At 36.0% G+C, this 461,373-nt stretch carries 362 protein-coding genes (1 of these 362 cut by a window edge); 181 read left to right on the top strand and 181 right to left on the bottom strand.

Going from position 1 to position 461,373, the window contains the following annotated elements:
* Positions 1-152 precede the first annotated feature (152 nt).
* From IWB64_RS15575 to IWB64_RS15555, 5 genes are read left to right on the top strand one after another with little or no spacing between them, the layout of a single operon-like run.
* Entirely contained in the window at positions 153-731 is a 579-nt protein-coding gene (locus IWB64_RS15575) for a TetR/AcrR family transcriptional regulator (RefSeq protein WP_194534883.1), read from the top strand.
* A 28-nt stretch (positions 732-759) separates the two neighbouring features.
* Positions 760-1,392 carry a nitroreductase family protein gene (locus IWB64_RS15570; protein ID WP_194534882.1) on the top strand — a complete coding sequence of 211 codons (633 nt, stop codon included), beginning with the start codon at positions 760-762 and terminating at the stop codon, positions 1,390-1,392.
* 19 nt (positions 1,393-1,411) lie between these two features.
* Positions 1,412-2,407, top strand: a complete 996-nt coding sequence (locus tag IWB64_RS15565) for an NADP-dependent oxidoreductase (protein WP_194534881.1) — start codon at positions 1,412-1,414, stop codon at positions 2,405-2,407.
* A gap of 31 nt (positions 2,408-2,438) precedes the next feature.
* Complete coding sequence (locus IWB64_RS15560) at positions 2,439-3,599, top strand: iron-containing alcohol dehydrogenase (protein WP_194534880.1); 1,161 nt, start codon at positions 2,439-2,441, stop codon at positions 3,597-3,599.
* Positions 3,600-3,623: 24 nt separating this feature from the next.
* On the top strand, positions 3,624-4,301 hold the full coding sequence (locus IWB64_RS15555) for a type 1 glutamine amidotransferase domain-containing protein (RefSeq protein WP_194534879.1): 678 nt from the start codon (positions 3,624-3,626) through the stop codon (positions 4,299-4,301).
* Between the two features lie 87 nt (positions 4,302-4,388).
* On the opposite strand, the gene IWB64_RS15550 is transcribed toward IWB64_RS15555, so the two are convergent.
* Both IWB64_RS15550 and IWB64_RS15545 read right to left on the bottom strand, forming a co-directional pair.
* Positions 4,389-4,778, bottom strand: a complete 390-nt coding sequence (locus tag IWB64_RS15550; protein ID WP_194534878.1) for a RidA family protein — start codon at positions 4,776-4,778, stop codon at positions 4,389-4,391.
* Positions 4,779-5,050: 272 nt separating this feature from the next.
* The gene (locus tag IWB64_RS15545; protein WP_194534877.1) at positions 5,051-5,608 is read right to left on the bottom strand and encodes a Crp/Fnr family transcriptional regulator; all 558 of its coding nucleotides are present in this window, start codon (positions 5,606-5,608) and stop codon (positions 5,051-5,053) included.
* A 318-nt stretch (positions 5,609-5,926) separates the two neighbouring features.
* Between IWB64_RS15545 and IWB64_RS15540 the strand changes: the two genes are divergently transcribed.
* The gene (locus IWB64_RS15540; RefSeq protein ID WP_226975911.1) at positions 5,927-6,925 is read left to right on the top strand and encodes a hypothetical protein; all 999 of its coding nucleotides are present in this window, start codon (positions 5,927-5,929) and stop codon (positions 6,923-6,925) included.
* Between the two features lie 149 nt (positions 6,926-7,074).
* Here the strand turns inward: IWB64_RS15540 and IWB64_RS15535 are convergent, their stop codons facing one another.
* From IWB64_RS15535 to IWB64_RS15475, 14 genes are all read right to left on the bottom strand, one after another.
* The gene (locus tag IWB64_RS15535; protein ID WP_194534876.1) at positions 7,075-7,959 is read right to left on the bottom strand and encodes a PhzF family phenazine biosynthesis protein; all 885 of its coding nucleotides are present in this window, start codon (positions 7,957-7,959) and stop codon (positions 7,075-7,077) included.
* Between the two features lie 56 nt (positions 7,960-8,015).
* Entirely contained in the window at positions 8,016-8,552 is a 537-nt protein-coding gene (locus tag IWB64_RS15530; RefSeq protein WP_194534875.1) for a sigma-70 family RNA polymerase sigma factor, read from the bottom strand.
* 87 nt (positions 8,553-8,639) lie between these two features.
* Complete coding sequence (locus IWB64_RS15525; protein WP_194534874.1) at positions 8,640-8,885, bottom strand: YgjV family protein; 246 nt, start codon at positions 8,883-8,885, stop codon at positions 8,640-8,642.
* Entirely contained in the window at positions 8,882-9,364 is a 483-nt protein-coding gene (locus IWB64_RS15520; RefSeq protein WP_194534873.1) for a MarR family winged helix-turn-helix transcriptional regulator, read from the bottom strand. Before IWB64_RS15520 ends, IWB64_RS15525 begins: the two co-directional genes overlap by 4 nt.
* Positions 9,365-9,577: 213 nt before the next feature.
* Positions 9,578-10,771, bottom strand: a complete 1,194-nt coding sequence (locus tag IWB64_RS15515) for an Nramp family divalent metal transporter (protein WP_194534872.1) — start codon at positions 10,769-10,771, stop codon at positions 9,578-9,580.
* A gap of 207 nt (positions 10,772-10,978) precedes the next feature.
* Entirely contained in the window at positions 10,979-11,710 is a 732-nt protein-coding gene (locus tag IWB64_RS15510) for a peroxiredoxin (RefSeq protein WP_194534871.1), read from the bottom strand.
* Positions 11,711-11,865: 155 nt separating this feature from the next.
* On the bottom strand, positions 11,866-12,402 hold the full coding sequence (locus IWB64_RS15505; protein WP_194534870.1) for a GNAT family N-acetyltransferase: 537 nt from the start codon (positions 12,400-12,402) through the stop codon (positions 11,866-11,868).
* Between the two features lie 205 nt (positions 12,403-12,607).
* Positions 12,608-13,408: an alpha/beta fold hydrolase gene (locus IWB64_RS15500; RefSeq protein ID WP_194534869.1), complete on the bottom strand. Its 801-nt coding sequence runs from the start codon at positions 13,406-13,408 to the stop codon at positions 12,608-12,610.
* Positions 13,409-13,444: 36 nt separating this feature from the next.
* Complete coding sequence (locus IWB64_RS20600) at positions 13,445-13,753, bottom strand: GNAT family N-acetyltransferase (protein ID WP_317172001.1); 309 nt, start codon at positions 13,751-13,753, stop codon at positions 13,445-13,447.
* The gene (locus IWB64_RS20595) at positions 13,754-13,969 is read right to left on the bottom strand and encodes a hypothetical protein (protein ID WP_317171985.1); all 216 of its coding nucleotides are present in this window, start codon (positions 13,967-13,969) and stop codon (positions 13,754-13,756) included.
* A gap of 84 nt (positions 13,970-14,053) precedes the next feature.
* Positions 14,054-14,488, bottom strand: a complete 435-nt coding sequence (locus IWB64_RS15490; protein WP_194534868.1) for a YdbT family protein — start codon at positions 14,486-14,488, stop codon at positions 14,054-14,056.
* Between the two features lie 122 nt (positions 14,489-14,610).
* Positions 14,611-15,813: a PQQ-dependent sugar dehydrogenase gene (locus tag IWB64_RS15485; RefSeq protein ID WP_194534867.1), complete on the bottom strand. Its 1,203-nt coding sequence runs from the start codon at positions 15,811-15,813 to the stop codon at positions 14,611-14,613.
* Between the two features lie 12 nt (positions 15,814-15,825).
* The gene (locus IWB64_RS15480; protein ID WP_194534866.1) at positions 15,826-16,719 is read right to left on the bottom strand and encodes a sugar phosphate isomerase/epimerase family protein; all 894 of its coding nucleotides are present in this window, start codon (positions 16,717-16,719) and stop codon (positions 15,826-15,828) included.
* 102 nt (positions 16,720-16,821) lie between these two features.
* Positions 16,822-17,451, bottom strand: a complete 630-nt coding sequence (locus tag IWB64_RS15475; protein WP_194534865.1) for an SDR family oxidoreductase — start codon at positions 17,449-17,451, stop codon at positions 16,822-16,824.
* Positions 17,452-17,616: 165 nt separating this feature from the next.
* On the opposite strand from IWB64_RS15475, the gene IWB64_RS15470 reads away from it, so the two are divergent.
* Positions 17,617-18,213: a pseudouridine synthase gene (locus IWB64_RS15470; RefSeq protein ID WP_194534864.1), complete on the top strand. Its 597-nt coding sequence runs from the start codon at positions 17,617-17,619 to the stop codon at positions 18,211-18,213.
* Between the two features lie 11 nt (positions 18,214-18,224).
* On the opposite strand, the gene IWB64_RS15465 is transcribed toward IWB64_RS15470, so the two are convergent.
* Positions 18,225-18,908, bottom strand: coding sequence for a 3-keto-disaccharide hydrolase (locus tag IWB64_RS15465; RefSeq protein ID WP_194534863.1), 684 nt, complete (start codon positions 18,906-18,908; stop codon positions 18,225-18,227).
* A 74-nt stretch (positions 18,909-18,982) separates the two neighbouring features.
* Positions 18,983-19,438 carry a cold-shock protein gene (locus IWB64_RS15460; protein WP_194534862.1) on the bottom strand — a complete coding sequence of 152 codons (456 nt, stop codon included), beginning with the start codon at positions 19,436-19,438 and terminating at the stop codon, positions 18,983-18,985.
* Positions 19,439-19,848: 410 nt separating this feature from the next.
* Between IWB64_RS15460 and IWB64_RS15455 the strand changes: the two genes are divergently transcribed.
* On the top strand, positions 19,849-21,315 hold the full coding sequence (locus IWB64_RS15455; protein WP_194534861.1) for a c-type cytochrome: 1,467 nt from the start codon (positions 19,849-19,851) through the stop codon (positions 21,313-21,315).
* 85 nt (positions 21,316-21,400) lie between these two features.
* Here the strand turns inward: IWB64_RS15455 and IWB64_RS15450 are convergent, their stop codons facing one another.
* A complete protein-coding gene (locus IWB64_RS15450) occupies positions 21,401-22,237 on the bottom strand; it encodes a hypothetical protein (RefSeq protein WP_194534860.1) in 837 nt (278 codons plus the stop codon).
* 207 nt (positions 22,238-22,444) lie between these two features.
* Between IWB64_RS15450 and IWB64_RS15445 the strand changes: the two genes are divergently transcribed.
* The gene (locus tag IWB64_RS15445; protein WP_226975910.1) at positions 22,445-23,071 is read left to right on the top strand and encodes a GntR family transcriptional regulator; all 627 of its coding nucleotides are present in this window, start codon (positions 22,445-22,447) and stop codon (positions 23,069-23,071) included.
* A 270-nt stretch (positions 23,072-23,341) separates the two neighbouring features.
* Positions 23,342-23,485: a hypothetical protein gene (locus tag IWB64_RS15440; RefSeq protein ID WP_194534858.1), complete on the top strand. Its 144-nt coding sequence runs from the start codon at positions 23,342-23,344 to the stop codon at positions 23,483-23,485.
* On the opposite strand, the gene IWB64_RS15435 is transcribed toward IWB64_RS15440, so the two are convergent.
* The 8 genes from IWB64_RS15435 to IWB64_RS15400 all read right to left on the bottom strand — a co-directional run bounded on the left by IWB64_RS15435 (position 23,482) and on the right by IWB64_RS15400 (position 31,055).
* Positions 23,482-24,153: a haloacid dehalogenase type II gene (locus tag IWB64_RS15435; protein WP_194534857.1), complete on the bottom strand. Its 672-nt coding sequence runs from the start codon at positions 24,151-24,153 to the stop codon at positions 23,482-23,484. The genes IWB64_RS15440 and IWB64_RS15435 overlap by 4 nt on opposite strands.
* A 24-nt stretch (positions 24,154-24,177) precedes the next feature.
* Positions 24,178-24,444 (bottom strand): hypothetical protein, encoded by a 267-nt coding sequence (locus IWB64_RS15430; RefSeq protein ID WP_194534856.1) that lies wholly within the window; start codon positions 24,442-24,444, stop codon positions 24,178-24,180.
* A complete protein-coding gene (locus IWB64_RS15425; protein ID WP_226975909.1) occupies positions 24,444-25,391 on the bottom strand; it encodes a M4 family metallopeptidase in 948 nt (315 codons plus the stop codon). The genes IWB64_RS15430 and IWB64_RS15425 overlap by 1 nt, the downstream gene beginning before the upstream one ends.
* Positions 25,392-25,565: 174 nt before the next feature.
* On the bottom strand, positions 25,566-26,651 hold the full coding sequence (locus tag IWB64_RS15420) for an amidohydrolase family protein (protein WP_194534854.1): 1,086 nt from the start codon (positions 26,649-26,651) through the stop codon (positions 25,566-25,568).
* Complete coding sequence (locus tag IWB64_RS15415) at positions 26,635-27,240, bottom strand: nucleotidyltransferase family protein (protein ID WP_194534853.1); 606 nt, start codon at positions 27,238-27,240, stop codon at positions 26,635-26,637. Before IWB64_RS15415 ends, IWB64_RS15420 begins: the two co-directional genes overlap by 17 nt.
* Before the next feature lie 8 nt (positions 27,241-27,248).
* Positions 27,249-28,259, bottom strand: a complete 1,011-nt coding sequence (locus tag IWB64_RS15410) for an XdhC family protein (RefSeq protein WP_194534852.1) — start codon at positions 28,257-28,259, stop codon at positions 27,249-27,251.
* 48 nt (positions 28,260-28,307) lie between these two features.
* The gene (locus IWB64_RS15405) at positions 28,308-30,536 is read right to left on the bottom strand and encodes a xanthine dehydrogenase family protein molybdopterin-binding subunit (protein WP_194534851.1); all 2,229 of its coding nucleotides are present in this window, start codon (positions 30,534-30,536) and stop codon (positions 28,308-28,310) included.
* A 57-nt stretch (positions 30,537-30,593) separates the two neighbouring features.
* Positions 30,594-31,055 carry a (2Fe-2S)-binding protein gene (locus IWB64_RS15400; protein WP_194534850.1) on the bottom strand — a complete coding sequence of 154 codons (462 nt, stop codon included), beginning with the start codon at positions 31,053-31,055 and terminating at the stop codon, positions 30,594-30,596.
* A gap of 329 nt (positions 31,056-31,384) precedes the next feature.
* On the opposite strand from IWB64_RS15400, the gene IWB64_RS15395 reads away from it, so the two are divergent.
* The 3 genes from IWB64_RS15395 (at position 31,385) to IWB64_RS15385 (ending at position 33,906) form a co-directional block, all read left to right on the top strand.
* A complete protein-coding gene (locus tag IWB64_RS15395; protein ID WP_194534849.1) occupies positions 31,385-32,470 on the top strand; it encodes a vWA domain-containing protein in 1,086 nt (361 codons plus the stop codon).
* A 221-nt stretch (positions 32,471-32,691) separates the two neighbouring features.
* Positions 32,692-33,519 (top strand): OmpA/MotB family protein, encoded by an 828-nt coding sequence (locus tag IWB64_RS15390; RefSeq protein WP_194534848.1) that lies wholly within the window; start codon positions 32,692-32,694, stop codon positions 33,517-33,519.
* Between the two features lie 210 nt (positions 33,520-33,729).
* Positions 33,730-33,906, top strand: a complete 177-nt coding sequence (locus tag IWB64_RS15385; protein ID WP_194534847.1) for a hypothetical protein — start codon at positions 33,730-33,732, stop codon at positions 33,904-33,906.
* A gap of 14 nt (positions 33,907-33,920) precedes the next feature.
* Here the strand turns inward: IWB64_RS15385 and IWB64_RS15380 are convergent, their stop codons facing one another.
* The 4 genes from IWB64_RS15380 to IWB64_RS15365 are packed head-to-tail and all read right to left on the bottom strand — an operon-like array spanning position 33,921 to position 37,488.
* Positions 33,921-35,387, bottom strand: a complete 1,467-nt coding sequence (locus tag IWB64_RS15380) for a M14 family zinc carboxypeptidase (protein WP_194534846.1) — start codon at positions 35,385-35,387, stop codon at positions 33,921-33,923.
* Entirely contained in the window at positions 35,384-36,082 is a 699-nt protein-coding gene (locus IWB64_RS15375; protein ID WP_194534845.1) for a peptidoglycan recognition protein family protein, read from the bottom strand. Before IWB64_RS15375 ends, IWB64_RS15380 begins: the two co-directional genes overlap by 4 nt.
* Positions 36,079-36,495 carry a 3D domain-containing protein gene (locus tag IWB64_RS15370; RefSeq protein ID WP_194534844.1) on the bottom strand — a complete coding sequence of 139 codons (417 nt, stop codon included), beginning with the start codon at positions 36,493-36,495 and terminating at the stop codon, positions 36,079-36,081. The genes IWB64_RS15375 and IWB64_RS15370 overlap by 4 nt, the downstream gene beginning before the upstream one ends.
* A gap of 33 nt (positions 36,496-36,528) precedes the next feature.
* Positions 36,529-37,488, bottom strand: a complete 960-nt coding sequence (locus tag IWB64_RS15365; RefSeq protein WP_194534843.1) for a 2-hydroxyacid dehydrogenase — start codon at positions 37,486-37,488, stop codon at positions 36,529-36,531.
* A gap of 100 nt (positions 37,489-37,588) precedes the next feature.
* Here IWB64_RS15365 and IWB64_RS15360 point away from each other — a divergent pair, with 100 nt between their 5' ends.
* Positions 37,589-38,917: a serine hydrolase domain-containing protein gene (locus IWB64_RS15360; protein ID WP_194534842.1), complete on the top strand. Its 1,329-nt coding sequence runs from the start codon at positions 37,589-37,591 to the stop codon at positions 38,915-38,917.
* Positions 38,918-39,197: 280 nt separating this feature from the next.
* On the opposite strand, the gene IWB64_RS15355 is transcribed toward IWB64_RS15360, so the two are convergent.
* A complete protein-coding gene (locus IWB64_RS15355) occupies positions 39,198-40,040 on the bottom strand; it encodes a 1,4-dihydroxy-2-naphthoyl-CoA synthase (RefSeq protein ID WP_194534841.1) in 843 nt (280 codons plus the stop codon).
* 363 nt (positions 40,041-40,403) lie between these two features.
* On the opposite strand from IWB64_RS15355, the gene IWB64_RS15350 reads away from it, so the two are divergent.
* The 4 genes from IWB64_RS15350 (at position 40,404) to IWB64_RS15335 (ending at position 46,148) form a co-directional block, all read left to right on the top strand.
* Entirely contained in the window at positions 40,404-43,019 is a 2,616-nt protein-coding gene (locus IWB64_RS15350; RefSeq protein WP_194534840.1) for a PAS domain-containing sensor histidine kinase, read from the top strand.
* A gap of 6 nt (positions 43,020-43,025) precedes the next feature.
* Positions 43,026-43,433, top strand: coding sequence for a response regulator (locus tag IWB64_RS15345; RefSeq protein ID WP_194534839.1), 408 nt, complete (start codon positions 43,026-43,028; stop codon positions 43,431-43,433).
* 63 nt (positions 43,434-43,496) lie between these two features.
* Entirely contained in the window at positions 43,497-45,734 is a 2,238-nt protein-coding gene (locus IWB64_RS15340) for a PAS domain-containing sensor histidine kinase (RefSeq protein ID WP_194534838.1), read from the top strand.
* Positions 45,735-45,740: 6 nt separating this feature from the next.
* The gene (locus tag IWB64_RS15335) at positions 45,741-46,148 is read left to right on the top strand and encodes a response regulator (RefSeq protein WP_194534837.1); all 408 of its coding nucleotides are present in this window, start codon (positions 45,741-45,743) and stop codon (positions 46,146-46,148) included.
* Between the two features lie 22 nt (positions 46,149-46,170).
* Here IWB64_RS15335 and IWB64_RS15330 read toward each other — a convergent pair whose 3' ends face one another.
* The 4 genes from IWB64_RS15330 to IWB64_RS15315 form a co-directional block, all read right to left on the bottom strand.
* Positions 46,171-47,415 (bottom strand): glycosyltransferase, encoded by a 1,245-nt coding sequence (locus IWB64_RS15330; RefSeq protein WP_317171984.1) that lies wholly within the window; start codon positions 47,413-47,415, stop codon positions 46,171-46,173.
* Between the two features lie 68 nt (positions 47,416-47,483).
* The gene (locus IWB64_RS15325) at positions 47,484-48,995 is read right to left on the bottom strand and encodes a DEAD/DEAH box helicase (RefSeq protein WP_194534836.1); all 1,512 of its coding nucleotides are present in this window, start codon (positions 48,993-48,995) and stop codon (positions 47,484-47,486) included.
* Positions 48,996-49,192: 197 nt separating this feature from the next.
* Positions 49,193-50,122: a 2-hydroxyacid dehydrogenase gene (locus IWB64_RS15320; RefSeq protein WP_194534835.1), complete on the bottom strand. Its 930-nt coding sequence runs from the start codon at positions 50,120-50,122 to the stop codon at positions 49,193-49,195.
* A 2-nt stretch (positions 50,123-50,124) separates the two neighbouring features.
* Positions 50,125-50,634 carry a DUF6155 family protein gene (locus IWB64_RS15315; protein ID WP_194534834.1) on the bottom strand — a complete coding sequence of 170 codons (510 nt, stop codon included), beginning with the start codon at positions 50,632-50,634 and terminating at the stop codon, positions 50,125-50,127.
* Positions 50,635-50,804: 170 nt separating this feature from the next.
* Between IWB64_RS15315 and IWB64_RS15310 the strand changes: the two genes are divergently transcribed.
* Both IWB64_RS15310 and IWB64_RS15305 read left to right on the top strand, forming a co-directional pair.
* A complete protein-coding gene (locus IWB64_RS15310) occupies positions 50,805-51,668 on the top strand; it encodes a sigma-70 family RNA polymerase sigma factor (protein ID WP_155596529.1) in 864 nt (287 codons plus the stop codon).
* Positions 51,669-52,532: 864 nt separating this feature from the next.
* A complete protein-coding gene (locus IWB64_RS15305; RefSeq protein WP_194534833.1) occupies positions 52,533-53,831 on the top strand; it encodes a hypothetical protein in 1,299 nt (432 codons plus the stop codon).
* A 10-nt stretch (positions 53,832-53,841) separates the two neighbouring features.
* On the opposite strand, the gene IWB64_RS15300 is transcribed toward IWB64_RS15305, so the two are convergent.
* Genes IWB64_RS15300 through IWB64_RS15275 form a run of 6 tightly spaced genes read right to left on the bottom strand, consistent with a single transcriptional unit; the run spans position 53,842 to position 63,029 of the window.
* Positions 53,842-55,167 (bottom strand): YaiO family outer membrane beta-barrel protein, encoded by a 1,326-nt coding sequence (locus IWB64_RS15300; RefSeq protein WP_194534832.1) that lies wholly within the window; start codon positions 55,165-55,167, stop codon positions 53,842-53,844.
* A complete protein-coding gene (locus IWB64_RS15295) occupies positions 55,164-57,551 on the bottom strand; it encodes an LTA synthase family protein (protein WP_194534831.1) in 2,388 nt (795 codons plus the stop codon). Before IWB64_RS15295 ends, IWB64_RS15300 begins: the two co-directional genes overlap by 4 nt.
* 8 nt (positions 57,552-57,559) lie before the next feature.
* The gene (locus IWB64_RS15290) at positions 57,560-58,990 is read right to left on the bottom strand and encodes a glycosyltransferase family 2 protein (RefSeq protein WP_194534830.1); all 1,431 of its coding nucleotides are present in this window, start codon (positions 58,988-58,990) and stop codon (positions 57,560-57,562) included.
* Complete coding sequence (locus IWB64_RS15285) at positions 58,983-61,910, bottom strand: HEAT repeat domain-containing protein (protein WP_194534829.1); 2,928 nt, start codon at positions 61,908-61,910, stop codon at positions 58,983-58,985. The genes IWB64_RS15290 and IWB64_RS15285 overlap by 8 nt, the downstream gene beginning before the upstream one ends.
* Before the next feature lies 1 nt (position 61,911).
* Positions 61,912-62,283: a response regulator gene (locus IWB64_RS15280; RefSeq protein ID WP_194534828.1), complete on the bottom strand. Its 372-nt coding sequence runs from the start codon at positions 62,281-62,283 to the stop codon at positions 61,912-61,914.
* 11 nt (positions 62,284-62,294) lie between these two features.
* On the bottom strand, positions 62,295-63,029 hold the full coding sequence (locus tag IWB64_RS15275; protein WP_194534827.1) for an Hpt domain-containing protein: 735 nt from the start codon (positions 63,027-63,029) through the stop codon (positions 62,295-62,297).
* A gap of 194 nt (positions 63,030-63,223) precedes the next feature.
* On the opposite strand from IWB64_RS15275, the gene IWB64_RS15270 reads away from it, so the two are divergent.
* Positions 63,224-64,525: a dipeptidase gene (locus tag IWB64_RS15270; protein WP_194534826.1), complete on the top strand. Its 1,302-nt coding sequence runs from the start codon at positions 63,224-63,226 to the stop codon at positions 64,523-64,525.
* Here the strand turns inward: IWB64_RS15270 and IWB64_RS15265 are convergent.
* The 4 genes from IWB64_RS15265 to IWB64_RS15250 form a co-directional block, all read right to left on the bottom strand.
* Positions 64,522-64,917: an acyl-CoA thioesterase gene (locus IWB64_RS15265; protein ID WP_194534825.1), complete on the bottom strand. Its 396-nt coding sequence runs from the start codon at positions 64,915-64,917 to the stop codon at positions 64,522-64,524. The genes IWB64_RS15270 and IWB64_RS15265 overlap by 4 nt on opposite strands.
* 56 nt (positions 64,918-64,973) lie before the next feature.
* Entirely contained in the window at positions 64,974-65,870 is an 897-nt protein-coding gene (locus IWB64_RS15260; protein WP_194534824.1) for a DUF72 domain-containing protein, read from the bottom strand.
* A gap of 111 nt (positions 65,871-65,981) precedes the next feature.
* Positions 65,982-66,581 carry a hypothetical protein gene (locus IWB64_RS15255; RefSeq protein WP_194534823.1) on the bottom strand — a complete coding sequence of 200 codons (600 nt, stop codon included), beginning with the start codon at positions 66,579-66,581 and terminating at the stop codon, positions 65,982-65,984.
* A 195-nt stretch (positions 66,582-66,776) separates the two neighbouring features.
* A complete protein-coding gene (locus tag IWB64_RS15250) occupies positions 66,777-68,132 on the bottom strand; it encodes an NAD-dependent succinate-semialdehyde dehydrogenase (RefSeq protein ID WP_194534822.1) in 1,356 nt (451 codons plus the stop codon).
* A gap of 162 nt (positions 68,133-68,294) precedes the next feature.
* Here IWB64_RS15250 and IWB64_RS15245 point away from each other — a divergent pair, with 162 nt between their 5' ends.
* Positions 68,295-68,702 carry a glyoxalase gene (locus IWB64_RS15245; protein WP_194534821.1) on the top strand — a complete coding sequence of 136 codons (408 nt, stop codon included), beginning with the start codon at positions 68,295-68,297 and terminating at the stop codon, positions 68,700-68,702.
* Here the strand turns inward: IWB64_RS15245 and IWB64_RS15240 are convergent.
* Positions 68,694-69,374 carry a DUF2461 domain-containing protein gene (locus tag IWB64_RS15240; RefSeq protein WP_194534820.1) on the bottom strand — a complete coding sequence of 227 codons (681 nt, stop codon included), beginning with the start codon at positions 69,372-69,374 and terminating at the stop codon, positions 68,694-68,696. The two genes, IWB64_RS15245 and IWB64_RS15240, sit on opposite strands and share 9 nt — an antisense overlap.
* A gap of 93 nt (positions 69,375-69,467) precedes the next feature.
* On the opposite strand from IWB64_RS15240, the gene epsC reads away from it, so the two are divergent.
* On the top strand, positions 69,468-70,262 hold the full coding sequence (gene epsC / locus IWB64_RS15235) for a serine O-acetyltransferase EpsC (RefSeq protein WP_194534819.1): 795 nt from the start codon (positions 69,468-69,470) through the stop codon (positions 70,260-70,262).
* Entirely contained in the window at positions 70,252-71,136 is an 885-nt protein-coding gene (gene cysM / locus IWB64_RS15230; RefSeq protein ID WP_194534818.1) for a cysteine synthase CysM, read from the top strand. Before epsC ends, cysM begins: the two co-directional genes overlap by 11 nt.
* 34 nt (positions 71,137-71,170) lie before the next feature.
* On the opposite strand, the gene IWB64_RS15225 is transcribed toward cysM, so the two are convergent.
* The 3 genes from IWB64_RS15225 to truA form a co-directional block, all read right to left on the bottom strand.
* Positions 71,171-71,968, bottom strand: a complete 798-nt coding sequence (locus tag IWB64_RS15225) for an alpha/beta hydrolase (protein ID WP_194534817.1) — start codon at positions 71,966-71,968, stop codon at positions 71,171-71,173.
* Positions 71,969-72,038: 70 nt separating this feature from the next.
* Positions 72,039-73,130 (bottom strand): magnesium/cobalt transporter CorA, encoded by a 1,092-nt coding sequence (gene corA, locus IWB64_RS15220; protein WP_194534816.1) that lies wholly within the window; start codon positions 73,128-73,130, stop codon positions 72,039-72,041.
* A 40-nt stretch (positions 73,131-73,170) separates the two neighbouring features.
* On the bottom strand, positions 73,171-73,968 hold the full coding sequence (truA, locus tag IWB64_RS15215) for a tRNA pseudouridine(38-40) synthase TruA (protein WP_194534815.1): 798 nt from the start codon (positions 73,966-73,968) through the stop codon (positions 73,171-73,173).
* Positions 73,969-74,042: 74 nt separating this feature from the next.
* On the opposite strand from truA, the gene IWB64_RS15210 reads away from it, so the two are divergent.
* Together IWB64_RS15210 and IWB64_RS15205 are read left to right on the top strand one after the other, a co-directional pair.
* Complete coding sequence (locus tag IWB64_RS15210) at positions 74,043-74,480, top strand: hypothetical protein (RefSeq protein ID WP_194534814.1); 438 nt, start codon at positions 74,043-74,045, stop codon at positions 74,478-74,480.
* A gap of 195 nt (positions 74,481-74,675) precedes the next feature.
* Positions 74,676-75,158: a hypothetical protein gene (locus IWB64_RS15205; RefSeq protein WP_194534813.1), complete on the top strand. Its 483-nt coding sequence runs from the start codon at positions 74,676-74,678 to the stop codon at positions 75,156-75,158.
* A gap of 102 nt (positions 75,159-75,260) precedes the next feature.
* On the opposite strand, the gene IWB64_RS15200 is transcribed toward IWB64_RS15205, so the two are convergent.
* Positions 75,261-77,624 (bottom strand): T9SS type A sorting domain-containing protein, encoded by a 2,364-nt coding sequence (locus tag IWB64_RS15200; protein WP_194534812.1) that lies wholly within the window; start codon positions 77,622-77,624, stop codon positions 75,261-75,263.
* 238 nt (positions 77,625-77,862) lie between these two features.
* Here IWB64_RS15200 and IWB64_RS15195 point away from each other — a divergent pair, with 238 nt between their 5' ends.
* Both IWB64_RS15195 and IWB64_RS15190 read left to right on the top strand, forming a co-directional pair.
* Entirely contained in the window at positions 77,863-78,561 is a 699-nt protein-coding gene (locus IWB64_RS15195; protein WP_194534811.1) for a response regulator transcription factor, read from the top strand.
* Positions 78,558-80,051, top strand: coding sequence for a sensor histidine kinase (locus IWB64_RS15190; protein ID WP_194534810.1), 1,494 nt, complete (start codon positions 78,558-78,560; stop codon positions 80,049-80,051). The genes IWB64_RS15195 and IWB64_RS15190 overlap by 4 nt, the downstream gene beginning before the upstream one ends.
* A 95-nt stretch (positions 80,052-80,146) precedes the next feature.
* Here the strand turns inward: IWB64_RS15190 and IWB64_RS15185 are convergent, their stop codons facing one another.
* From IWB64_RS15185 to IWB64_RS15175, 3 genes are all read right to left on the bottom strand, one after another.
* Positions 80,147-82,474 (bottom strand): chondroitinase-B domain-containing protein, encoded by a 2,328-nt coding sequence (locus tag IWB64_RS15185; RefSeq protein ID WP_194534809.1) that lies wholly within the window; start codon positions 82,472-82,474, stop codon positions 80,147-80,149.
* Between the two features lie 223 nt (positions 82,475-82,697).
* Entirely contained in the window at positions 82,698-83,756 is a 1,059-nt protein-coding gene (locus IWB64_RS15180) for a polysaccharide lyase family 7 protein (protein ID WP_194534808.1), read from the bottom strand.
* Between the two features lie 122 nt (positions 83,757-83,878).
* Positions 83,879-86,197, bottom strand: coding sequence for a chondroitinase-B domain-containing protein (locus IWB64_RS15175; RefSeq protein WP_226975908.1), 2,319 nt, complete (start codon positions 86,195-86,197; stop codon positions 83,879-83,881).
* Between the two features lie 336 nt (positions 86,198-86,533).
* On the opposite strand from IWB64_RS15175, the gene IWB64_RS15170 reads away from it, so the two are divergent.
* Positions 86,534-87,895 carry a Kelch repeat-containing protein gene (locus IWB64_RS15170; RefSeq protein WP_194534807.1) on the top strand — a complete coding sequence of 454 codons (1,362 nt, stop codon included), beginning with the start codon at positions 86,534-86,536 and terminating at the stop codon, positions 87,893-87,895.
* Between the two features lie 71 nt (positions 87,896-87,966).
* Here IWB64_RS15170 and IWB64_RS15165 read toward each other — a convergent pair whose 3' ends face one another.
* The 3 genes from IWB64_RS15165 to IWB64_RS15155 all read right to left on the bottom strand — a co-directional run bounded on the left by IWB64_RS15165 (position 87,967) and on the right by IWB64_RS15155 (position 92,189).
* Entirely contained in the window at positions 87,967-89,436 is a 1,470-nt protein-coding gene (locus IWB64_RS15165) for a magnesium chelatase (RefSeq protein ID WP_194534806.1), read from the bottom strand.
* Between the two features lie 78 nt (positions 89,437-89,514).
* A complete protein-coding gene (locus tag IWB64_RS15160) occupies positions 89,515-90,672 on the bottom strand; it encodes a vWA domain-containing protein (protein WP_194534805.1) in 1,158 nt (385 codons plus the stop codon).
* 119 nt (positions 90,673-90,791) lie between these two features.
* Positions 90,792-92,189: a Gfo/Idh/MocA family protein gene (locus IWB64_RS15155; protein ID WP_194534804.1), complete on the bottom strand. Its 1,398-nt coding sequence runs from the start codon at positions 92,187-92,189 to the stop codon at positions 90,792-90,794.
* A 152-nt stretch (positions 92,190-92,341) separates the two neighbouring features.
* Here IWB64_RS15155 and IWB64_RS15150 point away from each other — a divergent pair, with 152 nt between their 5' ends.
* On the top strand, positions 92,342-93,148 hold the full coding sequence (locus tag IWB64_RS15150; RefSeq protein WP_194534803.1) for a DUF1853 family protein: 807 nt from the start codon (positions 92,342-92,344) through the stop codon (positions 93,146-93,148).
* A 194-nt stretch (positions 93,149-93,342) separates the two neighbouring features.
* Here the strand turns inward: IWB64_RS15150 and IWB64_RS15145 are convergent, their stop codons facing one another.
* Together IWB64_RS15145 and IWB64_RS15140 are read right to left on the bottom strand one after the other, a co-directional pair.
* Positions 93,343-94,188, bottom strand: coding sequence for a DUF4249 family protein (locus IWB64_RS15145; protein WP_194534802.1), 846 nt, complete (start codon positions 94,186-94,188; stop codon positions 93,343-93,345).
* Positions 94,189-94,192: 4 nt separating this feature from the next.
* Positions 94,193-96,601, bottom strand: a complete 2,409-nt coding sequence (locus tag IWB64_RS15140; protein ID WP_194534801.1) for a TonB-dependent receptor — start codon at positions 96,599-96,601, stop codon at positions 94,193-94,195.
* Positions 96,602-96,839: 238 nt separating this feature from the next.
* Here IWB64_RS15140 and IWB64_RS15135 point away from each other — a divergent pair, with 238 nt between their 5' ends.
* The 6 genes from IWB64_RS15135 to IWB64_RS15110 all read left to right on the top strand — a co-directional run bounded on the left by IWB64_RS15135 (position 96,840) and on the right by IWB64_RS15110 (position 100,883).
* Complete coding sequence (locus IWB64_RS15135; protein ID WP_226975907.1) at positions 96,840-97,382, top strand: RNA polymerase sigma factor; 543 nt, start codon at positions 96,840-96,842, stop codon at positions 97,380-97,382.
* Positions 97,382-97,921 (top strand): hypothetical protein, encoded by a 540-nt coding sequence (locus IWB64_RS15130; RefSeq protein WP_194534800.1) that lies wholly within the window; start codon positions 97,382-97,384, stop codon positions 97,919-97,921. Before IWB64_RS15135 ends, IWB64_RS15130 begins: the two co-directional genes overlap by 1 nt.
* The gene (locus tag IWB64_RS15125) at positions 97,905-98,993 is read left to right on the top strand and encodes a DUF4097 family beta strand repeat-containing protein (protein WP_194534799.1); all 1,089 of its coding nucleotides are present in this window, start codon (positions 97,905-97,907) and stop codon (positions 98,991-98,993) included. Before IWB64_RS15130 ends, IWB64_RS15125 begins: the two co-directional genes overlap by 17 nt.
* Before the next feature lie 256 nt (positions 98,994-99,249).
* Positions 99,250-99,915, top strand: coding sequence for a hypothetical protein (locus tag IWB64_RS15120; protein ID WP_194534798.1), 666 nt, complete (start codon positions 99,250-99,252; stop codon positions 99,913-99,915).
* Complete coding sequence (locus IWB64_RS15115; RefSeq protein ID WP_194534797.1) at positions 99,912-100,106, top strand: hypothetical protein; 195 nt, start codon at positions 99,912-99,914, stop codon at positions 100,104-100,106. Before IWB64_RS15120 ends, IWB64_RS15115 begins: the two co-directional genes overlap by 4 nt.
* A 54-nt stretch (positions 100,107-100,160) precedes the next feature.
* Complete coding sequence (locus IWB64_RS15110) at positions 100,161-100,883, top strand: head GIN domain-containing protein (protein WP_194534796.1); 723 nt, start codon at positions 100,161-100,163, stop codon at positions 100,881-100,883.
* Positions 100,884-100,891: 8 nt separating this feature from the next.
* On the opposite strand, the gene hisIE is transcribed toward IWB64_RS15110, so the two are convergent.
* The 21 genes from hisIE to IWB64_RS15005 form a co-directional block, all read right to left on the bottom strand.
* Positions 100,892-101,491 (bottom strand): bifunctional phosphoribosyl-AMP cyclohydrolase/phosphoribosyl-ATP diphosphatase HisIE, encoded by a 600-nt coding sequence (hisIE, locus tag IWB64_RS15105; RefSeq protein ID WP_194534795.1) that lies wholly within the window; start codon positions 101,489-101,491, stop codon positions 100,892-100,894.
* A gap of 10 nt (positions 101,492-101,501) precedes the next feature.
* Positions 101,502-102,194 (bottom strand): aspartate/glutamate racemase family protein, encoded by a 693-nt coding sequence (locus tag IWB64_RS15100; protein ID WP_194534794.1) that lies wholly within the window; start codon positions 102,192-102,194, stop codon positions 101,502-101,504.
* 35 nt (positions 102,195-102,229) lie between these two features.
* Positions 102,230-102,985 carry an imidazole glycerol phosphate synthase subunit HisF gene (hisF, locus tag IWB64_RS15095; RefSeq protein ID WP_194534793.1) on the bottom strand — a complete coding sequence of 252 codons (756 nt, stop codon included), beginning with the start codon at positions 102,983-102,985 and terminating at the stop codon, positions 102,230-102,232.
* A gap of 21 nt (positions 102,986-103,006) precedes the next feature.
* Positions 103,007-103,522: a DinB family protein gene (locus tag IWB64_RS15090; RefSeq protein ID WP_194534792.1), complete on the bottom strand. Its 516-nt coding sequence runs from the start codon at positions 103,520-103,522 to the stop codon at positions 103,007-103,009.
* Between the two features lie 2 nt (positions 103,523-103,524).
* On the bottom strand, positions 103,525-104,286 hold the full coding sequence (gene hisA, locus IWB64_RS15085) for a 1-(5-phosphoribosyl)-5-[(5-phosphoribosylamino)methylideneamino]imidazole-4-carboxamide isomerase (protein ID WP_194534791.1): 762 nt from the start codon (positions 104,284-104,286) through the stop codon (positions 103,525-103,527).
* 163 nt (positions 104,287-104,449) lie between these two features.
* Complete coding sequence (gene hisH, locus IWB64_RS15080; RefSeq protein ID WP_194534790.1) at positions 104,450-105,037, bottom strand: imidazole glycerol phosphate synthase subunit HisH; 588 nt, start codon at positions 105,035-105,037, stop codon at positions 104,450-104,452.
* A gap of 82 nt (positions 105,038-105,119) precedes the next feature.
* The gene (gene hisB / locus IWB64_RS15075) at positions 105,120-106,256 is read right to left on the bottom strand and encodes a bifunctional histidinol-phosphatase/imidazoleglycerol-phosphate dehydratase HisB (protein ID WP_194534789.1); all 1,137 of its coding nucleotides are present in this window, start codon (positions 106,254-106,256) and stop codon (positions 105,120-105,122) included.
* 24 nt (positions 106,257-106,280) lie between these two features.
* Positions 106,281-107,330 (bottom strand): histidinol-phosphate transaminase, encoded by a 1,050-nt coding sequence (gene hisC, locus IWB64_RS15070; RefSeq protein WP_194534788.1) that lies wholly within the window; start codon positions 107,328-107,330, stop codon positions 106,281-106,283.
* Positions 107,323-108,612 (bottom strand): histidinol dehydrogenase, encoded by a 1,290-nt coding sequence (hisD, locus tag IWB64_RS15065; RefSeq protein WP_194534787.1) that lies wholly within the window; start codon positions 108,610-108,612, stop codon positions 107,323-107,325. The genes hisC and hisD overlap by 8 nt, the downstream gene beginning before the upstream one ends.
* Positions 108,613-108,617: 5 nt before the next feature.
* Entirely contained in the window at positions 108,618-109,055 is a 438-nt protein-coding gene (locus IWB64_RS15060) for a GNAT family N-acetyltransferase (protein ID WP_194534786.1), read from the bottom strand.
* A 9-nt stretch (positions 109,056-109,064) separates the two neighbouring features.
* Positions 109,065-109,922, bottom strand: coding sequence for an ATP phosphoribosyltransferase (gene hisG, locus IWB64_RS15055; protein ID WP_194534785.1), 858 nt, complete (start codon positions 109,920-109,922; stop codon positions 109,065-109,067).
* 248 nt (positions 109,923-110,170) lie between these two features.
* Positions 110,171-110,986, bottom strand: coding sequence for a prohibitin family protein (locus tag IWB64_RS15050; protein ID WP_194534784.1), 816 nt, complete (start codon positions 110,984-110,986; stop codon positions 110,171-110,173).
* Positions 110,987-110,996: 10 nt separating this feature from the next.
* On the bottom strand, positions 110,997-113,024 hold the full coding sequence (locus IWB64_RS15045) for a vWA domain-containing protein (protein WP_194534783.1): 2,028 nt from the start codon (positions 113,022-113,024) through the stop codon (positions 110,997-110,999).
* 66 nt (positions 113,025-113,090) lie between these two features.
* Positions 113,091-113,837, bottom strand: coding sequence for a 3-oxoacyl-[acyl-carrier-protein] reductase (gene fabG / locus IWB64_RS15040; RefSeq protein ID WP_194534782.1), 747 nt, complete (start codon positions 113,835-113,837; stop codon positions 113,091-113,093).
* Between the two features lie 116 nt (positions 113,838-113,953).
* Entirely contained in the window at positions 113,954-114,826 is an 873-nt protein-coding gene (sucD, locus tag IWB64_RS15035; protein WP_194534781.1) for a succinate--CoA ligase subunit alpha, read from the bottom strand.
* A 70-nt stretch (positions 114,827-114,896) separates the two neighbouring features.
* Positions 114,897-115,829 (bottom strand): UDP-3-O-(3-hydroxymyristoyl)glucosamine N-acyltransferase, encoded by a 933-nt coding sequence (locus IWB64_RS15030; protein WP_194534780.1) that lies wholly within the window; start codon positions 115,827-115,829, stop codon positions 114,897-114,899.
* 65 nt (positions 115,830-115,894) lie between these two features.
* A complete protein-coding gene (gene efp, locus IWB64_RS15025) occupies positions 115,895-116,461 on the bottom strand; it encodes an elongation factor P (RefSeq protein ID WP_194534779.1) in 567 nt (188 codons plus the stop codon).
* A gap of 82 nt (positions 116,462-116,543) precedes the next feature.
* Complete coding sequence (gene lpxA / locus IWB64_RS15020) at positions 116,544-117,329, bottom strand: acyl-ACP--UDP-N-acetylglucosamine O-acyltransferase (RefSeq protein ID WP_194534778.1); 786 nt, start codon at positions 117,327-117,329, stop codon at positions 116,544-116,546.
* Position 117,330: 1 nt separating this feature from the next.
* Positions 117,331-118,716, bottom strand: a complete 1,386-nt coding sequence (locus IWB64_RS15015) for a bifunctional UDP-3-O-[3-hydroxymyristoyl] N-acetylglucosamine deacetylase/3-hydroxyacyl-ACP dehydratase (RefSeq protein ID WP_194534777.1) — start codon at positions 118,714-118,716, stop codon at positions 117,331-117,333.
* The gene (gene lpxD / locus IWB64_RS15010; protein WP_194534776.1) at positions 118,697-119,746 is read right to left on the bottom strand and encodes a UDP-3-O-(3-hydroxymyristoyl)glucosamine N-acyltransferase; all 1,050 of its coding nucleotides are present in this window, start codon (positions 119,744-119,746) and stop codon (positions 118,697-118,699) included. Before lpxD (IWB64_RS15010) ends, IWB64_RS15015 begins: the two co-directional genes overlap by 20 nt.
* Positions 119,747-119,769: 23 nt before the next feature.
* Complete coding sequence (locus tag IWB64_RS15005; RefSeq protein WP_194534775.1) at positions 119,770-120,999, bottom strand: HD domain-containing protein; 1,230 nt, start codon at positions 120,997-120,999, stop codon at positions 119,770-119,772.
* A gap of 145 nt (positions 121,000-121,144) precedes the next feature.
* On the opposite strand from IWB64_RS15005, the gene porX reads away from it, so the two are divergent.
* The 6 genes from porX to IWB64_RS14975 all read left to right on the top strand — a co-directional run bounded on the left by porX (position 121,145) and on the right by IWB64_RS14975 (position 126,035).
* Entirely contained in the window at positions 121,145-122,686 is a 1,542-nt protein-coding gene (gene porX / locus IWB64_RS15000; protein ID WP_194534774.1) for a T9SS response regulator signal transducer PorX, read from the top strand.
* Positions 122,687-122,699: 13 nt separating this feature from the next.
* Positions 122,700-123,110: a tRNA (adenosine(37)-N6)-threonylcarbamoyltransferase complex ATPase subunit type 1 TsaE gene (gene tsaE, locus IWB64_RS14995; protein WP_194534773.1), complete on the top strand. Its 411-nt coding sequence runs from the start codon at positions 122,700-122,702 to the stop codon at positions 123,108-123,110.
* A 191-nt stretch (positions 123,111-123,301) separates the two neighbouring features.
* A complete protein-coding gene (locus IWB64_RS14990) occupies positions 123,302-123,448 on the top strand; it encodes a peptidase m28 (RefSeq protein ID WP_194534772.1) in 147 nt (48 codons plus the stop codon).
* 77 nt (positions 123,449-123,525) lie between these two features.
* A complete protein-coding gene (locus IWB64_RS14985) occupies positions 123,526-124,200 on the top strand; it encodes a hypothetical protein (RefSeq protein ID WP_194534771.1) in 675 nt (224 codons plus the stop codon).
* 108 nt (positions 124,201-124,308) lie between these two features.
* Entirely contained in the window at positions 124,309-125,508 is a 1,200-nt protein-coding gene (locus IWB64_RS14980; RefSeq protein WP_155596594.1) for an alanine dehydrogenase, read from the top strand.
* 146 nt (positions 125,509-125,654) lie between these two features.
* Entirely contained in the window at positions 125,655-126,035 is a 381-nt protein-coding gene (locus IWB64_RS14975) for a DUF4258 domain-containing protein (RefSeq protein ID WP_194534770.1), read from the top strand.
* A 37-nt stretch (positions 126,036-126,072) separates the two neighbouring features.
* Here the strand turns inward: IWB64_RS14975 and IWB64_RS14970 are convergent, their stop codons facing one another.
* Entirely contained in the window at positions 126,073-127,239 is a 1,167-nt protein-coding gene (locus tag IWB64_RS14970) for a proline dehydrogenase family protein (RefSeq protein WP_194534769.1), read from the bottom strand.
* Between the two features lie 126 nt (positions 127,240-127,365).
* Between IWB64_RS14970 and aroB the strand changes: the two genes are divergently transcribed.
* Together aroB and IWB64_RS14960 are read left to right on the top strand one after the other, a co-directional pair.
* Positions 127,366-128,430, top strand: coding sequence for a 3-dehydroquinate synthase (gene aroB / locus IWB64_RS14965; protein ID WP_194534768.1), 1,065 nt, complete (start codon positions 127,366-127,368; stop codon positions 128,428-128,430).
* A gap of 131 nt (positions 128,431-128,561) precedes the next feature.
* Positions 128,562-128,882, top strand: a complete 321-nt coding sequence (locus IWB64_RS14960) for a hypothetical protein (protein ID WP_194534767.1) — start codon at positions 128,562-128,564, stop codon at positions 128,880-128,882.
* Positions 128,883-128,901: 19 nt separating this feature from the next.
* Here IWB64_RS14960 and IWB64_RS14955 read toward each other — a convergent pair whose 3' ends face one another.
* From IWB64_RS14955 to IWB64_RS14945, 3 genes are all read right to left on the bottom strand, one after another.
* Entirely contained in the window at positions 128,902-129,420 is a 519-nt protein-coding gene (locus tag IWB64_RS14955) for a DinB family protein (RefSeq protein ID WP_194534766.1), read from the bottom strand.
* Positions 129,421-129,489: 69 nt separating this feature from the next.
* The gene (locus IWB64_RS14950; protein WP_013995861.1) at positions 129,490-129,969 is read right to left on the bottom strand and encodes an Lrp/AsnC family transcriptional regulator; all 480 of its coding nucleotides are present in this window, start codon (positions 129,967-129,969) and stop codon (positions 129,490-129,492) included.
* Positions 129,970-130,083: 114 nt separating this feature from the next.
* The gene (locus tag IWB64_RS14945; protein WP_194534765.1) at positions 130,084-131,193 is read right to left on the bottom strand and encodes a M14 family metallopeptidase; all 1,110 of its coding nucleotides are present in this window, start codon (positions 131,191-131,193) and stop codon (positions 130,084-130,086) included.
* Between the two features lie 290 nt (positions 131,194-131,483).
* Here IWB64_RS14945 and IWB64_RS14940 point away from each other — a divergent pair, with 290 nt between their 5' ends.
* Both IWB64_RS14940 and IWB64_RS14935 read left to right on the top strand, forming a co-directional pair.
* Complete coding sequence (locus tag IWB64_RS14940; protein ID WP_194534764.1) at positions 131,484-131,864, top strand: helix-turn-helix domain-containing protein; 381 nt, start codon at positions 131,484-131,486, stop codon at positions 131,862-131,864.
* 28 nt (positions 131,865-131,892) lie between these two features.
* Entirely contained in the window at positions 131,893-132,270 is a 378-nt protein-coding gene (locus tag IWB64_RS14935; protein WP_194534763.1) for a DNA topoisomerase IV, read from the top strand.
* Between the two features lie 238 nt (positions 132,271-132,508).
* On the opposite strand, the gene IWB64_RS14930 is transcribed toward IWB64_RS14935, so the two are convergent.
* The 4 genes from IWB64_RS14930 to IWB64_RS14915 all read right to left on the bottom strand — a co-directional run bounded on the left by IWB64_RS14930 (position 132,509) and on the right by IWB64_RS14915 (position 138,604).
* Positions 132,509-133,465 carry a sterol desaturase family protein gene (locus IWB64_RS14930; RefSeq protein ID WP_194534762.1) on the bottom strand — a complete coding sequence of 319 codons (957 nt, stop codon included), beginning with the start codon at positions 133,463-133,465 and terminating at the stop codon, positions 132,509-132,511.
* 112 nt (positions 133,466-133,577) lie between these two features.
* Positions 133,578-134,009, bottom strand: coding sequence for a large conductance mechanosensitive channel protein MscL (gene mscL / locus IWB64_RS14925; RefSeq protein WP_194534761.1), 432 nt, complete (start codon positions 134,007-134,009; stop codon positions 133,578-133,580).
* Between the two features lie 15 nt (positions 134,010-134,024).
* Positions 134,025-136,715: a DNA gyrase/topoisomerase IV subunit A gene (locus IWB64_RS14920; RefSeq protein ID WP_194534760.1), complete on the bottom strand. Its 2,691-nt coding sequence runs from the start codon at positions 136,713-136,715 to the stop codon at positions 134,025-134,027.
* Between the two features lie 26 nt (positions 136,716-136,741).
* On the bottom strand, positions 136,742-138,604 hold the full coding sequence (locus IWB64_RS14915) for a DNA topoisomerase IV subunit B (RefSeq protein WP_194534759.1): 1,863 nt from the start codon (positions 138,602-138,604) through the stop codon (positions 136,742-136,744).
* A 259-nt stretch (positions 138,605-138,863) separates the two neighbouring features.
* On the opposite strand from IWB64_RS14915, the gene IWB64_RS14910 reads away from it, so the two are divergent.
* The 4 genes from IWB64_RS14910 (at position 138,864) to IWB64_RS14895 (ending at position 143,200) form a co-directional block, all read left to right on the top strand.
* Complete coding sequence (locus IWB64_RS14910; protein WP_194534758.1) at positions 138,864-140,138, top strand: amidohydrolase; 1,275 nt, start codon at positions 138,864-138,866, stop codon at positions 140,136-140,138.
* A 53-nt stretch (positions 140,139-140,191) separates the two neighbouring features.
* Positions 140,192-141,760 (top strand): FMN-binding glutamate synthase family protein, encoded by a 1,569-nt coding sequence (locus IWB64_RS14905; protein WP_194534757.1) that lies wholly within the window; start codon positions 140,192-140,194, stop codon positions 141,758-141,760.
* A gap of 71 nt (positions 141,761-141,831) precedes the next feature.
* Positions 141,832-142,602: an OmpA family protein gene (locus IWB64_RS14900; protein ID WP_194534756.1), complete on the top strand. Its 771-nt coding sequence runs from the start codon at positions 141,832-141,834 to the stop codon at positions 142,600-142,602.
* Between the two features lie 76 nt (positions 142,603-142,678).
* A complete protein-coding gene (locus IWB64_RS14895) occupies positions 142,679-143,200 on the top strand; it encodes a DUF7935 family protein (RefSeq protein WP_194534755.1) in 522 nt (173 codons plus the stop codon).
* Positions 143,201-143,278: 78 nt separating this feature from the next.
* Here the strand turns inward: IWB64_RS14895 and IWB64_RS14890 are convergent, their stop codons facing one another.
* Positions 143,279-144,199 (bottom strand): patatin-like phospholipase family protein, encoded by a 921-nt coding sequence (locus IWB64_RS14890; protein WP_194534754.1) that lies wholly within the window; start codon positions 144,197-144,199, stop codon positions 143,279-143,281.
* A 2-nt stretch (positions 144,200-144,201) separates the two neighbouring features.
* Positions 144,202-146,262, bottom strand: coding sequence for a M1 family metallopeptidase (locus IWB64_RS14885; protein ID WP_194534753.1), 2,061 nt, complete (start codon positions 146,260-146,262; stop codon positions 144,202-144,204).
* 78 nt (positions 146,263-146,340) lie between these two features.
* On the opposite strand from IWB64_RS14885, the gene recG reads away from it, so the two are divergent.
* From recG to leuB, 6 genes are all read left to right on the top strand, one after another.
* Positions 146,341-148,446: an ATP-dependent DNA helicase RecG gene (gene recG, locus IWB64_RS14880; RefSeq protein WP_194534752.1), complete on the top strand. Its 2,106-nt coding sequence runs from the start codon at positions 146,341-146,343 to the stop codon at positions 148,444-148,446.
* A gap of 78 nt (positions 148,447-148,524) precedes the next feature.
* Positions 148,525-149,940, top strand: a complete 1,416-nt coding sequence (leuC, locus tag IWB64_RS14875; RefSeq protein ID WP_194534751.1) for a 3-isopropylmalate dehydratase large subunit — start codon at positions 148,525-148,527, stop codon at positions 149,938-149,940.
* Positions 149,941-149,978: 38 nt separating this feature from the next.
* Positions 149,979-150,575, top strand: coding sequence for a 3-isopropylmalate dehydratase small subunit (gene leuD / locus IWB64_RS14870; RefSeq protein WP_194534750.1), 597 nt, complete (start codon positions 149,979-149,981; stop codon positions 150,573-150,575).
* 128 nt (positions 150,576-150,703) lie between these two features.
* Positions 150,704-152,218 carry an alpha-isopropylmalate synthase regulatory domain-containing protein gene (locus tag IWB64_RS14865; RefSeq protein ID WP_194534749.1) on the top strand — a complete coding sequence of 505 codons (1,515 nt, stop codon included), beginning with the start codon at positions 150,704-150,706 and terminating at the stop codon, positions 152,216-152,218.
* Positions 152,219-152,275: 57 nt separating this feature from the next.
* On the top strand, positions 152,276-152,623 hold the full coding sequence (locus IWB64_RS14860) for a four helix bundle protein (RefSeq protein ID WP_194534748.1): 348 nt from the start codon (positions 152,276-152,278) through the stop codon (positions 152,621-152,623).
* 68 nt (positions 152,624-152,691) lie between these two features.
* A complete protein-coding gene (gene leuB / locus IWB64_RS14855; RefSeq protein ID WP_194534747.1) occupies positions 152,692-153,750 on the top strand; it encodes a 3-isopropylmalate dehydrogenase in 1,059 nt (352 codons plus the stop codon).
* 108 nt (positions 153,751-153,858) lie between these two features.
* Here leuB and IWB64_RS14850 read toward each other — a convergent pair whose 3' ends face one another.
* From IWB64_RS14850 to pxpA, 11 genes are all read right to left on the bottom strand, one after another.
* Positions 153,859-155,058, bottom strand: coding sequence for an MFS transporter (locus IWB64_RS14850; protein WP_194534746.1), 1,200 nt, complete (start codon positions 155,056-155,058; stop codon positions 153,859-153,861).
* A 276-nt stretch (positions 155,059-155,334) separates the two neighbouring features.
* A complete protein-coding gene (locus IWB64_RS14845) occupies positions 155,335-156,915 on the bottom strand; it encodes an NADP-dependent glyceraldehyde-3-phosphate dehydrogenase (RefSeq protein ID WP_194534745.1) in 1,581 nt (526 codons plus the stop codon).
* Between the two features lie 147 nt (positions 156,916-157,062).
* On the bottom strand, positions 157,063-158,313 hold the full coding sequence (gene ilvA / locus IWB64_RS14840) for a threonine ammonia-lyase (RefSeq protein ID WP_194534744.1): 1,251 nt from the start codon (positions 158,311-158,313) through the stop codon (positions 157,063-157,065).
* Between the two features lie 78 nt (positions 158,314-158,391).
* The gene (ilvC, locus tag IWB64_RS14835; RefSeq protein WP_194534743.1) at positions 158,392-159,867 is read right to left on the bottom strand and encodes a ketol-acid reductoisomerase; all 1,476 of its coding nucleotides are present in this window, start codon (positions 159,865-159,867) and stop codon (positions 158,392-158,394) included.
* Between the two features lie 91 nt (positions 159,868-159,958).
* Positions 159,959-160,489 (bottom strand): acetolactate synthase small subunit, encoded by a 531-nt coding sequence (gene ilvN, locus IWB64_RS14830; protein WP_194534742.1) that lies wholly within the window; start codon positions 160,487-160,489, stop codon positions 159,959-159,961.
* Between the two features lie 143 nt (positions 160,490-160,632).
* Positions 160,633-161,214 carry an O-methyltransferase gene (locus IWB64_RS14825; protein ID WP_194534741.1) on the bottom strand — a complete coding sequence of 194 codons (582 nt, stop codon included), beginning with the start codon at positions 161,212-161,214 and terminating at the stop codon, positions 160,633-160,635.
* Positions 161,215-161,260: 46 nt separating this feature from the next.
* Positions 161,261-162,994: a biosynthetic-type acetolactate synthase large subunit gene (gene ilvB, locus IWB64_RS14820; RefSeq protein WP_194534740.1), complete on the bottom strand. Its 1,734-nt coding sequence runs from the start codon at positions 162,992-162,994 to the stop codon at positions 161,261-161,263.
* A gap of 87 nt (positions 162,995-163,081) precedes the next feature.
* Positions 163,082-164,758 (bottom strand): dihydroxy-acid dehydratase, encoded by a 1,677-nt coding sequence (gene ilvD / locus IWB64_RS14815; protein WP_194534739.1) that lies wholly within the window; start codon positions 164,756-164,758, stop codon positions 163,082-163,084.
* A 440-nt stretch (positions 164,759-165,198) separates the two neighbouring features.
* Positions 165,199-166,038, bottom strand: coding sequence for a 5-oxoprolinase subunit C family protein (locus IWB64_RS14810; protein ID WP_194534738.1), 840 nt, complete (start codon positions 166,036-166,038; stop codon positions 165,199-165,201).
* On the bottom strand, positions 166,031-166,768 hold the full coding sequence (gene pxpB / locus IWB64_RS14805) for a 5-oxoprolinase subunit PxpB (RefSeq protein ID WP_194534737.1): 738 nt from the start codon (positions 166,766-166,768) through the stop codon (positions 166,031-166,033). Before pxpB ends, IWB64_RS14810 begins: the two co-directional genes overlap by 8 nt.
* Complete coding sequence (gene pxpA / locus IWB64_RS14800) at positions 166,765-167,538, bottom strand: 5-oxoprolinase subunit PxpA (protein ID WP_226975906.1); 774 nt, start codon at positions 167,536-167,538, stop codon at positions 166,765-166,767. The genes pxpB and pxpA overlap by 4 nt, the downstream gene beginning before the upstream one ends.
* A gap of 251 nt (positions 167,539-167,789) precedes the next feature.
* Between pxpA and IWB64_RS14795 the strand changes: the two genes are divergently transcribed.
* Positions 167,790-168,233: a hypothetical protein gene (locus IWB64_RS14795; protein ID WP_194534736.1), complete on the top strand. Its 444-nt coding sequence runs from the start codon at positions 167,790-167,792 to the stop codon at positions 168,231-168,233.
* An 18-nt stretch (positions 168,234-168,251) separates the two neighbouring features.
* Positions 168,252-168,815, top strand: a complete 564-nt coding sequence (locus IWB64_RS14790) for a hypothetical protein (RefSeq protein WP_194534735.1) — start codon at positions 168,252-168,254, stop codon at positions 168,813-168,815.
* Positions 168,816-169,691: 876 nt separating this feature from the next.
* Here IWB64_RS14790 and IWB64_RS14785 read toward each other — a convergent pair.
* Complete coding sequence (locus IWB64_RS14785; protein ID WP_194534734.1) at positions 169,692-171,227, bottom strand: YifB family Mg chelatase-like AAA ATPase; 1,536 nt, start codon at positions 171,225-171,227, stop codon at positions 169,692-169,694.
* A gap of 73 nt (positions 171,228-171,300) precedes the next feature.
* The gene (locus IWB64_RS14780) at positions 171,301-173,694 is read right to left on the bottom strand and encodes a penicillin acylase family protein (protein WP_194534733.1); all 2,394 of its coding nucleotides are present in this window, start codon (positions 173,692-173,694) and stop codon (positions 171,301-171,303) included.
* A 275-nt stretch (positions 173,695-173,969) separates the two neighbouring features.
* Between IWB64_RS14780 and IWB64_RS14775 the strand changes: the two genes are divergently transcribed.
* On the top strand, positions 173,970-175,127 hold the full coding sequence (locus tag IWB64_RS14775) for a neutral zinc metallopeptidase (RefSeq protein WP_194534732.1): 1,158 nt from the start codon (positions 173,970-173,972) through the stop codon (positions 175,125-175,127).
* Positions 175,128-175,209: 82 nt separating this feature from the next.
* Here IWB64_RS14775 and IWB64_RS14770 read toward each other — a convergent pair whose 3' ends face one another.
* Genes IWB64_RS14770 through IWB64_RS14755 form a run of 4 tightly spaced genes read right to left on the bottom strand, consistent with a single transcriptional unit; the run spans position 175,210 to position 180,386 of the window.
* Positions 175,210-177,177 carry a protein-disulfide reductase DsbD family protein gene (locus IWB64_RS14770; RefSeq protein ID WP_194534731.1) on the bottom strand — a complete coding sequence of 656 codons (1,968 nt, stop codon included), beginning with the start codon at positions 177,175-177,177 and terminating at the stop codon, positions 175,210-175,212.
* Entirely contained in the window at positions 177,177-178,481 is a 1,305-nt protein-coding gene (tilS, locus tag IWB64_RS20590) for a tRNA lysidine(34) synthetase TilS (protein WP_194534730.1), read from the bottom strand. The genes IWB64_RS14770 and tilS overlap by 1 nt, the downstream gene beginning before the upstream one ends.
* A gap of 60 nt (positions 178,482-178,541) precedes the next feature.
* Complete coding sequence (locus tag IWB64_RS14760) at positions 178,542-179,840, bottom strand: anthranilate synthase component I family protein (protein WP_194534729.1); 1,299 nt, start codon at positions 179,838-179,840, stop codon at positions 178,542-178,544.
* 12 nt (positions 179,841-179,852) lie between these two features.
* Entirely contained in the window at positions 179,853-180,386 is a 534-nt protein-coding gene (locus IWB64_RS14755; protein WP_194534728.1) for an NADPH-dependent FMN reductase, read from the bottom strand.
* Positions 180,387-180,599: 213 nt separating this feature from the next.
* Here IWB64_RS14755 and IWB64_RS14750 point away from each other — a divergent pair, with 213 nt between their 5' ends.
* The gene (locus IWB64_RS14750) at positions 180,600-181,784 is read left to right on the top strand and encodes an acyltransferase family protein (RefSeq protein ID WP_194534727.1); all 1,185 of its coding nucleotides are present in this window, start codon (positions 180,600-180,602) and stop codon (positions 181,782-181,784) included.
* 266 nt (positions 181,785-182,050) lie between these two features.
* Entirely contained in the window at positions 182,051-182,281 is a 231-nt protein-coding gene (locus tag IWB64_RS14745) for a CDGSH iron-sulfur domain-containing protein (protein ID WP_194534726.1), read from the top strand.
* 58 nt (positions 182,282-182,339) lie between these two features.
* Here the strand turns inward: IWB64_RS14745 and lpdA are convergent, their stop codons facing one another.
* Positions 182,340-183,746, bottom strand: coding sequence for a dihydrolipoyl dehydrogenase (lpdA, locus tag IWB64_RS14740; RefSeq protein ID WP_194534725.1), 1,407 nt, complete (start codon positions 183,744-183,746; stop codon positions 182,340-182,342).
* 132 nt (positions 183,747-183,878) lie between these two features.
* Between lpdA and nhaC the strand changes: the two genes are divergently transcribed.
* The 11 genes from nhaC (at position 183,879) to ribB (ending at position 195,873) form a co-directional block, all read left to right on the top strand.
* Positions 183,879-185,381: a Na+/H+ antiporter NhaC gene (gene nhaC, locus IWB64_RS14735; protein ID WP_194534724.1), complete on the top strand. Its 1,503-nt coding sequence runs from the start codon at positions 183,879-183,881 to the stop codon at positions 185,379-185,381.
* Positions 185,382-185,612: 231 nt separating this feature from the next.
* Entirely contained in the window at positions 185,613-186,257 is a 645-nt protein-coding gene (locus IWB64_RS14730) for a peroxiredoxin (protein WP_194534723.1), read from the top strand.
* Positions 186,258-186,364: 107 nt separating this feature from the next.
* Positions 186,365-186,679 (top strand): thioredoxin family protein, encoded by a 315-nt coding sequence (locus IWB64_RS14725; protein ID WP_194534722.1) that lies wholly within the window; start codon positions 186,365-186,367, stop codon positions 186,677-186,679.
* On the top strand, positions 186,660-186,917 hold the full coding sequence (locus tag IWB64_RS14720) for a DUF6952 family protein (protein ID WP_194534721.1): 258 nt from the start codon (positions 186,660-186,662) through the stop codon (positions 186,915-186,917). Before IWB64_RS14725 ends, IWB64_RS14720 begins: the two co-directional genes overlap by 20 nt.
* A 188-nt stretch (positions 186,918-187,105) precedes the next feature.
* Positions 187,106-187,612 (top strand): thiol peroxidase, encoded by a 507-nt coding sequence (gene tpx / locus IWB64_RS14715; protein WP_194534720.1) that lies wholly within the window; start codon positions 187,106-187,108, stop codon positions 187,610-187,612.
* Positions 187,605-187,973 (top strand): diacylglycerol kinase, encoded by a 369-nt coding sequence (locus tag IWB64_RS14710; protein WP_194534719.1) that lies wholly within the window; start codon positions 187,605-187,607, stop codon positions 187,971-187,973. The genes tpx and IWB64_RS14710 overlap by 8 nt, the downstream gene beginning before the upstream one ends.
* Before the next feature lie 59 nt (positions 187,974-188,032).
* Positions 188,033-189,985: an LTA synthase family protein gene (locus IWB64_RS14705; protein ID WP_226975905.1), complete on the top strand. Its 1,953-nt coding sequence runs from the start codon at positions 188,033-188,035 to the stop codon at positions 189,983-189,985.
* A gap of 105 nt (positions 189,986-190,090) precedes the next feature.
* Positions 190,091-192,481, top strand: a complete 2,391-nt coding sequence (locus IWB64_RS14700; RefSeq protein ID WP_194534718.1) for an FtsK/SpoIIIE family DNA translocase — start codon at positions 190,091-190,093, stop codon at positions 192,479-192,481.
* 26 nt (positions 192,482-192,507) lie between these two features.
* Complete coding sequence (locus IWB64_RS14695) at positions 192,508-193,152, top strand: LolA family protein (RefSeq protein WP_194534717.1); 645 nt, start codon at positions 192,508-192,510, stop codon at positions 193,150-193,152.
* Positions 193,153-193,162: 10 nt separating this feature from the next.
* Positions 193,163-194,734: an LptF/LptG family permease gene (locus tag IWB64_RS14690; RefSeq protein ID WP_194534716.1), complete on the top strand. Its 1,572-nt coding sequence runs from the start codon at positions 193,163-193,165 to the stop codon at positions 194,732-194,734.
* Complete coding sequence (gene ribB / locus IWB64_RS14685; RefSeq protein WP_194534715.1) at positions 194,731-195,873, top strand: 3,4-dihydroxy-2-butanone-4-phosphate synthase; 1,143 nt, start codon at positions 194,731-194,733, stop codon at positions 195,871-195,873. The genes IWB64_RS14690 and ribB overlap by 4 nt, the downstream gene beginning before the upstream one ends.
* A 21-nt stretch (positions 195,874-195,894) precedes the next feature.
* Here ribB and IWB64_RS14680 read toward each other — a convergent pair whose 3' ends face one another.
* From IWB64_RS14680 to IWB64_RS14640, 9 genes are all read right to left on the bottom strand, one after another.
* A complete protein-coding gene (locus tag IWB64_RS14680; RefSeq protein ID WP_317171983.1) occupies positions 195,895-199,941 on the bottom strand; it encodes a two-component regulator propeller domain-containing protein in 4,047 nt (1,348 codons plus the stop codon).
* Positions 199,942-200,000: 59 nt separating this feature from the next.
* On the bottom strand, positions 200,001-202,298 hold the full coding sequence (locus IWB64_RS14675) for a GH92 family glycosyl hydrolase (protein ID WP_194534713.1): 2,298 nt from the start codon (positions 202,296-202,298) through the stop codon (positions 200,001-200,003).
* Between the two features lie 13 nt (positions 202,299-202,311).
* Positions 202,312-204,366, bottom strand: coding sequence for a glycosyl hydrolase 115 family protein (locus tag IWB64_RS14670; RefSeq protein ID WP_194534712.1), 2,055 nt, complete (start codon positions 204,364-204,366; stop codon positions 202,312-202,314).
* A 108-nt stretch (positions 204,367-204,474) separates the two neighbouring features.
* Positions 204,475-206,124, bottom strand: coding sequence for a RagB/SusD family nutrient uptake outer membrane protein (locus IWB64_RS14665; protein ID WP_194534711.1), 1,650 nt, complete (start codon positions 206,122-206,124; stop codon positions 204,475-204,477).
* A gap of 17 nt (positions 206,125-206,141) precedes the next feature.
* On the bottom strand, positions 206,142-209,186 hold the full coding sequence (locus tag IWB64_RS14660; RefSeq protein WP_194534710.1) for a SusC/RagA family TonB-linked outer membrane protein: 3,045 nt from the start codon (positions 209,184-209,186) through the stop codon (positions 206,142-206,144).
* 392 nt (positions 209,187-209,578) lie between these two features.
* Positions 209,579-210,364: a 3-keto-disaccharide hydrolase gene (locus tag IWB64_RS14655; RefSeq protein ID WP_194534709.1), complete on the bottom strand. Its 786-nt coding sequence runs from the start codon at positions 210,362-210,364 to the stop codon at positions 209,579-209,581.
* Positions 210,365-210,486: 122 nt separating this feature from the next.
* On the bottom strand, positions 210,487-211,677 hold the full coding sequence (locus IWB64_RS14650; protein ID WP_194534708.1) for a DegT/DnrJ/EryC1/StrS family aminotransferase: 1,191 nt from the start codon (positions 211,675-211,677) through the stop codon (positions 210,487-210,489).
* A gap of 35 nt (positions 211,678-211,712) precedes the next feature.
* The gene (locus IWB64_RS14645; RefSeq protein WP_194534707.1) at positions 211,713-212,345 is read right to left on the bottom strand and encodes a nitroreductase family protein; all 633 of its coding nucleotides are present in this window, start codon (positions 212,343-212,345) and stop codon (positions 211,713-211,715) included.
* Between the two features lie 334 nt (positions 212,346-212,679).
* The gene (locus IWB64_RS14640) at positions 212,680-213,978 is read right to left on the bottom strand and encodes a DUF2254 domain-containing protein (protein ID WP_194534706.1); all 1,299 of its coding nucleotides are present in this window, start codon (positions 213,976-213,978) and stop codon (positions 212,680-212,682) included.
* 506 nt (positions 213,979-214,484) lie between these two features.
* On the opposite strand from IWB64_RS14640, the gene rlmF reads away from it, so the two are divergent.
* On the top strand, positions 214,485-215,441 hold the full coding sequence (gene rlmF, locus IWB64_RS14635) for a 23S rRNA (adenine(1618)-N(6))-methyltransferase RlmF (protein ID WP_194534705.1): 957 nt from the start codon (positions 214,485-214,487) through the stop codon (positions 215,439-215,441).
* Between the two features lie 338 nt (positions 215,442-215,779).
* A complete protein-coding gene (gene lpxD / locus IWB64_RS14630; protein WP_194534704.1) occupies positions 215,780-216,775 on the top strand; it encodes a UDP-3-O-(3-hydroxymyristoyl)glucosamine N-acyltransferase in 996 nt (331 codons plus the stop codon).
* A gap of 138 nt (positions 216,776-216,913) precedes the next feature.
* Here lpxD (IWB64_RS14630) and IWB64_RS14625 read toward each other — a convergent pair whose 3' ends face one another.
* The 3 genes from IWB64_RS14625 to IWB64_RS14615 all read right to left on the bottom strand — a co-directional run bounded on the left by IWB64_RS14625 (position 216,914) and on the right by IWB64_RS14615 (position 221,574).
* Positions 216,914-217,555 carry a response regulator transcription factor gene (locus IWB64_RS14625; protein ID WP_194534703.1) on the bottom strand — a complete coding sequence of 214 codons (642 nt, stop codon included), beginning with the start codon at positions 217,553-217,555 and terminating at the stop codon, positions 216,914-216,916.
* 722 nt (positions 217,556-218,277) lie between these two features.
* Positions 218,278-220,140 (bottom strand): PorP/SprF family type IX secretion system membrane protein, encoded by a 1,863-nt coding sequence (locus tag IWB64_RS14620; RefSeq protein WP_194534702.1) that lies wholly within the window; start codon positions 220,138-220,140, stop codon positions 218,278-218,280.
* A 174-nt stretch (positions 220,141-220,314) separates the two neighbouring features.
* Positions 220,315-221,574, bottom strand: a complete 1,260-nt coding sequence (locus IWB64_RS14615) for a TolB-like translocation protein (RefSeq protein ID WP_194534701.1) — start codon at positions 221,572-221,574, stop codon at positions 220,315-220,317.
* 319 nt (positions 221,575-221,893) lie between these two features.
* Here IWB64_RS14615 and IWB64_RS14610 point away from each other — a divergent pair, with 319 nt between their 5' ends.
* The 4 genes from IWB64_RS14610 (at position 221,894) to IWB64_RS14595 (ending at position 225,679) form a co-directional block, all read left to right on the top strand.
* Positions 221,894-222,457: a TetR/AcrR family transcriptional regulator gene (locus IWB64_RS14610; RefSeq protein ID WP_226975904.1), complete on the top strand. Its 564-nt coding sequence runs from the start codon at positions 221,894-221,896 to the stop codon at positions 222,455-222,457.
* Between the two features lie 45 nt (positions 222,458-222,502).
* Entirely contained in the window at positions 222,503-222,937 is a 435-nt protein-coding gene (locus IWB64_RS14605; RefSeq protein ID WP_194534700.1) for a DUF1348 family protein, read from the top strand.
* Positions 222,938-223,461: 524 nt separating this feature from the next.
* The gene (gene gap, locus IWB64_RS14600) at positions 223,462-224,451 is read left to right on the top strand and encodes a type I glyceraldehyde-3-phosphate dehydrogenase (protein ID WP_194534699.1); all 990 of its coding nucleotides are present in this window, start codon (positions 223,462-223,464) and stop codon (positions 224,449-224,451) included.
* 133 nt (positions 224,452-224,584) lie between these two features.
* A complete protein-coding gene (locus tag IWB64_RS14595; RefSeq protein WP_194534698.1) occupies positions 224,585-225,679 on the top strand; it encodes an aldose epimerase family protein in 1,095 nt (364 codons plus the stop codon).
* 93 nt (positions 225,680-225,772) lie between these two features.
* Here IWB64_RS14595 and IWB64_RS14590 read toward each other — a convergent pair whose 3' ends face one another.
* The 3 genes from IWB64_RS14590 to IWB64_RS14580 all read right to left on the bottom strand — a co-directional run bounded on the left by IWB64_RS14590 (position 225,773) and on the right by IWB64_RS14580 (position 230,472).
* On the bottom strand, positions 225,773-226,891 hold the full coding sequence (locus IWB64_RS14590) for a fasciclin domain-containing protein (RefSeq protein ID WP_194534697.1): 1,119 nt from the start codon (positions 226,889-226,891) through the stop codon (positions 225,773-225,775).
* Positions 226,892-227,004: 113 nt separating this feature from the next.
* Positions 227,005-228,846 (bottom strand): cytochrome-c peroxidase, encoded by a 1,842-nt coding sequence (locus IWB64_RS14585; RefSeq protein WP_194534696.1) that lies wholly within the window; start codon positions 228,844-228,846, stop codon positions 227,005-227,007.
* 87 nt (positions 228,847-228,933) lie between these two features.
* Complete coding sequence (locus IWB64_RS14580) at positions 228,934-230,472, bottom strand: PhoX family protein (RefSeq protein WP_194534695.1); 1,539 nt, start codon at positions 230,470-230,472, stop codon at positions 228,934-228,936.
* 513 nt (positions 230,473-230,985) lie between these two features.
* On the opposite strand from IWB64_RS14580, the gene IWB64_RS14575 reads away from it, so the two are divergent.
* The 28 genes from IWB64_RS14575 (at position 230,986) to IWB64_RS14440 (ending at position 259,368) form a co-directional block, all read left to right on the top strand.
* Positions 230,986-231,519, top strand: a complete 534-nt coding sequence (locus tag IWB64_RS14575; RefSeq protein ID WP_194534694.1) for a hypothetical protein — start codon at positions 230,986-230,988, stop codon at positions 231,517-231,519.
* Positions 231,520-231,743: 224 nt separating this feature from the next.
* Positions 231,744-232,292 (top strand): hypothetical protein, encoded by a 549-nt coding sequence (locus tag IWB64_RS14570; protein ID WP_194534693.1) that lies wholly within the window; start codon positions 231,744-231,746, stop codon positions 232,290-232,292.
* A 4-nt stretch (positions 232,293-232,296) separates the two neighbouring features.
* Positions 232,297-232,683: a hypothetical protein gene (locus IWB64_RS14565; protein ID WP_194534692.1), complete on the top strand. Its 387-nt coding sequence runs from the start codon at positions 232,297-232,299 to the stop codon at positions 232,681-232,683.
* A gap of 357 nt (positions 232,684-233,040) precedes the next feature.
* Complete coding sequence (locus IWB64_RS14560) at positions 233,041-233,178, top strand: hypothetical protein (RefSeq protein WP_194534691.1); 138 nt, start codon at positions 233,041-233,043, stop codon at positions 233,176-233,178.
* 10 nt (positions 233,179-233,188) lie between these two features.
* Positions 233,189-233,539, top strand: a complete 351-nt coding sequence (locus IWB64_RS14555; RefSeq protein ID WP_194534690.1) for a hypothetical protein — start codon at positions 233,189-233,191, stop codon at positions 233,537-233,539.
* 426 nt (positions 233,540-233,965) lie between these two features.
* A complete protein-coding gene (locus IWB64_RS14550) occupies positions 233,966-234,397 on the top strand; it encodes a hypothetical protein (RefSeq protein ID WP_194534689.1) in 432 nt (143 codons plus the stop codon).
* A 239-nt stretch (positions 234,398-234,636) separates the two neighbouring features.
* Entirely contained in the window at positions 234,637-235,752 is a 1,116-nt protein-coding gene (tcmP, locus tag IWB64_RS14545) for a three-Cys-motif partner protein TcmP (protein WP_194534688.1), read from the top strand.
* Entirely contained in the window at positions 235,752-236,477 is a 726-nt protein-coding gene (locus IWB64_RS14540; protein ID WP_194534687.1) for a DUF5131 family protein, read from the top strand. The genes tcmP and IWB64_RS14540 overlap by 1 nt, the downstream gene beginning before the upstream one ends.
* Positions 236,478-236,690: 213 nt before the next feature.
* Positions 236,691-237,299, top strand: a complete 609-nt coding sequence (locus tag IWB64_RS14535) for an SMI1/KNR4 family protein (RefSeq protein ID WP_194534686.1) — start codon at positions 236,691-236,693, stop codon at positions 237,297-237,299.
* A gap of 231 nt (positions 237,300-237,530) precedes the next feature.
* Positions 237,531-238,058, top strand: a complete 528-nt coding sequence (locus tag IWB64_RS14530) for a DUF3592 domain-containing protein (protein WP_194534685.1) — start codon at positions 237,531-237,533, stop codon at positions 238,056-238,058.
* Complete coding sequence (locus IWB64_RS14525) at positions 238,055-238,564, top strand: DUF3592 domain-containing protein (RefSeq protein WP_194534684.1); 510 nt, start codon at positions 238,055-238,057, stop codon at positions 238,562-238,564. The genes IWB64_RS14530 and IWB64_RS14525 overlap by 4 nt, the downstream gene beginning before the upstream one ends.
* 324 nt (positions 238,565-238,888) lie before the next feature.
* On the top strand, positions 238,889-239,413 hold the full coding sequence (locus IWB64_RS14520; protein ID WP_194534683.1) for a hypothetical protein: 525 nt from the start codon (positions 238,889-238,891) through the stop codon (positions 239,411-239,413).
* 394 nt (positions 239,414-239,807) lie between these two features.
* The gene (locus tag IWB64_RS20585) at positions 239,808-240,389 is read left to right on the top strand and encodes an NADAR family protein (RefSeq protein ID WP_317171982.1); all 582 of its coding nucleotides are present in this window, start codon (positions 239,808-239,810) and stop codon (positions 240,387-240,389) included.
* A 482-nt stretch (positions 240,390-240,871) separates the two neighbouring features.
* On the top strand, positions 240,872-242,017 hold the full coding sequence (locus tag IWB64_RS14510) for a hypothetical protein (protein ID WP_194534682.1): 1,146 nt from the start codon (positions 240,872-240,874) through the stop codon (positions 242,015-242,017).
* A gap of 271 nt (positions 242,018-242,288) precedes the next feature.
* Complete coding sequence (locus tag IWB64_RS14505; protein WP_194534681.1) at positions 242,289-242,852, top strand: TetR/AcrR family transcriptional regulator; 564 nt, start codon at positions 242,289-242,291, stop codon at positions 242,850-242,852.
* A gap of 56 nt (positions 242,853-242,908) precedes the next feature.
* On the top strand, positions 242,909-243,892 hold the full coding sequence (locus tag IWB64_RS14500) for an alpha/beta fold hydrolase (RefSeq protein ID WP_194534680.1): 984 nt from the start codon (positions 242,909-242,911) through the stop codon (positions 243,890-243,892).
* Positions 243,893-243,899: 7 nt separating this feature from the next.
* On the top strand, positions 243,900-244,229 hold the full coding sequence (locus IWB64_RS14495) for a TfoX/Sxy family protein (protein WP_194534679.1): 330 nt from the start codon (positions 243,900-243,902) through the stop codon (positions 244,227-244,229).
* Positions 244,226-244,630 (top strand): hypothetical protein, encoded by a 405-nt coding sequence (locus IWB64_RS14490; protein WP_194534678.1) that lies wholly within the window; start codon positions 244,226-244,228, stop codon positions 244,628-244,630. Before IWB64_RS14495 ends, IWB64_RS14490 begins: the two co-directional genes overlap by 4 nt.
* A gap of 409 nt (positions 244,631-245,039) precedes the next feature.
* Positions 245,040-245,690: a hypothetical protein gene (locus IWB64_RS14485; protein ID WP_194534677.1), complete on the top strand. Its 651-nt coding sequence runs from the start codon at positions 245,040-245,042 to the stop codon at positions 245,688-245,690.
* A 1,073-nt stretch (positions 245,691-246,763) separates the two neighbouring features.
* A complete protein-coding gene (locus IWB64_RS14480) occupies positions 246,764-247,093 on the top strand; it encodes a hypothetical protein (protein ID WP_194534676.1) in 330 nt (109 codons plus the stop codon).
* A 470-nt stretch (positions 247,094-247,563) separates the two neighbouring features.
* Positions 247,564-248,154, top strand: a complete 591-nt coding sequence (locus IWB64_RS14475; protein WP_194534675.1) for a hypothetical protein — start codon at positions 247,564-247,566, stop codon at positions 248,152-248,154.
* A gap of 595 nt (positions 248,155-248,749) precedes the next feature.
* A complete protein-coding gene (locus IWB64_RS14470; protein ID WP_194534674.1) occupies positions 248,750-249,559 on the top strand; it encodes a class I SAM-dependent methyltransferase in 810 nt (269 codons plus the stop codon).
* 193 nt (positions 249,560-249,752) lie between these two features.
* The gene (locus tag IWB64_RS14465) at positions 249,753-250,298 is read left to right on the top strand and encodes a hypothetical protein (RefSeq protein ID WP_194534673.1); all 546 of its coding nucleotides are present in this window, start codon (positions 249,753-249,755) and stop codon (positions 250,296-250,298) included.
* Positions 250,299-250,587: 289 nt separating this feature from the next.
* Positions 250,588-251,193 carry a hypothetical protein gene (locus tag IWB64_RS14460; protein ID WP_194534672.1) on the top strand — a complete coding sequence of 202 codons (606 nt, stop codon included), beginning with the start codon at positions 250,588-250,590 and terminating at the stop codon, positions 251,191-251,193.
* 246 nt (positions 251,194-251,439) lie between these two features.
* Complete coding sequence (locus tag IWB64_RS14455; protein WP_194534671.1) at positions 251,440-251,838, top strand: SMI1/KNR4 family protein; 399 nt, start codon at positions 251,440-251,442, stop codon at positions 251,836-251,838.
* An 894-nt stretch (positions 251,839-252,732) separates the two neighbouring features.
* Positions 252,733-254,892, top strand: a complete 2,160-nt coding sequence (locus tag IWB64_RS14450) for a beta-glucosidase family protein (RefSeq protein ID WP_194534670.1) — start codon at positions 252,733-252,735, stop codon at positions 254,890-254,892.
* Positions 254,893-255,172: 280 nt separating this feature from the next.
* On the top strand, positions 255,173-257,125 hold the full coding sequence (locus IWB64_RS14445; RefSeq protein ID WP_194534669.1) for a YgiQ family radical SAM protein: 1,953 nt from the start codon (positions 255,173-255,175) through the stop codon (positions 257,123-257,125).
* Positions 257,126-257,181: 56 nt separating this feature from the next.
* On the top strand, positions 257,182-259,368 hold the full coding sequence (locus IWB64_RS14440; protein WP_194534668.1) for a B12-binding domain-containing radical SAM protein: 2,187 nt from the start codon (positions 257,182-257,184) through the stop codon (positions 259,366-259,368).
* A gap of 127 nt (positions 259,369-259,495) precedes the next feature.
* Here IWB64_RS14440 and IWB64_RS14435 read toward each other — a convergent pair whose 3' ends face one another.
* From IWB64_RS14435 to IWB64_RS14405, 7 genes are all read right to left on the bottom strand, one after another.
* Positions 259,496-260,239 carry a succinate dehydrogenase/fumarate reductase iron-sulfur subunit gene (locus IWB64_RS14435; protein WP_194534667.1) on the bottom strand — a complete coding sequence of 248 codons (744 nt, stop codon included), beginning with the start codon at positions 260,237-260,239 and terminating at the stop codon, positions 259,496-259,498.
* 6 nt (positions 260,240-260,245) lie between these two features.
* Positions 260,246-262,168, bottom strand: coding sequence for a fumarate reductase/succinate dehydrogenase flavoprotein subunit (locus IWB64_RS14430; protein ID WP_194534666.1), 1,923 nt, complete (start codon positions 262,166-262,168; stop codon positions 260,246-260,248).
* Between the two features lie 4 nt (positions 262,169-262,172).
* The gene (locus IWB64_RS14425) at positions 262,173-262,838 is read right to left on the bottom strand and encodes a succinate dehydrogenase cytochrome b subunit (RefSeq protein WP_194534665.1); all 666 of its coding nucleotides are present in this window, start codon (positions 262,836-262,838) and stop codon (positions 262,173-262,175) included.
* A 465-nt stretch (positions 262,839-263,303) separates the two neighbouring features.
* Positions 263,304-263,780: a Dps family protein gene (locus IWB64_RS14420; RefSeq protein ID WP_194534664.1), complete on the bottom strand. Its 477-nt coding sequence runs from the start codon at positions 263,778-263,780 to the stop codon at positions 263,304-263,306.
* Between the two features lie 159 nt (positions 263,781-263,939).
* Positions 263,940-265,061, bottom strand: coding sequence for a glycoside hydrolase family 16 protein (locus tag IWB64_RS14415; protein WP_194534663.1), 1,122 nt, complete (start codon positions 265,059-265,061; stop codon positions 263,940-263,942).
* A gap of 160 nt (positions 265,062-265,221) precedes the next feature.
* Positions 265,222-265,926, bottom strand: a complete 705-nt coding sequence (locus IWB64_RS14410; protein ID WP_194534662.1) for a fibronectin type III domain-containing protein — start codon at positions 265,924-265,926, stop codon at positions 265,222-265,224.
* A gap of 8 nt (positions 265,927-265,934) precedes the next feature.
* Entirely contained in the window at positions 265,935-272,633 is a 6,699-nt protein-coding gene (locus IWB64_RS14405; RefSeq protein WP_194534661.1) for a T9SS type A sorting domain-containing protein, read from the bottom strand.
* Positions 272,634-272,995: 362 nt separating this feature from the next.
* On the opposite strand from IWB64_RS14405, the gene IWB64_RS14400 reads away from it, so the two are divergent.
* Positions 272,996-274,237, top strand: a complete 1,242-nt coding sequence (locus IWB64_RS14400; RefSeq protein WP_194534660.1) for a TlpA family protein disulfide reductase — start codon at positions 272,996-272,998, stop codon at positions 274,235-274,237.
* Positions 274,238-274,298: 61 nt separating this feature from the next.
* Here the strand turns inward: IWB64_RS14400 and IWB64_RS14395 are convergent, their stop codons facing one another.
* The 7 genes from IWB64_RS14395 to IWB64_RS14365 form a co-directional block, all read right to left on the bottom strand.
* On the bottom strand, positions 274,299-275,303 hold the full coding sequence (locus IWB64_RS14395; protein ID WP_194534659.1) for a sugar kinase: 1,005 nt from the start codon (positions 275,301-275,303) through the stop codon (positions 274,299-274,301).
* 224 nt (positions 275,304-275,527) lie between these two features.
* Entirely contained in the window at positions 275,528-275,881 is a 354-nt protein-coding gene (locus tag IWB64_RS14390; RefSeq protein WP_194534658.1) for a TerB family tellurite resistance protein, read from the bottom strand.
* A gap of 18 nt (positions 275,882-275,899) precedes the next feature.
* A complete protein-coding gene (locus IWB64_RS14385; protein WP_194534657.1) occupies positions 275,900-276,253 on the bottom strand; it encodes a TerB family tellurite resistance protein in 354 nt (117 codons plus the stop codon).
* Between the two features lie 343 nt (positions 276,254-276,596).
* Positions 276,597-277,193, bottom strand: a complete 597-nt coding sequence (locus IWB64_RS14380; RefSeq protein ID WP_194534656.1) for a porin family protein — start codon at positions 277,191-277,193, stop codon at positions 276,597-276,599.
* 359 nt (positions 277,194-277,552) lie between these two features.
* Positions 277,553-278,254, bottom strand: a complete 702-nt coding sequence (locus IWB64_RS14375) for a hypothetical protein (RefSeq protein ID WP_194534655.1) — start codon at positions 278,252-278,254, stop codon at positions 277,553-277,555.
* Positions 278,251-282,189, bottom strand: a complete 3,939-nt coding sequence (locus tag IWB64_RS14370) for a M4 family metallopeptidase (RefSeq protein ID WP_194534654.1) — start codon at positions 282,187-282,189, stop codon at positions 278,251-278,253. The genes IWB64_RS14375 and IWB64_RS14370 overlap by 4 nt, the downstream gene beginning before the upstream one ends.
* Before the next feature lie 6 nt (positions 282,190-282,195).
* Positions 282,196-282,618, bottom strand: a complete 423-nt coding sequence (locus tag IWB64_RS14365) for a hypothetical protein (RefSeq protein ID WP_194534653.1) — start codon at positions 282,616-282,618, stop codon at positions 282,196-282,198.
* A 244-nt stretch (positions 282,619-282,862) separates the two neighbouring features.
* Between IWB64_RS14365 and IWB64_RS14360 the strand changes: the two genes are divergently transcribed.
* From IWB64_RS14360 to IWB64_RS14350, 3 genes are all read left to right on the top strand, one after another.
* Positions 282,863-284,866: a tetratricopeptide repeat-containing sensor histidine kinase gene (locus IWB64_RS14360; RefSeq protein WP_194534652.1), complete on the top strand. Its 2,004-nt coding sequence runs from the start codon at positions 282,863-282,865 to the stop codon at positions 284,864-284,866.
* A complete protein-coding gene (locus IWB64_RS14355) occupies positions 284,856-285,491 on the top strand; it encodes a response regulator (protein ID WP_194534651.1) in 636 nt (211 codons plus the stop codon). Before IWB64_RS14360 ends, IWB64_RS14355 begins: the two co-directional genes overlap by 11 nt.
* A gap of 273 nt (positions 285,492-285,764) precedes the next feature.
* Entirely contained in the window at positions 285,765-286,160 is a 396-nt protein-coding gene (locus tag IWB64_RS14350) for a response regulator (protein WP_194534650.1), read from the top strand.
* 15 nt (positions 286,161-286,175) lie between these two features.
* Here IWB64_RS14350 and IWB64_RS14345 read toward each other — a convergent pair whose 3' ends face one another.
* On the bottom strand, positions 286,176-288,410 hold the full coding sequence (locus tag IWB64_RS14345; RefSeq protein WP_226975903.1) for an FUSC family protein: 2,235 nt from the start codon (positions 288,408-288,410) through the stop codon (positions 286,176-286,178).
* Between the two features lie 187 nt (positions 288,411-288,597).
* Here IWB64_RS14345 and IWB64_RS14340 point away from each other — a divergent pair, with 187 nt between their 5' ends.
* Positions 288,598-290,523, top strand: coding sequence for a DUF294 nucleotidyltransferase-like domain-containing protein (locus IWB64_RS14340; RefSeq protein WP_194534648.1), 1,926 nt, complete (start codon positions 288,598-288,600; stop codon positions 290,521-290,523).
* On the top strand, positions 290,523-291,182 hold the full coding sequence (locus IWB64_RS14335) for a 3'-5' exonuclease (RefSeq protein ID WP_194534647.1): 660 nt from the start codon (positions 290,523-290,525) through the stop codon (positions 291,180-291,182). Before IWB64_RS14340 ends, IWB64_RS14335 begins: the two co-directional genes overlap by 1 nt.
* 5 nt (positions 291,183-291,187) lie before the next feature.
* On the opposite strand, the gene IWB64_RS14330 is transcribed toward IWB64_RS14335, so the two are convergent.
* On the bottom strand, positions 291,188-292,138 hold the full coding sequence (locus tag IWB64_RS14330; protein ID WP_194534646.1) for a phosphoribosylaminoimidazolesuccinocarboxamide synthase: 951 nt from the start codon (positions 292,136-292,138) through the stop codon (positions 291,188-291,190).
* A gap of 41 nt (positions 292,139-292,179) precedes the next feature.
* Positions 292,180-293,133: a PhoH family protein gene (locus tag IWB64_RS14325; RefSeq protein ID WP_194534645.1), complete on the bottom strand. Its 954-nt coding sequence runs from the start codon at positions 293,131-293,133 to the stop codon at positions 292,180-292,182.
* Positions 293,134-293,423: 290 nt separating this feature from the next.
* On the opposite strand from IWB64_RS14325, the gene IWB64_RS14320 reads away from it, so the two are divergent.
* Both IWB64_RS14320 and dnaN read left to right on the top strand, forming a co-directional pair.
* Positions 293,424-294,257, top strand: coding sequence for an SAM hydrolase/SAM-dependent halogenase family protein (locus IWB64_RS14320; RefSeq protein WP_194534644.1), 834 nt, complete (start codon positions 293,424-293,426; stop codon positions 294,255-294,257).
* Positions 294,258-294,950: 693 nt separating this feature from the next.
* Positions 294,951-296,069, top strand: a complete 1,119-nt coding sequence (gene dnaN, locus IWB64_RS14315; RefSeq protein WP_194534643.1) for a DNA polymerase III subunit beta — start codon at positions 294,951-294,953, stop codon at positions 296,067-296,069.
* 78 nt (positions 296,070-296,147) lie between these two features.
* On the opposite strand, the gene IWB64_RS14310 is transcribed toward dnaN, so the two are convergent.
* Together IWB64_RS14310 and IWB64_RS14305 are read right to left on the bottom strand one after the other, a co-directional pair.
* Positions 296,148-296,513: a DUF4870 domain-containing protein gene (locus IWB64_RS14310; protein WP_194534642.1), complete on the bottom strand. Its 366-nt coding sequence runs from the start codon at positions 296,511-296,513 to the stop codon at positions 296,148-296,150.
* A 137-nt stretch (positions 296,514-296,650) separates the two neighbouring features.
* Positions 296,651-297,130: a hypothetical protein gene (locus IWB64_RS14305; RefSeq protein WP_194534641.1), complete on the bottom strand. Its 480-nt coding sequence runs from the start codon at positions 297,128-297,130 to the stop codon at positions 296,651-296,653.
* A gap of 139 nt (positions 297,131-297,269) precedes the next feature.
* Between IWB64_RS14305 and mnmE the strand changes: the two genes are divergently transcribed.
* Positions 297,270-298,667 carry a tRNA uridine-5-carboxymethylaminomethyl(34) synthesis GTPase MnmE gene (gene mnmE / locus IWB64_RS14300; protein ID WP_194534640.1) on the top strand — a complete coding sequence of 466 codons (1,398 nt, stop codon included), beginning with the start codon at positions 297,270-297,272 and terminating at the stop codon, positions 298,665-298,667.
* Between the two features lie 89 nt (positions 298,668-298,756).
* Here the strand turns inward: mnmE and IWB64_RS14295 are convergent, their stop codons facing one another.
* The 3 genes from IWB64_RS14295 to IWB64_RS14285 all read right to left on the bottom strand — a co-directional run bounded on the left by IWB64_RS14295 (position 298,757) and on the right by IWB64_RS14285 (position 303,748).
* Entirely contained in the window at positions 298,757-301,165 is a 2,409-nt protein-coding gene (locus IWB64_RS14295; RefSeq protein WP_194534639.1) for an Lcl domain-containing protein, read from the bottom strand.
* A 682-nt stretch (positions 301,166-301,847) separates the two neighbouring features.
* A complete protein-coding gene (locus tag IWB64_RS14290; RefSeq protein ID WP_194534638.1) occupies positions 301,848-302,420 on the bottom strand; it encodes a 3-keto-disaccharide hydrolase in 573 nt (190 codons plus the stop codon).
* 74 nt (positions 302,421-302,494) lie between these two features.
* On the bottom strand, positions 302,495-303,748 hold the full coding sequence (locus IWB64_RS14285) for an NRAMP family divalent metal transporter (protein WP_194534637.1): 1,254 nt from the start codon (positions 303,746-303,748) through the stop codon (positions 302,495-302,497).
* A 652-nt stretch (positions 303,749-304,400) separates the two neighbouring features.
* Between IWB64_RS14285 and IWB64_RS14280 the strand changes: the two genes are divergently transcribed.
* The 7 genes from IWB64_RS14280 to IWB64_RS14250 all read left to right on the top strand — a co-directional run bounded on the left by IWB64_RS14280 (position 304,401) and on the right by IWB64_RS14250 (position 313,763).
* Positions 304,401-305,108: an NADase-type glycan-binding domain-containing protein gene (locus tag IWB64_RS14280; protein WP_194534636.1), complete on the top strand. Its 708-nt coding sequence runs from the start codon at positions 304,401-304,403 to the stop codon at positions 305,106-305,108.
* Between the two features lie 10 nt (positions 305,109-305,118).
* Entirely contained in the window at positions 305,119-306,306 is a 1,188-nt protein-coding gene (locus IWB64_RS14275) for a WD40/YVTN/BNR-like repeat-containing protein (RefSeq protein WP_194534635.1), read from the top strand.
* Between the two features lie 104 nt (positions 306,307-306,410).
* Positions 306,411-306,674 (top strand): hypothetical protein, encoded by a 264-nt coding sequence (locus IWB64_RS14270; RefSeq protein WP_194534634.1) that lies wholly within the window; start codon positions 306,411-306,413, stop codon positions 306,672-306,674.
* A gap of 109 nt (positions 306,675-306,783) precedes the next feature.
* Entirely contained in the window at positions 306,784-307,410 is a 627-nt protein-coding gene (locus IWB64_RS14265) for a DKNYY domain-containing protein (RefSeq protein ID WP_194534633.1), read from the top strand.
* The gene (locus IWB64_RS14260; RefSeq protein ID WP_194534632.1) at positions 307,410-308,183 is read left to right on the top strand and encodes a DKNYY domain-containing protein; all 774 of its coding nucleotides are present in this window, start codon (positions 307,410-307,412) and stop codon (positions 308,181-308,183) included. Before IWB64_RS14265 ends, IWB64_RS14260 begins: the two co-directional genes overlap by 1 nt.
* Entirely contained in the window at positions 308,173-311,022 is a 2,850-nt protein-coding gene (locus IWB64_RS14255) for a toxin-antitoxin system YwqK family antitoxin (protein ID WP_194534631.1), read from the top strand. Before IWB64_RS14260 ends, IWB64_RS14255 begins: the two co-directional genes overlap by 11 nt.
* A 5-nt stretch (positions 311,023-311,027) precedes the next feature.
* The gene (locus tag IWB64_RS14250; protein ID WP_194534630.1) at positions 311,028-313,763 is read left to right on the top strand and encodes a toxin-antitoxin system YwqK family antitoxin; all 2,736 of its coding nucleotides are present in this window, start codon (positions 311,028-311,030) and stop codon (positions 313,761-313,763) included.
* Between the two features lie 538 nt (positions 313,764-314,301).
* Here IWB64_RS14250 and IWB64_RS14245 read toward each other — a convergent pair.
* Complete coding sequence (locus tag IWB64_RS14245) at positions 314,302-315,417, bottom strand: BspA family leucine-rich repeat surface protein (protein WP_194534629.1); 1,116 nt, start codon at positions 315,415-315,417, stop codon at positions 314,302-314,304.
* Between the two features lie 212 nt (positions 315,418-315,629).
* The gene (miaE, locus tag IWB64_RS14240; protein ID WP_194534628.1) at positions 315,630-316,211 is read right to left on the bottom strand and encodes a tRNA-(ms[2]io[6]A)-hydroxylase; all 582 of its coding nucleotides are present in this window, start codon (positions 316,209-316,211) and stop codon (positions 315,630-315,632) included.
* 358 nt (positions 316,212-316,569) lie between these two features.
* Here miaE and IWB64_RS14235 point away from each other — a divergent pair, with 358 nt between their 5' ends.
* From IWB64_RS14235 to acs, 7 genes are all read left to right on the top strand, one after another.
* Positions 316,570-316,989 (top strand): transposase-like zinc-binding domain-containing protein, encoded by a 420-nt coding sequence (locus IWB64_RS14235; protein ID WP_194534627.1) that lies wholly within the window; start codon positions 316,570-316,572, stop codon positions 316,987-316,989.
* A 108-nt stretch (positions 316,990-317,097) separates the two neighbouring features.
* Positions 317,098-318,345 carry a hypothetical protein gene (locus tag IWB64_RS14230; RefSeq protein ID WP_194534626.1) on the top strand — a complete coding sequence of 416 codons (1,248 nt, stop codon included), beginning with the start codon at positions 317,098-317,100 and terminating at the stop codon, positions 318,343-318,345.
* A gap of 10 nt (positions 318,346-318,355) precedes the next feature.
* The gene (locus IWB64_RS14225) at positions 318,356-318,616 is read left to right on the top strand and encodes a DUF4212 domain-containing protein (protein ID WP_194534625.1); all 261 of its coding nucleotides are present in this window, start codon (positions 318,356-318,358) and stop codon (positions 318,614-318,616) included.
* Between the two features lie 27 nt (positions 318,617-318,643).
* Entirely contained in the window at positions 318,644-320,410 is a 1,767-nt protein-coding gene (locus IWB64_RS14220; RefSeq protein WP_194534624.1) for a sodium:solute symporter family protein, read from the top strand.
* 361 nt (positions 320,411-320,771) lie between these two features.
* Positions 320,772-323,471, top strand: a complete 2,700-nt coding sequence (locus IWB64_RS14215) for a sensor histidine kinase (RefSeq protein ID WP_194534623.1) — start codon at positions 320,772-320,774, stop codon at positions 323,469-323,471.
* Positions 323,472-323,480: 9 nt separating this feature from the next.
* Positions 323,481-323,843, top strand: coding sequence for a response regulator transcription factor (locus tag IWB64_RS14210; RefSeq protein WP_194534622.1), 363 nt, complete (start codon positions 323,481-323,483; stop codon positions 323,841-323,843).
* Positions 323,844-324,553: 710 nt separating this feature from the next.
* Positions 324,554-326,461, top strand: a complete 1,908-nt coding sequence (acs, locus tag IWB64_RS14205; protein WP_194534621.1) for an acetate--CoA ligase — start codon at positions 324,554-324,556, stop codon at positions 326,459-326,461.
* A gap of 155 nt (positions 326,462-326,616) precedes the next feature.
* On the opposite strand, the gene IWB64_RS14200 is transcribed toward acs, so the two are convergent.
* Positions 326,617-329,244 (bottom strand): glycoside hydrolase family 2 protein, encoded by a 2,628-nt coding sequence (locus IWB64_RS14200; RefSeq protein WP_194534620.1) that lies wholly within the window; start codon positions 329,242-329,244, stop codon positions 326,617-326,619.
* A gap of 147 nt (positions 329,245-329,391) precedes the next feature.
* The gene (locus IWB64_RS14195; protein WP_194534619.1) at positions 329,392-330,501 is read right to left on the bottom strand and encodes a glycoside hydrolase family 10 protein; all 1,110 of its coding nucleotides are present in this window, start codon (positions 330,499-330,501) and stop codon (positions 329,392-329,394) included.
* 552 nt (positions 330,502-331,053) lie between these two features.
* Here IWB64_RS14195 and IWB64_RS14190 point away from each other — a divergent pair.
* From IWB64_RS14190 to IWB64_RS14180, 3 genes are all read left to right on the top strand, one after another.
* Positions 331,054-332,868 (top strand): hypothetical protein, encoded by a 1,815-nt coding sequence (locus tag IWB64_RS14190; RefSeq protein ID WP_194534618.1) that lies wholly within the window; start codon positions 331,054-331,056, stop codon positions 332,866-332,868.
* A 576-nt stretch (positions 332,869-333,444) separates the two neighbouring features.
* Complete coding sequence (locus IWB64_RS14185) at positions 333,445-334,785, top strand: hypothetical protein (protein WP_194534617.1); 1,341 nt, start codon at positions 333,445-333,447, stop codon at positions 334,783-334,785.
* 136 nt (positions 334,786-334,921) lie between these two features.
* The gene (locus IWB64_RS14180; RefSeq protein WP_194534616.1) at positions 334,922-335,281 is read left to right on the top strand and encodes a hypothetical protein; all 360 of its coding nucleotides are present in this window, start codon (positions 334,922-334,924) and stop codon (positions 335,279-335,281) included.
* 2 nt (positions 335,282-335,283) lie between these two features.
* On the opposite strand, the gene IWB64_RS14175 is transcribed toward IWB64_RS14180, so the two are convergent.
* The 8 genes from IWB64_RS14175 to IWB64_RS14140 all read right to left on the bottom strand — a co-directional run bounded on the left by IWB64_RS14175 (position 335,284) and on the right by IWB64_RS14140 (position 346,657).
* The gene (locus IWB64_RS14175; protein ID WP_194534615.1) at positions 335,284-335,922 is read right to left on the bottom strand and encodes a Pycsar system effector family protein; all 639 of its coding nucleotides are present in this window, start codon (positions 335,920-335,922) and stop codon (positions 335,284-335,286) included.
* A gap of 12 nt (positions 335,923-335,934) precedes the next feature.
* Complete coding sequence (locus IWB64_RS14170) at positions 335,935-337,173, bottom strand: cation:proton antiporter (RefSeq protein ID WP_194534614.1); 1,239 nt, start codon at positions 337,171-337,173, stop codon at positions 335,935-335,937.
* A gap of 10 nt (positions 337,174-337,183) precedes the next feature.
* Positions 337,184-339,133 (bottom strand): thiamine pyrophosphate-dependent enzyme, encoded by a 1,950-nt coding sequence (locus tag IWB64_RS14165; RefSeq protein ID WP_194534613.1) that lies wholly within the window; start codon positions 339,131-339,133, stop codon positions 337,184-337,186.
* Between the two features lie 18 nt (positions 339,134-339,151).
* Positions 339,152-339,808: an NAD(P)H-hydrate epimerase gene (locus IWB64_RS14160; protein WP_194534612.1), complete on the bottom strand. Its 657-nt coding sequence runs from the start codon at positions 339,806-339,808 to the stop codon at positions 339,152-339,154.
* A gap of 2 nt (positions 339,809-339,810) precedes the next feature.
* Positions 339,811-340,545, bottom strand: a complete 735-nt coding sequence (locus IWB64_RS14155) for a hypothetical protein (RefSeq protein ID WP_194534611.1) — start codon at positions 340,543-340,545, stop codon at positions 339,811-339,813.
* A gap of 14 nt (positions 340,546-340,559) precedes the next feature.
* Positions 340,560-342,173 carry a glutamate synthase-related protein gene (locus IWB64_RS14150; protein ID WP_194534610.1) on the bottom strand — a complete coding sequence of 538 codons (1,614 nt, stop codon included), beginning with the start codon at positions 342,171-342,173 and terminating at the stop codon, positions 340,560-340,562.
* A 274-nt stretch (positions 342,174-342,447) separates the two neighbouring features.
* The gene (locus IWB64_RS14145; protein ID WP_194534609.1) at positions 342,448-345,954 is read right to left on the bottom strand and encodes a BamA/TamA family outer membrane protein; all 3,507 of its coding nucleotides are present in this window, start codon (positions 345,952-345,954) and stop codon (positions 342,448-342,450) included.
* A 34-nt stretch (positions 345,955-345,988) separates the two neighbouring features.
* Positions 345,989-346,657 carry a Crp/Fnr family transcriptional regulator gene (locus IWB64_RS14140; RefSeq protein ID WP_194534608.1) on the bottom strand — a complete coding sequence of 223 codons (669 nt, stop codon included), beginning with the start codon at positions 346,655-346,657 and terminating at the stop codon, positions 345,989-345,991.
* Positions 346,658-346,986: 329 nt separating this feature from the next.
* Here IWB64_RS14140 and IWB64_RS14135 point away from each other — a divergent pair, with 329 nt between their 5' ends.
* Entirely contained in the window at positions 346,987-347,460 is a 474-nt protein-coding gene (locus tag IWB64_RS14135; RefSeq protein ID WP_394370092.1) for a nucleoside deaminase, read from the top strand.
* Between the two features lie 149 nt (positions 347,461-347,609).
* Here IWB64_RS14135 and IWB64_RS20445 read toward each other — a convergent pair whose 3' ends face one another.
* Positions 347,610-350,564, bottom strand: a complete 2,955-nt coding sequence (locus IWB64_RS20445; protein WP_226975902.1) for a DUF5060 domain-containing protein — start codon at positions 350,562-350,564, stop codon at positions 347,610-347,612.
* A gap of 452 nt (positions 350,565-351,016) precedes the next feature.
* On the opposite strand from IWB64_RS20445, the gene IWB64_RS14125 reads away from it, so the two are divergent.
* The 3 genes from IWB64_RS14125 to IWB64_RS14115 are packed head-to-tail and all read left to right on the top strand — an operon-like array spanning position 351,017 to position 353,534.
* Complete coding sequence (locus IWB64_RS14125) at positions 351,017-351,997, top strand: FAD:protein FMN transferase (protein WP_226975901.1); 981 nt, start codon at positions 351,017-351,019, stop codon at positions 351,995-351,997.
* Entirely contained in the window at positions 351,994-352,206 is a 213-nt protein-coding gene (locus tag IWB64_RS14120; RefSeq protein ID WP_155596817.1) for a DUF4266 domain-containing protein, read from the top strand. The genes IWB64_RS14125 and IWB64_RS14120 overlap by 4 nt, the downstream gene beginning before the upstream one ends.
* Positions 352,207-352,259: 53 nt before the next feature.
* On the top strand, positions 352,260-353,534 hold the full coding sequence (locus IWB64_RS14115) for a DUF3570 domain-containing protein (protein WP_226975900.1): 1,275 nt from the start codon (positions 352,260-352,262) through the stop codon (positions 353,532-353,534).
* 65 nt (positions 353,535-353,599) lie between these two features.
* Here IWB64_RS14115 and IWB64_RS14110 read toward each other — a convergent pair whose 3' ends face one another.
* From IWB64_RS14110 to IWB64_RS14100, 3 genes are read right to left on the bottom strand one after another with little or no spacing between them, the layout of a single operon-like run.
* Positions 353,600-354,298, bottom strand: a complete 699-nt coding sequence (locus IWB64_RS14110; RefSeq protein WP_194534605.1) for a 4'-phosphopantetheinyl transferase family protein — start codon at positions 354,296-354,298, stop codon at positions 353,600-353,602.
* A gap of 10 nt (positions 354,299-354,308) precedes the next feature.
* Complete coding sequence (locus IWB64_RS14105; RefSeq protein WP_194534604.1) at positions 354,309-358,337, bottom strand: non-ribosomal peptide synthetase; 4,029 nt, start codon at positions 358,335-358,337, stop codon at positions 354,309-354,311.
* Between the two features lie 21 nt (positions 358,338-358,358).
* Positions 358,359-359,618: a HupE/UreJ family protein gene (locus IWB64_RS14100; protein WP_194534603.1), complete on the bottom strand. Its 1,260-nt coding sequence runs from the start codon at positions 359,616-359,618 to the stop codon at positions 358,359-358,361.
* Positions 359,619-360,010: 392 nt separating this feature from the next.
* Here IWB64_RS14100 and IWB64_RS14095 point away from each other — a divergent pair, with 392 nt between their 5' ends.
* The 6 genes from IWB64_RS14095 (at position 360,011) to IWB64_RS14070 (ending at position 369,787) form a co-directional block, all read left to right on the top strand.
* On the top strand, positions 360,011-361,603 hold the full coding sequence (locus IWB64_RS14095) for an amino acid adenylation domain-containing protein (RefSeq protein ID WP_194534602.1): 1,593 nt from the start codon (positions 360,011-360,013) through the stop codon (positions 361,601-361,603).
* Entirely contained in the window at positions 361,585-361,815 is a 231-nt protein-coding gene (locus IWB64_RS14090) for an acyl carrier protein (RefSeq protein WP_194534601.1), read from the top strand. Before IWB64_RS14095 ends, IWB64_RS14090 begins: the two co-directional genes overlap by 19 nt.
* 26 nt (positions 361,816-361,841) lie before the next feature.
* Positions 361,842-365,984, top strand: a complete 4,143-nt coding sequence (locus tag IWB64_RS14085) for a non-ribosomal peptide synthetase (protein ID WP_194534600.1) — start codon at positions 361,842-361,844, stop codon at positions 365,982-365,984.
* A gap of 35 nt (positions 365,985-366,019) precedes the next feature.
* On the top strand, positions 366,020-366,505 hold the full coding sequence (locus IWB64_RS14080) for a hypothetical protein (protein WP_194534599.1): 486 nt from the start codon (positions 366,020-366,022) through the stop codon (positions 366,503-366,505).
* A 109-nt stretch (positions 366,506-366,614) separates the two neighbouring features.
* Positions 366,615-368,846: a TonB-dependent receptor gene (locus IWB64_RS14075; protein ID WP_194534598.1), complete on the top strand. Its 2,232-nt coding sequence runs from the start codon at positions 366,615-366,617 to the stop codon at positions 368,844-368,846.
* A gap of 200 nt (positions 368,847-369,046) precedes the next feature.
* The gene (locus IWB64_RS14070; RefSeq protein ID WP_194534597.1) at positions 369,047-369,787 is read left to right on the top strand and encodes a tyrosine-protein phosphatase; all 741 of its coding nucleotides are present in this window, start codon (positions 369,047-369,049) and stop codon (positions 369,785-369,787) included.
* A 92-nt stretch (positions 369,788-369,879) separates the two neighbouring features.
* Here IWB64_RS14070 and IWB64_RS14065 read toward each other — a convergent pair whose 3' ends face one another.
* The 6 genes from IWB64_RS14065 to IWB64_RS14040 form a co-directional block, all read right to left on the bottom strand.
* On the bottom strand, positions 369,880-375,996 hold the full coding sequence (locus IWB64_RS14065) for a malectin domain-containing carbohydrate-binding protein (protein WP_194534596.1): 6,117 nt from the start codon (positions 375,994-375,996) through the stop codon (positions 369,880-369,882).
* Between the two features lie 380 nt (positions 375,997-376,376).
* Entirely contained in the window at positions 376,377-378,761 is a 2,385-nt protein-coding gene (locus tag IWB64_RS14060) for a GumC family protein (protein WP_194534595.1), read from the bottom strand.
* A gap of 36 nt (positions 378,762-378,797) precedes the next feature.
* Positions 378,798-379,601 carry a polysaccharide biosynthesis/export family protein gene (locus IWB64_RS14055; protein WP_194534594.1) on the bottom strand — a complete coding sequence of 268 codons (804 nt, stop codon included), beginning with the start codon at positions 379,599-379,601 and terminating at the stop codon, positions 378,798-378,800.
* Positions 379,602-379,641: 40 nt separating this feature from the next.
* Positions 379,642-381,573: a polysaccharide biosynthesis protein gene (locus tag IWB64_RS14050; protein ID WP_194534593.1), complete on the bottom strand. Its 1,932-nt coding sequence runs from the start codon at positions 381,571-381,573 to the stop codon at positions 379,642-379,644.
* A 4-nt stretch (positions 381,574-381,577) separates the two neighbouring features.
* A complete protein-coding gene (locus IWB64_RS14045; protein WP_194535906.1) occupies positions 381,578-382,663 on the bottom strand; it encodes a DegT/DnrJ/EryC1/StrS family aminotransferase in 1,086 nt (361 codons plus the stop codon).
* A 434-nt stretch (positions 382,664-383,097) separates the two neighbouring features.
* Positions 383,098-384,084 carry a UDP-glucuronic acid decarboxylase family protein gene (locus IWB64_RS14040; protein WP_194534592.1) on the bottom strand — a complete coding sequence of 329 codons (987 nt, stop codon included), beginning with the start codon at positions 384,082-384,084 and terminating at the stop codon, positions 383,098-383,100.
* A 398-nt stretch (positions 384,085-384,482) separates the two neighbouring features.
* Here IWB64_RS14040 and IWB64_RS14035 point away from each other — a divergent pair, with 398 nt between their 5' ends.
* The 27 genes from IWB64_RS14035 to IWB64_RS13905 all read left to right on the top strand — a co-directional run bounded on the left by IWB64_RS14035 (position 384,483) and on the right by IWB64_RS13905 (position 421,602).
* Positions 384,483-385,880 (top strand): nucleotide sugar dehydrogenase, encoded by a 1,398-nt coding sequence (locus IWB64_RS14035; RefSeq protein ID WP_194534591.1) that lies wholly within the window; start codon positions 384,483-384,485, stop codon positions 385,878-385,880.
* Positions 385,877-386,893 carry an NAD-dependent epimerase gene (locus IWB64_RS14030; protein ID WP_194534590.1) on the top strand — a complete coding sequence of 339 codons (1,017 nt, stop codon included), beginning with the start codon at positions 385,877-385,879 and terminating at the stop codon, positions 386,891-386,893. The genes IWB64_RS14035 and IWB64_RS14030 overlap by 4 nt, the downstream gene beginning before the upstream one ends.
* An 87-nt stretch (positions 386,894-386,980) precedes the next feature.
* Positions 386,981-388,423: an MBOAT family O-acyltransferase gene (locus IWB64_RS14025; RefSeq protein WP_194534589.1), complete on the top strand. Its 1,443-nt coding sequence runs from the start codon at positions 386,981-386,983 to the stop codon at positions 388,421-388,423.
* Between the two features lie 4 nt (positions 388,424-388,427).
* Complete coding sequence (locus IWB64_RS14020) at positions 388,428-389,348, top strand: hypothetical protein (RefSeq protein ID WP_194534588.1); 921 nt, start codon at positions 388,428-388,430, stop codon at positions 389,346-389,348.
* 178 nt (positions 389,349-389,526) lie between these two features.
* Positions 389,527-390,525, top strand: a complete 999-nt coding sequence (locus IWB64_RS14015) for an SDR family oxidoreductase (protein WP_194534587.1) — start codon at positions 389,527-389,529, stop codon at positions 390,523-390,525.
* Positions 390,526-390,528: 3 nt separating this feature from the next.
* Positions 390,529-391,809: a nucleotide sugar dehydrogenase gene (locus tag IWB64_RS14010; protein ID WP_194534586.1), complete on the top strand. Its 1,281-nt coding sequence runs from the start codon at positions 390,529-390,531 to the stop codon at positions 391,807-391,809.
* 573 nt (positions 391,810-392,382) lie between these two features.
* Positions 392,383-396,387 (top strand): PKD domain-containing protein, encoded by a 4,005-nt coding sequence (locus IWB64_RS14005; protein WP_194534585.1) that lies wholly within the window; start codon positions 392,383-392,385, stop codon positions 396,385-396,387.
* A gap of 507 nt (positions 396,388-396,894) precedes the next feature.
* Entirely contained in the window at positions 396,895-398,787 is a 1,893-nt protein-coding gene (locus IWB64_RS14000) for an Ig-like domain-containing protein (RefSeq protein WP_194534584.1), read from the top strand.
* Between the two features lie 553 nt (positions 398,788-399,340).
* Entirely contained in the window at positions 399,341-400,534 is a 1,194-nt protein-coding gene (locus IWB64_RS13995; protein WP_226975899.1) for a hypothetical protein, read from the top strand.
* Complete coding sequence (locus IWB64_RS13990) at positions 400,534-401,760, top strand: oligosaccharide flippase family protein (protein WP_194534582.1); 1,227 nt, start codon at positions 400,534-400,536, stop codon at positions 401,758-401,760. Before IWB64_RS13995 ends, IWB64_RS13990 begins: the two co-directional genes overlap by 1 nt.
* A gap of 104 nt (positions 401,761-401,864) precedes the next feature.
* Complete coding sequence (locus tag IWB64_RS13985; protein WP_194534581.1) at positions 401,865-403,067, top strand: glycosyltransferase; 1,203 nt, start codon at positions 401,865-401,867, stop codon at positions 403,065-403,067.
* 302 nt (positions 403,068-403,369) lie between these two features.
* The gene (locus IWB64_RS13980) at positions 403,370-404,374 is read left to right on the top strand and encodes a polysaccharide biosynthesis protein (RefSeq protein ID WP_194534580.1); all 1,005 of its coding nucleotides are present in this window, start codon (positions 403,370-403,372) and stop codon (positions 404,372-404,374) included.
* Complete coding sequence (locus IWB64_RS13975) at positions 404,375-404,803, top strand: hypothetical protein (protein ID WP_194534579.1); 429 nt, start codon at positions 404,375-404,377, stop codon at positions 404,801-404,803.
* 74 nt (positions 404,804-404,877) lie between these two features.
* A complete protein-coding gene (locus tag IWB64_RS13970; RefSeq protein ID WP_194534578.1) occupies positions 404,878-406,011 on the top strand; it encodes a polysaccharide biosynthesis C-terminal domain-containing protein in 1,134 nt (377 codons plus the stop codon).
* Positions 406,012-406,037: 26 nt separating this feature from the next.
* On the top strand, positions 406,038-407,174 hold the full coding sequence (gene wecB, locus IWB64_RS13965) for a non-hydrolyzing UDP-N-acetylglucosamine 2-epimerase (RefSeq protein ID WP_194534577.1): 1,137 nt from the start codon (positions 406,038-406,040) through the stop codon (positions 407,172-407,174).
* A gap of 169 nt (positions 407,175-407,343) precedes the next feature.
* A complete protein-coding gene (locus IWB64_RS13960) occupies positions 407,344-408,363 on the top strand; it encodes a glycosyltransferase (RefSeq protein ID WP_194534576.1) in 1,020 nt (339 codons plus the stop codon).
* A 22-nt stretch (positions 408,364-408,385) separates the two neighbouring features.
* A complete protein-coding gene (locus IWB64_RS13955; protein ID WP_194534575.1) occupies positions 408,386-409,528 on the top strand; it encodes a glycosyltransferase family 4 protein in 1,143 nt (380 codons plus the stop codon).
* A gap of 154 nt (positions 409,529-409,682) precedes the next feature.
* Positions 409,683-410,294, top strand: a complete 612-nt coding sequence (locus IWB64_RS13950) for a sugar transferase (protein ID WP_194534574.1) — start codon at positions 409,683-409,685, stop codon at positions 410,292-410,294.
* Positions 410,291-411,310, top strand: a complete 1,020-nt coding sequence (locus IWB64_RS13945; protein ID WP_226975898.1) for a glycosyltransferase — start codon at positions 410,291-410,293, stop codon at positions 411,308-411,310. Before IWB64_RS13950 ends, IWB64_RS13945 begins: the two co-directional genes overlap by 4 nt.
* Positions 411,307-412,275: an ATP-grasp domain-containing protein gene (locus IWB64_RS13940; protein ID WP_194534572.1), complete on the top strand. Its 969-nt coding sequence runs from the start codon at positions 411,307-411,309 to the stop codon at positions 412,273-412,275. The genes IWB64_RS13945 and IWB64_RS13940 overlap by 4 nt, the downstream gene beginning before the upstream one ends.
* Positions 412,259-412,915: an HAD family hydrolase gene (locus IWB64_RS13935; RefSeq protein WP_194534571.1), complete on the top strand. Its 657-nt coding sequence runs from the start codon at positions 412,259-412,261 to the stop codon at positions 412,913-412,915. Before IWB64_RS13940 ends, IWB64_RS13935 begins: the two co-directional genes overlap by 17 nt.
* Before the next feature lie 295 nt (positions 412,916-413,210).
* Positions 413,211-414,260 (top strand): GNAT family N-acetyltransferase, encoded by a 1,050-nt coding sequence (locus tag IWB64_RS13930; protein WP_194534570.1) that lies wholly within the window; start codon positions 413,211-413,213, stop codon positions 414,258-414,260.
* A gap of 12 nt (positions 414,261-414,272) precedes the next feature.
* Positions 414,273-415,520 carry a GNAT family N-acetyltransferase gene (locus IWB64_RS13925; RefSeq protein ID WP_194534569.1) on the top strand — a complete coding sequence of 416 codons (1,248 nt, stop codon included), beginning with the start codon at positions 414,273-414,275 and terminating at the stop codon, positions 415,518-415,520.
* 140 nt (positions 415,521-415,660) lie between these two features.
* Positions 415,661-417,037, top strand: a complete 1,377-nt coding sequence (locus IWB64_RS13920; protein WP_317171981.1) for an MBOAT family O-acyltransferase — start codon at positions 415,661-415,663, stop codon at positions 417,035-417,037.
* Between the two features lie 5 nt (positions 417,038-417,042).
* On the top strand, positions 417,043-418,008 hold the full coding sequence (locus IWB64_RS13915; protein WP_194534567.1) for a hypothetical protein: 966 nt from the start codon (positions 417,043-417,045) through the stop codon (positions 418,006-418,008).
* Between the two features lie 118 nt (positions 418,009-418,126).
* Complete coding sequence (locus IWB64_RS13910; protein ID WP_226975897.1) at positions 418,127-419,242, top strand: GNAT family N-acetyltransferase; 1,116 nt, start codon at positions 418,127-418,129, stop codon at positions 419,240-419,242.
* A 308-nt stretch (positions 419,243-419,550) separates the two neighbouring features.
* Positions 419,551-421,602, top strand: coding sequence for an HAD family hydrolase (locus IWB64_RS13905; protein WP_194534565.1), 2,052 nt, complete (start codon positions 419,551-419,553; stop codon positions 421,600-421,602).
* Positions 421,603-421,606: 4 nt separating this feature from the next.
* Here the strand turns inward: IWB64_RS13905 and IWB64_RS13900 are convergent, their stop codons facing one another.
* The 9 genes from IWB64_RS13900 to IWB64_RS13860 all read right to left on the bottom strand — a co-directional run bounded on the left by IWB64_RS13900 (position 421,607) and on the right by IWB64_RS13860 (position 432,768).
* Entirely contained in the window at positions 421,607-422,785 is a 1,179-nt protein-coding gene (locus IWB64_RS13900) for an OmpA family protein (protein ID WP_194534564.1), read from the bottom strand.
* Between the two features lie 121 nt (positions 422,786-422,906).
* A complete protein-coding gene (locus IWB64_RS13895) occupies positions 422,907-423,350 on the bottom strand; it encodes a hypothetical protein (protein ID WP_194534563.1) in 444 nt (147 codons plus the stop codon).
* A 1-nt stretch (position 423,351) separates the two neighbouring features.
* Positions 423,352-424,497, bottom strand: coding sequence for an N-acetyl-alpha-D-glucosaminyl L-malate synthase BshA (gene bshA / locus IWB64_RS13890; protein WP_194534562.1), 1,146 nt, complete (start codon positions 424,495-424,497; stop codon positions 423,352-423,354).
* 137 nt (positions 424,498-424,634) lie between these two features.
* Positions 424,635-427,547: a glycoside hydrolase family 3 N-terminal domain-containing protein gene (locus IWB64_RS13885; RefSeq protein WP_194534561.1), complete on the bottom strand. Its 2,913-nt coding sequence runs from the start codon at positions 427,545-427,547 to the stop codon at positions 424,635-424,637.
* 105 nt (positions 427,548-427,652) lie between these two features.
* Complete coding sequence (locus IWB64_RS13880; RefSeq protein WP_194534560.1) at positions 427,653-428,135, bottom strand: ABC transporter ATPase; 483 nt, start codon at positions 428,133-428,135, stop codon at positions 427,653-427,655.
* A 38-nt stretch (positions 428,136-428,173) separates the two neighbouring features.
* Positions 428,174-428,965: a (Fe-S)-binding protein gene (locus IWB64_RS13875; protein WP_194534559.1), complete on the bottom strand. Its 792-nt coding sequence runs from the start codon at positions 428,963-428,965 to the stop codon at positions 428,174-428,176.
* A gap of 52 nt (positions 428,966-429,017) precedes the next feature.
* On the bottom strand, positions 429,018-430,343 hold the full coding sequence (locus IWB64_RS13870) for a (Fe-S)-binding protein (RefSeq protein ID WP_194534558.1): 1,326 nt from the start codon (positions 430,341-430,343) through the stop codon (positions 429,018-429,020).
* Positions 430,344-431,315 carry an MlaD family protein gene (locus tag IWB64_RS13865; RefSeq protein ID WP_194534557.1) on the bottom strand — a complete coding sequence of 324 codons (972 nt, stop codon included), beginning with the start codon at positions 431,313-431,315 and terminating at the stop codon, positions 430,344-430,346.
* 100 nt (positions 431,316-431,415) lie between these two features.
* Positions 431,416-432,768 carry an N-acetylmuramoyl-L-alanine amidase family protein gene (locus IWB64_RS13860; protein WP_226975896.1) on the bottom strand — a complete coding sequence of 451 codons (1,353 nt, stop codon included), beginning with the start codon at positions 432,766-432,768 and terminating at the stop codon, positions 431,416-431,418.
* Between the two features lie 105 nt (positions 432,769-432,873).
* Between IWB64_RS13860 and IWB64_RS13855 the strand changes: the two genes are divergently transcribed.
* Both IWB64_RS13855 and IWB64_RS13850 read left to right on the top strand, forming a co-directional pair.
* Positions 432,874-435,621 (top strand): putative LPS assembly protein LptD, encoded by a 2,748-nt coding sequence (locus IWB64_RS13855; RefSeq protein WP_194534556.1) that lies wholly within the window; start codon positions 432,874-432,876, stop codon positions 435,619-435,621.
* A gap of 95 nt (positions 435,622-435,716) precedes the next feature.
* Positions 435,717-436,097, top strand: coding sequence for a RidA family protein (locus IWB64_RS13850; protein WP_194534555.1), 381 nt, complete (start codon positions 435,717-435,719; stop codon positions 436,095-436,097).
* Between the two features lie 61 nt (positions 436,098-436,158).
* Here IWB64_RS13850 and IWB64_RS13845 read toward each other — a convergent pair whose 3' ends face one another.
* From IWB64_RS13845 to IWB64_RS13830, 4 genes are all read right to left on the bottom strand, one after another.
* Complete coding sequence (locus tag IWB64_RS13845; RefSeq protein ID WP_194534554.1) at positions 436,159-437,010, bottom strand: N-acetylglucosamine kinase; 852 nt, start codon at positions 437,008-437,010, stop codon at positions 436,159-436,161.
* An 82-nt stretch (positions 437,011-437,092) separates the two neighbouring features.
* Positions 437,093-438,094 carry a type I glyceraldehyde-3-phosphate dehydrogenase gene (gap, locus tag IWB64_RS13840; protein ID WP_194534553.1) on the bottom strand — a complete coding sequence of 334 codons (1,002 nt, stop codon included), beginning with the start codon at positions 438,092-438,094 and terminating at the stop codon, positions 437,093-437,095.
* Positions 438,095-438,115: 21 nt separating this feature from the next.
* Positions 438,116-439,102, bottom strand: coding sequence for a 6-phosphofructokinase (pfkA, locus tag IWB64_RS13835; protein ID WP_155596870.1), 987 nt, complete (start codon positions 439,100-439,102; stop codon positions 438,116-438,118).
* A 273-nt stretch (positions 439,103-439,375) separates the two neighbouring features.
* Positions 439,376-443,806 (bottom strand): translocation/assembly module TamB domain-containing protein, encoded by a 4,431-nt coding sequence (locus IWB64_RS13830; RefSeq protein WP_194534552.1) that lies wholly within the window; start codon positions 443,804-443,806, stop codon positions 439,376-439,378.
* Positions 443,807-443,887: 81 nt separating this feature from the next.
* Between IWB64_RS13830 and tsaD the strand changes: the two genes are divergently transcribed.
* Both tsaD and IWB64_RS13820 read left to right on the top strand, forming a co-directional pair.
* Positions 443,888-444,919, top strand: a complete 1,032-nt coding sequence (gene tsaD, locus IWB64_RS13825; protein ID WP_194534551.1) for a tRNA (adenosine(37)-N6)-threonylcarbamoyltransferase complex transferase subunit TsaD — start codon at positions 443,888-443,890, stop codon at positions 444,917-444,919.
* Positions 444,920-444,992: 73 nt separating this feature from the next.
* Positions 444,993-445,700, top strand: coding sequence for a 16S rRNA (uracil(1498)-N(3))-methyltransferase (locus IWB64_RS13820; RefSeq protein ID WP_194534550.1), 708 nt, complete (start codon positions 444,993-444,995; stop codon positions 445,698-445,700).
* Between the two features lie 12 nt (positions 445,701-445,712).
* On the opposite strand, the gene IWB64_RS13815 is transcribed toward IWB64_RS13820, so the two are convergent.
* Complete coding sequence (locus IWB64_RS13815) at positions 445,713-446,438, bottom strand: DUF1223 domain-containing protein (protein ID WP_194534549.1); 726 nt, start codon at positions 446,436-446,438, stop codon at positions 445,713-445,715.
* 95 nt (positions 446,439-446,533) lie between these two features.
* On the opposite strand from IWB64_RS13815, the gene IWB64_RS13810 reads away from it, so the two are divergent.
* The 8 genes from IWB64_RS13810 to IWB64_RS13775 form a co-directional block, all read left to right on the top strand.
* The gene (locus IWB64_RS13810; RefSeq protein WP_194534548.1) at positions 446,534-447,181 is read left to right on the top strand and encodes a DUF4159 domain-containing protein; all 648 of its coding nucleotides are present in this window, start codon (positions 446,534-446,536) and stop codon (positions 447,179-447,181) included.
* 25 nt (positions 447,182-447,206) lie between these two features.
* Positions 447,207-448,307 (top strand): AI-2E family transporter, encoded by a 1,101-nt coding sequence (locus IWB64_RS13805; RefSeq protein WP_194534547.1) that lies wholly within the window; start codon positions 447,207-447,209, stop codon positions 448,305-448,307.
* 73 nt (positions 448,308-448,380) lie between these two features.
* Positions 448,381-449,493 carry a THUMP-like domain-containing protein gene (locus IWB64_RS13800; protein ID WP_317171980.1) on the top strand — a complete coding sequence of 371 codons (1,113 nt, stop codon included), beginning with the start codon at positions 448,381-448,383 and terminating at the stop codon, positions 449,491-449,493.
* 331 nt (positions 449,494-449,824) lie between these two features.
* Positions 449,825-453,040, top strand: coding sequence for a SusC/RagA family TonB-linked outer membrane protein (locus IWB64_RS13795; RefSeq protein ID WP_226975894.1), 3,216 nt, complete (start codon positions 449,825-449,827; stop codon positions 453,038-453,040).
* A 2-nt stretch (positions 453,041-453,042) separates the two neighbouring features.
* On the top strand, positions 453,043-454,749 hold the full coding sequence (locus IWB64_RS13790) for a RagB/SusD family nutrient uptake outer membrane protein (RefSeq protein WP_194534545.1): 1,707 nt from the start codon (positions 453,043-453,045) through the stop codon (positions 454,747-454,749).
* Positions 454,750-454,788: 39 nt separating this feature from the next.
* Entirely contained in the window at positions 454,789-456,402 is a 1,614-nt protein-coding gene (locus IWB64_RS13785) for a fasciclin domain-containing protein (protein WP_194534544.1), read from the top strand.
* A 234-nt stretch (positions 456,403-456,636) separates the two neighbouring features.
* Positions 456,637-459,969: a VCBS repeat-containing protein gene (locus tag IWB64_RS13780; RefSeq protein WP_194534543.1), complete on the top strand. Its 3,333-nt coding sequence runs from the start codon at positions 456,637-456,639 to the stop codon at positions 459,967-459,969.
* A gap of 66 nt (positions 459,970-460,035) precedes the next feature.
* Positions 460,036-461,373 carry the 5' portion of an FG-GAP-like repeat-containing protein gene (locus tag IWB64_RS13775; RefSeq protein WP_194534542.1) on the top strand. It continues 189 nt past the right edge of the window, so only the first 1,338 of its 1,527 coding nucleotides appear in the window; its start codon is at positions 460,036-460,038; its stop codon lies off the right edge, out of view.

Raw genomic sequence — 461,373 nt, 5'->3', positions numbered from 1 at the left:
AAAACTTCCATATTTTACAGCAGTCTTTACCTACAAATTTACTAAAGTAAATCGTAGATAGTCCTTCCCTATTAAAATTGAAAAACTAAACATTTGTTAAAAAAGAATGAACGTTCATTTTTGTTTTTATCTTTGTACCAGAATTAGAAATCATGGCAGAATTAACAAAGAGCGAAATTAAAAGAAATGCATTGGTGAAAGCCACAATAGAGCTAGTAAACAATAGCGGGTTCCATGCAGCGCCTATGTCTAAGATTGCCAAAATGGCTAATGTGTCTCCTGCCACTATATATCTCTATTTTGAGAACAAGCAGGATTTGGTTAACCAAGTATATATAGAAGTAAAAGCTGCTTTCACCGAATATGCGTTTGCCACCTTTAATCCTAAAATGGGAGTTGAAGAAGGTTTTGAAATTATATGGAAGCGTATTGCAGACTTTAAATTAAAAGAATGCGAAGAGGCCATGTTTCTTGCACAGTGTGACAACACACCTATGATAGACGAACCCAGCAGACAAGAAGGCATTAAACACTTACAACCTTTATTGGATTTATGGGAACGTGGTAAAAAAGAAGGCATTATCAAACCCTTATCAGATTACATATTATATGCCTATGCAATTAACCCACTGTCGTTTTTAATGATAGCACAAAAGAGAGGCGGCTTTCAATTAAATGAAAGCCACTTAGAAGAAGCTTACCAGTCTGCATGGAGCAGTATAAAAAAATAAATACGATCATCTTAAATATAAAATAGAAATGGAATTACTTGATAAATTAAAATGGAGATACGCTACTAAAGCAATGAACGGTAAAACTGTACCACAAGAAAAAGTGGACATTATTTTAGAAGCCGCTCGCCTTGCTCCTACTTCTAGCGGATTACAGCCTTTTGAAATTATGGTTGTCACCAATCAAGAATTAAAGGAGAAAATTAAGCCTGTAGCTTGGAACCAATCTGTAGTAACAGATTGTTCTCACTTATTGGTTTTCGCTGCTTGGGATAATTATACTGAAGAGCGTATTAATAAAATGTTTGACCTAACTAATGAAATCCGTGGTTTTAAAAATGAAGGTTGGGAAAACTACAGACAACAATTATTGGGTATGTACCCACAGCGTGATCCAGAGGTAAACTATCAACATGCCGCTAGACAGGCATATATTGCCTTTGCAGAAGCCCTTACCGCTGCTGCTTTTGAAGGCGTAGATTCAACACCAATGGAAGGGTTTGATCCAGATGCTGTAGATGAAATTCTTGGTCTAAGAGCAAAAGGTTTACGTAGCTGTGTATTGTTGCCAATCGGCTACAGAAAAACAGATGAAGATTGGTTGGCAAATTTGGTTAAGGTGAGAAAAAGCACTGAAGACTTGGTAACCGTAATGGACTAATTACAAAAAGAATACTACTATGAAAACTATATTATTAAAAAACAGACCTAAGGGAAAACCTTCGGTCTCTGATTTCGAATTTGTAGAAAATGATTCGCCTTTAGATATTAAAGATGGTGAGTTGCTTTTAGAGACGACTTACGTTTCTGTAGACCCTTATTTGAGAGGAAGAATGAGCGATGCTAAGTCGTACGTGCCTCCTTTTGAATTGAACAAACCTGTTCATTCAGGTGTAGTGGCAAAAGTTATTGCATCTAAGCACAAGGAATTTAACAACGGCGACTACCTTGCCGGAATGCTTAATTGGAGTACCCAACAGGTTTCCAATGGTGAAGGTCTTACAAAAGTTGATGGTAAAAAAGCTCCCTTAAGTACTTATTTGGGGATTTTAGGAATGACCGGTTTAACCGCTTATTTAGGTCTTACTGAAATTGGTAAGCCTAAAAAAGGAGAAACTCTTGTGGTTTCTGGAGCGGCTGGTGCCGTAGGTAGTGTGGTTGGCCAAATAGGTAAAATATTGGGTCTTCGTGTTATTGGTATAGCGGGCAGCGATGAAAAAGTAGATATGCTAAAATCAAAATTCGGTTTTGATGAAGGCATTAATTACAATACTACGGAAGACATGACGGCCGCTATTGCAAAAGCAGCGCCAAACGGAGTTGATGTTTATTTTGATAACGTTGGCGGTCCTATTTCGGACGCGGTGTTGTTCAACATCAATCACTTTGCAAGGATGATTATCTGTGGCGCTATCTCTGTATACAACAATACAGAACTTCCTAAAAGTGTTAGCGTACAACCATTTTTGGTTAAGAATAGCGCGCTAATGCAAGGATTTATTGTTTCAAACTATAGCGAAAAATTTCCTGAAGCTATGAAACATTTATCCACTTGGTTGGCTGAAGGCAAATTAACCTATAGCGAAACCGTCGTTGAAGGATTTGAAAATATCCCTCAAGCTTTTATCGATTTATTCGATGGAAAAAACAAAGGAAAAATGATCGTTAAAATATAACGACCGAAGTAAAAATTAAAGAAAAGGAACTATGACGAATTTTGAATTTAAGAATCCTACCAAAATTATATTTGGGAAAAATACAATCAAAAAAATAACTGAAGAGATACCTTCTGACGCTAAGGTATTAATGCTTTACGGTGGTGGAAGTATTAAAAAAAATGGTGTATACGACCAAGTAAAGGCGGCTTTGGCCAATGCCAATGTGGTTGAGTTTGGTGGCATACCTGCCAACCCGGAATACGCTGTTCTTATGGATGCCCTAAAGGTAATTAAGGAAGAGAATATTACATATCTATTAGCTGTTGGTGGTGGTTCGGTCATTGACGGAACTAAATTCTTATCTGCTGCTGCAGTTTATGAAGGTGATGAACCATGGGACTTCGTGCAAAAAAGAGAGCCAATTAAAAAAGGAATGCCTTTTGGAACGGTTTTAACTTTACCTGCAACAGGTTCTGAAATGAACTCGGGAACGGTTATCTCTAGAAAAGAAACTCAAGAGAAGTTAGCTTTTGGAGGTCCTGCCCTATTCCCACAATTTTCGGTATTGGATCCACAGGTAATTACCTCTATTCCAGAAAGACAGTTAGTAAATGGAATTACGGATGCGTTTACACACGTTCTTGAACAATATATAACGTACCCAGCAGGCGGACTTTTACAAGACCGTTTTGCGGAAGGTATTCTACAGACCCTTATAGAAATTGCTCCTAGAGTAATTAAAGACCCTAGTGATTATGAGGCTGCAGCCAACTTTATGTGGAGCTGTACTATGGCACTAAACGGACTTATTCAACAAGGTGTTCCTGGAGACTGGGCTGTACATATGATGGGCCACGAGCTTACGGCAATGTACGGAATTGATCACGCAAGAACTTTGGCAGTAGTGGCTCCAAGTCATTACAAATATAACTTTGAGGCGAAGAAAGAAAAATTGGCTCAATACGGAGAGCGTGTTTGGAACATTACCGAAGGAAGTGTTGATGATAAAGCGTATGCTGCTATTGAAAAAACGGAAGCTTTCTTTAAAGAGTTAGGTATTGACACCAAATTGTCTGACTACACTTCTAAGTATGAAGGTACCGCTGAGAAAATTGCACAACGTTTTACCGATCGTGGTTGGAAAGGTCTTGGCGAACGCCAAGCTTTAACACCTCAGGATGCTGAGAAGATTGTAAAAATGGCATATTAATAATAATTGAAAAACTTAAAAAAGATGAAAATATTATTCGTTTTAACCTCTCATGATAAATTGGGAGACACAGGTAAAAAAACTGGATTTTGGGTAGAAGAATTCGCAAATCCATATTATACATTATTGGACAAAGGTGCTGATATTACTTTAGCTACACCAAAAGGTGGCGCTGCACCAATTGACCCTAGTAGTAATACTCCAGATGCAAGTACTGCAGATACAGAGCGTTTTGAAAAAGACGCTGTAGCTCAGGAAAAAATCAAAAATACCAAAGTATTGGCTGATATGAACGCCGATGATTTTGATGCGGTTTTCTATCCTGGTGGTCACGGACCTTTATGGGATTTGGCGAACGATGCTAATTCTATAGCATTGATTGAAAAGTTCAACGAACAGAAAAAACCTATTGCTTTTGTATGTCACGCGCCTGCTGCTTTAAAAAGCGTAAAAGGACAAGACGGAGAATTCTTGGTGAAAGGTAAAAAAGTAACCGGATTCACAAATACAGAAGAAGATGCAGTTCAACTTACGGATGTAGTTCCTTTCTTAGTAGAGAATGCATTGAAAGAAAATGGAGGTATCTACTCCAAAGGTGAGGATTGGGCTGCCTACGCTTTACAAGATGGCAACTTAATTACAGGACAAAATCCTGCATCATCTGAGTTAGTAGCCGAGAAACTTTTGGCTAGTTTAAACTAATTGCATATCCCCCAATTAGTAAGAAAGCTTACCGGTATCCGGTAAGCTTTTTTTGTTTTATATATTTCTCTTGGAGTTATTGCAACCCTACTTAACTATGGTCGCTTCCAATTCAATTTTTAGAGTTTCAAATAAGCCTTTCACTTCAATGACCGTACTTGCCTGTTGCACGTTATTCTCCTTTGTCCAATTTTGAAACACATCAAAGCATCTAAAAAACTCTTCGGTAGATGTCGTGTAAACGTTTAACCTAACTATATTTCTACATTCATAACCGGCTTCTTCTATAACCTTTTCTAGATTTTCAATTGCCTTTATCAACTGCGGCTTCATATCCTCCGTGCTAGATTTTCCATCTGCATCAATTGCAGTCTGGCCAGATATATGGAGTGTTCCTTGTGTATTGGTCACTTCAACAGCTTGTACATAACTCCTTTCATTTTGCCATTTCCATGGATTAACTATTCTTTTTTTCATTTGATCTTGATGTTGTGCGGAAACCGACGTAACGGTCACTAACGCGAATACTAAAATTCCTTTTTTATTGGTCACCTATTTAATTATTAGGTGCTTTACAAAGATTTAAACTTCGGTACTCACTATGGTGTGACAAACATCACAATTATGAAAAAAAAAATTAGAAACCTCGAGGTAAGTCCACGAGACATAAAAAGAAATACACTTTGATTATGAGGCAAGCCTTTAAGCATTTAATCTCGATTATTGAGTAAAATGTTTAATGGGATAGTCTATAGTCTACTGAGTGTTTCGCGGGATACGCCCAAGTAGGAAGCCAAAAGCATTTTAGGAACTCGTTGAAATAGTATTGGATATTGTTCCAACAGTTGTTCATACCTTTCCTTGGCACTTGAAATTAAAAAAGATAAAATTCTTCTTTGGGAAGCTATATGACCTGCATTGGATTTCTTCAAAAAGAAATATTCCATTTTAGGAAAGTCCGCGGCCAGTTTGTTATAATTATTTAAACTAATGCTTAGCACATGAGTTTCCTCAATACATTGCAATGACATCTGAGCCTTTGTTTGGGTAAAAAAAGCGGCAAAATCACTTTCCCACCAATTTTCCATAGCAAAAGATACAATATGTTGTTTTCCATCTAGACCATTATAAACCAATTTTAAAAGTCCGGATATAACAAAATAGCAATGGTTTACGGTTTCTCCTTGCTGAATAATAAAATCATTCTTGCCATAGGCTTCTTTTGAGAAATGAGACAGGACAAAGGCATATTCGTCATCACTTAAAGGAACTACTTCCTCAATATGTTTTCTAAGCCGATCACCCATTTTGAATAACGTTTTGTTTTATGCTTCTTTTGAACTGAAAATTTACGAACTTTTATAAATAGATTTCCGAAAAATCAGAACGCCAAAAAATATGAGGTCTCTAGAAGTTCTATTCAATACTGCACAACTATATTTTACTAACTCTATTTTTTTTAAACCATACAACAATAATGAATAAGGAAAGAAGTTTTCAACTAACGTCATCACCAGTAATAATCAAGGAGCAAGACTTTTAGCTAACAAAATCGTTTTTACATCTTACGTTGCCATATTATAAAAAACTACTCCATCAAACCGTACCAAAAAAAATCTATAATTATGAAATATTTGCTTAACCTAAAATGTCTTTTAATTGTACCAATGGTAATACTTGCTACTTCTTGTTCATCGGAGTCAGATACAATTCTAATTGATGATAGTGAATCAAATGAGCTATCTAATAGATCAGTTGAACTATCTAGTGCAGAGAACATTCAGATTTTTCCATCAAATCATCCATTAAATAAAGAGGTTACCAATAGCCCTGTAGACCCACATTCAGATATCATACTAGAAAATATAGGTTTAAATTCTGGGCTTTTTCCTGATTTTGGTAGTGGTTTGTACAATGATGCTCCAATTGGCATACCTTATGTTGTAGTTGATGGTAGCCAAGAAAATGTGCCTATTTCTTTTAGTGAAAACGGTTATCCTTCAGAAAGCGATAAGGGGCCTTTTCCTATTCCCCTAGATGCTCCAATTGAAGGTAATGGAAAAGGAGATAGTCATGTTATTTCTGTAGATATAGAAAATGGTATGTTGTATGAATTATTTTATTCAAAACAAGTTGGTACTGGTTTTGAAGTGGCAAGTGCTGCTGTCTTTGATTTAAATGCAAACACCTTTAGGCCAGATGGATGGACATCAGCAGATGCGGCAGGTTTACCAATTTTCCCATTACTAGTTAGGTATAGTGAAATTGAAAAAGGAGAAATAGACCACCCCATTAGGCTCACCATTCCTAGATCTAAAATCTATGAGGGGTATATACATCCGGCACGTCATTTAGTTTCTGGCAATACAAACGATGAATTATTACCTTTTGGTGCTGTTTTAAGACTAAAATCGACATTTGATACCAGTGATTTTTCTGAAACAAATAAAATAATTCTTCAAGCCATGAAAAAATACGGGTTGATACTAGCAGATGTTGGGTCAAATATGTTCATATCCGGTGCACCAGATGAAAACTGGGATAATGACGACCTTAGAGCGTTAAAACAAGTTACCCTAAACAATTTTGAAGTCATCCAAATGGGCGAAATAACAACGAAGTAAACTACCTCGGGACAAGTCCATGAAGCATTAAAAAGGATACATTTTGATTTCGAGACAAGCCTCGGAGCATTTAATCTCGATTATCGAGTAAAACTTTGGAGTGTTCACAACTAAACCACCTTACATTTCTAGTGTAAGGTGGTTTATTATTAAATATCAATCTCTATTTCACGTTGAAGCAACCCTACTCCTCCAGCCATCAAGCCCATTATCTCATCTTTTTCAATCTGTAGATTTACTACAATTAAGCTAGGCGAAGGTACTTTCATATATTTTCCTTGTTGGATTTTAAAACTGCTCTGCTCTATTTTCAAAACGTCAAACAGATAACTGGCAAGCGGCCCGGCAGCCATTCCTGTTCCTGCTTCTTCTTCAATTCCATAACTGGGTGCGAACATTCTTGAAGTAGCATCATATGCTGTACTTTCCATATCCGTGGAAAATACATAATAGCCTATCAAATCAAATTCCTTACTGACTTCAGTTATTAGTTTTAAATCTGGAACTATGCTTTTTAGTATCTCTTTGCTCTTTACCGGAATTAGTATAAATGAGTTTCCCGTGTTCACTAATTGGATTGGAGCATTCAGTACAAGGTCAGTCTTGCTTAACCCCAAGGATTTTAGAATATCACTTTCTTTATGACTAACATCTAAATATTTTGGAGCCAATTGTTCCATAAAAGCCAAGTCTCCTATCATCTTAATTTTCCGGCTTCCATCAATGGTTTCTTTGGAAGATCTATCGCTTTTTAAGGCCCCTATTTGTTTTAAATATGAAAACGTAGCTACGGTGGCGTGGCCACAATGGGCTATTTGTTTGTTAGGCGTAAAGAAGTCCAACTTAAAATCTTCTGTCTTGGATTTCGAAACGAATGAGGTTTCAGAAAAACCTACTTTTCTAGCTATTTCTAATTTGTTTTTTGCAGTGAGTTCATCTGCATTGAGCACTACTCCTGCGGGGTTTCCTCCTTTTCCGTTTTCGGCAAAGGCATTAAGAATCTGTACTGTTACTTTCTTTTTTGAAGTGTTCATTGTATCTATGTATTGGGTTACAACTTATAGACGGAATGAAAAGGAAAAAGACGTAGCTAATCTTCATTCTTTTCAAAATCGATTATTTTTCCAGAACTATCGGAGACAACATTAGGGCAGTCCAATATATTATCTTTCAAAATTTCTCGGGCTTTTTGAACTCTTGATTTTGTTCCGGAATAAGAGATTTTTAGATGTTTAGCGAGTTCCTTTTGAGAATAGTTTTTAAAGGATGTTAAAACAATTGCTTCCTTATGTTCTGCGGAAAGACTATCTATTTTTGAATTGATGCAATTGGATAAATTCGCATATTCAAAATTGTCGCGTGCTGTTTCCGGAATATCCAAATCACCTATGGCTATGTTTTGATTCTTCGCTTTGCGGAAGTAATCAATAATGGTGTTCCTAGTAATTGTATACACCCAAGAAGTAATTTTTGAAGAATGTTTTAGTTGATAAATCTTAGTTTCAATCTTTAAGAAAACTTCTTGATGAATATCTTTAGCCGTTTGTTCATCTTTAACCTTACCCAAAATAAACTTGTACAGTTCTTCATTTAGGTCAATCCATATGGCTTGTGTATCTAGCTTCAAACTAAAAAGATTTGAACAGGACTTTTGATTTTTAAATCAATAGTCCCGCAATTTCACCTAAAAATAAGAAATCTAATTACATCTGCCCTATTGTGTCTTCTGAGGTTTATTGATTTGATTGCCTTTCATCTTATACAAGTGATACACGTGAATAATACAGAAGACCACTCCTGCAATAATCAATGGTGCGGATTCTAAGAAAAACCCATAAATAATATAGAAAAAACTAGAAATTAGGTGCCATATTCTAAATGCCCCCATTTCTTTTTTTGTAGCTGCGAAGAAGCCCGTCGCAATTGCAATATATCCTAGTATTTCAGCAAACAGATTCATTTCAAATTTAAATGTTTTAAGGTTCTTTCTTTATAACTTTTTTCGCTTATTCGTAATTCTATCTCTTTTAACTCTTCAATAAAATGAGGACTATTTTCCATCAAATCTTCGGTGGTCTTTGCGCCCGCATTCCAATGTTCCCGAAAAACGGGAAGCTGTTTTAATGATTTTTCGGACAACTCCAATAATTGTTTGCGTAAATCATTATCATCCGTTCTAGAATTCACGTACCCCTTCTTCTTCATTTTATTTATGATTTTCACACAAGCGGGATGCGACATTCTTAATTCTTTTGATATGTCCGTTATGGTCATAGACTCATATTTCTCTAACAACAGAAAAATTAAGTGCCAATTGGGTTCAATATCCAATCCCATGGTCTTATAGTAATCTCTGGTACTATATAGTATCTCATCACTCAACCGTTTTATTCTACTGTTTAATCCTGCAAATTCAATCTCTGTTAAAAAATCATTCATTCCATTATACGTAACTGGTTACGTAAATATAATAATTTAATTGTAACTGGTTACGTAAACGTGAAAAATCGATACTTTGCACTACCGATATATTTTGGAGTCAACTTGTAAGCAAAAAAGATTAAAAATTAAGTTGCAATGAAATTAACACTAAATTACATTTATACCCTATAGCTAAGGATTGTACTGACTTTATAAGAATAGACAGCGCTGCTAAAAAATGCCAATCACCTTAAAAATACTTTTAGCTCCTAATAGTATAGCGAGAATAATAATACCACTTCCCAAAATATTCTGTAGCACCGTATTCTTGTAGTTACCCATAACAGCCACTCTATTCACCACCCAAAGCAAAAAAATTGCAATTACTGGTAACAGGATGCCATTCGCTATTTGAGCAAATTTTATAATTTCTATGGGTTTAATACCTAAGGACATAAAAACAACTCCGATGACTACAATAACCATCCAAACCATTTTAAATTTAATATGATTCATTCCAACATTCCAACCAAAACAACTATTTGCTACATAGGCTGCTGCCAATGGGGCTGTAATAGACGAGGTTATTCCAGCCGCAAAAAGCCCAATCCCCATAAAATATTTAGCAGCATTGCCATAAAGCGGCTCCAAACCCTTGGCTAAATCCATCACGCTTTTTACTTCACCGCTTTGAATTGTTGTTGCGGCAATGATAATGGACATAGATACTAATCCTCCAACTGCAATTGATATGTAGGTATCTTTTTTAACTGCTTTTAAATCATTGGGCGATTTCCATTTTTCACTTACCAAAGAAGCGTGTAAAAACAAGTTGTAAGGAACTACAGTGGTACCCACCAAAGCTATAATCGTTAATATACTTTCCTTAGGAACAGATGGCACAAACACTCCTTTTAATACAGCTAAAATATCGGGCTTAGTGATTATGGCCGTAAGTAAAAAAGAAAGACTCATAACAAGTACTAAAGAAACCAATACTTTTTCTAGCACTTTATAATCCCCTATATAGAGTAAAACAAATGCAGAAAAGCCAACTACCCAAGGATAAAAAGGTATGAACCGCTCTCCAAAAATGGCTTCCAGTCCTAATGATGCCCCTCCTATATTACCGGCTTCATAAGCAGTATTACCAATAACGATGGCACTTAGAACAATGGTGATGACCGTATTTCTTACCCAAGGCGTCTTTAATTCTTGCTTAATAACAGCTGCCAAGCCTTTTTGGGTGACGATGCCCAAACGAGCCGACATTTCTTGCAAAATAATGGTGGAGATTACGGAAAGAAGCATAGCCCACAAAAGTGCATAGCCAAACTCAACTCCAGCCAACGTGCAGGCGGTAACCGTGCCCGGACCTATAAATGCTGCCGCTACCAATACCCCTGGACCTACTTTTTTAAACATAGTTTTTTATTACGGTCTTACGCTATACCCTTCTGTAATTCTAAAAAATACAGATTAATTTAAAATGATGTTTTTTTTATACAAAAATTTAAATATAAGGATATTTACTATCAAGCAAACGTACAAGCACTACGCTTCTATATAACTAAAAAAAGAGGGTGTTGGTTTTGAAACCAGCACCCTCTTTTTTTAAGTACAAATTTTAAGCTATACTTCCGCTACTAACTTCTTTTTCAATATTCTATTCAGCACCATATCTTTATCTAATTTCTTGGTACAGAAAAACCAATCCTTACAATCAATATCATCATCTTGCATTCTATCTTGAGCTGTACCACAAGAACCTGCGGGACCAACAATAACATCGTCGCCAGGGCGCCAATCAGCAGGAGTTGCCACATCAAATTCATCGGCTGCCTGTAAAGCAATTATTACCCTGTATAATTCGTCAAAATTTCTTCCTAAACTTAAAGGATAGTAAATCATAGTTCTAATAATTCCTTTAGGGTCTATGAAAAATACTGCCCTTACTGCCTTTGTGGTATCTTCATTGGGCTGTATCATACCGTACTTCTTAGCTACATTCATGCTAATGTCCTCAATCAAAGGAAAGGTAACTTCAATATTTTTCATTCCCTTGTACTCTATTTTTTCCTTTATAGTACGTAGCCACGCTATATGGCTGTACAAACCGTCTATAGAAAGTCCTACAAGCTTACAATTTGCCTCATTAAATTTATCTTCCATGGAGGCGAAAGTCATAAATTCAGAAGTGCAAACCGGTGTAAAGTCGGCAGGGTGGCTAAAAAGAATAACCCAACTCCCTTTATAATCCGCAGGAAAATTGATATCTCCTTGTGTTGTTACCGCTTTAAATTCTGGTGCAGCATCTCCTATTCTTGGCATGCTGATGGTCTCATATTCTTGATTTTGTTCCATTACGTTTATGTTTATAATTAATAATGGTACGAAGGTATTTCACAATCAAAGTCTCCACAGTTACCTTGGTTACAAAGAGTGATTTAATTTTCTTGCGGAAGTATACTAATAGCATGGAACTAATTTTTTACTTCTCTATTGAGGAAGTAAAATTCTCAAATTTCTTTAGCCATTCGGTACATGCCCCTCATAGATTCATACATATATTCCGAATCAAAACTAAAACTACTCACCTTCTTAAAACCTAACTTCTCATAAAACCGAAGTGCCTGATGTTGTGTATCCATAACTTCTAGCCATAAAATTGATTTCTCCGTGTTTCTGTATACCTGCTCAATCCAAAGGATAAGCGTTTTGCCAATACCTTTACCTTGCAGAGACTGGCCTAAATAAATACGTTGTAGTTTGGTTCCATTAACAGTATGGGCAGTAGGCAAAGATTCATTTAAAAGTACTTTTAAAATTCCCGCTTTTTCATTTTTATAGGTGATGAAAAAATATTCGGAATTTAGCTGACCAAGCTCCCTACCTAAATTCTCTTTAGCGTATATACTGCTTATATACGAAGCTCCCTTGTCCGGCCACAAATGTGCATAAGCAGGCGGATATATTTTACACATTAAATCATATAGCTCTTGATATTCAGCTATGGTGATAGGCTCCAAATATAGATCTGTTGTTAACTTATGCATTTGAATAGTCCTGTTCTAGGTTGCTAAACGCCCTTGTATTAAATCTTTTTTGCGCTAGCGTAAGCATCTTGGTTTTGCCGAATAACCCTCTTAATTTTTTGATGTTTTACCCAAAATAAACTTATACAGTTCTTCATTGAGGTCTTACCAAATTATATTGATTTCAGTTTTCGTTTTTTAATCCGAACGCAAGTATCAACACTCGTTATTCCGTATAATTTATACTTTTCAAAATAAAGTCTACAATAGGCTTAGGGTCCTTCAAACTATGAGGATGGTGACCAACTCCTTCTTTTTTGATGAGTTTCATGGTGCCTCCTGCTTTTTCAAAATTCTCTTTGAGCAATGCCGTATTTTCTTCAAAAGGAACAACAACATCCGCATCTCCATAAACGTGAATTACAGGAATACCTGCTTTTGCAACATTTATGCCCGTATGAATAGGAATACCCTCAAAACTTTTAACCGAAACCGAGTCCAGTCCGTACGCAGCCAAACAAAGTTTCCACGCTTTAGGATTTCCCTCGCCGCTGAACATTCCTCCTGGCCAACTTTTAATATCACATACGGGTGCATCTGCATAAATACTGAAAATCTTATCCGTGTTTTGTGACGCCCAATTATAAATAATTAAACCTCCACGGCTCAATCCTTCTAATACCACTTTCTGATTAAGTCCGTATTCCGAAACACAAAATTTATAAAAGTCATTCCATAATTGCACTGCTTCATCGTTCCCGAATAAGTTGGCAACGTCTACATACAACACATGAAATCCTTTTTCCAAAAGAGCTTTATCTACTTGTGGCTCAGCACCCCAAAAGCGTGCTCTCCAAATCCAATAATTATTTGAGTTCGCTTTGTTCGGAAAAACTACCTTGGCATCATGTCCTTGAAATAAAAATTCTTTTACCTCGTATTCCGGAAAAACGGAATCCTGTGCAAAGGCAGAAATAGAAATAAAAAGGGTTAACAAAATAAGAATGTGGTTTGTACTTTGTTTCATTTGGTTTAGTTTGATGGATAAATCTACTGGTGTGTATTACTCTTTTGTTTTATTTAAATTGATTTCAAAAAAGCAAACATCTGCGTTATGATAGTGAGATGGTAAATCTGAAGTATTATTTAATTTCTTCATGCCCAAGAAATCAAAACCACAACTTTTATAATGATTGATCAGTTTATCGTTCTTGCCACAAGTATCCATTCTAATGTATTGTTTGTTTTCCTTTGCGGTAAAGTCTTTCGACCAAGCTACAATGGCTTGTACAAAATTCTTTCCTCTATACTCAGGATTGGTGGCTATACGATGAATAAAGACAGATGAGCCATTATCTTTCTCTTCCCAGATTTATGGATCACCATAGGTTATGGCCCAAACACAAGCTATGTTATCGTCAATTAAGAGCTTAAATTGTCGGTTTTCAACAACTTCTGTTGTTATAGAGTCTTTTTCAAATTCAGGCCACTGGTTATCGGGGAATTTTACTTTTTGAAAATCCGTAGCCAATTTATACAGCCTAAATATTTCTGGAATATCATTGAGAGTGCTTGTGGTTATTTTCATATTTGAATGGAATTTTGGCTTACAGGATGTATGAAGATGTTAACTTTTAGCAGTGAGTCTTTCCTTATTATTTCAAACCATTTTCTAAACATTTTTTTCCCTTAACTTTCTTAGTTTTCTCTTAGTTCTATTGTCACAATTGAGCCTAACAGTTACTCCAGAATTTTCTAGAGAAAATAATATTTTTGAAATTTCCATAAAACTATTATCCAGAAGCACGTTGTATTTTTTTCCAGAATTGGTGAAGATTTTCATACTAGTCAACAGCTTACGCCCTTGTAAAAAGTCAACTTCTCTTATTTCTCCATAATTAATTCTCCTTCGACTATTTTTATTCTGTCCAAAAGGTTTGCTGATTTCAACAATATTTTCGTAGAGTATTAGCTCCCATGAAAATATACGTTGTAAAAAGTGGAAGACAACTACAACCAATGGGATTCCAATAAAAATAAACTTGATCACAAGAGGTACCTCCAACTCATAAGTGAGTATTATAAATCCAAATATAATAGCTGCCATAAAAACCAGTAACCCAATGGGAAACAATAAATTTTGCTTTACTATATGTTTTGGATTACTTCTCAAATCGATTAGAATTGTTGAGCTATATTAGCACGTACAATAAACTTTTAATTAACCATCTACTCTAAACTAGCCACTTGGCTTTCCCCATCATCATAACTCAAACGATAAATAGCATCACCAAAATCATCGGAAATTAAAAGCGAACCATCTTTAAGTAGCAGTATGTCTACTGGTCTACCAAAAGCTTCTTGGCTTTCCTGATCTAACCAACCTTCTATAAAAGTTTCATAAGACACGGCTTCGTTATTCTCTATTTTCACCAAAGAAATTTTATACCCAGACTTTTTAGAACGGTTCCATGAACCATGCTCCGCAATAAAGGCATACTGCTTATATTTTTCCGGAAACATATCTCCTGTATAAAACTTCATTCCCAAAGGAGCCACATGCGCATCTAAGGTTTGAACAGGCGCTACAAAATCCGAACATGGGCGTTGGCTACCAAATTCAGGATCCGGAATAGTCCCACCATGGCAAAATGGAAAGCCAAAATGTTGGCCAGCTTCCGTAACTCGGTTTAACTCACAAGGAGGAATATCATCACCCATCATATCTCTACCGTTATCCGTAAAATACATTTCTTTGGTCTCTGGGTGCCAATCAAAACCTACGGTATTACGAACTCCCCTTGCATAAACCTCACGATTGCTTCCGTCTGGGTCCATACGGGAAATCGTAGCAAAACGCTCATCTACTGCAGTAGAATCGCAAATATTACAAGGTGCACCTACGGGTACATATAATTTATCATCAGGACCAAAAGCTATGTACTTCCACCCATGATGAAACGGCTCTGGAAAATCATTATAAATTACTGTTCGCTCTGGTACGCTATCTAAATTCGCTTCAATATTATCATATCTAAAAAGCTTGCTTACATCTGCCACATAAAGTGATCCATTTCTAAAAGCTAAACCGTTAGGCGACTCTAATGTGGTATCAAGTTCAATTACTCTATCCGCTTTAAAATCTTTATCGCGATCCTGAATGGCATAAATTTTCTTTTCATTTCTTGTTCCCACGAACAAAGTACCATCATCCCCCATGGCCATGGAACGAGCGCCATCAATACTATCCGCAAAAACCTCAATTTTAAATCCGTTTGGTAATTTCAATCGGTCTATGGGCAATTTAGATTCTGGTTCATCATAGGTAACCATCGGTTCCTTTTCTTCAACCTTTTGCTTCTTTTCATTACAGGCGGTAAAACCCACAAATGTCATAACAATCAAAAATGTCTTTAATGTAAAATTTTTCATCTGTTTATTTTGTTAGAGATATTGTTTTAAATTTTTCTTGAAGAATTCTGCACTGTCCGCTATACTTTTCATAGAATTTTGGGCAAAGTTGCTTCCTTGTTCTATATAATAATACTGTAAAGCGTCTTGATCTATATTGGATAACATGGCGGCATAGTTAATAGACCCGTTACCCAACTCCGTATAATCTTGGGTAACTTTATCCATATCTTTTATATGCCACATCACGTAGCGCCCAGGCTGTTCCGTTATAAGTTCCTGTGGTGTTTTTTTTGAGGAGTGCATTACCCAATACATATCCATCTGTAGTTTTACCAATTTGGGGTCGGTCTCTTGTAGAATGATATCATAACCAATTTGACCATTGTGGTCCGTAAATTCAAAATCATGGTTGTGATAGGCAAAACCAAGTCCAGCGGAATTTACGTGCTCTGCCATCCAATTGAGTTTGCCGCTAAGCACCTTATAGTTTTCAATGGTTCGGAATTCAGGTGCCAACCAAGGCCAAGTAATATAAGGTTTGTTCAGCATATGAGCTCCTTCTATACAGGCATCCAAGTATTTTTTAAGCTCATCCTCTGGCTTATCAAAGTATGACGAGAAATCATAATGACCACTGGTAGTCGTAAGATTAAGGTCATCTAGAATCTGTTTGAATTCTTTTGCTTTATAACCGTAATAGCCAATGTTCTCTGGGTCAAAACCGTAAATTTCTAAATCTTGATAGCCCATTGCTTTTGCCTTTTTAAGGCTACCCAACGGGTCCGTTTTCATGGCATCACGAATGGTGAAAAGCTGCAATCCCATTTTAAACTTTGGTTTGTTCTCTAAAGTAAAACCAGTTACCGGCAGTAAGGTTGCCACCGAAGCCAAACTACTCTGTTTTATAAAATCTCTTCTATGCATATATGCTAACTGAAGTTTTAAAATTGGACAAAAAAAAGGGCTTACTTAAAAGCAAACCCTAATATATTACAATCTTTTGGTACGAACGAAAATATCCACAATTTATGAAACGGAATCTATAGCCTCTCCAATTAAAGTTTCACCTTCCAAAATCTCAAAAGTGGCATTCTTCACGGCATCATCATGCAATGCACGGACTAATGTCTGCGCTACATCATCTCTGCTAATAGAGCCAGAATTCCCTAAACTAGATGCCGCTTTTATTTTCCCTGTTCCCTTATCATTCGTCAAAGAACCTGGACGCACTATGGCGTAGGTTAGATTACTATCTTTTAGATGGACATCTGCATTATGTTTGGCCTTCAAGTAATCCTTTAAGTCGCTGGCCTGTTCTGGGTTGTCAGCTCCCATAGAGCTTAACATTACAAATTTCTTTAAATGACCGGATTTTGCTGCATCTACCATTTTTTTAGCTCCTTCCTGGTCTACTTCTTTAACTTTCTTTCCGCCAGAACCAGCTGCAAAAATTACCTTATCTATATTTTTTACGGTATGCGCTATATCTTCTTCCAAATCACCCATAACAGTGGTGATATTATCTTTTTCAAATTGTTCCTTTTGAGATTCTTTACGAACCATTGCTATAGGAGTGAAATATTGAGATTGATTTAAAAGTGTTACTATTTTTTTTCCTGTGGTACCATTTGCACCAGCTACTAATACATTTTCCATTTCATCATTTTTTAGTTACCACAAATTTAAGACACACTGCCCTTTTACCTTGATGCAGAATAATTCATTTTTAACCCAGAAGCATATTAATGAATGATCTATAACCACAGAACACTTAGGTTTTAAGCATAAGTCTTTACTACCTTTGCATCATAAATTTTTTTAATGGCCCATCAACATTTTAAAATGTACAAACCCTTTGGACTCATCAGTCAAATGGGCTCCAATAACAAAAAGGAAAAACGTTCCAAGCGTTTTATAAGTGAGCTGTACCCTTTTGAAGATGACGTTATGGCCATAGGCCGATTGGATTTAAAATCCGAAGGGCTCCTTTTAATGACTACCGATGGAAAACTAAGCGATACGGTTAACCGCTCGGGAATTGAAAAAGAATATTACGCCCAATTAGATGGTGTCATTACCCCCGAAGCCATAGAAAAATTACAAAAAGGAGTGGAAATTGGTATTGAAGGAAAAAAGTATTTGACCAAACCTTGCCAAGCTAAACTGATAAGCGAGGAGCCTGATTTCCCAAAACCCCATCATTTACTGCGCGTGGGTTCACATAGACCAAATTCTTGGTTGTCCGTTACTTTAACGGAAGGTAGATTTAGACAAGTGAGAAAGATGACTGCAGTAGTAGGTTTTCCTACCTTACGATTGGTACGGGTACGAATAGGAACGGTGACGCTTCAAGGAATGAATCCTTCTGATGTGGTTGATTTTCCGAATTTACCTGCGGAATTGAATTTGAAAGAATAGGTAAATCGTATTTACTCTGTCAGTTTACTAATAGGTAGTAGCTCTACTTTACGAAACTCCACCTCAGAGCCTTCTGCCTGTAATGCAATTTGCCCGGTTTGCGCGGTAGCATCATAACCATGATTTACTAAGTCACCATTTACCCAAACCTTTATTTCATTTTTCAGGCACTCAATAGTCATATGGTTCCAATCGCCCACAGGCTTTTCTGAACCATCTGTTAGATTAAGTATTCTGCGTTTTTTACCTTCGGTAATACCCCATTCTTCTTTGGGTCCGCGGCGTTCTGCCATATCATCTACGGTAATATCCTCAACAATGCACCAAAAGTCCCCAGCATTTTCATGCATCATTTGGACTTCAATGGATTTTGGAAACAATTTGTAAAGCGAACGTGGAGTTGAAGCAAAAACCAAAACACCACAATTGCCAGGTTCACCCGCAAAACGGTATTCTACATCCAAACGAAAGTCTTCGTAGGAGGCATCTGTAATAATATGGCCTGCTGGTGTGCCTAAGCTAACCAACATGCCATTTCTTATAATAAAGGGATTTCTTGCATCCGTGCTGTCCATTGCCGGAACATCTATATGCCAACCATTTAAGCCCTTACCATTAAACAAACTTTTAGCAGTTGGTTTACAAGAACTTAGAACGATTAACGCAAGTGAAAAAACTAAAATGAATTTTTTCATAGATGCAGAAAACGGACAAATGCTATGTCCTATTTAATTTCATACCATTCGAAAATTGAATAGCAGTAGTCTTACTATATTTTCTTGACACGAACGGCATTCATGCCCTTCATACCTTTTTCTAGCTCAAAAGAAACTTTATCGTTCTCGTTAATTTCATCGATAAGGCCACTTACGTGAACAAAGTATTTTTCTTGATTCTCAGAATCGATAATAAAACCGAAACCTTTAGAGAAATCAAAATAAGATACTTTACCATTACGAACTGGATCAAATTCTTCTTGATCACCTTCTTCTTTCTTAGGAATTCCCAAAACAATATCTTCAGCATCAATCTGAACCTTTTGTGAAGGATCCGGTGGCGTATCTACAAGGTTACCGTTAAAGTCAACATAGGCGAAAGGAATTCCTTCGTCATTTTCTTTTGAAGCGACTTTACGTGCATTTTTTTTCTTTTGTTTCTCTTCACGTTTTTTCAAACGTTTCTTCTCTTTTTCAGTCTTATTATAGGTTTGCTGCGATTTAGCCATGCGCTATTTTTCTTGTTTTAAAATTAGGAGGATAAGGTAAGAAATTATTTTGATTTTATTTGCATTTTAATCTCTAGAAATCCCAGAAAAACAGAAGACATAGATAATCCTATTAACAACTTATAATAATCTAATTATCAGCACCTTAATGAGATTAATTTAAGGAGGATACCATGTCGTTTAATTCCTTTTTATTGAGTAATTTCGTATATTTCATAAATTAAGAGCACAAAGAAGTCATATTTTGAAATTGAAATGTAAAAAGATGCATGTTGATTAGTTTTGAAAAGCTCTTTTTATGTTTGCTCAACTTTCAATTTTTTTATAGCTATAAATAACTTTATTCACCTTTATTACTATCTTTCGGCCGAGTCATATCGTTCTCCTACAGGTGAATAAAACTTTATATTTTGAAAAAGCACTATAATATCCTCGCGTTAGTTGGCCTATTATTCTTAGGCTATGCTTGTTCTGGTGATAGCAATGAATATGAATCCGTACCCAATCCGGATGAAGAAACCGCTACTCCCCAGCCAGAACCAGAACCCACCGATATCATAGAGGTAAATGCAATACCAGCATCTCCACAAAGACTTGGCGATGCCACTAAAGGATATGAATTTTTGATTACCGGAAATTATATGAGTTCCGGTGTGCCTTACGATGCGTTTGTACAAGGTACCGGAGAAGACAACACAAACCTACTGGAGCGTACAGGAGACAATGCCAATATTGCTTATGAATACACAGCGGTTACGGCAGCAAATGGTGTTAGAATCGTATCGCCCAATTGTATGTCTTGCCATGCAAGCTTTATAAACGATGAGTTTATTGTAGGCTTAGGTAATCATGCAGCCGATTTCACTATAAACAGAGCCGAGAACATTGGTTTGGTCAGCGCCGGTGTTTCCTTACTATACGGGGGACGAGAAAGTGACGAATGGAAAGCTTATGATCAGTTTAGAAAGAGCATAGAAGCCATTGGTCCTAAAACACTTACTGAAACCCGAGGTGCTAATCCTGCCGATAAAATCACCAGGGTTTTAGCCGCCCACAGAGATAAGAATACGCTAGAATGGACAGATTCACCTTATGTAAACGTAAGTGAAGAAGTTATTCCTACAGATGTACCTGCCTGGTGGTTATTAAAGAAAAAAAACGCTCTTTTTTATCACGGTATAGGACGTAAAGATTTTTGTAAATCGTTCATTGGGTCTGCATTATTAACCCTGGATGACCAAACAAAAGCAGAAGAATTAGATCCAAAAATGCCAGATGTACTAGCCTATATCTATGACATAGAAACCCCTGCCTACCCTTTTGAAATTGATGCCGATTTAGCAGCTGAAGGCAAACCTGTTTTTGAAGATAATTGTGTGAAATGCCATGGCTCTTATGGCGAGAATGAAGAATTTCCAAACCTTCTTGTGGCACTTAAAACAATTGGTACGGACGCTGCGCTCTCTAACCTTTACACCACACCGTCTGATGTAAATGACTACTTTCTAGATTGGTTTAATACCGGTTGGTTTGGAACAGGGTCTGCCGGTTTGGAATTTAATGCCGAGGGTGGATATATTGCTCCTCCACTTAATGGTGTTTGGGCAACCGCACCTTACTTTCATAATGGTTCCGTAGCTACTATTGCCGAAGTGTTGGATAGCTCTAAACGACCCACATACTGGAGCAGAAGTTTTAATAGTACCGATTATGACAAAGAAAATTTAGGTTGGAATTATACCGAAGAAGTTTCCAAAATAGATAAAGAAACCTATGACACCACTTTAAAGGGATATGGAAACGGCGGACATACTTTTGGTGATAAATTAACTGACCAACAACGTTTGGCTTTATTAGAATATGTAAAAACGCTCTAGTGTTTCTTGCCCTGTAGAGCTCATAAAAAAAGCCCTTATCTATTGAAGACAAGGGTTTTTTTTTATTATTGTTTTACTTCAGAAATTAATCTTCTAGAGAAATTGTTTCTGTGGTTCCATCAGGATAGATAAGCTCACCCAGGTCATCACAAGTACCGTCACCAAAATTAACATCTACCGTTAATCCATTTTTAGAAAGCTCCATTAGACCTTTTCCTATATAATCGCAAGACGACTCTGCTTGTAGCACATTTACAATGTCAATGTTATAGGTATCATCATCAGAAGTTACCGTCCATTCACCGTTCATTTGTAAAACAAAACCTTCACCAGAATCCGGTGAAACAAATCTATAGTTCTTATCTCCTTCTTCAGAAAGTTCACGACCGTCTTCCAAAACTACATCCATATTAACACCAACATCAAAAACTAAATCATATCCGTTAATAGATTCCTCAACAGAGATTCCTACTGACCTTTCTCCATTCAATTTAATTCCACCAACAGAAAAATCAATATAGGATACCGTGTAATCATGAGAATCTTCTTCACCACCGTACACAACTTCTATTGACCCGTTCATTAAATAATCATTGGCTGCTGCTGTACAATTATCAAAAGTTGCGGAAAAACCTTTTTCCGTATAAACTGCCGTATAGCATGTTTCATCTTTTCCGGAATTTGCAGAATTCCGATCGCCGTAAATTCCACTAATCATACCATCTGCAGCACTAGACATATCATCCAAATCAAAAATAGCAGCTAACTCTGTCTGTTCAACTACTAATTTTTGTTCTTGCTCCTCTTCTTGTTTTTGATCCATATCCAAAATTTCATCAACATCATCGGAACAACTAAAAGCTAACAGCGAAAATGCACCAACAAGAACATAAGGTCTAATAAGTTTAAAATAGGAAGTCATATTTAAAATTTAAGGTTATCGTGCAAAAACGGAGAATGGTGCAGTATATTATAGTTCAGGACGTTATTTGGATGAACGGCACCAAAACCTATATACATGGTAAAATTTTAATCTAAACTTTCCTATAATTCCTTCTAAACTTAAAGAAAATAATTAATAAAAAGAACTGAAAAATCGTATACGATACCATATATTTACCATATGGGAATGAGTATTATACTACGTGATAAAGTACGAGAACACCTTTTGAGACAAATGCAAAAGGGCGATTTACAACCCGGACAAGGCATTAATCTGGCTGCATTATCTAGAAAGTTGAAAGTAAGCGTAACTCCTATTCGGGAGGCTTTGACGCAGCTACAGCAATCCCACATCATACGAGCTATTCCCAACCGCGGATTTGTAATTGCTGCCGCTAATCCAGACGAAGCCAAAAACCTTTATGAGCTTGTTGCCCACTTAGAAGTTCTAGCACTAGAAGAATCTACGTTTAATGAATCTTCAATCTCCAAACTTAAAAAGCAAAGAGACCTTATTGCAAATGCCGAAGATGCTTTGGAACGTGTGAATGCCTATATGGAGTTTCATAGGCTTCTAACCTGCAACTATAAGAATCCTGTATTTCAACAAATACTGAAAGATTTAAAAACTAGGGTTTTCTTCTATGAACGTGCTTTTATGTCCAACGATTCCTTTCATTACAATTCCAACGATCAGCACGATGCTATAATTTCTGCTATTGAAGATGATAATATACCTTCTGCCGCATTAGTTCTAAAAATGAATTTAATGCTGGTAAAAAGCTATATAGAAAAGCAACTTGTAGTATTATAGATTCTTCAACAAAAATCTTAATTATTGTATTTTTTCTAGGCGTTTTTACGCACTTTCAACATTATCTACGGCCTTTTTTGGAAAACCATTGAATACTTCTATCCTGTTCATTTTCAATAGATAGGTGAACAAATCACAATTTTTTTGTAAAGTTATATCTGAATTCAAATTACAAATTTACATTTGAATTGTATTTCGACTAAAAACCGAAAACAGAGACAACAATTTTAAACTAAAGGCGTTTTAACGATACCTAAAAAACAAAAAATCATGGGTTACTTATCTCCTCAAATAGAAGTTTTGGCCAGAAAGAAGAAGCAAGCAGAAAAGTCTTTGATCAAGAAAGAACACTCTTGCGGTATTTTTCAAGACTACGGTAGTCTAAACAAAGAAGAAAAGCTAGAAAGAGACTAGTTTTTCAAAATTGTGTGGGCAACTTCTAGAATAGTTTTGCCTATTAGTTCCGGCGCTCCGTCTAACGGATAAATAGCGTGACCTTTGCGTGCAACAAATGCGGTTCGCAAACCTGCTCGTTTAGCTCCCAAAATATCCCAACCATGTGCGGCAACCATCATGGTATCTTCTGCCGATACGCTCATTTTCCCAAGAACAGCCTTATAAGGTGACGCTTCTGGTTTATAACTTGAGACCACTTCCACAGACATTATAGCATCAAAATAAGAAGCAATTCCTGCAAACTGTAATTGTTCCTTTAATAAATTCTCATTGCTATTAGAAAGAGCCACCAGTTTTATACCCGCGTCTTTTAATATTTTCAAGCCTTCTTTAACATCATCATGAGGTGGTAATTTCTTGATGTTACCTAAAATAGAATCCATGTCATCTTCCGATATATTTTTATCGAACTTTAGCATGGTCATCTTCAGCGTAGCCTTTCCAATGGCACCAAAATCTTCGTAATTACCACTTAAAGTTTCAACTAAAGAGTAATGCAGTAAGGTCCTGAACCATAATGCAAAAGCATGTTTTGAATCTAAAGCCTCGTTTATAGCTGAGGCCAAAGGGTCTAGATTCAAAAGGGTTTCATTAATGTCAAAAATAAGTAGTTCAGGTTTTTTCATTCCATTCCGTATTTTACTTGCAGTTCAGGTATTTCCCTTTTGAATATCGGTTATAAAATGTCTGATTTTCTTAGGTAAATTAGACTCGTTAAATTGCGACTCATAAATTCCATCTTCATCCGTAAATTTTACGGTATAGGTAAAACCGTCCCTCAGTTGGCTGTGGTCTTCACGCTTAAGGCTAACGGCCTCACGCATTTCTTTTTCTTCTTCTTTACCCAGTTTAACTTCTCCCTCAAAATGCTTAGGAATAGCTGTAAAACCTCCTTCTATGTTTATATCGTACTTCATTAGACAACTATTGGGGTTAGACCTACTTGAGTAAAACTCATGCTTATGGCTTCTACAGCATTTTGAGCCACTTTATCTTCTGAAATTAACTTTTGTGCAGTACTTACCAACGTTTCTACCATATCGTTAAAGTCAGCCGTACGCCATAGCGCCTTTAATGTCTCAAACCATATCAATGCACAATCATCAAGACCAATTTCTAAGCAGCATAGATAAAAGGCCTTGTTAGGTATCCCAGAATTGATATGTACACCTTGGTTATCCCCCATCCCATTGTAATAGTTATCCATATGATCTGGTTGCGTATCAAAATCATTTGCCGTACCAGGTGCTTTCATAGAGCGAATTGCAACTCCTGGAAATTCTTCGGTTACCACGCTGTCTCCAATTAACCAATCGGCATTAGCAATGTCTTGCTCTAGGTATTTTTGTTTGATAATCGTTCCGAATACATCAGAAAAATGCTCGTTAAGTGCTCCTGGCTGACTTTGGTATTCCAAGTTGGCAAAAAACTGCGTTACACCGTGGGCAAGCTCATGAGCAACAACATCAATAGCACTTGCAAAATCTGTGAATTCTTTACCGTCACCGTCGCCGTAAGTCATTTCATCACCATCCCAATATGCATTGTTATATGCTTCACCATAATGTACGTTGGAAATTATATCTAGCCCGTTTCCATCAATAGAATTTAGTCCAAATGTCTCCAGAAAATATTTACGAACAAAGCCTGAAGTATCATATGCGTTATTCACACTTTCATCTTCTACAGGCTCTTGTCCTTCTTGCCTGACTAGCTTCATTCGCTGCTCAAATTGGTTCTGAGAATCGTATACGAAACGCTCTCCACTCCCTTCCGCTTGGTTGCGTAGCAAAAGATTGTTTAGACTATTGCGTCTACGTTCCGCAATTCTTCCTGTATCGTTCAAAGCTCTTTTGCAACTCATATTACCATGTTTGGCGAGCTTCTCAAGTAAGTATGGTGGAATTATATAGCATTGGGCTTTTGTGCACATAGAAATAGATTTTAGGGTTTGAGATGTAATTTCGCTTGTTTTAAGAGTTTCTCCAAAAAATAAGCGTTAAGCTTTCAGATAAAATTGACATGGACTGTACCCTAATCAGTCTTTAGGAAACAAACTTTTATCTAAGCCCGGAACCAAACTAAGGGCGTTCTTGTAATATACTTTTTTTAATATTTCATCGGGTAAATTAAGCCCATACATGGCCCAGAAAGCATGATATTTCTTATAGTAAGGAAAATACTCGTCATTGGTTTCTAAGACCCTAAAATAGGTAGGAAACTCCTCTGGCTTCCAACTATCCTTTCCAAATAGGATACGATCTTGGTACTTTGTAAAAAATTCACGTGCATTTTGCGGCTGTCGGCCAAGTTCTGCAATTACGGCAGCTATACCCACATACATATTTGGCAAGTCATCTAAGAAACCGCCCAATTGTTTTAAGTCATTGGCATACCAACCCATATGCGCACTAATAAATTTTGTATTCGGATGTTTTTTGAACACATGGTGCTGTTCATCTATAATTTGTTGCCAGGGAGCAGGGTCCGTGTCTGAGCGCTTTCTACGTGAATGTGTTTTTAACTCCAACCACCGTTCGTTATCAGCATTCATTTCATCCCAAAACGATTTTGGGTCAGCGGAATGAATCAATACAGGAACACCCAATTCCCCACACTTTGCCCAAATAGGGTCTAAGCGTATATCATCAACCGCCAATCGCTTTCCGTCAACATCTACATTTCTAAGCCCTAGACTTTTAAATACTTTTAAGCCTTTAGCTCCTTTTTTAATATCGGCTTCTAGTTGGTCCACAGTCTTTTCTATCCAACCTGATTTTCCCGCTCCATCAAAATCTACATTGGCAAAGACAACAAATCTATTAGGATAATTTTCAGCGATATTATCTACGCTTTCCGCTAATTTACTCCCAGAGCCTCCGCTTAGGTTTACCATAATAGCTTCATTCATGGCATCCATATCTTTCACCAAACCATTAAGGCTTTGCGCACTCATATTTCTTTGATGACTATGAATGTCTATAAAAGGATATTTCGCTTTTGTCACCTCATTCACCGGAACCACCAAGGTAGATTTTGGATTATACTCTTCAAAGCCCATTTCTTGGGCGACCAAACCATTGCACGCCAGTAGTATAAATACAAGATTAATTTTCAAATTCATGCCTATTCTTTAATTGTTCGTAATCTTCCTCTGTGTCCACATCACTAATACGATTTTCTGCAGGAATTGTAATAATAGTATCCTGTTCTTGCTCCAAGAGATGTTTCGCACCAAAATCTTCATCTAACTTCAATAAAGTATTCACATATTTCTTAGGGAAAAGTGCCGGTACTCCTGCCCTATTTCTATAGGTCGAAGCTATGATTCTATCCGTATGCTCAGAGAACGTGCTAATAAGTTTATCAAGATATTTAAAATCGATTAAAGGTTGATCCGCCAGCGTAATCAATAGCCCATCAAACTCTATATTCGACTGAAGTAGCCATTCAGTTCCACAAGCAATAGAACCACCTAAACCTGATTGCCAAGCGGTATTTTGAATAAAAATTACTTCTTCCTTAATTTGAGATTGTATCAATTTAGCATTTGCGCCCAATACAGTGACAACCTCAATTGCATCCGTAGATTTAGCGGTCTGAATAGCATGCCCCAACAAAGTAGTATCTTTCCAAGGAAGGAGCTGTTTTGGTTGTCCCATTCTTGTGGAAGCCCCGGCAGCCAATATTAAAATTGCAATACGATGCGGCATAATTTTCATTAGGTATGTATTCTCCCTTGTTTGTTTTTGAGCATTATGGGCTCTTTATTTCTTGTAACCGATAGTATTTCAGAAAGAATGGCCATAGCGATTTCCTGAGCGGTTTCCGCACCTATGTCCAATCCTGCCGGACCGTGGATTGTATCAAAAAAAGCATCTGAAACTTCAGGATAATTTTCTATGAATTCATTTAGAAGTTTCTCCCTTCGTTTTGCAGGGCCCAACATTCCTAAATACACAGGACGTGATTCTTTAATAGCTAACAAATACTTTAAGTCGCGCACATAACTATGTGTCATTAAAACGATTGCAGTTTGTTCATCTATAGAATTAAGCGATAACATTTCTGGTTCTTCCGATAGAAAAAGACTCGCTCCGGGAAAATCACTTATATTCTTTTCCTCTGCTGCAGAAGCCACAATAGTAACTTCCCAACCCGTTAAAGAAGCAAAAAAACATAACTGGACCGCATCATGTTCCGCACCAATTATAATCAGCTTAAAACAAGGGTTCATTTCTTGCTCAAACCGCTCCCTATCATCCGTTAAAACAACATTATTCCGCATTCCAAATTTCTCTCTTCCTATAATAAAAAAAGAACCTAGGCTTGTGTTGTTACCTTCGTCCTTACTAAAGGAGGAAATGATTTTAAATTGCGTCCTGCGACTCAATGTGAGCTCAAAAGCTTCAAGGAAAGTCGAGCTTGGAGCAAAAGGCTCTATCAATATATAAAGAATGCCCTCGCAGCCCAACCGATAGCGGCCATCGTAAATCATCATCTTGGGGATATCATCTGTAAATACAGTTTGAGCCTGTCTGATGATTTCCTTTTCTACACAACCGCCACTTACCGCTCCTATCCTCTTGCCGTCCTCACGGATAAGCATGCGAACTCCTGGACGACGGTACGAGGAGCCCTCTAAAGCAACGACCGTCGCTAGGACGGTCTTTTGCTTCTTATCTTTAGCAGCCTTATAGGCTGTAACTATGTGTTTTAATTCATGTGTCATACACAACGTAATCGAATAAAGAAAGTATATTGATTGGAACCGAATTCACTAGCCCAAAATATCCTCTTCTTTTACCTTCCACAACTCTGCTTGTTCTATAAAAGGTTGTTTGTACGCTCTTTTACCTGTTGCTGCCTTAAGTGCATTGGCTACCGCCCCTCCTGCAGGCGGTAATGTTGGCTCTCCTAATCCTGTTGGCGAAAGTTCATTTTGAACTAAATGTGTTTCCACAACCGCTGCGTCTTTCATACGGCCTAAACGATATGTATCATAATTATTGGCTGTAGGCACTCCATTTTCAAAACCAAAACTACCATACATACTATGGCCTATTCCGTCTACAATACCCCCTTCAATCTGGTTTAATGCTCCTAATGGGTTTACTACAATTCCACAATCTACAATACAAGTTACTTTTTTGACCACTGGCAGACCTTTTTCAATCTGTACATCGGCAACTTCGGCAACGTGCGTGTTATGACAATAATAGGCCACAAATCCTTGATAAGTTCCTTTAGGTTGATTGCCCCAACCAGATTTATCAACGGCCATTTTAATTACGTTTTGCATACGTTCTGCCGAATATTGAATTCGCTCATCATCCGTTCCTTTTACTTTTTCTAAAAGGTCTAAACGCATCTTAATTTTATCGACCTCCATTTCCTCCGCAAGTTCATCAAAGAAACTCTGCTCTGCATAGGCCAAAAAGTTGGTGAATGGTGCGCGCCAGGCTCCAGTAGTAATATTACTCTTGTAATTAGCGACATCTACCTGATAATTCTCTACTGTACCGGCCGGGAAGAAGTTAGGGATTAATCCATACATATTTCCGTTAATAGCAGCTTCTTTTAAATGGTAACCACTAAGTTGCCCATTTTTAAAAGAAGCTTTGATTCTATATTTAATTGCTGGTCTGTACACGCCGGTAGACATATCATCTTCCCGAGAAGAAACCATTTTAATTGGCTTTTTGATTGTAGCACTTATTTCTGCTGCTTCATAGACAAAATCCCCATAGAGTCTTCTACCAAAACCTCCGCCCATACGGGTCATCTCTAAATGAATATCCTCAATATCCCTGCCCAAAAGTTCTGCAACGGTGTTCGCCGCATCTTCAGGAGTTTGCACAGGTCCTACCAAATGTATTTTTTCATCGGTTACATTGGCAAAGAAGTTCATAGGCTCCATACAGTTATGAGGCAAGAACGGCGACTCATAGGTACGTTCCAAAACCTTATCTGCCGCAGCGAATGCTTTTACAACATCACCATCTTTTCTCATGGTAACAAAATCTTTACCGTCTAAAAGACCGTTTAATTTTTCATCATGAAATTCAGTGCTTTCTAAAGGTGTAGCATCTGACCAAACAGCTTTAATGGCTTTTTTGCCTTTAAAAGCGTCCCAGGTTGTTTTTGCCAAAACAACAACCTTTCCGCTACCGCTTAGTTGTGCAGTCCAATTCACTTCTTCTTTATCCAATAAGGCTTTTGCCATATCGCCAATTTGAATCACATCAACTACACCGGGTAATGTTTTAGCCTCTGTAGCATCAAAAGAAACCAATTCTTGTCCAAATGCCGGCGGTCTAAGGACTGAGGCATATAACATACCTTCTTCCTTGTAATCAATCCCAAACAAGGGTTGACCAGTAACAATTTTATCAATATCTACATTACGTCTGTCGGTACCTATAATTTTATAGTCCTTTGGTTCTTTTAGAACGGCATTTTCAGGAACCTCTAAAACGGCCGCATCATCTACAACATCACCATAACCCAAGGTTTCTCCCGCTTTATTGGTAATTACACCTTCACTTACCGTAAGCTCAGAAGCATCTACACTCCATCGTGCCGCAGCTGCATTCACTAACATTTGTTTTGCCGTAGCTCCTGTTTGTCGTAGCGCATCCCAACCAAAACGGATGGACTGGCTACCACCCGCAATTTGTCTTGTATAGTTTTTAGTGTCAAGAACCCCTTGCTGCACGTATACATTATCCCAAGAAACATCTAATTCTTCGGCAATAATCATGGGCATTGATGTTTTTACACCTTGACCGATTTCCGGATTGGGCGAAAAAATAGTCACCGCACCATTTTTGGCTATTTTTATAAAAGCATTAAAATCGTTGTAATTCAAATCGGCTAAATCTACCGGCGGTTTTACATCAGATTTACATGCTGTAAAAAGGTTGAAACCTATTAAAAGACCTCCGCTCGCAAGAGATGACGTTCGTAAAAAATTTCTTCTACTAAATTGTATGGATGATTTTGACATGAACAGTATATTATAGAATTTCGGCTTTTGGTTTTTTCAAAAGCGTAACAGTATTTTTTAGGCCATTTTTTCAGCAGCTACGCCTACCGCTTTCTTAATGCGATTATAAGCGGAACATCTACAAATGTTACCGTTCATTGCGTCTTTGATCTCTTCTTCTGTTGGGCTCGGATTTTTCGCTAAAAAAGCGGAAGCGGTCATCATCTGACCCGCTTGGCAATACCCACATTGTGGAACATCTACCTCTTTCCAAGCTTGTTGTACCGGATGTGAACCATCTTCGGACAGCCCTTCTATCGTTGTGATGCTCATACCTTCAGCAGATGCTACGGGTAAGGAACAACTTCGTGTTGCGTTTCCATCAACATGAACCGTACAAGCGCCACATTGTGCTATTCCACAACCAAATTTTGTGCCGACCATATTTAAATGATCTCGTAAAACCCATAGCAATGGAGTTTCTTCACTGGCTTCTACCGTATGGGCTTTTCCGTTTACCGTAAGTTGATACGTTGGCATATATATCGTTTTAGTTTTGTTTCTCGATTAAGATACTTACAAGGTATTAAAATTTTAACTTTTGATCATGACTTTAACTTTTCCTTTGGTCTTTTGAAAGCTAGATTTAGCCGTATGTTTAAGTTTGTTTTTAAAACTGATTTTAAGATGTTCTTATTCCGAAATTACATTGAATTAAAACATTTGATTATTCTGGGCGCCCTTTTTTAAAAAAAATGAATTGAAACATCTCTTTTAAGGCCTTAACAATAATTAACATCTTTTTTTATCTTCTTCATACTTTAAATCGAAAATTAACGTTGTGATGGTTGAACGTAAAAATCACGAAAATGAATTCCTCCTTAAAACTTGTTTTATTTTTTCTATCTATCTCGTTATTTGTTTCCTGCGGGAATGCCGATGATGATGTAAATTATGCTTTGAATACAGGTGATGGATTCGGAGAGGGCCAAGCCGTTGATAACTGCCTTGACCTTGGTGAAAACGACTTAGTCTTATCTATTCAAGACCAGTACACTACTGATCCGGGTAAAGTTTCTATTTTCTTTAAAGTTTCTAATAGTGATGGAAGTCCAGTATCAGGTTTGACCGCGGATCAATTCACCATCTACGAGCAAGGAAGAAATGATGATTGCTTCAATACCATTTCAACATCAGAATCCAATGCTAGAATATCACCTAATGAACAGATATTCTCAAGCAACACATTATTGATTCTGGATTTAAGCGGTAGTGTTTTAGAGACTAGCTTGGAAGAATTAAAAACGGCAAGCACCAGTTTTGTAAATACCGTTATGCCGGAAACAACACAAGAATCATATAAAATGGCCATTTATTGGTTTGATGGCGAAGATGTTCTTCATGAACTTAACCCGTTAACTTCAGAAAAATCTGAATTGACACAGGCCATTGCAACTATTGATGCCAATATTAGTAGCGATGCTTCAACAGACCTTTATGGTGCCGTGATAAAAGCGACTGATAAAGCTACGGAATTATTGAACGAAAGCACCCAAGATGAAAGAATTGGAGCTGCTTCGGTGGTTATCTTTACGGACGGTACTGACCAAGCTTCTAGATATTCAAAAGATTCCGCTCAGGAAAAAGTAGATACTGCAGACCCTAATATTTCTTTCTTCACTATTGGTTTGGGTGGTGAAATTGATACAGCCGTATTAACAGCTCTAGGAAAAACATCTAGCGAATTTGCAGCTAACAAAGATGATTTAGAGGATACCTTTAACAGGATATCTGATTTAGTTTCGGAACGCGCAAGTAGTTTTTACCTTTTTGAGTACTGCAGCCCTAAAAGAAGTGGAGACAATAATTTAGCCATTCAGGTTACAGAAGGAAGCTTACAAGGTGCTGTTCAAACCAAATTTAATGCTGACGGATTTACCGGAGGCTGCGAATAGCCAGTAAAACTCCCCAAAAAATAAAAAAAAGGCACCTAAAATAGGTGTCTTTTTTTATGCTTTATTTTTAAAGGCAAAACACTATGAATCAAATGATTGATAATTTTTTATCGCATTTTTGAAACCGTTAGTCGATAATGTTAATGGCCCTTTAACATCCAATCACGCATCAACTTCGTATTACTAATAAGTCAAAATACTTTATAACAAAACATTTAAAAATGAAAAAATCTATTATCCTAAGTACGCTTGCCGTTACTCTAATGGCATCTTGTGTTTCTAAGAAAAAATTTGTTGCTCTTGAGAACAACTTATCTGAAACGCAAAGCGCATTAACAAAGACCCAAGTTGAAAAGGAAGAGCTTGAAGGGAAAATGACTAAGATTGAAGCTCGTGTTGCTGAGTACAATGCTAAAATCGGTTCTTTAAAAGAAATCAACGATAGCCAAATGACTTCTGTTGATGATGTTGCCGTAATGAGCAATAATACTAAAGCAAAAATGAGAGCTACCCTTGCAAAAGTTGACCCTACCAAATTGGCAGGTGCTGAAACTTTACAAGATTCTATGAACTTGGCTATATCTTACAAATTGAAAAAATCTATCTCTGATGAAGATGATGATGTAGATGTAAACATTGATAAGACTGTTGTTATGATCAATATATCTGACAAACTTCTTTTCAACAGCGGTAGTTACCGTGTAAGCAGCAAAGCCAATAAGATTCTTGAGAAATTAGCGCAAGTAATCAACTCTGAGCCAAGCATGGAAGTAATGGTAGAAGGCCACACAGATTCTAAAACTATTAGCACCGAAATGTTCCGTAACAACTGGGACTTGAGTGTAAAGCGTGCTACTAGCGTTGTAGACATCCTTCAAAACAAATACAATGTTGATCCAACTAAGATGATTGCTGCCGGTAGAAGTAGCTACTTGCCATTAGTAGAGAACGACACTAGAGAGAACAGAGCTACGAACAGACGAACTAAAATCGTTATCATTCCTAACTTAAATAAGTTCTTCGCACTTTTAGATGCTGAGTCTCTTTAAGACCTATTTAATACTGAGTTTATAGACTTGGTGATTGAAAAAGGGAGAACATACCGTTCTCCCTTTTTTTATGCGGTTTAACGAATTAAAACAATATTAAGTAGGGTTTTTGGCTACTTCGCTGTCTAAAGAAAATGAGAACCCCCATATTCGAAAATGAAAACCTACATCCGAGAACAAATGCTGTGCTAAATGACAAAATTAGAACACATGGATGTATTAACAGTTATTATCAAGAACACCGCTTTAAACGGAATGCCTAAATGGTACCAGGCTTTAACTCTTTCGTTATTTGCAATTATAGCTACAGTTGCAATTACAATGTACTTTAAAATTGGTTTTCAGGCTTCTGAAATGGCTGAAATGGCTATGAGATTCGGTTATTAAAAGCTGAAAATCTCCTACCTATAAATCATTGCATTTTTAAAATTAGTTTTCTTGTCGCTATTAAGGTCGATAAGAAAACCGTTGATTACCGCATGCGTTATATTGCCTCCTTTTTTGAGAAGAAAGGTAGGATTAATCCCTACTTCAACTAAAAATTCTGGCACTTCAAATTTCTTTCCAATTACATGGATTGGAAAAGGTGATGCCAAGTTTTCCGAAGGAATGTTCACCACACGTACGTAGGTGTACCCAGATTTCAATAAAGATTTGATATCTAAAGCTGCCAAGGCGCTAAATGAGGATACAAGGTCCGGATACACTTTTCCGGGTGTTATCGTGTATCCTGTGGCATCCAAAGTTTCATACCCATAATAGGTAGAAAGGTCGCCTTGATCTAAAATACGACTACTATACCAAAAATCTTTATGTTCCTCTTTATCTACTTCTAAACGGTTCATACCTATATCCAAAATATAGTCTTTTCCTAAAAGTGAATAGGTTGCGTTTTCTATTTTAAGGTCGAAAAGTTTCCGGTCGTTTTCTGGTATTTTTTCATATTCCTCTAAGGCAATCTCCTTGTAATTTTCTGTAGCAACAGAATAAATGGCGGCCAGAATAGAAACATAATTCAGTTTTCTGATTTCTTGCTTTTCTACATCACCAAGATATCCACCGGACTCAATTAAAATAGTGCTTGTACCCCACTTTTGAATATTATCCCCAAAGGCTCTTGGCTCAAAGTCGTCATTGTAACGACCAACTTGTCCCTGAGCATATTTTTGAATGATATTATTCATAAAGACAATTACTTTCATGGCGTTGCCCCTCTTTTCGTTAATATCCTTTTCATAGTTATACGCTGGAGCCAAATATGATATAGTAGCAGGTTTTTCAGTTCTTTCTGCATTATAGTATGTACTTTGATCATGTAAATTGAAACCAAAATCTGCATCTAAACTATCCCGAACCCTTTTTAAAGTTTGCCCTTCGGGAGATTGTAACCGCAACGCATCACGATTAATATCAATACCCAAACGATTTCTTCGTCTAAAAACCTCTGCCCCATCCGGATTTAGCATCGGCAAAAAATGCAACGTGCAATTGGCCAGTATTTCTTGTTTTTCGGCTTTAAAATCCGGACTATTAAAAAGATTGAAAATATCAAAAATAGCCTGAGTAGCCGTAGGCTCATCCCCATGCATCTGTGACCAAAGAAAAACATCTGTTTCTCCTTGTCCAATGCTAATAAGCGACAATGGGCGCCCCTCAATAGAGGTGCCGACACGGCTTACTTTGAATTTATCGTTTTTGCGGTATTTTTCAATTAAAGGGTATAAATCAAAATGCTTAATACGTCTCTTGTTAAGCGAAGGCTCTTTATACGTTTCATAAGTATCGTAAAGCAGGGTGGTCAAATCTTTCTGTTGCGCGCTACAAAATAAGCTGGCAATAAGAAACAAAGCGGTAATCTGTACTCTCATAGGGTAGTCGGTTTTTTGGGTATAGGTTCAAAATTAAGGTTTTTGGTAGCTTGTCTTACTTTGTGCATAAAATCTTCTCCTGGGTCTGTTTTTACGGTACGATAGCCTTTGTCCTTTTCCAACCACAAAGGATGGTCTTCAAAGAGAATATATTCATAATGCCCAATTAGATAATCAATAGCATATTTGTTGGCTAGGTATTTTACCAAAGCGATATTAGATTTAACCTGCTCCTGCGTTAAAGGTAATGCATCAGTACCTCCTACATTTTCAATTCCAATAGCGCAATGATTTAAGCCAATAACATGTCTTGCCATAATGGTTTCTGGCAGTAGTTGATAAATACTGCCATCACGGTCTACTAAAAACTGTGAGGATACATTCAATCCGCTTACATCCTTTATTTCTGGCCGCCAGTTTGGTAAAGTAGAAGGATTAAAAGCCTCAAAAGATTCTTCTAATGTTGGTATAACCGTCCAATGCAGCACGATTATTTTTGGTGCTATTTCTGTAGTCTCTTGTATAAGCCCATACCTGTTTTTCAAGTATTCTAAAGTCAATTGTTTTCGGTTTTCGTCAAAAACAATCGGCTTATCTATAATTTTAGGAATTTGTACTGTTTCCTTGGTTGGTTTACAATGCAAGAACAAGACGCAACTGCAAATAGGAAAGAGTATTCTAAATTTTTTAATCATTCATCTTTTGTATTGGTTTCCCGTTTAACACGGTATTTGATTTTTAATTTTTTATTACCCCAATTTCTAGCTCGCTCCACATCAACCCCCATGTAAATATCGATTTTATTCTCCCATCTGCTATGCATTTTATCCATTACCACATAAATACCGTCTAGCCCATTTATCTTTACTTGCGTGCCTTGTCCTATACCCAAATGCAATAAATCCTGCGATACCGCTATGGTTTTCATACCGGGTATTAAAGTATCTCCCCAGGCCGCCACACCGGGCTCATCGTCTGTTTGCCAGTACACAGAATTGTAAGCAGTTACATCTACTTCCTTCGTTTTCCAGACGTAATCTTTATCATTTTCGGTACACGCATTACATAGCAAAGACAGCAACAAAAACAAGGTTATCTTTTTGTACATAGCGAAAGAGATTTACTTTAAAGCTACATAATTTTAAGAAACTGGGTATGGTAACGGTTCTCCCTTATGAAGTGCAATTATGTTTTCTGCCGCGAAAACGGACATTAGATTTCTGGCCTCTACCGTTGCAGAGCCAATATGTGGAGTAACCGCCACCCGCTCCATAGAAAGCAAAGGATTATCGCTTTTCATAGGTTCTGGGTCGGTAACATCCAGACCTGCCCCCCATATTTCGTTATATTCTAAAGCGGTTATCAAGTCTTTTTCATGATGTACTTGTCCCCTAGAGGTATTAACGAAAATTGCGGACGATTTCATTTTTTTGAATGCAGCGGCATCAAACTTATGTTTTGTGGCCTCTGTAAGCGCGCAGTGAACCGAAACAACATCGCTTTGCGCTAACAACTCGTCAAAAGTTACTTTTTTTGCTTGCAGCTCCTCTTCTGCTTCTAAATTGACAGAGCGATTACAATAAAGAACCGTCATACCATAAGCTCCTTTGCACCTTCGTGCAAATTCAAATCCTATTCTTCCCAAACCAAAAACACCAACGGTCTTGTTTTTTAGTTCAAAGCCTAAATGTGCCTGAGGTCTAAAATGTTGCCATTCTCCTTTCGCTATGGTTTTATGCATATATAACATTCTTCTAGATACGGCCAACATGAGCATAAAAGCCACATCGGCAGTGGCATCTGTCATAGAATTGGGTGCATTAGCTATTGGTATACCTAGTTTTTTTGCTTCGGCTAAATCAATATTATCATAGCCTGCGGCATATTGCGATATAATTTTGAGGTGCTTATTCGCATTTAAAAAGGCTGCATCTAAAGGATAATTACTTGTACTCAGAAGCGCATCATGTTTAGCAGTTGCCTCATAAAACTCTTCTTTTGTCATTGGTAAATCCTTGGTCCATTTAGTAACTTCAAGGCCTTCTTCTTTCAATAAATTTATTCCTGCATCCGGAATATTAAGTGGTGCGAGTACTTTCATAGAAAGCAATTTATAAAATCTTGTAGACGGTTTTACAAATTCCTTTACTTTTGTTCCGTTATAGGTATATTTTTAATTTTCACAACCCTTTAAAGTTTATATGAAAATCTTCAAACGCATACTTTTAATTTTATTCGTAATTCTAGCAGTGGCAGTATATTTTAATTTCCCCAAACTCAATTTTATCTCTGGTTATGCCTCCAAAAATATGGCCTCTACCGTTTTTCTAACCAATAGAAGTGCCGAGTCCGTTGTTTTAAACGATAATGACGTTCCTCTTATTAACCTTGCAGATGTTGAGACAGATGGCAAGAGCGCTACCGCTTCGGTTTTTGGACTTATGGAGCGAAAAGCTATCTGTAGAGAAGGATTGGGCTGTACGCTGGTCAACAAAGACTATGACCCTAACACCAAGATTCCTGTTCCGCAGCGTTTAATAAACGACAATAACTTAGCATTTCCTTATGGAGACAAAGAGGCCAAAGACACTGTTTTTGCAAATGTAGACTATGACCAATTACAAAAAGCAATGGACCAAGCTTTTACCAATAACGAAGTGCAAAAAACACGAACCGTTTTGGTGGCTCATAAAAACCATATTATTGGAGAAAAGTATTTAGATGGTTTTAGCAAGGACACGCCTATTTTGGGTTGGAGTATGACCAAAAGTGTACTAGCTACTTTGTACGGAATTTTAGAACATGAAGGGAAATTAGACTTAAATAAACCTGTGTTGTTAGCAGGATGGGAAAAAGACGATAGAAAAAAAATAACGTTGAACCATCTGCTGCGTATGCAAAGCGGACTTGCCTGGGACGAAGATTATACTTCTATTTCTGATGTAACGCGTATGCTTTTTATGGATCCAGATATGACCAAAGCACAAGGTGAAAAGGAAGCTATTGCTGCACCAACAGAAGTTTGGAACTATTCTTCCGGCACCACTAATTTATTGTCGGGTATTTTAAGAAAGCAATTTAAAACACACCAAGAATATATCAACTACCCTTACCAAGCGCTTATTGATAAAATTGGAATGAGCAGTATGCTTATGGAGACTGATATGAAAGGGAATTTTGTAGGTTCTTCCTATGCATGGGCCAATACCAGGGATTGGGCCAAGTTTGGTCTTTTGTACTTAAACAAAGGAAACTGGAATGGAGAACAGCTTTTTGATTCCTCTTGGGTAAGTTACGTATCCGAACCCACAATACTTTCAGATGGCACCTACGGTGGTCATTTCTGGCTCAATGCCAACGGAAAATACCCAGATGTACCTAGAGACCTCTATTCTGCGAACGGGTACCAAGGACAGCGTGTTTTTATTGTTCCGTCTAAAGATGTTGTAGTCGTAAGAACCGGTCTTGCCGAAGATCCTGATTTTGATATTAACCTTTTCCTAAAAAATGTATTGGCCGCTATTAAATAAATAGCATCGTTTCTGGCTCACGAAAGCACAAGAAAAAACTTACATATCTTTTTATTGTATTTACACAACAATTTTCCCTTGCCTTGCAACAATAGTTTCGTTGTAATGCAGCTTCAGGGTAAGTTTACAGTGTAATAAAAAACAAGAAGTAAAATTTTCATTTTCATATAGTGTTCTCGATGAAAGAGCCTTATCCTAACGGATGGGCTTTTTCTAGTTTTAACAGGTTCGTATCCTTTAAAACCTTCAAACTAAAGATGAAAATACTTTGTTCTGAAAATCAAGGAATATACTTGTTCTTACCAAAATTAGGCTTCCGCTTTTCCAAGAAGGCATTTCTACCCTCTCTTGCTTCTTCCGTACCGTAAGCCAGACGCGTGGCTTCGCCCGCAAATACTTGCTGGCCTACCATACCATCATCCGTTAAGTTCATAGCGAACTTTAGCATTTTTATTGAAGTTGGCGATTTTTCAAGAATTTCTTGCGCCCATGAATAAGCAGTGTCTTCTAATTCGTCATGTGGAATTACTGCATTTACCATCCCCATTTCATATGCCTCTTGAGCAGAGTAGTTTCTCCCTAAGAAAAAGATTTCCCGCGCTTTTTTCTGGCCAACCATTTTAGCCAGGTAAGCAGAGCCATAACCACCATCAAAACTGGTAACGTCAGCATCCGTTTGTTTAAAAATAGCATGTTCTTTACTCGCTAAAGTAAGATCACAAACTACGTGAAGACTATGTCCGCCGCCTACCGCCCAACCTGGCACGACAGCGATAACCGCTTTTGGCATAAAACGAATTTGACGTTGCACTTCTAGAATATTCAAACGGTGCATACCATCTTCTCCAACATAACCTTGGTCTCCCCTAGCATTTTGATCACCACCACTACAGAATGAGTAAATACCATCTTTGGTAGATGGCCCTTCCGCAGAAAGCAAAACAACGCCTATAGAAGTATCTTCTTGAGCATCATAAAAAGCCTGATACAGCTCACTAGTAGTTTTTGGCCTGAACGCGTTACGTACATTAGGCCGGTTAAAAGCAATACGAGCTACTCCGTTACACTTTTTATAGGTGATATCTTCAAATTCTTTGGCTATTGTCCAATCTGGCTTTTGCATAATAAAAGTTTAAACGCTGCAAAGTAAAGCAATTTGAAAAAAGAAAAAACCTTTGTTTAAGACTTGTAGGAAATAAAGCTTAAATCATTCATGGTAAATATGCTATAATTTCAAAAAACTACGCTTTTATAACCATTTTATATACAGACAAGATAGTATTACTTTCAAAATAGTCCAATTGTAGGTTTTTTATTAGTAAAAACATCAATAAACACCCTAATTGACAGCATATTACATTAATATATTATATTTTTACACAATTTTCAAATGTAAGAACTAAAGAATACCTTTATTTATAAAGAAAGTTATACACTATGCTACTCTAATCTTTTTCTTGTTAAATTAGAGTATTATAAATAACTAATGGACAGAATAAAACAAAACATAGATGTTTCAATTACCGATTTAAATGCGATTGCAAGAATTGGCTACTGGCAACTTGATACATCTTCTGAGACGTACATGCTTGATGACATCTCTTGTGAAATTACTCAGTTACCTAATAACACTATACTAAATGCAAAAGAAAAGCCTCCCTTTTGCTCTACCGAAAACAAATGGGCCATTATACAAGAAACATTAGCTAAAGCTATAGAACAAAAATCTTCTTTTAATCATGAAGTAGAATTGTTCCTTCCTGAAGGAAACTCTATTTGGGTGGTATTAATTGGAAAAGGTAATTATGATAAAAATGGCAGCTGTATAAAGGTATCCGGAATGATACAGGACATAACGGTAAGGAAAAATTCTGAAATCGAATTATTCAAAAAAAAAGAAATTTTAAATTATACGGAGAATAAGGCTGCACTAGGACATTGGAAATGGGACTTGAAAAATAATTTAATTACCTGCTCTAAAAACATATCCCGAGTAATTGGATCTCCCGATGGTGAACAAATTACTATTGAGAAGTTAACGGAAGGTATTCCCCAAGAAGATAAAAAACAGGTACTAAAGCATTTAGAAAATTCAATAAAAAATAAATCGTTTACTAATCTTCAGCACCCTTATATTACAAGTGATGGTTCTGAACGGGTGATTCAGGTTCTAGGAGAACCTATTTTTGACAATACTGATAACCTAACCGGTTTCATGTGCAGTTCTCAAGATATTACCACAAGAAAGCGTTTTGAGGATGAGCTTTTTGAAAAAAATAAATTATTTCTTACCGCTCAACAGAAAGCCCATTTTGGCTATTGGCAGTGGGATTTTGCAACTGATTTATTTACTTGTTCCCTTAATATGGCAGATGCTCTTGGTATTGAAAGAAATGTTGAATTTACCAAGAGTGACCTTTTAAGGGATGTTCCTCCAGAAAATCTCCAAGATATTCTCGATGTATTAGATGAAACTATTGAAACGAAATCATTTGTTGAATTTACGCATCCGATTGTTATGCGTGGAGAGCTTAGGCAAATTAAAGTGACCGGAGAAGTTTATACAGATACAGACGGAAATATTTTAAACATTTTAGGTATTTCGCAAGACATTACAGATCAAAAAAACTTTGAGAATGAACTCTTGCGTAAAAATCAATTACTTGGGTTCGCAGAACAAATCACAAAAACTGGTAACTGGCAATGGGATTTGAATACCAATAAAATAAAATGGTCTACAAACTTATTTCGCATTTTTGAAATTGAAGAAAAGTCAGAAATTCATTTCGACACCTATTTCAGTTTTGTTCATCCAGATGATCGAGAGAAAGTAACGCAAAAAATAAATACCCTTTTAGAAAATAAAAAATTTGAAAGTGTAATACATCGTATCATATTAAAAAGTGGGGTAATTAAAACAGTAGAGCTGCTAGCTACAGCAAGTCTTGATCGATCGGGTAAAGCAACTGAACTGATAGGAACCCTACAAGATGTAAGCGAGCAACGTGCGGAACAAAGGAAATTTAAAGGTTTGCTAGAATCTGCTCCTAATGCTACATTTATTGTAAATAAGGACAATATCGTACAGATGATCAACAAACAAGCCGTAAACTTATTTGGATATACATCAGAAGAATTAGTAGGTAAATCTATTGAAGTTCTCATTCCTTCAAGATTTGATGAAAAGCGTGCTCCATTACGGCAAGCTTTTTTTGACAACCCCTCTATTATAACGTATGATATTTCTGTGAATTTTTACATGATAAACAAGCAGAAAAAGGAAATACCCGTAGAAATAACCCTAGGGCCGTTGCAAGTAGAGGGAGACATTCTTTTATCTGTTGTTGTACGAGATGTTACTGTTGAAAAAAATTACCAAGAGAAAATTTTAAAATCTAAAGAAGATTTAGAACTATTAACCAAAGAACTTACCGCACAAAACCATCAACTTGCAGACTTTACCCAGATTACCTCTCATAACCTACGGGCACCTGTAAGCAATTTAAATTCACTTGTGGATATTTATAGGCAAATGGATGATGAAACTGAACGTCATGAGTTATTCAAAAAGTTTGAAACTGTAATTTCTCATCTAACGTTAACCCTCAATACGCTCATAGAAGCGTTAGTAGCAAAAAGCCACAATTCTTTAGAGCACAGTGATCTCCTGTTTAGTGATGCGTTAACCAAAACCGAAGAAATTTTTACAGCAGAAATACTAAGAACGAAAGCAGTTATTAAAAGTGACTTCACAGAAGTAAACTCTATTCGTTACCATAAAATTTATCTAGAAAGTATTTTTCAAAATTTAATTGGTAATGCTTTAAAATATAAGTCCAGAGAACGTATTCTTGAATTAGAGATAAGTTCCAAAATTGATAATGGAAAAGTGGTCTTGAGCTTTAAAGATAATGGGCTCGGAATAGACCTAGAAAAGCATGGGCACAAAATATTTGGCTTAAACAAAGTATTTCATAACCACCCAGAAGCAAAGGGAATTGGTCTATTCATGACCAAAACCCAAATTGAAGCTATGGGCGGAAAAATAACCGTAACAAGTAAAGTAGACCAAGGCACTACTTTTAATATTCATTTTATTTAAAAAAATATGCAACAACCTTTTCACCTTTGTATTGTTGATGATGATGATATTTATAGGTTTACAATTATTCAATCTGCAAAATTCTCTAAGATTGAACATAAGACCTCTGTTTTCCCTAACGGGGAAGAAGCCATAAATTTTATTAAAGAGAATCAGGATACCCCTGATGCGCTTCCGAATCTTATTTTATTGGATATTGACATGCCTATTATGGATGGCTTTCAGTTTCTAAAAGCCTATAGAGAGATTGAAACCGATCTAAGTAAGAAAATTGCTATATATATGGTTTCATCATCCGTAGATCCTGAAGATATAGAAAGGGCCAAAGGTTACACAGCGGTTATTGACTATTTATCAAAACCTTTAAAAAGCGAGAAACTTAAAGCAATAATAGAAAAAACATTAGAAGGTTAAGAACCTAAAGCTATACACTTGCATTTTTGCTAAATGAAAATTTCAAGTTAGTTATTCATGAATATGAAAAATGATAAAAAAACAATGGATGATACTAGCGCGATAACCATTCGCGATATGTTACGCATTGGTACTTGGAATTTAAATATAGAAACCGGTATTTATACTTTGGACAAGGTTACTTGTGAGGTATTGGGTATACCCTACGATACTGTAGTAAAAAGAGGTGATAATTCACCATATAACAAGCCTGATGCTACAACATTTCTAATTGAAGACGGTATAGAAAAGTTACTGGAAACAGGTGAACATTTTGACCAAGAACTTGAGTTTAAAACCCCAGAAGGAGCTGTGATATGGCTACATGTCATAGCTACACGGAAATTAGAAAATGAAAAATGCACTGCAATTGCAGGGATCATACAAGACATTACAAAAACCAAACAAACTCAAGAAACATTTTTAAGACATAATCAATTATTAAAATTTGCTGAACACAAAGCAAAATTAGGTCATTGGAATTGGGATGCTAATTCAGATACTTTAATGTGCTCAGAAAATATGACTTACATTGTTGGTGTTCCTGCGGACGCTCCAGTACCTCTGAGTGTTTTAATAGACAAAGTTCATCCAGAAGACAGAGAATTCGTAAGAAAGCAAATAGCACATAATATTAAAACCAAACATTACCAAAGTTTTAACCACAGAATGGTAATGCCAGATGGCAGAGTACGCATTATTCAAGTTTCAGGAGATGCTATTTTGGATGATGATGGAAACCTCACGAATATATTAGGTATTTCACAGGATATTACCAGTTATAAAACAATTGAGGCTGAGTTAACTAAAAAAAATGAGCTCTTAATTTTTGCAGAACAAAAGGCTTTATTAGGTCATTGGGAGCTTAATACGCTTACAGATGAGGTATACTGGTCTGCCAATTTGTACTACCTTTTTAAGCAGGAAGAAAATATAAAACTAGAATTCAATACGTATTTTGAATGTGTTCACCCAGAAGATCAAGCAGAAGTTACGGCCCATTTTGCCCAGGCAATAGAGCAAAAACATTTTGATAAAATTATACATCGCATCCTATTAAAAGACGGTACATTAAAGTGGATTAGATTATTGGGTGATGTTGAGGTTGATGAAAATGGAAATACAGTAAAATTAGCAGGTACCTGTCAGGATATAACTGAACAACAACTACAGGAAATTAAGTTTAAAGGGCTTGTTGATTCCGCTCCTAGTGCAACCATAATAGTAGCTAGTGAGAATATGATTCAAATGGTGAACAAACAAGCAGAGAGCTTACTGGGTTACACTTCTGAGGAATTAGTAGGCAAGTCCATAAATACCCTTATTCCTTCAAGATTTGATGAAATACGTGCTCCACATAGAGAAAAATTTCTCAATAATATGGAGGTAACAATTGTAGATCTTGGCGTAGATTTCTACCTAACGCACAAATCTGGAAGAGAAATTCCAGTAGAAATTACCCTTGGTCCATTACAAACAGATGAAGGACTATTGATATCTATGGCTGTACGAGATCTTACCTCCTCAAAAATAGCCGAGGATAAGATTTTAAAAGCAAAAGAAGATTTAGAAATACTGACCGAAGAGCTCACCGCTCAAAATAACCAGCTTGCAGACTTTACACAAATTACCTCTCACAACCTGCGGGCACCTGTAAGTAATTTGAATTCTCTTGTGGAAATCTACAAAATGATGGGGAGTGAAGAAGAGCGTAGCGAGCTCTTCAAAAAATTTGAAACGGTAATCTCCCACCTTTCACTTACTCTCAATACGTTAATAGAAGCATTGAGTGCTAAAAGCCATAATTCATTAGAACGTAGTGAACTTTCATTTAGTAATAAGTTGGCAAAAACGAAAGAAATTTTTTCTACAGAAATAGAAAGAACGAAAGCGGTTATTAAAAGTGATTTTTCAGCAGTGAATTCAATTCGCTATAATAGGATCTACATGGAAAGCATTTTTCAGAACCTAATTGGAAATGCTTTGAAATATAAATCTCCAGAACGCGTTCCAGAAATAGAGATTACTTCAAAATTAGATAATGGAAAAATAATTTTAAGCTTTAAGGATAATGGCCTGGGAATAGACCTAGAAAAGCATGGCCACAAAATATTTGGTTTAAATAAAGTTTTTCATAATCACCCAGAAGCAAAAGGAATTGGTTTATTTATGACCAAAACTCAAATTGAAGCTATGGGCGGAAAAATAACAGTAACGAGTAAAGTCAACGAGGGCACAACTTTTAGTGTTCATTTTATTTAAAAAAATATGTCAAAACCTTTTCACCTATGTATTATTGACGACGACGATATTTATAGGTTTACTATTATCCAATCGGCAAAATTTTCTAAGATTGAACATAAAACTTCTGTTTTTGTTAACGGAGAAGAAGCTATTAATTGTATCACTGCTAACCTGAACGATCCAGACGCGCTACCAAATCTAATTTTACTAGATATTGATATGCCAATTATGGATGGGTTTCAGTTTTTAGAGGCCTATAAAAATATTGAGGCCAATCTAACGAAGAAAATTCCAATTTATATGGTTTCTTCGTCCGTAGACCCCGAAGATATTGAGAAAGCTAAAAGCTATACATCTGTTGTAGATTACTTGTCAAAGCCCTTAAAAAGCGACAAGCTAAAGGAGATAATAGAAAACACGTTACAGTTTTAGAAACCAGTTAAAATCTGGGCTACTATTTCTTCTTGTTTTTTTCTTCTATCCATTTAGACAGATACTTTGTACTCTGCAAGGTTTGGTGCTGCACTAAATTCCCCATGAAATTTTTAATGCGGTACTCTTCTAAATTTTGCTGTAGATTATACAATACTAAAGAAAATCGTTCACTTAGTTTGTGCTTATTATACAATTGGTTAATAAGCGCCTCTCCATTCTGCTGTGCTTTCTGCCAATCCTTTTTATTAGTATACAATTGTACTGCTTCACGGGCAAAATCCTGTGATGTTTCCGCTATGGCTCCAGACCATGGTAAACTGTCATGCATCCCCTCCGCTCCTATAGGAGTTGTTATGCTTGGTGTGCCATTTTCCATTGCCGTGGTAAGCTTTCCCTTAATACCTGCACCAAAACGCAATGGAGCAAGGTTTATGCGTGTGTTTGTAAATATCTTATTTACATCTTCTACCCAACCTTTAACCAAAAAACCAATTTCCGGTTTGTGTAACTGATTAATTTGTTGTGGCATATATGCTCCATGAATAAAAACTTCTGCTTTCGGTAATGCTTTTCTAATCAACGGCCAAATTTCTTGATATAACCATAACACGGCATCCACATTTGGTGCGTGTTTTCCGTTGCCTATGCATACAAAGTTTACCCGTTCATCAAAATCTGGCCATACTTCTTGTTCTATAGATGTTATTTTCTCCAAAAGAAAAGGAAGATGTAAAAGTAGATTCGCATCAATTTTTAGAGTTTCGGTCAGCAGTTGTATTTCAAAAGTAGAAACCATTAAGGAAAGATCGCAGCGCAGAATACTTGCAACTTCACGTTTGGTAATATCTTCCTGTAACCAGGTACGTATTAAAAATGGGACCTTCTTTTTATGAGAAACCTCTCTTACCTTTCTAAGAGAATGTAAATCTTCAGTATCAAGTATTTTAATAGCATTGGGAACATTTTCAGAAATGCGCCACCCAAATTGTTCTTCGGTCAAAAACCGGTCAAATAATACAACCGTAGGATTTATCTCTTTTATAAAACCGTCAAAACCGGAGTCGTTCAACGCAATATCCCTAGATTGTATACCTAAAGCATCAAGATCTAGTGAGCGTTCGCTTTTAGAGGCAGTGCTCGTGAAAACGATTTCGTAACCTTCTTTTTTGAAGAAATCCAGAAGTTGCAACATTCGGTTTCCCGCAGCCGTAGAAGTAGGTTCAGGCCAAGTAAAACCAATAACTAAAAGTACGTTTTGCTTCACTTTGCTTTACTTATTTCCTGTAAATATCTGATATCTAAACTACAGCCAATTAATTTTCCATTAGAAAATTACATTCTTTCTGCAAACATCTTGGAGATACTTGAACGTAATTTTCGTTCGTAATCCTCTTCCAACCACTCTTTGTAGTTTTTGGTGTTGTTCATAATGCAGTAAGAATATTGACGTACACGGTACTTAATCTCCTCTTTTAATTCTTTTGCTAGAATACGAGCATCAAAAACATCTTCTGAGTTCTCTACGCAAATTTGAGCATGTTGGTCAATACTGCGTTCCAATACAATTTTGGACCTTAGACCTTCTGCAAAAACCTTTTTGTATTCTTCTTTTATATTGAACTCAATATTGGTTGAATCTTTGAATTTTTCACGAAGTGCCGCAGGCATTTCGTAAACGAATTCTTTTTCTATCTCTTCGTCGTTCTTAATGTTTTCTAAATAGAAATCTGGAAAATGAAAAATTTCCTGCCAATCAATAGGTGCACTCCATAGTCCAAAACGCGCAACATTATTTCCTAAATCTACCACCGTAAATTCACTCTTATTGGGTAAAACACGAGAACCACGACCAATCATTTGAAAATATAGCGTAAGCGAGCGTGTAGCCCTATTAAGCATAATCGTTTCTACAGATGGTTCGTCAAAACCAGTGGTGAGGATACTTACTGAAGTAAGAATAGCATCTGGCGTATTGGAGAACCATTCTAAAATCTCCTTACGTTCCGTAGCCGTATTTTTATTATCTAAATGGCGAATGTTGTAGCCTGCCTTTTTAAACGTTTCATACACGTAACGAGACGTGTTGATACCGTTATTGAATATTAATGTTTTAGTACCTTCTGCAATCTCTTTATAACCAGACAGTAGTTTACCCAACATACTCTGATTGCTATAAAGCTCATCAGAAGATTTTACCGTATAATCACCACTAATACCTAGTTTAAGACTCTGTAGGCTAACATCGTAATTATACATGTTACCCTTTGCCAAGAATTTTCTCTCAATAAGGGCACCTATAGACTCACCCACGATCAACTTCTGATAGTTGTCCTTCATGGGTAATTTTATATTGGAACTCAGAGGAGTTGCCGTAACCCCTAAAATTGTGGATTTCTTAAAAAATTTAAAGAGTTTTCTAAAAGAATTATAATGCGCCTCATCAATAATAACCAAGCCAATATCATCAATTTCCACCTTTTCTTCCTGCAATCTGTTGTTCAAGGTTTCCACCATGGCAACAAAGCACATAAACTCATGTTGGTCATTAAGTTCTTTTACTTCGCTATTGATAATCTTATTCTTGACACCAAAACTCTTCAGCATTTTGGAAGTCTGCGTACTCAATTCTATACGGTGCGTAAGTACTACAACTTTCTTTCCCGTTTTTTCAATATAACGACGAGCAATTTCAGAGAAAACCACAGTTTTACCACCACCAGTAGGCAATTGGTACAACAAATTCCCATTTTCTTCAGGGTCTTCAAGATGCTTGAAAATAGTATTCAGATCTTCAATCTGATAATCGTATAATTGCTTTTCGGTTGTATCTTTTTTTAACTCCAAGTAGGTTCTAAAATTTAGCGTTCAATTATAATACATATGCGGGGGCGTCCCAAAATTTGAATTTTACAAAATTAAAGGAAATTTGTACTTATCTGAAATTTATTCCACCTAAATCATTAAAAAGAACAAAGGAAAGCACCATCCATCCCTTATAATATGACTTTATTCAAGTAATTATAGAGAGAATGAGCGGGGGATTAATATCCCTTATCCATTATAACCTCATTTAGTAATGGACGTCCTTTCCGTAGCCTATTGTAATTTTCCAAAATCTGTGGCACTACAGAATCCGTATCGGAAACGCTAGCATAATGAGGTGTCATCTGAATTTTCTCATGGTGCCAAAATGGATGTTCCTTTGAAAGAGGTTCTTGATGATAAACGTCTAACCCAGCTCCGGATAAATGGTCGTTATTTAACATTTCTAATAAATCCTCATCTACTAAATGACCACCACGGGCCACATTTATTAAAAACGCCCCTTTAGGAAGTTGCTTAAAAACTTCTTTATTTAAAATTCCGGTAGTGGCATCGGTCAATGGTAAAAGGCATACCATAATTTTCGTGGTTTCCAGAAAACCAGAAAAACCAGATTCACCAGCAAAACAGATCACGCCATTTATATCTTTCTTAGAATTAGCCCAACCCTGAACTTTAAACCCGTATTTAACCAAGTCTGTAGCCAATTCTTTACCAAGAGCGCCCAATCCCATAATACCGACAGTAAAGTCTGAAATACGTTTATATTGCATGGGTTGCCAAATACCTTTTGTTTGGTTAATCCTATATCTATCCAGATTTTTAAGGTGACTAAAGATAACTGCCAATACATGCTCACTCATATCTTTGGCTAGCATATCATCTACCACACGCGTAATTGGCAAGTTTTTAGGAACTGTATTATCCTCAAAAATAAAATCTACCCCTGCCCCACTTGACGCTATCAGCTTCAAGTTAGGATAATCTGCCAATGAGCCGTCTGGATGCTTCCAAACTAGAGCCATTTCTATTTCATCTTTAGGGTGATTTTCTAAATAGCTGTAAACTTCTAAATCAGGTTGCTGAGCCAAAAGGGCTTCTTTCCAAAGTTTAATTCTACCATCTTGTCTTATAATTACTAATGCCATACTTAATCTATGATATCTAAAGCTCGGGAAAATCCTTCGCCAAATTCCCAATTCCGCTCTTCTGTTATGGTGTAAATTTTAACGATTCGCTCTTTATAATCTGAAAGAAGTCCATTTATTGAAATAAACTGAACGGCTTCCGTAAACGAATTCATCATACTTTTATAAAAAGCATCTGGTATATTACGGTTTTTCTCAAATACTTGTGCAATCTCTAAATTATAGAGCATAACATCTGCAATGAGATGTGGATCCACACCTAGTTTAATAAAATGTTTTATAAACTTCTGGGCCACAGAACGCCTAGCTTTTGGTCTTCTGCGTCTAACAGGGAAGTATTCACTACTAATTTTAGTTTTTGCTTCCTGAACAAGTTTGTCTTCCTTGGGGTTAAAGATGAAATTATAGTACTCTTTTACCTCAGGAAAACGGTCATAAAGGTCAAGAAGTTGTTCTTCTATAGCATCCTTATCAATCTCGTTGAGATACTTTTTTAGCTTTCGCTTACTCATTTTTCGTGATTTGAATTCAAAAATAGCGTAACGAAGAGAATCCGCCTAGATTCGTACTACAAATCTCAAAGTTCTCATAATTTATGTATAACAATACTCACAAATCTTTGGAAAAGCGGTAATAAAAATGTATACTGTACTCTTGTAGCAACCCTAAACATACTAGATATATGAGGCAACTAAAGATTATCAAGCAGGTTACAAACCGTGAATCAAAATCATTGGACAAGTACTTGCAGGATATCAGTAAAATTGATCTGATCAATGCGTCTGAGGAAGTGGAACTAGCACAAAGGATTAGAGCTGGAGATCAAGCAGCACTAGAAAAACTAACTACAGCCAACCTACGCTTTGTAGTGTCCGTGGCCAAACAATATCAGAATCAAGGTTTAAAGTTACCCGATTTAATAAACGAAGGTAATCTTGGGCTCGTGAAAGCTGCAAAACGTTTTGATGAAACCCGTGGTTTTAAATTTATATCATATGCCGTATGGTGGATTCGCCAATCGATTCTTCAGGCACTTGCCGAACAGTCTCGTGTTGTGCGCCTACCTTTAAATAAAATTGGCTCTATAAATAAGATAAAAAAGACTTTTTCTTATTTGGAGCAGGCTCATGAAAGACCACCTTCTGCCGAAGAAATAGCCAAAGAGCTAGAGATGACGGTTAGTGAGGTAAAGCAATCCATGAAAAACTCAGGAAGGCATGTATCTATGGATGCGCCCCTTCGTGAAGGAGAAGATTCTAACCTTTATGATGTACTTCGTAGCGGGGAATCTCCTAGACCGGATAAGATACTAATGCAGCAGTCTCTTAATACAGAGATCAACCGCGCTTTAGAGACCTTGTCTCCAAGAGAAGCCGATGTGGTTAAATTGTATTATGGTATTGGTGATCAACAGTCTATGACTTTAGCCGAAATTGGCCAAACTTTTGACCTAACGAGGGAAAGAGTCCGTCAAATTCGTGAGAAGGCCATTAGAAAATTGCGCCACAACTCAAGAAGTAAATTATTGAAGACTTATTTAGGATAGTCTTTTTCTAAACATTATCACATATAAAAAAGCCCTGACGTTTTATCGTCAGGGCTTTTTTTTGAACAACTAATATTCACTAAATAACTAAGAAAAATTCAATTTACTGATTTGTTCGCTGTTTAGAATTTCATTCAAATTTTCAATGAAATTTAAATACGCTGCATTGTCTGGGTTTTGTTTTGACATAGTTGTAGGTTTTAAAGGTTGATGGATTTGGGATCCTAATTTACATGTAATCTAACTCTACCAATTCATTTAAGCTTAAAATTTCATTTAAGTCTTGAAGGAATGATAAATATTCTTCTCCGTAAGTATCGTAAAGCATAACTGTATAGGTTAAATTGTTATTTTGATTCGGTGTCTCAATTATTATGATGTAAACTTATTAATTAAGGCAGCTTTCAACAACAAAATGTGGTGTAACGAATAAAACATGTTGTAAAACCTGTTAATCATGTATAAATCAATTTTTGAGTCGCAAATCAAGGATGTATTTCGTCGTTAAAATTGGACCGTTCACCCGTTTCATACTGTTTTTCAACTATTTGTCGTTTTTTAAAGCCAATGTTTACAGGTAACACAAGCTATATAATCAATTATGATACCAATCTATGCTACTTTGTTCTACCTGTTTAAATATTTTTTTTCTACTTTAAATTAAAAGGATAAAAATTCTTGGAAATAATAACTTTACGGTATTCTATATCACCTATTTAGGACCTAAAAGAAACTATTTCTCTTACTCAATACTTTTAGCAATAAGGACACCTTTCAAAACGTTATTACATTGTATTTACAATAGAATTCAGTCTTCTTAATTAGATAAGCAAGCGGTCTTCAAATTACATTTAGACTTATACAATGAAAAATAAAACGAAAATTGCCACTTTGGCCTTTATGTGTGTCAACCTCTGTATTGGAGCAACGGACATTAATTTGATTAAAACTGAGTTTGCTCCTATTACCTCAGCAATCGTCACCAATGAAAAGACCATAACGCTCAACAGCCACGGTTTTCTTGCCCAGCAAAAAAGTAGTTTCACTATTTCTGACCAGACCGAGCATATTGAACGAGGCCTTACCGTCATTCATTTTAATTCGGATAAAACTTTTGAATACAAAACTTATGACACCTATTCCAGTCCTGAGGCAGTAGATAACCTTCTACTTATATTAGAACAACTGCAAGCAGACAAGGCCACTTTTGCTATTCTTGCCCATGATTCTGCTGTAAACGGTGCACTAAAACCCTCTGCAAAGTTGACAGAAATGGGGTTCACAAAACTTGGATCGCTAAAAAGCCGTCAAGCATATGTTATGTATAACTTTAGTGGTATCATTACGGAAAAGGTTAACGATCGTTCTGTTATAATTTCTGAAGAGGTTCCTAACCTGTCAAAGGATGATAAAATCTATTTTCCGCGTATCACTTATGAGTTCGAACCTAACAACAACCGTTACATTGCCCATGCTGGTGGTGAGATAAACGGAGTAAAGTCTACCAATAGCAAGAATGCCCTAGATGAAAATTATAAAAAGGGCTTTCGCCTTTTTGAACTCGATATTATTGAAACTTCGGATAAAAAATTAGTTGCAGCACATGATTGGGACATGTGGGCACGCTTTACAGATTACTCGGGAGCATTGCCTCCCTCCCATTCAGAATTCATGAAACATAAAATCTATGGCGATTATACTACTTTGGATATAAAAGGAATTAATGCTTGGTTCAAAGCGCATCCGGATGCTACCTTGGTTACTGACAAAGTGAACGACCCTGTTGCTTTTGCTAATCAATTTGTAGATAAAAACCGCTTGTTAATGGAACTCTTTAGCCCTATGGCGGTTGAAGAAGCTTCTCAACACGGTATTAACGCCATGATTTCTCAAGGACCATTAATGAAAATAAAAGGTGATAAACTACAATGGTTGGCAATTAACAATGTAAAACACGTAGCGCTCTCCCGCAGAATATTATCTGCACAGAATAAGTTGATGTTACAATTAAGAGATGAAGGAATCAAAGTTTATGTCTACAATGTAAATTTTGACCCTGGCAAAGATGAAAAGTACGTACAAGAGAATGAAATTGGACTTGTTTATGGGATGTATGCCGATACATGGGTATTTGATACCGATGTGAAGAAAGAAAGCAAGTAGACAGTGTAGGTTAGAATTTTACCTCATAGGTAATACCTGCAGAAACTCCGTAAAAGAATTTACCTGATGCGAATGCCAACTCTTGCCTCGTTGCCGCTACATTGGCCCTATAAATATTCGGGCTCTTTTTTCCCGTGAACTGATACTCTAAACTTACTCTTTGCGACTCTACATATAATAAGGTCTCCGCCAAGAGTTGATCTCCGGATGTCAACTGACGTAACTCAGGCGAAAAGCCCATGCCCACATTCAATCCCAAATAGTTCTCCGCATCTTTCAAGTACTTACGTACCAGAAAATTTCCAGAAAATTTGGTTAGATTGTCTGACAATGGTGTAATATATGAACGAAGTGAAAAATAATAGTTGCCTCTGTAATGTCCTAAAGAGTTGGAGATAACTGAAACGTTTTTGGTTTCGTAGCTGATGTAGCGACCTCCTGCTGAAAATTCAAAAGCACCCGGTAAATTCACGTAAAGGTCCCCTCCCATTTTGTGCTCTGGATAAACTGATGAACTTGAGTAGCCATAATTTAAATAAGCATAAAAACGTTTTGAAAATTTTGGATAAAAATCTAAATCATACTGTACACCATTTGCACCTGATCGATTACTATAGTTTATTCTAGGTATAATACTACCCGCCAACGTTTGTCTTTTAAATGAAATACTAGAGTAATAGATAGGATCATACCTCTGGTCAAAGACCGTTGCGGAATTGCTTACGGAAATTTTATTATTAAACACCTCTTCTGCTACAGGTGTTTTTGCAACAAGTGTATCAATAGCTTCCGGTTTTACGATTTCAGATTTGTTTTCATTGCTAACCAAAAGTGCTTCTTTTTTAGAAATTACCGAATCGTCTTGATTAAACCATCCTGATTCTGGGTATTCGGCATTAGCTACCCCTTCTTCGGCAATCAATTTTAGTCTTTCTACCTCAGCATCATTTTTTAGATATACCAAAGCTTTGTTGGCCAAACCAATTGCCGTAGCGTTGTTGTTAGCATAAAGTTCGTTCTTTATGGAAGCTATCCAGACACTTCTGTCTTGTTTATCTGAAGAAATTAGAATGTTAAACTCATCTCTGGCTTTATCATATTCTTCGCTCCAGCTATAGGTGCTAGCTAACAAGGAACGAGCATTATGGTCTTTAGAGTCCGGCTTTACTAACTGGGTCAACATTACGTTAGCGGATATAAAATCCCCTTCATAAGCCAAAATACGAGCTTCCTCAAAACTTGCAGTACTGGGATCATTATATGCGACATCCTGACTGCGGGCCCAAAGGCCTACGAAAACGCATAATGCGAACAAAGATGTAGTTTTAAAACTCATTCTGATTCAAACGAATTTATAGCCGTCTCCGTATCTGTGTTCTTAATTTTATCTAGAAAGGCAGTAATTCTTTTCTTTCTTGCCTGATTACGTGCACGCTCTATTTTATCTTCGATTTCATGAGCACTTGCACTATTCTCCTGTACCGTTTTTATAAGTTCTAAAGCTTCTTTTGAACGTTCTGACCAGAAATAAACATCAAACAAAGCAGCATATGAATCAATATAATTTGGATTCATTTTAATACATTCATTTAATAATTTGATGGACGTATCATAATTACCTTGCCAAACATTTACCCTACCCATTAGAATCTTAGTGTCTATATGGCTAGGAACATCCGATAAGATGTATTTGCACAGTAATAAGGCTTTATCAAATTTTTTATCAAAGGCAAGGTCTCTTGCTATGAAATAACCTTTGTCTGAATCCTGTCCATTATAAACACTGTTGATCCAAATGGTTTCACTATCAGTAAATTTTTCTTCTTTTACTGTAAACACAGCTAAGTCATTAGGAATTATTTTATTATTGTTCGTCACATAAGCGTTCATAGCTTTAAACGATTGCATCTTGCTTTCACTTTTAGAACCACCAAAAGTGGAACCTAAATCCATATTCTCATCTAAAGAATAAACGGACCCATCAGAGTAAAGTTTTTCCCCGTCAACAAATTCTTTCAATTCGTTCTTATTACGCATTAGAGGAATGTTCTTAATTGAACGAAACTCTTCGCTCATATCTAACGCATTGCCCATCCATGCCACTTCTTTAGGGGTTTTAAGTTCGTATTTAGCCTCAAGAAGGGCCAATAATGTTGGAGTAACATCAAAATGAGAATTGACCGCACTCATTTTCTTAGTTTTCTTCAAAAGCGGACTGTACATAATAAGCGGTACATGAAACCGACTTATATTATTCCGTTGTGGTATCGGTATTAATCTGTGGTCTCCGGTAATAACAAAAATCGTGTTGTCATAATTGGGTTGCTTTTTATATTCTTCTAAAACATATTTTAATGCATTATCCGTATAAAGTAGCGTAGCAAAAACATTCTCGTTCTTTTCTATTACTCTTTCTACCTTTCCCTCATAACTGCCCTGATCTAATATCTTGGCTACTTTGGCTTCGTAAAAATCTTGATTGGGCGGAAGAAACGGCTCATGAGTACTAATAGTCATATAAACCTCCATACGCGGCTGTTCTGCTGCCCGTGGCAAACTCATACTCTTTTTAAAAAGTTCTTTGTCAGGGTAGCCCCATGAGGTACCCGCGGCATCTTCTTCCTGCATTTGATACTTATTTCCAAACCCTGACTTATCTAAAACAAAATCTACGTTTTCGCTCTGTAAAAATCGATCTACATTGTCAAAAGAGCTATTGGTGCCTTGGTAGAATGAAGTATGGTACCCATTGTTCTTTAAAATACTGAACAAGGTGAGTTTATTTGGATATTTTTCAAGCTCCATAAATCCGCTTTTACCAAAAGGTAACGAACCCAGTAGAGATGGTAATACACCAAAAGTACGTCCCGTGTTGCTTAAGCAGTTCTCCCAATACAAAGACCTGGTAGTAAGGGAATCCAAAAAAGGAGTGAAACCACCATATTCGGCCCCTTCTCCAACAAAATCCCTACCTAGCCCTTCTACCATTATGAAAACGATATTGGGTTTTTCTTCTTTGAGTTCAAAATAATCACCTAAAACATTCTCTATGGGTTTTGACTTAATTAATGGATACTCTACATCTGAGTTATACGAAGTATCTTCCGTAGAAGTATCATAAAGGTTGAGTGCTAGGTATTGTGTCTTATTATGGTTAATAGGCTTACCCTCAATAAAAAGTGTAGCCATGAACATGCTAAATAGAATAATAGTAAACGGATACATTTTACTAATGTGATGGTAATGTTTTGACGTTACCTTATAAAATCCGTAAAACATGCCTATTATAGCCACCAGTGCTACAGGAAGCATCCAGGATATTCCTCCAGAATTTTTAATAGTCATTTGAATATCATTGAAGCTATATCCCAATAAATCTGACCCCAAAGGAACTAAGGCCGTACAGAAATAGCTTATAAGCATAGCTTCTATAATTAAAAGTAGAAGAAGTATTGCGGAAATTAAATTGAAACCATAGCGTGGACGCAGGTTTTCCCAAAAATTGAAAGGAAAGGCCAGTATAACACCAATTAAAGACGTGAAACCTATTTGATGTACTATGGCTATTAGAAAGCTGGTTCCAAAAATAACATCCACTACACCCTTAAAATATAGCGTTGTATATTGATAAATAGTAAGCACCAAAAGACTACCGAAGAAAGAAATCATCAATCTTGTGTAGTGCTTTAAAGAATATCTATCTATTGTACTTGTATTCATTTCTAATTTTAAGCGGCTTTTGCAAAGCCTTTACGTACCTGAGATCCCCAGCCCGATTTAATTCTGAACAACTTCTTATAATTTCCTCTAACTGCTGACCATACTACGATGGGGTGAAAAAATATGGGCTCTATGATGGCGCAGAGCATTAGTGTTAAAATATCTTTTGTTTTCTTGTACTCGTTATAGCTGTACACATCCCAAAGAATGGCATAAAACGAAAACATAACAGAGAATATATATACCATTGCCGTAATGGCGATAAAGAAATCCCAATTTAGAATCCCTAAATAAACGAAGAGTATTATGGTAAAAAAACCAAAGAACTCCATGAGTGGTGCCAGCCATTCATAAAAAAACCAATATGGGTAGCTTAATAACCCTAAACGGCCATATTTGGAATTAAAGAACATGTCTTTGTGCTTGAATAAAGTCTCTAGATTACCTCTCGCCCACCGATCTCTTTGGTTGACCAATATTTTCAAATCTTCCGGCACTTCCGTCCAACAGAGAGGATCGGGAATGTATTCTATGGTATAGGGTTCTTTCCTGTCATGCATATATCTACGCATCTTAAAAACAATCTCCATGTCTTCTCCAACGGTACCTGTATCATAACCACCAACAGCTAACGCAATCTCACGGTCAAAAAAACCAAATGCACCGGATATAATTAGAAGACTATCTATACTGCCCCAAGCCATTCTTCCTAAAATAAAGGAGCGCGTATATTCTAATAATTGAAACCTTGCCAGCCAATTAGTCGGTAAACGTATTTCTTCAAGCTGGCCACCTTCTATTACACAAGAGTTGGCCACTCGTATAACACCGCCTACGGCTATCACCCTTTTTTCTGAACGTTGATAAAATGATTTCACTACATGTAACAAAGCATCAGGAAGCAAAAGACAATCTACATCTATACAGCCTACGTAACGGTTAGTAGAAAGCGCCATACCTGTATTTAAGGCGTCGGACTTTCCTCCGTTTTCTTTATCGATGACAGTTAGCTTTGAAAAAGCTCTGTGAGGCGATTTGTAAATACCACGAATAGGTTTATTCTTCCAGTTCGGGTCAATTTTTTGGTCGATTTTAACAAGGTCGTACGCATCAATCATCTTTTGAAGCGTATCATCTTTACTACCATCATTAACCACCATGACCTCGTAGTTTACATAACGAAGCGACATAAGTGATCTTATGTTCTCAACAATGGTCATTCCTTCATTGTAAGCTGGGGCAATAATGGTGATACTTGGTGCCAAAGGAGAGGCCATAACCCTAGAAAGATTGCCAAAACTATTTTTCTTTCTATAATGGATGGAATTTCTAGTGGATAGAAAGCCCATTATGGTAAATAACGTAAATAGAGTTACGGTAAACATCAAGAAAACGATGTTTATGTAATCTAGGATTATATTAAAGAGAGTACTATCCATTAAACTTACCAATAAGCTTTTTTGGAAAATCTATGATATTGGTTAAAAATGAATTATCGTTAGAGGACACTTCATTAGCTTCAACTTGAATATCCAATACTTTTTTATCGTATCTTTTATCAAGTACCTCGGTGTCTTCCAATTCAAAATCAAAATCTAGAGTATCTGAGTCTCTTGGAATAAAAGCAGTTTTCTTGGATTTGAAGTACTCTTTCTTAGTCTTAGATTCTATAAATGGTTCTAATATAGAAAGGTCAATAGGTAATTCTCCCATTGGTCTTGGTATAAGGTCTTTCTCAAATTCGGTTTTTCTAGAAACTTTTTCGACTAGCAATTTTAAAACTTCTTGTGCCTTGGCCCTAATTTCTAAATCAGAATCGCCTAACAGACCATCTAAAAAAGTAATCTCCTTTTCATCTCCAACCGAAACAATCTCATCTAAAAGCAACAGCTTAGATTCTGTATCCACATTCTTGAATAAATCGGCAAAGACATTAAATGCCGGCATCTCCATTTCCCGCTCTACGGGTGTTTTACTACTGGTTTTCTTTATTGTTTTTTCAGTATATGAAAACTGCTCTATAAGACCTGTAATACGGTCTTTTATAAAACTCTGGTTTTCTTCTGCCAAAAGCTCTTGTAACAATGGTATCTCACGATGATCGCCCATTTCTTCCAAATCATCAAGAAGTCCCATCATATATGCTTCATGTTCATTGTAATAAATGGGTTCTGGAATTAAATCAGCAAATGGTTTAATGGGCTCTATAGGTTCTACGGTATCATTTTCTAATTCATTTTCCCGAAGTTCATTTTCTGCCAATAGCCAAGATATTACATCTTCAGAGTCATTAACAACAGGCCCTAGTTGACTGGTATTATTATTCTCTTCTGGAATTTGTTCTTTTTCCTCTTCTACTTCTGGAATTGAGTTTTTCGTATTTTCAAACTGAACCTCAAAATCAGATAGCGTATAACCTTCTAAACTATTTGTATTTTTACTCTCTACTTCCTCAGGCGCTGTATCAACAACATGTTGTTCATCCACAACCTCGTTATCCATAACTATTGGCAAAAAATTAAGCTCGTTAATTTCGTTAATAAGTCCGTGTAGGTCTTCATTATCTTCTAAAGTACTAGCTTCAGATATTTCTTTTTCTACTTTCTGCTCATCTACTACAAGGGGAAGAAAATCGATTTTAGAAACGTCAAAATCTGGGTTATCTATTGTAGCATCAGATTGAATAATAGAATTGATTTCATCGAATTCAACATCAATCTTATTAATGTCGCGGCTGGTGTTTTCTGAATCTGCCATGGGTCTGTATTTTGGTATAGTATGGTTATGGTGTGTTTTATCATTTGTTACAAGAGGTAAAAAATCGAACCTTAACGAATGTTCTGAAAATATTTCCGCTTGTGAATTCCTTATTTTCGTTGGAATACCTGAGACCACAATAGGGTCAACAACAATTATCTCGGTTACTTGTAAAACTTCGATTTGCTCTGGTTCAGAATCTTCTTTTTCTTTCTCTATTTTATTTTCGGTATTCTCAGGTAACTCTTCTTTCAAGATTATCTGCTCCCTAATTTCCTCTATTGAATGGTCTATACTTATTTTAACATGAACATCATTAGATATCTCTTCTGGCTCATTATCATCTAGAATTGATGCTATTTCTTCTACCGCATCTATTTCTTCATTATTCTCAACAATAGTAGCAGTACTTATTTTTTCTGTAATCTCTATGGGAGCTGCAGCAACTTCAGGTAATTCAATTCCAACATTTTCAGTAGTATCAAATTTTATATGTTCTTCTTTATTAATAGCTTCATACTCTTTTGAAACCTCAATCCCTTCGGATGGCATAACACTCTCTGGTGCAATAGTATTTATAGCTAACAAAGCCTTACTGGAAACTAAAAAATCGCCTTCTCCCTTCACGATTTCGTTTAAGAAACCAAGGTCATCAAGACTTCCTATTTCAGCAATGGCACCTAAAACGGCAATCTTACTATATGTATTGGATTTTTTAAAAATCGATTTAAGCGTAGGTATAGCCTCTGTAACATAAAACTCTTTAATACAGCTAATTGCCTCTTGCTTAATTTGATTGTCCTTATGCTTTAGCAGTTCTATAAGAGACGCATTTGCATCATTCTGATTGTAATATTTTATAAGCCTTAAGGAAAAAAGTACCACATGCTTGTTTTTTGAAGTAAGCCACATTCTAAACCTAGGTGGCTCAAAACCTTCTTGATTACGAATCACGTCAAGCAACTTTAATTGTTGCCATTCAGATATTTTATAGCGCGTTGTGTCCAGAAAATAATTAATTCCCTCTGGTTTTAATGTGACCGTGGCAATTTCTGCCTGCTTTCTAATCGTAGCTGTTTTGTGATTAATAAATTTGGTTATGAAACTATAGGCAGTTTCAACCTGCATTTGGGTAAGTTCTAAAATACCTTTTGAGACAACCTCCCAATGCCAGCTTTTCAGTTTTTTGAAAGCATCTTTTTCAAGTCCTAAATCTTGATACAGAGCAAAGAGTCGCGTTTGTGTATCTCCAGAAACATCCTTTCTCAGGTCTAAAAGTACTTCTACTAGTATTTTTCTATTGAAATCGTTTTTAAGTAATTCACGTATTTCAATTTTAAGGGAGATGTAATGAGATTTTTCATCCTTATTGGCATCCTCTTCATAAAACAAGAACTCACTAATCATTGGTGAAAGTTCCTTTTTACTTTGTTTGGCTCGTGAAGCCGTCCCAGATATCCTATTCCTAAAAAAGAAAACGGAGAGAAAATAGATTACAGCAAGGCCAACAAAAAATATAGATAAAGCCCACAGAACATCTGTGTTTATCTTAGGTGCCGTTATAAAAGCCACCCCGTTGTATGTGCCGTAGGTATCTAACAAATTAGTTTTTGTTCAGTTCGCGGGCAACGCGCACCAATAGTTCTGACGGACTTACTGGTTTTGATATAAAGTCGTTAGCGCCCAATTCAAATGCATTCAATACGTTTTCTTCGTTTCCCGCAGACGATATAATGATTATGGGTATTTGGGAATTCAATTCTTTACGGACGTATGCAATAAGTTCCATGCCAGAGAAATAGGGCATCATAATATCGCTCACTATGATATCCGGCATAGTACTAGATAGGTATTCCTTAACTTCTTTTCCGTTGGCGCTATGGCTAACATCATACCCTCCTTTTTTTAGTCGAAAGTTGAGTAGAGATGCGAGTAACTCATCATCTTCCGCCAACAATAATTTCTTTCTAATCATTGTTGCAGATTTTAGTTGTTGCTCAACTCCACGTATGCACTATCTAATGCCTCCTTAACTTTAGGAAATTCTTCATTAAAGCACTTGCAAAGAAACTCTAGGTGCTTTGGGTCTTGGTCTATTTTGCATCCTTTTTGAATCTGGACAACAATTTCGAGTAGACTGTCTGTTCTCATCATTGCCAATCCTGCCTTTATTTTATGTGCAGCAAAATCTAACTGTTCAAAATCTTCACTCTGAAGGTGAATTTTAGCGGCTCCCATGAATTCAAGGGCATTACCAATAAAAAGAGTAATCAACTCACGCAAAAGGGCCATTTCGCCCATGCATTCATCTAGAATTATACATAAGTCTATTTGAGTATCACTATTTTGGTTGTCGTTGGTCTTTCCTTTAAAAATCAAAAAATCTTTTTCGTCCATAGCAGTATTAATTTCAAGGTCTTTTAAAACATTACCATAAGATTTATGGTGTTCCACAATAGCTTCGTATGTCTGCAAATCTATTTCTGGGTAAGCAGTTTCAAACTCATTGGTTCTTGCTATTGATTTTTTTTCTTGACTAGCGTTGCCAGAATCATTACTGCTCTCCCTAGACAGGAAGACCATTTCTAAAAGATTTTTTTTAAAATGCTGAAAAGATATTTTTAAATGGAAAGCCTCTTCTGTAGTTAATTTTTCAGATGAAAAATTAGTAAGGCTCGACTCTAAATCCGATAATTGGAAAAGTAGGTTTTTCGTTTTCAATTTGGGTAGTTTAGGTTAATAAGAATGGGACTGATATATTGCTATTTTTTCATTACTTCATTTATATATTCTTTAAGTAAAATATGCTAGAAAAGTAAAATTCACTTTTTATCAAAGGGTGAGCAACTTTATGTTCCCTAGAGGGCTCTACATGTTGTCAAAGTGCCTAAATTGTAGGTTAAAACCATATCAATATGAAGCATTATATCTGTTTATTAAGTATTTTATCTGTTCTGTCTTGTGGCGAAACCAATAAAAAAGGACAAGACACCGAACAAGAAACTGTGTTAGAAAAAGCCAAAAGAATTCATGAAAAAGTAATTACCATTGATACGCATAACGATATCAACGTCCACAATTTTACAGATAGTCTGAACTACACGCAACGTCTGGAGACACAGATCAATCTTCCTAAAATGGAAGAAGGTGGTTTGGATGTTACTTGGCTTATAGTTTATACTGGTCAAGATACATTAACCGACGAGGGCTATGCTAAAGCTGAAGAGAACGCTATTTCTAAGTTTGAGTCCATTCACCGTTTATGTGAAGAAATTGCTCCGGACAAGATAGAACTAGCCTTAACTTCAGATGACGTAAAACGTATACACGCAGCCGGTAAAAAGGTAGCCATGATAGGTGTTGAAAATGCATATCCTATGGGTAATGATTTAGCAAATTTTGAAAAGTATTATGACCTTGGAGCCCGTTACATTTCATTGGCGCATAACGGTCATAGCCAATTTAGTGATTCCAATACAGGAGAGAAAGATAGCGTATGGCTTCACAATGGTTTAAGTAAACTAGGGCAAGAAGCTGTAAAAGAGATGAATAGACTAGGAATTATGGTAGACGTATCACATCCTTCAAAAGAGGCTATGAAACAGATGATAGCCCTTTCCAAAGCGCCTATTATAGCTTCGCATTCTTCGGCAAGGGCCTTGTGTGACCATAGCAGAAACCTTGATGATGAGCAATTGAAACTTATGAAAGAAAACGGCGGAGTTGTTCAGACCGTAGCTTTTAGCTCTTACTTGAATACGGAAAAAGACAAAGCCTACAATGCCTATATGAAATCTATATTAGAAAAGGTAGCAGATTCTATGGGCCTTGAATGGTATACGCGTAATCAGTTTTCTTCATTGACCGATACGCAGAAAGAAACCTTTATGAAAAACTACCCTAAGGTGAAAAAGATAGGAGCTGCAATAGCAGACAAATCTCCTGATACTCCCCCGATGGTAGACGTATCCGATTTTGTAAATCACATAGACTACATAGTCGATTTAATAGGTATCGACTATGTAGGTATTAGTTCTGATTTTGATGGAGGTGGCGGTATTAAAGGATGGTCAGATGCTTCTGAAACCTTTAATGTTACCCTTGAACTCGTAAAAAGAGGATATACCGAAGAAGAAATTGCCCAACTATGGGGCGAAAATCTTTTGCGGGTTTTAGACGAAGTTCAAGCTGTTGCCAAAGACATGCAAAAATCCTAGTCTTCTTGGGCTAAGCGGTCTACAACGTATTCAATCTTTGTTTTCCCATGAGGCTTCGGTTTTCCGTTCTCACCAAGGTTTACCATAATAATATTATCAACGGTAACGATGGTCTCATGGGTCATTTTATTACGGACTTCGCAGTTTAATGTTAATGAGGATTTGCCAAATTTTACGACCTCAATACCAATTTCAACAATATCACCTTTTACCGCAGAGCTCATAAAATTGATTTCTGACATGTACTTGGTAACAACTTTTTTACTCTCTAACTGAATAATGCTGTACAAAGCAGCTTCTTCGTCTATCCAAGCCAATACGCGACCACCAAATAAGGTTTCGTTAGCATTTAAATCTCCGGGTTTAACCCATTTTCTAGAATGGAATCTCATGATACTAATGGTTTAAGTGTGTTGAATTTTCTGTAAAATTAGGAAAGAAATAGAGCTTAAAACAGTTTACCGGTAGAATCTTGCAATGTTTTTGGAATTTGAAGGTCAGTATTCCATTTTTTATTCAATTTGTCAATAAATTGAGCGGAAATTAAAGGAGACTCCAATTCCATATTTTGATGAACAAAGAAATGAATGTTTCGCAAACCTTGTTCTTTCCAACCATCAAGTCTATCGATCCAATCATCTAAACGGTCATAATCGCTTACATGATTTGCTCCTACATAGCGCACAAAAGCCTCATTATTAGTGAGACGCATATGCAACATATCTCTACGACCTGCGGTGTCTACAACAATATTGGCAATGTTGTTTTCTTGTAAAAGGTGATACAATTCCTGACTTACCTTTTCATCATTAAACCAATCCGTATGCCTAAACTCCATAGCCAAAGGAAATTCTTTAGGCCAATATTCTACAAAGCGCACTACCCTGTCCCAATTCTTAGGGTCAAAGTTATCATGCATTTGCAAGAAAATTGTTCCCAACTTCTCTTTAAGGTTTGAGGTGACATCTAAATATCTATCAACTATAGGCAATGAGGCTTCATTTAAGCGCCTCAAATGGCTGATGTCTCTAGATATCTTTGGAAAAAATTTGAAGCCTTCTGGCGTCTTATCATACCATTTCTCATATTGTTCTCCAGGAAAGATTCGATAAAACGTAGCATTCAATTCTATACTGTTAAACTGAGAACTGTAATAAACGAGCTCATCTTTTGTGCCACGAGGATAAAAGTTCTTTAAATCTTGACGATTCCATTTGGCGCAGCCTATAGATATACTAACAGGTTGATTTTTATCAACACCAGCTAACACCCCCACAGTATCATTATGGTCCTTAGGCAAGGTAAAATCTACTAATTCTGGGTGTTCTACTTTTCCAAATTTCATTTTAAAACAATTTTTTGATTTTAAAGCTTTATTTATCTAGGGGTACATAACCGTTTTAAAAAAAAAGCGACTAATTTAATAGTCGCTTTTTATCCCTAAAACTTAAAGTCTTTATTTTAATGCCTTCTTTATAATAAAACCGGCAATGTTCTTAGCCAGTTTGGCATAACATTCAGAAATACGGTAACCGCTATTGTAATCATTACCCATAGCTCCATAACCTTGCACATCTTCATATGTACCTTCCAGTAATACATTACTTGGATTCGCAGTTTCATAAACTGTAATAGTAGCATCTATTTCCGCATTCTTTCTTACCACACCAACATTATAACCTGCATAGATTTTATTTGAATGAATCTTCATTGTATAATCTGCTGGGTCCATAGAAACGCTAACCTCGCCATCATCAAACCGTTTGTTGAACGATTCAATAAATTTAGGTTCGTAACGCTCTTCTCGGTCTGCAAACCATGACTTTTTAAACTCTTCTCCTTTTCCAGCTTCTTTTTCTTCTCGTTTTGCCATTTTATCGGCTAAAAAATCCTCTTCGGAATCATATTTAGGAATCTCTAGATCACTGTAGTCGAATTCTAAGGTGTAAGCCGATACATCTTTCAGGTTTTTAATATCGCCTTGACTAACTTTCATCTTTTGTGCATAGGTACTAGCCGATACGACCAATAATGCCATTACTAAATGTTTACGCATCTGATTATAATTAAGTATTATGGTTACTATTTAACTACAAGATACAAACGTTTCTAAAATGTGCAAGTACTATAACTACTAATAGTAAATAATTCTGTATTCCAATTCCAACAAAATTATTCAAAATTAGATTGCTTAAATATAATTTTAATTAACTGTAATTAAGATGATTGCTTGCTTTATTTAAAGTAAATTCTAATGTTTTTTATATACCGTTTTTTTGTTCAAAAACTCCTTAATACCATGAGCAGAAAGTTCTCTTCCATAACCCGAAATACCAACCCCGCCAAATGGTAACCTTGGGTCGCTTTTCACCAATTCGTTAACGAAAACAGCACCTTCGTTAAACTGAGGAATAAGGTTTTTTACACGATCATTATTTGAAGTAAAAATACTTACCCCTAAGCCGAATACGGAGTTATTAGAAAGTTCAACAGCTTCTTCATCTGTATCAAAAATTGTAATTCCTATGGCAGGACCAAATGTTTCCTCCTTAAAAATTGGCATATCCACAGTAACTTCAGCAAGTATGGTAGGTTCAAAATAGGTTCCCTTCCTATTCCCTCCTAAAACAACCTTAGCCCCCATTTCAATAGAGTCGGAAACCTGTATTTCTAAGTCTTCTGCCAAATCCTCACGGGCCATAACGCCTATATATGTGTCTTCGGCCATAGGGTCCCCCACTTTAAAACTTTTAACTTTCTCAACATACCTCTTGGTAAACTCTTCAGCTATACTTCTGTGCACCAAAAGGCGCTTACCAGCAATACAACTCTGACCTACATTTTGAAAACGGGCCGTAGCACATGTCTCTACAGTTTCGTTTAGATTGGTATCATCAAACACAATTAGAGCGTTACTACCTCCTAGCTCTAATACCGATTTTTTTATATTTTCTCCGGCAATAGAAGCAACTGAAGCTCCTGCTGGCTTACTTCCCGTAAGCGTTACAGCCTTTACTAGATCATTTTCTATTACGGATTTAATTTTGTCACTGCTTAGTACCAAGTTTTGAAAACATCCTTTGGGAAAACCGGCATTCTCAAATACTTCTTGTATCATTTCAGCAGACTTCATAACATTTGATGCATGCTTTAAAATACCCACATTACCGGCCATTAAATTAGGAGCTGCAAAACGGAAAACCTGCCAAAATGGATAATTCCAAGGCATAACTGCTAATATCACACCCAAAGGTTGGTACTTTACATAGCTGGTTTCCGCATCTGTCTTTATGATCTCGTCTTGTAACTGCCCTTCCGCATTTTCTGCGTAGTAATCGCATGCCCATGCACATTTTTCCACTTCTGCAATGGCTTGAGAAATTGGCTTACCCATTTCTTTGGTGATAATCTCACCATACTTCCTTTTGTTATTACGGAGCTCCTTTGCCGCTTTGAACATCAACTTTGCACGCTCTTCATATGAAGTCTTTTTCCAATCAAGAAAACATTCATGTGATGCTTTAATTTTTTCTTCTAAATCTCTGTTTTCTAATTCTTTAAATTGAAATAACTTATTTCCGTTATATGGATTTACCGATTCTTTCATCTTCAGTTTTTTTTATTTAACACCAACTACACCTCCATTGGCCAACTATTTTTCTACTACAAAATAACGAGTTCAAACTAATGTTCATAACCTCGTTAAGAACTAATTTTAACACAAAAAGGGACAGCCCGCTTAATCTCTACCTTTATAAAAACCCGTATTATGAGCGATCGATCCAGTATTCTCTTAAGCATTCGTCCAGAAATTCCTTCCGCAAAAATTACCGATGGTATGAGCGAAAACGAAAGGTTTCAAAACCTAACCTTACGTCCTATACTTAAGCTGCAAAACTTCATGTTTGTAGCAGTTTTCAAGAATTACATTGCAAAACATAAGAATAGTTTTTATGAACTTACACTAGAGAAACGCTTAGATTTTATTGAAAACGCAATTCAAAAAGACATCAAATTTCGTAATTCTTTAAAAGGAATTGTAATTGGCCAGTTTACCTTGGAAGAGTACGAAATATACATTAAGAACTCTTCTTCTTTAAACAAACGCATGATGAGCATGGTTGTTAACCGCTTAAAAGACCAAATACAGCTCTTTGAACAAGATGTACTAGTCTAGCAGTGATTCCCCGTTTAAATTTGTTGTGAGCACGTCACTCATATAGTCAAAAAAAGGTCTTATTGTACTGAAGGTCTTATTGACTTCATCTGCAAAATCTGGGGAAAGCACTTCCTTATCCGTAAATTTTCGGCTAAAAATGAATTGTTTCCTTTTTATCAAATCAATGTCGTCATGGGCTTTATCAAAACCTTTGGGTGCTGTTTTTAGCTCATCGCCCTGTAGTTTGCCCCAAGTAGCCTTCAAGTTCTTTTCAGATAGAATTTCTCGCATTTCAGAAGCATCTTCCTCCAATTCTTTACGAATACGAAGCAAATCTTCTTTATTTGGATTCCAAAAACCAGTTGCTAAAAATGATTCTCCTGGCTTTATCTGTAAATAATACCCCCCGCGTCTTTGGGCTCCTGCCCTGGAAAAAGAACCTGCAAAATGCGATTTATAAGGTGTTTTGTCCTTAGAAAAGCGAACATCCCTATAAATTCTAAACATTTTTGTTCTTTCTATCTCATCGTGGGCACCAAGCTTAACAGCTACGGCTTCAAAAAAAGCTTTTACACTCTGTTCGTGACGTTTAAACTCGGGTTTGTTTTCGGTAAACCATTCTCTGTTGTTATAATTTTTAAGCTGAATTAAAAAATTGAGCGTGTCTTTCGTAATTATCGGATCTAACATACGACCTAAATGTTGTTATTTTAGATAAAGTTAACCTTTTTACGAAATCGGCTTTTAGATTTATCAGTAATTTAGCCCTTTCACCAAATGCATATGGACCATACTTCTATCATTGATAAAATTAATAGGCACAAGAAACAGCCTAATTTAAGATACAAACTAAAAGAAAAGGTTGAAGAGTTTACCAATTTACTCTTTTACACCCTTTTTGATATTGACACACCCGTAGAAAAGAATCTAGACAAACTAGAGCTACTTTTTGATGACGTGGTTGATTTAGCATGTTGGGATACGAAGAAACCCTGTAAAAAACTTTGGGAAAACTACGTTGAAAAACTGCCCAACATACTGGAGCGTCTGAATCTTGATGCGGAAGCAACGGTAAATTGTGATCCTGCGTCATTATCTGTTGAGGAAGTTTATATGGCGTACCCAGGGTTTTACGCCATTGTTATCTATCGTTTAGCTCACGAACTGTATTTCATAGGTTTTCCTTTGGTTCCGAGATTAATGACTGAATATGCGCACCGTCAAACCGGTGTAGACATTAACCCTGGAGCTCAGATAGGAAATTCATTTCATATTGATCATGGTACTGGCGTGGTTATAGGCGAAACTGCAATCATTAAAGAACATGTTAAGATTTATCAGGGTGTAACCTTAGGAGGGCTTTATGTGGCCAAACACTTGCATAGTACCAAACGGCACCCTACTATTGAAAGAAACGTTACCATATACGCAAACGCTACCATACTAGGTGGTAAAACGGTAATTGGCGAGAACTCCATAATTGGAGGTAATGCTTGGTTAACAGCATCGGTTCCCCCTAATTCAACTGTTTTTCACACGCCTGATATTAAAATAAAAACACTACCCAATGTCTCATAGTATTTTAGACCTGATCGGTAATACCCCTTTGGTAGAATCGAAAATATTGAACACGAACCCCAACGTTAAGCTCTATTTTAAAATGGAAGGGCATAACCCTGGTGGCAGTGTAAAAGATCGTGCTGCATTTAATATGATTAAAAACGGACTTGAGCGAGGTGATTTTGATAAAAATTCTAAACTTATTGAGGCAACGAGCGGAAACACAGGTATTGCATTAGCCATGATTGCCGGTATCTATGGTCTTGACATGGAATTGGTAATGTCCGAAAAAAGCACCATCGAACGGGTAAAAACCATGAAGGCTTACGGAGCAAAGGTTACCCTTACCCCTGCCGATGTCGGGATTGAAGGAGCTAGAGATTATGCCGAAGCCAAAGTGAAAAACGAAGGTTACATAATGATGAATCAGTTTTCTAATGATGATAATTGGAAAGCACATTATAAATCTACAGGTCCAGAAATTTGGAACGATACCGATGGAAAAATTACTCATTTTGTTTCTTCTATGGGAACCACAGGCACCATTATGGGCACTTCTACCTATCTAAAGGAGAAGAACAAAGCTATTCAGATTGTTGGTGTTCAACCTACGGATAATTCTAGTATTCCCGGAATTCGAAAATGGCCCAAAGAGTACTTGCCTAAAATTTTTGATGCTAAAAAAGTTGACCAAACTATTGAGGTAAGTCAAGAAGAAGCTAAACAAATGGCTATACGGTTAGCTAAGGAAGAAGGTATCTTTTCTGGCATGAGCAGCGGCGGAGCAGCGGCAGCGGCTTTACGATTGGCAGAAACATTAGAAAGTGGCATTATTGTTTCTATTGTCTGTGACAGAGGCGATCGTTATCTTTCTTCTGACTTATTCGACTAGAAAATGATTTGATTGAATAAGAATAAGGTTTTCATCAATCTAAAATCATACTCATTCCTTCTTTGAATATTTTAAAATCTTGAAGATAGTTATGTCCTGCTTTTGGGACACCAAAAAATTCCTTATTCTTTCCTGGAATGGCTTTATATAGCTTTTCTGCAGACTCAAATGGGATTACGCTATCTTCCTTTCCATGGAATATATAAATTGGGCAATCCACTTTTTTTACAAATTCATTAGAAGGAAACCTGAAGTTAGATAACCAATCTATTGGTAAAAACGGAAAACGATATTGACCCAGTGCCACCGCGCTATAAAAGGGAGACTCCAATACTACCTTCTCAGGGTTATTTTCTGAAGCCAACCATGTAGCTACTCCCGTACCAAAAGACCTTCCGTAAATGATAATCTTATCTTCTGCATGCTGCTTTTTAGCATAATTATAGAAGAGTTGCGCATCATCATACAACGCTTGCTCGCTCATTTTTCCCGTGCTTTTACCAAAGGTTCTATAATCAACCAAAATAGACTCGTAACCCTTTCTAGTAAAAAGATTTGCTACATGTGTGAGGTGAGAAATATTTCCAGAATTCCCATGAAAGTAAACAATAATACCCTTCGCATTATCCTGTTTTATATGAACAGCATTTAGTTTAGCCCCATCTTTAGTAGTCAAATTCATTTCCTCAAAATCCTGACAAAAATCGTAAGTATGGTTAAGTGGCATTTTTGAAGGAAAAAATACTAAACGTTCTTGGAAATTGTAAGCTAGAATAGTGATTAAAGCATATAGAATTACAAGTATCAATCCCCATTTTTTCAATCTACGCATGAAGTACTAAATTTTGTTGGTGCTATTTATTATAAAAATACAATTATGATGATGAATATGATGTAGGTCATTACAACCAGTTTTTTCTTTTAAAATAGACCATCATACCAATAAAAAGGGCAATCATCAATGCCCATACGTAATAGTACCCGTTTGCTGTATGTAGTTCTGGCATATTATCAAAGTTCATTCCGTAGACACCAGCAATAAAAGTAAGCGGTATAAAAATAGAGGCCATTATGGTCAATACTTTCATGACTTCGTTCATTTTATTACTCATATTACTCATGTACATTTCCATAAGGCTCATAGACATTTCTCTGTAAATCTGCAGGCTTTCATTAATTTCTAATGAGTGATCTAATGCATCACGTAAAAAAACTTTGGTGTCTTTGGTAATCAATGTGTTTTCTGTATCAATTAAACGGCTAACTAATTCTTTTACGGGGAATATCCAACGTCTTATTCTTAAAACTTCTTTCTTTATTTGCTGAATTTCCTGAGCAATTTCTGGTGTAGGATTATCATAAACCACTTCCTCTAAACTCTCTATTTTGTGGTTTAAATGTTCTAGAACTACGAAATAATTATCTACAATAGCATCTATCAGTGCAAAAAACAAGTAATCTGCACCACGAGTTCTAATACGTCCGGATTTACTTTTGACCCGTTGCCTTACCCCTTTAAAGACATCGTCATCCATTTCTTGAAAAACGAGTACACTACTACCCATTAGTACGATTGCCACATGTTCGTATACGATTTCTTGTTCATTATTAATGTATAACATCTTGAAAACACTGAAAATATAATCCTCGTATTCATCAATTTTTGGCCGTTGGTGGGTATCCACTATATCTTCAAGAACGAGAGGATTCAATCCAAAGCGTTTTCCAATTTTTTCTATAAAAACTTCATCGCTAATACCAACTATATCAATCCATGAAATTTCGGGCACTTCTTTATGTGCCGCAATAGCATCAATATCTCCAGGAATATGCTCATTAAGAATTGCTTCATTATATTCTAGAATATTAACAACGCTCGCACCTCCTTCCCTCTGGCCCATATAAGTTATGGTACCAGGAGCCTTGCCCATTTTCTTTTGAAATTTTGAAGCTTTCTTTGGAATCAATTTCCCCAACCTTTTGCGTCTAGACATGAACAGATTAATTTTTATAAATATAGTAAGAAGTTGGTAACTAGATTTCTTGATTTTCAAAATGTAAACCATACAAAAGCAAACCTGAACCAGGCGCTACGTAGGTAAGTTTCATGGTACTTTCTGACTTTAAAGAATCTTGAATATCAACCAAAGACAACTCTCCTTTTCCTAGTTGAATTAAAGCTCCCATAATCATTCGTATCTGATAACGCATGAACCCTTTACCGCTTACATGCAGCGCATAACTTTTTTCAGGAAAAAAATTCGCCTTCAAAAGTTTGTTTTCCTTTAGTTCGCACGAGATTATGGTTCGCTCCGTTTTTGTGTTCTCTTGTAATCTGGCCGTATAAATTTTGAAATTATGAGTTCCCTCAAATAATTCTGCGCCCTTTTGCATTAGGTCTACATCTAACTGATTTAAGATATTAGCTAAAAAAGGTGCGCAAAAAGGATGGTTTTTTTTGCCATGAGAAAAGAGATAAACGTATTCTTTTACTTTTGCATCTTGAATGATGTTAAAAGAACTATCGGTTTCTGTTATGGCTAAAACTCTAATATCCGGAGGAAGATTATCATTGAAAAGTTGTAGGAATTCCTCCATATCTACTAAAGGTTCTCCTTCTATAAAGAGTTCAAAGACCATGGATAAGGCAGATACTTTGGCATCCGTACGGCCGGCACCTAAAATTTTAAACTTTTGACCGTCCAATATAAACTTTAAGGTTTTACTCAACATAGTCTCTACTGTTTTTTGACCAGGTTGTTTTTGCCATCCACTATAACGAAAGCCTAAATATTGTAGGCGTACTAAATAACAATAACGTTCAACTTGCATACAATTTTCGCTTTAGGACCAAGCTACCATTTTTTTTGTATTTTGTGATGAACAACCTTTTAAAACCAACAAAAATGACTTTAAAATCAGAAATTAAGCCACCTGCTTGGTTTTGGATAATTGCCGTACTTGCCCTTTTATGGAACCTAATGGGCGTATCCGCCTACTTGATGGATGCCTTTATGAGCGTTGAGGATATAGGCAAACTACCACAGGACCAAAGACTACTTTATGAATCAAGACCTATATGGGTTACCTCCGCTTACGCCATTGCCGTTTGGGCGGGTGCTCTAGGGTGTATGGCCTTGGTATTTAGAAAAAAATGGGCAAAGACACTTCTATTGATTTCGCTAATTGGCGTACTTGTCCAAAACGTATATCAGTTTTTCTTGAGCAATACTTTTGAAGTTTACGGGGCCAATGCCATATACTTACCTATAATGGTCATAGTGGTTAGCATTGCACTATTTTTATTTGCGAATTCTAGTGCTTCTAAAGGGTGGATTTCATAATATTGTCAGCAAGAGTTGTTTTAGATTGAAAATTGCTGTTTTGTATGTTGGTTCTGATTATTGATTAAGAAATTATAGTTTTTGTCAAAATTAACAAAGCATACTGCGCTTTAACGATTATTTTAAATAAAGTAGGAAAAAAGACGTTTTTTAGTCTCCTTAATTCAACCACCAACCTCTGGAAAACAAATTTTTATGAAGTTTATTTTAAAAATATTCCCCTGGAAAAGAACTATAAATATTTCTATTGCTGTTATTGCCGTGCTCATTGTTTTTAATTTTTACGGCCTATACACCAATACGTTTTATCTGCTCAAACCTAACAACTACATATTTCCGTTGTTGAGCTTGTCGCACATTACCTTCTTATATGTGTTGTGGTTTAAAATCAAAGAAGATGAGTTAACCGATCCGCAGATGCGTAATATAGAATATATTCTATACGCTGTTTTTGGGGTATATGTTTTTAAAACAATAGAGTCTTTTGTAATTCTTACAAGTTACTCGAATTTTGAAAATCATATTATACCGGCTAGTTTTATACCGATGGGGATATTGATATTTGTATTACACTTGTTTTTACTAGGTCTTACCTTATTAGCTATTAAATACCGTAGGGATATGGTAGGAGCCTATGTATTTGATGACATGAACCAACAAATTGATTCTTGGGAATAACTACCTAATTACTCTTTTATAAATACAAAACCCCGTTTTTACAACGGGGTTTGTTTTTTGAACAAAATAGCTATTGTTCATAATACAATGACAATCTAATGGTTATTTGATTACAATCTTCTTTGTAACTGTTTTACCATTTGCCTGGCTAATTCTTAGAAGGTATAAACCTCCCGGCACTGATTGCACATTGAGAGCAATTTTCTTATCCTCAACTTGACTAGCACCACTATATACTGGGTTCCCTGCGGTATCAAATATAAAAACATCAACACTACGAGATGTAAAGTCAGGCAACGAAACATTCAACACATCTAAAGCTGGTATTGGATAAGCTTTTGATACTGTTTCTATTACCGGAACCTCCTTGCGCACTACTTCTATAGGATTGGACAAATCATAACATCCAACAAGGTCATTGGCATTAAGCCCCATCTCCGCACCTTCAAGTCCGTCTTCATAACGCAGGTGCCAGATTAAGCAAGTGCCTGCACCAGCTCCATCAAAGTCTACGCCTTCAACCGCAGCCAAAGATGGTGGGATGCCCAATATGTTTCCATCCTCATCCGTGATTACGAACGTACTGTTCTTTCCCGAACGTTCACCGGTAATGGCTATACCACTGACCATATCGGGGGTTCCATCTACATAAAATTCAAAAGGACCACCTGTTAAAATACCGGCATCTGTCTTTGTGCGTACTACCATGATTGGATTCGACAAGTCGAAATCACCCTTTAAATCATTGGCGTTTAGTCCCATCTCGGCACCTTCAAGACCATCTTCATATCTCAGGTACCAGATCAGGCAAGTGCCTGCTCCCGCTCCATCGAAGTTTACACCTTCCACAGCTTCCAATGTTGGCGGAAGACCCAATATTTTACCAGTATCGTCCGTAATAACAAAAGAACTATTTGTTCCCATGGGTTCCCCGCCCATACTGATTCCGGATACCATATCCTCCGTACCGTCTATGCAGAAATAGAAAGGCCCTCCGGAAAGTTCACCGGCTTCCACCATCATTTTCTCCTTGCGCACTACTTCTATAGGATTGGACAAATCATAACATCCAACAAGGTCATTGGCATTAAGCCCCATCTCCGCACCTTCAAGTCCGTCTTCATAACGCAAATGCCAGATCAAGCAAGTGCCTGCTCCAGCTCCATCAAAATCAACGCCTTCAACCGCAGCCAAAGATGGTGGAATTCCCAATATGTTTCCATCCTCATCCGTGATTACGAACGTGCTGTTCTTTCCCGAACGTTCACCGGTAATGGCTATTCCGCTGACCATATCGGGAGTTCCGTCTACATAAAATTCAAAAGGACCACCCGTTAAAATACCGGCATCTGGTTGGTTGCGTACTACCATAATTGGATTGGATAGGTCGAAATTTCCTTGTAGGTCGTTCGCGTTTAGTCCCATTTCGGCACCCTCTAGTCCATCTTCATATCTAAGGTACCAGATCAGGCAAGTGCCCGCTCCCGCTCCATCGAAGTTTACGCCTTCCACAGCTTCCAATGTTGGCGGAAGGCCTAATATTTTACCGGTATCGTCCGTAATTACAAAAGAACTATTGGTTCCCATGGGTTCCCCGCCCATACTGATTCCGGATACCATATCCTCCGTACCGTCTATGCAGAAATAGAAAGGCCCTCCGGAAAGTTCACCGGCTTCCACCATCATTTTCTCCTTGCGCACTACTTCTATAGGATTGGACAAATCATAACATCCAACAAGGTCATTGGCATTAAGCCCCATCTCCGCACCTTCAAGTCCGTCTTCATAACGCAAATGCCAGATCAAGCAAGTGCCTGCTCCAGCTCCATCAAAATCAACGCCTTCAACCGCAGCCAAAGATGGTGGAATTCCCAATATGTTTCCATCCTCATCCGTGATTACGAACGTGCTGTTCTTTCCCGAACGTTCACCGGTAATGGCTATTCCGCTGACCATATCGGGAGTTCCGTCTACATAAAATTCAAAAGGACCACCCGTTAAAATACCGGCATCTGGTTGGTTGCGATATACCTTAACGGAATTAGAAAAATCATAGTCTCCTTTTAGTCCGGAAACATTCATACCTCCTTCTAGACCTTCCAAGCCATTGGTATAACTAAGATGCCATATAAAACAAGTACCTGCTCCAGCTCCATCAAAATTAACTGCTTCTGGACTAGGTGGAAGCCCTAATATTTTTCCCGTTTCATCTGTGACTACCCACTGTGAATTTTCACCGCTATTTCCAGTGACGGCAACCCCAGAAACGTGGTCCGGATAATTATCCCCAACACAAAATTCAAAAGATTCTCCGCTGATTTCTCCTCCATCAGAACCCTCAATTATATCATTTGCTGAAATTTTAGTAGACACTAAGAGTGTGACTAAAGTCAGCAATAGTACAGACCAAGACAATGCTCGTGGTCTGTTGTTCGCATTCAATTTAAAAAGTAGTTTTCTTTCCATAATAACGTGTTTTTAATTTGTACCCAAACTAATTGTTATATTGAAGCGAGAAGTCACAGAAAGCTAAACTTTTGGACTAATTCCGTGATACTTTTGTGAACATTTCCCACATAAACATCGCATTATCAATAATTTTAGGGTTTCATAGGTAATTCTAGCCCCTTACCTACCGTTTGTCTATTTTAGACTTCCCGTGATAACTATGTGATACTTTTTAACGTCATTCGTACTCTGAATTATGAAAGAAATATTGATTATAGAAGATGATCCAGAAATCATCAAACTCTTAGAGATTCACCTTACCGATCTTATTTATAAGACTTCTAAGGCAATGGATGGCGCCGAAGGTTTACTCATGGCCCTTAACCATGATTACGACCTTATACTTTTAGATTTAACACTCCCAAGTATGGATGGAGTGGAAATCTGCAAAAAGTTAAGAGCCGAAAAAAACACGCCAGTTATCATGCTAACAGCTAAATCTGAAGAGATTGATCGTGTGCTTGGACTAGAAATAGGTGCGGATGATTACATCACAAAGCCCTTTAGTATTCGCGAGTTATTGGCGCGTATTAAAGCTGTAATGCGTCGTACAGATGTACAACAAGTCAAAGCGGAAAATACGGCTACGATTGCTTGTGAGGGACTTTTTATTGATATTGACAAAAGAAAGGTGCTACTAAACGATACCAAAATTGAGCTTTCCCCAAAGGAATTTGAGCTTTTGGTTTTAATGGCCTCTAACCCTGGACGCAACTACTCAAGAACAGAACTCCTAAACATGATATGGGGGTATAATTTTGAGGGTTACGAACATACCGTTAACTCTCACATTAACCGTTTACGCGCTAAAATTGAATCTGACATGGCCAACCCTACCTTTATTCTCACCACTTGGGGTGTTGGTTATAAGTTTAATGAAGATATCTCACTATGAGCCAGAAAGAAAAAACTTTGACACCAAAGCTGATCAAAAAACTTTGGTTGGCCTTTATACTTCTTGTCTTACTAATGGGGGCTTCTTATATATTCATTACTGGCTATTTTGCCAATAAGTATAGCCAAGAAACCACGCAGCGGCTGAATGCCGATGTTGCCCATCATGTAATTGCCGAAAAATTTAAAGATGCTTCTCCTTTCCTTGAAGATGGTAGCGTTAACAAACCTCTTTTTGGTGATTTAATGCACGATATGATGGCCGTAAACCAGAGTATTGAAGTATATCTTTTAAATGAAACTGGAGAAGTGCTGTATTCAGTTGTACTTGATCATGGCGACAAAAGTTCGACCAAAAGTGTTTCATTAACTCCTATAGAGTTTTTTATAAAAAATAAAGGCGAACGATTTGTTCTTGGCGATGACCCCCGAAATATAGGTGAGCAAAAAATATTTTCAGCAGCACCCTACTCTGTGGATGGTCGTGAAGGATACGTTTACATTGTACTTGCCGGTAAAAAATTTCAAGAAGTAAGTGACAATCTTTTAAATCAATATTTTACCAAATTAGGTATTGGAGCAACCTTGTTAACCATGCTATTTTCTTTAGTAATTGGTCTTTTGGCTATTTGGTTCTTGACTAAAAATTTACGTTTAATTACAAAGACAGTCCGTAAGTTTCATGATGGGGATTTGCAAGCACGTATTGCTAATCCTGAAAATTCGGATATTGAAGTGTTTGCTAACTCTTTTAATGAAATGGCCGATAGTATTGTTGGCAATATGGATAAGATGCAATCTGTTGATTTGTTACGAAGAGAATTGATTGCCAATGTCTCTCACGACCTTAGAACGCCACTGGCTATTCTAAAGGGATATATTGAAACGTTGCAGATTAAGAACGATACCCTTTCAGAAGAGCAAAAACAAGAATATTTACAAATTACCCATGACAATGTAGATAAGCTGTCTAACTTAATAAATCAGCTTTTTGAGTATTCTAAATTGGAAGCAGAGCAAGTTACTCCGGTGAAAGAACCTTTCTCCATTACTGAGCTTTCTCACGATCTTATTGCTAAATTCAGGGTTATAGCAGAACAGAAACAGATTAATCTTCAGCTAGACAATCCAGAAGAAAATTGCATGGTTTTTGCAGATGTAAGTCTTGTCGAAAGAGCTTTACAGAACTTAATTGAGAATGCATTAAAGTACACTCAAGCCAATGGCAAAGTGACTTTATCTCTTCAAAAGAAAGGAAAAAACGTAGAAATAAATATTACCGATACGGGAACAGGAATCCCAGTGAACGAACAGCCTTTTATATTTGACCGCTACAAACAGGTTGATAAAAGTGCTAAAAAACAAGGGTACGGGCTTGGTTTGGCTATAGTTAAGAAAATAATGGATTTACATGATACTACCATTACCGTTTTGAGCAGACCCAAGGAAGGAAGTTCTTTCATATTTCACCTACCAGCTTATCAAGTATAAAATAAAAAGCTGAACACTACTAAATAGTGTTCAGCTTTCATACTTCAGCAAACAACATATTACGTTATTGTGCCTATTTTCTAGTTTCTTCCCTCCTATTTCACTCCTAAATCACCACCATCTGTAGCTTTTCCTTTTAAAGGAGAATCAGGACTTAATGAATATGATGAATCATCTATGAATTCCGGGTCTAAGTTCCATTGGTTTTCTACAAAGTATTTCTGGTCCCCTGTTACAATTAGTTTTTCAGAATTGCTTAAGGCATTATTACGCACTTTAACTATAGGCTCACCAACTACCAAATGCATTTCAATAGCCTTGCTATCTTTAAAGATATTATTTTTGATATCCGTTTCTTGAACACCATATAGTGATATGGCAGATTTGTATTTATTCTTCTTACCAAAACCAACATTATCAAATACATTGTGATCCACCTCTAAGAATGGGCCAAATGTACTCTCGTCTTTTCCTCCTCTATACAACCGTAGCGCCGCTCCTTGTAGTTCGCTTATGGTATTGTTTTTCATAATGAAGTATTCTACATTATAAGCTCCAATATCATCAGTCTCTTTATCTAAAGCTGCAATACTACCCGTAATTTTTTTGAAGGTCGAATTCTGAATGCTAATGGTGTCTGCAAATGTACCTTTAGAAACTCTTAGTACATCAAAAGAGTGGTTGACTACCATATCTTTAAATTCGCAGTTATCAATAAACAATTTGTAATTATCTAACATAGAATTCTTACTGGTACTAATAACCGAATTCCCTGCATAATCAGGAGATTTTGCACCATCAAAAGTGATGTTCTCCAAAGATAAACTACCTCCATCCTGGATTTCAAATGCCATCATCCTTTCAAACAAAATGGTTGCTTTTTCCTTTCCAACCGTTTTAAATGTTAGTGGGTGGCCTATTTTTACCGCTTTAGTCAATAAGTATGTTCCACCTTCTTCTAATTCTATAATATCTCCAGCTTCCGATTTTTTAACGATTTCATATAAAGTATTGATACCGGCTTCTACTTTTAATGTTTTACCAGAATTTAATACTACACTCTTATCTGCTTTTGAATACCATGCTATTCCCGTATTTTCCTTAGTGGCAATTTTTGGACTTATCGTAACCTTAGTTTTTATTTTCCTTGATGTAGGAATTAAAAAACCTTGCTCGTTTTTCACTAATTTAATATTCGCATTTTTAAAACCAGACTTAATACTTGTTTCTGAGTTTTCACCTAAAATATTATCTTTAAATGTAATCCCACTAATATCATCGTTAATAGTGAAAATGTCTTTCTTGCTATCATTATAAATAATATTCTCTGAAAATTCAGAAGTTCTTGGTGCTTGACTTCTTTCTTCATCACTTCCAGCTCCAAAAAGGATGTTTTCGCAATTTACAAACGTATTGTTATTTACTTTAGAATCAATAACCGGAACATAACGATTTGGTGGTGAATCTGGCACGCCGTTCATCATAACAAATGCACCTCTAAAACGGTATCCTGTTAAACCAATATGATAGTTATTAGTAACTGTTTGCGTTTCATTAATTACACGTACACCTCCCGTACTTGGTTTTCCATTACCTATGAAAACATTACCGTCAACTAGCGTCTCATTTCCATGACGCATAGTTAAAGTACCTGTACACTCAAAAAAGGTGTTGTATTTGAAGGTGTTTTGACAGGATTTATTTGAAATGATTTCGTGCTCGCCATTTGTTCTGTCAAAATAATTAGACTCTACCAACGTATTAGAATTCTCTAACGCATGATGACTGGTTCCGATTCTTAAAGTTTCACCTCCATTATTACCGTAAGTTGGACGAGGACCAAAATAGTTGTGGTCTATTTGGTGATTGTTAGCTCTACTACCTTCTGTGTCCAAACCAACTATCATGGTAACCCCTAAGTTCTTTTTTCCAGAAATATGGTTATGATCAATACGGTTGTTTTTACCATAAATCGTTACCCAATAATCCTGCACTTGACGTTCTGGATTATTGAAATTATCAATAACACATTCCGTTAAACGGCTGTTATTAGCCATTTCTTCTCTATTTTTTCTAAAAGAGATAACTGCATTTGTTGGTGTGTATCCATTTTTAAAGACAAGACCTTTTACTATTAAGTGGTCACCCGCAATTCTTAGATTAGAAGCTCCTTCTAAGGTAACTTTCCCTTTTTCTTCAACGGTAAGTGTAATTGGCTTTTCTGCTGTACCGTTAGCTTCGAACAAAAGTTCTGCATCCATCCATGCGCCATTTGCAAGAACAATGCTATCTCCTGGTTGCACTTTTTGAAGCATTTCTTCAAACTCTGCTACATTATTTACTGTCTCCTTTTGCTGTGCTGTAGCAAAAGAGCAGCTAACTATAATTAAAATTAACGAGAGTAATTTGTTTAAGTGTGTCATATGTTAAATTGGTTTACCAAACTGGTTTACCAAAAGTACAGATATTTGTCAAACACACAAATTTTTAACACAAAATCGGTCCATATCCAATTAAATAAATGATTTCTATCTCACGAAATTGTCAATTCTATAAAATCAAGGTTTATTGGACTATGACATTTGGAATGAACTATTTAAAACTGAACAGCAGCAATCAAAATTAAAAGCATCTGTGAGACAAATACTATTCTTCAATTGGCAAAGTACCTTCACCAACAGTGGCTTCCTTAAACCAAACCTCTGCATAGCATCCATTTGCGTACTGCTTTTCTATATCACCATCATACGTCTCAGAACCGGTACTCCAAACCATATTGTCTTCTGGAGATTTGCCATTTGTTTGATTGTATGCACCTTGTTTGAAATACTGAATTTCACCAGCATACGCATTTTCTCGTTCAATACCGTCACGACCAATAGACGCATACAATGTCCATATCTGTTGTGGAATATCAGATTTTTTAGAGAAATCAGATTTCAGCAAGTTTTTTGTGAACTTTACAGTATCATGTCCTTCACTTGAAAAAGTAAGATACATAATACCTTTATAAACATTTATTTCATAGCTAAATTCCTCTCCCAATTCAATACCGTTTTCAGGTTCTTTGGGATAAGTAGTAGCGGTTTCACCTACAACAGACATATCATTACCCCAAATGGCGGTTGAGTAATCCCATCTTTTTGAATTGTCTCCTTCTGTATTGATTTCATAGTTCCAGAAAACAGATCCTTTTGTATGGCCAGGAAATTTTTTATAAAAGATTTTTATAGGTTCGTTCTCGTGTCCTTCGTCACTATGGATTTGACCAACTACTACGGAATAAGAAGCGGCAACTCTAGCATCTCCTGAAGTAGAAACATGCTGAACCTTCAGTGTCCCCGTTAATTTACCTCCGGTTTCAGGTATCCAATGTTTTTTCTGACCTAATTCTGTTCTTGTATTACTTGAAGTTCTAGAAGTAATACCTGAGTTAGGGGTTTTGTACACTACCCAATCCGCTTTATCATCCTTTTCAACATAGAAAAAATCTTTTTTCTCGTAGTTTACTAATTCCTCAGAACGAGTTCCGTCTCCTAAAAGAATTTTCCACTCATCCATAAAAGGAATTACATCGCTTGGATATTTTGTTTCCTTCTCAGTTTGATCTGTGGCCTCTGAACTTGTATCCGGAGAAACTTTAGCATTATTCTTACAAGCGATTAACGCTAAAACTGTAACTATGGTAAATACTGATTTTTTCATCTTCAAATTGATTTTACTCGATAATCGAGATTAACTGGTCCGAGGCTTACCTCGAAATCAAAGTGTATTCCTTTTGGTGCCTCGTGGTCTTGCCTCAAGGTAGTTTACTAAAGAATACTTAGTTAGTACATTAGTTTAAGTGGAAGGTTTTCTTCTACGATAAGCTCCCCTGAGTTTTTTATTTCGTTGTTAGAGTGACTATTATTTTTAGCTCCCCAAAGTCGGGCAACGAATTTTACCGGGTTATCCAGAAATTTGTTTCCTGAAAGATTTACATTAATAATACCATAGGTATTAAGTAAAATCCCGTCTTCTTCATTTGCACCACAGTTTTTAAATGTACTGTTGGTAACAACTAAATTTCCACCAACAGTAGATTCATCATAACCACCCCTATAATAATCGACTACATTTTTGGCAACATTTTCAAATTGACAATTCTCTATAAAGATATTCTCTGCACTATATTCGCCACGGTCATCAGTTTCTTCAGAAAGTTCTAAACCATTTGCACAGTTTTTTATAGAAGTAGATGTAAACTTAATATACTCGGAGAATGAATGTTTGTATGCTTTTAGCACATAATCAAAATTAGATATTTCGGAATCTACAACGGTCAAATTATAAAGACTGGACATGTTCTCCTTTAAGCTTGCGAACGCGTACAAATCTTTGGCGCCTATAAGGTAAACACCTTTTAGAGTAAGCTTTCCTTTAGGGTTCATTTCAAAGGCCGGTGTTCCTGCCGCACCGTTATATTGAATAATAGCCTTGTTATTGACATCCTCTGAGCGAATGGTCAACATCTTGTCAATTTTCAAAGAGGTTTTCAGCTTATACTTGTTGGAAGTCAGAACAATGGTATCACCATTTTTTGCTTTCTGGAGCGTACTAACCAATTTAGAGGTTGAACTAACGGAATAAGTTTTGGGCACATAGTCATTAGCAGAATTTGGAGAATACCAATCTGGACCATACTGAGATACATCCATTAGATTTAGTTTTTCTGCCGGTTTACCTACAACCGCCCCAACATCATTTTTTTCCTCTCTTGAATTCCCAAAAAGATCCTTTTTAATCAAATCAAATTCAAAACCATTATAAAGTTTCGGACTGGACAAATCAGCTGGTGGAATCCAAACATTTTCTTCCAATTCCGAAATTGAAAAATCTTCTGCTTCAATACCCGATATTTTATCAAATGAAACTCCTTGATTGTTAATTATATTACTTTCAAAATCAATTCCATCCAAAGAATCATGAGCAATTACAACTTGCTCAACACCTTTATCATTGTAGATTAGGTTGTTGGCCACAATTGTACGAATAGGTCTTTCAGACCTGATTTCGCTAGCGGGAAGAATATCCTTTTGATCTACGTTAGAACCAACGCTAAACTGCCAAGGGGAGCAATTAATATAGGAGTTATAAGCTACCACTACATCCGTAACCTGTATATATCTATTTAAAGGCGATTTTTTAATACCGTTCATAATGGCCAACGGACTTCTGAAGGTATCTCCTTTAAGGTCAAAAAAGTAATTGTTCGTTACCCAATGTCCTGTTCCTATAAGTCTCACTCCTCCTATTTGCTCAGAATTTTTATCGCCTATAAAATAATTGCCATCTACAATACAATAGTTTCCGTGTCTGGTAACCAATGACCCTTCACTTTTATAGAAAACGTTATTTCTAAATTCGTTAAAGTTCGTTTTACTTGAAATAACCTCAACTTCGCCATTACATCGGTCAAAGAAATTATGTTGAACCAAGGTGTAACTTGGAGCCATTGATGTATAACTATTACCAAGTTGTATAGTTTCTGCACTTGGACCACCTTTTGGAGGTCTTGGACCAAAATAATTATTAGTGATTTTGTGGTAGTTCTTTACACTATGGTTTCCCGCCAAATCTATTCTTACCGTTGGACCTCTGTTGGCCTTACCGGCAATATAACAGCCTTCTAGCTCGTTATGACGTCCATGAAATAAAACCCATAAATCGGTTTGATTTTTTTGGGGCTTATTATAATCCAAGATTACACTATTGGTAAGCTTGGAGTGATTGGCAACCGTATCTTTATTAATTGCAAACTCCACTACGGCATGGGAAGGAGAATAACCATTGGTAAAATGTAAGCCACTCACTACCAAATAATCCCCACCTAACTTTAAATCGGAAACACCGCTTATAAGAACTTTTCCAGCCGTTTCAGCTTTAAGTGTAATTGGCTGTTCTTCTGTTCCGTAACCTACAAATTTAATCTGTACATCCTTCCATTCGCCATTGGCCATTATTATCTCATCTCCAGGACTTGCACTATCTATTGCGGCATTCAATTCTGCTATGTTTTTCACATAAACATCTTGATAATCAGGGTTTTTAGTAAATGAAAAGAATAAAAGAGCTGCACTTATTACTAATAAACTAGTTTTCATCATTTAGGTGTATTGAGAGAGTTGTTCTATTAGATTCTTTAAAATAGTTGAGAATTTCGAATACAAATTAAGTAATTACATCCAATTGTCATCTTGTCTAATTGGTTTACCAAACTGGTTTACCAAATATAGTTTATTTATCTTTCTAAACAAAGGATTTAGTCCTTACTCCTGACGATAATTGGTAACTCAAAACTTCATTTACTATTCTTATTTATCAATTCACCTGACTACTATTGCCTAAAATTGATGTTTATCTGAAAGAAGAAACACTTGGTCTAACGCTTCAAATTTTTTTATAAGGCTGTTAGTTATATACTCATAACTAAAATCCCTATCATGAAGTTTAAAAACCTACTATTTATCAGTACTTCCCTTTTGATTTTTGGCGCATGTTCTAGTGATGATTTACAAATTGATGTCCCAGATACGGATACCGAGCAACCGGAAGGCGAAGACCCGGAAGAAGAACAAGTACCTGGAAATAACGCTCCTGAAGCATTCAATCTTATAACTTTAGATAATGGTGCAGCAGATATTGATTTAAATCCGCTTTTAACTTGGTCTAGTGCTACAGACCCAGATGGTGACGAGCTTACCTATAAACTTCTTTTAGATATAACAGCATCACCAGAAACTATTCTAGCAGAAGATATAACAGCAACTGAGTTCTCTATAACCGAAGGTTTGGAACGAAACAAAGTATATTATTGGAAAGTTGTTGCTAATGATGGTAATGGAGGTAAAACCGAAAGTACCGAAATTTTTAGCTTTAGCACTAAGGGTTATACGTTTTCAGAAACTGCTTTAACCGCTAATGCGGAATTTAGTAAACGAAGAAATCATAGTATTACAGAATTTAATGGTAAATTATGGATGATAGGTGGTCAAAACGACAACTCAAATTACAAAGACGTATGGTCTTCTGTAGATGGGAAAACCTGGAAGTTAGTGGCAGAGGATCCTTTTGGATTTGGTGGTAAAAACAATCATACCGCTATCGTTTTCAAAAACAAGTTTTGGATTATTGGTGGAGGTTTTAGTGATATCTGGTCCTCTACTAATGGTATAGATTGGGTACGGAATGATTTATCCGGTCCATTTGGCTCTAGAGAAGGTCATTCTACCCTTGTTTATGATAACAAGTTGTGGGTTATTGGTGGAACTAAGGTAACTGAACAAATGAATGATGTTTGGTATTCTGAAGACGGAATAACTTGGACAGAAGCAGCATCTAGCACACAGTTCTCACCACGTACAGACCATACTACGGTAGTATTTAATGATAAAATGTATTTAATGGGGGGAACTACAATTCAAGATTTCTCACCTTTATTCTATAATGATATTTATACGTCTACAGATGGCATAAACTGGACGGAAGTAGCTACTGAATCTGTATTTGAAATTCGTGCTAATCATACCTCTTTAGTGTATGACAACAAAATGTGGGTCATTGGTGGCTGGCAAGCAGTAACGAATCAAGAAACTATGGAGCAAGACGTTGTTTCATTCGCAGATGTATGGTATTCAGATAATGGAACCCAATGGAATAAACTGAGCGGTAGCGATTCTTATACCGGAAGATTAGGACATGCCTCAACTGTTTTCGAAAATAAAATACTTATCTCTGGTGGATTGAATATTGACCAAGATGATAATCTTAGAAGTCATTACAATGATGTATGGGTCATTGAGTAATTAGAGTTCTACAAATATTAAAAAAGCCCTTTCTAACGAAAGGGCTTTTTACTTTTTAAGACTGTGGTTTTCTATAACCCATCTATGTAACTCCCATAAAGGTCTTTAAATTGATACCCTTCTGCGAATCTATTTTTACTAAGTTTTTTATGTGATACAAGTCCCCATAAAACCAATTCCTTCAAGAAGTACATATCTTCCTTTGGAAAATCTGGTTGATGCTCCTTTATCAGTTGACTCAGTTCAGGAATACTATCTAAAGTTCGTTTGTATTCTTCATCTGTAAACTCATCTAATAACTCAAAGCCTTCGCCTTGAAAGAACCAACTCAACAAATCGTCATAAGGAGTAGCTGCATCTTTTCTTTCCAATTTGTTTATCGCGGGAAAGTATTTTGGAAACAGGCTTTTTACAGCATCATCAATTAAAATTTCCGCTACACCATCTGCACCTTCTTGCTCACCTTCATAGACCAATTCTATCTTACCCGTAATGGCCGGGATAATCCCCATAAAATCGCTCAATCGTACCATAGTGCTACTAGCATCTGTCACTAAAGCTCTTCTTTCTGCAGTACTCAAAAGGTTTTCAAAAGCGGTGATACTTGTTCGTGCACTTACCCCACTTTTAGCATCTACATACTCGCTATCACGAGCTTCAAAAATAATCTGCTCAAGTAAATCTTTGGCCAAGTCCGGTACATAAACAGAATCCGTTTGGCGTGCATCAAGATGCGCTTCTTGTTCCGTGATTTTTCTAGCGGTTTCAATATCATCTGGATAATGGGTCAATATTTGTGAACCGATTCTATCCTTCAACGGCGTTACTATACTTCCTCTATTTGTATAATCTTCAGGGTTTGCGGTAAACACGAACTGAATATCCAAAGGTAATCTCAATTTGAAACCACGTATCTGTATATCTCCTTCTTCCAAAATATTAAATAGAGAAACTTGAATACGTGCCTGTAAATCCGGAAGTTCATTAATAACGAAAATACAGCGGTTAGCACGTGGGATCATTCCAAAATGAATTACCCTATCATCTGCATAAGACAATTTAAGGTTAGCTGCTTTTATAGGATCTACATCACCAACTAAATCGGCCACGGTAACATCCGGTGTTGCTAATTTTTCAGCAAAACGCTCATCTTTATGTAACCAAGAAATTGGTGTATCATCTCCTTTTTCTTTAATCAGTTCCATGGCGTATCTAGACATGGGTTTCATAGGGTCATCATTAATTTCAGAACCCTCCACTACCGGAATGTATTCGTCTAATAAATCTACCATTAAGTGAGCTAAACGAGTTTTAGCCTGACCACGCAATCCTAGTAAATTAATATTATGTCGAGATAAAATAGCGCGCTCCAACTCTGGAATAACGGAATCTTCATACCCCCATACTCCCGGGAAAGTTTCTTCCCCCTTCTTTATTTTTTGAATGAGGTTGTCTCGCAACTCATCTTTAATACTTTTTGTTTGATAGCCCGCAGCTTTTAATTCGCCAAGAGTTTTTATTTTTTTGTAATCTAATTTCATATGTTGCAATCTCTTTTTCTTAATCTATATAGTAAATCAAACCCTTATTGTTCCTATACTTAGAACTCTAGGCTTTGTCTATTTTAATCTCTTTCTTCTATTCGTTTCGTAATCTTCAAAAATCATTTCACCCAAACCTTGTAAACCTGTAAAGAATGCCTTGCCTTTGTTGGCTTCCGTAAAATGCCGGATAAACTGCATTAAATAGGCATCTTGTGCAATCATAAAGGTGGTAATAGGAATATGTAATTTCCGAGCCTGCCGTGCCATGTTATAACATTTCTCCACTATATATTCATCCAAGCCAACACTATTCTTATAATAAGAACCATCAGGAAGCCTCAAACAACTTGGTTTTCCATCGGTAATCATAAAAATCTGCTTATTGGTATTCCGCTTACGGCGCAACATATCCATTGCCAATTGAAGTCCAGCTACCGTATTGGTATGATATGGCCCTACCTTTAAGTACGGAAGGTCCTTTATGGGAATAGGCCAAGCATCGTTACCAAAAACCAAAATATCCAAAGTATCCTTTGGATAGCGAGTCGTAATCAACTCTGCCAATGCCATCGCCACTTTTTTTGCAGGCGTAATGCGATCTTCACCATACAGAATCATACTGTGGCTAATATCTATCATCAGAACGGTGCTCATCTGTGCTTTATGCTGCGTATCCTCAACTACTAAATCATCTTCATTTAAAGTGAAGCTACCCATACCATGATTGATTTGGGCATTTTTCAGACTTTCGGTCATTGAAATATGTTCTAAACCATCACCATAACGGTATTCTCGCAAATCGCCGGTATGTTCATCTCCTTGTCCAGATTTACCAGTTTTGTGATTTCCGGAACCACTCCGTTTAATTTTACCAAAAATCTGATCTAATGCACGTTGGCGAATAAGGCGTTCCATTTTAGCGGTAATAGAAATATTTCCTTTCCCACCATTTTCATCGCCCTCTTCTCCTTCTCCACCGGCAGCATCATCGTCAAATTCTTCCTGAATGTATCCTTTTGCCTTTAACTCCTCAATAAAATCATCAATCGTATATTCATCATCCGTCAGTTCATACTCCTTATCCAATTCGCGAAGCCAATCTATGGCCTCGTCAAAATCACCCGAGGTATGGGTTATGAGTTCTTGAAAAATATCAAAAAGTTTATCGAAAGGAGTTTGTTCCGGTGCTTCATACGTTGAAAACCGGAACCCTTTTCTTGTGTTCATAGCCATTATATAAAATTACTTAATAAAACCGTTAACACCTCCATTTTTAGGAAATGTTAACGGTTGCAGGCTATTGTCAGTCCAAAGTATAGCAACTTCGCTAATTTTTGAAGAGAAAGAATGTTTTAACTTATAATACCAAGAGGCGCTGTAGTTTTCCAAGCGCCGCGGGTAAAATCTGGAAATTCTTGTGGAGCACCGTTGGCTGCTACAGAAGATTCACTTAATGGCGCAACTGCACTCCAAAGACAACCTTCGTATACATTTTGATCCAAAGGTTCTCCGTTTCTTAAGCATTCTACAATACGGAATAGCATCATAAAATCCATTCCTCCGTGACCACCCATTTTTGTAGCAAGGTCTCCTACTCTCTTATATAATGGGTGTTCATATTTCTCATAGATTTTTGCCAAGCCATCTCCTTCTGCCCAGTGATGGTGGTCTTCAGTTGCGCCTTCAACACCACCTTCTATGGCTACACGAGTTGGGAATCCCGCCAAAGTACCTTTTGTCCCCTGTATCATATTATGACGCGTGTATGGCCGTGGACTTGTTTCATCCCATTGTACCATAATGGTTCTACCTAAATCGGTCTTTATAATAGACGTATTGATATCCCCTCCTTTATAATCTAGTTTGTTCCATTTATGATCCGCTGGAAAATTCTTTTCAGCGTACAAATGCCTACCTTTAGAAGGAGAAGAAAATGAGTTTATAAACTTAAAGTTATCATCAGTTCTACCTACGTTCATATATTGCGCCACAGGACCTAGGCCATGTGTAGGGTAAAGGTTTCCGTTTCTATTTGCATAATGTGGAGTTCTCCAAGATCCCGTACCACGGTCTACTTGATCCATTTGAAATCGTAATTCGTGAATATAGGCTGCCTCACCATGCAATAATTCTCCAATAGCACCTTTACGGCACATATTCAAATACAACAACTCATCTCTACCATAGTTGACGTTTTCCATCATCATACAGTGCTTTTTGGTCTTCTCTGAGGCATCTACAATTTGCCACATTTCTTTAACTGACAAAGCAATTGGGACTTCTACAAAAGCATGCGCCCCTGCGTTCATAGCCGCTATGGCCATTGGTGCGTGTAACCCCCATGGAGTAGCGATTATTACGGCATCTGGCTTTTCTTTTTCCAGCATTTTTTTCCAATCGTTTTCACCATCGGTGTATAACTTTATCTTTTTATGTCTTTGGCCTTTACCCGCTTCTTTACATACATCTGCAGACTTTTTGGCTAAGTCCTCATACAGATCGGAGATGGCAACAACTTCTGTATTTTCTATAGCCGCAATTTGAGCTATATGACCAGAACCTCTTTCACCTACACCAATAAAAGCAAAACGTACTTTATCTAATTTTGGGGCTTTAAAGTCACCCATGTATTGCGAAGAAAAAGGGCGCTCCGATCCTAGAAAATTAGCTTGGGAAATACTTGGTGTTAGAGCAATGCCCGCTCCCACCAATGATGTTTTTTTTAGAAAATTTCTTCTATTTGAGTTCATCTGTCTTTTTTTGTGAGTTGTTGTAGATATGAAACTACAATATAAAGAAGTTTTACCTAATCTGAACCCTTTTGGAGCTGTCACTAACAAAGTCTTACAAAGTGCCGTTTATTTTTTTGACAGCACATTTAGAGAACATATCTTCGTAAAAGATGATAAAAGAACAATGTTTAGGATTTTTAAATACGCCAGTCTTGTGGACGGGTGAGAAATTTGGGATAGAGCAATTTGTTTTTCCAGAATTGAATATGAACAGATTTCTTCCAAAGCCCATTTTAAAAAAATTGCGTTTAGGTCATCAAATGGAACATGTATTTACTCAACTTTTAATACGAAACAGCACCTATGACCTGGTCCTAAGTAACCAACCTGTAAAAGATGAAAAACGTACCATTGGCGAAATCGATTTCATCCTTAAAAACAGAGAGACAAAAAAACTGATTCACGTGGAACTGACCTATAAATTCTATATTATAGACCCCACGATTTCAGAACCCATCCACCGATTAATTGGACCGAATCGTAGAGATATGTTCTTTACGAAAATGGAAAAAATAAAAGACAAACAATTTGCTCTTTTACATTCCGAAAGTGGGATTAGAACATTATCTGAAACAGGAATAAACCATGGAGAGATTGAGCACCAGGCGTGTTTTAAGGCACAACTCTATACGCCTTTCTCAAATAATACAGTGGACATTACCCCATTAAACAAAGAATGTATATACGGCTATTGGTTAAGGTTCAATGAATTTGAAAAGAATGCATTTAAGCCTCATAAATACTACATTCCTAGCAAATCTGAATGGGTAATTGAACCCCATAAAAAAGTACGTTGGTCATCTCATTTTGAAACCTTAATGGAAGTAAACTTGCGCAACCTAAATGAAAATGCACCTATGCTCTGGATGAAAAAATCCGATACCGAGTTCGAAAAGTTTTTCGTGGTTTGGTGGTAATCTATCAGTATTGAGTATTTAGAACAAAGTATTGAGTGCTCCAAAAGGCCGTCTTCGATTGCTAGACCTAGTTTTTAGACTTCACTCTTTCTTCCTTCATTATTTAATACATTGTACTAAATAATAAATACTTAATACTCAATACTAACTACTCTATACTAACTACTCTATACCAACTACTCTATACTGAGCACTCACTCAAACGTATAACTTGCTTTGTTTACTTCTGTCAATCTAAAATAGCCGTGCGCGTAATTATCTGGGTTTGTTAGGTTGATGCAGTTTCCTTTTACAGCTACTGGCGTGGCAGAAAAAATACCTACACCACCTATTTGATCTATTAAAATATCCATATAACCATAATAAGCTTCTGAAATACCGTACATTTCTATGGTCACCACATCCCCCGGAGCAAGAGCTTCTATTTTATCTGTGTCTTCATCTTCTTCAATTTCATACCACCAGTCAAGTTCGTTTCCATTTACAAATTCATCATCACCTACCTCAAATTCTGGCAGTAAATCTCCTTGCTTTTGGAATTTAAAAAGATAAAAATTATCCTCGTCTTCGGGATCTGTAAATTCTACATGTAGCTCTAGTTCCTCATCATCAAAACCATCCTCAAGTCCTTGGTATAAATCTGTGATTTCCGTAACCGTCATCATTGTTTCATTTGCAGTATAGGTTTCTCCGTTATGAATAACTGTAAGGGTGTATGATTCATTTAATATAGGCACGAATTCAGAAGTAGTGTATTCTCCATTATTTTGGCCTGTAAAGACAAATTCAGCACCGCTTACATCATTAGTTACAGAAACAGATGCGCCTGTAACAGCTGTGTTACTAGTAGTTTCAAAAAATTCGGTAGATGTACTCAATTTTACGACCTGTTCGTTTCCAGTAGTACCCTTTTCCCAGTCTAAAGAGGCTTGAATTACCAATCGGGATTGTCCTTCTTGTACTTCCACATCAATAACATCAGTACAAGACATAATTGATGTCATTAAAATTAATACGATGATTTTTATATAGTTGTGCATGTTTCTAAAATTTAAAATTATAAGTTATCGAAGGAACGATTCCAAAAATAGCCGTTCTGGTGGCTTCATTCGCTCCAGTCTCTAAATTCTGACCAAAAGAAATAGATGCGGCATTTTTACGATTATAGGTATTATAGATACCTAAAACCCACTCCCCTTTAAAACGTTTTTCCGGTTTACGATTCGGTTTGTAATTAACCGATAAATCTAAGCGGTGATAAGACGGTAAACGATCAGAATTTCTATCCGCATAACTAGCCACAGAAATACCCTCATATTCATACTGCCCATTTGGGTAGGTTACCGGCCTACCGGTCTGAAATACAAGATTGGCACCAAAACTTAATTTATCATTCATCTTATAAGCCCCAGAAATAGAAATATCATGGGTTCTATCATAAGGGGTGTTATACCAATCCCCATCATTAATTCCTAATCCACCGGCAATACCACCTGGAGTTCGTTGTTCTGATTTTGACAAAGTATATGCAATCCACCCCGTGAAGTCGCCTTCATTTTTTCGTAATAAGAGTTCAAGACCATACGCTCTTGATTCCCCTGTTAAGATTTCGGTTTCTATGGTATTTTGCCCTATTAGATCAGACCCATCAATATAATCGATTCTATTATCTGTATTTTTAAAATAGACTTCGGCCTCCATGGAATATACTTTATTCTTAAAGTTCCTGAAGTATCCTAATGCATATTGATTGGATAATTGTGGCTTTATAAATTGGCCGCTTGGTGCCCAAACATCCAATGGTGTAGCAGAAGAAGTATTAGATAGCAAATGAATATATTGAGCAACTCGCGAAAAACCTGCTTTTAAGGAGGAGTTGTCATTTAAAACATACGCCAGAGATGCTCTAGGTTCAAAATTTCCGAATTTTTCTATGGCATCTCCTTTTTCATAATTGGTCTCCCCTATTGCGGTTCCTCGTTCATAGATATCCAAAGTGGGATTATAGACTACAGGTTGTTCGTTGGCATAATCAACCATTGCCTGCCCACCAAGTCTTGTAAATCCACTATAACGCAACCCGTATTGGGCGGTTAACTTATCGGTAAATTTATGTTCCGCATTAATATAGACTCCGCTTTCTATTGCTTTTTTACTATCTAATGTAAATGGATTTACCGCTGAAGTTTCTGAAGTTGGACTGATTTTCCCTGGATCAAAATCATAATAAATACCACTTGCCCCAAAATCTAGTTTAAACTTATCACTCAAATAATATTTAAAATCATACTTCAGGTTATAATTTGTGATGGAAGAAACCCAATCAAACTCTGCAGTAGTAATTCCTAAATCATAATCATACTTACTATAGACTGCTGAAAGGTTCGAAAAAAGCCGGTCGTTAAAAATATGGTTCCAACGCAAATTCCCTGTTGAATTACCATAACTACTTTCAAAATTCTCTCCTAGCTCAAAAGAATCCCTTCCAAAATAACCAGAGAGATATAGTCTGTTGTTCGTATTTATTTTGTAATTCGTTTTTAAATTTAAGTCATAAAAGCTGACACTGTTGTCCTCACCTGCAGCTTTTAACAATAAATCGGCATATGAGCGCCTTCCCGCTATTAAAAATGAACCTTTCTCTTTGAACAACGGTCCTTCTAGCGCAAGACGACTAGATATGATTCCAATTCCTCCCGTTGCAGCAAATTGCTTGCTATTACCATCTTTCTGACGGACATCTAAAACCGAAGATACTCTACCGCCATACCTAGCAGGAATTCCTCCTTTGTACAATTTAACATCTTTTATAGCATCTGCATTAAACACAGAAAAGAAACCGAACATGTGCGAAGTATTGTAAATAATGGCCTCATCCAATAACACCAAGTTCTGGTCACCTGCGCCACCTCGTACATGAAACCCACCAGTACCTTCTCCATTATTGGTAACCCCAGGAAGCATCTGTAATGACTTTAGAATATCTACCTCACCTAAAACAACGGGCATTTGCTTGACAGTTGCTATATTCATTTTAGCAACACTCATTTCCGGTTTTCGCAAAACGGCTCTTTCTGGTTCATCTGCACTAACCACTACTTCTTCCAGCTCGGTTGAGGCTTCTGAAATTTCAAAATCGAACTGCTGGCTTTTATCCAATGTAACCGCTTGGTATTTGTCTGAATACCCCATATAAGAAATATGTAGGCGATAGTTACCTTCCGGAGCCGTAATGGAATAAAATCCATACTCATTAGTCACCACTCCTATTGTTGTCCCTTCCAAGAATACGGATGCACCAAAAAGGGTTTCACCATTCACTTGGTCAGTTATTTTTCCGCTTACGGTATAGTTTTCCTGCGCCATACTATAGGCGCTTATAAGCAATAGCAGTAGGCTTAAAAAGTTCTTTATCCTTTGCCTAACCACCTTTTGAATTCTTTTTTTGATCATTTTATTTTATTTCGATTGATGAACACCTCTATGGACAACTAAACTTTGATAAGGTTGCATCTCTTTGTTTTTTTCTCCAATTATATAAGTACGAAGCTAGTAAATCAGAAAAATATAAATCCTATTATATTAATATCTTAGCATTAAAATATTCCTCCCTAAATGCAACCCTTGCAACTTTTGCTTGTCTTTGCTATTGAAACCTAATTGTAGAGAACAAATAACCCTCTTTAATTAATTGAAAACCGAAATCCGTTTTACGCATAAGTCACTTGTTGAAAGCAGCAAGTCTGGCGATAGAAACTCGCAGTACCAGCTGTACGAGCTCTACGTAGATGCTATGTATAACATTGGGATGCGATTTTTAGGGGTCAAAGAAGATGCTGAAGACATTGTGCAAGACAGTTTTGTAGATGCTTTTAAAAATCTGCACAGCTTTAAATATGAGTCAACTTTTGGAGCATGGCTTAAACGGATAGTCATCAACAAAAGCTTAAATCATCTAAAAGTGAAGCGTCTTCCTTTAGCCGCCATGGATGATCATGAGTATCATCTAACGGAAGAAATACATAATGACCCGGTAGATGCAATTGATATTCAAAAAGTTAAGATGGGTATTGAAAAACTGCCTTTAGGTTACAAAAATATTATCAACCTGTATTTACTGGAAGGCTTTGACCATATAGAAATTGGTGAAGTGTTGGGCATTACAACATCAACCTCCAAATCACAATATCACAGGGCAAAAAAGAAACTAGTTGAAATTATAAACACCTTATAATGGACAATTTTGAAAAACATATCAGGGCCAATAAAGAGGCTTTTGATGGCCAAAAGGCAGATCGCGCCAAGCTTTGGGCAAATATAGAGGCCCAACTTGAACCTTCTAAACCTAAAGTAATCCCGCTATGGAAATCGCCTATGCTGCGTATTGCGGCAACTGTACTTGTTATCCTAGGAATTTCTGGGCTGATCGGTATCTCGTTTCTAAATGGCTCTACGAATGAGAACAATTTTGTATCCAAAGAATTACAGGATATAGATATGCATTACAAGGGCTTGGTATCCTACCAAGTACAATTGGTTAAGAATAATGACAAGCTATCAGACGCAGATAAAGAAGAGTTTTTATCCTTTATGGATGAACTAGATATCGAATATGAACAGTTGAAGTTGGAGATGAAGAACAATTTAGATAATGAACTTGTATTAGAAGCTATTGTTTCTAACTACAGAAAGCGCATAGAGCTTATAGAGAACCTATTGCGACAGCTAAACGAATCAAAATTAAAAGATGAGGATTATGGATACACTTTATAAAAAACTGCTCCTTTTTGTTGCGGTGCTCGTCTTTGGCCTTCCAGTCATGGCCCAGGAAAAAGTGTCTAAAAAGGTAACCAAGACCTACGGGTTTACCAACGCAGGCGAAATTCATTTAGACAATAAATATGGTAATATTAATATTTACGGATGGACCAAAAATGAAGTTTCCATTACAGTGAATATTACCGTTACCCATAAAAAAAGAGACAACGCCCAAGAGCTTCTAGAGCGAATTAGACCTATTCTTCGCGAAAGCGATGATTTTTTATCCGTTGGTTATGAGATTGGAGAAAACAATTCAGGATTCTTTTCCAACCTTTTTGAAAAAGCAAACCCGTTTGATTTTGACCGAAGTAATGTTCAAATAGATTACAAAGTATACATGCCCGAAAAGGCTGAAATAGAAATCATAAACAAATTTGGAGATGTTTTTATCGAAGGTTGGCAAGGTGTTTTAGAAGCCGATGTTCAACATGGTGATATGTGGATAAATGAAAATTTAAATAAAGCCGACATTACCCTGAAATATGGAAAGCTAAGAGCCAAAAACATCAATTATGGTAATCTAAATCTAAAAAACGGAAGATTGGATATGGACGATTCAAGTACCATGCGCCTAAATAGTAATGGTAGCGAAATAGATATGCATGTGGTTGGTTCCTTAGAGTTCTATTCCAATAAAGATGAAGTTGATTTAGAAGAAGTAAGCACACTTTACGGAGTGATAAAATTTAGTAATATTCAATTGCGAAGATTAGCAAAAGATATCGATTTGATTTTAAAAGTATCAGATTTTACGGTAGACTATATTCAAACTCCAAGAGCGAATATTACTATTGAACAAGAATCATCTGAAGTAAGTCTTAATATCACAGATTTCCCTCACGAATTCAATGCTGTACTGGAAGAAGGTCTTGTACGCCTACCTAAAACGTTTCATGATGTAGATTCGGAGATGCTGGACAAAGGCAAAAAACTTCGTGAAATAAAAGCAATGTACGGTAAAAATGCACAAGGTCATATTTCTATTACCGGTAAAAAAGGTGTGGTTTTGTTAAAGGAGTTGTAAAGTAGATTTTAGAATTGAGTGGTTGGTAAAAACTATAAAATTTACTTTCTCTCTCCGCTATAATTCTAGTTACTTCTGAGTTCAACAAACCCGCATAATTGCGTCAAGTTTTAAAAGGCATGAAACTACAAATTATAGAAAATATTAGGCCCTATACTACCATTGAACTTATCTTTTTTAAAAAAAAATTCATTTTTTATGCAACTATTTTAGCCTTGCGTTGTCTATTAAGTAATCAATCAAAAAACGAACAGTAATGAAACAACTTAGAATAAGCCTTTTAGCATTAGTATTAGGGGCTACCTTTTCAAGTTTTGGACAAGATGAGACCGACGAATATCTAGAATTTAATGACCGAAAAAATGTAGTTCACGGTGTATACTTAGGTCTTGACCTTGGAGTTGGAGAAATAGACGGAGAACCTTCTTACACTGGCGGAATAAAGGTAGCCTATGTTGCTAATCAGCAATTTGAAGTAGGCTTTGCCGGTACTTTTCTCTATTCCCAACAAGATTTATTTAACAACACCTTATCTCGTAATGAGGATCTCATTGGTGCTTATGGCGGTCTGCATCTAGAGCCTATTTTCTTTAGCAAAAAAAGAGTTAACCTTTCATTCCCCCTTTTATTAGGAGCAGGTGCTGTTGGTTATATCGAAAATAACTTTCATGATGAAGAATACGAAGAAGAACTCACCGAAGATGATGTTGATGTTGTTTTCGTAGCCGAACCTGGTGTAAGTGCTCTTTTTAATATCTCTCGCTACTTACAATTAGAAGCAGGCCTTAAATATCGTTTTTCTAGTAGAATTGAACTTCCCCCAACACGCACTACTCGTATTAATGGCTTTTCGGCCGGAATAGGAGTTAAAGTGGGTATTTTTAATATGGGTCGTAATAGATACAAAAAGAACATACAATGAAAGCAACAAACGAAAAAATCTGTCCGCATTGTCACGATGTTATAGAAACACAACATGTATTCAGTGAAAACAACCAAGTATTTCTTAGAAACGATTTTACCGGTAGTTCCTCAACTAAAGAAGAATGGTCACCCATTAACTTTCAGTGGATTCCTGTAGTTAAGCTTCAGGAGCGTTTAGTAAACGTCTAAAACACCACAATTCATCAATCTGCTTTCCCTTAGGGCGAGCTTAAAACAATCAAAATGAAAACAAAAACGATTTTTATCGCCATGGCCGTGGCATGCGGAATATTAACGTCCTGTGATTATGACCATGTAAGAGCCTCAGACGAAATTACTACCAAAGATTTAACAATTTCTGATTATGACAAATTAAAAGTTTCTAATGCTTTTGATGTCTATATTACCTTTTCGGAGGACAAAGAAGAAATCCGAATAGAAGCCAATGACAACTTACAAGAACGTATTGTAGTAGCTAGAGAAGGAAATGAAATCATAATTAAACTTAAAAAGTTTACCACTGTTAGTGGAAATCCAACGTTAAAAGCTTTTATTACTACTAGAGATATTTCAGAATTTGACCTCTCTGGTGCAGCAAGCATTACACTTGAAACTCCTTGGGATATAACAAAAGGAAAAATTGAACTTTCAGGAGCATCAGATTTTACAGGAGAAATTATTGCTAATTTTCTAGAAGTAGATATGAACGGTGCTTCTAAAACAGATATTTACGGTGAGGTAAAATCCCTACACGCAAACCTTTCAGGAAGTAGTGACCTTAGAGATTACGACCTTCAAATTGAACGTCTAAATATTGACCTTTCAGGAGCTAGCGAAGCTTTCCTTACCGCAACTGAATCTATTGATGTTGATGCTTCTGGAGCAAGTACACTGAACTACAAAGGCAGTGCCATCGTTAACCACCAACGATTAAAAGGTGCTTCACAATTAAAAAATAGAAACTAGTAAAACGACTATTTGTGTCGTTTTACTAGTTCTGCTTCAATGTCTTTTAAGGTGAAACCTTTTGCCTGAAGTAATATTAAGTAATGGAAAAGTAAATCTGCACTCTCGTATAGAAAGAGGTCATCCTTATCATCCATGGCCTCTATTACCGTTTCCACAGCTTCTTCCCCTACCTTTTGGGCTATTTTGTTTATGCCCTTTTCAAATAAAGAGGCAACATATGATTTACTAGAATCCGAAGCTTCACGGCGCTGTGTTATAACTTCTTCCAATTGAGATAGAAATCCAAAATTTGAAGTGTTTTCTTCATTCCAACACGTATCTGTTCCTTTGTGACAGGTAGGCCCTACAGGCTTTACAAAAATTAAAAGTGAATCGTCATCACAATCATTTTTGATATCTACCAGCTCAAGAAAATTTCCACTCTCCTCTCCTTTGGTCCATAAACGTTTTTTAGTACGACTAAAGAAAGTAACTTTTTTGGTCTCTTGAGTTTTATCAAAAGCCTCTTGGTTCATATATCCCAGCATTAAAACATTCTTGGTTACCGCATCTTGAATGATTGCCGGTACGAGTCCGTCTCCGTTTTTATTGAAATCTATTTTCATTATTTTTATTTTAAGCAAGTGCGAATTTAACTGCGGCGTAAGCGTGTTCCATGGTCGTATCTATTACCGCTATACTGCAATCTTTTTGTTGAATGAGCAACGGTATTTCGGTACAACCTAAAATAACACCTTGTGCGCCTTCTTTTGCGGCCTTGCTAATGATATCTAAATATTTGTTTTTTGATGCTTCGGTAATAATGCCCTTAGACAGTTCTTTATAAATTACCTCATGAACCACTTCCCTATCTTCTTTTGAGGGTATTAGTACTTCTATTTGAAACTGATTCTTGAGGATATCTTTATAAAAATCCAGCTCCATAGTATATTTTGTACCCAATAACAGTACTTTTTTGCATCCTTTGGCTTTTACCGCTTCTCCTGCTACCTCTGCAATATGCAAAACAGGAACAGCTATTTTCTGCTCAATTACAGGAACACTCAAATGCATGGTGTTCGCACAAATGAGAATAACTTCCGCACCGGCATTTTGTAAACGCAAGGCAATGTCCGCCATCTTCTCGTGCAAGGAATCCCAATCTCCTTTGCTCTGTTTTTCGGAAATCTCTGCAAAGTTAACAGAATCAATAAGACACTCACAAGAACTAGAGCCCCCTAAAATTTCCGCTACTTTTGTATTCAAAAGCTGATAATACAACTGCGTTGACTGCCAAGTGATGCCTCCTATTAAGCCTATTTTTTTCATTATCTCTTATTTCGTGTTTAGAGTCCAATTCAAACTTATAATCGTACCGGAATTCCGTTATCTTTTAACTCTTCTTTTAAATCTTTAATGCCGATTTCCTTAAAGTGAAAGACACTGGCTGCAAGCGCTGCATCTGCTTTTCCTTCTACAAAGGTATCCGTAAAATGTTGCATATTTCCTGCGCCACCCGATGCAATTATGGGAATGTTCAATTCCGTGCTGAGTTTGCTCAACGCTTCGTTCGCAAATCCGTCTTTGGTACCGTCATGATCCATTGAGGTAAACAATATTTCACCAGCTCCTCTTTCTTCTACTTCTTTGGCCCATTCAAACAGTTTACGTTCCGTGGGTACTTTTCCGCCAACCAAATGCACAATCCATTCACCATCTATCTGTTTGGCATCAATAGCTACCACAATACATTGCGAACCAAATTTTGCCACCAAGTCGTTTATTAACTGCGGATTCTTTACTGCCGATGAATTTATGGACACTTTATCCGCTCCATTCTGCAAAAGTATATCTACATCTTCCACCGAAGAAATTCCGCCTCCTACAGTAAAGGGAATGTTCACTTTTTCTGCTACGTGATATACTAATTCCGCTAAAGTTTTACGCTTTTGTTCGGTAGCTGAAATATCTAGAAAAACAAGCTCATCTGCTCCTTCTCTACTGTAAATTTCTGCTAATTCCACCGGATCTCCTGCATCACGTAAATCGACAAAGTTTATTCCCTTTACAGTTCTACCGTCTTTTATATCCAAACAAGGAATTATTCGTTTTGCTAACATATTTTTTAATCTTTAGCACCTTTACTTGGCACCGTTCTTTAAATTCAAATCGGTTCCCTTATAAAAACCAAGGTCTTGATTTTTCAATTGTTTTGTGTAAAAAGCAATTTGGCCCGTGTGATAGGAATAATGTTCTACCGCATGCAAAACTACACCAATACCCGAAAAATAGAAACCTTGTACTTTACGCTTACGAACTAATTGTTCTACAGAAGCATCGTTGATTATTCTTTTGGCAATCTCTACAGTTTCTGTCAGTTTTTCAACCAACTCTTCTTTGCTATATATTTCCTTTGCCGAAAACTCTAAGTCACGGTCTCGTTTATCTTCATTTTCTCCTAAAGAAGAAATTACATATTGGGTAATATTTCCGCATAAATGCAGTATTAAATTACCTATACTGTTCAAAGATTCATTTGGACGTTTCCATAGCTCCTCTTCTGAAAGCTGCGCTACCGAAATACGATTCATTCGCGTACTTTCATCAATACGATACAAAGCGTTCTGAACAAATTCCTCTTTAAATTGCTCCTCCATAATTACATGGATATTATAAAATCCTCTAATTGCTTTAAGCTGATTCTATTTTCATAAATAGCTTTCCCGATAATAGTTCCTTCACAACCCATTTCCGCAAGCCTAGGAAGTTCGTCAAAAGTAGAGATACCGCCACTAGCAATTAGTTTTAGTCCCTGGGTAACATTCCCCCCAATTTCACTCATAGTTACCTTACACTCCTCCAAAATCTTCTTATATAAGTCAAAAGATGGACCTTCCAACATACCATCTTTAGAAATATCGGTACAGATTACATAAGCAATACCTTGTTCTTGATAAGATGATATAAAAGGAATTAGTTCTTCCTTAGATTCTTCTTGCCAGCCTGAAACGGCTACTTTCTCATCTTTTGCATCCGCTCCTAAAATTATTTTTTCGGCACCATAAGTTTGAATCCAACGGCTAAAAGTTACCTTATCCTTTACAGCAATACTACCTCCAGTAATCTGATTAGCACCACTTTCAAAAGCAATGCGCAAATCATCATCCGTTTTGAGTCCACCACCAAAATCGATTTTCAAACTAGTATTAACAGCAATTTGCTCTAAAACTTTATGGTTAACAATATGCTTGCTTTTAGCGCCATCCAAATCTACCAAATGCAAATATTCAATACCATGGGACTCAAACTCTTTGGCAACTTCTAACGGATTCTCATTATATATTTTCTTGGTATCATAATCCCCTTTTGAAAGGCGAACACATTTACCATCTATAATATCTATTGCTGGAATTATTCTCATTAATTAGTAGTTAGTAGTTAGTAGTTAGTAGTTAGTAATTAGTAGTTAGTAGTTAGTAGTTAGTAGTTAGTAGTTAGTAGTTAGTAGTTAGTAGAATTTATAAAATTCAATTGAACTATAAAAATCTCTAATCTAATAGCCATATCTCATTACTCAAGTCGCATTACTCAATACTATTCAAAAAGTTCGCAAGAATCCTTTCTCCTACGTCACTACTCTTTTCAGGATGAAATTGGGTGCCATAAAAATTGTCTTTCGCTAAGGCAGCGCTATATTTTAGTCCGTATTCAGATTCCGCTATGGTTTCTTTGCACAAAGGTGCATAAAAGCTGTGTACGAGATAAATATGGTCTTTTTCGTTGACATTTTTAAATAGATCCGACTTTAGATTGGCAATCTGATTCCATCCAATTTGTGGCACTTTAACCTTATTGTTGAATTTGACTACGTCCACATCAAAAATACCAAGACCTTCTGTGTTTCCTTCTTCGGAAGAGTGACACATGAGCTGCATTCCTAAACAAATACCTAGTACTGGTTGTTTTAAGTTTGGTACAATCTTGTCTAGTCCACTTTCTCTCAGTTTAGCCATGGCGCTACTGGCCTCACCTACTCCCGGAAAAATAACCTTGTCAGCAGATTGAATCTCTTCTACATCACTGCTCAGAACCGCTTCATAGCCCAATCGCTTGATAGCGAATTTGATACTTTGAATGTTTCCTGCGCCGTAATTTATAATTACTATTTTCATTTATTTAGTATTGAGTATCAAGTAATGAGTACAGAGCAAATATTAAAAACTTAATACTTTGTACTCAATACTCACTACTATTTTAAAGCATTCCCTTTGTACTTGGCAACACCATTTTTTCTACATCACGTTTCACGGCCATTTTAATTGCCTTTGCAAAGGCTTTAAATATAGCCTCAATTTTGTGATGTTCGTTTTTACCTTCTGCCTTTACGTTTAAGTTCGCTTTAGCGCCATCTGTAAAAGATTTAAAGAAATGATAGAACATTTCTGTAGGCATATCACCCACCATCTCACGATTAAATTCGGCATCCCACACTAACCAGTTACGTCCACCAAAATCGATAGCCACTTGCGCTAAACAATCATCCATTGGCAAACAGAAACCATAACGCTCAATGCCCATTTTAGAGCCTAATGCCGTGTGAAATACTTCTCCCAAGGCAATTGCGGTATCTTCAATCGTATGATGTTCATCTACTTCTAGGTCACCATTTACTTTAATTTCCAGATCCATTTGACCATGACGAGCCAATTGATCTAACATATGGTCAAAAAATGCTAATCCTGTTTTGATATCACTTTTACCGGTACCATCAAGGTTTAAATTGATGTAAATATCAGTTTCGTTGGTCTTTCTATGCGTTTCTGAAGCTCTTTCCTCCAATTTCAAAAATTCGTAAATCTTTTCCCAATCATTACTTTCTAAAGCAATAACCGAGTCCAAATCATTTCGTTTAACAGTGATTTCACCTGTACCCAAGTTAGTATCATCATTAATGAAGATTCCTTTTGAACCTAGATTTTTTGCTAATTCAATGTCCGTTAAGCGGTCACCGATTACGAATGAATTCTTAAGATCATAGTCTTCCGAAAAATATTCAGTTAGCAAACCAGTACCTGGTTTTCTGGTATTTGCATTTTCATGCGGAAACGTACGGTCTAGAAAAACCTTGTTAAAAACGACGCCTTCATTCTCAAAAGACTTCAATATAAAATTATGAACCGGCCAAAATGTGTCCTCAGGAAAAACATCTGTACCAAGTCCGTCTTGATTGGTAATCATTACCAGTTCGTAATCCAATTCTTTGGCGATTTTTCCTAAAAAGGTGAATGCCTTTGGATAAAAAATCATCTTGTCGAACGCATCTATTTGTTCGTCAATAGTCTCTTTAATTATCGTACCGTCTCTATCTATAAATAAAACTTTCTTCGCCATGATATGGTTTCTTGAACTTATGGTTTAGGTTAGCTTGTTAAGCACTTTTATTAATTTTTTATTTTCTGCTGGTGTACCCACGGTAAAACGTAAAGTATTCTCGCAAAGCGGTTGGGTGGTCCTGTTACGAACTACCACGCCTTCTGCCAATACTTGGCTATATCGTTTATTGGCATCATCTACTTTAGCCAGCACAAAATTGGCATCAGAAGCATATATTTTCTCTACAAATGATACTTCACGCAAAACTTTAAGTAATTGCTCTCTTTCATTTAATATACCGGATACTTCATTTTTTACAGATTCCAAGTCGAGCACTCTTTTCAAAGCTTTTTGCTGTGTCAACTCATTGACGTTATAAGGCGGCTTTATTTTATTGAGCGCTGCTATTATTTCTTTGGAAGCAAGGCAAATTCCCAAGCGAATACCGGCCATTCCGTATGCTTTGGAAAGCGTTTGTGTCACCACTAAATTTGGAAATTCGGACAATTTAGAAACCCAACTTTCGCTCTCTGCAAAATCAATATAAGCTTCATCAACAACTACCAATCCATTGAATTTATTCAATAAATTAATCATAATATACTCACTGAAGACATTCCCGGTAGGGTTATTTGGAGAGCATAAAAACAACAGTTTTGAGTGTTCATCAACCGTATTTAAAATCGCTTCTACGTCTGGCTGAAAATCTTCGGTTAACAAAACCTCCCTATTCTCTACCGTATTAATTCCGGACAATACTTTGTACATGCCATAAGTTGGAGGTAAAGAAATTATATTATCAATTTTAGGCTCGCAAAAAGTTCTGAAAATTAAATCTAAAACTTCGTCACTACCGTTACCTAAAAGGATGTTTTCTACAGCGATTTCTTTCTGTTCCGCCAAAACAGATTTTAAGCCTCTTTGCTGTGGGTCTGGATACCGATTTACTCCATTCTCATACGGATTTTCATTCGCGTCTAAAAACACCATCTCAGAACCGTCTGAAACGTATTCATCACGGGCAGAACTATACGGACTCAATCCTTTTACATTCTCCCTGATTAAGTTTTGTATGTTGAATTGCTTATTCATTTTTTAAACTATTAAGACGTAAGGTAACCGCATTTTTGTGCGCATATAATCCCTCGGCCTCAGCCATAAGTTCTATAGAAGCGCCAATTTCCTTAATACCAGTTTCATTAATTTTTTGAAACGTCATACTCTTCATGAAACTATCCAGGTTTACACCACTATACTGCTTGGCGTAACCGTTGGTAGGCAACGTATGATTTGTACCCGAAGCATAATCACCTGCACTTTCCGGTGTATAATTACCGATAAATACGGAACCTGCATTCTTAATATTGGTAACAAAAAAATCCTCGTTTTCTACACAAACAATGTAGTGCTCAGGGCCATATTCATTGATAAGGTCATTTGCCGTTTGGTCATCGGCAACATAAATCAACTTACTATTGGCGATGGCTTTCTCTGCTATGTCTTTTCTTGGAAGTTCCGGAAGCTGTTTTTCAACCTCTATCTCCACTGCATCAATCATAGCTTTAGATGTGGAAACCAAAATGACTTGACTATCAACACCATGCTCCGCCTGGCTTAATAAATCCGAGGCTACAAAAGCGGGATTGGCCGAATCATCAGCAAGTACTAATAACTCGCTGGGTCCTGCAGGCATATCAATAGAAATACCATATTTAGTCGCTATCTGTTTCGCCACGGTAACAAATTGATTCCCTGGGCCAAAAATCTTGTAAACCGCTGGAACGGTTTCAGTACCAAAAGTCATAGAAGCAATTGCCTGTATACCACCTACTTTAAATACTTTCTTAACTCCGCATAAATGAGCCGTGTAAAGAATAGCTGGGTTGATTTTCCCTTCTTTATTAGGAGGCGAACATAATACCAACTCTTCACAACCGGCAATAGTAGCTGGTACTGCGAGCATTAAAATAGTAGAAAACAAAGGCGCCGTACCGCCAGGAATATAAAGTCCTACCTTTTGGATAGGCCTTTTTTCTTGCCAACATTGCACGCCATTAGCTGTTTCAACTGAAACCTTACTCGTCTTTTGAGCTTTATGAAAAACTTCTATGTTATTCTTTGCCAACTGAATGGCATCTTTAAGTTCTTGAGAAACTAGAGCTGATGCCTCTTCTATTTCATTATTGGAAACTACAAGGTTCTCAATAACAACACCATCAAACTTTTCTGTATACTTTTTTAAGGTTGCGTCTCTATTGTTCTGCACCTCTCTAAAAATAGCTTCTACGGTCTGCTCTATATCCGCTACGGTTTGTGTTGGGCGCTCCAAAACGGCACTCCACTCCGACCTATTTGGATTATATATCTTATTCATTTTCTTTACTCTAAATTCTTGATCATGTGGTATCCTAAAGGTTCAAATCCGTGACGTTGCCAAAATTTAATTCCTTTTTTATTCGCAATATAAGAGTTGAGCTCTATGCTATTACCACCTATACTTTTTGCATACTCAACAAGCCAATCCATCATAAGTTTACCAACTCCTCTACTACGGTATTCTTCGTTTACAAATACATTGTCTAATTCAATATGTTTTCCCTTGTACAGTTTCTGCAAAAGCCATATGCCGCAACAAGCTATTAATTTTTGCTTGTCATATACTCCTAAACATTCATATCCTCCCATGGTTAACATAGGCTGTAAACGGCTTTTTAATACTTCCTCAGAAAACTTACCATCGTTCAACTTAAAGACCAAAGGCAGAATAGATTCGATTTTATCGTAAGGAATCAATTCTAATTTTAAATTACCCGCCATACCAGATAATTAAAGTACCATCTTCTCAATAGGACAAACCAAAATACCTTCTGCACCAGCTTGTTTTAACTCATCAATAACATCCCAGAATTTATCTTTATTTATAACCGTGTGAACTGAGCTCCAACCTTCTTCTGCCAATGGCAAAACAGTAGGGCTTCTCATTCCTGGCAACAACTTCAATACCATATCAAGTTTGTCATTGGGAGCATTCAACAATACGTATTTAGAACCTCTGGCTCGTAATACAGATTGAATACGAAATTGTAATTTCTTTAGTAGCTCTCTTCTTTCCTCAGAAATTTTTGGTGAAACTGCTAACACAGCTTCACTAGTGAGCATCACTTCAACTTCCTTTAAATTGTTCTTGAACAACGTGCTACCACTTGAAACAATATCGCAAATAGCATCTGCTAAACCAATATTTGGAGCAATCTCAACAGAACCACTGATAATATGTAAATCGGCATTTACGCCTTTATCTTTTAGGTAATTAATTACCGTATTTGGATATGAGGTTGCTATACGTTTACCTTCAAAATCCTTTACAGAATTATATTTGAAAGATTTAGGCACCGCTAGAGAAACTTTACACTTAGAAAACCCAAGTTTTTCTGCAATTGAAATATCCTCTCCTTTTTCAATTAAAACATTCTCTCCTATAATTGCAATATCTACCACGCCATCTCTTAAATATTGCGGTATATCTCCATTTCTAAGATAGAAAACCTCCATTGGAAAGTTTCTAGAAGATGCTTTGAGTTGGTCCTTTCCATTATCAATGGAAATTCCACAATCCTTTAAGATTTGAAGGGAATCCTCATTTAATCTTCCCGATTTCTGAATAGCAATTCTAATTTTTTTCATTTTTAATTTGTTGTGCTTAAACAATCAAAATTGGATTAAATACAAAACCCGTTTGATTGCTCAAACGGGTTTTTAAATATGTTGCACTACTACAATACATTCCTACCTCGCCTGAGCGTGAATATGGAAATGATGATGTGTAGTTCTGTTTTTCATTATGCTGTAAATGTAAAATCTATTTTTCATTTCTCAAAAGAATAGTTGCAAAATAAACAAAAACTATGCAACTGCTTTAACTTTAAACATATTTAGTTGTTTCCTAAAATCAAAGGTAAGCCAGATTCGCCACTACCTACAACTACCACTTTAGCATTTGCAGATTGCGCCAACTTCAATGTAGCGTCAATACCTTTGTCCTGCAGGATCTTATCTGTAAGCGAAGCACTTAAAATTTTGTTAGCATCTGCCTTACCTTGAGCTTCAATGGTTACTTTTTCAGCCTCTTTTTTAGCGGTGACTAATCTAAACTCGTATTCTAGAGACTCCTGCTCTTGCTTCAATTTTCTTTCAATTGCGTCCTTAATCGTTGGCGGCAACGTAACATCTCTAACCAATATTTCATTCAATTGAATATACTGCCCTGACACAATTTTTTGAGTCTCGTCAAATATCTCCTGTTGAATAGCATCTCTTTTGCTTGAATATAACTGTTCCGGCGTGTAACGCCCTACTACCGAACGAGCTGCAGATCTAATTGTTGGCAACAACACCCTTTGTATGTAATCTTCTCCTTTTTCTTGATGAAGCTTCCCTAAATCATTACGAATTGGCTCAAACCATGCTGATGCCTCTAATTTAATATCCAAACCATTACTAGACAATACATTCATTTTTTCAAGAACCTCTTGTTGTCTCACTTCGTAAACAGTAACTCTATTCCAAGGTGCCACAATGTGAAATCCCTCGCCCATTGGGGCTTCATCCGTCACAACCCCACCACCGAACGTTTTATATAAAACACCAGCCTGACCTGAGTCTATAGTTACAGTAGATTTTGAAAATAAAATAATAACTACAATAAATCCGAATATTACTGGTAATGCAATCTTTGGTAATTTGTCCATTTATATTTGTTTAAATTAATCCGTTATATTTTCTTAAAAACCATTCTAGCGCGAGAGCAAAAACCATGAGCCCTAACAATAGTCTGAAATCTATCAAAGATACGACATTTTGCTTGTTTTTCTGGGTTGGCAGGTAACGATCATCACTTAATAAATCCTGGGTCAAATCGCTATTTTGAGTAGGATAATATAAGCTTCCCCCTGTGTTCTGAGCTAAACGTTGTAACTTTTTATCATCGGTAGCCAAAAACTGTTTTTCAACATCAAAATCTAGAATTATAAAACTTCCTGATTTGGATAAGTTTTCTTTTTTTACAACTACCGTAAAATCATATTTGCCAGGTTGTAAATTACTAAGGTCCGCTTCATAGTAATTGCCTTTCAACAACATCGGAACCTCCGTATTTAATTTTGACTCTAAGTTTTTCAACCTAAGAACTATTTCTGCATTAGCATCAAAAGCAAAGGCCTTATCAAAATAAGTCGCTGAAATTCTTGTTTCGTTACTCCCAGCATAGATATTCTCATAATCCAAGGTAAGTCTCTGACGGGATTTATTAGTTCCCAAATACAAAACAAGCTTACCAATTAGGTCATCGAAATTTTTGAAGCTCTGCGCGTTTCTATAAGTTTGCATGCGCCATTTCCAAATATTTTCCCCAAATAATACCGCATCCCTTTTTTCGTTTCCCTCAAAAACAGCTAACAAGGGTTGTTTTAGATTGACTCCCTTTATTCGTTGCGTCAATAAAATATCATTTTTTCCATTTAGTATTATATCCCCCAAAGTACTCTGAAGCGGAGGAAAATCATCCACCGAAAAATCTGTACTACTAAAAAGACTAAAGCCGGTATTTAAAACGCCAAAGACCTCTTCTTCTTGATTGTAACTATTTTTAGTAAACTCCTTTTGTGAACTATTCAGGAAACGCCAATCGGTTTTAGGCCCGGTGACCGTAAATGTATTAGCTTGCTTTTTTTCTATATAGTCGTACAGCTTTTTGAATGATGCGTTAGGCTGATAAAGAATAAAAAGGTCAACCTCTTCCCAGTCTTTTGAATTGCCATTAGGTTTCATTATAGTAACTGAACGCTGACCATTACTCTCTATTGATTTCTTTAAAGCTCCAACATCTGGATGTAGAAGGCTAGAAACTAGGGCTATATTCGTTTTCTCATCTATAACCTCTACAACTACCGTTCTCTTATTATTAGCCTTATTACGCTCGTTTTTGAGCTCATCAATCGAAACCTGAAGGTTTTTAGTTCCAACGGAATTCGCTTCTAACAATGTATTAATTACAGCACTGTTATTTGTTTTCGAAAAAGAAACGTTTTGCCGGAATACTGTTTTTCCGTTTAAGGAAACCTTTACGGGAACACTTATATCTTCTGTACCTGTATAAGAAACATAAATTTCGACAGGATATTTATTCTTAAGAAAAGCGTATCGATTGGTGTTTATCTGAGAAATAGCAACATCTTCATATCGTGTGGTATCACCAACGGCAATGGGATAAACAGGAAATTGTTGTTGTTCATTTTGAAAATCATAATCTCTACCTAAAGTCTGATTACCGTCCGTAATTAGAACGATAGCGGAATTGGTAGCTGAGTACACCTCTTTTAAAGCAGAAAGCGCTTTTGAAATATTGGTGTTCTTTTCCAGAAATGACAAACTATCATTCTCTGTTAAAGCAGCTCCAAAACTATATTCTTGAATAGAAAAGCGTTTATTGAGTTCACCGCTTTTCTCTATATCATCTATAGTCTTCTCTATAACTTGTTTAGATGAAGCAACAGATGAGGAATTATCAGTTAAGATAATGAGATTAGCCTTCTCGGTGGTGTATTCGTTTTTTGTAAATTTTGGATTTATGAGTAATAGAAACCCGCAGAAAAAAGTGATAAAACGTAAAAAAGCCAAAGCTATATTAAGCTTGCCCGTACGTTTGCTTTTGTAGAAATATTGAAACAACACCAACGCCAGCGAAACAATTGCAGCCAAGATTATGTAGAGAATCGTTTGGGTGTTCATTAAGGAACTTTCTTTTTTAAACTATAAAGTCCGGAAATACCATAATGCACTTCCGGACCATATACCTTATGTAAGCATACCGCCATCTACGTTCAGTACTTGACCCGTAACATAAGCGGATAAGTCTGAAGCAAAAAATAGACAGGCATTTGCAATATCTTCTGGAGAACCACCTCTTTTAAGCGGAATACCATCTCTCCAACCTTGAACTACTTTTTCATCTAGTTTACCGGTCATTTCGGTTTCAATAAAACCTGGTGCAACGGCATTACATCTTATATTTCTTGAACCTAGTTCTAAAGCAACAGATTTCGTAAACCCGATCATTCCTGCTTTTGAGGCTGCATAGTTTGTTTGTCCGGCATTACCCTTAACACCAACCACACTACTCATGTTCACGATACTACCCTTTCGTTGTTTCAACATCGTACGTTGAACAGCTTTGGTCATATTGAAAACAGATTTTAAGTTTATCTCTATAACACTATCAAAATCTGCTTCTGACATTCGCATAAGCAAATTGTCTTTGGTGATACCCGCATTGTTAATCAGAATATCTATTCCACCAAAATCTTCTAGAACACTAGCAACCAATTTTTCAGAAGCTTCAAAACTTGCCGCATTACTTTTGTATGCTTTTGCTTTAATTCCTAAACTAGACAATTCTTTCTCGAGTGCCAAAGCTGGTGCTTCGCTAGAACTATAAGTAAAAGCTACATTAGCTCCGTTCTCGGCAAAAACTCGGGCAATACCCGTACCTATACCTCTACTTGCGCCTGTGATGATCGCATTTTTTCCTTCTAACAATTTCATGCTCTAAATAGATTTGCTCTGTTCTACTTCAAATATAACTTTTGTTTGACAAAATGGCTATAAAAAAATCCCGTTTCCGAAAAATCGAAAACGGGATTCATATATCCTTAAGGGAATTAACCCATAACCTCTTTTACTTTCAAGCCAATTTCTGCCGGAGAGTCTACCACGTGAATTCCGTGCTCTCTCATAATTTTCTTTTTAGCTTGAGCGGTATCATCGCTTCCACCAACAATAGCACCAGCGTGACCCATGGTTCTTCCTGCGGGAGCAGTTTCACCAGCAATGAAACCTACAACAGGTTTCTTGCTGCCACTTTCTTTGTACCATTTTGCAGCATCCGCTTCCAATTGACCACCGATCTCTCCGATCATAACTACACATTCGGTCTCTGGATCATTGATCAAAAGCTCCACAGCTTCTTTTGTAGTAGTTCCAATAATTGGATCTCCACCAATACCAATAGCTGTTGTTATACCTAAACCTTGACGAACTACTTGATCAGCAGCTTCATATGTTAAAGTACCAGACTTAGATACAATACCAACATTTCCTTTTTTAAACACAAAACCAGGCATGATACCTACTTTAGCCTCTCCTGGAGTAATTACACCAGGACAGTTAGGACCTACCAAACGGCAATCCATATGTTTAATATAATTGGCAGCCTTTACCATATCGGCAACAGGAATACCCTCCGTAATAGTAATAATTACTTTAATACCCGCGCTAGCGGCTTCCATAATTGCATCAGCAGCAAAAGCAGGTGGCACGAAAATGATAGTCGTATCAGCTCCTACTTTTTCTACAGCTTCTTCAACTGTGTTAAAAACAGGTCTTCCCAAATGCTCTTGTCCACCTTTACCCGGTGTTACACCACCAACTACGTTGGTTCCGTATTCGATCATTTGCTCTGCGTGAAAAGTACCTTCACTACCTGTAAACCCCTGAACTATTATCTTGGAATCTTTATTGACTAAAACGCTCATATACTCTCTAGTTTATTTTAATGTGACAAAAATATAGGTTTACAAATGAAATCTGAACTCAGACAGCATTTTATTCTTCTAATTTTTTAAGAATGAATGGAATTTTCTTCACATAAGCCAATTGTTTTAGCTTTTCACGTGATTCTTCAATAGGTGTTCCGAAATAACTTTTACCGCCTGCAACGGATTTAGTTACTCCTGTTTGCCCCATAATTACCGCTTTCTTTCCTATTGTAATTCCACTATTGGTACCAACTTGGCCCCAAAGCGTAACTTCATCTTCTATTATGACACAACCTGCAATACCAGTTTGTGAAGCAATCAGACACTTTTCACCAATAACGGTGTCGTGCCCAACATGTACTTGATTATCTAACTTTGTTCCCTTTTTAATAGTTGTGTCGCCAGTTACCCCTTTATCAATAGTACAAAGGGCTCCAATTTCAACATTATCTTCAATGACCACTCTCCCACAAGAAATAAGTTTATCAAAACCGTCAGGTCTATTTTTATAGTAAAAAGCATCTCCGCCTAAAACTGAACCTGAATGAATAATTACATTATCACCAATGACGCAATTATCATAAAGACAGACATTTGCATGTATCAAACAGTTCTTGCCGATTTTAACATTGTTACCTATAAAAACATTAGGCTGAATAATGGTATCCTCTCCAATTTCCGCCGAAATGGCCACAGTATTGGTTGCCCTTTCAAAGGGTCTAAAGTGAACAGAAAGTTTATTGAAATCACGAAAAGGATCATCAGAAATTAAAAGCGCCTTCCCTTCTGGGCAATCAACTTTTTTATTGATAAGAACAATAGTAGCCTTTGAAGCTAACGCCTTGTCATAATACTTGGGATGATCTACAAAAACAATATCCCCGTTCTGAACCACATGAATTTCGTTCATGCCCAAAACCTGAAAATCATCAGCGCCAACATATTCGCAATCGATTAATGTAGCAATATTCTTAAGAGATTGAGCCTTCGGAAATTTCAATGGAACAGTATATTCGGTTATTATTTTTTGAGAAAATATTTTAGTGAGCTAATTAAGAAAAACGACTATTCCTTAACACGCTCCATATAAGTTCCTTTCTCTGTCTCTACTTTAATTTTATCACCCTCATTAATAAATAAAGGAACGTTTACCTCTGCTCCAGTTTCAACTTTCGCTGGCTTAGTCGCATTGGTTGCCGTGTTTCCTTTGACACCTGGCTCTGTATAAGTAACTTCTAAAACAACACTAGCAGGCATTTCCACAGACAATGGCATACTATCTTCAGTGTTGAAAAGAATTTTAACGATTTCTCCTTCTTTCAATAATCCCGGAGAATCCAATGAACTTTCCTGAAGGGTTATCTGATTATAATCATCTGTATTCATAAAATGAAAGGTCTCCCCTTCAGGATACAAAAATTGGTATGAACGCGTTTCAACACGCACATCCTCGATTTTATGACCTGCAGAAAATGTATTATCCAATACTTTTCCTGAAGAAACACTTTTTAATTTGGTACGTACAAAAGCTGGCCCTTTACCCGGTTTTACGTGCATAAACTCAATAATTTTGAAAATATCATTATTGTAGCGAATGCAAAGTCCTTTTCTAATATCTGATGTTGATGCCATTTCTTATATACTATTTAGTAAGTGATTTTTATGATGGACGCTATGTCTACTTCGGCAAAGCCTCCAGACTAAAAATTTATGATTAATTATTACTGAAATATCCTTTCATGATTCCGCGTTGGGAATCCCTGATAAATTGTAGAATCTCGTCCCGTTCAGGAGTAGCTTCCATTTCAGCTTCTATAATTTGTGTTGCTTGTGAATTATTGTAATGTTTTTGATAAAGAATACGATAGATATTCTGAATCTCACGAATCTTTTCTGATACAAAACCACGTCTACGTAAACCTACGGAATTAATACCCACGTACGAAAGTGGCTCACGAGCTGCTTTTACAAAAGGAGGAACATCTTTTCTAACTAAAGAACCACCAGTAACAAAAGCATGTTGGCCAATAGATACAAATTGATGCACAGCCACCAAGCCGGCAAGAATTACGTTATCTCCAATAGTAACATGTCCTGCAAGCGTAGAATTGTTTGAAAAAATACAATTATCACCAACAATACAGTCATGCGCTACATGACAATAAGCCATAATCAGGCAATTTTTACCAATTACAGTCTTATTCCTATCAGAAGTACCTTTGTGAATAGTAGCACACTCCCTAATGGTAGTGTTATTACCAATTATTACCGTGGTGTCTTCATTATTATATTTCAAATCTTGAGGCGGAGCGGAAATTACGGCACCTGGAAAAATATTACAATTTTTTCCAATACGAGCGCCTTCCATTATGGTTACATTAGAACCGATCCAAGTGCCATCACCTATCGTTACGTTGTTGTGAATTGTAGTAAACGGTTCTACCACAACATTCTTAGCAATTTTTGCGCCTGGGTGAATGTAGGCAAGGGGTTGATTCATTCTATTTCTTTTTAGCTATTTGCGCCATTAATTCTGCCTCACATACAAGCTTATTATTGGCATAAGCGTACGCTTGCATATGACAAATACCTCTTCTTATTGGCGTAATAAGGCTACAGTGAAATGTTAGTGTATCACCTGGAAGTACTTTTTGCTTGAACTTGACATTATCCATTTTCATGAAAAACGTCAAATAATTTTCTGGATCAGGAACAGTACTTAAAACTAAGATACCTCCTGTTTGAGCCATGGCTTCAACTTGCAAAACACCTGGCATAACTGGAGCCCCGGGAAAATGACCAATGAAGAAATTTTCATTCATTGTCACATTTTTCATCCCTACTACATGTGTATCGGATAATTCTAAAATACGGTCAATCAACAAAAACGGAGGCCTATGAGGAAGTACTTCCATAATTTGATGGATGTCCATCAAAGGCGGTTGATTTAAATCGTATTGTGGAATTTTATTCCTTTTCTCTAATTTTATAATATTAGACAGTTTCTTTGCAAACTGCGTATTTACAAAGTGACCTGGCTTATTGGCAATTATTTTACCTCTTATACGAGTACCCGCCAAAGCTACATCACCAATAACATCTAATAATTTATGTCTTGCAGCTTCATTAGGTTGATGTAAAGTAAGGTTGTCCAAAATACCATTGGCCTTAACCGAAAGCTTCTTCTTATCGAATGCGCTTTCTAGCTTTCGCATGGTTTCTTCTGAAATCTCTTTATCCACATAAACAATGGCATTATTTAGATCACCACCTTTTATAAGTCCACTATCAAGGAGCATTTCAAGTTCATGAAGAAAACTAAATGTACGTGCTTCGGAAATCTCACCTTTAAAATCGGATAACCGCTCTAATGTAGCATTTTGGGTTCCTAAAACCTTGGTTCCAAAATCTACCATAGTCGTTACCTGATAGGTATCTGATGGAATAACAGTTATTTCACTACCTGTTGCTTCATCCTTATAAGAAATAACATCTTTTACAATGTATTCTTCACGTTCGGCATCCTGTTCTACAACACCAACAGTTTCTAAGGCCTCTACAAAATATTTTGATGAGCCGTCCATGATCGGAGGTTCAGGAGCATCCAGTTCAACTAGGACGTTATCTATTTCAAGACCAACAAAAGCAGCCAAAACATGCTCTGAAGTCTGTATCTTAACCCCCCTTTTTTCCAAGTTGGTACCTCTCTGAGTATTGATCACGTATTTGGCATCAGCCTCAATAATCGGTTCTCCTTCTAAGTCTACTCTCTTGAACGCGTACCCGTGATTTTCAGGTGCGGGAACAAATTTCATGGTTACCTCGGCACCGGTATGGAGGCCAACGCCTTTTAAAATAACCTCTTTCTTAATGGTTCTCTGTTTCATTCTTGTAATGATCGCTGTATTTTTTTTCCAATTCGTCTATTCTATTCAAAATCTTTGGCAAGTTCTTGAAGTAAACGTACGACTTATTATAATCCCCATAGTTTAATGCAGGGGATCCTTGTAGTACTTCGTTGCTTTTAATGTTACGGCCAATACCGGATTGTGCCTGTATCTTTACGTTATCGCCAATCTTAATATGTCCTACTATACCTACTTGCCCACCAATCATACACCGTCTACCTATCTTGGTAGATCCTGCAATTCCCGTTTGGGCCGCTATTACAGTATGCTCGCCAATTTCAACATTATGCGCTATTTGAATGTGATTATCTAGCTTTACGCCTTTGTGTAAAATTGTAGAACCCAAAGTAGCTCTATCTATAGTAGTACCGGCACCTACGTCTACATTATCTTTTAAAATAACATTACCGGTTTGTGGTACTTTTTGATATTCACCGTTTTTATCCGGGCTAAAACCAAATCCGTCAGAACCAATAACTACGCCGCTATTGATAACGCAGTTATTTCCGATAACCGTTTCGGAATAAATTTTAGCACCCGCAAAAATCGTTACGTTATTGGCTATGGATACATTATCGCCAATATAAACATTGGGATAAATTTTTACATTATCTCCTATAGTAACATTATTACCTAAGTAAGAAAATGCCCCAAGATAAAAATCGGTGCCATATGTAGCCGTTTCCGATTTGAATACCGGCTCCTCAATACCTTTCTTATTGTTCTTTACTTCATTATAAAATTCCAGTATTTTTGCAAAAGCCTCGTAAGCATCCTCTACCTTAATAAGAATGGTCTTAAGCTCATGCTCAGGAACAAAATCTTTATTAACTATCGTAATAGACGCTTTTGTAGAATAAATATGAGAAGTATACTTAGGGTTCGCCAAAAAAGTCAGAGTACCTTCCTCGCCCTCTTCTATTTTGGCCAATTTATGAACGGTAACCTCGGAATTTCCTAGTAATTCACCTTCTAAAATACCTGCAATTTGACCTGCTGTAAATACCATGAGCACAAAAGTAAGAAAAATAGTTAAACAGAATCTTTGGGATAACAGATATAATATTTTGTCACCGTTTTTGACAGCGCTTTAAGATTTAACTGATCGGAAGCTTTTGCTACATCAATCAACTTTTTATTCTTTCTTAATATATTGATGTTCTGATGGTGACGGTCATATGCCTTATTCTCTATCTTTCCTTCAAAAACAAAATAAGTCGTTTCGTGATCAGACAGATTATGTTTTACTTTAACCCTGTCCATATGTTTTTGCAAAACAGCTTTGTCAATTGGGCTGTTCTTAAGTTTTACTTTTAAAAACTGCCTGTTTATAAGCATTTCACACAACGTTGACAATACAAAATCTGTATGGTCTTGCCATGATTTTATGGCCGCTAATACATCTACATCGTCCAATTTAGAGAAGATACTTAGCGTTTCTTTATTGAAATTCTTCTTTTCAATTCGGTGCTCCATAAAATACCGAAGCGCATTGCTACAAACAACAATTTGCCCTTCTTGCATAATCTCCTTGGCCCGCTTAAGTATACGTATCAACAGTTGTTCAGCAACAATTCCGGTTTTATGTAAATATACCTGCCAGTACATAAACCTTCTGGCCATCAAAAACTTTTCTACAGAGTAAATCCCCTTTTCCTCCACCACTAAATTACCATCAACAACATTAAGCATGGTAATTAATCGTTCTGAATTGATGTTTCCTTCGGCTACACCGGTATAAAAGCTATCTCGTTTTAAATAATCCAACCGGTCCATATCTAACTGACTAGATACTAACTGATTTAAAAATCGCTTTTCATATTCTCCTTTAAAAATTGAAATGGCCAGCGTTAATCTTCCGTTAAAGATTTCGTTTAGAGCCTCCATAAACTGCAACGAAATATGCTCATGATCAGTACTCTCTACAATACTATGCTCCATAGCATGTGAAAAAGGTCCGTGCCCAATATCATGTAAAAGAATAGCAACGTATAGCCCTTCTTTCTCTTCTTCACTGACCTCCACCCCTTTATATTCCAGCAACTGCAAGGCGTTCTGCATAAGATGCATAGACCCTAGAGCGTGATGAAAGCGCGTATGATGAGCACCTGGATATACCAAATAGGACAAGCCCATTTGAGATATTCTTCGTAGACGCTGAAAATACGGATGATTAATCAGGTCGAATATTAGTCCGTTCGGAATAGTAATAAATCCGTAAATTGGATCATTAAAAATTTTAAGTTTTCTTGAGTTTATCAAAATGAGGGTTGCTTTGCAATGTTCACAGTGGTAAAGTTAGGCAAAAGACAAAGTAATAGACTCGGTAAATGAATATTTTGATGACCATTCGGTTTTTTGAAGGTTATTTTTCACCGTTTTAAAATAGAAGCAATACGTATATTAAATGAATAAGATTTCCATATTATGGGTAGATGATGAAATTGATTTACTCAAACCACATATTATATTTTTACAAGGAAAAGGCTATGATGTTATCACCTGTCAAAGTGGACAAGAAGCATTAGAAGAGTTGCAGAAATCCAGAGTTGACATTATTTTTCTGGATGAGAACATGCCCGGAATATCAGGATTGGAAACTTTAGCTGAGATAAAAATATTAGATTCATCCATTCCTGTTGTAATGATTACCAAGAGCGAGGAAGAATTTATAATGGAAGAAGCTATTGGCTCCAAAATTGCCGATTACCTAATTAAGCCCGTAAACCCAAACCAGATTCTTCTATCCTTAAAAAAGAACCTTGACCATTCGCGTCTCGTTTCAGAAAAAACAACATCCAACTATCAGCAGGAGTTCAGGAAGATAGCCATGGATTTATCTATGGTGAATTCAGTTGAAGAATGGGTGGACCTTTACAAAAGGCTAATATATTGGGAGCTACGTCTAGAAGATATTGAAGACAATAGCATGTTCGAAATTCTAGAATCTCAAAAAGCCGAAGCAAATACCCATTTTGGCAAATTTGTGGAAAGAAACTACGAAAGCTGGTTTGACGGGGATGGCCCTGTTCTTTCGCATACCTTATTTAAGGACCTCGTAAAGCCTGAGCTAAAAGACGGACCTACCCTACTCTTGGTTATTGACAACCTTCGTTATGACCAGTGGTATGCTTTTGAAGATACCGTAAGTTCTTTTTACAAAAAGAACAAGGAAGAGTCTTATTTCAGCATTTTACCCACCGCTACGCAGTATGCCCGTAACGCTATTTTTTCTGGCCTTACTCCAATGGCCATGGAGAAAAAGTATCCAAAATGGTGGAAAAACGACACGGATGAAGGTGGCAAAAACCTTCATGAAGCCGATTTTCTAGGCGAACAAATAAAAAGATTAGGCCTAAACCTAAAATGGGAATATCATAAAATAAGCTCTTTAAAACAAGGTAAAAATCTGTTTCAGAACTTTAAATCGCAAAAAGATAACGACCTAACCGTACTCGTGTACAACTTTGTGGATATGATTTCACATTCAAAGACAGAGATGGAAGTCATTAAAGAATTGGCTAGTAATGATAAAGCTTATAGGTCTCTTACGCAGAGTTGGTTCAAAAACTCACCCTTGTTAGAAATTATTCAGCAAGCGCAACAAATGGGGATGAAGTTAATTATTACCACAGACCACGGAACCATTAATGTAAAACAACCCTCTAAGGTAATTGGCGATAAAGATACGAGCCTTAATCTGCGCTATAAAACAGGACGAAGTCTTACCTATGAAAACAAAGACGTTTTGGCAGCCAAAGACCCTGCCCAGATTCATTTGCCCCGTATAAACATGAGTAGTTCCTTTATATTTGCAAAAAACGACCTATTCTTTGCTTATCCCAACAACTACAATCACTACGTTAACTATTACCGGAACACCTACCAGCACGGCGGGGTTTCTTTGGAAGAGATGATTATACCATTCATAGTTCTATCACCAAAATAGTATTGCTCTAATTATGGATATTATATACACCGAAAATGAAATTAGTGAAATTGCCAAAAAGGTAATTGAAAATGCCAAAAGCAAGGTACTCCTATTTCACGCACCAATGGGTGCCGGCAAAACCACATTGATTAAAGCTATAGTAAAACACCTTGGCGTTGCAAATGCAGGAAACAGCCCCACTTTTGGTATTGTAAACGAATACGAAAGTAAAGAAGGGCAACTATTAGCTTACCATTTTGATTTCTACCGCATAAATGATGAAATGGAAGCATTGGACATGGGTTTTGAAGACTATTTAAATCAGGATGTATGGATTTTTATAGAATGGCCAGAAAAAATAAAATCTTTTCTACCAGAGAACAGCACTAATGTTTTCATTGAAGTAGTAGATATGCAAACCCGCCAAATTAAAATTTCTTAAAACACTTTTCACTAAGAGGTAAAAACATTGTTTGAAGTATAGGTTATTGTCCAAAACTTGTTAAATTAGTTAAAGTGTAAGGTTTCTCGGCTAAGTTGTTCTGTTTTAACGTTTAAAGACGTACATTTGAAGCTTTTTTTTCCTACTTTCGCTGAAATAACTAATTGATTTTTAATTTAAAACCCCTCAAAATGAAAAATTTAGTATTTGGTCTTTTAGCATGTGCAACTTTATTAGCCGTTTCTTGTGATTCAAGCAATACATCTGAAGATGATAGCTTATATGAAACTAATTCTATCGATAAGAAAACTGCCGAAATTGATGGCGGTAGACATTAATTAAGAATCTTATTTTTATTTGAAAAGCACTTTAATAAGGTGCTTTTTTTACGCAATATAATCTCATCTTTAGAGTTATGGTACTGATTATGGTTGATAAAAATCAAATACGGAAAAAATTAATTATAGAAGGTTTGATAGCTATTTTTTTAGCGATAACTCCTTTGATATTTTATTTTTACAAATACATCCCTTTAAAATCAGATGAAAATTGGACTGTTTTTTGGATTGAATTTACCAATAACGGCTATAAAGATGTATCTACTGCATTTTATTTTTATATTGGGAAATTTGTACCTCTAGCACTTTTGACTATATGGTTTACGACCTGTAAACAATGGTGGTATCATGCCTTATTAATTCCAATAGCCATGTACAGTTTTCAACTTTATAGTGTTCTCAGTGAGGATATTAAAAAAATTGATGAAAATGAAATATTATATTTATTAGGTGTCTGCATGGTAGTTATACCCGTTGTTTACTTCATAAGACTCAAACTTGTGGATAAATACGTGCACGGAATAGATTTAGAAGCCATGGAGGCAGAATTGACCGCTTTAAAGAAAAAGCAAGCATCACAGGCTATTGATAAAAAAGTAGATAAATTCATTGCTAAAGAAACCTCCAGAAATTCTTCAGGATACAAATCCTTATCAGATAAAATAGACACCAAGCTATCTACAGATAATATAGAATATACCTTTAAGCAATTTCAGCTTAGATGTAGCAACTGGCTTCGACCTAAATTCTAATTTACCTTACTTATTTTACGATATCGCAAAGTATGATATCATCCAAAATTCAACAAAATGTCGTATTTTTACTATTAATCGCGTATCGTACGATTAGAAGTAAAAACTATGAACCAACCATCTTCTCCTTTTAGCAAACACCAGTTGCTTCCACAAGAGGAAACCTTGGAAATTCTTCGTCAAAAGGGCGAACTATTTATTGGCATCCCCAAAGAGAACCAATATCAAGAACAACGTGTTTGCCTTACCCCAGATGCGGTAAATGCCATAACTGCTAACGGTCATCGTGTACTCATTGAATCCGGAGCCGGAGAAGGTGCCCATTATACAGATTTAGAATACACCAATGCGGGAGGAGAAATAACCCGAGATACAAAAAAAGTGTTTTCCTGTCCGCTACTTCTAAAAGTAGAGCCGCCAACACTTTCAGAACTTGAAATGATGAATCCGCAAACGGCCATTATTTCAGCTTTACAAATAAAAACACAGAGTAAGGCCTATTTTGAAAAGATGGCCAAGAAACGAATTACCGCCATTGCTTTTGAGTATATCCGTGATGAAGATGGTAAATACCCGGCTGTGCGCTCACTAAGTGAAATTGCAGGAATATCTTCCGTTCTTATCGCTTCCGAAATCATGGCTGCTACCAATGATGGTAACGGACTCATGTTCGGGAATATAAGCGGTGTTCCACCTGTTGAAGTGGTTATTATTGGAGCAGGTACGGTAGGAGAATTCGCTGCTCGCTCCGCCATTGGGCTTGGTGCAAATGTCAAAATTTTTGACAATTCAATTTCTAAATTACGTAGTATTCAATCCAATCTTAGGCAAACAGTATATACTTCTACTATTCAGCCTAAAAACCTTTTAAAATCTTTAAAACGTTGCGATGTAGCCATTGGTGCTACCCGCGGTAAAGACCGGTCACCCGTAGTAGTCACCAGCAGCATGGTAGAACACATGAAAAAAGGCGCCGTTATTATTGATGTGAGCATAGATATGGGCGGGTGTTTTGAAACAAGCACAGTAACTACACACAACAAACCCACCATTGAGAAATTTGGTGTAATACACTACGGTGTTCCTAACATCCCTTCTCGCTATCCAAAAACGGCAACGCTTTCTATCAGTAATATTTTCACCCCTTATTTACTTGAATTGGGCGAAAATGGCGGTCTAGAGAATTCACTGCGTTTTGATAAAGGTTTACGAAATGGACTCTATATGTATCATGGTATTTTAACCAACAAATCTGTAGGTGAATGGTTTGATTTACAGTACAGTGACATCAATTTCCTTATTTTTTAAAGGTTAATTTCAATATCAATTTACCTTCCCTACCATAAATAGGTGGTTTATTACTATTTTTGCCTCCGTTTTGAACAGGTTGCTTTGGCTATATCTAATACCTATAAAAACCGAAAATACAGAACACTAATTTCAGTTAAGAGATAATGGATTTTTTAAAACGTTTGGGTTTTTATCTTATTGGACTTTCTATCGGAATCGTTTTTTTGACGTTTATTTTAAAGAAAAAATCAGATGAAACGGGTGTTTCATTTTGCTATTTCCCAAACTGTAGGACGCTTAAGGATATCCGCTCAAAACAAATGTCCTATTCTGAAGACGTAAGTAGGCTATTTTCTGAAAAGAAGATTGACACCCTAGATATCATCAACATCTTAAAAAATGGCGAGGTAGATTTCTCAAATAGCGAAACCAAAACCACCCCATGTAAAACTTACATAATAGAAGGTACTTTAAAGGATAAAGAAGCTGTTCTGAGAATTAAAAACTGTAGAGAAAAAGCTCTTTTAGAATCCATTACTTATTAAAAAACGCCCAAAACTGTTGTTCTGGACGCCATTTGTATTAAATTTTTCTTCGCTGTCTTTCCTTTTTCAACAAAGACAACTCTCTGGTTGTCTGTCCTGCTACAGAGGTATTTTCTTCTGCACGACGAATTAAATAAGGCATTACATCCCGTACCGGACCAAATGGCAAATACTTAGCCACATTATAACCTTTATCCGCAAGATTAAAGGAAATATGGTCACTCATGCCATACAATTGCCCGAACCAAACACGGTTATCATTATTCGATATGCCTTTTTCTTCCATAAGAGCCATTAACTTATATGAACTATCCTCATTATGCGTTCCTGAAAATATTGAAACGGTATCTAAATGATTCACTATATAAGCTACGGCATTATCAAAATTCTCATCGGTTTCTTGTTTTGAAACACAAATAGGTGATTTATACCCATTTTCTTCGGCTCTATCGTTTTCTTTCTCCATATAAGCGCCACGAACAACTTTCATTCCAATCCTAAAATTGTCTCGGTTAGCACGTAGTTGAAGATCTTTTAAGTAATCTAACCTGTCCCAACGGTACATTTGCAATGTATTAAACACAATAGCTTTCTTCTTATTATACTTTCGCATCATGTCTTCAACGAGTTGATCGGCAGCACCCTGCATCCAACTTTCTTCCGCATCAATAAGCAGGGAGACATCTAAATCATGTGCTTTTTTACACGTTTTATCAAAACGAGCCACTACTCTTTGCCACTCTGCCTGTTCTTTTTCTGTCAATGCTTTTCCTTCACTCAGTTTTTGAAAAAGCGCAAATCTACCATAACCAGTAGGTTTAAAAACAGCAAAAGGAATAGCATCTTTTTCTTTAACAAAATCCAAGACTGTCAAAATCATGGCCATAGCGTCATCAAAAGGGTCTTCGGTATCTTTGCCTTCAACTGAATAATCTAAAACAGAACACACGTTTTTAGTATACATCCTGTCAACAACCGGCATACAATCTTTCTCATTTACACCACCACAAAAATGATCGAACACGGTTGCCCTAATTAACCCTTCCACAGGAAGATGCGCTTTTATTGCAAAATTCGTCATTGCCGTACCAATTCTTACAAGAGGTTCATTGGCAATCATACGGAATAAAAAATAAGCTCGCTCAAGTTCTGAGTCGGTTTTCAAGGCAAAAGCCGTTGCGGTATCTTCAAAAATGCGTTTCATTTAATGTTATTTCTAGTGGTACCAAATATAAAGACACATTTTCTATTCTTTAGAAAAAAAATATGCTTTATTTTGTGTATTAGTCGTTAAAAAAAATCGCGCAAGCGGAACTAAAACAAACCATTAATGCAGTCTATAACAACTTCTTCTTACGCCGTTCATTTTAACCAAAGAGCTTACGACGCTCTAAACGTTCATTTATCCAACAAGGCGTATTCTAAAATTTTCATTCTCGTAGATGAAAATACCCACGAAAATTGTTTACCAGCATTTATGTCTCAAATACAAGGTGACTATGATTTTGAGATTATTGAAATAGAATCTGGAGAAGAAAATAAAAACATAGAGACCTGCACAGGTGTATGGAGTGCATTATCAGAACTTGATGGCGACCGTAAGAGTATTGTTCTTAACCTAGGTGGTGGTGTTCTTACAGATTTAGGAGGATTTGTAGCTTCTACTTTTAAAAGAGGCATAGACTTTATAAACGTACCCACTACCCTATTATCTATGGTTGATGCTTCAGTAGGAGGAAAAACAGGTGTTGACCTTGGTCCTTTAAAAAACCAAATTGGTGTTATCAACCAACCAGAAATGGTACTTATTATTACGAGCTTCTTAAAAACATTAGAAGAAAGACAATTGCGTAGTGGTTTTGCCGAGATGCTAAAACATGGGCTTATACAAAGTAATGCATACTGGGAAACCCTGAAAAAAGTGACCGACTTTTTGCACATTGACGATTTGATATACGACTCCGTTGTTATTAAAAACGAAGTAGTACGCCAAGACCCAACAGAACAACATTTACGAAAAATATTAAATTACGGACACACTTTAGGGCATGCTATTGAATCTTATTTTCTTGAAAGCAAAATACACAAAACCTTGCTACATGGTGAAGCCATTGGTATAGGTATGATTCTTGAAGCATACTTATCTAAAGAACTTCTTGGCTTGTCAGATTTTGAGTTGGCAGATATAAAAGCTACATTCCTATCTCATTATGAAAAAGTAAGTTTCACAAAAGAAGATATTACCACTATTCTAAGCTTATTAAAGTTCGATAAGAAAAACTCGCATGGCAACATCAACTTCGTTCTAATTTCCGCTATCGGAAAACCAGAAATTGACATTCAAATTCCCGACGTTTTATATCAAGATGCTTTCGCATACTACGCCGAACAATAGTTACAGATACTAATTTCTCTAGTTTGACAACTCTTTAGGTATTTGATCGTAAAAAATACATAGTTTAGGTAAAGATTTATAACCCAAATCAATAACCTACCCTTATTTAACGGGGTCAAAACCAACCTACTATGTTACGTAAATTAGTTGATTACAAAAAGTTAGATCACAAACTTGGTGCTTTATTAATTGAAACTTATTCTGACGGTTACGGTGATGATGACATCATTGTTTTCAAAAACCTTAAGGGAGAAACAATTGAAGCCGTTGAGCTCAAAACAGAGGATACCATTTACCTCGTAAAAATCAGCAAGAGTCTTTCTAATTTCATCGCGAATTTTGAAGAAAATATTGAAAAGGAACTTGAAAAGGTAGCACAGCCCGTAGACGCAGAGAATCAAAATTACGAATCAGATAATGAAGCAAAGTTTGATTCTGAAGACCAAGACTAGCAACAGGCATTTCTAAATTTTACAAAAGATAACGTTCTCGCAATATATTGCGGTGATGCTTTTGGTGACCACAAATAACAAAACCCAAAATTGCTGCATTCCAAGGCAAGTTACTGGCTACCCCTTCATTTTTTAAAGTTTCTACATTAAAACTTTTATAAAGCGTAATAGTAGATTGTCTTACTGCTTGGTATTCCTCTATAATACTCTGTTTTGAACGTGTTTCAGCTCTAGAGTTTGGAGCATACAAATCTTGTTCAAATCCTGGTAAAGGAGTTTTGTCACCTCTTGAAAACCGCAATGAACGGTATTGAAATACACGCTCAGAGTCTATAATATGTAAAAGTACTTGGGCAATAGTCCACTTTTCCGGTTCGTATGCATAATTAAGTTTGCTCTCGGGAATATTCTCTATGAAATTAGGGAAATTCTTTAGCTGACCTTCAAGTATGTCCAACAATTCAACATCCCCTAATACATCTATATATGCTTTATAAAAAGGGATAGGTTCCGAAATAATAAGTTCTGAAGTTCTCATATGATATAAAATAAAAAATCCTGCGCAGAATAACTACCCAGGAATTTAGATTACTATTTAAAGAGTTTTCTACAATTCGTTGAAAATTGTATGCATCAACCTCTTTTTATCATTTATACTTTCTTCTAGTGAAATCATAGTTTCCGTACGGCTAATCCCATCTATATCATCAATCCTGAAAATAATGTTTTTAGCATGATTGGTATCTTTTGCTCTAATTTTACAGAAAATATTGAATTTCCCTGTTGTAATATGCGCTACAGTAACATTTGGAATTTGCTCCAAACGCTCTAAAACAAATTTTGTTTGGTGTGTCTTTTCTAAGAATATACCAACATAAGCAATAAAAGCGTAGCCAAGTTTTACATAATCTAATGTAAGCGATGATCCTTTTATAATACCAGCTTCCTCCATTTTCTTAACACGAACATGAACAGTTCCCGCAGAAATCAAGAGTTTTTTAGCTATATCAGTAAATGGAGTTCTGGTATTATCTATTAACATATCCAGAATCTGGTGATCAATCTCGTCTAATTTTACTTTTCCCATTATGATTGTGTTTTTGGCAAAAATAAATAATTATAGCATAATACGCATTAAAAGTTGTATTTTTTTAACAAAAACGTAAGGATTTAATGATTTTAAAAAATAAAGCTCAAAACATCAACCTTTAATCATCTGATAAAAAGACTGTTGCCTAAGTTCTTTCAAATTAATTTCATTAAGGCAGTCATAGGTTTCATGACCATAGCATTCGACAAGAGGACCTTTTTTATCGACTAAAGGTTCAAATGCGACCGAGCCTTCTTTTAACACCTCTTTATAAAGCACTCCTATGGCCTCACCATCTGCTAAACTTGAATCAATAATATGCGCATTTTTAATTAACACATCAAAAAAGAGTTTTCCGTTTTCAGGTATTTTAAAATAGTCTTTTTGTTGAAATTTATGGATTGCATTTTCAGCTACAACAGTTACCCCTTGTAAAATAGCGTGAAAAATATACTCTCTGGTATGTTCACGTTCATAATCCTTAGGGTAGTGACCAGACTCAAACAATATAGTGGGCACGTTAAGCATCTGAAAGCTATCACCTACACAATTGGCATTAAAACCATCATCATACCTACCTACTTGGCCTGGAATCATTTCTTCCAAAACTTGATTCATGGCAACTATTAACTGCATACTAATACCTCTTGTTCTTGATATACTCCTTTCCGGATCATGAGCAGGCGCCAAAAATGACACCGTTGCCGGTTTAGGAGTTTTACCTACATTAAAAATAGTACGTTGGTCATGAAGGTTAAAACAATAATCTGGTTTGAATCCATCAAAGACATTTTTTAACACCACACTTTCTGATTCAGTTCTATTCTGAGCATCTCTGTTCAAATCTATCTCATTTGCATTTATTCGCGTATAGACTGCAGCGCCATCAGGATTTAATATAGGTATGATTAAAAGAGTGCAATGTTCCAAAATAAGTTTAGCAGAAACTGAACCTGCATTTAGAAAGTTTACAAAATCTAAAACTGCCTTTGTGGTTGTAGATTCGTTACCGTGCATTTGTGACCACATTAAAATTTTACTTGGTCCTTTACCTAATTGCAGACTTTTTATCTCACGCCCCTGAACAGATTTACCAACTGTTTTTATGAGTAGTTGCTTCTTATTCTTTTCCAGAAAATCTAAAATTTGTTCATTAATCACATAACGTCCGCTAACGGATTTTTCCTTAATGGATCTATACTCAGATTGTGAAATACTCATTTGGTCATTATTTTGAGTTGCAAAAATAACTCCTTAATATTTTACAATTGTAACTGCTAAAATATACATTTGTAAACATAGCATCTTAAGAAAGGTTATTGATTCGCTACAATTGTAACCGTAAAATCGTCAGAAAAACTAGGTTAATTCTAAAATCAACTTAATTTATTGAACATCAGTTACTAATGCACTTTTATTTAAACTTTGAAATATAACAAATAGACCTCTAAATTATATTTTATATAGAATATCGATGTCTTTTCACTACTTTTATCCTAATATTAGTTACAATGGTAAACACAACGGATTTTATTAAGCGTCTAGAGCATCTACTGCAGTATTATGGGCTTTCAGCTTCTAGCTTTGCCGATAAAATCAATGTGCAGCGCTCAAGTATTTCGCACCTGCTATCCGGAAGAAACAAACCTAGCCTAGACTTTGTTCTTAAAGTAGTGAATGTATTTCCTGATGTAAACTTATATTGGCTACTGAACGGAAAAGGCTCGTTCCCTTCTGATGCCGAAAAAGCAACAACACATACTATATCCCCGCCCGTACCAAAAGCTGCTCTAGAAGAATCACCCGTGAAAGCGTTGCCAAAATCTAAAAAGACAATAGAGAAAATTATTATTTTTTATTCTGACGGAAGTTTTGAAGCTTATAACAATTAATAGGCTTTAATTTCTTTATTTTGTACTGATGATACAGAAAACATTCCCCATACTTACCGCATTAATCTTAATGACCTCTTGTTATGAACCAGAAAGGAATTGTACCGAATTTAAAGACGGAAAATTTGCGTTTACAACTACGATAGGTGATGAAGAAAAAACCACTATTTTTCTACGAAAAGGCGACTTAGAGATTGATTATTTTGACGGCAAGGCAGATTCTTCATCTGTACGCTGGATTAACGACTGTGAGTACATTGTAAAAAAACTTGACCCAAAGAACAAGTCCGAAGAACAGTCCGTTCATATGAAAATACTATCCACGACAGCTGATTCTTATATTTTTGAGTACAACATTGTAGGAGAAAGCAAACACGACAGAGGAACTGCTATTAGGACTAAATAATAACGTAATATTCTTCTAGTACTATTTTCTTATGAGATACTATGTGACAACTAGCTAAAACTAGCTCGTATAGGCTATCCTAACACAGAAGACAATATTTTTAATACATGGTTCTTGCTTTCAGAAAATAAGCGCTCTAGGTGCTCGATTTTAAAGATGATAAAATCAGCACACATAAAAACAAAAAGCCCGACTTAATAAGTCGGGCTTTTTTATATGATTCAATATTAATTACCATCTAGTTCGGTCTACTGAACGCAACCTCAGGACTATTTTCCTTGTGCTCCCTAGATAGACGTTGCTGCTGCTTAACCGTAAGCGTGCTGCCATCAGGACTCCACCCAGGAGGCCCAAAAATATACATCAGTTTATGAGAAAACTTTTTTGCTTTTTTTACATCGGCCCAAATATCCTTAAACTCGTGAGTTAAAATCACAATTGGATTATAAGATTTTGGCGCGTGAATAACTCCAAACTTAACTTCAACATCATCATCTAACTCTTTCCAAGTACCAAAAATCTTATCGAAGATATTTAAGAAACCACCGTGATTCTTATCTAAATATTCTACATTTTGCGCATGGTGCACTTGGTGCATGGTGTGGGTATTAAAAATCTTTTCTACCCATCCCATTTTAGGAACATACTGAGAATGCAACTGAAACTGCCAGAAAGACTCAATAGCCAAAGCGAAAATTACCACTTCAACAGGAAAGCCAATTGCCGGCATCCACATATAAAAGAAAGGCTTGTAAAGTAATGTAAACCAACCGTTACGGATGGCCGTACCTAAATTAAAATGATCTGAAGAGTGATGTACTATATGAGCTGCCCAAAGTATTCTTACCTCATGATTTGCTCTGTGAAACCAATAATATGTAAAATCATCCGCTAATTGACATGCTACAAATACGTACCAAGCATAACCAAAAGATTCATATCCCATAATATTAGTTCTTACACCATCTACAATAGGGTTAAAAAACTCATAGGTATAAGTAAAAACTGTAATTAAGACGGTAATTTTAATAAGCGGACCCAAAATTGCCGAACCAACACCCATTGCACCACTAGCAAAAAAGTCTTTCCACACATAAAGGTCTTTATCTCCATGAGTGTGGCTATAAGAGATTTCCAGCAATATAAATGCTAAAAAGCAAGGTACGCCGTAAATTAGGGGGTTTGTCAAGTCCATATTAAAACAATTTTTTTTGCAAAGATAGCATTATTAAGACCTACATTTATATTAAGGCCATTAATTAAGACTATTCTAACATAGCCAATATAGATACTATGTTCTGAAGTAATTATATTTTTTTATCCCGTAGCAATGCATTCTGCTCTTGCATCAACTTCTCTAAACTAGCTAACAATTCAATATTCTTAGGTGTCTCAACTTCCTTATTTTGAGGGTCTTCCGCCTTTGACTTAAAGCTATGAAACCCTTTGATAACCACGAATATTGTCAGTGCTATAATCAAGAAATCAATTAGCGCCTCTAGCATTTCACCGTAACCTATTGCCACTTCCTGTGCAGTACCAAGCGCTTCACGAAGCACATATTTCTTACTACTAAGATTAACATCGTCCGTCATTAAGGACAAAGGCGGCATGATAATTTTTTTGACTAACGTGTTGATGACATTATTAAAAGCAGTACCAATAATAATACCTATAGCCATATCAATCATATTACCTTTAATGGCAAAATTCTTGAAATCTTGAATAAAATTTTTCATAGTAGACTTTACGCTTTATTCGAACAATGAGGTCTGAGCTTCATCATCCTCATCGTCTATTTTTCCTTTTTCATCATCCACTCCCTCTATTCCTTCGGTTTTTTGTGGTTCAGGTTCCTCATGAGGTAATGGCTCTAACATATTAATTTCCAATACCTTATCTTTAGTCAATTGATTACCCATTGCCCCTATTCCTTTTACAGAAATAAACTCCTCTAGATTCAGCTCTAAATTGTCTTTTCGGTCTTGTCCGCGCTTCTTGGCAAACACCAATTCAATCATTGGCCTGTAATCTGTACTGATGATTTCTACATGGGATTTTGGATGATCGGTAAGCACATTTTCTTCTTTATCCGGATGATCGATTAAGAAACGTTTTACGTAAAACAGTTCCTTGTCACCCTCCCAATAAACCACCGAAACTGGTTTTTTAGGATTCCATTTTTCAAGAACTACCAAATCTTCGTCAAAATGAAGGGTTAGCTCAGGAATAACCGTTTTCACTAATCCATTTTGATTTATAATCAACAAGCGATCCTCACTAGTGAATTCACCTAAAAACTCACCTCTGTCATCAATATTTAATCGTTGAACCGTATCGTCAAACCATAATTTCCTAGGTTTTAAGGTAGATAAACCCTTTTCCTTTAAATCAATGCGCTTCACGGAATATTTGGTGACTACGTTCCCTTTTGAAGAACGACCTTTAATCATGATTTTAGCGAAATCAATATCCCATTTCAATTTTTTGATACTTCCTACTTGACGCAAGCTCACAGACACTACCTCTGCCTCTCCATTAGGGTTTCCTGAGAAATAATGCACGAAAGTACCTGGCAAACCACTGCCCATTGCATAAGGTTTATCTCGGGTAATACTAGTTACGTTAAAACGCTTAATATAGGTAGCTCCTCCTTTACCATCCCTATAAATCATATTATAGACGGTACGTTTGTCCTTTTTCTTGAAAACAGCCACATATATAATACCCTTGCCAACAAAAGTCTTTGAATCAACTTTGAATACCATCATTTTACCGTCTTGGGTAAAAGCGATAACATCATCAATATCGCTACAATCCGTAATATATTCATCACGCTTCAAAGATGTACCTACAAAACCTTCCTCTCGGTTCACATATAGCTTGGTGTTCCGTATAATTACCTTGGTCGCCTCTATATCATCAAAAAGTCGGATTTCAGATTTACGCTCGCGGCCTTTACCATAAGTATCTTTTAATCTTTGGAAATAAGCTATAGCATAATCAACAAGGTTTGCCAAGTGATGCTTAACCTCTGCAATCTTTTCTTCCAGATTGTCAAGGTATTGTTGTGCTTTATCTAAATCGAATTTTGAAATACGCTTAATTCGTATTTCCGTAAGACGAACAATATCTTCTTCCGTAACCGCCCGTCTTAAGTGCTTGGTAAATGGAGCCAGACCTTTATCTATAGCAGCGATTACACCTTCCCAGGTTTCCTCATCTTCTATATCACGATAAATACGGTTTTCTATGAATATTCTTTCTAACGAAGCAAAATGCCATTGCTCTTCAAGTTCAGCTAGTTGAATCTCAAGTTCCCGGCGAAGTAATTCTACTGTAGCATCTGTAGAACGACGCAACATTTCAATAACTCCAATAAAGAGCGGTTTGTTATCTTCAATAATACAACCCAGTGGCGAAATAGAAGATTCACATGCTGTAAATGCATACAGTGCATCAATAGTTTTATCAGGAGAAATACCGGTTGGCAGATGTACCAAAATCTCTACATCTGCAGCCGTATTATCTTCAATTTTTTTAATTTTTATTTTACCCTTATCATTTGCTTTAAGAATAGAATCTATTAAAGAAGAAGTGTTAGTTCCGTAGGGTATCTCACTTATAATCAGCGTAGTTTTAGAATGCTGAGCTATTCTTGCTCGCACTCTGATTTTCCCTCCACGAAGTCCTTCATTATAATTGGACACATCAATAATTCCTGATGTAGGGAAATCAGGAAACAGCTTAAAACGCTGTCCTTTTAAATGCTTAATAGAAGCATCAATGACCTCAATAAAGTTGTGAGGCATTATCTTGGTAGAAAGACCAACTGCAATACCTTCTGCCCCCTGTGTTAACAGTAATGGGAATTTTACAGGAAGATTAACTGGCTCCTTCTTACGGCCATCATACGACTGTTGCCACTCCGTAATTTTTGGACTAAAAACTACATCTAGGGCAAATTTAGAAAGTCGAGCTTCAATATATCTTGAAGCCGCCGCGCGATCGCCCGTTAATATGTTACCCCAGTTACCCTGGGTATCAATCAATAAATCTTTTTGACCAATTTGCACCATAGCATCCGCAATACTAGCATCCCCATGTGGGTGATACTGCATTGTATGCCCAACAACATTCGCTACTTTATTATAGCGCCCATCATCAAGATCCTTAAGAGAGTGCATAATTCGGCGTTGCACAGGCTTAAAACCATCCTCTATTGCAGGTACTGCTCGCTCTAATATTACATAAGATGCATAATCTAGAAACCAGTCTTTATACATTCCCGTTACACGGGTTAATGCATCATCTGGCGCTTGTTCATCGCCATCCGTAGCCCCAACATCTTCTATTTGTTCTTGCTGCTCTTCAGCAGATTCCCCAGATTGGTCGTCAGGTGTATTCTGATTTTCAGCTTCGTTCAGTTCGTCATTTTCCTCCATTCAGAAAAATTCTGTATTTCTTTGGTTTATAATTTGTTTTCTTCTACCAAGTCTATCTCTACTTTAAGATTTTCTATGATAAATTTTTGGCGATCCGGTGTATTCTTACCCATATAAAAACTTAATAACGCTTCTATTGACATTGCCTTATCTAACATTACCGGTTCTAACCTAATATCCTCACCTATAAAATGCTGGAACTCATCTGGCGAAATTTCACCTAAACCTTTAAAGCGTGTTATCTCTGGTTTACCGGATAGTTTTTCCATTGCGTTTCTTCGCTCATCCTCGCTATAGCAATAAATGGTTTCTTTTTTATTCCGAACCCGGAATAATGGCGTTTGCAAAATGTATAAATGATTCTCTTTTATCAATTCAGGAAAAAATTGCAAGAAAAATGTAATCAATAATAATCTAATATGCATACCATCAACATCCGCATCCGTTGCAATTACCACATTGTTGTAACGCAAGTCTTCCATAGACTCTTCAATGTTCAAAGCCGCCTGAAGCAGGTTGAATTCTTCATTTTCGTATACGATTTTTTTAGACATGCCATAAGAGTTCAGCGGCTTTCCCCGAAGACTGAATACCGCCTGCGTATTTACATCACGTGATTTTGTAATTGAACCGGAAGCAGAGTCTCCCTCAGTAATGAATAACGTACTATCTAAACGACGATCATGTTTCATATCGCCCAAATGCACGCGACAATCCCTCAACTTCTTATTATGAAGATTTGATTTCTTAGCACGATCACGAGCAAGTTTACGAATACCGGAAAGATCCTTTCTTTCCCTTTCGGCCATCATAATTTTACGCTGCAACTTTTCTGCCGTTTCCGGATTCTTGTGCAGGTAGTTATCTAAATACTTTCCTATAAAGTCGTTAATATACGTTCGCACTGTAGGGAACTTACCTCCCATTTCCGTAGAACCCAACTTGGTTTTTGTCTGACTTTCAAAAACAGGCTCCATCACCTTAATGGCAATTGCAGAAATAACAGATTTCCGAATATCAGAGGCATCGTAGTTCTTTCCGTAAAAGTCACGAATAGTCTTAACCAAAGCTTCACGAAATGCCGCTTGGTGCGTACCACCATGGGTCGTATGCTGTCCGTTTACAAAGGAGTGATATTCCTCACTATACTGCGTTTTACTGTGTGTAATGGCAACCTCAATATCATCACCTTTTAAATGGATAACCGGATAAAGAATATCCTCTGCGTTATTGTTATCCTCCAGTAAATCTTTTAATCCATTTTCCGAATAAAATTTTTCGCCATTAAAAACGATAGTCAATCCCGGATTTAGATATACATAGTTTTTGAGCATGCGTTCCACATACTCGTTTCTGTACTTAAATTTCTTAAAAATGGCTTCATCAGGAGTAAAACTAACCTTTGTACCCCTTCGTCTGGTAGTTTCATCAAGAAGCTCTTCTTTTTGAAGTTCGCCAATTTGAAATTCGGCGGACTTAGATTTTCCGTCCCTGGTGCTCTCTACACGAAAGAAGCTAGAAAGAGCATTCACCGCCTTGGTACCTACACCGTTTAAGCCAACGGACTTCTTAAATGCACGCGAGTCATACTTACCTCCGGTGTTCATTTTTGAAACCACATCCACCACCTTTCCCAAAGGAATACCACGACCGTAATCACGCACAATTACACGGTCCCCATGAATTGAGATTTCAATGGTCTTACCAGCCCCCATCACAAACTCATCAATACAATTGTCAATGGTTTCTTTTAACAAGATATAAATACCATCATCGGCCGAAGAACCATCACCCAGCTTACCGATATACATACCGGGACGCAGGCGAATGTGTTCTTTCCAATCGAGTGAACGTATATTATCTTCTGTATATTGACTTTCCTCAGACATAAATCAGGGGTTTGGAACTAAACTAACGCTAAAGATAAGACGACAATTAAAAAGATGAAACCCCAAACTGTTAAAGTAATTAACAATGAATTTATCCATTTTGTTGATATATTCGCTTAATATGCTAAATTTTACCCTTATAACACACCAATTTGCACAAAAATGCCAAAAACTTGTAATCTTGGAGACTTTTTCAGACCAAAGCATCGGTTTAAAATAATCTGGGGTCAGCACATTTAAACCATTTAATCGCTACTTAATGAAAAAACTATTATTAAGTCTTCTAGTTTTCACTGGAAGCATTACTTCTATTCTAGCTCAGGACTTTAACAAAGAATATAAGGCCATTGAACCTAAAGTCATAGAATGGAGAAGAGAGATACATCAGAATCCAGAACTATCTAACCGTGAATTTAAAACCGCAGAAAAGATTGCTAAACACCTTACTTCATTAGGAATAGAAGTACAAACTGGGGTAGCCCATACGGGGGTGGTTGGTATTTTAAAAGGAAAAAAGCCAGGCAAAGTCATTGCTTTGCGAGCAGATATTGACGCGTTACCTGTTTTTGAACGAAATGACCTTCCGTTTAAATCTACCGTAGTAACAGATTACAAAGGAGAAGAGGTACCTGTTATGCATGCTTGTGGACATGATACACATACAGCCATTCTCATGGGGGTAGCCGAGATTCTTTCTAAACACACCGATAAAATAAAAGGCACAGTCAAATTCATTTTTCAACCGGCTGAAGAAGGTCCGCCAGAAGGTGAAGAAGGTGGTGCACTACTCATGGTAAAAGAAGGTGTTCTCAAAAACCCAGATGTAGACGCTATATTCGGCCTTCATATCAACTCACAAACACCGGTGGGTGTAATTCGCTATAAATCGGGAGGCACTATGGCGGCGGCCCAGAAATTTATTATCAACGTAAAAGGAAAGCAAAGTCACGGTGCCAGACCTTGGTCCGGTGTTGACCCAATTCTAATCAGCGCAAAAATTATTGATGGCTTACAGACCATCATTAGTAGAGAAGCAGAATTGACTAATGAAGCCGCAGTGATCACCGTTGGAAAAATCACAAGTGGTGTACGGTTCAACATCATACCGGAAAGTGCAGAAATGATTGGCACCATCCGTACTTTAGATTATGACATGAAGGCACTAATCAATAGACGTATGGAGGAAATGGTTCCCGCCCTTGCCAAAGCTTATGGCGGTGAAGCTACAATTGAAATAAAAGACGCTACAGACATCACGTATAACGACCCAGACTTGGTAACAAAAATGCTGCCTACTTTAAACAAAGTAGCTGGAGAGAACAATGTGCAAACACAAAAGGCCGTTACAGGAGCGGAGGACTTCTCTTACTTTCAGAAAGAAGTACCAGGCTTCTTCTTCTTTTTAGGAGGGATGACACCCGGAAATACAGAGTCTTTTCCACATCATACACCAGATTTCATCATAGATGATAGCGGTCTATTACTGGGCGTAAAGGCTTTAACAGAAATGAGTATCGATTATCTTAGTAAATAGCAGATTAAAATAAATAACCTTAACAATTAGTTTAAATAGTTCTAAACATATTTATGGACCAAATAATTTCATTTTTTCAAAGTATTTCATGGTGGGTTTGGGTATTGATTTTTCTTTTGATTGTCGCCTTTAGAGATATCTTTTTTCAACGTTCACATACTATCTCGCACAACTTTCCTATAGTAGGTCACTTAAGATATTGGCTAGAAAGTATAGGTCCGGAAATGCGTCAATACTTTGTAGCGAACAATCGTGAAGAGCTTCCTTTTAATCGTATAGAAAGAGGTTGGATTTATGCTTCAGCGAAAAAGGAAAACAACTACGAAGGTTTTGGAACTGATCGTGATATCTATGCTCATCAGCATGTTTTCATAAAGAATCAAATGATGGCATATAAGGTACCTGAAAATCACGTAAATGCAATTGACAAAACATTTATTCCTTGTGCCAAGGTTATGGGAGTTCACAATAAAAGAAAAAAGCCATTTCGCCCCAGTTCTATTATTAATGTATCTGCTATGAGTTTTGGCTCGCTATCAGCTGCAGCTGTAGAATCAATGAACAAGGGTGTTGCGAAGGCTGATGCTTATCATAATACAGGTGAAGGCGGACTTTCCCCTTATCACAAACAAGGAGGTGATGTTATTTTTCATATCGGAACAGGTTATTTTGGAGTTCGTACGCCGGATGGAAATTTTTCCATGGAGAAAATGAAAAAGCTTGTTACTGACAATCCTACTATAAAAGCAATAGAGATTAAATTGTCGCAAGGAGCTAAACCAGGGAAAGGAGGTGTTCTACCTGGTGCTAAGATTACCGCTGAGATTGCAGAGATTAGAGGTGTTGAAATTGGAAAAGACGTATTATCACCAGCAACTCATAAAGCGTTTAGCAACGTTAAAGAACTTCTTGAACTCATTGAAAACATTGCCGAAGAAACTGGATTACCTGTAGGTGTTAAAGGAGCTATTGGAAAGTTAGACCAATGGGAAGAACTAGCTGATTTAATGATAAAAACCGGAAAAGGCCCCGATTTCATTACTGTAGATGGTGGTGAAGGCGGCACCGGTGCTGCTCCCCCATCATTTGCTGATCATGTTTCATTGCCATGGGTATATGGCTTCTCTAGTCTATATAGGGTTTTCCTAGAAAGAAAACTCACTGATCGTATTGTTTTTATTGGAAGTGGAAAACTAGGATTCCCGGCCAAGGCGGCAATGGCTTTTGCCATGGGTGTTGACTGCATTAACGTTGCTCGCGAGGCAATGATGAGTATAGGTTGTATTCAAGCTCAAGTTTGCCACACCAATCGCTGCCCCGCAGGTGTTGCTACTCAAAGTAAATGGCTACAGAAAGGAATTGACGTTCCGCTAAAATCAGACCGTTTAGCACAATATTTTATGACCTTTAGAAAAGAGTTTCTAGAAATTACTCATGCCTCGGGTTACGAACACCCTTGCCAGTACACTATGGATGACGTTCAATTAAATGTAGATGACAACTCTCTAAACCGTAGTTTAGCTTCTTCTTATGGCTACAACAAGGCCAAAGTTCCTTTTGTGAATATGCAAAAACTGCATGATTGCATTCACTTGGGAGGAAAGCATTGTGAAAACAGCTAAGAATAATATACATTTGTTTACGTTATTAGTAATTTCCAAATCATATAACAAGAATTTAATCTGAGTAATTTATGAAACACCCCATACTTACCTTTGGTCTTATCCTTTTCGCTAGCTTATCCATACAAGCCCAACGTAAAAGCGACCTTATAGAAGAAATAGCACAATTAAAAATGCAATTAGACTCAGTAAACGCTGAAGTTTTTGATGCAAGAAAGAATGAAAAAGTAGCCGTCACCAAAGCGGAGTCATACGGAAATCAGGTAACTGAACTTCAAAGTGCGAACAATACTTTAATGAAGAACTTGAATAATTTCGCAGAGGTTTCTAATAAAAATTCGAGCATGGTATCTACTGCCATGGCCAATCTTGCAACTAAAGAAGATCAACTTAAAACAATAAAAGCTGCCATTGCCACCAATGATTCCATTACTATAGCAGTTTTGACCAATGTAAAGCAGACTATGGGAGAAAATGCCAAAATAGGCGTTGCCGAAGGTGCTGTGGTTGTTTCTTCAGATTTATCTAGTTTATACGGAAGTGATACTGGAACTACGCTTACGCCTGAAGCAGAATCTTGGACAGAGAAAATTGCAAATATCTTAAATGCCAATCCTAGTACAACTGTTACCATAGAGGGTCTTAGTATGACTGGAGATATTGAAACTCCTGCAAAACAGGCTATGGCCATCGCTGCTATCTTACAAAACAAATTCACAATAGCTCCTGAGCGTATTGCTGCATTAGGAAGAGATGGAAATTTAAAAGAAGGTATTCAAGTGAACATTCACCCTGATTTTAATAAATTCTATCTCATGGTCCGAGAGCAGATGAAGAACTAAAAGTTATCCTAAATTTTGTATACTTTTTGATAAAATCCCCCGTTCTAGTATCCAAATAAACCAAATACCAACAAAAATGTCTGGAGAAGGAATTTTACAAATGTTCGGCTTTTTATTGCCTGCAGTAGTTACAGGGGTCGTTGCCTTTTATTTTTTTAAGTTACACACTAAAAACGAAGACGGGCGCAGACGCTTTCTACTACATAAAGACTCACAAAAGAACACTATACCTGTTCGTTTACAAGCATACGAGCGTATGGCACTTTTTCTTGAGCGAATAGCTATACCTAGTTTAGTGGTTAGAGTAGCACCAAAATCTGCCGACAAAAATGCATATGAAAGTCTTTTGATAAAAAGCGTTGAAACCGAGTTTGAACACAACCTTTCGCAACAAATTTATATGACGGACGAATGTTGGAATGTTATTAAGGCCGCTAAAAGTGCGACCGTTCAAATGATTCGTAAAGCAGCTATGAGCGAAACCGATTCGGCTGATAAATTACGAGAAGATATCCTTACGGAAACTATGGAGAAGCAATCGCCTTCATCAACAGCATTAACCTATATCAAAAGAGAAATAGGTTACCTCTGGCAGTAAATGAATAAAAGTATATATTAAACTTAACCAGTTTAGACAAACCGTGCCAACTTTAAATAGTTAGTGCGGTTTTTTATTTTATAGTACCTCGCCCTTTTCCGGTTCTATTTGGTTGAGTTCCGCATTTTTATATTTAGCAAAGTTGTAACCACTCTCCCACCAAACCGTCATTTTTTCCTTATCAAAAATCAGGGAATTAGTGGTTAAGACCGTTGGCGTATAATAAAAGTTGATAATAGCATCATTATGTTTTGCTACATATTTGCCAATCCTAATGTTTTGATGCTCTATACGGTCCAACATATACTCAAACATTGTGGTAAGTAGCGAGAAGGCATTTCGGGAAGGCAACCGGTTTAAATGGCTTACTTCCGTCTGCAAAACAATAACGTCTACTTCTGTAGCGCCTCGTTTTATTGCTTCCTCTATAGGAACCATGTTTCCCAATCCACCATCTGCATATTCACAGCCATTCTTGCGGACTAAACTCATAAAAGGTGTGTAGTTGCATGAAATCCAAATCCACTCACAAAACTCATCATAAGTGCAATCATTAATGCTTTTGTATTCTACCTGATTTAAGGATAGGTTTGAAACCGTTGCAATAATCTCCTTTGGTCCCTTTTTTAAATTTTCAAACTCTTCTACCGTTAATGTATTTCTTATCAGCTTTAGAAGGTTTCTACTTTCCCCAAAGGTCTTTCTTCCTTTGTAAAAGTTCTTTAACACGTTCCAGTGGTCTATACCAATGGTATGCACGCCATGTTTCTTTTGTATGGTGAAAGGGCAATTACTGAAAATACTATGCTGATTCACATTCGTATAAACCTCTTTTATTTTTTCAATTTTAGCAAGAGCTAAGTGAGAAATAAGCAAACTACCTGTAGAGGTGCCAAGAAAAAAATCGTATTCATGATGGAGTTCTTCCATTAGGTATTGCGCAACGCCGCCTGCAAAAGCACCTTTACTACCTCCACCTGATATGACTAATGCCCTCATTATTAATTAAGTTTTGTATAAATATAACGTGATTCGTCTTCGTTTAGTTTCTCAACCAGTTTTTGGATACGAATTTTATAATCTTCATCTTCCAAAAGTTGATCTATTAGACTTCTGGCAAATTTCTTAAACTGCCATGAATGGTGGTTTGTGGCATAGATAAGATTAAGGAGTCCCTCATCTGTAAAACCTATTTCGCGCAAGTATTGAAATGCGGACATACGAACTTCCCATCCATATTCCGGAGAAGTATAACCGCTCAATTCCGCAAAATACCTTGTAGTATTTTGAGCTTCATAATCATTAGTGGCAACCGCTAACAACAACCACAATAACCTTACATTTTTGTTTGGCAAGCCATTAACACCCTTAATAGCATCTAAATATACCTTTTGACTTTCAGGAAAAGTTGACCATAGCTTATACAAAGCTAGTTCTTGGGTCACATAGCTTTTATCGGTCAACAATTTCTCCACTACTTCCTTTTTATTAATTGGAATTTTTTGAATTAGCTGAAGCCCTTTTTGACGAACTTCTAAATAAGGACTTTCCATTAATATCATCTCCAATCCACCCGCTACTATCTCTTTTTCAAATTTATCAATTAATGCCTCTTTATATTCTACGGGCCGATTTTCATGTAACCAAACACTAAGGTCTTTTTCGGAGTGTTTAGAAACGAAAAAAGTCCGGATAGATTTGTTTTTCGCCATTAGAAAGGTCTTCACATCGTCATAAGGAAACTCAGTGGACAGCAACCACTTTACTCTAAACTCATCTAAATTTAAAGCTGATGCCAGTTCAACCTCCTTTATAAAATCTTCAATAGTTACATTCTTAAACTGATGTTTATTCAAATAAGCTACAACTCCTTTTTTAAACGCCTCATCTCCCACTTTATCTTTTAACATAACCAAGGCCCATGCTCCCTTTTCATAAAAAGTAGCACTACTCGCTTTAGGGTCTACCAAAGCTTTCCCTTTACCATTCTCAGATATTTCCTGAAGCTCTTTTGCTGTTTCAAACAACTTCCAGTAAAAATGATCGTTGCTAAAAATTTCCTTTTCGGCTAAATAAGCATAATAAGTCGCGAATCCTTCATGCAGCCAATGGTGGTTTCCATCTTTTTCAGTAACCAAGTTACCAAACCACTGGTGTGCCAATTCATGGGCATTGACATTTACAAAGTTCTTATCTACAAAAGCGGTGGAGTCTATAACATAACCGTCAGAAAAAATTGTATTTCCCGTATTCTCCATTCCTGCGTACAAAAAGTCGCGAACGGGAATCTGTTTGTAATTCTGCCATGGGTAAGGCACTCCAATTTCATCTTCTAGAAAATCAAAAATTTGTTGTGTATAACGGTAAGTTGGCTCTACCCTTGTACTATCTTGAGGATAATAATAATTTTCAATGGGCACGCCACTAGAAGAAGCTAATTCCTGTTTACTGTAATTACCAATAGTAAAAGCCAACAGATAACTGCTCATGGGCTTCTTCATATTAAAAAGCCAAACTGGGTTATCATCTATTTGAGGGGGAGTCACAGCCAACTTACCATTTGCTATTACATCAAATTTTCTACCCGCCTGAATAAATAGATCAAACTCAACTTTTTCGTTCATATCATCAAAGCTGGGCAACCAATGACTGGTATACTTGCCTTGACCTTGCGTCCAAATCTGTTCGTTCCCTTCTATGTTATCACCCCAACCTAAAAAATAAACGGTTTGCTTTGGTTTGGCTAAATACTCAATAGTGAGTTTATACGATTTGTCTTTTTTAAACTTTTTATAAATTGAAATGGTTTTATCTGTCTTAGTAAACTCTACTTTTTTACCGTCCAGTTCAACTTTTGTAAATGCCATATCTTTTGCATCAAGGAAAACGGAATCAACATTTTGAAGCACATCAAACTGATAAATCACACCACCTTTTATCTCCTTATTTAATGGAATAGGCTCAATAAACACCTCGGCTTGAATAAAGTCGACTTTATCTTGATGTTGACCAAAGCAAGAACATATCGAAAAGAAAAAAAAGAGTGCGAAAAGGTTTCTCATGAAGTCTTAGGAACAAATAGTAGACCAAATTTAACGTTTTAGTTTGTGGCAATTGTACCTATCACTTAATTTAGTCCCATGAACGCTAATTCACTTCAGACTCCTATCGTATACTTAAAAGGTGTAGGCCCTAATAGGGCCGAAACTTTACAGTCTGAACTAGGCATACATACATTTCAGGATTTACTAAACCTTTTTCCCAATAGATATATAGATAAGACCCAGTATTATAAGGTAGGACAATTACAACGTAATTCTGCCGATGTACAGGTTGTGGGCAAAATAGTCCACCTTAAATCCGTAGAGCAAAAGAAAGGGAAGCGTCTTGTAGCCAGTTTTGTTGATGAAACTGGTGAAATGGAGCTGGTTTGGTTTAGAGGTCAAAAATGGATTCGCGAGAACATAAAGCTCAATACGCCTTATGTAATTTTTGGTAAGTGTAATTGGTTCAATGGTAAGTTTTCTATGCCTCACCCGGAAATGGAACTCCAAAAAGACCACGAACAAGGTCTTAAGATAGCTATGCAGCCTGTTTACCCCTCTACTGAAAAACTTAGCAATAAAGGCATTTCTAATAGAGTGATAAGTAAACTGGTCCAACAAATATTTATTGAAACCAAAGGTCGGTTCACAGAAACGCTTTCTGAAAAATTATTATTTGAATTAAAGCTGTTGCCCAAAAGTGAATCGCTTTTCAACATACATTTTCCTAAAAATCAAGAGCTCTTAGCAAAAGCGCAATTCAGATTAAAATTTGAAGAACTCTTTTATATCCAAATGCAGCTGATTGCGAAGAACATGCTTCACAAGAAGAAAATAAAAGGATTTAATTTTAACCAGGTTGGCATACTCTTTAATGACTTCTATAAAAATCATTTGCCTTTTGAACTTACAGGAGCTCAAAAAAGAGTGATTAAAGAAATAAGAGGCGATTTGGGCAGTAATGCCCAAATGAACCGATTACTTCAAGGAGATGTAGGTTCCGGAAAAACTATTGTTGCGGTTATGGCAATGCTTCTAGCTATTGACAATGGTTTCCAAGCTTGCTTAATGGCTCCCACAGAAATTTTAGCTAATCAACATTACACTGGAATTTCAGAACTTCTGGAAGGCACAGGTATTAGTTGCTCTCTTTTGACAGGTTCTGTGAAAAAATCTGCCCGCAAACCCATTCATGAACAATTGGAAAGCGGAGAACTTCAGATTCTTATAGGTACCCACGCGCTTCTAGAAGATAAGGTGAAATTTAAAAATTTAGGCTTGGCCATAGTGGATGAGCAACACCGTTTTGGCGTAGCGCAGCGCTCCAAACTTTGGCATAAAAATGACATTCCTCCGCATATTCTTGTAATGACGGCAACGCCTATTCCGCGAACATTGGCCATGAGTCTATATGGCGATTTGGATGTTTCAACTATTGACGAACTACCTCCAGGTAGGAAACCCATAAAAACAGTTCACAGGTATGACAGTAATCGTTTAAAAGTATTTCAATTCATACGAGACGAAATAAAGAAGGGACGCCAGATTTATATTGTTTATCCGCTTATACAAGAATCAGAAGCATTAGACTACAAGGATTTAATGGATGGCTACGAAAGTATTGCGCGCGACTTTCCCCTACCCGACTTTCAGATATCCATAGTACACGGCCAAATGAAGCCGGCGGACAAAGAATATGAAATGTCCCGTTTCGTAAAAGGCGAAACTCAAATCATGGTGGCTACAACAGTTATTGAAGTTGGCGTAAATGTGCCTAACGCGTCTGTTATGATAATAGAAAGCGCGGAGCGTTTTGGCCTATCACAATTGCACCAACTTAGAGGACGTGTGGGGCGTGGTGCTGACCAAAGTTTCTGTATCCTTATGACAGGAAACAAGTTATCTGCCGAGGCAAAAACCAGACTGCAAACCATGGTGCATACCAACGATGGTTTTGAAATTGCCGAAGTAGATTTAAAACTACGAGGCCCTGGGGATATTATGGGAACACAGCAAAGCGGTGTACTTAACCTAAAGATCGCTGATATCGTAAAAGATAACGATATTCTAAAGACTGCGCGTTACCATGCCATGCAACTTTTAAAAGACGACCCTTCTCTTGAAAAACCAGAAAATTTAGTTATCAGACATGCCTATTCTCAACTTGTGAAGTATAAGAATATTTGGAATTACATAAGTTGAACGTCGTAATTTTCAACTGCAATAGTTTCTTAATAACGCCCACTTTCGTTAGATTTGTGAGCTTAGAATTTAAATAAAATGAATACAAAAAAGACATTATTCGATAAAGTTTGGGGTTCACATGTGGTACAACACATAGAGAACGGACCGGACGTATTGTTTATAGACCGCCATTTAGTGCACGAAGTAACGAGTCCCGTTGCTTTTTTAGGTTTAAAAAACAGAGGCATTAAAGTGCTACACCCTGAAAAAACCTTTGCTACGGCAGATCATAACACGCCTACTATCAACCAACATTTACCTGTTGCTGATCCTCTTTCCGCAAACCAGTTGCGCATGTTAGAGGAGAACTCAAATGAATTTGGTATTTCATATTGGGGTCTTGGCCACGAAAAGAACGGTATTGTTCACGTTGTAGGTCCTGAATACGGTATTACGCAACCTGGCGCTACAATTGTTTGTGGTGACTCACACACTTCTACTCACGGTGCTTTTGGAGCTATTGCTTTCGGTATTGGTACTTCAGAAGTAGAAATGGTTTTGGCTACACAATGTATTATGCAGACCAAGCCAAAGAGCATGCGAATCAATGTTGAAGGTAGTTTAGGCAAAGGAGTTACGCCTAAGGATGTTGCCTTATATATCATTTCTCAATTAACCACCTCTGGTGCTACAGGCTATTTTGTTGAATACGCTGGTCAGGTTTTTCGTGATATGACTATGGAAGGTCGTATGACCGTCTGTAACCTAAGTATTGAAATGGGTGCTCGTGGAGGTATGATTGCTCCGGACGAGAAGACTTTTGAATATGTAAAAGGAAGAGAGTTTACACCAACTGGCGCAGCATGGGACAAGGCTATGGCTTATTGGGAAACGCTACCTACCGAAGAAGGCGCAGAATTTGATAAAGAAATTACTTTTAACGCAGCCGATATAGAACCGATGATTACTTACGGTACTAACCCAGGTATGGGCATCGGAATTTCTAATGGTATTCCGCAAGCGGATGCTGTAGAAGGCGGCGTTGCTACTTATAAAAAATCGTTGCAGTACATGAACTTCAGTGAAGGCGATAGTATGATGGGTAAACCTATCGATTTCGTTTTCTTGGGAAGCTGTACGAACGGAAGAATTGAAGATTTTAGATTGTTTACATCCTTGGTAAAAGGACGTAAAAAAGCGGCTAATGTTACGGCATGGTTGGTTCCTGGTTCACACCAAGTTGAGAAAGCTATAAAAGACGAAGGTTTATTGGCTATCCTAAACGAAGCTGGCTTTGAACTTCGTGAGCCTGGTTGTTCTGCTTGTTTGGCCATGAACGATGATAAAGTGCCTGCCGGTAAATATGCGGTAAGTACTTCTAACAGAAACTTTGAAGGTAGACAAGGACCTGGTTCAAGAACTCTTTTAGCTAGTCCGTTGGTTGCTGCTGCAGCTGCCGTTACCGGGAAAGTTACGGATCCAAGGGAGTTAATGGAACTTGAAATAGCCTAACTTATTTACATCTAAATTCAGCATTACAATTTGAAATTATGGCATACGATAAATTCAATACATTAAAATCATCGGCAGTACCTCTTCCTATAGAGAATGTGGACACCGATCAAATTATACCTGCAAGATTCTTAAAAGCTACGGAGCGTAAAGGTTTTGGCGATAATCTTTTTAGAGATTGGCGTTACAACAGCGATGGTACGGAAAAGAAGGACTTTGTTTTGAACAACCCAACCTACAGCGGTAAAATTTTAGTAGGAGGAAAGAACTTTGGTTCTGGTTCTTCTCGTGAGCATGCTGCTTGGGCGGTTTATGATTACGGATTCCGTGTTGTGGTATCTAGCTTTTTTGCCGATATTTTTAGAAACAACTGTTTGAACATTGGTGTTTTACCTGTTCAGGTAAGTGCCGAGTTTCTAGATAAAATCTTAAAAGCTATTGAAGCCGACCCAAAAGCTACTTTTGAAGTGAGCTTACCAGAGCAAACCATTACTATTGAAGGAAGTGGAGAATCTGAGTCTTTTGACATTAACGTTTACAAAAAAGCGAACATGTTAAATGGGTTTGATGACATAGACTACCTATTAAATATTTCAGAAGAAATTAAAGAATTCGCTTCCGACAGACCTTTATAAGCTGTCCATACGGAAGTATAAAGAGACAACAATCTGTTGAATATTAACTTCGGCAGATTGTTTTCCCTTTACATAATGCAATACAAAATCGATTTCAAAAATATAGTTCTAAAGAAACTCTGGATCAAATGAAAAGAAAGCTGGAAATCATGGATACCACCCTTCGGGACGGGGAACAGACCTCAGGAGTATCTTTTTCGGTTTCGGAAAAACTAACGTTGGCCAAACTTCTTGTAGAAGAACTAAAGGTAGATCGTATTGAAGTTGCTTCGGCAAGGGTTTCTGATGGAGAATTAGAAGCCGTTAAGCAAATTTCAAAATGGGCTTCAGAAGAAAATTGTATTGACAAAGTAGAGGTACTCACCTTTGTAGACGGTGGCGTTTCTATAGAATGGATGAAAAAAGCAGGTGCTAAAGTACAGAATTTGCTTACGAAAGGTTCATTAAATCACCTTACCCATCAACTTAAAAAAACACCCCAAGAACACTTCTCGGATATTGAAAAAACTATAGCACTTGCTTTAAAAAATAACATTGATACCAATGTTTATTTAGAGGACTGGAGCAATGGTATGCGGAATTCTAAAGAATACGTTTTTCAGTACCTAGATTTTCTAACGCAACAACCTATAAAACGTGTACTGCTTCCTGATACGTTAGGCATACTAACACACACAGAAACTTTCGATTACATTTCGGAGATTGTGAAGCGGTATCCAAACACTCATTTTGACTTTCACGGCCATAATGATTATGACCTTGGAGTAGCAAATGTTATGGAGGCCGTAAAAGCTGGTTGCCATGGTCTTCACCTTACCGTTAACGGAATGGGTGAACGAGCAGGTAATGCTCCTATGGCAAGCGTTGTTGCCGTAATAAAGGATTTTTTAACCGATGTAAAAATCAATGTTAGTGAATCTTCGCTATACAAAGTAAGTAAATTAGTCTCTGCTTTTACTGGAGTTGGCATACCATACAACAAACCAATTGTTGGTGACAATGTGTTTACGCAAACGGCTGGAATACATGCAGATGGAGATAGCAAAAATAATCTTTACTTTAATGACTTGCTACCAGAGCGTTTTGGCAGAAAACGTAAATACGCCCTAGGTAAAACATCTGGAAAAGCCAACATACAAAAGAACCTTCAAGAACTTGGGCTTACTCTAAATGATGATGAGCTCAAAAAAGTTACCCAACGTATTATTGAGTTGGGCGACAAAAAAGAAAGAGTTACCAAAGAAGATTTACCTTATATTATTTCCGATATTTTAGATAGCGGTAGTCATCAAAAAAAGGTTTTCATAAAATCTTACGTACTCACCCACGCTATGGGATTGCGACCGTCAACAACGGTTTCTCTTGAAATAAATGGAGAACTTTTAGAAGCACATGCACAGGGAGATGGACAGTACGATGCCTTTATGAACGCTTTGCGCAAACTCTATGTTTCTAAAAAAATAGAATTGCCCAATTTAATAGATTACGTTGTTAGAATACCCCCGGGAAGTAATTCCGATGCACTTTGTGAAACCATAATTACTTGGAAAAACAAAAGCGAGGAATTCATTACCCGAGGTTTGGATTCCGATCAAACGGTATCTGCTATTAAAGCAACAGAGAAGATGCTCAATATTATTTAATAACGCTATTCGCACATCGCCAATGGCAGTTATAACTAAAATTGATATTAACATTAAATGAGAGACTATAGAAAGTATAAGGTTTGGGAACTAGGACATGAAATCACCTTAAACATCTATAAATCAACTTCAAATTTTCCCAAACAGGAAATATATGGAATCGTAAGTCAAATGCGCAGAGCTGCATACTCAATTCCCTCAAATATTGTAGAAGGTTGCGGAAGAGAATCAGATGCAGAATTCAGACGGTTTCTCATAATATCACAAGGTTCCGCAAATGAATTAGAATATTTTACGGTCTTAGCCAAAGATTTAGGATATTTGGAACAAGAAAGTTTTGCTGAACTTAATGACAAAGTTGACAAAATCAGGAGAAGTTTAAATAATTTGATAAATAAAATTTAATTAACCTTACACACCAATTAGTATACAAAGAGCGTAAACCGATTGGCGTGCCGCGTAAAGCAAAGAGAATGAAACTAGACATTGCACTATTGGCCGGAGATGGAATCGGCCCCGAAGTTATTGACCAAGCCGTAAAAGTTTGCGACGCTATCGCAACAAAATATAAGCATGAAATTAGCTGGAAACCTGCATTAACAGGTGCTGCTGCTATTGATGCCGTTGGAGAACCTTATCCAGATGATACTCACGAAATTTGTGCCAGTGCAGATGCCGTTCTTTTTGGAGCCATAGGCCACCCTAGATTTGACAATGACCCTTCGGCAAAAGTCCGTCCTGAACAAGGTTTATTGAAAATGAGACAAAAATTAGGTCTTTTTGCGAACGTACGTCCAACTTTTACATTTCCTTCTTTAATTGACAAATCGCCATTAAAGCGTGAGCGTATTGAAGGTACTGATTTAATTATCCTTCGTGAATTGACAGGTGGTGTTTATTTTGGAGAACGTGGAAGAAAAGATAATGGTAACACTGCTTTTGACACTATGACCTACACTCGCGCAGAGATTCAACGTTTGGCTGTAAAAGGATTTGAAATGGCAATGACTCGTTCAAAACGACTTTGTTGTGTTGATAAGGCTAACGTTTTGGAGTCTTCTCGTTTATGGAGAGAGACTGTACAAGCTATGGAGAAAGATTATCCAGAAGTTGAAGTGTCTTATGAATTTGTTGATGCCGTGGCTATGAGATTGGTACAATGGCCTAAAGGATACGATGTAATTATTACTGAAAACCTTTTTGGAGATATTTTAACTGATGAAGCTTCTGTAATTTCAGGCTCTATGGGATTAATGCCTTCTGCTTCTGTTGGTGAGAAAACAAAATTGTACGAACCCATTCACGGTTCATACCCACAAGCAGCAGGAAAAGACATTGCCAACCCATTGGCTACCGTACTTTCAGCAGCTATGATGTTTGAAGATTTTGGTCTTCAACAAGAAGCGGAAGATATACGTCGTGTGGTAAACAAATCTTTAGCTGAAGGCATCGTAACCGAAGACCTTTCGGAAGATGCTAAAGCATACAAGACAAGCGAAGTTGGCGATTGGTTGGCCAAGAACGTTTATTAATATATTCATATTAGCAAAAACCTCCCAAGAATATTTCTTGGGAGGTTTTTTTCTATCATTTAAACTGTGATTCAGCTCTCTGTTACTAGGTGAATTTCTATCCTACTGTTAACTATTATAAGCCAATTTCCTATATTTATTTGCTCGTTGCCTTCTGTATACAAGGATACCTATAGCCATTGCCACACCAGTTCCTGCCAGCACAGCACCTACAATTCCAGAATAAACAACACTATATCCATATGCTATTGGCAAACCTGCTAAATAAGCTCCAGAAGCGTTACCCATATTAAAGGCACTTTGATTCATTGACGAACCTAACATTTCATTTCCTTTAGATGTATTTATGATCGCCATCTGAATAGGTGTTGAAACCGTAAAAGAAGCCAACCCCATCAAAAAGGTCATAATTAATAATATCTGTGGATTTGTTGCAACTACAGCATTGATGAGCAATAAAATCACCATAAAACTTAAACTTATAGCTACTGCTTTTAAAGGCGCAAACCACTCAGCCATTTTTGCTCCTAAGAAATTACCGACCACCATACCAAGACCGGCCAAAATCATGGCATAACTGACCATGTTTTCTCCCATTCCGGCAATATCGGTTACCAATGGGGCTATATAGCTATACCAAGCGAAAAAACCTCCTGTACCTATAGTGGTTAATGCGATAAGCGCCCACAATTCGCCATTTCTCAAACCTTTGTTTTCATTTGATTGCGCTTTTGGAAGGTCTGGTTCTATTTTTGGCATCCAAAAAAGCACAATTAAAATGGCCATAAATCCAACAATTCCTACCATAAAGAAAGATAAGCTCCAATCATAATGGTGTCCTATATAAGTTCCGGTTGGCACACCAATAACATTTGCAATGGTCAACCCTGAGAACATTACAGCAATTGCTTGAGCAGATTTTCCTGCTTTCACCAATTTACCGGCAACTACGGCACCTATTCCAAAAAATGCACCATGTGGGAGTCCAGATAAAAACCGAGTTATCAATAAGGTAGTATAACTCTCTGAAAAACCGGAAAGCGTATTAAACACCGTAAACCACCCCATTAATAATAGGAGAACTGTACGTGAATTTAACTTGGCTCCTATTTTGGTTAATAAGGGAGCACCAACAACCACGCCTAATGCATAGGCTGCTATTGAATGACCTGCTTGGGGGATTGTAATATTCAAACCTTTGGCTACATCTGGTAGAATTCCCATTATTACGAATTCCGTTAGCCCAATGCCAAAACCTCCTATCGCTAAAGCTATTAGCGCTTTTCTGTTTGCTGTGTTTGTTTTCATAGCACACACCTTTTTAGTTAAACAATATTATTTGTAAGATTTGGAACTTACATTAAAAATTAACGAAAATTTTAAACAAAGGTATGACGAGAAAATCAATTAAAAATATGCGCGATTATCAGATTTGTGTTTATAATTACCCTTAAAAAAGAATACCCCTATAAATAGGGGTAAAATCTTATACTTTAAACATATGTTAGCATTTCCATTAAAATCCTGAAATATGCATAAAGCTATTATTGAAATCTTTGTGCTTTCAAAGTTTAAATGGATAGATTACAAAATATAATCCGTACTCACGAAATTAGACAACTTAGCCTCCAACAACTGTTGAATGGTCTCATTGTTCAAATCATTATCCTTAAAAGCGACAAAAGTCCGTATAGAAAAAGAACGTAATGCATCATGAACACTCAATGTAGCTTGAGCTGAATCCTTCCTTCCAGTAAAGGGATACATATCCGGTCCACGTTGGCACGAACTATTCAAGTTTACACGACAAACCAAGTTCACCAAGGTGTCTATTAACGGTGAAAGTGCATAAACATCTTTCCCAAAAAGGCTTACCTGTTGACCATAGTTACTTTCGGCCATATCATTTAAAGGCTCCTCAATATCAGAGAATGAAAGGACAGGCACAACCGGTCCAAACTGCTCCTCTTGATATACCCTCATATCTTTATTCACAGGAAAAAGTACTGCTGGCCAGATATAATTGTCAAACTTCTTACCTCCTTTTTTGTTCATTATTTTTGCACCTTTTCCAATAGCATCATCAATCAACTCTTGAATATAAGCTGGCTTGCCAGGCTCTGGCAAAGGCGTAAGCTTGACACTATCTTCCCATGGGTTTCCAAATTTTAATTCATCTACTCGTTTTGAATAGCGTTTTAAAAATTCATCTTTAATATCCTCATGTACATAAATAACCTTAAGTGCCGTACATCTTTGCCCGTTGAAAGATAACGTACCAGCGATACATTCATCTATAGTCAAATCCAAATCTGCATCAGGAAGGATAATTGCAGGGTTTTTTGCTTCTAATCCTAAAACCAAACGCAAACGATTGCTTTTTGGGTGTTGCTCTTGTAACGCATTCGCAGATTTACTATTCCCTATTAATGCAAGTACATCTATTTTACCGGTCTGCATTATTGGTGCAGCTACCGCTCTACCTCTACCAAAAATAATATTTACTACTCCCTTTGGAAAAGAGGTTTGAAAAGCTTCCAACAAAGGAGTAATCAATAAAACACCATGCTTAGCTGGTTTAAAAATAACGGTGTTACCCATTATTATAGCAGGTATTAACAAAGCAAATGTTTCGTTTAGCGGGTAGTTATAAGGCCCTAAGCATAATACAACGCCTAATGATCCTCTTTTTATATGGGCATAAACACCATCGTGTTTCTGAAACTTGGCCGAATTCCGGTCTAGTTCTTTGTAATCTTCTATTGTATCATTAATATAATCCACCGTACGGTCAAATTCTTTTTGACTATCCGGTAATGACTTGCCTATCTCCCACATCAAAAGCTTTACAACAATCTCTCGTTTGGTTTTCATTTGACGCACAAAATTCTCCATACACTCAATACGGTCTTTTACATGCATGGTAGGCCAAACCCCCTGCCCTCTTTTATAGGCGCCCATAGCAGAATCCAAGGCCTCCAAGGCAGCCGGCTCTCCCATATCAGGAATACTACCCAATAAAGTTGGTTTGTACTCTTCTGTTGATGATATAGTAGAAAATACTTCAGTAGTATTTCCTGCCCATGTTTTCAGTTCGCCATTAACCAAATATTTTTTTTGGTCTATTGTTTGGTCAATCTCGTATTCTTTGGGTATTGCTTTCATTTTCAGAAGGGTTTATTATAATAGATATGATGCTACAATGAGTAGCTATACGAAAATACATAATTAAGAAATCAGAGCTTATTTTTGAGAATACTAAATATAGCTGATTAGCGTCAATTTCATAAAAGAGCTAGAAATTGTGAGAACCTAAACCAAATATTGAAAAAGGTCTGGCTTATCGTTCAAATAATCTCCGTAAAAGTTATTTGTTTTCATACGCTGGACTAAAGGCTGAAGGTCTTCCGGACTTTTTAATTCTATACCTACAATAGCAGGAGCATTCTCCCTACTCGATTTTTTAGAGTATTCAAAATGAGTAATATCATCATCAGGACCTAAAATCTCTGCCACAAATTCTTTCAAAGCACCTGGTCTTTGCGGGAATCGAACGATAAAATAGTGTTTAAGTTGACCATAAAGTAATGCACGCTCTTTAATCTCGGCTGTTCTAGTGATGTCATTATTACTTCCACTAAGGATACAAACCACATTTTTGCCTTTTATTTCTTCAGCAAAACCATCTAAAGCGGAAATAGTCAATGCACCCGCAGGTTCAACAACAATAGCATCTCTATTATAAAGATCTAAAATGGTCTGACACACCTTACCTTCCGCAACGGTAACCATATCATAAAGTCCGTTTTTACAGATTTCAAAAGTGAGGTCTCCCACTTTTTGTACCGCAGCACCATCTATAAATTTATCAATTTTAGAAAGCTCCGTATTTTTGTTATTCTTTATGGATGTCTCCATGGACGGAGCTCCTTCTGGCTCTACTCCAATAATTTTTGTGTTTGGCGATAGCTCTTTAAAAACTCCGATTAGACCAGAGGCCAATCCTCCGCCACCAATTGCCACGAATATATAATCTATAGGCTCCTTAAATTGGTCTAACAACTCCAAGCCCACAGTCCCTTGGCCTTCTATTACCTTAGGGTCATCAAAAGGGTGAATAAACGTTTTTGCATTGCTTTCGCAGAACGTTCTAGCACTTTTTGACGAATCATCAAAAGTATCTCCTTCCAGTACTATTGTCACCCATTCCCCACCAAACAATCTAGTTTGTTCAACTTTTTGTTTAGGGGTAACCGATGGCATATATATTGTACCCGGAATTTTTAAATGGTTACAAGCAAAAGCTACACCTTGGGCATGATTTCCGGCACTGGCGCAAACAATTCCGTTTTTTCTTTCCTTTTCCGAAAGCGAACTTATTTTGTTGAATGCCCCGCGGATTTTATACGAACGCACCCTGTGCAAATCTTCTCTTTTGAGAAGTATATTGGAATCAAACGCTTTTGACAAACGTATGCTGGACATTAACGGAGTAACCGTAGCAACCTCTGCGATGGTAGCAGCCGCCTTTTTTATATCCGATATTTTAGGAAAATAGGTCATATTAAAAAACCCTGTCTAGATTTTAAACTTCCTTATATTCTGGAAGACTAAAAAAACCGGACAGGGTTGTTTTATAAATTATACAATCGGCTTCATTGCCGTCATAGCACCACGAAGTCTTGCACCTACAATTTCTACATTGTGATCACGAAGTGCTTTATTAACAGTAATTAGCTTAGCGTTATCAACACCGTTACCTTTCCCTGCAGCATATGCTTTACCAATTACATCAGTATCTATTTTCTTCATAAAGTCAGTCAATAAAGGCTTACAAGCATGATCAAATAAATAACAACCGTATTCAGCAGTATCAGAAATAACACGGTTCATTTCGAACAATTTCTTTCTTGCGATAGTGTTAGCGATTAACGGTGTTTCGTGTAATGACTCATAATAAGCAGACTCACCAATAATTCCGGACTCTGTCATACTTTCAAAAGCTAATTCCACACCAGCTCTAACCATAGCAATCATTAATACGCCATTGTCATAAAATTCTTGCTCAGAGATTTTATCATCACCTGCAGGAGTTTTTTCAAAAGCGGTTTCGCCAGTCTCTGCACGCCAAGTCAATAAGTTTTTATCATCATTGGCCCAGTCTTCCATCATTGTTTTTGAGAAATGACCAGTCATAATATCATCCATATGCTTTTGGAAAAGTGGACGCATGATATCTTTCAATTCTTCTGAAAGTTCAAAAGCTTTGATTTTTGCAGGATTAGACAAACGGTCCATCATGTTAGTAATACCACCGTATTTCATTCCTTCCGTAATGGTTTCCCATCCGTATTGAATTAATTTAGAAGCATAACCTGCATCAATACCTTTCTCGATCATCTTATCGAAACAAAGAATACTTCCTGTTTGCAGCAACCCACAAAGGATAGTTTGCTCGCCCATTAAATCTGATTTTACTTCAGCAACAAAAGAAGATTCAAGAACACCTGCTCTGTGCCCACCTGTACCGGCAGCATAGGCTTTAGCTTGCTCCAAACCTTTTCCTTCTGGATCGTTCTCTGGGTGTACCGCTATTAAAGTTGGCACACCAAAACCTCTTTTATACTCTTCACGAACCTCAGAACCCGGGCTCTTTGGCGCTACCATTATTACTGTAAGGTCTTTACGAACTTGAGTACCCTCTTCTACGATGTTGAAACCGTGAGAATATGATAATGTAGCTCCTTTTTTCATTAATGGCATTACCGCATTAACTACAGCTGTATGCTGCTTGTCCGGAGTTAGGTTAATAACCATATCGGCACTAGGAATCAACTCTTGGTAAGTACCAACAGTAAATCCGTTTTCGCTAGCATTTAAAAACGATTGTCTTTTTTCTTTAATTGCAGCGTCACGCAAGGTATAAGCGATATCCAAACCTGAATCGCGCATGTTTAAACCTTGGTTCAAACCTTGGGCTCCACAACCAACAATAACTATTTTTTTTCCTTTTAAAGCTGATACACCATCGGCGAATTCCGAAGCTTCCATGAACCTACATTTGCCCAGTTGCTTCAGTTGATCTCTCAATGATAGTGTATTAAAGTAATTTGCCATTTTTCAATCGTGTTTTTAAATTCCGCCCAAAGCTACTTGAAATTATAGATAATGTACGGAACTCCTTATTAAATTAATTATTAATTTGTATTTATTTATCTTGATAAAACTCATTAAGTAAAGCGGTAATCTGCATCTCATCTTTAGAAACTGAAATACGACCTGTTCGTACGAATTGCATGATTCCAAAAGGCTTCAATTGATCGTACATTTCATTGATTTCGTTTCTACGACCAGACTTTGCTATTACAAAAAAGTCGCGGGCAACAGTTACAATTTGCGAATTGTTGTCTTTAATAATATTCTGAATCTGTCTTTCATCAAAAAGAAGGTTAGAAGCTATTTTGAAAAGAACCGATTCCTGATAAATAGTTTCTTCATCTGTGTGAAAAAATGCTTTTATCACCTCAATTTGCTTTTCTATTTGACCCACAATATTGCGTGTCCATTTCTCTGTAGTATAAACAACTATAGTAAACTTAGATACGCCTTCAATTTCTGATTTAGAAACATTTAAGCTCTCTATGTTAATGTGTCTCTTTAAGAATATTCCAGAGATTCTATTCAGTAAACCTACATTGTTTTCAGAATATACCGATATAGTAAACCATTCTTTTTCCATTGTTCAATTTAATATCGTTTCATCGAGAGCAGTCGATAAGAAACATTGCCATTCATTTAACCTCTCGACCGCACTCGAGAGCGAATTTTTCCTTGAAAAGGTAACTCAGTATTTTTTTATTGCACGCGATTATATCACAACAATTAGCTATTTCTAACTGCGATTATCAAACCCGTAGACCAGTTTAACTTGGTCAAAGTAAAGTCTGATCTCTTCTCTAGATACGCTACCAAACGGGTTACATTATCTTCATGTCCTACCGGCCAATTAGGTTGAGCAGTCATATCATCGATTACATAAAAGCCACCAACTTTTACAAAATCTAAAACTTCATCTATCTCACTATATTTTCCGGGCCAAGCATCGGCAAAAATCAAATCGAATTTTTCTCCAGAATATGCTTTTATCCATTCAGATCCATCTTCACAGAACAACTTCACCCTTTTATCAGCTTCAAAATAGTCTTTAACTATGGCTATCAGCTTAGGGTCATTATCAACCGAAATCAATTCAGATTCCGCATCCATACCATCTACCATCCACGATAGACTCAATCCAATACCAGTACCGAGTTCCAAAAACCTACCTTTTGGTTTTGAAGCCATTAGCGTTTTTAGCAACGTACCTATGTATAAATCAGAAGGCATGGTAAAACCAATCTCTGCCGACTTCTGCTCTATTTGTTGATGGATTTTTGGTTTATCCTGTATATTGGAATCTATCACCTTTTTATCTTTAAATACTATTTGTAAAGTGTCTTATATTAAGAGATTACTTTAGACGAACTTCGGAAACCGAAGCTCCAGAAGGAATCATCGGAAATACATTATCTTCTTTTTCCACTTTCACCTCTAAGAAATATGGCTCTTTAGAAGCAATCATTTCTTTAATTGCAATTTTTAGATCTTCTCGAGTGCTAACTCTTTTAGCATCAATACTATACCCCTCTGCAATCTTTACAAAATCAGGATTTACCATTACCGTTGATGCATACCTTCTATCAAAGAAAAGCTCTTGCCACTGGCGTACCATACCTAAGTGATCATTGTTCAATACTACTATTTTAACAGGTACTTTATGCTGAAAAATTACACCCAACTCCTGAATAGTCATTTGATAACCACCATCACCAATAATAGCTACCACTTCTCGCTCCATAGCACCCATTTTGGCACCAATAGCCGCTGGAAGGGCAAACCCCATGGTACCAAGACCTCCTGAAGTTATATTACTCTTACTTTGCTTGAATTTGGCATAGCGACAACCAATCATCTGATGCTGCCCAACGTCCGTAACAATTACGGCTTTTTGCTCAGACTCAACATTTATCTGTTCGATAACCTCACCCATAGTCAACCCTTTTTTAGTAGGATGAATATCATTATTGATTACCTGTTCAAATTCTATTTTGTAATACTCCTTGAACTCATTGTGCCATGCCTCATGCTTATTCTCTTTAATCATCGGCAACAAAAGACCCAAAGTAGCTTTGGAATTACCTAGAACAGCTACATCTGCATGTACATTCTTATTGATTTCTGCTTTGTCTATCTCAAAGTGGATGACTTTAGCTTGTTTGGCATAAGTATCTAAACTACCCGTTACACGATCGTCAAAACGCATACCGATAGCAATCAATACATCACATTCATTCGTTAACATGTTTGGCGCATAGTTACCATGCATACCAACCATACCTACGTTCAATGGATGTTCACTATCTAAAGCAGAAGCTCCCATTATCGTCCAAGCTGCAGGAACTCCAGACTTTTCTACTAAAGCTTTAAATTCTTCCTCAGCCTTACCTAAAATAACACCTTGTCCCCAAACTATAAGTGGCTTTTTAGCATTATTAATCAATTGCGCCGCAGCTTCTATAGCTTGAACATCAGGTTTAGGTTCAGGATTATAACTACGTACAGCAGTGCATTTTTCGTAACTAAAATCAAACTCATCAATCTGAGCGTTTTTAGTAATATCTATTAAAACCGGACCTGGTCTCCCCGACTTGGCAATATAAAATGCCTTTGCCATTATCTCAGGGATTTCAGCAGCTTCAGTAATCTGATAGTTCCACTTTGTAACCGGTGTAGAAATCCCGATAATATCAGTTTCCTGAAAAGCATCGGACCCTAACAAATGACGTGTAACCTGACCTGTAATACACACCAAAGGCGTAGAATCTATCTGAGCATCTGCCAGACCCGTAACAAGGTTAGTTGCTCCGGGACCAGATGTAGCCATAGCAACACCTACTCTACCGGAAACTCTAGCATACCCTTGTGCAGCATGCGTAGCACCCTGCTCGTGGCGTGTTAAAATATGAGTCAGTTTATCTTGAAATTTATATAATTCATCATAAACTGGCATAATAGCACCTCCCGGGTAACCATACAGCAAATCCACACCCTCAGCCAATAAACAATGTATAATGGCTTCGGCTCCACTAATCTTAAGCTTTGTTTTCTTTGGGTTCACTTCCGTTTTTATCTTAACTGTTTCCATAGGTCTTTATTCCTTATAATAGCTAGTTTGCAGAGACCTCTCTGCTTTTGATTTCTCATCGTATTTCGAGAAATCCTTTCATATTCGTTAAAACTCATCGGTTACACAACCTTGCGCGGCAGATGATACTGATCGTGCGTATTTGTATAACACTCCTTTTTTAAACTTCAACTCAGGCTGAACCCAAGATTCTTTTCTTTTTGCCAATACTTCGTCTGAAACCTCAACATTAATTGCATTGGTTTCAGCATCAATAGTAATGATATCCCCATCTTCTATTAAAGCGATATTACCACCTTCTTGTGCTTCTGGAGAAATGTGTCCAACAACAAAACCATGTGTACCCCCTGAGAAGCGACCATCTGTTATTAAAGCTACATCCTTACCAAGTCCTGCGCCCATAATGGCGGCGGTTGGCTTAAGCATTTCTGGCATACCTGGTCCCCCTTTTGGTCCTTCATAACGAATAACCACAACATCACCTTTCTTCACCAAACCTTTACCAATACCATCATTTGCAGCATATTCACCATTAAAGACTTTAGCCGTTCCTTTGAATAACAACCCTTCTTTACCTGTAATTTTTGCTACAGAACCATTTTTAGCAAGGTTTCCATACAACATACGCAAGTGACCTGTGGCCTTAATAGGATTCTCCAAAGGCATGATTACATCCTGACCTTCTTCCAAATCCGGAACACCCTCAAGATTCTCCGCTAATGTTTTTCCTGTTACCGTCAAACAATCACCATGTAATAATCCATTTTTCAATAGATATTTCAATACTGCCGGAATACCACCAACACGGTGAACATCTTCCATAAGGTATTTTCCACTTGGTTTTAAATCCGCTATAAACGGAGTAGTATCACTAATATGTTGAAAATCTTTTAATGTAAAGTCGATATCCGCAGCTCTTGCTATTGCTAAGAAGTGCAACACAGCGTTAGTAGAACCACCCATTATAGTCACTAAACGAATGGCATTCTCCAGAGACTTGCGCGTTACGATATCTAAAGGTTTGATATCTTTTTCTATAAGTAAGCGCATTTGCTTACCTGCAGCTATGGATTCCGCCTTTTTCTCATCACTGATTGCAGGATTTGAAGAGTTATAAGGCAAGGACATACCTAGAGCTTCAATTGCAGAAGCCATAGTGTTGGCAGTATACATACCCCCACAAGCACCAGCACCTGGAATCGATTTTTTAATAATATTTCTGTATTCAGGCTCTTCCATTGTGCCCGCAACTTTCTCGCCCCATGCTTCAAAAGCCGAAACGATATCTAATTTTTTATGATTGTGACACCCTGAAGCCGTAGTACCACCGTAAACTAATATTGCTGGACGATTAAGACGCAACATTGCCATAAGCGCGCCAGGCATGTTTTTATCACAACCAACCACAGTAACAAGGCCGTCATAAGACATTCCTTGAACTACAGTCTCCATTGAGTCTGCAATAATATCTCTAGATGGAAGTGAGAAACGCATTCCAGGAGTTCCCATAGAAATACCATCACTTACACCAATTGTATTGAAAATAAGACCAAGTGTCTCTTTAGAATTAACACCTTCTTTTACCAATTTGGCCAAATCGTTCAAGTGCATGTTACAAGGGTTTCCCTCATAACCAGTACTTGCGATACCAATTAACGGTTTACTAAAATCTTCATCCTTAAAACCTATTGCATAAAGCATTGCTTGTGCAGCCGGTTGTGTTGAATCTTGTGTTACGTTCTTACTGTATTTATTCAGTTCCATTAAGCGCTATATAATTGGTTGTTCTATTTACAATATGTACTCTCTCTATTCAAAGGTATTCTTTTCTTTTTTTCAGCATTTTAGGTGTTGCTTCCCTATCTAAATCCAATAGTTAAAAAAATTATGTAAAAATCTAATTTACAATAACTTAACTATTAAATTTTATCATATTCAATTCGTCTTTTTTCACCTATTTAGTTCCGTATTTAAGGCTTAAACAAGGTATTTCCTTACTATAAAGTCTTTAAAAACAAAAAAAAAGGCCTATATCAAATGAATTAGATACAGGCCTTTCTAAACAATGAAAATCTGCATCACTCTCTTCTGAGAATGACATCAATTACCACGATTGTATGAGCTTTAATTTTCATTAGAACAATATTAGACAAAATGTAACAGTAGTACAAAGAATTATTCGTAGAAATACAGGCTTTTAGTTATTAATTTAATTTGAATTTTACCTCATCCCCATATTTTTTCTGGGCAAGCACAGATATAGCCCTGTCGGAAAGTTGTAATATGCGAGGATACCCCCCTGTAGTTTGACCATCCTTCATTAGAATAATCAGTTTACCGGATGGTGTTAACTGCACCGTACCAGGAAGAGTGGCCGATGTTATCATTGAGTTTGTAAGACCTACTATTTTTTCTTCAAGCTTATACGCCATCCTATTGTTTTCGTTGGAGATACTGAATTTTTTTCCAAACAGCATTTCTAACTGCCTATCAGAAAGATTTTTAAATTCCGGACCTTTAGTTACCTTCAATTCTTTTTCATCCAAGAAAGAGTCTACTATTATCTTACTTATTTTAGGCTCAAATAGCGAACAAGCATCATATTCTAGCTCATCACCATCCACAAGGTGGTTTTTTTTAGTTACCGAAGAAAAGAACGAGCGACTCCCTAAAACCATAGGTGTTTTGAACCCACCTTTTACAGCTAGATAGTTACGGAAACCTTTTTCTAACTTTCCATAAGAGAGGATGTCTCCTTTTTCCACCTTTATTACCTCATAATTATTTACCGGTTCATTATTAAGCGTTGCGGAGAGCAAGGCGCCACCCATACTGATATAGGTTTCCTCTTCGAAAAATAAGGTTGGACCAGTCATGGTTATTTCCAATACTGCCGCATCTATATTATTATCTAAAAGCTGATTCACTTTTTTAGCCGAAAACCCATCCATGTAACCAGCAACGGGCACTCCTTTATTCAAATAGCCATACCTGCCAATATCCTGTACCGAAGTAAATAAACCAGATTTGAGGACTTTAAGCATCTAATATGATTTTTTCAAGTTTGTAAATACCGACTTCACTCTCAATTTTATGTAAATTATACTCGGCCTTGGTTATTTTGTAAAATTGCACTTGATCCCCTACACTTATAAAACAAGGTTCTTTTGCTTTAGGGTCAAACATGGGTACGGAACAGTTTCCAATTATATTCCATCCTCCGGGTGAATCTTGAGGATAAATACCTGTTTGTTTACCAGCTAAACCAACTGAACCTTTTACTACCTTGGAACGTGGCTCTGCCCTCCTATCAAACTCTAAAGCCTTGGGTACACCTCCCAAATAAGTAAATCCCGGAAGAAATCCTATACCAAATACGTTATAAATATGCGTAGTATGCAACTTAACTATCTCATCTACAGATTTTCCTGATTTTTCAGAAATCTCTTTTAAGTCAATTCCAAAATCCTCATCATAACACACGGGTAGCCGCCATAAAATCTTTTCTCGCTTAACTACCTTTATATCTTCTTGATACCAATTAAGCAGTTTTATTTTCAACTGGTCAAAATCAATTGGTTCTTCTCTATATATAAGGGTAACGGAATTATAGGCTGGAACAATCTCCCATTCCTCTCCCTTTAAACAACATTCCTTAAGGTACTGGGTAAATTGCAATATATCTTCAAGAATAGCTACATCTACTCTACCTGGCCATTCTAGAAGAATAGCATGAATGCCAAAAGGTCGTATGGAAATTGGATAACTGTTCACTTTTTTATATACATGTTATGGTTTGGTAATTCTTGAGTAAGATACAATACTATTTCTAATGCAGATGGCGTATCTCCATGAATACAGAAGGTATCTACCAAAATTGACACTTCTTTCCCGCCAATGGTAGTTACCCTTTTATGATCTACTATTTCAACTATATGCTTTAAAACCTGTATCTTATCTGTTATTAAGGCATTAGGTTGCTTTCTGGATACCAGACTTAAATCTACTTCATAATTTCTGTCTGCAAAACCTTCGTACTTTATCTGAAATCCTTCTTTTAGGGCCACTTTAGCTATTTCTGAGTTATAGGGCACGTATAAACAAGTGTCTTTCTTGTACTTTTTAATCGCTTCTAAAAAACAAACTGCCAAAGATTCATCCTTAGCAATATCATTATAAAGCGCTCCGTGTGGTTTTATATGATGTAGTTTTACACCTTGTTCGTCCAAAACCTCAACAAGACCCTCCACTTGGTTACCTATACTATTGATGAGTTCTTTTGGGCCCATCTTTATAGAGATACGGCCAAAATTAGATATATCCGGGTATGACGGGTGAGCACCCACCAAAACATTATTCTCTTTAGCCAAGCTAACCACCTCTGTCATACTCTCCTTATTTCCCGTATGACCTCCACAGGCTATATTACAGGAAGAAAGCAGGGGCAATAGCTGTTTTTCGTTGCCAACACCTTCACCAACATCACAGTTCAAATCTAAATAGTTATGCGTCATTTTGTAATATGGAATTTCTAAAATACTCATAATCTTTTAGACCTCCTGTAAGAAAACATCTTATCTTAACAAAGAATTTGTACGCCAAACTATCTCTCGCAAGCCTTCGTTTCACCACAGTTTTAACATTTTTTAATGTCGTTTATCTAAAAAAATGCTGTTTATCTAAAACTAGAGTGTCGTATGTCGAATCGATATAATATCCGCAAAAATTACAGGTTATTATTATCCCAAATCGAACTTCCCCCTCATTTTAACCGGGGCCAAATTGACCTACTGAAATGAAATGTTTAGAATGTAATAAAGCACTTGGTTACACCGATCACAGACAGTCTATGGACACATTAGGTGTTGAATTATGTGATGAACATATGCCAAGAATGTCAAAATTGATTGAAATCAATAGTACACCTCGCGAAGCCATACAGTTATATTATGGTTTAAAAGAAGCCGGAGTATCCTCCATGTTAGAATGGTGGGATGGCTCCAAGTCAATAGATATAGCCATTTCAAGAGTAAAACTCAATATTGAAATAGATACGGAGTATCATATGATGACTCACGAACAAGCCATAAATGACTTAGAAGAAGCTATGCATTCTTTCAAAAATGGCTTTACCACGATACGAATACCTCATGTTCTTATAAAATATTATCTTAAAGAAACCGTTACAAATATTCTAGGGATAATGGAAGGCTTGCGTGTACATATCAAAGCGATATAAACTTAAAACCTTATTATCATGTCAAATACTACAAAGATTCTAAAGACTCCGTTGAGAATTTCAATCGCAATTTTGTTATTGGGCATGCTATCGCGTATTTTTCATTGGCCATATGCATCAGAAACCATTTTGGTTGCATTTTCAGCTATCCTCCTACTCTATAGTATCCGCTTTTGGAAAAAGGAAACCAAACTATTCATTGATCTGGTTAAACTGGTAATGGTAGTTAGCTGGGCCCTTAATGGAATTTTCAGGGTATTAGATTTACCTTTCACCTTACTATTTCAAATTCTTATTGCTATTTCCTTCATTACTTGGTTTATTATGGAAGGAACCGCTTACTTTTTAGATGAAGACCGCAGACAAAAAAACAACATGGCAAGAGTACTATGGAATTTTGCCATGGTCATAGGGGCTTTGTCCATCATTGCAGGTAGTCTTTTAAACATGCTTAACGAAGCATATGCCATTCCACTTCTTGCCGTAGGTATCACCATTATAGTTGCTTACATTTTAAAAGATGTTTTTGCTACAAGCACTAAAAGCGAAGAAGACCACGGAAACGGCGAGTTTCAGTTGTAATTACAACCTTACCTTATACATCCGCATAAAAAGGTACATCCAACTATTAGATCTAGGAACCCTATAACACTTCAAAACAAGAAGAACTCCATTGTATGATACTTTGGAACCATAAAATAGCATTTCGCTTAATAGGGATTAATAAATACCTATCCACCCTACCTACATTCTTACATATTTTTTTAATGATTCATCACAAAGAAGACAATAAACCTAAAATTTGTAAGGCGAGTTGTTAGATGAGTGGTTTCAAAAAGAGGATTAGGTGATTTTGATTCTTTTCCGTTTATAGAATTTAAGCAACTTCTTGCCGATATCCTGGCTTTCAATCGAGTTTAATGCCCTTTGCACGAAGCAGAAGAGTGCAAACAGCATAGGACTACGTTTTATATGTAAACCATTTACTATGAAAGAAAAAACTACTCTAAACGATTATCTTGTTTATGCTTTTTGCGCCTTTTGCTTTATATGGTCACTATATGTGATATTCTTTGCAACGGTATATTAATAAGAATCAATGCTCCTACACTATAAACATTAGCGTAGGAGCATTTTATATAAAGCCAATATAAGCTTCAAAATTGATTATATTGCCAAATACCTCTAATTGAAGCAATAAATAACCCAAAAATTGTGGGGTTTTTCTCTGTTTACTATGCGTGCATCCTTTTAAATTTGTAGACGGAACAATACAGAGATAATTATGAAGATAAGAGACAAACTGACCTATGCCTATGTTGCATTTAATGTAATTTTTATAATTGTAATGGCAATTTTCCTATATAGGAATTCACCTTTTTAGAAGCCCATTAAAAACTCAAACTTAGATTACTAAGCTCTTGTCTTCCTAAAAAAGACAGGGGCTTTTTTATTCATTTAACCCAACCAACCTTCTCGATCCAAACTACGGTATTGAATAGCCTCAGCTACATGGGTCCCATTTACCCCCTCCACTCCTTCTAAATCTGCAATCGTACGCCCAACCTTTAAAATACGGTCATAGGCACGCGCGGACAGATTTAAACGCTCCATGGCATTCTTAAGCAATTCTTTAGAAGGTTCGTCCAATCTACAGAATTCTCTAATCTGCTTAGTATTCATTTGAGCATTGTAATGTACATTGGGGAATTCAGCAAAGCGCTTGGTCTGAATCTCCCTTGCGGCCGTTACTCGTTTTCTGATTTCCACACTACTTTCTCCCTTACGGTCATCCGACAATTTTTCAAAAGGAACTGGCGTCACCTCAATATGAATATCTATTCGATCTAATAAAGGACCCGATATTTTGCTCAGGTAACGTTGCATTTCTGCTGGCGAGGAGGTAACCGGTGCATCTGGATCATTAAAATAACCTCCTGGACTAGGGTTCATACTTGCCACTAACATAAAACTACTTGGATACGTAACCGTAAAGCGAGCTCTAGCAATGGTCACCTCCCGGTCTTCCATAGGTTGGCGCATTACTTCAAGTACCCTACGTTCAAATTCTGGAAGCTCATCTAAAAACAAAACCCCATTGTGGGATAGTGATATTTCTCCCGGCTGTGGATAACTACCACCACCAACTAATGCAGCAGAACTAATAGTATGGTGGGGATTTCTAAAAGGACGCTGACTCATTAGCCCCATATTCTTTATCTTCCCTACTACACTATGAATTTTTGTAGTTTCTAATGCTTCATGCAAAGTCATTGGTGGTAAAATAGAAGGTAATCTTTTCGCTAGCATAGTTTTACCTGCTCCTGGTGGACCTACTAAAATAATATTATGCCCACCAGCCGCGCCAATTTCCATACATCGCTTTATACTTTCTTGTCCGCGTACATCAGAAAAATCGAATTCAGGAAAATCCAAAGTCTTGTAAAATTCTTCCCTTGTATTTATAATGGTCTGTTCTAATGGAGTTCCCTTGTCAAAGAATTCTATGACCTCACTTATATTTTCTACACCAAACACTTTTAAACCAGATACAATGGCTGCTTCCTTTGCATTCTCCTTAGGTAAAATAAAACCTTCAAAACCCTCTTCTTGAGCTTTGATAGCAATAGGTAACGCTCCTTTTATAGGATGTAAACCACCGTCTAGAGAAAGTTCTCCCATGATAATATACTTATCAATTTTATCGGATTTTATCTGCCCGGAAGCGGTCAATATTCCAATAGCTAAAGTCAAGTCGTAAGCCGACCCTTCTTTACGGAGGTCAGCGGGCGCTAAGTTTAAGGTTATTTTCTTGCCTGGAATTTTATACCCGTTATTTAAAAGAGCTGCCGCAATACGGTAGTTACTTTCTTTTATAGCATTATCAGGAAGACCTACCAAGTGGTAACCAACTCCCTTATCTACATTTACTTCTACTGTGATCGTTGTCGCGTCCACTCCAAAAACGGCACTTCCAAAAACTTTGGTGAGCATATTGGTTTATTATTTAGTATTCTATGGTTAGATTCTTCTTAATTATTAAATCAAAGAAAAATATTGGTCTCTCTTAATTTTCTGGCTTGAATGTAAGTACCGACTTTGATGTAGATATTATCTCTTCCTTATTCAGCATCATCTTACGAAACTCACCCTTTATATACATTTCTACCTGGTCTTTATAATGTATACTAAAAGGATTTCCAGACTGCCCTGTAGGCAAAATACTCATGCTATTCTCCACATCTGAGAAATCAACCACCCTTCTCGTTGACGGTCCAGAGCTAACTTTATAAACTCCATCTTCCGTGTACGGAAAAAACATGTTGTTAATTACCTCCCGCGTTCCATTAACAGAAAAAGGCCCCACATTAAAAAAGGAACGGAGTGCATCTATCTGTCCAATGGGATGACCATGCTCTATGGTATGAACACGCCCCCATATCCAACCGGAACTATCACTACCCAAAGTCTGTTCCAAAGCCTGTAGTGCTTCCCGAAAGGAACCATTGACTATATCTGATTGACTTTCAGTTATATCAGGTGTGCTGGTATCATCCCACCAAATGGAGCTTTCATTCGCTACAATAGGTGCTATCGTCCGTTTTATTAAATGCGTATTTAATATTTCCTCAAAAAGCGAATCTCCCAATTCATCCTTAAAAGTATTCCTCAGTATAAAATACATCCATCTATGATATACGGTGGCCTCTGTACTTCCTGTTGGGTAATCGCCTTTCCATTGCTTTAAACCGTCCAAAATCTTCAATTTGGAAGCATTAAGACTATCTACTTCAACCTTTTTAAGCAACATCCTAACAATCTCAACATTTACTGGCGATGTATCATCAGTGATCATATTCCCTACAGCCTCCTTATCCCAATCATTCGTACTTTCTAGCAATTGTACAATTCTTCTTGCTCTATTTTCCGGTAGATAATAGCCTGGGTATAACATCCCAACAATGGAGTCAGGTTGATTATTTGCGGAGTACACATACTGCCATGGCGGATTTATGGCCTGCGGATTCTTGCTAAAATCTAAATATTCTTTTTCAACAGGTAGGCCTTTTCCGTTCTCGGCAACGAATTTGGTATTCACGCTATCCGGTATCTTGTAAAGTTTAGCTGCTGCCCACCAAGCTACATTATCTTCAGCATCGCCATAAACAATACCTAAACCTGGTGCATGAAGGTCTTCTAAAGCATGTTGAAAATCATCTAAATTCGTTGCATAAGACATGTTATATAGAGAATTCAGCAATTTGTTTTCCACTTCGGTAAATATCCACCACATAGAAATAGGGCGGTCTCCTGTAACCTGATCTGCAATCCCGTTTAAGATTGGACCATGATGTGTTTTTTTATAGGAAAAATGAACATCATCAGAATCCTTAACTTTTATTGTTTTGGCTATGATTTCATAATCTTTCCACTCATCACCTTTTCTATACTTTCTTGTATCGGATGGATGCGTTTGCTCATAATAAAAATCCACATCGTCATTCTCGAACATCGTCATCCCGTAAGCGAGTTTTCGGTTATGACCTAATAGAGGGTAAGGCACACCAGCTAAATGATAACCGTACTTCTCATATGTAGGCGTACTTACATGGGCTTCGTACCATACAGAAGGTTGAGAAAATCCAATATGAGGATCGTTCGAAAAGATTACTTTTCCGTTTTTTGTCTTTTCCGGAGCAATTGCCCAGCCATTACTTCCTTCAAAAAGGGGGATAGACAATTTTTTTAAAGACGTCATAACTTTCGAAATGGACTCATGTATAGAATCTTTTTTATTTCTAGGATAGTTTTTTATCCATTGCGTAGTTGAATCACTATTAATTTCCAGATCCTTTAAATATTCAAATCCTAGCTTATCTTTTATCTTGCTTAATAACGGGTCCGTTTTATGGGCCATGGCAAAACTGAAAGCCATATATCCAATTGTATTATATACATCTTTTAAAACGAATGGTTTTTTATCAATTCCAGTTAAATAAAACTCTATAGGAGTAGGTCCTTCTTCCACAAATTGATTCACACCTTCCAAGTAGGCCTGAGACATCTGCACCGCCGCATCTGATGTATTTAGCTTAGCGATGGTCTCTGAAGAATAATCATCTATACCCAACGCCAAAAAGAACTTATCTGTTCCCAACAAATCTTTCCCAAAAACCTCTGAAAGTCCACCTCTCCCTATCCTTCGAAGCAGTTCCATTTGCCACAACCTATCCTGAGCATGTACATAGCCTAGCGCTTTAAATGCATCTGCATCGTTTTCTGCATATATATGTGGAATCCCGTAAGTATCATAATATACCTGTACTTCCTCAGAAAGACCATGAAGCTTCTTTTTTCCGTCATAATCAGGTTTTAGATGATATGTTAAACTACCAATTACAACCGCTAGCACACCAACAAGAGCAAGTAACCCCCACCCTAATCGCTTAAATTTTCTCATTCAAGTCAAAGTTTTGACCTAATATAAGAATTATTTATAAGGAGGTTAACATTGATGGATGAACTGCTATTAAGTCCTTCCAGACGGAATCATTAAGCTTATAGGCAATACTGAAAATAATAATTTTTCTAAATACATAATTCTTAACTGTACAAATCTAATAGCGAACTAATTACAATTTTTCTTCCTAATTCCTACTCAATCTGTTTGTTATTTAACACTTCTTGTTAAAAAAAGTTAATACTTTCAGGGCAAATCATAAAAAAACACTAAAAATGAAAAAAAATCAAAGAAAACTTCTGTCCCTAGCGGTAGCTATGGGACTAATGTTAGGTTCCTGTTCAGATGATTCCATCCAAATAGAAGAAACTGCCGTGCCATTGGCTGTAAATGCAACGGCTTCAATTCAAACACCTACAAATGGCCATTTTAATCTAGACTTCTCTAGTGCTGTAAGAGAATTTGAGCTCGATTTAAATTTATCTAGCGCAGTTGAGCCTAGTGAGTGTGAAGATACACCCTTTAATGAGGTAGCAGATTATTATAACAATCTGCTAATAGATGGCTTTATCTCTGCATGGGACGGTAATCCTGATGCAATTAGTATAATTCTAGAAGATTATTTTGCCATAAACCAAATTGCAGCGGCATACGAAAATAAGAACACCGATTACTTTGGAGCAGATGGAGAGTACACGAACTACGTAAAACAACGTACTAAAAGTCTTGAAAAGTTCTGGGATATGAGTAATTCAATAACCGTAAACGGTCAACATACAGCTACACTAGAAGATTTAGACTTTATCCGGTATGTTTATGAAAATTACTCCGATGCGCCTGCAGAAGAAATTGATTATATCTTGGGCATTGCGGAGACTTTTAATATTGGTAGCGACCAAATACCTGAAAACCCATTTTTTGCATCAGACGGTTTTGCCACTTTTGACAGGACAATTGTAATTGGTGACGGTATCATAACATTACTTGAAGACACTGGTCTAGACCCAAAAGTAGTTTGGTCAAGTATTTTAGCCCATGAATGGGGGCACCAAATACAATTCTTAAACTTTGAAAACTGGGAATACCCATTACCTGCTTTTAATAACACTCCTGAATCTACTAGAATGACCGAACTAGAAGCTGACTTCATTACAGGTTACTATCTAACCCACAAAAGAGGAGCCACTTATAACTGGAAACGCGTTGAAGACTTTTTATCTGCTTTTTTCAATATAGGTGATTGTGGTTTTGAAAACCCTGGCCATCACGGTACGCCAGCACAACGTTTAGCTGCTGCTAAAGCTGGTTATGATTTAGCCAATGGTGCACAGAAAAAAGGAAAAATTCTTAGTCAAGAAGCAGTACACCTGGCTTTTCTGGCTGAGTTGAATTCAATTACAAATACGGCAGCACCAAGAAGTGTTGCTAGATAATTATTTTATAGTTATTTAATGCAAAAGGCCGCCTTTATAGGGCGGCCTTTTTATTTTCTATTTATTATGTGCAAGATAAATTCTATTTTTCCTCGAAATTATTCAGCCCTTCTAAAAGCCATTCCCGATAGACATCGCTATCCGTATACTGAACGGCATTATTCAAAATTTCTAAATCTGGTGACATTAGAACATAATAAGGCTGAGAGGCTGCATTAAAATTAACCGTCTGAAAAGTGCCCCACTTCTGCCCTATGGTTTCAATATGTTTTACACGACCTGTATCATATTTAAAATCGAATTGCTCAGACTCTGGCAACTCCTTTCGGTCATCTACGTAAAGTGAAATAAGAACAAAATCCTCTTTTAAAATTTCAAAAACATCAGGCTCGCTCCAAACATTTTCTTCCATTTTTCTACAGTTGACACATGCCCAACCCGTAAAATCCAATAGAATTGGCTTATTTACCTCCTTTGCATACGCTACGCCTTCTTCAAAATCTTTAAAACAGTTGATACCCAGAGGACAATCGCTTTCGGTTTCAAAAACACTATAGAATGCCGGTGGCGGAAAACCACTTAATAATTTTAGGTTGGAAACACCTAAAAGTCCCAATATAATATAGATTGAAAAGCCAGCACTAAGGAAACCTGTTGCTTTTCGCCCTAAAGAAAGTTTGTTTTTAGGACCATCATGAGGAAATTTGAAAACCCCAAAAAGATACAGCGTCAACAAAACAAACAATATTATCCATATTCCCAAGAATATTTCACGTTTTAGAATGCCCCAATTCCCAACTAGGTCTGCATTGGAAAGGAACTTAAGTGCCAATGCCAATTCTAAGAACCCTAACACCACTTTTACGGTTGTCATCCACCCACCGGACTTTGGCAATGAATTCAACCAAGCAGGAAACAAGGCAAAAAGAGCAAACGGTAACGCTAACGCTGCACCAAAACCGGTCATGCCCGCGGAAAGATTCATCGCAACATCTCCTTCTTCCAAAACGGTACTTCCTAAAAGCCCTCCTAAAATAGGACCCGTACAGGAGAAAGAAACGATTGCTAAGGTAACCGCCATAAAGAAAATACCCATGACCCCTCCTATTTTAGAAGAAGCAGCATCCATCTTATTGGCCCAAGAGCTAGGTAATGTCAATTCATAATAGCCAAAGAAGGAAAACGAAAAGAAAACGAAAATCAAGAAAAATGCTATGTTCAGCCAAATATTAGTAGCTATCGTATTCAATATTTGAGAATCTACCGAATCGAAAATATGGAAAGGCAAACTGAGTAAAAAGTATATCAAAACAATAAAAAAACCGTATAACAGGGCATTTATAATACCTTTTGATTTCTGCTGTGAATGTTTGGTAAAGAAAGACACCGTAAGCGGAATCATTGGAAAAACACAAGGCGTTAACAATGCTATTAACCCACCTAAAAACCCTAAGCCAAAAATCATCCAAAGACTGGATCCTGTCTCTACCCCATCATGGGAATTTCCTAAAAGCTCTTTTTTCTTTAGGTCTAGCTTTAATACCGCTCCCAGAGTTTTACTGTGTTCATCTATAATTTTTTCTTCTTTTACGGCAGCACCGCCATCAAGAACAAAACTAAAATCTTGGTCTACCGGAATACAAACCTCCTTACACACCTGGTAGAAAAGATTAATATCAATCTGGTTTACACTAGAATCTAGCAACCGTATTTTCTGGGTAAAAATGACAGTTTCTTTGAAAAAAGTTTCATCTACTTCAAAAATATCACTGTATTCAACCACTGTCTCACTCTCAACAGTTTTACCCAAAAGCTCATAGCCTTCACCAACTTTCTTATAATCAAACTCACTTGGCAAAGAACCACCTTCTGAGGTGAATTGTGAAAAGATATGCCAACCTTCAGCAATATCTCCTTTAAGTACCAACTCATAATCCGTGTCGTTGATTTTCTTTACTTCTTGCGACCATTTCACCGGATTATCATCATCCTGAGAAAAAACACTTAAAACACTAAAAAACAATGCGGTAAATACTATTATATGCTTCATCAATTTAATGTGAATTTTAAAATATCACTTGTATTTTCTGTTACTTTAAAACGTTCATCTGCCCGTCTACCTATTATCCATACCACCTCTTCACCACTACAAAGCAACCATTGTTGCTCTTTGGAAACCACATCTATTTTCTCATCTTTAAAAAACTTAGAAAGCTTTTTTCTTCCTTTCATTCCCAAAGGGTAAAAGTAGTCGCCATTTTTCCATTTCCTTATCGTTAACGGGTACTTTAACGCTTTTTTATCAATGTAGAGTGTGTGCTTGTTTTTTACCGAAAGGTCGTTTACTGTTTCAATCTTAAGTTGAACAGGTTCTAAAATCTCCATTTGCCCATCCAGCACTTGATATTGAGCATCTGCCTCCTCCTTAACCTCCGTTAACCAGAGAAACTCTCTATCCTTAACCAAACGATGGGTTTTAGAATAAATTTCCTTACCGCTCATAGCCGATAAAAGATTTTCTACATCATTCCACTCAGTAAAGCCGTAACCCTTAAATAAAGCATGTATGTAAGCGGAAATAGGTTCTAACTTGAACAGTTCTGCTATTGAGATGCGAATAACACCAGTGTCTTCCTTAAATAACCGCGATTTCAATTCTTTAACCTGAGAAGCAATTAAAGCCGCACTTTCGGAAAGGTAATCTTGGGTTTTTGTAAAGTTCTTTAAAAAAGAGGGATTCAAATCTTTCAGTAAAGGAACGATTTCATGTCTGATTTTATTCCTCAGATATTTAGTATCCGCATTACTAGCATCTTCTCGCCACTGTAATTTCCGGGACTGCGCATACTCTAAAATTTGACTTCTTGAAAAGCGAAGAAGTGGTCTTGACAATGTATCCGTTTTTTCAGGAATCCCAGTTAAACCATCTATACCTGTACCCCTAGAAAGATTGATTAAAAAAGTCTCCACACTATCATCTACATGATGTGCCGTAACCAAGGTTCCGATATCATTTTCTTGCATGATTTTCGCAAACCAATCATATCTTAACTCTCTTGCACCTACTTGAATTGACACTTTATTATTTTTAACATAACTAATTGTATCAAAATTAGTTACGTAAAATTTTTTATCATTCAATAAAGATAATTCTCGCACAAACACCTCATCACCATTACTAGCTTCACCTCTTAAATTAAAATTACAATGTGATATAGCGAAATCTAACTTAGACCTAGCACAAAGGTCTACCAAAACAGCACTATCCAAACCGCCACTACAAGCAAGTAAGAACTTGTCCTTGACAAGGTTTTGAAAATTGATTTCTATATGTTTTTGGAATTCTTCTAACACGGCATAAAGGTAATCAAGAATTACAATTTAGAAGTAACGAGAATTAATCTTTACGCAAGTTCATTCCTCAAGAACTTCCCGCATGGCTTTCGCTTTTAATAAGCATTCTTCATATTCTTTCTCAGGAATGGCTTTTGCTGTAATTGCACTTCCTACGGAATACGAAACATATTTTTTGGTTGCGTTATAGAGAATACTACGAATCACCACATTGAAATCAAAATCACCCTCTGGTGTAAAATACCCTACTGCACCACTATACAAACCACGCTTAAAAGCTTCAAGCTCCTCAATTATTTTCATAGCAGACACTTTGGGCGCGCCCGTCATACTGCCCATTGGAAAAGATTGTCGGATAATATCCACAGGATTAGCATTAGGCGGTACATGAGCAACAACGGTAGAAATCATTTGGTGTACCTGCTCAAAAGTGTAGACCTCACAGAGCTCCTCCACAACAACACTGCCTTTCAAAGCCCCCTTGGATAAGTCATTACGAACCAAATCAACAATCATTATATTTTCAGCACGTTCTTTCGGGTCCAGCTTAAGCGCTGCTATCAGTTTTTCATCTTCCTCAACCCCAGATGCTCTTTTTGCAGTTCCTTTTATAGGTTGAGAAATTAACTTACTACCGTCTTTGCGTAAATAACGCTCTGGAGAAGCAGAAAGCAAATAATTATCATATACTCTAAGAAATGAAGCAAACGGCGCTTCTGATATCTTATTTAGCTTCTGGTAGGTCTTAAATGGATTGATCTGCGTGTCTTCCGCATAGAATTCTTGGCAGAAATTAGCTTCATAGATATCACCGCGATGAATATGGGATAACATTTTTCTAACCTGCCGGAAATATTCATCCTTAAAAATCCGAAGTTTTATCTTAATATTTTCAGTAACCGTACCCTTCTCTTCTTTTAAATCACCTTCATTTGAAATCAGGTCAAAATCTGGTTGAATTTCATCATCAACCATCATCAAATACTGAAAAACCACAGTGTTCCCGGTTATTTTAATGATTTTCTTGGGTTGAAAAAAGAACAGTTCAGCAAAATTTGGTCCATCGTGATTTTTTGAAGTTAATTGCTCTACATCGTTCTTCAAGTCATAGGAAAAATACCCGAAAATATAGTCTTTTGCCTGACCTTGAAATTCTCTTAGTTTTTCAAAAGCCTGATAACTATCCGTTTTAATGGTCGTTAAGGCATCTACAGCCAACAAAGCATCAAATGAGCCATACTTATTGCTATGTCCATTACCATCTAACCAAACAACCTCTTCAAACTGTTGCGCCCATAGCAATAGGTCCTCTTTAAACTTTCCAATATCAAAAACAGTAAACGAAGCAGAAATACGCAAGTGGCGGAAGCTTTATAGTTTACTTAAAAATTGGTCTAATGCAGCACGATGAGCCTTAGCAAGCTCCTTATCGATGATTCCTTCTCCTACTGTAAAATTTTCTTGAAAATAAGGCAAAGAAAAAGTTGCCGCTACTTGAGCACCAAATCGTGGAATTACATTTGCCGTGGCTTCCAAAGCACTTATACCACCTCTTTGCCCACCGGAAGTAGACATTAACAGCACAGGTTTACCATCTAGAAATTTACGCTCAACACGTGATAACCAATCGGTTAAATTTTTAAAATAAGCTGAAGGCCCACTATTATGCTCATTTACAGAAATAATAATACCATCTGCCTTAACTATATCATTTTTGAGCTCTATCAATGAATTCGAATAGCCGTTTTCTCTCTCGTAGTCCTCACTAAACATAGGAAAAGGGAAATTAGCCATGTTCAATAATTGAATTTTATCCCCCTCAATAAGAGAAACCGTATGTTTTACCAATTGATAATTAATTGATTTAGAAGAATTACTTCCAGCAAATGCCAATATTGAAGCCATAACAAGATGTGTTTTAGCGAAAATATAGCAAATAGAGTTGAATTGCGAGTATTTTGGCTAATTTTGCAGCGAAAACATCCAAACTAACTGTATTACAAGTATATAAGATGGTTATTTTTATTAAGCACACTTAAAAGGATGTATGATATACGTACTAAAGTGTAATGTTTTGAGTTTTAATGATGCTTTTGCCAACTTTTGATATCATCACCAGTGGAAAACAAGACAACAAGGCTATACTTTATTGATGCCATGCGAGCATGGGCCATTCTTATGATGCTACAAGGGCATTTTATAGATGGACTTCTAGATACTGCTTTTAGAGATGGCAGCAGTGTAGCTTTCTCTATTTGGAAATACTTTAGAGGCATTACAGCCCCCGTATTCTTTACGGTTTCTGGCTTTATATTTACCTTTCTTTTAACTAAAGGAGACAAAACCGGTCTGCAGAACCCAAGGGTTAAAAAAGGAGTGAAACGAGGCCTTGAGCTTCTTTTTATTGGCTACCTGTTGCGAATGGACCTTTTTGGACTCTTGCAAGGTAAGATTTACGATTCTTTTTATTTAGTTGATGTATTGCATTGTATTGGCCTTTCTCTATTAGGCATTATTGGTATATACTTACTCGCTCAAAAACGAAAGAAGTTTCTTTTTCCAACAGCCCTCTTAAGCATTACCGTTTTATTATTTCTTTTTGAACCTAGTTACAAAAACTGGGGCTTTACATTTTTACCAGATGCATTTGCCAATTACCTAACTAAAAGCAATGGTTCTGTTTTTACCATTATTCCATGGTTTGGTTATGCTGCATTTGGAGGATTCTTATCAGTAGTTTTTACGAAATTCAAAAATTTTAAACATCTATATACTGTTGCTATACCACTTTTCGCTATAACCGGAGCCACACTCATTGCCTATTCATCTGATTTGTTTTTATACATTTCACAATTGACCGAAATACAGTTATTTGCGAATATTTACTTTAACAATTACTTAATTATAAGATTAGGTGATGTTTTACTTGTTTTCAGTGTTTTTATGCTCCTAAGAGGTTTGCTTAAAAACAGTACAGTACTTAAAATGGGACAGAGCACGCTTTCCATCTACATCGTACATTTTATGATTCTATATGGTTCTTTCACCGGACTAGGTCTGTATCGGTTTTTTCATCATTCCCTTACTCCTGCCGTTGCCATTCCGGGAGCTCTAATCTTTATGATTGTATGTACCTTTTCCGCTCTTAAATATGAGGACAATAAAGAAATCATAAAATTAAGAATTGCAACCACTGTTAAATTTGTGTTCGTCAAAATAGAGGTTTTCTCTCTAGGTATTTTTCAAATTGGAAAAAGTCGGTTTTTTAGATTACTAAGAAAAGTTAGTCGGGCCAAAAACTAACCCAATAGTCAATTGCAAAATAATATCACATAAAAATCCTACCTACAGAATACGGGATATTTACACTTCGTGAAATTAGTAATCACTAAAATTTGAACAAAACCTATACATACAACCTTCACCTATGTCTTTTTAGGTTGCAAAAAGTAAATGGTTTGATCAATTCCTGTTATTAGGACTGAGTCAAAATAAGTACTCAAACATGAACCATTCACTGGATTCATTTATTTTTAGCCTTTTCAACTAAAAATAAAGCGATAGCGAACATGAGTGATAAAAAGTTTACCCCCGTTAAAGTAGCATTAGAAAAAGACAAAAGATACGCATGGTGCACCTGTGGTCATTCGGAAACAAACGTTTTTTGTGACGGTTCCCACAAACAGTATGGCAAACCAGGTTCTTTAGTTTTTCAAGTAGATGAAGACAAAGAAGCTAGGATTTGCACCTGCAAACTAACGAACAACCCTCCTTATTGCGACGGAAGTCACAACAACTAAAACAAAAAAAATCCCGTCTTAATTAGACGGGATTTTTTTTATAATACTATTTTAAGGCCTAGATATGCAGCGCACGATCTTCCGTAGCGGCAAGTGCCGCTTCTTTTACCGCTTCAGCAAAAGTGGGGTGTGCATGACTCATTCTTGAGATATCTTCAGCAGATGCACGGAATTCCATTGCAGTAACGGCTTCTGCGATTAAATCTGCACTACGAGCTCCAATCATGTGAACTCCTAAAACTTCATCCGTTTTCTTATCAGCTAACATTTTTACGAATCCGTCTAAATCCATGCTAGCACGAGAGCGACCTAATGCACGCATTGGAAATTGACCAACTTTATATTCAATACCGGCTTCTTTCAATTCTTCTTCCGTCTTACCAACAGAAGCAACTTCTGGCCACGTGTATACTACACCTGGAATCAAGTTATAATCAATATGCGGTTTTTGACCTGCTAACTGCTCAGCAACCATAGTTCCTTCTTCTTCGGCCTTATGAGCTAACATAGCGCCACGAACAACGTCTCCAATAGCGTAGATATTTGAAGTTGACGTTTGTAAATGATCATTAACCTCAACTTTACCTCTTGCATCCAATTTAACACCGGCAGATTCAACATTCAAACCATCAGTATAAGGCTTTCTACCTACAGCAACAAGGCAGTAATCACCTTTCAGCTCTATCTCTTTACCTTTTTTATCATCGGCCTTAACAATAACTTCATTGCCTTTTCTTTCTACAGATTTTACTTTACTAGAAAGGTTAAATTTAACCTTCTGTTTCTTTAAAACTTTAGTCAGTTCCTTAGAAAGTGAAGCGTCCATTGTAGGGATGATACGATCCATATACTCAACCACAGTAACATCGGCACCAAGGCGTTTGTAAACCTGTCCAAGCTCTAAACCAATAACTCCTCCACCTATAATAATAAGATGTTTTGGTATCTCTTTTAAGGTTAAAGCCTCAGTAGAAGTTATAATGCGTTCTTTATCTATTTTAATGAAAGGCAATGATGAAGGCTTACTTCCTGTAGCTATTATAATATTCTTAGCTTCAATAGTTTCTGTACTCCCATCGTTCTTTTTGATGTTGATATGCGTAGCATCTTTAAAACTACCCAATCCTTCAAAAACCTCTATTTTGTTTTTGTCCATCAAAAACTTAACTCCATCACACGTCTGCTTTACAACAGCCGCTTTTCTAGCAATCATCTGTTCTAGATTTACCTTTATTTCGCCCGGAATATCAATTCCGTGTTCTGCAAAATGCTTGATGGCATCTTCGTAATGATGGGAAGAATCCAATAAAGCCTTAGAAGGTATACAACCCACATTAAGACATGTTCCACCTAAAGTGCTGTATTTTTCGATTATTGCCGTTTTCAATCCCAACTGTGCACAACGAATTGCTGATACATATCCTCCTGGTCCTGAGCCAATAATGGCTACATCGTATGAACTCATAAAAATTTTCTTTGAATTTATCTTACAAAATTAACACTATTTTCCGGTTTGAGCCCACCTTTATCAATTTATACAAAAGTTGCACAAACCCTATCAAAATTGTAATATTACCCAATAGCTAAACCGCAATTAATGACAAGCAAAAATTCAGGGGAGCACAGAGAAAACGAAAACATCGTTAAAAACAGAGAATTAAATATCTGGGAAGCACTAACCCCTGTAATAGCCCTTGTAGCTATGCTGGCCTACAATGTTTATGTTTTTGGAGACGACGCACTTAGTGGCTCTAACCAATTCATTCTTTTACTAGGAGGCGCTGTCGCTGCTATTGTTGGGACATTCAACAAGGTGCCTTACAAGCAAATGATGGCCGAGGTTGCAGAAAACCTTAAATCTACTACTGGAGCTTTACTTATTTTGTTAATGGTAGGTGCTTTAGCAGGCTCATGGTTAATTAGCGGCATCATTCCCGCAATGATTTACTACGGGCTTCAAGTTTTAAACCCTACCATATTTCTTGCGGCCTGTGTTGTTATATGTGCCATTATATCTATTGCCACAGGTAGTAGCTGGACTACTTCCGCCACGGTGGGTATAGCTTTGATCGGTATTGGCGAAGCGCTAGGCATATCTTTAGGCATGACTGCTGGAGCAGTATTGTCCGGTGCTTATTTTGGAGATAAACTTTCTCCCCTTAGCGATACTACCAATTTAGCACCCGCTATGGCAGGTGGTGAGCTTTTTGATCATATTAAATACATGCTATACACTACGGTTCCTACCATAAGCATTACTTTAATATTCTTTATAATTTTAGGATTTACCATAGAAACAAAAGGCTCGGCAGATATAGAATCTATCTTAACTTCTATTAATTCGGCTTTTACAATTACACCTTGGCTTTTTCTTGTACCAATAGTAGTTGTTGTACTTATTATTAAAAAAACACCTCCATTGGCCGCCTTATTAATAGGAACTTTATTAGGAGCTGTATTCGCTCTAATTTTTCAACCTGATGTCGTAGCTGGTATCACCGAAGCTAAAGAACTCACTTTTAGATCAGGTTACGAAGGAATACTAACTGCCATAACGGTTCAAACTTCGGTACCCACAGATAATTTAGCGCTAAACGATTTATTTTCTGCAAAAGGAATGGCCGGGATGATGGGTACTATTTGGCTTATTGTATGTGCCATGGTTTTTGGCGGAATTATGGATGGTATTGGAGCTCTGGACCGCATTACCAAATCATTGTTGAAAATGGCAAAAACTACGTTCGGTCTTTTTGCAAGTACAGTAGGAAGCTGTTTAGCTTTAAACATTACGGCCTCTGATCAATATCTTGCTATTGTAGTTCCGGGAAAAATGTTCAGTAAAGCTTATGCAGATAGAAATTTAGCTCCAGAAAACTTAAGCAGGACCTTAGAGGATTCCGGTACGGTAACCTCCGTTCTTGTGCCTTGGAACACTTGTGGTGCCTACCACAGTAGTGTTTTGGGAGTAGGAACGGCAGAATATGCATTGTTCGCCGTATTTAACTGGTTAAGCCCTATAATGACCCTCATTTTTGCCGCCTTACACATTAAAATCAAGCAATTGACCACCAAAAATACTTCTTCTCATAAAGAAATTTAAATTTCTCAAAACTATTAATTAAGAATATCAAAATTCCTAGCCGCCACACTGTGGATTAGTCAATTTTCATGTTCGCTTTTTATCGATTTAACAACAAAATGTGGATGTACTAAGGAGCATCTACAATAGTTATTCTCCTATCAATTTTTTAAATACCGATTATATGGTCTACGACAATATTGAATGTAATTTTGTATTGAAATTGATAATAAACTTTAAAAAATAAATAATATGGCTTTTGTAGGTAAAAAATTCCCAAACCTGAGTGTGAACGCGATGAACGATTTAGGCGATACATTCAAATTGAACGTTTTAGAAGAAGCTCAAAAAAACAACAAAAAAGTTGTTCTTTTCTGGTACCCTAAAGATTTTACTTTTGTTTGTCCAACTGAATTACACGCTTTTCAAGCTGCTTTAGGTGAGTTCGAAAAAAGAAATACATTGGTAATTGGTGCATCTTGTGATACTGCAGAGGTACACTTTGCTTGGTTAAGCACAGATAAAGATAATGGCGGTATTGAAGGTGTCACTTACCCACTATTGGCAGATAGCAATCGTAACCTTTCTTCTACGTTAGGTATCCTTGATATTACTAATGAGCAGTACAATGATGAAACTGGCGTTGTTACTGTTGAAGGTGATAATGTAACTTACCGTGCTACTTACCTTATTGATGAAGAGGGTACTGTATTTCACGAAGGTATCAACCATATGCCATTAGGCAGAAACGTAAATGAGTATTTGCGTTTGATTGATGCTTATACGCACGTACAAGAAAAAGGTGAAGTTTGTCCTGCAAACTGGGAAGAAGGTAAAGATGCAATGACCGCTGATAGAAATGGTGTTGCTGAGTACCTTTCATCACACGCTAACTAATTCAAGATAAAAAATTCAAAAAGATAACCGCTTGCATTGGGCAATAGCGAAATGCAAGCGGTATCATTTTAAAGAATAATATTCATAAATTTTAAAACCTATAGATTATGGTATTGGAATTAGAACAAGACAATCTGCAAGAAATCATTGCAGACAAAAAAAATGTAATTGTACAGTATTCTGCAGGATGGTGCGGTAACTGTCGTATCATGAAGCCTAAATTTAAGAAAGAGGCATCAACCCACGAAGACTTTACTTTTGTGATTGCCGATGCGGAGAAATTTCCCGAAAGCCGGAAATTAGCTAACGTAGACAACTTGCCTACATTTGCTACTTTTACTAATGGAGAGTTTAAAAATCAAGTACAAACGAACAAATATGATGTTCTAAAAGAATTGATCAGTGAAGCTTCCAGTAATTAAACATTTGACCAATTTCATTGCGGAAAACGACGAAGATTATATTGTTGAAACCATTGAAACTTTAGAAGCCCTAACCGAAGTCTCTTCTTTAAAAGATGAAGAACTTGACGTTATTGGTGAACTCATATCTAATATGTACGGTGCACTTGAAGTACAGAAAGGCATAAAAGAAGGCAAACCTCAAAAAGAGGCTTTGAACGAATTCATGCAGCGTGTAATGGGCGCCATTGACAAATAAACCTAGGGAAAAAACTTTTACTTAGGTATCGAAAAGTGAGATAACTTTTGATTTTTAACCGAATCAATAAAGTTGTTTCACTTTTTTGTTTTGTCACTTCTATTTTTAAAAAGGATATTTCTTTTCTAGAGCACCTTTAATTAGCTCATAATTTTATAATTTCACGTCCAATTTAAATTAAACATATCATGGCAACAGTAACCTTAAAAGGAAACGAAATACATACATTAGGAAATCTACCCGCAAACGGAAGCAAAGCTCCTAATTTTACATTAACAAAAAATGACCTTTCATCCGCATCTCTTTCTGATTACTCAGGCAAGAGAGTGGTATTGAATATATTCCCTAGCGTTGATACAGGCACTTGTGCGCAATCTGTTAGACAATTCAACAAAGAAGCTGCAGAATTAGATAACACTGTAGTTTTATGTGTTTCTAAAGATTTACCATTTGCCCAAGCTCGTTTTTGTGGTGCAGAAGGTATTGAAAATGTAGAAATGTTATCTGATTTTCGTGACGGTAGTTTCGGAAAAGAGTATGCAGTTGCTTTTTCTGATGGACCTTTAGTTTCGTTATTATCAAGATCTGTAGTCGTTCTTAATGAGTCTGGTAACGTAATCTATTCTGAGCAAGTTACTGAAACTGTAGATGAGCCTAATTACAAAGCAGCTCTAGAAGCTTTAGCCGATGCCTAAAGAAGAGTCGTTTGCCGTAAATAGAATAAAAAGTGTGGGCTTCGCTTTGCGTGGAGCCCTTCTTTTAATAAAGACCGAAGCGAGTATTAAAATCCAGGTGTTTTTGGCTATAGTGGTCACCATTGCTGGATTTTATTATGAAATATCCACCACGGAGTGGATTTTTCAAATCTTTGCCGTTTCATTAGTCGTCGGTATTGAAGGAGCCAATACCGCTATCGAAAAAATATGTGATTTCATTCACCCAGAATTTGACGAGAGAATAGGTTTCATAAAAGATGTAGCGGCCGGAGCGGTAATGCTAGTTTCAATTGGCGCTACTATTGTGGGCTGTATTATCTATTTACCAAAAATTTTCTAGTCAGGCCTTCAAACTATACTCAAAGGCAGGCTTTTTTTCGTGAAATAAAGACAAAACATTTGCTGAACCCTAAGAACATATATCGATTAAACGAGTATGCAGTTACCTTGTACCGCATATTTTTGGCTTACATTTTTTACTTTGTGGCAAGAGTTCTATTCTTTGTTTACAACAAAAATTTATTCAACGTTGACAGTGTAATAGATTTTTTGGCACTTAGTTTTTGGGGCCTTAGTTTTGACACCACAGCTATTCTCTATATTAATCTTCTGTTTATAGCGCTTAGTATTTTACCCTTGTGGATCAACACCACTAAGATGTATCAAAAAATTCTCATGTGGATTTACTTGATAACGAACCTAATTGCATTCGCTACCAACTTTGTTGACTTCATCTATTACAACTACACCTTTACCAGAAGTACTTTTGCATCTTTTGAATCTTTAGAAAATGAAGAAAACAAAGAAGCACTGCTTATATCCTTCATATTGGATTATTGGCATGTATTTCTAATATTTATTATTTGTGCTTTTATTTGGGTAAAACTTTACAAATTAGTTGCCGTAAAGAATATATCATATCCTAAAAAAATACCGTATTTCACAAGTTCAGTTGTTGCACTGTTATTAACAGGATTACTTACTATAGGTGGTATTCGTGGTGATTTTAGCCATAGTACGCGTCCAATTAATATGGTGGATGCCAGTAGGCATGTAAAAACTCCTGAACAAGCCAACATCGTCCTTAATACGCCTTTCGCATTTATTAGAACCATAAAATCCTCTGGTTTTAAAAGACGTAGCGGTGTACCCCAAGCAGTTATTGATTCTACTTTCCACCCTATTAAACAGTATAATGATACTGTTGATAATAAACCCAATGTGGTTCTTATTATTATAGAAAGTTTTGGGCGTGAGTATTTAGGCAGCTTTAATAAAGAGATGAATATTAAAGACTACGTGGGTTACACTCCGTTTATTGATTCACTCGCCCAGCACAGTTTAATTTTCCCAAATGCTTTTTCTAACGGAAGAAAGTCCATTCATGCCATGTCTTCCATACTGGCAGGTATACCTTCTTTTAAAACAGCTTATACCTCTACTCCTTATGCCAATAAAAAAATAGAATCTATTATTTCTGCCGTAAACGGCATGGGGTATGACACTTCTTTCTTTCACGGTGCGCCCAACGGTTCTATGGGGTTTTTAGGCTTTGGAAATGTTCTTGGCTACGACCACTATTATGGTAAGACGGAATACAATAATGATGATGATTTTGATGGTATATGGGGGATTTGGGATGAACCTTTTCTTCAATATACCGCCCAAGTATTATCAGAAAAACAACAACCTTTTTTCTCTACTATTTTTACGGTTTCGTCTCATGCCCCCTATCAAGTACCAGAAAAATACGAAGGGAAATTTCCGAAAGGCGACCTAGATATCCATCAATGTGTAGGCTACACAGATTATGCGTTAAAACAGTTCTTTAAAACTATTGAGAATGAACCTTGGTACCAGAACACTGTTTTTGTAATCACGGCAGACCACGGTAACCAAATCTATTATGAGGCCTATCAGAAAACAGCAAATAGGTATGCGGTACCTATACTTATTTTTGACCCCAATGAAAAGTATAAAGGCGTTGACCATAGTTTAGCGCAGCAAATAGACATTTACCCTACTCTAGCCTCTATAACAGGATATCAGAAACCATTTCGAAGCTGGGGAAGAAGTCTGGTTTCAGATAGCATTCAGAAGCCATATGCGCTGGCCAATACAGGTACAAATTTTCTTTTTATGAGAGACAGTCTTATCATGGTTCGTGATGATGAAAACACCTTAGGGCTTTACCAAATTTCAGATAAAGGATTAGAGCACAACATTGCTGGAAAAAATCCGTTAGAAACCAAAAAGATGGAGGTTATGGAAGAAGGCTTTATTCAAGACTACATGAACCGCATTTTAGACGGGCGATTAGACGCGGAAAATAAAACGTACAAAGAACCATAACCACCCTTTAAAGAGTATGTACTCTATAAAAAAGAAAAGACTTTTCGTAATCCCTACTTCGAAAACTTCGTAATACGTATTTTTGCATCCAGTGGAAAAAAAGTAATGGCCAAAAAGAAAACAACGACAACCAAAAAAAAGATTACCCCTAAGAAGGCTAGTCTTGTTGTATCCAAAAAGAACAAAATTATATTGGGAAGCTTGCTCATACTTTTTAGTATGGCACTATTCTTTTCGTTCGTGTCCTTTTATTTTACCTGGCAAGATGACCAAAGTCTGTTGTCTGAGTTTGCCAATAGAAATGAGCAAGCCAAAAACCTACTCAACAAATTTGGTGCTAGTGTTAGTCACTTTTTTGTTTACAAAGGATTTGGCGTCGCTTCTATTATTCTAACAATTTTAGTATGTATTACCGGACTTCATCTGTTTTTAAGTTTAGATAAAAAAGGACTTCTCAAAAAATGGATTTGGGGTCTGATTTTTATGATTTGGATATCCATTGCCTTAGGTTTCTTGGCAGATACAAAACCGTTACTCGGTGGCCTTATAGGTTATGAAATGAACGATTTTCTAAAAGATTATACAGGAAACATAGGTGTTGTGCTTATGCTTCTTTTTGGTTTGATATTTATTTTAGTACGTTTCTTCCATTTTACTCCTGAAGGAATGGCCCATTTTTTTAAGAAAAAGACTTCTTCAATAAAATCTGAATTACAATCAACTTCAAAAGAAGCTACGGACGCTATTAGAGATGTTCAAGAATCCATTAAAAAAACAGAAAAGGAAACGCCTGTAGTTCTTGATACATACACACATAAAAAAGACATTCCACCTCTAAAAAAAGAAAAAATTGTTTTAGATGATTTTGAGGTTACTGTTCCTGCAGAAGAGGAAACGACGGATGAACTCGCAATGGAAGTGGAAGAAATTGTTGAAGAACAGGAGGAAACAGATAATATTGCCAATAAATTAGTGGAAGATTTTGGGGAGTTTGACCCTACCCTAGAACTTGGTCACTACAAATTTCCAACCATAGAACTTTTGGACCAGCATGGTGTTACCGGTGGTATTACCATTAACCAAGAAGAACTTGAGGAAAATAAAAATAAGATTGTAGACACTCTTAAGAACTACAAGATCGGTATTTCGCAAATTAAAGCAACGATTGGCCCAACGGTTACACTTTATGAAATTGTTCCTGAGGCAGGAGTGCGGATCTCTAAAATTAAAAATCTAGAAGATGATATTGCGCTTTCACTTGCAGCTTTAGGTATTCGTATTATCGCGCCAATTCCCGGTAAAGGAACTATTGGTATAGAAGTACCTAACAAAAACTCGACTATCGTTTCTATGCGATCTGTTATTGCTTCTAGTAAGTTTCAAAAAGCAGAAATGGAATTGCCAATTGCTTTTGGTAAGACCATTAGTAATGAAACGTTTGTGGTTGATTTGGCTAAAATGCCTCACCTTCTAATGGCAGGTGCAACTGGCCAAGGTAAATCCGTAGGTTTAAATGCGGTACTGACATCGTTGCTCTACAAAAAGCATCCAGCAGAGGTAAAATTTATATTGGTAGATCCTAAAAAAGTAGAACTGTCCATCTATAATAAGATAGAAAGGCACTTTTTGGCCAAATTACCAGATTCCGAAGAAGCTATTATAACGGATAACGCCAAGGTAATTAACACCTTAAATTCTCTTTGTATTGAAATGGACAACAGGTATGAACTGTTGAAACATGCCCAGGTTCGTAACCTTAAGGAATATAATGTGAAATTTAAGTCGCGTAAATTGAATCCTAACGACGGGCATAAATTTTTACCCTATATTGTTTTAGTTATAGATGAATTTGCAGATTTGATCATGACTGCCGGGAAAGAGGTAGAAACACCTATTGCACGTTTGGCACAGTTGGCAAGAGCTATTGGTATTCACTTAATTATTGCTACACAAAGACCATCCGTAAACGTTATAACAGGTATTATTAAGGCGAATTTCCCTGCTAGAATTGCATTTAGAGTAACCTCTAAAATAGATTCAAGAACTATACTGGATGCTCAGGGAGCAGATCAGTTGATTGGACGTGGGGACATGTTGTTTACACAAGGTAACGATGTTACCCGTATTCAATGTGCATTTGTGGACACCCCTGAAGTTGCTAAAATTACGGAATACATAGGCTCTCAACGAGCCTACCCAAATGCCTACGAACTACCAGAATATTCTGGAGAGGATTCTGGCACAAGTATTGATAATAATATATCCGAGAGAGATATCCTTTTTCGTGACGCGGCCGAAGTTATCGTTACCGCCCAACAAGGTTCTGCCTCTCTAATACAAAGAAAATTGAAATTGGGTTACAACCGTGCTGGCCGTATCGTAGATCAACTTGAAGCCGCTGGTATTGTAGGGCCATTTGAAGGTAGTAAGGCAAGACAGGTATTAGTACCTGATTTTGTTGCCCTAGATGAATTATTAAACAACGAACGCTCATAAATAGAGCTATTAATTTAAATAGTAAAATGAAAAATATTTTTTTAGTACTTACTCTTGTATTACTATCGAACACCACTTTTGCACAAAATTCAGAGAAAGCAAAAGTCTTGCTAGAAGACGTTTATAATAAGGTAAAAAGCTATGACAATATCTATGTCGATTTTAAATATGTCCTCAACAATGCAGAAGCTGGCATAAATCAAGAAACCCGTGGCGAAGTCACTTTACAAGGTGATAAGTACATTGGCAATTTCTTTGGCTCTACCCAGCTGTTTGATGGTTCTAAAGTGTATACCATAATACCGGAAAACGAAGAGGTTACTATTGAAGACAAATCAGAGGATGAAAATGCACTGACTCCTGCAAAAATGTTGACTTTTTATAAAGAAGGTCACAATTATGAAATGGACATTCTACAAAACGTGAACGGTAGGAAAATTCAGTACGTGAAGCTTACTCCTATTGACACAGACTCAGAGATAAAGACTATTCTGCTGGGGATAGATGCTGAAACAAAGCATATATACAAGCTTATAGAAACTGGCAAAAATGGCACTACTACAACCATTACCGTTAATTCTTTCAAAACTGACCAACCTTTGTCAAAAACCTTGTTTACTTTTGATGAGGCTAAGTACAAAAATGACGGGTACTACATAGTAAGAAACTAACATTGCCACATTGAGAATTCTAGACCGATATATATTATCGCGGTTCCTTTATAATTTTTTGAGTTCGTTTGTAATATTGATGTTCATCTTCATATTTCAGACGATATGGTTGTTTATTGATGATTTTGCCGGAAAAGGTCTGGACATAGTCATCATAGGCAAATTTTTCTTTTTCATGATGCCCAGTTTAACCGAAAAGGTGTTACCTCTAACCGTTATTTTGGCCTCAATTCTTACTTTCGGAACCCTTGCGGAGAACTACGAATTTGCAGCAATGAAAGCCTCCGGCATTTCTTTACAGCGCTCTATGCTAAGCCTTATTATTTTTATGGTCCTTTTAGGGGGCGTTACCTTCTACTTTGCAAATAGCGTTATACCTGCTTCTGAGCAGAAAATCTACAATATGCGCCGTAACATTGCCAAAGTAAAACCTGCAGCAGCTATAGAAAAAGGTGTTTTTAGCGACTTTGAGGGTATGAGTATCAAAGTTGATGAAAAGTATGGCGAGAAAGATCGCTTTTTAAAAAATGTAATCATTCACCAGAAAACCGCTGCCAATGTCAATAGCACCGTAATTAAAGCGAAAACAGGTGAGCTCATTAGTAGTGAAGATTCAGAACTTATCCAATTAGTACTTCGTGATGGTCATGATTATCGTGACATGGATAAGTCAAAAAGTACAGAGAAACGAAAATACCCCTTTACTAATACCGATTTTGAGATTTACCGGATGAACATTGAAATTCCGGAAATGGAGCAAGACCTTGAAGAAGAAAACGTATCTAATCGTGAGAAGATGAAAAACGTATCTCGGTTAATAAAAGATATGGATTCAATTGAGGACGATAACCGCAGAATCGTTCAGGCTTTCTCCAAAAATATAGTTTATAGAATGGGTGGTTTTATTCCTCTTACCCCCAAAGACACAGCAGTTACCAAAAAAATGGAATTGCTTCGTGAGAAAGAGGCATCAGCAGAAAAGAAAACTGTATCAAAAAATTCTATTGATACCGCAACCGCAGTAACTACAGTCATCAAAGCAGATTCCATTGCAGAAGCCGCTGTAGAACCAAAAGAAAAATCATCTCCAACAGACATTATATCCTTATTCAAAGATTGGCAGAAAGTACAGGTAATGAACTCCGCTAAAAACTCGGTTTCTAATATAATGACCTCTATTGAAGGTAAAAAACAAGAGCTGGACAAGCGTTACGAAATACACCGTAGGCATGTCTTCTCATTACATGAAAAGTATGCTTTGGCACTTTCTTGTATCATCTTATTTTTTGTAGGGGCACCATTAGGCGCTATTATAAGAAAAGGAGGTATTGGTTTACCAATGGTAGTTGCCATTTTACTATTTTTAGTCTATTATTTTTTAGGTGTTTTTGCTGAAAACTATAGCTACAAAGGCAATATTCACCCTATTATTGGAGCATGGCTATCTTCAATGGTTATGTTACCTTTAGGTATTTATTTAACAAGACAAGCTACCGCAGACCAAGGAATGATAAATTTTGGAAACGTTATAGACCTTGTCAAACGACTTTTTGCTAAAAAAGACAAAACTGAAGAAGAATGATTACCGATATGGAAAAGAAAATTCAATTGAATACTATTGAGGAGGCCATTGATGAAATTAGAAAAGGTAACGTCATTATTGTTGTAGACGATGAAAATCGTGAGAACGAAGGTGATTTTTTAGCTGCTGCAGAATTGGCAACAACTGAAACCGTAAATTTTATGGCTACCCACGGTAGAGGACTTATTTGCGCTCCGTTAACTGAAGGCAGATGTAAAGATTTAGGTCTTCACATGATGGTCAATAACAATACGGATCCTATGGAAACGGCCTTCACCGTATCTGTGGATTTACGTGGTGGTGGAGTTACTACCGGTATTTCTGCTTCAGATAGAGCCCAAACCGTACTTGCTTTAACTAAAAAGGAAACCAAACCACACGATTTAGCACGTCCTGGACATATTTTTCCGCTTGTTGCAAGAGAAGGTGGCGTATTGCGAAGAACAGGCCACACAGAAGCCGCTATTGATTTTGCGCGCTTGGCAGGATTACAACCAGCTGGTTATATCGTAGAAATCATGAATGAAGACGGGAGTATGGCCCGTTTGCCTCAATTAGTAAAGGTTGCTAAAAAGTTTGACCTTAAAATTGTTTCTATAGAGGACTTAGTTGCCTATAGAATGGAGCATGATAGCCTTATTGCTAAAAAAGAAGATTTTGATATAGAAACTCGTTTTGGGAAATTCCGTTTACGAGCTTATCAACAGACTACTAATAACCATGTACATGTTGCGTTAACAAAAGGCTCATGGAGCAAAACCGAAAAGGTATTGACTCGTATCAATTCTACCTTGGTTAACAATGATATTTTAGGTACGCTTACCAATAACCCTGATGCAAAACTTGAAGACATGTTCAAGGCTATAGATAAGGAAGGAAAAGGTGCCATTGTATTTATAAATCAAGATTCGGAATCACTGAACCTATTATCTCGATTGGCGGAACTGAAAGAACTACAGAAAAAAGGAATTCAAAAAGCACCAAAAATTGATATGGACGCTCGTGATTTTGGTATCGGAGCACAAATTCTTCATGATTTGGGCATTGCCAAAATGCGAATCCTTTCAAATTCACCACAGACTAAACGTGTTGGTATTATTGGTTACGGTATTGAGATTGTGGAGTACGTAGGGTATTAGAATATCTTTTAGCTCGATAAGCTATTTTATTAATTGACTTGGCGGATAACCAAATTGCTTTTTAAAGCAACGGCTAAAATATAAGGGATCACTAAACCCAATTAAGGTAGTAACTTCAGACACATTGTATTTTTTTGTTCGTAGAAGTTGAGCTGATTTTTTAAGTCTAATCGTTCGTATGAATTCATTGGGCGCCAAATCCGTAAGTTCTTTAATCTTTCTGTATAATTTTGATGAACTCATCCCCAATGACTGACAAAGAAGAGAAGTGTTTAACTCGCAATTCCCCATATTCTCATGAATCAATTTCGTTAAATCTTCCATGAAAGATTGATCTATGGGTGAATGTGTCAATGTATTCACTTGACTCTCTATTTCTTCAGAAAATCTATTTTTCAATTCTTTTCTGGAATTGATGATATTTTCAATTCTTGTTTTAAGTAATGAAGGATCAAACGGTTTTACCAAATACCCATCAGCCCCAGAACTGTAACCCTTTATTTTATCATCGTTATCTGATAATGCCGTTAATAGAATAACAGGAATATGACTAATATCCGCATCGTTCTTTAATGCTTTACAAAATTCTAATCCGTTTTTGACGGGCATCATAACATCTGCAATACAGATAGCTGGTTTTACATTTAAGCAGACTTCCAATCCTTTTTCTCCGTTCTCAGCTTCAAAAACCTTATAGTAATCAGAGAGGTAATCCATCAAATAATTACGTAGTTCCGCATTGTCTTCTACAATTAATATTCGTTCTTTTAAGTGCGTACTTTGGATGATTTTCTTTGCGGTTATTAATTGCGGAGATTCTTCTACTACTTGGCTTTTCTCATACTCAAATACTTCATCATCTTTATAGGCCGTACGGGCTATGGGAAGTTTCAGAGTAAAAACACTGCCTTTATTCAGCGTACTTTCTACGGTAATATGTCCTTTATGTAATTCCGCCAAAGCCCTTACCAATGAAAGACCTATACCAGAACCCGTATTGAGACTGGTACTATTGGAAGCTTGATAAAATCGAGAGAAAATTTTCTTTTGACTTTCTTTAGGCACTCCAATTCCGTCATCACTCACTTCTACTATTAAGAAGGGCTGACCCCCCTCCTCTTTTACTTCTATAAAAAGGTCTACATGACCATAATTATGGGTGAATTTCAATGCATTGGATAATAGATTATACAGCATTTTATCATACTTGTCTCGGTCTATATATCCTTCAATCTCGGCATTTTCAGATATTAAGTTAAAATTGATTTTTTTATCGTCCGCCAACTCTTCAAATGAGCGAAAGGTATTTTTCGTATACAGAAGAATATCCGTCTTCGTTACTTTCAATCGCAATTCACCAGATTGGGCCCTTCTAAAATCCAGCACCTGATTTACCAAATTTAATAACCTATTTGCGTTCTGGTGAATGAGGTTATACCGGCTCTGTTGAAAATAATTACCCGAATCCTTTCCATCTTCTATCAACTGTTTTGCCGGACCTAAAATTAGCGTTAACGGAGTTCTGAGTTCATGAGATATATTCGTAAAGAAACGTAGCTTTTCGTTATTCAATTTTTCATCACGTTCTCGCTTTACCCTTTCCATTAACCATTGTTGTTTTAATACAATACGGGTTCTTATTTGTTTGCGTATGAGATAAAAAGCCAAGGCCAACACCAATAACAAAAGAAAAAACGCTTTATAGGTAAACCAAAAAGGTGGTAAAATTTCAATTTGGTAAGAAGCAACATCACTCCATACCCCATGACTGTTCATTGCCTTTACTTTAAACACATACTCTCCAGAAAACAAATTGGTGTATTGTACTGTTCGTTGCCGAACATCTACGGTGTTCCAATTTTCATCAAAACCTTCTAAAATATAGCTATACCTATTCTGTCTTCCGTTAACGTAAGATGGACTAGAAAAAGTAAGAGAGAAATTCTTATTGGTATTTTTAAGAACCAGATTTCTATCTATGTTTATATCAGATTTAAGTACCTGTTGTCCGTTTATTACTGAACCTATTTCTACCGCCTTATTCTGTACTCTAATATTGGTGATTATTGGTTCCGGCGCATATTCGTTTACGGAGAGCTCTTTTGGTGAAAAGGTTATAATTCCCTCCTTACCACCAAGGTACATATGGGAATCATCCGCATAATAAAAGCCTCTGGTACTGAATATATCCAGCCGGTTACCACTTTCCGTATGATACAATTTTAATTCTTTTGAGGTAATGTCATATTTACCCAAATTATTATTGTTCATATTCAACCACAGAAACCCATCTTTATTAGATAGAAGGTTTGTAATCCAACGATTCTGTAACCCCCCTATCTCTTCTATTGGTAAAAAATTATCTAGAGCCGGGTCATAATAACAGAGCCCCTTACGGGTAGCGGCCCAAATTTTACCGGATTCATCTATGGCAATATCACTAACGTTATTATGCGGCAAACCAACCTCATTCTCTGATTTGGCTTCGTAAGCTATAACTTTCATTGATTGTTGATCGTAGCAATAGACGCCCATTTGCGTAGCAAACCAAATTTTATTATCCGCACTCGCTTTTACCGTGTTAATATCTAGAGTGGGTAACAAATTCCCATACGACTCATCTACTCTTTGAGTTTCCAAATTTAGAACAACGGCACCCTCACCGTGGGAAGCTATAATCATTTGGTCATTTCCGAAAGGCTCAAAAGCTAAAATGGGGGCATTTTTAAATCCTACATCAATTACCTTATCTGTTTTGTTTAGGTAATCATAAACCAGTATTTTCCCGTTCCAAAGACCACAATAGAATATTTTCCCATTAGGAGAATACATACTTGCAATATCTTTTTGGGAATTATAAAGGGAAATGTATTTTTCTTCTTCTGAAATAAATAGACCATTATGCCGTGTTGCTACTATTATTTTTTCATCAAAAGTTTTTGAGAAATCGCGGATACGAGGTACTTGGTTATCTATAAAGCGACTGATCGATGTGTTGTATTTAAACTGATTCTCATAAGGATCGTATTTATCCAATCCTTCTTCAGTGCCCACCCAAAGCACACCAGAAGCATCAAAATATAATGAAGAAACCAAGTTATCGACTAATGAGTCATCATCAGACAATTCGGAAAAATACCAATCATACTGCTTAGTCTGAATGTCTTCTAAAGTATCTACCTGTAAAATACCCCCTAAAGTTCCCAACCAGTATTTTCCATTGGGAGCCTTAGCTATTGATATAAAATAAGGTCCTAACTTATCTCTTACCTCAGAATCTTCAATAAGCAAATTTTGAAAGCTATCCTGATTTACATTCAATTTGTATAACCCGTTTCTACTACCTGCAAAAATGTCCGACTTATGATCTTCATAAATGAAATTTATGTAAGGGCTAGCTTCATTTTCAACGGATAACGAATATTGTTTTATTTGGACAATGGAACCAAGGTTATCCAAAGAAATCCTAGCTATTCCAACATCACCATAACTACCAATCCATAAACGGCCTTTAGAATCTTCAAAAATTTCTTTAACGTAGACAAAACCTTCAATTGGAATTTTACTGAAGCTTTCTTCTTTAGAGTCGTACAGAAATAATCCTTGGTCTTTAGTACCAACCCAAACTCTATTAAACGAATCTATATGGACAGACCTAATTTCCTTATCCGGCAATGACCCTGCATTATTAGCCTCAGGTAAAAAAACTTTGAATTTATAGGTGTTTAAATCAAGAAGAGTAAGCCCGTTACGCGTCCCAATCCATAATTGGTTCGTCTCTTTATTAAATTCCAATGCAGTAATATCATCGTTGGGAATGGTATTTACAGAAGGAGATACGCTGGTATATGATTTAAATTCATACCCATCAAAACGGTTAAGACCAGAAAATGTTCCAAACCAAAGAAAGCCCTCATTATCTTGAACAATATGTCTTACCGAATTATGGGAAATACCACTAGCATCATTATAGTGCTCAAATTTTAATGATTGGGCACACATTCCCCAAACAGAGAAGATAAACCAGAAAACACATGTTAATCGGTAGCCCATTTTTTTGAGTTGCACTTACAATTTAAGGTTTTAAAAATAACCTCCTAGCTCATCTACTTTTATTCTATTGGAGGCTACTCTGCAGACATTTCAAAATCTAAGGTAACTCCACTAGTAATTAAATCATGTGTAATATGATATTTTTTATATGGTGACTCGTTCAATTCAATACTTTTAACAAAAACATTACCACTGCTTGCTCCGGGTGAATTAATAATTAAACTTTTTCCGTTCTGAAGACTGATACTAACTTTGTCAAAACTTGGACTTCCAAATTCATATTTTGGATTCTCCTCAGTCCCTCCATTCATTTGAAAAAGACCTATCTTCATTAATACTGCCAAGCTACCCATTAAACCTTGGTCTTCATCTCCATTATATCCTGTAGCAGGTGAAAGACCACCAAAAACAGTATTCGCGACTCTTCTAGACCAATACTGTGTAAGATCTGGCCTATCTAATTTATTAAAAATAAAAGCGGTTTGTATAGATGGCTGATTTCCGTAATTAATGGGAATATTCCTGTACTCAGGATGCAATTCTTGCGAATGCGAATTACCAGCCGTAAAACCTAGCTTTTCAGCGGTTTTGAACTGCTCATTTAATTTTTCTACAGCCGCAGACTTCCCTCCCATTAATCTGGCAAGGCCTTCTTCGTCATGAGGTACAAACCAAGTAGATTGTGCTCCATTAGACTCTATAAAACCATTTTCATGTTCGTAAGGGCTATAATTTTCACCCCATTTACCCGATATATCTTTCGGTCGCATCCAACCGATGGAAATATCAAAAGCATTTTTATAATTTTCTGAACGTTTTAGAAAATAATCATAGTCTACTGTCTTTCCTAGCTTTTTTGCCAATTGAGCAAGTGTCCAATCTTGGTAAGCATACTCCATGGTCATACTTGCCCCATCTTGATGTCCTCCAAATTTGCCTTCAGGTATGGGGTGAGGTACATATCCGTTCTCTATATAATACTTGAGTCCGCCACCTATTGTTGTATTGTGCTCATACCCTGCCTTGCCCATAATACCTCCTGGCATATGGTTTTTCTTTAAAGCTTGGTAAATTTCTTCTAAATCTTCTGTTATCAGTCCTTTTTGAATTGCGCTTACTATAAATGGTGTAGATGAAGCTCCAGTCATAACATAAGTGTAATTTCCCCCAGAAGGCCCCCTCGGAACCATTCCACCATCTTCATAATATTGCATCAGAGAGTTTACAAATTCTTCCATAATATCTGGATAGACTAAACCCCATAGCGTATTGAGTGTCCATTGTGCTCCCCAAAAAGAATCTGAATTATAATGATTGAATTTTGGTTTCCCACTATCATCAAGCGGCAATTGCCCTACTTTGAAAGCCTCACCTGTATTATCAGGATAGGCTCCGTTAGCATCGCTAATAATTCTTCGTCCTTGTAAACTATGCCATAAATCTGTGTAGAATCTCTTTTGTGCTATTTCCGTATTGCCTTCTACTTTTATTCTCTCCAATAATCCGTTCCACTCCTTCTTAGAATCTTCAACCGTCTGTTCAAAATCCCATTCTGCCAATTCGCTATCTATATTACCTTTTGCATTTTCAACAGAGGTGTATGAAATTCCGGCTTTCATTAATACTTCATCAGCTCCATCTTCTAAGAACACTATATAGTTTCCGGTTTTATCATCATGTTCAATAGATGCTATTTCTGCATTTAAATCAATAGTGAAAAACAATTTTACAGGTTTTGGCCTTCTACTTGTTTCTTTGATGACTAACTCCCCTTTTAAAGAGTTCGCATTTATCTGCTCAAGTAATCCGTCTGTATTTTCGTTAGGTCCCAACATTCCATTTAGATTGAAAAGTATTGCTGCCTTTTTTTCATTTTTAGGATAGGAATATTTATGTAATCCCACCCGCGTAGTGCTCGTAAGCTCCACATCTATATCATACCTTTCAAGATTTAGAGAATGATGTCCTGGTGATACTTTTTCCTTGTCATGACTGAATTTTGATTTAAAATCTGTAAAAACCGATTTTGCATTCAACTCATTTACAGTAACCGGCATAACTGACAAACCTGATAATTGCCATGCATGAATATGACTAAATCCCTGAACCGTATCTACTTTATGCCTATAACCACTGCCCCATGCTCCGTTTACTTCAGTATCTGGACTAAGATTTACCATGCCAAAAGGCCTGCTGGCAGATGAAAAGAAAAACCATCTAGAGTTTTCTGTATCTAGTTGAGGGTAAACCAAGTCTACTGGATCTATGCTTTTAACCGTTGCTATTGGCTCTACCTTTGTCTCACAAGAAGAGAATATAATGGCTAATATGATGTAAATCCCGTAGGAAGGAACTTTTAAAAATAAATTCATACTATATATTTCTTTAGCTTTTTGCATTTAAGTTTGATTCAATTTGGTCTAGCATTTCAAAAGTTGGAAATCCGTTGTTTGGCCTTCTTATTTTTGGATTGTACCAATTGTCCCATTTTGGTGATTTATCACCGCTTTTTCGATTTTGATATATTTTGTCTAATTGTGTTTTGGCCTCTGGAAATAAAGCTTTTATATCGTCTAGAAGGATATCATTAGATGTCTCTTCAAACTCCTTTTTCAATACCGCCATCTCGTGTAACGTACGCTCAAAACCAATCAAGTCTTGATATAGCACAACTGGCAAATAAACATAATCATGGAAGAAAGTCTCATTCTCCGTAATCTCCTTGAGCCCTTTGTCTGCTTCTTGAACCGAAAGGTCTATGAATTCTTCCGTAACTTTTACATGTTCTAAATCATTCGCTACCCTTTTGTAATCATGAGCTACAGGTGATTTTCCCGGCCTCTGTATTGGACTATCAGATAAATAGGAAATAGCTTCCCTAATCTCCCAAAGGTGCTGAACGTAACCAATTCTGTTCTTTTGGGCTTCATGCAAAGATTTCATTGACGTTATTGCATGTTTGGCACTTACCTCATTAAAATAGCGCTCCGTCCAATTCTTATAGAAAGAATGCGCATCAAAACTTTCAGGGTCATTACATACTTCCGAATATGCCTCAATGTTTAGTAAAAAAGGTCTAAAATTTTGTCCGTTTACCAAGCAAAACTTATCGGCACTATATGTACTGAACATGTCCTTCATTACCGATTCCACTTTTTCTGGATATGGGTTGTGAACCGTATGGTTTAACCAGTACCCAGCATGCATATAGGTCCCAAAGTTGTAACCATCTGTAGTATTAGGCAAATGTTCAAAATCTCCAAAACCATGATCAGACCATGCAACTATCCAATCTTTTGGTGGCCTGAAACCATCGTTCCACATTTCCATTCCATCGGAATAGCAAACCAAAACCTTGTCCGCCTCCGGTTTGTATTCATCTACTAAATCCCCAAAAGATTTGTACACCTCATTAAAGACGGCTATTTTCTCTTCTCCACAACTACTTTTATACTCCCAGTCCCATACTTGATGGCGTGGTCGTAATATGAAAATATCAGTTTTACGTAGCGGTGTTTTCTCTAGATAATAACGCCATGCCGTTATCCAATCTTCTTTATAATCTTTCCAACAGGTAGCTTTATCTGCAGACATTGGGTGTATCTGATAGCCAAGTGCAAAGTCTATAGCCACCTTCATTCCTTTTTTCTGCGCGTAGTCTATCATCTTTTCAACATAGGCCACATCCACTTGGTAATCCGTTAATTCCTTATATTCCGGACGGATGAAAAATTCAGGCCGTCCAAGCATATCAAAAATTTGAATTGCATTGTATCGTAGTCGCACCAACGAGTTAATTAACTCCGTATAACTCTCCCAATCGTATTCTAGTAGATCTCCTCTGTAGTTTGCCAATTCATCAACATCGTTCTCAAAGTAACACAGCAATGGTACTTTTGGCGGAGCAATATGCCTATTCTCAAAAGCGAAGAGGTTTTTAAGTTCTTTCTTTACTACTTCCTTTCCTGTCCAATATTGAACAGGATCAACACCCAATATTTCATTTGAATAATCATAAATGGCATACTGAAGACCTTGTACATCAGAGCCAGCTATTACAATTATTTCCTTTTTATTCTTTAGATCAGTCTTTGCCCAAATACCACCACGCGGACCTGGATTTACTGAAGTAATCTGTATTTTTTTAGATGTATTTAAAGAGGCTATCAAAGCGTTGGATTGCGGTGTTCCCAATAGAATAATCGTTCCTTTTTTAGGAACATCATTAATATTGGCAACCACTTCCACCTTTGCGGATAAAGCCTTTTTTAAATCATTTTGTAAATCTTCAACGGCATTCAACTCCGTTTCGTTCGCTTGTTTCCCGACCACTAAATAAATAGAAGATGTTGGTTCTTTGGAAAAAGCATATAATAGAAATAGCCCTATAATGGGAAGCAATAGAAGAACTCGGCTAAACCGTAGTGTTTTAGACGTCATAATAATCTGATATACGTATCTGTAATTAAGAGGGAGTTTAAAAAATATGGGCAGGAATACCACTCCCGCCCATATTCAACTAACTCAATTTAACTAAACTCAATTTTTTTAGTATCCTGGGTTCTGCGTCAATGAACCATCTGAAAGTTCTAATTCACTAGAAGGAATAGGTCTCAACAAGTGAATACTTGCATCAAAAGCACCGTGGTCTTGAACGTGCGGGTTATGAGCTAAAATACGCTCCTCTAATTTCCCTGTTCGTTTTAATACGGCCCATCTATTTGCTTCACCAGCTAATTCCAAAGCTCTCTCATTTAGAATATCATCTATTGTTACAGAAGTATATTCGTTAGCAACACCAGTAGCACGCTCTCTAACAATGTTGATATGGATTAACGCAGCTGCTGAATTTCCAGCAGCTAAATATGCTTCAGCAGCTAGTAAATGTGTTTCTGCTATTCTGAATACAAATGTATCACGAGCACCATCTGTAGCTTCACTAAATATCTCATCGTCAAACTTCTTGAAAATAGGAAAATTGGTTCGCTCTGGATTTAGAGAATATAAATAGTTGACTCCAGGTACGTTATCTGGCTGTCCAAATAAATACTGGTCCGGCTGGTACACCCAGTATCTGTCCAAACGTTCCGCTAATTCAATAGGATCTATAGCTACTTTTGGGTAATATACAATGGTGTCACCAGCTACAATTGCGTCTGGTCCTTCATCTTCATCACCGTCTGCAAGAATTGCCCTATGTATCGTGGCATCATCTCTACTATCATTATCTGCTAATAAAGAATAGAAAAATGGCGTAGGCATAGCATTAAAATCACTAAAACCATATGGAGTAGTCGTTCTATTTACTCCTGGATAATTTGATACTTGATTCATAAAAAGAGAATGCTTTGTATTCTCTTGATCGGTAGCAAGCCCATTAGTACCCCATTGTATGGCAAATAAAATCTCGTCATTTACTTGATTGTCATATGCAAAAACTTCGGCATAAGATTGACTTCTAATATCATACGAACCAATTGCATCTTCTGCAAGTGCCGCCGCAGTATTAAAGTCATCTGTACTACCAAACGAAGTATAACCTCTAGTCAAATAAACTTCTGACAATACGTGTTGTGCTGCTCTTTTTGAGAACCGACCAGTTTCTGGCTCATCAAGCAAAGTTGGTATGGCATCTTCCAAATCACTAATGATTTGTGCATAGGTTTCTTCTTCCGTACTTCTCGCGTAATCTGAACGAATAGTAGTAGGTTCTTCTAAATCTAGAACCAATCCCCCATACTGCTGTACCATATTAAAAAAGGCTAAACCACGTAACGCTTTTGCTTGAGCTATACCATATGCTTTATCACCCAGATTGTTATCTGACCAAGTAATTACAGTTTCATATCTATTAATTGCCGTATTAGCTTTTGCAACAACATCATAATTTTTTGTCCATAATGATCCGCCAACACCTGAGTCAAAACCAAAATAATCATTAACCGCAGAAACTGAATTCAATTCAGCTTTAACGGTAAACAAATCGGTGCCTAAAAACTTTAAATTGTAATCTTTATACACCTCTCTTAAAGAAGAATATATACCTACAACCAACTGATCTGCTGTACCTTCCTCAATGAAATTCTCACTTGTTATGTCTGAAAAAATATCTTCTTCAATATAACTGTCGCATGCACTTAAAGTAATCATACCGAGTAGTACGACGCCTATATGCTTAATTTTTATATCTAGTTTCATCTTGATTTTTTATAAAGTTAAAAGGCTAATTTCAGACCCAATAAAACTGTTTTTACCGCGTAGGTCATATTGTAAGAGTTCTGAAGTGCTGTTTCTGGGTCAGGCCCCTTGTAATCTGTAAAAGTGAATGGATTCTGAATATCCAATGACATTTTTAGTCTTGACATTTTTAACTTATCTGCCAGCTCTTGCGGAAATTGATACCCCAAACCTATATTACCAACTCTTACGAATGACAGGTCTTCATAGGTCCAACCTGTACCACCGTAGTCTGGAATAGGGTAAGCACCATTAGGATTATTAGGTGTCCAATAGTCTAGATCTAAACTATTAAATACAGCCCCATCTCCAGATGTAGAGAAATTTTGAAAAAACTCAGAATGTCCGTAAGACCCTTGTCTCGTATATACCTGAACATTCAACTCTAAATTCTTATAGTTGAAGGTATTAGTCATACCTCCTATCCAATCAGGAGAATTTTGACCCAACAGTACTTTATCGTCTTGATCAATTGTACCATCATTATTCTGATCTACAAATTTATACTGCCCAGGCAAGTCACCATAAGTAGCTGCTTCTGCGGCTTCATCTATTTGCCAAATACCAGCAACTGCTGTATTCCAGATAGCATCAACTGGGGCTCCAATTTTTAAGACTCCATGATTCCCAAAAGGAATTTCATCCAAATCACCATCAATCTCTTCTATTTCATTCGTGTTTTTGGTGTAGTTAAAATTAGTTCTCCAAGAAAAATTATCAGTTTTAACGTTAACCGTATTTAAAGTTACTTCTATACCACTATTTCGTACAGAACCAAAATTACCAAGGGCATCTTCATAACCTGTTACATTAGATAAGGTTCTAGCAAGAATACTTCCTTCTGTCTTTTTATTATAATATTCAAAGCTAAGACCAACTCTATTGTTTAGTATGGAAAGATCCATTCCTAAGTTATATTCTTTTGAGACTTCCCAAGTTAAATCCTCATTGGGTAAGCCAGCAATTGTTTTACCAACGCCAGGATTCTCACCAAAAAGGTAGTTTGATGGTGACAAGAAAGCTAATGAGCTATAAGCTCCAACCGTACTATCATTACCTGCTTCACCATAACTAACACGGAATTTTAAGTTATTCAACCAATCTGCATTTTGAAGAAATGATTCCTGACTTGCTCTCCATGCAAATGCTGCAGAAGGAAAGAAGTTCCATTTGTTTCCAGCAGATAATTTTGACGAACCATCATACCTTCCTGTGAATGTAAATAGGTATCTATCTTTAATAGAATAGTTTAAACGACCTGCAAAAGAAGCCAAAGTTTCCTTTTGGTAAAAACTATCAAAATCTCTAATGTCATTACCTCCCTCAGTGTTATAGAAAAGGTAAGCATCCGTATCAAAATCTCTAACCTGTATATTACTACCTTCTTTATTATTATAATATATAGAAGAAATTATGGTTGTTTTTAAATTATGATCCGGAGCAATATCAAAATCAAAATCCAAAATGTTATCCCACGTATACGCAGTATTAAAATCTGATTGATAATGCGATTGTATTCTACTAGGGTCGTTACGTGATGATTTAGTCAAAAGACCACGGTATTCCCCAAAACGTTGTGTAGTTATGTTAGGAGCGAATTGTGTTTTGAAATTCAACCATTTTGTAGGTTTATAATTTAAAAATACATTCGCAATTACATTTAACGACTTAGTATTTAATTGCCAAGCACCTTGAGCATCATAAATAGGATGGACAAAACGAAGGTCTTGATCATCCGGAAACAGGATTGGTTCTCCCTCTGCATCAAACGGGTTTACCGTTGGTGCTAAACGGAGCGTACTTCTAAACAACTCCCTACTTCCCTCCTCACGTTCAGATAGTGCTAAATAAGCTTTAACTCCTACCGTTACCTGATCTGAAACTTTCTTAGAAACAGAAGCACTTATGTTATACCTCTCATAACCTTCTATTCCCATTACACCTTCATCATTCAAATACCCTAATGATGCGTTATATACTAAGCCGTTTGTACCACCGGACATACCCAAAGTATGACTGGTTTGAATGCCTGCTTTTTGATAAAGACCCATCCAATCCGTATACCTCCCATTGGCAACATTGCTTGCTTCTTCGTTTGAACTTTGAAACTCTGTTGAGCGGTCTATAGCAACATTATTATAATCTGCTGCGGAACCGGTACCTCCCCATGCCCTAGCTCTTAGTACGTCATCTACAAATTGTACATATTCAGGACCATCAAATAAATCTGGCACGTTGGTAGCAGTACGTAAACCGAATGATGAATCGTAGGTAAAAACAGTCTTTCCTTCAATACCATTTTTTGTTGTAATAATTACAACACCATTAGCTCCACGCGATCCATATATTGCGGTTGCAGAGGCATCCTTCAAAATATCCATCTGTTCTATATCGGCAGGATTCAAAACATTAATATCTTCAAAGAAAATACCATCTACCACATATAAAGGTTTAGAAAGGTCATCAGCAAGATCATCACTTACACCATCACGACCAGCATTATTGTTAGTAACTACCGTGTTACCTCTAATTTTTATAGAAAGCGGTGCTCCCGGCTTAGAACTTAGCGTACGAACATCAACACCGGCAACCCTACCTTGAATAGCTTGGCCAATATCTGTTTTCTTTTGTTCTGTTAATGTCTCTGTGTTTAATGATGCAACAGCTCCTGTTAAATCACTTTTCTTTACAGAACCATACCCAATTACAACAACTTCATCTAAGCCAGTTGAGGACTCAATAAGTTGAATGGTATAATCCGAAGAACTCCCTAACGGAATTTCTTTTGTTTCATATCCTATATAGGAAACCACCAAAAGTTTATCGCTATCAGCAATCGAAATGGTGAAATTCCCATCAAAATCTGATACGACACCGTTGTTCGTGCCCTTTACTAAAACACTGGCACCTGGCAAAGGTATATTTGCTTCATCGACCACAACACCTGAAATCTGCGTTTGCGCCCACGAAACTGTCGTCACCCCTAAAAGGAGGAATGCCATTAAAAGTTTGAGTTTTTTCATTTTTATTAAGTTAGTTGAACATTAGACCAAACCTAAGGATCTTCCTTCCTGAAGTTATGGACATATTCTTCAAAAACATGGATGAATTCTACAATACCCTATTTTTAAGGGGTTGCCGAGTATGTTAAATTGTATTAATAAATTTTGGATATGATAATAATCAAGCTTTAAAATTGATTTTAATGATTTTTTATAGACCAAAAACTACCAATATCTATTTTTCAAAATTTGACGATTATGATAACTCAACCATTATCTTCACTAATAGAAAATAAATAAGGCAATAAAAAAAACCTCTAAGATTCATATGAATCTTAGAGGTTTTTACTGTTTAAAATAGCGTTAAAAGTACTGCTGAATCATTAATCAAGCAACCCTTATAAATCTACTTTCTACAATTTTCTTAACCAGATATTTCTAAACTGAGTTTTGTTACCGTGATCTTGTAATGAAATAACGTCATCGCCATGGGCAGATGGGTAGTTATGTAAACCTATATAATAAGTATTACCATTTATTACCGTATGGTTCTGTACCAAAACACCGTTGTGAAGTACTGTAATTTCTGCCTTAGCATCTAGACTACCATCTTTTTTAAACCTTGGTGCTCTGTAGATTACATCATAGGTATTCCACTCCAACGGGCCTCGCATAGCATTAACCAAAGGTGCATGGTCTTTATAGATGCTACCCGCTTGTCCATTACGGTAAGTTCTATTATTATACGAATCTAAAATTTGTAACTCGTATCTGTTTTGTAAAAACAAACCACTGTTCCCACGTCCTTGGCTCTCTCCTTCTACTTTATCCGGTGCGCTAAATTCAATGTGTAACTGGCAATCACCAAATTTCATTTTAGTACTTATACCACCTGAACCAGGTACTACTTCAAAATGATCATTATCTACAATTTTCCATGGCGCAGGTTTTGTATTGTCTTTTTGACTGCTCCATTGCTCAAGGCTACTTCCATCAAATAAAATAATAGCATCAGAAGGTGCATCTCCCAAAGTCTTTGCCGGAGTTACAACGGTAACTTCTGGTTCCCAGATTTCTGTCATCTGCGGTTCCATTGGCATTGGTGATACTTCTGGAGGTGTACTAGAGTGTTTTTGAGCCGTTATTTGCAATGAGAATACTGCTGCGGCCAAGAAGAAAAAATAATTTTTTGAGTTCATAATGATGATGACATTTTATTTTGGTTCGGTATAAATTTAATAGGAACTAAATATAGCCATAACTTCTTAAAATGGATTTTATCCAAGGAAAAAAAATGCTAAGATATTCCCAATAAAAAGAGCTATAGTTTAGAAATTACACCCGCCATTTTCTGTGCACGCTCCTTTACTTCATTTTCCGACCATCCCAACTTAATAAGGCAAGATACTGTACGACCTATCCATTGATCCGATGCTGAGAAATCAGATTTTGAATAATCAGGTAATTGCTCATGAATTTCTTTTGACAACTTCCCTAAAGATTGTTTTTCAATTAGGTGTTGCCATTCCCGGTAATAATGCCAATTGTTATCATACCAATAAAAACAGGCATCAACACCCGCTTTGCCCAATTCACTATGTGCTTTTTTAGCTATCTCTGCATTTGGTAGAAAGAAAGTTAAAAAGGCATAGCTCTCTTCGCCTCCTTCTGGCACTCGTCTAAATTCTACGTTAGGCAAGTCTTTGAGCGCTTCCCTTAAAACGGTGTAGTTTTTTTTCTGAATTGCTAAAAACTCATCCAGTCTTTCAACTTGAGCTAAACCTACAGCGGCATGCAACTCAGAAATTCTAAAGTTATATCCTAAAAACGGATGTGTCTCAGCTCCCCTATCCTTACCAACATGATCATGACCATGATCAGAATAATGATCGGCATTGGCTTTATAGGTATCATTATTAGTAATAATAGCTCCACCTTCTCCACAGGTAATGGTTTTTACATAATCAAAAGAGAAACAGCCCAAGTCTCCATAACTTCCTAATGGTTTGTTTTCAAAAGTTCCTCCTATGGATTGACATGCATCTTCCAACAACAATAAATCATGTTTATCACAGATGGCTTTCAAGGCTTTTAAATCTGCCATTGAGCCGCACATATGCACTGGCATCACTACTTTTGTTCGTTCTGTTATTGCATTCTCAACAGCTTTTGGACTCAATGCCAAGGTATCATCAACATCAACCAAAATAGGAACAGCACCTATTGCAAGTATGGATTCAAAACTAGCCACAAAGGTAAATGTGGGCATAATAACTTCATCGCCGGCACCAATACCAGCACTTGCGAGAGCTACGGTTAAAGCAGCTGTACCGCTGCTTACCAGTTGGGTATGTTTCACTTGCATCTTCTCTGCAAGTATTTTTTCTAATTCAAGAGCCTTCCACTGTCCTTTACGCATCCCGTCAAAACCGTAGCGCATCAATACTCCTGTATCCAGTACCTCGTTAACTTGTTGGCGTTCCTTGTCTCCGAATAATTCAAATCCTGGCATATCTTTTTAAGTCGTTTGGTGTTAAATGGAAGTCATTAATTAATTTCAATAATACTTTCCTCAATATTTTTTCGCACTTTTTTAAATTCCGAGAACATATCGTCATCCGCTCGGTAACCTACCGGAAGTACCAAGACGGAGGTTAATCCCCGTTTCTTTAAATTTAGTATATCGTCATAGGCCGAAGGAACAAAACCTTCCATCGGGCAAGAATCGATTTTTTCAAGCGCACAGACAGTCAACAAATTTCCAAGCGCCAAATACGCTTGATTTTTAGACCACTGCTCAATTTCATGAATCTCTTTTTTAGAAAAATCGGCCAGTAAAGCATTTTTAAACGGGTCCAAAATATCTTGACTCGTACCTCTTACTTTTTTAATTTGTTCAAAATAACGGTTGATATACTCTTCATTAATGTCATTTTGAATACAAATGACCAACACATGCGAAGCCTGTGCTACTTGCTGTTGACCATAAGAATGTTCCACCAATTTGTTCTGTAATTCTTTGTTGTGAATTACGGCCATGGTAATAGGTTGCAAACCATAAGAAGTTGCGGTAAGGTTGAAAGCTTGTTTTAGACAGTCAATCTTATCTTCCGGAAGTATTTTTTCCGAATTGAACTTCTTTACGGCATAACGCCATTCCAAATTTTTAATAGAATCCAAACTCACTTTATTTATGTTCCCACCTCAGTGAAAAATGATGATTAGCTATTTTTTTGGAAATCAAAATTAGAAAGAGCAATCACTCCGTTCTGATTTCCATTCAAGTTTACCATTCTAAATTGTTGGTTAACCTAGTGCAAAAATAGGATAATTATAAAACCTAGTTTGCTTAACTTGAATATGATTCTATATCCTTGAAGTTTTAGAAAATTTTCTGACTGCTTAATTTTGAGAAGAGCTCTTATGAAGACCATTATTTACATGACTAGATTGCTTTAGAAATCATTAGAAATCTTCACAAAGTAACGTTCAAAATGTTTTTACTAAAACCTCTCTAAACCTCTTCTATACCCTTTTTAAAGGCTTCTAAAAGATGTTTTTTGTCTACCTCATTGCCTATATGCTTTTTGATGTCTTCTCTTACGTTTTCTAATTCCTCTAATACGAGAGTTCTATTTTCATCTGAAATATTAGGGCCGTTTGATATAAACTGTAATGCACCTATTAACTCGTGCATTACAGAGCTGTCCTGTTTGGCATATAATCTAATGGGTTGCACTATGATGCGCATTAGCTCGCTTCCGGGAATGTTATTCTTAATTAGAATACATTTATTATTTACCAGCGGCTGAGAGGTAATAGCCGGAAATTGAAGGAACTTGCGCAACAAACGTCCCAATTTAGCAATGGCATCAATTGCAGTGCCAGGGTCATTAATTCCTGGAGACATAGCTTTAACTGCTATTTCCATCAACTTTATCATACCACCAACCCCTTTATCGTCCTCATGCCTATCAGATGAAATATCAATACAGAACAATAGTTTTTTTAAGTCTTCATCAGACATTGCCTCTCTAATTCTAAGGATTGGCATCCCTTCCCACAAATGCTTGTTTAAATACGGAATAACCTCTATCTGATTCTCTTGTTCTTCAATAGATGTACTCAGCAATCTTTTATCAAAGCCCCTAAAGTATCCGGTTTTATTACTGTTTAAAACAATCCAGCCTGCGGTATCTATATATTTTAAAGCTATTATGGAATCATCAGAACGTGTCAATTCCTTTTCTGCATACCCATTGCACTTATCAAATATTCTATCTATAATATTCTGTATCTGAATGGACCCTGAGATGGTATGGATAAAGTATACAAACAGTCCTATACAGACAACACAAAGTATTGCGGCAAACATGTTGGATAATCCCATGGTATCTGCTTCTATACCACGTGCGCCAAGTGAAGTTAAAATGATAATACAGTACAGCAACGTGCCTACATAGATACCTAATATAATCTGGTGTTTACTATTTGAAACCAGTCCGGGGAGAAGCCTTGGTGAAAAATTAGAAGAAGCTTGGCTCAGCACCACCATAACCATAGAGAAACTAAATACGGTAAGCGAAATGATTCCTCCTATAAAAACCGAAAGGATAGAACGGGCTGTATCATAATCCTGAATAAACAGATATGGAATTTTTTCTTTTATAGACCTTACAATTTCTGTATTTTCCAAGGACAAAGTAACTATAGCCAGAACGATGCATAGTATGGAAATCAGTACAGGATAAAATGCAATACTGCGCAACACCTCGCGATATGTTTTCTGTAAAAATTTTAGAACTTTTTTCATTTTTATAAATATCTTCTTTTAGCGCTGCAATTTTCTAACCTCACATTTTTCCGAAGCTATAAAAGCTTTTGAATTAAAATAGGCTCTTTAGGAAAAAAAACTAAACTCATAAAAAAGGTTCTATTAAAAAAAGACCTTACAACACCTATTTCAATAAAGGTTGCAGAAAAAAGGTATTGTAGAACCTTTAGCAATAGTAAGGCTAACAATGGGAAACTACAATTTGAAAAAAAGCAAATACATACAAAAAAAATAGATTTTAAACATGCCATTTTCATTGGAACTGGCGGTATTACTGGTGGTAATTTCGCCTTTATAGGGCTTGATGTTTCTCTAGCCAAAGGTAGAACACCAGTTACTTTTTACTTAAAATGAGAATGTATGTATAAAAAATCAGGCCCGACTAGCGTTCTATATTGGTTATAAGATAGGTGTGTTATTAATAAACCCGTTATTTGCAAATAAGATATTACATTTTTAAAATCTACATAATAATAAAGTAAATCATGTCTTCAGAAAAACAACCCTCAGAAAAAGCAAGACTTCATTCCCGAAACAAAAACCGGGAGAGATATGATTTAGAGGCCCTAAAGACTTCCAATCCTGAATTGAAAGAGTTTATAAAACCTAACAAATTTGGAGCAGAATCTATTGATTTCTCTAATCCTAAAGCGGTTAGGCTTTTAAATAAAGCATTGTTAAATCATTATTACCACATAAAGAACTGGGATTTTCCAGAAGAAAACCTATGCCCGCCCATACCGGGACGAGCAGATTACATTCATCATATAGCCGATTTGTTAGGTAGTACTAATTCTGGCAACATACCTACAGGTGATAAAGTGTCCTGTTTTGATGTTGGTATAGGTGCTAGTTGTATTTATCCCATAATTGGTGTTACGGAATACGGCTGGCAATTTTTCGGTTCTGATATTGACCCACAATCAATTGAATCTGCACAGCAGATTGTCAACTCTAATCCATTGCTTAAAGGTAAAGTTGAATGTAGATTACAAAAAAGTTCAAGAGATATTTTTAGAGGTGTATTATCTCCCGAACAGAAGATTGATATTGTGATTAGCAATCCTCCTTTTCATTCTTCCATTGAAGAAGCACAGAAAGGAACCCGAAGAAAAATAAAGAATCTATCCGGTAAAAAAGTAAAAACACCTGAACTGAATTTTTCAGGAATAACCAATGAGCTTATTTACAATGGAGGAGAATCTAAGTTTATTGAAAATATGATTTGGGAGAGTAGAAAGTTTGGTAAGAACTGTTATATCTTTTCAACTTTAGTTTCAAAAGAATCCAATCTTAAAAGGATTTATAAATTGTTGGAAAAAGTAGAGGCCACTCAAATCAAAACCATACCTATGGGCACAAGCAACAAATCTAGCCGTATTGTAGCTTGGTCTTTTTTCTCAAAAGAAGAACAAATAGAATGGGTTGAAACTAGATGGTAGAGGTAAATACGTTTATGAACATCTTTTTTTTTCAGGGCTTTTACTGCTTTCTAGAGGTTCCACCACTTGCATTATCTGTTTAGCTTAAAAAGCTATCAAGATTTTTACTATATTAACCGGAAATGCGCACACTGGACATGACCATGCTTTCCGTACCTAGAGAAATTCTCTCACACCCCTGACATCTGTATATAACCTATATATTTTCAGAACCAAATACGTAACAAAATTATAAGTCTCTAATAATGAATAAACAAGAGACTATTAAACATACTTGACTTAAAAACAATATTGATTTCACTTTTCTGTTTAATTAACAACTAAGTAAAACTAAATTAATGATATCTTTCTCTGTAAGTGAAATTAACAACATTCTTAAAGGCGAATTAATTGGTAACACCAATCAAATAATTGAAGGGGCTGAGGAATTAAAAAAGGCAAATAATAATCAAATAAGCTTTATTGGGAGCCCAAAATATTCAAAAGTTTGGTCAGATTCAAAAGCCTGCGCCGCACTTGTGTGTCCTAAATCTATTATTGAACCTGGCGATAATCGCGCTTTTATTAGGGTAAAAAATGTGGATTTGGCCATGGCCGAAATTTTATCTCTCTTTAAACCCTCTACACCGGTTTTTGATACAGATATTCACCCTACAGCAGTAATACATGAATCAGCAACCATTGGTAAAGGCTGTAAAATTGGCCCAAATTGCTATGTGGGCAAAGATGTTGAATTAGGAAAAGACGTTGTTTTATACCCGAACGTTTGTGTATTTGATGAAACTATAATTGGCGAAGGAACTGTTGTGTGGTCTGGTACGGTTATACGCGAACGTTGTGTTATTGGTAGTCATTGTATTTTTCATATAAATGTAAGTATTGGAGCAGACGGGTTTGGATATAGACCTAGTGATGATGGCAGAGGCTTGGTGAAAATACCTCAAATAGGTAATGTAATTATTGGTAATCATGTTGAAATTGGCGCCAATTCATGTGTTGATAGAGCAAAATTCAGCTCCACAATTATTGGTGATGGCTGCAAAATTGACAACCTAGTACAAGTAGCCCATAATAGTGTTATGGGGCGTTCCTGTATCATGGCCGGACATAGTGGTCTTGCGGGTTCGGTTACTTTAGGAGATGGTGTAATGATTGGCGGAAGCGCCTCAATTAAAGACCATACCACTATACATTCCGGTGCTACCGTTGCAGCTGGATCAGGTGTAATGAATGACGTAGAAGCAGGAAAAACGGTTCTTGGTTACCCTGCCCAAGATGCTAGAGCTATGCTAAAAGAATGGGCAGTGATAAGAAAACTTGTTAAAAATCAATAGCCAGACTTTACAAACACTTTTACCCTCACAAATAAAATATATAAAACAAAAAAAAGCTTTACATAACGTAAAGCTTTTTTCTTGAAAGGTTGGAGGTCCTCCTATTGAACCTCCGGGGAAAAGCAACTAATTTCCAATTTAAACGAGTGCATTAGAATACTCTAATTCTTGCAACTTTCTCAGCGCTTCCGATTTGGAATTGACATCTAGTTTTAAATAGATATTCTGCACATGAAAGTTGATTGCACTTGCAGTCACAAATAATTTTTCGGCAATGGTCTTATATGTAGCACCTTGGCTCAAATAATCTATTACCTGATTCTCTCTTTCCGAGAAAAACTCATTCGATTTTCGCTGAAACTTTGAAATAATCTGACTTATAATATCATTACTCATCGTTGCGCCTTCTGACTTGATTGAATCAAGGGCATTGTAAAGGGCGCGTTCAGTCACCGGTTTGGATAGGTAGCCATTCGCGGTATTTTTGAACGCTTTTTTGACCAAGTCAAAATTGTTCTGGGCGCTGAGCATGATGATTTTTACATTCGGGTCTTTCTTTCTAAAAAGACGAATGCCTTCTATACCATTAATTTCTGGCAAAGACACTTCTGAAAAAATAATATCTGGCGCAACATCATCATAATTGGCCAAAGCATCTTTCACCGAAGCGTAAATTCCTTTTAGGGAATACTCTGGATAAGAGTCAAAATACGTTTCATAAGATTCATGCGAGGTTAAGTCATTATCGATTACGATAATTTTTAAAATGTTTAATTCCATGGTAGTGGGATTTTTGGTAGCCTACTGGCAAACAGTAGAATACCTGGTTAAATTTGGGGTTTACTAGTAATAGATATCGCTCGGTAAAGCGACTTTTTATTCAATTTTTGGCGTAAGAAGGCTCTTTCTCAATGATTTAAAAATCAAGAGATTTTGTTATCCGTTTTTTGTGTTTAGAAATAAAACCTATGGTTATGACAGTATTCTGCCGGGCCTTAGTTATAAACTAAAACAGATATATGCGCTATACGCTGGGTGAATCTTTATGTTTTATTGCTGTAGGTAAAGCTCTAAAACCTAAAATAAATTCTTTGAAATTTTATCTCTATCAGACGCAGAGATGTTGCACTTTGTTGAAGTGATCAAGTGTGCTTTTCTTGTGGTAATGTTGTAGGTAATGGTGCATGGTTTGTGCGATTTGGGGATTAATAAATAAATTACTTTGGTTTGATTCTAAGTAAACTTAAGCATTAATTCCAAAGCGTTAACTGTAAGATCGACCATTTTCGTTAAAATGCAGTCAAAGCCCCTGTTCCATTGCATTATAACGGCATTTTCATACCAATTATCGATGCTCCAAAAACAAAAACTAAGTTAAAATGGGTGTGAAATTCTAGTAAACTGTGGTTAAACGCAAAAAAACAGCGGGGCCTCCCCCGCTATTTATAGCCTAATTCTCTACCAAAAAATCAGGTCCCACTAACCATAAGTTAATATTGTTATTAATCTTCGTACATGTTATTCACTACTGCCGAATGATCATCTACTTGCATTATCCATTTTTCGTCGTTGTACTTTCCATTAAGATTAGAAACATAAGCCGTTTCCGCTTCCTCTTTATAGTTGTAATCTGCCAAGTACACATAATGTAAACCGTTTTCTTTATTGTAAAACTGTCTGGCATCAAGACCTTGTTCTTTTAATGTCTCCATAAAAGCATTCAAATACTTTTTGTTCTTATATACATTAGCAATCACATAGTAACCTGATTTTACACCTACAATATCTGACTGGTTCAATATTTTTATTGGAAGCTTTACATAATCCTTAATTTCTTTAGCATCCATATCATTTTCTACAATTGATTTAGAACTTGTTTCTGCAACAACCTCAATTGTTCTTTCTTCCTGCTTGTTTGTCGCCTCAGACATTTTAGAGTCGTTCAATACTAAGAAGTCACTTACATCATTGAACCTAGCATCATTATCTTGGCTAGAAGCTTCTCTATTCTTAGGAGCGTTATTTACCGTATTAGCTGCTAAAGCAGTATACTCTGGTGGAACCGGCATAACCTCTTCCTCTACATTTGGCTTCAAGTTTTCTTTTATCTCTTGTTTAAGAACATCTACTAAAGATTTTAAACGTTCTTCAAAAGCAGCATCTCTAGCGCTATCTATAGAATCTTGTCTTAAAATCATCTCATCTAAAATCAAACGATTTTCATAAGCCATTCCGTTCATATCGCTTTCCATATCTGTGGCTGCAGCACTAGTAAAGTTTCTACTAGCCATAGGAGTATTGTTTCTTTTCTTGTTCTCTTTGTTCTCTGCTGTTAATCTTAAAATCTGTTCTTCGTAGTTTCTTACGATACGGTCTACTTTGGCATCTTCAGAGCTATCTGCATAAGCATCCATACTAGAACCATGGTTATCAAAAGTATACGCTAAAGATATTTCGTGATTCCATCCTAAATCAGCATCATCCGTCATTAAATCCTTTTCTAACAAATATCCTAAAGACATACGCTTGCTTAAGTTGAAACCTAGACCTAAAGAAAGGCCATAATCATCATCAAAATTTGTTTGAAGCCATCCGTAATTAGGTAAGTCTAATAAGATAGAGCCAACATAACCTAACCCACCATCTATGTTCTTACCAACTTGTACCATTGGCATTAAGCGTGCATTGGCAAAAAGACCTCTATTGGCCAAAAACTGATGAGTATACTGTACTGAAGCTTTTACACTCTTTGTACTTAGGTTTGTTAAAAATTCATTGGTTGTTTGGTTATATTTAAAAAGCTCAGTAGCATAAAGACCAAAATCAAATCCTCCTAATGACAAGGTTACCCCTGGCTGAATCGCTATTTTGCTCTCTTTCTTTGTTTCTGCAATTTTAGTATCTGTATCAGCTACTACTATTCTATTTTGATCTATACCTTCTGTATAATACGTTACGTTGGTACCAAAGGTTAATTTACTTTCATCGCCTAATTTTACTGCTGTTGCGTAGTTGGCATTAAAACCAAATTCTTGAACAACACCAGACCATTGGCTGTAAACACTAATTCCTAATGCAGCATTCTCGTTTAGTTGATTGCTAAAGCCCAAAAAATAGTTTTGGTTATTATCTTCGAACGTAGCATATTGGTTTCTGTGAAGAATATTGACATAAGATTTATTCTCTCTAACCAATGAGAACGTTGGGTTAATCAAAAATCTATTAAAGAACAACTGGTTGTGATATGTGCTCTTGGTGTTGATTTCCGTCAATGCTTCTTGCCCGTAGGTAGCTTGTGTACCAAAAATGGCACATAACAAAAGGAGCAGGTAGATTGTGCTGATATTATTTTTTTTGTAGCTCATGGTAGTGATATTTGGGATTATTAAAAACTGGGGTAATAAGGTGTGTTCTAATTGTATTGAAATCCGGAACTCTTGTGGTAGATGTCCATTCTTTCTTAGAACATTTAGATTACCTAAAGGTGGGTTATAAACCGGCGACGGTAATCGCCGGCTCTATTGTATCCCCCATCTTTATTAATCTTCCTCAAATGAATTTGAAGTGTATCGTGCTTTAGAATCCGCATTAAATGCTTCAAGCGCTCTATACTCGCCATCATCTTCGGCAGTTCTTTTGTTGGCATAGGTGAAAGCCACCTTTTCTACCGTACTTTTATTGTTGCCTCGGTTAGACATTACATATCCTTTTCCGTTGTTTGAAGTGAAAGAAATAGCAAAATCATCTTCACCACTGTTTATTGGACTACCAAGGTTAACGGCAAGATCTACATGTTTTTGACCCACTTGTGTCATATACACATCTAATCCGCCTTGTCCTTTTCTACCTTCTGAAGCAAAGAACAACGTATTGGTTCCAACTACATTAGGATAAAGGTCATCCTTTTTAGTATTTACCTTTTGACCAAGGTTCTTGGCAACGCCCATGCTTCCGTCTTTACGAATGGCAGATACATATATATCGTACTCACCAAAAGTTCCTGGCATGTTAGAGGCAAAAAACAAACGTTTACCATCTGCAGATATAGAAGGATGCATTGCAGACGCATGTTTAGGCGCAACAGCTACTTCTTTTAGATTCTTCCACTCTCCTCTTACTTTATCGGCTCTATAAATCTTATGTACTTCTTCGCTTTTGGAGAAAACACCGTACAAAGGTTTTACATTTACCTTTTTACTAAAATAAGCGGTTTGGCCGTCTGGAGTAACAGCAACCGGCATTTTATACCCGTTGTCATCCACATTTTCCTCACCTAAGAAAACTCTAAGTTCGTTTTCAACAATAGTTTGATCGTCTACTATAAATTGCCCGTCAGTACGTTGAAAATCTAACTCTCTATACCTTTGTGTTAAAGGTTGATCTAATATATTTTTTTGTTTTTGTTTCTTCACTTTATAATCAGACTCAATTTGAGCGACCCAATCATTGGTATCGGAACCGGTAGTTGATCCAATATTTTGATACTTGGTCATAGCGAAGTCATATCGCTTCTGATAATTTTTGCTTAAGCTGCCATCGTTTACTTCTTTTAATTTACCATACCAAAATAAAGCGGTATCATAATTTTTGTTGAGGAAGTTGGCATTTCCCAAGTCTTCAAAAATGGCTTTATCTTTATACCCTTGTTTTTTAAGGTATTGATAGTTGTCCATCCTTTTGTTGGTAGCCTGATGAATCTCGGTAGCATTACTGCTATCTGAATACTGGGCAGTCATTGAACTGCAACAGCACGAAAAGACGCAGGCAAAAAGCACATTGTAGGTTAGCGCATTTTTCATAATAAATTCGATTAGGGGTTAATATCTTCGACAAAGTTCGTTAAAACTCTTACATCTGTACTTAGCAATAATTCATAGGTTTTGACTTAAAACTGCTTTTTTTATGTTAAAATCATCGATAAACTGCATATTTTGCTGTTCAAGCACCAAAAAATCGGTTTAAGTAACTTTTTCATTACTAGTAATTACTAATAACCTGTCATATCTCCATTATCCTATAATTCGATGTTCTTTTGAATTAATATATGATAATACTTTCTAGCATTTTTAATAATCGTACAGACTTGTCTGTTTGTCATAAACCAGTTATATTTATCATATGATAATTAAAGAAAGCGTAAAGGATAGAATTATAACGGCGGCATCAGAGCTATTTTATTTTGACGGTTACAACCAAACCGGAATCAATAAAATTATAGAAGAGGCTCAGGTTTCGAAAGATAGCATGTACAGGCACTTTGGTTCTAAAGAAGCTATTGCTGTTGCCTATTTAGAAAAAAGACAACGCATGATTTCTCAAGAAATGACGGAGTTTATATCTGCTTATAGTCCGGGAAACGATAAAATTATTGGCATTTTTGATTATTTACTGCATTGGTTGGGCGAGGTTGATTTTAGAGGCTGTGGTTTTCAAAACATCATAACAGATATACCCAAGGATCAGGAATCAATTAAGGACGCAGTTCGTATGTATAAAAATGAAGTACACGAGTTTATACAAAATGAATTGAATAAAACTGCATCTGAAGAAATGGATACTATAGAAATTAGTAACGAGGTAATGGTCCTTATAGAAGGTGCTATCATGTTGTCCCAAATTCAAAAAAATACTTGGCCGCTTATAGCTGCTAAAAAGGCTTGCATTAAAATTTTAAAAGATTAATATTTTTTACTAACCCTACAGAAAGGTCTGTACTAAAACTAGCTTATGGAACAACATCTACCCCTCCCTCCCTTCAATTTAGAAACGGCAAAACAAAAAATTAAATCGGTAGAAGATGCTTGGAACAGTAAAAATCCTTTTGAAGCATTGTTAATTTGTTCTGAAGATAGCGAATGGTATAGTGGAAACATATTTCTGAAAGGCCATAAGGAGATTAAAGAATTTCTAACGGCTAAATGGAAAAGGGAAGTAAATTATAAGCTATTCCTAAAATACTGGGCTCATACAGATAAGAGTATAGCTGTACAATTTATCTATGAATATAGGACTGCAAATCTTATGTGGTACCGTGCATGTGGAAATGAAACTTGGGAATTTGACGATAACGGACAAATAAAAGGCCGTTTTATTAGAACAAATGATTTTCCTATAGAAGAAGATGAAAGACAATTGAACGAAAAATTGGTTTTCATTTATTAAGTTTTGGTGTACTTTAATAAGTCATCAATAGTATGGAACAGAGGCTTCCTAAAATTTTCTCCGCCTTAAAATCAACCAACAAAAAATCTAATTAATAGAAGGTGTGGGGAACACTATAAACCCTGTAAGCAATTACAAAACCTTATTATTGTTCATAGAAAAGTATAAAGACTTTTTTCTGTATAAATAAAACGTACTTCTAAAAAAATGCTGTACCAGCATTACCCACTTAACTGTTCATAAGAAATACAGGAGCTTATTCCAAAAATCCTTTTTTCCTTTACCACATTTATACAGCACACATATAGTGTAATGAAACACTACTATACCTCTCCTATTCCGTACTCTTGTATACAACAAGTTTCTTTTGTGATTTCATAAAATAACGTGCCTTTTCATTAACATGAATTTAACTTGATTCCTGTCGGTTACGGAGTTTATTTACGACAAAAGATGTGTGGAAAAACGACTATATAATGTCTTTTTTCACAAAACCTAAAAACAAACATTTTAAATCTTCCCTTATGAAGAAAATAGCAATTAACGGTATGGGCAGAATTGGCCGTACCACATTAAAAGTAATACTTAATACACCTGAACTAGAAGTAGTTGCGGTAAATGATATCGCCTCTATTGAAAACATAGCTTACCTACTGGAGTATGACAGTGTACATGGCAAATTTGAAAAATCGGTAGCTTTTGAAGAAGGTAAACTGATTGTAGATGGTAAAGCCATCAAATTTTTTAACGAAAGAAATCCAGAAGACCTTCCGTGGAAAGAATTAGGCATTGATGTGGTTGTTGAGAGTACTGGTATTTTCACTAATTATAATGATGCTGACAGACATATAAAAGCAGGTGCTAAAACGGTTGTTTTATCTGGGCCTTCTAAGAGTCCTGAAATTCCAACAGTTGTACACGGTGTAAATTCTGAAGATGGGAAAACAAGTATTTTCTCTTGCGCCAGTTGTACCACAAATAATATTAGTCCAATTATAGAGATTATAGGAAGACGTGTAGGTATCAAAAAAGCCATCATGACCACTATTCACGCAGATACCAGCTCTAATGCCATGGTAGATTCTCCTAATAAAGGAAACTTTAGAATGGGGCGTTCGGGTATAAACAATCTTATCCCTACTACTACCGGAGCTGCCGTTGCTACAACAAAGGCGCTTCCTGAATATGCAGGAAAGTTTGATGGTATGGCCATTCGTGTGCCTGTTGCCGTTGGTTCTCTTTCTGACATCACTATTGTTACCGATAAAACGGTTACTGCAGAAGAAATCAATAAAATTCTAGAAGAAGAAGCTCAAACGGACCGTTACAAAAAAGTGTTACAAACCACTTACGCTCCTTTAGTTTCTAGTGATATTATAAAAAGTCCTTACGGATCAATTACCGATTTATCTTTAACCAAGGTTGTAGATGGAGATTTGCTTAAAGTATTGGCATGGTATGATAACGAATGGGGATTCACTAACCAAATGGTGCGTCAGATACTAAGTTTATAAGTTGATTTTACTCTGAAATCAGTTTTATATTTTTTCAATTAAAAAACAGGTCAAGCTTTAAAAGTTTGACCTGTTTTTACTTTATACCCCTTTTTCTTTTTTGTAATTTGATGCGATTTTTAAATTTCAAATTTTGAAGAAAATTCTTTGCTTAACAGCACTTTTCGCGCTTATTAGCTGTCCTATAAACGCACAATCTGTACAAAAGGAACATTGGGGAACTGTAAAGGGCAAAGAGGTTTCGCTTTACACGGTTACCAATAAAAATGGAATGAAAATGCAAATCATGAATTTGGGCTGCATTATTACTAGCCTTTTCGTACCCGATAAAAATGAGAAATTAGAGGATGTGGTTCTAGGCTTTAATAATTTACAAGACTATTTAAAGGGACACCCCAGTTTTGGCACCACGGTAGGGCGCTACGCTAACCGCATTAAAAATGCCCAGTTCGTAATGAACGATTCGGTTTATAAACTTGCGTCCAACGAAGAAAATACGGCCATTCATGGCGGAAATGAGTTTAGAGATGCCGTTTGGGATGCCATAATCGTATCAAATGAAAATGGAGAAGGACTGCGATTCCATTATCTATCTCCTGATGGTTCTTTTGGTTATCCTGGAAATCTTGATGTTACTATTACGTATCTCCTAAATGACGACAATGCCATTTATGCAACTTTTGAAGCCGAGACCGATAAGGATACCCATGTAAGCATAACCAACCACAGCTATTTTAACCTGAACGGAGCCAAAGAATTGATATATGATCATAAAGTAATAGTTGATGCCGATACGTATACAGAATTTGGTAAGGACATTACCCCAACCGGAAACTTACCTGCATTAAAAGGTACTGCTTGGGACCTTTCTACCATGACCCGATTAGGCGATAAAATTTCCGACATTCCTCTTAACGGCTATCATCATTGCTATGTTTTGAATAAAGAGGATGGCGAAATGAAAAAGGCCGCAGAGGTGATAGAACCCAACTCGGGTAGAAAATTAGAGGTATTTACCACCCAACCCGGAATAACCGTATATGCCAGTAATGGTCTGGACAATATTACGGGGAAATATGGTATAGCCTACACGCCCCATATGGCTCTCTGTCTGGAAACCCAAGATCTCCCAGATGCCGTAAACCATCCTAATTTTCCATCTACTTTATTGAAGCCCGGTGAGAAATATTTTGAAACGGTAATTTATGATTTTGGCGTTGTGGAGTAAGGGAATATAATGCTGAATAAAACTCCAAAAAAATAACACCCTACTCTTTTGTAAAACAAATGAGTAGGGCGATTTTAAAATTGTATAAAAAATCTAGTTTATAAGCAAAAGTGCTTTTTGGGGTATAAGAATTTTGTCTATCGTGTGAATAATACCATTTGAAGCTTCTATATCAAAATCAATAAAATTGGCTTCGTCTTTAGATGCATCTTGAAGCGCCAAACCGCCTGCGCCTTCTACTACTGCAATAGAATCATCAGCAATTAAAGTAGGTAACTCCCCTACTTTTAAATCATTACGCACAATTACTTGTGCTATTGCATGACCCAGAATAATTTCCTCTAAAGCTTGCTTTTCTAAAATATTAGTGAAATCCGAAAAGGAATTATACTCATCACCAAGCGTTGCAAACAACTCTTCTATGGCCGCATTAGTTGGTGCAAAAATTGTGTATTCCCCATCGTTAAATCTACTTTCTAAACCTGCTTCTATAATAGCATCTGAGAACATGGAGAGGTCTTCACTATTATTTATCAAATGAATTAAAGAGGCTTTTGGGAATAAATCCGCAAGCACAGACTCTGGGATTAAAACCTTATCAATGATGTGAATAACCCCATTGGCTACTTCAATATCTGCTGTAGTTATTCTAGCCTGTAACTGTGTAGTATCAAGAATATATACATCACCATCTACCGTAATTTTAATTTCTTCGGATTGTAAAGTTTCAAAGATAGACCCGTTAGAAAGCTCAGTAGAGAAATTAGCGCCTCCTATTATTGCGTGGTATTTTAGTACCTGCGCAAGAATTTCTTTTTCCAGGTCTTCATCAAAATCAAGAACATCCGTATACTCTTTTAAGGAGGTTAAAAATTCTGCAAACGCTTCATTGCTGGGCACAAAAAAAGTAATCTTCCCGTCTTCATCAGAAAGCATTGCTACAAACGTATCATCAATAGTCTCTAAAGCTTCGGCGGAGATGGACAAACTCTCTTCCGATTGAATAAACTCTGCTGCGTTCAATAACGTTTCATCTTCAGATACCTCTTCCTCCGGAGTTTCAGCTACAGGTTCTTCTGTCTTATCTTCTTCTTTACTAATTTCGTTATCAACATCATCAATGCTATCATTTTCTTTTGAACATCCTATTGCCATTGACAAACCTAAAAATAGTATACCTATATTTTTAAGGAATCTTGTTGTAATTATCATTTTCATATCGGTTTTGTATCTGAGCCACAAAGTAGTTATTTACTAAAAGTACGTGCCTTACTTTTCTTTAATTCTAGGTTAGGTAAACTTTAAATTTACTTTTAAAAATAGGTTCAATTAAGGACCAATTGGGCTGTTTTTTCTTTATCAACTTTAGTATCTGACATAGTTTTTAAAAATGCGATAATAGCTTGTTGCTCTTCTTGGGACAAATTCAACTCATCAAAAGGTAAGGTTTGGTGTTCAAGGTCAAAACCCATTCCGCCTCCACCGCCTTTGTTATAGAAATCCATGACTTCCTCTAGCGTATTGTAAACACCGTTGTGCATATACGGCCCAGTAAATTCTGAATTCCGTACGGACGGCGTTTTGAACATGCCCAAATGTTCCTCTTTATTGTAGCGCCAGTAGAATCCCAAATCATCATCCAACATTTTATTTTCTGCGGTTTCCGGCACACCTATGACCTCTTTTTCCGTTTCGGCATAGAAAGGTGGTACGGTTCCATTCGTTAATGGCATAAAGTGACAGGTAGCACAAAGAGCCTTTCCCATAAACAGGTTCATACCCAACTTCTCTTCGGAAGTAAACGAATCCTCTTCAGCCCTCATATTTTTATCGAATTTAGAATCAAACCCGTTTAAAGTGGAGATATAAGACGAGATGGCTTTAATAATATCTGTATTTCTATTGGAGATTCTTCCAAAAGCATCTTTGAACAAAACGTGGTAGGTAGTATCCTTTAAAATATCGGTAGAAAATTCATGAACGCCCGTATTGAATTCTTGTTCGTTGCTGAATACCATAGAAATTTGATCAAGAATATTCTCTGCACGACCGTCCCAAAAAAAGCTTTTTTGAAAAGCGGAATTAATCAGAGTTGGAGTATTTCGTTGCAACGGACTTCCATTATTTCCGTTGTTTACGGCAATACCGTCAGTATATGCTTTTTCGGGTATGTGACACGTAACACATGCCATACTTTTTGTTTGTGATAAGTTAGGATCAAAGAATAATTTTTCGCCAAGTGCAATCTGTTTTTCTGATGGATTTCTATTGACCGGAGGCGTAAAATATTCGAGGTTAAAAGCATCCTTTTCAAAGAAAGTAGGTGCATCAAAATTAAAAGGCTTGTTATTTATACCTTTCCACAAACCACTTTCTTTTCTTATACTCACCCAATTACGTGTAATAGGATTCATATACTCCCGTATAAAGGTGTAGCGGTCAAAAGTGTTGAAATCTGGGTTTTTTTGAAGAAAAGCGACCGCTTTTGCTATGTTTTGATGAAAATTAGTATCTAAATCTGTATTTTTATTTATTATGAGTTCAGATAACGTATGGTCATAAACTTCTTTTAAAGCCTTTAAAGACACTACCGTTTCTGATAGTCCCAAACCGCTTACAGGTGTATCAAAACCTGAAATACCTAAACTAATGATTCGTAAAAGTTGTTGATGAGTGGCTATAAAAAAACGCTCGGCACTTAAATCCCGTTCCGTAACATTTTTCAATAAATTGACCATCAAACCTTTGGTCAAAACCGTTTCTTTTTTAAAAACGGCAGGTTCTTCTCCCCCTTCGTAAATAGACTCTTCAATTTTCTGTAAACCAATAGGATTCAATATGCGTTCCGTATCTTCTGCAAAGACCGGTAACGCTGGGCCATTGGCACGGTGCCCAACTTCTGGGTTTAGATATGATGCATAGGGTTCTGCTTTTTTAAAGGCAACGCGGAGCTCTTTGAAGATTTTTTTGGCCTCGGCACTCTCTGCATCAACTTTACTCAAGGAGTCGATTAAATCTACCGCCTTGGTCATATTTTTTATATAGAACTCTTGTGCATAACTCCAGTCGGTAGTTTTGACATGGTCAACTTTTGCTAGTTCTTCATTTTTATTTTTACAGGAAAGAATACAAAATATCGATAAAAAAAAGAGGAGAAATTTATTCATAACAGAAGTAAGTTGAAATAAAAATTATAAAATAGGGAAAGACCCCCATCAATAGATAGAGGTCTTTCACCATAAAATAGTAAGGTCTTATCTAGGCAAACCTTTTAAGATAATGATTTGACCACCTTGGTTATCTTCTCTAGCACCTGCTGCAATTGCGTCAGGATTTTCAGATTCCATATCGTGACCGTCTTTACTCTTATAATCATCATTCTGCCAGTAGTGTGGCTGAAGGTTCAATAAGAACGTATCATCTTCCCCAACTTTATCGGATATATCTACCAATGCACCAAACTCACCACTGAAACCAGTGCTTCCTGATGGATCAAGATCGTTTCTGATCAATAATTCCAAAACTGTTTTTACATTGTTTCCGTTTAAATCTGTTTGATAAATAGCAGCCGAGTGGTTTCTATCGAAAGAATTAGGATCTTCTTGAAGGTATACAAAGTTCTCTGTAACCGTAATGTTATCAGGACTCTGAAGCTCAGGAAGGTTACCGTCCATATTGTTCGTATCTGTATTACCGCTTATGATTTGAGTTAATTTACCCGTTAAAGGAGAATCGTCATCCAACTCTAATTTATAAGCTGTACCCCAGTCATTGTAAGTGCCTCTTCCTGGACCTCTACCGGTTACGGCAAAGAATACGTTTCTAGCATTGTCTACAGCACCTTTTTGGTAATCTACATCTTCTACACGCATGAAAGCTGAAGCACCTACTGCAACACAAGCATCTTCCATTTCGTCCTTAGTCATGTTGGCACCATTTTCTATTTCAACAAACTCTACTTCGTAAGTTTCTTGAAAAGCCAACTGACCTTCGTTATAGATGACACCTTCTTCAACGGCCATTGGGCTAATAGGGTTGCCATCTGCATCTGTAGAACCAGAAGCCACTTCTTTAAATTTCAAAACGTAGATTTTACCGTTGTTTAAATCGGCATCTCCATTCTCTGAGTAATAAAGCGTAACCTGACCTTCAGAACCACTAGAATCATCATCACCACCAATAATAACCGTTTTACCACTGTACGTATCTCTTGGTAAAGGAACAGCGTTTTCCCATGAGAACTCACCTAAAGCATCTAAACCAAAATCTGCAGTTGGCGTAGGTACGGCAACATGAGGGTCTATACCTTTAACATCATAGTGAAAGCTTTCTGAAGCAGAAAGAAAAATATCTTTTGCACCACCGTGAATGTCAGCTTCCCACATAGTACCAGAACACTGACGAGCGAAATCTGCAACCCCTGAGTTCAATAACCACTCACCGCCTGTTGGGTTTAAGTTTTCATCTAAATGGATACGGCTAACCGCATAATCATCTTCAGCATTTACAATATACATGTAACCGTTACCTTCTTTTAAGAAACCGGCTCCATCTTGAGCACCTACTAATTGAAAACCGTCCTCTAAAATATCAGTAGAACTGATTAAAGAATAAGGTTTTACAAAGTTAAAGTTCGAATTCATTACTACTAAGGGCTCAAGCTCGGATTTGTTCTCGAACATTGTTCCTTCATCTTCTTTTGGACCACCATGCCCAACATGTTCTTCTAATTTTTCACAGGAAGTAGTAGCCACCAAACCTGCTAGTAATAACAATTTAGATACTGTTTTCATTTTGTTCTTTGGTTATTAGTTATAATAATTTGCAACAAAAATATCTTAGTAATCCTCAAACATTGTTAACTGATTATGGTGATACCATAAACTAAAGTTCAATTTTATGTTAAATCGTTAGCTTAACGTTACCATTCATTTTCATTCTAAATAACAGGGCCGTTTTTGTATGAAAAATTGGTTGAACCTGAAGAATACGCTAACTCTTTAAATAAGGGAAGAGAAACCGAAGATGGTTTTAGCGGTTGTTTATTTTGAAGAATGGAGAAAGTGCAAGTCAAAAGTCCGTATACCTTTATAAAAACAAAAAAATTACGCGAAAGCCAAATTAATAGGTTCCGTTTTTAATCTTTTTATAAAAGGCCATCTTGCTTTTGCCGACTTTACTGCCTACTTTAGATAACTACACACAACTAAGCATATATTCCAGAAGTCGCAGCAATCTTCCACTCGGGAGGCTGCGCCTACCGGAAGATATACCCGGACCGTTGTGTGTCATCCTGAAAAAATCGAATGGAATTAATAATCCTTTTTTTAATTGTAATTAATCTGTGTATTGGAATACCAATTGGAATTTCATATTTGATTTACAGATGGATTAAAAAGAAAGGATTTGATAAAAGAATAAGATTGCTTTCTTTAATTCCAGTTCTAACTGTTGGATATTTCATTTACGGTGCAGTTTATCCATCTGCGGAATTCTATAAAGCTGATTTTAAAGAAGTGACGAATCTGGAATTTCCAGAAAGCGGTAATATTAAATATAAGACAGCTTCTTTTCCGGACCATTTTGGAGATTATACATCCTCATTTTTAATAGAACTAGATAAAAATGACCTAGAACAATTAGAAACTCAATTAAAAACTGCTGGATTTGACCAAAAAGAAAACAAAATGGGTTCTAACCAGCTAGATTACATCGAACGGAAGAAAGGAAGAAAATCATATTCTAAACAATATGTTAGACAACGGAAAAATGGAAAACACTATTCTGTTGGATTTTTGGACGATAATAAATCGGTAATTATCACGAGAGTTAGTTGGTGAAAAGTACGCCACACAACAAAACCTAAACGTAATGCGGACTTTAGGGCAAAACCGAAAGGTCTCTGTATATTTATGAAGTCGCTAAATCTTATGGATTTAGCTTTGGAACAAAAAAGAAAAAGCAAAACAATAAGCTTTAGCTGCGTCGCCAGACGGAAACGAAAAGTTTCCTTGCCTCCGCACTACGCTTAGCTCAACCGTTGTACCACATTTAAGAAAACCCAATGGCAACATATCAATTTCTGACATTTGTACTTCCAAGAAAGTCGATTGAAACAAAATATGGCGGAATTCCAAAACAGCTTGAAATAAAACACGCTGAATGGGAAAAGTATTGGGACAATTACAACATGGAACTGAATGATGCACCTGAACCTGACTTTGAAGATGCTATTTCGACGAAATGGTGGAAAAGAATTATAATTAACATTGAGGAATTAAGAAACGAAATTGACAAAATTATTCCAAGAGCTTCGTGGAATAACGAAAGTTGGAAAATCGAAAACGGAGAAGTTGACCACGATTTGAGTATTGACTTTAACGAAAAGGAGAATTTTATAGAAGATTTTAGATTTCGGACTGATTTAAGAGATTCAAAACTGAATTTCTTAAATTCAATGCTGGAATTATGTGATAGAAATGACTGGATTTTAATGGACGAAAACGGAAATCTATGTAATCCGAACATTAAAGAATTGGCGGAATTAATCAAGGATTCAAATCCAGACAGATTTATGAGAAATCCGATTGAATTCCTTGAGAACTTGAAATAAAAAAATGAACCCTGAATTAAGATATATAGAACATAAAAGTGGATTCGGAGATAATGGGCCTGCTTGGATTGGAATGGCTGAATTTTCAAAAACCGGCAGAACAGTTTATTTCAACGGAAAAGCTTTTAAAAATTCAAATGCTCGTGGAATATCTGGAAACTACTATGATATAGAAAACGGAGACGAATACTGGATTTCTAGAATTAAGAAAAACGGAACAGACCGACATTGGGCTGGTGGCGGAAAAATAATGATTGACAGAAATGTTGTTGACCTTTATTTAAGTCTTGTCGACTTCAACATTTTGGACAAAAATCGATTTGAATTAGTTAATATTAAACCAACGGACAAACAAAAGTTTGCAAAGTTGGAAAACGAAAAAATGAATTAAAAAAAACGTGCTACAACAATGGCTATAAGTAATTGCTCGTTCTCGCCTACTTCTGAAAATCCTCGCGGATTTTCAGTTTGGTGTGTACTTGCAAAGTTAAGTGCTAAACCAAGCTATTACTTTTATAAAAGTAATAGCTTAAGAAGAATTGTTAATCTATGAAACGAAATCATTGAAAATGTATCTAGCTCAACCGCTTAATCAATCTCCTTTATCTATATAATTATAGTATCTTCAAATTAAGAACCAACCATACGAGCCGAGACCGTTACCACACATTTGAACGCAACATTGAAAATAACACTAAAAATCATCGGAATAATAATTCTATTGATATTTTTATACTTTGTCGAATCTGTGATTTTTCTTCTGATTTTTGGAACAGGTGCACAAGCTGGTACTATTTCAGAAAACGGATTGACAGAAATAATTATGTTTGTTTTACCATTAATTATTGTTGGAGGAATTGCATTCAAAGTGTTTAAGAAAAACTAAAACGACGAAATTGAAAACTGCGGAATTTTTAAAAATAAAGACAAACTATCTCGGAATTGGAATTAGGTCTGTTATATTTTTTGGAATTCTCTTACTTCTAATTTTCATTGAGATACTTGCTTTTTTCCTGATTTATGGTTCTGGTGCAAGTTCGAGCAGAATCGCTGAATTACCGTACGTTGACTTAATATTAAATTATTTACCGATTTTACTTGTTGGCGGATTTTTAGTTTATAGAATAATAAAAGAATATAGAGAACAAGAATACGTGAAATTCAAAACAAATCTGATTACACTTTTGATTGTGATTTTCCTATTCTCAATCAGAAATCAAATCGACCAACTGATTTTCTGGAAATAAAAATAAAAACGTGTGGTAACACCGTATAAAAATAATTGCGGTTTAGTGCTTGATCAAAGGTCGTTGCGTGTTTGTAGCGTCTGATTTTCCTTCGGAAAATCCTCGCACACAAACCCACAACTATTCTTATATATAAACGTTGAGGGAAATGACCTAAAGGCCGTGTTACTCCGCTGCAAAAAAACACGTACTGCATGAACAGCCGTTTTTTCACGACTCCCGTAACACTCATTTCCCTCAACGGTCCGGGCATGCCGCGACTTTAATCAAGGCCATCTTGCTTTTGCCGACTTTACTGCCTACTTTAGATAACTACACACAACTGGGCATATATTCCAACAGTCGCAGCAATCTTCCACTCGGGAGGCTGCGCCTACCGGAAGATATACCCGGACCGTTGTGCGTCATACTAACAAAAAAAATCAAATGAGCAAAAGATGGCGTCTTTTAGCTTTGATACCGGTTATAATAATCGGGTACTTTATATATGATGCATTATACCCATCAGAAGAATTCTATGCATACGACTTTAACGAAATAACGGGGGTAGAACTAACAGAAAAAGCTGAATTCAACTATAAAACGGCCAGTTTCCCTGACCATTTTGGAGATTATAATTCAGTCTCAATTATTAATGTAGGACCAAATTTTTACGAAACACTTATTGTTAAACTATCTGAAAATGGACACTCTGAAAATGGACAACGCATTGGGTGTAACGAAATGGACAAAGCAAAAGCTAATCTAAACGGGTTAAAAATAGAAAGGGAGTTTTCAAAAGAGGAAGAGGACAAATTTTATTATGTTGCGTTTTTATCTGATAAAGAGAGTGTTTTAGTGCAGCGTTCAAGCCACTAGCGGAAAAGTACGCCGCACAACAAAACCTATAAACAATACGGACTTCGGGCTTAAACGAAAGGTTTGTGTATTTTTATGAAGTCCGCAAAATCTTATGGATTTTGCTATGGACAAGAAAAAAATAAATCAAAACAATAAGATTTCGCTATGAGCGTGGCGGAAAGCAAACGCTAGTTTGCTCCCGTACTGTTCATAGCTCAACCGTTACCTGCAAGCTAAAAAAATGAGAAATAATAAAAATGGCAACATTATCTAAAACCAATCTACTAAATCACTCTGAAGCGAAAGTAAAACTCTTTGGTGATTACATTCAAAAGTATTTAAACATTATTTCAAATGATAAATACACAACTGACATTCATTTATATGATTTGTTTTGCGGACCAGGAATTTATGATAATGGCGGAGAAGGAAGTCCAATAATTGCACTTAAAAAGATAAAAGATACTCATTTTAAACAAATTAAAAGTAAAGGAAATAATCTTAAAATAAATTGCTATTTCAATGATATTGATGAAGAAAAAATAAGCAGTTTAAGTGAAAACATAAAAAACAATAAACTTTATTACAGCAGTTTTGGTTCTTTAAATCTTACCTCGAAAGATTATTTAAATATCATTCAAGAACTACCCAAAGAACTAAGTAAATACAAAAATGAAAAAGCCTTTATTTTTATAGACCCATATGGTTACAAAGAAGTTAAAGCTGAACATATTTTAAACTTACTAGAGTGCAAGAAAAAATCCGAGGTTTTACTTTGGTTGCCTATTCAACATATGTATAGATTTTCTAAAAATGGGACTCCAAGTGTTTTAGATAATTTTAATACTCAACTTGGGATAAATAAAGATAGTATTTCTAATGAATGGGATTATATTGGATTTTTAAAAGAAGGGTTTCAGGAATATATTGGCAACAATTTCTTTGTCGATAGTTTTTCTTTAAAAAAAGAGGAGAACACAGTTTTTTGTCTTTTCTTTTTTAGTTCACATATTCGAGGCTATGAAAAAATGTTAGAAACAAAATGGCAAATAGATAAAGAACAAGGAAAAGGATGGGAATATTCAGGTAACCAACCTACATTATTTTCAGAAATTAAAACTAATCCTTTAGAAGAAGATATTTTAAAATTTTTAAAAGAAACTCCTCGTAAAAATGGAGAAATTTATGAGTTTACACTTAGAAAAGGATTTTTGACTACTCACGCTACTCAAGTTTTAAAAAAAATACAATCTCTAAATAAGATTAGCACAGTAGAAAAAGATGGTTCAAAAGCAAGAAAAGGAAGTTTTTATATAAATTATGAGAATTATAAAAATAACTTTGACAGAATAACAGTAAAAAGAATTTCGTAATGGCACAATCAAGTATAGAATGGACTGAAATGACTTGGAACCCTACTACAGGTTGTACCAAAGTTTCCCAAGGTTGTAAATTCTGTTATGCAGAAATAATGTCAAAAAGACTGCAAGCAATGGGGGTCGAAAAATATAAAGATAATTTTGAGGTAAGAACTCACGAGAATGCTTTGAGAACACCTTATACTTGGAAAAAATCAAAAGTAGTTTTTGTTAATTCAATGAGTGATTTATTTCACGAACAAATACCTTTAGATTTTATTAAAAAAGTATTTAAAGTAATGAATGAAAATCCTCAGCACGTTTTCCAAGTACTTACTAAAAGAGCTGAAAGATTATTTGAATTACATACAGAATTAAAATGGACTCATAATATTTGGATGGGAGTTTCTGTTGAGGAACAAAAAGTAGAAAATAGAATTGATTATTTAAGGAAAACAGATGCAAGAGTTAAATTTCTTTCGTTAGAACCTTTAATTGGAGCATTACCTAACTTGAATTTAAAAAAGATGGATTGGGTAATAGTTGGTGGAGAAAGTGGGTTTTCACCAAGACCTATGGATGCTGACTGGGTTATTGATATTCAAGAACAATGTGAAAAAGCTGATGTTGCATTCTTTTTCAAACAATGGGGTGGAAAAAATAAAAAGAAAAATGGTAGAATCTTGAATGGCAGAACCTATGATGAAATGCCTGAATTAGAATTACAACAAAGCGTTTAAAGCCAGCAGGTAACAATGGCTATAATTAATACGGGTTTTGGTGCTTAATCTAAAGTTTAGGCATATTTACGAAGTCCGCCAAATCTTTTGATTTGGCTTTATAACAAAAAAGATAAAACAAAATAAAAAGATTTGGCTAAGTGCTTAATCGGAAATTAATTACTTTTTATTCCCGTACTAACCATAGCCTAAACGTTGGCAATAATTTAAAAAATGTTAGAAATAAAATCAAAATCAGATATAATTATTCCTTTTGAAAAAATAGGAGAAGATGGGTGGACTAATAAAACTGAATTAATAATTAAGGAATTAGCTGATAATTGGGAAGATGACCTACAAGAACCTATAGCCATAGATGCAATAACTGAATTGGAAGAAAGTTTAAAAACAACTTTACCGAATAATTTAAAATTGTTTTATCTGAAATTTGGTATTGCGGAAATAGGAGAGCAATTACAAGATTTTGATGATATTGGTTGGATAAAAGATATCTGGAAAGACGCCCCAGAGTATGGCCCTGATTTTACTCAAGATGATAATACCGTTTTGCCATTTCTTGTTTCTTTTAGTGACTATTTAGGAAATGGAAATATGTTTTGCTTTCATAGTAAAACTAAAGAAATCTACTATTATGACCACGATACTCAACCCTTCTTAACAAAGATATTTGATGATGTAAGCGACTATATAAAAGGGTGTTTAATTTCTTGTCAATCAGATTTATTCAATCAAGAAACTGGCCAAGAAAAGGCAGAAAAATGGTGTGAGGAAATTTTAATTGAACTATTCGGAAAGGAAGTTGTGAAAAAGTGGCAGTACTAAAAACTATTGCCAACAACACCTATAAACAATACGGACTACGTGCTTAGTCGCAGGGTTTGTGTATTTTTATGAAGTCCGCAAAATCTTTGGGATTTTGCTTTCGAACAAAAAAAGAAAAAACAAAACCAAAAGATTTCGCTATGTGCGTGGCGGAAAGCAAACGCTAGTTTGCTCCCGTACTGTTCATAGCTTAAACGTTAGCAATAATTATGAAAAACTCATTTAGAATTAATGTTTAATTTCTCAAAGATAATATTAGTACTAATTATAGTTCTGTTGTTAATTTTTACTGGATTATCAATAAAATTCTTAGGAACGGAACTATTTGTATTCCTAAAAGATGGAAAACATAATTACGAAAAAATTGAGGCAACTATAGAAAGTATTAGTCTTGAAAGCACCTCTAATCCAAATATGCCTGAAGGAGTTTTTACAAAAGATATATGCAGTATATCTTACACATATATATATAATAATAAAAAATTCAAAAGTGATAATATTGGATTAAATAGAAACATTGATTATTCAAGTGCCTTTCATAATAAACTTTATAAAAAGTTGAATAATGTTAATCAAGTAATAGTATATGTAAATCGTGACAATCCAAAACAAGCAGTAATAATAAAATATGACCTTATCAACCGTAAAATTGGTTCAGGTATCATAACATTCTCGTTTACAATTTTTCTTTCTTTACTGCTATATCAAAATTTTAAATATCCTGCGAACTATATTTCTAATCAAATAATACTAAAATGATAGGTGTATATTTTTCTGCATGCGGTTTTATCATAATTACTATCGGAGTTATCCTCGTTTTTAAGGACAAATCAACCCGCAGATGGAAACATACTTCTGGTACAATTATAAGCTCCGAATACAACAGTAAAATTGAATCTAATTCCGACGGTGGTCGTTATAAAACATTTATGACTACTTGTAAATATGAATATTCACTACAAGGTTCAAACAAAAAAATAATTGGCACAAAAATTTTCCCATTTGGAGGTAACAGCTGGACAACTAATAGTGAAGAGCAATTAAATATTTATCGAAAGCTACATAAAGGGAATAGAATTCAAGTTTATTATCATCCGATATACAAGTCTAAATCTTGCCTAATTGTTGGTGAAAATTACAATCTTAAATTAATAGTATTTATTGGTTTGCTTATATTTATAATGGGTGTCGGATTATTTGTTCAAAATTTTACTGAAATTAATATGCCTGAAAAATTAATAGAATCAATAATAGTGGTAAAATAACTATTGCTAACAAAACCTAAACGTAATGCGGACTTTAGGGCTAAATCGGAAGGTCTGTGTATATTTATGAAGTCGCTAAATCTTATGGATTTAGCTTTGGACAGAAAAAATAAAACTAAACAATAAGTTTTAGCTTCGTGCTCAGACGGAAACGAAAAGTTTCCTTACTACCGCACTACGCTTAGCTCAACCGTTGTGCAACATTTTGCAAAAATTAAACCCTGAATTAAAAATAACCCTTTAGATGATATTTTAAAGACAATTGAAATTCATGATAAAATAGTTTCTGAATCGTCAGAGCTAGATGATAAATTAAAAAGGGCGATGTTAAACTTTTCTTCTTATACAAAACGACTTTTAACTACTCAAGAAATAGGTAGAAAATTAAATTCTTATCAACGAAAATCTGCAACAAGTGAATTCCTAAACTATTGGAATTATAGTATAAGTCCTGATACAGAAAAATTTTGGGCAATAATAAAAGATAATGGTATAACAATCGAAAGAAAAGACCCTTTTAGGTTTGCATTAGACAAGAATAGATTCATCCGAGTGGAGTTAGGAATTGGAGCACGAAAATATTGGACGAAATTAAAAACACTAAAAGAGATAACCAAGAGATTTTCTGAAACAGAAATCTCTAAAATTGGCGAAATAATAACCGAAGATGAAAATAAAAGGATTGGGATTTTGAAAAAATGCTTGGCAAAAAAGAATATTCCTAAAAGCCAATATTTAAAGTTTGGAGAATGTATGGCATACTTTGCAAATACAGGACTTTTTTCAAAGTATATGGACGAAAATGAAGTGCAAGAACTCTATCGGATTTGGAAAAACTTCAAATCATAACGCAGAAAAAACGTTGCACAACAATGCCTAAATGTAATGCGGACTTTAGGGCAAAACCGAAAGGTCTGTGTATATTTATAATGTCGCTAAATCTTATGGATTTAGCTTTGGACAAGAAAAAATAAAACTAAACAATAAGCTTTAGCTTCGTGCGCAGACGGAAACGAAAAGTTTCCTTACTACCGCACTACGCTTAGCCTAGCCGTTACCATTAATTAAAATGAACTACACGAACGAGAAAATAATTGAACGTTTTGAATCAGGTGAAAATCTGAAATTCCTGCTATTTTGGGGACATACTAAATCTGATTCAATAACTAAATCTTGTTTTAGTCAATGGTACGAATCAAAATTTGATGTTAATGGAGTTGAATATCAAACAGCCTAACATTTTATGATGGCTGAAAAGGCTTTGTTATTTAATGACAATGATATTTACCAACAAATAATCAAAAGTTCAAAAGCTGGTAAAGTAAAAGAGCTTGGTAGGCAAGTTAAGAACTTTAATCAACGGATTTGGGAAGAAAATAGATTTGAAATAGTTGTAAGAGGTAATTTTCACAAGTTTAGCCAAAATCCGCAGCTATCGGAATTTTTAAGAAACACAAACGACCGCATTTTGGTTGAGGCAAGTCCTGTCGACAATATATGGGGAATTGGACTTGCTCAAAATAATGAAGATGCTGAAACCCCATACTTTTGGAATGGACTGAATTTACTTGGATACGCTTTAATGGCAACAAGAGACATTCTTAATGAAATTGGAGAATTTAAAACTCTTGAAAATACAATTTTACCACCTTGGATAGCTCATCCCGAAATAGACAAATATAGTATTGGTTGGAGAATGGGTTATGGAGAAACTCATATAATCGAATTGAGTAAATATTTAGACAATTTAAGCGAATCTGAAAAGAGAATTTACCAATTGACTTATCCAGCAAATGGAGAATGGAAAGATTGGTATTCGGAATAAAAACTAATGGTAACACTATATATAGCAAATAGGGCGATTAGTGTTTAATCGAAAGGTCTGTTTCTATTTGCAAAGTCGCCAAATCTTTTGATTTGGTATTAAAAGAGAAAAATTAAAACAAAATACAAAAGATTTGGCTTGTGGCTAAACCGAAGATAATTGCTTATTTTCTGCCCCACTTGCCATATATTTAACGTTGAGGGAAATGACCTAAAGGCCGTGTTACTCCGCTGCAAAAAAACACGTACTGCATGAACAGCTGTTTTTTCACGACTCCCATAACACTCATTTCCCTCAACGGTCCGGGCATGCCGCGACTTTAATCAAGGCCATCTTGCTTTTGCCGACTTTACTGCCTACTTTAGATAACTACACACAACTGGGCATATATTCCAACAGTCGCAGCAATCTTCCAATCGGGAGGCTGCGCCTACCGGAAGATATACCCGGACCGTTGTGCTCTATTAAAAAACATCCGAACTATGAATATAATTTTTTCTGACAATCAAAGTATTGACGGATTAACTTTAAAAAAGTTGATGCTGACAGGAAATGAAATCACTTTTGTAAATCGTCCATCAATTTCATTAGCTAAAGATGTTGGAACAGTAGCAGTAAAATCTGATTTAGTTGGACTAGAAGAACAACTTTCAAATGATATTGTAAAAATAAAAGTTATTGACCCACCAACATCAGTTTTCAGTTCAGAATATTACAAGAAGTATTTTGCAATTGACCAAAACAATATTGATTTCAAAACAACAGTTTTAGATGGAATAAAACACCATTGGATTGGAAGTTGGCTGTTGGACAGTAAAGGAAAAAAAGATAATTCTGTCTTAGGTTTCCCTTCTTTAAAAGATTGGGTTCTTAATAATCAGGAATTAATACTAGACACAGATTTAAATTCTCTTCCGATAAAAGATGCAGGCAGTTTTTTTGAGTTAGATACTAAAGAAGATGCATTGAGCGGATTTAGAACTGTACTTTGGGAATCATCATTAAGAGTAACAGCAATTCTTTATGCTTGTAATTCTGAATTGGCCAATCCAATTTCAATCTCACCTTATTTAGACAAGGCTATAAATATTAGACGTTCTGACAAAAACTATGTTGAAAACGCAAAACCGTCTCGTTCGTTAGGTTACAAAGTTATGGACACGCTTATTTCCGACGAAGCACTTGAATTTGTAGAATTTCCCGACATTTTAAAGTTTCGTGAAGAAACTAAAGGGCTATATCAAAACTATATCGTAGAGATGAATAAATTAGAAGCGGAAATAATAAAAGCAGGAGACACAATTGACATTAACCATATAATGGATGTTTCAATAAATCCAGAAATGAATAAAATCAGAAATGAATTACTAAAAGTAAGAGATAGTCGTTTTAAAAAGGTACTCACAATGATTAATAACGGAGTATTTACAGCAATCACGACTGGTGCATTAAGTTTTGTCAATTTACCTATGGCAATACTTGGATTTGTTGGCACGCAATTGAAATCACCAAAAATAACCCAAGAAATTATTGAAGACAATTTTAATTTAAAAGAACTCGAGAGGCAATCACATTTGACCTATTTATTGAAATTAAACAAAATGGCTGAAAAGAATTGGCTGTCGTGAAAAATAACAGAGCACAACACCGTGTATAATTAATTGCTTTGGCAAGTGCTTATTTGGAAAATTCCTGCGGAATTTTCTCGCGTTCGTTTTTGTTTACTAAATTAGTTGCTGAAACACGCAACTAACCATACACAAATTCGTTGTACCCAATTAACCCAAACCACAAATTCCCTACTCAAATTGAGCTAAATACTTTGAAATTCAAAAATATAAGTTAAAATATTTTTTTGTTCCTAATCGTTTGATTAGTTTTGCACAGTAATTTAGTTTTATGCCTAGAGAAAAGAAATATAAGGAAGCTGAAGTAATAGAAAAGGCAATGGGTCTGTTTTGGAAAAACGGCTATAGAAATACATCATTAAGGATGCTATCTAAAGAAATGGGTATCAATCAATTTTCTATAAACGCTAGTTTTGGAAATAAACAAAAGCTTTTTCTAGAAAGCTTAAAATTGTATAGAAGCAAGTTGCAAAAGTTAATCAATGTATTTGAAAACTCTTCAAACGGCATTGAGAGTATTAAACACTTCTTCTATCAGTTTGCTGAATTTGCTGACCAAAACAACTCAAAAAAAGGATGTTTAATGGTTAATACTATGTCAGAATTTGGTTTAGATGTAGATAAAAAAGTAGGTGTCATTATTTCAAATTATGAGGAGCAATTAAGAACCTTGTTTAAACACAATCTTGAGTTAAATAGCACAAAGGACAACCAAACTATAGAAAGACACACAAATTATCTTGTTCTAGCATTAAGTGGTTTGGCTTTAGCAACAAAAATTCAAAATGAAATTACCATTAACGACTATATAGAAACCACATTTCAGCACTTATAATATTTTTTTACCATAAAACTAATCAAATGATTAGAAATAAATTTAACAAAATACAAATGAAAACAAAAAACACATTCAGAAAATCAATAGTACTAACCTTAATACTCGCACTAAGTATGGCTAATACTTCTCAAGCTCAAGAAATCTATAATAAAGATGAAACAAATAAAAAACAAAGACCATTTATAGTAGATAAAAAGGAATATCCTTTTAAAAGTAATTGGTTTGAGAAAGACGGAATATCAATGCATTACATTGATGAAGGAGAAGGAATCCCTATTGTATTAACACACGGAAACCCAGATTGGTCATTCTTAAATAGAAACATCATTAAAGAACTTTCAGGCGAAGCAAGAATTATAGCTTATGATTTACCAGGATTTGGCTTTTCTGACACACCAAAGGATTATGGTTTTACACCACAAGAACACGTTGAATGGATTAGTGCATTACTTTTTGAACATTTAAAATTAGAGAAGTTCATAATTGTGGTTCAAGATTGGGGTGGACCAACGGGTTTATCAGTAGCTACAAGTCATCCAGATAAAGTTTTAGGAGTTGTTATTAGTAATACTTGGGCTTGGAAACCTGAAGGGAAATTGGTTGAATTTTCAATGATGATGAGATCTTCTGAAATGGAATCCAAAGTTATGGAAGAGAACTTTTTTGTAACAGGACTTATGCGAGGTTCTATCAAAAAGGAATCTAGCAGTAATAAAGCAATTATGGATGCCTATGAAATGCCATTCCCAACAAAAGAATCTAGAAAAGGAACAGCAGTTTTTCCACAACAGATTACATTGGCATCGGATTGGCTAGGAGAATTAGAAAGCAAATTATCTACGCTACAGGAGAAGCCAGTTGAGCTTATTTTTGGATTAAAAGATGATGTTGCCGCTTCTCAATATATTCAAGATAAATGGCGTTCGTATTTCCCAAAAGCTCCTGTACAATTGTTGCCTGATGCTGGCCATTTTACACAAGAAGATAGTCCAGAGAGTTATGTGTTTTCACTAAGACGACTGCTTAAGAATTTATAACAAAAAAATGGAACCTTCAACAGATTTTAAAGATTTTATTTTTGACCAATTACAAAGTTGGAGAAGAGTACGAATCAAAAGAATGTTTGGTTGTGTTGGTTTGTATGCAGACGATTTAATGTTTGGAATTATAGCCAAAGAAGTCATTTTTTTTAAAGTAGATAAAAGTAATATTTCTAATTATTTAGAAGCTGATTCTCAACCTTTAAAGTTATTCAAAAATGAAAGTAAAGTTCTGTCATTTTATGAAGTTCCTATTGAAGTTTTAGAAGATGCTAATCAATTTGTCCATTGGGCAGAAGAATCATTAAATATTCAAAAAAATAAATCAAAATGAAAAAATCAACAAACATATTTAACAAAATAGTATTAATAGCTGGTATTTTAAATTTTCCAATTGGACTTGGAACTGTGTATCAAGCAGTTTCAACAAAAACAGGTGAAGATTTAATTCACAGTGCAGTAGTTGGCTTATTTATAATGTTCGCAGGAGCAGCAATAATTTGGGCTACTAAAAAACTAAACACAAGAGCTCCGCTAATTGTTTGGAATGGTTTAGTTCGCTTAATTAACGTGTTTATTGTAGCCTATGCAGCTTTGGGTGATGGAGTTTCGCAAATGACATTAACCATAACAGGAATGGATTTAATGCTAGCTATAATCTTTACGATAGGAACGGTAAAAGTTACTGAAATTCCATTTTCAAAATTAATAGTAGGAAAAACAAATAATTTATAATTAACTGGGTACAACAACGTATATAATTTATTGCTGGCTTCTCGCCTACTTACGAAAGTCCTCGCGGACTTTCTTGGTCAGTAATTATTTACTAAATTAGTTGCATAAAGCACGCAACAAACCATATACAAACACGTTGAGGGAAATGACCTAAAGGCCGTGTTACTCCGCTGCAAAAAAACACGTACTGCATGAACAGCCGTTTTTTCACGACTCCCGTAACACTCATTTCCCTCAACGGTCTGGGCATGCCGCGACTTTAATCAAGGCCATCTTGCTTTTGCCGACTTTACTGTCTACTTTAGATAACTACACACAACTGGGCGTATATTCCAACAGTCGCAGCAATCTTCCACTCGGGAGGCTACGCCTACCGGAAGATATACCCGGACCGTTAGCAATAATTTGAATGAACATTGAGAATTTAAAATATTTCGCTATTATCTTTCTAACTTTTTTCTCCTGCGAACAGGCTGAGTCGAGAAAGAGTGTAAAAATTCTAAGTGAAGAAAATATAAAACTAAAGGACTCAATTAATAAAATACTATCGACCAAAGAAAAAGCCTTTCTGAAGGACAGTGTTGTGATTGACTATTCGAAAGGTCTACTTGGAAGACTTTATTATTCAGATACACTTGTTTTATCCGCTAGATTTGCTGACTGTGGAGAATTTGGCGGACACAAGGAATTTTTAAAAATTTACTCCAACAAAGAAAAATTTCAGTGTCTGTTTATAAATAAAATGGTTGATTGCGAAAAAAGCTATACTGATTATGTGAAAATTGACAGTACACTTTTTGAACTTTCGGAGAAAAACCAACGAAGTGTTATAGAATACCTATCAGAGTTAACTGAAATAAGTATGCTCGAACAGGGCTTGTCTAATAATTATAGTAATGATTATGAAATGGTTCTAAATACAGCACGTTCTGGGGCACCTTATTTTACAGAAAACCCAATAATGTCCTTGTTTTTTCAAGACGATTCTTTGAAATGGTCAGCGTATATAAAATTGAGAGAAGAAATAAAAACTAATGCCAACAATACCTATAACAAATAGGGCATTAAGTACCATATTTAAAGGCTTGGTCTAATTTATTAAGTCCGCCAAATCTTTTGGATTTGGCAATTAAAAAAGAAAAGATAATTACTAAACAAAAAGCTCTGACTAGCAGACCAGACGGAAACGAAAAGTTTCCTTGCCCGCCCTACTTGTCATAGCCGTGACTTTAATCAAGGCCATCTTGCTTTTGCCAACTTTACTGCCTACTTTAGATAACTACACACAACTGGGCATATATTCCAACAGTCGCAGCAATCTTCCACTCGGGAGGCTGCGCCTACCGGAAGATATACCTGGACCGTTAGCATTAATAGCTCAAAAAATTGAAAAAAAAATTCATCTCATTTCTTAAAATAATAAAAATCGGTTGGATAGTTTGTTTTTTCGTTGGCTGTGGATTTTTAATTTATAGCATATACGATAGCGATAAGTCAGGAATCAATTTTTTTATATTTTTTCTTTTGTTTACTGCTTTAGCGATTGGAATTATAAGCAAGATTATCAAAAAATACAACGTATAAAATATTGAAAATCGGTAATAAAGCATAAGATGTTAACTGCATTATTAGGTTACAACTTTAATATTAAATAATAAGCAGATGGAATTTTATCAAGTTTGCGGGTGGACTTAACTCAGATGCAACTGTCGTGCAGATGGACTTAACTCTGGCGGAGAATATATAAAAACGTAAAAGCACGTGTTTACTCCGATGTGTCACTACTAATGCTAACAAAACCTAAACGTAATGCGGACTTTAGGGCTAAAACGAAAGGTCTGTGTATATTTATAAAGTCGCTAAATCTTATAGATTTAGCTTTGGACAAGAAAAAAATAAAACTAAACAATAAGCTTTAGCTACGGGGTATGGCGCTATGGGAATCGCTTCTCTAGAACCGCACTACGCTTAGCTCAGTCGTTAGCTGCAAGCTCAAAAAAAACATCACAAATCGAAAAGAAAGAGGATAATATCATTGGATTTTTTGCAAGTTTCGGGTTTGGAGAAACTAATACGGAACTAGTTAGGGAATTTCTTTGGGACGAAAACGGACTTAAAAATCAATTTTCTTCATTGAAATGGCAAGATTACGGAACGGATATAAAACTGATTCTCTTTGAATTTAATGTTAACCCTATTCCATATCTCAGAGGGAATTTAAAAGAAATCGGCAGCTACCGCCGAAAAGAAAAGTCGATAGGAATTCCGACAATTATTGATGACGAAAACTTCTTTCAATTGAATGAAAGCGAACAATGGAATTTTCTAAACGAAAAGATTGTTGCAAAACTCCTATTGGTAAAAGAAAAGGTAAAACGGAATAAGCTGGATTTTAATATTGATGGACTAATTACGGACGTGAAAAAAATATGCGGAGAAAAGCCAGCAGCTAACACAACCTAAACGTAATGCGGACTTTGGGGCAAAACAGAAAGGTCTGTGTATATTTATAAAGTCGCTAAATCTTATGGATTTAGCTTTAGAATAGAAAAAATAAATCAAAACAATAAGCTTTAGCTTCGTGCGTAGACGGAAACGAAAAGTTTCCTTACCTCCGCACTACGCTTAGCCTAACCGTTGAGGGAAATGACCTAAAGGCCGTGTTACTCCGCTGCAAAAAAACACGTACTGCATGAACAGCCGTTTTTTCACGACTCCCGTAACACTCATTTCCCTCAACGGTCCGGGCATGCCGCGACTTTAATCAAGGCCATCTTGCTTTTGCCGACTTTACTGCCTACTTTAGATAACTACACACAACTGGGCATATATTCCAACAGTCGCAGCAATCTTCCACTCGGGAGGCTGCGCCTACCGGAAGATATACCCGGACCGTTGTAATCAATAGCTCAAAAAAAAGCACAAACATCTAAATGAAGAAAATAGTAGCTGGCATTTTTACCTTGTTTCTTTTATCAAGTTGTTTATGGGATGAAGAAACGCAAACCAAACACTTGACTAAGGATTTCAATTTAGGTTGGTGGTCAGAACCCAGATATCGAGCTCTTTTTAAAAATTCGGATAGTACTAAATATGGAGGTGCTGTTATAATACCTGAAACGGTTTTTGCCATAGGCTTTAATGACAATATAATTATTGCAAAACAACATCCAAATAAGCAAGAGGAAATTTCGGCTCGACTTTTTAATAGAGATAGTACTGGATATTATCGTCTGAGTAATCCCGCAGACACCGTGTACATTTGGAGTGGCGATAGTATTTTTAGAAAAAATGGACATTGGTACCACATAAGTAATGGCTGGAATCCACCAGACAGTTTGTTCCCTTATAAGAAAAAAACAAACTATTATATAATCGATATTAGCGATAACAATAAAAACACTTGGAATAGTAAAGAGAGAGTAAACAAATACACAACTGAATCGGACTTTAATGAAGGTAGAAAAAATCTTGGTGTACCAGATGAATTGAAATTTAATGTTCTAGATAGAGAATTGAAATAAACATAAATATGCTAGATGGACCTTACTCTGACGTAACTGTTGCGCAGATGGACTTCACTCGGATGGAATAAAACCAAAACGCAAAATTTTTTGCTTACTCAAACGTGTCGCTACTGATTACAACAATACCTATAGCAAATAGGGTATAAAGTGTTATATTTAATGGCTTGGGCTTATCTACTAAGTCCGCCAAATCTTTTGGATTTGGCAATTAAAAAAGAAAAAATAATTACAAAACAAAAAGCTCTGGCTAGTAGACCAGACGGAAACGAAAAGTTTCCTTGCCTACCCTACATGCCATAGCTAAACCGTTGAGGGAAATGACCTAAAGGCCGTGTTACTCCGCTGCAAAAAAACACGTACTGCATGAACAGCCGTTTTTTCACGACTCCCGTAACACTCATTTCCCTCAACGGTCCGGGTATGCCGCGACTTTAATCAAGGCCATCTTGCTTTTGCCGACTTTACTGCCTACTTTAGATAACTACACACAACTGGGCATATATTCCAACAGTCGCAGCAATCTTCCAATCGGGAGGCTGCGCCTACCGGAAGATATACCCGGACCGTTGGCAACTGGCAAAAACAAACCTAAATGAAAAACAATAAGCATATAGAAAGAGACGGACAAACAATCACGAAAATTTTTGACAATAGAAATTTAAGTGTTGATTATAGAACTCTTGAACCGATTTTGATAAAAGGAATGTCTGTTTTAGATGTTGGTTGCGGGACTGGTTCTATTTCTAAAGACATAGCAAACATTGTTGGTGAATTAGGAAAAGTTACGGGAATAGATAATACAGCAAAGTTCATTGAAAGCGGAAAAGAGACATATAAAGACATTCAAAATTTAAATCTTTTACATTCTGACTTATTTGACTTTCAGACTAGCGAAAAATTTGACCTAATTACTTCGGCAAGAACTCTACAATGGTTAAGCAATCCGAAAGATGCATTACTAAAAATGAAATCGTTATTAAAACCAACTGGCAGAATTTCAATTCTAGATTATAATCACAACAATTTAGAATGGAATCCAGAACCTCCAACCAGTATGAAAGAATTTTATAAAATTTTCTTGAAATGGAGAAATGATGCAGGAATGAATAATGGAATTGCGGATGATTTGCCTGTCCTTATGAAAGAAATTGGAATGGTTGAGATTGAAAAAATAAATTCAGACGAACATTACGAAAAACATAGACCTGATTTTAAATCAAAAGTTGGAATTTGGTCTAAAGTTGCTGGTTCTGTTCAAATGGTTGAAGAAGGATATTTAAGCAATGATTTGAGATTAAAAGCTATTGATGAATATAACAAATGGGTTGATAATAAAGCTATTTCTATGAAAATGAAACTAAATGAAGTAAGAGGGAAAATGCCAGTTGCTAACAAAGCCTAACGTAATGCGGTTTTTAGAGGAAAACCGAAAGGTTTGTGTATATTTATAATGTCGCTAAATCTTGGGATTTAGCTTTGGACAAGAAAAAATAAAACTAAACCAAAAGCTTTAGCTTCGTGCGCAGACGGAAACGAAAAGTTTCCTTGCCTCCGCACTACGCTTAGCCTTGACCGTTAGCAACAAGCTTAAAAAAGTGAGTGACCACCATACATCAATTGTTTCAGAAAAAACCAATCCAGCAGATTCTAAAGAACTGGCTGAAAAAGTGATAAACTTTTTAACTGAGAAGAAAATTATTAAAAAGGAGCTTTTCGATTGTGTTCTTGGTTCTAATGGACATCAACCAGCCGAAAATTTCGCATCAATCCTTGAAAAACCAAATGTGGGATTTCTGGACTTAAGAACAAACGGAGTTGAAGTAATAACCGAAAGAAAGGTTTTTGAAAATGGCGGAAATGGACTTGAGCAAGTTAACTGCCCTAAATGCGGACAAAATCAAATTGAAGAAGATTGGGGAACTGCATTGGGGAATTGGTATGAGAAATTGGATTCAGATTTAATTAAATGCTCTAATTGCTTATCTGAAAGTTCAATAACCGAGTTCAATTTCGAACCAAATTGGGCATTTGGGGATTTCGGGCTAGTCTTTTGGAATTGGGGTATTTTCAAAAGTGAGTTTTTTATCGAATTAGAAAAGCTAATCGGAACGGAATTGAAAATAGTTTACGGCAAAGTATAACGCAAAAGCCAGTTGCTAACAATGCCTAAACGTAATGCGGACTTTAGTGCAAAACCAAAAGGTCTGTGTATATTTATAAGGTCGCTAAATCTTATGAATTTAGCTTTGGACAAGAAAAAATAAAACTAAACAATAAGCTTTAGCTTCGTGCGCAGACGGAAACGAAAAGTTTCCTTACTACCGCACTACGCTTAGCCCAGCCGTTACAGCACATATGACTTTTAGACAAGCATTTGTAATAATTTCAATCTTTCTGCTTTTTTCGAGCTGCGAAAAAACGCAGACGGATTTGGAATTTGAACAATCGGTTGCCTATGAAATATTTCCAGCTTTGATGGACAAACTCCATTACGATACTAGACTCGGAACGCCACCACCTCCGGCACCAATCTACGATGCCAATAAAAACTTGATCGGATATGATACAATCATGGCGGAAAAGACAATGACCGAATGGCAAATGAAACTTGCGGAATTTAAGGCTGATTCCGTGAGATTGGTAATAGCCGTTGATGATAGTACCAGATTGTTGGAAAAAGAAGAACGGGAAGAACTGCAAAAGTACTTTTCGGACAAAGATTTAATTCTGGACACTTCGAATCAATCAAAAAATTACAAAATAAAACTGAACAGACTTAAGGCAGACCCAAAACTGAAATTCAAATATCGGTCTGAATTTCCAGCGGGTAGTGACATATGGAGCGAAGAATATGGTTTCCATTTATCGGGAACAACCGGTTTTTCAAAAATTCTTTTCGATACCACCAGATCATATGGAATCCTGCACAGCGGATTCGGCTGCGGAAAACTCTGTGGGACAGGATTTCGGATTTTTATTAAAAAAGAAAACGGCAAGTGGATTATCGATAAAATGATTGTAATTGAGATTGCGTAAAAAAACACGTACTGCATGAACAGCCGTTTTTTCACGACTCCCGTAACACTCATTTCCCTCAACGGTCCGGGCATGCCGCGACTTTAATCAAGGCCATCTTGCTTTTGCCGACTTTACTACTTACTTTAGATAACTACACACAACTGGGCATATATTCCAACAGTCGCAGCAATCTTCCACTCGGGAGGCTGCGCCTACCGGAAGATATACCCGGACCGTTGTGTGTAATGCTGAAAAAGCTTAGTCATGGAAATTTGCCTCAAGGAATTTAACGGAAATACAGGGCTTGAAAAAGCTACTTTAGATTCACTAGGTTTGCGAATGGACTTGCCAAAAGATTACGTAGAATTATTTCAAAAATTTAATGGTGGAGAAGGTTTTATTGGAGAGGAATACGTGGTTTTACATAAGGCAGAAGAGCTAGAAAACGTAAATGCTGAATGTGGGATTCAACAATTTGACTCTAAAATATTTCTTATTGGTAATAATGGAGCTGGAGAAGCCATCGGGATTGATTTTAGGAACGAAAAACCGGTTTATATTCTAATTCCATACATTTTTGACTACGACGCGATAATAAGACTAGCGGAAAATACTGATGGACTTTTTAAACGTATTTACGAGAATGGATATTTCAGTACGTGAAAAGCACTACACACAACACAACCTAAACGTAATGTGGGCTAAGGTTTTAAATCCAAAGGTTTGTGTATATTTATAAAGTCGCTAAATCTTTGGGATTTAGCTTTGGACAAGAAAATTAAAACTAAACAAAAAGCTTTAGCTTCGTGCTAAGACGGAAACGAAAAGTTTCCTTACTACCGCACTACGCTTAGCTAAACCGTTAGCATTAATGATGGAAATAATTAAACCCATATTAATAATTGCCTTTCTAATCTTAAGTTTTTGGTCAGTTTATACCAGTTTTAATGCTGTATATTTAATTCTAACTAAAGATTTTAAAGGTTCTAAAGTAAAATGGATACTTATCGCTATGATTGGAATTATAGGACCTATTTTGTGGGTGATAAAAGGGAAAAAATTGGTTTCTTAAAAACACAACAAATTCGATTGGCAAATAATTGGAACCTGAGCAAGTTTATGCAAATGGACCTGACTCAAACGCAACTGTTACGCTGATGGACTTCTTAGCTAGTTTATGCAAATGGACACTACTCAAACGCAACTATTGCGCAGATGGACTTCTTAGCTAGTTTGTGAATACAACCAGGCAAAACGCAAGCAAAACGTGCCAAGCTGAACGAAAATCACTAATGCTAACAAGACCTATACGTAATGTGGGCTAAGGTGATTATTCACTGGGTTTGCGTATTTTTATGAGGTCGCAAAATCTTTGGAATTTTGCTTCGGACAGGAAAAATTAAAACAAAACAAAAAGATTTGGCTACGAGTGGTGGCGCAATGGGAATTATAAACCAGCACCCATACTACGCATAGCCTGAACGTTGTGTATCATGCAAAAAAACCGAGCAAATAACTCTAAATTATTAATTATTGACCTTTCTTTAATTTTAGCTCATGAAAAGATTAATTCCATTCCTTGTAGTATTTACTCTTATTGGTGCCTGTAGCGAACCTAATGTCCAAGAATATAAAACAAATACCATATTTCAACCTTTTCAACCTCCTATTGCTTATAACGATGCAAAAAAACAAGCAGTAGAAATTCTTAATCAGATGACTATTGATGAGAAGATTTCTTTGATAGGTGGTCACAATGTATTTTTTACAAAAGGGTTTGAAAAATTTAATGTACCTGCAATGTATCTCTCAGATGCTACTCAGGGAGTAAACATTAGACGTCATCTTGATGATCAGCTTGAAAAATCGGTTGCTTTTCCAAGTCCAATAGCCTTAGCAAGTACATGGAATACCGAGTTGGCAAGTAATTATGCAAAATCTATTGGTGAAGAGTGTAGAGCTGGTGAAATTGCAGTGTTATTAGGACCCGGAATGAACATCTACCGTGTATCACAAAATGGCAGAAACTTTGAGTACTTTGGAGAAGATCCATACCTAGCCGCTCGAATGATAGAGAATTATGTGGTTGGAATGCAAGGAACGGGCACTATGGCTACTTTAAAACACTTTGTGGCCAATAATACGGACTACAAAAGAAGAACATCAAATTCAGTAGTAGATAAAAGGACATTACACGAAATTTATTTACCAGCGTTCGAAGCTGGTGTGGATGCAGGCGTTATGGGTGTTATGACTTCTTATAATTTAGTAAATGGAGAGTATGCCGGACAAAGCAAGGAAGTAATCACGGGGATTTTACGCGAAGATTTAGGATTTAAATGGCTGGTTATGAGTGATTGGTGGTCTGTATATGATGCCGAAAAAGTAATAAAATCGGGACTTGATCTTGATATGCCAGGAGAACCAAGAGCTGAATACCCTGATTATATGAAGAAAGATGAATTCTTTTTACGTTCTTCAGCAAAATCGCTTCTTGAAGAAGGGAAAGTAAAAGAAGAAGATATTGACAGGATGGTTACCAACATTCTTACCACAGAAATTGCAATGGGACTACTGGAGCGACCAATAAAAGATGCTTCTTATTTTGACAACTTCGACCAACATATAGAAGTCGCCTTGCAGACCGGAAGAGAAAGTATTGTACTGCTTAAGAATGACAATATATTACCTATTGTTAAGACAGGTGAAATCTCGATTTTACTCACTGGCGAATATTCAGATAAAATACCCCATGGAGGTGGCGCTGCAGAGGTTGTTGGGTATGACCATGTCACAATGCTAACAGCGCTTAAAGAGATTTATGGTGAAAAAGTGACCTATATTGAAAATCCAACTGACGAAGACATTAAAACTGCCAGTCATGTGATTTATAGTACTGGAACATTTGATTCTGAAGGATGGGACAAATCATTTGATTTGTCAGAAAATATTAATAATGAAATTAAGCGTATTACTGCATTAAATAAGAACACTGTCGTATCGGTTAGCTCAGGTAGTGGTATGAATATGAGTGCATGGAATGATGATATTGCTGGATTAATTTATAGCTGGTATCCAGGGCAAATTGGATTTAAAGGTTTTACTGAAATAGTAGCTGGTATTACTAATCCATCTGCTAAATTACCTATTACCATTGAGAAAAAATTTGAAGATTCACCAGGATATGGTTATATACCAAAAGGCAAAGAACTGTATACAGGTTGGGATGAAGACCACAGAATTATAGACCCAATAATCGATGTGAAGTATGACGAAGGTGTATTTGTTGGTTATCGTTGGTATGAAAATAAGGGTATTGAGCCGCTTTATGCTTTTGGCTTTGGCTTATCGTACACGGAATATGAATATAGTAACTTACTATTAGAAAACGAGTCCATAAGAGCGGGCGAAAAAATCAACTTAAAAATAGATATTGAAAACACAGGTGCTGTTGATGGTAAAGAAATTGTTCAGATATATGTACGTGATGTTGAGTCATCGGTTAAACGACCTTTAAAAGAGCTAAAAGATTTTCATAAGGTTTCATTAGCTGCTGGAGAAAAACAGACCGTTTATTTTACATTAAAAGATAGAGATTTTGCGTTTTGGGACGCAGAAACTGAAGATTGGAAAATAGAACCAGGTCAGTTTGAAATACTAGTAGGTGCAGCTTCAAATAATATTTTAGCAAGTGCTATACTTGAAATAACAAATTAATATCATAAAAGAACATATACACAACAGTGTATAAAAATAATAACTGGGGGTATGATAAAATAAAATAGCTTAGCCCGCTTCAATTTTCTTGCAACTTGACAGGAAAGCACCGCGCAATCGGCTACTATTCTTATACTAAATGTTCAGGGAAATGACCTAAAGATCAAAATCTTCCGTTTTTTAATATTTCAAAAACTTTTATTGAACTACTGAGTAAATTTGCTCTAGTAGATTTAAGCCTAGCCTTGCAAAACCCAATTTAACGTATCTTTGCAACCATATGCAAACCAACAAACTTACAGATTGGCTACCAACTACGAACAAAGAAGTTAAAATTCGGGGTTGGGAGGAATTAGATGTTATTCTATTTAGCGGAGACGCTTATGTAGACCACCCGTCATTTGGGCCAGCTGTAATTGGTCGTATTTTAGAAAGTTATGGCTTAAAAGTGGCTATTGTTCCGCAACCAAGTGTGACCGATGATTTGCAGGATTTTACAAAGTTAGGAACACCAAAATTGTTTTTTGGCGTTACTGGTGGTTGTATGGATCCTATGGTAAGCAATTATACAGCAAGTAAAAAACGTAGAGATAAAGATGCCTATACACCAAATGGTGATAAAGGATTTAGACCTGATTATGCTACATCTGTTTATTCTAGTATTTTAAAAGATAAGTTTCCTGATGTTCCTGTTTTAATAGGGGGAATTGAAGCTTCGCTGCGGCGGGTTACTCACTATGATTATTGGAGCGATAAGCTAATGCCAAGTATACTAGAAACTTCCAAAGCAGATATGTTGGTTTATGGTATGGGTGAACAACCCTTACGAGAAGTGGTTAAGCTATTGCAAAAAGGAGTGCCTTTTTCTAGCTTAAGAACCATAAAACAAACTGCTTTTTTAGTACATAAAGATGAGTCCATTCCTAAAAATAAAAATTGGGAAGATGTAGAAATTGTATCGCATGAAGTCTGTTTAAAGGATAAGAAAAAGTTTGCCTCTAATTTTAAAATTATAGAGCAAGAATCTAATAAACTTAAAGCAAGACGAATTTTTCAAGGGGTAAAAGACAGAACGTTGGTCATCAATCCACCATACCCAACAATGACCGAAAAAGAAATTGATGCTTCTTTTGATTTGCCCTACACACGATTGCCACATCCAAAATATAATAAGCGTGGGCCAATTCCCGCGTTTGAAATGATCAAAACTTCTATTAACATTCACCGGGGTTGTTTTGGAGGTTGTAGTTTTTGTACAATTTCTGCACATCAAGGAAAATTTATAGCTAGTAGAAGTAAAGAATCTGTATTAAGAGAAGTAGACAAGGTCGCTAATATGCCTGATTTTAAAGGCTACCTATCAGATATTGGAGGTCCTTCTGCTAATATGTATCAAATGAAAGGGAAAGTACAATCCATTTGCGATAAATGTGTTGCTCCTTCATGTATTTCACCTGTAATATGTAGCAATTTAGACACTTCTCATAAACCGCTAACCGAATTATACCAGGCTGTAGATAAGCACCCTAAAATAAAAAAATCATTTATTGGAAGTGGTATTCGTCATGATATGTTGGTTCCTGAATTTAATAAAAATGCAGACCCACAAGAATTAGATGATTATACGGAAGAGGTGATGACAAAACATATTTCTGGACGTTTAAAAGTCGCACCAGAACACACGTCTGACCCAGTTTTAAAGTTGATGCGCAAACCTTCCTTTCAATATTTTCATAAGTTTAAAGAGCGTTTTGACAAAATCAATATTAAGAAGAACTTAAAACTTCAGCTTATTCCTTACTTTATATCAAACCATCCGGCTTGTGAAGTAGAAGATATGGCAAACCTAGCTGCGGAAACTAAGGATATGGGCTTTCAGTTAGAGCAAGTACAAGGCTTCACTCCTACTCCTATGACGGTTGCAACGGTTATTTATTATAGTGGTTATCATCCTTATACTTTAAAACCTACTAAAACCCCAAAATCCAAAAAAGAGAAGGATGAACAACACCGTTTCTTCTTTTGGTATAAAAAAAGTAATAAAGATTGGATTAGAAATACTTTAAATAAGTTGGGCAGAAAAGATTTAGTAGATGTTTTAGTTCCTGAAAAAGAAAATAAGACTTGGAAAAGCGTTAAACCTGTAGCCGTTAAAAATACGTTTGATGATGCCATTCCTTCCAGTCATTCACGTCAAAAAAGCAGCCACAGGTCTAAAAAGAAGCGGCGCTAAATTATAGGCCAACCTCCTTACTAAACATTGCTCTGGCGTTATAATATGTCCCTATTTTGAAAGACCTTTTACTTATTACTCCACCTTTTACACAACTAAACACGCCGTACCCTGCAACGGCATATCTTAAAGGTTTTTTAAATACGAAAGGGATTTCTAGTTTTCAGTTAGACCTTGGTATTGAGGTCATTAATACGCTTTTTACTAGAAAAGAATTACAGTTTTTATTTGATAGTGCTTTTGAAAACAAAACTATTGTATCAGAAAATTGTGAGCGAATTTACGGGTTGCGCCATGCGTATTTAAATTCTATAGACGCGGTAATTTCATTTTTACAAGGTAAAAACGAAACTTTAGCAAGGCAGATTTGTACCGATGGATTTTTACCGGAAGCTTCTCGTTTTAATCAGTTAGACGATTTAGATTGGGCCTTTGGTACTATGGGTATGCAGGACAAAGCTAAACATTTGGCTACCTTGTATTTAGAAGATTTATCCGATTTTTTAGTAGAATGTATCGACCCTAATTTTGGCTTTAGCCGCTATGCAGAGCGATTAGGGCGTAGTGCAAACTCTTTTGATGAGTTGTATGAAGCATTGCAAGATGATCTATCTTATATAGATACACTTACGATTTCTACTTTGCATGAGCATTTAACCAAAGTAAAGCCAAAATTGGTATGTTTTTCGGTTCCTTTTCCTGGTAATTTATTTAGTGCTTTTAGATGTGCAGAATACATAAAAAACAATTTCCCTTCCATAAAAATTGCCATGGGCGGTGGCTTTCCTAATACCGAATTACGGTCTATTTCAGATGCGCGGGTTTTTAGTTTTTTTGACTTTATTAGTTTGGACGACGGAGAGTTACCTGTTGAATTATTGACGAATTATTGCATAAATAACTCAAAAACGGAGCTAAAACGCACCTTTTTACTAGAAAACGGTGTGGTTGTGTACAAAAACAATAGCACCAAACCGGATTATAAACATAGCGAAGTTGGCACACCAGATTACTCAGACCTACTGTTAGACACCTATATTTCCGTAATAGAGGTAGCAAACCCTATGCATAGCCTTTGGAGCGATGGCCGTTGGAACAAATTAACCATGGCACACGGCTGTTATTGGGGAAAATGTACTTTCTGTGATATTTCTTTAGATTACATCAAGATTTATGAGCCTGTTGCAGCGCGTATTTTGGTAGACCGGATGGAGGAAGTTATTGCGCAAACTAAAGAAAACGGTTTTCATTTTGTAGATGAAGCAGCACCGCCATCTTTAATGAAAGCTTTGGCTTTAGAGATTTTAAAAAGAAATCTTTGTGTTACCTGGTGGGCGAATATTAGGTTTGAGAAAAATTTCACCCAAGACCTGTGTTTGCTCTTAAAAGCATCTGGTTGTATTGCAATTTCGGGAGGTTTAGAAGTAGCCTCTGATCGGTTATTGAAATTGATAGATAAAGGGGTTACTGTAGAACAAGTAGCGCAGGTTACACGCAATTTTACCAGCGCTAATATTATGGTGCATAGTTACCTAATGTATGGCTATCCTACTCAGACCATTCAAGAAACGGTAGATAGCTTAGAAATGGTCAGGCAGTTGTTTCAGTTGGGTATCATTCAATCTGGTTTTTGGCATCAATTTGCGTTAACTGCGCATAGCCCAATAGGGTTAGCTCCCCATGATTATGGTATTGTACCTACTTATGAAGATATTACTTTTGCAAACAACGATGTTCAGTTTAAAGATAGTACCGGTATTGACCATGGTATATTTAGTTTTGGGCTGAAAAAATCACTTTTTAATTTTATGCACGGTATTGGCTTTGATATGCCTATACAAGATTGGTTTGATTTTACCATTCCCCAAACTCAAATTGAACCTTATTTTATTGAAGATTCATTAAATACCCCTGTTGAATTTAAGGTTAAGCCTAACGCTAAAATTGTTTGGATAGGTGGCGAACCTAATTCCAAAGTCATTACAAAAACAAAACGAGGAAAATCTTGGGAGATGCTAAGCCTTACGTTTTACGATAAACAAGAAACTATTGCCATTACCCTAGAGTTAGAAGAGGGAACGTGGTTTTTAAATCAGCTTCCTAATCTTATGCCCTCGGCAGATGTTTTACCTTCTTTTAAAAGCTTAAAAACGAATTTTGAAAAAGACTTTGAGAATTTTGAACTTTTTTGGTTCTCTAAACCAATAAACCATTTAAAGAAATTTGGTTTGTTAGCGGTGTAATTAAATGATAAAGTAAACTACGTCAGAGCGTTTAATCCCGATTATCGAGTCAAAATAAAATACATTTAAAGTTGCTAGAAAATTATTGATAGCTTTTCCTGAAATAGAACCGCTGATTTTCAAAATTTTAGTTTAGTATTTTGGACTTGTTATACTCGTAATTCATCCGAGCGATATTCAGTACCGAAATATCTTCAGGACACTCTACCTGGCAAGCCTCCGTATTTGTGCAATGTCCAAAACTTTCTTCCTCCATCTGATTTACCATAGCCACTACCCTTTTCCTAGTTTCTTTTTGACCTTGTGGCAAGAGTTCCAATTGGGTAATCTTAGCACTAGTAAACAATGCTGCACTAGAGTTTTTACAACTTGCCACACAAGCGCCACAACCAATACATGCAGCAGAGTCAAAAGCAGCTTCTGCAATTTCGTTGGCAATTGGTATGGTATTGGCCTCCGGAGCTTGACCGGTATCTACGGAAACATAACCTCCCGAGGTGATAATATGGTCCAATGAAGAACGATTGATTTTCAAGTCTCTGACTACGGGAAAAGCGGTTGCCTTAAAAGGTTCTACATATATGGTATCTCCATCTTTAAAAGAACGCATATGAAGCTGGCAGGTAGTGGTGTTTTTTAAAGGACCGTGGGCTATACCGTTTATCATGACTCCGCATTGGCCACAAATACCTTCTCTACAATCATGGTCAAACTCTACGGGACGCTCCCCTTTTTTAACCAATTTTATATTCAGGGTGTCTAGCATCTCCAAAAAAGACATTTCTTGGTGAACATCATCCAAAGTATATTCTTTAATTTCTCCCTTACTGTGGCTATCCTTTTGTCGCCATATTTTTAAGTGTATTTTCATTCTTTTTTATTTATAGCTTCGCACGGAAGGTGTTACAGTTTCAAAGGTCAAATTCTCTTTATTTAATATTGGTGTAGATGGGTCCTTATGCCATTCCCAGGCAGAAGAATAGCAGAAATGAGCATCGTCTCTTTTAGCTTCTCCTTCCTCGGTTTGATATTCTATTCTGAAATGGGCACCACAAGATTCTTCTCTTTGCAGTGCATCAACGCACATCAGTTCCGCAATTTCCATATAATCCGCTACCCTACCGGCTTTTTCAAGTTCACTGTTTACTTCCGAAGCATCACCGGGTACAATAAGATTCTCCTTAAATTCTTTTCGTAATTGTCTGATGCTTTCAATAGCTTTTTCAAGACCTTCTTTAGAACGTGATAAACCGCATTTATCATAAAGTTCGCTTCCCAATACCTTATGGAATTCTTCTGCAGTTTTGTTACCCTTGGTAGCAAGAAACCCTTCCATCTGCTTTTTAACGGCCTCTTCTGCCTTGTCAAATTCAGGATGATTAATATCTGTTTTGGGATTCTTAATTTCGTCTGCAAGAAAATTCTGAAGTGTATAAGGCAAAACAAAATACCCATCTACACATGCTTGCAATAGTGAATTAGCGCCCAATCTGTTTGCGCCATGATCTGAAAAATTAGCCTCACCAATGGCAAAAAGTCCTGGTATGGTTGTCATTAGCTCATAGTCTACCCAAAGCCCTCCCATAGAGAAATGGGCTGCGGGAGAAATTTTCATCGGTTCCAAATAGGCATCTATGTCGGTTATTTTCTTGTACATCGAAAACAAATTCCCGTAGCGTTCCACAATAACATCCTTTCCATATTCTTGTAGTGCCCTTGAAAAATCTAGGTAAACGGCGTTTTTCAGTTCCCCAACACCCTTTCCTTCGTCTATTTGTTCTTTAGCCGATCTGGAAGCGATATCCCTGGGGGCTAGATTTCCAAAAGCAGGATATTTCCGTTCCAAATAATAATCGCGTTCGTCTTCCGGAATATCGTTGGCTTTTCGGGTTTCGTTTTTATCCTTCGGCACCCATATCCTGCCATCGTTTCGTAATGATTCCGACATTAAAGTGAGTTTAGACTGGTATTCCCCGCTTTGTGGTAAACAGGTAGGGTGAATTTGTGTCCAGCTGGGATTGGCCATAAACGCTCCCTTTTTATGCGCCCGCCAGATGGCAGAGACATTACAGCCCATTGCCAAAGTAGATAGATAATAGATTTTACCAAAACCTCCAGTAGCGAGTACTACGGCATGCGCTCCATGGCGCTCCACATTTCCGGTGTCTAAATTTCTAGCGATAATCCCCTTGGCCTTACCTTCAATAAGCACAAGGTCTAACATTTCGTGTCTTGCGTATAAGCTGACTTTTCCGGTATTAACCTGCCGCATTAGAGCTTGATAAGAACCTAATAATAACTGTTGCCCCGTCTGGCCCCTTGCATAAAAGGTTCTGGATACCTGAACACCGCCAAACGAACGATTTCTAAGATACCCACTATATTCCCTTGCAAAAGGGACACCTTGGGCAGTTGCTTGATCTATTAAATTAGCCGAACATTCTGCAAGACGATACGTGTTTGCTTCCCGAGAGCGAAAATCACCTCCCTTTAGGGTATCATAAAACATCCTGTACACGCTATCCCCATCATTTTTATAATTCTTTGCTGCGTTTACACCTCCCTGTGCAGCCACAGAATGGGCCCTTCTAGGAGAGTCCTGAAAGCAAAAACTCTTTACATTATAGCCCATCTCCGCAAGTGAAGCTGCGGCAGAAGCCCCTGCCAAACCTGTTCCTACCACAATAACTTCCAGCTTTTTACGGTTATTGGGACTTACCAATTTAGCTTTCTTTTTATACGTATTCCACTTTTCACTAAGTGGTCCTTCCGGTATTTTTGTGTTCAAAGAATTTTCCATCTGCTTAACGGTTTAGATAAATAAAAACAGGTATTATAACATAGCCAACAGTCATAATAACGGCATATGCCATTCCTAAAAACTTTACTATTTTAGAGTATAAAGGATGATAAAGGCCCAGTGTTCTATGTGCACTAAAGACCCCATGCAACAAATGATACCCCAAGGCTATTATGGCTACAACATACAAAATAACGTACCACAATTGGTCAAATGCAGCAATGACCAGGGTATATAAATCTTTGTTTCCATTTTCATCCAGAGGCAATTCTCCAAACTTATAGTGGTACCAAAAGTCTTTGAAATGTATCACCAAAAAGAGAAAAACAATACTTCCCAAAAACATCATGTTACGAGCGTACCATTTGCTTGCCCTTCCCCGTTTGTCTTTTGCGTAGCCCGGGCCATTGGCTTTTTTACTTTTTAGACTCATATAAATGGCATCTATGGTATGCAATAAAATGCATGCGTAAAGAACTATGGATATCACTTTTATTACCATATTACCAGCCAACAAATGACTATACCAGTTATACTGTAGTTTGGCTTCTGCTGCTGGCAATAAAAGTTGAAGATTACCCAATAAATGAATGATAAGAAAAAAGGAAAGGAACAGACCTGTTAATGCCATTAAATTCTTTCGCGTCAATGCATTTTTTACGTACCACATTATTGAATCATTTTTTATTTACACTTGTCTATTACCGTAGAACCTCTATTTTCTACCGCACTCCCCATAGCCAAAAACACAACTAAACAGAATACTCTTAGAATAAGAAACCCTAATCAGAAAAAAAGGATACACTAAGATATATGACCCTATGCAAAAAGGAGAATTATGATACTAAAAATTCATGCCTTTAAATATGGAATTCGTAAAAAATGGTAATTTTTCAACTTAAAATCTTGTGCGTCTGTATTAAACCTAAAAATAACGGGGTTTCGTAATACAGATAAAAGCATTAAAATCTGCCCTCCCTTCCTCATATTTTATCCAAAAAGCTATTTCAAGCAGTAAACATAAAATATCCTTTTACTATTCACAGAATTTTGATTTCCATGAAAAATTTGAAATAAAAAAAAGCAAAAATCTAGCTAGATTTTTGCTTTTTTTTATACTGTTTAAATTAGAGATTTAACTTAGATAAGCAGTTAGCATCCAGATTAATTTTTCTTGACCTGCAATTAAATCACTCATTAAAGAAGCTGTGCCTTCATCGTTATTTTCCGAAGCAATTTCTAAAATATTCCGTTCTTGAATTAATAGTTCATTTAGGTTATCTAATATTGAATTGACAGCAAGGTCCCCATCAGAAATATTCTTAGTGACTCTAATAGTTTTGCTTTGCAAATAATCATCAAAAGTATGTAATGGTTTTTCGCCTATTGACAGAATTCGCTCTGCTATTTCATCAACCACATCATTAGTCTCATTATAAAGTTCTTCAAACTTTTCATGTAACATAAAAAATCTTCGCCCTTTAGCATTCCAATGCAAACCTCTTAGGTTCATATAATAAATTTGAAAATCTGCTAAAAGAAAGTTCAATTTCCCTGAAACATCCATTCTATAATCTTGACTTAATCCTAACTTTAATTCTAAGGTTTCCATAATCGTTATGTTTTAAATTCGTTAAGCAAAACTACCCATTAGTCCTCTAGTCCATAGTAACTTGTGTTACATATCCCATAGGTTTTGCTTATACCCGTATTGGGGCAAAATGAATTATTAAAATAACCGAAACTTTATATAGTTAGGAAGAGTTTAGTATTACTTAACCGGTGGTTCCCACAATGATATGTAATCTACTAGCATGGAGGTAGGATAGTCTTCCGGATTTGGTGGACCAGGAAAATTACCGCCAATAGCAATGTTTATAATCGGATACATCTCTATTTGACTAACAATAGCAGGATCACATACACTAGCAACTAATTCTCCATCCAAATACCACTTCACAAAATTATCTGTCTTCCAAACACCATATCGGTGCCAATTACCTGCTAAATCTTCGCCACTGGGTTGTTTGACCGGTCCAAGACCTACTACATTGGTTATCTCAGTACCATCACACTGTACAGATAGACCAGGAGAGCCGTTGGGTCCTTTAAATCCACCACCCGATATAGACCACTGGCCATCGTCATAATGGTACGCCACAGGTATGCGATCTGTATCATAAGGACCACCTAGAAATTCTCCTCCAGGTCCGCGCACAAATTCCCAGTCTATCTCGGTCCTTCGTTTACCATTGGCTCCTGTATCTTGAGGGCTATCGTAATACCGATGTAATAACCAAAACGCACCCCAAAATCCTGCAACTTCTGGTTCGTACCAAATCTTGGCTTCTATATAGCCATCTCTGTAAGGAGTGGACTGGGCACCCGTTAGCACGCCGGAGTAGTAATCCAAGCCCGTAGCTTCTACCTGTGCAGGAGAATTTAAGCCCGCAGTTATAATTAGATTACTATTTCCGTCAAAATCAAAAGGGTTTGGTGCGTTATTATCCCCATTCAGAACATCTGTATAATATTGACGTTCGTTATTTATCGTCACACTGGGTCCCCAAGGAAGTTTACTCTGCCATTTGTCTGCATTGGGCAATGTACCTGGGAGTTGGTTAAAATGGTCTTCAAACGTCAGAACATAAGTTGAATCTATATCAGCAGGTAACCTAGTATCCAAAATTATGGCGTCGTTATCTAAATCCTCTAGATTATTTGCCACTGAATCTTGTTCCATTTCATTATCCGAATCATTAAGTTTAGTATCCTGCTCCATTTCACTTGGAGCCACGTCATCCTTGAATTCATCTGAAGAATTTTCCGAGCAACTACTGACAATCAAGGCAATCAAAACAAGGATATTAAATCCTAAAAGATTCTTTTTCATACTATTAAGATGAGAAAATAATTTAAATATGAGTTTATAACAATAGTAATACGGTTATTTTATTTCAATACATTATGAAAGCATGATTTTGAATAAATATAGAAGGAATAGTTATGATATATTCAATTGACATCTAGATAAAGAATTGCAAAAGGTTGAATTAATTAGCCGTAAAACTGAATAACTCGGATGTTGATGTGTTGTTATTTTCATCATTTGTCTTAATCATCCAATAATAAGTAAATCCAGAAACTACATCTACTTCTATATTAGAAACTGATTGCACTCCTTTATTTTCCAATTCTTCTTTATTCACTCCAAAAAAAACTTCATAATCCTTTATGTCATTATCAATATCCGTAGCCTCCCAATTAAGAGTTATCTTTCCAGCAATAGCCGTTATAATTGAATTGTTTTCAGGAGCCGTTGCTTCCGCAGAAAAGGGCACATGGCTTACGATTCCTGGAGCCGCATTAAAAAATTCATAGGTTTCGCTCTTTGCCGTTACTGCACTTTCTAAAGATTTTGATATGACGTACCATTCATAGCTTGTGCCTCTTTCAAGGCTAATTACTTTTGAATTAGCAATCACATCAAAATTTGAAACCTCACTAGTTTCAACTTTCGTTAAAAAAAGCTCGTAAGAATCTGTGTTTTCTGAGGCATTCCAAAGAAAAGTAACCTTACTTTGGGTATCGCTTACCACTGTTCCTTCATTACATTCTGTATGATTTTCAGGAAAAACTAACAAAGACGAAACAGGGTCTTCAATCACAGCTTCCGGTAAATCATCCGAAGAATCTGAAGAACAAGAAGACAGAAAACCCAAGAGTATTAACGATGACAAACAGATTTTTAAATTCATATAAACTCTTATTTTTTAATGATTTTGTGTGTGCTGTTCTGTGACTCAGAAGTAACTATAATAGTGTAGACCCCAGTTGGTAGATTATCCATATTAATCTTTACAATTCTTCCATCCGCTTTTTTCATTTGCTCTAATACACGTATGGCACTTTGCGAGAACATGGTAATCAGTATTTCTTGGTCTGCGTTAATCGTTGGAAGAAAAATACTTACATCTCCTTTTTCAATTGGGTTTGGAAAAATGGATACATGCTCCGTAGTAGCCATTATGGTTTTTTCAAACACTCCTTGGCATTCCAAGTCCGTTTTAACCGTGATGTTATTTTCGTTTTCAGAGAGTGGTAACGTTATTTCATTTTCTGTGGTGGAATATTCTTTTTCGTTTACAGTGATAAAATAACTAGAACTACCTTTAAGACTCAAGGAAACCAATTTACCCGTAGCATCTGTCTTAGAGTCTACTTTTAAAGTATCTGGTTCCGTAATTTGTATCGTAAAGCATTTTTCAAAATCGTCTTCACCTGCAACCGTAAGACAGACATCATAAGATCCTGCTTGCAAGTTTTTAAAACTAGTGAAGGTTTCAAATACTTTAGATTCGTTAACCATTCCACCGCTTAAAGTTGCAGTATAATCAAGTTTTTCTAAAGCGCTTACAACAATACTTCCGTTGTTACTAGATGCGCAAGATTCACCTGTAGTTTCTATCGTAAAATTGTTAGCAGGTAAGGTAAAGTTGGAACAACCAGTCTCTTTAGCTATACTAGCGGACAGATGAAAGGTACACCCATTAGTATCCTGAATGACAACATCGTAAGTACCAGAAGCAAGATTTTCGAAATTTGGCTCAGAATAAAACTCCCCACCTCCAATACTATATTGTAAAGGCGCAAAACCTCCTAATGCCTGAATAGAAATTGAACCGTTATCATAACCTTCACAGGATATGTCATTAACAGTAACCATTGCTGAAATTGCTTCTGATTCTGTAATTGAAAGGGAATTACTTAGCTCTTGAATTGAGTTGCTATCTGTTACCTTAACATAATAGGTGCCCATAGATACATTCTCAAAAACATTTATTGCTCCACTTTTAATTAGGGAATTGCTGCTGGCTTCATAAAGCTCATAGATATATGGTTCCGTTCCTCCTGTAACAGTTGCTTCTATTATGGCACCTACTTCACTACAGCCCGAAGATGTAGTTTGAACAAGTTGAACGACTAATGGTTCCGTTTCAGTTGGTATATCCCCTAGCTCAAAAACATTTGCAGAACCCGTTGCGGTAAACAAACTTGTGCCTACTGCAATTGAATTGTTAGCGAGTGACAGGCCATTACCAAAAGCGGCATATGCTTCATTAGTATTACATGCTAATAGTTTCTCATAAGCAGTCCAATCTCCATTACGGGATTTATAGTACAATTGCACCGAACCTGTTGATGGTCCGTTATCATCATCTCCACTTATACCGCAAGCAATACGGTTTTCATTAATGGCCACGTGAAGACCAAACTTATCTTTGGCCATACCATCTTCAGGAGTTAGTTTTTCTGCAGATATCCATGAGCCCTCAGTTGACTTTTTATAAACATATGCTGCACCAACATCTGTTGAATTAGAATTTATAGAAGCGGCACCAACAATAATATCGGTTTCTGAATTAGCTACGCTAACTGCATACCCACCATAAATTTTAGGGTCCGAAGCCTTTAGCTTAGCAACTTCCGTCCAGTTTCCATTAATTGTTTTATCAAAAACATAGGCAGCACCACTATTGTCCAATGCATCATCATCATAAAACGACCCAACAACCGCAATATTTGTGGCTATAGAAACTGAAATTCCAAAGGAGTCAGAAGCCTCTGCATCAGAAGCTGTTATTTTTTCGGCTTCTGCCCAAATACCATCAGATCCTTTTATAAAGATATAGGCAGCTCCTGCATTTGTACCGTTTTCATTGTCATTGGGTGCACCAATTATAATTTGGTTTTCAACCCCGGCAATTGCGTAACCAAATTGCTTATATAAGGCGCTGTCCGATGCTGATAGCTTTTGTGATTCTTGCCAAATACCTTCCGTTGACTTAGTATAAATATAAACGGCACCAGTACGGTTGTCTTGTTGATAGGTACTAATAGCCAATGACTCACCTGCAAAGGTTAGAGAAAATCCAAAACTCTCATCCTCACCACCATCTAACGCATTCAGTTTTTGGGTTTCTTCCCAAGCTCCCTCAGCTGTTTTATTAAAAATATACACAGATCCACTGTTTTCACCTAAATCGTCATCATAGTAAGCAGATACCGCTAAAACATTTCCGTCATCTGACATTGCCAATACTTTTCCAAAATAATCCGATGCTGCACCATCCGAAGAAGCTATTTCCACACAAGCGCTAACCGAGGTTTCCGCCTCATATGGATTTGTTCCATTCAACACTTCTTCCCCATTTGAAACCGTATCATTATCGCAATCTGATGTTGCCCATATTTCATTATCTACGTTGTATTCAGTATACGTTGCAATTTGACTTGGCAAGCAAGGGTTATTCGGATAATTGTCTTCACTATCCGCTACCCCATCTCCATCGGTATCTATAACAATAGAGGCATCTTCAAAAAAGTGAACGTAATCTCCAGAAGTTGCTACGATCAAACCTTCCGCTACGGCAACATGATTACCAAAATCCAAAGTAGAAATTTCAGGATCCGTTAAAATATGAGTTTCAGTCCACTCGCCCCCAGATTTATGATATACATAAAGCCAGCCTGTATCTGTTTGATCAACGGACATGTTTACAACAATTCTATTATTATTCATTGCTAGGGCATCCCCAAAGTAATCTGCTTGATAGCCGTTACTTGCTTTTAGGGTCTGTACTTCATTCCATATTCCATTATAAGCTTTTTCATAAACAATGGTTTCCCCTTGATCATATGTGATATCCGTATATCCTACATCACCTATGATAATTCTATTTTCAGTAATAGCTACATCTCTTGCGTATGTATAATTATCTCCATCCAATGCACTTAGGCTTTGAACTTCTTTCCACGAATTATCTTCCTGCTTTTCAAATATAAACGCACCCGTAGCGTCATAACCTGAAGCTCCAATTATTATTTGATTTCCTGAAACAGCAACCGACTCTCCAAAACCACCATTAAAAAGGTCATCCGATGGATAAAGCTCTGCTGTTTCTACCCAAACATTACTCGTGTTTTTTTCAAAAACATAAACGGCTCCACTTGGTGCAATTCCCCCTGCAGCCAATACAAGAACGTTATCTGAAACCGCCAAAGCGCTACCAAAACCATCATAAGTAAATGCACTAGATGCTTCAATTTGCTGTGTTTCTACCCAAGTTTCATTAGCATCTTTTTGGTATATAAACACGGTATCCGGTAGATTCTCGTCATCATAAGGTTGGGAAACAATTAGCGTATTTTCCGATAAGGCCAAGCTTTGACCAAATCTTGTGGTACCCGTTGTTTTTGGAGATGTTAGTTCTTGGTTCTTTTTCCAAACTCCACTTGCGTTTTTGGCATATATTTCAACTTTACTACCTGTAGCATTTCTTATTCCTGCCACTACGGTAGTACCATTTGTGGCGATAGCTCTTGCTCCTCCATCATTAGTTTCTATGCGTTGCTCACCAAAAGCATCTGGGTATGTAGAATCTGTATAAAGTGATTCATTCAAATAAGGATTTGTTCCCGCGGTAACTTCATCTCCGTTGGATATGGTATCTCCGTCACAATCATTATTCTTCCATACTATATTTAAGGTATCGTAACCGGTATAGTCTTTATTCTGTTGCGGAAGACAAGCATCGGTTGGGTCCGAATCATCCCCATCTAAAATGCCGTCGCCGTCTGTATCAACTTTTCTTGGATTAGTACCATTCGTGAGTTCATCTCCATTGAGTATACCATCATTATCACAATCTGCTTCTTCCCATAAAATGGATATTAACATACTATCTTGATTGGCCGTAACATATGAACAACCATCTTCTGAGTCTGTACCATCAGCATCTTCAATACTATTTAATACACCATCTCCATCAAAATCTTCTGGATTTGGACAACGATCAAGAATTTCCCATTTTGTTTTACAACCGTTGTCATTCAAAAGAATACTGACTCGGTCCTCTGTATTAATAAAATTACAAATGCTTTTTTCACTACATTCTGATAATTCTGGATTATATTGAATTCTCAATAACCCACCAGATTTAATCTCTGTGTTTTCAATTGCAGATAAATCATTTAATTTTAAATGAGATTGAATATGTAAATTTCCTAACGATTGTAAATTTTCCAATCCATCCAATGATACTAATTGTGGATTAGAAAGTAAAACCATATAATCCAAATTAGTAACTGCCTCTAGGCCTGTAAGAGAAGTAAGTTTTTCATTATTACTTATAGATATTCTAGCATTTTCAATTGCCTCTAGGTTTAAAGAACTTAGATGATTTAAGTTAAGTAGCGAAACATTTTGCTGAATATCTAGGGTTGTAAATGATTCTAAATTATCCAAACCTACAAGTGACTCAAGTTTAGGGTTTGCAAGTATTTCAAGGATATTTTCTACGCTTCTTAACGATTCTAATCCCGTAAGTCCTTTTATATTATTATTGTATCCTATATAAAAGTCGTGGTTTACAGATTCTAGAGCGCTTAGACCAACTAAATTTTCTAAACCATGGTTATAAGAGATTCTAAAGTACCTCTCAACTGATTCTAAGGATTGAAGCCCTTCAAAGTTCAATAAAGAAGAATTATGTTGAATAATCATATCTCTACCAACGCTCTTTAACGATGACAGGCCTTGCATTGATGTTAATGAGGAGGTATAGTAGGTTCCGTCTGAAGAAAGGAAACCTGTTTGAACAATAAAGTCGTCACCGATAGTTTCTAACACTTGTAAGCCATCAAAACTTTCAAGACTAATTTGTTTATCAATCTCAAAAGTACCTCCAATACTTCTTAATTTTGAGAAGCTTGTGAAATTTGTAAAACCGCCATAAATCAGGTCGTTATTGTCATAAGAATTATTGGAAATTATAAAATCTTCCTGAATGGTTTCAAGATTTTGAAATCCAGAGAGACTTGATAGCGTAGGGCTTGAACAAATTGTTAGCGTTGTTCCTACATTACTCAGATTTGAGAAGCCGCTGATTGTTTCAAAATTTTCTCCTCCACAAAGGGTAAGGTAGGTGGGAACACTATTTAGTTGTTGAAAACCTGATATGATTTTAAATTTATCCGATCCTGCTATAGATATGGAGCTAAATACGTTTGTAAGACTATTAAAACCCGTAATTTCATCGACTTCATAATTATGTGATATTTTCATCAAACCGCCTACGGACTCCAATTTATTAAACCCGCTTATATTTGGTAATACTTTATTAAGGGAAAATAAAAAATTACCTCCTACAGATTGTAGTTCTGTAAAATCCGCTTCAATAAGAGCCTCGTTGCCACTTCTAGAAGTAAGGTCTTCACTCCCAATTTGAAAATCACCACCTACTACAACTAGCTCATTTAAACCAGATAGGCTCTGTAAAACATCACTCCGAAATATTTCAACATCACCCGTCACGGTTGTCAAACCAGACAATGCATTCACTTCTAAAAGATTATTATTATCCCGGACGCGTAATTTACCCCCAATAGATTGCAAACCCTGTAAACCGTCTAAATTTAGTAAACTTTCGTTATGATATAATTCAAAATCACCTTGAACCGTAGTAAGTTGCTCGAGACCAACGAGTTGTTGCAGCACTTTATTGCCATTCAATAATAAATCACCTGTTACTACTTGCAACGAATTTAGTCCGGAAATGTCCTCTAATAAATCATTACCAAAACGATAGGTGTTAGATGATCCGGAATAACGCCCTAAGATAAAATCGCCATTGATATTCTGCAGAGCTGATAGTCCCAAAATACTTTGCAAGTATTTGTTATTGTCAATGTCCAGCCCTCCTATTTGAACTAGGCTTGGAAACCCGGTAATAGATTGAAGATTTGTATGATTCTTAATAGATAAAACCCCGTTAACCGTATGTAAAGCACTAAGTTCCGATAAGTCTGTAAGTGAAAGCATTGAGGTAATTGAAAAATCACCTTGTACCACTTGAAGCTGATTGAGGTCTGAGAAATTGGCTAAACCGACGCCTCCAATAGTAAAGTTACCTCCAACTTCATTCAGACCACTTAGACCTGAAATATCAATTAATGCAGAACTATTTGTTAAAGATAAATCCTCATCAATTTCTGATACATTTGATAGGCCATGTAAAGAAGTAAGATTATAATTATACTTAATACTTATGTTCTTTATTATAGATAGACTTTCTATTCCTGTTAGATTCAGTAAATTTTCATTGTTTTCTATAATTAAATCCCCCAAGGATACTAAATTATCCAGTCCATTTAAATTGACTAAACCGGTGTTTTTTATAGTAAGGTCCCTCGCGATACTAGTTATTTCGTCAAGCGCAGAAAGATCAGTTATATCCGAACCATTCAAGCTTAAATTCTTCAAAAGTTCCGTACAATTGGGATAAGTGGTTTTAAAACTATCTAAATCCACTTGAGAATTTATGGATATATAATTGTCAGGACATTGGCCATAGAAACTTAAAAAGGAGAAAAAAAAGAGACAAAAAAGTACAAGCTTTTTCATAAAATAAAGGAATGTTGGCTGGTTAGACCGAAGGTTAGATACTATAGTCTGTTTCTAACGTATTTGATTTCTTAATATTTTATGTTAATTCTTATTTTCGTTATAAGGTAAAATCGCTGTCAAAATCCTTGTATTCGTAGATAACCAATATCATTCTGTATTAGAAAAAAAAATGAAAATTAGGACCTAATTGGTATTGGCTAGTAGCAATAAAAACACTTTTGAATGATGTGAATCAGATATGATTTGGATTTAAATAAAACCCACAGGAAATATGCGCTGCCGTCTTTCCCCAAGGGTTCATGTATTTTTATTAAATTTCAAGAATAAATGAAAAGCTCGTGTTTATCCAAAAACATACCATGTTGTCATACATAAAATTTCACATAAAACACCGTTGTTTTAATTTTAAAAAAACAAAAACCTTCTCTGTAAGAAATACTATTAGCCTTATCCTAATAGCATTGACACTAGTGGCTTGTAATTCTAAAGCAGATATATCCGGGAAGTTAGAAAGCGTAGTAGAGAAAGGCACAAAAATATACCTACTTCAACCGGAAAACCTAAAGGATGTAGCTGCGTCCTTTTTTGGAAAGGTTATAGATTCTACCGTAGTAAATTCTGATAGATCCTTTGAGTTTAACAATATCCCAAAAACTAAAGAACCTGTTTTGCTAGAAATAGCCATAGCGGTTCCAGAAAAGGCCTCTAATTATTTACAAACGGACAATCAAGCTACGGCTAATTTTATGCCAATTGTATGGAAATCAGGCAAGTCTTTAAAAATCAATGCCAAAGTAGATGCTTTTCAAAAAAGCTTTTCCATGGAACATCCTTCAGAAGTTAATAAAGCGTTGTTAGCTTTAAGGGATGTCAATCAGAAAGCATACAAAACTTATCTTGAAGGAAAACACTGGGAATTAGAAGATGGTAGTCAACTCATGGAAAAAGAACATGCTATTTTACAATACCAAACGGAGCTAATCAATTTTGCGGATAGCACTCCTAATCTTATTCCGGCACTGGTGGCAACACGATGGGTAAGTACAGCAAACGATTATGAACGGGTTCCAGAATTTTTGGTACGCCAGTGCGAAACTTGGAAGAAAAAACAGCCAAACCACCCATGGGCAAAACAGCTTTGTACACTAAGTGAACCTGCTAATTTACCGGTTCTAGTGGGTGACTCATTTCCAGATTTTAAGTTTCCTATGATAACAAAAGATACACTTTCACTTAAAGAGCAATTAGGAGACAAACTAACTATTATAGATTTATGGGCGTCTTGGTGTGCTCCTTGCCGTATAGAAAACCGAGAGGTTCTAGTGCCTATTTGGGATGTATATCACGACAAAGGCTTACAAATTATTGCCTATGGTCTAGAAAGTGATGAACCTGCCTGGAAAGCAGCTACGGAGCGAGATGGAGCAAACCGTTGGCATCAAGCCTCTCATTTGCAAGGAGATGATACCCCTTTCTTAAAAAAAATACGTGTAAAGACCATTCCTGCCAACTTTATCTTGGATGATAAGGGTGTAGTTTTGGCAAAAAATGTTCATGGAGAAGCTTTAATTGATTGGGTAAAAAACTACATAAAAAATTAATGCGAATACCTGTCTAAAAGACTGATATCCGCATTAAAATAAAGACACTTAGAATTGGCTATTACCTTACCAAGCGTCCTGTTATGTTACCATCTAATATGCTGTTCACTTCTTTTACAGTAGCTAGATTAACATCGCCTTCATAGGTATGTTTTAATGCACATGCAGCACTTGCGAACTCCATAGCTTTATAATCGTCAAAATGTTGTAGCCCATAAATTAGGCCGGCAGCAAAAGCATCTCCTGTTCCTATTCTATCCACAATATGGGTGATGTCAAGATCTTCGGTTTCTCTGAAGTCAACACCATTCCACATTCTTGCTCTTATTTTGTGCCAAGAAGAATTTAATGAGGTTCTAATTTTATCGAACACTTTTTCAATTGTAGGGAAAGCTTCCATTAATTGTTTACTCGCTTCAATAAAATCGTCATTACCGTAACCAAATTCGGTTCCGAGTACTTCATTTATTTCATTAACGCCACCAATAAAAATAGTGGAATAATTAAGTAATTCAGATAATGCTTCTTTAGGGTTTTGGCCGTATTTCCAAAGATCGCTGCGGTAGGTTGGGTCGGCTGAAACAGCCATTCCTTTTTCCCTTGCTAATTTCAATCCTTCCTTAAGAGTGTCAAAAGCTCCTTGTGATAAAGCCGGTGTAATTCCGGTCCAATGCATCCACTCCCCTTTTTTAAGGGCTTTTTCCCAATTTACTTTTTCCGGTCCTATTTCAGAAAATGCAGAGTGTGATCTATTATATGAAATAAGACTGGGTCTAATAACTGCACCAACTTCTAAGAAATAAACGCCTAAAGGACGTTTTGATAGTACAATTGAAGAGGTATCCATACCAAATTGGCGAATATAGGCTATTGCTGTCTCTCCTATAAAGTCTTCTGAAACGGCACTTATATGTTTTACATCTCCACCAAAATTAGAGATTGAAATACCCACATTTAATTCTGTGCCTCCAAAATAAAACTCAACTATATTAGATTGAATAAATTTTTTGTGACCCCTTGGCGAAATGCGCATTAATACTTCACCAAATGTTATAATCTGACCCATACCGTAATTTTGGGACTAAAGTACCTAATGTGAAAGAAATAGGGATTGCATTTTTGAAAAAGATTTTGTTAGATACTTAACTGAAAAACAAGATTTAAATATCCAAATTACGCAAACTGTAATCTGTGCTAGTACAATACGTAAGTCTGTTATGATTACTTAAAAAAAAGGTGGGAAATTATTTTTAATTCATAAATACAATCTCCATCTAAACCTCAACAAAATTACTCCGTCTCCCCTCCTATGCCAATATTCTTAAAAGTCTGAATAATTAAGTGCATTTCATTTTCGTGCAAATGATTATCAGAAATAGCCATTTCTTCAAGAATCTTTGCTAGCACCTTCTTTTTAGGATATGTCATATTGTGAAGGGAAACCAACGCTTCTTCAACCGTTATTTCTTGTGCCTCTTTTATTAAATCAGAGCCCATACCAATATCTTCTTGAAGCTGCTTCATAGCCTCAAGCTCACTAGGATGTATGGTGCCATCAGCCAAGACAACTTGATTGGTCATGACATAAATAGCTTTCTTTTCCAACTCTTCAAATTGTGCTTTTTCCAAATTTTTAGTTTTCATAGTCATCTTGTATCAATATCATTTGTTCATAGATTCAAAAATATAGGCCATCAAACTGGTTTCTTTTGTGTGTTTAAAACCATCAGAAATTGCGGTCCTCTCTAAAATTGATTCTAGATTTTTTTTATTCTCGGGAGTCATTTTCTTCAAAATGGATAAAGCTTGTTCGCTATCAATATTACGGGCTTGCATTATAAAATTGCTATCAAAATCAATTTCCTTCATCAGTTCCGTTAGGGTGGTAATTTCCCCGTCATGAACATGACCATCTGCCAATATCACAGAGTTTATAACATGTACGATGGCTAGTTTTTCTGCCAAGATAAATGCTACTTTTTCTTTAGGTACAAATTGTTGCTTCTTAGCCTTCATAGTGGGAAGATAGTAAATTCTCTGAGAGTGCATCTGGTTTAACAATCACTAATCTCATTAAACCCTATGTTAAAGTTTAAAAGTCCTTACAAAACCAGTTACTTGAGTTGATTCCTTAATGACTTTCATTAGCTGCAGCATGATTAACTTAGATTATTAAAACACGAAGTAGTTTTGTGATAGGATATTTAAACGATGAATCCACAATAAAAAAACCCATATCGATAATTTGATATGGGTTTCAACTGAACCAACTTAAACTTATTTTAGACTCCGTAGAACTACGGAGCCCTTAGATACAAACTAACCCTACTTCCTATGACCGGGTTATTTCTTAATTATTTTACATTCCAAACTTGTAGCCAAAAGAAACTAACAGACTAGAATTTCTAAGCGTTGATAAATCGTTGGCATAAATATTTACAAGTCCAAATTCTGTTACTAAACCTATCTCAAATCTTTCGTCAAAAATAACTCCAACACCAAAATTCAAACCTAAATCAAATGGTTTAAAATAATCATCTACAGGATCCGACCCAATATTTACTTTATTCCCCCCTCTATTAGCTGCTAACATATAACCAATGTTAAAACCCGATTGCGCATATAAATAACCCGAACCACCTAACTCCACTATATCATAGCGTGCATTTATAGGTATTTCTAAATAAAAGGTATTATAAGTGTCTCCCACAGTAGAAGCCCCTTTCTTAGCAAACCCCAGACCAGATCCCACATATAAATCATCTGTTATATCAAATTCTATAGTACCTCCTATTTTCACCCCTAAGGCTCTTCCAAAAAAGTTATTGTCAACCTCATCTGGTGAACTTATATTCGATAATCCAAGCCCTGCCTTTACACCAAAAATTTGTGCATTAGCTGAAAAACTTAGCGAACCAATTAGTAAAATCATAAGTACTTTTACCGACTTTTTCATAATATACATTTTTAAGTTTATGGATGTTCGTGTTCTCGAAACCCTTATTATTTTATAGTGCTAAGGTATCTGAAGACCTGCGTTTTTGAAATACCATGTTGATTGTATTTTTTTCTACTGGATTACCAGTAGAAAGCAAATAGGTTATGAAACAAAAAGAGCCCCGTCTTAATTAAACAGGGCTCTCAACAATAAACGAAACTTAAAATCCAACTTAATTCCCACGATAATAAGAGGGACCAAAAACTCCATTTTCTTCAAATCTAACACTACTATCTTTCGTACGTCCAACCATAAAAATGGTCAAAAGCAATAGAAATTTACAGCTGATTATGAGTCGATTTTTCTTAACTATATTTTTATTCCACCTTAAAATTGAAAATTTCTGATATTGACGTATTGCCTATTGCATCTTCTGTTTTCACTTGCCAATAATACGTTTGGCCAGAAATTACATTCGCAGCTATTGCATTTTCAGTTGTACTCCCAATAGAAACTGTGGGATTAGCATCTGTACCAAAAAACACTTCAAATTCTACAATATCATTATCTACATCATCACCCTTCCATTCCAACGCTATACTAGTATTTACAGAAATCGTCCCTCCCCTACTTGGGTACAAAGCTTCTGCTGGAAATGGCGCGTAATTCACCACGCCTTCACCGGCATTATAAAACTTCCAAGTAGCACTTTCAGGAGCCGTTTCCGAATCATTGCTTTTAGTTACCACAAACCACTCATAGGGCGTATTACTATTCAATGTGATGGTTGATTCGTTACTATTGGATTCTGTTTTTTGAGTATCTCCATTTTCAAGGTTCTTTACAATAACTTCATAGCTATCTGCATTTTCTGAAGCTTGCCATTGAAAAGTAATGGCACTCTGCAAATCGTTGACCGTTGAACCTTCAGTACACTCGGAATTGTTATCCGGGAAAATCAAGGTTACACTACCAGGATCCCCTATTGAGTCCACATCCGGACCATCATCTTTACTGCCTGGGCATGCCGTCATTACCAATAGCACCAGCAAAAACAGTGTTGATTTTAATATTCTCATTGTTTTATGATTTTAAATGTTCTTGTATCTCCGTTTATTTGAACTGACAATACATAAACCCCTGCTGTCAGACTGTTTGCATCAATTATAATGGTGCTCGTATTGGGTTCTATGACCTCTTGTATTACCATTTTACCATCAAAAGTATGCAGTTGAATGGGCACTTCCTGTTCTGAAGTCTTGCCTAATACCACTGAAATTTCACCATTTTCAACAGGGTTAGGATAGATGATAACTTGTTCTTCAAAATCAAGTTCTTCTTCATACACCCCTTGACAATCCTTATCTGTTTTAATGGTGAGTTTTGCGGTAGATGCGTAGACAGGTATGGTCACCTCAGAGGCTGCAGTAACTATCGTTTCCTCATTAAGTGAGATGGTATATTCCTCCGCTCCAGATAAATTGAGTGTTACCGATTTTGCAGTTAAATTCACTTTTGATGTTACCGTAAGTGCCTCTGATGCAGATACATTAACATCATAACAGTTCTTATACCCGGCCTCTCCGTTAACGGTCATACACACCGTATAAGACCCACTTTCTAAATCAGCAAAAGAAACAGAGTTTGTGAAGTTATTGGTTTTACTTACTCCGTTTCCGGTCAATGTTGCTGTATAGTCATAGTCAGCGTTTGCATTGATAGTGATACTACCGTTAGTACTGCCTACACAAGATTCGCCTTTGGTAGAAACCGTGAAGTTATTGCTAGGTAGTGAGAATATTTCACAACCTGTAACATCTACTATAGCACCAAATGGTGTATTAGGGCATAGATCATCTTCATTAACAACGCCATCATTATCTGTGTCATTAGGGTCAATAGAAGTACTCTCCCCTAGACTTACCGTAAAATCTTTTGTAGACCCGTCTTCCGCAGTAACCGTATAAATAAGAGGGTTAGTAAAATCATTTATGGTTACCCCACTTTGTTGGGTAACTCCCGCAACGGTAACCGTTGCCCTACCGGAATGGGCAAATGTGGCCACTAAACTTTGAGGGTTGATGTTATTCGGTAGCTCTATGGTAATGTTATTTCCGTTGATAGCCCCAATTACAGATGGTGCGGTAACATTAAATCTAAAATCGGTTATCTCCTTTTCGCTACTTAGCGTACTTCTAGAACCAACCGTATACCAAACACCCCATTTACCGTTGGGAATCAATTCAACCAAGTTACCTGTAGGCGTCATTTTATCGGTTGCCATATCAATGGACATGATATTTTCATCGCTACCATTATAGGTGTCGAATATAATCTTGTCATCGGTTTTAGAATAATTGGGAAAACCTAATTTATTGTTCTCATATACAACTTGCGAAGTGCCTGTTTCAATATTTGCAGTGATTACCTTATACGTATTTTCAAGAGTATCGAAATAATCAAAAGCCAGAATGTTACCAGAGGTTTTTGAGAAGGAAGGATTACCGATATTTACACCTTCGGGTAAGTTGGAGAATATTTTTTGAATAGCTCCACTACCAAATGTGTTAGAGCTATTATCCCATACATGTAGCGCACCAACATCCCAATACTCTATATCTTCACCATTAGCATTATTCAACCGGTTTAAGGCATCATATACTAAATACTCACCTGAGTAATCCCACTCTAAAGCATCAGGATATAATACTTCACCTGTAGTTACGCCATCGGCAGATGTGGGGTTGTACAATTCAAACTCCTTGAATTCACCACTTACCAAATCTGATATGTAAATAACATTAGACTCATCATTAAAAATCATAGCTAGTTTAGTGCCATCTTTTGAGAGTGCCACCCCACCCCAAAGCGATTCATCAGAAACAACCTCTTCCTGCGGTGCATTTAAATCTAAAGACAGCATATTGACTTTGTTCTCATCCGTCACATAGATGGCAAAACTACCATCGTCTGCAACATTAGGTTTTCTAAAAACGCCAGTAGTCGTTAGTTGATAATACTTTGTAACCTCGGTATCAGAAGCATATAAAGTATAAGGGTCAGTATCTCTAATATCTAAACTTAATATAAACTCATCACCTTCAACAGTTGGGATATCATTATCGGTATCAGTAGCTTCACCCTCAGTAATTCCTACCGTATCAAATGCCGTCTTAGTGGACTGTACTTCTTGTGAATTCTCGCCATGCAGGTCAGTAGCGGATTGAATGATAGCAATTCTTAAATCTATAAACTGAGAAGACACCGTTAAATACGTTTCTAAAGCACGGTAGTATATTTGCTCTGCTTTCTCCTTTCCTATATCGGTAGCAATCAAATAATAGGCTCTATTTACAATACCGCTATTTCTGTGAACCCCACCATTGTCTTCAGACCCGGAATAGAACTCCGTCATATCTTTAGGCTGCCATCCTCTTTCTCCTTGATTGACCCCATTATTGGGGTCTTGCATATCCCGCATGGCTCCAGAAACAAAATACTGAGTATTGACTACATCTTCGCCTATCAACCAATCTTCTCTGTCAATCATAGCGCCGAAAATATCTGCAAAAGATTCATTGATCGCGCCTGACTGATTCTTATACTCTAGGTTTGCGGTAGCCTCAATGACACCGTGAGACATTTCATGACCACCAACATCCAAGGCTCCTGCAAAAGGGCTAAACGCATTTTTACCATTGCCATAAAACATGGCTTTTCCGTTCCAAAAGGCATTGTCAAATCCTTCTTCATTTTCATCAGATACATTTATTACCGAAATTATCGTACCTCCTTGTCCATTAATAGAATTTCTGTTAAACGTATTTTTAAAAAAATTATAGGCCACCTCAGAATTATAATGCGCAGATACCGCTATAGGGTCATTCCAAGTGCTTCCTGTAGTTGTTACATGATAAAGTTTTGCTCCTTCTTCCGGTGGTTTATTTTTCAAATCAAGTGTCACTATGGCCCCAACAGGATTATCTGGCAGTTTTGATTGACTAGCATTGAACATAGATTCAGAAGTGTTGATCATGTAGTTTACACCATCTTCACCATGTGTTTTCAACTGTCTGTTTACCCCGTTCAAATCAGTTCCCGAACCGGTTGTTGGTGGTGCTACCAATGCAGCATGGTTATGGTTTGTTTTTTCATCCTCGTACTTATAGTAAAAACTACAGGTATGGTAGCGCTTTTCTAGAATACGGCCGGATTGTGCATCAACAAAATACTCCCACCTATCTTTTATATTCGGGTGTACCGTTAAATGTCTAGTTAGAATATTCTCGCCTTCAAATGGAAAAATCAATAGTTCTTCTTCGTATTTTGAATCCAATATTGGCATAATATTATGTACAGGTCCTTCAGAAAGTGATACACCTAAATCTCTTTCTACAACTTGTAATGCGTCTTGTACCGTTAGCTTTGGAGTGGTGCTTTCTATTTTAGGCGTAGGTTTATTTCTTCCGTTTAGCGCATTTACTTTATTGCTTTTATCTAAATGTAGAATTACCTCACTACCATATACTTTTATGCCTTGAAAAACCTGTTGCATTTTAATATGCCTCTGCCCTAAAACATCGATTTTATTAGATATCTCAGCAAACTCAGTTTCAGGGTCCTTAATTTTAATAAGGTCCTTTACATCTGCCAAATAGCCTTTTACCACATCCTCAGATGATTGCTTAGCTACCACAGAGGCTACTTCTTTATTTGCCTTGCTCTTAATGAATAGAGGCGTTCCGATTTCAGATTTGCCAGTAACCGTATGTTCATATTTATGATTACCTGAACCCACGTTAAAAACCGAGGGCATTTGAAAATTAGTGCGGCCAGTTATGCTAGACCTCTTTTTGGCCGTAGCCATCTTAGGTATGTTTATTTTTTTTACCGTTCGGTTCTTGGCACTTGTTCCTTTTTGATGTCTTTTATCATCAAAAGTATCTTGTGCGTTTATCGATGCCGTTATAAATAAGGTGAAAATAAAGGTGGTTATATATAGTGTGCTTCTCATAGCTGGTTATTTAATGTGGTTCTTCATCTCATTATAAAATTCTAAATAGGCCTTAGCAGGTTTATGATCATTGGATCCCCAAACGACTTTGTGTTTTATATTTTGATTTACTTCTTCCAAGAAATAATAGCGACTGCCAGGGTGGTCAAAATCGGTTTCGGACAGTGCTAATTCTTCTAACTTTAAAAAGCAGGCATTGGCCTCCTTTTTTGATAGCGGGGCTAATTCCTCTGTTTGTTGGGTTAGCGAATTCGTATGAAATAACTGTCCGTTTTCTAGAAGTATATACCTATCTACTGTTCCGGCCATACCGCCTCCATACCCAAAAACCAATTGTTTGTCAGGTAATTCATCAGAAGTGTATTGCTGAGATTTACAACCTAATAAGGTTAAGAAGAGTAAACCATAAAACAAGAGTGTTCGTTTCATCTTTAAGTATGTGTTTATTTTTAGTGGTTTTTTCGGTAATACTGCTATAATTAATCAGCTTGATGGTTATTAAATACTTCGTATAATTTGCTGATGGCAAGGTATTTTTAAATGCTTGTTTCTGAAATACCATGTTGTTTGTATATTTTTCTACTGGTTTTCCAGTATATTGATTATAGGGTGTTTATAGTGCCGCGTAGTTGTAGTATCTTGGCTGTAAACAAACAAAAACTTCTATACCAAAATGCGCGCTCTAGTATTTGTTTTTATTCTTTTACTATCCTTTACCGGTTCTGCCCAAACGGGACGAGAAGAGCGAATAGATAGTCTAGAAAATGCTTTAAAATTAGTAGGGCAAGATACCACCCGGGTGAATATTCTTAGCGAGTTGGCACGGTCCTACGGTGGCATAGACTCCTTAAAAGCTTTTGAAAAAGGGTTTGCCGCCATTGCGCTTGCGAAAAGAATTAAATATCTAAGAGGTATGGCAGATGCCAATATTAATGTAGCCGGCTGTTACTTAGACTATTTTGATGCTGAGAGTGCAAAAGAATATTTTACGATAGGAAACAATTTTGCCGATAAACTTATTGCAAAAGACTCTTCTGCCAGCAATATGAAAATATGGTTGCGTGGCAAATACAATATAGGTGTAGCCTATGGTTACGAGGGTAATGTAGAAAAGGAAATTGAACTTATTGCGGAAACCATTCCCTACGCACAGAAAATGGGCGATAAAATGTTTGTAGCCAACGCCAATACAAGCCTTGCAATTAAGTATGGGACTATTATGCTTTATAAGAGGGCTTATGAAATGTTTTTAATAAGTCAAAAACAATACGAAGAAGTTGGCACTCCAGAAGATATGCTATATCATAGCTTAGCATTTACATCCGCTTTATCAAGTATGGACTCATTAAAACGTATGAAATCTGTATTGGATATTGCAAAAGTAAATCTAGACCTAATACCCAATTCTTTCTACAAAGGTTCTTATTATGCAGAACTTGGTCTTTACTATGGTAAGTCTGGAGAGTATAAAAAAGCTATAGATGCCTTAAACAAATCTTATGAATTCTACGAAGAGAACACATCAAGCTTTTATTTAAAACTGCTCTATCAGAGGTATGCCTCAACTTATAATAAAATGGGGGATTTTAAAAAGGCCAAAGAATACACTTTAAAGTATATTAACTTTAGTGACAATAAACATTCGTTTAGTGACAAAACTGGCTCTTACTTTAGTTTAGCTAAATATGAAGCTGCACTTAACAATTATCAATCAGCTTATAATTACTTAAAGGATTATGTAATAGCAGTAGATAGTATCAGGGTTGGAGAACTGGGAAATGACATGCAGTTATTGGAAGTACAATATAAAACCGCCACAAAAGAGAAAGAAATTCTTGCTCTTAAAAATGAAAAAAGTGAAGCTGCATTAGCTTTACAGGTAAAAAAGTCCCAAACCTACTTATTAGGTGCTACTGCCAGTATACTAGCGTTGTTGCTTTTTTTAGGTTTCTACGCCTATAACGATAAACTTAGAAGAGCAAGAAAAAAAGAACGTGAACAAGAAAAAGAAGTCGCTCTTCTAAAGCAAAAGCAAGAAAACGAAGTGTTTTCTGCCATGATAGAAGGTCAGGAAAAAGAACGAAAAAGGCTAGCTATTGACTTACATGATGGCTTAGGCGGAAGATTATCTGGTATTAGCATGAATTTGTCCAAACTAGATAAGGACGAACCAAAGGAATACCCTAAGACTCAACTAAAAAAGGTAATGAAAGATCTTGATGACTCCCTAACGGAGTTGCGCTCTATTGCCCGTAATATGATGCCGGAAACTTTGGTCAAATTTGGACTTAAAGCGGCACTTAAAGATTATTGCAGCAGCATGACCGGTAATGATACAAAAGTAACTTTACAATTTTACGGTACTGAAAAAGGTATAGGATTAAACGAACAAGTTACCATGTACCGTGTAATTCAAGAGTTGATTAACAACGCCATAAAGCATGCCCATGCTTCTGATGTTTTAGTACAATATATGAGAGATGGCAATAAAGTTGATATTACCGTAGAGGATAATGGTGTTGGCTTTAATAAAGAAAACATAGTAACTAAAGATGGTGGTATGGGGCTCTCTAACCTTAGAACAAGAGTAGCCTACTTAAAAGGCGATTTAGAATTTCACTCAGAAGAAAATGAAGGAACTACAGTTAACGTCCAAATCAATGTAGATGCAGCATAAACCTATACATATTTTAATAGTTGATGATCACCCTATGGTGATTGAAGGGCTTAAAACATTATTAAGTGATGATGAGCGTGTTACCGTAAAAACGCATTTTGTGAACGGAACGGACACCCTTTCTTATTTAGAAAAAGATACTGCCGATGTTATTTTGCTGGATGTAAACCTACCCGATATTAATGGTGTTGAAATGGTTACTAAGATACTGAACATAAGAGCTAATGTTGGTATTATTGGCCTTAGCACCTATAGTGAGCCCAGTATCATTAACCAAATGATTAAGAACGGCGTAAAGGGTTATTTACTAAAAAACGCTACGGCAGATGAATTGGTGAATGCCATTAGCCAAGTACACCAAGGTAATTTCTATTTTGGTAGTGAGGTACAAAAAATTCTTGCGGATTCCGTTACACAAGAAAGAACGGACTTGCCAAAACTTACCCGAAGAGAAAAGCATGTGCTCACTTTAATTGCCGAAGGAAAAACCACAAATACCATTGGGGAGGAGTTGTTTATAAGTCCGCTTACCGTGGAAACGCACAGACGCAATCTCATGCAAAAACTTGAAGTTTCTAATGCGGCATCGCTTATAAAAGTTGCCGTAGAGCGAAAATTAATTTAAAATAATTAAATCTAAAATAAAACAATACAAACCATGACAAAGACCAAGAAAACATCAATGATAACAAAGCATATTTAGCTTTTTATATATCAAAATGAGAAGCTTAAATGACCCCTATAGTTGACAATTTGCTTAAAATTTTGCATATTCGCAATGGTTTTTCCTAAAATTTAAAATATAATGGGAAAACTGACTAAAGAAAGATTATAGTATGAAACATGGTTAATAAAGCAAATAACAATTTATACTTAATAAATCTATAATCCCCGTACTATGATTAATTCTATTGTACTTGTAGATGACAACACCACTACAAATTACATTCACGAGACCTACTTAAAACGTGTAAACTGTGCGGCAAATATTCTTTCCTTTACCAAGGGGAAATCTGCTCTTGAACACCTCTCAAATTTAAAAATGTTTCCTGAACTCATATTTGTAGATATTAATATGCCAACTATGGATGTTTGGGAATTTATGGATGTCTATGAAGAGATAGATATGTCCCTGAAAATCAACACCAGAGTAATTATATTAACTACCTCTATCGCTCCTTCCGACAAAGAGAAAATGGAACAATACAAACAGATTGATGCCATGATGTATAAACCGCTGAACGAATCAGCTATCAGGCAAATTATGACAGAATACTTTAATCTAACATTATAATACTCTACTGGAAAACTAATCCGTTTCTATTTTCTTAGCTATTCTCAATATTTTCCCGCTCAGGGAAAAGAGCCAACGTAATTGCCCTAGAATTAAATGGGCCTCTTGTAAATTACGCTCACCTCCTACTTTTAAGGCATTTTCAAAATCCCATACTATGGTGTTGAACTTTTGGCGGTTGTCCTCAAAAGATTGCTCTTGAATTTTAAGTGAAAAATCATCTTTAGCATCCACATGTGCCAGTATATCAATAGCTCTTTCCAAATTTTCTTGAATATGCGCCACGGCGGATTTGAAACCTTCCGAAGCCTCTGTGGTACAATGATTCTGAATATACGAGCTTAAAGACGCCAAGGAAGATAGAAAAGCATGACTCAGCGTTACCAACTCATATACTTCATTTACATTTTTTTGTTTTGATTTTGGCTCTTGAACCATTTGCTGAAAAGCACCACTTAAATTAGAGGTCTCATGAAAAGCTTTCTTACGAGTTAATCTTAAGGGGGTAGGTTCTTTTTCATTCAAACTATAAAAAGCTGCAATCTCTCTCAAGAAATTTTTATTGGCAATCAGGCAATTCCTAAGGTTGTTATTCATACTTAGAAAACCCCATGCGGGCCACAGCACCAAAGTAGCAAGAAATGATAACCCTGCGCCAATTACAGTATCCAGAATTCTAAACTGTATAACCGTCAAAATATCAGGACGGAGAATACCATAAATAAAAATAACACTCAAAGTAATGAACGTTGCCGCGGTCTTGTAATTTCGCTGTAGCATAGAAAAGGCTACGATTAGAGAGCCTATGCCCAATACCGCAAATAAATAGGTGTTCTGTACCAGGGAAACGATAATAAAGGCTATTGCGCCGCCAATAAGCGTACCTATAATCCTATCCTTTGATCTTGTTTTGGTAAGTCCGTAACTAGGTCTTAAGATGATAATGATGGTCAATAAAATCCAATACGGATTCTGAAAATCAAATATAGTCCCTATGCCATAACCGATCATTACGGTTACCGCCAAACGAAGTGCATGCTTAAAAATAAGAGATTCAAAACTAAAATTACTCACCAACGTCTTTGGGTCGTAATCTTGTGGCGCTATAAATTTACGCGCATACTTGTCATCAATAAACTCTAACTCTTCCTCCTTGGGATCATCCAATAACCACTTTATCTTTTTTAGTAGTTCTACTTGCTGCTCTTGGTATTCGTATAGATTTTGGAGCATTAAATATGCACTCAAATTCTCATTATTCGGTTTCGCTTTCAATACGGTTATCTCACTCTCAATACCTTTTAGAGCCTGTTGCAACTCTCCATTTTGAGGTAATTTTCTCTTATTCTTACCAGCATAAGCTATCTCTTCTAATTGTTTGGACACTTTAAACATTAGCTTTTGAAATAGCTCTACAAACTGAGGATGTTTTTCTAGAACAACAGCCATATTACTGTAATTAATAGGTTTAGCTATAGCTATTTCAAGCATTTCTACAAGCTGGGCCAAGACCAATAATTTCTTACTGTGATAAATAGAGCGTCCTGAACTTCTACGGTAAAGGATAAGCGTCTCCCTTAACTTCTCATGCTTCTCCATAAGTTGCTCTTGCAACTTATGGAGTTCCGAAAGTAATTTTTGTCTATCAAGACCCGGCTCTATCAATTGCCCTCTAATATGTAAAAATTTAGAAGTTAAGAGATAGGTCTCTTGAAAAGTCTCTTCTATTTCTCCGGTAGGATTTATACTGTGCCAAACTACGGCCAGTAGCAGGTACCATAAGCCACCAGACCCAACCAATAAAGCATATTGATAGACTTCTAATTCCTGCAGTTGATGTGCAAAACTTAAAACCAAAGCCAATAAGCCGGAGAAACTGATTAATGAAGCCCTAAAACCAAATACGGATATATAGGCTATGGAAAAGGTCAATAAACCTAAAACGGGTATCAAAATATAAATGGGCAAATCTAGATAACCTCCAATAAAGCTTACGATGACAACCAAAGCCGCGGAGAAGAGAATACCGATTTTCTTATGCCTATAGCTACCGCTCGCGTCACTGGGGGAACTCCAAAAAGCCCCAAAACATATGGCTAGACCAATTTCTAACTGGTCAAAATATATTCCCAGCAGAATTGGAACAGTAACCGCCACGCCAACCATTATAGCTTTAGAAAAATCAGCGCTCTTAAAAAATTGCAGAAGCTCTCTAAAGTTTATTGCTATGTTTCCTTTAAATATGCCCAAAACCATGCTTTTGAAGCATCAAAGATAGCAGATAACTTTGGCCTACTTCAAAATGTTAAGGCTTCTTTCTTGAAAACTCTTGACCCAAACAAAAAGAAGCGAAAGAGAAACCTTGGTATTAGTTCTTTATTTAGTTTTTCTTTTTTTTATGCTCGTCCTGATCTAACTTTAGCTTTAAATTTACTTTATGAAGAATACGATTTCTGCTCGGGTTGCCGATTTCCTTAAAAACTACCCTCCTTTCAACGAAGTAGCTACCAAGGAACTAGAAAACCTATCCGAACAAGTAAGTATTATCTACAAAGTAAAAGGCGAGGCGATTTTTTCTGTTGAAGAAGAAGCTCACCCCTGTTTTTACGTGGTGCACAAAGGTGCTGTAGTTCTTACCAAAGAGCCGAACGATGAAGTTGTAGATTTATGTGATGAAGGTGATATTTTTGGCCTCCGACCATTAATTGCGAATGAAAATTACAAAATTGGCGCTAAAGCTTATGAAGAAACTATTCTTTACGCCATTCCAATAAATGAGTTTAAGCCCATTATTCAGGAGTATAAAGCAGTTGGTACTTTCTTAATTGAAAGCTTTGCCTCTAACACCCGAAACCCATACTCAAAAAGTTATAGAGGAAAACTCTATGAAGGTACAACACCCGCAGAAAGCAATCCTTTAAAAAACAGTGAATTACTAGACCTACAAGGCGTATCTTATTCCAAAAAACTAATTTCTTGTTCAGAGAATACGACAATAAAGACCATAGCCACTACAATGACCGAAAAAAGGGTTGGGTCTGTATTGATCGTAAAAGACAACCTTCCCGTTGGGATTATCACGGATAAAGATTTACGGAACAAAATTGCTACCGGTCTTTTTCCTATAACCACTCGTGCTAAAAATGTAATGAGTTCGCCAGTAATTACCTATCCTAAAAAAATGACCATCACACAGGCCCAAATGGCCATGATGAAAAGTAGTATTAGCCACTTATGCCTTACCATGGACGGTACCCCAGATTCTGAAGCCGTGGGTATTATAAGTAAGCATGATATTATGTTTGAGCTGGGTAATAACCCCGCAGTGCTCCTAAAAGCTATAAAACGAGCCAACGGATTCAAGAAACTAAAAACAGTCCGTAGAAGAATCATGGACTTGTTAAGGGGATATTTAGAACAAAATTTACCACTAACACTTATCTCTAAAATTATTTCGGAGTTAAACGATGCCTGCATCAAACAAATCACCAAGATTGCATTGTCCAGAATGGATGCTCCACCACCGGTTAAGTTTGCTTGGTTAGCCATGGGAAGCCAAGGTCGTAGCGAACAATTACTGCAAACCGATCAAGATAATGCCTTGGTTTTTGAGGATGTGCCCGAGGAACAACTTACGGAAACACGAACTTACTTCTTAGAATTGGCAAAGCTTGTCACAAGGGGACTATTTAAAATAGGATATGAGTACTGCCCAGCTGAAATGATGGCCTCCAACCCTGATTGGTGTTTAAGCCTAGCGGAATGGAAAGACCGTACCTTCCACTGGATAACTAACCCTGGACCGGATGAAGTACTGTTGTCCTCCATATTCTTTGATTATAACCTAGCCTATGGCGATGTTGGATTAGTGAACGAATTAAGTGCTCACCTTTTTGAAACTACGGAGAAATACCCCGTTTTCTTTTTACACCTGGCAAGTGGTGCACTCCAAAGCCCTTCTCCTAGCGGATTTTTCAGAAGTTTTCTAGTAGAAGAAGATGGCGAGTATAAAGATTTTTTCGATTTAAAGCGAAGAGCCCTAATGCCTTTAATAGATGGCGCAAGGGTTCTTGTACTCTCTCATCAAGTAAAATCCATTAACAATACGGCAGAACGCTTTGAGAAGTTGGCTGAACTAGAGCCAAATAATGAAGAGCTGTTTCTAGCTTGCTCTTATGCTACCAAAGCCTTGTTGAAATTTAGAACAAAACACGGTCTTTTACACAACGATTCCGGGCGTTTCATTGCCTTGAATAAACTGACCAAAGAAGAAAAAATTAAACTAAAACGTAGTTTTAAGACCATAAAAGATTTACAGGAGCTTCTTAAAATACGTTTTAAAGTCACAAACCTACTGGGCTAATGGATTTCTTCAAAAAAAAGCGAAAAAAAAACTATCCTGATTTTTGGTTAGAATACGAAGCAAAGTTCGAAAAGAAGGTAGATTACACCATTTCCGAAATACGTTTTGTTGTATTTGATACAGAAACCACAGGTTTTGATTATGATGCAGACCGCATATTGTCCATTGGTGCCCTGTCCATAAAGAACAACAGTATTCCCATAAACGATAGTTTTGAGGTCTTTCTTTACCAGCATTTTTACCATGCTAAGAACATAGAGATTCACGGAATTTTACAAGAAGAAAGGCAAGAACGAATTACCGAGCTTGAAGCATTGATTAAATTTCTAGAGTACATTGGGGATTCTGTATTGGTGGCCCATCATGCCGGTTTTGACCGAAACATGATCAATCACGCTTTGAACCGTCATGGAATGCCCAACCTGAAGAATAAATTTTTGGATACTTCTGTCCTTTACAAAAGAACCCTAATCAAATCTCCGCTTCTACAAGTAAAGCCACAATACTCTTTAGATGAACTGGCTGAAAAATTTGACATTACAAAAAAAGATCGCCACACCGCTTTGGGCGATGCCTATATTACTGCCATTGCTTTTATAAAAATTGTTCAGAGACTTAAAACAAAGAAGAATTTTTCAGCAAAAAAACTACTTAAATAGAGTTTTTAACCCTTTAAGTAATTAAGCACATTACCCTCTATACGATTCTGTATATCAGATATATCTGCTTTCACAAAAGTTTCGCCAGTAATATTTTCATAAAGTTCAATATAGCGTTCCGAAACCGATTCTACATAAGCATCTGTCATCTCGGGCAAAGTCTGTCCTTCCAAACCTTGAAAGCCATTTTGAATTAACCATTGACGCACAAATTCTTTAGATAATTGCTTCTGAGGCTCGTCTTTATCCTGTAACTCTTTATACGTATCCGCATAAAAATAACGAGAAGAATCTGGCGTATGTATCTCGTCTATCAAAACTATCTTGCCGTCTTTAGTCTTTCCAAATTCATATTTGGTATCCACTAGAATAAGACCTCTTTCTGCAGCAATCTGAGTCCCTCTTTCAAAAAGAGCTCTTGTATATTTCTCTAATACTTCGTAATCATCCTTAGAAACAATACCTCTTTTAAGTATATCTTCTTTGGAAATATCCTCATCATGATCACCCATTTCTGCCTTGGTGGCTGGTGTAATAATAGGCTCGGGAAATTTATCGTTTTCCTTCATCCCTTCTGGCATAGCCACACCACACAGTACACGCTTACCTAATTTGTACTCACGGGCCGCATGACCAGACTGATACCCTCTAATGACCATTTCCACCTTAAAAGGCTCGCAGGCATGCCCTACCGCAACATTTGGGTCGGGTGTAGCCATTAGCCAATTAGGAACAATATCCTTAGTAGCTTCCATCATTTTGGTAGCTATCTGATTCAAAATTTGCCCTTTGTACGGAATACCCTTTGGCATCACCACATCAAAAGCCGATAGACGGTCTGTGGCAACCATAACCAATACGCCATTATCAAGTTCATATACTTCACGCACCTTGCCTTTGTAAACACTTTTCTGGCCCGGAAATTCAAAATTTGTATCTGTAATGGTGCTGCTCATCGGATGTTCGTAATTTTTTATTTAAAAGAGAGAATTCTAACTTAATTCTGGTGTTCTATATTTTTATAAGCATCAATAACTTTCTTCACTAGTTTATGACGTACTACATCTTTATCATCTAAGTATATAATCTCAATACCTTCTGTATCCTTGAGAATTAGAAGCGCCTCTTTAAGACCTGAAATCATTCTTCTTGGCAAATCTATCTGACCCGGATCACCCGTTATCATAAACTTGGCATTCTTACCCATACGCGTTAGAAACATTTTCATCTGCGCGTGCGTGGTATTTTGTGCTTCGTCCAAGATAACAAAGGCGTTATCTAAGGTACGGCCACGCATAAAAGCCAACGGAGCAATTTGAATGATATCATTCTCAATTAAATGCGTTAATTTTTCTGCGGGAATCATATCTCGTAGCGCATCATATATGGGTTGCATATACGGATCTAGCTTTTCTTTTAAATCTCCTGGCAAAAACCCTAAATTCTCTCCGGCCTCTACCGCAGGTCTTGTTAAGATAATACGTCGTACTTGCTTTTCTTTCAGTGCTTTAACCGCAAGAGCAACCCCTGTGTACGTTTTGCCCGTACCAGCTGGTCCTATAGCAAAAACCATATCATTTTTCTTAGCAGCGGCAACCAGCCTGCGCTGGTTTAAGGTTTGCGGTTTTATCAACCTTCCGTTAACGCCATGCACCAAAGTTTCATCACTGCTTTCGGGCGTCTCGTAATCCGTAGATATATTACTGGTCAATACCCTTTCGATGACATTCTCATCTAGTTTATTATACTTTCCAAAATGATCGGTGATCATGTCAAAACGACGTTCGAATTCCTCTAAGAGTTCTTCGTCTCCGTAGACTTTTATTTTACTTCCCCGTGCTACGATTTTCAATTTTGGAAAATACTTTTTAAGCAGGTCGATATTTTCATTTTGTTGCCCAAAAAATTCTCTCGGGCTAATCTCGGTAAGTTCTATTATGAGTTCGTTCAAAAAGTTGAGGTGTTAAAATGAAAGCCTGTGAACATAATATTTCGCTTGGCTGTTTTTTTGTTATAATTTTGTTTAACAAACTTAACGAAAATTTCAGTTTGCCTAACTAAAACATATCAACATTACTGTATGATAGCGAACTCAAATAATCAGATTCTTTTATTCTCAAATAGCATCTTGCATTTCTTTTTAAAAAGATTTAGTATGGTTGTTACGGTTTCACGCACCACTGGGCAATCGTCTCAATCTATGCTATTACCTATTTTTCTTGTTGTAAATGAAAAGAATTTATGAATCCAATTATAACGCTAACCACAGATTTTGGCCTTAAAGACTACTTTGTTGGCACCCTAAAGGGAACCATCTACAAGGAGCTTAGTGATGCCAGAATAGTTGATATCTCTCATAATATAAGTCCCTTCAATATTCAAGAATGCGCTTATATTCTCAAGAATTCATATGAACACTTTCCTGAAGGTACGGTACATATTGTTGGTGTAGATTCAGAACCAACTCCGGAAAACCAACATGTAGCCGTATTAGTAAACGGCCATTATTTTATTAGTGCTAATAATGGTGTTATAGGCTTAATTACCAGTGAAATTGAGCCAGAAAAGGTGGTGGAACTGAATATCCCCAACCCTAGTCATGGATCATTCCCTGTTTTGGATGTTTTTGTACAAGTTGCTTGCCATATTGCCCGCGGCGGCACTTTAGAGGTGGTAGGAAAACCCTTTGACCAACTCAAGGACCTACGTGAATTTTCACCTACTGTAATGGATAACGGAACCAAAATAATAGGTAGTGTTATTTATATTGATGCCTATGGGAATGTTGTGACCAATATTAATAGAAACTTTTTTGAAGCTTATCGTAAGGGACGGGATTTTGAAATTACCGCTCGCACAACCAAATTCACAAAAATTCATAATAAGTATAGTGATATCATCAACTTTGACTTGGATAAAAGTCAGCGTAAAGGAGCGGGAGACCGATTAGCTCTCTTCAACAGTGCTAATTACATTCAACTGGCAATCTACAAGAGCGACCTAAATACCGTAGGCGGAGCCTCTACCCTATTAGGTCTTGATTTTAGAGATACGGTTACCATCACTTTCTCTTAGTAAGTTTGATGTGATGCTTTTTAGCTATAGTTATTAGATAATAGCAAACTTAAAAGCAATACCTCTTTATTAACAGGTGCTAAAGTATCTTTAAGTCGCACTATGATTGCCATTTCCTAGCATGAAATACAATTGCAGAGTAAAGGAAGCCACTTCTTACATCCAGTAAATTTTCATCGGCATTTGCAAATCGCATTAAATCAACTTCATTATAAGGTGCTTTAGACCAAGGCGAAGAAAACTAAATACTTGTAGTTTCAGGTGGTGATATAATCCGCAATTAGACACCTAATAACAGACCATTGAAATAGGTTTATGACTAGTAGACAAACAACTATTACGATAACAAAGAATTTTTAATAAACGCCTTGAATTTCCATTTAGATGAAAAATGACTTATAAACATTCAAAATAAAAAAGTTTTTGCACCCTTCCTAGCCCCACCAAAGATAGCAGACCAAAAAACTAAATGATAGCTAATAAATATAGGGCTTCCCATAGGGTTAACACTTCTTCTTGAAGTCATTTTAAGCTATTTTAGAAGACGTAAATACAGGGCCTAGGTGTTAATAAGTTTGTTTCGCTAAAAAATGCTTTTCAAATATCTTTGTTTCACTCAGGTTTTTTAAAACTTGGTTTAAATTCGAGACATTTTAGACACTATATACCACAATTTGAAATAACGATTCTCCTATGAAATTCATAGTATCCAGTACGTATCTCTTAAAGCAATTACAAGTTTTAGGTGGTGTTATCAACAATAGCAACACATTACCTATTCTAGACAATTTTCTATTTGACCTTGATAACAACAAATTAACGGTCTCTGCTTCTGATCTCGAAACTACAATGAGTTCAGTGCTAGATGTAGATTCTGATAACCAAGGTACTATTGCCGTTCCGGCTCGCCTTCTGTTAGAGACCCTTAAGACTTTTCCAGAGCAGCCCCTAACTTTTGTTGTTGAAGACAATAACACTGTAGAAATAAGCTCTAATCATGGTAAATATGCTTTGGCATACGCAGATGGTGCGGAATTCCCAAAAGCTGTTGAACTGGCCAATCCTAGTTCCACCACCCTCCTTGGAGATATCTTGGCAACCGCTATTGACAAAACCATATTTGCGGCCGGTAATGATGACCTTAGGCCTGTAATGAGCGGTGTGTTCTTTCAATTCTCTACAGAGAATCTAACTTTTGTAGCTACAGATGCTCACAAATTGGTAAAATACCAACGAACAGATGTTACCGCTTCACAAGTTGCTGAATTCATAATGCCTAAAAAGCCTTTAACTCTTTTGAAAGGAATTTTAGCAGGCAGTGAGTCTGATGTAGTTATTGAATACAATGATAGTAACGCTAAATTCAGTTTTGAGAATACGGAACTTATCTGTCGTTTAATAGACGGTAAATATCCAAATTACGAAGCAGTAATTCCTAAAGAGAATCCAAATGTACTTTCTATTGCTAGAAATCAATTTTTGAGCTCCGTAAAAAGGGTTGCTATTTTCTCTAACAAAACTACCCACCAGATACGTTTAAAAATTGCTGGTGCAGAACTTAATATTTCTGCAGAAGATATTGATTATAGTAATAAAGCCGAAGAACGTTTGACTTGTTCCTACCAAGGCGATGATATGCAGATAGGTTTTAACTCTCGTTTCCTAACCGAAATGCTGAATAACCTTAACTCTGATGAGGTTTCATTGGAAATGAGCTTACCTAACAGAGCGGGCATCCTTACTCCTATTGATGGGCTTGATGAAGGCGAAAATGTAACCATGCTTGTAATGCCGGTTATGCTGAACAGCTAAACTGATACTCTAGAATATAAAAAAAAGCCCCAAGAATTACTTCTTGAGGCTTTTTACTTTTTATAAACTTCTTATACATTAAGAAATAAAAGGAATGGTCATAAATGTACTCGGTTTTTCGCCATTACTAGCTCTCACCGCATTTACTATAGGAATTACAAAAGCTACTACGCCTATAAAAATTAAGCTTAAGATACCAAGGCCAAAAAGTAATATGGCCGGTACACTTAAAATAGTAATGAGAAGCACTGTCAACTGAAAGTTTACGATAGACTTACCGTGCTCGTCCATTCCGTTTACGGTATCCTTTGTTGTAAGCCACAATAATAGCGGAACTATAAGACCGCCAAAACCGGTTACATAGGTTAAAAACTGCGATAAATGCGCAATTACCAACAATTGATTGTTTTGTTCAAATGTTTTGTTGTGATTGATGATTTCCATTTTTTGATTGTTTTAAGGGGTTACTGTAGATATGACGACCAAAAACCAGAAATGTTACAATACCCACCAAATATAAAAACAAAAAAATCCCGTAAGCACAGGGTCTTACGGGATTGTACTATAATAAGTTTACTATTTTAAAGCTTACTCTGTAGCTTTATCAATTTTTGCTTATTCTTGTTTATACTTGATTTCAGTTTACCTAACTTTTTTTCAATTTTGGCAATATCATTAGGAGAAAGTTTTCCTTTAATTTTATCAACCTCCATTTTATCCCTGATTTTCGCAACCTTACTTTCATCATTCTTCAATCCTTTTTCTACTGAGCTGATTTGACTAGCAAGCTTTTCATGTTTCTTAGTCGCCTTATCAGCGGCTTTTTGTGCTTTTATGATTGCCTCTGCTTCTTTTTCAGCTGCTTTAGCCTCTTTTTCGGCTGCTTTTGCTTCTTTTTCAGTTACTTCAATTTGTTTTCTTAGCTCTTTAGCTTCTCTCTGAGCTATCTCTACTTGAGAAATTGAATCATTCCTAACCTCTTTGACCTCTTCATCCTGTGCAGATGAAAATGTTGTGAATCCCAAAAAAACAACAGAAAATATTAATAAACGTTTCTTCATAATAATATATTTAAATAGTTAATGGACGGCGAAGTTACTTATTTTCTCTTATCCAAAAACATTCCTTTATTAAATTTTTGAAGCTTGTTTTTAGAATTTCCGTCTACTTGTTTTTACCTATTTTTGCAAAAACTTTTTAATGGTTCCTAACGATAATATTATAGCATTGGCAACCCCTTCAGGTGCTGGTGCAATTGCAGTCATCCGTATTTCAGGAGAAACCGCAATAGATACCGCAGCCAATTTTTTTAAATCTTCCTACGGGAAAGATTTGAGAAAAAAGAAGAGCCATACCATTAGTTTAGGGCATATTATAGAAGACAATAAGATATTAGATGAAGTTTTGGTCTCCGTTTTTAAGGGACCAAATTCCTATACCGGCGAGAATGTTGTTGAAATATCCTGCCATGGGTCGCCTTACATTCAGCAACAGGTCATTCAGTTGTTCCTCAGGAACGGATGTAGAACTGCAGATGCAGGAGAGTTCACTTTAAGAGCCTTTTTAAATGGTAAAATGGACCTGAGCCAAGCGGAGGCTGTTGCTGACCTTATTGCCAGTGACAATGCCGCTAGCCACCAGATTGCCATACAACAGATGCGTGGCGGATTTAGCAACGAGATTAAGAACCTACGTGCAGAACTTTTAAATTTTGCATCGCTCATTGAGCTTGAGCTCGATTTCTCTGAAGAAGATGTAGAATTTGCAGATCGCACTCAGTTTAATGACCTTCTAACACGCATTCAAAAAGTATTAAAAAGCCTAATAGATTCCTTTGCGGTAGGAAACGTAATAAAAAATGGAATTCCCGTCGCCATTGTTGGGGAACCTAATGTTGGGAAATCCACCTTGCTAAACACTTTTCTTAACGAAGAACGTGCGTTGGTTTCGGACATAGCCGGAACCACCCGTGACACCATTGAGGATGAAATTGCTATTGGGGGAATCAGTTTTCGGTTTATAGATACGGCCGGTATCCGCGAAACCAAAGACGTAGTTGAAGGTATGGGCATCAAAAGAACATTTGAAAAAATTGAACAATCTCAGGTAATCTTGCTCTTGGTAGATGGTTCTAAGATTTTAGAAGATAGCGAGAAGCTAAAAAATATCACTATCGACTTTGAAAAAATAAAAAATAAAAATCCTTTAAAGCCACTTCTTCTATTGGTAAATAAGGCCGATACACTTTGTGATGCTGATAAAGAGGTTATCGCCCAACACCTAGATGCTGTAAATTATCTCTCTGCCAAAACAGGTGAAGGCGTAGAAGAACTCAAAAACAGCTTATTGGAATTTGTAAATACAGGAGCGCTTCGGAACAACGAAACTATTGTAACCAATTCTCGCCACTACGATTCATTGCTCAAAGCCCTAGAAGAAATTGAGAAAGTCCAATTTGGTATGGAAGAAGACCTCTCTAGCGACCTCATGGCTATTGATGTGCGTGAAGCACTATATCATTTAGGAGAAATTACAGGACAAGTGACCAATGATGAATTGTTGGGGAATATATTTGCTAATTTTTGTATCGGGAAGTAGATTCTAATTTTTTCAACTCTATCCTATCAACTTTATAAATTATGAAATAGAATTTCAATATTGATTTGTAAGGTTAATTCACTCTTCCCCTATCTCTTAAAATCTTTAATGGCTCGAACTCGAAATTTTCGATGAGTTCCAGAACTATTATAATGATATGAGGCATTACCATCGCTAAATTTTACAAGACGCGCTTGATGCTGATCAAAAGGTGTGGCACTCCAATACAACTCTTTTACGAATTTACCCTTGTTATCCGCACCCTGCCCAATAGTTTTATAAAGGCTCCGTAATTCATCTAGTTCAGGTAATCGCCATCCTTCACCTAATTGCTCGTGAATATTCATAGCGTTTTTCCAGTTCATTGGACCTTTGTCCTCCATATAAGCGATTTTACCCGTTTCATTAGATGGGTCAATGGTAAAAATTATACCGCCATTGTACATATCGCCAACATTTAGTTCCAATTTAGCTCCTGCACTAATCTCATGAGCATTTTCCGTATTGACACTAACATCATCGGAAACCACTTCTACTTTCTCAATTTCTGATGGTGTAAACGATTGTTTTTCAGTATCCCCTATAAATACGTAGGTTACTACTCCAAAAATAGCAAGGGCTGTTATCAATAGCCCAGAACGAACTCTTGTTTTTTTGTCTGCACTTATGTTCTTTTTAGCTTCTTTATATAAATTATTAATTGCGGCAATATTTTTAATCAGAGAACCCTGTACAATGTTAAAATACTTTTTAACAACTTCTTTAAGGGCAGCAGTCCTTTTATGAAGTTTTAAATCCCATTTAACCTCTGACAAGGTTTTTGGTAGTTCAGTCCATTTTTTCTTCTCTACCGCCCTTTGGCTTTTTGATTCTTTACTGTCCAATTTTTCTTCGGAAACAACTCTTTTGGATTTTGCTTCTAACTTTTTATTTAGTAGTTGCCTATATTTTGATAGGCTTTCTTTTGCAGATGTTTTCAACGATGTAACTCTTTCGCCAAATTTCTTTTTCCATTGCGTTTCTCCTAAGGATTTAAGCACCGTAGGCCGTTGTTTGCCCTTTAGTTTTTCTCTGCCCGAGCTTTCATCTGGAACAACTTTTTTGTCCCATGCTTCTATTTTTCTATCTAACAGATGCTTACATTTTGAAATACTTTCTTTTGCAACTGCTTTCAATGATGCAACCCTTTCACCGAGTCTCTTTTTCCATTCCGTTTCTTCTAAGACTTTGAGCATTGTACGGCGTTTTTCCTTCTCTACCGCTACTTGGCTCTTTATTTCTTCTTTGTCAGACTTTTCTATTTCAACTTTTAAAACCTCTACCTCTTTTTTATTATCAAAGAGATAATTATATTTTCCAAGATCAGTTTTTCTTGTGGCTGTTTGCTCTACTGCTACTGTTTCCTCTAGTTCTTTTTCCCGTTGCGTTTCTCTAACGGGATATATTATTTTCTCGCTAATTTTCTCCTCTACTACTAGCTGAATTTTTGGTTCTTCAATAACCCGCTTTCTTTCTGGAACTATACTTCGGGCCTCAATCGTATTCTTGTTATTGAATCGATAGTTGTATTTTGCAAGACTGTTCTTTCTATTAGTTATTCTTTGGGTCGTAACAGTTTCGCCAAATCCTTGTTCCCAAGCCGGCTCTCTTAATGATTCGGTTACTTGCTCCTGTCTTTTCTGCCCTATTGCTATACGTGCCTTTATAAATTCTCTTTCGCGGATTTCTTCTTGAACTACTGCTCTCTTAGCCTCGGCCTCTTTCTCAATAATTCTTTGGTTCTCCGCTTTCTGCTTTAACCATCTCTCCTTTATAATCTGCTCTTGAACCTCTGTCTCCTCAAGAAGTTTATTCTCTTCTTCAACCTGCTTTTTTGCCTCTGCTTCTTTCCTGTTTTTTATCCCATTCTCGTCTTTACTCTCAGTAACACTTTCTTCGAAAAAATCAAATGCAATTTGCCCTTCAGTTGCTAAACTTGACTCCTTCTGTTCCTCGGTACTAACAGGCTTTTCTATAGCACTCTTTTTTGTAAATGAATTGAGCAAACCCATAATGTAATAGGAAACTTGTGTAAAAACTATGTCCGTTGGACTCCCGTTACTTATTGGATTTTCATTTTTGTGAAAGACCTGTAGTTCGTTAAAATTAAAAATACAATGGTCAAAAGTAAAATTGACGTCCCAAGAGCAGTCATCGAGAATTATAGGAACTATTACAGCCTTATCCGCTTTATATCGCTCTATCACCATTCTAAATTCATCGCTTTTGACAAATTCAGAATTCATAAAAGTATTGCTCAATAAAATCGGGAATACATGTGTTTCGTCTAATCGAGATACATTTGCTGATTTCCATAGCTCTATGTCATCAATGGAATCATCACTCCAAATAGCAATATTGAAGTTATTTTTTACGGATTGTAAATGAAGTAAGAAATACTGTAGCACATCTTTATCTTGGCTGGTATAAATTGTAAAGATGTTTTTTGGTAAATTCATTTTAAAAAGAGGAAATTGTAAGTAAAATCTTGTATTAAATTAAGGTTAAAACTACTTTTGCTGCAATTTGAGAAGTTACCTCCGTAGCAGATAAAAATAGGAATAAATATTGTCTAAAAGGGTACTAATCAATAAATTATTTCACTTTATGAAAAGGTTTAATAAAATGTAATTCAAACGTACATTTTATAAATATTTTCCTGTTTTTTCCCTTGTAGCATTGCGATACCCTAACCGATGTAAACTTTTTCTTACTCCAAATGAAACCGGTACTAATTTTAAAATAGAATAAGACATCATCATAGCAATAAGTTGGGGTCATGTGCACTAACTTTTACCTTTTTTTCATCGGCGGCAGCGTTGGGCCTTACGTATTTCCTATTAGAACGATTTACAACGTTTATCGTGTTATAAAGAAATAGTAGAGACAATAGCAGGATAAATGAAGGTAGTAGAGAAAAATCATAGATGGAAAGAGGTGTGCTAAATGGCATTGAAAGACACCATTTTAAGGAAGACACGACCACGGCAATCCTTCTGATACCATAGCCATTTTCTGTTCCTAACCTGTGGGTTGCTTTGCTGTGATGACAATTATGATGTAAAGACCTATTGGAGAGCTACAGAACAATTATGCAATATTCCATTTCAAAATAAACTAATTAGCCCACCAAAATTCGTCCTACTTTAAGATTTTAATTGTAGAATTTCGAAACCTAATTTCCCCTGTTCCTTTAGACTGAAGTCCGATATGACCTTCTGGAAGATTATCGTCTACCATATCTACAGTTAACCGGTTGTTTATCCAGACCTGTATTTTGTTCTTCTTAGCCCTTACTTTTAATGTGTTCCATTTGTTAATAGTTTCAACAAATTCTAATGGTGCTACACGGGTTACGATAGACCCTGTGCTATTGCCTTTATCCGGATGTAAATCCCAAATATTTACTTCGTAACAATTGGTAGGATTTAAATCATTATTCTTACATCGAATAAAAACGCCTGTATTTATGGTGCTATCAGGCTTAAATTCTATTTCTAACACAAAATCTTCATATACTTGTTTAGTTAATAAATAGCCTTCCCTATTTTTAATTGTACTTATCAACTCTTTATTAGAGAAATACCATTTGGCTTCTCCATAGGAATACCAATCACTAGAGCCCTCTTTAAATAATTCTTGTTTTTCGTTGCATGAAATCAACAAAAAAGATAAAATCAGAAGTGTGACTAGAAAAGCTTTATAATTTCTCATGACCGGTGAATTTAGAAATGAATAGTATTATCAATCCAAAAAATGTCTGTTTGATTTATTGACAACTTTTGTTTTTAAAAAATGAGCGTCCAACAATAGTAAAGGGAAAGTAGTGAAAGGAATAAGATTCCGGTATAAGTCAACAACTGTAAACCTTTTTTAGGTTGATATTTCTGAGGGAAATCCGTACTCATTACATTCTTTAGGTTCATATAGCCCACCAACGGCGCTAAAACAAAAGAAATAACAGTAGCTGTGGCAAGAATTACACCCATATTTGCTCCCAATGCCACCAATACAATAATGCTGGTAACAGATATGATAATTATACCTGCCGCATAGTATTTTTTTTCTGTAAACTTATTATGCTCACCAACTATCAATCCAATTACATCTACGCTAACCCTAGCTATAGCATCATGTTGTGTTAGGCAAGTACTATACATTGTGGCAAATGCAGATACAGTAATCAAAACGTATGCCCAATCGCCAATATGCGTTGTAAACAAACTTATGACCTGGTCAGCAAATGTTACGGCGTTTCCACTTAATTCCGTTCCAGAGCCATACAACGTCATACAACCAATAGTCAAAAAGAAAATAGCAAGCACGGCAGTCAATACATATCCCGTATTGAATTCTTGAAGGGCTTCCTTTAAAGGTGGCTTATTTTTATCTATTCTATATTTTTCTGCACTCCAAAGACTTAACCAGCTGCTACCTTCCACAGCTGTAGGCATCCAACCGATTAACGTAATAAGAAACAAGATTCCAAATTCATCAAATAATTCGGGAGCTTTAAAATCAACTATTGGAGTTACTGGACCAGCATTAATAACCAACACCGTTGTACTTAATAGGGCGACAAATAAAATGGGAATTAAAAATTTTAATGTGGTTTCCAACAATTTGTATTTGCCAATTATCAGGATAATACTATTAAAAGTAAACAGACCAACAGCTACAGTTGTAATACTAACAGTGGTTATTCCAAAGAGATTTATAAAGAGTCCGGCAGTAATAGAACAAAGTGCAGCGGGACTTGCCAAACTAGTTGCCAAAGTAATAAAGGCATAGAGCCATAAATACCCTCTGCCCCTATCATTATACCCCTCTATAATACTTTTGCCCGTAACGTTGGTGTATCGAATACCAAATTCAAAAAACGGATATTTTAAAAGGTTAGCCAAAATTATAGGTATGATCATAAACCACCCATATTGGGCACCTGCCTTTGTTGAAAGCACTAAATGCGATGTGCCTATAGCCATACTCGCAAATAAAAGACCTGGTCCAAGGTTTTTTATTATACTTTTAATTCTTCCCATATTTTGCTGTTGGTTGGTTGTGTTTTTCTGCAGAACAATGTAACCAAATTTACCGAGTTCACTGGTTATAATATTAGTAGTGATAACTTTAGCCACATCAACAACAGTAATTTTTATGATGGTGATCAGTTATTTTTTAAATTGATTTTTTGATTTTGAAACTTGCTTTGACCAATGTTAACATTGGTATTAAATGGTATTTTCGGCAGGAGACCAATACGCATTTTATCTTATGACACGATTAAGGAGCATACTTTTTTTATAAATACAACTAAAAGAAACAATTGTGTGTTATAGATGTTTACTGTAAACCTAATCATTCAAATCAACCCATATAACTACTTTTTTTAAGTATCTATATAGCTTAATGCTAAATAAAACACCATTGCCAAGCAGTTTTATACCTAATGGCTTTTATTACCGTTCCATATAAAAGCTATTAAGTGTTTATACTTGAAAGCTATTAAGTGTTTATACTTGACAGCCTAACGAGAGATAAAGCAAGATGCTTCTACAACATTTACTTTTTGTCTTATTATTTTTTTTAACTAGCTATTCTGCAAAAAGTCAAGTCCCCCCAAGTCTTGATTCCACAATAGGAGCACCCTATAATTTTGTTGAAAAGCAGAGCTATTGGTCTATATGCGATTCTTTGGACCAACACTTATTTCCAAAAGAAACTTATACCCGGAACCAATGGAATGCTTTTAGAGACAAATGTGACGAAATAGGCTTTAGTCAAGCAAAAAAAGATCCTTTTAGTATAGTATCCGGTAATGATTGGACAGATGAAAGCTACAACATTCAAAAGCTTGATAAACATATGCCATTTTGTAGCGTTTCTTCTGCTCTAAGTACACTGAAAGACAACATTTACAATCAAACTAGTATAAGTGATTTAAGCTATGCCACTGCTTGGGTAGAAGGTGTCAAAGGAGATGGAATTGGTCAATATGTTGAGTTTAACTTTCCTGCGCAACATCCGCGTATTACAGCCATTAAGATTGCTAACGGTTATGTAAAAGACAAAACTACTTGGCAAAATAACTCCCGTGTAAAGCAATTAAAAGTATGTGTCAATAATAAAGAATTTGCCATTTTAAATCTGAAAGATGTGTATGCAGAACAGACTTTTAAAATACCGACCATTGGTTATGAAATAACATACAGAGGTTTAAATAAAGATGGAACAAGTTGGTATAGCTATAAAGATGCGAATGGTGAGATATTTAAATCATATAATAAAGAAATAACAACCGGAGATACCATCAGGTTTGAGATTATGAGTGTGTATAAAGGCGATAAATATGACGACACCGCTATAACAGAAATTTACTTTGATGGCTTAGATATGTATTAAACAATTTTAAATGAAAATATTACAATCCTTAATATTACTTTTTATAGTTGTTCTAAACTCCTGCAAAGGGCAAAACAACCAAGAAGAAAAGCCACTTACCGGCTTTAATAAGGTAGAACAAGTTTTAGATAATGAGTTTATAACCAAAAACACCATTACCCAAAAAGGAACAAACTTTTTAAATGCTACTACCAATCAAGAAGTTTCTGTTTTACATCATATAGAAAAAACAGGGTTTCATATGTATAATGGCTTAGCGTTCAAAAACAAAAATGTTGGGATTATTGTTGGCGGTGCTGGTTTAATAACCAGAATCACAAAAGATGGTGGTAAAACCTGGCTAGAAAATCGATTTTCTAGATTTGGCAATCCGTTTTATTCAGTAGCATTTTCCGGTGATAACATATTTGTAATTGGTGATAGTGAATACATTTTCACTACTCCAGATTTTGGAAAAAACTGGAGTGTATTTAATACCAAAGAACTATTTGAAAAAAGAGGACGTATTTCTCCCAAATACTACAAAACACGTTTTGTTAATGACAAAATTGGTTTTATAGTAGGCTCTGGGTATATAAGTGGAGAAGAGAATAGCATTTCAGTTATTCTTAAAACCGTAGATGCTGGCAAAACCTGGGCTACTATTGAACATATGGGCTTAGGAAAAGAAACTGAAGGAATTTCAGACTTTGTTGCCCTTTCAGAAAAAGAAATTATTGTAGTGACTTTTTCAGGCAGAAGTTACAAAAGTACTGACGGTGGTATGAATTGGCAACTACTATTTGAGACGGACGGTGAAGATTTTGTAAACCTCAATTCTATTGCTTTCTTAAACCAAAACATTGGGTTAATAGGTGGTTTAAATGGAGACTTATTCTACACCGATAATAGCGGTAATGATTGGCGTAAAATTGATATGCCAAAAGATGGAGATGGGTACAAAGCGAATATTTCTGATATTATTTTTACTAAAGAATCTGCCTTAATTACCACAAGTATATCTTCTGATTATTACAGAGACACCTTTGTATACCAGCTAAATATTGATGGCACCAATTGTAGACCCTTCTTGACTTCCGATAATGAAGATGTTCTATTTACAGGAGAATCATTCGGCATTCAAGCTACAGCAGATGAAGTGCTTATTTTAGATAGAGATAATTTGTATAAAACAGCAATTCAACATAAAGTAAAATAGTCCTAAAAAAGTTTCTACTCTTTATTCATTAAAACAGAAAAAAACAGGTGTTTGGAAATACTTTGAGCAGAATGGGAAACGTAAACCGGCTGAATTAAAAGAAAATGAATTTTAGAATAGAAGATATCGAAGTTAGTGGTGAAACATATGCTATTAACATACCAGAAGACGAAATATATTTAGCTGCTCTTTATGATTCCGCACAAGCTGCAAAAACTATTTACATTAACCTTTCTGATGAGTTAAAAGTGAAACTTTCTCTCTTTCAGATAGAAACGATACTTAATTATCAAGCTAATTATATTGAAAACCAAAATAGAACGAATCCAGATTATATTGAGCTAGATAAGTCCAATATTGAGTTTTAAAAAAAAAGGATTAAATCAATAGGAAGAGGTACATCCAAGGATGAAATTCTAGAAATTTTTCATACAGAATCATTTTATCTAAAGCTTATAAACGTAATTGATTAATTAAATGAATCTGAGGGACCCACATACTTTTAAGGTTATTAGTGAATTTATAACGATAGATAAATTGGGGGTTTATCTTCAAAATAAACTAATACCAAATAGTGATGGTTTAAGTTTTAAATTACTTGATGGTGGGTATGCTGTAGATAATAATCAAGTATATTATATTCCCACTAATTTTTATACCGTTTTAAAAGAGGCTGATAAAGAAACATTTGAAATCATTACTTCTAGTTTTGTTTCTTATGCAAAAGATAAAAATCAGGTGTATTGTAATGAGCATATTATTGAAAGAGCCGACCCCTATTCATTTAAAATACTTGATAATTTGAATGGATATTCAAAAGATAAAAATCATGTATATCATCATTATGCTATTATGAAAGATACAGATGTAAATTCTTTTCAACTTTTAAAGTATGACTTAGCAAAAGACAACAAATCTATTTTCTATCGAGGTCTACCAGTTAAAGAAGTTGATTATGAATCCTTTAAAATGATTGAAGGCAATTCTGGCTATGATGGCGAAGACAAAAACAATTATTATAGATCTGGTGGTGGTACGCATGATGATGGTAGCTTAGGAATTTGGTCTAAAGAAAAAGAAAAATGGTTAAAAAGAGAATTTTAATGAAACCATATAAACTTATTTTAATGGTGTTATTATTAGTTTCTTGCTCAGATGCTGACGAAACCTATTACGAGATAAGCGGAGATGAAGTACTATACCATTCCGTTTATAGACTTGGACAGGAATACTACACAAAAACGCATACTTCCATTGAAGTTGTAGAAGGGGCAGATGCAAAAACCTTTCAGCAATTAACGAAATATTACGGCATAGATAAATTGAGTGTTTTTAACGAAACTAAAAAACTGATTAAACGAGACCCAGCTACCTTTAAGGTTATAAAAAGATACGTTACGGCTGATAAATATGGTGTGTATTATGACAATAATATTATTCCAAACAGTCATGGTCCAAGCTTTAGGTTTTTAAACGACAAATATGCTGTAGACGATAATCAAGTATATTACAATCCTTCTGACCCTAACAGCATTTTACATGGTATTGACAAAAATTCTTTTTCGGTTTTAGGTGATGATTACAGCGAGTATGCTAAAGATAAAAAACAGGTATTCTATAAGGGGAAATCAATCGATGACGCCGATGTTAATTCATTTAGCATTTTAAAAAATGATTTTTCTAAAGATGGAACATCTATATTCTTTAAAAGGGAAAAAATTAAAGAAGCCGACTATAATTCGTTTCAAATTTTAAGTTACGAAGAGGTAAAAGAATACGAATACAAATTCGAGGCGCAAGACCACAACAATCTTTATAGTGGCAACGGTAGTAGTATCAGAATAACCAAGAAAACCGAAGTAACAAATGAACATTAAAAATCAATTCTTACTATTACTTGTCTTTTGTAGCATTACCAACCTTATAGCGCAAAAGGATACGCTCTACTTCAATTTGAAATGGAATAAAACAGACAAAAGCAATGCTGCCTTTTTTCGCCTTGTACCGTTAGAAAAAAAGGGCGATTTATATAATGTAAAAGACTATTATATAAACGGTAATCTGCAAATGCAGGGCTACTGGTCTAATTTGGAAAAAGAGACCTTGCATGGCAAAATAACCTGGTATTTTGAAGACGGCACAAAGTCTATTGAATCAGTTTATAATAATGGTCTATTAGATGGAACAAATACCATTTATAAAAAAGGAGGTCAGGTAAGCTCTAGAGGCGTCTACAAGAACAACAAGCCTTATTCAGGTAGTTTTATCGTTTACCGATTATTACAAACCTACGCCAATGGAATATTAAATGGCGAAGAAATAAGTTATGCTGAAAATGGCAAAATAGCCACTAGAGGAATTAATAAAAACGGTAAACGATTTAGTGGAGAATTTGCCAATACACAAACAGAAAAAACCACGTACACAGACGGAAAAAATGACGGTTTCACCACAGCATACTATGATTTAAATTTTAGTCAAAAAAAGCAGAAGTATGCTATTAGCAATGGTTTAAAAGAAGGCGAAGAAATTTCCTATTACGAAGACGGTAAAGAAAAAGCTAGAGGTATAAATAAGGCGGGGATGTCATATAACGGTTCATTTTACAATGAATATACGCGCAAAATCGCCTCATATAAAGAAGGCGTTTTTCATGGTCCGCTCACCACCTTCAATGAACAAGGAAAAATAATTTCCATACGTGAATATGTTAATGGTAAGGTTTCAGGCAGGGTTGTAAGTACGGGGCTTTTTAAAACCAAAACATGTGAATGTGAGTATAGAAATCAAAAACCTTTCAACGGTGAAGAATGCAAAGGTTATGACGTTTATGAGTATGTAGATGGTCTATTGGTAAAGCTAACCTCCTACAATTCTGAAAATGAAGATGAAAAAATAGAAATTCAGTTGTTTCAGGATAAAGAGAAAACTAAAAAACTCGTTAACCTAAACGGAGAAACATACGAGCTACTTTATAAAAATGGCAAGGCATATTCTGGTCAAGATTATGATCGTATATCGGGTAGTTTAACCACTTTTAAAAATGGCACAAAAGAAGGTCCTTTTCGAATTAGTAAGAAATATAAGGGCTATATAGCAACTGGTAATTATAACCAAGGCGTTTACGAAGGAAAAATAGAATTTGAAAATTTACAAAGTAAGACAAGTACATTTTGTATGTACCAAAATGGAAAACCAATTGATGGCACCGCAATTTACAAAGACACCATTATATCTTATAAAAATGGACTAAAACATGGTCTAGAAATGCCTATGCAAGCTTACGGTGCTTATAATTCACCTTTTGATAGTATTAGTAGAAACTATGTAGATGGTAAGCTACATGGTCAAATTAAATACTTTGAAGAAAGTACATTAATAGCAGAAGGACTGTACAATAACAACAAACCTTTTACCGGAGTATTTTATGAGTATTCTGGCGGCACTAATTATACCCGCAACACCTACAACGAAGGCGAACAATTAAAAGAGGAATACATCTCTCAGAAATTTAAAGCTAACTACGAATATAAAGACAGTAAACTTCAGCAAGGAAAATTCTATTACAATGAAGATTTAATTGCTGAGGGCAGCTATAAAAACGGCATTCCGTTTGAAGGTAGTTTTGCATCTCTAGAAAAAATCGACAAAAACTATTTCCCTGAGAAGTACACACTTACTAGCTATAAAAAAGGCAAGAAAAATGGAGAAGAAACTGTGGTTAATTTCAAAGAGAATTCAATAGAAAAAGTGATTCAATATAAAAATGGAAAAATCCTAAGCCAAATTATTTTTCTCCCTTTCAAAGACAAAAACAGTCTTGTAGGTACCTATAAAAACAACATGCCTTTTTCAGGAGATTTTTTAACGACCCTAGCTATTAACCTACCTGATACAGAAACGAAAAGTAGCTATCAATCTGTAAGTCATTATGAAAACGGTAAAAAATCGGGCATGGAATACTATACTACCATGGGTTCTAATATGCAGGTAGTTTTAGATAGTGTAAGCTATAAAAACGGAAAACCATTTCAAGGCAATCTAATTGAAATATACCATAGCGATACCCTAGAACACCTTTATGAAAATGGAAGTTTAATACAGACCAATATTTTTACATGGGGTCTTAGTAAAAAACCAGATGCAATAGTTAGGTATACCAATGAAGGCTATAAAACTACTAATGAACAATCTTCTAATAACACGACCAATTATTCTAGTGAAGTAACTTATATAAATACCGATTCTAGTGCAGGAACCGCAATTATTACCGGCTATGGAAATGAATTGGGAAGATTTTCATTTTCAAAAAAAGGAATTTCTGATGCTTCATTTTCATTTAAGGAATATGGCACAAACGTTACCATAGAAAGTATTTCTTTGAATAAAATAAATCTAGTTTTTGACTTAGAAAATATGCTGATTAAGTTTGAAAGTACACTTAAACCTGCGCATATTATAAAACCTAGTGATGTTCAAGACTGGCTTCGACTATTTTATTTTGGTGATGGTCCGGCAAGTTTTTATTTAGATGGTGAAGAAACTCCTATTGCCACATGTATGTATAAAGAAGGCAGAGAGCACAACGGTGTTACAACTAATATAAACAAAAATGGCAGCTATAACTTTAACTTGTATAAGAAAGGTAAATTGGTTGAAGATCAAAAAAATATAACCAAACAGCAATTAGTACAACTAATTAAAACCAAACATTAACTATAATGAAAAGCATACTCCCCCTACTCTTTTTAGTTTTTACTATCCAAATAACGGCACAACAAGACACGCTCTATTTTGACGCTGATTGGCATAGAACCGAAAAAGCTAATGCATCGTTTTTTAGACCGTTACCACTAGAAAAAGAGGGTGATCTGTATCATGTAAAAGACTATTTCATAAGCGGAAACATTCAGATGGATGGCTATTGGTCAAACCTTGAAGATGAAATTAATCAAGGAAAAATACAATGGTACCATGAAAATGGTCAGCTTTTAGAAAGTAGGCATTACACTAATGGTAAACTTAACGGAGAATCATTGGTCTACTCCCAAAACGGATTTTTAAGAGCCAAGGGCGAATATAGAAATGATGAAGGTTGGGAAGGTACTTTTATTCACCCATGCTGTTTTAATGGTTACATACCCATTTACAAAGAAGGTAAGCGTATTGGTCAGCAAATATTTTATGAAGACTCCGATCAACTAGCGCAACAGAAATTACAACAGAATGACAGTATTGATATAGCATTATATTTTGATAAAAAAGGAAATAAAATAGGGGAAAATCAATATATAAATGGAAATATAAAAAACGGAATGTTAGCCACATTTTTCATCAATAAAGAAGATGATGCCTTAGGTTTAGAAGACTATATGCATTTTAAAAATGGAAAATTAAATGGTGAGTATGCTACTTTTTCTGACGATGGTAAATTGTTTTCAAAAGTCGATTATAAAGATGACCAACCTTATAACGGAACTGTCTTTAACTACAGTAACTTAAAAACATATGCCAACGGAAAATTAGAAGGTGAGGAAATAGGATATTCAAGAAAAAAAGAAGCAATCACTAGAGGAATAAACAAAGATGGAGAACATTGGGATGGTGAATTCGTAGATAGTTATGAAAATAAAATTTCTAGTTACAAGGAAGGCAGGTTAGATGGCAAACAAACTTCATTTTATTCGGATAGCTTGAAGCAAGTGAAGGCATATGACCATATTAAAAATAATGATAAAAACGGGGAAAGCGCCTTTTACTTGCAAGATGGTAAAGAAGTGGCAAAGGGAATCTACAAGGACCATAAACCTTGGAACGGAACTTTTTATAATCCCTACAGTTTGTCTTTTTCTTCATTTAAGGATGGAAAAAAACATGGAATGTTTACTCAGTATAACTACGAAGGTGAAGTTGTAGAACAACAAGCATATGAAAATGATTTACTTACTGGAAAGGTCAAAAGTAATCTTATAGATGGAGATATTTGCGAATGTATTTATAAAAAAGGGAATCCGTACACGGGTCAAGTTTGTGACAACTATACCAAAACGCACTATAAAAAAGGGCTTATTGTTAAAATAGACAATTTCAATTTTGATTATAAAAATGATACTTTAGTTTTTACTGGTAGCACCACTTACGAAAACGGAATTGTTAGCGCACAATCTATTATTGCAAAAGGTAAAACCTATGCATTAACCTTTAAAAATGAACTACCGTACAACGGTGTTCATTACGTAGCTTATAATGAAGAAATTACCACCTATAAAAATGGAATTAAAGAAGGTGTTTTTTTAGAGCAAGACGAAAACAATCGAGATTTAACTATTAGTGGTATTTATAAGAAAAATCAACGCCATGGATTAATTGAGTTCTATGAAAAGGACTTAGACAGGAAGACCACTTGTATCTATAAAAAAGGGAAACCTATAAAGGGTACCGTTATATATGACCATACGTTTACAACCTACAAAAACGGTCTAAAACAAGGGATTGAAAAAGAAATCACTGAAACAAGGCTCGAAGAAGTTATAGGCAGACAGGCAGAATACGATAAGGGAATTATTTTAACCGAATCATACCCTCACTTAAAAGATTCAAAAGGAGAAATTGCCAAAGGCGTGTACAAAAATGGCAAACCATATAATGGTGATTTTTTTAAATTCGATCCTATACTAGCCTCATTCACCCATTATGAGAATGGGAAAATATTTGGAGCGCAATACGTAGGTTTTAACGATTACCAAACCCTAGTAGTTGTAGATTCTATGCAATATAAATCTGGTAGACCGTACCAGGGCAGGTTTATGGAGCATACAGAAGACAGGTTGCATTTTCACGAATACCAAAACGGAAAACTTGTTAAAACAATAGTAACAAAAGAGGATTTAAATCAAAAAATACGAAATACGGTTATCTATACGGATACCGGATTTACGGTTGCAGAAAGAGATTCAGATTTAGTGATGTTCAGAGGTACATATTTGAATGAAGAACAAACGAAAGCAAAAGTTGAAGTATACACTGATGTTAATGTGTCAGCAGGCACACTAGAATATGATAAAAATAAAATAACTACAATCGGCATTAATTATCATGAAGCGCGCTATGATATCAATTATTCATTAGTTGATTCTAAATTAGTTATCACCTTGAAAAAAGAAGGAATATTATTAAAGGCATATCCTAGTTTAAAACATATTAATCAGTTTACATACAAAAATTTCCTTAACCCAGAAGAGCTTTTTGTTGATGGTGAAGTAACCATGTATTCTTATGTAGACAATAAGCTTTTAGCAACAGGTGTAATTCTTAACAATGATTTCTACGATGGTGAACATATTCGTTATGACAAAAGCAGTAAAACCTACAGCTACTTTAAATATGAAAAAGGAGAGCGTTTAACTTGGGAAACTAGCCTAACCAAAGAAGCCCTTTTAAAGTTATTAGGCAAATAATCTTTAAACCAATTATGCGGTTACTAAATATTCCTATTATTTTATTGGGTTGTGTCTTAAGCTAAAAAATCAACTCTTGATCAAATGGAACTATTGTAAAGAACCTCATCTATACCCACCGGAACTTCCCTATCCTATACATCTATTAACCTGAGGAACAAAAGATTTTATATTAATTGAACCAGAAACAAAAAAAGCAGCCCGTAGGCTGATTTCTATCACTTAAAATATTATTATTCTTATTCATCTACACACGCTAAGGTTGTCAAGTAAGTTTCGTTATCACCACCATCTGTGGAAACAGATGAAACTGTTGCTGTTTTTGGGTAGTCACCATCACCAATATAGGACATGTTAATTGTTTACTATATTTCACCTTCCTCATTTTTGTACACTACTTGAGAAGGGTTATTGTTTGCAAACAAGGCTTTTGCTTTTAAAATTCTTGCGATTATGAGCTACAGCAAAATTCAATTGGACCTCATCCATTATATCGATTATTCCTGTAGCCCCAATTGTTCTATAAAATAGGCTTGATTTAACCTCCAAAACAAGTTCCTGCCGTTGGTAGTTGACTCTCTGCCAATGAACTATCAGACCAAAATGAATTACACTCTGTAACATTTTCCGTAGCCCAACCAGATAAGTTTTGACTAAATAATAAAGCGTCGTTAAACATATTCTCCATATTAGTCACTTTACTTACATCCCATTCAGATATATCTTGATTAAAAACTTCAGCGTTGAAAAACATACTGTCCATATCCGTTACGTTACTTACGTTCCACGCACTTAAATCACTATTGAAAATATGTGCACCATAGAACATAAAATACATATCTGCTACCTGACTTACATCCCAAGAAGAAATATCTTGATTGAAAGCTTTATCCTTTAAGAACATGGATTTCATACTGGTTACATTACTTACATCCCATGTAGAAATGTCTTGATTAAAATTATTTGCTTCGTAAAACATGTAGCCCATATTCGTAACATTGCTTACATCCCAATCCTTAAGTTCGCTATTAAAAAACGTAGCACTGGCGAACATTGCATACATATCTGTTACTCTAGATAAATCCGGCACATCGGTAGCATTAAAAACAATATTCGTGCAATTTTGAAATGCACGGTTCATACTCTCCCATTTAATATCCCCCCAATTTTCCACAGTCAACAATTTAGTATTGGCATATGGTGAGTCGTTATAAATAGCTGGAAAATCACCGGTTATTTGAACGGTATATACGCCCTCTTTAGCATATTCATGAATAGTATTCTCACTTAATCCGGTGTCTATGGTTCCATCACCCCAGTTTACTGTAAAGTTATAAGGAGTATTTACCTCCGGATTTGTTCTGATCCAGATATAATCTTGATCATAAGCAGCTTCCCATGTAATTATAAAAGCACTTTCATCATAAGGGTCGTCTTGAGGACCTTCTATTATCTCTTCCTCCTCTTCTACAACCTCCTCTTCTTCCTCTGTATTCTCGTCTTCTTCAGTTTCTTCGGTTATAGTATTTTCTGTAGTAGTTTCTTCATCCACTACGATTGAGTTCTGATCTGCATTGTCTTTACTACAAGAAATAGCAAAAACAAAAACTAAAATAGCAAGGATAAAATTTTTGAAAATGTTTAGATGGGACATATTACGAATCTGTTTAATTTATCTGTTAATAAAAGAAACTAGATAACGATTTGAAAGCTAATCATATTGTACAAAATATGCGATACTGTTTATGCTCTAAAACAATAACAGTATCTCTTTCAATTTTTCAATTACTTACAAATAAAAATTAATCAAAAACCTTCTAATCCAAGAGTTAGACACAACTAATTTTTAAACTAAGTGTCCATGTTTCATCCATGTATAGTTTCATCTTTTCCGTAGTTTTTAATGACTTCCGCTTCAAATGCGACAAGCTCCTGCCAGCGTTTGTCTACATCTACATCTTGACCGTATTTGCGAGCAAAACCAATGAAAGTAGTATAATGGCCTGCTTCACTGATCATTAAATCATGATAGAATTTAGACAGTTCGGGGTCTTTAATTTCTGCTGAAAGTAATTTGAAGCGCTCACAACTCCTAGCTTCGATCATAGCAGAAAACAAGAGTCTATCTACCATAGATTTAACCCTACTTCCTCCTTTATTCATAAACTTGTAAAGCTCGTTAACATAACTGTCCTTACGTTCTCTCCCTAAAGTGTAACCTCGTTTTTTAATGATGTCATGTACCATTTGAAAATGTTCTAATTCTTCTTGAGCTAAGAGGAGTAAATCGGTAACTAAATCCGGATACTCAGAATTAAGGGTAATTATAGTGATTGCGTTAGTAGCGGCTTTTTGTTCGCACCATGCATGGTCTGTAAGTATTTCTTCTATATTTTTTTCAACAATATTAACCCAACGTGGGTCTGTTGCTAATTTTAAATGAAGCATGGGCTGTGTTATTTTTTTTGTAAAAATAGGTATCCGTAGATAAAGAAATCAATAAACCTTAACTCTTTGAAAAAGTATACTATGCAAAAAGTACAAATAAATTGTTGCTACAATAATCTTTAAAATTGATATAACTACGCTGAAAAATAGGTATAAGCTTATAAACATTCACATTTCTAAATTAAATTATTAATATATAAGCGATTATACGATTACAAGAAAGTATTATGATCATTTTTTTGAAATACCCGAAAAACATGATGCTTGAAGGAATAATTGACCTTTTGTCGAATAAATTTTCATGACTTATTCAGATATTTTATTGCTAAATTGATATATTTATGCAAAATTGGTATACATGAAAATTGAACTATGTCCTAACTGTGGTTCTGACAGCTATATAAAAAGTGGAATTGTTAATAATAGACAGCGATTCAAGTGCAAAAAATGCAATTATTTTTTTTCTGTAAATAAAATTGGAAAAAAAATTGATGCCTATTATGTAAATAAATCACTCCAACTATACCTGGAAGGATTAACCTACCGAGAGATTGAACGCATTTTAGGGGTCTCCCATGTAAGCATCATGAACTGGGTTAAAAAATATAATATTAAACGGCCTTACAATTCTGATTACCACCCTACTTACAAAATTTTGAATGCTTCGGAACTTGGAGATTATTTTCAAAAACCCGAAAATATTAAAGGTGCCGGCGTTATAGTTACCGAGTTAGGAGATAAGTTTATGCTCATAAAATGGGAACGCTTTAAGGAATAACTATATAAATTTACCAAAAAAATATATTAATAAAACATTAACTAATTGTTTTTAAGAGTTTAGCGGTGCACACAAAACCAATTCATCACTAACTAATCTCTTTAAACTATGAGTAAACAAACTCTATTGCTGATTGGGTTTTTTATAATGTCCTTTCAATTGATGATTGCCCAAGGTTCTCCTGACTATACCGGAGGACTTAAAATGAAATTTAACGAAGATGGTTCTAAATATCTGCGAATAATTTCTTGGGCACAGGTACAGGCCAACTATGGTTTAGATGAAACTTTTGATGGAAATGGTAATGAAAATAGTCCGTTAAACTTTAATTTACGAAGAGCTCGTATCTTAATGTTCGCCCAAATTAATAAGGACTTTTTAATCTTAACCCATTTTGGTCTAAACAGTTTAACAAGTTCAACACTGAGCCCTACTGGAAAAGGAGATGGTTCTCAATTATTTTTTCACGGTGTTTGGGCACAATACAACTTAGGAGATAACCATACAGTTGGTGGTGGATTACATTATTTTAATGGTATTTCTAGGCTTAACAACCAAAGTACTTTAAATATGATGACGCTAGACAACAATAGGCAATCCTGGGCCACCATTGGTCTTTCTGATCAATTTGCCCGTCATTTAGGGGTGTTTGTCAAAGGTAAATTTGATAGACTTCAATATCGTTTAGCCATAAATGACGCCGCAACAACAACTTTAGATAGTCGTGTTGCCGAAGCTGGCGGAGATGCCGTTTATAATGGTCGCGCTTTATTAGGTTCTAAAGATGCTGGTAAAACCTATGCAGGTTATTTAGATTATCACTTTCTTGATGAAGAATCTAACTTTTTACCATACAAGGTAGGTTCTTATCTTGGGGGTAAAAAAATATTTAACATTGGAGCTGGGTTCTTTTTACATCCAAAAGGAGCTGTAATCAATACAGGTTCTGAAACTGCTCCTACTCTTGACGGTGAAAATGTTTCAATTTTTGCTGTTGATGCTTTTTATGATACGCCACTTGGCGAAGACGGAAGCGCATTAACCGCTTATGCTGTTTTTCAATCCAATGATTATGGCAAAAATTACCTGTTTAGTGCCTATGGAACCGGAAGTATGGTTTATGGCCATGTAGGTTATGTTTTTAAAGGTGATGTAACCAAGACCAGGTATCAACCTTACCTAAGTTATGGGACCCACAGTTATGATGCCGTAAACGATAGCAGAAATACACTGGGTATTGGCGTAAACGCTTATATGAGCGGCCACAATTCTAAATTGACATTAGAATACAAAAAGCAAGAATTCGGTGCATTAGACTCGAATATTATATCACTTCAAGCAATGATTTACTTATAAAAACACAATTATGTCTGATAAACAAGAAAAGGCCACGGCCTATTGGAAAGAGAACCTTAGGTATTTAATTATACTACTTGTCATATGGTTCGTCGTATCCTTTGGATGCGGGATATTATTTAGAGAAGAATTAAATGAAATTAGACTTGGAGGATTCAAACTGGGCTTCTGGTTTGCTCAACAAGGATCGATCTATGTATTCGTAGTACTAATTTTCGTCTACGTAAGATTAATGAACAAATTAGATAAAAAATACGGTTTCGACGAGTAACCTAACCAAACTTTAATACAGAACATTATGAGCGTACAAACATGGACATGGCTACTAGTAGGAATTACTTTTGCCCTTTATTTTGGAATTGCGATTTGGGCCAGAGCTGGCTCTACAAAAGAATTTTATGTTGCTGGCGGAGGTGTTTCTCCATGGGCAAATGGTATGGCTACCGCAGCCGATTGGATGAGTGCCGCCTCTTTTATAAGTATGGCGGGTATCATTTCTTTTGCGGGTTACGATGGCTCGGTCTATCTTATGGGATGGACAGGTGGCTATGTGCTACTAGCGCTACTCTTAGCCCCCTATTTACGGAAGTTCGGTAAGTTTACCGTACCCGATTTTATTGGGGATAGGTATTATTCCAATACAGCTAGAACCGTAGCGGTAATCTGTGCATTAATAGTGTCCTTTACCTATGTAGCAGGCCAAATGCGAGGTGTAGGCATCGTATTTTCTCAATTTTTACAAGTAGATATCAATCTAGGGGTACTTATTGGGATGACGGTAGTTTTGACCTTCGCCCTATTAGGAGGAATGAAGGGGATTACATACACACAAGTAGCACAATATTGTGTTTTAATTTTTGCATTTATGGTGCCTGCATTTTTTATCTCATTACAAATGACGGGAAATATTATTCCTCAAATAGGAATGGGAGGCTCGATTGAAGGTGGTGAATTCTTATTGGATAAATTAGATAGGCTACATACAGAACTTGGTTTCAACGAATATACAAGTGGAACAAAAAGTACTTGGGATGTATTTGCTATTACTTTAGCATTAATGACCGGAACAGCTGGTCTACCTCACGTAATTGTACGTTTCTTTACGGTACCTAAAGTAAAGGATGCTCGTAAATCTGCTGGGTATGCATTACTACTAATTGCCATTTTATATACCACTGCTCCAGCAATTGCTGTTTTTTCTAGAACAAATTTAATTGAAACAGTAAGTAATCAAGAATATAAGGAAATTCCAGAATGGTTCAAAAACTGGGAAAATACTGGTCTAATTGCTTGGTCCGATAAAAACGGAGATGGCAAAATTCAATATGTAGCAGGAAATGCTTTAGCTGATAAAAAACCGCTATACTCAGAAGCTAGAGGTGTTAATGGAGAACGTATGGTTACTAATCCAAGTGATGCTGAAAATGAGCTTTACGTAGATAGAGATATCATGGTTCTTGCAAACCCTGAGATTGCAAATCTTCCAAATTGGGTTATTGGCCTAGTTGCTGCGGGTGGCTTGGCTGCAGCATTATCTACTGCAGCAGGGTTACTATTAGTAATCTCCACATCTGTTTCTCATGATTTGATTAAAAAGCAACTAAAACCAGATATTTCGGATAAAGGTGAGTTAACAGCTGCAAGAATTTCAATTTTCGTAGCGATTCTAATTGCGGGGTACTTTGGTGTAAATCCTCCCGGCTTCGTAGCCGCGGTCGTCGCCCTGGCATTTGGGTTAGCAGCAGCTTCCTTTTTCCCAGCAATTATCTTAGGTATTTTTGATAAGCGTATGAACAGCCAAGGTGCAATTTCAGGTATGGTAGTAGGTATCCTTTTGATGCTTTTCTACATGATGAAATTCAAATTGGACATGTTTGGCGGTGGTACCAGTGCAGATTGGTGGTTCGGAACTTCACCAGAAGGTTTCGGAACTATTGCCATGTGTGTAAATATTGTAATATCTATGGTGGTTTCAAGAATGACACCAGCTCCACCACAGAATGTACAGGATATGGTAGAAAGTATCAGAATACCTTCTGGAGCAGGCGAAGCTTCTGATCACTAAATCAAGCATTCTATAATTCGGTATTATTCCAGAATTGTAATATAATTTTATATTTGATTAGCTAAAAATCAGCATCACCATTTTGGTGGTGCTGATTTTATTATGTTCAAAAGGTATTAAATTTCATAAATTAGTGCAACCTTTTACTACCCAACCACAAATAACCTATTGAAGATGAAGAAACGCCACGAACAAAAACTGATAGTCCTTTCACTTGCTTTGTTTTTCCTATTCAATATTCCTTTTGTCTTAATTTTCAATTTTGAAGGAGCAGTATTTGGCTTTCCTACATTTTACTTTTCTATTTTTTCAATTTGGCTGCTTTCTGTTATTATTTCTGGAATTGTATTAAAAAGACATTATGAGTAATTATGTAATCATAGTTATCATTCTAACGTATTTGGCAGTGTTGTTTTTCATTGCTTTCCTTGCCGAAAGAAAGAAGAAGAGCAAATGGGTAAACAACCCCTATGTGTATACTTTATCACTTGCTGTCTATTGTTCTGCTTGGACCTATTACGGTAGTATTGGTATTGCAGCTAATACTGGAATTGATTTTTTACCCATTTATTTAGGACCGGTCATTGCTGCACCCCTATGGATAATAGTACTACGAAAAGTAATACGAATTTCTAACCAGAACAAAATTTCATCAATTGCAGATTTTATTTCCCTACGATATGGAAACAATAGATTTCTAGGTGCGCTAGTTACTGTAGTTTGCCTTTTTGGCACCATACCTTACATTTCTTTACAACTAAAGGCCGTGTCTGAAACGTTTGAAATCATGTCAGACAACACCAGCTACATTTTAACGAATACCTTTCATGACTCTACTTTTTACGTTGCATTGATATTAGCAATATTTGCCACTTTCTTTGGAACTCAAAATGCTGATGCTTCTGAAAAACATACTGGAATAATAGCCACAGTAGCTTTTGAATCTGTATTAAAATTAGTCTTCTTTTTAGTCATTGGTGTTTACATAACATTCTATCTATTTGATGGTACAACTGATATTTATAATCAAATAGCAACCATAGATAATTTAAAGGAGCTTACCACCCTCTCAGGGCTAGAAGACGGTTTTAATTGGCTTTTTATGATTTCATTGTCCTTTATGGCAATTTTTTTGTTGCCCAGACAATTTCAGGTTGCCGTACTAGAAAACAATCGGGAAAAATATTTAAAAAAGGCTATTTGGTTATTCCCACTATATCTTTTGATATTCAATATTTTTGTGATTTTTATAGCTTGGGCTGGAAAAATAACTTTTGGAAACGATGTAAATGCAGAGTATTACACCCTATATCTGCCTTTAGAGCAAGGAAATTCTTTTCTAGCGACGTTAGTTTTTCTTGGTGGTTTTTCTGCTGTGATTTCTATGGTTGTTGTTTCAACTTTGGCACTATCAACAATGGTGAGTAACAACCTCATTATTCCATACGGATTTTTAGAAAAATTTATTAGAAGCCAGACTGAACGTAATGAGCGGTACATTAAGAACATTCGTCGTATCTCTATTTTTTCAATTATCATTATAGCCTATTTCTTCTATGTTTCATTTTCAAGAGAATTGTCATTGTACTCCATTGGTTTAATTTCTTTTACAATTATTGCTCAGCTGGCACCCTCCTTTTTTATCGGGCTTTTCTGGAATCGTGGTTCATCTAAAGGTGCGATAATTGGTATTATCCTTGGGTTCTTTATTACAGTATACACACTAATACTTCCATTTACTTTAGCTGCCTATAGCGGAACAGATGATTTTACGCAATATGGCTTATATGGCATTGCAGCACTTAAACCTTATGCCTTGTTTGGTATTGATTTTTTGAGTCCGCCTGCTCATGCCTTTTTCTGGAGTATCTTATTCAATTTGTTAGCTTATTTGTTTTTTTCACTCATGTTCAAAGGAAACTATAGAGAACGTAATTATGCCGAAATGTTTGTAGACAGCAGGAATTTTTCAGCTCTACAAGACAGTGCGCTTGTTTGGAAAGGAGAAGCGTATGTGGCCGATATTAAAACTATGCTCGTCAGGTTTCTGGGAGAGAAAAAAGCAACCAGAGCATTAAAACTCTTTTTTACTAAATATAAATTACCGGTAGACACACAACTGGCGGATGCAAGACTAATTAATTTTTCCGAAAAACTACTGACAGGAAGTATAGGTAGTGCCTCGGCAAAAATTCTAATTGATAGCGTGGTAAAAGAAGAACAAATAAGCCTGACTGAAGTACTTAGAATATTAGAGGAATCCAAGGAGAATATTGTAAGTAATAAAATGCTTCTTGAAAAATCTGACGAACTATCTCAGCTATCTTCAAAACTAAAGGATGCCAATGAAGAATTGGTTAATAAGGATAAACAAAAAGATGAGTTTTTAGATACTGTAGCCCACGAACTTAAAACACCTATCACTGGAATTAGGGCTGCAACCGAGTTATTGATGGATGAAGAGGATGATATGCCACAGGAAATCAAAAAACAGTTTCTAACGAATATACTCCAAGATTCAGACAGACTAGGGCGACTAATCAATAACATACTAGATTTTGAAAAGTTAGAAACAGGACGTTTAAGTTTAGATATACGTAATCTTGACATTCAAGAAACGATAAAAAAAGCAGTTGCTAATACCCAACATATAGCTGCCAAGAAAGGAATAACCATACATATTAAAAATTTTCATCACTTTGAGATAGACTATGATGAAGATAGAATCCTGCAAGTATTTACAAACTTAATTTCAAACGCCATTAAGTTTTGCGAGCCTGAATCTGGAAAAATTGAAATAGATTATAAACTAGGAAATGAAGCTCTTGAAATAGCTGTAATAGATAACGGAAAAGGCATTCCTACAGAAGATATAGCGTATGTTTTTGATAAATTTTATCAATCACAACATCAAAATACCATTAAACCAGAAGGCAGTGGGTTAGGTTTAGCAATCACAAAACAAATCATAGAAAAGCACAAAGGTAAAATTTGGGCAGATAAGACAGTAAAAACAGGGGCAAAGTTTGTTTTTACGCTACCTATTAGCTACATTGTATAACGATTTATGATGCACAAGATTTTAATTGTTGATGATGAGCCAAATATTGTAATGTCTCTAGAATATGCCTTTAAAAAGAAGGGCTTTGAGGTTTTTATTGCGAGAGATGGTAGTGAGGTAGAATCAATAGTTGAAAACACTGTTCCAGACATCATTTTGTTAGATATTATGATGCCCAATATAGATGGCTATCAGACGTTAAAATTAATAAAGAACAACAAAAGTTTAGAGGCTACAAAAATAGCTTTCTTAACAGCAAAAAATAAAGCTTCGGATATTGAAAAGGGTTTAAAACTAGGAGCTGACAAGTATTTAATAAAACCTTTTTCAGTAAAAAAAATAGTCTCAGAAATACTGGAACTATTAGAGTAATGGTCTTTTAAGGCTTTTTTAAATTGGTTTTGTGTGCAAACAAACTATGTTTAATTAAATTTTAAAGACATGAAATTTCGCATTAATCCTTTGGCGTCAGATATTATAATAACTGCGTACATTATTGGTACGCTATATCTGAGATTTAAATTCGAAAGCCAGACAGAAACAAGCCCCGTGCTATCTATAGTTATGGGTATTTGTTTTGTGGTAATTATTTGGGTACTTATTAAACTCAAAATATTTAACCCTAACTGGTTTGGTTTATTTAATGCCAAAAAAGCTAAACAGTAAGTTATTTAGCTTTTTATAAGGATAGTCCAATGGACTCAAAATGCTTTTGGCTGTCTCAAGCCAAATAGCCCGAAGGTTAGAAACCAAAAAAAATTCTTTAAGTAAAATTACGCCCATAGTTCTGGTACGTGGTTAGTGAGCGCAATGTAAAAATTGTGTTTCCGGTATTTAGGTATTATCACAAATCTAAAACCTACTCCTAGAATTTTTAGCACTATGACATTTAGATGTAAAATGAACAAGAAAAAAAAGTCGGTTTTGATAATACAAGAGCTATGGAAGTAAGATTACCACTAGCTAATAAACATCAATATAATACGTCATAAAGTATAAGATTACGTGTCTCTGTAGACAAAACAAAATTCACTTATCAAGGCCAGAATATCTGGTATTTATAAATAAAAAACTATTTAGTAATGAGTAATTATCATATAAAACATTTAGAAGAATATTATCAAGTTTATAGAAAGTCCGTCCGAAACCCTGAGGCCTTTTGGGAAGAAATAGCTGAAGAGCATTTTCTATGGCGAAAAAAATGGGATAACGTTTTAAGTTGGGATTTTAAAAAACCTGAAATAAAATGGTTTGAAGGCGCAAAATTAAATATTACCGAAAACTGTATCGATAGGCATTTAGCGACACGAGGAGATAAAACAGCTATTTTATTTGAACCAAATGACCCAAATGAAGCTACACAACACATTACATACAAAGACTTATACCATAGGGTAAATAAGCTTGCTAATGTGCTAAAATCAAAAGGGGTCAAAAAAGGAGATCGCGTTTGTATTTATTTACCTATGATCCCGGAACTAGCTATTTCATTGCTAGCCTGTGCTCGTATCGGAGCCATACATTCTGTAGTTTTTGCGGGTTTTTCATCTATTGCTTTAGCCACCAGAATTAAAGATTCTGATTGTAAAATGGTTATTACATCAGACGGTTCTTACAGAGGTAAAAAAACAATTGATTTAAAAGGAATTGTTGATGAAGCTTTAGAGGACTGTGAAGGTGTTAAAAGTGTTTTAGTAGTAAAACGTATTAAGACAGATATTCCTATGAAGGAAGGGCGTGATGAATGGCTCCAGCCTTTATTAGATGATGCTTCAGACGAGCTAACAGCTACCGTTATGAATGCGGAAGACCCTTTGTTTATATTATACACGTCTGGATCAACCGGAAGACCAAAAGGAATGGTACACACTACGGCAGGATATATGGTGTATAGCGCATATACCTTCAAAAACGTTTTTCAATACAAAGAAAATGATGTGTATTGGTGTACGGCAGATATTGGTTGGATTACAGGACATAGTTACATTGTCTATGGTCCGTTAGCAAATGGCGCAACCACCGTTATGTTTGAAGGAGTCCCAAGTTATCCAGATTATGGCCGTTTTTGGGAGATTGTAGAAAAACACAAAGTTACTCAATTTTATACCGCACCAACTGCCATTAGAGCTCTTGCCAAAGAAGGTGTAGAATATGTTGAGAAACACGACCTATCCTCTTTAAAGGTTTTAGGAACCGTGGGAGAGCCTATAAACGAAGAGGCTTGGCACTGGTACGATGACAATATTGGCAAGAAACAATCACCTATTGTTGATACTTGGTGGCAAACCGAAACAGGAGGCATCATGATTACCCCTATTCCTTATTGTACACCAACTAAACCCACATATGCCACGTTACCATTTATTGGTATTCAACCAGCATTAATGGATGAAAAAGGTATAGAAATTAAAGGAAAGCAAGCAGATGGACGCTTGTGTATAAAATTCCCCTGGCCAAGTATAGCAAGAACTATTTGGGGGAATCATCAGCGTTATAAGGACACGTATTTTTCTGCTTATGAAGATATGTATTTTACAGGTGATGGAGCTTTAAGAGACGAAGTAGGATATTACAGAATAACAGGTCGTGTAGATGATGTAATTATTGTATCCGGTCATAATCTAGGTACGGCACCAATTGAAGATGCCATTAATGAGCATCCAGCAGTTTCAGAAAGTGCTATCGTTGGTTTCCCTCATGATGTAAAAGGAAATGCTTTATACGGTTATGTAATCTTAAAAGAAACTGGTGAAAGCAGAAACCACGATAATTTAAGAAAGGAAATCAATCAGATTATTACTGAGCAAATTGGGCCAATTGCCAAACTAGATAAGATTCAGTTTACCAATGGACTGCCAAAGACACGTTCTGGAAAAATTATGCGTCGTATTCTTAGAAAAATAGCCGGTAAGGACACAAGTAACCTGGGCGATACAAGTACGCTCCTTAACCCTGAATGTGTTCAGGATATAATGGACAATGCTTTATAATTAGTTTTTACAAAGGGTTCTGGCCCCTTTGTAAAAACATTTAAAAACGCACTAAACTTCAATACCCATTGTTGTTTAGTGCGTTTTATTTTAGTACTTTCTTATACTCATAAAAATTTATAATCTTCTATGAGAAAACTGTAGAAACCATAAAATTATTCTATAGTAACGTGCTTTGGCTCAGTATTCCATCCACTAATTTCTATTAGTGGTTCTATATCTTTCAAATTATCGTATTCCAATTCTATTTCCTTGGTACCTCCCGGAACTAAAGAGACATAATTATCAGTATAAAATGTTGGTAAGATACGTTCTTTAGTATCGCTGTCAATTAATGATACCCGATTGAAAAAAGATACCGTATTTGTTTCCTTATTACTTAGTGTCAAGGCAATAGTAGTGTCGTTTATCTTTTTTGCGGTTGCAGTAATTTTGACTTTTTCTAAAGCGTTTAATCCAGAATGAATTCCTGTTTCATCTGGAATCCAGTAGAAATTATCACTAAGAATTTCTTGTTCCGTATTTAACAATTGAACAGATATGAAGGCCCCATCGTCAGATGCCTGCTTTTGAATTTTCTCCTGAAGGTTCCCAATTAGCCGAATGCTGGATTTTTCAATACTACAAAATACCTGCTCTAGAACGGTTTCGTTTCCTTTCATATCAAACGAGCTAACTCGCAACATAATATCATGCTTTGGCTTGAATGTATTATTCACAATCATGATATCGCCATTTATAGCATTGTACATGCCATGAAATGCCTCACTTCCTTTACGAGTACCATACAAACAGGCATTAGGATCTAGGTAATAATCATACATTTGACCCCGAAGTGCTGTCCACGGGTTTTGCGTTTTCCAAATAATAGTACCCGTGTACCAATCCCACATATGAGCGCTAAAACCTTCCATCAAACCTCTATATTGATTATAATTTACCAATTGAGCTTTATTGGCAAAATCCTCCATATCAGTTGGTTTGCCATAAACATCAAGACTATTATTGTAGTCAATATATTTATGATAGCTCCATGCTTTATCCGTTACCTTCTCCGAGCCATTGATTTCCTGAGGAATTACTAAATTGGCTTCTGGTAAAAACCTTTTCAAAGAAACCATATCTCCCGTACCTACGGATCCAACTTCTGAATTAAAAGGCCATGTGCGTTCTTGCCAAAAAACACTGATATCTTGTATGTTATAAGGCCCGTCTCCATTCCCTCCTTTAAAATTGTATGACATTTCATCAGAATTAGAGTAGTCTATAAACCAACGGGTACCATCTAATTTAGGAAGAACTTCTTCTTTTAATGCATGCATGATATCAGCTGGAGGCGTAATCTCGTTCCCACCGCACCACATAGCTAATGATGGATGATTACGTATCATCTTAACCATATCTTCTGCCGATGTAATAAATAATTCATGATCATCCGGATATTTTCTTCTTGTCCATTGATCTTCCTTTTTGAACGGATCCAACCAACGTCCGTTACCATCTCCACTTATCCAAAAGTCTTGAATTACCAGCATTCCATATTTATCACAAGCTTCATAAAATTCGGGACGTTCTGTTAATGAACCTCCCCAAATTCTAATTAAATTTAAATTCATTTCACTATGAAAACGAATCTCTGCATCATAACGCTTTTCGGATAAACGCAACATAGCATCTGACATTATCCAGTTACCTCCTTTAATAAATATCTTTTGCCCATTAACAGATATCTGTTTGCTACGGGTACGTTCATTCCAATCCGTTTGTATTTCTCGTATACCAAAACTTACTTTTTCTGTATCTGATACTTTTTTCTTAGTTAAGAATTCTAATTTTATGTTATACCTATTTTGCTCACCATAACCATTGGGCCACCATAGCTTAGGATTTTGAACACTATAATTCGGCAAACTTATTTCGGTAGTGGTACTAGCCTTTATAGTAACGTCTTTAGTTATTTCATCTCCATTCAGTTCATATTTTAGTGTACCTGAAATTGATTTGTCGCTTGTGTTTTCGAGCTCTGCCGATACTTTTAATTCGGCCGGTTCCTGGTCTACACCTGGCATTCTTTCACCTGGAACCAAAGTAATAATATGCGGGTTCTTTAAGTTTACTACACCTGTTTTTTCAATAAAAACCTTATCCCAAATACCCGTATTTCTATCACGAATAGGCTGTATCCAATCCCAGCCCGCCACATACTGAGAAGAAACATTTTTGGCAATCATACCATCTCCACCTTGACCACCATTTGGGTTGCCAACCACATCTACAGGATGTACTATAACGGCCAACCTATTTTTACCATTCTTGTTTAAAAGATTTGTAATATCAAAAGACTTACGAAGAAACATACCTTTATAAGGAGCTTCGTTCACTTTCTCACCATTAATAAAAATGTCTACACTGTAGTTAATACCCCGAAAAGTGAGCCATACCTTCTCACCTTTTTTAGCTTTTTCTTGAAAATTCTTTATGAACCAATACGTATAGTGCTCTCGTCCTGTATCATAAATATCTTTGATTTCTTCATTATTCATTCCGTAGAACGGATCTGGCACTTTGTCATTATTTAATAAAGTAGTCAAAACTGTTCCCGGTACGGTAGCCGGTATCCAATCTTTTATCTCATAAGACGTTGTAGATATTTCGTAACCATCGGCATTAATTTCCGTAATCGGTTTGCAGAACCATTCTGTATTCAATTCATATTTTCCCTGACCTATCGCCAATTGAAAAGCTAAAAAAGTAAATAGAATTAAAAGGTTTATTTTCTTCATGAACGTTGTGTGATTTTGTAGTTACTACAGGGATTAAAAAGATATATTGATTAATTATTTTTCCTGCGTTGATATTTAATCTGACCAGCAAAAATTAATTAGGAAAGAAATATCCACTCTTGCTTTTTAGCAAAAGCGAATAGTGTCTCACTTATTTTTCTTAGAATAATCTTTATGAATAGCCACATCAAAAGCGGCCCAATGTGCATCTGTCATTCTCCCCGGAGTAAAAAGGCAGATACCGGCGGCACCGTTTTCCATAGATTCCCTAATAGCATCTCCAAGTTCTTCAGGTAATAAACCACTGCCTTCAGGGTCTTTCTCATTTGCTTTGTTCCATGGTCTAGGGCAAATGAATAGTCCGCTAAATACAGGAGTATCAGGAACGGCTTTTACTTCTTCTTTTACCATACTGCCAACCCAAAGGGTATTGCCCATATAAAAATCATTGTAGTTCATTGGGAAGTAAGCATCCAAATTCCACTTACTCCACTCTTGCCGTACCAACGTTTTGGAAATTGAAGGACCGGGAAAAACAGCGGCATTAACTTTCTTACCCTTCTTATGTACAGCTTCGCTTATTTCACCAACTAGACTAGTAATTACATCGTATCTATATTGCTTCCATTCATGAACCGTGGTAGGGTCTTCTGCTTCTTTGATATCGATACCACTCTTCTTTTTAAAATCAGAAGCACACGTATCGCAATAACAAAAATCATATTCAGGATATTCTTTATCTTGAATTAAATCATATTTTTCCCAAAGGCCACGTGCCAAAATTACATCTGGGTAACGAATATAATCCAAGTGAATTCCGTCTACCTCTTCTACTTCAGCTACACTTGAATACAAGTTTTTCAAATACCTGCGAACTCCTTTTTTATTTGGACAAAGAAATTTATAATATGGCGCATAGGGTTGAATATCAAATGCGGATTCCCCTTTGCCACTAACCCCGTACCATTCAGACTTTAAATTGGGGTCACTTTGAATCATTGTAGGTATCCAAGAATGAAATTCCAAACCGGCCATTTTTGCAAGTTTACCCACTCTTTTATAAATAGCGGGGTCGTGACCTCCGCTATACATCAGGCCGTCTATTCCTTTATTTTTAAGGTCTACAAACTCTTGTTGAATATCTTTATCAATTGCTTTTCCTGGGCCACCGACCCACGCATAAACGGGTACTTTTTGTTTTTGAGAGCTTACGTTAAAAGAAATTATTATCGAAAAAAAAAGGAATAGGTACTTCATAAAAAAAGAATGTAAGCTACCAAATTTAGCAAAAGAAAGTCCTTACTCTCTAAGTTTAGATTTGCTATTTTCTACTTCTGAAACATTATTATTATACAACCATTTAACTGTATTCTTTTTAGGTAAATTATAAAATAAGGGTGCGTTTTTTTATTAATATACTCCTCTCCTACTAATATCGTATTAATAATAATCCTGAAAAATTGGATTAATTACATGACGTTTTAATTTAACTAGGTAATAAAAACCTATACTTTATAGAATTGCTTGAAAAAGGATGATTTCCAATATATAATAGTAAGATGAATTTTTCTTAATTCGTCAAACATTACATACTAATGAATATTGTTGCTTAGATTAAATTTTAAAAACATCATTAAATAAGCCTCTTTCCAAAATTTCAAACCAACTTTATAACACTTATGTAATACCCTAAAAACCTGACTAAAATCATATTTTAAAAGTTGTAGAACCCCCACTTTTGTAGGCTATAGTTTTAAACTCGTGAACAAAATGGTTCACTAAGATTAAATCACCACAAAAAAATATTTTATGACGCACGCACATTCCTTTCACATTCCAGTTATGGGCATCGGCTTTACAATTGACTCTCCTTTAAAGGTTTCACAGTTTGGTATTGACTCGGTTATCTCGCTGGTAGATGATATTCTTTTAGAGAAGCTTCGTAAGATGTACTCTGGCAAATATGACCTCCCTTATCAGGAAATTACAGTTAACATAGAAGATTTTAGGGCAAAACGGATTACCTCTTATCTTGACATGATTCAAGACCTTGCTCAAGAAAAATTTGAAAATTTTAAAAATACCACTACCGAAACTGCTGACGGCATTCGGTCTTATTTCAACTCCCTACCCGATTCATCAACCTTTAAAAAAGAGTTTTTTCAACTCTCTGAACACTCCTTTAATTTTACTGAAATTAAAGACTGGGTTAAAGAGCGAATGCCCATGGGGAGTATTGACGTAAACATCATGACGAAGGTTGATAAGGACAACTACATTAAAAAAGAAAAACTTTCATCTGAATTTAATGATGCGCATGCTGCTCTTAGAGGGTTTGCAAATAGTAAGCTGAACTCTTCCGTAGTTCTTTCTGCAGGAATGAACCCACGTTTATACAGCTATTTAGAACAGTTTGATGATTTTTATCCGGATACCGACGGAAACATTAAAAAGAAGATTGTTCTTAAGGTAAGTGATTATCGGTCAGCTATGATACAGGGAAAATTTCTAGCTAAGAAAGGAATTTGGGTTTCTGAGTATCGCATAGAATCTGGACTTAATTGTGGTGGACATGCATTTGCCACAGATGGCCACTTAATGGGTCCTATATTACATCAGTTTAAAGAAAATAAACAAGAATTGATAGACACGGTTTATGACCTTTTAATCAGTTCTCTTCAACTTAAAGAACGTACAATTCCAAACCAGCCATTGTCTTTAAAAATCACTGCTCAAGGCGGTGTTGGTACTGCCGCAGAACATCAATTTCTTATAGATGAATACAACGTAGATTCTGTTGGTTGGGGTTCCGCTTTTCTTTTAGTTCCTGAGGCGACCACAGTAGATAAAGGCACTTTAGACAGATTGGTCAAAGCCAAAGAAGAAGACTTGTATTTGAGTAATATTTCGCCATTGGGTATTCCTTTTCACAGTTTAAAAGGGAATACCAAAGATGTTGAAAAAGCGGCCCGCATTTCTGACGGCAAACCTGGTAGTCCATGTCCGAAAAAATTTGTTGCGCTAAACAAAGATTTTAGTGAAAAAGGACTTTGTACGGCATCTAGACAATACCAAAACAAGAAGTTAAAACAACTCAAAAGCAAAGACCTCTCACAAACCGAATACGATTATCATTTTCATAAGATTACGGAAAAATCCTGTACCTGCGTAGGTTTAGGGACATCTGCACTACTCGCTTATAATCTAGATACAAAAATTGAAGGTGAAGGCGTATCAGTTTGCCCAGGACCTAATATGGCTTATTTTTCAAAAGTATCTACGTTAGATGAAATGATGAGGCATATCTATGGCGAGACGAATGTAATGTCACATCCAAATCGCCCAAATATGTTCATAAAAGAACTTCACATCTATTTAGAATATTATAAAGAACAAATTTCGGAATTTAAAATGATGCCTACCGCTAAACGTAGAAAACAATTACTGTCCTTTAGCAGTAATTTAATGGAAGGTATTGGGTATTATAAAAATCTATTTGAGGCAAAAAAAGATAAGGCACTCCCCTATTATAACCTTGCGTTGCAACAGTTAAAGGAGTCCCGAACTTTCCTATCATTATTAACCGAAGAAGTTGAAATACCCGAAGATAATTTTGCGTCTTAAATATAGTTCTGCAATAAATATAGTTGTGATGAAATCTTTAGATAATGTAATTAAAGAAGCCCTGTCAGAAATGGTGGGGCTTTTTGTTGTTGTTTTAATTAAATTTGAATGATAAAATAAGTGGCTATTAAAATTAATTAAAAGTTGAAGATGATTTGTTCTTTAAAACTTCTGAATTCCTCAAATACACATTTACTTTTGATTTATTATTTAAATGGTACAATACATAAAATACCTCTTTAAAAACATTCAAAAAGGTATCACTCAACAGTAATTTTAATCATCATTTTTCTTCATTTAGGGAAGCTGAATAATTAAGTTTTTTATTTATTTCAAGGACATTTTAAAAAACTTTAAGCTTATTTCTTAAATTTTCTTAATTTTTTTTTAAACGCAAAATTTCACTTCAAAAAAATTCCCTTTCACCTAGTATCAGTACTATTCTACACTACTGGATGATTTACAAATTATAGAATAAAAGCTACTTATTCATAAACAAACTTGTTAAAATTAAAGAATACAACAACCACATCCTCAGTTTATTCGTACATCCTTAAACCCCGAAATTTAAATCTTATGAACAAAGTGAAAATGTACTTATTGTTTTTTTGCATCGGTTTCAGCGTTATTAGCTGTACCAGTGACAACTTAAATTTAATTCCAGATGACGATTCTGAAGAACAGGAATCGGAAGCTCCCGAAGAAGAGAACACTGAGGAAGAAGAAGCAACCCCCGATGAAGATGTAGTTACTGTAGATATTGCTACAGAACTTACCGCAAACGATTTAGAGCCACACCCCATGCAAGATGTTGCAAAACCTGGGTATTTGGAAACCATTGTAGATCCTTCATTCGGAACAATTATTCGTAGAATTTCTAATGGTGGCGATGGTACCGTTACAAAACCAATGTATAGTACCGTTCAAGCATGGAACGCAGATGAAACCCGAATGATTTTGTACGACCAAACTAATGGTGTACACCAATTATTAGATGGTAAGACCTATGCTTTTATTAGAAACCTAGACGATATTCTACCAGATGATATAGAACAATTATATTGGGATTTTAATCAAGCTGACATTCTTTACTTCCTAGATAAAAGAACGGATGACTACATTAAGTACACTGTATCATCTGGCAATAAAGAGGTACTAGTAAATTTAAGAGAGCTAACAGGTTGTACTGGAGGCCTTAGTATGGGCAACGATGTTCAGATGCCATCTTGGGATAATGATGTAATAGGATTTCGTTGTGAAAACAATACAGCCTACGCTTATCGTTTTTCAACTCAAAAGTTAACTACTTTTAATATTGATGACGTAAACTATACAGCGGCTATGCCTGCACCAAGCGGTCAACTTTTTTACCATAATGTATCTTCATACGATACCAACGGTAACCTTGTTACTAGACTTAACAAACAGAAACCAGAACATTCTTCTTTAGGTAAAATGGCGAATGGAACCGATGCCGATTTTACGGTAACATTTAACGGTGGCCCCAATGGAGGATGTCTAGGGAATATTGTTGCTTATGACCTAAACACCGGTGACTGTTTACCTGTAATCTCCGAAGATTTAGGATATGATTATCCAAAGAGCGGTACACATATTTCTGCCGTAGCTCATAAAAACCCGGGATGGATTGCAGCCTCTATGATAGGTTTTGAACAAGACGGCGTAAAACTTCTTGATCAGGAATTGGTTATAGCAAGAGTTGAACCTGGCAACGTAGAAGTATACAGAATTGGACACCACAGAGCTGATGAAGATCAGTTTGATTACTGGGGTGAACCTCATGCCGTCATTAGCCCTACTGGAACTCGTGTTCTTTTTGGATCTGATTGGAGTGGTAGTGAAGATGGTAAATCTGTTGAATCTTATGTAGTTGAGTTACCTTCATACCAACCATAATTAATTTAATTATAAGGTTCTCCTAAAGTAAACCTTATTTCTCTAAACTTTAAAAGCAAGCCCTTGAAAAAGGGCTTGCTACTTTTTTATACATATCCCTAGTTTTTTTGATATTTTCGCCATAATAGCGCATTACATGACCATTGAAGATTTAGTTGGAGAATACAATATCTTAGGAGGCAACCAAGATGCCGAACAGCATTCTTACAAAGGAAAATTAATTTTATCCTTAGATTTAAATTCAAGAATTATAGCTAAATGGACCATCAACAATACACAGCAACAAACTGGTACGGGTTTCTTTAAAAACAATATACTCGTCATCAATTTTAAATATGTAGGTGAAGACCAAAACATTTACAAAGGTGTTGTTGTTTACCAGTGTATTGGCAAAGATATTCTAGACGGATTTTGGTCAGAAAAACATGGAAATCCGCTTTTCTTAGGAGAAGAGCGTTGTTTTAGAATTAAAACGAACGCTGTACCATTAAATTAAGATTACATAGCAAACATGATATGGCAAGCTATAAATCCTACCACTGCCAAAATAATACCTACTAAGAAAACATGAAAAGAAGTTCTAAGTAGTTTAAACTTTCTATCAATTGTCTTGCCTAAGTGAAACGTATCCCTTGCAATGGTCTTATAAAGTTCGTCTCCTTTGTACATTAGACTTGTAAGTTCTTCTGTGTACTCTTCTTCATTCATAGTATTAAAATTGCCATAGAACAAAAGGTTATTGGTACTCCTATCTCCATGCGTAAGTTCTGGTCTAGTAGCAAACACTGCATAGGCTATAGATATGAGATTAGTTCCCAACATTATAATTGCCGGATATATAAGATGCGGGTCTTTATCTAACTGACTTAATACGGTTCCCAGGATTATTGATAGAATAAGTGCGTTGATGGAAATAAGAATATTCGATTTTCTATCGATCATCGCGTTCAAAGTATACTGATTTTTAGAGACCAAACGAAACAAAGTTTCTGCACCACGTTCTGAACGAGGTTCAACTTTTGCTAGTTTCTTCTTCAGTTCTTTAAGTTTCTCTTTATCAATACCCAATTCGGAAATCAATTGCTTATCAATCGCTTTTTCTTGCTTTTTTATTACTTTTTCTGATTCTTCCATCATTAAATACTTTTACTAGCTATATATTTTCTTTGCTACTTTACCTACACTCAACCCTTGTACAAGTACCGACACCAGTACCACAACATATGTTATATATAATATAATTTCTGCAGAAAGGTCTTCTGACAAACTAAGTGCCAATGCTATGGATATACCACCGCGTAAGCCTCCCCAGGTTAAAATAGCCACTGTTTTTATAGGTTTACTTTCTTCATGTTTAAGTAAGCTATATGGTAATAAGACCGATATAAAACGAGCCAAAAGTACCACGAATATAGACAAGAAGCCTAATGTTAGATATAACGAGTCAAATTTGAGCAGGTGTATTGACAATCCTATTAGAACGAATAGAATAGCATTAAATACATCATCTAGAACTTCCCAAATATTATTCAGCATTTTGCGGGTCATTCCTTTATTTGATGCTATATTAATTTTATTTCCAATGACCATACCCGAAACTACCATAGCCAACGGTCCGGATACATGAAGTAACGAAGCTATTGCATAACCACCTATGACAATGGCTAAACTTATTAAAACCGCTAATTGCGGATTTTCATTAATAGATTTGATAACTCTATATCCTATATAACCTAAAATTAAACCGTAGACAATTCCACCAACGGCTTCCATTAAAAATAGCTCGCCAATTGCACTGCTTAAAGATTCATTGCTATTTTCATCTAAGCGTGCTATAATTAACAAACCAGAAAATACTACAACACCAATACCATCATTAAACAATGATTCGCCTTCAATTTTTACTCCCAAACTTTTCTGAATATTTGCCTTTTTCAAAATTGACATTACGGCTATGGGGTCTGTTGGCGAAATTAATGCTCCAAAAAGCAAAGCATGTATAAGAGGTAATTCTATACTTAAAGATTGAGCAAGATAATAGGTTAAAAACCCGACTATTGTAGTAGAAATAAGCACTCCGAACGTTGCAAACAATAGTATGGATTTCCGCTCTTTTTTTAGGTCATCGATATTAACATGTAAAGATCCTGCAAAAAGCAAGAAACTCAACATACCGTCCATTAACAGACTTCTAAAATCTGTATTGATTACCACATCGCAGAAGTAAAGATAAAATGCAGGAAATATATTTTGAGTCAATGTAATTAAAACGACCGTTGACAAAGCTAAAATCATTAACCCAATGGTTGATGGTAACTTTAACCACTTATAGTTGACGTAACTAAAAAAGGCGGCAATTAAGAATATGATACTAAATGATTGAAACATGTTTTCTTATTTAAATCAAACTAGCGTCAGTGATTATTTCCAGTAATGCCGGACCATTGTGTGCTTTTAGTTTTTCTAAAGCAGGTATTAATTCTTCTATTTTAGTAACTCGAATACCAAGTGCCCCACAATTCTCTGCATACTTTGAAAAATTAGCATTGTGTAAAGAAGTTTTCCAAACATCCAATTCAGCCGCTTTTTGCTCCTTTGAAATTTTACCGATTTCCGAGTTGTTTAAAAGCACATGCTTAATGTTCATATTGTATTTCACCAAAGTCATCATCTCACCTAAATACTGACCAAAGCCACCATCACCCGAAACCGACCAAATAGGTCTTTCGTTGCCTTGCGCAGCCCAAGCGCCCATTGCTGCAGGTAATGCAAAACCTATAGAACCCAAGTAACCGGACATTAATACAGATTGATTTTTCGGCTCAAAATAACGACCAAAAGAATAGGTGTTGTTACCAACATCTACGGCAATAACCGCATTGTCTGGCACTACTTTGTTCATTGCATCAAATACTGCAATTGAACTTAGACCAACCGTACTTTCATCTTGGAGCCTACTTGCTTTTTCTTCTTGCCATATCTCCCATCGTTTTGCAATTTCCGGACGTCTATCTACCGTATTTATTTTTCCTTCGGTTTGTTCTTCTATAATGGTCAAGGTTTCAGAAATCTCTCCCCATAGGGCAGCATCAACTTTATGAAATTTACTTAAAGCTGCTGGGTCATAATCTACCTGAATAATGGGTTTTTTAGGCGTAATACCTGTATGATTAGAAAACGATGCTCCAAAAACAATCAATAAATCACTCTCGTTCATAAACCATGAAGCTATAGGTGTTCCACTTCTACCAAGTACTCCACAACCTAATTCGTGATGGTCAGAAATTTGTCCTTTTCCTTTAAAGGTGGTGATTACCGGACAGTTTAATTTTTCTGCAAATGCGATTATAGCATCCATTTGAAAACGAGCGCCATGTCCTACTATAATTGCAGGTCGTTCTGAGTCTGTAATCATACCCACCGCTTTCGCTACCATTTGTCTTGGTGGTGAAATATTAAAAGGTGTAATTCTATCTTCTGGAGTCTGTGCTTTTTCGTTATCTGACTTTGGCATAAAGGCAACCTCATCTGGGAAAGTAATATGAGATACATCTCTATTTATTAATGCGCTTTTAATCGCCAAGCTCATTAACTCACTATGCTTAGAGTTTTGTTGCACACTATGGTTAAAATTGGCTACGGTTTGAAAAGCACCTACCAAATCTACTTCTTGAAAAGCACCTGTTCCCAATACTTGTGTATTTACCTGACCAGAAAGTGCCAACATTGGTGAACGATCTACTTTAGCATCCCACATACCGGTAAACATATTGGTAGAACCCGGACCTGCAATACCAAAGCAAACTGCGGGTTTCCCCATTAGTTTACCATAAGCAGATGCCGCAAATGCTGCAGCTCCTTCATGACGTATTCCGAAAAACTTGAAATTTCCTTTTTCTTCTTGTCGCATCATGGCATCGGCAACCCCTAGGTTTGAGTGACCAACCATGCCAAAACCAGTATCAACGCCCCAATTTACCATGGTCTCTATCATGACATCAGAGATTGTTTCTGCATGCTTCTCCTCTTCTTCTATTCCAACAAAAATTTCATCGCCCTCTTCCTTTGTTGGAAATGTTTCAATGCCATCATCAAAACCACCTGGCGGCACACCGGTACAAGGGTCAAAATCCCAACCGTGCCACGGGCAACGTAACAATCCGTTTTCAATAGAACCTTCCCCTAAAGGACCACCTTGGTGTGGACACTTATTATCTAGAGCAGAAAATTTGCCTTTAAAATGTGTTAAACAAATACCTTTATGAGCAGCAGTAACGGTCATTACACGACCTTCTGCCAATCTCTTTTTATTATCTAACACTTTATGCCACACTACTTTCTTTTCCATGGGTCGGTTTTTTTCTGGTTATTTAATTTTTATCAATTGGTATTTTTTAAAATCAGGCATTTGAATATTGAAATGCTCATAAACCGATTTTGGAATTCCCAAATCAGCCATAAATACTTCTACTCCGTTTGGTAATTTTTCTAAAAGAATTTTAGGAGCTGCCAATGTCATTACCTGGTTTGCTGTAAACCCTGATAATTCACCATCTTTAGAAATACCAACGGGAATGTCCAATGATATTTTAAATGCCGATGATGCGTTTGCTAATGCAATACTTTTTACAAATGCATCTGACAACGGCAATCTTTGAGAAAATCCTAAATAAGCATCTACCCAAATATCCGTTGTTTCTGGAATACCTTCTTTAGCTCCAAACAACAACGCTCTTTCTAATTGTACTTTTGGTAGGTCTTTGGTAATAGGAACTACCAAGTCCAAATTCACGTTAAACCCCCAAGCAGCAAGTCTGCGAGCAGCTACTAAACCGCCACCGCCATTGTTTCCATTACCAGCGCCAATAGTGATAACAGAGGTCTCAGTTGCCTTTTCGGCGATTAATCTTGCTAGTTGAAGCCCCGCATTTTCCATCATCAATTCAATGGACAGGTTGTATTTTTCAACCGCCCAATAATCCATCTCTTTAAAGGCTTCTAACGAAAGACTGGTTACCTGCATATTTACTTTTTATAGGTATTGATAGCTTCCGTGAAAAACTGTACCACTTGTTCTTTGTCAATTTTTGTAGCTGGTAAAACTGCTCCTTTAAATCCGTCGTTTTTCCATTCACCTAATGAAAGAGAATCAAACTTAGAAGTATCTAAACCGCTATGCCCTTTGTATCCGCTGATATAAAAATAGTGTTCATTGATCATCGTATCAGGTACAGCTAAACCAAAGCCTATAGACAAATCATTAGAAATAATAACATAAGCACCTGAATCAAAATGATGGGGCCAAATACGAATGTCCGATTCCAAACCATTTACCTCAAGTGTTCTTTCTAGACCAGATTGCGTCAAACTTCTTAAATCGGCAAGTTCCTTTAATTTAGATGCATCTAGTACAAAGGTGAAAGCATCATCAATTGAATACGGTAGCTCGTAATGAAAACCATAGGTATATGTCTTACCCAAAAATGTATTTGCAGAATTCGTTAACCACTCCAATACCTGCTGATGGGTTTTACCATCTAAAGCAAAAGAAGCATTGTTCTTAGGGGAATTCCATTCTAAAGAAAAGTTATTATAGTTTAAAGCAAGAACGTCCCCATCTGTTGATAACGGGTGTGTTTCTAAACGTTGCTTATCAGTTGACCAGCCAAGATTGGTATGACTATCATCTGCCTTCTTCTCTACAAAACTTATTCCTGCAGCAGCTAAATACTGTGCCGCTAAATGCATCATTTTATCCATCTTTATATTTTTTTTTAAGCGTTAACACCGCCGTAATTAATTCCTGTTAAACGATGCATGTCATGATTAAAAGTAGATAGGTCATCAAAATTGAATTTTGAAATATCATCATGCCCACAAGCTCTCGCAATAACCTTAATAAGGTTATTTGTAGCATCAAAATAATTATGTAATTGTTTCGCCGAAGAATCAATAATCAACCTACTACGCAATGATTCTTTTTGCGTTGCAATACCCACAGGGCAGTTGTTACTTCCGCAAGCACGCATACCTAAACAGCCAATTGCCTGCAAGGCCGAATTAGATACGGCAATAGCATCGGCACCTAACATAAGGGCTTTACCAAAATCTTCAGCAACTCTTAAACCTCCGGTAATTACCAAGGTGACATCTGTAGCACCAACTTTATCTAAATATTTTCTTGCTCTTGCCAAAGCAGGAATTGTAGGTACATTTATATTATCTCTTAATATAGTTGGTGCGGAACCTGTTCCCCCACCTCTACCATCTAAAATGATATAATCGACACCCACATCTAATGCAAACTGAATATCTTTTTCTATATGACTTGCTGCAATTTTGAATCCGATCGGTATACCACCTGTACGTTCTCTTACCTGAGCTGCGAAAGATTTAAAGTCATCTACACCATGAAAATCTGGAAAAGTGGCTGGTGAAATTGCAGTCTCTCCTTCTTTTAAACCTCTTACCTCAGCAATTTCCTTACTTACTTTAGCACCTGGCAAATGACCGCCCGTACCTGTTTTTGCTCCTTGTCCGCCTTTAAAATGAAAAGCTTGAACTTTGTCTAGCTTATCCCAAGTAAATCCGAACTTTGCAGAAGCTAGTTCATAAAAATACTTACTGTTGTTTTCTTGCTCATGAGGTAACATGCCGCCTTCTCCTGAGCAAATACCCGTACCTGCTAATTGCGCTCCTTTAGATAATGCTATTTTAGCTTCTCTAGATAATGCGCCAAAACTCATATCACTAACAAAAAGTGGAATATCTAAATGTAAAGGCTTTTTGGCTTTAGGTCCAATAACCACCTTTGTAGCCACAGCATCTTCATCTAGCAACGGTCTACTAGCCAATTGGGCAGGCAAAAATTGAATATCGCTCCATTTTGGCAACGTATTTCTATCCACTCCCATTGAAGCAGAAGTTCCGTGATGCCCCAAATTTTTAAGTCCGTTGGTAGCTAATTCTTTTATATACCCGGTGTATGGTTCTGTCTCTTCCGGATGGGTATCTGCGTAAGCACCCAAATACGCATCTCTATTAAAAGGTTGCGGACTGTCTACTAAATAAGCATCTATCTCTTCTTCATCTACAAAAAGACTACCACCCTCTATTTTAGTAGTAAACTTATGTAATACCTCTGCATTATTATATTCAGAAACTCCGGTATCTACTCTATAATCCCAACCGTGAACACCACAAATAAGGTTATGACCATCTACATGACCGTCTGACATTAATGCCCCTCTATGCAGACATCTACCATACAATACAGAAACATCATCATCAAATTTTACGATTACTAAATCCAAACCATTGACTAATGCGTGTTCTGGTTTTTTGTTTTCTAAAGTGTCTACTTGGGCAATTGCAATTGGTTTTTTCATGAGTTTTTCTGATTGTTGATTATTAAAATTGAAGAAGCAAAATAAGCACTTGTACTGCATGTGCTTATTAAAGCATAAGGCTACACATGAAAATAACGCTCATTCACAATTAAGCCATCTTTCCATTTTGTTCGATTAAGTTGCTTCTTTCTTTGCTCTCTTTTTTGATTTTTTGTCTGATATTCCTAATGCTTCTTCAAAACTAAATTTTGTAACTTTTTTCTTACTTTTTATAAACGTAAGAACTAGTGAAATATTTCTTGGAACGCGTCTACTAAAAAGCGAAGCCTAATGTAAAAACTACTCTGCCACCGTCCGCGCTACTAAAATAACCTAAGTTAGTAGTAAAGGCTTCGGCTCCTATAAGCCATAGCGAACCCCCAATGGAATTATGCCATGTATTAGAGGTATCATTTTCGGTCCAAACCCTACCATAGTCAAAACTACCTGTAACGCCAAATCTAAATGGAACAAGGCTTGTTCGTACTCCTCCTAATGGAAACCTAAGGTCTGTATTCTGATAAAAGGATTGTTTTCCTGTAAAGCGTTCATTTCTAAAACCCCTTAAACTTTTATTGCCCCCTATAGTTGCAGCATGATAAAATTCAAAGTCATCACCTATAAGGACCTCTCCCCCTAGCTCTGTTGCCAAAACAATTCTACCGTTTTTTATTAACTTATGATTTACTGCTAAATGGGGCTGTAGATAGGCAAAACTATTTTCCGCCTCTGTATTATCAATATTGGTTTTATAGCCTAATGTCAATCCAGCATCTAGACCTAAGGTAGGAAAAGCGCTGCTGTTTTTATTTTCAAAATTATAAGCGGCCTCTATTCCTCCGTAAGTTTGTCTATCAAAAACTGTACTGTTTACAGGCAATTGCGATACAAACCTATCTTGAATATTTTCAACATTAAAAGATTCTATCAACGGTTTAAAATAAAAGGAGCCACCACTAATTCTTTCCCATTTTAATGCCAATCCAGCTTTAAACTTCCGAATTCTAACTCGGTTAAAATCTAAGTCTACCTCATCATTATCGTATTCCGTATCATTTCCAAAACCGAAAAAGTTTTCTGAAAAATTAGGACTGGTGTACAAACCTTCTATGCCAAAATTCCAGTTGTGGAATATGTTTGAAAACTCTCCGTCATAAGACAAATCATAACCCGAAGTACTGGTGTAAAAAGCTGCATGAATACTATGTTTATAAGTGAAAGGATTACGTTGTAAACTATACGAAGTGTGGTTACTTACTACTCCAATTTTGAGTCCATCGTCTGGATTTACCGCTATTATTGGAAGTAACTGATTAAAATTATATTTCACTTTTTTATGGTCGTAATTATTTAAACCATAATCATTTACCAACCATTTTTTAGATTGTTTATTTACTATGGTATTCTCTTTGTCTTTATAATCGTATAGTTTTACTTTTCTAATATTTTTAAAATCATAGGTGTCATTCTTTTTTCCACCAACAATTTTAATTTTAATAGGGTGATCTCCCTCTCCTTCTACCGTGAACGTATCTTTTCCATCTAAACCAAAAAGCCATATTTCTTTGGTAATATCTTTTGAGTACGTATGGTTTAAAATACCTAAATCCTTCCGGTCTATTTTTAAAGATGTTTTTCCATTGGGTAACCTAGTTATGGTAAAATCATCGGCTTTTTGAGTACCCGTAACTACCTGGAATTTGTTGAGATATAAGTAATACGCTTTAGCGATTTTCATTAGATTATCCCGCCTGCCTTGCAACTTCACTTTAATATCTTCTATTACTGGCCCCTTAACTTCTTCTGGAATAGTTTGGAAAGCTTTTTCTATATCAGCATTGGTAAGTTGGTTTTGAATATGGCTAGTTTGTTTTTCCCATTCTTCCCAACCTGATGCATGTATCAATGTCAGATCTAAATGATAAGGAGATGAAGCAAACCATTTTACACTTCTCAGCTCCTCGTCATAAGTTTGCATTTTACGCAAACCTGGTATAAGTCGGGTTAGGGTACTGATTAGTGTACCGTCATATTTAGAAAATGCTTGATCACGATCTCTTGGAATAGGACTACAGTATTCTGTGCCATCGTCATTTTTGTAAAGTGCCCAACGCCATTGATCTTCATGACGATCCCAATCTCCCAAGAGCATATCAAACAACCTAGCTCTTATATAGGAAGGCTCGTCTACAACTGATTTTCCTGATTTGTTTATTTCCTGCAAAACATCGGCCGTACTCAATATATTCACAGGTTTTCCAAAACTCTCGGATTCTATTTGTGTATCCCCAACGTGTTCTTCAATCATATAAAGTTCATCGCCAAAATCATCATTGTAATTCCCTAATACTTGCTGTTTTGGTATGTAATACAATATCGGGTTGGTATGGTTCACTCCAACTTTAGTAGAAAGGCTACCTATTGCAAAAGGAGTATATGGATTAGAAGTTGTATAAAAATCCGCCAAGAACTTATCTACCACCGTACCGTCTAAAACATCGCCAACGTAAGTTTCTTGAAAAGCGTTGGCCTGTAGAAATTTGATGGTACTCTTTTTTAGAGCACGCATAACATATTGCTTACCTGTTTTATCTACTAATCGTAAAGATTTTGATTGCTGCCCACCTCCACGTTTTACCGGAGTTAACCCTCCCATTAAAGTATCTAATAAAACTACGGGTGCATTCACCTCCTTACCATAAAAGTCCCGGTAATGCTCTCCCCAAAGTGCTTTGTAAAATCCACTTTTTGTAGCTGCTTTTTTAGTGTAGATAGAAGCCAATTGCGTACGAGTATAATTTTTCTTAAACGTATACGATTCTGTGTGGTCCGCATCTCCTTTTAAGACTGTAGTTTTGAACACTTCTTTAGTAGTTCCATTTTCAAATGTTTGATAGTGTGCAATTACCTCACCACCTGTAGTAATATCTAAACGAACATACCCGTTTTTCTTCAACGAAAAATCTCCTTCTTCCCCGTTTCTTACAGCTTCCAAATTTCCTGCCGCACCACTATTAATTTGAGGTACACTCCCTTTTATATATTGTAGATTTTTTCCTTGTCCCGACAAGAAAATTACGTTCTCTGCTCCCCTTGCCGTTGTTTTTAATCTGTTTCTGAGTGTTCTATATTGCTTATTCTGGAAATCTTGACTAGAAAACCCTCCAACATTTTTGAAAAGACCTTGTTTGTTATTGGTTTCTATGGGGTGATACATGGCTACAAGTATAATTTTCCCTTGTGCCTTTTTTATTCTGTTCTCAAATTCCAAAAAGAATAAGGTTCTATTCTGAATTTCTGAATCTTCATTAATATAAACATGATTGTCCCAATCTTCTAAAAACCATTGAGAATCTACCGTAATCAACTCAACATTTTCACCCAAATCATGATGCTTGATGGGTTCTGCATCATCTGGGGAAAATTTGGCTTTACTTTTTTTCTGTATATACTTTTCAATATCAGAAACACCCTTGTTGCCATTTGCCCACTCCTTATTTCCAGATATAAAAATGACATCATTACCCAGATTTGACAAGACCGATACCTGTTTGTTGATAGAATTTTCTATTTCGGTTTTAGGAGCAGCATTTCCTATTATTAGTACAGTAGGTTTCTTGACTAATTTTTTTTCTTTTGAAATGGCTGAGAGAACTTCAGTATCTGTAGTATCCCATGTGTTGCCAGTAACAAAAATGGACTGTTCTATTTCTTGAGAAGAAACGTTAGTTGCGAATAAAGCTAAAAAGAATATTAGAAGAAAATGGGCGACCTTTTTCATTATAGTTGGTTTATGTATTGTGTTTATGTTTAAGCTACTTATCTAGCACTTTTGAATATGAAATAAATTTTGAATCATAATCTATGATATGATTTTTTCGCATTGTGCTTAATACGTTATTTACCGTCTGCCTAGAGGTGTTGGTTAAATTGGATATGTCTTTATGGGAAAGAAGATTCTTTGCCACAACCCTATCATTTTCTATTTCACCGAATTCTTCTATAAAAGCTTTTATAAATTCAGAGATTCTAGTTTTACTGTCTTTATAAAGTAGGTCTTGGAGTCTTGTCTCTAATTTTCTAATACGTAGACCATAGATTTTTAACAAGGCATTGTTTAGAGACTTATGTTGTTCCATCAAATCTTCCATCATATCAGATTCGATATAACAAATTACTACGTCTTCTAGAGCTAAGGCAACTTCTTTAGATGAGCCGTTTTTATCATAAATGGATAGTTCACCAAAAATATTTCCCTTTTTAACAACATACTTAACTATATCATTATCAGAGTCCATTATTTTAACGGAACCATTTTTTAAAAAGAAAATGCATTTTCTATCCCTTTCCCCTATCTTAATGATACTGCCTTTGTTTACGTACTCCATATCTAAATGATCACAGAGTTTCATCATGGTAGGCATCCCTAATTTTTTAAAAAGACTGAATCCTTCTAAAAACCAATATTTAGTAATTGCTTTCAAATTCTAATTTTAACAAAAACCAATATTACTGATTATCAACAACATGCAGAGACTATAAAAATACCAGAGTTACTTTACGCGACAGTTGAGGAGAATTCAATGTGCTACAAATACAAAAAGTAACCTAATAAGTAATTCTCATAAATCATTCTAAAATTGGTCGGTTTTAACATTCAGTCGGATTAAAAATCAAATCTTTCAAGTTTAATTTTAAAATCCTCAAAAAAGGCGTTGCTTATTCTTAAAAAATCCTATGTAGAATTGCACATAAAAGATGTAATTTTGCACCCCATTTACTCAATACATATTATTAGAAATTTATAAATATGATGAAAGAACATGAAGTTTTTATGCGCCGCGCTATTGAAATGGCCGCAAAAGGAATGAACTCAAATGCAGGTGGCCCTTTTGGTGCCGTAGTTGTAAAAGATGGTGAAATAATTGCCGAAGGCCATAATAAAGTTACCTCTACGAACGACCCAACTGCCCATGCAGAAATGGTAGTGATTAGGGATGCCTGTAAAAAACTAAATGATTTTCAACTTACGGACTGCATTATTTACACCTCTTGTGAGCCTTGCCCTATGTGCTTTGGTGCCATTTATTGGGCAAGACCAAAAGCAGTGTATTACGGTTGCGATAAAGCAGATGCAAAAGCGATTGATTTTGACGACCAATTTATTTATGACGAATTAGAAGTGGGCATGCAAGATAGACAGATTCACTTCAAACAAATGTTACAAGAAGAAGCTGTTGAAGTTTTTAATAACTGGGCATCAAAACATGATAAGACCAAGTATTAAACTATAAGAATAAACTATTCTTATGAGTATAAATTTGTAAAGCTGTTACTGATTAACTCTTTTGAGCTAAAAAAAACGTGATAGTATAATTATTCCTATCACGTTAGTTTTAAAGAGGAATGCAATTCTCTGCACTCTTAGTTTAATGGTTATTTTGCTCTTCTAATTAAAATAGCCCAGTCTTGTTGCTTTTTATCTGGAGACTTCCCTAAATCTACAATTGCCCCACCAGATACTTTTTTGACTTTAGATTTTCTTAGGTCTCCTCCTTTTTTGGGATTGAACCATAATACTTCAAAATCTCCGGTAGCATTAGATAAATCTAATTTAGATGTTGGAACTGAATTAAGATACACTACATATACTTCGTTTTCTTTTGCCAAACAGTACACGGTATTTTTATTCTCCTTATTGCCAACAAGGTCATTTCTGTTTTCAGTTTCCCAAAACGGAATATCATTGTTTTTTAAGAAGTCCATTGCATGTACGGCTTGGTCCCAAAACAGGTCTCTTGAACGGTAATCTTCACAAGAAAGGTCTGAATGAGGATGTGCATATCCAAAATACCATTCATTACCCCATCCGCCTGCCATGAACGTACCCCATAAGGCATTTCTACGCGCATTATCGTGATCAGGATTTTCTTCATCGGTAATTAACGAATGCTGAGCATCACCCGGCTCATCAACTGCAACGGCCCATTGAAAATCAGCTTCTTTAGAAGCATTCAACCAACGCAATACTTGTCCATGCACTCGACTAAAATCTTCTTTATTTGTCTGAACCGATGGTCCTGTAAGTCCACTTTCAGGTCCTAACAAATCCTCAAACTCAACACCATTATGGATAACCAAATGATGGTGATACGGGTCATTCTTTTTAAAGTACGTTGTCATTGCCAAACGCTGCTCCTCTTCTTGTGGAGGTGTTGTTGGATTAGTTACCCATTCCCCATTTTCTTCGCAAAGATTCCAGTTCAAGGCTAAATGGTGCCCAAAACGCGCCATTAGTTCACGGTAGTATAATTTGGTATATGCACCTACCCCACCATTATCTAAAAGCCCTTGATTTTCTACTTCAAACATTTTAAAGTGAAGGAAAAGACCGAGTTCCTGAGCATGTTCGAATATAATTTCCCATTGGTCCATTTTTGAAACATCTATTCTATCATAAGTATCATAGTCCGTATACGGAAATACATTCTGATCATCACCTGCAATATTATTGGTCAAGAATGAAACCGAGTTCAGTCCTTTTGAAGCCAAATAATTTAAGGCACCAATAATGGCCTTACCCTTACCGTTTTTCCAAGTAGGGTCATTTTGCTTATAATCTTGTAAATGAGCTGACCAGGTTTTGACCATCTCATCTTTATGCCCATCGTCCTTAAAAGTACCGTCTAAATCTACGTACGAAAGAAAATTTTCTGGAGCATCAGGACCTTGTTTTAAGAAATACTCACCTGTTTCGGCAAATTTCAAGTAACGCTCACCAACATATTGCAGCCTTCCTTTAGCTCTAAAATCGTTTCCGGTCTTATCTGTTTTATCTATACTGAATGAGCCAGAAGCACCATCCATATAACCTGCGCTTAAACCTGTATCAGGTTTTGTACTTACTGCCGAATAATTTCCTTTTCTAAAGTCAACATCATACGTCCACTCTCCTATTTCATCTGGAGCAAAATGTACACGCCACTTATTTCCTTGCTCAGAAGATGACTGTCCGGCATCACCATCTGCTGCATAGTAACCTGGCACCATAAATGATTTACCACTTTGTTTATGCGAAAATGTCACATTAAAGCGATAGTTCATAAACGGGTTGTAATCCGCTTCCTCAGAAGTGCTTGGGCCATCAAAAGTTAGCGTTACTTTATGCCATTTTTTTAGTTCTCCTGTAATTTGCATATTAGTCAGAGCCGCCATTTTATACTGTAACTCTTCTAACAATTTTTTACCCGTTCCTGCTTCAACAACTACCAAACCACTCCATCGGGCGCGGCTAAACTCTTTACCATCCCTGCTCTTTGGAACTGCCTTTACCCCTATTTCATCATTTGCATTCAGCTTAATATTAGCGTATACTTTTACATACTCTAAGCCTTCCTCAAACATGTTACTGCTTAATGGGGTTCTAAAATCCTTAAAGGTTTCAGCATTCTTTTTTAACGTGTATACAGAACGACCATCGTTTTCACCAACAGTAAATAGTACCACATCATATTCGCCTTCTGCCCCATCAAAAGAAAGGGAAGCTTCTGCCTCCTCATGTTCTTCTGGGTTTATAGCCAGCCATTTTCTATCGTTATAAAAAGCATTCTTCGTGTTCTTAAATGTTTGTGCTGGGTAAATTTTAGCACTTGGTCTTACTTCTTTAACCATAGCTAATAAATCTTGATTACCATCGGTAGCAATTTCATTTGTATTCTCAGGATGATAGCTTGTATCCTTAGTAAATATAAATTGGTCCATTTCAAAACCATCCTCACGCATACTAAATTGAATATCATGCTCACCAGCTTTATCAATATCTATGTAAATAAATCCTGGAACACCACAATGTCTTTCTTCGGTTCGTTGGCTATTCCCCCAGGTCCACGTATCCTTACCGTCGCACCACTGCATACGCTGACCACTTTCTGGCCATGTACCGTCAACACCAACATGAACACCATTATCTTCAGATCCTGTACTATATGAACGAACCCAAACATAGTATCTCCCGGCCTCAGAAAAATTAACTTTATAATGTAAAATGCCCATTTTACCCGCTTCATTGGAGAAATTTTCACCAACTATCAGTTTATCATCATGATTGGTACGTGTATCCGGTAAAATTTCAATGTATTTTTCGCCATTAGCAGCCTTAAAATGTAAGTTTTGATCAAGGCTTTTCATCTTTGCTCCGTAATCTGCGTCTATAACATACCATTTGCGCTTATCCGAATGGGTTTGTTCATAGAAATCCTCAGCTTCCACTACTACTGTACCGTTTTCTTTGGTATTACTTTTGGGTTGATTTGCTTGTGTTTGAAAAAAACTAAACGACAGAGCGATTAAGAAGTGGTTTTTAAAAATAGACTTCCATTTTTGATGTTTCATAGGTGTTCTTTTTCCTGTTTGTTGATGTTGAAATACTAATAACCTTCTTGAGGCAAATCTTGATTTTTTTTGTGATAAACCGTATCTTTATATCTTAATTTTGAAGCTAAACAAATTAGACAATTTCCTTTCTTAAACTAGGAGAAAAAACAAAATTTTAGAAGAGAATTGTTTATTGCGCAAAATTTGCGCTTTATTTTAAAAACCTCATTTATTAGATTCAAAATACATTAAAACATACAATAATAAAGAATAAATTATCAATATAACACATTTATGTTGCGCAAATTTGTGCAAAAATATATTTTTTACTCAATTAATTATGATTTTGACAATGAGATCAATTAGTTCTTTTTGTAAGCTATTTTAAAAGCCTACCAAAAAGGATCCAATGTTTTTATAAGCTTTGCGCTTGTAAACTTTTCAAATCTATTCTTTATAAACCACAGAATTTGAAAAAGTATCTATCTATAGTACTCTTTTTCTTTGCGATAACCGCAGGTGCACAAAACACCTTCACCAAGACTTTAAAGTTAATGGGGAGTCGGTTTGATGTTACCGTAGTAGCAAAAGACTCTACTGAAGGAAACAAAAATATAGATTTGGCAGTAGCCGAAATTTCTAGAATTGAAAACTTAATTTCTTCTTGGAATCCGGAATCACAAACTTCAGAAATTAATATAAATGCCGGTCAAAACCCGGTTAAGGTCTCTCCTGAACTTTATGGCTTAATTGAACGATCCATAAGCCTATCTAAACTTACTGATGGTGCTTTTGATATTAGTTACGCTTCAATGGACAAGATATGGGTATTTGACGGTAGCATGACCCAAATGCCAAGCGACACGTCCATACAAGCTTCTGTAGCTAAGGTTGGTTTTCAAAATATAATCCTAAACCCAAAAAACAGTTCCGTTTTTCTAAAGAAAAAAGGAATGAAAATAGGTTTTGGAGGTATAGGAAAAGGATATGCCGCAGATAAGGCCAAAGTCCTTTTAATGGAAAAAGGAGTGACAGCAGGGATTATAAACGCTTCTGGAGACATGAACACCTGGGGCAAGCAACCCAATGGCGAACCTTGGAAAGTTGCCATAACCAACCCATTGGACAAGCATAAAGTTTTTGCTTTGCTCCCAATTCTGCAAGGAGCTGTAGTAACTTCTGGTGATTACGAAAAATTCGTGAACTTAAATGGTAAACGATACGCTCACATTATAGACCCAAGAACAGGGTTGCCATCAACAGGTATCGTTAGTGTTACCGTTTTTGCTCCTAAAGCAGAATTGGCAGATGCTTTAGCAACTTCAGTTTTTGTAATGGGCAAAGAGGTTGGCTTAAACAGAGTTAACCAAATGCCACATATTGAATGTATCATTATTGATGACAAAGGAAACATATTCACATCCAAGAATATAGAAATAGAAAAACTATGATTAAAAAGTTTTTAGTGTTAATAGGATTGACCTGCGCTATGAATAGCTGCGTTGTGGTCAAAGAGTATGACAAGGTAAACCTCAGCGACCCTGATATGGCTTTGTCCGACAAAAAGTGCGACCGTAATGTTACCATCGCTCATTCTTATCGCGAGGCAGCAGTTGGTGCCAATGGAGGAAAAACGGGAGGCGGTTGCGGCTGTAATTAAGTTAAGTGATAACACATAGAGGAATTATGATTTCAATTAAAAATACACTTCTCATGATCTTAATACTAGGCGTGCAGCAAGCCTGGTCACAGGATGAAGAGCAGACCTACAAAAAACGTGTGCTTGAAACTACAGAAGTAAATTTCTTGACAAGTTATTACTCACAGGATGGTGATAACGCTGCTGTTACCGGCGGAAAAGGTACGGAAGAATTGACGGATGTTACAGGAACCATTATCGTTTCTATTCCTTTGAACGATGATGATGTACTAATGATAGATGCAGGCGTTTCTGCTTATACCTCTGCTTCTTCAAGTAATGTAGACCCTTTTGATAAGGGCGAAGCGGACCCATTTGTTGCAAGCTCCGGTGCATCACAATCAGATACCTGGGTGAATTTAACGGGAACCTACAGTCACAGTTCCGATGATAGAAATGACCTATGGTCAGCGAAGTTCTCTGTGTCTTCAGAATATGATTATTTTTCCTTGGGTTTTGGAGGTAGCTATACAAAACTCTTCAATGAAAAAAACACGGAAATCAGCGTTAACGGTAATGTTTATTTGGACAATTGGACCACTATATATCCTTTTGAGCTTCGACCATTTGGAGAGGGTGGAGTCGGTTTTTTTAGACCTGATGAAATCACGGGAAATACCAATTACAATCCTAATTTTTCCGAACTGGATAAAACTAACCGAAACTCTTATTCCCTAGGATTAGGGCTTTCTCAAATACTACATAAAAATGTTCAAGGTTTAATTTCCTTTGATGTTATAAACCAACAAGGGCTACTTTCAACACCGTTTCAACGCGTTTACTTCTCTGATGTTGTCGATTCTTTTATAGATAATTTTCAGCTAGCTGATGATATAGAACAACTACCTGATGGAAGATTGAAATTTGCTGTTGGAGGCCGCTTAAACTGGTATTTGAATGAAATCGTGTCGCTTAGAACGTATTACCGTTATTATTTTGATGACTGGGGCATAAACTCTCATACAGCAAGCCTTGAGGCTTCTGTAAAGTTGAGTGACAAGTTCACCTTATACCCGTCTTACCGGTTTTACAACCAATCTGCTGCCGATTATTTCGCTCCTTATGAATCACATTTATCAACAGAAGAATATTACACTTCGGATTATGATTTATCTAAATATTCAGCCAATCAGTACGGGTTGGGTATCTCTTATACCGATATTTTTACAAAGATGCATATCTCTAAATATGGATTAAAGAGTATAGATTTAAAGTTTTATCAGTATGATCGTGACACTAGTTTTAGCTCGTCAATCATAACGGCAGGCGTGAAATTTGTTATGGACTAAATAGCTCAAAATTATAAACGATTTAATATTTATCAGCTAATTAAAATGAAGCTGGAAGACAAATATCAGTCTAAATCTGCCACACCAAAGTGAGATACTTTGTTTATGGCTGACGATACCGATAAAGCTGAACAATATCCCTCTTGAGGAACAAAGGAGAATAACTTCCAGTCATTCTTTTCGCTGGGATTCCATTGCGTTCTTAAAAGTTCAGGGTTATTGTCATTGATAGAAACTGAAAATGAGGTTAAATCAAAAGAAAGTCCAACTCCTTTTGCTTTTATAAAGGCCTCTTTTCTTGTCCAACAATTAAAAAAAGCTTTCGCTCTTTTCTCTTCAGGAAAAGCTAATACAGAAGAAACCTCATCTTTGGAGAAAAAGCCTTCGGCTATTTTAACTATATCAAAGTTGGTTTTTATACGCTCAACGTCTACTCCCACTTCCCCTTTAGCTACAAATGCCAAAACAATAAGTTCACCGGAATGAGAAACATTAAACCGAAGTAAAGTCTTTAAATCATAGCTTGGCTTTCCAAATTCATTATATGTAAAGCAAACCTGATCATCATGGATATTTAGATAGCGTTCAGATAAAATCCTGAGTAAGCCTCTTGCTAAGATATAGGTCTTTCTGTCTTTTTGGAACTTAAACCTATTTGCTCTTTCGATTTCATCTTGGGAAAGTAATTTTAAATACCGGTCAAGTTCATCAAAATCGTTTGAATTGAAATACCATATATGCGCTTCACTCTCAGGTAATTTCATAGTCCCCAGTTTAGCCTGTTATTCTACTAGATTCAAACTCTTTCATACAAGCATCTATACTACTTGCCGTTTTTTTGACTATTGTAGCATCTTCAAAAAGTTTATCATGACTCCCTTCAACGGGAATAATTACAACCTCTTTATTGGTCATTTTCCTCCATGAAGCTACAACTTTAGTATTAAAATCGGTTGTTGGTTTTTCGGTCAATAAAACCTGAATATCATTTGCTATTGGTTTCCAGTCATATTCTCGGTACAGCTTAATATGGTTGTTATGTAGAATTCTAATAAGCTTTTGGCTACCGCTACTGGTTAGTGTTTTATATTTTTCCTTGAGAGGCAATATAAATTTTGACCTTACAAATCGGTCAACAGTTTTTATAGGGTTGGCCTTTAACCGTTTTAATAGCGCAGATGTTCTAACGTTAGTTTGAGACGGCGCAAACAGACTAAGATAATCTGCCATAGTATCTGCAATGATGAGATTAGCTCTATCATTAGTTTCACTCAATAACCGCGTAACCTCCATACCGATTGCCGTATTATAACAATATGCGATAAAATGATACGGACCTTGAGGTTGTACTTTCTTAATTTCTTTTATAAAATCTATCGCCATCTCATGGACGCTCTTATGCAAAACAAGCTCATCTTCATGACCCGAAGCCTGAAGGGCATAAACCGGACGGTCCGGATTTAAATGGTTGGCAAACTGATTGTAATAAAAGAAGTGTGTACCCCCAGAATGCAAACAAAATAAAGGTGGTTTTGTTCCACTTGAACGAATAGGCACAAGATGCTTGAATTCTGTTTTATCAAAAACTTTCGTTTTCTGTATATTTTTCTCCTCTAAGTAACGTGTGAGCTCTGAAATAGTCTGATGCTCAAATAATTGATTAGGAGATACTACTAAGTTTTCCGCTTTCGCTTTCGAAATCACTTGTATACTTAAAATGGAATCCCCTCCAATGTCGAAAAAATTCTCGTGAACACCTATAGACGGTAAACCAAGAACTTCTATCCAAATAGACGCCATTTTCATTTCTAGTTCCGTGGCCGGAAGTTCAATCGTTGTCTCATCTAATTCTTCCACAGATGGCTGGATTAAGGACAAACGTACTTTATCTACTTTACCATTGGGTAGAATAGGAAACTCGTCTACTTGAATTATTCTAGTAGGCACCATATAATCGGGCAGTTTGGCTTTCAGAGTGCGCTTAAGGTCATCAATCTTAACACCCTCACTCGCTACAACATAAGCTATTAGACGCTTGTTGTCTTCCACCATAGCCACTGCAACGCTTACGGAGTCATATTCGGATATAGTTTTTTCTACTTCATCTAACTCAATTCTAAAGCCACGCACCTTAACTTGATGGTCCACTCTTCCTAGAAATTCAACTGTACCATCATTTCTATACCTACCTAGGTCTCCCGTTTTATAAATTTTCTCATTTGAACCCTTTTTTATAGGGTTGTTTAAAAACACTTTTTCAGTGAGGTCTGTTCTATTGATGTACCCTTTTGATACGCCTGGTCCACCAATATATATTTCTCCTACAGCACCATACGGCACTAGTTTTTTTGATTCATTAAGCACATACACCTCTGCATTGGCAACTGCCTTACCTATTGAAACCATATCAGAATCTTCGGTTTTTTCAATCTTATGAGCTATGCACCAAACTGTAGCCTCCGTAGGACCGTATTCGTTATACAGGCCCGTATCCGGCAAATTTCTAAAATGAAGATTACCAAGGGCTCGCGTACACGCTTCCCCCGCCACAATTACCGTGCTAAGACTTTCTAATTTGCTTAAATTGCCATGCTCAAGAATTACTTTATATAAAGTTGGAAGCATAAGCGTGTGACTAATTTTATGGCTTTGTACCAAGTCCTCTATTCTCGTAATATTTTGTTCAATTCTATTTTCAGTAAGTATAAGATTACCTCCTGTACAAAGCGTCCAATAGATACCTGCTTTGGAACTATCAAACGAAATTGAAGACATTAACAAGAACGCACTGGGATTTTGAGGATAGAAGTCCAGTCTCCCTGCAGTTGAATTGATAATATTCCTATGAGTTATTGGCACTCCTTTAGGTTGTCCAGTACTTCCTGAAGTATAAATTATGTATGCCAAATCATCTTCTCGGACTTCCGGTAAGATGACGTCCATTGTTTTATTAGCTTCCATTTTATCAACCAAAATGATGTTTTTGTTCGTTAAATCAAAAACACTTGCCAAACTGCTATGGGTTACTACAATATTACAATCTGCATCTTCTAAAATGAAATTTAGCCTTTCCATGGGATATTTCGGGTCCATGGGTAAATAAGCGCATCCGGCTTTAAGAATAGCTAACATAGAAACTATCATTTCTATAGACCTATCCATGCAGAGCATAACCACCTCGTTTCGTTTCTTCTTTTTTTGAAGAATAGCGTGTGCGATTATATTTGCGTGCTCATCAAGCTCTTGATAAGTTATAGATGTCTCATTAAAAGTCAATGCTTTATATAGAGGGAACTGACGCGTTACATCAGATATAATGTGATGTATTGCTTTATATGATTTGAAATGATTTTCTTTTTCTGTCGGTACGGGAAGTAAAACCTTTTCTTCCTCAAAAGACATCATTGGCAGATCACCTATGTGTTCATTTGGATTAGCAATTATTCCTTTCAATAACATTTTATAATGCGATAGAAAACGAGAAATAGTAGCCGCTTCAAACAAATCTGTATCATATTCAAAGGCCAAAGAGAGTAGTCCATTGGATTCCGATATGGACAAGGTTAAATCAAACTTAGAAACTTCCGTATCAAATTCAGCTTCATCTATCAGTCTTAAATCAGAGCCAAAAGAAGGTGTTTCTGTTGCCGAATGGTACAAGAACATCACCTGAAAAAATGGACTCACGGCTAGAGATCGTTCTACTTTTAATTCCTTTACTAAAACATCAAAAGGTACTTCCTTATTTGAAAAAGCAGAAAGTGTATTTTTCTTGACGACTTCAATCAAGTCCAAAAAACTACTTCTGTTATCCACCGCACTCCTCAGTACCACCGTATTAATAAAAAAACCAAGCACTTTTTCAAGTGATTTTACATTCCTACTAGCAATAGGCGTTCCCACAAGAATATCTGACTGGCCTGTGTATCTATATAATAAAACATAATATACTGTGAGCAGAAAAACAAATGGCGTAGTACCAAGCTGTTTTGAATTGTTTAAAATGTCCGATGACAGTTTTATATCAAGCGGAAGCGCTTGCTGCTTCCCTCTAAAAGCAGTTCTTGCTGGTCTAGTACTATCCGTTTGAAGATTTAATATGGGTAGATTCCCCGATAGGGTGTTTTTCCAATAATCAAGCTGTTTTTCATCAATTGGCGTAGTTCGTTCCCAATAGGCATAATCCGAAAATTGAATGGTTTCAGCTGAAGATTCCAAAGGACTCCCCGCTATAAGTTTAAGATAAAAATCTGCCAACTGTTGTTTCAGCACATCAATAGACCATTCATCTATTACAATATGATGTAATGTAAAAAACAATACAAATCTTTGGGTTGAATATTTTAATAGCGAAACCCTGACCAGACCGGGCTCAGATAATTCAAACACTCTGGAAGACTGCTTTCGCATTATAGTGTCAGCCTCTTTTTTCGCTTCAATCTCAGTTAAATGACTAAGATCAAACTCAACAAGGTTTGGAATAGTATCATCAACTTTTGAAACTGCACTGCCATGAATAGCAGGGTAATAAGACCTTAAAACCTCGTTAGCCAAGAATAATTGGTTTAGGCTTTTCTTCAGCACCTCAACATTCAAATCTCCTTCAAAAGTAAGCGCTTCAGAATAGTTATAGAAAGGATTGTCCGTATATAGCTGTTGCAAAAACCATATACGCTGTTGGCCGCTAGATAATGGAATTTGAGCATCTGCAGGAGCCTTGGATATCTGTAATAAAGCAGAATCCTTTGCTTCCCGATTTTTCCATCGGTTCAATAATGAATTTTTATCTGTGCTCTTTTCCAAATGCTAGATTCTGTGAGTTATTTACTTCAAACCAACAAAATTCGCCATAGGGTATAATATGTTTCTATTGATTATTTCATCCAATGGCAAATCAATATCAAAGGCTCGTTCAATAAGCCAATATGCAGATACAATTATTAAAAGTACAGAAAGCCACACCATTAATTTTGAGTAAAATTTGTTGTTTCTTATGAAATATAAGATTGGGAAAATTAATGCGATTATTGCAATTTGTCCTATTTCTACTCCTACATTAAAGCCTACTAATGACAACGAAAGGTATTCACCTTTGAAACCTAAATCTCCCAAGACACTAGCAAAACCAAAACCGTGAAATAGACCAAAAACAAAAGCTATAACCCAATCTTCCCCTCGGAATATAGGTCTAATATTGTGGTAAGCGGCAAGGCCTACAGAGAAAGCTATTATGGATTCTACTACTCTAGAAGGCAGTGTAATGATTTCCAATGATGCTAGACTTAATGTAATGGTATGTGCAATTGTAAAAAAGGTAACTATCTTAAGAATATATATAAAAGCTGGTCTAAAATTCTTTACCGGCACCCATCCCCAAATTCCAGATTCGCCATTAGTAATAGGTTCTCCCGTAACACCATCTTTCTTACGTCTTCTTACTACCGATGGAAGAATCAAAGCTAGTAGAAATAAAATATGGTCTATCCCTATCCAGATATGCCAAATCCCTTGTTTTACCATAGCCAGGAAGCCTTTCCATAGGGAAGTTTCCTTTATGGAAAAAGTGCCTTCTCGCTCCCCTTCAGAGAGATATAGTGCAACAATATGTTCATTATTTATTAAACCCGCTTTCCAGTTATATTCCATGGCCACAAGGCACATGTGTGAAGGATCTTCATCAAAGAAAGCATCATAGTCCAATGTAAGACTATCAGGTAGGTTCTCAGAGTTTTCAAGCCGGAAATGGAAATTTATAAAATCACCGTACGATAAATTTAATTTTGATATTTCACCGGTAAACACAATTTTATATGAACCAAGTTCTGATGAAAATTTAGCATTATCCAATAAATAAGCCTGAATTCTATCTTGGTATGGCCTAACCTTATCTATACCTGGATGCAAGCCTAAATCCAAACCAAAAACACTATTAAGTTCGTTAGCGTTAACCTCAAAGCGACCCTCTATTCCTGTCTTTTCATAAATTCTTAGGTAAATTAAACTTTGTTTTGGTTGATGGGCAAACGTTACCAAAGGGGCCAAAAGAAAAAGGCCAAAGATAATAGACAGTATTAGTTTTTTCATAGCGCTGTCAATATAGAAAATTATTTTATAGTTGTCCTTATTTTTTCGATTTCAGGCACTCAATATCAGGTAGAACCATTTTTTGTAGTATTAAGACTTAGGGATACTTATTTCTAAAGCGCTATCTTAATGGTGTAAACCTACCCAACATCAACATCTGCTTTCCAATAAAAAACTTTTAAAAAAATAGCTCTAAAATTCATTATTTCTAATAAATAGCTTCAAATACTTATAATTTTTCGATGATCGACCTATAAATCTGTTATTAGATTGATTTTTTCCTTGATAAATTCACAAGCATAAATTATATTAGCTACGCTATGAATAAGAAGATTTTTGATATTGATCGAAATTCTTGTGGTTCTTGGTATCCTAATAACTAAACCATTAATTTGAAGTCAATTTATACCCTACCACAACTTGTAGAAAAGGTAGCTATAGCATCACCCAACCGTGAAGCTTTTCGCTATTTGGAGGAAACCATATCCTATGGTGACCTTCATAAGAAAACGGACCAGCTAGCTTCATATCTAATTTCCATTGGCATAAGAAAAGGCGACCGTGTAGGGATTTTCATGAACAGGTGTCTCGAAACGTCTATTGCACTCTATGGTATTCTTAAGGCTGGTGCAGTCTATGTACCACTAGATACAGCGGCCCCAATACATAAAACAGTTGCAATTATAAATGATTGCCAAATTAGTAGTTTGATTACCACAACAACGAAAAGAAGAAAAGTTGATACCCTTTTAAATGAAAAAAGCACTTTAAATAAGATAATTGGAGACACCCCTAAAAATTCTATTCCATCTGTAGCTTGGGACGATATTTTTTCTATTGAGTTGGATGATTATGTACCTCCTGCCATTTTAGAGCAGGATTTAGCCTTTATATTATATACATCAGGCTCTACAGGTATGCCAAAAGGCATTATGCATACACACTATAGTGGTCTAAGTTTGGCTAAAATTGCTGCGGACACCTATGACTTTAACTCAGACGATATATTTGGGAATCCGGCACCCCTACATTTTGACCCTTCTACTTTTGGTTATTTTGTAGCACCCTTAGTTGGTGCTACCACGGTAATCATACCTGATGCCCATTTAAAAATGCCGGCCAGTTTAAGTTCCCTTATTTCAAAAGAGCGGATTACAATCTGGTATTCCGTTCCACTTATGTTAATACAATTGTTGAACAGTGGTACTTTGGGCAAACATGATTTTAGTACTCTTAGATGGGTGCTCTTTGCCGGTGAAGTTTTTATAACCAAGCACCTAAGGGCTCTAATGAAGGAATGGCCACATGCACGATTCAGTAATTTATATGGGCCGGCTGAGCTTATTTTGTGTACTTACTACCACGTGCTTGAACCACCCAAAACAGATGAACCCATTCCTATCGGGAATGTCTGGGCCAACACGGAGTACAAAATACTTGATGAGAATAATAAGGACGTGCCCGCAAATGAAACTGGCCAATTGGCTATACGCTCCGCAACAATGATGCAGGGTTATTGGAACAATAAATCCCTAACGCAACAATCTTTTCATAAAGAGACTATAGCCAGCGGTTATAACCATATTTATTATAAAACTGGCGACTTAGTAAAACTGAACAACCGCGGAGAACTATTGTTTCTAGGAAGAAACGACAGACAGATTAAGCTTAGGGGGTATCGTGTAGAGCTAGACGAAATAGAACTTACTCTCTTAAAACATAAAGACATTGAAGAAGTAGCTGTATTGGTATTAGGAAAAGATGAAGAAGTTCAAGAATTAGTTGCGGTCATTAAACCATCAAAAGATGCTTCTATAAATCTTACTTACCTCATGGAATTCTGCAAAGTAGAACTTCCCTCCTATGCCATTCCTAAAACTATTGAGTTTATGGATGATTTTCCTAGAACTAGCTCAGGTAAAATAAGCCGCAAAGAAATAAGCAAACTATTGGAAGAAAACCAATTATGGAAAATAAAATCATAAGCTATATTAAAAGTAAACTAGCTACTGAAGTAGTTGAGGAAATAGATATAAACGAAGACCTTTTAGGTAGCGGTTTAGTTGATTCATTAGGTATGGTACAATTAGTACTCTTTATTGAGAATGAAGCGAACATAAAGGTAGCTCCGGAAGATATGACCATAGAAAACTTCATGACCGTAAATCATATTTTGAAGTATATAGCAAGTAAATAGAGTTTTGATTTGAAGAAAGTACAATTATGATGAACGAACAAAAAGATACATTTTTAGCACTTACAAAAAGTCAATCTGCTCTGTGGGCAGGTCAAAAAATGCATCCCAATGTTCCCCTTCATAATGTGGTTTATACTTTTGAGATTACTGGCGCTATAGATAAGGTAACATTTGAGAAAGCATTTCAACAGTTACTTAAAACAACGGATATACTTCGAATGATTTTTTCCGAAGAAAAAGGAATTCCAAATCAGACTGTTCGCAGTGAAGTAGATTTTTCATTAGAATTTATAGACCTCACTCATCATCAAAATAATACAACTATTGACAAATGGTTATATGAACGCACCTTGCAGCTCATGGACATTTCCAAACGAGTGTTTGATACCGTTTTAATAAAAACAGGACCAAACAATTATGTCTGGTTTTTAAAATTGCATCATCTGGTAACAGACGCAGTATCTAATTCCATTCTCTACCGGCGTATGAGTTCTTTATATACAACCGAAATAACTAGTAATGGGGCAACCATAGAAAGTTTCCCTTCGTTTTTAGATTACATCAAATTTGAACATGAACAAAGTACTACCAGTACCAATAACGATAGTAATAAGTATTGGGAAGAAAAGACAAAAAATCTCGTAGAAAAACCTCAGCTATACGGAGAAAAGATTGACAATAGCACCGCGGCAAGACGAATCACTTTAGACCTCGGTACACAGCGTTCACAACAACTCCGTGAATTAGCCAACCGTAAGGAATTTAAAGGATGGACGGAAGATTTAACCCTTTTCAACATATTTCTCACGTTATATTCCACCTATATCCACAGGATAAGTGGTCAAGAAACGATAGCCATTGGTGCGCCGGCGCATAATAGGACTACCAGAGAATTTCAAAAAACTGCTGGACTTTTTATAGAAGTACTTCCATTAGTCATTGATCTTGAAGATAAAGACACTTTCATAAGTCTGTTTAACCGTATTAAAATAGAGACCAATAATTATTTAAGAAACGCACGTCCTGGGAGTGCTACAGCTCAAACAAATAATAGCTTTAATACCGTTTTGAACTTTATACACGCTGATTTTCCAGATTTTAATGGCCTCCCTACTAAAACAGATTGGCTCCATTCTGACCATATAGACAGTAGTCACGCCCTCCGTACCCATGTATATGACATGAATAAAAGTGGTGAGTTCAAAATAGCCTTCGATATAAATTGCAATACTTTTTGCGATACTACAGCAGAAGAAATCCCTGTTCATTTTCTAAACCTTTTAGATGCTTTTTTAGAAAATTTTGAACAATCAATACGAAAGCCAGGATTGCTAGACACAGCTCCTGGGGACGCACTGCCTGTTGAAGAATTATCTACTCCATTCAAACCAATAATTCAAAGTTTTGAAGAAAATACAAATAGTTTTCCCAATTCTGTAGCGTTACATTTTGTAAATGAAATTCTTACCTACAACTCACTAAACAAAAAAGCGAACCAACTAGCCCACTATCTAAAAACTAAGGGCATTAATGAAAAAAGTAGAATTGCGCTTCATTTCAACAGAAGTTCCGATTATATAATTAGTGTACTCGCTGTTCTTAAAACTGGTGCTGCCTTTATTCCAATTGCTTCCGACCAACCTACGGAACGTGTAAAATATATTATCTCCAATTCAAAGAGTGTTCTTTTACTTAGTCAGAGCTACCTTATTTCAAAGATTGATATTCCGGATATTGGTATTCTGGATGTTAAAAAGGAGAGTTCAATTATAGACGGACAGCCTTCTACTAATTTACAGATACAGCCTACCCCTGAAAGTTTGGCGTATATACTGTATACCTCGGGAAGTACAGGAAAACCAAAAGGTGTCCTTATTTCACAACAAGCACTTTCTAATTATATTTTTTGGGCAAAGAATGCATATCACACTAATGAAAAATCGATTTTTCCTTTATTTACATCCATAGGTTTTGACCTTACCATTACCTCTACATTCTTGCCATTTGTAAGTGGTGGAAGAATTAATATTTATAAAGAATCGGTAACTGGACCTGATATTAGTTTATTGAAAGTTTTAGATGATAATTTTGTTAACTGCATAAAATTGACGCCCTCTCATTTAGCACTTTTTAAAGAGAAAGAACTAAGTGCTTCATATATCCATACCATGATTGTAGGCGGTGAAGAACTAAAATCTAATCTGGCAAAAACTATAAAAGAGGCATTCCCTGCCGAACTTAAGATATATAATGAATATGGACCTACGGAAGCTACAGTGGGATGTATTGTAGCAGAATACGATCAAAGTACGCATACGAATGCTACAGTACCCATTGGGTTGCCTATTTCTAATATGTCTGCTTATATTTTAGATGAATATAAAAATAGAGTTCCAAAAGGTGTTGTAGGTGAACTTTATTTAAGTGGCTTAGGACTTTCGGATGGCTACGCCAACGACACCTCTTTAACTGCCGAAAAGTTTATTGAAAATCCATTTGTTTCTGGTAAAAAAATGTACCGTACGGGAGATTTGGTTAGAATTAATAAAAACGGGAGTTATGAATATCTGGGCCGTTCAGATGAGCAAGTAAAACTTAGAGGATATCGTATAGAACTATCGGATATAGAAAGTAACCTAACCGAATTTCCTGATATAGAGAATTGCGCTGTTGTATTAGTGGAAAGTAAAAAAACAACTCCAGAAGATAAAGTGGTAAACTGTACCAAATGCGGCCTACCTTCTAACTATCCAAATACCGATTTTGATGAAAATGGTGTATGTCATCTTTGCACGGCTTTTGAAACATACAAAGACAAAACCGAACGCTATTTTAAGAATGACGCACAATTAGTCTCCTTATTGTCATCAAAAAGAGAGGCAAGCCCTAATTATGATTGTATTTCACTTTTAAGTGGTGGTAAGGACAGTACTTATGTACTAGCTAGATTAGTTAACATGGGTTTAAAAGTATTGGCTTTTACAATGGATAACGGTTATATATCGGAGCAGGCCAAAGCAAACGTAGACCGTATAGTCAAGAAACTAGGTGTAGATCATGTATATGGCCAAACCCCACATATGAATGAAATATTTGTGGATAGCTTAAACCAACACCACAATGTATGTAATGGTTGTTTTAAGACTATTTATACGCTTAGCACCAAAATAGCACTTGAAAAGAAAATTCCGTTTATTGTTACCGGTCTTAGTCGCGGACAATTTTTTGAAACCAGACTTACCGAAGAACTTTTTTGGGATGAAGACCTAGATACTACTAAAATAGATGATACTATTCTAGAGGCGAGAAAACTGTATCACCAAGAGTCCGATGCTGTAAAACGACTCCTAGATGTATCTATATTTGAAGACGAAAGTGTTTTTGAAAAAGTAGAATTTGTAGATTTTTATAGATTCAGTGATGTTAGCTTGGAAGAAATGCTAATTTATTTAAAAGATAAAGCCGGTTGGATACGCCCAACGGACACAGGAAGATCAACAAATTGTTTGATTAACCAAGTTGGTATTTATGTGCATAAAAAAGATTTAGGGTATAGTAACTATTCTTTCCCTTATAGTTGGGATGTGAGATTAGGTCATAAAACAAGAGATGAAAGTCTAGAGGAAATCAACGAAGTTATAGATGAGAAAGAAGTGTTGCGAATAATGGAGGAAATAGGATATAAATCATCACAAACTCAATGGGAAAACAACTCGAAATTGGTTGCCTATTATACCGGGAAACAAGATATAGCAATAAAAGAGATTCAAAATTTCTTAGCAAAGAAATTACCTGCCTATATGCTACCTGCAATTTATAAACATGTAGATGAAATGCCCCTTACCCAAAATGGAAAAATAGACAAAAATGGACTGAAAAATATTTCTATAGTTCAATTGGCTATGAATACCTCGTACACTGCTCCAAGAAATGAAATTGATGAACTCTTGGAGAAAATCTGGGCAGAGGTTCTGCAATTGAATAAAGTTGGAATTCATGATGATTTTATTAATTTAGGAGGCCATTCACTGGCCGCCATCCGTGTTACTGCACGTATTAACGAAGAAATAGAATATAATTTCCCATTAAATAAGATATTTGAAATGCCTACTATTGCAGAATATTCAAATTATATAGAAGAAACATTAAAATCTCTTTTAGAAGAGTAAAACCTTTTGTACCCTGTTTACGTAAGTAGAATTGTATGCAACGCAAAAAAGAACATTCCGGTGCTTTTACCAGACCAGAGCTTATAAAATATATAGCTTTGGTAATAGCTCTATGCTATGTTCTCAATCCTTTACATCAACAAATAGGCACTGCATTTCATGTAGTTTCACACGCCTTAGAGATGCCTGATACCGTTCTTGGTCATGACTCTTTTTCAGATAATGAAAATACGCATTATGACCACGAGCATGTTACCGAAGCAAATAACCACGAACACAAATTGATTAAAATCATTGATTCCATTTTTGAAGCTTCCAACACTAATGAATCATCAAAAGATACGCTGCTTGCTGATTTTAAGTTTGATAAACATATAACCACAGATTATTGGGGCCAAAGCGTTATACTGCCTGTTAGACATTCACAAAATTTTAAATCCATAGAAAACAGCCTTAAATTAGGCCATTCTACCATCTTGGAAGAGCCACCGCGGCAAGTAGTCCTCCCCACTTACATATAGGATTCAATCCCTACTTTTTTTAAAAATTAACGACTTAGTATCAAGGCTTTGCATATGTTCCTTTATGGGGTAACATGCTTGTGCCCTTAATACTATCAATCTTTATACGATGAAAAAATATATTACAATTATAGTACTATTAACTTTTTACATTGGCGTCAATGCCCATGATTTAAGTGGTACTGTAACAAACGCAGACCAAATAGCTCTTGAAGGAGTTGGCGTCTATAATAAAACCACAGGCGGATATACGTATACAAATGTGTCAGGTTATTTTGAACTTGATGATATCTCAATTGGGGATGTCATCTATTTTTATAGTTTAGGTTATAAAAACCATCAAATTACAATAACGGAAAACCTTTTAGATGGTAAGGTAAATGTTACTCTTATTCAGTCCGCAGTGTCTTTGGACCAGGTTGTACTTGTCTCAAAAGTGAATGCATTAAGTAACTTTGTTAATGTTGATGTTAAGGCGAACCCGGTAAAATCTTCACAAGAAATTTTACGGAAGGTTCCAGGTTTGATTATCGGTCAGCATGCTGGAGGAGGAAAAGCAGAGCAGATTTTCTTAAGAGGATTTGATATTGATCACGGTACAGACCTAGCCATTAACGTAGATGGCCTACCTGTAAATATGGTTTCTCATGCTCACGGGCAAGGATATTCAGATATGCACTTTATCATTCCGGAGACGATTGATAATATTGATTTTGGAAAAGGACCATATTACGCTAACAAGGGTAATTTTAATACCGCAGGATATATTGATTTAAAAACTAAGCGAAAACTTGACGAAAATTTGATTTCAGCGGAAATCGGTCAATTCAATACTTTACGTACAGTAGGAATGTTTAAAGTTGCTGAGAGTGACTTTAACAATGCTTATGTTGCTTCTGAATTGGTACTGACCGATGGTCCTTTTGAGTCTTCCCAAAATTTCAATCGGATTAATATTATGGGTCGCTACACATTCAATAATCGTGAAGACCAAGATTTGAGTGTTACGCTTTCGCACTTTCAGAGTAAATGGGATGCTTCCGGTCAAGTTCCTCAGCGCACAATTGATGCAGGCCTGATTGGCAGGTTTGGAGCAATTGATGATACCGAAGGAGGAAATACAAGCAGAAGTAACATACTTTTAAACCATACCAAACAACTAGATGAGCATTCAAGAGTAAAATCTAAAGCCTATTTAACCAAATATGATTTTGAATTATTTTCAAATTTCACATTTTTCTTGGAAGACCCTATAAATGGCGACCAAATTAGACAATTTGAAGACCGTACTATAATAGGTGCCGAGACTAGTTATGAGCATTCTATTCATACTGGCAATCATGATTCTCAGTTAAAATATGAATCTGGAATAGGGTTTAGATATGATGATGTAAATGACGTTCAATTATCTCGCACCAAAAATCGTCAAACTTTACTAGAGCGTCTTGCCTATGGCGACGTTGATGAGCTAAATGCTTACGGCTTCTTTGATGTTACTTATAAGAAAAATAAATGGACATTAAATACAGGCCTGAGATTAGATTATTTTAAGTTCGACTATGTAAACAAACTAACCGAAACTTATGATAGTAAAAGTGAGAACAAGCTTTTTCTTGGACCAAAACTTAATATCATCTACGCCCCTACCCCTAACTTACAACTTTTTGCGAAATCTGGGATTGGCTACCATTCAAACGATACTAGAGTTGTAACAGCAAATAACGGAAAGGAAATTCTACCCTTGGCGTATGGAGGAGATTTAGGAGCTATTTTTAAACCTATGGATAAATTGGTTATCAACGCCGCCTTATGGACGCTGTTCCTAGACCAAGAATTTGTTTATGTTGGAGATGCAGGTATAGTAGAGCCAAGCGGAAAAACCAAAAGATTAGGTGTTGATTTTGGCCTACGTTATCAATTAACCGATTGGCTTTATGCTAACGGAGATATTAATTATACTTATGCCAGAAGTACTGAAGAAGCTGACGGAGAAGACTTTATTCCCCTTGCACCGGACTTAACTTCTTCAGCTGGACTTTCTTTTATTGATGTTAAGAATTTTTCTGGAGGAATTAATTATAAATATGTCAAAAACCGACCTGCAAATGAAGATAATTCTATTGTAGCCGAAGGTTATTTTGTAACCGATTTGAACCTGAATTATTCCATCAAGAACTGGACATTGGGTGTTATTATTGAAAATCTGTTTGATACAGAATGGAATGAAACCCAATTTGCTACTGAAAGTAGATTATTTAATGAAGCTGAATCAGTTGAAGAAATTCACTTTACCCCGGGTATTCCATTTTACCTAAGAGGAAAGATATCCGTAAATTTTTAGCGGACCATTGAACTTTGTACAAACGGAGTTATGACAAAAGTGTCATAACTCCGTTTTCTTATTTATAGCCTAAATGAAAGTTATATAGAATGGTTTTGTTTATAGTTGTTCTGACTTATCTTTGTATTGTATAAAATAAAACATCATAAATATCGGTATTAACCGTTATACTTCTTGAGTTATTAACGAAACCACTTTAAATGTTTCAATTTTTCAATAAGAAAAAATTTCTGGTCGATTATCTAGATGGATTTATCGACATACATAATCATATATTACCAGGCATAGATGATGGGGCTAAGACTGTAGATGAATCTATTGCTCTTATAAGGTCTTTTTCTGAATTTGGGGTCAAGCATTTTATTGCCACTCCACATATCATGTCTAACTACTATCCTAATACCAGAGAAACAATTGAATCTTCGCTAACAGAGTTAAAAAACGCACTGTTGCAAAATGGCTTAAAAGATATATCATTAGAAGCTTCCGCGGAACATATGATTGATGATAATTTTGAGTCTTTACTAGAAAATGAGGGCATCATGCCCTTAAAGAAAGATTATTTATTGGTAGAAATGTCTTATTTACAACCGCCAATAAACTTTGAAGAAGCCATTATTAAAACGGCTTCAAAACGTTTTTTTCCTATACTAGCACATCCAGAGAGATATGGATTTTTACATCATAGAAAGAAAAGATATCAGGAGTACAAAGACAATGGTATCCTTTTTCAAATGAATCTTTTATCCCTTAGTGAGTACTACGGAAAAGAAGTGCCAAAAGTAGCGGTAGAGCTTTTAGAGAATGGTTTGATAGATTTTATTGCATCTGATGTGCATAACATGGCTCAGCTCAATGCTTTAAAAAAACTCACCCTTTCTAAAAAAATGATAGAGCAACTTCTTCCTTTAATCAACAATACCATTCAAACATTTTACTAAAAATAATATCTAGTACCTAAGTTAATTAAACACATAAAAAAATGCCGCTGAATCAGCGGCATTTTTTAGTTCTGTAATATATTATCTAACTATTACTTCTGTATTAAAAACTTCATCGTAACAGGTTTACCTTTATTATTGGCTATGTTCAGAAAGTATATACCGTCTTGCAAAAGGTGAACAGGAACTTGATACGTATCTGTATCTACAACAATCACATCTTCCGCCCTTATTCCGCTGATTAATCGCCCTTGCTGATCATGTAAGTTAATGCCCAACATCATGAAATCCTCAGGCTGATTTAAAATTCGGATAGTAGCTACACCTTCTCTTATAGGGTTCTTTTCTAAAATAAAGCCCATTTTATCACCTTCAACCGTTTCTGAAACAGTAATAGTTACGCTGTCCGAATGTGTTTCTCCTCCTACATTGCTTACAGTAAGCACTACCTCGTAAGTACCATTTTCCAAGAATGTACTAGCACTATCCGCATCTTCTGAAGTATTACCATTATCAAAATCCCAGAAATAGGTTTCAATATCCCCTATTGAATTACTCCCGGTAAAGGTTACCTCAAGAGGAGCACTTCCTACTGCAGGTGCTGCTTCTGCGACTGCAAGTAAACCATTTGCAGGTACTACGGTTACGGTTACATCATCAGAAACCGATTCTCCTTCATCATCCGTAACTATAAGTAAAAATATGTATACTCCAGCATCCAGGTCACTAACTGACAATTCATTTGTATTTTCATTGCTTATTGTAGCTGTATCAGGGCCACTTTCCTGTGTCCATAAAAATGTAACAACGCCTCCATCGGAATCAGAACCTGATCCAGAAAGCACAACGCTATTAGCTGGTAATGTTAACATTTTATCCTCACCTGCATCCACTATTGGAGCTCCCTCAACCACCGGTTCAATAATTTCAATACCAGAAATTTTAGGAAATTCAGTAACAGGACTTAATGTTATAGTCAAACTTCCATCAGCTACATTAATTCCGCTAAAAGTTTCAATAATAGCAGTTGCTGCTCCACCTGCTTCTACAAAAATATCGTAGTTCTCTTTTTGTTCCTGCCCTTCAACATCAATGTTGAAAACCCTAGAACCTGCTCCACCTGAGGAACCATCTCCAGGTACGCCATAGTATATCTCTGCGAAATGTAGGTTAACGCTATGCTCACCGTTCGCAACCGGAATCTCATAAATTAAGCTTCCTGTTGTTCTATAACGTTCTGTTTGGTAAAGAATATCGTTTTCTGTATTAGCAATCTCAATAGCATTTGTTAACGTAGTTCCTCCATTGGAGTGTTGATCTGCTGCCCAACTCGTACCGTCATATATGAAGTTTTGACCACCACTATTAATTCGTGTAACCGTAGATGTACTTGATTTCGTTACCGAAACGTCATCAAAACCTCTATCTCCCTCTTCATCTGTAACTGTTAAGCGAAAAACATATAAACCATCAATAAGATTACTTGCTATCAATTCTGTGGTTGGATCTCCTATTAAAGTAGCTGTATTTGGGCCACTCTCTTGAGTCCATTGGTAAGAAACTATTTCTCCACCATCTGGATCGCTACCAGAACCTATTAAGGTTACCTCAGTAGTGGAGATTATCTTATCTGAACCTGCATTAGCAATAGGTCTATTATCAAGTAAAAGTGGAGTCGTATTTTCATAGATTCTTAAAACCTTATCATTTAACCAGCCATTTGAGACAACATCCAAATCACCATCACTATCTATATCAACAACTCTAGCACCATCATGGTGTTCATACCCTAAAGCTCCATCGTCCAATATTACTTTTTTGAATTCACCAGAACCACAAAGGTCATTTTCAAAGGCTATTAAGCGCTTATCCCCTCTCCATTCACCTACTACAATATCTTGATCTCCATCAAAATCTATATCTATTGCAAAGACACTTAAGCTTCCGTTAACATCATTATCAAGAGTTCTTTTTGTCCATAATTGTGTAGGGTCGGAAGGAGCTTCAAACCAAGCAAACTCTGTAGCGGGTCCTGTTCCATTACCAATATTCCCAATACTTAATTGTCCTACTACGGCATCCAAATCGCCATCTCGATCAAAATCTGCTAGTTGAGCGCGATCAGCGGTAGTTGGGTATAAATCAAATATGCCTGTATCAAACATCTCAAAATTTAAATCTCCATTGTTACGTAACCAATTAACACCTTGAAAAAGATCTAAATCTCCATCCCGATCAATATCTGCAGCTTGAATATCTTCTCCCGATGAGTCAAAACTAACATCAACTAAACTCCATATCTCAGTGGTAATATTATTAGATGGGGTTAACATTTGCATAGGAGAACCTGTATCTTCAGCTCCATTCCAGTTAATTGCCATTCTATATGTGTTGGTATTATCAAAAACACCACCTGCTAAACCTGCTAAGAAAGGCTCTTCAAAATCGGAATCACCTTCTGGGATATTTTCATATACCGTAAAATTACCACTACCATCATTTTGAGCCCATATTAGCTGTAACCCTGTATACGCTCCTGTTGTACCCAGCAAGTCCATATCTCCATCTCCGTCAAAATCATAAACATGGGCAACATTATTAAAATCACTCCCTATTTCGTTTTTCACCCAATCACCTGAAGCAGACCCTGAATTTTTGTACCACCAACCACCGGTAACAATATCTTTAAGACCATCGCCATCTAAATCATCATCAGCAAAAGTATATACCACGGTATACGGGTTAGGTGTAAATTCATGAACTACCCAAGATTCTGGAAATGGTGTCTCATTACATGTTACCAATCCAGTAACATTCACAATTACTTCATCATAAATACCTGTGCCTGTATGATCAGCATTATACAATTCTATTTTTATGGTATGTTCACCGTCAGACAAACCATCTATTGGGATTGGGTCATAACCGTAATATTTATCTATTAAATTATCATCAATAAAATAATGGATATGGGTATCATCTTCATTAATTACCCAATTATCTACTCTAAAAGCTACTTCAAAAGGTTGATTAACATCCCATCCATTAGAAGGTGATAGTATCGTAATATTAGCATCAGTTGGCGTACCTCCCTCAAATGTATCGGGTGATAGAATTTCAAGAGCGTTTATTTTGGCACTTTGCTCTACTCCATTTATATAAATACTTGCAAAACCATCCGTAATAGAAATATTATCAAATTCTTTTACTAGGGCAGTTGCCGGATCAGTTTCACTTAGAATATCAAAGTTGGTCAATACTTGCTCTCCTTCGATTATCACATTAAATATTCTAGTTCCAATGCCTTTGTCCAATTGGTCCTCAGCTACGCTAAAAAATATTTCAGCAAAATGCAAGCGAATATCATACTCCCCAGCTACACCCACAGGTATATCATACCCATAACCACCTGAATTAGCACCAAAACGTTCACTTTGGTAAATTGCATCATTTGTGGTTCCTGCTATATCGACATTCTTAGAAAATGTATCACCACCTGTGAAGTAATCATCAGCTAAAAACGTTTTTCCTTCAAAGGTTATCTCACCTCCTCCAACATTCATACGAAATTCTTCAAACACCATAAACGATAAGCTTTCACTTACCATTGATATATTACTAATATTCTGAACATTAGCAACATTAATATTATAGCTAGTGCCAGATGATAGTGCGGAGGTTGTTAAAACGACCGTTCTATTATCTGGTTGTAATATTGCTGATGAAATACTTACTCCATTATCAATAGAATAATTAGATAAATTTTCTGCTGTAGTTTGGTTTACATATTCTGAAAACGATACAGCTACTGAAGAATTACCATCAGGTTGTACTGTTTTTACAAAAGGTGCAGAATTATCTACCGAAACACCATCTCCTATAAATTCAACATAGTTTAACCTAAAAATATCTTGTTGTGCCGCAGCATTCTTAAAGACAAAATATAAATCGTTCTTTCCACTAGGTGCAGTTATAGATGTTTCAACGGTCAACCATTGATCACTCCCTCCTGTTGCAGGTATGGCCGTAGTTGCAACTAAAGAACCTGTTACACTACCTACTCGCAGCTCAATAGTACCACCTGAGTTACCAGAAGCTACCAAATATTTTACTCCTGTAATGTTTTGCAGATTTCGGCCTGAAAAAGAAATATAACCATTATTATCTACCTGCAATGCTTCCGCTGCTCCCTCTAGGTCATAACTGTTATCTATAATTGTCGTTCCACTTTGAGTATCATAAAACTCAGCTTCTTTTCTTTTTGGATGAAGTATAATCTGATCTCTTGAAATTAAACCTCCTGTATCTGTGTAGTTCGCGTTCAAGACAAAATAAATATCCATTTCGCCGTCTATGTCATGCCCTCCATCGTCTAAAGTAAGATTCGTACTGCAGGCATCTATTGTATTATCATCATGAAAATGATTCAAATGCCCAAGAGAGGGAATAACATTTATATCCGCACAGTCTATATCTCCTTCTTCAGGATCATTTCCGGTTAGGTTTAGTGTAAAGTCATCATTCCAACCAAAAATTCCACCATCTACCGGCGAAGAAAAATTAAAATTTGCTGTAGAATTTCCTGCATATATAGTAATAGTTTTTGCACCAACCGCTCCCTCTGGGTCAGTTACTTTTAACTGCGCCGTATAAGTACCTGCTGTTGTATAGGTATGCGTAATATTTTCAGTAGTATAATCCACAGTTCCATCCACATCAATATCCCAAGCAAAAGTCAATGGGGTATCTCCATTTGGATCAGTAGTGTTTTCTCCTGTAAAACTAACCGTTAAATCCAGTGGACCGTTGGTAACATCAGCCTCCATTACTACAGAAGGAGGTGAATTTGAAGTAATTCCTGTATAATCTACTCTAATAAGCCTACCTGTACCCACATCATCAGGACAACAACCAGCTCCATAAGCCAAGATATACAACTTACCATCTGGGCCTACTTCCATATCAATATAACCACTACCTCCACCACCACTACCCGGAAAAACAGATTGTTTTAATTGTTCTTCTGAAACAATGTCTCCGTTAGCATTCATTTCAACTGCCCATATTTGACTAGTATTAAAATCGTAGTAAAAAAAGAGACCGTCAAACTCAATTGGCAACCTTTGTTCATCCAATAATTCAGAATCATATCTATATCGAAAACCAGCCAAGTAACATTTATGAAATTTTTCAATCCATGCTTCTTGAGCAGGTGGTAAATTTGTCGCCCCTGTATTCCATTTAGAGATATTTACCGGAGCTGCTGGATCATTATAGTATGGCGTATCAGCATAATCAATTTGATAAGCATAGCGCTCGTCAATATCATTATCAGCTCCTGAAAAATAAGGCCATCCATAATTGCCAGGGGCCTTTGTTAAATTAATTTCATCTAATCCCTTTGGACCAAGAACGCTATCGTCATTTGCATCAGGACCAACTTCACCCCAATACAACCAATCATTTGTTTCGTCCACATGGATTCGATAAGGGTTTCGAGCACCCATTACATATATCTCAGGTCTTCCCTGTGCAGCGGTAGCAAATAAGTTTCCTGAAGGTATGGTATAACTACTACCTGCCCCAGGTTTAATTCGTAGTATTTTCCCTCTTAAATCATTTGTATTCGAGGATGCTTTCTCAGCACTCATATCTGATACTTCTTCATCAATAGGCGCATACGGTCTTGGACCATACGTGGTGTTATCTCCAGTAGCTATAAATAAATTTCCCTGAGAATCAAAATCCATATCACCTCCAGAGTGAAACTCAGCAGTTCTACTAGTTGACCATTGAATAATTATTTCTTCAGAAGAAAAATCTACAGCGTCTCCAACCACACTAAATCTAGAAACTCTGTTCCCAATAAAATCCAACGGGGCATAATGCAAATAAATTTTACTATTTGTTTCAAAATTAGGATCTACCGCTATTCCTACCAAACCATCTTCTAATTCATGAAAAACAGGGAGCACACCACCTGAAACAGTAATTTGTGTATCAGGCTTATAAATTAAAATTTCACCAAAACGATCTAATATAAAGACCCGTCCATCAGGCGTAAAAGTGAAACTTGTAGCGTTGGCCAAACCTGTTGTTAAATCTACCTTAACAAATTCATCTGGCAATTGTGCCTCCATTCGGAAACTACCTATAAAAAAGACTGTTAAACAAGTAATTAAAAAACTTGTTATGTAATTATTTTTCATATCAAATATTGTTTGGCATTTTCTTAATAAATGTGTTCTCACACAATTAACAAATATAATCTAATAACACTTCAAGGCCTGAATACCCTACTTATTTTCGCTAAAAGAGGATTGAATTCCGTTAAATTACAAATGATTTTAAAACCGTATCTCATTAGAAATTTCACAGATTGGCATAGCATCGCTCTTGTTTTAAGAAAAGTGATTAATAATGGCAAAAATAATGTAGGGGAATAGTTTTCGTTAGAATAAACGAAAGTAGTGATTTTTCAAAAATAAAATAACCCTGTTTTTGATGAAAATAAAATTTCTTCTTGAAAAGCAAAAATCCTGAATTGCTTCAGGATTTTTGTTACTCTATTTATAAGAAATAATGCTTTTTAGAACTTCCACCATTTTTTCTGGGTTTTACCATAGCCATATCCGTATTTACCGCCATAGCCAAGATTAGAGGAATCGACGTCATTAACTATAAAAGACAAACCTTTTATTTTTCCTTCTTCTTGAAGCTTAATAGGGTATTCTACAGCATTAGTTTCTGTGACTCCTGCTCTGGTAACATATAAAAGTAAGTCCGCATGCTCACTTATTAACAAAGTGTCTGTCACAACCATCAAAGGGGCTGTATCTACTATTACATAGTCATAGGTTTCAGAAACTTGATCAAATAATGTCTTTATCCGATCACTCATTAATAATTCTGCCGGGTTTGGAGGTATCCTACCGGAATATATTACATCTACCGTATTTCTATGCACAAGCATTGGATTAACAATATCCCTGACTTCTATGGTATTATCATACAAATATTCCGTAAGACCAGCATCTTTATTTCTGGTTGGTTTCTGCATTTTATCTACATTACCACTTGAAAAGAATGTATAAAGTTTAGGGTTTCTTATATCCGCACCAATTAATAATACCTTTTTATTTGTACTGGCCAGTATCATAGATAAATTGGTAGAGAGGAAGGTTTTACCTTCTCCTGGCACACTAGACGTAACAAAAACAATATTACTTTTCCCTGCTTTATTTCGTTTTGATTTTATAAGGTAATCAAGGTTTGTGCGAATTATTCTTAATGACTCTGCAAGTACGGACCTATCTTCTTTAATAACAAACTTTTCATCCTTTTTAGTCAATTTTGGAAGCTCTCCTAGAATCGGAACATTTTTCACTAGCTTTTCCAAAGAATGCATATTGTGTATTTTGTTATCTAGCAATTCCTTCATATATATAATGAAAAAAGGAATCAACATACCCAAAATAAAAGAGGCCAAATAAACTAATGACTTCTTTGGTGATACCGGCAATTTACTAACGCTATATGCTTGATCGACAATTTTAGATTTGGGAGAACTTGAGGCTGCTGAAATTTGCGCCTCCTCTCTTTTTTGTAAAAGATACAAGTAAAGCGATTCTGTTGTCTGTTGTTGCCTAGTAATATCTCTAAGTGCTCTCTCATTTGCAGGAGATGAATATATTTTAGAATTGAAACGAGCCTGCTGACCACTTAAAGAATTTACTGTAAGCCCTAAATTATTAACCGAACTGCTCAAGCTCGATTGCATACTACTTTTTAGACCAGCTATTTGCTGATCTAAATTTATAATTACCGGATTCTTCTCATTTGAACTTTTTAAAAGCCTTTTTCGCTCTAATACCAATTGATTGTAACGATCTGTAGTACTAGCAATAGTGGGGTCAGAAAGCCCTATATTTGTTGGCAAAACCTCGTAACTATCTTGTTGTTGTACCAAATCCTGCATTGATGCAGCCATGTTCAGTTGATTTCTGGCGTTTGCTAACTCCTGTTGATTAGCAACTCCTACATTTAAATTAACATTAGCTTCCGCCGCTATATCTGTTACCCCTTTTTCTGTCTTGAAATCTTGTGCAGACTGATCTACACTAGCTAAATCTGAAGAAATATTAGCTATTCTTTCGTCTATGAAATTCGAGGTACGATCTGCAATAGCCTGTTTGTCAGTAATAGCGTTCTCATTGTAAATTCTTACTACCGCATCAAGAATATTTGCTGCCTTTTCTTTAATTGGGTCTTCAAGCGTTAAGTTAACTATATTTGACGCCTCACTCGTAGAAGTAACGATAATTCTTGTTCTATATTCCTGCGAAACGTCTTCTATAGGTCTTACCGAAATTCTAATTTTTTTATCTTTATAACTTTCAAAAACCCCTACATTAGGTGTTATCACTATATCACCAATATCCGTTAAGATATTCTTACCAAAAGCATATATTTTTACAGGTTGGTCTTCCTCTTCGGTATATCCAAATGTTGTAGATGATGAAATAGTAATAAAAAAATCTAGCTCGGCTCTATTTAATATAGAGTCCGCAGCAATAAAATTTATATTTATAGGAGGATTTCTATATAATTCTTTTTCTTTAATATTTCCTTGAACCAAAATTTTTGTGTTCAAGTTTAATTCCTTTACAACTCTAATAAAATTAGAACGAGAACTTATCAGCTGCAACTCATCCTCCACTTTATTCTTACCGCCACCTAATAAATTTAAATCCTGAAAAACGTCAAGTTCGGAACCAGTTGTTTTATCCTCTAGTATTTGAATTTGTGTTTGAACAGCAAATTTTGGCGTAGCATATCTTATATAAATAAAGGCAATTATAAATGCAATTATAACTGACAAAACAAACCACTTAATCTGTGCAGTGTATGTATTCAATATCTCCTTAAAATTGAGTGTATTGCTTGATATTGGATTCTGAGTATTTAAGCTCATTTTGTTTTTTATAAACTGTAGTAGACCTACTTTAACTTAATTGGTTCTAGTTATCAAAAGAATTGTTCCGGTGATAAGTATAGATGCTATAGAAACTGCTATTGTTGCCCGATTATCCAAAGCAGAAGCAGTAATTGCCGATTTATTTGGCTCAATATAAACCACATCATTTTGTGTCAAATAATAAACCGGAGAGCTAAGTGCTTCCTTTTTTGTAAGGTCAATTCTGGTGTAAACTTTTGTACCATCAAAATCACGAATAACCATAACGTTTTCACGCTTGCCTTTAATAGTTAAATCCCCTGCAAAACCCAAAGCCTCCATGATTGTTATTCGCTCTCCGTCTACCGGATATGTGCCCGGCCTACGCACTTCTCCTAATACTGAAATACTGAAATTTCTTAATCTAATATTTATTATAGGGTCTTTAAGATAGTCAGAAAGTTTATCTCTGAGTAGTTCTTTCACTTCTTCACCTGAGAGACCTGCAATTTTAACTTTACCGACAACAGGAAAATCTATCGAACCGTCTTTATCTACTAAATAATCAACTTGCTCAGGCCTTACTCCACCTTCTGAACCACCTCTGAATAAATTGAATGGCGCACTAGCTTCGCTATCTAATGTAGATACATAAATGCTTACTAAATCATCAATCTTAAACTTAGGTGTAAAACTATTTTTATCTACTAACGTTTCAAAATCTCCTGTATTTTGAAAGTATACAACTTCTTTCTTAGTCGCACAAGAAGATAGTAATACAAGAAAAACAATTTTAATAGGAATAACAGTCTTTAAAAATTGAAAAACATCAACTGAAATTATTTTTTTTACGGACATAGTGTTTTGTATTTTTGTGCAATAATAGCAAATTAAAAGGTTATAAGACTTTTTTAAGAGGATGATTCTTAGTCTTATTTTCTTTCTTCTTGTCCAACGAACATAGTTCTGAGTTGTTTGAAATAAATTCAGGCACTATCTCTTTCATTAAACTCACCGTACTTTCATTGAAGAACATATTAGATACACAAAGCTCATCTATTCTAGATCGTACAGAAACATAATCAAGCTCCCTTGTTTTACCTATCATAATTTTTTTATGGTAAGTAGGTAAAGTATTTTCTCCATTCGCCAACAACTCTTCGTATAATTTTTCCCCTGGACGTAAACCAGTTATCTTAATATCAATGTCTTCAGGATATTTAAGACCTGAAAGTTTAATCATGTTTTTTGCTAAGTCAAATATTTTTACTGACTCGCCCATATCAAAAATAAAGATTTCACCACCATCGCCCATGGCACCCGCTTCCAAAACTAGTTGTGAAGCCTCTGGTATGGTCATGAAAAATCTAGTTACATTTTCATGCGTTACCGTTAAAGGACCTCCTTTATCTATTTGCTTTTTGAAAAGAGGAATAACCGATCCATTTGAACCTAAAACATTACCAAAACGTGTAGTAATAAATTTCGTTTTCCCTTTTTGCTGCATACAGCTAATGTACATCTCCGCAATTCGCTTTGTGGCACCCATAACATTAGTCGGGTTTACGGCCTTATCCGTGGAGATAAAAATAAACTTGTCTACATTATGACTAATTGATAAATCAGCAACCACTTTTGTTCCTGCTACGTTAATTTTAATAGCTTCGTAAGCATTGTATTCCATCAACGGCACATGCTTATAAGCAGCTGCATGAAATACAATGTCCGGCTTATATTCTTGAAAAAGATTATTTAAACGATTTTTATCTCGTACGTCTCCTACAATAGGCATGAAGTTATGAAAGCCATTTTGCTTTAATTCTTGTTGCAAATCATATAGGGCAGATTCCGATTGATCTATAATAATTAGTGATTTATAATCATACGTACACACTTGACGTACAATTTCACTTCCTATAGACCCAGCTCCGCCGGTAACAAGAACGACCTTGTTCTTAACCTCCTCAGATATTTTAGAGTTTTTTATATTAATTGGAGCTCTATCTAAAAGATCTTCAATTTGCACTTGTTTAATTTGAGAAACTTTAAGCTCACCATTAATCCACTGCTCTACTGGAGGCACAATTTTAACCTGAACAGGGAAATCTACAAGACCCTCAACTAGTTCTTTAAGACCTTTAGGATCGATATTTTGAATTGAAAAAATAACTTCTGAAATACTATTTTTAAGAATAAACTCCCTATTTAGAACATCTTTGCTAAATACTTTTACTCCATTTATCTGCTTTCCGATTTTTTTATCATCTTCATCAATATACCCAACAACTCTTACTCTACTTTTGGAATGGTTTACAAGAGCACTCTGAGTTAATATTCCAGACTCTCCAGCTCCAAAAATCAAAACATTTTTGTTCACCTTAAAATCTCTAGATATGAAATTGTTATACAGTGATTTAAATACGTATCGAGAAGCGGTAAGAGCTACAAAGCTTAACAAACTATGTATGATGATAATACCTAATGGAACAGTGAAATTTTCAAAAACTCCTAATTCACGATTAAATAAAACCATTGATATCAACAAAATACTCGAGAGACAAATTGCATTAAAAATGTTATAAACATCCCTAACACCCGTATGTCTAACCACCCCCTTATAAGAGCCTGTAAAAACAAACGAAGCCAATGCAATTAAAGATATAATCGGTAATTGAACAAATAGTTTGTCAAGATCAAAATCTAACGTAAGATTGAATCTTATGATGTAAGACAACACAAAAGAAATAGCTATCATTACTACATCAATGGCTAAGACTAACCATTTAGATGCATATTTATGCGCATTATTTACTAAATATCCTTTTATCATCAGATTAAATTTTGGTTAAAATAAGTGCTACAATTCTTTCTAGGTCATTCTGCGAAAGGTTGGAGCCACTAGGTAAACATAGCCCTCTATTAAAAAGGTCTTCAGATGTACCATCATTATAGTTAGGGAATTCAGCAAAAACTGGTTGTAAATGCATAGGCTTCCATAAAGGTCTTGATTCTACATTCTCTTCTAATAAAGCTAAACGAATTTTTTCTCTAATTGCAAATGAGGGCATCAGAACACAAGTCAACCATCTATTCGAATAATACCCATCTTGTTCTTCTAAAAATAGTATTTCAGGAAGATGAGCAAGATGTTTTTTGTAAAAATTGTAATTGAATCTTCTTTGATCAACGCGATCCTGAAGCACCTCCATTTGACCGCGACCAATACCTGCAAGAATATTGCTCATCCTATAATTGTATCCTACAGAAGAATGTTGGTAATGCGGTGCATCATCTCTAGCTTGAGTTGCTAAGAATACCGCTTTGTTCTTTGTAGCCTCATCTTTGGCAATCAAAGCTCCGCCACCAGAAGTAGTGATAATTTTATTACCATTAAATGATAAAATACCTATTGCTCCAAAAGTACCACATTTCTTATTTTTAAAACTGCTACCTAGTGCTTCTGCGCTATCTTCTACGACGGGTATTCCGTACTTTTCCGAAATCTGAGCAATTTCCTCTACCTTATAAGGCATACCATATAGATGGACGGCTACTATTGCTTTCGGTTTTTTTCCTTTCGCAATTCGGTCTTTTATAGACTCTTCAAGTAATTTTGGAGAAATATTCCACGTATCTTTTTCACTATCTACAAATATAGGTGTTGCGCCAAGATACATAATGGGGTTTGCAGATGCCGAAAAAGTAAAACTTTGACAAATAACTTCGTCATCTTTAGTTACTCCCAACAACTCCAAAGCCAAATGAATGGCAGCAGTACCTGAACTCAGTGCTGCAACATTGCTACTACCACCTAAGAACAGGTTAATAGATTTTTCAAAGTTATCTACATTAGGACCCAAAGGGGCTACCCAATTGGTATCGAAGGCCACTTGAACATATTTTTGTTCGCCCCCTCCCATGTGGGGAGAAGACAGCCATATCTTGTCTTTCGTAATTGTTTTCAAATTAAATTGGTTTATAGTTCACTTTATTTGGGGGTGCCAAAATTCTTTCAAACCTTAGCCAAACATATAAATATAATCTAAAAATCACTAAAAGTTCTTTTAAATTATAAACACAAAACTAAACCTTAACATTGGAACTTCTAATTAATCTTGTTGTACGCCCTAAAAAAATCGGCTAATCGCAAAAACAGATTAAGTTATAAATATAATTATTCCTACGTACTTACGGAATAGACCAACAAATAGATCTAACATTAGTAACGTAACTAAATTCTGTCACTCTCTTAATTAAAAAGAAACTTCCAACATCAATATCATTTTTTTACATAAAAAAAGGAGCAATCATAAAAATAGATTCGCTCCTTTAATTTTAGCTTTTTTATAAAACATTACACCTTATTGTAATCTTTAAAATCTTTGTGATCCTTTTTATATAATTCCTCTTCTGGTAAAGTTTTAAAATATTCATAAGTTTTTTTCATTCCTTCTGACCTGGATACTTTTGGCTCCCATCCTAAAATCTCCTTTGCTTTTGAAATATCCGGTTGCCTTTGCATAGGGTCATCTTGTGGCAATGGCTTGTAAATGACTTTTTGGTTAGTTCCTGTTAACTTTACAATTTCTTCTGCAAAATCTTTAATGGTAATCTCATGGGGATTACCAATGTTCACTGGCAAAACATAATCACTAAGTAACAGTCTATATATACCCTCTACTTCATCATCTACATAACAAAAAGAGCGGGTTTGACTTCCATCTCCAAATATGGTTAAATCCTCTCCTCTTAATGCCTGTCCTATAAATGCTGGGATTACCCTACCATCGTTCAAACGCATTCGAGGTCCATAAGTATTGAAAATTCGTACAATTCGTGTTTCTAAGCCATGAAAGCGATGATATGCCATTGTTATGGACTCCTGAAACCTTTTTGCCTCATCATATACACCTCTTGGACCAATAGTATTGACGTTTCCGTAATATTCCTCAGTCTGAGGGTGCACCAGAGGGTCTCCATATATTTCGGAAGTGGATGCTATTAAAATCCTAGCTTTTTTAACCTTAGCCAAGCCTAATAAATTATGAGTTCCCAATGCACCTACTTTTAATGTTTGAATAGGGATTTTCAAATAATCTATGGGACTGGCTGGAGAGGCAAAATGCAAAATATAGTCTAGCTTACCGGGAACACTCACGAATTTAGTGACATCATGGTGATAGAATTCAAAATTTTCTAATTTGAATAAATGCTCAATATTACGCAAGTCTCCAGTAATAAGGTTATCCATGGCAATTACATAATAACCTTCCTTTATAAAACGATCACATAAATGAGATCCTAAGAAACCCGCCGCTCCGGTAATTAATATTTTCTTCATTTCTTATATTTAATATCCTATAAAATTAGCATCAAATACTTTTGCATTACTAATCAAGAATAATTTATTGAAAATTGATATAATATTTGCACGAATATAAATACAATGTGTTAAACAAAAGATGATTTTTTCTCAAAAAACTATGAACTTCAAATATATAAGTTGAAAGGTCCATAGTCTTATATAACATAATCATCGTATATAATTTCGCACAACTTATGACGTTGTACTATAACATGCTTAATTAAATATTAGTATTTAGAAATATGATTATTATTACATCATAAAAAATACCCGTTTTGAGCACATTATCCTAATAATATCTTTTTAACCGAGAAAATACAAGGAAGTTTTGAGTTATTTAGTAATCTTTGCAATCAAATAAAATGAACCCAGTCATGAAGAAAGTAAATAAAATATGCTGTATAGGTGCAGGATATGTAGGTGGACCAACAATGTCAGTTATTGCTAGCCAGTGCCCAGAAATTACGGTAACTGTTGTAGATATCAACCAGGCTAGAATAGACCAATGGAACGATTCCAACCTAGACAATTTACCTGTTTACGAGCCAGGACTTAAAGAAATAGTAGAAAAAACAAGAGGTAAAAACCTCTTTTTTACTACCGAAGTGGATAAAGCTATAGATGAAGCTGAAATTATTTTCATATCAGTAAATACTCCTACAAAAACTTACGGAAAAGGAAAAGGACAAGCTGCAGATTTAAAATTTGTAGAGCTGTGCGCTCGTAATATTGCCAAAATAGCTAAAACGGATAAAATAGTAGTAGAGAAATCTACCTTACCTGTTAGAACTGCCAGTGCTATAAAAAGTATTCTTGAAAACACAGGTAACGGCGTGAAATTTGAAATTCTGTCCAATCCTGAGTTTTTAGCAGAGGGAACAGCGGTAGATGATCTTTTAAACGCAGACCGTGTACTTATTGGTGGTGATGAAACACCATCTGGTCAAGAAGCAAAAGATACCTTAAGTTCAATTTACGCACATTGGTTGCCAAAAGAACGTATACTTCAAACAAATGTTTGGTCTTCCGAACTTTCTAAATTGGTAGCTAATGCATTTTTAGCACAAAGAGTTTCTTCCATTAATGCTATTTCTGCCTTATGCGAACGTACTGACGCCAATATAGCCGAAGTATCTAGAGCCATTGGAACAGATAGTAGAATTGGATCAAAGTTCCTTAATGCTTCTGTCGGTTTTGGAGGTTCATGTTTTCAAAAAGATATCTTAAACCTAGTGTACATATCACGAAGTTTTGGTCTAGATGAAGTTGCCGACTATTGGGAACAAGTGATCATCATGAACGACTATCAAAAAAGACGTTTTGCAGAGAATATTATCTCTACTTTATATAACACGGTTTCAGGTAAAAAGATAGTTTTCTTTGGATGGGCCTTCAAAAAGGACACGAACGACACTAGAGAATCTGCGGCTATAAATATTGCTGATGCTTTACTTGAAGAAAAAGCAGAGATTGTAGTATATGATCCAAAAGTTTCCGCAGAAAGAATTTATGCAGATTTAGATTATTTAGAAACAAGGTCTCCGGAAGAAAACAGAAAACTTTTGACCGTAGTTACAGATCCAATGGATGCGGTGAAAGATGCGCATGCCATAGCTATTCTAACAGAATGGGATGAATTTAAAGCCTATTCTTGGGAAACGATTTTTGAAAAAATGCTTAAACCGGCATTTGTTTTTGACGGTCGTCGTCTGTTATCACAACAAGAAATGGAAGCAAAAGGTTTTCAATATTATAAAATAGGACAATCATGAAAATTCTTGTCACCGGTGCGGCCGGTTTTATAGGATATCATCTTTGTGAAAAGCTCCTTAAGAAAGGATATGATGTCGTAGGTCTAGATAACGTAAATGATTATTACGATGTAAACTTGAAGTATGCCCGATTGGAACAATTGGGTATAAAACAGAGTGATGCCAAAATTTTTCACAAAAAATGTTACGGTTCTATTTATGGAGATAAATTTTCTTTTGTTCGAATGAACTTGGAGGATAGAGAAGCCCTACCCCTACTTTTTGAAGAAGAGAAAATTGATAGAGTTTGTAATTTAGCTGCTCAAGCAGGAGTTCGCTATAGCATAGAAAATCCAGAAACTTATATTGATAGTAATGTTGTTGGCTACCTAAATCTGTTAGAGTGCTGTAGACATAATAAGGTGGAGCATCTGGTCTATGCAAGTAGTTCTAGTGTTTATGGTCTTAATGAAAAAATACCTTTTTCAACTACAGATAATGTAGACCATCCAATCAGCCTCTATGCAGCGACTAAAAAAAGTAATGAACTAATGGCGCATACGTATAGCCATTTGTTTAATATTCCGACAACCGGACTTCGCTTTTTCACGGTTTATGGACCTTGGGGACGACCGGATATGGCATTGTTTCTTTTTACTGATGCTATAGCAAACGGTAAACCTATAAAAGTATTTAACCATGGTAAAATGGAAAGAGATTTCACCTATGTTGATGATATCGTAGAAGGAGTTGTTCGTACACTTACTAGCTCAGTAGAAAACCGAGATTTGTATAAAATTTACAATATTGGTAATAACAATGCTGTTAAACTAACCGACTTTATAGAGGCTATTGAAAATAGCATGGGGCAAAAAGCTGAGAAAGAACTTATGCCTATGCAACCGGGTGACGTGGAGCGTACTTGGGCAGATGTTGATGATCTTATTAGAGATTATGACTATCAGCCTAATACTTCTGTTGCAGATGGTGTTCAAAATTTTGTTGAATGGTATAAGGGGTTTTATAAAAATTGATGCTTTTTACCTATTTTTAACAGACAAAAGACTCAGTGATACTGAGTCTTTTGTCTGTAAGACAATACTATCTTATTTTATTATAACATGTTATTCAATTCTATTGATTTTGCCGTTTTCCTACCAATAGTTTTTATACTTTACTGGTTTATCTTTTGCAAGAGTATTAAAGCTCAAAATTTTCTTATAGTAGTCGCTAGTTATTTTTTCTATGGCTGGTGGGATTGGAAATTCCTCAGTTTAATTGCTTTTAGCACGCTTATCGATTATTCAATTGGAGTAGGTCTTTCAAAAGAAAACCGACCGTCAAAACGCAAAATCCTACTATGGATTAGTATAATTGTAAACCTAGGCTTTTTAGGTTTCTTTAAATATTATAACTTTTTCTTAGACAACTTCATATCTGCTTTTTCTTTTTTCGGATACTCAATAAATGGAAGCTCTCTGAATATTATTTTACCTGTAGGTATCAGCTTCTACACTTTTCAAACACTAAGCTACACTATTGATGTCTATAGAAAACAACTAAAACCAACAAAGGATTTTATTGCCTTCTCCGCATTTGTTTGTTTTTTTCCACAATTAGTAGCTGGTCCAATTGAAAGGGCGACTCACTTATTACCACAGTTTTACAAAAAAAGAAAATTTAAATACTCCTTAGCTGTTGATGGCATGCGACAGATACTATGGGGGCTATTTAAGAAGATAGTTATTGCGGATAATTGTGCAGAATATGCTAACCAAATCTTTAACAACTCTAATGAATTTTCAGGAAGCAGTTTATTATTGGGAGCAATTTTCTTTACATTTCAAATTTATTGTGATTTTTCTGGATATTCAGACATTGCAATTGGAACGTCTCGCCTATTTGGATTTGATTTAATGAAAAATTTTGCCTTCCCTTACTTTTCGAGAGATATTGCTGAATTTTGGAGAAGTTGGCACATCTCTTTATCCACTTGGTTCAGAGATTATCTTTATATCCCATTGGGTGGTAGCCGAGGCGGAACTTGGATGAAAATCCGAAATACCTTTATTATCTTTTTAGTGAGTGGTTTTTGGCACGGAGCTAATTGGACTTTTATAATATGGGGCGGCTTGAATGCCCTATACTTTTTGCCTTTATTACTTTCTGGTAAAAACAGACAGAACCTAGGGGTTACTGCTGAAGGTAAAATATTGCCCAGCATTAAAGAAATTTTTCAAATAGGCTCAACATTCATTTTAACTGTTTTAGCCTGGGTTTTTTTTAGAGCAGAAAATATATCTCATGCACTAAATTATTTAAAAGGTATTTTCGATATGTCCTTTTTCTCTAAACCTCAAATATTTCCTACGACTATTCTAAGTCTGCTTACCATATTTATCTTCATAGAATGGCTCCAAAGAGAAAAGAATCATGGTCTTGAAATTTATGGAAATGGATTACTGAAAAACAGATATATTAGATGGATAGCATACATTTGCATAATTATTGTTATATTTTCTTTCGGAGGTTCTCAACAAGAATTCATATACTTTCAATTTTAACGAAATGAAAAAATTTATTACCACCAGTATTCTTTTTATAGTTGTTGGTATAATTGTAGGGGAATTAATTGCTAGGCTTTTTGTTATTAGTCCAGATATTCCGAAAAGAAGTATTGATCAATGGGGTGTACAGAAATATATTCCAAATCAAGTTGGAACTTGGAAAGGAGGAGAACATTCATGGCAAATTAATAAACTAGGTTGGCCTGGGATTTTACCCAGTTCCAATGAAAATTTAATAACAATTATTGGTGATTCTTTTATAGAAAATTTTATGAATCCTGATTCATGTCATCAAAAAGTTTATTTAAAAAATAGATTGCCACAATTTAACTTCTTAGAAGCATCCCGCTCTGGTGTAAATTTTCTGGAAGCCACTTTAATTGCCGATCAGCTAGATTCTTTAGAACCTAAATATCAATTACTGTACTTGTATGATTCAGATTTCAAAGAAAGCATCACCCAACTAAATAAAAACAAACAAATTACTCAGTTTGATGTTTCTAAAAAAGAAATAATCCAAGCGGAACTGCAATCCTCTTTAGCTAAAAATACACTTTACAATTTAAAGTTTATCTATTATTTATATAGCCATTACTGGCAACAAAAGGAACCCGCCACAAAGACCTTAAAAAAGGAAAAACTACCAGATTTAGAGTCAATGAAAATTTTACTTTCTTCTTTTAGTGATTCAGTACGTACTAATAACCGAATTTTGGTTTTTAGACCAGGCACAAATCATAATATTATAAGATTGTGCAAAAATATGGGTTATAAATATATAATTTTAAGAAAGCTAGAAGATCAACAATGGTCTTTTGACTATGATTCACATTGGACGTGCTTTGGACATAACGAAGCTGCTAGACAAATTGTAGAAAAATTAAACCAAATAGCAAATAATCGAAAAGCATTAGTAAACTAAACTATTTTACAAATATAAGCCTTACCCCTTAAGTATTTATATTGTTTTTTAAATTATTATTTGACAGAATAATAATACTTACGCAGTAATTTTTCCACACCTTTGCTATCAATTCATTGGATTCCAAATATATTGGGGTTAAGGATTTTAAATATCAACACTTTTACATCTAGATTAAATGTTACTCGAAAAACTTAATTTCTCATCAGAATATACAATTTTAGTAACCGGTGGGGCTGGATTCATTGGGTCTAATTTATGTGAATCTCTATTAAAAAATGGTAACAAGGTCATTTGTCTCGATAATTTCGCGACCGGTAAACGTGAAAATATAAAACCTTTTCTTGGTAATAAAAATTTCACCCTGATCAAAGGTGACATTCGCGAACTGAACGATTGTGAAACAGCTTGTAAAAATGCAGATTATGTATTACACCAAGCAGCATTAGGGTCTGTCCCAAGATCTATAAATGACCCTATTACCAGCAATGACGTTAATGTATCTGGTTTCTTAAATATGTTAGTTGCTGCGCGTAATGCAAATGTAAAACGTTTTGTATACGCTGCCAGCTCATCTACATACGGCGATTCAAAAGCACTTCCCAAAATTGAAGAACATATTGGGAAACCACTATCTCCTTATGCTATAACCAAATATGTAAACGAGCTGTATGCAGATGTGTTTTCAAAAACGTATGGAATTGAAACTATAGGCCTGCGTTACTTTAATGTATTCGGTAGAAGGCAAGACCCAAATGGTGCCTATGCGGCCGTAATCCCAAAATTCGCTATGCAACTCATGAATTATGAATCACCCATTATTAACGGTGACGGAAGTTTTTCTAGAGATTTTACATACATAGACAACGTCGTGGAAATGAATATAAAAGCACTTTTGGCAGACGATAAAGACTCCCTAAATACAGTTTACAATGTGGCCTTTGGTGAACGTACGAGTTTAAATGAATTAGTTGAACTATTAAAACAATACTTAAGCGCTTATGATACCAAAATTGGAGATATTCAAATAGTCTATGGCCCAGAACGACAAGGAGATGTACCCCATTCCTTGGCTTCTATTGACAAAGCCCGTAAAAAATTAGGCTATAATCCCCAATACAACATTAAGTCGGGTCTTAAATCGGCAATGGATTGGTATTGGAACAATTTAAAATAAAGCATGAACAAAACTAAAATTGCGATTATCGGCCTAGGCTATGTAGGACTTCCTTTGGCACGTTTGTTCGCTACCAAATATTCAGTAATAGGTTTTGATATAAACCAAAAAAGAATTGAAGAACTTCAATCTGGGAAAGACAGTACACTTGAAGTTAGTGATAAAGATTTAAAAGCTGTTTTGCAAAGCACACCTCAGTTCGCTATAGGTCTTTATTGCAGTTCTAATCTAGAGGACATTGCAGATTGCAACTATTATATTGTAACGGTACCTACACCAGTTGACAGCACCAACAGACCTATATTAACTCCACTTTATAAATCTAGTGACACGGTTGGTAAAGTTTTAAAAAAAGGGGATTTGGTGATTTACGAATCTACTGTCTATCCTGGAGTAACAGAAGATGAATGTGTTCCTGTTTTAGAACGAGTAAGTGGATTAAAGTTCAACGAAGACTTTTTTGTAGGATATTCCCCTGAACGAATAAACCCAGGAGATAAAGAACATACGGTAGAAAAAATTCTCAAAGTAACTTCTGGCTCAACTCCTGAAATTGGTAAAAAAGTTGATGACCTTTATGCTTCGGTCATTAAGGCTGGCACACATTTAGCGCCTAGCATTAAGGTTGCAGAAGCCGCAAAAGTTATTGAAAATTCACAAAGAGATATCAATATTGCTTTTGTAAACGAATTGGCCAAAATTTTTAATTTAATGAATATTGATACAAACGCCGTTCTAGAAGCCGCAGGAACCAAATGGAATTTTCTTCCTTTTAAACCCGGGCTAGTAGGTGGACACTGTATAGGTGTCGACCCTTATTATTTGGCTCAAAAAGCTCAAGAGTTTGGTTATCATCCAGAAATCATCTTGGCCGGTCGGCGCATGAATGACGGCATGGGGAAATATGTAGCTTCCGAAGTAATTAAGTTAATGGCACTTCGGGATATTAAAATTAAAGCCGCTAAGATTCTTGTTCTAGGCATTACCTTTAAAGAAAACTGCCCTGATTTTAGAAATACAAAAGCTATTGATGTTGTCAATAATTTAAAAAGTTACGGTACGGATTTGACTATTTTTGACCCATGGGCTTCTAAAGAAGAGGTTAAAAAAGAACTTCATCTAGACATGGTATCCACATTACCCGACCAAAAATTTGACGTGGTTGTGTTAACTGTTGCACATAAAGAATTTATTGACCTTGATCTTAGAGGCTTATTGAACGAAGATGGCGTTTTATACGATGTAAAAAGTATTTTAAAAGAGAAAGCTGACGGTAGGCTTTAAGAGAAAAGTAATTAAATTATAAATTGCACGAAGGGTCTAATATATACTATTAGACCCTTTTTTAGTTTCTGATATGCTATAAAACAATCTTCTTTTCGATGACATCCAAATAAATATACAGAAACTATTGGTTCGTAAACTTATGAATCGTCTATAATTCTTTTTAAAGTTCCTATATGAATCGAGCCCTAAAAAAACTGAATTTATAAGAGAAAGCTATCATAACCATTAACAATTACATCGTCAAAATACGCAGTAAGTTGTCAGAAAAATTAACAGTTTTATGCACTTTGTCGAATAAATTCCCAACAAAACGTTAAAAAGATAAAACATAAACGTCTAAAGCAAGACATTTTACCGTACTGTATCTAGTATTCGACAAACGGCCTATTTTAACACTTTTTAATGTATTTCATCGATTTTTAAATATTTTTCATCGAAAAAACCAGATGCTAGCAATTTGTTTCTATTTTTGGCTGCCTGCATTTAATCGATGAAATATGCTTTTTAACGATTATGAAAAAAATTTAGGACTCTATAGTTTTTAAGAAAATTTAACTTTTTAGCCCACTTATGAAATTTCACCCCACTACACCGAACAAATCTTTTATAGGGTTTGTATTTGTTTTTCTACTTATTATAATTTCCTGCACCAAAGACAACGAGCTTTTAAAAGATGCAGTCTTAAGTGAACCATCAACGGTAGTTAAAGAAGCAGATAGCAAAGACACTTCTGAAGAAATCGAGGAAGAGGAAATTCTAGAGGAAGAAATTCTTGATGTGGATGAAGAGGAAACGATTACTGAAAAAATATATGAAACAAGAACTACGATCTTCACCCCTATTCATGATGCACATTTGCAAAGTGGTAAGGGTTATAATCAAGACTTGATAAGACTTGAGGAAGGTAGCAGAGAAAGTTATATTATGTTTGATTTAAGTCAAATCGATTCTATTGGAGGAAGCTTAGAAGAGATTCATTTTGAATTTACGATTAGTAATGATGACGGTCATGGAACCATATCTATATTAAAAGGAGATTCTACTGATTGGTCCGAACATAGCATTACGGAGATTACGGCACCACAATCTGACACATTATTAGGCTCCACAAATAAAACTTTCCAAGTTAATCAGACTCACGAAATCATTTTAGATGAAGAAAAGGTAGGAACAGAAGTAATTACCTTGGTACTTAAACATGAAGACGGTAATGATTTAGCATTTGCATCAAAAGAGCATGACACAAAAGAAGGACCAAAACTTGTGGTTACCTACAGTGCTCCACAAGATGCTGAAGCTATAATTCAAGAAAACGAAAACATCTCGATAATCACTCCTGAGCCAGAGCCTATATCCGACGAAGAAAATCAAGATGAAACCGCTGAAGAGACAGAAACTCCAAACGAAGTAGTAGAAACAGAAGAAGAAGCTGAAACTCCTAAGGAGGAAGAGGAAGCGCCAATAGAGACTCCTAAGGAAGAAACAGAGGAAGAAGTTGAAACTCCTAAAGAAGAAGAGGAAGCGCCAGTAGAGACTCCTAAAGAGGAAGAGGAAACACCGGTAGAGACTCCTAAAGAAGAAACAGAGGAAGAAGTTGAAACTCCTAAAGAAGAGGAAGAAGAGGAAGAGGAAACACCGGTAGAGACTCCTAAGGAAGATGAAATTAAACCCCCTGTAACAAATCCTGTTGAAAACCAATCTCCTATTGCAGCAGTAGATGCTGCTCCTTCTTCGGGAACTGCACCACTTAAAGTTAGTTTTACGGGTAATAATTCTAGTGACGATCAAGAGGTTAAAAACTATGGATGGAATTTTGGCGATGGTAATTCTTCCAATGAAGCAAATCCTTCTCATATATTTGAAAAAGCGGGTACATACAAGGTAAGCCTTACAGTACAAGATGCTCAAGGGAAAATTGATACCGAAGAAACCACTATTACAGTAAAACCAAAAGAAAATAGCGCGCCTAAAGCTGTAGCGAAAGCAACACCAACATCTGGTGAGGCTCCATTAAATGTCAGTTTTGATGGCAAGGAATCCTCAGACGATGATGAAATCGCTAGTTATGTTTGGGACTTTAAGGATGGTGATAAGGGAAGTTCATCTTCAACATCTCATTCCTTTACTAAAGCCGGAACTTACGAAGTACTGTTAACGGTAAAAGACAAAGACGGTCTTGAAGACACGGATACAGTAACCATTACGGTTGCAGCTAAAGAAAACAACGCCCCTAAAGCTGTAGCTAAAGCAACACCAACATCTGGTGAGGCTCCATTAAATGTTAGTTTTGATGGCAAGGAATCCTCAGACGATGATGAAATCGCTAGTTATGTTTGGGACTTTAAGGATGGTGATAAGGGAAGTTCATCTTCAACATCTCATTCATTTACTAAAGCCGGAACCTACGAAGTACTGTTAACGGTAAAAGACAAGGACGGTCTTGAAGATACAGATACAGTAACTATTACGGTTACCGCTACAGAAAATGCAGCACCAACGGCAAAAGCTTCTGCAAATATTTACGAAGGTGAAGCTCCTTTGGAAATTCAATTTAAAGGCAGCAGTTCTACAGATGATAAAGAAGTTAAAAGTTATTCATGGGATTTTAAAGATGGCAGCACAGCTACCAGCAGTAATCCTTCTCATTCTTTCAACGAAAAAGGCACATATAATGTTGTTTTAACTGTTACAGATGAAGAGGGACTAAAAGATTCCGAAACTATAACTGTCAAAATTACCGAAACAGAAAACGAAGCTCCTAAGGCTAATGCTTCTGCAAATATTACCAATGGAGAGGCTCCTTTAGAAATCCAGTTTAACGGTAGTAATTCTACAGATGATAAAGGAGTTAAAAATTATTTTTGGGACTTTAAGGACGGTAGTACTTCAACCAGTTCCAATCCTTCACATTCATTTACAAAGGAAGGTACTTATGATGTATTGCTTACGGTAACTGATGAAGAAAGTTTAAAAGATTCAGATACCGTTACCATCAGTATAACTGAAACTCAAAACGAAGCTCCAGTGGCGGTAGCTTCAGGTACCCCTTTAACTGGTTATGCTCCACTAAATGTTCAATTTAGTGCAAATAACTCTACTGACGATACAGGCATTACAGGGTATTTCTGGGATTTTAATGATGGTTCTACAACAACAAATAAAAACCCTTCCCACGATTTTGCTAATCCGGGTACTTACAAAGTAGAACTTTCTGTAAAAGATAAAGATGGACTGACCCATGCCACAACTATTGATGTAAAAGTGAACGAAAGACCTGTGGACAACGGTGGCGGAGATACTGGTGGTGGTGACACTGGCGGTGGTGACACTGGCGGTGGTGACACCGATAATGGCAATAGTAATTCTTCAAATGGAATAAAAGCTTCTACTTTTGGCTATAATTCTAGCAACGCTACTTCTGCAATAAAAGCTGCTATTAATTCATCACACAGTGTTATTATTGTAGATAAACAATCAAGCGATTGGATCGTAGAGCCACTAACCTTTAAAGATATTAGTAATAAAACCATAATTTTTGAATCGGGAGTAATTCTTAGAGCAAAAAGTGGGGCATTTCGCGAAGTAGACAGACTGTTTCAATTTGTAAATGCAAATAACTTAGATATCGAAGGTTATGGAGCCACTTTGAAAATGAACAAGAATGAATATGGAGGTTCGCAAAACCATGCATTATCTATAATTGGCTCCAATAACATCTCTGTTAAAGGTTTGACTATTAAAGATAGTGGAGGCGATGGTATATACATATCGCAGTACACTTACGATGATTATTGCAGAAATATTAGAATAGAAGATGTAATTTCCACAAATAATACGAGACAAGGTATTTCCGTTACTGCCGTAGATGGTTTGGTTGTGAAAAATTCTACATTTTCATCTACTTCAGGAAAAGATCCAGGAGCTGGAATTGATTTAGAACCAAACTCCAAATATGAGAGATTAGAGAACATATTGTTTGAAAATTGTACTGTCAAAGATAATTATGGCCCTGGAATTCTCTTAGCTTTTACCTATCTAGATGGAACATCAAGACCTGTTGATATTACTTTTAAAAACATGTATCTCACAAATAATTTCTCAAGTTCAAATTCTAGGTTATATAAAACAGAAATAGATTTAGGCATGAGTATAAATAACCGAACCAACCCGGTAAAAGGTTCTGTAACATTTGACGGCTTGAGAGTTGAAAATAGCAAATGGGGTGCTATATACACAAAAAAGACATGGGAGGCTTATCATGTTACCGTTAAAAATGCAGTATTTAAAAATATTAGTACAGGCAGCGACCTTCCTGCTATTCATATAGGTTTGCTTAGTTATGGTAATAAATCATACGCTAATATGGGAGGGTTTACTTTCGAAAATGTTCTTATAGATTACGACGGAATAGACCCTTCTTTGGAATTATATGGGCCTTCAAACAATAACTGGGATTTAAAGGATATGAAAGGAGAAATCAGAGTTAAATCACCTAGTGGAATTGGTTTAAATGATAATACCAATAAGTTAAATAATAGCTCTTCTTCTGTTTCTTTAAAAGTAATTGAAGAATAATTACTTTTAAAATAATTTTATTCTACAATAATTTCTCAATAGCCCTCAATAAAAATTTAGCCATTGAGGGCTATTTTTTTATTCTACCTGCTTTAATTATAATTAATTGGTAAATTGGGAATTAGCTATCTTTCCATATAACAAACTAAAAAAGTTTCAGCGTTTTTAATGTTTGATAAAAATTAAGAACACTAATTACCAATATACATTTAATTTTAAAATTGTCTCAATTGATTCATTATTGGAGAAAAATTATGACTTGTTAATAAACAATGTAATTCGTCGGAATAAAATAAAATAATCGTTAATAATTATGCTATTCATCGAAATTAAATGTATTTCGACAATATATTAGCCTCTAAGCACTTATATCTATATCTATGTAATTGAAAATCATATATTACAAATATAGTTTGGTATTCATCCCCAAAGTGAACCCATCCTATTAAAAGTCAAAATCTTAACCTACTTATGACCAGTCTATTAAAAAAACTTATAAGGATTACTATGCCTTTTTTTATTTTAATTATAATCTTCTCATGTAGCAGGGATGTTGATCTTCTGGCTGACTACCTGGTTACAGACTCTCATGAAGCCAAATTATATCAAGGATTAATAAATGATGACTTTTATTTAGCAGCAACTAATACCCCTTTAGTATTGGATGTCCTAGCCAATGATGGCTTTGAAGATATTGATAATGTCAAAATTATAGACATTTCAACACCCGCTAATGGAACTATTACAACTAATGAAGATAAAACCTTAACATACACCCCTGAATCAATTAATGACTCGGGAAATACCACGGAAAAAGATATAACAGAAATTCCAAATAACACGGATAACAACCCAGCTGAAACTACAACTGAAACTACAACTGAAACTGAAACTGAAACTGAAACTGAAACTAAGGAAGATAGTTCAGAGTCAACAGAAACCTTCACTTACACTACAGAAACACAAAATGAGAATAAAGAAACCACAATTCAAACAGGTACTGTTACCATAAAAATAAGTAAGGAGTATGGAGAACTAAAAGCCTTCCCTTCTGCTTATGGCGCGGGGTCAAATGCCACTGGCGGACGTGGTGGGTCCGTGTATCATGTAACTAATTTAAATGATAGCGGTCTAGGTAGCTTCAGAGATGCCGTAAGCCAATCTAATAGATACATAATATTTGATGTATCAGGGACTATTGAATTGAAATCCAATCTAACTACTAGTTCTGACAATTTAACAATTGCGGGACAAACAGCACCTGAGGGAGGAATTTCAATAACAGGAGACCTTTTTTTGATGAGTAGGTGTGACAACATAATAATGAGATATATCAGATTTAAACCTAAATATATTCCAGAGTATATTAGCTCTGGAAATAACAAAAACACTGGATATGACGCCCTTAACCTTACACATATAACAAATTCAATATTTGATCATGTTTCAATTGCTTGGGGTGGTGATGAAGCTGTAAGTGTTGTTGGTGATAGTGATAATGTAACATTCCAAAATAATCTTGTAATTGACAGTCATAAAGGCATGATACTGGGAGATGGAAACAACACTACATACATTGCAAGTATGTCTCTATTAAATAACGTATTTGTAAATTCAGGTTATAGATTTCCCAACGTTTGTGTTTCAAATGCAGAATCAATTAACAATGTAATTCACAATTGGGCTAGAAACCTCAATGTATTTCCTTGTAGACAGGGTTCTGCTAGGTTTAACGAAATAAACAATTATTACCAAAGAGGAGAAAGACCCACCAATGTTTTAAGTTCTAAACAACATGGTGCTACTTGGCTAGACCTTAGGTTCCAACAAGATGCCAAGGCTTATACAAATGGTAATGTGATTAATGGAGTTCTTGGTGCTGACGATGATAATTGGCAAATGTATAGAATGAGATTTGATGTCACTAGTGGTCCTCATGCTGGTTTAAAGCAATGGGATCCAGCACCTAATGATTTTAGGTCAAATACTCCTTTTACACTACTTGGTCATCCAGTACCAGTAAAAACGGCAGAAAATGCTCTAAAGACAGGGCAAGATAATGCTGGGTGTTCAAAAAGACTTCACAGCAATGGTTCCATTTCATCAAATTACGATGCTATAGATAACACTTTTTTAAATTATGTGAAAACAAATACTGTGGTTAAACATGCTAAGGCTGACGACGTACTTAAAGCGTCTTATTATATTGAGTATCATCAAAATGTAAACTCCATCCCTTTTGAAATTAGAGCGCACAATTATGATTCAGATAAAGATGGAATGCCTGATGAATGGGAATTAATTGCTGGAAGTAACCCGAAAATTGCAGATCATAATGATGATAAAAACAACAACGGTTATACAAATCTTGAAGAATATTTAAATCTTATAGATTTTTGATTTAGCCTACTATTGAAAATACCCAATGTTTTAATAGTTCTAATTTTTTATTTTTGAACACGAAGGAAAATTTTAACACATTCTTAATATTATGTATTTAGTAGCTCTGCAGATACATGTCCCTTTGTTTGAAATACTCTAAAGAGCTTTAATAAATGTTAATATATTTTCAAAAAAACTATAGCCAAATCAAAGAACCTTTCATAAAGTACTACTATCAAAATCGATTTTAACTTCCACTTTAAAACAAGCGCTGCATTTGAAAGATGTAATAGAACCCTCTTTTTAACGTTCATTATTTGAAATAATGCCAGTAAACTAAAATACCAATGTACTATTCTTTCAAACGAATATAATGGTATTTCCGATTTTTGTCAGGTGAAATTTATATTACGAATAAATTAAATTGTCTATTTATTACCTTTCCATATTCACTGAATTATATAAGAACTACGTCTTTTTTAAAAGAGTACAATAAATTAGAATGTTCATCGTATTTTTGGTATATATTTTAAAGTAACCTATACTCAAACAATTATTTTAAATGCATGATTTGAGCAAATCACAACAACAGGAAAAAATAATTTCATTCTTTCTTTATTCCGGCTTGGTTTTTGGTCTTTTATATGTCTACTTTGCTCAGGAAAGATTATACTCTTCAATGACCAATGGATCTATAGCACTTGGGCCTGAGAAGTTTTTACGTATTTTTTCGGTCATTTGTATTTTCATTACCACCTTCCTTAGTATTTTCTCTTCCAGAGGTAAATATGCGGTATCTATTTTTTTTAGTTATTCAATTTTGCTATTAACAATCACTCTGAACTATGCTGTAAGTGGGGCAGATTTCTCTGACATGGCTCAATTTATGTCGAATAGAGGAATTGGGACTTGGATATGTTTAGGTGTAATTTTTGTTGGACACCATAATAAGCGTTACGAAACCTTCAAAAAATTCGCTTTGTTTTCCGCTATATTTATATCAGGACTGTGTATTTATAATTTTTTTGATTTTGGAGTTGGGCTCTGGAGAGGGCAAGCCTTAAGTAAATACAGAGTATATGCTACCAATATGGTTTGGATAGCACCTTATGTTTTTCTTATCTTAAAAAATAATAATGAATTTAAGTGGGCTAGAGTGTTTGTTTTATTCATGGGCGTTTTAATGGCTCTAATAACTCAAACCAGATCTTTTTTATTGATATACGTTTTAACACTTTTGTTTGACTTCTTTAATACAAAGAAAAAAGGATCATATTTAATACCATTGTTTACAGGTGTTTTAGGTTTCGTTTACTTAGTCTTAAATACTTCTATATTCAAACAATCCTTAGATCTATTAATTAATAGAGGTACCAATGACACAAGATCTGAGCAACTACATGTTTTTTTAAATCAATTAAACTTTATTGATTTAGTTACAGGAAGGGGTCATTTTGCTTATTACCAGCTTGGTAACGAAGTATGGACAGCTGTTGACAATCAATGGCTTTATTTATTGTGGTGGGGTGGTTTAATACCTTTTCTCTGTTATTTCTTTTTAGCGTTCGTGGCTCCGATTATTCTGATTTTGAAAGGTAACTTAGATTATGAAACTAGAGTTGAATGTTTTGTTCTTGTTTTATGGGTTTTAGGTTTAACAGGGTTAGCCATTTATAGTACAATGTCTGTCGAGTTTTTCTTCTTTACTATGAGTATAGTTTTAGGAAGAGTTCTATATAAATTTAGTTTATCCAAAACTCAATAATGAAGGCATCGTATAAAAAAATACTTACCATGTATGGTGCTAGTATTCTAGCAATAGTATTTGGTTTTTTAGTAAGTATTTTCAACTCAAGAGTCCTGGGGCCAGAAGGGTTTGGAGATTACAAGTTTATAGAAACTGTGGCTCGTTTTATTGCTAGTTTAGTTTCAGTAGGGTTTTTCATATCCATTTCACGATTATTGGCTATCAACACGAGTAATTTAGAAAAAAAGAAATACATTGGTCTTTTTACCATTATTTTTTTCGCAACTTCTGTATTAGGCATTTTTATATTTCTTGGTTTCTCATATTTTCAACCTTATTTTTTTGACAATAACCTCTCCTCTACTATAAGAATGAATTTCTTTATAGTATTGGTTATTCTAGGTCACCTGGCACTTGCTGAAATTCTGAAAGGATTACACCATATATATACTATTTCCATCATTAGTGTATTACCTTCTGTAGCCTATCTTATTTCAGCATACATAGCTAGAACATATTTAAATATAGAAATTAACGCTGAAATAGTTTTATTTCTATATTACGGTATACTTCTAATAACTCTTCTAATTGTAATTTCAGGTCTTAAACCTAATTTCAAATACGAAAAACAGTTTGTAAGAAATTTATTAAAAGAAAACAAGTATAACGGTAGACCTATCTATTATGGTAGTCTTGCGGGTGTAGCTACAACTCATATTGCCGGTCTCAGTATTTCCTATTTCATGAATAATTCTCAAGTAGGCTTCTTCATGCTTGCCTTGACGGTATGCGGCCCTTTACTTGTAATCCCATCTGTGCTTGGCACTATTTTTTTCAAACAATTTGCTACAATTAAACATATCCCAAAAAAAGTATTTTACTTTAGTACACTTGGTACTGCTTTTGCGCTACTTATATTCTATCTTTTTATTGATATTGTTATAGTCACTTTTTATGATACCGCATATTTAGAAGTTGCCAATATATCTAAATATTTAATTTTAGGTTTTATATTTCATGGTTTTGGGGACTTAGTAAATCGCTTTCTTGGAGCGAAAGGTCAAGGCAAATTACTTAGAAATGCGGCTTATTTTGTTGGAGTTATGAACATTTTAGGATACACCCTACTTATCAAGTTCTTTGGTATCAATGGAGCGATTTTAACAAAAATTTTAGCAAGTGGACTATATTTTTGTATCATGCTTTATTATTATCATAGGTTTGTTAAAGAAAATAAAATTTAAGAAAAACCATATAGATATATCATTCTAATATAGTTATGCCTATTCCTTAATTATTTTCTGAGATAAACTCTAGAACTCATTTTAATTTTTCTTTTCAACGTACAATGGAAAACTTTAACTATTATATATTTAGTAATTGTGATTTTTCTTACAATAGTGCAGCTAAAACCCGAATGCTTTACTACGCTAAAGCACTAGCTGGTGAAAATCATACCGTTTATTTAATAACCTGTTGTTCTACAAAATTTAAAAAAAAGGACTTTACACAAGTTGTCCCTAATGTGTACATTCTGGACCAAAAAAAAACAACAAAAAACATATTCCAAACATTTAATTTCCTTAGACACTTAGATGCTTTTTCAAAAAAGCAAAATGGAAAAAATATGTTTTTGATTTACCCTATGACATTTGTTTTTTTGGAACTTTTAACTGCAGTGTATCTTAAACTCTTTAAAAAACGTATTGTTTTTTACGAACTAAACGAAGTTAGAAAACATGCTTCCGCTGTACACGAAGTTTTATCATTCAAAAAACTTAAATACTCCATTAAGAAAATTATGTTTAAAATAGTTTTTACCATAACTGAACCCATCCTTAAACTTTTTGACGGATTAATTTGTATTTCTACTGAGATAGAAAAATATGGTAAAAAATTTAATAGCAATACAGTCCGTATTCCTATTTTGACGGATCCCGATATTGAGGTTTATATTTCTGATTCGGTGTATACTACCAAAGGATATTTTAATATCGGTTTTTCAGGTTCAATTATACCTAGTAAAGAAAACTTAATTGAATTTATAAATGTGCTTAATAAACTTACAACAAACAAGCAGAAAATAAAATTCAACATGTGCGGGCCAACAAAAGATAAATATTACAGTCAAATGTTGGAAATTGAAAAAAAGAAAAATACAATCAATTATTATGGTAACTTAAACCCTAGTGAGCAATCCAATTTTTTAAGGCAACAAGATTTATTAGTTATTCCAAGAGGATACAATTTACAAAATAACTATGGCTTTTCAACAAAACTATCTGATTACCTAAATCACAAAAAAGTAATATTAATAACAGATATAAGCGATAATGGATTATATATTAAAGATGGAATAAACGGTTTTATCGTTCCTCCAAATGACAATGAATCTATGTACGACAAGTTACTGTATATTATTTATAATTATAAAAATGTTGAAAAAACGATTGTTAATAATGCACAAAAAACATCTCAAGAAGAATTTAGTTATCAAAACTTCAGAAAACCTCTTAGAGACTTTTTTAATAGAATTAATAAAAATCATTAAAGCTTAAAAGTCAAGTTTTTGGACAACCATAGTTATGTAGAAATAGCATGCACTAAAAGTAATCTTTCAAGAAAATATTTTGCCTTTTTAGATAATTTCAGATTAGATAAAAATTATGATTTTAAATCATAACAATAAAAAATTCTATTTCAAGTTTGATAGTTAAGTTCAAATGGTTGTTGATTTAAAATTTCCTCCAAAAAACTTGTTAAATTTGAAAAAGTGAAGATATTATACATCAGTTCAAAATCTGTAAATTTTATATAGTAATTTAAAAAAATTCGATTTATAAATAACATACCATGTTCAAAGATAAAACCTTATTAATTACTGGAGGAACAGGCTCTTTCGGTAACGCAGTACTTAATCGTTTTTTAAAAACCGACATTAAAGAAATTCGCATTTTCTCTCGTGATGAAAAAAAGCAAGATGACATGCGAAATTCATTAAAAAATGAAAAATTAAAATTCTATATTGGAGATGTTCGCGATTACAATAGTATTGCCAGAGCAATGAGCGGTGTTGATTACGTATTTCATGCTGCAGCCTTGAAACAAGTGCCTTCTTGCGAGTTTTTCCCAATAGAAGCTACAAAAACTAATGTATTCGGTACTCAAAATACCATTGATGCTGCAGTGGCTAATAAAGTAAAACGAATAATTTGCTTAAGTACCGATAAAGCTGCTTACCCTATTAATGCAATGGGAATAAGTAAAGCCTTAATGGAAAAAGTAGCGGTTGCTGCTTCAAGAAACATTCCGAATGACGATACAATCGTTTGCTTAACACGATACGGAAATGTAATGGCATCAAGAGGTTCTGTGATTCCTCTTTTTGTAAAACAAATTGAAGAAAAAACACCTTTGACTATTACAGACCCAAATATGACGCGTTTTTTAATGTCATTAGATGATGCTGTTGATTTGGTGCTTTTTGCTTTTGAAAAAGGTAGCCAAGGTGATCTTTTTGTTAACAAAGCTCCTGCTAGTACTATTGGTGAATTAGCAAATGCTGTAAAAACTATATTCAAAGCTGATAATGATATTAAAATTATAGGAACCCGCCACGGTGAAAAACTATATGAAACCCTTTGTACTCGTGAAGAGATGCAAAAAGCGGAAGATTTGGGTGAGTTTTATAGAATTCCAGCAGATAATAGAGATTTAAATTATAGCAGGTATTTCTCTGAAGGTGAACCCGACGTTAGTGTTATTGAAGACTATCATTCGCACAACACTACCCAGTTGACCGAATCAGAGTTAAAACAAACCTTATTAGATTTAGATTACATTAAAGAACAGCTCTAAATGATTTTTCATAAAGTTTTTGACGGCTCTAATTTTTCTGATAAACGTGGTGGATTAATTTTTTTTAACACGTTCGATATGAGTGAGCTTGTTCGCATGTATGAAATATCACCTAGTGATACGACTAACATCCGCGGCTGGCAAGGGCATAAAAAAGAAAAGAAATGGTTTTATTGTAATGCAGGATCTTTCATTGTTAACTTGATTAAAGTAGATAATTTTGAAAAACCTTCCAAGACGCTCGTAGCAAAACGACATGTTTTAACTGCAGAACAACCCCGTATTATAGAAATATCAGGGGGGTATGCGACTGCATTTAAAGCTAATGAAGCCAACTCAAAACTAATTGTTTTTTCAAATTTTTCTTTAGAAGATTCCCAAGAAGACGATTTTAGGTTTTCTGTAGATAATTGGACGGCTGCCTGGTAATCAAGTTTAAAATATTTCCGTCTTCGCGGAATTTAAAATATAATACTATTAATACTGAAATAAATTCAGCATAAATGAAAAAGATAGGAATCACAGGGCAAGCAGGTTTTGTAGGCAATCACCTTTACACTACCCTATCGTTAGATGAAACGGTAGAATTAGTTTCTTTTAAAAGAGAATATTTTGATAACCCTACAGCTTTAGGGCGTTTTGTTAGCCAATGTGACACCATTGTGCATTTAGCTGCTATGAATCGTCATGAAGATCAAAATGTTATCTACAATACTAATCTAGAATTAGTAGATAAATTAATTTCATCATGTATAAGACAGCAAGTTAAACCTCATATTTTATTCTCGTCGTCGTCTCAAGAAACGAGTGATAATCTTTATGGAAAATCAAAAAAGGAAGGTAAAGCAAAACTGATGAATTGGGCAGATACCAGTGGTGGAAAATTCACTTCAATGACCATACCTAACGTATTTGGTCCTTTCGGCAAACCTAATTATAATTCTGTGGTCGCTACATTTTGTCATAAAATAGCTCATGGAGAAATCCCAGAAATATTAAATGATAGTGAATTAGGACTCATTTACATCAATGAACTGGTGCAACTTTTCATTAACGTAATACAAAACACACTAGAAACAAAAGCTATTGGGAAAAATAGCTACGAGTTAGCAATAAAACCCAATCATCCTAAGAAAGTCTCAGAAGTATTGAGCTTATTGAATCAATATAAATCTGATTATGTTGAAAATGGTGTATTCCCAAATCTAGAGGATTCTTTTGAAAAAGCTCTATTTAATACTTTTAGATGTTATGTACCACAAGAACATTATCCTGTAAAATACACAAAACATACGGATCCTCGTGGAAGTTTTGTGGAAATAGCCAGAACTCAAACAAGTGGCCAATTTTCATTTTCAACAACAGTCCCAGGTATAACCCGTGGAAATCATTTTCATTCTAGAAAAGCTGAACGATTTGCTGTAATTAGTGGTAAAGCATTAATACAATTACGGAAAATTGGCACAAAAGATATTATTAGTTATTATTTAGATGGAAAAGAACCTTCCTATGTAGACATGCCAATCTGGTATACTCATAATATCAAAAATATCGGTGATGAAGAATTAATTACTCTTTTTTGGATTAACGAACCATATAATCCTATTGACCCTGATACATATTTTGAAAACGTTTAATAATTTTATTATATAAAATAGAAGATTTGAAAAAACTAAAAGTCTTTACCGTAGTAGGCACACGACCAGAAATCATTAGGTTGTCATGTGTTCTTAATGCCCTTGACGCTAATCAAGCTATTGAGCACATTCTTGTTCATACTGGTCAGAATTATGATTATGAATTAAACGAAATATTTTTTGATGATTTGGGTATAAGAAAACCAGATTATTTTCTTAATGCAGCTGGTAAAAATGCTACTGAGACTGTTGGTAACATACTTATAAAAATAGATCCACTTTTGGAAAAAATAAATCCAGATGCTTTTTTAGTCCTTGGAGACACAAATTCTTGTTTATGTGCCATTCCTGCTAAAAAAAGAAAGATACCTGTTTTTCATATGGAGGCTGGCAATAGATGTTTTGATCAACGTGTTCCCGAAGAAACCAATAGAAAAATCGTTGACCACGTTGCTGATATCAACATGACTTATAGTGATATTGCTCGAGAGTATTTGCTCCGTGAAGGCCTTTCTGCTGATCGTATTATTAAAACGGGAAGTCCGATGTTTGAAGTTTTAACGAATTTCAAGACCAAAATCGAAGCTTCTACTGTTCTTACTAAATTAAATTTAGAAAAGCACAAATATTTTGTGGTTTCTTCCCATCGAGAAGAAAATATAAGTAATCCTCAAAATTTTAACGGTCTTATAGACTCTTTAAATCGAATTGCAGAAAAATATAACTATCCAATTATAGTATCTACCCACCCACGTACAAGAAACATGTTGGATGCTAAAAAAGTAAAAACACATAAGAATATTCAATTTTTAAAACCACTTGGATTTTCAGACTACAATGCTTTACAATATCATTCTTTTGCCGTTTTATCAGATAGTGGAACAATCTCCGAAGAATCATCAATATTGAATTTCAGGGCTTTAAACATTAGAGAAGCCCATGAACGACCTGAAGCAATGGAAGAGGCGTCCGTTATGATGGTAGGAATGAATCCTGAAAGAATTCTACAAGCCTTAGCTGCATTAGATGTACAAGAAAGAAATCCTAATAGAAATTTTAGACCTGTAGGTGATTACTCAATGCCTAACGTAAGCGATAAAGTGGTTCGTATTATTCTATCTTATGTTGACTATATTAATAGGGTAGTTTGGTCAAAACACTAATGATTATTATTTAAGTAATTTTTAAAAACCTCTGTAAATTAAATATGTTTTGATTAAGATTTATTTATTATGATTATTAAAAATTAAAAATCTGACAACCAAAAAAAATACTTGGCTCTTTGTTCTCCCCACAGATAGCGTACAAGGCTCAGAACATATTGTAAAAAGTATGGCGCTCTATGTATTGGGGTGCAGACAGAAATGTCGTGTCATTATATTATCAAAAAAAACTAGTAATGGCTGGAGCGATCTAGAAGAAAACCTTAATATCGTTTATCTTCCCTTCAATTCATATTTTGTTGGTGCGATCTACCTCCTACCCTATCTATTCTTTAAAAGTTATGGAGATGTATCCTTTACTTTCTCATCTCAGACCATAATAAACGGTACCTTAGGCTTAGCCAAAAGATTAGGCGTTATCAAAGCCAAAGTTATTCTAAGGGAATCCAATTCTATATTTCAACTTTTAAGCGGTTATAAACTAAAAATTTATTCTCTCTTTTATGCTATGGGGTATAAAGGCTCATCTTTGGTGATTACACAAACCGACTATATGAAAAGGCAGCTTATGGAAGCACTCCCTGCTTTAACAAAAAAGCTGAACATCAAAACTATTTCTAACCCCTTCAATTTTGATGATATTAATACAAGAACCGGAGCTATAGACAAAGAATATGAAACTAAAAAGTTCATTGTTGCCGCCGGAAGGTTGGCTCCCGCAAAAGGTTTTGATATTCTTATAGAAGCGTTCAAAGATATAGCTGTAATCAACAACGACTTAGACTTAATTATTCTTGGTGAAGGTGCGGAAAGGAATAATCTTAATAAAAAAATTGAAGAATTAGGTTTGAAAGAAAGGATTCATATGCCCGGTTATGTAAAAAACGTATACGCGTACTTTAAAAGAGCCGAGGTTTGTGTGTTATCTTCTCGTATTGAAGGGTTCCCAAACGTACTTTTACAGATGATGTCTCAAAACACAGCTATAGTTGCAACCTTAAGTGCTGGTGGTATTGAAGACATTCCAAACATCCAAACATGCCCTACTGAAAATACGGAAAAACTAAAAAGTAGTATAATTAATGTACTCCAAAGTGATACCAAAGCCAATAAACCTATATTTGATTCGTTCTTAAAGTCAAGAACACAGTCTTCATTCTATGCTCAAGTAATGGAATCTGTTAAATAATTTATTCCAGATAAATTGATTTATGAATACCAACAAAAATATACTTATCCTCTGCTCCGCGTCGTTTTCTTTGAGTAATTTTAGGGGAGACCTAATTAAACACTTGTTAAGCAAAGGCTTCAAGGTATACTGTGGTGGACCTGACTTTGAGGAAAGCACATTAAATTTGGTTAGAGATTTAGGAGGCATTCCTATTCCTTTTCATTTGCAACGAACTGGTTTAAATCCCTTAAGTGATTATAATACAATTCAAGAATTAAAAAACTTGATGACAGAGCACAAAATAGATATTCTTTTTCCATACACCATTAAACCGGTAATTTACGGTTCATTCGCTGCCAAAAAACTTGGTATTCCGGTAATTTCGCTTATAACTGGTTTAGGCTTCACTTTTAGTAGGGTCACCACAAAGGCAAAAGTATTACAATCAGTAACTGAATTCTTGTATCGTAAAGCTTTAAAGAGTAATAAGGCCGTTATTTTCCAAAACTCAGATGATCTTCAGCTTTTTAAAAACCATAAAATTGTTGCTGAAAATCAATCGTTACATGTTGTAAACGGTTCTGGTATCAATCTAGAGAAATTTGCTTTTAAACCAAGGAAGCATTCATTAAACAGTGCTGTAAAGTTTGTTCTTGTAGCCAGGTTAATGAAAGAAAAAGGTGTTGAACTGCTTATGAACGCAGCTAGACAATTAAAACCTCAATATCCCAATTCAGAATTTCATATCATTGGTGAACCTCCAGAAAATAGTAGTTCTGCCGTGTCTAAGAAAGAACTTGAGGAGCTAAATGAAAATGGAACTATTGTCTATCACGGAAAATCCATGAATGTTGCGAAAGCTATTTCAGAATTAGACATCTTTGTTTTACCTACCTATTACAGGGAGGGAGTACCAAGATCTATTCTTGAAGCACTATCTAGCGGGATGCCCATAATAACCACAATGCAACCCGGATGTAAAGAAACGGTTCTTGATGGTAAAAACGGTTTTTTGATTGCTCCTAAAGAAGAAAAGCCTCTTGTAGAAGCTATAAAATACTTTTTAGATAACCCAGAACAGATTGAGATTATGGGACAAGAAAGCAGAAAATTAGCAGAAAATAAGTTTGATGTAAATCTGATTAATAATGATATTTTAAGTATAATAAAAGAACACGCATAAAAACTTAGATAGTATTTAAACCGGTGATGATTTATGGCTAGATACTAAAGAAAAATACTTCTCAGCCCTACAACCATAAAAACCGTAATTGGTCTATTTACACCAATAAAAAGAACGTATTATAGTTAATTTACTTTAGTATTATTTAGCCACCATGTATAAAGATTTTTTAAAAAGGGTTTTAGATTTTTTAATAGCACTATTTGGCTTAATAGTAGCTGGCCCCATACTAGTATTCGTTATAGTCTTCTTAGCTGTATCCAACCAAGGAGACGTTTTCTTTGTCCAAAAGAGACCAGGTAAGAATGAGAAGATTTTTAAAATCTTCAAATTTAAGACCATGAATGATAAAAAAGATGAAAACGGAAATTTACTTCCAGATGAAGTAAGACTTACATCTATAGGGAAATTCATTAGAAAAACATCTCTTGACGAATTGCCTCAATTATTAAATGTTCTAAAGGGCGAAATGAGTCTTATTGGACCTAGACCGCTTTTAGTATCCTACCTACCCCTATACAATGAAACACAGAAGAAAAGGCATTTAGTTAGGCCAGGTATCACTGGTTGGGCGCAAGTAAATGGCCGAAATGCCATAGCATGGGATAAAAAATTTGAATATGATGTTTGGTATGTTAAAAACCTATCTTTTTTGTTAGATTTGAAAATAATTCTTTTAACAGTTCAGAAGGTTCTTAAAAGTGACGGAATTAGTTCGGATTCAAGCGCTACAATGGAAGTTTTTACAGGAAATAGTAAAATATGAAGTTAAGTATAATCATTCCCTGCTACAATATGGAATTATATCTACAAGAATGTGTAGATAGCCTATTGAACCAAAAATTAAATCCTGACGAATACGAAATCATCATCGTTAATGATGAATCTAAAGATAATACTCTTAAAATTGCCGTTGATTACTCCAAGCAAAATGACCATATAAAAGTTATCGACAAAAAAAATGCAGGCGTTGGTGCTGCACGTAACTCGGGTTATGATTTGGCGCAAGGCGACTATGTCTACTTCTTAGACCCTGATGATTATCTTGCCGAAAACACATTACCTGTATTATTAAAATTAGCAATAGATAACGATTTGGACATCCTGACGTTCAAAACGAAGTCTGTTGTAGAAAAAAAACATCCTGTTTCTGATAATTTAAGTGACCAATTGGCCCCACTTACCATTGAGGATGGCATTTCTTACGTAGCCCACAGAAAACATCAAAATGAAATTTGGTGGTATTTGATTAAAAGAGATTTTATTAAAAATACGGGGATACGATTTATTGAGGGTAAATGGATGGAAGATGCTATACTCACGGCAGAACTGTTCTGCCAGGCGAAAAGAATGGCTCATATTAACTTAGACACACATAGGTACCGTATTCTGCCAACATCGGCTATGCGAAATAAAAGTCCTGAACACTATAACAAAGTAATTTACGATAATGCAAATGCAGCTCATGCCTTTGATAAGTTAATCCTAACGATACCTAGTAATCATCCAAATGCAGAAGCCTGTATTAAACGTTTGAAAACAAGACAACAATCGTTTGTTTTTTTTCTTATGGTTCGTTTAATGAAATCAGATATCTCGGTTTCGGAGATTCCGGCAATGTTATCAGACTTTGAAAAAATAGACGCTTACCCATTAAAGAAATTCATAGGAGAAGATTATCACGGAATAGGCTATTCATGCTTGGTTTTCGTATTTAATAGAAAACCTTTGATAAATCCGTTCATAAAGATGTTCCGATCTTTTTATACTTTAACACAATGAATATCCTCATCTCTTCTGCCGGTAGGCGCGTGTCTCTGGTTAGAGCATTTCAAAAAGAACTTAAAAAGCTATATCCTGAAGGAAAGGTTTATGCTTCTGATGCAGACCCAACCCTTTCAGGTGCATGCCAAATAGCCGATGGCTATTTTAAAGTACCCTTTGTTACCCATCCAGACTATTTTAATGTTTTAATAAAAGAATGTAAAAGCCGTAATATAGGCTTACTGATTCCAACTATAGATACGGAACTATTGCCATTGGCACAAAATAGGTTGCTTCTGGAAAATAATGGAATCGTTCCTGTTGTAGCTTCAACTGATTTTGTTAGTAAATGCAGAGATAAAAGGCAAATCCACAAATTTTTTGAAGAACATAACGTTGCCGTAGCTAAAGAGTTTACTAAAAAAGACTATACCCTACCTCTATTTATCAAACCAATTGATGGTAGTAGAAGTGTAGATACATATCTAATAAAAGACCAAAAAGACCTGACTGATTACCATTTTGAAAATGATAAACTAATGTTCTTGGAATATCTTGATCATGATGTTTACAACGAGTTTACTTGTGACCTGTATTACGGTAAAGACAACAAGTTAAAATGTGTGGTACCCCGTAAGAGAATTGAAGTTAGGGATGGTGAGGTTTATAAGGCTTTAACCGTAAAAAATCTTCTCGTTAATTATATTAAGAAGAATCTAGGGACCGTAAATGGCGCTGTAGGGTGTCTTACCGCTCAGTTTTTTGTACATAGTATAGAAGATAAGATCCGCGCTATTGAAATAAACCCAAGGTTTGGTGGTGGTTATCCCCTATCCTATCTATCGGGTGCCAATTATCCAAAATGGATTATAGAAGAATTTGCTCAAGGAAAACAAATAGAAGAAAGTTTTGATTGTTGGGAAAAAGACCTTCTTATGATTAGATACGATGACGAAATTTTAGTACATGGATATAAAGGTTGATGAAAAAACGGTTATCGTTTTTGATTTGGACGATACGCTCTATAACGAATTGGACTATCTAAGGTCTGCTTATTGTGCTATAGCCAAAGAACTGAAACCAAAACAGTGGGAAAATCTTTTTGCCCAAATGTTCTCTATGTACAGAAATAAAGAGAATGTATTCCAATATTTAGCGGCTACTTTTAAAGTTGAAAAAGAGCTATTAATAACGCTGTATCGCAATCATAACCCATCAATCATTCCATTTCAGGGTGTTCTTCCTCTCCTAAAAGCTATTAAAGATAAAAAAGGTAAACTAGCCATAATTACGGATGGCCGAAGCAAAACACAAAGAGCAAAGCTCAATGCTCTCGGCATTACAGACTACTTTGACAAAATAGTAATTTCCGAAGAACTGGGTACTGAGAAACCAGATGCCAAGAATTACCTTTCCATAGAACAGACTTTTACTGGCTATACATGTTGTTATATTGCCGACAATGTTAGAAAGGATTTCATTGCGCCAAATAAACTAGGATGGGAATCTATAGGGCTAATTGATAACGGACGAAACATTCATAGTGATTCGTTTCTTTACTTTACTAAAGAGAACCTTCCCAAGACATTTGTCAAAAGAATTAGTGATATAAAAATCACATAGATTCCCATCGATTATTCTATCGATAGAATCAAAAAGTTAGTGTGCTTTTTTTTGTAAGTCACTATCAAAGCGGTAAATTTACAGTATTAATAATTAAGTATAATCCTTTGTAAACAGTGGGTTTAAGAACAAAAGAATATAATTGATTTTTAATCAAATGGCTCCTATACCAGGTCATTTGTTGACTATTACCTTTGAAAATTTTTATTACGGATATAATCCGTTTTTTAAATCAAATCAAAACCGAACCACTGAAGTAGGCTTTATGGTCTCTTCGGATTTTTAATCAACCTAAATGATTGAAATCTTAACGGAAAGAAGTGAGTGGAACAACATTATAAAAACTGTTGAACACTGTGATTTTTACCACACCTACCACTACCACTATCTCTCAAAAGGAGAAGATGAAACTCCTATACTCATACATTACGAAGAAGAAGGTTCTAGTATAATCTTACCTTTAATGTTAAGAGATATTGAAGGAACAAGCTACAAAGATGTTACCTCAGTTTATGGTTATGCCGGTCCTTTGTGCAGTACTAAAAGTCTTAATTTTGAAAATACAAAGTTTAAAAGCGAGCTAAAAAAACTGTTTTTGGAACAAAAGATTGTTTCCGTTTTTTCTAGGCTTCACCCATATATTGATCATCAAGAAGAAATACTTGCCAATATTGGTGAAATTTCCAGTCCTGGCGAAGTAGTCTATATTGACCTCACCTTACCAATTGATTTACAACGTCAGCAGTATAGCAGTCGTTTAAAGACCTATATTAATAAATCTAGAAAAGTCTGTTCGGTTAGAAAAGGTACTTCAGAAGAAGATATTCGTGCTTTTATAGATATCTATTATGAAAATATGCGCAGGGTAAATGCGGATGAAAGTTACTTTTTCAACGATCGTTACTTCTATCAATTCATGCTTAGTTCTTTTTTCAAGACAGAGCTTCTACTATGTGTTATAGACGAAACCAATGAAGTTATAGCTGGTGCCATGTTCATAAAGATGGATGACATTGTGCAATACCATTTATCCGGCTATAAAGAAGAGTATTTAAATCTTAATGCCATTAAGTTGATTATTGATACGATGCGTATTAATGCAACCGAAGAAGGTTACAAGTATTTTAACCTTGGTGGCGGAAAAGGTGTTAAAAACGATTCACTATTCGCCTTTAAGTCTACATTTTCAAAAAATCACAAGCCCGCCAAATTTTGGAAGTACATTGTAAACCCTAAGGTTTATAAAGATCTTACCGAAAAGCAAAAGGAGTTTCTTTCTGACAGCACCAATGATGGCGAAAGCAATTTTTTTCCAGCGTATCGCCAAATACCCAAATCACATTAAGCTGAATTTCTTTTGATACAAAATAACCCATTTTTATCGGATACCTACACTTCTATTTGGTCAAAACATTTTGATCAGAGCAAGAAATCCATTAAGTTTAATTTTCTTAAAAACATTGGTTTTTACAGACATGCAAGCCTACCGCTATACGTCAATTCAGGAAAAACCTTAACCAAGGGCATGGATTATAGTTTAGATTCTGAGCAATATTCAGAGGACTATAAGAACAAGGTATTCCTGATTTATGACGTACCTGCTTATTTTAATACTAAATGGCAAGCACCTTCTGATTCTACCTTAAAACTCTACCGATCAAAGCAGTATCCTGGTTTTTCTGTTGAGCTAGGACAATTAAGCAATTTTAACGAGTATATGCTCGCTACTTTCAGCAAGAGCAGTAGGTATAAACTTAACAAATACAAAAAACGATTTGAGGCTTGTTTTGAGGTTTCGTATAAAATGTACTACGGCGAAATTACCAAAGAGGAGTATGATGTTGTTTTTGACTCATTTAAGGAATTGCTTACCAAGCGCTTTGATGACAAACAAATAACCAATAACAATCTTGATCCGGAAGAATGGCAGTTTTATTATGACGTTGCCTATCCTTTAATTCTAGAAAACAAAGCTTCATTATTCGTTATTTATGACGGAGCAAAGCCTATTGGCGTTACCCTAAGCTACCATTCAAATACCGTTCTTTTTGATGCAATCACTGTTTTTGATATTGATTACGCTAAATTTCATTTGGGTTCTGTTACTATCATGAAATTGATTGAATATTGCATATCCGAAAAAATAGAAGTCTTTGATTTTTCTAAAGGCTACTTTGATTACAAGACAAGATGGTCCAATAAAACCTATGATTTTGATTATCATATTTTATATGATTCAGCCTCCTTTACATCTAAAGCATTGGCCTTTGGTTTAAAGTCTTTTTTTGATTTTAAACAAAAACTGCGAGATAAAAATGTAAATGAAAGGCTACATCGGTTTACTTATAAACTTAAGAATCGTAAAGCAGAAGTTAAGACAGCTGAAACCCAATTTAAGTTTGATGATATCTCTACAGAACCAATCCCAAATGAACTTGTAGAAATAGATTTGAACTTAAATGAAAACCATAAAATAAAAACCCTAGCATTTGAGTTCTTATACCTGAACGATGAATGTTCTATAAATCTCAAGGCTTTTACAGATGCTGATAATCAATACTATTTTATAGGGAAGACTAAAAAAGTAAAGGTCTCTGCAACGTAGTTTCATTTAGGCGTATTCAGGTTAATTATAAAAGAATGATTTTTAACTAAAATTAGATAACAGTGCTATTCAATTCGCTTGATTTTTTGATTTTTCTTCCGGTGGTATTCGTGCTGTATTGGTTCGTTTTCAAAAAAAGCTTGAAGATTCAAAATCTATTGGTTATAGTTGCCAGTTATGTCTTCTATGGCTGGTGGGACTGGCGTTTTCTTATTCTTATCTTTTTCAGTACCGTCTTAGATTTTTTGGTTGGTCAGCAAATTTTCAAGAATCAAGATAACAAACAGAAAGCTAAATATTGGCTGTGGGTCAGTGTGGCTTTCAATTTAGGACTTCTAGGCTTCTTTAAATACTTCAACTTCTTTATTGATTCATTTATTGAGTCCGTAAACGCGTTAGGGTATAACATAAAAAGTGTCTGGACGCTCCGTATCATTCTGCCTGTGGGTATCTCGTTCTACACATTTCAGACCATGTCATATTCATTTGACATTTATTACAAAAAACTTAAACCTAACAAAAATTTTGTTTCGTTTGCGGCTTTTGTGGCTTTCTTTCCACAGCTGGTTGCAGGACCTATTGAGCGGGCTTCCAATTTATTGAACCAAATTAATACACGCCGTGTTTTCAAATACGAACAGGCTACAAGTGGTTTAAAATTAATTCTATGGGGCTTTTTCAAAAAACTAGTTATAGCAGATTCGCTGGCACCTATTGTAGATGATATTTTCACCAATTATACAGATTACTCTGCCTCTTCCTTAATTTTGGGCGTATCACTATTTAGCTTTCAGGTATACGGAGATTTTAGTGGTTACACAGATATTGCAATAGGTACGGCCAAACTCTTTGGAGTAGAACTGATGTCTAACTTTAAGTTTCCCAACTTTTCACGGAATATTGCCGAGTATTGGCAAAGGTGGCATATATCGCTCAGCACCTGGTTTAGGCACTATCTATATATTCCTATGGGAGGTTCCCGAGTGAGCAAATTAAAATCATTGAGAAACATTGCCGCTATTTTCTTAGTAAGTGGACTATGGCATGGGGCAAATTGGACTTTTGTTTTCTGGGGAGGAATTCACGCTCTACTCTATATTCCAGTATTTTTAATGGGAAGAAATAGGGTCTACGCTGATAATGTTCTTGCCGAGCGCACATGGCTTCCTAGTATTACAGAAATTTTTCAGGTACTTCTAACGTTCTCTTTAGTCACTTTTTCAAGAATATTTTTTAGGTCTCCATCTTTATCCTATTCTTTTGATTTTATTAAGCAGATAGGAAATAAATTTTATTACGAACCCTACATGCACCCCATGGGGTATAGAATGTTAGACTTTTATTTATTGGTAGCCCTCTTTATCGTCTATGAATATTTGATTAGAAGAGATGAGCGAAATCCATTTAAATTCAGCTCTCCAATAGTTCGGTTTTTATTATATACGCTAGTAATTATGAGTATATTATTGTTCTATGATGATGGCGTAAACCGTTCATTTATTTATTTCCAATTTTAATTAGGATGAAAAAATTTATTCTAAAATCAGTTTTATATATTCTCTTAATCCTTCTTTTGTTAGAAGTGATTGTTAGGGTGTTCCACCTCTATACCGAAGATCCACCAAGATTTATAGATGTATATGGTGTAGAAAAACGGGTGCCCGACCATGATGGATATGCAGTTACCGGGAATAGAAACCAGAACTACTCAAAATTTCATATCAACAAAGCAGGTTTTAATTCATTTAGAGAATTTACCCCTTCGGCAGATAAATATGAAATGGCACTAGTGGGAGATTCCTTTATTGAAGGGTTTCACCAGGATTTCTCTAATTCCATAGGTAAACAGATTGAAAACCAGACAGAAGGTGTTGAAGTATACGAGTATGGTTATGCAGGATACGATTTTGCTAATCAAATGCATTTGGTTCATGCGTATGAAAAAGATTTTCAATTTATAGATCAAATTGTTTTATACTTGAATTATGAGAACGATTTAGGTCGTGCGGTTTACGAACCTAACAAAGACCGTATTAAAATGCTCTCTTCTACCCTATTTAAAATACGTGATAATATCAAATTGCTAGCCTATGGTAGTAAAATTGGTATTGTAGAGCCTCTAAAAAAACTTGCTCAGCGTGGGGTAGCATTTAATGAACCGGAAAAGGGCTATCAAACAAACGAATTGAAAGACAGCGAAGAAGAAGAATTAAAACGTGATCAAAAACGAATAGAAAACTTCAAAAGCTTAATTAATCTATACGGTTTGGATAAAAGTAAAACCAGCTTACTTCTAGATAGCAGAAAAACGAGCGAGCGGTTCCTGGATTTTTGCCGTAATAATGGCATCAGGTATATAGACTTTGCTCCTAATTTTGAAGCATCCAAAAAACCTACCACCCTTATATATGACCATCATTGGAACGCCCATGGTAGATCACTTATAGCTAAAGAATTAGCGGATTATCTAAAAAAAACAAAAAAATAGTAAGTGGTGAACAAAATTTTCGACTTGTACAAAAGTTGATTCTGACCACTATATGAATTCTACAAATTTCTTTTTCGACGCATATACTAAAAAGCAACTGCCAACCTATTACCGGCAATTGCAAAATAAGTATACAGATGAAATTGTTTTCAACAACGCCAATAACGAAGAATTTCAACTTCCCGAAACGGCTTTCGTGGTTAAAGACGTGCCCGATTATTTTAAGGTAACTACAAAAGAACTTCCAAAAAACATAAAGCGTCAGACCTTAATTCAATATCCTGGTTTTCTTATAAATTTTAAGAATGTATCCTCTTTAAGTGATTATCTAAATGAACGCTTTGGGAAATCTAGTCGCTATAAGTTACGTCGTGAGCAAAAAAAGCTAGAGCAGTGTTTTGACATTCGCTATGAAATGTATTTTGGTACGATAGATAAAAATGAGTATGATTTTATAATGGACGAATTCTATCGCTTATTAGAATTACGTTCGCTAGAAAAAGGAATCAAAGACAACGTAAATCTGACTACACAGCATTTTTATAGAGCTAATGTCTATCAAATGATTCTTGATAAAAAGGCTTCTTTTTACATTATTTACAATGGTAAAATGCCCATTGACATCTGTCTTAATTTTCACATGAAAGATGTCATTTTTCAGTATATACGTACGTATGACATAGATTATTCTAAATTCAATACGGGTTACACAGATCTAATGAAACAAATAGAATGGTGTATTGCTAACCAAATTAAACTCATAACGTTTTCTAAAGGCGACTTCTACTGGAAAAGACGGTGGTGTAATACGGTTTATGATTACCATTACCATATATTTTTCAAAAAGAGTTCTATCAGCGGACGGTTAAAAGCCAAATCATACTATTTAGCCAAAGTGATGAAACAATATGTAAGAGAAAAAGGACTGATTGAGAAATATCATGAATTCATGGTAAAAAGTAACCGTTCTAAAAAAGTTGCTGAAGATTTATCTAGTATTCAGCATAAGAGCATACACTACGAAACAGATATAAAAAATATTGAAGCCATAGATTACAAGAATGAGAAATTCGATTTTCTAAGGCGGACTATTTACGATTTCCTTTATGAAAGTGACGAAAAACAGTCTGAAATTGCTGTTTATTCAATTTTGGATCAACCGAAATCCTACTTAATTATAGGAAAAAAGAGTAAAGCGGTGCTTTCTAATACTTCGAATATGACAATTCTGTAAAATAAAACAGCGAAAAAACTACCTTTTCTGACATGGTTTTGCGCTTCATCGAATATTTTCTTAATATTTTCTTAAAAAACGTCCGAGTACTACACTTCGTCGTATATATTCGCAGTTAAACCCCGTAAAGAGAACATCGTGGCCCAGTCAAAAAACAAGTCCCTAAAATTGAATATGAAATTATGGTTCGCTGAATTAAAAGAAGATATTATTCTTTCAATTTATCACCGTTCACCAATCATTTTTCTTCTATTTATTCGTTAGACTTCTTAATTAAAAGTTTTTTTAATTTTATCTAATAAGTCCCATTGATAGACCTAAAGCGCAGAATTGCGCGGTTTCCTAATCGAAAAATTCTTTTTACAGATTTTTTTGACACCTTAGTTCACCGCAATGTACATCCCAATTATGCCATACGCTTGTGGGGCAAATTTATGGTTAGAGAACTTGGTATGAGCTTCTCCTCAGAGAAACTCTTTACCATAAGAAATGAGTCTTTAACTTATCTAGGCAAAAAACAAAGTAAATCTACTCTAGAGGTAAAATATAAAGATGTCATTAAAGAGGTATATAATAGGTTGGTAAATACCGGGAATCTCAATAATGTCCCTTTCGCCAAATTTAAAAAGCTCTTTGAAGAGGCTGATTATATTGCTGAAATCTCCGTTCAATTCAAAAATGAGGAATTAGTTGATATTCTAACTCATTACAAAGAAAAGGGATACCTAATCTACTTACTATCTGACTTTTACCTTTCTAAAAAAGTAATTGCAAAAATTTTAGAGCACCATAAAATGGGCCATCTCTTTGATGATGTTTTCATTTCAAGTACTGTAGGTGAAAGTAAAGCAAAGGGAGGTTTATATCCATATGCCCTAGATAAAACAAATGCAGACCCTAAATCTGTATTGATGATTGGAGACAACAAAAAAAGTGATGACATTAATGCTTCCAAGTATGCAATTGAATCCTTTCACTTAAAACACTTTTCTCATAAATTTAGGAATAAGAGAAACCTCTTAGGGTCTGATAAAAATGATTTTAAAAAGGTATGCCACACCATCAAAGAAAGGTGTTTGGAAAGTGAACATCAGTTTAGTGAATACATAATACACTTTTATTTTTTCACAGAAAGGTTGTACATCAATGCCAAAAGAAACGGAAATAAAGACCTTTTCTTTTTGGCTAGAGAAGGTCATTTTCTAAAACAATTGTTTGATTGTTATCAGGAAATGAACTTGTTTCAAGGTGAGGAGAAAATTAATACCCACTATTTAAAGGCCTCACGGCAATCTGCCACTCAATTAGCATTACGCCCTTTACCAAAAGAAGGCTTTGAGAAGTTGTTGAAAAAGTTTGGTGATATGTCACTACAACATTTTTTAGACTGGTTCCCCTTTTCAGATACCACAAAGAATGGTATTATAAATGATGTCCCATTTCCTAAAGATGAAATTATACCTGACTTTTTTAAGTCGCCTGCAATGGAACATCTTAGAAATAACATAGCTTTTCAAGATGCTTACGCTAAGAACCGAGAGATACAGAAGGGGGCTTTTATGAAATACCTAGATTCTTTTGGAGCTAATTACGAAGAGGATGGTATAGCATTAGTAGATGTAGGCTGGGGTGGCACTATGCAAGAGAGCATATATAAGTTTTTCAAAAAGAAAACGCCTGTTACTGGCTATTATTTGGGGCTTAAAGAAATCTATAATATTGAAAAGGATACCAAAAGATATGGTCTCAATTTTTCTATATACCCCAACCATGACTTTTCTGATGACATTCTTATGGCTAATGGGCAGCTGTACGAACAATTGTTAGCAGCTCCACATGGCAGTACATTATCCTATAAATTTGCAAAAAAAGGGGAGTCACCAACGGTTGAATATCACGAACCTAACGAGAAAATGGTTTACGATAAGTTTATTGGCTCTACTCAAGAATATATGTTTTTAGAATTTAAAAATCTGTTCACTCAATTACGTGCTATTGACTATACTCAAGAAGTAACACAAGAATACTTAACAGATATGGCGCTTAGAACGGGTATATTCACCACGAGAAAGAAGCTTAAATTTATAAAAGAAATTACAAAGGGATTTTACCAAAATGTTGGTGAGAATAAGGTAGGTCTTGAATATAACCCTAATCATATAAGCGTCTCTAAAGTTGGCCTTATAAAAACCTTTATAAAATCTCCAGAAAAAGTTTTCCGTTATTTGGTAAAGATAAAGCCCTTCTTATTCTATAAGGGGTACTATTGGCTCTCTTGGCCAGTGAACTTATCATACTATTACATTAAGCTTAATTTTTGGGCTAAACGAAAATGGCTGAAAAAGGGCTTAATCTCTTAAGATCTTAAAATTTAGTGATTACAAATTCTGAACGTCTATTCTCTTGATGCTTTTCTTCTTCGCAATACGTATTATCGTCGCATTCATTTAATAAATTTGTTTCACCATAGGCTTCTGTTTGAAGGCGACTAACATCAACTCCTTTTTTAACGAGATATTCCTTGGTACGAGCAACTCTTCGTTCAGACAACCAATTGTTGTATTTAGACGTTCCTCTTGAATCTGTATATGAACTAATTTCTAATTCTAATTCAGGGTGTTTTTGTAAAACAAGTGCTAAACCATCTAACACCTTCTTTGAATTTGTATTTAAATATGAAGAGTTCAAGTCAAAATAAGCTAATCCTAAAGCATCTATTTCGTTTTTAATACTCATCTCTCGTTGTTTCTTTGCGTCTATCTTAGCCTTCTCTGCAGCGGCTAAACTAGCTTCTTTCCTTTCTTTAGCTAAACGTGCTGCCAAAGCTGCTTGCTCTTTTTCTCTTTGTACAGAAGCAATGGAATCTTGCTCTTTTTGACGCTTTTCAGCCATTTCCTCAATCAGAGCCAACTTTGCTTCTCCCTTTTTTGATAATCCCTTCTCTATACCAAATTGATATACAATACCAGCAGCATGTTGCAAATGGTTGGTTGCATTGTCATTATTAGCGGCCCATTTTCCGGAAGAACTAAAATCAAGACCAATCCTATCTGAAAACCAAGTTCTAAACCCTACTACCGCATTGTATGTAGCACGTGATTCGTTATTAGCTTCGGTATAACCTGCACCAACACCTACATAGGGGTCAAACCAACCAGTCTCACCTATAAGTTTATTCAAGTCATAAGTTAACCTCGCGTCTAAGCCATAATAGTCGGTTTCTTCAAGATTGGTTCTTCCATCTATAAATTTTCCAACCTTATATTTATTATAACTACCAATAGCTTCTAAACCAATACCACTTTTAAAATAACGACCAATACTTATCCTAGACGGATACGCAAGTGCGTTCCATTGTTTTCCAAAAGAAAATAGTTCGTGAAATACATCTCCTGAATCATCTACAATGTTGTAGCCTAAGCCAAACATCCATGAACTTTTAACGAGGCTGTCTTTTTCGGTAAGTTGTAACTCTTCTTGTGCTTGCAACAGGTTAAATGAAGCACACAGCAGTAGCACCATACAATAGGTAAAGGTTTTCATAGCAATTAGATTTGGGTGTTCTAATTACAAAGTAATGACCATCAAACCAATATGCCCAAAGTACACTTTGAACGGCAACAATAATCGGTAGTTCGCTAGATTTATAGAATTGTTAACAGTATTATTTCAGGATAATTTCCTTTTGGGTAAGGGGTAATTTATAGACCGAAAATGGCGTAGTGATAGCTGTAGACGTTTTTTCTTGACTTTCGTTCTTGACACCAATAACTAGGTCTTTCTCTGACTCATTCTCTACAAAAAGCCTAGGTTCAAAAGAGTTATGTCGTTTTCCTGCACAATAGATAATGAGCATTTCTTTAGTAAAGTCTATTTGCGGAACTGGTAATCCGGGTTTCCGCGTTCTATTTACTTTTGAATAGAATTTCTGTAGGGTCTTTACATCTGTAATAACCACAAATTCTTCTTCATCAGAACCGCTATAATTATCACTTTCAATACGTTGCAATTGTTCTGTGGTTTGAGATCCTCCATCATTCCCAACACTTTTTTCCTGTCCTTTACAAGATGAAAACAGTAGTATAAGAACTAAGAGAATGGATTTCATATTAACTATAAGATTTATCAAACCTAGCCTTGTATGCCTTTTCGTAAAGTGCTTCATAAAGAGGGAGGACTTTCATAATATCAAAACGTTCCGCAGATATTACCGCATTTTTTTTGAATTTTTCTAAAACGGCATCGTCTTTTAAAATAAGAAGAGCATTTTTAGCCATATCAGCTACATCGCCTACATCACTTAAAAAACCGGTAATACCATCTTCGTTAACCTCTGGTATTCCACCAGCATTACTAGAAATAACAGGCACCTTGTTAATCATTGCTTCCAAAGCAGCCAAACCAAAACTCTCTGATTCTGAAGGCAATAAAAACAAATCTGAAAAACATAGAATCCGATCTATTTCATTACTGTTGCCTAAAAATATGACCCTATCGGAAATGCCTAATTCTTCGCATAACCTTTCGGCATTCTCTTTTTCGGGGCCTTCCCCTACCATGACCAATTTTGCAGGAATTTCTTTTTGGATGCGATTGAAAATCTCAATTACATCAGGAATACGTTTTACTTTTCTAAAATTACTAATATGGGTAACTATCTTTTCATGGTCTTCTGCCATCAAAGAACGCTGGCAATCCGTAAAAGAAGTACTATAATTAGATTTATCTATGAAGTTAGGTACAACTTCTATTTCCTTCTTAATATCGAAAATCTCCAGAGTATGTTGTTTCAAATTTTCCGAAACAGAAGTAACCACATCAGATTGGTTGATACTAAAAGTAACTGCTGGTTTGTAAAATGGGTGTTTACCTACTAAAGTAATATCTGTTCCATGCAATGTAGTAATCATTGGAACATAAATTCCTTCTTCTTCTAGCATCTTTTTTGCCATGTACCCTGCATACGCATGAGGTATGGCATAATGAACGTGAAGTAAATCTATTTTATACAACTTAATAGTATCTACCAATTTACTGGACAATGCCAACTCATAGGGTTGATATTTGAACAATGGATACTCAGGCACATGAACTTCATGAAAGTAAATTTTGTTACCCAACAGCTCTAAACGAACAGGCTGTTTATAGGTTACAAAATGCACTTCATGACCTCTATTGGCCAAGGCTATACCAAGTTCTGTGGCTACTACACCGCTGCCCCCAAATGTAGGGTAACAAACTATTGCTATTTTCATTAATCAAATTTAGCTAAATCTATAAAGTAAGTCGGTAAAACTCCTTTTTAATTTCAAGACAGGTCTTAGATATTTAAAATAGGTCGATTGTTGTTATTTAGATCTCTATGAATTAGACTGATAGAAACCAACAGTATTTAATTTACGATAGCATCGTAAATTACCTGTTGAATTCGGGTTCGTAAACCTGATTTAATTAAAAGCGTATTTGAAGATGAAGGATAAGTTCTATTAGATAAAAATACGTAGACAATTTCTTCTTCAGGATCAGCCCAAGTATAAGTACCTGTAAAACCACTATGACCAAAACTTTTGCGTGAAACACATCCGCAAGTAGGACCACTATCCTTTAACTGTGGTTTGTCAAAACCAACACCACGTCTTACATTTTTATCGCAAAAGTAACAGGTATTGAATTTTTTAACGGTTCGTGTATCTAAAAAACGTGTACCTCCATAGAAGCCATTTTGCAGATACATTTGCATAATCTTGGCTACATCTCCAGCATTGCTAAAAAGTCCGGCATGACCACCAACACCACCCTGCATGGCCGCTCCCATATCATGAACATAACCCTGAACGGTCTGGTAACGGTAATATTTATCCTCCTCAGACGGAACAATTCTATTCTTAGGGAATTTTTCTAGTGGATTATAACTGGTATTCGTTGCTCCTATTGGCTGATATAAAAAATCATTCACTTGCTCATCTACTTGTTTCTTGCCAACCTTTTCTATGTATTTTTTCATTACATAATAACCCACATCGCTATACCTATATCGGTTAGATTTCAAATCTTGACGGCCAATTCTGTTGTATATAGAATCGTTGTAAACATCTGCTAGATAAAGCTTGTCTGTTACTTTGTAAGAAAAACCATCCGTAGGTTCTGTTCTGTAAAATTCTTTTGATGGCTTCCTATCCTTATCCAAGGTGTCTACATAAAAGGCAATCCATGCTGGAAGCCTTCCGTAATGTGATAATGCTTTAAGAACTGTAACATTCTTTAATTCTGTATCGGCATATTCGGGAATCAATTCTTGAAACGTATTATTCAGCTTAATGTCTCCTTCTTCCTCCATTTTCATAATCATAGGGAGCGTCCCTAATATTTTGGTAATAGAAGCCAAATCATAAATATTATTGGGAGTAATACTGTCCTTAGAATCGTATGTAGGCTTTCCAAAGCCTTTATTATAAATAACCTTTCCTCTTCGTGCAATTAAAACTTGAGCCCCTGGAAACATAAGAGAATCTAGCCCATGTTGAACCAAAGTATCTACTTCTGCCAATTTAGCTGCATCAAAACCAACCCTTTCAGGGAAACTATACCCCAACCTAAGTAATGATTTCAGCTTAATCTGAGTTTTTACTGGAAAATCTTTATGCGCTGTAACCGGAAGTTTGCCTTCTGCCGGAATAGCGCCAAAAATCAATTGAGCAGCTTTACGCTGGGCTAATTCACTATTTTGATAAGCTACCACTACTCCATCTATACTTTTGAACGAAGCCACATCTAAAAGTGCATAAGGCTTGGCAAATACTGTCAGTATAGTATTAGACGTTCGTTCATCGGCTATTTCTTGTAGCCACTGTAATTCCTTCTTTGAAAACTTATACGCCTTCCAAGGACTTTCATTACTCTTATGATGACCTATAATCACCAAGTTATAATCTTTAAGCTTACTCTTCAATGTGGCAATATCACTGCCATTTACTTGCGTTACCGAAGCGTATTTATTCAGCTCTTCCACAAATGGGTCACTATCTGCATCACCAAACTTTACGTAGGCTATTTTCTTATTTTCCAACCGCTTAACACCCATAAGGTAGAAGTTATTCTTCACGACTGTCAAAGCATTTTCAATTGCCTCTTCGTAAATGAGGTCGTCGGTTCTGGAGTTAAGGTCCTCATACAAGTTTTCTAATGCTATAGGCTTATAGCTATTTAGTCCAACTTTATATTTAGCCATTAATATCTTCTTAACAGAACTAGCCAATCTTTCTTCGGAAATTTTACCCTTATTGTATGCTTTGGTCAACTTTTCTTTTGCCTTTTTTACTTCCGTAGGCATCAACAAAATATCATTACCAGCCATAAATGCAGCTACTTCAGCATCACCGTCTTTACCATGGCTGGTAACACCCTTCATATTAAGAGCATCCGTAAACACCAATCCTTCAAAACACATTTGTTCTTTTAGTAATCCAGAAATAATTTGCTCGGATAACGAAGAAGGAAGTTCTTTTTTCAACTCTAATGCAGGAACCTCTAGGTGGGCTACCATAACACTGCTCAAGCCAGCATCTATCAATCTTCTGAACGGATATAGTTCTACACTATCCAAACGTTCTTTTGTAAAATTAATAATTGGTAGTGCTTTATGCGAATCTGTAGCGGTATCTCCATGACCGGGAAAATGTTTCCCGCTAGAAAGTACTCCTACACTTTCCATACCTTTCATAAATGCAATACCCTTTTCGGCTACGTTTTCTCGGTCTTCACCAAAAGAACGATTACCTATAATCGGGTTTTGAGGATTTGTATTGATATCTACATCCGGAGCAAAATTAATATGCACTCCCAACCGCTTGGCATGTTCACCTATGCGTTTACCTACTTTATGTACAATTGTATTATCCGTTATTGCCCCAAGAGTCATATTCCAAGGAAAAGCGTAGGTAGAATCCAACCGCATAGCAAGACCCCACTCCGCATCCATACCAATCATAAGTGGTACTTTTGAAACCGACTGAAACTCATTAGTTAATTTTGCTTGTCTTACTGGACCGCCAGTAGAAAAAATGACGCCTCCAATCTGCTCTTCTTTAATAAGTGCCTTTACTTTATCCGTACTGGATTTTGCTTGATCAGAGGCTACCATGACCATAAACAGTTGTCCTAACTTCTGCTCTAAAGTCATTTCATCATAGCGTGCATCAACCCATTTGCTTTGGCTCAAACTATCTTTGGTAACCAAAGGATGTTGTTGCGCACTTGCACTAAGAAATACAAAAAAAAGTAAGGAAAAAATTGGTAAAACCCGCATTACTAAATTGATCTATGGCAATAACTAAAAACTAAATGGAATATTGCATTTCATCCGATATATATAATAAAATCAATACCTCAGAAAAGGAAATAGACTTCCTTTTTACATAAAACGGGAATGCCAGCTCTCCGATGCAGGTACTTCCCAGTGCTCTTGGTACTCCAGTTTATTAGTAACCAAGTTATTGAAAACAATAGTGTTTTTTGAGACTGCTTTCTGCTTAGCCATCTTCTTAAAATCTATTAAAGACTTGTAAGCCACATGTTCACCCTGTTTATAGGAAACATTCATTTTATCCAATAACTCAACATCATATTTTTTCTCTAAATGTTGAATAAAATGCACAGAAGCATCTATTGAACAACCTGATGCCGCGGTAGCACTTTGGTCTAAAGCCACAATAATAAAGCGTCTGTATTTTATTTCATAACCAGCTTTTAACTGACTCCCATGAGCAGTCCATTCAGTTATAAATTCATCAAATTCTTTCTGTATCTCCTCCAGTTCAGTATCCGTAAAGCTACGACTACCTTGATAGATCCAAATGCGTGAAGCATCCGGTAAAGTATTAAATTCTACTAGCATTTCTAAGTGTTCTAATTTGGGGTTATTAAATCAGGGCTTTACAAATCACCTGCCGACGCAATAAGCTCGGCTATATCCATTACAGCTATTGCCCCTTCTTTTTCTTTATTTTTAACACCATCCGTCATCATCGTATTACAAAACGGGCATCCCGCTGCAATAATCTCTGGTTTGGTCTCCATTGCCTGTTCAGTCCGCTCAATATTAATGTCCTTATCACCTTTTTCCGGTTCTTTAAACATTTGAGCTCCACCAGCACCACAACATAACCCTTTTTCCTTACAGCTTTTCATTTCTATAAGCTCGGCATCCAGTTTGCGAATCAACTCCCTTGGGGCTTCATAAACATTGTTTGCTCTTCCTAAATAACAAGGGTCATGATATGTTATACGTTTGCCTTTGAATTGCCCGCCTTCTAACGTAATTCTTTTATCATCAAAAAGCGTTTTCAAAAATTGCGTGTGATGAACTACCTCATAATGACCTCCTAGTCCAGGATATTCATTTTTTATAGTATTAAAACAATGCGGACAAGCCGTTACAATTTTATTTATTCCGTACGCATTCATTACCTCAATATTGGTAACTGCCTGCATTTGAAAAAGAAATTCATTTCCGGATCTTTTTGCAGGGTCTCCGGTACAACTTTCTTCAGTTCCCAAAACAGCAAAAGATACGTTTGCCCTGTTTAGTAATTGAACAAATGCCTTGGTTATTTTTTTTGCCCTATCGTCAAAACTTCCTGCGCAGCCTACCCAAAATAATACTTCGGGCTTTTGGCCGGCGGCAAAGAGTTCTGCCATTGTTGGAACTTTTAATTCGTTCGCCATTATAAAAAATTCAAGTTCTAATAAATTAATTTAAGTAACCTTAAAAGCCTACTTACTCTTCTTTGGCCCAATTTAGTCGGTCCATCTGATTAAAAGGCCACGGAGCACCATTGTTCTCTATGTTACCCATCATATTATTTAAATCCGTAGGTGCAGCAGACTGCTCCATTACCAAATATTGACGCATATCCATAATTATAGAAAGTGGATCAATACTTACCGGGCAAGCTTCAACACATGCATTACAGGTTGTACATGCCCATAATTCTTCACGAGATATATAGCCATCCAATAATTGCTTTCCGTCATCAACAAATTTACCGTTATTGGCATCTATATTCTTACCTACCTCCGTAAGTCTATCCCTAGTATCCATCATGATTTTCCTAGGAGATAATTTTTTTCCAGTTTGGTTTGCAGGACATTCATCCGTGCAACGACCACACTCCGTACAGGTATATGAATTTAAAAGTTGTACCCAACTCAAATCCGTAACATCAGAAGCACCAAATTTAGCAGGCTCTTCCGCATCTTCTGCTGGAGCAGCAAAAGGATCAGCCGAAGGATCCATCATTAACTTCACCTCTGCCGTTACTGCATCTGAATTTTTAAACTGTCCTTTAGGAACCAATTTGCCATAATAGGTGTTTGGAAAAGCTAAAAGAATATGCAAATGCTTTGAATAGTAGAGGTAGTTCAAAAAGCAAAGTATACCAACAATATGTATCCACCATGCAGTTCTTTCAACAAGAACTAATGAACTTATGGACATCCCTTCAAAAAGCGGCGCTATAAATTGACTTACAGGAAATGATCCCGCCTCTATGTAATGGGCAGCTCCCATTTGCTGTAATTGATAATCAGCTCCATTCATGGTTAAAAACAGGGTCATCAATACCAATTCTATATACAGAATAAGATTTCCATCTTCTTTTGGCCATCCTGCCATTTCTGGTTTCATGAACCTTTTAATACGAATGACATTTCTACGCATCCAAAAAATGGTTACCGCAACAATGACCAATATTGCCAATATTTCAAAAGAACCTATCAATACATCGTAAACGACACTTAAAGGAGCAAAAAGACGGTGCGTTCCTAAAATTCCATCTAAAATAATTTCTATTACTTCAACATTAATAATGATAAAACCAACATAAACGATGATGTGCAAAAATCCCGCAATAGGACGGACAACCATTTTACTCTGGCCTAAAGCAATTTTTGCCATGTTCTTCCATCGCTGACTTGTATTATCAGAAACATCTACATCTTTACCTAGTTTTATGTTCCTAGACAGACGTTTTACATTTCGTGCAAAAAAGCCGATACCGGCAATTAATACGATTACAAATAAAATATTTGAGAGGTATTCCATCTATTGTTCTGGTTGTTGAGGATTGGCTGGGTCTTCTTCGGGAAGTTCGTATTCCCTCTGTTTTTTACCAAAAACAGATACATTCACATAACGCTTAGGATTCAAGCGGAAATCTTGTAATAAGAGATCTAGTTCTCTAGAGGCGTTATTAAGATTATCATATAACTCTTCATCTTTCACAAGTTTACCAAGTGTACCGTTTCCATTTTCAATATTGGCCATTAATGAATTTAAATTGCTCATGGTAGATTCCAAATTTGCTAGCGTACGACCTAGACCGGCATTGTTTAAGGAGTCAGATAATTTAGCAAAATTGGATGTCAGCTCTTGAAAATTGTCCAAAGATTCGTTTAGCCTACTCTCATTACTACTTAAAATCCTATTTAGAACATCTGCACTTTTTTGAAAGCTAGCCACAGTACTGTTAAGACCACTAAGCGTTTGTCTTAAATCATTTTTAGCTCTATCATCCAAAACCTCGTTTACATTCATAAGCAAACTATCTGCATTGGTAACAGCGCCTTCTACTTTTCTTTGCAATGGTGTAAGTTGTTTTTGTACCAATTGGGTAAGCCCCAACTGAATGTTACTGGGCAAAGTATCACCAGATACCGCCATTGGAGTACCATCAAAAACGGGTTTTACCTGTATGCCCTTACCCCCAATAATACCTGTATCATATAATTCTGCAGTACTATGCTTGGAAAAATTGAAATCACTTTTTATAAAAAGCGATACCAAAAGACTACCGCTATGATCTTTAAATTTTACGTCTGTAACGTTACCTACAACAAAACCGTTTATAGTTACCGGAGTACCTACTTGAAGACCTCCAACTTCTTGATAAACAGCATACAAAGTTTTTCCATCTTCAAATAATGGCGATGATTTTAAATAGCTAAAGCCTAAAATGAACAACAGTATACCACCTATTACAATGATTCCTGTTTTTATTTCCCTGGATAGTTTCAAAAGGATCGATTTTGGGTTAATAAGAGACTGAGTTTTACATATAGGTCTCTAACAAAATTAGAAATAAAATATGGAAGGTACTTACTTATTGATACTAAACCTACTTAAGACTATCTTTAAAGGGTATTCGCTTACCATCTCTATAAGCTACGATGTACGATGTGGTATATCCCTTTGAATCTGCATTGGATTTTAATGTTTTCGCTTCTTCTACTGTACTTGCGCTGCCATATACATATCTATACAACCCTTTGAAAGGTTCTTTTTCCACACTAGTCAACCCATTAAAAGATGAGGAACGTAACGGAATATTTTTAGCACTGGCCATAATTTGAACTTTATAAACCACATTTGACTTAGCCTCCCTACGAGCAGTAGCTTCATCCCTTATTTTGGACTCTTCTTTTTTGGAAACAACTGGTTTTCTACCTTCTTTAGCTTCTTCTATTATCTGTGTTGCCGCTTTCTTTTTTGCTTCCACAGGTATCTCTGTAGTCTTAGCAACTATTGGTTCATCCTTTATTTTTTTAGAAACAGCTTTTTTCTTTGGTGTTACCGGTTCCTTTTTGGCGGCAACCTCTTGCTTCTTAGCTACTTCTGGTTCAGGAGCATCAGGAATAGTATTTATAGCATAATCTGCTACATTGGCCCTAACATTCTTTTTATAGGTAAGAATAGCATCCGCAATAGAAATCGCCATATCATTTTGGCCTTTTTTCGAATTTAAATAAGCCCCTTCGTCTTTATTGGTCAAAAACCCTGTTTCTACCAATACACTAGGCATAATGGTTTGGTGCAAAACTATAAATCCGGCTTGCTTTACCTTTCTATCCGTTCGTTTTAATTTATTTGAAAAATTATCTTGAATGGCTTTTGCCAAAGCGATACTCTGATCCAAAAACTCTTCTTGCATTATTGTAAGCCCAATAACAGACTCTGGAGAATTGATGTCATAACCGGCATATTTAGCCTTGTAATCATCCTCTAAATAAATTACGGAGTTCTCTTTCTTTGCGATTTCAAAGTTCTGCTTGTTAGCGTGAAGGCCCAAAACAAATGTTCCTGCACCATGTGCGTTTGATGTATGAGAATCACAATGCACGGAAACAAAAAGGTCTGCATTTGCCTTATTAGCTATCTGACCACGCTCATATAAATCAACAAACGTATCATCGTTACGAGTATAGATAACTTTAATATCAGGATTTTTTTCTAGTATAGCTCCCGCTTTTAAAACAATATTCAGGGCAATTTTCTTCTCTAAATAGCCATTTCCCATATTACCTGGGTCATGGCCACCATGCCCTGCATCTAGGACAACAATAAACTTGCCATCCTCGTTATCTTCGGTATTATTATTGTGGAAAGAAGATAATATTAGGGTTAAAAAAACAATAGGAAATAAAAGAAACCGTCGTACGCGCATGTTCACACTGTATTTGTAAGCCTTCATTAATGGTTAAATTTATGGTAACACCCTGTATGGGGAACGAAAAATATATGTAAGTTTGAACTCCGAAAACAAAGCCAAACGGTTACAAAAATAGGATATATAGCCTTGCAATCAAATAAACATTTTTTTCTTTTACTGGTATTGCTATTAGTTGGCACATTCTCCTCACTTGCTCAAGAAGACGGTTTAATACCTCTACCTATAAAAGCAGAAAAGGATACAATTATTGCGCCACTCTTCCCCGACCCTGCAAAAAAAGACAGTATTGCGGGAGATTCAACAACCTTAAAAACGAAAAGCGGAAAGGAGCCTCTTCTCCTTGACAAAATCAAATACAAGGCTAAAGACCACGTGCGCCTTAGTCAAAAAGATCAAAAAATATACCTTTACAACGAAGCCGAAATATACTACCAAGATACCGAATTAAAGGCCGGTATTATTATCATGGATTATATTAAAAATGAGGTTTATGCGGGTAGAATTAAAGATTCTTTAGGCAATTATACCCAACTACCTTATTTTAAACAGGGAGATAATGAGATACGTCCTGATAGTATTCGTTTTAACTTTGATAGCCAAAAAGCACTTATTTGGAATTCCAGAACCGAACAACAAGCAGGTTTAGGGCAATTAGGCAGTGATGCCATGAAAGTATATGCCGAAATCACGAAAAAAGAGAATGACTCCGTTTACTTTTTACATGAAGGAAAGCTAACAACCTCTTCAGACACTATAAATCCGGATTATTACATCCGCATCAGAAAAGCGAAATTTGTTCCAAAAAAGAAAGTAATTGCCGGGTTCAGTAACCTTTACATTGCAGATGTTCCAACACCCATTGCATTACCTTTCGCTTATTTTCCATTAACCGTAGGACGGTCTGCAGGTGTAATGATGCCTACTTTTGGTAACGATCCGGATAGGGGATATTTTTTACAAAACGGAGGTTATTACGTACCCTTATCAGATTATGCAGATATTACGCTTACCGGAGATTTTTATACCAACGGAAGTTATGGTTTTAGAACACAAAGTGTTTACACCAAACGTTATCGCTATAGAGGTAATGTAAACTTTAGATATGAGAACCTGGTTACCAGTCAAAAAGGGTTTGATGATTACAGTAACAGTAAGGTCTGGAATATTCAGGTTTCGCACTCGCAGGATACTAAAGCAAGTCCCAATTCCCAGTTCTCGGCATCGGTAAACTTAGGAAGTAGCTCTTACTACCAGAACTCTTTAAACCAGGTAAACTTACCGCTTACACAAAACAACAACTTATCTTCATCTATTTCGTACTCAAAAACATTTCCTGCGTATCCGTCAGTCAACATGAGTCTTACAGCCAGTCATTCTCAAAATACAAGTCCTGAGGCAAGGGAAGACCCTACTATAGACAATATACAGATGACGCTACCAACTTTTCAGGCTAGTATGGAACGTATATTTCCATTTGCTAAAAAAGACGGTATAAAAAAGGGAGTGATTCAGAACATTAATTTTCAATATGATGTTAATGCTCGTAACTCACTCATCACCAATGATGAAGATTTTGGAACAGCTGCAATGTTCGATAATGCTTTAATAGGTGCTCAACATAGAATTCCAATTAGCACAAATTTTAAGGTAGCTAAATTCTTTAGCGTTACTATGGGTGGTAGTTATGAGGATACATGGGCGCTAGAAACCTACACGCAACGTTATGAATTAGGCGATGACGGAGCTATAGGTTCCGTAGTAAGAGATACAATTTCAGGTTTTGACCGTTACAATACATATAACATGAGTGCCAGCATTGGAACTACCGTTTATGGTACTTTCAACTTTGGAGAAGATAAAAAAATCCAAGCCATACGGCACGTCATGAGACCGTCTTTAAGTTACGGCTACTCCCCATCCTTTGACCAATTCTATGATGAATATCTGAATAATGATACCGGTGACATTGTACAATATAGTCGTTTTGAAGGTACATTAAATGGAGCCCCTAGTTTAGGCAAGAGCAATAGCCTTAGCTTTTCTTTAGCAAACACTTTAGAAGCCAAGGTTACGGATAAGGATTCTACTGCCACAGAACCAAAAAAAGTTCCTATTCTTAGCAACTTTAATATATCAACAGGATATAATTTTGAATCGGATTCTCTAAAATTGAGTCCGCTTAGCATTAACGGAGGAACCACTATTTTGGATAATAAAATGTCCGTCAACTTTTCAGCAGGTTTGGACCCTTATGCTATTGACAACAACGGAAGTAGAATAGAAAAGTTTAATATTGATAATGGAGGGAGCCTTTTTAGGTTGACTCGGGCAAACATGAATATTGGATATTCCATAGATAGCGAAACTTTTGGTAAAAAGAAAGACGACAGAGATAAAGAAAAAGAAGAAGATACCGGCGCTTACGATTATGTAGCCCAGAGTGGTGGTAGAGATGATGACCTTTTTGGTAGAGCTGATAATTTTGATGACCGCCGAAGTGGTGATGACGATAAAGAAAAAGAAGGGGATCTTGAAAATCCACGTTACGCTACTAAGATTCCATGGAATTTCCGGCTGGCTTACTCTGCCACTTATTCTAATTCAGCCCGGCAGAAGGAATTTAGCAGTCATTCTTTAATGTTTTCCGGTGATATTGAACTATCACCTCGTTGGAAAGTGGGTGGCTCTAGTGGTTATGATTTTAAGAACAAAGGATTCACTCTTACACAGTTACGTTTTGAAAGGGATTTGAAAAGCTTTAAGATGAACTTTAACTGGACGCCTTTTGGACAATACTCCAGATGGTATTACTTTATTGGTATAAAAAGTTCTATACTTAGTGATTTGAAGTGGGAAAACCGAAGTCAAAACTAAAATTCTTACCAATTTATATTCTTAATAAGATTTGCTAGAACATAAGTCAAGTTTTATTCATACCATTCTACTATTAAAAACAAAACTATAAAATCATGAAAAAAATAATTAATACCCCAAACGCACCCGCTCCAATAGGTCCTTATAACCAAGCTATTTTAAGTGGAGATACTTTATATATTTCTGGTCAGATACCTATTGACCCTACCACAGGTAATCTTATTGAAGGTGATATAACAACGGAGACGCGCCAATCTATGGAGAACCTAAAAGCCATACTTACGGAAGCCGGTATGACTTTTGAACACGTGGTAAAAAGCAATATTTTTCTAAATGACATGAACCAGTTCTCTCAAGTAAATGAAGTTTATGGCTCCTATTTTAATAGTGAAACAGCTCCTGCTAGAGAAACTGTAGAAGTTGCTAATTTGCCAAAATTCGTAAACGTAGAGATTTCAATGATTGCTGTACGCTAACAAAAAAAAGCAGGCCCTGATTTTCATCAAGGCCTGCTTATATATTATTAAGAAGTAAGACTTAGATGGTCTTCTTGTGAAACTCCATCAAACCCTCTATAGGGCGTTGTCTAATAACCCCAACAATTAAATCATTACGTTTTAGCACGGCAATAAGCTCATCACGTAGGTAATGCGCAATACTACCCACAAAATTGATTGGCACTTTCGTAGCCAACTCAAACTGCATGATGTAATTGTTCACAAACTGCTGAAACCCTTTATCTATTACCCCTTTACAATACGGGTGGTCTTTGTTTTCCACTAAAAAGCGAGCAAAAGTAGCTAGATAGGTATTTGGATTAGGCTGCTTGTATAAATTTTCTTTTATAACATCGGCATCCAAATCATATTCTTTATTAAACTTGATACCTAAATCTTGAGGCATTTTATGAAAATAGTAATCTCTAATCAACTTTCTGCCAAAAAAATTACCACTACCATCATCCATAGGAATATAACCCAAAGAGGTTACTTTCTGAAACAACTGGTGACCATCGTAATAACTACAATTAGAACCCGTACCCAAAATACATACAATACCTTGAGAGCCAATTTGCGTAGTTGAGAAAATAGCTGCGTACGTATCTTCTTTTACATCTGCTTTTGCATTGGGAAAAAATTCCTTAAAAATTTCTCTCAAAAAGTTTTTCATGCGTTCCGTACCGCATCCTGCACCGTAAAAATGCAATCTAGAAACCTTTTCTCTATTTTTTGAAAGCTCAAAATTATTGGCCAATCTATCTTCGATCACCTCTCTTGTCAACACCTCAGGACTCAAACCTAATGTTTGGGTCATAAACAACTGGTCTCCCTTTTCATCCAAGGCAATCCAATCTGATTTGGTGGCACCACTATCTACAATTAAAATCATAATGTTCGTTTAAAAAAATAATCCTGAAAATAAGCAAAATTTTGCCCACTCTCAGGATTACAATTAGTAATATTCAAAAAAATTACAAACTAGCAACGTGCTGAGCTAAATCTACCATTTTGTTAGAAAAACCAGCTTCGTTATCATACCAGCAAATTAATTTGAAAAACTTAGAGTTCAATTCAATACCGGCACCGGCATCAAAAATACTTGTACGTTTGTCACTTACGAAATCCTGAGAAACAAGAGCTTCTTCAGTATAACCTAAGATACCTTTCAATTCGCCTTCTGAAGCGGCTTTAAAAGCTTTTTTGATTTCCTCGTATGAAGTTTCTTTTTCAAGACGAACCGTTAAATCCACTACAGAAACATCTGCAGTTGGCACTCTAAAAGCCATACCTGTAAGTTTTCCTTCTAATGCTGGAATAACTTTAGTTACCGCTTTAGCTGCACCAGTAGATGCAGGTATAATGTTTAACATTGCACTTCTACCACCTCTCCAGTCTTTTCTAGAAGGACCATCAACAGTCATTTGCGTTGCAGTAGTAGCGTGAACTGTAGTCATCAATGCCTCTTCTATACCGAAGTTATCGTTCAATACCTTAGCCATTGGAGCTAAACAGTTAGTAGTACAAGATGCGTTAGAAACGATAGTGTTAGAAGCTTTCACATCTTTATGGTTAACACCCATTACAAACATTGGTGCATCTTTAGATGGAGCAGATATAACAACTTTTTTAGCGCCACCATCTATATGGTATTGCGCTGTTTCTAAAGTTGTGAAAATACCAGTACATTCAGCTACTATTTCAGCGCCAACTGCATCCCACTTAATACTTTTAGGATCACGTTCTGCAGTAATTCTTACTGTCTTACCGTTAACGATCAAGTGACCATCTTTTACATCAACAGTACCTTCAAACTTTCCGTGTACGGAATCATATTTTAAAAGGTAAGCCAAGTGCTCAACATCCAACAAATCGTTGATTGCTACAACATCTACACCTTCTCTTCTTACAGTTTCTCTGAAGACTAATCTTCCGATACGACCGAATCCGTTAATTCCTATTTTTAAATCTGACATGCTCTTTTGTTTTGAATTAAATTATGTTGTCATTATTTCTGAAACTCGTATAAGCTCCTTATCAATTTTCGTATGACCCTTTATAGCCTTACTGATAGGAGTTAATATAATCTTATTGTTTTGAATACCCACCATAAAATTGGTCTGGCCTTCCAACAAACTTTCTACTGCTTTCACACCCATTCTACTGGCCAAAACCCTGTCATAACAAGACGGAGCACCACCACGCTGCATGTGACCAAGTACGGACACCCTTACATCATATATAGGTAAATGTTCTTCTACATATTCCTTAAGCTCAAAGACACTCTTTCCTATCTTATCACCTTCTGCAACAACTACGATACTGGAAGATTTTCCTGATTTCTTACTTCGTTTTAAAGACTCAAGCAAACGCTCAAGACCGCGATTGGCTTCTGGAATCAGAATTTCTTCTGCACCTGCACCAACACCTACATTCAAAGCAATATGACCTACATCCCTACCCATAACTTCTACAAAGAAAAGTCGGTTATGAGAACTGGCCGTATCTCTAATCTTATCTATCACTTCCACTACCGTATTCATGGCCGTATCAAAGCCTACCGTATTAGATGTACCAAATATATCGTTATCAATTGTACCTGGAATACCAATTATTGGAAAGTGATACTCTTGGTTAAACATCATGGCTCCGGTAAAACTACCGTCACCCCCTATTACCACAAATGCATCAATACCTTCTGCTTGCAATTGCTCATAGGCCTTCTTTCTACCTTCTGGAGTTCTAAAGTCATCACAACGGGCAGATTTAAGAATCGTACCACCCTTATTTATTATGTTGTTAACGCTTCTTGCGTCCATTGGCTTAAAATCCCCTTCAATCATGCCTTGGTATCCTCTATAGATACCCACACAATCTACTTTCATGTAGGCACAAGTTCTAACCACGGATCGTATTGCTGCATTCATGCCGGGGGAATCTCCGCCAGAGGTTAAAACACCTATTTTCTTTATTTCTGAAGCCATTGAAAAAAAACTAAGTCGCAAAACTAACAAACTTATTTGAATTCCAACTGTGTTGAGCGTCTAATTTAACATCATGATAACTTAGAACACATTTTCTTAGTAATTACATTTAATTATAACAAATTCCCTCCCTATATTCCTTAAAAATTAAGAATACTGTAAAATTCATATTTATTGAAAAATTGAGCTTTTTAAGTCAATTTTTGCGACTTTTTAGAAGAATCACCAACCTATCTGAAGTCACCTTTTTAAGATTTTTTTTTATAACTGGTTTTACTTTAACCTTTTATCTTTAGGATAGAACTTTAACAAACTATCCCTACCCATTACCGAACTTGGAACTTCGTTGGGTTCTGGAAGTTTTTTCTTTGGCTCTTCCTTTTTCATAATAGTCTTAAAAAGCTCTCTAAAACTATTAAAATCTACTTCATAGGAGATACCTACCCCTTGAGTATAGCCCAATCTATCTGCTAAATATTCCTGTATTTCATTTTCTCTGTTGAAAAATTTAGCACTTAAGGTTCCTTCTTCATTCAACAGTAATTGAATCTCAAAATCACCGGCAACAACTGTCTCCGTTGTTCCACCCACCGGAACTCCAACTTTACCATTAAAAAGTAAACGATCACTTATTTGGGTAGATACGGTTACCCCTATTCTATTTTCCGTTTGATAATCCGCACTTCTATCAAGAATTCCCTGCTCGTAAGAAAGACCGAGATTAAACTTTTCGTTTTCACCTAAAACTTGATTCAACAATCCTGATGCCGACTGCAACAAATTGCCAGTAAGTGCTTGCTGATCAATACCAGTCTGGTCATTTACGAACGAACCTTGCGCCAATAGGAAAAGTGCGTTACGTTCCTCTACCGTGGGGTCTTGAAGACGATATTCCAACTCTGACTGTACAATAGAATTGGTTCCCGGAAAATCAATATTAAATTCAATGTCAGGGCTCTCAAGGTCATCGGTCAACTTAATAACTACTTCCGTAGGTATCCGCCTAGTATAACCCGGATTATCCAACAGTGGTGCCGGGTTTGCGTTTAAGGCATATACCGCTTCAAGGTCTAATGTTGCTTTTAATGGTTCGCGATCCCAAACAATGGTCCCACCAGGTTTTACTTGAAATGTTTTATTGATAACTCCGCCAAACTTATAATTATACTGACCTTCCACAACAACAAAATCTCCATACATTTCAAAAGCACCACGGGTGTTGATACGAATTAACAAAATCCCTACCCCACTACCTTTTAAAGAACTTCCTGTCTTAGTATCCGTTACAATCTCTACTTCTGCATCTGGCGTAACATCCAAATCAAAAGTAAGCTCCAGCCCCTGAAATCCATCAAGAACACGTTCTTCTTCTACATGGTTCAGCTTGTTCTTTTCAACAAAATTGATAAAAGAATAATCCCCAATAGAAGCTACATCGCTTAAAGGAATCTTTAAAGAAGTACCCTTAGCTGTTTTTCCTTCAACCTTAATGTTTAATGCTTTTGTGGGTCCAAAAATCCTACCTTTTCCGTCTAAATAACCCGTTCCATAATAAAGAACCTCTTCTTCAAAAGCCGTATTTAAGATTAGAAAACCATTATCTTTTGTATCAACATTCAAATCAAGAAGCCAGTTACGAAAGAAAGAATGGCTAATGGTGCCATCTAAAGTAGCTTTTGTATTCTTGGTTACATCTGTAACTTTAATCTGATCAAAATCAAAGGTTTGTTTACTAAGGTTTACCCTAGAATTGGCTGCGAAATTATAATCTACATTCAAGTAAGGCACACCTAGTCCGGCTTTATCCAAAGTTAAAACACCGCTGAAATCTGGGTTATCTACTGGACCTTGAATACGCGCGTTACCACTAACAAAACCACGTATATTACTTAAAATATTCTCGCCTAAAGGTGCAAACGGCTCTAAATCAAACTTATCTAAACTGACCAAAAGGTCAGCCTTAGGCATCTCTTCTTTATTATTTATGTTCCCAACAACACTTAGTTTCTCAATGCCCTTGTCAGTTATTTGGGAATTTACCGCAAATTCTGTCAAATCCTTATTACCGACAATACCCACCGTTAAGTCTCCTAAACGCATGTCATTAATAGAGAAGTCTTCTACCGCAAGATTAGAAGACGGCAAATAAATATTGTCTTTCTGCAGAATATTGAGCGTACCGTTTACCTCACCCTGTAATCTAAGGCTATCTATTGCAGGTGTTATTTTATTTAGTGAAACAATCTTAAACTCAAGTTGTAAATCTTTATAGGTGGAATCCGCCAATTGCCCTTTTAACCTTATCTGCTCCTGAGCACTATTGTTCATTACTATCTCCCGAATATCAATGCTATCTAGTGTGCGGTTAATGACTACTTTGTTTTTGTTATCTCCATCTTTATTGAGAACCCATTTATTCCCTTTAAAGTTTATATCGGATGTTTTAAGGCCTATTACCGACTTGTTGTCTTTATTAAAAGTATGATAGAAGTTTAGATTGTAACTATCATTTAAATCACTACCTCCTTTAAATTCCGTTCTAAAAAACAAGGTGTCTTTTAGGGTAGTGTTTATGAGGTTAAAATCCTTTACATCGTAATAATTTGTAGAAAGATCACTAACCGAAATATACGTATTGAATAATGGGTTTTTATTATCTATTTTAACATCAATATTATCCGCTTCATTTCCAAAAGCGACTATACTAGGTGATTTGAAGTTGAGTTTAAAATCGCCCTCATCAGCTACTATGTTCCCTTTTATAAAAGTATTTGGGTCAAATTTTACCTCAGGAAAAAAGACGTCTACAATCTTATTATAAATCTTGAAATTGAAAGCAAGAGTCTGACCTCCTGAAATATTAAAAGGTCTATAGTTGGTATAAATACTACCCAAAGAGTTCTGAACCAATCTTCCGAGTTCCGCAACCCTAAACCGGCCTTTCATATACCCAGTAATAATGTCCGGAGAGTTGATATCTATAACTCTAACCCCATCATCCTCAAAGGTAGAGGACACTTTAAAATCTTCGAAATAATAGGTGTCATTTTTATTCTCAAAGATGGTCTTTGTAAACTTGATATCACCCACAAGATTATCTAATGTGTTTCCGGTAACATCCATATTTACATTTCCTTTAAAAATAGAAATGCTGTCTTTAATGAAATTTAACTTGTTTAAATCTGCATAGTCTACCGAAGCAATAAAATTAAAATCGTTCCGGTCCTCTCCAAAATCTGCAAGTCCTTTAAAACTAAACTTGATATTTTCATCATTGCTTAACAGCGTACCATCAAACAATTGTTCTTTTAAAATTCCCGAAACCTTGAGGTCGTTATACTCGTAATTATTAAATTCTATGGAGTAGACCTCTCCTATAACCTCCGTATTCAAAGTCTCCTGAACAAATCCTTTTCCTTCTACATTAAAATCTAAAGTAGTCTTACCCAACCTCTTATTTTCAGCAAAATCACCAAGATCAAAGTCAATTAGAGATACAAAACCTTTATAGTTGGCATTATCTATATTATTGATATCGGAGAGCGCCAAATCTGCATAACTACTACCAATTGCGGTGTTCAGGTTTACTTTCGCATCTATAGAGTTTTCAGTAACAACCGTATTCCCACGTATAGTAAATTGCCCTAATTTTTGAAATGAAGAAGGTAGGGATTTACCTAAAATATTAGGCATTAACGCACGTAACTCATAATAACTAGAGGTTACGTTTTTCATATCGGCATGCATAACGAACGGTTGCTTACGAACAAAAAGGTTTTTAAAATTGAAGTCTCCTCTTATTCCCGTGTTATCCGACTGCAGAAAAAGCTCATCGGCATTCAAATCATTTAAAACACCACTTATTTTAGAAGAAAAATTAACCGTCTTTCCTTTACCAAATTGGTCATAAAGCAAGTTAATTTCATCAAAAGCAACCTCTGACTCTACAAACTCTGCTTCTAAATTTACTTTGTTCAAAAAGTCTGCAAAGTCTTTTCGTTCATAATCAAAAACCAAATCTCCTTTTAGCCTAGAACCTTCGGTCTTGATGCGCAACGAGTCAAAACGCATCTGTTGCTTGGTATACTTAAAGTCCGTAGACATTTCTTTTACATTGATACCTCGCTGACTATTAAAAGCCATGGAGTTTATCTTGGCCGATACTTGCGGGCCCAAAATCTGAAAATCCGTAGCGCCAATATTGAGTTCTTCAAAATCCAGCAAAAGTTCATTTTCAAAATTTTCATCGATCAGACGGAAATTACTATTGGAAATTTGAACATCTGAAGACGAGAAAAAGAAAGGATCTGTACCGGGCTTCCGGGGTTGCCCATCATTGAACTTGTCTATGAAGACCTCTAAATTAGTATTCCTGTTGTCTAAATAGGTTTTTAGTTTAAAATCTAATTCATCAATCTTAATATCACCAAACTCCAGCTTGCCTTTACTTAAATTCCGAACACTTAGAATAGAAGTGGTAAGCTTGTTTACGTAAAAAATGGTATCTTTTTGATAATCTTCAATATAAATACCTTCAAGATTAGTATCCCAAGTAATTAAGGAAATACGAAGTTTATCTATGTTAATATTCGTACCAAAATCTTTATTTATGGTATCCGTAGCGTACTTAGCAAAACTTGTCTGAACGAATGGCAACGAAAGGATGACCGTACCTAAAATACAGATCAGCACGAGTACCATCATGGTTCTAATCAGTATTTTTCTAAGTTTTTTGATAGGTCTTTATGTTTTACCTTTGCGATGTCAATTTTTATTCCAAACTCGGTGAAAAACGAAACTATTTATATTCTTGCTATAGAATCTTCTTGCGACGACACTTCTGCTGCTGTATTAAGCAATAAAAAAGTGCTCAGTAATGTAACGGCCACTCAAAAAATTCACGAGGAATATGGGGGTGTTGTACCTGAACTTGCCTCACGAGCTCACCAACAAAACATTGTTCCTGTAGTACACCAAGCTTTGGATAAAGCAAATATCGACAAAAAACTAGTATCTGCCATAGCTTTTACGCGCGGTCCTGGATTGATGGGTTCACTTCTTGTTGGAACCTCGTTTGCGAAGTCCCTTTCACTGGGTCTTAACATACCTCTAATTGAGGTTAATCATATGCAGGCACACATCTTGGCCCATTTTATTGAAGGGCAACCAGATGGTGCTCCGGAGTTTCCATTTTTAGGAATGACCATTAGCGGTGGCCACACGCAAATTGTATTGGTCAAAGACTATTTTGACATGGAGATATTAGGCGAAACCTTAGATGATGCTGTAGGTGAAGCATACGATAAAAGCGCCAAGATTTTAGGACTACCCTACCCTGGTGGCCCATTAGTAGACAAATATGCTCAAGAAGGAAACCCAAAAGCTTTTCTTTTCCCTAAACCAAAGGTTGATGGACTAAATTTTAGCTTCAGTGGCTTAAAAACCAGTATCTTATACTTTGTGCAAAGGGAAACTGCAAGAAACCCGGATTTTGTTCAAGAAAATCTAAAAGATATCTGCGCATCCATCCAAAAAACAATTATCAATATTTTGATGGATAAACTTAAAAAAGCAGTTGAACAGACCGGAATTACACAAATAGCTATTGGCGGTGGCGTAAGTGCCAATTCAGGTATCAGAAATGCACTTAAAATGGCCGAAAAAAATAGAGGATGGAAAACTTTTATTCCAAAATTTGAATACTGCACGGATAATGCGGCTATGATCGGTATTGTAGGCTACCTCAAATACCAACAAAACCAGTTTTCAAAACAAGACATTTCCGCTAAACCACGTTACGTTCTATCCTCTAAATAAATCTGTTCTGAAATTTAAATAGCTTATTCTTTTGTAAATTTCTACCGTTCAAAATTGTTTATACCTTTGCACTATGCAACTATTTTACAATCCGGAATTAGACAAGAGCGTTTCCCAATTTACCTTTTCCCAAGAAGAAAGCAGGCATATTGTAAAAGTGCTGCGTAAAAAGGAAGGTGATGTACTCCATATTACAAACGGAAAAGGCTATATTTTTGAATCAGAAATCTTATTGGCAGACCAGAAGAGATGCAAGGCCCAGATTGTTTCCACCAAAAAAAGACACGCAAAAGCCCATTGGTTACATATTGTGGTTGCTCCCACAAAAAACAATGACCGATTTGAATGGTTCCTAGAAAAAGCCACGGAAATAGGCGTTAGCGAGATTACCCCTATATACTGCGATAGATCAGAACGAAAAATCATTAAGAAGGAACGATTGGAAAAGGTCATTCAATCTGCCATGAAACAGAGTTTGCGCACCTATTTACCCAAGCTTAATGACGCCATTTCCTTCAAGGATTTCATGGAACAGGAACAAAACGGACTCTTATTTATTGCACATTGTGAAGAAGAAGAGAAAGTAGATTTAAAAAGAAGAGTAGCACCTGACAAAGACATTACCATATTGATTGGCCCAGAAGGCGATTTTTCACAAAATGAAATCAGTAGCGCTTACGAGAAAGGCTTTCTGCCCGTTTCCCTGGGAGAGTACCGGCTACGTACCGAAACGGCTGCAATAGTTGCTTGTACCACCGTGAATATGATCAATAACGGATAGTCCCGTAAGAAGCTACCTAAGTAGTTCTGTTTTAGTGGCCGCTGTAATATCATAGCCTTGGGTTTCCATCAAAATAATAAGATTCAGCTTTTCATCCTTTTCAACCGCATTTGGTATGTTAATAAAAGCCTCCCCTTCCAAATCTTCTATTGCAATTCTCTTTTCCGCAACCACAATATTGCTATTTTTTAATATTCTATTTCTGTTTTCACCCCGCTTCACCTTTGTGGTTCGCTCATCCAAAACCAATATAGCTCTAAGACTTTTGTTGGCCGCAACACCTTGAAGTTTATAATTGAAGTAAACAGATTCCTTTTTAACTCTTACTTTACCCAATTCTATTTTATTCACTGCCTCAATCGCCCCGTATTTTGCTATCGCGGCATTCATTTTAGCAGAACTAGACCCTACAAAATGAGTTTTACCATTTACTACTACCTGAGGTGTATAATTACTTCTATTTTTAAATTTGATGTTATACTTACGCTGTTTATCTGCATACTCAGACTTGCTAAATGGGTCTTGCCAACCAATATAATTCCAATAATCTACATGATAAGACAAGGCGTAAACTGAACTTTGGTAATCTTCTTTTATCTGCTGCAACAATGCATCAGCCGGCGGACAACTAGAACAACCTTGCGAGGTAAAAAGCTCTAAAACCACAATAGCCTCATTATTCTCCGTAGGCTCAGATAATTTTTCTCTTTTCAACTTAAAATCAACTTTGAAAGCCATAGTTATACCACCAATTAAAACAATACAAATAAGAGCAATTCTTTTCCCCACCATAATTCATACATTTGAGATATTATTATTTAGTTCGCTCAAAGATGAAACAACTTACGTATTGCTTGGCAATTTTAACCCTTGTTACAGTACAACTACAGGGGCAGGAAGTAGCCATTTTAAAATATAACGGCGGTGGAGATTGGTACGCCAACCCTACTGCTTTGCCTAATCTCATTGCGTTTTGTAACGAAAATGCAGGTACCGAAATAAATAAAAAGCCCCAAACCGTAGAAGTAGGGAGTAGTACTATTTTTCAATATCCTTTTCTACATATGACCGGTCATGGCAACGTAGTTTTTTCTGCCGAGGAAGCAGAAAACTTAAGAACTTACCTCTTTTCTGGTGGTTTTTTACATATTGATGATAACTACGGCATGGCCCCATACTTAAAGAAAACATTAGAAAAGGCTTTCCCAAATAGCACTTTAGAAGAACTAGGTAACGACCACCCTATTTTTAAAGAAGTTTTCAAATTCCCAGAAGGTTTACCCAAAATTCACGAACATGACGGTAAACGCCCTCAAGCCTTAGGGCTTTTTTACGAAAATAGGCTTGTTCTGTTATTCACTACGGAAAGCGACCTAGGCGATGGCTGGGAAGACCCATCAGTACACAACGACCCTAAAGAAATAAGAACCAAGGCGCTGCAAATGGGCGCCAATATAATGGTGTATGCCTTTAAAAACTAACCTAAAGCCAAAAACGAAGTTAATAATGAACGCAAAAACGATTAGTCAAGGAATATTACGCTCAGTAGGAATTATACTTGGTGTGGCTCTCTTGCTTTATTTTCTATGGATGATTCAGTCCGTTATAGCCTATCTAGCAATAGCAGCGGTAACCGCCCTAATAGGTAGACCTATTGTCTTTTTTCTAAGACGTAAATTAAAACTTCCAAATACCTTGGCGGTTATAATTACCATGGTTCTAATGGTTAGTGTTTTAGCCGGAATTATTGCGCTATTTGTGCCATTATTAACTGAACAAGGTAAAAATCTTTCTTTGCTAGATATTGACCAACTCAAACTAAACTTAGATTCGCTACATGAGCAAATTGTAAATTTTATAGGAACTGCACCTAATGTAGTTGATGACATCATAGAGGAAACCGATTTTGAAAAGACCATAGTAGATAGTTTAAATATAGGGTTTATACCTAACTTCCTTAATTCCTTTTTAGATGTTCTCAGCACAGCTAGTATTGGTTTGTTCTCCGTATTGTTCATCTCTTTTTTCTTTTTAAAGGATAGTAATCTTTTACAAACTGGAATCTTGGCTTTTGTAAATAATGGTAACGAGAAAAAAACTGTACATTCCATAGATAAAATCAACAATTTACTTTCCAGATATTTTGTTGGACTACTACTTCAAATCTTTATTCTATTTGTAATTTACACCATAACACTGTTCATTGTTGGCATTGAAAATGCTATTGTAATTGCCTTCTTATGCGCATTGTTTAACATCATTCCATACATAGGTCCGATCATTGGTGCGGTGATTATGGTTATACTCACAATGACCAGTAATTTAGGAATGGATTTTAGCACCGTAATTCTGCCTAAAGCAGGGTATGTTTTGATAGGGTTAGCGGTAGGTCAATTAATCGATAATTTCTTTTCTCAACCTCTTATTTTTTCGAACAGCGTCAAGTCTCATCCGTTAGAAATTTTTCTAATTATAATCATTGCTGGTTTACTTTTTGGAGTAGTAGGAATGGTGGTTGCCGTACCCGGATATACAGCAATGAAGGTGATTTTAAAGGAGTTTTTATCAGAAAATAAACTAGTTAAATCACTTACAAAAAGTTTATAGTTTTAGTTTGAATAAAAATATACTACATACTGGTGTACAAGATTTTATACTAAAAAATTTGAATACTGACATCATGTCAGTATTACTAAAAAAACCTATTTTTGATAAAATTTCCAATCGCGAACTCGCCGAGCAACTCGAGGCTCGTAAAAAGTGCGAAAAAAAACTACCTACATGGTTTGCCACAGCAAATATTTACTACCCCAACAAACTAAATATTGAGCAAACCTCTTCTGAAACTTCGGCAAAATATAAGGCCGGATTAGTAAGCGGAAAATCACTTGTGGACGTCACCGGAGGACTAGGTGTGGACAGCTACTTTTTTAGCCAGAAAATAGACCAAATTCACCACTGTGAATTAGACCAGAATCTATCTGAAATTGCCGCTCATAATTTTAAAATTCTTGGTATTGACAACGTGAAGACCCATGCACAAAATGGATTGGATTTTATCAAAAATTCTAAAAAAACTTTTGACTGGATTTATATTGATCCATCAAGAAGGGATGACACGAAAAAACGCGTTTTTTTATTGTCCGATTGTCTACCCAATGTGGTCCAAAATTTAGATTTGTTATTTTCAAAATCAAAAAATATACTGATAAAAACAGCACCACTTTTAGATATTTCTGCCGGAATAAGTGAGTTGGATTTTATTAAAGAAATACATATTGTCGCCATAAATAATGATGTAAAAGAATTGCTCTGGGTGTTACAAAAAGATTACCAAGGAAGCATCTCTATAAAAACAATAAACAAAACCGCAGAACAAGATCAAATCTTCGATTTTAAGTTACAATCCGAAAAAGAGGCCATTTCTGAGTTTTCGGAACCACTCACCTATCTCTATGAGCCTAATGCAGCCGTTTTGAAATCAGGTGCATTTAAAATTACAGGCCAAAATCTCCAATTAAAAAAATTACACATAAATACCCATTTATATACTTCCGACATTCTAATAGATTTTCCTGGCCGCAGGTTTAAAATAGAAAGCATATTTCCGTATAATAAAGCCACTTTCAAAAAATCAGGGATTAAGTATGCAAATGTAACTACACGTAACTTTTCAGAAAGCGTAGCAACCATTAGAAAGAAGATGAAAATTAAGGATGGTGGGCAGATTTACCTTTTTTTCACAAAAAACCTCGTCGAAAACGTTATAGTTTTGCGTTGTTTTAAGGTATAAATGACACTTAACCGGTGATTTTTGTTTGATTTCTTTATTAAAAATTTTTAAATTTCATAAAAATTTTAACCTGAAAAAGACTACATAAGTAATTATGGTTACAGCACTAAACAATGATAACCATCAGAATATCAACGTTAATGAAAACTTAAAGTTGAGAAAATGCGCTAATTCAGAGAGTATTGAAGCTTTCTACCTATTAATATGATATTAAAAAAAATAACTAACTCTTTTTTCCATAATGATATTATTGTTACTTTTATTTTTTGATTTCCTTAACAGTTTACCGGGAATTAGAAGAATTAATAAACTAACAAACAACACTCACACTATGAACCAAAGACGCGATTACAAATCGTTAAGGTCCAAGAGTAAAATCTCTACTCTCGGAATTGGGCTTTTTTCAATGATGATTTGCGCTGGGCCACAAACGGCTTTTGCAAATTCAAGTTCACCCCTTAAGATTGAGGTCAAAGACATTTTTCAAACAACAATTACAGGAACGGTATTGGACTCAGGAGGTCTCCCGTTACCTGGAGCGAACGTTATCCTTAAAGGGACTACAACTGGTACTCAAACTGATTTTGATGGTAATTACACCATCAATGCAGATGAAGGTGCTATTTTAGTTTTTAGCTATGTAGGTTTTAAAAACCAAGAAATCACATTTAATGGGCAAGAAACCATTGATGTTACTTTAGAAGAAGACGCAGCAGCACTTGAAGAAGTTGTTGTAACAGGATATTCCACACAAACCAGAGGAGACCTTACAGGTTCCGTAGGTAGTGTAGATATATCAGAAGCAACCAAAGCTCCTATCGTAAACGCGGCAGAAGCGTTACAAGGAAGAGTTTCTGGTGTTACTATTACTAACAATGGCTCACCTGGTTCGTCTCCTACAGTAAGAATAAGAGGGTATGGTACTGGTAACAGTAACGATCCACTTTATATTATTGATGGGGTACAAACAGATGATGCCAGTATCTTAAACTCTATAAACCCTGCAGATATTTCGCAGATGAACGTGCTTAAAGATGGTGCAGCGGCTATTTATGGAGCAAGGGCATCCAACGGTGTTGTAATTATCACAACTAGAAGCGGTGGCTACAATATGGATACAGCAAAGGTTTCAGTTGATTCCTATACTGGTTTCTCTATAGCTAGAAATCTGCCAGAATTACTGGATACAGAACAACATGGAGACATGATTTGGCAAAGTATCAGAAATGATGGAGGTATACCTTCTCACGCACAATATGGTAATGGAGCAAGCCCAGTAACACCAGCTACTTTACAAAGGACTCCGGATGGAATTTCCGCAACAGTAGCACCTAATGGTGGAACAGATTGGCTAGACGAGATTTACAGAACGGCCATTACTCAAAATGCTTCAATAACTCTTGAAAACGGTAATGAGAAGTCTAAATTTCTTTTTTCAGCAAGTTATTTAAATCGTCAAGGTATTCAAATTGCTACTGGTTTTAAAAGAGGTTCTACTAGATTGAATTCTGAATTCAAAATTGGAGACCGAATTAAAATAGGACAACATGCCAACATATCTTTTGACAGAAAAAGTGGCGGACAGTCTTGGAATAATTTCGCAACAAGAATGTCTCCATTAGTTCCTGTTTACGATGATGCAGGTGCTTATGCGGGTAACTACAGTAATGATACTGGTCTTTCAAATCCTAACAACCCAGTTGCGGAAGCTAACAGACAAGCGGACAATTTTGAAAAATCATTGAGGGTTTTTGGTGATATTTATGCCACTCTTGATATTGTAGACGGTTTACAATTTAAAACTTCTATTGGTGGATCTATAAAAGCCTACAATGATAGACGTTTTAGGGCTTTAATTCCAGAATCATCCGAACCTATTTCTACTAATACACTTACTGAGCAAGATTATGACAATTACGAATGGGTATGGAATAACACTTTAAGTTATAACAAATCTTTTGGAGAGCACAGTATTAATGCCTTAGTAGGTATTGAAGCACTAAATGTTAAAAATAAAGGTAAAGAGATTTCAAGAACTGATTTCTTTTTTGAAACTCCTGAGTACTATTTATTAGAAAATGGTGGTGGTGCCGCTAACGTAGCATACGCTTATGATAATGCTTCATCTTTGTTTTCTGTTTTTGGAACAGCAAACTACAGTTACGGAGGTAAGTATTTATTAACAGCTACCGTTCGTCAAGATAAATCTTCTAGATTCTTAGGAGACAATCAAAGCGATATCTTCCCTTCTTTTAGTGCTGGTTGGGTCGTTAGTAATGAAGCGTTCTGGCCTGATGATGCCATGGTAAGTAGATTAAAGTTTAAAGGTTCTTGGGGACAATTGGGTAACCAAACTCTTCCTGTAAATAACCCTACGTATAATATCTCTATTTTAAGTGAGCAATATGCAAATTATGGATTTAATGGTAGTGGAGGTGTATCTCAAGGAGCTATTCTAGAATCCGCAGGTAATCCAGATTTAAAATGGGAAACCAGTGAAACTACAAACTTTGGTATCGAACTTGGTTTCTTTGACAACAAATTAAATCTTGAGGCTGAATATTTTATTATTAATACCAAAGATTTAATTAGCCAAGATAATAGTTCATTTAGTACCACTTCAATTGCTGCAAATGCTCCTTATGTGAACCTTGGTTCTATTGAAAACAAGGGTATTGATGCATCTCTTAGTTTTGCAGATGAATTAAGCTCAGGTTTTAAATATGGTATTGATCTTAACTTCTCAAGTTATAAAAATGAGGTTATTGATTTAATCAGTTCTTTTCAAGTAGGATATGATGGTTACAGAACTACTGGTGCCGTAACAAGAACGCAAGAAGGACAACCTATTTCTTCTTTTTACGGTAGAGTTGTTGACGGAATATTTGCTTCTGAAGCTGAGGTTAGCGCTAGTGCTGATCAAGGTTTTGCAACTGCAGCAGAGGGTGTTGGTAGATTTAAGTATAGTGACTTGAACAACGATGGTACTATAAATGATGAGGATAGAACATTTATTGGTTCTCCTCACCCTGACTTCACCTATGGTATGAACTTAAGCGCCTCTTACAAAGGTATTGACGTATCTGCTTTTTTCCAAGGATCTCAAGGCAATGATATTTTCAATAATGACAAAGTTTACACAGACTTTCCTTCATTTTTCAACGCAAACAGAAGTGTAAGAGTTTTGGATTCATGGTCACCAACAAATCTTGATGCAACTTTACCGGCTCTGAGCCAAAGTATTACTAATAATGAAGGTACTGCGAATTCATTTTTTGTAGAAGATGGTTCATACATGCGTATGAAAAACTTACAGATTGGCTATACCTTTAATGACAAGGTATCTGGCTTATTAGGAATGGATAGTGTTAGATTTTATGTTCAAGGTACTAACCTATTTACCATTACTGGTTATGATGGTGCTGACCCTGAATTACAGCCAAGGTTTAAAGATGATGGTTCTATTGATAACCTTACCATAGGTGTTTCAGATAATAACTACCCTTTAGCGTCAATATATTCGTTAGGTGTTAACTTAAAATTTTAAAAATGAAAAAGAATATAATATACTCAATAACACTTACATGCATGATGTTAGGTGCCTGTAGTGATGACTTTACCGAGATTGCACCAACAGGGGCCCTCTCCGACGAAGCCCTGCAAAATGCTACAGGAGTAGACTTGAAGCTAACTGCAGCCTATTCCGCAATGGATGGGGAACGTATTGGCCGACTAGGTGAAGGAGTTTCCGCAGGTGGAGACAACTGGTGGACCGATGTGGTTGCAGATGATGCACATAGAGGAAGTACAGATGGTGATAATCCCGAACTATTCCAGGTTGAAACCTTAGATTGGCAAACCGGTAACGGTTGGTTCTTAGGAAGATGGAGCGCACTCTTTGGTGGTGTTAACAGTGCAAATGCTGTAATTTCATTGATACAAACAATACCTGATGGAGATTTTAGCCAACAACTTGGAGAAGCCTCTTTCCTTAGAGGATACTACTACTTTGAGCTTCAGAAATTTTACGGAAATGTTCCTTTTATTTCAGTAGAAAATTTAGATAACTTAGAGTTTAACCAACCAAATTCAGGACCAGTTTGGTCTCAAATTGAAGCAGATTTACAAGTTGCAATTGATAACTTAGGGCCTGAAGTAGTTAATGGTAGAGCTAATTCCTGGGTTGCAAAAGCATTTTTAGGAAAAGCTTATTTATATCAAGAAAAATGGGACGAGGCTTTTTCCTTATTAAATGAAGTTGCTACTGAAAGTCCATATACTTTAAACCCTGAATATGTGAGCAACTTTAATTTTGCTGGAGAAAATAGCTCAGAGTCAATGTTTGCCATTCAGTTTGTTTCTGATGACGGACGTTCTTTTAATGGTAACGGAGCAGGAACATTGAATTTCCCTGGCGGTGGACCATTAGGAACTTGCTGTGGTTTTTACCAACCTACACAAGATTTGGTAAATGCCTATCAAACTGATGATGCCACTGGACAACCTTTATTAGATACTTTTGCTAATACTGATGTCAAAAGTGATTATGGAATTGAAAGCTCTGCAGATTTTACTCCACATACAGGGCCTTTAGATCCTAGGTTGGACTATACGGTATCTAGAAGAGGTATAGATTATAATGGTTTTGGTTTAAATCCTGGAAAAGAATGGATAAGAGCTACTTTTAATGATATTTCCGGTCCTTATTTACCAAAGAAGAATATTTACCAAGCAGATGAAGTTGATGCCAACCGTGGAACAGGTGGTTGGGGTTCTGATTGGTCTGGTATCAATTACAATGTTATGCGTTTCGCAGATGTGTTATTGATGGCTGCCGAAGCTGCTGTTGAAAAAACTAGCCCAGATCTTACTGTGGCACTCGATTATGTTAATCAGGTAAGAAACAGAGCAAAAAACATGACCTATGTGCAAAATGAAGCTGGTGATGGGGATGCTGCCAATTATGTGATTGAACCTTATGGTGCTTTCGCTGGTCAAGAATTCGCTAGAAAAGCAGTACGTTTTGAACGTCGTTTGGAGTTTGGTATGGAAGGACATCGTTTGTTCGATTTAAGAAGATGGGGTGTTGCTGCAGAAGTAATTAACGCTTACATTGCTAATGAATCAGCCGATATTGATGATGCTAGTTATGGTACCAAGTTTGGAACATACACAGAGAAATTTGACCTGTTCCCGATTCCTATAAATGCCATTGACCAAAGTGGAGGTATTTTAGAACAGAATTCTGGGTATTAATTAAAATTTCAAGAAATAAAATCTTAATAAAATATAGACATGAATAAATTTCGAACTATCAGTATTGTTTTTTCGATGCTCGCATTAATAGGGTTCAATTCCTGTGATGATGATGATGTCGAATCGCCTGGGGCGGCTATCGTTGGCCCAGGTACAGTGTATACAAGAATTACGGCAAATGGTAATTTAACATCATTAGAAGCAGCTCTAAAAATAGCAACAGGAGACCTACCTAACATTTTAGAGGGTACAGGCCCTTTTACCGTATTTGCTCCAACAGATATAGCTTTCAATTCTTTTGCTGAGTCAGTTGGTTATATAACCACAGATGATATTACAGCAGGAGAAGCTTTATTGGCGGATTCTAATTTAGATTTAGACGTGCTTTCACAAATCTTGACATACCATGTGGTATCAGGTACTATGGAAGCTAGTTCGTTTACAGATGGAACCACATTGACCACTCTCTCAGGAGATGATTTGGGGGTTATAGTTACAGCAGATGGTGATGTCCAAATTCAAGATGCTACTAAGGTTGGGCAGACAAATCCAGTATCTACTGTTACGCAAGCAAATAACTACGCAGATAATGGTATTGTTCATTTTATAGACAAAGTTCTTCTACCAGAGGCTGCCATTGAAGCTTTAAATTTTGACACTAGACCTACTCTCATAGAATGGGCTGCAGGAACGGAAGACTTAAGCCTTTTAGCGAGTGCTTTGGATAAAGCTGGTTTGGCCGATGCAATTGCTGCATTGGATACGGCAAGAGTATTGGCTCCGAACAATCAAGCCTTTGAAGATCTTTTTGATGCATTAGGTGACGATTACAGTAGCTTAGATGATTTTGATAATGAAGTTGAAATTTCTTTATTGGGTGAAATTCTTTTATATCACGTTTTACCACCTGCAAATGCTTCTATAGATTTAGTAGTTGGACCAGCAGTAACACTTTTAGAGGATAATCTTGTTGACGTTATCGCTGATGGAACCGGATTTGCATTTGGCGATGTAACCGCTACCACTGCTAACACAATTACTGCAGGTATAGATGCTAAGAATGGTGTTGTTGATATAATAGACAAAGTTCTTTTACCTCAATCAGCTTTAGATTTTATAGCATTGTTAGGCTCTGACGATTTAGCAACGACTGTTACAAGTTCTCCTCAACTTAGCATATTAGCAGAGGCCTTGACTGCAACTGACTTAGCAGACGCATTTGCTGATATCACTAATGTGCAGGATACGACGGCTACAAATTTTAGTTATCACATGCCTGCAACTGTATTTGCTCCAACCGATGCTGCATTTACTGATTTATTCACTGCTTTAGGACCTGATTATACTAGTATTGCTAGCTTTGACACTGATGAAGAGAAGGAGCTTCTTAGTGAAATACTTTTATATCATGTAGTGGCAGGAAAAATAGCTAGTGCTGATTTAGAGGCTGGAATGGTAACTACAGTTTCTGAGAATGATATAGAAATCATTAGCGTTCTTGGTACTGATAATTTTGTTATTGGTGATGCAACTAATGATGTAAATGCCAATATAACAACGCCTGACGTTATGGCAAGAAATGGCGTAGCGCACATTATTGATAAGGTATTACTACCTAAAAGCGCAATTGATTTTATAAATGATATGGAATAGTATAAATTATTTCATTCTGACGTTTATTTTCTAACGTCAAAAATTACTTAGCCACCCTGCACCTCTAGTGCAGGGTGGTTTTATTTATATACTATAGCACTTATAAATATCCTAAAAAGGTATTCAATTTATTTACTATTCATTACCATGTATTTTTCTAAATTTGATACTTAATTAGAGTAACGAGATACATCGTATATTCCTATATTGAATACTACAAGACACTTTAAACCAATGAGAAATTTAATTTTAATTTCATTTATTCTATTTCTATTATTCAGCTCCTGTGAAAAGAAAAAAAGCACACTATTTTCCCAAGTAACATCTAATTACTCTGGAGTCACTTTCAATAATACAATTGTTGAAAATGATAGTTTCAACATTCTTTCTAGTGAATATATTTTTAATGGCGGTGGTGTTGCTATTGGAGACTTCAATAACGACTCAAAACCAGATCTTTTTTTTACGGGTAACCAAGTACCAAATAAACTTTATCTCAATGAAGGAGATTTTAAGTTTAAGGATGTTTCAGAAACTGCCGAAATAGAAGCCAAAGAATCTTGGAAAACGGGTGTAGCAATAGTAGATATTAATAGTGACGGATTATTAGATATTTACGTTTGTGCAGCCATGTATACCAAAGCAGAAGAGAAAACCAACATGCTTTTTGTTAATCAGGGTATCAACAAAAGCGGAGAACCTGTTTTTAAAGAAATGGCCAAAGAATATGGCATAGCTGATACCGGAAACAGTATGAATGCAACTTTCTTTGATTATGATAAAGATGGCCTCTTAGACCTTTATGTACTTAATAATGTTGATATTCATGAACTTCCTTCTAATTATCGCGAAAAAATTATAGATGGTTCTGCGCCAAGTAATGACAGACTATATAGAAATAACGGAGACAACACCTTTACTGATGTAACCTTAGAAGCAGGTATAACTATAGAAGGTTACGGTTTAGGGCTCGCCATCGCTGATTTAAACTATGACGGATGGCCTGATATCTATGTAAGCAACGACTACCTTACAAATGACATTCTGTACACCAACAATGGAGATGGCACCTTTTCTAATAATATAGATAAGGTTATAAAGCACCAGAGTAAGTTCTCCATGGGTTCGGATATTTCGGACTATAATAACGATGGCTTTTTGGATATCATAACCATAGACATGCTTGGTGAAACCAATTATAGACAAAAAACTACCATACGAGATAGTAGATACAATGATTATAACTTGAATGAGAAATTCGGCTATAGCTATCAATACATGAGGAACATGCTCCAAATGGGACAAGGTGTTGACGTTCCGTATAGTGAGGTTGGTCTAATGGCTGGTATTTCAAAAACGGACTGGAGCTGGTCTCCTCTTTTTGTAGATGTTGACAATGATGGTGCTAAAGATTTACTCATCACAAATGGGTTTCCTCGTGATATAACAGACCTAGATTTTGGCGAGTTTAATTTTAACGTGAGACGTTTTTTAAGCCCTAGTCAAATACTGGACTCCATTCCTGTTGTAAAAATCCCAAATTACGCGTATAGGAACGAACAAAACGGATTGTTTAGTGATGTTGGTGATAAATGGGGCCTTAACATACCATCTTTTTCTAACGGAGCTGCTTTTGCAGATTTAGACAGTGATGGAGATATGGATTATGTAGTGAACAATATTAATGAAGAAGCCTTTCTATTTAAAAACAATCTTGATTCTGACAAAGAAAAACAACATAATTACCTAGATATTAAACTACAAGGAAAAAAAACAAATGCATCTGGTATAGGTACAAAAATTGTGCTTCGGTATGAAGATGGCACTTTTCAGTACCAAGAACATTATTTAACTAGAGGTTATATGTCCTCTGTTCAAGACATTATCCATTTTGGTTTAGCCGAAACTAAAGCGGTTACTTCACTAGAGGTAATATGGCCTGATGGAAAATATCAACAATTAAAAAATACAGAGAGCAATCAAATTATTAGTGTCAATTACAATGACGCTAAAACGATAGATGCGAATGACTTGACTTTTCCATTCGTTCAAAAAGAGTTGCCAACTATTTTCAACGAAATTTCTAAGAATATAGGTGTTGATTATATACATCAAGAACAAGACAAGGTAGATTATAATCTACAACGTATTCTACCTCATAAACTTACACAAAATGGTCCTTGCTTAGCTGCAGGAGATATCAATGGAGATGGTACTGAAGACTTTATAATTGGAAGCTCATCAGGCTACTCACCTGAAATTTTTCTTCAACACCAAGATGGCACTTTTACCAGCTCGCAATTATTCTCAGATGAGAATAGCAAATTGTATGAAGAAGAAGGTATAGCACTATTTGATTTGGAAAACGATGGAGACCTAGACCTATACTTAGTTTCCGGAAGTAATGAATTTGATAAAGAAAGCTCTTTCTATACCGATAGATTACTAGTAAATGATGGTAAAGGTAATTTCTCCTTGACAACAGATAAAATGCCTGAAATTAAATCTAGTGGGTCGGTTGCAAAAGCCCATGATTTTGATGGTGATGGATTTACTGATCTTTTTGTTGGGGGAAGAACACCATTTGCCGAGTATCCGCTTCCTGACAATAGCTATCTTCTCAAAAACGATGCAGGTACCCTCAAAGATGTTACTAGTTCCCATTGTCCGGAGCTTAGCAAGGCTGGTATGGTCACGGATGCTACTTGGACAGACATTGACAAAGATGGATTAAGTGACTTAATAATAGTAGGTGAATTCATGCCGGTCACCATTTATAAGAATAAAAAATCAGAATTTATAAAGCTACAAGAAACGGGGCTTGACAGTTTAAATGGATGGTGGGAAAGTATTATTACCAATGATTTTGACAATGATGGAGATGTAGATTTAATTGTGGGTAACCTTGGTGCAAACAATAGCTACCAGCCCACTCAAGAAAGGCCTGTGACTGTTCTTTCAAAAGATTTTGATAACAACGGAAAGGTAGACCCTGTTATGTTTGCCTATCTTAAAGACGACTTTGATAATCAAACCTACAAATCCTTCCCTGTAAATTTTTGGGGTGATTTATCAGGACAAAGTCCTATGTTTCGAGGGAAATTTAATTTTTACAGAGAGTATGCTAAGGCTACGCAATCGGATTTATTTAAACCTAAAGAATTAGAAGGTGCACTAGAATTAACTGCTAATCACGATAAGACTAGTTACTTTGAGAATACAGGTGACGGAAAATTTAAATATCACCAGCTTCCCTTGCAAGCTCAAGTTGCTCCTATAAATCGCATAGTTACCACTGATTATGATGGAGACAACAATACTGACTTACTCATGATAGGAAATAATTATGGTAATGAAGTATTTATAGGACGATACGATGCTTTTAATGGTGGTCTTTTAAAGGGAAATGGTAAAGGCAGTTTTGACTTTATAAATACTATCAACAGTGGCTTTAAGGTTACGGGAGACGCGAAAGATATGATTACTGTCAAAAGTGCTAATGGAGGTAATCCTTTTATCATAGTTACTCAAAACCGAGGTAAGGTGAACGTTTTTCAACAAAATTAATTTACCTCTACTCTTATAAAATAAGTGCAAAAATTTATTTGTATAGAGTAAACAACAGTTTTTAATATGATGGAAAAAAGTTGCTTCTTTATTCGGGTAATCATTTTTGTAAGCATTGGATTAGCTGTTTCTTGTTCCCCTTCTCCAGAAAAAAAAGCGGCAGTCTTATATAATACTCAATGTGCAGCCTGCCATTTGCTACCTGCCATTGAAGACCTTCCTAAACACATTTGGCAAAATGGAGTTCTACCCGACATGGCCGCAAGAATGGGAATTAAGGATTCTACAGTAAATATTTTTAAGAATGTTTCATTTAGAGAGCAGCATGCTATTTTAAAGAGCGGTATTTACCCAAACAGACCCTCTTTAACTTTGGAGGATTGGAATCTTTTAAAAAACTATATCATTTCTTTGGCTCCAGACTCTTTACCCTCCAGTATTAATTTGAATGATTACAGTGAATTAGTTCAGTTTACTTCTAAACCTATTAAATTGGACAGCATCCCAGGAACATTCATCACTTTTTTACAATTTGACAACCTTAACCATTCTATTATTACGGGTGATTTAAATGGAGACTTAGTAAATTATAATTTCAATAAAAGTGAATCTCATACTTTAATAAATGCTGGTAGTGCCATTACAGCATATTCAAAAAAGAATGAATCTACCTTCATCACCAACGCCGGAAATTTAAATCCATCAGAGATTGCCAATGGCTATATTCAGATGAAGACTGATGATACTCTTGAGCAATTACCAATTATTCTTCATAGACCGATTCATACTGTGGTACAGGATTTAAATAAAGATGGGGAAGATGAGCTAGTGGTCTCAGAGTTCGGTAATTTCACCGGAAGCTTATCTATACTTACAAAAAAGAAAGATGAAGAATATCAAAAAGGAATTCTATTAAATCAACCAGGTGCAATCCGTACAATTGTGAAAGATATGAATGCTGATGGAAAGGACGACTTAATAACTCTTACCGCACAAGGAAGAGAAAGTATTACTATCCTATATCAGCATGATAATTTAGAATTCGATGCCGAGCCTGTTATTAATTTTAGCCCGGTCTATGGAACTAGTTGGTTTGAACTCATAGACTATGATGGAGATGGAGATGATGATATTGTTACCGTACATGGTGATAATGCAGACAAAAGCTATGTTCACAAACCGTATCATGGTCTTCGCATACATATTAATGATGGTGCAAATCATTTTGAAGAGAAATTTTTCTTCCCCTTAAATGGTGCTACCAGAGTAGTTGCAAACGATTTTGACCAAGATGGTGATGTTGATTTTGGAATAGTAGCTACATTTCCTGATTATTTAAAAAGTCCCGAGTCATCATTTGTCTATTTAGAAAACAAAAATGCTGACAGCTTCAAATTTCAACCA

The organism is Zobellia nedashkovskayae (genome assembly GCF_015330125.1).
GTDB classification, from domain to species: domain Bacteria; phylum Bacteroidota; class Bacteroidia; order Flavobacteriales; family Flavobacteriaceae; genus Zobellia; species Zobellia nedashkovskayae.
The sequence above is the reverse complement of the archived record's forward strand: the minus strand, read 5'-3'. Positions and strand labels throughout refer to the sequence as shown.

Excerpts from the sequence above, each read along its gene's own strand:
- IWB64_RS14355 (WP_194534651.1), top strand. The coding sequence starts at position 284,856 with ATGCAGCATAAACCTATACATATTTTAATAGTTGATGATCACCCTATG.
- IWB64_RS14070 (WP_194534597.1), top strand. The coding sequence starts at position 369,047 with ATGTTTCAATTTTTCAATAAGAAAAAATTTCTGGTCGATTATCTAGAT.
- IWB64_RS15560 (WP_194534880.1), top strand. The coding sequence starts at position 2,439 with ATGACGAATTTTGAATTTAAGAATCCTACCAAAATTATATTTGGGAAA.
- IWB64_RS14045 (WP_194535906.1), bottom strand. The coding sequence starts at position 382,663 with ATGGGAGGGGGCGAACAAAAATATGTTCAAGTGGCCTTCGATACCAAT.
- IWB64_RS14885 (WP_194534753.1), bottom strand. The coding sequence starts at position 146,262 with ATGAGAAACCTTTTCGCACTCTTTTTTTTCTTTTCGATATGTTCTTGC.
- IWB64_RS15570 (WP_194534882.1), top strand. The coding sequence starts at position 760 with ATGGAATTACTTGATAAATTAAAATGGAGATACGCTACTAAAGCAATG.
- IWB64_RS14710 (WP_194534719.1), top strand. The coding sequence starts at position 187,605 with ATGCCTAAAGAAGAGTCGTTTGCCGTAAATAGAATAAAAAGTGTGGGC.
- IWB64_RS14270 (WP_194534634.1), top strand. The coding sequence starts at position 306,411 with ATGAATTTTAGAATAGAAGATATCGAAGTTAGTGGTGAAACATATGCT.
- lpxD (WP_194534704.1), top strand. The coding sequence starts at position 215,780 with ATGATATCTTTCTCTGTAAGTGAAATTAACAACATTCTTAAAGGCGAA.
- IWB64_RS14725 (WP_194534722.1), top strand. The coding sequence starts at position 186,365 with ATGGTATTGGAATTAGAACAAGACAATCTGCAAGAAATCATTGCAGAC.
- IWB64_RS15575 (WP_194534883.1), top strand. The coding sequence starts at position 153 with ATGGCAGAATTAACAAAGAGCGAAATTAAAAGAAATGCATTGGTGAAA.
- IWB64_RS14700 (WP_194534718.1), top strand. The coding sequence starts at position 190,091 with ATGGCCAAAAAGAAAACAACGACAACCAAAAAAAAGATTACCCCTAAG.
- IWB64_RS14940 (WP_194534764.1), top strand. The coding sequence starts at position 131,484 with ATGGTAAACACAACGGATTTTATTAAGCGTCTAGAGCATCTACTGCAG.
- IWB64_RS13880 (WP_194534560.1), bottom strand. The coding sequence starts at position 428,135 with ATGCTAGTAGAATTTAATACTTTACCGGATGCTTCACGCATTTGGATC.
- IWB64_RS14155 (WP_194534611.1), bottom strand. The coding sequence starts at position 340,545 with ATGGATAAAATGATGCATTTAGCGGCACAGTATTTAGCTGCTGCAGGA.
- IWB64_RS15195 (WP_194534811.1), top strand. The coding sequence starts at position 77,863 with ATGAAAGAAATATTGATTATAGAAGATGATCCAGAAATCATCAAACTC.
- IWB64_RS14895 (WP_194534755.1), top strand. The coding sequence starts at position 142,679 with ATGTCTGGAGAAGGAATTTTACAAATGTTCGGCTTTTTATTGCCTGCA.
- porX (WP_194534774.1), top strand. The coding sequence starts at position 121,145 with ATGAATAAGATTTCCATATTATGGGTAGATGATGAAATTGATTTACTC.
- IWB64_RS20595 (WP_317171985.1), bottom strand. The coding sequence starts at position 13,969 with ATGAAAATAACCACAAGCACTCTCAATGATATTCCAGAAATATTTAGG.
- IWB64_RS15355 (WP_194534841.1), bottom strand. The coding sequence starts at position 40,040 with ATGCAAAAGCCAGATTGGACAATAGCCAAAGAATTTGAAGATATCACC.
- IWB64_RS14100 (WP_194534603.1), bottom strand. The coding sequence starts at position 359,618 with ATGAAAAAACTAATACTGTCTATTATCTTTGGCCTTTTTCTTTTGGCC.
- IWB64_RS15545 (WP_194534877.1), bottom strand. The coding sequence starts at position 5,608 with ATGGGTGATCGGCTTAGAAAACATATTGAGGAAGTAGTTCCTTTAAGT.
- IWB64_RS13940 (WP_194534572.1), top strand. The coding sequence starts at position 411,307 with ATGAATATCCTCATCTCTTCTGCCGGTAGGCGCGTGTCTCTGGTTAGA.
- IWB64_RS14930 (WP_194534762.1), bottom strand. The coding sequence starts at position 133,465 with ATGGACTTGACAAACCCCCTAATTTACGGCGTACCTTGCTTTTTAGCA.
- IWB64_RS15540 (WP_226975911.1), top strand. The coding sequence starts at position 5,927 with ATGAAATATTTGCTTAACCTAAAATGTCTTTTAATTGTACCAATGGTA.
- IWB64_RS14265 (WP_194534633.1), top strand. The coding sequence starts at position 306,784 with ATGAATCTGAGGGACCCACATACTTTTAAGGTTATTAGTGAATTTATA.
- IWB64_RS15115 (WP_194534797.1), top strand. The coding sequence starts at position 99,912 with ATGAAAGCAACAAACGAAAAAATCTGTCCGCATTGTCACGATGTTATA.
- IWB64_RS14390 (WP_194534658.1), bottom strand. The coding sequence starts at position 275,881 with ATGAAAACTAAAAATTTGGAAAAAGCACAATTTGAAGAGTTGGAAAAG.
- IWB64_RS15375 (WP_194534845.1), bottom strand. The coding sequence starts at position 36,082 with ATGATTAAAAAATTTAGAATACTCTTTCCTATTTGCAGTTGCGTCTTG.
- IWB64_RS14625 (WP_194534703.1), bottom strand. The coding sequence starts at position 217,555 with ATGGAATTAAACATTTTAAAAATTATCGTAATCGATAATGACTTAACC.
- IWB64_RS13980 (WP_194534580.1), top strand. The coding sequence starts at position 403,370 with ATGTTCAAAGATAAAACCTTATTAATTACTGGAGGAACAGGCTCTTTC.
- IWB64_RS14250 (WP_194534630.1), top strand. The coding sequence starts at position 311,028 with ATGAAAAGCATACTCCCCCTACTCTTTTTAGTTTTTACTATCCAAATA.
- IWB64_RS15535 (WP_194534876.1), bottom strand. The coding sequence starts at position 7,959 with ATGAACACTTCAAAAAAGAAAGTAACAGTACAGATTCTTAATGCCTTT.
- IWB64_RS13990 (WP_194534582.1), top strand. The coding sequence starts at position 400,534 with ATGAAGGCATCGTATAAAAAAATACTTACCATGTATGGTGCTAGTATT.
- hisIE (WP_194534795.1), bottom strand. The coding sequence starts at position 101,491 with ATGAAAATAGATTTCAATAAAAACGGAGACGGACTCGTACCGGCAATC.
- IWB64_RS14470 (WP_194534674.1), top strand. The coding sequence starts at position 248,750 with ATGAAAAACAATAAGCATATAGAAAGAGACGGACAAACAATCACGAAA.
- IWB64_RS13870 (WP_194534558.1), bottom strand. The coding sequence starts at position 430,343 with ATGGAATACCTCTCAAATATTTTATTTGTAATCGTATTAATTGCCGGT.
- IWB64_RS15415 (WP_194534853.1), bottom strand. The coding sequence starts at position 27,240 with ATGCCGCATCGTATTGCAATTTTAATATTGGCTGCCGGGGCTTCCACA.
- hisF (WP_194534793.1), bottom strand. The coding sequence starts at position 102,985 with ATGTTAGCAAAACGAATAATTCCTTGTTTGGATATAAAAGACGGTAGA.
- IWB64_RS14695 (WP_194534717.1), top strand. The coding sequence starts at position 192,508 with ATGAAAAATATTTTTTTAGTACTTACTCTTGTATTACTATCGAACACC.
- IWB64_RS15430 (WP_194534856.1), bottom strand. The coding sequence starts at position 24,444 with ATGAAGTACGATATAAACATAGAAGGAGGTTTTACAGCTATTCCTAAG.
- IWB64_RS14850 (WP_194534746.1), bottom strand. The coding sequence starts at position 155,058 with ATGAAAACAAACACAGCAAACAGAAAAGCGCTAATAGCTTTAGCGATA.
- IWB64_RS15320 (WP_194534835.1), bottom strand. The coding sequence starts at position 50,122 with ATGGCATTAGTAATTATAAGACAAGATGGTAGAATTAAACTTTGGAAA.
- IWB64_RS14005 (WP_194534585.1), top strand. The coding sequence starts at position 392,383 with ATGAAATTTCACCCCACTACACCGAACAAATCTTTTATAGGGTTTGTA.
- IWB64_RS14580 (WP_194534695.1), bottom strand. The coding sequence starts at position 230,472 with ATGAAAACAGTATCTAAATTGTTATTACTAGCAGGTTTGGTGGCTACT.
- IWB64_RS14620 (WP_194534702.1), bottom strand. The coding sequence starts at position 220,140 with ATGAGCTACAAAAAAAATAATATCAGCACAATCTACCTGCTCCTTTTG.
- IWB64_RS14380 (WP_194534656.1), bottom strand. The coding sequence starts at position 277,193 with ATGAAAAAGTCGGTAAAAGTACTTATGATTTTACTAATTGGTTCGCTA.
- IWB64_RS14655 (WP_194534709.1), bottom strand. The coding sequence starts at position 210,364 with ATGAACTCAAAAAATTATTTTTTCTTCTTGGCCGCAGCAGTATTCTCA.
- IWB64_RS14575 (WP_194534694.1), top strand. The coding sequence starts at position 230,986 with ATGGAATTAATAATCCTTTTTTTAATTGTAATTAATCTGTGTATTGGA.
- IWB64_RS15400 (WP_194534850.1), bottom strand. The coding sequence starts at position 31,055 with ATGCCAACGTATCAACTTACGGTAAACGGAAAAGCCCATACGGTAGAA.
- IWB64_RS14935 (WP_194534763.1), top strand. The coding sequence starts at position 131,893 with ATGATACAGAAAACATTCCCCATACTTACCGCATTAATCTTAATGACC.
- IWB64_RS14235 (WP_194534627.1), top strand. The coding sequence starts at position 316,570 with ATGAAAATTGAACTATGTCCTAACTGTGGTTCTGACAGCTATATAAAA.
- IWB64_RS14500 (WP_194534680.1), top strand. The coding sequence starts at position 242,909 with ATGAAAACAAAAAACACATTCAGAAAATCAATAGTACTAACCTTAATA.
- IWB64_RS14010 (WP_194534586.1), top strand. The coding sequence starts at position 390,529 with ATGAACAAAACTAAAATTGCGATTATCGGCCTAGGCTATGTAGGACTT.
- ilvN (WP_194534742.1), bottom strand. The coding sequence starts at position 160,489 with ATGGAAAAAGAATGGTTTACTATATCGGTATATTCTGAAAACAATGTA.
- IWB64_RS15515 (WP_194534872.1), bottom strand. The coding sequence starts at position 10,771 with ATGTTTAAAAAAGTAGGTCCAGGGGTATTGGTAGCGGCAGCATTTATA.
- IWB64_RS14085 (WP_194534600.1), top strand. The coding sequence starts at position 361,842 with ATGATGAACGAACAAAAAGATACATTTTTAGCACTTACAAAAAGTCAA.
- IWB64_RS14530 (WP_194534685.1), top strand. The coding sequence starts at position 237,531 with ATGTTTAATTTCTCAAAGATAATATTAGTACTAATTATAGTTCTGTTG.
- IWB64_RS14435 (WP_194534667.1), bottom strand. The coding sequence starts at position 260,239 with ATGAAAATACACTTAAAAATATGGCGACAAAAGGATAGCCACAGTAAG.
- gap (WP_194534699.1), top strand. The coding sequence starts at position 223,462 with ATGAAGAAAATAGCAATTAACGGTATGGGCAGAATTGGCCGTACCACA.
- IWB64_RS14395 (WP_194534659.1), bottom strand. The coding sequence starts at position 275,303 with ATGGGTCAGATTATAACATTTGGTGAAGTATTAATGCGCATTTCGCCA.
- IWB64_RS14180 (WP_194534616.1), top strand. The coding sequence starts at position 334,922 with ATGACCATTGAAGATTTAGTTGGAGAATACAATATCTTAGGAGGCAAC.
- IWB64_RS15130 (WP_194534800.1), top strand. The coding sequence starts at position 97,382 with ATGGACAATTTTGAAAAACATATCAGGGCCAATAAAGAGGCTTTTGAT.
- IWB64_RS14570 (WP_194534693.1), top strand. The coding sequence starts at position 231,744 with ATGGCAACATATCAATTTCTGACATTTGTACTTCCAAGAAAGTCGATT.
- IWB64_RS14565 (WP_194534692.1), top strand. The coding sequence starts at position 232,297 with ATGAACCCTGAATTAAGATATATAGAACATAAAAGTGGATTCGGAGAT.
- rlmF (WP_194534705.1), top strand. The coding sequence starts at position 214,485 with ATGTCTTCAGAAAAACAACCCTCAGAAAAAGCAAGACTTCATTCCCGA.
- IWB64_RS14525 (WP_194534684.1), top strand. The coding sequence starts at position 238,055 with ATGATAGGTGTATATTTTTCTGCATGCGGTTTTATCATAATTACTATC.
- IWB64_RS14775 (WP_194534732.1), top strand. The coding sequence starts at position 173,970 with ATGAAAAAAAATCAAAGAAAACTTCTGTCCCTAGCGGTAGCTATGGGA.
- IWB64_RS15290 (WP_194534830.1), bottom strand. The coding sequence starts at position 58,990 with ATGGATAGTACTCTCTTTAATATAATCCTAGATTACATAAACATCGTT.
- tpx (WP_194534720.1), top strand. The coding sequence starts at position 187,106 with ATGGCAACAGTAACCTTAAAAGGAAACGAAATACATACATTAGGAAAT.
- IWB64_RS14225 (WP_194534625.1), top strand. The coding sequence starts at position 318,356 with ATGTCTGATAAACAAGAAAAGGCCACGGCCTATTGGAAAGAGAACCTT.
- IWB64_RS14790 (WP_194534735.1), top strand. The coding sequence starts at position 168,252 with ATGTCAAATACTACAAAGATTCTAAAGACTCCGTTGAGAATTTCAATC.
- IWB64_RS14975 (WP_194534770.1), top strand. The coding sequence starts at position 125,655 with ATGGATTTTTTAAAACGTTTGGGTTTTTATCTTATTGGACTTTCTATC.
- acs (WP_194534621.1), top strand. The coding sequence starts at position 324,554 with ATGAGTAATTATCATATAAAACATTTAGAAGAATATTATCAAGTTTAT.
- gap (WP_194534553.1), bottom strand. The coding sequence starts at position 438,094 with ATGTCAGATTTAAAAATAGGAATTAACGGATTCGGTCGTATCGGAAGA.
- IWB64_RS15345 (WP_194534839.1), top strand. The coding sequence starts at position 43,026 with ATGCAACAACCTTTTCACCTTTGTATTGTTGATGATGATGATATTTAT.
- IWB64_RS15420 (WP_194534854.1), bottom strand. The coding sequence starts at position 26,651 with ATGAATTTGAAAATTAATCTTGTATTTATACTACTGGCGTGCAATGGT.
- IWB64_RS14385 (WP_194534657.1), bottom strand. The coding sequence starts at position 276,253 with ATGAAGGCTAAGAAGCAACAATTTGTACCTAAAGAAAAAGTAGCATTT.
- IWB64_RS14035 (WP_194534591.1), top strand. The coding sequence starts at position 384,483 with ATGAAGAAAGTAAATAAAATATGCTGTATAGGTGCAGGATATGTAGGT.
- IWB64_RS15305 (WP_194534833.1), top strand. The coding sequence starts at position 52,533 with ATGAAAAATAAAACGAAAATTGCCACTTTGGCCTTTATGTGTGTCAAC.
- IWB64_RS14210 (WP_194534622.1), top strand. The coding sequence starts at position 323,481 with ATGCACAAGATTTTAATTGTTGATGATGAGCCAAATATTGTAATGTCT.
- IWB64_RS15295 (WP_194534831.1), bottom strand. The coding sequence starts at position 57,551 with ATGAATACAAGTACAATAGATAGATATTCTTTAAAGCACTACACAAGA.
- IWB64_RS14055 (WP_194534594.1), bottom strand. The coding sequence starts at position 379,601 with ATGTCCGTAAAAAAAATAATTTCAGTTGATGTTTTTCAATTTTTAAAG.
- IWB64_RS14865 (WP_194534749.1), top strand. The coding sequence starts at position 150,704 with ATGAAAAGAAAGCTGGAAATCATGGATACCACCCTTCGGGACGGGGAA.
- leuB (WP_194534747.1), top strand. The coding sequence starts at position 152,692 with ATGAAACTAGACATTGCACTATTGGCCGGAGATGGAATCGGCCCCGAA.
- IWB64_RS13860 (WP_226975896.1), bottom strand. The coding sequence starts at position 432,768 with ATGAAGGCTTACAAATACAGTGTGAACATGCGCGTACGACGGTTTCTT.
- IWB64_RS14960 (WP_194534767.1), top strand. The coding sequence starts at position 128,562 with ATGTTACGTAAATTAGTTGATTACAAAAAGTTAGATCACAAACTTGGT.
- IWB64_RS15265 (WP_194534825.1), bottom strand. The coding sequence starts at position 64,917 with ATGAGATTCCATTCTAGAAAATGGGTTAAACCCGGAGATTTAAATGCT.
- IWB64_RS14305 (WP_194534641.1), bottom strand. The coding sequence starts at position 297,130 with ATGAAGAAACGTTTATTAATATTTTCTGTTGTTTTTTTGGGATTCACA.
- IWB64_RS14900 (WP_194534756.1), top strand. The coding sequence starts at position 141,832 with ATGAAACACCCCATACTTACCTTTGGTCTTATCCTTTTCGCTAGCTTA.
- recG (WP_194534752.1), top strand. The coding sequence starts at position 146,341 with ATGAACGCTAATTCACTTCAGACTCCTATCGTATACTTAAAAGGTGTA.
- IWB64_RS15210 (WP_194534814.1), top strand. The coding sequence starts at position 74,043 with ATGACTTTAAAATCAGAAATTAAGCCACCTGCTTGGTTTTGGATAATT.
- IWB64_RS15160 (WP_194534805.1), bottom strand. The coding sequence starts at position 90,672 with ATGGCTATGAACACAAGAAAAGGGTTCCGGTTTTCAACGTATGAAGCA.
- IWB64_RS14310 (WP_194534642.1), bottom strand. The coding sequence starts at position 296,513 with ATGGAAATCATCAATCACAACAAAACATTTGAACAAAACAATCAATTG.
- lpxA (WP_194534778.1), bottom strand. The coding sequence starts at position 117,329 with ATGAATCAACCCCTTGCCTACATTCACCCAGGCGCAAAAATTGCTAAG.
- IWB64_RS14950 (WP_013995861.1), bottom strand. The coding sequence starts at position 129,969 with ATGGGAAAAGTAAAATTAGACGAGATTGATCACCAGATTCTGGATATG.
- IWB64_RS15485 (WP_194534867.1), bottom strand. The coding sequence starts at position 15,813 with ATGAAAAATTTTACATTAAAGACATTTTTGATTGTTATGACATTTGTG.
- IWB64_RS15260 (WP_194534824.1), bottom strand. The coding sequence starts at position 65,870 with ATGAAATTTGGAAAAGTAGAACACCCAGAATTAGTAGATTTTACCTTG.
- IWB64_RS14335 (WP_194534647.1), top strand. The coding sequence starts at position 290,523 with ATGGATTTCTTCAAAAAAAAGCGAAAAAAAAACTATCCTGATTTTTGG.
- IWB64_RS14275 (WP_194534635.1), top strand. The coding sequence starts at position 305,119 with ATGAAAATATTACAATCCTTAATATTACTTTTTATAGTTGTTCTAAAC.
- IWB64_RS15450 (WP_194534860.1), bottom strand. The coding sequence starts at position 22,237 with ATGACTTCCTATTTTAAACTTATTAGACCTTATGTTCTTGTTGGTGCA.
- IWB64_RS14590 (WP_194534697.1), bottom strand. The coding sequence starts at position 226,891 with ATGATAATTACAACAAGATTCCTTAAAAATATAGGTATACTATTTTTA.
- IWB64_RS15255 (WP_194534823.1), bottom strand. The coding sequence starts at position 66,581 with ATGCGTAAACATTTAGTAATGGCATTATTGGTCGTATCGGCTAGTACC.
- IWB64_RS14000 (WP_194534584.1), top strand. The coding sequence starts at position 396,895 with ATGCCTTTTTTTATTTTAATTATAATCTTCTCATGTAGCAGGGATGTT.
- IWB64_RS14230 (WP_194534626.1), top strand. The coding sequence starts at position 317,098 with ATGAGTAAACAAACTCTATTGCTGATTGGGTTTTTTATAATGTCCTTT.
- IWB64_RS14910 (WP_194534758.1), top strand. The coding sequence starts at position 138,864 with ATGAAAAAACTATTATTAAGTCTTCTAGTTTTCACTGGAAGCATTACT.
- IWB64_RS14540 (WP_194534687.1), top strand. The coding sequence starts at position 235,752 with ATGGCACAATCAAGTATAGAATGGACTGAAATGACTTGGAACCCTACT.
- IWB64_RS15565 (WP_194534881.1), top strand. The coding sequence starts at position 1,412 with ATGAAAACTATATTATTAAAAAACAGACCTAAGGGAAAACCTTCGGTC.
- IWB64_RS14365 (WP_194534653.1), bottom strand. The coding sequence starts at position 282,618 with ATGAAACGAACACTCTTGTTTTATGGTTTACTCTTCTTAACCTTATTA.
- IWB64_RS13820 (WP_194534550.1), top strand. The coding sequence starts at position 444,993 with ATGCAACTATTTTACAATCCGGAATTAGACAAGAGCGTTTCCCAATTT.
- IWB64_RS15045 (WP_194534783.1), bottom strand. The coding sequence starts at position 113,024 with ATGAACACCCAAACGATTCTCTACATAATCTTGGCTGCAATTGTTTCG.
- IWB64_RS14295 (WP_194534639.1), bottom strand. The coding sequence starts at position 301,165 with ATGAATTTACCAAAAAACATCTTTACAATTTATACCAGCCAAGATAAA.
- IWB64_RS14890 (WP_194534754.1), bottom strand. The coding sequence starts at position 144,199 with ATGAGGGCATTAGTCATATCAGGTGGAGGTAGTAAAGGTGCTTTTGCA.
- IWB64_RS14455 (WP_194534671.1), top strand. The coding sequence starts at position 251,440 with ATGGAAATTTGCCTCAAGGAATTTAACGGAAATACAGGGCTTGAAAAA.
- IWB64_RS15435 (WP_194534857.1), bottom strand. The coding sequence starts at position 24,153 with ATGAAAAAACCTGAACTACTTATTTTTGACATTAATGAAACCCTTTTG.
- miaE (WP_194534628.1), bottom strand. The coding sequence starts at position 316,211 with ATGCTTCATTTAAAATTAGCAACAGACCCACGTTGGGTTAATATTGTT.
- mscL (WP_194534761.1), bottom strand. The coding sequence starts at position 134,009 with ATGAAAAATTTTATTCAAGATTTCAAGAATTTTGCCATTAAAGGTAAT.
- IWB64_RS14605 (WP_194534700.1), top strand. The coding sequence starts at position 222,503 with ATGGAACAACATCTACCCCTCCCTCCCTTCAATTTAGAAACGGCAAAA.
- IWB64_RS13975 (WP_194534579.1), top strand. The coding sequence starts at position 404,375 with ATGATTTTTCATAAAGTTTTTGACGGCTCTAATTTTTCTGATAAACGT.
- IWB64_RS14135 (WP_394370092.1), top strand. The coding sequence starts at position 346,987 with ATGAAAGAACATGAAGTTTTTATGCGCCGCGCTATTGAAATGGCCGCA.
- IWB64_RS15205 (WP_194534813.1), top strand. The coding sequence starts at position 74,676 with ATGAAGTTTATTTTAAAAATATTCCCCTGGAAAAGAACTATAAATATT.
- IWB64_RS15525 (WP_194534874.1), bottom strand. The coding sequence starts at position 8,885 with ATGAATCTGTTTGCTGAAATACTAGGATATATTGCAATTGCGACGGGC.
- IWB64_RS14215 (WP_194534623.1), top strand. The coding sequence starts at position 320,772 with ATGAGTAATTATGTAATCATAGTTATCATTCTAACGTATTTGGCAGTG.
- hisD (WP_194534787.1), bottom strand. The coding sequence starts at position 108,612 with ATGAATAAGATATATAATCCAAATAGGTCGGAGTGGAGTGCCGTTTTG.
- IWB64_RS13950 (WP_194534574.1), top strand. The coding sequence starts at position 409,683 with ATGTATAAAGATTTTTTAAAAAGGGTTTTAGATTTTTTAATAGCACTA.
- IWB64_RS14150 (WP_194534610.1), bottom strand. The coding sequence starts at position 342,173 with ATGAAAAAACCAATTGCAATTGCCCAAGTAGACACTTTAGAAAACAAA.
- IWB64_RS15470 (WP_194534864.1), top strand. The coding sequence starts at position 17,617 with ATGGCCCATCAACATTTTAAAATGTACAAACCCTTTGGACTCATCAGT.
- IWB64_RS14420 (WP_194534664.1), bottom strand. The coding sequence starts at position 263,780 with ATGGAAACCTTAGAATTAAAGTTAGGATTAAGTCAAGATTATAGAATG.
- IWB64_RS14220 (WP_194534624.1), top strand. The coding sequence starts at position 318,644 with ATGAGCGTACAAACATGGACATGGCTACTAGTAGGAATTACTTTTGCC.
- IWB64_RS13850 (WP_194534555.1), top strand. The coding sequence starts at position 435,717 with ATGAAAAAAATAATTAATACCCCAAACGCACCCGCTCCAATAGGTCCT.
- IWB64_RS14410 (WP_194534662.1), bottom strand. The coding sequence starts at position 265,926 with ATGAATTTAAAAATCTGTTTGTCATCGTTAATACTCTTGGGTTTTCTG.
- IWB64_RS13805 (WP_194534547.1), top strand. The coding sequence starts at position 447,207 with ATGAACGCAAAAACGATTAGTCAAGGAATATTACGCTCAGTAGGAATT.
- corA (WP_194534816.1), bottom strand. The coding sequence starts at position 73,130 with ATGTCTAGACGCAAAAGGTTGGGGAAATTGATTCCAAAGAAAGCTTCA.
- IWB64_RS15380 (WP_194534846.1), bottom strand. The coding sequence starts at position 35,387 with ATGAGAGTACAGATTACCGCTTTGTTTCTTATTGCCAGCTTATTTTGT.
- IWB64_RS14640 (WP_194534706.1), bottom strand. The coding sequence starts at position 213,978 with ATGAAAAAAGTTCTAAAATTTTTACAGAAAACATATCGCGAGGTGTTG.
- IWB64_RS15445 (WP_226975910.1), top strand. The coding sequence starts at position 22,445 with ATGAGTATTATACTACGTGATAAAGTACGAGAACACCTTTTGAGACAA.
- fabG (WP_194534782.1), bottom strand. The coding sequence starts at position 113,837 with ATGAAATTGTTAGAAGGAAAAAATGCGATCATCACAGGCGCAAGTAGA.
- IWB64_RS15270 (WP_194534826.1), top strand. The coding sequence starts at position 63,224 with ATGAAGCATTATATCTGTTTATTAAGTATTTTATCTGTTCTGTCTTGT.
- IWB64_RS13895 (WP_194534563.1), bottom strand. The coding sequence starts at position 423,350 with ATGAAATCCATTCTCTTAGTTCTTATACTACTGTTTTCATCTTGTAAA.
- IWB64_RS14980 (WP_155596594.1), top strand. The coding sequence starts at position 124,309 with ATGAACCAACCATCTTCTCCTTTTAGCAAACACCAGTTGCTTCCACAA.
- hisH (WP_194534790.1), bottom strand. The coding sequence starts at position 105,037 with ATGAAAATAGTAATTATAAATTACGGCGCAGGAAACATTCAAAGTATC.
- IWB64_RS15150 (WP_194534803.1), top strand. The coding sequence starts at position 92,342 with ATGATAAAAGAACAATGTTTAGGATTTTTAAATACGCCAGTCTTGTGG.
- IWB64_RS14025 (WP_194534589.1), top strand. The coding sequence starts at position 386,981 with ATGTTATTCAATTCTATTGATTTTGCCGTTTTCCTACCAATAGTTTTT.
- IWB64_RS14495 (WP_194534679.1), top strand. The coding sequence starts at position 243,900 with ATGGAACCTTCAACAGATTTTAAAGATTTTATTTTTGACCAATTACAA.
- IWB64_RS14415 (WP_194534663.1), bottom strand. The coding sequence starts at position 265,061 with ATGAAAAAGAATCTTTTAGGATTTAATATCCTTGTTTTGATTGCCTTG.
- IWB64_RS15465 (WP_194534863.1), bottom strand. The coding sequence starts at position 18,908 with ATGAAAAAATTCATTTTAGTTTTTTCACTTGCGTTAATCGTTCTAAGT.
- IWB64_RS14290 (WP_194534638.1), bottom strand. The coding sequence starts at position 302,420 with ATGAGAAATTATAAAGCTTTTCTAGTCACACTTCTGATTTTATCTTTT.
- IWB64_RS14785 (WP_194534734.1), bottom strand. The coding sequence starts at position 171,227 with ATGCTCACCAAAGTTTTTGGAAGTGCCGTTTTTGGAGTGGACGCGACA.
- IWB64_RS15225 (WP_194534817.1), bottom strand. The coding sequence starts at position 71,968 with ATGCGTAGATTGAAAAAATGGGGATTGATACTTGTAATTCTATATGCT.
- IWB64_RS14475 (WP_194534675.1), top strand. The coding sequence starts at position 247,564 with ATGAAGAAAATAGTAGCTGGCATTTTTACCTTGTTTCTTTTATCAAGT.
- aroB (WP_194534768.1), top strand. The coding sequence starts at position 127,366 with ATGCAGTCTATAACAACTTCTTCTTACGCCGTTCATTTTAACCAAAGA.
- sucD (WP_194534781.1), bottom strand. The coding sequence starts at position 114,826 with ATGAGCGTTTTAGTCAATAAAGATTCCAAGATAATAGTTCAGGGGTTT.
- IWB64_RS14810 (WP_194534738.1), bottom strand. The coding sequence starts at position 166,038 with ATGCTTAAAGTCCTCAAATCTGGTTTATTTACTTCGGTACAGGATATT.
- IWB64_RS20445 (WP_226975902.1), bottom strand. The coding sequence starts at position 350,564 with ATGAAACATCAAAAATGGAAGTCTATTTTTAAAAACCACTTCTTAATC.
- IWB64_RS14670 (WP_194534712.1), bottom strand. The coding sequence starts at position 204,366 with ATGACGTCTAAAACACTACGGTTTAGCCGAGTTCTTCTATTGCTTCCC.
- IWB64_RS15370 (WP_194534844.1), bottom strand. The coding sequence starts at position 36,495 with ATGTACAAAAAGATAACCTTGTTTTTGTTGCTGTCTTTGCTATGTAAT.
- ilvC (WP_194534743.1), bottom strand. The coding sequence starts at position 159,867 with ATGGCAAATTACTTTAATACACTATCATTGAGAGATCAACTGAAGCAA.
- IWB64_RS15180 (WP_194534808.1), bottom strand. The coding sequence starts at position 83,756 with ATGAAAAAATCAGTATTTACCATAGTTACAGTTTTAGCGTTAATCGCT.
- IWB64_RS14375 (WP_194534655.1), bottom strand. The coding sequence starts at position 278,254 with ATGAGAATATTAAAATCAACACTGTTTTTGCTGGTGCTATTGGTAATG.
- IWB64_RS14770 (WP_194534731.1), bottom strand. The coding sequence starts at position 177,177 with ATGAAGCATATAATAGTATTTACCGCATTGTTTTTTAGTGTTTTAAGT.
- IWB64_RS14450 (WP_194534670.1), top strand. The coding sequence starts at position 252,733 with ATGAAAAGATTAATTCCATTCCTTGTAGTATTTACTCTTATTGGTGCC.
- IWB64_RS15555 (WP_194534879.1), top strand. The coding sequence starts at position 3,624 with ATGAAAATATTATTCGTTTTAACCTCTCATGATAAATTGGGAGACACA.
- IWB64_RS15315 (WP_194534834.1), bottom strand. The coding sequence starts at position 50,634 with ATGAGTAAGCGAAAGCTAAAAAAGTATCTCAACGAGATTGATAAGGAT.
- pxpA (WP_226975906.1), bottom strand. The coding sequence starts at position 167,538 with ATGAGTATTTTAGAAATTCCATATTACAAAATGACGCATAACTATTTA.
- IWB64_RS15350 (WP_194534840.1), top strand. The coding sequence starts at position 40,404 with ATGGACAGAATAAAACAAAACATAGATGTTTCAATTACCGATTTAAAT.
- leuC (WP_194534751.1), top strand. The coding sequence starts at position 148,525 with ATGAATACAAAAAAGACATTATTCGATAAAGTTTGGGGTTCACATGTG.
- IWB64_RS14020 (WP_194534588.1), top strand. The coding sequence starts at position 388,428 with ATGAAAAAATTTATTACCACCAGTATTCTTTTTATAGTTGTTGGTATA.
- IWB64_RS14915 (WP_194534759.1), bottom strand. The coding sequence starts at position 138,604 with ATGTCTGAGGAAAGTCAATATACAGAAGATAATATACGTTCACTCGAT.
- IWB64_RS13780 (WP_194534543.1), top strand. The coding sequence starts at position 456,637 with ATGAGAAATTTAATTTTAATTTCATTTATTCTATTTCTATTATTCAGC.
- IWB64_RS14585 (WP_194534696.1), bottom strand. The coding sequence starts at position 228,846 with ATGAATAAATTTCTCCTCTTTTTTTTATCGATATTTTGTATTCTTTCC.
- IWB64_RS15170 (WP_194534807.1), top strand. The coding sequence starts at position 86,534 with ATGAAGTTTAAAAACCTACTATTTATCAGTACTTCCCTTTTGATTTTT.
- lpxD (WP_194534776.1), bottom strand. The coding sequence starts at position 119,746 with ATGGTATTTACAGCAGGTCAAATTGCAGGTATTTTAGAAGGTGAATTA.
- IWB64_RS14340 (WP_194534648.1), top strand. The coding sequence starts at position 288,598 with ATGAAGAATACGATTTCTGCTCGGGTTGCCGATTTCCTTAAAAACTAC.
- IWB64_RS14970 (WP_194534769.1), bottom strand. The coding sequence starts at position 127,239 with ATGAAACGCATTTTTGAAGATACCGCAACGGCTTTTGCCTTGAAAACC.
- IWB64_RS15395 (WP_194534849.1), top strand. The coding sequence starts at position 31,385 with ATGAATTCCTCCTTAAAACTTGTTTTATTTTTTCTATCTATCTCGTTA.
- hisA (WP_194534791.1), bottom strand. The coding sequence starts at position 104,286 with ATGAGAATAATTCCAGCAATAGATATTATAGATGGTAAATGTGTTCGC.
- IWB64_RS14285 (WP_194534637.1), bottom strand. The coding sequence starts at position 303,748 with ATGGGAAGAATTAAAAGTATAATAAAAAACCTTGGACCAGGTCTTTTA.
- IWB64_RS15405 (WP_194534851.1), bottom strand. The coding sequence starts at position 30,536 with ATGTCAAAATCATCCATACAATTTAGTAGAAGAAATTTTTTACGAACG.
- IWB64_RS13790 (WP_194534545.1), top strand. The coding sequence starts at position 453,043 with ATGAAAAAGAATATAATATACTCAATAACACTTACATGCATGATGTTA.
- IWB64_RS14990 (WP_194534772.1), top strand. The coding sequence starts at position 123,302 with ATGAAAAATTTAGTATTTGGTCTTTTAGCATGTGCAACTTTATTAGCC.
- IWB64_RS14330 (WP_194534646.1), bottom strand. The coding sequence starts at position 292,138 with ATGAGCAGCACCATTACAGATACAAATTTTGAATTTCCGGGCCAGAAA.
- IWB64_RS14660 (WP_194534710.1), bottom strand. The coding sequence starts at position 209,186 with ATGAAAAAACTCAAACTTTTAATGGCATTCCTCCTTTTAGGGGTGACG.
- IWB64_RS15550 (WP_194534878.1), bottom strand. The coding sequence starts at position 4,778 with ATGAAAAAAAGAATAGTTAATCCATGGAAATGGCAAAATGAAAGGAGT.
- leuD (WP_194534750.1), top strand. The coding sequence starts at position 149,979 with ATGGCATACGATAAATTCAATACATTAAAATCATCGGCAGTACCTCTT.
- IWB64_RS14320 (WP_194534644.1), top strand. The coding sequence starts at position 293,424 with ATGAATCCAATTATAACGCTAACCACAGATTTTGGCCTTAAAGACTAC.
- IWB64_RS14145 (WP_194534609.1), bottom strand. The coding sequence starts at position 345,954 with ATGAAAAAGGTCGCCCATTTTCTTCTAATATTCTTTTTAGCTTTATTC.
- IWB64_RS14430 (WP_194534666.1), bottom strand. The coding sequence starts at position 262,168 with ATGGAAAATTCTTTGAACACAAAAATACCGGAAGGACCACTTAGTGAA.
- IWB64_RS13800 (WP_317171980.1), top strand. The coding sequence starts at position 448,381 with ATGTCAGTATTACTAAAAAAACCTATTTTTGATAAAATTTCCAATCGC.
- bshA (WP_194534562.1), bottom strand. The coding sequence starts at position 424,497 with ATGAAAATAGCAATAGTTTGTTACCCTACATTTGGGGGCAGCGGTGTA.
- pfkA (WP_155596870.1), bottom strand. The coding sequence starts at position 439,102 with ATGGCTTCAGAAATAAAGAAAATAGGTGTTTTAACCTCTGGCGGAGAT.
- IWB64_RS20585 (WP_317171982.1), top strand. The coding sequence starts at position 239,808 with ATGATGGCTGAAAAGGCTTTGTTATTTAATGACAATGATATTTACCAA.
- IWB64_RS14485 (WP_194534677.1), top strand. The coding sequence starts at position 245,040 with ATGAACATTGAGAATTTAAAATATTTCGCTATTATCTTTCTAACTTTT.
- IWB64_RS13815 (WP_194534549.1), bottom strand. The coding sequence starts at position 446,438 with ATGGCTTTCAAAGTTGATTTTAAGTTGAAAAGAGAAAAATTATCTGAG.
- IWB64_RS14445 (WP_194534669.1), top strand. The coding sequence starts at position 255,173 with ATGCAAACCAACAAACTTACAGATTGGCTACCAACTACGAACAAAGAA.
- IWB64_RS14030 (WP_194534590.1), top strand. The coding sequence starts at position 385,877 with ATGAAAATTCTTGTCACCGGTGCGGCCGGTTTTATAGGATATCATCTT.
- IWB64_RS14780 (WP_194534733.1), bottom strand. The coding sequence starts at position 173,694 with ATGAGAAAATTTAAGCGATTAGGGTGGGGGTTACTTGCTCTTGTTGGT.
- truA (WP_194534815.1), bottom strand. The coding sequence starts at position 73,968 with ATGCAAGTTGAACGTTATTGTTATTTAGTACGCCTACAATATTTAGGC.
- IWB64_RS14260 (WP_194534632.1), top strand. The coding sequence starts at position 307,410 with ATGAAACCATATAAACTTATTTTAATGGTGTTATTATTAGTTTCTTGC.
- IWB64_RS15155 (WP_194534804.1), bottom strand. The coding sequence starts at position 92,189 with ATGAACTCAAATAGAAGAAATTTTCTAAAAAAAACATCATTGGTGGGA.
- IWB64_RS15300 (WP_194534832.1), bottom strand. The coding sequence starts at position 55,167 with ATGAGTTTTAAAACTACATCTTTGTTCGCATTATGCGTTTTCGTAGGC.
- hisB (WP_194534789.1), bottom strand. The coding sequence starts at position 106,256 with ATGGCGAAGAAAGTTTTATTTATAGATAGAGACGGTACGATAATTAAA.
- IWB64_RS15310 (WP_155596529.1), top strand. The coding sequence starts at position 50,805 with ATGAGGCAACTAAAGATTATCAAGCAGGTTACAAACCGTGAATCAAAA.
- IWB64_RS13875 (WP_194534559.1), bottom strand. The coding sequence starts at position 428,965 with ATGGCGAACGAATTAAAAGTTCCAACAATGGCAGAACTCTTTGCCGCC.
- IWB64_RS15190 (WP_194534810.1), top strand. The coding sequence starts at position 78,558 with ATGAGCCAGAAAGAAAAAACTTTGACACCAAAGCTGATCAAAAAACTT.
- IWB64_RS14945 (WP_194534765.1), bottom strand. The coding sequence starts at position 131,193 with ATGAGTATTTCACAATCTGAGTATAGATCCATTAAGGAAAAATCCGTT.
- IWB64_RS14080 (WP_194534599.1), top strand. The coding sequence starts at position 366,020 with ATGCAACGCAAAAAAGAACATTCCGGTGCTTTTACCAGACCAGAGCTT.
- IWB64_RS15250 (WP_194534822.1), bottom strand. The coding sequence starts at position 68,132 with ATGAAAGAATCGGTAAATCCATATAACGGAAATAAGTTATTTCAATTT.
- lpdA (WP_194534725.1), bottom strand. The coding sequence starts at position 183,746 with ATGAGTTCATACGATGTAGCCATTATTGGCTCAGGACCAGGAGGATAT.
- IWB64_RS15165 (WP_194534806.1), bottom strand. The coding sequence starts at position 89,436 with ATGAAATTAGATTACAAAAAAATAAAAACTCTTGGCGAATTAAAAGCT.
- IWB64_RS14090 (WP_194534601.1), top strand. The coding sequence starts at position 361,585 with ATGGAAAATAAAATCATAAGCTATATTAAAAGTAAACTAGCTACTGAA.
- IWB64_RS15100 (WP_194534794.1), bottom strand. The coding sequence starts at position 102,194 with ATGAAAAAAATAGGCTTAATAGGAGGCATCACTTGGCAGTCAACGCAG.
- IWB64_RS14665 (WP_194534711.1), bottom strand. The coding sequence starts at position 206,124 with ATGAAACTAGATATAAAAATTAAGCATATAGGCGTCGTACTACTCGGT.
- IWB64_RS14360 (WP_194534652.1), top strand. The coding sequence starts at position 282,863 with ATGCGCGCTCTAGTATTTGTTTTTATTCTTTTACTATCCTTTACCGGT.
- IWB64_RS15365 (WP_194534843.1), bottom strand. The coding sequence starts at position 37,488 with ATGAAAGTACTCGCACCACTTAATATTCCGGATGCAGGAATAAATTTA.
- IWB64_RS14060 (WP_194534595.1), bottom strand. The coding sequence starts at position 378,761 with ATGAGCTTAAATACTCAGAATCCAATATCAAGCAATACACTCAATTTT.
- IWB64_RS13970 (WP_194534578.1), top strand. The coding sequence starts at position 404,878 with ATGAAAAAGATAGGAATCACAGGGCAAGCAGGTTTTGTAGGCAATCAC.
- IWB64_RS15520 (WP_194534873.1), bottom strand. The coding sequence starts at position 9,364 with ATGAATGATTTTTTAACAGAGATTGAATTTGCAGGATTAAACAGTAGA.
- IWB64_RS14955 (WP_194534766.1), bottom strand. The coding sequence starts at position 129,420 with ATGAGAACTTCAGAACTTATTATTTCGGAACCTATCCCTTTTTATAAA.
- IWB64_RS15475 (WP_194534865.1), bottom strand. The coding sequence starts at position 17,451 with ATGGAAAATGTATTAGTAGCTGGTGCAAATGGTACCACAGGAAAAAAA.
- IWB64_RS14985 (WP_194534771.1), top strand. The coding sequence starts at position 123,526 with ATGGTACTGATTATGGTTGATAAAAATCAAATACGGAAAAAATTAATT.
- IWB64_RS14400 (WP_194534660.1), top strand. The coding sequence starts at position 272,996 with ATGTTGTCATACATAAAATTTCACATAAAACACCGTTGTTTTAATTTT.
- IWB64_RS15140 (WP_194534801.1), bottom strand. The coding sequence starts at position 96,601 with ATGATCAAAAAAAGAATTCAAAAGGTGGTTAGGCAAAGGATAAAGAAC.
- tsaE (WP_194534773.1), top strand. The coding sequence starts at position 122,700 with ATGGATATTATATACACCGAAAATGAAATTAGTGAAATTGCCAAAAAG.
- IWB64_RS15335 (WP_194534837.1), top strand. The coding sequence starts at position 45,741 with ATGTCAAAACCTTTTCACCTATGTATTATTGACGACGACGATATTTAT.
- IWB64_RS15050 (WP_194534784.1), bottom strand. The coding sequence starts at position 110,986 with ATGGACAAATTACCAAAGATTGCATTACCAGTAATATTCGGATTTATT.
- IWB64_RS14350 (WP_194534650.1), top strand. The coding sequence starts at position 285,765 with ATGATTAATTCTATTGTACTTGTAGATGACAACACCACTACAAATTAC.
- IWB64_RS15460 (WP_194534862.1), bottom strand. The coding sequence starts at position 19,438 with ATGGCTAAATCGCAGCAAACCTATAATAAGACTGAAAAAGAGAAGAAA.
- IWB64_RS13785 (WP_194534544.1), top strand. The coding sequence starts at position 454,789 with ATGAATAAATTTCGAACTATCAGTATTGTTTTTTCGATGCTCGCATTA.
- hisC (WP_194534788.1), bottom strand. The coding sequence starts at position 107,330 with ATGAATAAGCAATTCAACATACAAAACTTAATCAGGGAGAATGTAAAA.
- IWB64_RS14550 (WP_194534689.1), top strand. The coding sequence starts at position 233,966 with ATGAGCAAAAGATGGCGTCTTTTAGCTTTGATACCGGTTATAATAATC.
- IWB64_RS15505 (WP_194534870.1), bottom strand. The coding sequence starts at position 12,402 with ATGCATAAGTTAACAACAGATCTATATTTGGAGCCTATCACCATAGCT.
- IWB64_RS14425 (WP_194534665.1), bottom strand. The coding sequence starts at position 262,838 with ATGTGGTACGTAAAAAATGCATTGACGCGAAAGAATTTAATGGCATTA.
- IWB64_RS13960 (WP_194534576.1), top strand. The coding sequence starts at position 407,344 with ATGGCGCTCTATGTATTGGGGTGCAGACAGAAATGTCGTGTCATTATA.
- IWB64_RS14535 (WP_194534686.1), top strand. The coding sequence starts at position 236,691 with ATGTTAGAAATAAAATCAAAATCAGATATAATTATTCCTTTTGAAAAA.
- IWB64_RS14505 (WP_194534681.1), top strand. The coding sequence starts at position 242,289 with ATGCCTAGAGAAAAGAAATATAAGGAAGCTGAAGTAATAGAAAAGGCA.
- ilvB (WP_194534740.1), bottom strand. The coding sequence starts at position 162,994 with ATGGAAACAGTTAAGATAAAAACGGAAGTGAACCCAAAGAAAACAAAG.
- IWB64_RS14115 (WP_226975900.1), top strand. The coding sequence starts at position 352,260 with ATGATCTTAATACTAGGCGTGCAGCAAGCCTGGTCACAGGATGAAGAG.
- mnmE (WP_194534640.1), top strand. The coding sequence starts at position 297,270 with ATGGTTCCTAACGATAATATTATAGCATTGGCAACCCCTTCAGGTGCT.
- IWB64_RS14675 (WP_194534713.1), bottom strand. The coding sequence starts at position 202,298 with ATGAATTTATTTTTAAAAGTTCCTTCCTACGGGATTTACATCATATTA.
- IWB64_RS14040 (WP_194534592.1), bottom strand. The coding sequence starts at position 384,084 with ATGAAGAAAATATTAATTACCGGAGCGGCGGGTTTCTTAGGATCTCAT.
- hisG (WP_194534785.1), bottom strand. The coding sequence starts at position 109,922 with ATGAAAAAAATTAGAATTGCTATTCAGAAATCGGGAAGATTAAATGAG.
- IWB64_RS13955 (WP_194534575.1), top strand. The coding sequence starts at position 408,386 with ATGAATACCAACAAAAATATACTTATCCTCTGCTCCGCGTCGTTTTCT.
- nhaC (WP_194534724.1), top strand. The coding sequence starts at position 183,879 with ATGACAAGCAAAAATTCAGGGGAGCACAGAGAAAACGAAAACATCGTT.
- IWB64_RS14165 (WP_194534613.1), bottom strand. The coding sequence starts at position 339,133 with ATGGAAAAGAAAGTAGTGTGGCATAAAGTGTTAGATAATAAAAAGAGA.
- IWB64_RS14050 (WP_194534593.1), bottom strand. The coding sequence starts at position 381,573 with ATGATAAAAGGATATTTAGTAAATAATGCGCATAAATATGCATCTAAA.
- IWB64_RS15340 (WP_194534838.1), top strand. The coding sequence starts at position 43,497 with ATGAAAAATGATAAAAAAACAATGGATGATACTAGCGCGATAACCATT.
- IWB64_RS13945 (WP_226975898.1), top strand. The coding sequence starts at position 410,291 with ATGAAGTTAAGTATAATCATTCCCTGCTACAATATGGAATTATATCTA.
- IWB64_RS14200 (WP_194534620.1), bottom strand. The coding sequence starts at position 329,244 with ATGAAGAAAATAAACCTTTTAATTCTATTTACTTTTTTAGCTTTTCAA.
- IWB64_RS14860 (WP_194534748.1), top strand. The coding sequence starts at position 152,276 with ATGAGAGACTATAGAAAGTATAAGGTTTGGGAACTAGGACATGAAATC.
- IWB64_RS14610 (WP_226975904.1), top strand. The coding sequence starts at position 221,894 with ATGATAATTAAAGAAAGCGTAAAGGATAGAATTATAACGGCGGCATCA.
- IWB64_RS15440 (WP_194534858.1), top strand. The coding sequence starts at position 23,342 with ATGGGTTACTTATCTCCTCAAATAGAAGTTTTGGCCAGAAAGAAGAAG.
- IWB64_RS14920 (WP_194534760.1), bottom strand. The coding sequence starts at position 136,715 with ATGGAGGAAAATGACGAACTGAACGAAGCTGAAAATCAGAATACACCT.
- IWB64_RS14795 (WP_194534736.1), top strand. The coding sequence starts at position 167,790 with ATGAAATGTTTAGAATGTAATAAAGCACTTGGTTACACCGATCACAGA.
- IWB64_RS14370 (WP_194534654.1), bottom strand. The coding sequence starts at position 282,189 with ATGAGAAGCACACTATATATAACCACCTTTATTTTCACCTTATTTATA.
- IWB64_RS14195 (WP_194534619.1), bottom strand. The coding sequence starts at position 330,501 with ATGAAGTACCTATTCCTTTTTTTTTCGATAATAATTTCTTTTAACGTA.
- IWB64_RS13845 (WP_194534554.1), bottom strand. The coding sequence starts at position 437,010 with ATGATTTTAATTGTAGATAGTGGTGCCACCAAATCAGATTGGATTGCC.
- dnaN (WP_194534643.1), top strand. The coding sequence starts at position 294,951 with ATGAAATTCATAGTATCCAGTACGTATCTCTTAAAGCAATTACAAGTT.
- IWB64_RS14065 (WP_194534596.1), bottom strand. The coding sequence starts at position 375,996 with ATGAAAAATAATTACATAACAAGTTTTTTAATTACTTGTTTAACAGTC.
- IWB64_RS15360 (WP_194534842.1), top strand. The coding sequence starts at position 37,589 with ATGAAAATCTTCAAACGCATACTTTTAATTTTATTCGTAATTCTAGCA.
- IWB64_RS15390 (WP_194534848.1), top strand. The coding sequence starts at position 32,692 with ATGAAAAAATCTATTATCCTAAGTACGCTTGCCGTTACTCTAATGGCA.
- IWB64_RS15410 (WP_194534852.1), bottom strand. The coding sequence starts at position 28,259 with ATGACACATGAATTAAAACACATAGTTACAGCCTATAAGGCTGCTAAA.
- IWB64_RS13915 (WP_194534567.1), top strand. The coding sequence starts at position 417,043 with ATGAAAAAATTTATTCTAAAATCAGTTTTATATATTCTCTTAATCCTT.
- IWB64_RS15185 (WP_194534809.1), bottom strand. The coding sequence starts at position 82,474 with ATGACACACTTAAACAAATTACTCTCGTTAATTTTAATTATAGTTAGC.
- IWB64_RS15200 (WP_194534812.1), bottom strand. The coding sequence starts at position 77,624 with ATGGAAAGAAAACTACTTTTTAAATTGAATGCGAACAACAGACCACGA.
- IWB64_RS14170 (WP_194534614.1), bottom strand. The coding sequence starts at position 337,173 with ATGTTTCAATCATTTAGTATCATATTCTTAATTGCCGCCTTTTTTAGT.
- IWB64_RS14015 (WP_194534587.1), top strand. The coding sequence starts at position 389,527 with ATGTTACTCGAAAAACTTAATTTCTCATCAGAATATACAATTTTAGTA.
- efp (WP_194534779.1), bottom strand. The coding sequence starts at position 116,461 with ATGGCATCAACATCAGATATTAGAAAAGGACTTTGCATTCGCTACAAT.
- ilvA (WP_194534744.1), bottom strand. The coding sequence starts at position 158,313 with ATGACCTATTTTCCTAAAATATCGGATATAAAAAAGGCGGCTGCTACC.
- IWB64_RS14120 (WP_155596817.1), top strand. The coding sequence starts at position 351,994 with ATGATTAAAAAGTTTTTAGTGTTAATAGGATTGACCTGCGCTATGAAT.
- IWB64_RS14650 (WP_194534708.1), bottom strand. The coding sequence starts at position 211,677 with ATGCCAGGATTTGAATTATTCGGAGACAAGGAACGCCAACAAGTTAAC.
- epsC (WP_194534819.1), top strand. The coding sequence starts at position 69,468 with ATGGACCATACTTCTATCATTGATAAAATTAATAGGCACAAGAAACAG.
- IWB64_RS15245 (WP_194534821.1), top strand. The coding sequence starts at position 68,295 with ATGAGCGATCGATCCAGTATTCTCTTAAGCATTCGTCCAGAAATTCCT.
- IWB64_RS13900 (WP_194534564.1), bottom strand. The coding sequence starts at position 422,785 with ATGAAAACCTTTACCTATTGTATGGTGCTACTGCTGTGTGCTTCATTT.
- IWB64_RS15510 (WP_194534871.1), bottom strand. The coding sequence starts at position 11,710 with ATGGAACAAAATCAAGAATATGAGACCATCAGCATGCCAAGAATAGGA.
- IWB64_RS14175 (WP_194534615.1), bottom strand. The coding sequence starts at position 335,922 with ATGATGGAAGAATCAGAAAAAGTAATAAAAAAGCAAGAAAAAGCGATT.
- IWB64_RS14490 (WP_194534678.1), top strand. The coding sequence starts at position 244,226 with ATGAAAAAATCAACAAACATATTTAACAAAATAGTATTAATAGCTGGT.
- IWB64_RS15280 (WP_194534828.1), bottom strand. The coding sequence starts at position 62,283 with ATGATTAGAAAGAAATTATTGTTGGCGGAAGATGATGAGTTACTCGCA.
- IWB64_RS15110 (WP_194534796.1), top strand. The coding sequence starts at position 100,161 with ATGAAAACAAAAACGATTTTTATCGCCATGGCCGTGGCATGCGGAATA.
- IWB64_RS13930 (WP_194534570.1), top strand. The coding sequence starts at position 413,211 with ATGATTGAAATCTTAACGGAAAGAAGTGAGTGGAACAACATTATAAAA.
- IWB64_RS15060 (WP_194534786.1), bottom strand. The coding sequence starts at position 109,055 with ATGGCGGGTAATTTAAAATTAGAATTGATTCCTTACGATAAAATCGAA.
- IWB64_RS15145 (WP_194534802.1), bottom strand. The coding sequence starts at position 94,188 with ATGCACAACTATATAAAAATCATCGTATTAATTTTAATGACATCAATT.
- IWB64_RS13985 (WP_194534581.1), top strand. The coding sequence starts at position 401,865 with ATGGAAAACTTTAACTATTATATATTTAGTAATTGTGATTTTTCTTAC.
- IWB64_RS15480 (WP_194534866.1), bottom strand. The coding sequence starts at position 16,719 with ATGCATAGAAGAGATTTTATAAAACAGAGTAGTTTGGCTTCGGTGGCA.
- ilvD (WP_194534739.1), bottom strand. The coding sequence starts at position 164,758 with ATGGAACTGAATAAATACAGTAAGAACGTAACACAAGATTCAACACAA.
- IWB64_RS13795 (WP_226975894.1), top strand. The coding sequence starts at position 449,825 with ATGAACCAAAGACGCGATTACAAATCGTTAAGGTCCAAGAGTAAAATC.
- IWB64_RS15385 (WP_194534847.1), top strand. The coding sequence starts at position 33,730 with ATGGATGTATTAACAGTTATTATCAAGAACACCGCTTTAAACGGAATG.
- IWB64_RS14520 (WP_194534683.1), top strand. The coding sequence starts at position 238,889 with ATGTTAAACTTTTCTTCTTATACAAAACGACTTTTAACTACTCAAGAA.
- IWB64_RS14730 (WP_194534723.1), top strand. The coding sequence starts at position 185,613 with ATGGCTTTTGTAGGTAAAAAATTCCCAAACCTGAGTGTGAACGCGATG.
- IWB64_RS13830 (WP_194534552.1), bottom strand. The coding sequence starts at position 443,806 with ATGATGGTACTCGTGCTGATCTGTATTTTAGGTACGGTCATCCTTTCG.
- IWB64_RS14845 (WP_194534745.1), bottom strand. The coding sequence starts at position 156,915 with ATGAAAGCAATACCCAAAGAATACGAGATTGACCAAACAATAGACCAA.
- IWB64_RS14255 (WP_194534631.1), top strand. The coding sequence starts at position 308,173 with ATGAACATTAAAAATCAATTCTTACTATTACTTGTCTTTTGTAGCATT.
- IWB64_RS14405 (WP_194534661.1), bottom strand. The coding sequence starts at position 272,633 with ATGAAAAAGCTTGTACTTTTTTGTCTCTTTTTTTTCTCCTTTTTAAGT.
- tcmP (WP_194534688.1), top strand. The coding sequence starts at position 234,637 with ATGGCAACATTATCTAAAACCAATCTACTAAATCACTCTGAAGCGAAA.
- IWB64_RS14160 (WP_194534612.1), bottom strand. The coding sequence starts at position 339,808 with ATGCAGGTAACCAGTCTTTCGTTAGAAGCCTTTAAAGAGATGGATTAT.
- IWB64_RS14110 (WP_194534605.1), bottom strand. The coding sequence starts at position 354,298 with ATGAAATTACCTGAGAGTGAAGCGCATATATGGTATTTCAATTCAAAC.
- IWB64_RS13935 (WP_194534571.1), top strand. The coding sequence starts at position 412,259 with ATGGATATAAAGGTTGATGAAAAAACGGTTATCGTTTTTGATTTGGAC.
- IWB64_RS14190 (WP_194534618.1), top strand. The coding sequence starts at position 331,054 with ATGACGCACGCACATTCCTTTCACATTCCAGTTATGGGCATCGGCTTT.
- IWB64_RS15120 (WP_194534798.1), top strand. The coding sequence starts at position 99,250 with ATGAAACAACTTAGAATAAGCCTTTTAGCATTAGTATTAGGGGCTACC.
- IWB64_RS14615 (WP_194534701.1), bottom strand. The coding sequence starts at position 221,574 with ATGAAAAATGCGCTAACCTACAATGTGCTTTTTGCCTGCGTCTTTTCG.
- cysM (WP_194534818.1), top strand. The coding sequence starts at position 70,252 with ATGTCTCATAGTATTTTAGACCTGATCGGTAATACCCCTTTGGTAGAA.
- IWB64_RS14905 (WP_194534757.1), top strand. The coding sequence starts at position 140,192 with ATGGACCAAATAATTTCATTTTTTCAAAGTATTTCATGGTGGGTTTGG.
- IWB64_RS15500 (WP_194534869.1), bottom strand. The coding sequence starts at position 13,408 with ATGAAACAAAGTACAAACCACATTCTTATTTTGTTAACCCTTTTTATT.
- IWB64_RS14185 (WP_194534617.1), top strand. The coding sequence starts at position 333,445 with ATGAACAAAGTGAAAATGTACTTATTGTTTTTTTGCATCGGTTTCAGC.
- IWB64_RS15425 (WP_226975909.1), bottom strand. The coding sequence starts at position 25,391 with ATGAGTTGCAAAAGAGCTTTGAACGATACAGGAAGAATTGCGGAACGT.
- IWB64_RS15490 (WP_194534868.1), bottom strand. The coding sequence starts at position 14,488 with ATGGCAGCTATTATATTTGGATTTATAATACTCACTTATGAGTTGGAG.
- IWB64_RS15125 (WP_194534799.1), top strand. The coding sequence starts at position 97,905 with ATGGATACACTTTATAAAAAACTGCTCCTTTTTGTTGCGGTGCTCGTC.
- IWB64_RS15015 (WP_194534777.1), bottom strand. The coding sequence starts at position 118,716 with ATGAAACAGAGAACCATTAAGAAAGAGGTTATTTTAAAAGGCGTTGGC.
- IWB64_RS15090 (WP_194534792.1), bottom strand. The coding sequence starts at position 103,522 with ATGGAGGAGCAATTTAAAGAGGAATTTGTTCAGAACGCTTTGTATCGT.
- IWB64_RS15240 (WP_194534820.1), bottom strand. The coding sequence starts at position 69,374 with ATGTTAGATCCGATAATTACGAAAGACACGCTCAATTTTTTAATTCAG.
- IWB64_RS13885 (WP_194534561.1), bottom strand. The coding sequence starts at position 427,547 with ATGCGGGTTTTACCAATTTTTTCCTTACTTTTTTTTGTATTTCTTAGT.
- IWB64_RS13810 (WP_194534548.1), top strand. The coding sequence starts at position 446,534 with ATGAAACAACTTACGTATTGCTTGGCAATTTTAACCCTTGTTACAGTA.
- IWB64_RS15175 (WP_226975908.1), bottom strand. The coding sequence starts at position 86,197 with ATGATGAAAACTAGTTTATTAGTAATAAGTGCAGCTCTTTTATTCTTT.
- ribB (WP_194534715.1), top strand. The coding sequence starts at position 194,731 with ATGATTACCGATATGGAAAAGAAAATTCAATTGAATACTATTGAGGAG.
- IWB64_RS14510 (WP_194534682.1), top strand. The coding sequence starts at position 240,872 with ATGAATATAATTTTTTCTGACAATCAAAGTATTGACGGATTAACTTTA.
- IWB64_RS14245 (WP_194534629.1), bottom strand. The coding sequence starts at position 315,417 with ATGTCCCATCTAAACATTTTCAAAAATTTTATCCTTGCTATTTTAGTT.
- IWB64_RS14745 (WP_194534726.1), top strand. The coding sequence starts at position 182,051 with ATGAGTGATAAAAAGTTTACCCCCGTTAAAGTAGCATTAGAAAAAGAC.
- IWB64_RS14755 (WP_194534728.1), bottom strand. The coding sequence starts at position 180,386 with ATGGCTTCAATATTGGCATTTGCTGGAAGTAATTCTTCTAAATCAATT.
- IWB64_RS14075 (WP_194534598.1), top strand. The coding sequence starts at position 366,615 with ATGAAAAAATATATTACAATTATAGTACTATTAACTTTTTACATTGGC.